This window comes from Niallia sp. FSL M8-0099, assembly GCF_038006945.1.
In the GTDB taxonomy this organism is placed as follows: Bacteria; Bacillota; Bacilli; order Bacillales; family Cytobacillaceae; genus Niallia; species Niallia circulans.
Genome location: NZ_JBBOWF010000001.1, coordinates 749,731 through 1,211,103, shown reverse-complemented (window position 1 = coordinate 1,211,103; position 461,373 = coordinate 749,731). Strand labels below are relative to the sequence as shown.

Genomic DNA, 461,373 nt, shown 5'->3' with positions numbered 1-461,373 from the left:
TCTTTTCTTCTGATTCTAATAATTCATCTACATTACAATGATTGTTTCCAGGATAGCCGCCAGTACCTATTTCAACTGCTTGAATACCAGCCTCTTTTACTGCATCAAGCATTTCTTCAAATGATTTGTCTGCAAATAATACGGTAAACACGCCTAATTTCATGAGAGCTCCTCTCCATTCCTTCCAATTTTCCTATATTCTTTCCTTCTATATACCTATATTTTGGTAATAGTCTTCGATGCTTGTGATTCCAAGGCTGCAAGAATGATCGCCAAAGATTTTTTTCCTTCTTCTCCGCTAATAAGCGGCTCTTTATCTTCTAAAATACATTCCACAAAATGATCTATAACACCAGTCTTATTTTGTCCACCATCATTATTTGATTGAATTCTGCCTAATTCATAATTTACTTTTTCCCCATTGGTATATTGGATAATTAACGAATAGTTTGGATCATCTTCTAAACGAATGACGGCTTTTTCTGCATAAATAACAGTTGAATTATCTTCTTTTCCACGATAAGCCCAGCTCGCAGTCAACGTTCCAATAATGCCGCTATCTGTTTTTAATATACAAACAGCATTATCATCTACAGTAGAGAAGTCTTTTGCATTTGTTTCTACAAATGCTCCTACCTCTGTAAATTCCTCTCCTAATACAAATCTTAATAAATCTGCTTTATGAACACCTAAATCTCCCATAGCACCAATAAATGCTTCTTCTTTTTTAAAGAACCAGCTCTCTTTACCATCAACACTCCAGCCTTCTGGACCACCATGACCAAATGTTGTGCGGAAGCTGTACACTTTACCAATTTCTCCGCTTTTAATTAATTGATGTGCTTTTTGATGGGATGCAACAAAACGCTGGTTATGTCCAATCATCAATTTTTTCCCACTTTTTTTAGCAGCTTGTATCATTTGCTCAGCCTCTTCTTTTGATGTTGCCATTGGCTTTTCACAAAGAACATGTTTGCCAGCATTCAAAGCATCAATAGAAATAGGGGCATGAAGATAGTTTGGTGTACACACACTAACCGCATCTAACTCATCCATTTTTAATAATTCTTTATAATCGGTAAATGCTTGCGCTTGATATTTTTCCGCAATTTCAGCTGCTCTTTCCTCATTGATGTCACAGACGGCTACCAATTCCACTTGTTTATTCAACAGATATTCAGGAATATGACGATGCTGTGCGATACTTCCACATCCAATTACGCCTACTTTTAATGAAACCATTATATTTTCCCCCTCTATATTATTTATCTGAAATTGTCTCTAAAGGCTGGGCGTTGCCATAAACAGGCTTCTCTCTTTTCACTGGTGCTGCCCACTTTACTGCATTAATAATAACTTGCTGAATTTCTTGATGGTGATAGGTTGGATACGTTTCATGTCCTGGTCTAAAATAAAACACTTTTCCATTCCCTCTTGCATACGTACAACCGCTTCGGAATACCTCTCCACCTTCAAACCAGCTTGTGAAGATCAATTCATCTGGTGCTGGTATATCGAAATGTTCGCCATACATTTCTTCCTTTTCTAATTCGATATATTCATTAATTCCTTCCACAATTGGATGATTAGGTGCTACTACCCATAAGCGTTCGCGATCATCTGCTTCTCGCCATTTTAAATTACAGGTTGTGCCCATTAACGCTTTAAAAATTTTCGAAAAATGACCGGAATGTAAAACAATTAACCCCATCCCATCTAAAACACGCTGTTTTACTTTTAACACAATTTCATCTTCTACCTCGTGATGTGCTAAATGTCCCCACCATACTAATACGTCTGTATTATTCAAAACTTCCTCCGTTAATCCATGGTCTGGTTCATCTAATGTTGCAGTATGTGTTTCATAACCTTCTTTCTCCAAAAACGCAGCAATCGCACCATGAATGCCATTTGGATATATTTCTGCTACGGTTGGATTTTTCTTTTCATGCCGGTTTTCATTCCAAATTGTGATCATTATGTAGCCACTCCTTCTCCCTTACAATATGATGGCTTCATTATATGAAATGTAAGCGTATAAAAAAATGCTTAATCTTGTCATTTTTTTATGCAATTATGTCATTTACTTGCTTGCTTTTTGCTAAAATAGAAAAGAGCACCTAACCATATAGTCTCGTCGAATAGGAGGGGAACAAAAAGTGGAAAGGGAGACAAAGCACACCTTTAATCAACCAGTAAATGAAAAAGTAGTTTATCAAAACCCTCTATTGTCTTTAAAAGTGTGGGAGATAAATGATGAGAGGGAAGATGTAATGACTCCAGTTGATGATTACCCTTGGCATTACCATAAAGAAGTAGAATTACTTGCCATGATAGATGGAGATTTGGCGGTACAAACAAAAGAAAGGTATCTATCGATTACTTCAGGGGACGTTCTTATTATGGGAGCGTCACAACCACACAGAACAAGTAAAGTGAAGAAAGGCAATTTGCGTTATATTGTCTTACAAATTGATCTACATAAACACTTTGACCAAAGTATCCTTCCTTATTTCTATTGTTTTTCAGAATTAACACATCCATTAGACAAGATAAATTACATATTTGAAGATAATAAGGAAATAAAACAAGAAGTACATTCCTTAATAAATGAGATTCATAGAGAAAGTCAAACGAAAGAAAAGGGCTATGAGATAGCTATCAATTATTCCATCAAACGACTTCTTCTTTTATGTGTACGAAACGATACTAAAAATATGCTCCAATATTCAGAAGAACAAGACCTTGCCAAACTTAAACCTGTTTTAGATTATATTGACAGCCATTTAGAAGAAAGAATACTTGTCGAAGATGTCAGTAAGCTACTGAATTTCAGCTATCATTATTTTATCAAGTACTTTAAAAAAGTAATGGGATTGTCGTTTGTAGATTATATAAATATAAAGCGAATAAAAAAAGCTGAATTATTACTTTTAACAACTGACAAAAGTATATTAGAAATAAGCTATGAAGTCGGCATAACAAATATGGCGCAATTCTACAAACTGTTTAAAAGAGAAAATCAATGCTCGCCTAAAGCCTTTAAAAATAGAATGTTAAATGCAAGCGCCTTATAATATATAATAAAACCCGCCACCTAGTGCACCAGCACTTTTTTCTCCGTAAAAATTATTCTGAACCATTATACACCTCCATATATTTACTGTATGGAGGCGTACTATTTACAAAGGAAAGGGTGCAAAAAATTGAACGGAAATCATGTATTATTAATCATCGGCGGGGACTCTAGACAGCTCGAAGTAATCCGCCTTCTTGCACCAAAGCTAAACAAAATTTATTTGATCGGTTTCGAAGATGCTTCTGTTTCTTATAAAAATGTGCGGAAAATAAATTGGCAAACAGCTCCACTTCATGAAGTGGATACTATTCTACTTCCCATTCCGGGCATTCAAGAAGATGGAATTGCTGAATCGGTATTTTCTAAAGAAAAGATTGTTCTAACAAAAGAGTTGATTATTAAAACAAAATCTAATTGTACTATATATTCCGGTATTATCACTCCTTATTTAAAACAATTGGCTGCAGAAACAAATCGAAACTTGGTTGCTCTTTTTGCAAGAAATGATGTGGCTATCCATAATTCTATCCCAACTGCAGAGGGAGCGCTAATGCTCGCCATCAAGCATACAGATATTACAATACATAATGCCCAAGTGCTAGTACTCGGTTTTGGCAGAGTCGGTAAGACTGTGGCTCGTCTATTTTCTGCTGTCGGTGCAAAAGTAACTGTTTTAGTTCGAAAAAAAGAGGATGAGGCAAGAGTGATAGAAATGAGGTTAGCTGCAATTTTTGAATCTTCACTAGAATCAGAAATACCTCTTCAGCAGATTGTTATCAATACGGTTCCAACACTGCTTTTAACATCTAAGCTTATAAAGAATTTATCGAGCAATGCTTTAATTATTGATTTAGCCAGCAAACCAGGGGGAACCGATTTTGCAGCTGCCAAGGAACACAATATCCAAACCCTTTGGGCCCTTGGTTTACCGGCAAAAGTTGCACCAAAGACGGCTGGTACAATAATTGGCAAAACACTGCTGGAATTGCTAAAAATAAATTAAGGTACAACTTTCAGGGGATAGTTAATAGCTATCTCCTTTTTTATGAAAATTTCAGCATTAATCGTTTTACAATTTTATACAAAAGTGATATCATAATTATATCAAATTGAAATTATAGGAGTGATTTAGTTGAAAGAAAAAAATGCGTTTCATTTTAATGGATTTATTGGCGTTTTACTTATTGCCATATCCCTTTTTCTCGGTGTCTATTTTCTTGTGCAGGAAATTCCAGGTGCTGCCATTCCCTTCTTCCTTATAGCTGTTCTTCTAGGCAGTGGGATAACAATTATTCAACCTAATCAGGCTGTTGTTGTAACCTTTTTTGGAAAATATCTTGGTACGATTCGCAGCAGTGGATTATTTTTAACCATCCCTCTTACTTTACGAAAAACTATTTCCTTACGCGTGCGTAATTTCAATAGTAAACGTTTAAAAGTAAATGATGTTGATGGAAATCCAATTGAAATTGCTGCCGTTATTGTTTTTAAAGTTATTGATTCTGCAAAAGCCATTTTTGATGTAGATAATTACGAAGAATTTGTTGAAATCCAAAGTGAAACAGCTATCCGCCATGTTGCAACAAAATACCCATATGATACATTTGAAAATGTAGAACTAACTTTAAGGGGAAATGCAGAGGAAGTCTCCAATGAACTTACGACCGAATTACAAGCTCGTCTAGACCTCGCAGGAGTGGAAGTAATTGAAGCTAGATTAACTCATTTAGCTTATTCTACTGAAATTGCCCAAGCGATGTTACAGCGTCAGCAAGCCTCTGCTATCATTTCTGCTCGTCAGAAAATCGTCGAAGGAGCAGTTGGAATGGCACAAATGGCCATTAATCAACTGGAACAGGATAAAATCATTGAATTAGATGATGAAAGAAAGGTACAATTAGTAAATAATTTACTAGTAGCGATTGTTTCTGAAAATCCTACGACTCCTGTAATTAATACAGGTACTTTATATTAATGAGTGGTATAAATGACGAAGAAAAAAAGCTTTCCATTACGCATTGATCCAGAGCTATACGAAGTCCTGCAAAAATGGGCTGCGGATGATTTTCGCAGTATAAATAGTCATATTGAGTATTTACTTCGTGAAGCTGCCAAAAAAGCCAAGCGGTATCCAAAACAAAAAGAAAATTGATTTACATTAAAAAAAGAGGCCCAAATAATGGCCTCCTTTTTTAATGGATTAACTTAACAATTCTCTTAAGTCCTCTTCTGTTAGAGAAGAAATTACTTTATCATCTGAATCGATAATTTCATCTACTAAAGTCTTTTTCTTTTCCTGCAATTCATATATCTTCTCTTCAATTGTGCCTTTAGAGAAGAGCTTAATTACATCCACTACATTCTCCTGTCCTATGCGGTGAGCACGATCCGCCGCCTGTTCTTCGACCGCTGGATTCCACCACGTATCATACAAAATAACAGTATCTGCAGTCATTAAATTAAGGCCTGTTCCCCCTGCTTTTAAGCTTATTAAAAAATAATCTCGCTCTCCTAAATTGTAGCGATGACATAATTCCACTCTCTCATCTGAAGGAGTGCTCCCATCTAAATAAAAATAGGCTAATCCCTTTTTTGCTAATTCTTGGCCAATTATTTCAAGCATACTTGTAAATTGAGAAAAAATCAGCACCCTGCGATTAGATCGCTGTGCTTCCTCAATTAGTTCCATTAGATGATTTAGTTTAGCAGACTTTCCATGATAATTGTCAACAAATAGGGCTGGATGACAGCATATTTGCCGCAGTCTCGTTAATCCAGCAAGAATTCTAATTTTATTTTTTCGAAGGGTTTCTTTGTTTAAATGCTTTAAGGCATCATGTCTTAATTTCGCGAGATAGGCTGCATACAATCTTTTCTGTTCTGGTAATAATTCCACTATTTCGCTCCATTCCCTTTTCTCAGGAAGTTCGGCCAATACATCCTCTTTTAAGCGGCGCAGCATAAATGGTCTTATTTTTTTCGCAATTTGTTTATTGGTTAAATTCGCATATTCCTTCAGGCCTTTGAATAATTCAGGAAATACAATATGGAAGATAGACCAAAGTTCTTCAATGGAATTCTCAAGTGGAGTGCCGGTTAAAGCAAAGCGATTAACCGCTTTTAGTTTCTTCACTGTTTTTGCTGTTTGTGATAGTGGATTTTTAAAATACTGAGCTTCATCAAAAAACACTGTATGGAAAACTTGCTGTTCATACCATGAAATATCCTGTCTAACTAATGGATATGACGTTATGATTACATCGATGTTTTCTAAATCCTTTTGCAGCGCAGCTCTTTCCTTTTTAGCTCCATCAAGTATAAGGCACTGAATTTCCGGAGCAAATTTCATAATTTCTCTTTGCCAGTTGTATAATAAAGAAGAAGGACATACAACTAACACCGGTTGTTTCGCTTTTCTCATCACAGGCAATTCAGATTGAATAAAGGCAATACTTTGCAATGTTTTTCCTAATCCCATATCATCCGCTAAAATGCCGCCAAATTGATATTGCGCTAATGTTTTCAGCCATTTATAGCCATCTATTTGATACGATTTCAAGACATTGTTTAAATCCGCAGGAACTTTAATATTTAGCTTTTCTGGATGCAAGAAGGAATCAATCAGCTGCTGATACGATTCATCTAAAGCAAAGATTTTTCGATCTTCTTCTATAAAAGATAAGCTTTCTAAAAGTGTCAGCTCAAACCCACTTATAAAGTCCTTGTCCTTTATTTGCGGAGATTGAAGATACCTTTGCACTTCCTCCATCTCCCTTGTTTGCAGAGCAAAAAGAGAGCCATCTTGCAAGCGATAGTATTTCCGCTTTTCTTCCAAAGCAGCTAACAAGCCTTTGATTTCTCGCTCTGGAAAACCTTCCATCTCAAATTTAAATTCAAGCCAGTTAATACGGTCTTTTTTTAATTTCACCGTAAACCTTGGCCATGTTTTTTCCTTGAAAATTCGATTTCTAATAGCTGTTGTTGCGTAAACTTTTACAAGCTTTTGCAGCTTTGGTAATACATAATATAAAAAGTCAAACTCCAATTCCTCGTTATAAAGCATATAACCACTATCTGTTTTCGCAAATGAACTGCTATCCATTAACTCTATAATTTGTTCTTCTTTCTTCCAATCTCTAAGTAGCACTGCTTCTACTTCTTTGTTCCGTTCTTGAACTGGATTGATGACAATATAATCATAGCGAAATTCTACGCTTGCCAGCAATCGATTGTTTACTCTATCTAAATAAAGCTCAGCTTGCAGGGGAGTCTTACCCATTTTTTTGGAAAGCTCTCTCTCTAATTGAACCTCCCCAAATTTTTTTAAGCTTGGGGCTATCTTTTCTAAAAAGAAATCCAATTGATTGAGTGCAATAGGAATAAAGCTCTTGCCCACTTTTTCCATCATTTTCTTTATCTCAATAAGTCTTTTAAAGTCTTCTGCTTCCAATTGCCGCACATTTCCCTCTACCAGAACAGCATAATATTGATGCAGGAACTGAATGGATTCCATTCCATGTACATTTAATTGATAGCTTCCAGTTTCATGCTGGTATAAATGAAATCTTAAAGGCAGGACTTCATTTGAAACATTTAAGGGCACCATAGTCTCTTTATTCGGATCATAATAACCTAATTCCTTCCAATGAGAACGAAGAGGAATCCAAGAGGAAGGGGGAATTAACAAAATACTGTCTCCCCATATATTACTTACTCCCTGATGATGATTCAAAAATATCCTTTCATCCTCTATTACTTTTCCTAACTCTTGTAGGATTGCTTCACTTTCTTCCTTTACACAATGAAGCTTTGGATTAAATTCTAATTCTGAACTAAATGAATAAGCTTTTCCGCTCTTTATTCTTTCTAAAAACAAACGAATATCTTTTATTGGATGGGATAATAGCTGAATTTCTATTCCAAACAGATTGGTTTCCGAGTCGATTGGAATGACTTTTAGCATAAATTCAACTGGAATCACTTCTCGCTTTTCAAAATGGCGCTGCTTTTTTGTTGATAGAGTTTCACTCTGATTAAATAATGCAAAAAAATCTCCCGATACATCCATGTTTTTTTCATCGGTAGTGGAAGGAGCTTTTCCGTTCATTTGAAATTTTTTTATTTCCACTAATACAGCTGCAATATGCTGACATTCTTTTTGAAAAGAAGCTAGTTTCGGACAAGAACATGTTGCTTTTATTTCTTCCCCGTCGATTGCAACCATTACCGCAAAATCTTCAGATGCTTGAACGAAAGCTTCACAATAATTATCTCTATATTCTTTAAAAATCACCTTATGATTTTTCGAGAATGCTTCCCCTCTTTTTAAAGAAACAGGACCACACATTTCCAAAATCATTTTTCGTGTAATGACAGTATTCAACAATTTATTCTCCTTCTATCAAAATCCAGTTACGTACAATTATCCTCTTTCACTTTACTACTTTTTTTAAAACATTTCTATTGTCTTGTTACGGTAAATTTATGTAGCTCCCTCTCAGTAATGGAATTTTATTATTCCCTATATTCATAAGCCCTGTCACCTCTCCTCTTTTATAAGAAAAGTGGACAAACCACCCTTTTAGGAGTTTGTCCACTTTTTTATTAACAAGGATGTTCTTCTTATAAACTATTAGACACAAGTAATTGAACCGTGGATTGAAGTTTTTCCATCAAAGCTTCCGGAGCTGTTAAATAGAGAATCCCATTCCCTTCTAAACTTGGTTTATTTCCTAATGGAATCGTTCTCTTAATTAATTGGGCATACAATTCTGGCTCTGTTAAATTTCTTTCAAAAGCTTTATTACTGATTATTTTAACTAATGCTAAAGCCCCACTCACATGAGGGGCAGCCATAGATGTTCCTGTTAATTTAGCATATTTTCCATCTAAAAAGGTAGACAAAATTTCCTCGCCAGGTGCTACTAAATCAACTTCTCGATTAGAATTAGAAAAGCGAGAGCTATTTCTCTGTAAATCTACTGCTCCTACACTTATTACCTCATTGTAAGCAGCTGGATAACCTAATTCTTCTGTAGAATCTAAACCATCACCTTCATTTCCAGCTGCACAAACGACTAAAATTTGCGCTTCAACTGCCTTTTTCACTGCCTCATGCAATTCTTTCACATCTTCTGGTCCGCCAAGACTCATGGAGATAATATCTGCTCCCTGCTCAATTGCATAATAAATTCCATTTATAATCCATTCATACTGCCCTGAGCCTTGTCCATTTAAAACTTTTACAATTAAAAGGGATATTTCTGGTGCTACTCCCGTTAATCCATCTTCTTTTCCTGATGCTCCAATTGTTCCAGCTACATGTGTTCCATGACCGTTATAATCCATATATATAGCTGGATCGCCATTATCATCATCGGTAAAGTTTTTTCCACCAATGATTCGCTCTTGTAAATCTGGATGATTGATATCACAGCCAGTATCTAATATGGCAACTGTAATCCCTTTTCCCTTTGTTTTATTCCATAACTCAGGTGCCTGAATTAGCTCAATTCCTTTTGGAACTGCTGCAGAAACGTCCATTACTTCTTTCACTTGATAAGGAATTACTCTGCATTCTTTTTTCATAAACAGCCTCCTAATATAATAGAATGGATATCACTAAAACAATTTTAACAATTCTGAATTATTAAAGTAAGAGGCTTAAGACTCAATTTAGGAACATCTGTTCTATTTAACTAGTTCTATTAAATTATTTATATTTTTTTAAATGTAGTGGATAATTTCTAATTTTTCTATAAGAGGAATGGTAAGTGCTTTTTCTAATGCAATTCAAAAAAAACCAAACAATTATACGATTTTTATCGGCAGCATCGTATAACTGTTCGGTTTCAGAGCGACTGAAATCCTTTATACACTAGTCTTTTATATCCGTCTTCTATTGTAGAATTTTTCTCATTCCTAAACTACTTGATAGACTAGCTTATAGACTTCTTACCATATTTTTTTATACTTAATAAATAAAAGGCCGTGAATATTAGCAATGACCAAATTATTGAGTATTGTGGACTTGTTTCAAGGATTTGAAATAGACTTGGAATATTTCCTGCCACAGAGTCATCATATGTAAAAAACAAGAAAATCATCATATTATTTGCAGCATGTGCACCGATCGATAATTCTAAGCTTCCTGTTTTCACCGCAATAAATGTCAAGGCAAAACCAGCAAGTAAATAATCTAAACCTACTAAAATGGCCGAATCATTCATTTCAGGATTGGAAAAGTGTAACGATCCAAAAATTAATCCCACTATCAGTGCTAACAAAATGGGATTTTTTATTTTTTTACCAACCAATTGTAACAATAATCCTCTAAATAAAAGTTCTTCTACTGTTGTTTGAATGGGGACAAACAGTAGAACCACAAGGAATAAAAAGAAAAATTGGGCGAAAGATACGTTATTCCATGCATAATCGTCAGCATTAAGTAGGAAATCAATTGCTGATGTAAGTAGGAAAAGTCCTGAAAATATAATAAATCCCCAGATTATCTTCTTCCAATTTACTCTGTCTTCTCCCGTAATTAATGTTCGAAATTTTCGTTTGTGAATAAATCTTACTCCAATCCATAGACCAATTAAAGCGACAATATAAATAATATGTGTCATTAATAAACTAACTGTACCGTTTCCGCCCATCACCATGCCGGTATCTAAATCAATATAGGTGGCTTCGTTCCCATCCAGTTCTACGCGTATGAATTCTACAATAAAATAGACGATAGAACCAGCAATCATAAAACCAACAGCTAATAAAATAGACGCTAAATAACGCGGCCAGCTATTTTTTCCTTCTTTTATATTCAAATAATGTCTCAAGCGACTTTCTCCTTTTATAGATTATTTTCCCCTTGAAAGTGCCTCTTCCAAATGGAAGTTGGCTCTTATTTCACCTATTTTTTCTTTTCTAGCATTCAAAACTGGTGCATGTACATATCTAGCTAAATTTGTAAATAGGTTCTCTTCTTTATATCCTAGTTGATTTAACACTTCCATTGCAGCGACATTTACAGCACGTGTTCCGCCATCTTCCACCTTAATGGCAATTCCGATTCCTTCTTGGATAAGTCCCATACATTGAACAGCCTCTGCACCTGCTTTCGATACAATTCGCCCCTTATAAGCTTTCATTAGGTCTGTATCAAACCTATTTGTTCCTCCAACCATTTCTGGAAACTCCATCATGCTATCCCTAATTCGTTTTACTATATCTATTCGGTTTACCGACTTAATAGAATCAGGGTTTGCTAATCTAGCATAGCCAAGTGCTGCATTATAGAGGGGCAATTGATGTACTGGCACCCCGCAGCCATCTACACTCAGCTTTATTTTTTCTTTCGGAAAATCACATATTGTTTCAATTGCTTCCAATATACGCTGTTGATGAGGATGCTCTACCTCCCGATATGTGGCAATGTCCTCCTTCATATGAATCGCCGCAGCAAGCATACCTGCATGCTTACCAGAACAATTACTGTATACGGGGGTGACGTCTTTGCCCTTTCGCAGCAGTTCCTTATAGCTTTCTAAATTCCATGGAGTATGTGTACCACATTGCAAGTCATCTTCTTGAATCCCCAATCTTTCTAATAAGCGCAGGATTGTCTCCTGATGAAATGACTCCCCAGCATGAGAAGCACACGCAATTGCAATTTCAGCATTATCATAAGAAAAGGAATCTGCCGCTCCTGTCTCTATAAGCGGAATGGCTTGAAAGGGTTTCATGGAGGATCTAGGAAAGGTCATTCTCTCCGGATCCCCATAGAAATATAGTAATCTACCATCTTTGTCTACAACAGCTACATGAATAGAATGGCTGCTTTCAAGATATTGTCCACGGTAGACCTGTATAGGCTTCATCACTTTCATCTACTCCTTTTCCAGTTCTATCTTGAATGATGCTATTAACTCATAGAACTTCATGTCTAGAAATTTTCTTTTAACGCTTCATACTGAAACCCTTGTTTTTGATAGTTCTGTCTTTGATACATCTCTCTCGGAGTATCTTCTCCATCTGCCAGCAAAATAATTGTCTTATTAGGAAATAAATCCATGATCTGTCTTTGCATGCGAGCAGCAATCCCTTTGCGCTGATATTCTTCAATTACAAAGATTCCGTCAATTTCAACCGTTTTATCTGCAATAATTACTTCTAAAGCACCAGCCGCTTGCCCTTTATAGTAAGCAATGACTTGTAAAAATTGCGGATTTTTGAAATTTTCCCGATAGATTCCCGTTTTCCCTTTTGCATAATCTATACCATATTCTAAGTCTTGATTATATTCTAATTGTAAATAATCCTCAAAATTCTCTTCTGTTACACTCTGAATAAGTATGTCCTCGCTAGGATATAAAACCGGAAATTCGTGAGGATCAATGGCATAAAGCTCAGTCATTCCTACTTCATAATGAAGATTTTGCACAATATGCTCCAATAACTCCTTCGTGAATTTCTCATTTTCTGGAAAAACAAATTTAAGATGTTTCTGACCAGTTTTTTGATGAAATGTTTTTAAATAATTTTCCACTAGCTCAAATTCCTGAATAGAGGGCATCTTTTTAAATTGGATATAGTTACTGTCATATTGAAGCAGCATTTCCTCATTATGAACATGGAACCAATCGCTACGCTCTTTTATTCGTTTTCCTTCTTTATGAATGTTCTTATAGGTTACTTTTTCCATGATGTTTCTCCTACCCTTTCCAATAACTTCTTACCATTTTATATCTATAATAAACGATTCATTCTTATAAATCAGTAGATTAATAGAAAAAAATGACATTAAGCAAATTTAAACAAAATAGGACTGCCCATCTTTGGAACAGTCCTGCGCCTCTGAAATAGAATATTTAAATTGCTTTCGCATCTTCCCTTGTTTCTCTCCATAGAATTACTTCATTCCCCGTTTCATTATATTGTACTTTTTGGAAAATTTGCATCATCATTAAGATTCCTCTTCCTCTTTCCTCCAACACAATATCACTCATAAGCTTTTCCGTACCGTACCTTTCGATATCATGAAATTTCTTCTTCACATCAAATCCATTGCCGTGATCCTTGATTCGCATATCAAGTGTATTCTGGTTATACTGCAGCTCTAATATAACGGGATAATTACCATGTTCTATTGCATTATTAACAGCTTCTCCTATTCCAACACTCAGCAAAAAATCCTCATCCAATAAATCTCTAAATTCTTTATTCAGCTTTTCTTTCCATTCTTTTTCCGTATGATCTTGTATTACTATTGTTTGATAAGTAATAAGCCCACTCATAAGCTGCCCCCCAATTTAAAAAAGCACAAACTCCTTATTAAATCGACAAAATAGTAGAATAGCTTCATTTGAAATAAATGAAACACCAATGGAATAAAACGGATGTTAAACTTATATGGAAGCGGGAATCTTAAATTGCCGGTTGCTTGCTGCTGGAGTTATACATTCTTTAAAATTTATTTAAAGATTTGTTTTTGAATAAAAAAAAGCTAACTAAACAAGCATGTTTGGTTAGCCGGTTGCGCTAGTAGCTCATAATCAACAAAGCGCCCAAATAAGTTGATTAATCATAGCTTTCTACCTTTACATTTCCCTTACTATCTATAGGATTTTTAAATTATATAGTATTATATACCCATATCATTTAAACATAAACCTAATGTTAAGAAATCTCTTTTTAATTTCGATAATTTTTTTAAAATTCCTCTAATTCCATAGAAAATATCTGGAAAAGAAAAAAACTCGAGCAATCATCCGAAATTTTCTTTTCGCATGATTGCTCGAGTTTAACTTTAAATAGGATGCTCATAAACTCTTATTTTATCTTTATTTCATATTTTCTATTTCTATACTGAATCATGACACACTCTTGTGCTAGACTAACGATAGGCTGAAAAGAAATCTCCTCTACTCCTCTATCCGTTCCGAGAATACTTGAAACCAATAAATGCTTTCCAGGTGCTAAACGCGACGTTAATGTCGGCAATACTGTTTTCGAATAGAGTAGATTGGTATTAGGCTCAGGTATTATTAAGTCTGCTTTACGTTTTCCATCGATGTCAATAATCCCTGTAGTTCCTACTTCCGATGGGTAAAAAAGACTATGTTCATCTTTCGTTACATAAGCAGCCCCTTCAGTTACAGGTGCAGAAAATCCACCTTCTGCTGTCTCTAGCTCTCTATTTGTATGAATGCGATGAATGCGAACATGCCAAGGAGTTAAAGGAATTAGATACGTATCAATTATTACATCCTTCCAAGGCTTCCATGTAGATACAATATAATCATCATGTATTTCATACGACTCACAGCCACTACGACTTCTATAGCGATTATCACATTCAGACAGTGCCAGACAATTGTCAAATGCTCCTTGCTTTAATAAAACATTCCCTTTAGGTACACTAAAGCCAAAAGTGGTGGAATACACAAGTTTTTCATATTTTGCATCCGCGTGGGCGTGTTCATGAGAATGCTGTCCGGAAGTGAAAGCTTGCACTTCTTTTCCTTCAGAATCATGGCGAATGATCATCCTTGGACTTTTTTGCACGCTTTTCTCCAGGAACTTTACTGGTTCTTCCTCTGCCTGCCAAAAAGGATGATTCTCTGGAAGAGCTAACAGCAGAAATGTCTTTAGAGCCCAATAAGGAGAACCTGGAGCATTATAGCCTTCCGCCATATTTAAGTTTTGGTAACCATAGCCAATCGTTAAAAGACCTTCCGGAGAAAAAATCGACTGCTTAAACCAATACCGTAAATTATTTAATACTAACTTTTTAATTTGTCCCCAAGGCAATGCTTCTACATCTGCAAATGCCAATGCAGCCCAAAAGGAGGATTGTGCAAATCGATAGGTTAAACTTCTGCCAAATGGAATAGCAGATCCGTCTGAAGAAAACCATTCTTTAAAATCTTGAGCAAACTGAATAGCCCTCTCCTTATAAATCGCTGCCCTTTCTTGATCTTCATCCTCCATCACTTTTGCATAAATTAATCCGTAATAATGCATGGCAAAAGGAATATAGTAATCAATTTGATTCTTATATCCATCAAAATACCAACCGTTTTCTAAATAATATTGATCTAATTGTTGAAGATCTGCTTCTAATTTTTCTAAACTATACATTCTACCGCATTTTTTTAATGCTATGTTTACTAATACGCGAAAAAATAACCAGTTATTATTCGGGATTGTATGTTCATTGATTTGATACAGCCAATTAGCTAAGTTTTCCTTTTGCACTGTTGATAGACTATCCCAGAAATCAACTTTACTGTGAATAAGCGTACAAGAAAGTGCTGCCATTTCAACAAAGCGTTGATCATACTCTCCGGCAATCCCCCAATAAGAATCACTTGTTGGCGTTGTTCCCTCTATCATCCCTTTTACTAATTGTTGTTTTATTGCTGGATATTTATTAGGTGTTACAGAAAATAATGGCCCCCAGCCCCAAAAGGGACGCAAAAACGCTTCTAATTCTCTTGTTTTTTGCCCATATACGGAGCCATTTGTACCAAGATTCAATAAACCAGCCTTCTGTTCATTCCCTATTTTAAATAAGGGTTCGTATAAGTCATATAAAGCACGTTCTAAATCCTCTCTTGTTTTTAATGGATTCTTTTTTACTTTCACATTATATTGATTCAACCGATCCATCTCCTAAAGGACATTTTCTTACCCCTTTCAATCTTACTGCCAGAATAATACTCCCTTTTGTCGCAATAAATTTAGTCCCTCCACAAAATAATAATCCCCATAAATTAATGGGACGTCTATATTTTTTTGCTCGGGAAAGTGACTTGTTCCGTGTCCTAATAATCCTTCCTCTTCTTTATCTGCATGAGTAGCACAAGTTATATATAAGGTTTTTAATAAAGATGCGCCTGCTTCCTGATAAACCGGCTTTTCAAAGTCGGCTACCAGTGTTCCAAGCAGGAGTAAGCCACAGGCTGCAATGGATCCTGCTGATGAATCAGGATAATGGTATTTGGTTTCGCCATCTTCAGGGATGCGAAAATCCCAAGCAGGACATTCATTAGAACGAAGATTAGAAAGAAAAAAGTGGGAAACTGATTTTGCTGCATGTAAAAATGCGCTATTACTTGTATGTAAGTAGGATAGTGTCAGTCCATACAAAGCCCAGGCAGTTCCCCTTGACCATGCACTATCTGGTGCATAGCCTTGACCACCAAGCTTATTTACTACTTCTCCAGTTTCTGGATTAAAAACAACAATATGATGTACGGAACCATCTGGTCGAATAAAATGTTTCAAGACCGTTTCGGCATGCTTTTCTGCAGCTATTTTAAACCGTGGATCTCCCGTTTCTGCTGTAGCCCAGTATAGCAGTGGAAGGTTCATCATACAATCAATGATTGCGACACCGCGATTATCATCCTTCTTAGACCATGCATTCCATGCACGAATATAATTACCTTGGACATTAAATCTTCCTAATAATAAATTGGCTGCTAATAATCCTCTTCTTCTTGATTCTTTATTGCCCGTAAGTTTATAGTTTGCTAGACTTGTCAACGTCCACATAAATCCCATATCATGATCTAATTTCTCTGAATCTGACAATAAATAATCCAGTTTTTCTTCACACTGTTCTGCTGTTTTTCTAAGTGCTTCCACTTTATTATCTTGATATACTTGCCATAAAACCCCTGGCCAAAAACCAGCCGTCCACCATTCCGGACTTTCTAATACATATCTTTTCTCTATACTGGCATGGGGGAAATTAGCACCAATCGTTTCATTATTCCGTACCGTTTTCTCTATGACAAACCCCCACGCTTCATCCACCCATTGCTCCTTTTTACTCATCTAATCACCCAACTCCTTCCAATAGTTTTCTAATACACACAAAAAAGAAAAGGCTTTCATTTTTTAAAAATATCCATCCTTTCTTTTTAAAAAGTAACGATATAATCATTATATGGAGTCTATATTCCCTCAACAAGGCATTATTTTTACTACTTTTCCAAATAATTTTACTCGTATTGCCTTCTTAGCTAACTTTCCCGCTTCTATATTCTATTGGTGTTGTACCAGCATATGTTTTAAATAATTTTATAAAATAGCTCTGATTATCATAGCCCAGTCGTTCGCAAATTTTCCCAACCGATTCATCTGTTTGTTCTAACAGTTCCTTTGCACGATTAATTTTCATCCGTGTTACATATTCCACAAATGTTTCTCCTACTTCCTTTTTAAACAATCTACTAAAGTAACTAGGATTTAAGAATAAATAACTAGAAATTTCATCTAATGTGATTTTTCGCTCTAAATTTATCGCAACAAATTTAAAAGCTTCAATAATCTCTTTTCTTTTCGTCTGATCATTCGTTTCATGATAATGAAAGATTTTCTCAAAATAATGCTTAAGCCAGTCCTTTAATTGATACATATACTCCATCAAAAAAATCTCTTGATGTTTGGATTCAAAGCAATATTCTCCCGAAAAGTATTGGAGCGCTTGTAACTTGACATTTAAATCCAATAATAATTTCCAAAACCAATCCTTTACTACCTCAGGTGGAAATTCGTTTTCCATGATATAGATCGTCCATTTATGGATGAAATTACTTATTTGCTCCACCTTTTTATTCAGAACAATCATTCTCATCTCTGTTGCTGCTTCATCATACTTAGCAAATAATTCCTCCGTATTCTTTACAGACTCCTTTAGAGATGACACAGTTCTTGGGAGCATATAAAACAGCTGCTGTCGATTATTTAACAATCTGTTAACTGTGTTTTGAAAGTCAAATAAGCTTTCAGATGTTTCACCAATAATGGATGAACTGTGAATATTTAATCCTTTGTCAATCGAAAGCTGAATCATTTTCAACGTTTCTTTTGCATTTGATAAAGCGTTCATCTGGTATCCTAAGTCTCTTGGAAAAAAGATAAAAACCCTATTGGAATGATTAAGAAAGTGAACAGCTAAAGGATTTAGTCTTTCTAATAATTCACCCACAATATTAGAAACTGCAAAATATAGGGTTTCTTCTGGAAATAAATCTAAAGGATGATGATGGATTGATAACAGTGTTACAATATATCCTTTGTCCGCTATTAAGCCAAATTTTTTGCTATCACTTTCCCATTCAGCTTCCTTTTTATAATAGCCATTATTTATTAATCTTTTTATGAATGCAGTCTTTTCTTTTTCGATATTTTTATGAAGGATATGCTGTAATTTTTGTTCTTTTTGTTTATTATTTTGCATGGTGTCGAGTTGTATTTTAAATTTCTGAAGTAATTCATATAGCTCTTCTAGTTCAAATGTATCCTTTACTAAATAATCGCTGACCTGTAATTTAAGTGCTTCTCGGGCATAATTAAATTCTGTATGGCAGGATAACAAAGCAACTTGCAAGCTTCCATTCATCGACTTCAGTTTTCTTGTTAATTCAATTCCATTCATCTTAGGCATGCCAATATCAGAAATTAGCACATCAGGCATTGATTCTGCTGCCTTTTCTAAGGCACTTACTCCATTATCATGGGTACTCATCACTTCAAAGCCAAGGCTTTTCCAGTCAATTGTTTTCGTCAATAGCTCTAATACCGGATAGTCATCATCTACAAGCATCACTTTATACATTCTTTTTTCCACCTTTCATTGGGATTTTCAAAATGACTATTGTGCCATTTCCAAGTTCGCTTAAAATATCCATATTAAAAGCTGGTCCAAAGGTAATTGATAATCTTTCATAGACATTGGCTAAGCCTAACGACGAGAATCCTTTCACTTGCTGCTTTCTTTGCGGATTCTCCAGTGATACGGCCTGAAAAGTTTTTTTCTTTAATTGTTCTAAATCCTCTTTTTTCATTCCTAGACCATTATCTTCAATCGTAATGATTAACATCTCATTTACTATCGCTGCATGGATTAAGATTAATCCATCAGACTGATTAAATCCATGAATAATCGAGTTTTCAATAATAGGCTGGAGAATAAACCTTGGAATTTCAAATGAATAAGCATCTTGATCGACATCCATCTCTAAGGAAACTTTTCGATTTTGTCTCCTATTCATAATGTGCACAAAATCGACTAGAATTTCTATTTCCTCTAAAAATGTGATTATTTCTTTATTCTTATCAATAGTTATGCGCAGTAACTTTGTAAGAGATGTGATCATATTAGCACTTTCTTTGTCTCCTCTTATCATTACCTTCATGCGAATGGAATTTAATACATTAAACAAAAAGTGAGGATTTATTTGCGCTTGCAGCATCGCAAATTCTGCTTTTCTTTTCCTAGCTTCCGTTTCCGTTATTTCTTCAATTTTTGTATTAATATGGTCTAGCATCAGATTAATTGATTTACTTAGCCTGCCTATTTCATCCTTCCCTTTAATTTTTGAACGGACAATCAAATTACCTGCCTGAACTTTATCAGCCAGTTCTGCTAAATATTCCAGTGGTTTCGTAATAGTTTTCATTGAATAGGTAAGTAAAAGCAAGAAAAGCATAAATGATAGTACTTGTATAAGAAATACTTTCTGAAATATCCCATTTATTTTATTTATCGATTGTTCATACGGAATAAATGACACTAATCTCCAATTTGAAAAAGATAAAGAACGTTCGGTGACGATATATTCGTTATCTTTCATTTTCAGAACTTCTGATCCATCTCGATTGAATAACTTAGACCGATAGGTGAAAACACTTCCTATTTTCTCGTCATCACTATGCGACAAGATTTTACCAGATGGATTAAGCATCATGACATCGTTATATCCATCCATTTTATTAAATACTTCACTTAGTTTATTTTCCATGATGGTGACAACGACATATCCATAGATTTGGATGCCCTCATCCCTTAAGGTGCGGACAATTGAAATTTGATAAGGATTATTCTTTTTTTCCAATTCAAAAATCGTTGGCTGGGATTCAATCCAAGTAGATTCATATCCAACCGCTTCTTCGATGTCTTCATACCACTTTTCTTTAAATAAATCTCTTGGATCAAATTCAGCGATATTATAGTTTGTGAAGTATTTCCCATTTTTCAATAATATGGTAACATAGGATTTCTCTCCTACTAGTGTGATATTCTCAATGGTACGGTTTATTTCATTTTCCAATAGATATTGATCATAGCCATCCTTGTCAGCAGCACTTTTCGCTAATCCTTTTAATACCGTATTCATTTTCGGATCAAGCTGCACGAAGTTAGCAACATAAAGCATATCGCTAAATAGCTTTTCTATATATTCACTTGTAATATTCAGCTCTCTATTCGCATTAGAAAGTGCCTGTTCCTTCACTGTATTTTTTGTCATATAATTATAAATTAAAAGCGAGATAACTGCTGGAATAACCAAGCTGATGATAGAAATTAAAAGGACCTTATAACGAAAAGAACGGGGAGTCCACATATTTTTTAACCAAATAAGCAATATGTTTCCTCCCCTCATCTTGTTTTTTTATTTATTGCTATCGATTAATTCTTGTACTCTTTCATTTGTCACCTTTATTGTTTCATCGATATCTTGTTCATCAAAAATTAATTTTTCATATTCTTCATTCACTACTTTGTAAATTTCAGCCTGATAAGATACTGGTGATACTAGTTTAGAAGATTTCGCATTTGAAAGAACATTCGTTAAAGATTCTTTGTCCACCTTTTCTGGGTTTAGCGTATCAGCCAATATATTGTCAATTATTTCTCCAAATTGATCATTACTTACATTATTCCAAGATGGAATATTTTTTCCTTGTAAAATTTGTCCTTCCGTTGTATACCAACGAATAAATTTATAGGCTTCTTCTTTATGTTCTGAGTTATTGGCGACTGCCATAAAGTCAGTAGTTACCGGAGTATATCCTCCTTCTGCGTCACTCGTGTTCTTTGGATAAGGAGCAACTGCGACGTTAAACTCCAATGGGAATTGGTCCGTTCCCCCCAATTCTGTATTCATCCAGCTGCCAATTAGTACTGTACTAGCATCCTGGTTAAAAAATTGATTTCGATAATGAAGTTTTTGAGACATGATATCGGTATACGGGACAGCTGATTTATCGACTTTTTCCATTTGATAGCGTATTTCCAGTGTCTTCTTAAAGAGCGGATTTTCAAGATTGGAGCTGCCATCTTCTTTAATAAATTCTGTATTTTCTGCTTCACTTGCTAATGCTAGTTTCATAAATTCTAACCATCCGCCATTTTGCGGACCAAAGAAAAATGTTCCATAATGATCATCCGTTGTTAATTCTTTCGCATACGTTTGAAATTCATCCCATGTCCAATCTGTCGGAACTTCTAAGCCTGCTTTATCTAAATGGTCTTTATTTAATAAAACATACCATGGATTAAATTTACCTGGTAAAGCATAATATTTATCACCAATTTTGGTATCTACTTTATATTCATCCGTGACTGTGTAGCCCTCTTTTTCAATAAATTCATCAATGGGAGCCACCATTCCCATACTCACACGCTGTGCATAGCTTGCTGTATCACTAAACATTAGTACATCTAGCTGTTCACCAGAAGCAGCAGCTAAATCTAGCTTTTTAATTGCCTCTTGTGTATCTCCCTTTTCACTTAAGATGACTAAATCCACATTTATATCTGGATTTGCCTCTTCAAAAGCTGCAATTGTCTTTTTCCAGTTATAAGATGCTTCATTACCATGAGTGTGGAATTTAATTGTTACTTTTCCATCTTCATTGCCAGAAGCTTTTTCTGATTCTCCACTACTGCATGCTGTCATGACTAAAGTAAGAATGAAAACAAAAATTGATAGCTTCCAAAATTTTCTTTGCATCTGTTTATTCCCCCTACGTATTATATCATGTAAACCCTTACAGGAATAGATTAACAGAAGTTCCCATGTTACCAATAAAAATAATTTTACTTATCCGGCAACAATTTTTACTTTTAATTTTAACACTATAGGAGGAATACAATTTTCTCCTTCGCTCTATTAACTTTGAAACCTCCCTTCCTGTAATTTCGTTATTCTTATTTCAGCCATCTTCGTAAAGATCGGATTAGAGAAATATAAAAGAATAGTAGCGAGTCCACTACCTATAAAAAGCAAACCAGCACCTGAAAATACTACGCCTAAAAAAAGCATCGTAAAGACACCGATGGTCATGGACAACGTATGGAGTGGATGAGTACATGCAAGCAGAAAGGCTACTTTAAAATATTGAAAAAGCTTCAATTCATAATGAACATATACAGGAAACAGATAGAGCAACGTCAATAAGAAAAGAAACACTCCGCCAACTAACATTCCTATTAATCCAACATTTATTGATCCTTTTAGCGACGCGATGATTCTCCAATCGATATAAAGGAACATGATAAAAGCAAACACAACTGCTCCTAATTTATTTGCTTTACCGAATTCTTGCTTAAATGTCTGCCAATACGTGTGCAATACTGGAATATCTGTTTCCTTTTGAAGCCATTTACGAATAATAGTCATCATTGCTACAGTAGAAGGGAAAAGGCCCCCAATAAAGAGGCCCATTGCACTGAAAATAATCCAAAGTAAATTAATATAAGCTAATCTCGTAATCCATTGACAGACATCATAAACCTTTCCAGACCATCCCCCAATTTCTGCTTTCATGAATCAATCCCCCATCTCATCCTATATAACTTAATCTAAATGAAACACTTCCTCCAACTTATGTGACACAGGACTATAATCTTCATTCGTCTCCATAATTGGCGCCATGTACTTCCACCATTTTCTGCATATTGCCGTTTGGGATATCGCATCATATGCCGCCTCGTCCTCTACTTCTAAATAAGCAAATAACACTTGGGATTCATGATGAAGATAAATGGAATAATTGGAAGCGCCATGTTGCTTCAGCGCCTCTTCCATTTCTGGCCAAAGCTCATCATGCCTCTTTTTGTATTCGTTTTCATATCCAGGTTTAATAAACATAATCGATGCTAATCTTTTCATTGTATCTCCTCCTATTTTTCAGAACTAAATTCAAATTCTAGATATACACGAAAATTCCTGCTTAATTTCTTAAGAGAGAGATCAAGTAATAGCACTTCTTCTCCTTTATTAAAATGGTTAACAAACGAATCTCTTTGTATACTTACCTCATAGTAATTGGAATCAAAATAAATATGGATGCAAGATTCTCCTTTGATACTTATTCCACCATCAAATCTTTCAACCGAAACATTGGGCAATATAAAGCGTTCAATGATGGATTTTGGCTCTTCAGAAAACTTAAAAATGTCTTCCACGATTAATTTTGGAAACTCTGTTTTAATCCAGGTGAATTTCCGCGAGACATTTAATAGAGATGTATCTCTATAAGCTTTTGTCATATCCAATTCAAACAAATCTCTCTTTCTATCAGAATTGGCAGTGACTAACCGAGCATAACTGGCTTTTCCTGCTTCTTGGTAAGAATGATTGATAATAGGGACGGAATGGCCTTTCGAACTATTACATAAATAAGTGTATCTATTCTCATTAAAATAGTCCTTCGTATATAAGCCACTTCCCAAATCCTGCAGCATAGTTGTCTTATTGGCTTGAAGGATAAAATGTCCGATATCATTATGATTATGCGGCTCATTGTTGCTTCCCCCTTTAGCTGCAAAAGTAAAAGACCCTGCATTTGATTGAACTCTAGAGATTAACCACTGGGAGTCCTCAGAAATAAACGTTCCTTCTTCCCATTTGCTTGGTGATAATGACGAATCAAACCATAATAACGCGCGGATAGCTGGTGCCCATCTGCTGCAATGATCATCTTGATAACGCGCATATAATGAACGTTCTGGAACGATAACATCCTCATACTGCTTTGCTAAGAAATGACTCATCCCTATATGTACTTTTGCTTTGGGCGGTGCATCAGAAAAATTCACCACTAAATCCTCCTCTAAAAACGATCGTTGTTGAAAAAGGGAGATTTGGTGAACTTTTTTCTGCATAAACAAGTTAATCATTCCATCCGATCTCTGGTTTATTAGGTCGGCAAAATAGGAATAAAATCCAAATCCATATTGCCAATATAAATATCCTTCCATACATATTCCGTCTTCTGTAAAACCATTTAAATAATTTTCCATTACAGGGAGAACTTTTTCTAAAATAAGCGCAAGTTCTTTGGAATCTTGGATTAAATGGATGGCAGCTGAACCGATAGAACCCCCACAAACAGCAGCCCAATTATGGGTTTCTATTTCCCATTTGAAATTCCCTTCGAGAAAAGGAATAAACGTACGATTATATACCTCTTCATAAATTCTTTTCCCTATTAATGGATCTAAATATTCTTTTGTCAGTGTATATATTTCACTTAATGCAAAGGCTGTTTCAGCTGAAAATAAGTCAATTGTATAAGTAGAATCTTGTTTTTCTGTAAGTGAATATAACTGACCACAATCAGTTTCTGGACTATTTATAAGATGAGCAGGTAAACACCATGAGAATTCATTACAAATAGACCAAATAATATCTTGCAGTACTTTACGAAATTCTTCCTTCTCTGGTTCAAGAAGTAACATGATTGCATATGTATTCAATTTTCTTCTTTTCCGAAAATATGCTGTTTCATATTCTATTCGAGTACCTGTTGTTCCATATAACTGAAACAAAGAATACGGCAGTTCTTCATTATTTATTTTTTCTTGTTGAATCTGCTTTAATGTCTCTCTTACTTGTTTTAGAATATCAGCAAAATCAGCATTACGTTGAATGGATTTCCACCATGCTTTTTTGACTTCAACATTTGGAAAAAACAAAGAATAATTCCCATTTAGCTTCTCCAGCAACTCTTCGAAAGTCAATAATAACCCCTCCCTTTAGCCTTTTACTCCCCCTAACGCTATCCCCTCAATTACTTGTTTCTGCCCAATAATAAATACGATTACGAGCGGTAAAATAGCTGAGACTGCTGCAGCCATAATCAAGGAGTAAAATTCGCCATTGATTGTCGTAAACTTCTGCATTGCAAGCTGTATCGTCAATAAATGATCCGAGCGAAGAAAGATTAATGGGTTTTGATAATCATTCCATGTCCAAATAAATCGAAGGATGGCATAGGTGGCTATGGCTGGCTTTACAATCGGAAGAACGACTCGCCAGAAAATCTTCCAGTGTCCAGCTCCATCGATTTTTGCAGCTTCAACAAGCTCATTCGAAACGCCCATAAAAAACTGTCTAAGCATAAAAGTACCAAGCACACTAAAGCTTCCTAATAAGATTAACCCTAAATGACTATCAAATAGCCCGATTTTACGGTAAATAATAAATTGCGGTACTAAAATTGCCTGTGCAGGTACCATATAAGTAGCTAATACAATTAAAAACAAGAAATTACCTAGCCGAAAATTCACTTTTGAAAAACCATAGGCTGCCAGCGCAGAAACAGTTACTGAAATAGCAGTAGTACATACTGTCACTTTTATGGTATTCCAATAATAAATGTAGAATGGATTTTCCCCAAACCAAACTTCTCTATAATTGTTGAAACCATTCCATCTTTCTGGAATCCATTGTATGGGAAATTTAAAAACGTCTGCTTCTATCTTAAATGATGTAGAAAGCATCCACACAAACGGCAGAAGAAACATAATACTTATCATTAACATGACGACTGTCATTATCGCTTTATTTATTGATAGTGATTTAAGCATCCGCAAACCCTCCTTAATAATTCACCCATTTTTTCTGTCCTAACCATTGAATGAGTGTAATAGCAAAAACAATAAAGAATAAAATAACGGCCATTGCAGAAGCGTGACCTATATCTAAATTAACAAAAGCAGTATCGTATAGGTTCCATACAATCATGCTTGTAGCGTGCATTGGTCCTCCTTTTGTTAAAACAGATATTAAATCAAATACTTTAAAGGTTGAAATAATACCAGTAATCAACAAGAAAAAAGTAGTCGGTGAAACCATTGGTAGCGTAATGTTCTTAAATTTCACCCATGCGCTTGCTCCATCAATATCAGCGGCTTCATATAGGTCTCGTGGAATGGACTGCAGTGCAGCTAAATAAATGATCATATTAAAACCAATCGAAATCCAAATTTGTATAAACATAATGGAAACTAATGCAAAGCTTGGATCTGCAATCCATTTGGGAGGATTATCAATGCCGAGTGACATAAGCACTTGATTAATCGGGCCTAAAGATGGGTGAAACAATACTTGCCATACTACTGCAATTGCCACCACACTTGAGATATACGGCATAAAGAATGCTACTTTAAAATAACTCTTAAAATAAACATTTCGATCGATTGCAATAGCTAGAAACAAAGAAATAATCATACAAATTGGTACCGTTAACATAAAAATAGCATTGTTCATTAAAGAGCGTATAAATATCTTATCTTGAAATAAATCAACAAAATTTTGTAATCCTACCCATTTCAATTGCGAAATATTAGTAATAAAACTCCAATCCGCAAGACTTAAAATGAAGGTTGCAACAATTGGCAGTAAGACAAGGATGGAAACACCAATTAACATTGGTGAAACAAACGCAATCCCCGCCCAGTTTTCATTTTTCACATTTTTACTTTGCCGTTTTTTCTTAGCTGGCTTTACTATATCTGAAGTCTTAACCTCTGTGCTAGCACTCATGGTACTCACCTCTATCATCTTATTTTCTTTCATTATAGTAAAAATGATAGCACTTACATTAACGTTATTTTGCTCTATACAGAGACAATATTTACTTCTTTCATTTGGTTTGTAACAATGGAGGGTGTTATCATGAGGATGAATGAAGGTATAAAGAAAAGGTTGGTTTGTGACAAATTTATAATGGTCGTCTCCTTTGCAGCAAAAAAAGAGGAAAAACCATTCCAGTTGATTTTTTCCTCTTTTCGTCTTTTTCTACTCCGTTACTCGGAATTTCAGTTTTGTTTCAGCATGATATGTTTCTCCTGGCTTTAAAACAACGGATGGAAATTGAGGATGATTGACTGCATCGGGAAGCCCCTGCGTCTCCAAGCATACCCCTAAATACTTTTTAGCTATTACCCCATTGAAACGATATTGATCCTCTAACATATTCCCTGTATAAAGAACGACTGCAGGCTGATTTGTAATTAACGACATTTCCCGTCCACTTTCTCGATCTCGCAAAATAGCAGAATGAGAGCCGTTTTCTGCAAACACAAGTGGATGATCGTATCCATTTCCTACTATTCTATTTTGTTCAAAATCATTGTCCTTTCCTTCTTTCAATGCCTTGCCTTCTGCAAAATCAAATGGAGTGTTATTTGTTGGAATCATTTTTCCGGTCGGAATAAAATCTTCCCTAAGCTCTAGAAAGCGATCGACATCTGCAATCAGCTCGTGCTCTAAAATATCTCTTTTGTTATTACCGCTTAAATTAAAATAAGAATGATTAGTTACGGTAACAGGTGTTTCTTTATCCGTTTTCCCGCTATAAGATAAGATTATTTCATTATCATTTGTTAATAGATAATCTACAGTTAAGTCAAAATTACCTGGATATCCTTCTTCTCCGTCTGGACTATGATATGTATAACGGATGCCTATTGCATCATCCTTTTCTACTATTGAAGATGCAAAGACTACTTCACTCCATCCTATATTTCCGCCATGCAAATGATTAGGAGGGGTATTGGTATTCAAGCGGTACTCTTTTCCATTAAGTTCAAATTTTCCTTCTTTAATTCTTCCAGCAACTCTTCCTACAATGGCACCTAAATATGGCCCTTTATTTTCTCGATACTCTTCTAATGTTTCAAAACCAAGCACTACATTTTCCTTGTTTCCTTCTTTATCAGGTACGATTATCTTCGTAATAATGCAGCCATAATTCATACTAGAAAAACTCATTCCGTTATTATTTGTAAAAGTAAATTCCGTTACATCTGCTCCATTTACTTCTCCCATTGATCTTTTGCTGTAATTCATATGAACCTCTCCTCTTTAAGTATATTCTCTACATCTTTCCTATTACTCAAATGAATATCTTTACCCTAAAATCTAAGTCTGAAATCGCCTTCATTTCACTTTTCAAAAAAAATTTCATGACATTAGTAGTATCTAATGTAGTTTGTTTAACATATTAACTATTCTATTTATCTATTTTACTTTATTTTATCAAACTTGATAATATCTTTTTTTACTAGGAAGACAGAATTTCACAAAAAAAAGCTGCCAACACCTCTGGTTGTTAACAGCTTTCTACTATTATTAATGGACTCTTACGGCGAATGTTTCATATGGCTTTAACTGTAATTTCGAAAAGTCAGCATGCTGTCGGTGATAGTTGCTAATGATGATATCCTCACTCTCGCCAAACACAGGCATATTTAGACTTCTTTCTTGCGCACTAAAGTTAGCAATTACAATCCATGTCTCTCCTTCAAACTTGCGAGTATAGGCAAAAATTTCTTCTTCTGTATCTTCGATTAATTCGAAATCTCCCCATACAATGATTGGGTTATCCTTTCTTAATTGAATCAAAGATTGATAGCAATAAAAGACAGAATTAGGATCTTCTAAATTATTTTTCACATTTATCTCCGTATAGTTGGGATTTACATGAAGCCAAGGTGTCCCTGTGGTAAAACCGCCATTTTCCGTATCATCCCATTGAAGAGGCGTTCTTGCATTGTCTCTGCCTTTTACATTAATAGAATGAAGAATCTCCTCTTTCGTATATCCTTTTGCTAATCGCTCATGATACATATTAATGCTTTCAATATCATTTACTTGACTAATATCTGTGATCGGGCAATTGGTCATACCGATTTCTTCACCTTGATAGATGTAAGGTGTTCCTTTCATTAAATGCAAGAGAATGGCAAACATTTTTGCACTTTCTACCCGATATTCTTTATCATTCCCCCAACGCGAAACAATCCTTGGTAAATCATGATTATTCCAGAATAAGCTGTTCCAGCCCTCATTTCCAAGCGAAGTCTGCCATTTAGCAAGAATGGTTTTTAATTGATTGATTTCTAATGGCTTGAGATCCCATTTTTGTTTGCCTTCTTGCTTATCTAAACCAATATGCTCAAACTGAAAGACCATCGAAAGCTCTTTTCTAGCTGGATTGGAATATAATTTAGCAATCTCCGGTGTTGCTCCCCATGTTTCTCCTACTGTTAAAACATCATAATTGCCAAACGATTTTTCATTCATTTCTCGGATATAATCATGAAGCTTTGGACCATTTCCAGTAATACCGAGATCAGGTTGTTTTCCTACTAAATCAATCACATCCATTCGGAAGCCGCCGATTCCTTTGTCTAACCAATAGTTCATCATTTTCCAAACTTCTTCTCGGACTTTTTTATTTTCCCAGTTTAAATCTGGTTGTCTTTTACTAAATAAATGTAAGAAATATTGGCCGCTTTCTTCATCATATTCCCAAGCAGAACCACTAAAAGTGGATTTTAAATCATTTGGAGCTTCGCCATTTACTGGGTCACGCCAAATATAATAATCGCGGTATGGATTGTCTTTTCCTTTTTTTGCTTCTATAAACCACTTATGTTCATCGGACGTATGATTGACTACTAAATCCATGACAATTTTAATTCCTTTTTCATTCGCCGCAGCAATTAATTCATCCATGTCTGCCATTGTGCCAAATTCATCCATAATATCTTGATAATCACTAATGTCATAGCCATTATCATCATTTGGTGATTTATATACAGGGCTTAGCCAAATTACATCAATGCCTAGCTTTTGCAAATAATCCAAACGATTAATGATTCCTCTTATATCGCCAATTCCATCCCCATTACTATCTTGAAAGCTTCTTGGATAAATTTGATATACAACCGATGTTTGCCACCATTTCTTTTCCATTTCGTTACCCACTTTCTATTCATTATTCGTCTAAGCGTAAACGTTTACGTTTAACTTAAAAAAATTTAATGCTTCCAATGTTTTACTGATGCTCTTTCTACTATATTAAATGGAAGCATTTCTGTTTTTACTGCTGCCTTTTGCTGAATTGCCTCAATTATTTTGAAACAGCCCTTCTCTCCCATTAATCGGAATGGCTGCTCAATGGCCGTTAAGGGTGGTACAGCCATTTCCGCAACTCTCGTATTATCGTAACCTATGACGGAAAGGTCCTCTGGTATTTTTATCCCTAATTCATAAGCCGCTGCAATGATGCCAAGTGCTACCTCATCACTTACACAAAATACTGCTGTTATTCCATTCTTTTCAGTACGAAAAGCATAAAGGGCTTCTTTTCCTGCCGTAAAACTATAGTCTCCTGCTTTTATGTCGTTAGCAGAAAAGCTTAATCCATGATCTTTTAATGCTTTTTTATATCCTTCGATTCTTGGAGTCCCAGCTACTCGATCGGAGTAATCAACACCTGCCAAGCCGATTTTTCGATGACCATGATTTATTAGATACTTTGTAGCAGCATAAGCAGCTTCATAATCATCTACTTTTATAAATGGTATTTGTTTATTCGGTGTATCTGTTGACAATAACACATATGGAATACTCAATGATTCAATAGCTTGAATTTGGTCTTCCATTAATGGAATGGATACAATAACAAGCCCATCCACTTTTCTTTCTTCCAGCATCTTCAAGCAATGAATTAAACGATTACCTTTAACTCCTGCATGAGATAAAATAACACTAAAACCTTGTTTTTGTGCCACCTTCTCTATTCCATTAACAATATCTGCATAAAAAATGGTTGATACACTCGGCATTATAATACCAATTAAATTACTAGATTTTTTTACTAAGCTTCTCGCCATTTCATTTCTTCGGTAACCTAGTTCTTCTGCGATTTGGAGGATTTTCTTCTTTGTCTCTTCGTTATAACCACCTGCTCCATTTAAAACTCGCGAAACAGTTGCTGTAGACACCTTTGCAGCATTTGCTATATCTTTTATCGTTATCGTCATTTTTTTCATCCTTTACGTAAACGTTTACGTTGCTTCCACTATAACATAAAAATATACTGCTTACAACACCCGAATGATTAAGAAATAGTTAGTTTGATAGCAGGGATTATTCTTTTTCTATTATGTAGTCAGTTAAACAGATCGGTAAATTTATGCAAGACAACGCTATCTATATAAAAACTTGATTAATATTTTATTCTCAGATATATCTTCGTGAAAGAACAGTGAAATACACTGAACGAAACTATATAAAATCAACGACAAAACAATAAGGATACGGAAAAGCACAATAAAAAACCACCTCAAAGGATGAACTGCACCCCAATTGTTAGACACAAACTAACAGTTGGAGGTGCAGTTTTTATATGTCTAAATTTAATATAGAGGAAAAAATAGAAGCAGTTATTCGTTATCTACAGGGAACGGAGGGGGTAAAATTTATTGCGAAATCCATAGGGGTACATCATACAGTCTTATTAAATTGGATAAAACAATATGAATATCATGGTGCCGATGCTTTAATAAAACCCTATACATCTTATACAACACAGTTTAAACTAGACGTACTGAATTATATGAGAGAGACAGGGACGTCTATAAGGGAAACTGCTGCAATATTTAACATTGCAACACATAGTACCATTCTAAAATGGCAAAAAGGTTTTGAATTACATGGAATTGACGCCCTGAAACCAACACAAAAGGGGCGCCCACCAATGAAAAAGGAAACGAATAAACCTCAACCAGTAGAAGGGTCTGAAGAAGCATTACGAGCTGAAAATGAACGTTTACGGATGGAGAATGCTTACTTAAAAAAGTTACATGCCTTAATTCAAGAAAAGGAAAAACTACAGAACAGGACAAAGCGCAAATAATTTATGAATTAAGGCAAGAATTTAAAGTGATTGATCTAGTAAAGGTCGCTGGTATTGCGCGTAGTACGTATTACTATTGGGTAAAACAAATGGATCGCCCAGATAAATATAAGGAAGTTAAAGAGTTAATTCAGGAGATTTTTGATGAACATCAGGGACGATATGGATATCGTCGGATCACATTAGAATTACATAACCGAGGCATCAAAATAAATCATAAAACAGTCCGCCGTCTTATGAATGAGATGGGATTAAAGTGTCTTGTGCGTATGAAAAAATATCGTTCCTACCGTGGGCAAGTAGGGAAAATAGCCCCAAATATTTTGGAACGTGATTTTAAAGCATCGAAACCAAACGAAAAGTGGGTAACGGATGTAACAGAATTCCATCTACACGGGGAGAAGCTATATTTGTCCCCCGTTCTAGATTTATTCAACGGAGAAATCATCGCTTATAACATAGAAAAGCGTCCTGTTTATCTACTTGTTTCGAAAATGCTGGACAAAGCTTTTGAGCATTTGAAAGAGGGTGACACCCCTATCCTCCATTCGGATCAAGGTTGGCAGTATCAAATGAAGAAGTACCAACATGCTTTAAAGAAACATGAGATTACTCAAAGTATGTCACGTAAGGGGAATTGTTTAGATAACGCAGTCATGGAGAATTTCTTTGGCTTATTAAAGTCTGAATTACTCTATTTAAAAGAATTTGAGAGTATGGAGCATTTTAAAGAAGAATTAGAGAATTACATTCACTACTATAACCACAAACGGATTAAGACAAAATTAAAAGGCATGAGTCCGGTGCAATATCGAACTCATGCCCTAGTAGCTGCCTAAATCCCGTGTCTAACTTTTTGGGTTCAGATCAAAAAGGAAAGGTGGTCAATGCACTTAGTCTATTATTTACTGCTATTATTTGTTGGAAAATCGCCTTTCTCCCAATTAGTAGGACCTTCATTGCTTGGGATAAATTTGCTCCAATATTCACCAGTCTTCTTATCGAAAATGATAATATTATTCTCATTTGCAGGAACTAATTCATATCTATAATCCTCATTAACATTTTCTACTTTTATAGACTCTTTACCAAATGCAGACAATATGAACAAACCTAATATGGTGAAACCTATTATTATCACTAACCCAAAAATTATGGATGAACTATTTTTCATTTTTCTACCTCCATGCCTAATTTATGATAAAAATTGGTTTTCATTTTTTTTAAATTCCTTTTTACCTTACTAAATAAAGCCTATCCTTTTATTTTAATTTTACTTTTATATCTCCTTTAATATAGTTTGGATAAGCAGCCAATTTGAGCTTTAAAGGATTTTTATACATTGTGTTATCAAAAGATAAAATCCAACTTATTTCTTTGTGCGAGCTTCTACTTTCTATCTTAGAAATGGATAATTCTTTTCCATCTGCAGCAATTGCAGTACTAAAGAGATCTTTTGGATCTTCCTCACTATTCGAATCCATAGAAAATTCCACTTGTGTTTTAGATGTTTTCCCTAATTTTAGCCTTTCATCTTTCGGATTGTTTATCAATGTATTTGTTTCTGTATTCACGATAACCATCGCTTCTTCTTTATCAATCGCCATTAGTTTATTGATCCGCAAATAAAGGTCCTTTGGTTTTTCAAAATAATTTGATTGGAGATAATACATTTTTTCATACTTACTCAAAGTTGTATTTACAACTCCATTTGCAATAGACGACCACACTTCACCGTTCTCATTTTCTAAGCGCATATCTTCAAATCCCAAAATTTCCTTTGTATTTGCTGGATCGAATGCTACTTTTACACCAATTCTTAAAGGATAGACAATCATTTCTTCAATCGTCATTTTTTGATTCTCTACTTCCACCACTTGGTTTATTGGATAAGTAATCTGCTTCTTTACATTTTCCTTTAGCTCAAAAGGAATCAGAAATTTTATTTCTCTGTTGTCTATTACTGTAATGAATTCAAAGTTAAACTTTAATTCCTTAAAGGAAAAAGGTTTAACAAATTGGTATTCCACCTTATCTTGAAATTCATTTTCGATATCATCAGCAAAAAAGACATTATTGCTTTGTGCATGCTCAGGAAATTCTTCTTTATTAAAAAGATTAACATCCTTTATCTTTCCACCAGTTAGAGACTTAGTAGACTGTAAGGTATAAAAAATATTTATTCCTGATTCATCTATAATCACTCCGTTAATCTTTAACGTTAAATCACCTTTTGTCTCAGAAACATCTACCTTTTGATAATAATCATTTTCGATAATGGCAGAATACCCTTTATCTTGTTCAATATAACCAATCAACCATTCCATTCCAGGGATGGACGATAGAGCATTTGCGAAGGTTGGAGAAATCCGAATAGATGTTACAAAGGAAATGATGATTATTGCAGCAATTGCAAGCCCGATTAATCTTTTTTGTTTTTTCTTCGCCCGATTTTTTTCCTGTTTAGCTTTCAAAATTCCGCTTAATATGGCTTCTTCTGCTTTTTCGAGCGGTAATGCTGCTTTTTCTAAATCAGCCTTTAACCTAGACAATCTTTGTTCCTCTTCTTCATACATGATCACTCGCTCCTTTCTCTTTAAAATATAGCCGAAGCGTTTTCAGTACTTTATGTAATCGAGACTTTACCGTTCCTTCTGGAATATTTTCCATTGCGGCGATTTCTTTGATTTTCGTATTTTGAAAGTATTTTAAATAGATTAATTGCTGGTCTTCACATGATAACATTCCAAGGGCTTCCTTTAATTCGATTAACGATTGGTTTTGGTGGACAGATACATCATATAGTTGTTTATCAGAAATAATCCGATTCTTCCTCTTTACTTGATCTTGACAGTAATTAATCATAATCCTTGTCAGCCATGTTTTTAAATAGGCTGGTTCCTTAATGGTATGTATTTTTTTATATGCCCGATAGGTTACTTCCTGCAAGGCTTCTATTGCCGCGTCTTCGTCTTTGAGAAATGCTAAAGCAGCCCTTAACAGTGATTCTTTATGTAATTGCATGACTTCCAGAAAGGCATCATCATCTCCTTTAATAGCTTTCCTGTTAATCTCTAATTCTTCCAATTAATCACCTCCTCTTTGTTCCTATACATTAGACTTTCTACTTTGGAAAAAGTTCACGAAAGTACTAAATTAAATTTCTTTTTATCTAAGAGCAAATTATACATGAAATTCCAAGCATAGAAAAAAGCCGCTAAGACAATGTCTTAACAGCTTCCTCTTCCTTTAATATAATCCCTCTGTTTCTTCTTTCGTTACAATATATATATTTTTCGTCTGTGTATAGCCTTCTAAGATGCTCTTATATGTTTCCCTGCCGATTCCTGATTTCTTGTAACCGCCAAATGGCGCTCCTGCTGGCAGTTGATTATACGTATTCACCCACATCCGGCCTGTTTCCACACCTCTTGCTACACGCAATGCTGTATTAATATCTCTTGAGAACACCGCTCCTCCAAGGCCAAACTCTGATTGGTTAGCCAGCTCAATAACCTCTTCTTCGGTCTTAAATTTAATGACTGCTGCAACTGGGCCAAAAATCTCTTCTTGGGCAATACGCATATCATTGGTAGCATCAGCTAAAATCGTCGGAGCCATAAATGCCCCATTTTCTAATCCGTTATTTATGAGCCTGCACCCACCTGTTACAACTCTAGCACCCTCATCTTCTCCAATTTTTACATATTCTAAAATTTGCTCTAGTTGGCGTTCATTTATTTGTGAACCCATCACGACATCTTCTTCCCAAGGCAAGCCAACTTTTACATCCTCAAAAGCCAGCTTCATTTTCGCAAGAAACTCCTCATAAATTCCTTCTTGGATAAAAATTCGAGAACCAGCACAGCATACTTGTCCTTGGTTAAAGAGGATGCCTAATTGAACCCCTTCTAAAGCTCGCTCCATTGGCGCATCGTTGAAGATGATATTTGCTGACTTTCCGCCCAGCTCAAGTGTAGAGGGAATAAGCCTTTTTGCTGCAGCCACAGCAACTTCTTGGCCAATTTCTGTAGATCCTGTAAAGGCAATCTTCGCGAAGCCCTCATGCTTTAACATATAGTCCCCGGAATGAGAGCCGCGACCAGTAATTACATTGACTACCCCTTTTGGTAAAACTTGATCTAATATTTTGGCCAGCTCCAGCACACTTAAAGAAGTAGAAGAAGATGGATGAATAACGACCGTATTGCCTGCAGCAATAGCTGGGGCGATTTTCCACGCAGCCATTAAAAGGGGAAAATTCCAAGGGATAATTTGTCCGACAACTCCGATCGGCTCTTTAATCGAAATTGATAGAGTATCTTCATCAAAGGCTTGGGCAGTTCCTTCTTCAGAGCGAATGACCCCTGCAAAATAGCGGAAATGGTCCGAACTTAATGGCACATCTATATTTCTTGTTTCTCTTAACGGTTTTCCATTATCCAATGTTTCTACTAACGCTAATTTTTCCGCATTTTCATCGATTAAATCGGCAATTTTTAATAGTAAGTTACTTCTATTTAATAAACTTACTTTTTTCCAGGATTTTAAAGCTTCTGTTGCTGCATCCACTGCTTGATCAACATCTGTATAGGTTGCATCAACAAAGTCAGCTAGCTTTTCGCCGTTACTTGGATTGAAGCTTGCCATCAGCTTCCCTTCCGAACCCTTTTGCCACTGTCCATTAATATAAAGACCATACTCTGCGTCCAATATAGCTGCTGCATTTAAAGAAATTACCATTTTCAAATCCCCTTTTTCATATATTTAAAAATAAGGTATTGATTACACTGAACATTAAAGGGAAAGTTCCAACCTTATTTTTATCCTGGTTTCAAAACGCCTATAAGAATGCGTTTACAAATGCAATTAATCAAAGATTGCTTCCAATGTGATAACTTTAACAAACTAGCAGATAATTAAATTATAAAATCCAGTATTAGGAATGTCTAATAATAACGTTGTACTTCTTTTTGTTACAATCCCAATTGCCGGAAATAGTTTTTGCTTTCTTTTTTAAAGACTTGAAATACTAAAAAGGACATGCGGCTTCCCACATGTCATGTTCTTCTTGCTTTAATAATCATAGTAGTTGGAAATTTCCTTGCTTTGTATAAGGAATAATAGCGATGAGAGATTTCAGCCTCGACCGTTTCCAAGCTTTTGGAAAACTCGCTTTCTATAACAGATTCAATTGTAAATCCTGCTTTAATCAATTCTTTTATAAAAGTACTCATTCTTACTTTGGGTAAGCCCCTTTGTCCGCCATATAAAGCAAAGAATGTCCGCTGCCACAGCCGATATGTAAGGATTTTTTATTTGTTGCCTTCGTTCTTCTTTTGTTTGCTAAACGTGCCATAACTAGGTAGTGCATAAATCCCGTTAAAATGATGGGCTGCTTGATTCCAGCTTTTTTATTTTGTTGTAAAATATCTCTCTTCATATTCCCCTCCTCTACCATACTTACCGATTCTATATTTTTTTCACTTACCTGCTTGCTTTTTCCTATGAGAAAAACCCGCCAAAACGGACGAGTTTTTTCTCATTCTTATTTTATTTCTATTAAATATTCTCTTGCTTTAAACCATCGATAATATTCTCTTTCTTAATTTTGCTGACTGAATATAGCATAGCAGAAGCGACAATGATAAATATCGCAATAACTACATAGAGAATACTCATCCACGGAAGCGCAAAACCATATTCAAATGTATTGCTTATCGACCAGTATATGATAGCTATTACTCCAATACTAATTGGAAGACCATACATCAATGCTTTTATTCCATAAAAAATGCTCTCAAAATAGATCATTTTATTAAAGCCAGTTGGGGTCATTCCAACCGAACGCAGCATGGCAAATTCCCTTTTTCGCAAAGAAATGCTTGTAGAAATGGTATTAAAGATATTGGCAATACTAATTAATGAGATGAGCGTAATAAACCCATACATAAAGACAGACATCATCATAATCATCTGCTCTGATTGCTTACGATCTTTTTCGACATTGTAGATATAGACCGAGCTTGTTTTTAGATCTTCTAATTCCTCTTGGGTTTTCTCTGGATTATCGCTGTTTAAATAGAGCGTGTAATTCATATCCATATTTTCATTTTTAAATAATTCCTTTGCTACCTCGTCGGATATAATCATGGTAATTGTTCCATGACTATTAGCATCAATCCCCATTATCGTTTCATTGGTAAAAGTACCAATTTGAATCTTATTAAACTTTTCATCCTTTTCCTTGTCAAAATTGTAGCGATAGAGATCCATATAATCACCAGGTTTTGCATTTATCACTTTTTCTTCCACAAATTTCTTTTCATATGGATCAAAATAAGAAACGTTCTCTATTACAATACCTTTTGGAACATTAGGATTCGTATATTCTTGGGAATTAAAGCCTGCAGTTTTAGCATATTTCTGCAAAGCTGTATCAGATAGCACAAAGAAATTCACATTAAATGATAGTTTACCATTCTCAAGAATAGTTTTATCTTTCTTCACTTTTTCCTTATTATTTTTACTTAATACATCTTCAGCAAGATAAGTGTTCACATAGGTGCTTTTAATTACATTACTTTTTGTAACACTAGGTGCATTGGCTAAAATCTGCATCTCTTCCTCTGTAGTATTAGAATCAGCAGACACTGCAATATCATAATCAATATTTTTCTGTGATAGCCCAACTGATTTTTTCATATTATCTGTGAAATATGCTACAGTTAAGAAAAGCAAAATACTTATAACCAACGAAAAAACAGTTGTTTGATATCTTCGTTTATTACGTTTTAAATTTTTCAAGCCAATTTCCGCTTCTAAACCAAATACCTTGCGCACAAGTTTAGAAGTTTTTACTTTTTTTCCAGTTAATTTAATATCTTGTGTTTGTCTTATTGCATCTATTGCTGAAATCTTTGATGCCTTTCTTGCTGGCAGATAGGTAGAAATAAAAATTGTTACAATGGAAATCAGAATGGAAAATAAGATGGAATAAGGCGTTACTACTACATTCAGGCCTTCTGTAGTGTTTAAAGCTACTTTAAAATATTTATTTATAAAATAGAATGTCGCACCAATTCCTGCTAGTCCCGCAAGGATTCCTATCGGGATGCTGATGCCTCCTATAACTGTGCCTTCAAAAAACACTGAATTTCTTTTTTGTTTCTTAGTTGCGCCGACACTAGAAAGCATGCCTAAATGTCTTGCCCGTTCTGACACACTGATGGCAAAAGCATTATAAATCAATGCCACAGAACCAATTACAATTACAAGTATGATAATTCCTAATAGAGAATACATCGTAACAAGCACATTATCATGTGAAGATACTCCCTCATAACGCAGGAGCTCATCATTAAAATTTACTTTGGCAATAGATAATTTCTTTGCTAAGGATTCCAAGTCCTCATATAAAGATTGCTTTACCTTTTTCATGACTACACTTGCATTGACGCTGCTGTTAGTCGTTAACTCCTTTTGGTCCAAATAGCTAATTACTGTATAGCCTGGTGCCCATGAAGATTCCCATGATGGGGTTTCCATAATCCCCACAATTTTAAATGTAGCTGCTTTTGCTTGCTGGATTTCCTCCGTTTTTTCTCCTTCTTCATTCCTTTGCAAAGGATCTGTTTGTGTTAATATCGTATCTTCTCCATCTGATTTTAAATGTCTTTCCCCAATACTAACTTTTATTTCCTCACCGATGGCATAAGAACTATTCCCTTTCTTCCTCATTTCATCAGATATGATAATTTCATCCGCGGATTTTGGATACGTTCCTTCTTTTAAACGAATTGGAAATTGCTCAAATCCTTGCTCATCATATTGTTTAAAAAATAAGTACGGTTTATTTTCGTTTTTCGAATCCTTCCATTCCGCATAACCCAAATCACTTGATAAGATAACTTTTTCAATTTTGCTATCTTTTTTTATCTCTTTAGCTTGCTCGCTATTCACACCTATAAACTGCGCATGCCATTCTCCGCCCCTTGCTATCGTATCTCTTTTTAATAGATCAATAAAAGAAACACCAAGAGTGGCAACAGCTGTCAACATACTGACAGAAATAATAACGCCAATAATCGTCACTAGCGTTCTTCGCTTATTCTCCTTTAAATTTCTCAAAGTAAGTTTATTCATTATATTCATGGACGAATCACCTCATTTTTGGCGATTTTTCCATCCTCAACAGAAATGACACGATCCGCTTGTAATGCAATCCGTTCATCATGGGTAATAACAATAAGTGTTTGATTATAGGTTTTATTAAACATTTTTAATAGTTCCATAATCTCTTCACTATTTTTACTGTCTAAATTCCCTGTAGGCTCATCTGCCAGCATAATTGCGGGATTACTGATAAGTGCTCGTCCAATGGATACGCGCTGCTGCTGTCCCCCTGATAATTGATTAGGCAGGTGATCTAATCTTTGCTGCAGACCTAATATCGAAACAATGCGATTAAATTGTTCTTTATCTACCTTGTGATTATCTAATAGAAGAGGCAGCGTAATATTTTCTTCTACCGACAAAATGGGGATTAAGTTATAAAATTGATAGATAAGACCAATTTGTCTTCTCCTAAAAATAGCTAATTGTGTTTCATTTAATTGATATATATCTGTATTATCTACAAAAACTTTTCCACTTGTTGGTCTATCTACTCCACCTAGCATATGAAGCAAAGTCGATTTCCCTGACCCAGATGGTCCAATTATTGCTACAAACTCCCCCTTATTAACAGAAAAGGATACGTTATCCAATGCTTTAACAGCTGTTTCCCCTTTTCCATATACTTTAGACAGATTTTCTATTTTTAAAATTTCCATTTATTCGCCCTCCAATTACTTGATGCTCTTAGTCTAACTGTCTAAAGTGACTATTGAGTGACTTTAAAGTGACAATTTAGTCACTTTAAATGGTTATAGCTTTTTTGTGTTTATTTATGATGGTATTGGGGGCTCCTTTGGATGAACACTACTTTTTCTTGCTGCCGAACAGATATGGATTTCATCCTCTATATGAACACCATTTTTCCTTCCGGTCGAACCAATTTTGGCTTTCATTCCCTCTATGAACACCACTTTTCCTTGCTGTCGAACCAATTTTGGCTTTCATCCTCTTTATGAACACCACTTTTCCTTCCGGTCGAACCAATTTTGGCTTTCATTCCCTCTATGAACACTACTTTTCCTTCATGCCGAACCAATTTTGGTTTTCATCCTCTTTATGAACGCCGCTTTCCCTTCCTGCCGAACAAATTATGGCGTTCATTCCTTCAATGAACGCCTCCCCACAGTAAAACGAATTCTCTTTTTCATCTATTCTAATTTCCGCTATCATTCATAACTCAATTACACTAAATCACTTGTTTATAGAATTTAATATGAAAAGTAGTTCCTTCTCCTATCTTACTTCTTACTTCAATATCCCCATGCTGGCTTTTTATAATACTATAGGCCATTGCTAAGCCGATGCCGATGCTGTCTTCACTAGCATTTTCCCCTTTATAAAATCGTTTGAAAATGTAAGGTAAATCTTTTTTAGCGATGCCCTTGCCGTTATCTTGAATAACCATTTCTGTAAACAAGACATTTTCCGCGAAGTTAATGTGTATTTGTCCACCTTCTCCGGTATGCTCTACACAATTTTTTAAGATATTTATTATTGCTTCTACTGTCCAGTTAAAATCACCTATGTATGTAACACTATCATCTCCAGTAATCTGCAAAGTCTGTTCTTTTATATCCATCGGAATTAATACTGGTTCAACCGCCTTATGAATTAGTGCTTTCACAACTACTTTTTCCTTTTTAAAAGGAATCGTCCCAGCATCCATTTTCGATAATTTCAGTAAAGAAGAAACTAACCACTCCATTCTTTCCAGCTGTATCGAGATATTATTCGTAAACTCACGCCTTCTTGATTCTTCCAGATGGGGATTGCTTAACAAATCAGTCATTACCACCATGGAAGTCAGCGGTGTTTTCAATTGATGAGAGATATCAGAAATTGCATCTGTCAGTTTCAATTTTTCCTGACGAAGAAGTGTGCTATGTTCTGAAAGCATTAAGGTAACTTTATAGATATTATTTTTTAAGATACTTAATTCGCCTTCAACATTATCGCGGATGTCCAGACTTTCATCTCCATTACTTATTCGCTGTAAGTAGCTCGAAAGCTGTTTTATTTCCTTATAACGGAATCTTGTAAATAAAAAAAAGATAATAAAAATAATGCTGATAACGATAAACAAATAAACGGCTGCAGCGAAAGAAAAGGAGATCAGTGCATATATAATCGCTAAGATACTTATGCATACTAAAACGATCATCATTACTTTCACTTCACGATTACGAAGCATTACTAGTCACCTACCTTATAGCCAAGACCACGGACAGTTTTTATAATGGTTGGCTTTTGGGGATTATCTTCTAATTTCTCGCGGAGCCTTTTAATGTAAACTGTTAAGGTATTGTCATTAACAAAATCCCCTGCAACATCCCAGATTCGCTCCAATAGCTGTGTCCTTGTTAAAACTTGGCCTAAATTATTGGCGAATATCAGAAATAACCGGTATTCCAGGGCCGTGACTACCACTTCTTCAGCCTTTTTATAGATCTTTCCTTCCAATGTATTAATACGAATATCGTCTATTTCGATGAAAGGAGTATTTTGTTGCTGTACATTGTAGCGGCGCAATACGGATTTTATTCTTGAAAGAAGCTCTCTCAGGCGAAACGGTTTAGTAATATAGTCATCTGCCCCCATATCAAGGCCCATTACTACATTAACTTCATCATCTAATGCCGTTAAAAAGATAACGGGCTTATCTGATTTACTTTTCACAAGCTCACATAATTCATAACCAGAACCATCTGGCAGAGACAAGTCAAATAAACATAGATCAATATGGTTAAGCTCTGCCGCTATCGTTTTTCTCGCGCCTTTGGCATCATGACAAATAATTGTGTCATAATTTTCACTTTGTAAACTGTAATCTAAACCAGAAGCAATTGTTTTATCATCTTCAACTATTAGTATTTTCATTTTCTACTCCCATAATTTTTCTTTTCTGTAATTATTCTAAACGATTGGTACATAGAGTGAAAGGTCTTCCCTTATAAAAAGGAAAAAGCTAAAAATTGATTCAATATTAATAGGTAAATTTAGCATACGATTAAATATGTCTGTGAATACTAAAACAAAACCAACTAAAGGAGTTTTTTGAGATGGACGCGAAACCAAAACCATTGAATATAGATTTAAAACAAACTGACCTAAGTGAAAAGCTAACATCAGCAGAATTAGGTAAACTTTGGGCAACGTATATGGGCAACAGCATGTCAAAATGTTTTCTCCATTATTTCCTTCAGCATGTCGAGGATTCTGATATTAAAAAGCTATTGAAAAATGCCTTAAAGTTGAGCACAGAATTTTTATCTATATCAGCAGAAATACTTTCAAAGGAGAATTTTCCATTGCCAAAAGGTTTTTCCCTAGAAGAAGATGTAAACCTTCATGCACCTCGTTTGTTTGAAGATGAATACTATGTTCATTATCTTAAGTATGCCGCTAAGGCTGGAATAAGCATTTATAACGTAGCTATTCCCCTTGTTTTTCGAAAGGATGTAAAAGAATTTTTCCAATATTGTATGAGTTCTACCGTACGTTTAATAGAGCAAATTAAGGAAATATTAATGAAAAAGGGCTTTACCCGTAAACCGCCTATTATTCCCATTCCTGAAAGTCAAATGTTTGTTCAAAAGGATTTTTTAAATGGTTATTTTGGACATGTAAGATCATTACATGCATTAGAAATAGCACATCTTTACGATAATATCGAGAACAATGTAGCGAGTAAAGCATTGATTATGGCATTTAGTCAAGTTGTCCAACAAGAAGAGATTCGGGAACTCTTTATTAGAGGAAAGAACTTTACCGATAAGCATGTTGAACAGTATATGGAAAAACTACATAATGATCATTTACCAACACCATCGTTTCTTGATCACTTAATTACAACATCAACTGTTTCTCCTTTTTCGGATAAAATAATGTTATTTCATAAAATGGATATGTTTTCGATGAAAATTAGATCCTTTGGTAACTCAATAGCTGTAAATGGTCGGCATGATATTGCCTTTATGTATACAAGAGCATTAACACAGATAGGTTTATTTACAGAAGATGCTGCTAAAATTATGATTAAAAATGGCTGGATGGAGCAACCACCTTTTGCAGTGAAACGTGAAAGCTAAGGTATTTCATTCATAAAAAAAGGTATCTGGCTAAAATCCACATACCTTTTTCTATTTGCTATTTAACAATTAATTGCTATCTGCCATCTCTTGAAGCTCATTAACCGTAACAAATGTATACCCAGCTTCTGTTAGTGTACTTAAAATTCCTTTTAACGCTTTTTGTTCTTGCCCTGTCTTATCATACATTGGGTGCATCAAAATAATGGAACCTGGCTTTACTGACTCTTTCACATAGTTTATCTTGTCTTCTGCCGTCTGATAATACGTATCAGGCTCCATGTTCCATAGAATCGTATCTATTTCTGCTTGTTTCAAGAAATAAGGAAGCCCAACTAGCTTCTTTCCATTTGGCGGTCTGAAATCTATTTCACCTGTATAACCAGCTTTTTCAATTAATTGATTTGTTTTTTCTACTTCATTCCTTATAAAAGCTTGCGACTTAAATATCATACGCTCATGAGAGTATGTATGATTTCCAAGTTGATGTCCTTTTTCCGCAATTTTCTCTGCCAAAAGAGGATTTTTTTCTATTTCATTTCCAATTAGAAAAAAAGTTGCTTTTGCATCGTAAGCATCTAGTAAGGACAGAATATCATCTACATTTTTGGTAGGTCCATCATCGAATGTTAAGGCAACTACTTTTTTCTTTGTCTTCACATGATCTGTTAATCCACCGAATAATTGAAAAGATCGAGCGTTCATTAATTGATAGGCACCAAATAGGATAAACAATAAAACCAAAAAGCCAATTAATATCCTCCATCTTTTTTTCATTCCATCAGCCTTTCTTTCCTTTACTTTTGCGGATATAATTATATCCTCTTTTTGCTCCCTTATCTATTATTTAGTGACATGAAAAAAGATGGAGAAAACGATTCCTCGTTTTCTCCATCTTCTTGACGCTTAAAAATGGTTATTCTTTGTCTTTTTTCTTATCAATGGTTCCCTCTGTTAAACTATCATTTGCTTGATCATGCGTTTCTTTCAATCCTTTTGAAGCTTCATCCTTTTGTTTCTTCTCGTCAGGCTGATGAGTTTTGCCTGCAAGGTTTGTGTTTGAATCTTTATTCATTGTAAAACGCCTCCCAATATTTCATGATGCATATATTTATCTACTAGATTTATACCACCATTACGAGTTTAAGAAACATCCCATTTTAAGAACCAGTTGACCGATAGTGACGCACACCAACTATCCACACAAGAATACAAGGAAGGATAAATAAAATCCCTGCAAGCGGGGTTAGCATATATAACCATTCCGCTTCGCCCCCCTTACCAAGAAGGTAAAGCAAAGGCAAATAATTGACAGTACCAAAAGGAATAACAAAAGTAAAAAAACGCGTCACCCATTTTTGATAAATATTTAATGGATATTGAGCCATTTCTCTGCCGCCGTCGGTAAAAATATTAGCAATCTCTAATCCTTGAATGGTCCAAAAGCTAAGAGTCGCTGCCAAAATAAAAATTCCTGTAAAAATAAAAACACCGCTTAAAATCATTAACAACAGCGTGATGCACTTCATTATGTTCCAATCAATTGCTAGATTAAATAATGCCCACCCTAGAACCATAACACTCTGTAATAACCTTCCCACTCTTGTAAATTCAAATTTCGAACCTAACACTTGAATAAAAGTCGTCCTTGGTCGAACAAGCAATCTATCAAAATCACCGCTGGCAACAAGGCTGGAGAAATTATCAAATCCTCTTGCGAAGCATTCACTTAATGCAAAAGCCATATGAATGACAGCAAAACAAAGACCCACCTCATAAAAATCCCAGCCTTTAATTTGACCAAACCTTTCAAATAAAAAATATAATCCAGCAAAGGCAGAAAAGGGCACAAGAAACTGCCCTAATGACAATAGCCAGAAAGACGTTCGATACTGCATTTGTGATTTAAATAAGAGCAGAAGGTATTGAAAATAAAGGCGCATACTATTTACCCTCCTTGTACAATGACTTTTTTCATCGCTTTATGTAATGCCATTTTCCCAAGAAACACAAGTGCTGCCAGCCATATTAATTGAATTATGATTCCTTCAACTGCTTCAGTATTCGGAATGTTGCCAGAATAGACTCGAAACGGAAAATCTGCCGTTAATCGGAATGGTAGAAGGTAAACAATTTGCTGAAGCCACTCTGGCATAAGCGGAATAGGTATTACCATCCCAGCAAAGAACTCCCCTACTACACCAAATACTAACAGAGATCCCATTGGCGAAAGCGTTATAAAAACGGAAATATAAATAAACATAGAAATAGACACTAATACGAACAATCCTAATAAGAGGGAAATACAAAATAATAAAAATGTTTTTAGATCTGGCGGCAGCATTAGCCGATAAGCTGGCGGAAGGAGAAATGCCAGTAATAGTATTGGAAAACACCTTAGCAGCGCACTTGCTAACCGCTGCGCTAATAACTTACTAAACCAATATTCATAAATTCCGATTGGTCTGCATAACTCATAAGCAATATTTCCTGTCGTTATTAAATCAAATAATTCATTATCACGAAACCATAGCATAATAAACGCTAAAAAAGACTGCTGTAACCATAAATAAGTAACTAATTCTTCCAAAGAAATAGGCTGTTCACCCATCGTTTGCATATAAAAAGCTTGAAAAATCATAATATAAATAAATCCCCAGAAAAACTGTGTAGCCACACCCGCTAAAGCCGCTGCCCGGTATTGCATCCCATTTAATAATCGCAATCTTAACACAGCCACATATGGTTTAATTGTCCTCATATTTCGTACTCCTTATAAAGCTGTACAATAATATCTTCAATCGGCTGTGATGTTACAGAAACGTCAACAAGATCCAGGGAATGAGACAATTTCATAATAACTTCCGAGACAGAAATTTCTGAGGTATCTACACTTAATATAGCTCTTTCCTCCGTCCAAGAAAGAATATCGGCCCCAGGAATTTCGACTGGTGCATTGCTAGATTTATAGTCTGCAGTAATGGTACGATGGGAGCCAAAACGGCTTCTTAATTCCTGCAAATTCCCATCATATAATAGGCTCCCTTTTCCTATTAGAAGAACACGGTCACATAGGGCTTCGATATCAAACATATCATGTGTTGTCAGAATAACTGTTACGTTCTTTTGCTTATTGATTTTTTTTATAAAATTTCTAACTGCTATCTTGCTTACGGCATCAAGACCAATGGTAGGTTCATCTAAGAAGAGAATTTGTGGATTATGGATAAGAGAAGCAGCAATTTCACAACGCATACGCTGTCCTAAGCTGAGCTGTCTTACTGGTGAATGCAGGATATCTTTTAACTCGAGTGTGTCCATTAATAACGACAGTGTGTCCTTATAGTCCTTGTCTGGTACATGATATATATCTTTTAAAAGGGCAAATGAATCGATTACTGGAACGTCCCACCATAGCTGGGATCGCTGCCCAAAAACAACGCCAATATTTTTCACATATTCTACACGATCCTGCCAAGGGGTATAACCCATAATTTCACAAACGCCGCTGTCTGGTACCAGAATACCACTCATTACTTTGATCGTCGTTGATTTCCCTGCTCCATTTGGACCGATATATCCCACCATTTCTCCAGGATTTATCGTAAAACTTATATCCTTTAATGCATGGACAATTGTATGCTCCCTTGAAACAAGAGCTTTCAGTCCTTCTCGTAGACCTGCTGCCCTCTTTGCCACCTTAAAGGACTTATTAATTCCTTGAACTTTAATCATTGCGTTCTCCCTCCTTTTCAAAAGAAGAATATAATAGCATTTTATTGAAGATTTTGTCAATATATTTTTTGATTTTTTCAAATCTTCCGCTACTAATAAAACAAAGCCTGAAATCGATATTCAAATCAATTTCAGGCTCCATTTATAAAAGAAATCTATCAACTTGCAGATTGTTTCCACTTAATTTGATAAATCACCAATAATAAGATAAACCAGACTGGTGTAACAAATAATGCAACTCTTGTATCTTCAGCAAGCGCTAATACAACAAGGACGAACGCTAGAAAAAGAAGAATAAGATAATTTGCAAATGGAAAAAGTGGCATTTTAAATTTATTTTTTGCCGCTAGTGCTGGGCGTGATTTACGATACTTTAAATGACAAAGAACAGTAATTGCCCAAATAAAGATAAAGCAAACGGTCGATATGCTTGTGATTAACGTAAATACGCCTTCTGGCATGATGTAATTTAAAATAACCGCAATTAACACAACAATCACAGAAAAGAATAGTGCATTTGATGGCACTTGATTTTTTGTTAATTTAGCAAGGGATTCTGGTGCATTCTTTTCCTTTGCCAACGCAAACATCATTCTGCTTGTGCTAAAGATCGCACTGTTACAGGCTGATGCTGCGGAAGTTAATACAACAAAGTTCACAATCCCTGCCGCTGCTGTAATCCCAACGGCCAAAAATACTTGAACAAAAGGACTTTCAGCAGGATTAATGGCATTCCAAGGGTAAATACTCATAATAATAAGCAATGCCCCCACATAAAAAATTAAAATTCTTATCGGTATATTATTAATTGCCTTTGGAAGAACCTTTTCAGGATTCTCTGTTTCCCCAGCTGTAAGCCCTACTAATTCAATTCCTACAAACGCAAAAACAACCATTTGAAATGAAAGAATAAACCCGTTCATTCCATTAGGAAACATGCCGCCATGATTCCACAGATTGGTAAAGCTTGAAGGACCAGCATCTGTTGAAAAGCCTTTTACTATCATAATAAAGCCAATAATGATTAATGCAATAATGGCAATAACTTTAACTAAAGCAAACCAAAATTCCATCTCTCCAAAAAGCTTTACAGTAGCTAAGTTCATAATAAGTAAGACAATTAAAGCGATAAACCCTGGTAACCATTGAGGTACATGTGGAAACCATAGCTTTGTATACATGCCGATAGCAGTTAAATCTGCCATTGCAATCGAAATCCAACAGAACCAGTACGTCCAGCCTGTTACGAAGGCAGCTTTATTGCCAAAATAATCATTTACAAAATCAACGAAGGAATGATATTCCAGATTAGAAAGAAGCAACTCTCCTAGTGCTCGCATAATCAAAAAACAAATGATACCAGTTATGATGTAGGCAAATAAAATAGACGGACCTGCTAAGTGGATGGATTTACCAGCCCCTAGAAAAAGCCCTGTTCCTATTGCTCCTCCAATTGCAATTAATTGAACATGTCTGTTTTTCAACCCTCTAGACAATGTTTCTTGCTGCATGTTTTATCACTCTCTTTTCAGTTCTACTATTTAAATTTTTTTATGTAATAAGAATTAACGAATTATAGTTTAGCACATTCTAAGACAAGATACACGAATCTCTGCATGATCAAATAGCAAAAGTTTCTTTTAAAAAAACATCTTTCATTTTAGGTTTGTAAAAGCAGATTATAAGGCTATAAATTACTAAGACAATTCCATTGCTCCCACATACAAGAAGAAAGATACATCAGGAAGAAAAAAATCTATTATTAGGTTGCAATGCAAATATCAGTGTCCTACAATATTTGTTAGAAGTATCTTTAGGAAAATGAATCATCACTACGAATGTTCAAATTATAGGAGGAAGCATTCATGCCCAATTCATATCAAGGAACCAAATTAAAAGTTTTCGCACTCAATTCGTCGCCAGAACTAGCTCAAGAAATCGTAAATCATCTCGGTACCGAATTAGGAAAGTGTACGGTCAAAAAATTCAGTGATGGTGAAATTCAAATCAATATTGAAGAAAGTGTCCGCGGCTGCGAAGTATTTGTTATTCAATCTACATGCGATCCTGTAAATCAAAGTATTATGGAATTGCTTATTATGATAGATGCATTAAAACGAGCTTCTGTTAACACTATTAATGTCGTTATCCCTTATTATGGATACGCACGCCAAGATAGAAAAGCCCAACCAAGAGAGCCCATTACAGCTAAATTAGTTGCCAATTTAATTCAAAAATCTGGTGCAGACCGTGTGATAACTTTAGATCTACACGCTCCACAAACACAAGGCTTCTTTAATATCCCAGTTGATCAATTAGTAGGTATCCCGCTTCTTGCTGATTATTTAAATACGAAAGACTTTACACATGATGTTGTTGTAGTAGCCCCAGACCACGGCAGCGTAACCCGGGCACGTGAGCTCGCAGACCGCTTAAAAGCACCTATCGCTATTATCGATAAACGAGGTCCAAAAGATTTCGGTCCCCGCGAAGTAAACGTTGTTGGTAATATCGAAGGAAAAACGGCAATTATTATAGACGATATAGTGGATACTTCTTATCGGATAACTACTGCTGCGAAAGCCTTACTTGATAATGGCGCTGAAGAAATATACGCATGTTGTATTCATCCCGTTTTATCTGAACCCGCTATTGATATGATACAAGAATCACAAATTAAGGAATTGATTGTAACAAACAGCATTCCACTTACAGAAGAAAAAAGAATCGACAAGATTACACAGTTATCTATTGCTGAATTACTAAGTGATGCCATCAGCCGCGTTTATGAACATAAGTCAGTAAGTGTGTTATTTAAATAAACTGCTTTAAGCAAAAGGGTTGTCCTGTTGGACAGCCCTTTTTGTTAAAAAAATGTTGATTTAATAAAATAGATAATTTTCCATTGTCTTGTACTCCATCGCTGTCATAATCCAACTAGGTACAAATAGACTCCAGCAAAAATCTATTTTGCCTGAGAGCCTATAAGTGTAAGTGTCTATTTACTATTTCGCGAATTAGATTACTCTCAGCATTACAATTCCATCGATTTCCTTTAATTGCTTAGATAAAAGAGGAACAATCTCATCCGCTACTTGGTTATCAATATCTATCATCGTGTAAGCATATTCGCCGCGGCTTCTATTTATCATATCGGCAATATTTAACTGATAGGTAGAAATTACTTGTGTCATTTGACCAACCATATTAGGAACATTTAAATGGAATGCCGTCACCCGACGTTTTCCCGTATAGGGAATAGATGCATTCGGAAAGTTCACAGCGTTTTTCACATTTCCAGTTTCCAAGAAATCCTTTACCTGACGCGCTGCCATTACCGCACAATTTTCTTCTGATTCTCCTGTAGATGCACCAAGGTGTGGAATCGCAATCGTATTTTTCATTTGGAGAACATGTTCATTTGGGAAATCTGTTATATATCGTCCTATCTTCCCATCTTCCAATGCAACAGCCATGTCTATTTCATTTACTAGCTCTCCACGAGAAAAATTCAGAATTTGCGTACCAGGTTTCATTAAGGCAAAAGCCTTTTTATTAAACATTCCCTTCGTGTCTTCCGTTAATGGAACATGAACCGTAATATAGTCAGACTCTGCAAATAATTGATCTAATGTCATTGCTCGCTTAACATTACGTGATAAATTCCAAGCAGTATCGACAGAAAGAAATGGATCATACCCAATAACATCCATATCAAGGGCAAGAGCATCGTTTGCTACCAGAGCACCAATTGCACCTAAACCAATTACGCCTAATGTTTTTCCTTTAATTTCATGTCCAACAAATTGTTTTTTACCTGTTTCCACAAGTTTTGGAATTTGATCACCTTCCGAAACAAGTGTTTTGGCCCATGATACTCCTTCAAATAAATTTCGGGAAGAAGCCATTAATGACATGAGCACCATCTCTTTTACGGCATTTGCATTCGCACCAGGTGTATTAAATACAACAATTCCTTTTGCTGTACATTGTTCAACCGGTATATTATTGACTCCTGCTCCTGCACGTGCTATTGCCTTTAAATTATCTCCCAATTCCAACCCATGCATATTAAAGCTGCGCAAAAGAATCGCATCAGGATTGGCACTCGTATCATCCATTGTAAAATTCCCTTTTTTAAATACATTTAGTCCACTTGCTGCAATATTATTTAACGTCTTAATTGTTTTTACTTCTTTAACAGTCGTAGTGCTCATCTCCATTGCTCCCTTTTTCATCAATTATATTCTTTGTAAGCTTGGAACATACTGCTTCCCTTTTTTAACGGAAATAGTAAAAAAAGAAAAAGGCAAGGAGTTCATTCCCTTACCTCTGCCCAGGCGAACGGCATACGACACTATGTGCTCCCCTACGGTTATCCGTATTTCGCCAGTTACACATAGCCTTTAGATTGCCTCCATTCTATCAGACTATTCAGTATTCATCAATTACTAATTTATTATTAATTTTGTTCTTTTCTATGCTTTTTTTAGAACGGTTTACTGATATAACTTATTTTTCTTTATATATTGATAGCACTTTTCTGGCAAAAGATACCTTGGTTCTCCCCCCATTGAAAACTCTTCCCGTATATACGTAGAGCTTATTTCCATGGACAGTCCCTTATCTAACAAGTGAAAGGTCTTCCCATCATCATGATTGCGGAGAAGTGGTGAGCGGCTGATCGTGGAAAGCATATCAACTCCATTTCGGGCCATAACAATAAATCGATTTTCCGCTACCAATTCTTCCCCTTTGGTCCATTTGCCTTGTCCAATATCAACAAGTAAATCGGCTCCCATAATGAAATATACTTCGTCTTCTGGAAATAATTTTTTAAAATAATTCATTGTGTGATACGTATAGATTTCCCAGCCATCTTGCTTCATTTCATAGTCATCGACTGCAAATTTATCATTGTCAGCTATTGCCATATTGACCATCTCTATGCGATGTTCATCAGCTGTTTCCATTGTTTTATCTCTTCTTTTGCTCGAAGAAGGAAGAAAGATAACTTTATCTAACTTACATCGATGAGCAACTGTGCTAGCTGTCCAAAGATGAACATTTGTAATAGGATCAAAGGATGATCCATAAACCCCTATTTTTCTCACATATTTTCCTCCCTTTTAAATTCGGTTCGTCTTCCTCTTCATTTTCTCGATATAATTGCGCTTGTTTTCCCAGCAAGCCTTACTTAAATCAACTGGATACTCTTCCGGATTGAGCGTTCTTTTATATTCATTCCATAACAACTCTAGATTTTCCTCGACCTTTTTTTGAATATCCGTTAATAGTGGTGGAGTTATTTGAATTTGTCCATTCTTTATAACCGGATGATGTAGTTCAATTGCCTGGTAGTTTGTTACCACCTTATTCAAATAAGGATGAACAGGATGAAACATTTTTAAAGGTTCTTGTGTGATAGCTTCAGTTGCGAGGGTAATGTAATCACCTTCTGCATGACCATTTTCCTTATTAATAATTCGATATACCCTTTTCTGCCCTGGTGTGGATATCTTTTCCGGATTTCCAGATAATTTTATTGTATCTCTCATTTCACCTGATTCATTTTCAATGCTTACTAATTTATACACAGCTCCTAATGCTGCCTGATCGAACGCTGTTATCAGCTTTGTGCCAATTCCCCAAATATCAATCTTTGCTCCTTCTGCCTGTAAATTCATAATTGTATACTCATCTAAATCATTCGATGCGATAATTTTCGCATCGTAGAACCCGGCTTCATCAAGCATTGCTCTTGCTTTCTTAGAAAGATAGGCTAAATCTCCACTGTCTAAGCGAATTCCTTTAAAATGAATTTTGTCACCAAATTCCTTTGCTACCTTTATGGCATTGGGTACACCAGAACGAAGTGTATCATATGTATCCACTAAAAAAACGCAGTCTGTATGCGCCTCCGCATATTTCTTAAAAGCTTCATATTCATCTTGATAAGCTTGAACTAATGCATGTGCATGTGTACCAGATACAGGTATGCCAAAAATCTTACCAGCCCTTACATTACTAGTGGCGGAAAATCCCCCGATATAGGCAGCCCTTGTTCCCCAAATCGCCGCATCCATTTCCTGCGCTCTTCTTGTTCCAAACTCCATCGCCGTTTGACTGCCAATAACCTGTTTCATTCTCGCAGCTTTAGTGGCAATAAGTGTTTGATAATTAACAATATTTAATAATGCTGTCTCCACTAATTGTGCTTCTGCAAGTGGAGCTTCCACACGTAGAATAGGTTCATTAGCAAATACTAGCTCTCCTTCTTCCATGCAATAAATGTCTCCTGAAAAAGTAACATTTTTTAGATAATCTAAAAAGTCCTCTTTATAGCCAACTCCACTTCTTAAATAATCAATATCACTATCCGTAAATCGGCAATTTTTTATATAAGATAAAATCCGTTCTAAACCAGCAAAAACGGCAAAGCCATTACCAAATGGCAGCTTGCGAAAATAAAGTTCAAATACAGCTTTTCGTTCATGTATTCCATCTCTCCAATAAGTCTCCATCATATTAATTTGGTAGAGATCGGTATGAAGCATAAGACTGTCATCAGCATATTTCATCTAAAATTTCCTCCTCCAAATAAATTCACTTCTGCATTCAAAAATTATTTATTACCAAAAGGATGTGACAAATCTTTGTATCTTATATAATTATCCTTTTATTCGTCAAATCATTCTTTTTTTAGCAAAGCTTTTCAGATATATAGTATAAAATTTATTTTTAAAAGTAATATAATGAATTTCTTTGTATATCTTTTGCTGTTAAAGTTTAGATGCAATTCAATCACTCTGTCCCTCACTATTGTTCCCTAACCATTAAAAGGATACAAAAAAGCAAGCAGTTCAAAATAACCACTTGCTCGCCTTCACTTCTATTAAAACTTTACTTTTTCTAAAAATAACCCATTCGCTTCTGCCATCATGCCTGTTAGGCTGCGATCCTTTGTTTCCATAATTGCTGGAATAGCATCAGCTTCAATATTTCCTAAGCCAACTTCAATCAATGTACCAACCATTTTTCTGACCATATTATAAAGGAAGCCATCGCCGCTCACGCGAATTTCTATAAATCCGTCAACTTCTTTTATATCAGCAAAGTATACTTCTTTCACCATAGACTTTTTCTTTGATTTAGCATTGGAGAAAGCTGTAAAATCATGTTTCCCCACAAAATAGGCAGCTGCTTGTTCCATTTTCTTTAGATTTAATCGTTTCTCTACATGCATGCTATATTTACGCATAAATGGATGGGTATACGATTTATTCCATATTTTATATAAATATGTTTTATCCTTCGCATTATATCTCGCATGAAAGCGATCATGTACAATCTGTACTTTTGATATACTAATATCATTTGGCAAGTAATGGTTTAAATAATTCATTACTTCTTTTTCCGTCATCTCTTTCTTCATTTTAAAATTGGCAACTTGAGATAAGGCATGTACCCCTGCATCTGTTCGGCTGCAGCCAATAATTTCAATCTTTTCTCCTGCCATTTCTGTTAAGACATTTTCAATTTTCCCTTGAATAGATTGGTCTCCATTTCCCAGACGCTGCCATCCTTTGTAACGTCCACCATCATATTGAATAAGCATTTTATAATTTTTCATTTTTTCTCCTGTTCTTTCCCTCTTTATTTTCTTTATTATAAACAATGTATAAACGCCCTTGTTTACCGCTTTATTAACACGTAATCATCTTACTAACTGAATTCCTTTAAGAAAACATACTCCTTAATGAATATTATCTCATTATACACTATGAATCCTCAAACCTTCATTAGCTAAAAACTCAGTTTATTACAAGAATTATTTCTTTTTTATAAAAAATTATTTTATTTATTTCCTAAATAATAGAAACAATGTTAGAGTATGATATAGCAGTATACTTTAGAAAGAGTTGTAGGTGATCAATGATGATTGAAATTAAAACATCTCCCTTAAGTGATGGAGAATTCAATAGAGGCGTATTTGCTACATGTGATATCAAAAAAGGTACTTTATTCCATGAAGCTCCCGTTGTTCCATATCCTAATGAGCAGCATAAATATATCGAAAGAACCGTGCTAGAAGATTATGTTTATGAATATGGGATTAACCACAGTGCTGTTGTTCTTGGATACGGCATGCTCTTTAACCATTCCTATGAACCAAATGCAACATATGAGATTAATTTTGATAAGCATACATTTGACTATTATGCTTATAAGGATATAAAAGCTGGTGAAGAAATATTAATCAATTATAATGGCGAAGTCGATGATTATGAGCCGTTATGGTTTAATAAAGACAAAGAGAATGAAGATTAAAAAGAAAAAAGACTCGATATCACATCGAGCCTTTTTTCTTTTTCCATTTTGATTCGTATTCCGCTTTTTCCAAATGGACCTCCTTTAATAAACTTACCGTCATTAAGATCATAATAACGGAAAAAGGGAGAGCGGCTATAATCATCATATTTTGTAAACCATCTAATCCCCCTGAATAAAGTAAGACAAGCGAAATAGAGGTAAGTAAGAGTCCCCAAATTACTTTAATTCTATTGCTCGGATTTTGTGTACCATTGGCAGAAAGCATACCTAAAACGAAAGTACCTGAATCCGCTGAGGTAATAAAGAAAACACCAATTAATACAATTGCTAAAATAGATAATACCGCACTAAGAGGAAAATGTTCTAAAAGAGCAAATAATGTTTCTTCCGTTGCGAAGGTGGAAATAGAACCTAATCCCTTATGCTCGATAAACATCGCATTACCCCCAAATACTGTAAACCATAAAAACCCAATTATGGAGGGGATAAATAAGACAAACGTAACAAATTCACGGATTGTTCTTCCTTTGGAAATTCTAGCAATAAAAATTCCAACAAACGGTGACCATGCAATCCACCAAGCCCAGTAAAAAATGGTCCAAGTATTTATCCATTGACGATTTTCACCATTTAAAGGGGAAATCCGGAAGCTCATGCGCACTATATTCTGTAGATACGTCCCCACTGTATCTGTAAATAAATTGAGGATAAAGACTGTATTCCCCAAAATAAATACAAATAAAAATAAGACAAATGCTAGTATCATATTCATATTGCTAAGAATCTTAATGCCTTTCCCTAAACCTGAAACAGCAGAGAGTAAAAATAAGATGGTAACTATTACAATAATAATAAATTGAGTTAAAAAACTAGAAGGAACCCCATAAAGAAAAGAAAGCCCTCCATTAATTTGTACCGCACCGAATCCTAGTGTTGTTGCTATTCCAGTAACTGTCGCAAACACAGCGATAATATCAATGATTCTTCCTAATCTTCCATCCATAGAATTACCTAGTAATGGTTTTAAGGTCGAACTAATTAACGTCTTTCCTCCCTTGCGAAAGGTAGTATAAGCAAGGCTTAATGCCACAATTCCATACACTGCCCATGCATGAATTCCCCAATGAAAATAGGTAAATCTCATCGCATCTTTCATGCCTTGTTCTGTTCCAATCTCATTTGTAGGTGAACTAATTGCATAATGACTAAGTGGTTCCGCAGTCCCGTAAAACACAAGTCCGATTCCCATTCCCGCGCTAAAAAGCATTGCTAACCATACTATTCGAGAAAATTCTGGCTTATCCTCAGGTTTTCCTAATTTAATTCTTCCTACCGGACTTATTAATAAGTATAAACATATTATCACGAAAAACGTAACGACAATTAAATAATACCAGCCAAAAGAATCTGTAATGAAAGATTGTGCATTAGCTGAGGTTTGTTCAAGCGATTTTGGTGCAAATACTCCTATTAATACAATCACTAATAAAATAATTACAGAAACATTAAAGACAAGATGATTTTTAAACTTCATATAATAAATTCTCCTTCTAATAATCGAATACTAATCTATGTAGAATTGCTGCCTAGGTTATTATTATCCTTTATTAGGAGAATTAAACAAACACTATCCCTTTCAGCTTCTTAGAGAGGTGCTATTCTTTTTCCAGGAACTCTACTGGACTCCCTAATTGCTTCTAATACTTGTTGATTCATTACTCCCGTCATAAAATCTGGGAAACCTAATCTTACCTCCCCATTTAGCATTTTGGAGAAATCTTCCCATTCTGTCAAATAGACCGATTTGGGAACATGCATTTTTTTCTCCACAAGTTCACCCGTTTCCTCATTAACTTGAATTAAATAAACGATATCTTCTTCCTTTGTACTTGCATGAAGCGTTCCTTTATCTCCAAAAATCGCTATCTCATGCTGATTTCCTGATCCAATCGCATTTCTAGTTGTTTGAAATGTACCAATAATGCCGTTTTCCATCCGGGCCTGAAAGCTTGCAAAATCATCAATAGCGAATTCTTTCGATTCATTCGAATGCTCTAATTTTCTTTTGGTAATAAAACTTTCCAATATTGCCGATACCTCTTGGAATGGTCCAAATAGATAATGTGCCATATCAATCATATGGGAACCTAAATCTCCTAATACGCCTGTTCCTGTAATGGCAGGATTAAAGCGCCACATATAAGGAGTTTGATACGATGGAGCTCCCCAACCTTGCAGATACTGAATAGAAAAATTTCTTATTTGACCGATTTCCCCTTTTTCCAGCAATACTTTTACAAAGCGAAATGCAGGAGTGTATCGATAACTAAATCCTACCATACAGGGAATAGGTTGTTTTTTATATTTTTCTGCAAGCTGCTGTGCTTCCTCATAATCCAAAGTAAATGGTTTTTCTGTTAAAATAGGCATCTTCCGTTCCATACAATATTCTAAAATAGGTGCGTGAACATTATTAGGGGTGACAGAAACAACTGCATCTATTTTTTGAGAATCAATTAGCTCACGGAAATCTTGATATTGATTTTCTGTTTTAATAGCTAATTGCTCGCCGACTTTTTTTAGTCTTACACGATTCGAATCACAGATTGCCTCTATTTTAAATGTTCCAACATTTTGCAGTCCTTTGATATGAGACTGAGCCATTCCGCCAACGCCAATTATTCCTATTCGTATTACTTCCATTCTACTTCTCTCCTTTTTTATTTTCATATTTTGAAAAAATTCTCTTCAATATAAATGTGTTCAGCAAAGCAAAAATGGAAAATCCCCCGAATGTAAAGAAATAGATACCTGTCATAAAGCCAGTAAAAGACGAAATAATGAAGATTATAGGTAAATAATTAATGATTAATAACAGGACGAGGAAGGGAAAGTGAAATCCTCCCATTAATAAAGAATTCACCATACCTGTTTTTATTGAATCCTCAAATCTAGATAAGTAGGGGAAAATATATAAGATTAATGTACTGTAGAGAAAACCAAAGAAAAGAGTGAGACTCATAAAAATGATTTTCCAAATACCACTTGTGTATACAAGATAATAAATATCGCCAAACAGTATGACAGCAATCCCTATTAAAAGAAACCAAACGAAAGAACTTTGTTTTAGATTCTTTTTAAACGCTTTGATATAACTTCGCCAGACAGATGGATCTTCCCCATTTATTATTTTAAAACTGACTGTATATAAAGCTGTCAGTGAAGCACCTATTGTCACAACAGGGAGAGAAAAAAGAATAAAAATTAAATTTAATAAAAATATATCCACCATTCTCGCTAATTTTCTGCCAATCAGACCATCTATTTGAAAAAGGGAACTCATTTCATTCACCTTCCTTTTCCGAATTAGTCCTATAAAAGTTACCTAGTCTCCATATAGAAGTAACAGCCAGAATATTTTAATTCTCTGACTGTTATATTTTTGAACTATTTTAATGATTCTTGATAGCGGTTAAACGCATTGTTTTGAATTTCCATAAATTCATCGTAGCCCATTTTCTTTAATTGACTTATATAGTCATCCCACTCTTTTTCTATGCCACCTTCTACAACCCATTTTGATTGCATGGAATTTACATAGGAAGTTAAGTCTACATTTAATGTGTTTAAACGCTGCATTTCTTCTGCCGTAAAACTTACTGTTGGAAATTGCTCTCTTGCATATTCACTTATTTTTTTGTCCAATTCTAACTTCAATCCATCCCCACTGTCTGTAGGCAATGTTACCTTTTCATTAAAACCTTCCTCAATGTACTTTGGACCAAAATCACGGAATGAATTTGTCCAGGCAAAAATATCTGCAGATTCGCCTTCTGGTGCATCCAGTACTTGATATGATCCATCATCCTTCTTCTCTACCCCAATTCCAAAGGAACCATAAAAAGTTTGAATGCTTGCATCCTCTGTATAAAACTTATCCGCCCATTGCAGCAATTTCGCCGGGTCCTTAGCTTGGGTAGTAATTAGTAGTTCATTTCTCGAATATGTTTCTGTATCAGAAATGACATATCTTTCTCCATCCGGACCTTTTAGTGGAGCTAATGGTACATATTCTTCGGCATTTGGACCAAATACAGCATCTGGAGTCCAGCCGAAGGCAACACCTACTAATGCATCGTTTTCATCTTTACGCTTTGCTTCTGCCATTGAATCATCTTGTGTAAACAGTTCCTGATCGATTAAGCCATCCTTGTATGCTTGATGCATCCATGCAATCCCTTCTTTATATTCTTCTTGTGTTGGAATGTAAGAAGGCTTTCCATCTTTTAGCGTCATTAAGCCGGCTTTATCATTACCCTTTGTTACACCAAACGGTAATATAAAGCCATAAATATTCCCCCCATATGGAATTTCATCATTTAAGTCGCCATTTCCATTGGCATCCTTTTCCTTAAATGCTTGAAGAACATGATAGAAATCTTCATACGTATCTGGCATTTCCAAGCCCAAATTGTCTAACCATTTTTGATTAATAAACAACTGATTTCCTGTCAATGGTCTTAAAGGCAATTTCTTAGGCAAGCTATAAATATGACCATCTGGCGAAGTAACTAAAGCTCGCAGAGACGGCTCTTTGTCAAATGCTGCCATTAAATTCGGCATATTTTCGGCAATGAGATCCTCTAGGGGAATAAAGAGACTTTGATTTTGGGCAATATCTCCATCACTTAAAGCAAGTGATCCCCAAAATGCATCTGGTAAATCTCCACCTGCCATTAAAACTGATTTCTTATCTCCCCATTCTGAATTCAAGTAAATATCCCAATCGACATTAATTCCTGCTTCTTTTTCCGTCTCTTCTACAAAGCCTTTTAGAAAATCATCTCCCCAGTCTGACCAGCGGACGGTTGCAATTCGGTATTCTCCATCTTCCTTTTCTGTTGGGTTCGTATTAGCATTACTGCAGCCAACTATTAAGCTACTTGCTAAAACGACACTCAATAACCCTTTCCAGCTTCTCTCTAACATCTTTTCCTTCCCCTCTCTTATTCTTTAATGGAACCAACCATGACACCTTGATTAAAATATTTCTGTAAAAATGGATATAAGCACATAATTGGTGCAGTTGATACAACAATCGCTGCATATTTCATCATTTCAGATAATCTTCTCAATTCCGATGCGAGTTCACCAGATGCAGTACCAAGTAAGGATTCATTGGAAATTAAGATTCTTCTCAACACTAATTGGAGTGGCTGTAAGTCTTCGTTCGAAATATAAATTAATGCATTAAACCATGAATTCCAAATACCAACAGCCGTCCACAATCCAATTACAGCTAAAATGGCTTTTGATAATGGCAGCACAATCGTTAGAAAGTAGCGTATGGTTCCGCAGCCATCAATTTGAGCGGCTTCCCACAATGTATCAGGGATACTATTTTTGAAGAATGTTCGAGCGATAATAATATGAAAGGAAGACACTGCAAAAGGCAATACCATTACCCAAAAGGTATCAAGTAATCCAAAGCCTTTTACGACTAAATAGGTTGGTACCAAGCCCCCGCTGACGAACATAGGAATTAGGATAAAAATAGAAAGCCACTTTTTCCCGAATAAGTCAGACCTTGATAAAGCATATCCGGCAGGAATATTAACAATTATGGCAATAATCGTCCCTGCTGCTGTATAAATAATCGTATTGACATACGATCTCCAAATAATCTCCTGCTTAAATAATTCAATATAGCCATCCAAGCGCCACTCTTTTGGCCAAAACCATACATTCCCATTGGTTACATCTGTTGGATTACTAAATGAAGCAATAATAATAAACCAGAGAGGATATACAATCATTGAAATCATTAAAATAGCAATTGTGTAAACAGCTATGTCAAATAAGCGATCATTCCACCTTTTTTTCCTTTTTAACTTTTTATTGAATTTTTGAATAAGTGTTCCTTCCAATTCTAATGCCCCCCCTCCTACAATAAACTTGTTTTCGTAAGCTTCTTTGAAAGCCAATTGACAAAAAGTAATATGATTACATTAACTACCGTATTAAATAGCCCAATTGCTGTGGAAAGACTATACTGGAAGTTCTGCATCCCCACTTTATATACATAGGTGGAGATAACCTCACTGCCCGTTAAATTTAATGGATTTTGTAATAATAATACTTTTTCGAAGCCAACACTCAAAAGACTGCCGGCACGCAAAATTAATAGAATCATAGCCGTAGGCATAATAAGCGGTAAATCGATATGAATAATTTTTTGAATTCTGCTTGCGCCGTCCATTGTTGCAGCTTCATAATAAGTTGGGTCAATTGCTGACAAGGCAGCCAAAAAAATAATACTATCCCAGCCTAAATGCTGCCATACATCACTCCACACATATACACTGCTAAATAGTGCCGGCTTTGATAACAGGTTCGGCATTTCCATCCCAAATAAAGATAGAACATTTGCGATAAGCCCAGTACTCGGTGATAAAAAAATTAATATCATCCCGCACATTACCATTGTAGAAATAAAATGCGGCAAGTACGTTGTAACTTGAAAAACCTTTTTAAACATGCCAATACGCATTTGGTTACAGAGGATGGCTAAAGCTATCGGCAGAGGAAACCCAACTAACAGACTATATAAACTAATATATAAGGTGTTTTTCACCGTTAAACCAAATTGGTAGGAATGAAAGTACTGGATAAAATGCTTCATTCCAACCCAAGGACTATTCCAAATTCCAAGAGCGGGAGAATAATCCTTAAATGCCATGATAATTCCATACATCGGAATATACGTAAAACAAATTAATAGAATGAGAGTAGGCAGAAGCAACACATATAAGGGCAGACTTTTTTTGATTTGCTTTATGTGTCTTATTTTGTTTGGAATATTTGGTGTTACCTGCGTGTTTTTTTCCGTAGCTATCGTACTTTTCAACTCTTCCACCTCCTTTGTTTGATATAATCATTATATGAAAGCGCATTCAATAAAAATAGAGCTATACCGACCTGAAATAATACTAAACAGGATAGATTTTATCATTCCTTTCTAATTACACGAAGAAATAGCAGTATTCCGTTATTTTTCTGTCTTTTTTATATTTTTCTGACGGAATACTGCTAGAAATAGTTTGACAAATTAATATAATGATAATAAGCATGGGAGATGAGTAAATGGTCCGTTCTATTGATAAAAACCCATCCCGATCGATCAATTACTATTTAAAAGTACTGTTAATCATTATGGTCATTATCTTACTAATCAACATGTTTATTAGCATGTTAACCATCTCCATTACACGAAAACAAAGCATTGAGACGATTACCAATACGGTCAATCTTTATATGGAGAATGTGCGTACCAACTTAAAAGCAGTTGACCACTTTATGATTTGGACGGTCGTGCACGAGCCATTAATTGAAGAAATGGAAGAAAACATGAAGATGGACGAATTCCCCCGAGACTTAACTAATTTTCGAACGCGTATAATTGACTTTCAATACTCGACAGGTAAAGAGTTTCAGTTCTTTCTCGGTCTAAAAAGAGAATCCTTTTTTACCAATGCATCACCAATTAAACTGCCTTATCAAGATTATTTACAAATAAAGAATTACTTTTTCTCTAAAAATGACTCTCTGCATACATATGAAAACTTTAGCACTTGGAAAGCAATAAAAATAAACGGCGCCGTTTATTTTTATCATCTATTAAGCTATGAAAATCGGATTTTTGTTTGCCTAGTTTCTGCTGAAGACCTATTAAAGCCTCTAGAAAACTTTAATTTAGGGAGAAATGGCTCCATCGTAATGAAACAAGAGGGAAGAACAATTTTAACCACCAATCAGTCAACAGCAAACGACGCAGCATCCTATGACTTTTTTACAAGTAAGTTACGGTTTCAAGAAAAACAAACTTTATTGCCATTTAGTCTACAAATAAACGTAGATCATTTTGGAGCATTTAAACATGTTGTTATTACACAATTCATCTTAATTTTAGCTACCATTGTTATTAGCATTATCTTATTTTTCATTTTGGTTTATATTAAAAATCGGTTAATCTTCCCTATTCAAAAATTCTCTAAAAATCTATCTGAACTAAACAATAGTACAAATATGATTGATTTTGAAAGTAGCAGTATCGTGGAGCTGGAGCAAGCTAACACCCAATTTAAAAACCTTATTCAAGAAATAAAAAAGTTAAAAATTAATATTTATGAACAAGAGCTTGAAAAGAAAAAAATAGAGATGGATTTTTTGCGATTACAGATTAAGCCACATTTTTATATTAATTGTTTATCAAGTATTCACAGTATGGCGGAAATGCAGATGTTTGCAGAAATCAAAAAAATGTCCATTGCTACATCCCGTTACTTTCGCTATCTTTTTCAAACAAATCTCCATTTTGTTTCATTAAAAAGGGAACTGGATCATATCCACGATTATCTTGCTATTCAACAATTATTACACGGACCGACTTTCCAATTTGAAACATCCTTTGCTTTAGACATGGGGGAAGTACAAATCCCGCCATTGATTCTGCAAACTTTTATTGAAAATAGCATCAAACACGGACATTCAGCTATAAACGACGAGGATACACTTATTATTTCTCTAAACATATCCACTTTGAAAGCTGAACAAAAAATGAATATTACGATAAAAGATAATGGCCCTGGCTATCCATCAGATATACTAGATAAACTCGAAAACCAACTGCCCATTTCAGAAATTAATGGCAGGCAAATTGGAATAAACAATGTCATTCAAAGGCTTCAAATGCTTTATGGGAATAGTTTTTCCATTTCCTTTTCAAACGGAATCGAAAGTGGAACGATTGTTCAATTAGTTATCCCAACTCAATTAATGGAGGAATAAACAATGAATGTCTTAGTTGTAGATGATGATCGCTTTGTCGTTGCCTTATTAAAGGAGAAGGTCAATTGGGAGAATCTAGGAATTGAGCGAGTCTATACGGCCCATAATATCCGCCAAGCAAAGAATATATTTAAAAAACAAAGCATTCATTTGCTTATTTCAGATATTGAAATGCCGCAAGGTAGCGGCCTCGAATTATTGGCATGGGTGCGGCAAGAAGGCTATACAATCCAGACCATTTTCTTAACTAATTTTGCTGATTTTCATTATGCCCAGAAGGCGATTGAGCTTCAGAGCTTTGAATACTATTTAAAACCAATTGAAATCGATAAATTAGAATTCAGTATATTAAAAGCGATTAAGAAAGTAAAAGCCAATCAACAAAGTCAACAGGCCATCCAAGTAGGTCAGTATTGGCAGCAGAACAAACAAAAGCTAGTAGATCATTTTTGGAGTTCATATTTAAGAAACCATGAGTGGCTTCAAGCAGACCTAGAAGAACAATTACTAAAAAATCATTTAAATTATTCTACAGAAGACTATTTTTTGCCCATTTTACTAAATATATTTCCTTATCATATGTCTTTTAAAGAAAACAGCACGCCTATTTTTGAAATAGATAAAGCATTGGTTTCAAAACTAATTGTCCATTTAAACTCTACCCTTAAAGAAAAGCGCTTTTCTTTAGAGAGTATAGTCACCCTTGATATTAATAAAGAAAGCTATGTACTTCTTTTAAAAAAAAGTGATGAACAAACCTCATTCGTTTCATTATGCAAGAACTTAATCCATACGCTTAAGGAGGAGCTGTCAATAGATAGTCGTTTTAGTATTGGTTTTCCTGCTCCGTTAGTCAACATTCAGTCAGCAGTAAAGCAGCTCCAGCGAAAAAGTGACGATATGATTGAGTTTAGAAATTCTGTTCAGCACTTTCTATCTTATGAGATAACAGTCACTAGTTACACAGAACCTAATTTAGCTATTTTAGAGAAGTATCTGCAAAATGGAAACAAACAAAGCTTTTTAGCTAAATGTCGACAGTATTTAATTCACTTGAAAGAATCAAACGCTCTTAATCTTGATGTTTTATCTAATTTCCGTTTGGATATTACACAATTGTTATTTACACACTTAAAAAAGAAGGAAGTGCTTGCACACAAATTATTTGATGGAAATACAAATAACTTTTTACAAACACAATCATTGCGTTCAATCGATGATATGATGATTTATATTACTTACTTAGTTGATATTTCGCTGCAATATGTAGATTTTATTCACTCTCAAAAAACCGTTGTTAATACAATTTGTGACTATATTGATGAACATTATCATGAGAATATTACAAGAGATAATATTGCAAAGATTGTATATTTAAGCCCAGATTATATAGCAAGAATTTTTAAGAAAGAAACTGGACTCTCTCTGGTAAACTATATCATCAAAAAAAGAGTAGACATCGCTAAGGAGCTACTCATTCAAACTACATTACCAGTACATATAATCTCAGATAAAGTCGGATATGGAAATTACTCCTACTTTACCAAACTTTTTAAAAAAGAAACAAATTACACTCCTTTTGAATATAGACGAAAAGAAAAATCCTCCGCTTTATAAACAAAGCTAACCATCAGTATTTTGCCTTACCACTGATGGTTAGTTGCGCTTCCGAACTTTTACATCGAGCACCAAAACATCCAGCTTTTTCAAATTCAGCAGCTTGCGATGATTAGAATTACTGAATGATGATGTTAAGGTAAAATTCCGGCCATATTTGTCTATCTAATACACTAACAAGCTAATAAATTTATCTTCTTTTTCTTTATCATTTAGGAGCTAGTTCTACAGCTTGTCGCATTGCTTCCATTAAGCTTTTTTCATCTGCGATCCCTTTACCTGCGATATCAAATGCCGTTCCATGATCTACGCTTGTTCGAATAATTGGCAAACCAACGGTAATATTCACTCCGGCATCTAATCCTAGTACTTTCACTGGACCGTGTCCTTGGTCGTGATACATTGCTACTACAATATCAAAATCCCCACGTACAGTACGGAAAAATAATGTATCTGCCGGAAGTGGGCCTACTGCTTCTATCCCTTCTTTTTGTGCTCTTTCTACAGCAGGAATTACTTTTTCTTCTTCTTCTCCATAACCAAATAATCCATTTTCACCAGCATGTGGATTAATGCCGCAAACAGCAATTTTCGGATTAGAAATACCTGCCTTTTGTAAAGTATCATGAGCAAGTTTAATAACATGATAGACACGTTCGGGATTAATCATCTTAACCGCATCAAGAATTCCAACATGTGTTGTAACATGAATAACTTTTAAATTCGGAGCAGACAGCATCATAGAGAAATCTTGAGTACCAGTAAGATCAGCTAAGATTTCTGTATGGCCTGGATATTTATGTCCCCCTTTGTGCAATGCCTCTTTATTTAATGGTGCTGTACATATTGCATGGATTTTATTTTCTTTTGCAAGCTCAATGGCTTTAGCAAGATATTGAAATGCCGCATTCCCAGCTTCTGGAGCCACTTTTCCTACCGGAAGTGTTTCATCCAATAAATTTAAATCTAAACAATAAACAGTGCCATAATCATAGGTTATTTCGTTAATTTCCTCGACGGAAATATTTTGGATAGCTAAATCACTATTAACAAATTGTTTGGCTCTATTCAAAATCTTACTATCGCCGATTACCAACGGTCTGCTAATCGTATACATTTCCTCTTTATCGAGACTTTTTAAAATAATCTCTGGACCAACCCCTGCTGCATCTCCCATTGTTATCCCTACAATTGGTTTTACAATACTCATACTATCACCCTTCTATTGTTAATTAAAAACTCTAATGCTTTTATTAATGAATCTTCTTGGCCAAAGCCTCCTGCTTTCGTTACCGCCCAATAGCTTTTCATTTCTGTTCTAATTTTTCCAAAAGGAAGTCCTGGTTCAATTTCCATATATAAATCCATTTCTGTTACTCCCAGCGCACGACATACTGCCTTGGCAGTATCTCCGCCTGTTAAGACTAACCCTTTAATAAAAGGAGCATTTTTTACTATATGGGTTGAAATGATACCCAATCCATTTGATATTGCTTCACTAACATCATTTTTACTTAATCCTAGTATCTTACCTGCTTCAATGGCACGCTTTCTATTGTCATCATCCGCTTCTACATAAAGTACAAAATGGTTGTGTTCTTTATTCTGCTGGATTATTTCCATAAACTCATCCAGCCTATAGCTACCATTTATTAAATCCACAGGGTCAACCTGCATAAAATAAGAATCTTGCAGTCTATCAACCTTATATAATTGTTTTTTCGTTACGGGAGATAAGCTTCCAGATACGATCAAAGTAGTTTGGATTTCCATATCTTCCTGTTCTTTTACTGATGAAGGCATTAAATGCAGCATTCCCGGCAGATATTCTATCAGTCCAGCAGATCCTGCCCAAATAATCGATTTATTTTGCTCAGAAAATAGTTTAGCAATATTTATGAGATCCTCCTCAGATTCGGCATCACAAACAAACCATTTATTCCCTTCCACTAAGGATGATTGTATAAAACTGTTTATCTCCTCTTTAGACTTGTGCCAAACTTCCTTATTAACCAATGTAATTTTCCTGTTATTTTTCGAATTTAAAAGCTTTGGCAAAAACGATTCCTGTACAGGTGTCTTCGGATCATTGGAAAATTCGGTTTCTGTAATGATTTTACCGTCTACAAAATGGTGTCCATTGATGGTTTGACGTCTCATTTTAGGATAGGCCGGCGCAATAACAATCATATCTGGTTTATAAACAGATTCTAGCGCTGCCAGTTCTGCCTCTAAATTGCCTCTTAACGTGGAATCTACCTTCTTATAAATATGTTTATACCCGTTTCTTTTGAGAAAGGATGCTGCCTCTACTACTGCCTTATATGCATCCTCTTCCTCTTTCGCTCTACTGTCCGTATCTACTATTAGAACATCAGAGACCATATCTTTAGATAAATTTTTATAATCAAACACAACACTAGTAGATAATTTTTTTATTGCCAGCTGCACACCAGAATCGTTAGCGCCTGTTAAATCATCAGAAATAATCCCCATTTTGTTTTTCACGTCGAACACATCCTTACCTTACATTTTGATACCTTGTTCCTCAAACTTATATCCTTTTTTTTCTAATCTTTTCACTAAGAAACCTACATAGATTGGAAGCAGTATTGCCGTGGTTACCACCGATGCGGCCACCTGTACTGTTGCAATATCGACCACTGACGCAAAACTAGCATTTGCAGCGGCAATTACAGCAGGTGTAGCAACCGCATTACCAGCTGTGGAGCCCTCAGCAGCTCCAACAATCGGATTCCATTTTAAAAGCTTGAACACATAGTAACCAGCAGTTCCAGTTACAAAAACGGTTAATAAGCCTAGAATAATACCAGCCAAGCCACCTTCAAGAATGGCAGAAAAATTGATGCCCATACCGAGAGAAAAAGCAAAGAATGGAATTAACATAGAACTTCCACTATCTAAGAAATCTCTCATTTTATCATCTAAATTACCTAATACCATCCCAACTATGATCGGAAGAAGCACAGAGATAAAAGAAGTAATAGAAAATAAACCGTCCACAAATCCCATTGCACCAAAAATGGATAGAGCAACCATTGTCAAAAATGGTCCATCATTAAGAGCTAATAAGGAATACGCAGCTCTGTCTTCCTTACTTCCGTATTGCCCAACTAAAGCAACAAATAATCCTCCATTACTGTTTGTCATAGCGGCAATTACTGCAATAGGAGCTAAACCAAACCAAAGACCATTATCTCCAGCAAATAGATACGCTAGTAATCCAAAGGCTGCACCAACAACCCATTTTGTGATTAATAATGTAGCCCCTTTCCCAACAGATACCCCAAATGACTTTACATTTATTTGCGCTCCCGTACACAATAGAAATAATGCAATTAAAGTAGATGATCCATTAACAAATAAAGCCTCTGTAAAATTCCCGATTCTGAGAAGGTTTGGAGCAAATGTATTTAATAGTGCTGCAATTAGCAACGGAACTACCATCATCCCTCCAGGAATCCGTTCTAACGTCTCTTTAATCTTCATAATTTTAACACTCCTTTTTATATGTTTCAATTTTAAACAATAAGTAATCGTTTACAAATAAAATTGTAACTGCTTTCAACTATTACCACAATAGAATTAGTATAAAACGTTGCAAAATGAAACAAAAAAATAAAAAAAACTGAAACTGTTATTGTTTCAGTTCAGACTGTAGACAAACTCCTGTATTTTGGAAATAGAAGTTTGAGTAAAGTATATTTATTAATCTCTTTGAATTTAGACGTTACTTTCCGCTCCGGGGGTTCGCTTTCCGTGGGGCTCGCGCTGAGCCGCTTCGGCTTTCAGCCTGCAGGGTCTCAGACTGTCTCGCTAATCCCACAGGAGTCTCACCCCCTCCACTCCAAGCAACGCATGAAAATGCATTTTTACTTCTCCAATATCTTTTTGTCGACAAGCTGAACTGAAACTGTTATTGTTTCAGTTTTCTCCACAAAGTTGTTCGATTAATCCCGAGTCTTTCAGCAACTTTTGTTTGATTATAATGTTCTTCTTCCATGACGGCGTCAATAATTCTTTTTTCTATTTCCTCTAATGTACCTTGTAAATATTTATTATCCATAGTTTCCATTTTATTCAACCTCTCTCCAAGAAGCTGTTGTATCAACCCTTTCCCTATTACAAACCCTTTTTCTTCCTTAACAGCATCATGAATAAGTATATATAATTCTTCAACATTTCCTGGCCAAGAATAAGATTCCAATACTTGCCATGCATCTTCCTTTATCTTGATTGCTGAGGTGCCAAATTCAGAATGAAATGCAGTTAAAAAGTGGGTCACTAATGGTCTGATATCCTCTTTACGTTCAACCAAAATTGGTAAATCAACTCGGATAAATTCGAGATACGGAAGAGCAGTATACCCATTTATGCCTGACGTCTCCATCGCTATTATAATTGTGATGACATTATTGTAATTACTCTTTACTTTTCCAACAAATATCCTTAACTCTTCCAGGCTTAACATCTCTATTTCATTCAAATAAATCGTTTTTATATCAGGATCCAACTGTTGGTTCATATTTATAAATGCTTTGGCAGACATAACTGCTAAAAGACCATTTCCTCTATTTTTTTGGAAATGAATCCATTTGGTGATTAACTTTTTTCCTGTGCCAGATTTCCCAATAAGTATCCAGCCATTCCTGCTAAGATTACTTTGAATCTTTTCTATGCACCTCTTCATACTATCACTTTTAGAAAGGATAACGGGCGGAGTTGGTACATCTATAATATGTAAGGAGTTATCCAGTACTAAATCTTTCATAGAAGAAAAGGCAAATAAATAATGAAGTTCCCCTTCTATCTTTATAGGAACCATCATCTGTTTTACTCGTTTATGCTGATTCGTTTCAATGATATCTAATTCTTCTTTACTATCACTTTTTTGTTGAATGATATTTATCATTTTTTTGACCGAAAGCGGGGAATCACTAAATCGTTTCCAATTTTCATAGACAATATTTCCATCACGATTCATTACAATGACATCCGAAAACTGTCTCTCTATAATGGTTTGCATAATAGTCATTTGAAAACGCTGCTTTCTCAGCATTCGGTAGATGCTCTTCACTTCTTTAATGGCTTCAAATATTGCCTCTCTGCCTGATTGTATTAGTATTCCTTCTAGATTATATTTAGCGGCCGCATCACGAGTAATAACATCTCCAATAATTAATTGATATCCATCCATTTTCAATTGATTGACTAAAGGATCAACTTCAATAGCATCCTCGATTGTAAATACTTCAATAGGTATTTCTAACAAGTCCGTTATCGCCTTCGCGCCCATTGTAATGTTAGAAAAACCCACAATCGCTTTCTTGCCTGGATAATCATTTGCCAGGGTCAAGACACGGAGCATATCATAACCAGAAACATGTATGTCAACAACTGGAATAGTCACTTCTTGCTCTATTAATTGAGCAGTCCCCCCACGACTTATAATAACCTCAATGCCCTGTTTTTCAGCCTCCTTTGTAATTGGAATTGCTTCTTGAAGATTGGCCAATTCAATTTTCATATTAAGTTCAGGTTCTACTTTTATGCATTCTTCCATCACATGCTCCAAAGCAGGATAAGGAGCAATTAATAACGTTTTAATTCCCATTTTATTCACCTATTATTATTTATTACTTTATACATTGAAAGAATTATGTCTAGATGTCAAGTTTCGTTCATAATTTACTAGATACTGACAAGTAAATAGAAACTTTTAAAAAAACAAGTCAAGTAAAAGACAAGTTCCATGCCGCAACAGACAGTCTTACCTTCTAACTGAAGGATGCATATCTGGTCTTATACTTGAAAAGATTAGGATAATTAATGGTTAAAGACGGACAATCTCTATATTAATAATGAAACCAATTTGTTCCATTACATTACACTACAGACACACGTTGCGCTGGGAAGCAACCTTCTATGCTCCACCGTTATCTTTTATCCATACAAAAACCCCAGCTCTTGTGGTGTCCAATAATTGGGGTGCAGTTTAGTGACGCGGAGACTCAGACGTAGCCCCATGGGAAGCGAGGTGTATTCAGACTGCGTGAGATTACCACAAAGCTTCTTTCTTAAAATAAATAAAAAACCCAAACAATTATACGAATGTTTTTTAGTGTGTACGTATAATTGTTCGGGATTAAATTTAATTAATACTTATATCCCAGCCTTTTTCTTTTTTTAGACTCTTAGTATATCTCCTAATCCTTAATCGGTTTACCAAACACTGGAAGCCCATTCTCATCCCAAGTAAATACTTGTGCCCTCGCGTGGCGATCTGGATTATTCAAAGGATCTCCCTCTATTTCTGTATATGGTCTTGCATGATAGATAAGAACATCTTCCCTTCCATCTTCACTAATAGTAAAGCTATTATGTCCTGGTCCATATTGTTGATTCTCTGGGGCGCTGCTAAAAACTGGCTTATCTAATTTAGTCCAAGAATATCCATCTAATAAATCGGAATTTATATCGGCCCAAAGCATTCCCATGCAATAATTTTCATCGGTTGCACTAGCTGAATAGGTTATGATGACTTTTCCATTTCTAATCAACACCGCAGGACCTTCATTCACTAAAAATCCGATTTTCTCCCAAGAGTATTCAGGAATAGATAATAATAACTGCTTCCCTTTTAAGGTCCAAGGATTTTCCATTTCAGATAGATATAGATTAGAATTTCCTGGAATAGCCGGTTCCTTTTGTGCCCACACATAATAAAGCTTGTCGTGCAATTCAAACACAGTTGCATCTAAACTAAAACTTTCCTGAGCCGTTTTTACTTGACCCTTTTCAATCCATTTTCCAGTTAGAGGGTTTTCATCAGCGCATTCAAGTACAAACATACGATGCTGAAAAATCCCATTTTTAGGGTAATCATACTCTGCTGCGGCAAAATAGATGTACCATTTTCCACGGATAAAATGAATTTCCGGAGCCCAAATTAAAGAGCTTAATGGGCCTGTTGAATGAGCATGCCAAACAAATGCACTTTCACCATTTTTCAGCCCATTTAATGTTCTAGCTCTGCGGACTTCTATTTTCTGATAGCCAGGGACAGAACCAGTGAAATAATAGTAGCCATCTGTGTGTTTATATACCCAAGGATCTGCTCTTTGTAAAACAATTGGGTTGTTATAATGAACTGTCTTAACATTCGTCATCTTACTCTCTCCTTTTTATCCATTACATTTCAAACTAAAAAGATTATCTCCCATCAAATTATCCCATAACCATAGACGTGATTATCTTAAGACTTATCTGATTAAGAAATTTAAGAACTGCAGATGCAATCACTTTCAATCTGCCATTGGTCTGATTTCCATCTAATAACAATTCCTTTAGCGTTCTATGTATCTATTCAAAACCTCTTATAATTCTTTTTTTGACTAATTCTCCTGATATGAACTTATCCACACATAAAAAATAGGTACTAATTAAAAATAGTGGTATTACAATACTATACTTATAAGCTACTGCTAAAAGTACTAACAAGAAGAGTAAACTAAATACTGTATGTAAAGGCAGTAATAATGGTAAACTCAATACTAATTTTGCTTTCTCCTTAAACGTACCATGCGTATATATGGCTATTGGAAATGTATAAAGAATAGTAGCCAAAACATAAATAATGAAACATAGAACTGGATAATAGAAAATAGCAGCCCCAACTGTCATTCCTCGTACCAGCTGTAAATCGATCCAAAGCACATATAATACAAGGAAATAAATGATTCCAACACCATTCATTTTTAGAAAGTTCTGCTTATATGCAGAAAAGTATTCCTTCGCAAGCTTTCTAAATGACGGAAAATCATTGAAAAACTCCTCTTTTCTAATTAGGACATTAAGGGCATAGGTAGCTGGAAAAATCCCGAAAATTCCAAGCCCAATTATACTCCCCATAATCCAAAGCAGATTAAGAATGATGACACTTAACAGCCTATCAAGAACGATCATCACTTTGTTTGACCACACCATAGATTACACCCTCTTTCCAAATATAGTATCTCCTGATTTTGTTAAACCAGAGAAGGCTATTGTCTCTATATTGTTTTTCCAATCCTTAACAGGAAAAATAACAAACTCAAAATTTCTATCCACAAAGGTAAACTGATTATCACCTAATGAATCAATCTTAGTTAGACTATCCTCTTTTAAAGAAAACCTTTTACTATGCTTAACTCTTCTGTCTTCATCAAAAGAAATATATTCCCAATCACCCAATAGATCCAGAACAGAATAATTGCGTGTTTCAGTATGATAGTAGTATTCTGGCGATACAACCGGCCAGCCGCTCATTAGCCAAAATAATTCCCGTATAAATCCATAATGATAGGGAGAAAATTCCTCTAAACGAACATGGTGAACCATAAATTGTTTATTCTTTTCGCTAAAAATGGAATTGTGACCTGGTCCAATCCAAGCAATATCATGTTCAAACTGATAGCTTCCCACTAACTTAACACCAATAGTATGTGGTTCATCCTCTGTGTCTATCATATTTTTACCGTTCACATCCACGTAAGGACCAGTAATTTCTTTCGACCTCGCTACACGAATATTGTAACTATCATGCAAACTATCATAAGAAGTAAACAAATAATAATAATCAAATGTCGAATTGTAGATAATAAAAGCGCCTTCTATCGCACCTTCTACTTCTTTTGGTCTTATTGCAAGCAATGTTCCATAACCATCATCAGCAACCGGCATCCCTGTTTCCATATTAAGTCTGACAAGGTAAATGCCTCCAAAGAAGGATCCATAACAAAGCCAGTACTCACCATATTTATCTATTACTACATTTGCATCTATCGCATTATGTGTCGCAATTTCTGGATTTGTTTTAAGTACAATCCCTTGATCACACCACGGTCCTTCTAAATGGTCAGCAGTAGCTAATCCAATACAAGAAACCGTACTCCCAAAAGTGGAAGCGGAATAATACATATAATAGCGACCTTTATAGTTAATAACTTCCGGGGCCCATAAGCCTAATGCCTTGGACCACTCTTTAGCCTCTTTAGGAACAGCCTTTAACGCAGTTCCAACATAATCCCAGTGGATTAAATCCTTTGATTTTCTAATTTGCGCCCCCTCAGTTGGCGCATTATCGATATGTGTATCGGTTGAAAACATATAGTAGAAATCATCTTCTTTGATAATCGTAGGGTCATGGGTTCCCAAGGTTCCCCATCCGTATGATTCTATTAATTCTAAGCACTGTTTTGTTTCTTCTTTCATTTTCATAGCTTGGTCCTCCTGTTTACCCTTTCACACCTGATAAGGCAACTGATTCAATAATCTGTTTTTGAAATATCAAGAATACGATTAATACTGGAAGTAAAGAGACAACAGAACCTGCCATAATCAATGGATAATCCGTTTGAATAGCATAAGTTGCTTTTAAGTTTGCAATTACTACTTGTAATGTTTGTTTCTCTGGACTATTTAGATAGATTAATGGTGCTAAATAGTCATTCCACACACCCATGAACCAAAGAATAAATTGTGCCGCTACCGCCGGACGAATAACAGGAAAAATCAATTTAAAGAAAATTTGAAGGTAACCCGCTCCATCCACCTTTGCTGCTTCAATTAACGAATAAGGCACATTGGTTAGATATTGACGAAGGAAGAAAATCATCGTAATATTTCCAAATAAACCTGGCACAATTAATGGTAATAGTGTATCTACCCAACCCATTTTAGAAAACATTACGAATTGGGGAATCATAATGATTGGATAAGGAATCATAATAGAAGCTAATAAAATTAAAAATAATGTATTTTTAAAAGGCATTCTTAGTTTCGCAAAAGCAAAAGCAGCCATACTAGATGTTATGGTACCAATAATAGTTACGGTTAAAGAGACAATTATAGTATTTTTAAGTCCGTATCCCAAAGTATCAAGCTGAAATAATTTAATGTATGCATCAAACTGGAAGGGATCTGGTATCCATTGTGGCGGTAAGGCAAATACACCAGTCTTGTCTTTTAATGAAGTAGTAATCATCCATAATAATGGTCCAATCATAAACAGAGAACCAATGGTGAGAATGAAATAAATAAATATATCTGTTATTTTCCTTTGCTTTTTCATGCTATACACCCCCTTAATCCAAACTATAATCTGATTTTCTATTAAAATAGAATTGAATAACAGTTACGATAAAGATAAAGATAAATAAAATTAGTGACATCGCTGAACCATATCCCATTTGATAATATTTGAATGCTTTTTGCCATACATACCAAACAATAGACGCGGCACTATAAGATGGTCCGCCAGTCGGGGTCATAATGTTAATTTCAGTAAATATTTGGAATCCGCCAATTATATTTGTAATAACTAAGAAAAACGTTACCGGTTTAACCATTGGCCATGTGATACTTTTAAATTTTTGGAAAGAATTTGCACCATCTAGATCAGCTGCTTCATAATAGGTTTTCGAAACACTTTGAATTGCCGCTAAATAAAGCAGCATCGAATAACCTAACCCTTTCCATACTGCCATAAGGATAATTGCTGGTTTAACAGTTGCAGTATTTTCTAACCAGTTTGGACCCTTAATTCCAAATAAATCCAAAAATTGATTAATCAATCCAAAATCTCCATTATAAGCCCATGCCCACATTATAGAGATTGCTGCAAGAGAAGAGATAACAGGGATGTAGTAGATTGTTCTAAAAACAGTAGTCCCTTTCAGCCCCCTGCTCAAAGCCATTGCGAGCAGCAATGCCAATCCTAATCCAATAGGAATTCCTATCATATAAAAAACTGTATTATAGAGAGTTTGATAGAAATATTCATCTTGAAATAGTTTAATAAAGTTATCTAAGCCGACAAAGTTCATTCTATTCAATCCATTCCAATCCGTAAATGATGCATACACAGAATAAGCAAATGGATAAACAGAAAATAATAGAAATCCAATAATTGGAGCTGCCACAAACATCAGTGCAACTCTATGCTCTTGCTTATACAAGTTACTAGTCTTACTTTTAGGTTTTATTTTCGGATTTTTATTCTTTTCACTGTTTGTAGCTATAACACTGGACATATGCTCACCTCTTTAGCAATTAAAGGGTGTCTTAAAAGAAGAGAACCTCACAACAAGTTTTACTTAAAATTGGTGAGTTCTCCTCTTAGTAAAAAGACATCCTAATATTTTAGTTTATTTAGACATTTTTGCTTGTTCATTGGCCTCATCTAAAAGCTTTTGCATTTTAGGCTGTATTTCTTTTACAAAATCGGCTGCAGTCTGTTTCCCTTGCATTACGGGAGTAATATTCGACCAGAATTCATCTAACCATTGGGAGTTATAGGTAGCGAAAGTTGGGTATGGAACACCATAATCTCGAACAATATCTAAAAATTCTTTCTTATTATTTGGAACCGTTTCTGTATCGCTAGCCCATTCTTCAGCCATATCAATTAAATTCGGAATTTGCACTTTAGCATCTAATAATGTTTGTTGGGCATTTTCATCAGCAGACAAGTAAATGGCCAATTCAGTCGCTAAATCGGGATATTTTGTAGTCTCTGAAACTACTAATCCCAGGGAACCAACATATGCAACAGATTTACCTGTTGTACCAGATGGCCACGGCATGAGATCGTATTCAAAATCTAGTTTGGCATATGTACTCATATCCCATGGACCAACTGGGAAGAATGCTAATTCGCCATTCATCCATCTTTGGTATGTGTCCAATGTTTCAGCTTGTGAAGCATTCGGTGTTGTATTATATTTATTAGTTAAATCGGCAAGGAACTGCAAAGAACTTGCAAACTCTGGTGTGTCAACTGTTACAGTATCTCCAGCATCATTTAAAAAGGATGCACCATTACTATAAGCAAATGATTGCAGAGTCCACGTGGCATTAAAACCGCTTGCCCATTGATCAACTTCACCATCACCATTTGTATCTTTTGTTAATTCTTGACTAATTTTTAAGAATTCCTCCCAAGTATAGGCTTTGTCTTTATCTGGCAACGGAATTCCGGCTTCTTCAAACATGTCTTTATTATAACCTAGCGCAAATGGACCGATATCTTTTGGTAATCCATAAAGGGCACCCTTACCAGGAGTTTTCCCATCATAGCGATAGATGTCTACACCAAATTTCCAAATACTATCTAAATCAAAATCTGCATTCTCAACTTCTTCTGTAATATCTTTAATGATGCCATTATCAACATAATTTGCGATACTTCCAGAATCAAGATAAAAAACATCGGGTACATTCCCACCGGAAACAGCAGCAGATAATTTAGTAGCATATTGATCTGCATCTGTATTAATGATTTTTACCTTCACGCCCTCATGCGAATCTTCAAACTTTTTAATCGCTGCTGTATAAGCCGTTTTCTCATCTGGCCCTCCTCTAAACATAAACGTGATTTCTTTCTTCCCATCCGCATTACCGTTACTGCTACTTGAACATGCACCTAAAAGCAACATACTGAAAATCACAAAACTTGAAAGTAATATTTTTACTTTTTTCATTTTATATTCTCCCCTATTTTTAATTTCTTTTATAAAACAAAAAGGATAATACTAATCTGCATTTCTATCACTTTAAGCGTAGACTTACTTTGTTCTCTTTATGTAGCATTTAATTTAGAATTACTTTCATTTTCACCAACGTATCAACAGTTTATTTGTTTTTGCATTCCTCCTCATCTCCCTTTTTATATGACACTATGATACAACTTAATAGCAAAAGGCGATTTTTACAAAGTTTGTTGTTATTACAGATAGCCTCTCGTTGTGTGGAATTCCCCCAAAATAGAGAACAACATTTTTATAAAACACCCTTTAAAAATATATCTTATAAGTTATTTATACAATTATCTGTAAGCGTTGTCAATAACTTTTATATAAACTTAGATATATTTTTCAGACATTAAGTTAACATATTTATTAATCTAATTCATCACATAGTTAACCACCTTAACAAAGTTAACATTTGCATTAACCTTACACTTTTCATTACATAATTATTAACAAGTATATTTAAAAATTTGAAGAAGTGATTTTTTCTTGCAAATTGGATTTTTGAGAAACAGTGTGCTCTTTAATAAGTAAAAAAGACAGACCTGCTACTTCGCAGAATCTGCCTTTTTAGGACATTTCTAAATGGATAACTAACGTTGTAAATAAATAATTTCCTCAGCCAGTTTAATCATTCGCTCTTTGACCTCTTTGTCGATAATTTCATTCTCCTCATCAAAATAGTCATTATGCACAAACACATTTTGCACGGTAATCAATGCTTTAAAATAGGTAAGAATCGGCTTTAATTGATGTTCCATTACAAGAAAATGTTTATCCGTACCACCTGTGATAACCATTCCCGCTACTTTCGTTTTAAATGCATCGACTGGTAGATGATCAAAGAGATTTTTTAATACCCCTGAAATAGAGGCTTGATATACTGGTGTTCCAATCACAAGAGCATCTGCACTCAAAATAGTATTGACCACTTTAATGGTATCATCATTATAATAACTTAATGGCGCTCCATTAACAAATTCGATCTCATACTCTCTTAAATCAACTAATTCTACTTGAATCGTTGGGTCAAGTGCCTTGGCAGCAACTAATACTTCATTTACTGCTTTAGCTGTTTTGGAACCAACTAATGATCCAGAAATCCCTACAAGCTTCATAGTATCCTCCAAGCTTAAAGATAAGCATGAACCACTTAATCTTTGTCTATCATATTAATTATTATTCGCAAATTTATCCGCAACTACACTCCAATTAATAATAGAGAAGAAATTGGAAATGTATTCAGGTCTTCTGTTTTGGTAATTTAAATAGTAAGCATGCTCCCATACATCCAATCCTAAAATAGCGCGTTCGCCATTCATAATTGGATTATCTTGGTTTGGTGTGCTTGTTACTTTTAAGCTGCCTACTTCGTCCACAACCAGCCAAGCCCAGCCAGACCCAAATCGAGTAGTAGCAGCAGCAGTAAATTGCTGCTTAAATTCATCGAAGCTTCCAAAAGCTTTATTAATTGCTTCTGCTAATTCACCAGAAGGTGTATTCACACCTGAAGCTGGTGCAATTACTTCCCAGAATAAGGAGTGGTTTAAATGCCCGCCACCATTGTTTCTTACAGCAGTTCTGATTTGTTCTGGTACCTCATTCAGATTGCTTAATAACTCTTCTAAGGATTTTGCTTGTAATGCATCCTGACCTTCAAGAGAAGCATTTAAATTATTAACGTATGTCTGATGATGTTTTCCATAATGAATTTCCATCGTTTTCTGGTCAATATGTGGTTCTAAAGCATTAAATTCGTATGATAAAGCTGGTAATGAATATGTAGTCATTGGTATTTCCTCCATTTTTTGTTTTTTATACTTTTTGGTTTAAAAAATATATTTAAACAATAAACCATCCATAATAAAAAAGCAATTACTTTATTCTAAATTGGTGGATGTTTTTTTTATTAACTAAGCTAATCTTATGCACTGACTCTTGTACAAGTAACTACTTTCAACATTTTATACTTTCTGGTATAATTAATTTCTATACCTTAAAATTATTTAGATTTTTTTCTCCAATGAAATAGAATGGAGGTTTAAAATGGTCCCAACACAAAAAACGACAAAAGATAAAATTCTGCATCTTCTTAAGAAAGAGGGCTCCTTAACGGTAAACGATTTTACCGATCGTCTAAAAATAACACATATGGCTGTGCGAAAGCACTTAACAATATTAGAAAAAGATAATTTAATCCAATCCGAATTTATCAAACAGCCAATGGGCCGACCTATTCAAAGCTTTACATTGGCGGAAAAAGCAGAACATTTTTTCCCAAAAAGTTATGAAGGAATCAGCATCGATTTATTACACGACATTAAAGAACTTTATGGAAAAGATTCAGTTCAGCAATTATTCAATAAACGGGAAGAACGTCTAACAAAAGAGTATATTTCACGTATGGATGACAAAGATCCTGCTGAAAAAATGCAAGAAATGATTACTATCCAAAATGAAAAAGGATATATGGCCGATTTAACAAAAGTGGACGACCATACTTTTGAAATAACGGAATATAATTGTCCTATCCTCGAGGTAGCGAAGGAGTTTAAAATAGCCTGTAGATGTGAGACAGAAATGCTCAAAAAAGTTCTCCATGCAAAGGATGTTACGAGAACATACTGCCGAACAGAAGGAGACAATCACTGTAAGTTTGTCGTAAAGTTTGTTTCCCAGCATGATTCCTCGTTCGTAGTATTGTAAGGCTTTTTCTTAGAAAAAACTTAAACTAATAGGAAAAGGGAAGTCATCAAGAAATTAATTCTTAAGACTTCCCTTTTCTAGTATTTCTTCTATTAAGCAAATACAGCTAATTCTGCTTCAATTTGTTTCATTATTAATTCAAGACATTCCTCAGTAGTTTTTGCAAAAATTCTTTTTCCGTTTACAATTGCATAAGGACGTTTTGCACACATTCCACAAAAGGAAAGACAGCTGCTTTCAATCACAGCTACTTCTGGATATTTAGATTCTAGTATTTCTTCTAAATTTATTGAAGTGATCAAACTTCCATCACAAATTTCTACAACTACAATCCCCATTTGCTCGTTCCTCCCTTCTATTTTACAAACAATATATATAAACGATTATTTTTATGGACCAAAGATATAAGGAAAAAACTAAATCACACTTTATAAAAGTTTTTTATACCATACAGTATAAAAAACAAGTATATACATTTAATCATTTTCTATATAAAAATGCAAGTAAAGAAGCTCTCCATAATTCTGATAGACTAAGAATAAAAATACTCCCTTACAGCTGTTATATTATGTATTAACAAGTTTTTTCATCAGCTGCCAAGGAGTATGTCCTACCGATATGAATTTACAGGTGAATTTTTTCTATTTATCCCCTAAAAAATTTCTTGAACTTTTCCAACTCTTCCTTACTATACGTTTTTGTTTTATCAAAATAAGGATTATCTTCAAGCACATTTTTAGGATCTACATTTGTCTTAATCGATACACTTGTCTTATCTGAATCAGCTTCCATCATATTATCATTTATTTGGCCAAAATCAGACATATTCGCTCCCTTTTGTTCGTTCATCCAAATCACTCCTTTTTTTATAAGTTTTACAGAAAGCAGAAAATTATTCTCTTCCATTAACATATATATTTTAGCGAACAAAAAACATCTCGCTAAAAAGAAATAATATTCTGAAAAAGAGTTCATTACTTCACAATATTTGATTTTGAAATCGTTTTCATTTATAATGTAAATTAGGTTGGATAACATTAGTGGTTATCACTGTACACAGCGTAGGTGGAGCTGGTACTTCAATAGAGCTTTATTAGTTCTAAATGAGAAGCAGAAAAGTATCCGATTCAATAAGAATCGGATACTTTTCATTAACCTACAAAATAAACATTAGCTAAAGGAAAAGTCCCCCGTTTATGGATTTTGTCTTGATTTATTATATGGTGTTAGTTTTCCATTTCTGCTCATGTCTAAGCAGCCATTCCTTCCGCCATAAACCACCGGCATAACCAGTCAGCGTTCCATTCGCTCCTATAATTCGATGACATGGAATGACAATGCATAGTTTATTTCTTCCATTCGCACTTCCCACTGCACGAACTGCTTTTTTGTTACCGATGCTGCTTGCAATATCCTTATATGATCCCGTTGCCGCATAGGGAATATGAGTTAAAGCATTCCATACCTGTCTTTGAAATGGAGTTCCACCCATTTCAATTGGAAAAGAAAAATTATGACTTTTCCCACTGAAGTAAGCATCTAGCTGCTTATAGCATGTAATTAAAACCTGAGGTGTCTGATCATCTATCTGGTTCTCTGGTGACTCTTTCTCTGAAAATAAGATAGAATAGATCGCCTTTTCTGTTCCAATTATCTCTATTACTCCAATTGGAGATTGATAATCTAGTGCAAACATCCTATCCCCCCGAAAAACTATTTTCTATTATTTTAACAGAACAGTATCATTTTGCTTCATAAAAAACATTTTTATTTTTTCAAAAATCATATTTACAAATGAGGAAAATAGTGTTAGTCTTTTAAAGAATTTACGCAATCCCTATTTAACCTATAGGAATTACAATAAAAGGAGGACATAGCATTGAACCTTTTTGCTATTTTAAACATTATTATATTACTTATTTTGCTTAGTGTTCTATTCTATATGCAAAAGAAACATATATCCTTCTCTAAACGCGTGTTTACCGCTTTAGGACTGGGTGTATTATTTGGAGCAATTTTACAATTATTTTTTGAGCCGACTTCAGAAGTAATCACGGTTACGAATGATTGGTTCGGTTTAGTTGGAAACGGATATGTAAAACTACTACAAATGATTGTTATGCCACTAGTCTTTATTTCTATTGTGGCTGCCTTCACAAAGTTAGAAAAATCAGCTAACCTTGGGAAAATTAGTGGTCTCGTAATCGGAACATTATTACTAACAACAGCTATAGCTGCAGGAATCGGAATCGCCTCTGCTGCAGGTTTTGACTTAAAAGCAATTGATGTAAATGCTGGAGATGCTGAAGTACTTCGCGGACAGCAACTAGAAGAATCTTTAGGGGAAGTCCAAAGCACAACTGTACCACAGAAAATTCTTAGCTTTTTACCAGCTAATCCATTTCAAGATTTAACTGGTGCTAGACCAACTTCTACTATTGCGGTAGTAATTTTTGCGGCATTCGTTGGAGTTGCATTCCTAGGGATTAGAAGAAAAAATCCAGAGCAAGCAGCTTTCTTCCAAAAAATTGTTGAATCATTACATACAATAGTGATGCGAATTGTAACATTAGTACTGCGATTAACTCCATATGGTATACTTGCGCTTATGGCAAAAACAGTTGCAGGAAGTAACCTTGATGCAATTGTGAAGCTAGGAAAATTTGTTATTGCGTCCTATGTTGCCTTAATTGCAATGTTTATTATTCATTTAATTATTCTTGCGATTATGGGACTCAGCCCAAAACAATATTTAAAAAAAGTTTGGCCTGTTCTTACCTTTGCATTCACATCACGTACAAGTGCAGGAACAATGCCATTAAATATTGAAGCACAGAAGAATAAATTAGGTGTACCTGAATCCATTGCTAACTTCTCTGCATCCTTCGGGGTTTCAATTGGCCAAAATGGTTGTGCTGGTATCTATCCTGCAATGCTTGCAGTCATGATTGCACCAACACAAGGAATTAATCCTTTATCCCCATCTTTCATTGCGACATTAATTATTGTCGTTATGATCAGTTCATTTGGAGTTGCTGGAGTAGGTGGAGGAGCAACATTCGCAACATTGATCGTTCTCTCTACTTTAAACTTACCAGTAGCATTGGCTGGGGTATTAATTTCTGTTGAACCATTAATTGATATGGGGCGCACTGCTCTAAACGTAAGTGGATCAATGGTGTCAGGTGTTGTAACAAGTAAAACACTTGGTGAATTAGATACAAAACAGTATCAGTCGAATGAAATAGATACTAGTGAGAATATGGCATAATAAAAAGGCAAAGCTCCTTCTAAGGTGCTTTGCTTTTTTATTTATTTCAACTCTAATTCATTAATAAGATCAAAATATTCAATCATCATCACTTCTATTTTATGTTCTTCATTTAAATTAGCTTGCCCAGTAATTGTTCCAACATTTGCTGTACTACTGCCTTTTTTCTTATATTCTATTTTTGCCGTAAAATTGTATATAATCTCATCAGAACTGGTCTTTTCATAATTAATATCCAATACTCTTAAAGTGTAATGATTTTTCGCAGGTTCATTCCATATTACGGACCCATATCTTGAAACGTATTCAACATACGCTCTATCACTTGCAAAATACTCTTTAAATAAATCCTCTTCATATTCGCTTAAGCCCTTTATTTCTCCCTCTTCTTCCTCCGAACTCGTATCATTCATTATTTTTAACAAATTCTCATCAGGTCCTGTAAAGTTATTTGTTATAACAGCTTCAATTGTTTTTATATCTGCTGCTTCTTTCATTGAAATACTGTCACTTGGATTTTGTGCTGAATCTGAAGATATTAAACTTAAGCCAAGCGGAATTAATATAATGATAAACGCAGCTACAGCTATAACCGGAAAAAGTTTCGAAAAAATTCGTCTTTTCTTTCTTGTTACAGAAATCTGTGTCCATAATTCTTCTTTTAATCCTTTAGGTATATTAATGGAGTTATATTCCTTCTTTATCTGCTCCTTTAATCTTTCATTTTCTTGATTATTCTTCAAGCTTACTTTCACCTCCAGAGTGATACTGTCGATATATTTTCTGTTTCGCTCGGTATATCCTTGATTTAACTGTTCCTAATTTAAGGGAAAGTAGATTAGCAATTTCTTTTTCTGATAAACCATCCAAATATTTTAATATTAATATTTGTTTGTATTTTGGTCGTAAATCAGCTAAATAATATTCTATTTCATCTCTCTCATCATTAAATTCATTCGTAGTTGAAATATAGTTTTCTTCTTCAAACATACGTGTTGATTGTCTATTGTTTTTATTATATATATCAATAGCAGTTCTTGTAGCAATAGTAGTTATCCAAGCACTTAACTTTGAATGATCATTTATTTTCCCTAAATTTTTAAATACTTTTATAAAGGTATCATGTGTTGCATCTTTCGCTAGTTCCTCATTTTTCAGGATGTAAAAAGTTGCTTTGTATACCTTTTCAAAAAAGTATTCATATATTTCCTTCTCATTCATTTTTCGTAATATTAACCACCTCCCTTTATACTTTAAGACCAGTTTATCAACCAAAAAGTTCCCCTTTTCTTATAAAAAATGTAAGTTAATTTAAATAAATTCCAATAAAAAAATCCTGCTCTCACAGGATTTTTAATAAATACTAGCTTTATCTTATTTAATCAACGCAAATACTTCTGCGCGTTTATCACTGTCAGTCTGAAAAACACCTCGTACAGCTGATGTAACTGTTTTAGCACCAGGCTTTTTCACTCCACGCATGGTCATACACATATGCTCTGCCTCTAACACGACCATTACTCCATGGGGCTCAAGTGTTTCCATCATAGTATCTGCCACAGTGGACGTTATTCGTTCCTGAAGCTGAGGACGTTTTGAAACAGCTTCTATTGCTCGAGCAAGCTTACTTAACCCAGCCACTCTTCCGCCTTTCGGGATATAGGCAACATGCGCTTTCCCGTAAAAAGGGACTAAGTGATGCTCGCACATGGAGTAAAAAGGAATATCCTTTACTAATACCAATTCTTCATGGTCTTCATGAAAAATCGTTTCAAAATACTCTTTTGGATCGATGGTAAGACCAGAAAAAACCTCTTCATACATTTTCGCTACCCGTTTTGGAGTATCCAATAATCCTTCTCTATTTGGATCTTCTCCAACTGCTTCTAATAGTAAGCGAATAGCCTCCTCTATTTGAGGAGTATTAATTTTACTCATTCTAAAATCCTCCTAAAATCCTTCCCGACTATCTACACTCCACGCTTATTTCCCCAAATATACGTATGTAGCTGTGGAAGTACCTTCACATTTTTGAATTGATGATCAAGCATGGTTTTATCAATCAACCACTCATACTTCGCCAATAAATGTTCGACTAATTTAGTATCATCAGTCGTTTTATTATCTTCATTCCCAACTTGTAAGAAAAAAGGAATATCAGGATAACGCAAATGCACTTTTTTGGCATAGTTGTAATCTTCATCAGAAAATACAACAACTTTTAAGCTAATATGAGTACTTCGATTAGCATCTCTTAATCTTTGCACAATCGAATCCAACATGTCAAAATCCGTATTCATTTTAGAACTTGGCGGCTTAGGAGAAATAGTAAGTTCATCAATATCTATAAACCAATCTTGCCATTTGCTCCCTTGTGTCTCAAGCCCAATCTTTATTTCCTTTTCCTTTAATAAATTTACCAGAAAGGAAAGATTTTTCAAGAGGGCCGGATTTCCTCCTGAAAGGGTGACAAAAGAAAATCCGTCTCCACCTAGTCGAACTAGTTCCTCCCATATTTCCTCTGCTTGCATTTGCTTAATCAGCTCTTTTCCGCTGCCATCCCAAGTAAAGGCAGAATCACACCAAGCGCAGGAATAATCACAGCCAGCTGTTCTGACAAACATCGTTTTTTGGCCAATGACCATTCCTTCTCCTTGTATCGTTGGTCCAAAAATCTCCATGACAGGTACTTTACTCACTCTCCATCCACTCCCTTCTCATTTCTGCATAACTAGTAGGAGTTTCATAGAGACGAACAAATTCTACTCTCGCCCCATTATCTGCTTGCTTTACCTCATCTTTATTCAAAGCCTCTTCCATTTTTTCAAAGATCCAATATACTATATTCTCTGCTGTTGTATTCATTGGTGGAAGAGTTTCATTCAAGTAGCGATGATCTAAGTAAATTTCAATCTCGGTTTTCCATATTTTTTTAATGTCACCAAAGTCTATCATTAATCCTCGGTTATCTAAATATCCACTAATTCCGAAAACTACCTTGTATGTATGTCCATGAAGATTCATACATTTTCCTTCATAAGCATGCAGGTGATGTGCTGCATCAAAGGTAAACTCTTTACTAACCATAACACGTTTGCAATGATATTTTAATTGTTTAGAGGAAATATCTTCCCCAAATTTTTGCAGTCTATCTACAATTCGAAAGTCATGCATTCTCTAATAACCCCTTTCGAACAGCGAGATAATCATTTAATCCCTTTTTACGCAGCTTACAAGCAGGACATTCTCCACAGCCATCTGCCACAATTCCGTTGTAGCATGTTAATGTTTTTTCACGAACAAAGTCAAAGGCACCTAACTCATCCGCAAGGCCCCATGTTTCTTCCTTATTTAACCACATAAGTGGAGTATGAATGACAAATTGGTTATCCATGGAAAGATTTAACGTTACATTCAATGATTTAACAAAGATATCGCGACAGTCTGGATAGCCGCTAAAATCTGTCTCACACACACCTGTTACAATATGTTTTGCTTGTATTTGACTTGCTAATACACCAGCAAACGACATAAACAATAAATTTCGTCCTGGAACAAATGTGGAAGGCAGCTCTCCTTCCTTGCCATCTTCGACTGCAATATCGTCTCTTGTTAAGGCATTTGGCGCCAGCTGATTTAGCAGAGACATATCAAGAATATGGTGTTTAATGCCAAGCTCTTCGGTGATTTTCTGTGCACATTCAATCTCTGTAATATGTCTTTGATTATAGTCAAACGTTACAGCTACTACTTCTTTGAAATTTTTTATAGCCCAAAATAAACAAGTAGTGCTATCTTGACCCCCACTAAATACAACAACCGCTTTTTCGTTTTTCATTTCGCAAATCTCCTTCATATAGAAAAAACAGCACTACTAAGAAAGTAGTACTGTTTTTTCTTAGTTTTTTAAAGAGGGTAGCTAGAACCTCCACCGTCGAAACGGATTTTATTATGCTATTATGCAGCTCGATTTATTATAACGCATATTCCTCTATTATTCTATGACAATATTGATTAAAATCTAGACAAAGTGTATTAAAATTATCTTTTCATAGTAAATAGTTTGGTAACAATAAACCCAATAATGATCATAATTGTTGCTAGAAAACCACCTTCTAACCCAAAAGAACCACCTGTTAGCCAATCATTTCCCACAGAAACATCTATTCCGTATAGCCCGTAGGGAGTGGTACCACTAACTGGAAAACCAAACACATTTCCTTGGAAATAATTCCACGTTATATGATAACCAATTGGCATCCATAGGCTTTTCGTCTTATCATACATATAAGCAAATAAAAGTCCTACAAGAAAAATATTGATAATTCCAAGAGCCGCTACATTTGGATTTAATAAATGAGCTATCCCAAAAATTAATGATGAAACGATATATACTACCAATTTTGAATTTCCATTATCGGTAAGTGTAGACATAATATAACCTCTGAAGGTCAATTCTTCAGAAAAACCGACTAAAATAAAAAACAGTAGATACAAAATGGTATAGGTTGAAAAATCCGGTGAACCAAGTGAATTAGCCATCTCTATATTTTGGGTGAATAATAGAATAAAAAAGATAATGACGATAGACAATGCGCCAAGTCCTAACCCAATAATAAAATCTGGAGAAAGCCTTTTAAATCCCATTTCTGAAATTCTCTTCTTATTAACAAACTTCCATAAAAGACATAATACTGCAATACCGCCAATTAATCCTAACCCCTGTGCCAAAAGCGAGAGCGGTGAACCGTCTAATACTTGATCAATCATCTCATCAGAAAGATTAGGGTGAATTTGTGATTCAATTATGATAGCAATAATCATACCTGGCGCTGATAGCAGCAATTGTGCTATCGTAGTAGCCAATAAGGCCAACAAAATAATCCATCCAGATCTTACCTTGCCCAACTTATTTTTGAACATATTCCCCTCCACTTTTTACCATACTTAATTTAAAAATTCTCCTTCTCATTATATCTATTTCTTTTTGGAAAATATATGCTTTTATTCGTTAGGATAAATAGAAAATGAATCTCTAAAAAAATCAGACCATTTTTTATGATTATTACTATATCTTCATTTAATCGAAATGATTAGTTAGTTAAAATTTTGGGTATTGAATAATTACTCGATAATATACTATAAAGATTGGGACGATTTTTATGATTCAATTTAAAAATGATATGGAGTTTAGAAAGTTTTTAGAAGAAGAATTAGTTTCTACCTCTCAGGTTACCGAGTTATTAGGGTGTACACGGCAATATATCCATGACTGTGTAAAAAAGGGGATTCTAGAACCGCTTAATGTTGGCAATAAAGAAAGAATCTATTTAAAATCTGATATCATGGCACATATAAATAGAAAGAGAAAATGAGGCAATCATTTTCTCTTTCTTTATTCTGAGTGTCCAATTGTTTTAATCAGCTAGCTTTACGTTAGTTCTCCTACTACCTTTACTCTTAGTCTTGTCGCATTTCCTGGATGATATGCTAACGGAATTTCTTCTATTTCTACAAGTTCAATTGTTTCCACTTTTGCACCTGCTAATATTGCTTGCTGTTTCGCTCTTTCTTCCGCATCTTTTCGCGCCTCATCACGAGGAGTTTGTGAATAGATATATATTTGCTCATATTGTCCGCTGATTTGCGAAATGGATGCGCCTATTGCATTGGCAACCGCACCATTCTCATTATGAATGATCTCTTTTACCCCTTTTAACTGTCTTGGGATAATGATGCTGCCGCCTCCTACTAAAACAACCGTGGCATCATTATTACTTGTTTTCATTTTATCAATTGCTTCTTCCGTCATTGCTGCTATTTTCGCGTATGCTTGTTGAGCGAATTCTTCATCAATATGTTTCACTAATTCTGGATTTCCTATCTCTGCAACTCCTAAGCGTACTGCAATGTCCGTTGTTGTGAGTGTTTCCCCCCCGAAGACAAGCGCTTCTTCAGTAATTCGGTAACCTACGCTGTCTGGTCCAATCGTTACTTCATTATTCACGTTTCGGACAATACTTCCCCCGCCTAATCCAATGGATACAATATCCGGCATACGGAAATTTGTTCGGACTCCGCCCACATCTACTGCAAGCGCAGACTCACGCGGAAATCCGGCTGTTAAGACACCAATATCCGATGTCGTTCCACCTACATCTAATACCATCGCATCTTTAATCCCAGCTAAGTAAGATGCCCCACGAATACTATTAGTTGGTCCACATGCAATCGTTAAAATGGGGAATTTTCGAGCATACTCTATCGACATCAATGTTCCATCATTTTGGCAGAGAAATACTTGCGCATCTGTTATTCCTTCTTCTCTTAATGCATTTTCAAAGCCATTGCTTGTTGCTGCAATAACCTTAAATAAAGCACTATTTAATATCGTTGCATTTTCCCTTTCAATTAATCCAACAGAACCAATTAAGGAAGAACAAGATACTGGGGTTTTTTCTCCCATCACTTCTGCCACTAAATCGGCTACTCGAAGTTCTTGATCGTTTTTCAAGGAAGAAAAAACACCAACAACTGCTATCGCTTCTACTTTTCCTTTCCATTCCTTTAAAATGGAGCGTATTTCTTCCTCTGAAAAGCTAGACAGTACTTGTCCATCATACTCATACCCGCCTCCGGCTAAACGATACTCTCCCGTTAAGGCAGAGACCATTTCCTTTGGCCAAGCAGTATAAGGAAGGACAGAGGCCGTTGCTGGATATCCCAGTCGAATCACACCTACTTTAGCCAGTTTTTTTCTTTCCACAATAGCATTTGTACACTGAGTAGTTCCTAACATCGCATGGGTTACTTTTTTTCTATCAATCCCTGCTTCTTTTAATACTCTTTTTAAGGAAGAGACAATCCCTGACTCGATATCTTCACTTGTAGGCATTTTTACTTGATGGATTAAATTTAAACCTTCATCAAGTATAATAGCATCTGTATTTGTTCCCCCAACATCAATTCCTACTTTATACATCTATCACACTTCCTTTCTCACAAGATCCTCTAATGGTGTATAGGAAATATCGTAACCAAAATACTTTGGTCCTACTGTTTCAATCCCTTTCTCTGTTCTCCACTGGGGATCAGAAGGCAATGCCAGCAGCCTCACTCTTTTTCCATATTTCAGCGCTTCTGTCGTAACTGGATTTAATGTTTCTAAATCTACTAAACAAATGAGGTCAGGAGTCATAGCTAATGGTTTACCATTTTTTTGGGCTACTAAATTTTCATTTTGGAAAAATACTTGTACTTCTTCTCCGGTAAATTGCTCCAATCCATCTAATGTTACACAGCCCCTATTAAACCCTCCCATTGTGTTTCTTTCAACATCTATAATTTTCCCATCAAACAAATGATATCCACTAGTAGTATCTAAGAGTTCGTGTAGTTTGGTTAATTCATCCTTTGTATTGGAGCGGATAATTTGTCCAATTTTTTCAGATAAGGTAATAATATTTTTCACACTATATTTTTTCAACTGCTCCCCTGTACATGGATATATACTAACTAATGAACTTGCACCCATTTCAACGGTAGCTACTCTAGCAATCCGTTCTGTCCATTTATTATCAATTGTCTCCATAATACCAATATTTCCTTTTTCATCTGTTATAGCCATCGGTGTAGAAGAAACGCCATTTAGATGGAAGGTTACCATTTGTAGTTCTGGAAATGCCCGTCCCATTCCATCACAATCAATGAGCGGCAATCCTAACTGGGCAGCAACTACAATAGGAATCATGGAATTGACTCCCCCTGCTTCCATGGGAAATGTTCCCTTTATTTCTTTATTTAAATATTGACCTAGTTTTTTAAATACACGTACGAATTCATCACCTTTTGGAAATTTCTCTATCAACACAGATGGAGCCCCCATCATTGCCGCTGGGATAAAAAAATCATCATTTTCTACTTCTTCGGGTGACAAGAGTTGAACGGGACCATTTTCTTTTATCGCTGAAAGAGCCATCATTTTTCCTATGTAAGGATCCCCTCCACCCCCTGTACCTAGAAATGCTGCTCCAACTGCTATATTTTCAATCGCTTCTTCATCTAAATATCGCATGTGATTCCCTCCAGTTGTGATTATTGATTAATAGATACTTGTTTTTGAACGATAATATTTCTGGCTACTAGATAACATACAAAGGAAATAACCATTCCAATCAATGGCTGATTTGGCAGCTGTGGTAAGCTTGGAAAAAAAGAGAAGATAACAGGAATGCCTGCAATCGCTGCCCCAACAAGCCAAGAGATTACTCCTAAGAAATTTATTCCTTCTTTACTAGCCCATTTTGATTTGTCCCCTTTTTGAATAACCCAATAAGAAGCAATCATTACCCCTGCGACAGGAGGAATCATGGCAGAAAGCACGGACATAATCGGAACAAAATAATCTAAAATTCCAACCACAGCAAGAAGTGTGCCTACACCACCTGCAATCGCAACTGCTATCCGTTCTTTTTCTTTTGAAATATTAAATACATTGATAATGGCAATTCCACCAGAAAAGGCATTTACTGCATTCGTAGTCCAGGTTGCTAAGATAAGAGCAATAATTCCCAAAACAGGTAGTCCTAGTTCTGTAAATACACTTGTAATATCAGCAGTTCCAGCAGTAAGGGTCAATATAGCCCCAACAGTGATCATTAAGACTCCAGAAGGCAATATCCCAATAAATGCAGCTTTGCCAACATCTTTACGTGATTTCGCATATTGAGAATAATCCCCTGCAATAACTGCACCTAACGCAAATGAACCAATCGTAATAGAAAGTCCAGATAAAAAGGACATGGATCCAGCCGGCATATAATTTTTTATTTGTGCAACACCGTCACCCATTAAAGAAACCGCAACTGCATAGACACAGACTGCAAGCAAAATGGGAACTGCAACATAATTTAGAATATTCAGTATTTTAATCCCATAAATGGCTGATAACAGCATAATGATGCCCCATATGAGGGAAGAAAGCGGTACTGGCAGGTTAATCCCATATACGCTTAAAAATTGGGAAAATGCTGCCCCACACACATTTGCTTGTATTCCGAACCAGCCCAGACATGCAACAGCTAATATAATCGAAATTATTTTCTTTGAGCCTTGTTCTCCAAAAACTTGCGAAGCGACACTAACGGTCGGCTTGTGTATATCACTGCTTTGTATTCCTTGAAAGATCATTAAAACAACAATAATTCCATACCCTATTAACCCGACAAGGACAGCTTCCCATAAAGGCATACCACTAACTAGTGTACCGCCTATTAATAAACTAGGTATACAAATCATCGAGCCCGTCCATAGAAAAGCTAGACTCTGCCATGATTGTGCCTCCTGATTTCCGTCTCTGTTATCACTCATTTTCACGCCTCCTTTATGTAATTAAAACTTATTATATCGATAACGAAACTATATGTATTTAGCTGAACCGAAAAATAAAAAGAGCATTCTTTGTTTAATTGAACAAAAATGCTCTTTTTTCTATTGCTCTTTTATTTGTGCTAACATTCGATAAACAGCGACAGCTTTGTATAACTGAAAAACTTCTGGTGATTTCGTAACAGGATATTTGAGAATTTCGGTTATCCTTTGAATTCGATATTTTATCGTATTTTTATGTAAGTAAAGAATATCAGCTGTTTCCTGAAAACGATTACTACCTTCTAATAAATATACCGTAAGTGTACTTAAGAGCTCTTCTGCTTGGTTGCCATGTTCTCTTATAGGCGAAATAGGCTGCAATATTTTCTCAATTGCCAATTCTCCGCTATTAATAATCTGAAAACACTCTAAAGAAAAATTCATTTCTTGCAGGGTAAATATTTTTTTATACGGATAAATAATTTTCGCTATCCGTAAATACTCATTACAGTTCGTATATGCTTGCTGAACCTCTGTTGTATTGTTCATATTTTGACAAATAGTTATCGTAAAGTTCTGTTCCTTTTCATCCAACAAAGCTAACAATCGATTTGCTGACTGAAAGGGATCTTCTTGAATAATAGAATCATCTACTAGGATAATAAGAAAACCGTTATAAAAATCAACCAATGAAACATGATAATTCTGTCTGACGTATTCTTTCACTTTCTTCAGCAGTTGCTCTTCCTCCATATTGTTCGTTTCCATAATCCACATCATATGTATAGCTGTTACATCAATATTTAATATATTGGCCAGACGTCGCATCTTTACACTTTCATCGTTCATAATCGCCTTCATTAGCTCTGCGGTACTTATTTCATCGTAGTGTTTTCCCCATAAATTAATAAATACTTGCACGACTTCTGCTAGTTGAACAGCTGTATCAAGAACTAAAGGATCCTTTTCCTTCAAAATATATAAATTTAAAAAAGGGATTCCTTCTTGGGCAATTACTTTTTTTGATATATATAAAGGATGGTCGCCATTTCTTTTCACCAAAACTTGGTCAACAGACAATTCTTTATATTGCTCAACTGTTTCAAAGATATTCATTGTACTTGTTCTTGGCCATGTGACTGCATGGATGACCTGGTTATTTTTATTGGCTAATACAAGAGAAGAACGAGTACGGTCAGCCAGTATTTTTAAGACAGTGTCCATATTTCTTTGTGGAAGTGGTACTCCAGATATTTGCTCAACCATCTCACTTACAAAGCTAGGGGAAGCCATCTCATTCTTTACAATCGCTTCAATGACTTCATATATAACTTCACTATAACGCAAAGACATTTGCTTTTCAGGCATAACAATTAATGTAAAACCGAGTGTATCTGCTAATTCGATAACTTTCTCATCAATTTTCGGGAGAAAAACACCGACATAATATAAGATTAAGCCAATTTCCCCTACTTTATGCAAATGCTCAATTGTTCTGCATTGTGCCTCAATATCATCTTTAATCATGATCAAGGCAGAAATAACAATTTCACTTCCATAAAACTCATCATTATTAAACAAATCTTCCTTCAGAGAAGCTACATCCGTATATTCTAAAACCGAAATAGAGGAAACTAGCTTTGTTAGTCCCTCTTTCCCTGCAACTACTTTTGCCTCACGCAGGGAAGGGAGCTTTAATAATTCTTCTAACTTTATACTCATCCAAAAACCTCTTTCTTATTTGGCAAATCTAAATCCTTTATCCATAAGACTGGGCTGCAATCGCATAAAGACTGCCATTTCTCTCAGGAAACGCTTCGCTATTTTTAACCATTACCGGAGGACGATCCTTTTCTTGAAAATCTAATTCTACGAGTGCTTTTATTATCTCTTTTTTCCCTTCTACTACATCCATTCTTATCATCCCCCTATAGTTAGAGATGATTGTTTGTATAAGAAGCATAGCCTGTTCATCATTTTGAGCAACAACTGGACCTATTACGAGATTAGCAGGCTTTCTTACCGCAGCAGCATAGCCGACAATCAAATTACTTTTCTTTATCACTATTACTTCTTTTGCCTGCTCAAATCTATTCTTTAGAAACAGGTCTCTCTCACAGCCAAATGCCTCTTTGTCCAGTTCGAGCATTTCTTTAAAATCTTTTGACTGATATGGGCTTATCGTATAACCATTTAGCGATTGTCTGCACTGCTGCCCTTCTCCAAGTAGTTTTGTCACATGACTATAATCATTAAATCCCAATTTTTCATAGACTGGTCTTCCTTCTCGCGTGGCAATTAACATAAGGGCAGAATCTTTTGAAACCTGATTCATACATGTAACTAATAACTCCTTGGCTAAACCAATTCCTCTATAATCTGGATGAACAATAACCATACCGATAGATGCCAAATTGCTTCCATATGGAATAATTGCAGCACAGGATATCACAGTACGTTTATCATTAACATGCCCAAAGACCGTCCCCGAAGCAAGTAAGGTGCGGATTTCTTGCTTATCATAATCCCAGCCGACAATAGTCGCTAGAGAAAGCAGTTCTTCCATATGTATTTGATTTAAAAGCTGCATTGTTACGATTCTTTCCTTGTTCATCAGATTCTCCTTCCAAAACAAATCAACAGAATATTATAAATAATATTTTTATTATAATGGGAATCTACAAAAAGTGGGGATTTTTCTTTTATCATTTCGTTTAAAAGAGTTTCCATTCATAAAAAAATCAGAAATAGCTTTGCATCGTGCCGCCCATTTCTGATACTATCTATATATTATTTAGATTTTCATTTCCCGTCCTTTAAAATCAATAAAACCTAATTCACTCGTTCCGACGATTTTCCCTTCTAAAATATCTAATATCCCATTTGCCGACTCGTCTGGATAGCCTGTTGCATCTTCCCCACCCATATCCGTTTTGATCCAGCCAGGATGAATAGCATATACCGTAATATTCTTTTCATTTACATATCTTGATAATTGAACACTAAACATATTCAGTGCCGCTTTGGAAATACCGTACGGAAAATCTCCTCCATAGGCGTTTTGGATACTTCCTGCTTCGGAAGAAATATTAATAATAGCTTTACCCTCGCCTTTATATATAAGCGGAAGAAAATGCTTCACTACTCTCATTGGTCCTAATACATTGACGTCCATCGTAAATTGGACATGCTCGAAATCTAATTCTTCGATTTTTTTCCCTCGTTCTGTTAACACTCCTGCATTATTAATAATCCCATCAATGGCTCCAACATCCTTGGCAGCAAGTTCAGCCGCTTTGATAATTGATTCTTCCTGAGTAACATCAAGGTAATATGTATGTAAATGATCTGGATATTTTGCTTTCAAGAGATTAATAGGAGAAGTTTCTTGAACCGTTCGAACTCCGGCAAGCACAGTATGTCCCCTTTTCAAAGCAGTTTTAGCTAGATGAATTCCCAAGCCTCGATTTGCCCCGGTAATTAAAATTTTCACTTTTTATCCACTTCCATTCCAATTGAATGTAGTTTTATTGACATTTACCCTTTTTCTGGCTGTATCTCTGTATGAAGTGCTTTAAAAAAATGTTGAATATGTTTATAGCTTGAGCCGAAATCACCCAAAGTTCCTTCCTTTGAGCAATAAACATCCACAGCTGATTGCATTCCTGCTAATTTGTAAACAGTCACAATCATTAAGCTTGAGCCTTTGCTGAGTACGATTTCTCCTCTCTCCATATCTACTTTTTTCAGATCCCAATTTGTCAGTTTTCTTTCGACTACATTCTTAATCGTTTCCATTAAGCGATCTCGGCTTTTTTTATAATAACGAGTCTTCAATTCAGGAACCTTAGGCTGTTCCTTTGTTTCTTCAAAACTTTTAAAGATACCAACTAGTACACGTGATAAAGTCAATTGCTTTTCCTCCTTAAAAACATGAAATCCTCTTATTTTGTTAACCGTTTGTTAGTACTCATCTTCTACTAACAGCCGTTTTTCCCTACTTCTTTTTAGTTATATGATTCGAATGTAAGAGCTTTCTTTTTGTTTTTATTATAGCTTATATACGAAAATCAATCTAGGACAAACTATTTAGATAGCTAGTAAACCATAATCATTTCTATTAATATATTATCCTGCCAATTAGCTTATGCCTAAACGGAGCGTGACTAAATGAAGAAGATGAGGAAGTCTAGTCTCATGTAGCTATTTAGTGAAAACCTGCTTCTTCTACTTTGATTTTTAATAAGGAATTTTTCAAAAAATGAATAGACGGAGTTTAATGCCATCACTTTCTCTGCCTATTCTCTTTTTTAATATATCCTTCTTGCTCCGGCCTTTTCTATGCTAAAGCTGGCGGGACACGATGCTTTGTTGCTTGTTCGTAGCTATAGGCCATTTCAATCAGGCTCGGTTCACTATAGGCTATTCCAGTAAAGGTTAATCCCATCGGCTTTCCTTTCGGAGTATAACCAGCTGGTACAGTAATCGATGGATAGCCTGCTTTTGCCGGCAGCTCACAGCCTACATATTTCGCGAATACTAAACCATCTAATTCATATTTTTCTATCGCTGCATCTATTCCTTCCAAAGCGGATAATCGAATATCTGTATCCCGATGTTCCTTATAGGTAGGGTCTTTTAAATCTCCATTTAACGTTTCGCAGTATTCCAAAATAGTCTGGCCATATTTTACAACATCTAAATGATTTTTATTAAACTCAATTACTTCCTTTAATGAATGGACAGGAACTTCTTCTGCACATTTACGCAGGTAATTATCTATCCCATATTTAAACTCATGATAAAGAACAATGGAGTCAAATTTTTCACGGTGGATCGTCATATCTATTAAAATAGCACCTTGCTGCGTTAATTCTTCTAACCCTTTATTAAATAATGCAACTTCTTCTTCCTCTCTTGGTAAGAAGGAACGATCAACTCCAATTCTTTTTCCTTTCAGACCATCTGCTTTTAAAAATGCAGTATAATCCCTAGGCTGACCAATACTTGTTAATGTCACCTCGTCTCTTTCATCCACTCCTGCCATTATTCCAAGTAAGATAGCGGCATCTTGAACCGTTCTAGTCATCGGCCCTGCCGTATCCTGGCTATGCGCCAGCGGAATAATTCCGGTCCGGCTAATGAGACCTAACGTTGGTTTAATACCAACAAGGGAATTGTTGCTAGCAGGACTAAGAATCGAACCAGATGTTTCTGTCCCTATTCCTACCACAGCAAAATTGGCAGCAATGCTTGCTCCAGTGCCAGAGCTTGAACCACCAACATCCCATACTCCTGGCCCATACGGGTTCATTACCTGGCCGCCTAATGAGCTATAACCATTTGGCATATTTAATTCCGTAATGAAATTGGCAAATTCGGATAAATTAGCCTTGCCTATAATAATCGCTCCTGCTTCGCGCAGCTTTTTTACAATAAAGGCATCCTCACTGGCAAAATTATTTGCTAAAGCAATCGAGCCCGCCGTTGTGGCCATCGCATCCTTTGTATCAATATTATCCTTAATGATGACTGGAATACCGTAAAGGGGGCCAATTTGATCCACTTCTTGTCTTTTTTTATCTAGCTCAGCAGCAATTGCTAATGCATCTGGATTAATTTCTCTAATGGAGCATAATGTCGAATCAAATGTCTTGATTCGTTCTATATATTGTTTTGTTAGCTCCCATGAAGTAATCTGCCCCGAATTCAGAGCCTTTTGTACTTCAAAAATAGTTGTTTCTTCTATATGAAATAGATTTTGATTTTCTTTTTCCATTTGTCTGATGCCCCCTTCTTATTTTCTTAAGTATAGCCTGTTCAACTAGACGAGAGGAAGAATAATTTCTCATTTATCAAAATATTTCTATATGTTATGATTTAAAAAAGTGGAGGTTTTTCTTTATGTATTCATTTCAACTTATTACCCAAGAGCAAGCAGAGGAAATTGCTTTTAACTGGCATTATGATGGAAAGTATGCGTTTTATAATATGGAAGCGGATGAAGAGGATTTAACAGAATTTCTTGATAGGGATAAAAGAGCTGACTCTGTTTATGCTGTTACAGAAAACAATCGACTCATTGGCTTTTTTAGTATCCATCATGAAGAAAACGACACCATTGATATAGGCCTTGGTTTAAGGCCAGACCTAACAGGACAAGGGCTTGGCTATACCTTCTTAGCTACTGGAATCACTTATATAAAGGAACGCTTTTCTCCAGCTTTTATCACCTTGGCTGTTGCCGTCTTTAATGATCGAGCCATAAAATTATACAAAAAGGCAGGCTTTAAAGAGGCAGCTACATTCCTTCAGTATACTAATGGTGGAGAATATGAATTTGTAAAAATGATATATCCGTGCAAAAAAAAGTGTTGATTTCAATTAAATGAAACCAACACTTTTTTTACTGCTATTTAAAATCTATTTCCATGCCTGGATATACCAACTGAACGGGACCACTATAAATTTCTTTTGCTTCTTCCACCAGTTTTTCCTGTTCTCCATAATGGGGAAGATGGGTTAATAAAAGCTGCTTTACACCGGCAAGTTCCGCTAACTTTCCAGCTTCTTCACCAGTTAAATGTCCTCTTACCACGCCGAACTGTTCTTTATATATACTTGCTTCACTTATTAAGAGATCCGCATTTTTCGCAAAAACAACTAACTCATCCTTCCACTCTGTATCTGCAGTGTAAAGAATGGTTTTGCCATTTGCTTGGATCTTCATTGCCAAACAGTAGGCAGGATGAATCGTTTCACAAAAAGAAATAGTAAACGGTCCAATATTAGATGTTTTTCCTACAGAAATTTCTCGCCCTTCTGTATAAATATCGTTGGTTAATTCCTCAAACTTGCTATCCTGTTTATGTCCATAAATTGGGAAAGCTGCTGCGCGATTTCCAAGTATAGATTCCACTAACATAGCATATTGCAGCACGCCTACATCTGCGATATGATCATGATGATAATGGGAAAGAATGCACGCATCAAAATCTTTTAAATCCACATAGGATTGCATCTTTGCTAGCACGCCGCTCCCACAATCGACCAATAAATGAAATCCAGCGGACTCCATTAAGAAGGAAGAAGTCGGACTTTCTTTCCCAGGATAACCTCCATATTTTCCTAAAAAGGTAATTTTCATCACACTATTCTCCTTTAAACAATCTATATCTATTTATTATTACCGATTTCGATTGACCATATAATCTACTAAGTACCTCAAAAAATTAGTCTTCTTCGGTATAGCATCGACTATATCTAATGCTAAACTATAATGCTCCCACATTTCCTTTCTGGCACCTTCTACACCTAGCACACTTACAAAAGTGGACGTATTATTGTCTTTGTCCATTCCAGACTCTTTTCCTAATATTTCTTTACTTCCCTCTGCATCGAGTAAATCATCCTTTATTTGAAATGCAATCCCAGCATGATAAGCATATTTCTTCAGCAAATCCTTAACCTCTTCTGGAACTACCGCTAAAATGGCTGGCATGACAAGTGCTGCTTCGAACCCAATTCCCGTCTTATAAAAACAAAGAGTATTCAGCTCTTGAAGAGATAGTTTTTTTCCTCGCGATTCTAGATCCATTATCTGGCCTTTACACATATCAGCAGTAGCTTTCGTTGTATACTGAATCAGCTGTAATATCCTGGATTCATCAAAACCACGTAAATTAGCTTGTTCTTCTATTGCCTTTTGTGTCAGGAATAGTCCAGTTAATTCTGCTGTTGCAGTATCATACACTTCATGCAGCGTTGGTCGTCCTCTCCTCATTGCGGCATTATCCTGTGATGGCAAATCGTCAAATATTAGAGAAGCTGTGTGCATATATTCCACTGACCGCAGCAGGGGGGCGATTTGGGCATTATCTAGTCCCCATTCTTTTTCCCCGATAAAACTAGTAATAACCGGCCGTAATCTTTTCCCATTTCCAGTAAGACTATAATTTGCTGCTTCTGTCACGATATCTTTTTTCAATTGTACATTTTCTGTAATTGGCAGCATATTATCGATAGATACCCTGATTGATTGAATCATTTCAGAAAACGCTTCTTGTTCTCTGTGATTTTCCTTTAAAATACTAATCATATGATCACGTAATAACTTATCGAAAAAGTCGACATCATCTGATTTTTCCACCATCTGCTGTAATAATCGATTAAAGACGGGAAAATCTTTTGTGAGAATTCCCATTAAATCATTATATTTCTCATTTCCCAATTTTTCCTTTAGTCGTTTTAATCCGTTAACTGCACGGTCTAATAAGACTTCTTGGGTTTTTAAATCAGAATGGTATACATCGTGAATCAAAAAGGAAATGACGGTCCAATACATTTCAAAAGGATTAAGTAAGTCCTTTCTCGTTTGATAATAGGTGAGATAATACGTATAAGGCGTTACAGCACCATCCTTTTTATCCTCAAACATATCGGCTAAATCATCTGCCAGCTGATTATAAATTCCATAATAAAATGTTCTTTGATCATAGCCTTCATCCTCAGGTGCATTCATTAACGAGCGAACAATCTGTCGCGAAGCAGAAGATTTAAGGATTACAGGGATATATATTTCTTCATTAGAGTATGTGCTAACCGTCAATTTCTTTTTTCTGTCGACCTCTTGTGAATGAAAAAAGATATAGGATTGATTTAAAAATAGCTCCCATGTTTGATTATCATGCTGTTTTTTCATATATTCAAATGCTTCTTTTAACTCATTATGGATGAAGGAAATAAGCTCTTTATTTTCTCCATGCCACAAACCAAAATGTGGGACTATCCCTGTTTCTAAGGTACTTCGGATTAGAGCAGAATAGCGTTCTTCCTCTTCCGGTGATAAAATATGGGCATCAAGTAAATCATCAATTAAAGGATAGGTCAATCCATAATAGAAGCCTAGTTTAATAGCTTTTTCTAGTCGCAGCTGGCGCTCTTCGTCTGAAAGGTCCATGGTTCTTCTTTCTTCTAATTCGTGCATCAAGACCCCTGCAAGAATCTTCAAGATTTTCCGCTGGGCATGCTCCACGCTCATCCCAGCAGGAATATGTGAAGTCACTCGTTTCAGCTTTTCCATAACCCAAATCATTGTATGTTCAACAGCAGCTTTTTTAGCTAATTTGTATATACGGGAGACACTAAAATTATCTTCCTTTGTTTCTTTCTTTAATAAATAATTTTTCACCTTTCCAACTGCTTCATTAACTCTTTCTTGTGTGAAAGGAGAAGAAAGCGTCTTTCCTAAATCGCGCATATATAGATAGGAAATACTTCTATGCAAATAGTTATCTAGTTTGCCTGCATAGTTTAACCACTCTATATAAGGGCGATATCCTTTTACTCGTGGTTTTCTTTTTTTTCGGGAAAAATAACTAAGGATGGATGGAGAATGAATATGGTTTACTTTCCATGTTTGAAAGTCGCTCGTTAAGCGCGACACATAAGCCTTATCCACTAACTGCTTTTGAAGGGATTCGAAGTAACGAGCAGCTTTGTCCTCTGCCGATCGATATTCCTCCTTTTTTTTATCTTTTACCTTTTTATCCATATGAACATTACCTCTGCTTTTACTTAAAGTTCATTTAACTAATCTAATATAATCAGCTTTCCTCTTTATTATAACTAGAATATTCATTATCTCCTATTAATCTTATATATACCATAGAAAAAAACTCTCCTATTACGGAAGGAGAGTCTTAGTATAAAGAGTTTGATTTTTGGATGCAGCTTTTTATCTGTTCCCTTTTTATTCCCGATTATCTTAAAAATGTCTCTAACAATAGCTAGATTTATTAGCAAACACTTTATTACTTTCCATACAATGCTTCCATATTCCCTTTGCTTCTTTCGCATAAATATCGAAGATTTAATTCATTCTTGCTTCTTCTGTTGGATAAAGCTTTTACTCCATCAGAAGCCAGCAAACCATAGTTCATCCCAGAATACTTTGAGTACGAAACTGTAGAAATTTACTTCATTATTATACAGAAGTTGCTCTATGTTTGGTTACCGGAACTGTATCCCCTGATTCTGCGGCCTTTTCCATCACAGATGGCCTTGCAAGGATGAATACAGATATAATCAATAAAGAACCAGCTATTAAGAGAATCCATTGCGCAGGAATATAATCATATAACACACCAAAGATAAGTGTTCCTACCGGCATCATTCCCATTGCAAATGTCTCTAATATAGTAAAAACCCTTCCTTTATATTCATTCGCAATCTTCTTTTGCATTAATACCATTATTGGGATATTAACCAGTATATTAACAGATCCAAACAAAAACATTAGCATTAAGTAAAAGATAAATATAGAGGCTGCCGACATCGGAATGAAGATTGGAATAGCTGCAGCTGCCATTAATATTCCTAGCACTATAATTCCTATTTTACTTACTTGGAAGGGTTGTTTAAATTCCTTTCCTAATGAAAGATAAATAGAAAGCAATAAAGTTCCAACAGCAAAAGCACCTTCTACCATTCCAAATTGGACAGATGGCATATGTAGCTTTGTATTCACTACATATGGGAAACCAATATTAAAAGCAGTAAAAATAAAATTGACGATAAGACTAATACTAATAATAGCTACTAATAGCGGCTGATTCTTAACATAAACTAAACCTGCCTTCAAACTCATCCAAACCGTTTCCTGTTGTTCTGCCTTTTCTTTTTCCTTTTCAAACAATGTAAAATTCATCGTGGAATCAAGTACAACAGCAATCAACGAAGCAATCAGAAAAATTGTTAAAAAGACAGACATGGAGACAAGACCGAATAATATTCCACCGATAGCAGGACTGGCAATTTGCGCAATGGAAACGGCAATTTGATTCATGGAAGACGCTTTTTGAATGCGGCTTTCATCAACTAATCCTGTTAAAGAAGAAGTAAAAGCATTGCTCGCAAACATCGAGGTAATAGATAAAATACAAGATGTTGTATAAATAGCAGGTAAAGATAATCCTATCGTGACACTGTAAAGCAGCAATCCACCAATAGATATGGTAGAGACAGTTTGCGCTGTAATCGCAATATGTTTACGAGGATATCTATCAATAATAGACCCAGCAAAAGGTGCTACTAGTGTCCGCGGCAAAATATTGCACAACATATTTACGGCAAAACTCATCGACGAGCCAGTTAAATGCAAAATATATAAACTAATTGCAAATGTATAAATTTGTGACCCAGCTGTGGCAATTAATTTACTACTGACAAATGTCCATAAATGGTAGGCGGCCCTCTTTTCTAACGAATATTCTTTCACCAAAACATCGTCCTTCCTTTAAAAGTTTAATTAAATTAAACAAATCATATCACACCAAAACTTCCCTTTCAAGGAAAAGTTTAATATAATTAAACTATCGAAAGAAGGAGTTGTACGATTATGCTAGGCGAACGCATTCGCACATTACGAAAACAAAAAAAAATGACCCTAGAGGCATTAGCTGGCGATAGATTAACCAAAGGCATGCTTAGTCAAATTGAGAATAATAAAGCGCGCCCTTCTATGGAGAGTTTGGAATATATTGCGGAGAGACTAGGCGTTGATATATCAGAGTTATTAGAAAAGGTAAGTATTGTTGAATTAAGAAAAGTATTAGAGGAAGCAGAAAAGATACATGAAGAATTTCGTATTTATTTTAAACACTCTGAGGAAACCATAGAACAATGCTCCAAACTGACCGCCTTAATTGAGCCCTATATCTCTAATTTGAATGAAAGCTATGAATCAGCTCGCTTATTGGAAATTTATAGCCGCAGTCTATTTTGTCTGAATAAAAAGGAATGGACATTATATTGTGATAAAGCAGCATTAATTTATGATTTGCTTAATCTTACTGCTAATCGGGCAAACATTGCATTCTTCAGAGGAATAAACTTTTATTTGGAACACCGCTATCAAGACGCTTTACAATGTTATTTGGAAGAACGACATCATATTGAAACAACCCATATAAAGATAGATCCTATGACTAAAGTCACTATGGATTATCATATCGCTGCCTTATATTCAGCAATCGGAGACATAAAAGCAACTTCAGAAGCAGTGGAAAGCGCATTGGAATACTCGAGAAAAGAAAAACTCTACTACAAAATAGACGATATCTATACGCTTGCTACAGTGGTTGCCTTGCTAGTGGGAGAGGAAGAAAAATTTCATTACTACCTAAAAAAACTAAAGCAATATGGTGAATTTGTAGAAGATAAAATTTTTGAAGAACTCTGTGATGTAATTTATGTGGAATACTTACTGCATGTAAAGGGAGAATACCATCAAGCAATGCCTATCATTGATCAATATTTAACTTTTGACGAAAACACTCAAAAAGTAACCGGTGATAATTGGAATATGCTTCAAAAGGGAAAAGCGATGTATTTTGCTAAGGCATATTCAGAAGCACTCCACATTTTAAAAACAATTTATGTACCAAAACATACTAACCATCCTGTTGACCAAGCTATTTATTTTAGCAAAGATATATTTATTGCTCTTTGTTATAAGGAACTTAATAATATCGATAAAGCGCGAGATTATGCAAAAATTGCTTATGACTGCTATTTCCCGCTGCCTGACTCTATATTTAAGACTCTATGTAACGAAACATATAAAAACATTTGTTTAAGCTAACTATGTAATATTTATAAAAATAAAAATGGGCGTGAATAAATTCCTTCACACCCATTTTCCCTTTTTTATATGGCTAAAATCTCTTTCGTAAAATGAATAAAGTCGGTGAAATAGCCATCCACTCCAAATTCGTGAACTCGTTCTTGTTCCACTTTTTGTGTTTTCTTATTCGTAAAATAGACATGTACCTCTTTTTCCTTTTTATGTAATTCGTCTACCACCTCTTTTGTAATATCTGTAGACTCTATGCCGATGATAGGAAAATCAACCGTACTAGCTTTTTCTAGGGAAAAAGAGCCTTTGCGAAAAAGAAGTGCTAATTCAGTAGCTGGTGCCATTTCTTTAATTTTCAATAAACTCTCTACTGAAAAGGATTGGATCGTTACCAAATTTTTGTCTAAAAGCTCATACTTTTTTAATAGCTGAATTAGTTTTTCTTCCATTGTTAGTTTTCCATCAACGAGCCTTGTCTCAATATAGTACTTTTGTGTATCTTGAAAAGTATCGATTATTTCCTTTAATGTAGGAATTTTTTCCTTTATCTCTTTCCTATTATCCGATTCGATTGTTTGAAACGCCCTTAGTTCTTCTAATGTGTAATCAGAAACCTTCCCTTTGCCATTTGTAGTCCGATCAATTGTATCATCATGCATGGCAACTAACTCGCCATCCTTTGTCATTCTTAAATCTATTTCTAATGAATCTACGCCAGATTGAGCTGCTATTTGATAGGCAGTAATGGTACTCTCGTTGTACCATTCATTTGCCCCTCTATGTGCGATTACCCTTGGAGTTTCTTCGTGTTCTGTCACAGATGGACTGACCATAGTTTGTACTGACTGATTATTTCCGCAAGCAGAAAGGGAGATAATTAAAATCAGCAGGAGGGTGCTTCTATTTAAGAATTTACTCAACAGACACAGCCCTTTCTTGTCTTATCGCTATGGCCATTTCTGGATAATCAGTAATAATAGATTCTACTTCTGCATCGATAAGATTAGTCAACTCTTCCTTTTTGTTTACTGTCCATACTCTTACATGCTTTCTTAATTCCTGCCAATCTTTTAAGTTATCAATCACCATTTCTTTATGGAGATGCAAAGCCTCTAATTCCAAGCTTTTTATATAATCAAGAGGGTTGGAAATGAATTGATTTAATAGCCAGGCAATCGATGCAGATGGATCCAATCCCTTTATTCTTAATAAAGTCGGCAAATGAAAAGAAGAATAAACAATCTTCCGCCCATTTCCTAATTCGTTCACAAGTGCTAGAGTCTTTTCTTCAATTCCTTCATATGCAAATGTATAAGTTTTAAGCTCAATATTTAATTCGATATCGTATGGAGCAAGCAACTGTAATACCTCTTTTAATGTAGGCACTTTTTCTGCAATCCAGCTTTCTTCATAATCAGGAAGGGAGGAAAATTTACTTCCCGCACTAAACTGTTTAAGCTCTTCTAGTGTATAGGATTTTACAAAGCCAATTCCGTCGGTTGTGCGATTTAAAAACTCATCATGAATAACAACTACTTCCCCATCCTTTGTCAGATGGATATCTAATTCAATTCCATCTACTCCTTGTAGTATCGCTTGTTGAAAACCGAGAAGTGTATTTTCAGGAAACCTGCCTTTTGCGCCTCTGTGTCCGTAAACTTTGGTTTGATTCATGCTTCCCTCTCCTTTTTTAATAGCAAAGAAACAGACTAACTAGTATAAAAATTAATCTGTTTCCTAAACTATCTATTATTTTCTAGCTCGATTCGCCTTTTCAATTGCTTCATTAAATTGTTTTACCATATTGCTATACGTCTCCTCGACATCTCCACCGTTATAAACTGTCTCAAGTGCTGTTTCGCTAATGCGACGTCCCTCTGGAATCATATCCATTAAAGCACCTTGTGTAGCATAAGAAGACTTAGTAGACTGTAATTGCTCCACTGTAACTTTTAATTGTGGCATTTTCTGATATGCTTCTGTTACAACTTGTTCACTATAAGCATCTGGATTAATAGCAAAATATCCTGTGCCAACATGCCACTTCGCTTGAACTTCTTTTGTTTGTAAGTACTTCATGAATTCCCAGGCCGCTTTTTTCTCCTCATCACTCTTATCTTTCATCATCCACAGACTTGCTCCACCTATAACCACACCTTGTCTTTCTACAGCTTCTGGATGGGGAATAAAAGCAACACCTACATCAAATGGCGCATTATCAATGACATCTCTGGCACTAGCCGAAGATTGCATAAACATTGCAACATCCCCTGCAAGGAATCCAGCTACCATGTTGTCACCATTCGTACCATAATTAGCAAAGGTTTTAGCATCAATCATTCGTTTTACCCATTGAAAAATCGATTTTCCTTGTTCATCCGTAAAACCAATTTCTGTTGGTGTTTCTGTTCGTCCATTATCATTATTCATTAATAAAGCACCTTGGTTAGCTAATAATTGCTCATATAACCAACCGTATGCTTGGAGGGCAAATCCTTTCATTTCTGGGTTTGCTTTTGTTATCGCTTTTCCAGCTTCTTCTACCTCCTCAAATGTTGCGGGAGCTTTTTCGGGATCTAGACCTGCTGCTTTAAAAGCATCCTTGTTGTAATACATAACTGGTGTAGAAGAGTTAAATGGCATCGAATAAAAAGTGTCATCAATTTTATAGTAGTTTGTGATATTTTCTTCTAAACCGCTCATATCATAACCATCTTCATCAATGAGTGTCTGAATTGGTTCCACAAATCCACTATTAATCATCGATTTTGTGCCGATTTCAAAAACCTGCATCATAGTTGGCGCACTTTCTGTCCCTGCAACTGTATGGAATTTTGTTAATGCCTCATCATATGTACCTTGATATTCTGCATTGATTTTCACCTTATCCTGCGAACTGTTGTATTCCTCTACAATACTATTCAATGCTTCTTGAGCTGCTCCGCCCATGGAATGCCAGAATGTAACCGTAGTCGGTCCTTCCTGTTTTTCACCACTAGTAGAGGATTCTGCATTATTGCTGCAGCCTGCCATAAATAAAACGATTGATAGCATGAATATACTGAATAACTGTTTTGTTTTCTTCATTTTCCCTACACTCCCTAAATATCTTATAGTTAAATATTGTAAAAAAATTATTTTAAAGCTCCTTCTGTTAATCCCTTTTGAAGCTTTTTCTGGCCTAAAAATAATAGGATTAATGTTGGCAGAACCACAATTATTGCTCCTGCCATAATAATGCCCCATTCATTTAACTGTTCTTGTGATTGAAGCTGTCTTAACCCTATTTGAACAGTACGTACACTATCATTTGTTGTGGCCAGTAGTGGCCATAGATACATATTCCAAGAAGTAACAAATCCATACACACCTAGTGTAATCAAACTCGTTTTCGCCATTGGCAGAACAACCGTTAAATAAAATTTAAGATCCCCAATTCCCGCAATTTCACTTGCTTCCTTAAGTTCTTTGGGAATTTGTTTAAAATTTTGCCGTAAGAGAAACGTACCAAAGGCTGTTGCAAAAAACGGAATGGTTAAACCATTATAATGATCCAGCCAGTTTAGATTCCTTATCGTTTGAAAGTTTGGGATGATGGATGCTTCAAATGGCACCATCATGGTTGCAATAAAGATAAAGAAGATTACATCTCTCCCTTTAAACTCTAAAAAGACAAATGCATAAGCAGCTAAACTAGCAAGTATTAATTGTCCGAGCATAATAACAAGGGAAACGACAAAACTATTTAATAAATATTGCATTAAGGGAAAGCGTTCAAACACTTTTATATAATTGTCCAATGTTAATCCGGTTGGAATTATTTTTCCTGTCATAATATCCTGTGAAGACATAAAGCTCATTAAAAAAGCGATTATAGCTGGCGAAAAAATGAGCAGTGCCGAAACGATTAAGAAGATGTAAAAGATAATTTTTTTATGAATTGGCAATGTCACTGATAATGGACCTTCCTTTCTCCAAGCTTAAATTGAATAATAGTGAGAACCAGAATGATGACAAATAGAATAATTGCTTGTGCACTTGCTGTTCCATACTGGTAATTCATAAACGCCTCTTGATAGATAGAATAAACGATTAAATTCGTTTCATTTTGCGGTCCACCTCTTGTTAACATATCTACTTGACCGAATGTTTGAAAGGCATTTATTAATGTGACAGTCAGTACAAAAAATAAAGTGGGAGAAAGCATCGGAATCGTAATTCGTCTCAATTTATAAAAGTAGCCGGCTCCGTCTATATCTGCACTTTCATAGAGATAAGAATCAATCGATTGAAGTCCACCTAATAAAATTAAGAAGGTAAATCCGACATTCATCCAAATGGTAGAAATAGATACAGAAAAAAGCGCCCAATTAGGATCGGTCAGCCACCCAATTGGCTCTAAGCCAAATGTTTTTACAATACGGTTCAGCCACCCAATTGTCGGATGAAATAAGAACATCCAAAATACAGAAGCTGCCGCAACTGAAATCCCCATGGAAGAGGAAAAAACGGTTCGAAAAACACCAATTCCACGTAACTTTTCATTTGCAAGAATCGCTAGGAATAAGCTGACGATAATCGATCCTGGAACTGTGTATAAAGCAAAAAGAAAGGTTGACTTTAAACTTTGCAGGAAAATAGCAGATTTGAAAATTTCTAAGTAATTCTCCAGCCCTACAAAGACTGTTGGGTCACCTCGATTATCCGTTAAGAAAAAACTTAAAAAGATAGTTCTTCCTAATGGATAAAATAAGAAAACACTAAATAATAGAATAGAAGGTAATAGAAATAGCATTCCTTTCAGCCAATACTGTAACCGCTGCTTCTTTTTTTCTTTTATAAAATCAATGGAAGGTTCCACTTCCTGCCGATATACAACCTCACTCATAGTCCAACGACCTCTTGTTCTTTGGCTGCAATTGCTGGTCGAATCAATGCTCCCGATTCAGAATCGAAAAAGCAAATATTCTTAGAGGACAACTGAACTGGTACATGATCTCCTGCTTGAATCCGCCATTGCCCTAACCATTTAGCTGTCCAAAGCTCCTTACCCACTTCAAAGGTTAACAGCGTTTCATTTCCTAACTGCTCCACATTGATAACCTCTAAAGTATGTGTTTTCTCTTCTGGAGCTGCTGGCAAAATATGTTCCGCTCTTATCCCCATCGTTAAATTTGGATAGGACAACAGTGCTAACATTTCTTCTTTATCCATAGTAATTTGCAAACCACTCTCCAACACTAATTTATAATCAATTAATTTCCCTTTACTTAAATTAATCTTCGGGGAACCGATAAAAGAAGCTACAAACAAATTGGCTGGCTGATTATATAAAGTAATCGGTTCGCCTACTTGTTGGATTTTCCCATCATTTAAAACCATGATTCGATCCCCCATTGTCATGGCTTCGACTTGATCATGGGTTACATAAATCATCGTTAAGCCCAGCTTCTTTTGTAACCGGCGGATTTCTATTCTCATGTGCGCGCGGAGCTTTGCATCTAAATTAGAAAGCGGCTCATCCATTAAACAAATTGGAGCTTCACTGACAACAGATCTAGCAAGAGCTACCCGCTGCCTTTGACCGCCAGATAATTGCTTCGGCTTACGTTTTAATAGATCCATTAATCCCATCATCTCAGCTGTTTCCTGTAGTCTTTTTTGCTGTTCTAACTTGTCTATTTTTTTGGCACGTAAACCAAAGAGAATATTTTGTTCAACCGTTAAGTGTGGGTATAAGGCATAATTTTGAAAGACCATAGATAAATTGCGTTCCTTTGGAGGCAGGTGATTGACAATCTTATTATTCATCTTCAATACGCCACCAGAAATTTCTTCAAGACCCGCAATCATTCGTAATAATGTACTTTTCCCAGATCCTGATGGACCAACTAGCACAAAAAATTCCCCTTCTTCTATGGAAAGACTTATCTGATCAATTACCGATTTTTGTCTATCATATGATTTTGAAATGTCCTTCAATTCTACTGCAATCACTAACAAACCCCTCCCCAATTGAATTACATCCCTATTTAACCATACAAATTTAACGAAATAGCCAAATTTACCAATCATTAACAAACACCTAATAGTCCTTTGACAAACTTCAAGTTCGCTTTACACTCTTCATATTTTTTTAATTTTCTTTACTAACAAATACAGGGAGGACGGTTCTCCTTATTTCTATTTCTGCCCTCAGCAGAACCGTCCCCATTTCTCTGCATATAAAAAAGCTCAGAGTTTCTCTGAGCTTTACGGTTCCTTATAATTCAATTGTTTCGTTAATGTCTGTGTTTTCCGCTTCTTTGCCTGCTAGTCTTTTATAAAAATAAACAATGTTTTTTGTAAAGCTGGTATCCCAATATTCTGCTGCTTCTGCCTTTATTTTAATCAAGACGACATTCGGATCGTCGTAAGACGCTTTCATGATTTTTTCGTAGGCCTTACTCCATAACTCTTTTTTCTTTGCAATATCCTCTACAATTTCCGCTCTACCTCTTATCGAAACATAGGATTTACCTGCGTAAGAAATATTCACTTCATTTTCATGTAGAATCTCTTCATACTTATCGGTATCTTTCTTTGTTATAAACCATAAATCACCATCAAACTCTACTTCCTGCGTTTTCATTGGACGAGAAACTAGCCCTTCTTCTGAAACGGTTGTTAACATGGCTGTATCGACATCTTTAATCAGTTCTCTTAACGTTTCAAGTTCTTCTTGTCTAGTTGTGTTTTCCATTATAATCACCTCTTGAACTGTTTTAAAAGTATATTACCCTTATAAAAAACTTTTAATCAAAAGTGATTTAGACAAAATTCGCTTGTTTAAAAAAGCTTTAGAATCATAAACCAAATTGCTGGTATTAACAAAGACGGCAACAGATTTAAGGTCTTGAATTTTTTTACTCCTAGTATGCTAAGTCCTGAACTAAGGATAAGAATTCCGCCAATAATCGATATTTCTGCTAATAATTCAGACGTTAAAAAGTTTGCAAGCAAGCCAGCTGTTATGTAAAAAAAGCCTTGCCACACAAATAAGACGAGAGCCGAAACAGCAATTCCTAATCCAAAGGTCGATGATAGAACAATCGATGTGACGCCATCTAAAATGGCATTTGTAAATAGATAAGTATGATTCCCTCTTAATGCACTTTCAATTGGTCCTAAGATTGATAAAGTCCCTGCACAAAAAAGTAAAATCGCAGTCGATAATCCCTCTGCCAGATTCCCCTTCGAGAATTTGCCTACAATTCGTTTAAAAGCATTTTCTATATCTAACCTTTCGCCAATCAAACCACCAATAGCTAGACTGACTATAAACAGAACAGGATATTTGCTGTCTGGCATGTATTGAACAATGGAATGGATTCCAAGTGCAGTTGCAGCAAGTCCCATTGCCTGCATTAAAATATCCTGATACTCCTCTTTAATTCCCTTTTTCAAAAAACTGCCTATCATGCACCCTGCTAAAATCATAAAACAGTTAAATAATGTTCCAATCAATTTCTTTTTCTCCTTGGCTTTATATTTAATGAATAGCATACGGTCACTCACTATATAAGCCATTTTATCTTATCTTGCCTACATTTTGGTCATTTTTTTATCGTACATCACTCTTTTCTTGCGGGTTAGTTCTCTTTTGTGCCAGCCGCTAAATAATCCAGTTAAAATAAGGATAATGACTAATGCAATAATGGAAGAGCGTAATAGCAAGATGGCAAACAGGATACTTAACATAATGGCCATTCCTTTTAACAACGGTTTTTTTAATAACTTAATTGCTGCACAGAGACCAATTAGAGCATTAGCAATGAAAAAGGCATTTGCCAAGCTGACAAGTTGTTCTACTGACACTAATTTTAATAAGACTAAAAAGGCAAACAGAAGATGGATAAAAACAAGCAAACCAATTGCTTTATATGGTGCTCCATTAGAGAACTTTTTAGTTAGAAAATGGAGAGAGGAAATAGGTTTTGATAACGATGCTATTAGTCTTGCTACTCCACCAACAACCATTAAATGTGTTGTTATACAAAGTCCTGTTGCGACGATTGCCAATAAGCCAATAGACAGCTGCCCAAACAATGGATACATAATCCCCGTTAAACGAATGGTAAACGTACCTGTATATGTTGTCCACTGAACAGCAGCAGAAAGGACTAAATTAACAACCAAAATGACAGCCGCACTAAAAAAGATCGCTCTCCGAATGGTTGTTTTTGGATTTTTCACTTCACTAGAATAATTCCCAACAATCTCCCAGCCGACTATTGTCCAAAAAAGCAATAAGAGACTATAACCAAAGGAAGAATAATGAAATACAGGAAAATCCCAAGTGTCAGAAGGATGGTTTATTAAAGAAAAGACACTACCACTTACTAATATCAATACGGCAAATGTAGAGATGATAAAAGACAATTTCCCAAGAAAATTCAGACGAAATAACAGTATCAACCCGTTCATGATGAGTAAAACAAACGCAATCCATTCTACTTTGATATTGCCTGAAAATAGCCAGGTTTGAATATATTCAGCTGCTGTCATCATCACTGCGACTGGTCCCATCAAAGCAGCAATCATAAGAAAAACAGATGAAAGATTTTTTATTTTTGCTCCAAATGCTTTTTCCATGGCAGTACCAAGCCCTTCTTCCCCTGGAAACTGTATCATTAACTCTCCGCAGACATATGCAAAACATATGCCAATGATGGACATAATGAACCAGGCAAAGATTGCATAGTTTCCGATATTTTCATAAATAATAGTTGGCAATAAAATAATTCCTGATCCTAATAGCGGTCCAATGATTAACCCGCTTAAGGTCAAGGAACCAATTTTTCTTTGATTCATTCTTTTTCCCCATTCCTGATGTTTTTTAATTATTTCTCATTTCCTATTGTATTTGTCTTTTATCATTCAGTAAAATAGATATATACGATAAACAATATCGATTATACCGATAACAGGAGGATACAATATGGAAATACGCCATTTACAAACGTTTAAGGCCATCGTGGAAGCTGGTGGTTTTGCCAAGGCAGCTACTCAGCTTGGCTATGCACAATCCTCTATTACTTCCCATATACAAGCATTAGAGATGGAACTAGAAGGCCCACTTTTTGATCGTCTCGGCAAATCCATTGCGTTAACAGAGTTAGGCAAATCATTTCTTCCTTATGCAAATGAAATGCTGCGCCTGCATAAGGGAGCAAAAGAACTGCATCAATCTTCGAGAATGAAAAAAGGAAAAATAACGATTGGGGCTTCTGAATCATTAACTGTTTACCGTCTTCCTACTATCATTCAGGCATATAAAGAGAAATTTCCGGATGTTCATTTATCTGTTCGAATGGGGACATGCGAGGAACTGCAGCATTTAGTAGAGATTGGCGATTTAGATATTGCCTTGCTTCTTAATCTGGAATTCAAGAAGCATCCTTCCTTAGAAACCATTAAAATGTTAGACGAAAATATGAGTATCATTTCCTCCCCTAGTCATATGCAGCCTAATTCTATTCTTTATTCGGAAAGCAACTGCCCCTATCGGACCATTTTTGATAAATTTATAGCGGAAGAAAATATTACTCCAACCTCTTTTCATGAATTTTGGAGTATTGAGGCAATAAAGCAATGTGTACAATGTGGATTGGGACTTGCTCTTGTGCCGGAAATTACCATTCAAAATGAATTAAAGGAGGGACGATTATCTGCACGGCGTTTAGATAAGAAACATGGTCAAGTCGCTTCCTTTCTTTTTTATCATAAAAGCAGATGGGTTTCTCCAATCGTCCATTATTTTATCGAAGAAGCAAAAGCTTATTTTAAACAGGAAGAAGAAAAAAGAACTGCATTTGAAAAAGAAGCCAGCTACTAATTGTAACTGGCTCTCTCTTTTAGACCCCTTAAACAGCGGCTGCTTCTTTTTTATGTTTATTTTTTCTGTTATTTATTTGATTTTTGATATATGGCATTGCATAGCGGTCAAGACCAAATTTACCAGCGTTAGCTCCTGCCACTATTACGAAGATGGCTAGTAAAATCATTTGTCCGTTTGTGCTTACTGTTCCACTGAACAAGAATGCGAAGTTCATGACCATTCCCATTAAAGTTGCAAAGCTTGTGAATAAACCGAGAATTAATGCAATCCCTACTAATAATTCTCCCCATTGAACTAAGAAAGTGAATAAATCCGCATTCGGAAGTGCTACATGTTCTAAGAATGCTGCCCACCATCCTTGCACTGCTGGGTGTTCACCTGTGCTGTTTGCGATCGCCCCTTGTAAAAATCCACTTGCGTCAAAGGCACCACTTGTTATTTTTTCATAGCCTGCATGGATAAATTGATAACCAAGATAAATTCGGATAAAAGCTAAAATTCCTGCAACTACTTTATTATTTCTTAATAAATCTAACATTTCTCTCCATCTCCTTAGAATGATAAATTATTAGTTTGTTCATTGATTCACATTTACTTTTACAAGATCTTGTTTGTTTCTTACTACACTTATATAATAGCACTATTTTCACTATGAGAAAGTATATTGTGATGTATTTCACATTTAGTTCACAAAGTTATGGCGAAGTTGTGAACTAAGGACATGATTATCACTATCTATAAGGAAACATAATTAATGATTAACTATTCCTTTTCTTACCACATAAAGATGGGTACTGTAAACTTCACAGTACCCTTTTCTGATATTCTTTTTTACAACTCATCATACTTAAAGTATGAAAAATAACTTGGTTTCTTTTGCCCGCTTAAATCTTGTGTACATATCCCAACAAAGGTTCCAGTAAAACGTATATAATCTGCATCATCGTCTGATAAATGACTAATATCGATTTTACTGCCGATATTCTTCCATTCATCTTCTTCTGCATAAGCAAGTTGTAGCCATTGCTGGTCAACTTTTGCCTTTATCTTAACCTCCCCTGTAGATTTTAATGGTATATCTTGATCGAGTAATTCATCATAAACCCCATGCTTGGATTCAATAATTCCGATACATTTTCCCAACGTTTCATGTGTCGTAATTCGGAGGTAAACATAATCATCTGTATCATAATAAAAAATTAATCCCGCCATTTGTTGAAAGTTTTCGGGTGTATATTCAACTGCTGTCTCTACTTCCACCGTGAAATTCTCTAGTCTGCGTGCTAACAGGCTTTGATGATGGAGGGAGCTCATCGATTCTCCACCCTTTAATGTCAAATAACCTGGTCGTTCTGTTAGTGAAATCCAATCCTCTGTAAATGTTCTTCTTAATGAGTTCCAGTATTTTTTTAAGGAATGACCTTGGAAATCATCAAGGTTGCTCTCTTGTTCAAATGGATGTAATTGTAAATCTGGTGCCTCCACAATAGTGGATGGATTTGGTCCTCCTTCAACACGCAGCCAATCATCTTCTGTCCAATAGCATTTTTGGATGGCCGTTTCTCTCCCTAATATACATTTTTTATCGACAACTGGTCTTCCACATAAATGTGCCATATACCACTCACCATTTTGAGTTTCCACCAAGCTTCCATGTCCTGCCTTTTGCAGCTGGTCTTTTTTGTTCTCATCTGATGTCAAGATTGGATTGGTTGGATCTATTTCGTATGGACCAAATAAAGACGTTGACCTAGCTATTGTAACCGCATGGGTATACCAAGTTCCTCCTTCTGCTGTTACTAAATAATAATAGCCATTCCGCTTATATATATGAGGTGCCTCTGTTAAACCTATCTCTGAGCCCTTAAAAATATTTTGTACCGGTCCCACTAGCCTTTTTTCTTCTACAGAATATTCCTGCAGGGCGATTCCTGCAAAAGAATTAGTTCCTTTACGAAAATCCCAAATCATATTGACTAACCATTTTCTCCCATCCTCATCATGAAACAAGGAAGGATCAAATCCACTACTATTAAGATAAATTGGCTCAGACCAAGGCCCTTCAATATTTTCAGCTGTCACTAAATAGTTATGTGTATCCTTAAAAGCTCCCATTCTACTTTTTACATCTGTATAGATTAAAAAAAACATCCCTTCTGAATAACTTAAACAGGGCGCCCAAACTCCTCCTGAATTGACATTTCCAATCATATTTAATTGGGATTCTCTTGTTAATGGATATGTTAGCAATCTCCAATTAATCATGTCTTTAGAATGATATATTTGTATGCCTGGAAACCATTCAAAAGTAGAGACCGCTATATAATAGTCATCTCCAACTCGCAAAATAGAAGGATCAGGATGATAGCCTGGCAAGACTGGATTGATTATTTTACTCATTTCATAACCCCTTTTCTTAACATTGGTAAATTCTAAAGTAAATTAGGAAAGGAATCTATAAAACTAGTACGTTCCCAATAGCTTCAACTATTGCTATAACATATTATGTTAGAAATTAGTTTGCGCTTCTAGCTTTTAGATCACTAATAATACGAGGATAGATTTTATCTAAACGATAGAATAGCATGAGGATAATTAAGAAAACAGTAATTGCCATTGGAATGTAAATAAACAGGGATTGAATAGAAAGCAATGCTGCATTCGATTGCGTGCCTCCGCCGCCAACATATCCTCCATAGAATAATACCCATCCTATAATAGCGGTTCCTAATCCACTACCGATTTTGATACCCATGCTTCCGCCGCTATATACCATACCTTCATTTCGAATTCCTGTTTTCCACTCCCCGTACTCGATCGTGTCACCTAGCATCGCAAACATACTTCCATTAATCGGCGCTTTACCGATTCCTCGAATTATCGTACCGGCTACAATTAAAGCTATATTGGTGATGTCAATTAACATAATTAGATAACCGATTAACGTAATTACTTCCCCAACAATAATGGCATTCCTTTTACCAAATCTTCTCGTAATTGGTGCTACAATCACCATTCCTAAAAGGATAAACACTGTATATGCTGTTGTTACAAGTCCAACAAGAAGGGTGTCATCTAAAATATACTGAGCAAAATAAATGACTGCCCCAGAATTTAAGGCGTTAAAAATATAGGTCATAAAGATAAATGTCGTCACAAGTGCCCAATACTTATTTTTCCCAAGCGTTCTTAAGCTGTCTTTTAGTTTTACGGGATTGTGCTGTTGTTCCTTGCTAGCAGGCTTAACTCTTTCAGTAGTTGATTTGAAACAAAAGTAGAAAAGACTACTGCCAATCGATCCAAAAATAAGGAAAGTTACAATCCATCCAAATTGGCCACCTCCAAAGGCATTTGCAAGTGGGAGGGTCAAATTACTAACTATAAGTGATCCTATTAATGCAAGACTCATACGAAAGACATTTAAAACAGATCTTTGGTATTGATCTTGTGTAATTAAGGAATTTAAGGTTCCATACGGTACATTTAGACCAGTATAGACAAGGCATACTAAATTATAGGTAATCGTAATATAAACAACTTGCCAAACAGTGCTTACATCTGGAACGGTGAACAGTAATACAGCTGAGATTGCAAAAGGAATCGCAAGCCATAATAGCCACGGTCTAGCCTTACCATGCTTTGATTTCGTCTTATCTATGACATAACCCATCAATACATCTGTTATCCCATCAAATATCCGGGAAAACAACATAATGGATCCTACAATTCCTGCTGCAATGCCAATGATATCTGTAAAATAATATACAATAAAAATGCTCATTGCTTGCCAGATAAAATTACTAGCTAAGTCACCAGAACCATACCCTAATCTTTCTATTAAACTTATCTTTTCACCAGCTGGTGCACTTTGTGTCGGAGTAACCTCTTCCCTTTGTAAATTGGTCGACATCTTAATCCTCCATCCATTACTTTGTTCACGCTTACAATTAATTTAAACTTACAACGACAACCAGAGCTATCTTCTACTAAGATACTGTGGAACTATCTTGTGAAAGAACCTTCTTCTTTCGCTAAAGCCTTCTTCCCTGCTTCCAATACTTCAATAATTCGGTCAACATCATATACACTGCCTCTCCATGTCCCGCCACTAACCGCTTGCAGTGCCGCCCAAAGCCTTGTATCATCCGGCAAATTAGGGTCTGGTTTAAGATCTGGATGTGCTTCTCTTGTTTTTAAAACGGATGCCGCCTCTTCTTTTGACAATCGTTGATCTTTTGTACCAATAAAATCAACTGTTCCTATCAAGTTTTCACAATCAACCATAATATCGATTAAATCTCCATTTCGCAGCTTTCCGATTGGTCCATCACTCAATGCTTCCGGACCGATATGACCGATGCAGGCTCCAGTTGAGACACCTGAAAAACGAGCATCCGTAATTAAAGATACATATTTGCCAAAAGGCAAATATTTCAAAGCAGACGTTAATTGATAGGTTTCTTCCATTCCGGTTCCAGATGGACCTCCTCCCATTACGACCATTACATCTCCAGCTTTTATGCCCCCAGTTTTTATTGCAGTAATAGCTGATTTCTCAGATGTAAATACTTTTGCTGCTCCTGTATGTCTATAGATTCCATCTTCTCCTACTACAGTGCGATCAATTGAAGTCGATTTAATAACAGATCCTTCTGGTGCAATATTCCCTTTTGGAAAGGTGATAGTGGAAGTGAGCCCTCTTGCTTTTGCTGTAGCTGGATCCATAATTACTTGCTCAGGATTGACTCCATCTGCTTCTAATAAACGTTTCCTTAATTGCGTTCTTCTTTTGGATTTTTCCCACCAATCTAAGTTCTCTCCTAAAGTATGACCAGTAACAGTTAGGACATCTTCATGTAAAAGCCCTAATTTTCGTAAATGAAGCATTACTTCTGGTACACCACCAGCAAGAAAAACACGAACTGTGGGATGATGATCTGGTCCGTTAGGTAAAACACTTACTAGACGTGGAGTTTTGCGATTTATTCTTGCCCAATCATCTACTGTGGGGATTTTACATTTGGCAGCATGTGCAAGAGCTGGGATATGTAATAAAAGATTAGTTGAACCACCAAAAGCAGCATGAAGAACCATCGCATTCTCGATTGCTTTGTCTGTAATAATGTCCTTTGTTGTAATTTGATTCTTTTCCATTTCTAAAACAGCTCTTGCTGACTGCCTTGCCATTTCTGCCCAAATCTTTTGTCCAGAAGGAGCAAGTGCTGAATGAGTGACTGCTATGCCTAGTGCTTCCGCAATTACTTGCGAGGTTGCAGCAGTACCAAGGAATTGACAGCCTCCTCCTGGTGTAGCACATGCCACGCAGCCAAGTTCTGCCGCTTCCTTCAAACTAATTTCTTTATTCGCAAATCGTGCGCCAATTGTTTGGATTTTTCCTGCATCCTCCCCAATTGCTGGAGGCAGAGTAACACCACCAGGCACAATAATAGTTGGCAAATCATGCATAGAACTAAGCGCAATCATCATGGCAGGTAATCCTTTATCACACGTTGCAACGCCTATTACTGCTTCTCTAGTAGGCAATGAACGAATTAAACGCCGATAAACAATTGCAGCATCATTTCGATAAGGAAAAGAATCAAACATTCCTAATGTTCCTTGCGAACGACCATCACAAGGATCACTAACAAAACCCGCAAAAGGAACACCTTTATGGTTTCGAATTTCTGCAGCTGCCTCTGCCATGAGGATATCAACTTCCCAATGTCCTGTGTGGTACCCTAGCGCGATTGGCTCACCATTATGATCTCTTATACCACCTTTTGTACCTAGAATAAGGACTTCTGTTCCTAATAAATCTTTCGGTTTCCATCCCATTCCTACATTTTGGCTAAGTCCGAATAAATCCCCGCTCGGCGAATCCTCCAGCATTTGTGCAGTAAGTGGCAGCTTTCCAGTTGGCCCCTTTGCATTCGTTTTTACTTCATAAAGGGATTTATTCTCGTTTTCAAATATAAATGGTAATGTCATCCTATCACCCTCCAATATCTGTTTGTTTAGTAAACAAATAATCATTTCAAAAAAAGCAATCTATCACCTTTTCTTATAATAAATTTGCCTGTTGTAAAATTTCCCTAACTTGCTGCTTCTTCTCTTCATTGAGCGCTTTAGCAGGAGGCAACACCTCGGTTGTAATATCTATACCACATAATTTCGTTGCTTCCTTCACTACATTTACAAACGGGCTATCTATTTTATATAGTTGTGGCAATATAGCTAATTGTTTCTGCAAAGAAACTGCTTTTTCTATATCCCCTGCTAAGAAGGAATTATACAGACCAACTGATAATTGTGGTGCAAAATTTGCACTAGCTGTTATTGCTCCATCTCCTCCAAGCAGTAACGTATTAAATAAATGGTCATCAAACCCACAAAAAACAGAAAAATCAGGATTAATCATTTTTACCTTATCATTCATTTCGCGAATATGTCCGATAGAATCAATCGTTTCTTTAATACCAACTATATTTTGATGATTTAGAACAAGCTCTTTCACAAAATCAGGTGTTAAATCCTGCCCTGTAAGGGTGGGAAAATTATAGAGTAAAACTGGCAGCTTAACGGACTTTGCAATGTCACTAAAATAGGTATATAAATTCTCTTTGGTCAAATTCCAATAATAGGGATTAATAGCAACAATTCCATCTGCGCCTATTTGTTCCGCATGCTGACCGAGCAGAATTGCCTCCCTTGTATTCGTGCTGCCAATTCCAATTAAGACAGGAACTCTTTTTGCAACATACTTAACAGCAAATTCAGCAATCCTCTTTCTCTCCTTTACAAACATTTGCGAAAATTCTCCACCAGTACCTAAAAAGAATAAGCCATTTACTTTTTCCTCAATTAGTCTATCAATTAATAACGCCATTTCGCCTTCTTTCAGATTACCATCTTTATCAAGAATGCTTGACACTGGCGGAATAATGCCTTTAAATCGATTCAGTTCGGTCATTTTTTCTTATCTCTCCTTTTTGTTTTACATTATAAAACTCAATACTATTATTTAGTCTGTGTGAATTGATTATAACATACAGCCCTTAAAAGTAAACACTTACATTTTGTTAATTTTGAATATTTTCTAATTTACAAATAGAGATTGCTATTTTGAAATGGCTGTATTAATGTAAAAGTACACTATAATGTTTGTTATCCTAGGAAATAGTTAGATATTATAAAGCAAAAATGGAGAAGATATTATGCCAATCATTCAATCTGTTGAACGTGCACTTCAAATATTAGATTTATTTAACGATCACACCGTAGAATTAAAGATTACGGAAATCAGCGAACAAATGGGGCTTCATAAAAGTACAGTACATTCTTTATTAAAGACTTTGCAGCAATCTCGCTATATTGATCAAAATTCTGAAAATGGAAAATATCGATTAGGCTTAAAGCTCGTTGAAAGAGGGAATTTAGTTATCAATACTTTAAACATCAGGCAAATAGCTAATAAATATCTCGTTGAGTTAGCACTAAAGACGGGCCAAACTTGCCATCTAGGTATTCTTGATGGGAATGCAGGTGTATACATTGACAAGGAAGAAGGGGCTAATTCTGTTATTCGGTACTCTCGGATTGGGAGAAGAATTCCCCTCCATTGTACAGCAATCGGAAAATTATTGTTATCGTATCAACCTCCAGATATAATTCATTCACTACTAGATAACTATCTGTTTACACAAGCAACAAACCGGACTATTACCAAGAAAGAAGATTTCCTTATGGAATTAGAAAAGGTGCGTTATAACGAGTATGCTGTGGATAATCAAGAAAATGAACTAGGTGTCCGCTGTATCGCGGTACCAATTCTAAATCAACATGGACAAATACTAGCAGCGCTTAGCATCTCAACATTAGTTTCTACAGTAAGCGATGATCTCCTTAATGACTATTTACAGCTATTGAAAACAACGGGAAAAGAATTATCGGAAAAAATGCGATATGGAATTACAATGAAATAAGAGACAGGCATTTTTGCCTGTCTCTTATCATTTCACCCGAATAATTACATCTCTTTTTCTAACGCTATCTTCATCCACTTCTTCATTAACATAGCAGCTTTTACTTTCTCTTATCAAATGATCCCCATAAATCATTTACACGGATTAACATTCTTTCAATTTTATAATCAGCATTTACATTCGCTTGCCCAGTTACTTGTTTTACTTTTGGCTCATCCATGCCCTTTTTATGATATGCTAATGATATTGAAAAGTTATAAATCTTTCCTTTCGAATCTGTTCTTTCGAATTCAATATTTTTCACCTTAAGACTATAATCCTTTTTATACGGCTCCATCATTAGGTTCGTTCCATATCTTGTAATGAAATCATTATAGGATTTTTGATTAGAAAAATAATCTTTAAAGACTGCTTCTTCATATTCTCCTAGAGCAGCCTGCTTTTCTTCTCCATTTACTTTGCTTTCCTTTTGTTTGTTCCATATTTCTATTAACTCATCCTTCGGGCCATTTAAAGCATTTTGTAAAACTGCTTCTACTGGTTGTATGTATGGATCTGTGTCCTTAACTGTTTTCTCAGTACATCCAACTAATAAAATAAGAAGAAAAGGAAATAATGCGATTATGAATATACGATGATTACTTTTCTTCACCACATCACCTCCTCAATAAAAAACTATACGAATAGTATTTAAAAAAGTTTCAAATATTTTCCTTTTTCGCGTATTAGCTATAATTAATAAAGAATTTTAAATAAAAAAAGGAGAAATTCTATTCGAAAATCTCCCCAGCTACTACTACAAATATATGAAATAATGGCAAAATAATTAACTAATTAATACTTATTAAATAGAAAATGCATGATTTCCTATATGCTTAATAACTTTTCTTGTAAAAATCCAATCACTTGTTGCTGTATCTGGATTATAGAAGTAAAGAAGCTCTTTATTCTCCTTACCATTATTTAATGCTTCTTCTACTGCTTCCATGGACTCTTTATCCGCTGCTTTATCGATGGAACCGTTCTGAACAGGCTGAAAAGCATTTTTCTCATAGATGACAGACTCTACTGTATCAGGAAACTGCTTATCATCTAGACGATTTAGTACTACATCAGCTACTGCTACTTTACCGGCAAACGGCTCACCCTTCGCTTCTGCATGAACAAGACGGGCCAGTAATTTTTTTTCATTATTTGTTATGTCTGCTGATTCATCAGAAGCTTTTACATTTTCTTTTTTATCAACAGCAAATTTTCTTGTCGCTACAGTTGTTGTTTCTTCCTTACTAATTGTTTCTGCATTTGCAATAGATGGTATATATATATAAGAACCACTAATAAAAGTGAATATAATTGCAATAAATAATAACTGTTTCATTTTTTGTATACCTCCTGTTTTAACAGGCCCATATACAAGGCTAACAGGTTTGGAAACAAAACTCATTGCATAATTGTTGGAAGAACTGTAATATTTGCCGGGGTATTTGGGAGAAATAACTAAATATTTACAATTCCTCTTTCTCCAATTGCTCATATTTCCCCTACATAGGGGATAATTTTTTTTAAAATGGAGATTCTACAATACTAATACAACCCCATTTTCTATCTATAACAATAAAAAAGCTGATAGCAGAAAAAATCTGAAATCAGCTTCCCAAATGTTAATTATTTCTTACTAATAATGCACAGCATTCGACGTGGACCGTATGCGGGAATAAGTCCACTGGCTGAACCACTTTCAACGTGTATCCAAATGGCTCCAGCTGCTTAATATCAGTAGCAAAGGTATCCGGATTACATGATACATATACAATTCTTTCTGGTTGAGAACGTCCGATACGTCTCATTACCTTTCCACCTGCACCCGAGCGAGGAGGATCTAACAGCAATAACTCAGGTCTGCCAAATGTTTCCAATACTTGTGCTAGTCCAGTTCGGGCATCTTGTGCTAGGAAAGTAGTATTATCAATACCATTATCTCCTGCATTTCGTTTAGCTGATTCAATCGAGCTTTCGACAATTTCAATGCCTACAAGCTTGTCAACCCTGCTCGCAAATGGAAGAGAGAATGTTCCGACGCCACAGAATAGATCAATCATATTTTCTGATTTTTTTGGTTCTGCCATTTCTACTGCTAAATCGACTAATTTTTGTGCTTGTGTTGGATTCGTTTGGAAGAAAGTATCAAACCACACGCGGAATCGATATCCATCCATTTCATCGTAAATAAAATCCCTGCCAGCTAATGTATGGCTTTTTTCTGATTGCGTACGATCTGCCCAATCGGTATTCTCTAGCCACATAAAGCTTTTAACTTGCGGGAACTTTTCGGTAATACGAGCAACTACTGTATCCACTGCATCTTTCAAAGAACCATCTGGAGCTTCTGTCGCAAATAGCGCCAACATCATTTCCCCTGTAGCAAAAGACTGTCTCACCATTAAATGACGAAGAAGTCCTTCATGTGTATCTTTATTATAACCTTTTAATGCATGTTCCTGTACCCAATTGGCTATTTCAAGTGCTGCTTCCACCATTTCTTTTCCAGCAATCAGGCAAGTTTCTAAGGAAATAATTTTTCTGAAATTCCCTTGCTCATGCAGACCAAGAGAACCATCCGCAGCAAAGGTAAATTCCATTTTATTACGGTATCTCCATGGCTCATCCATGCCGATAGTATCTTTTACTAAGCTCGGATCAAATCCTTGTTCTTCAATCACCCGTTTTACATGATTGGTTTTTTGTTGTAATTGCCCATTATAATCCCAATGCTGCCAAACACATCCGCCGCATTTTTCAAAATGTGGACAAGCTGGTCCAATTCTTTCCGCATGTGCAGCTAAGATTTCTTCTGGCATCGCTTTTCGATGTCTTCTGTGAGGCTGATCAACTGTTACCTTTACCTTTTCACCTGGTAAAGTTTGCGGAATTGTTAGTTTTAATTTTTTTTTGTTTCCTAATTCATTTTCACGCCAAACAACTGCCTGTCCAGCACCTTTTTCATCAACATTCTTAATTTCAACAATCATTGTTTCTTTTTCAATAGTGGTCAAACGACATTTCCTCCTTACAAAAATTCACTAGCTTAATTTATTTGAAAAGAATCATTTCTTTGAGGGATCTAGCTACTCTATTTTTAACATACTTCCCTAGTATAAAGGACAATCATACAATATGAAAATAATAATTTTTATTTTGCAGATATTAGCAATTTAAAAGGGACGTTGCTTTATTTACAACGTCCCTCCTTAAACCTATTTATCCCCTGATATTCTACTCTAACACAAGCACATCATAACCCTTTAATTGTATCTTCTGATGTATCTTCTCTCCTGTTAAAATATTGGTCATTTCCTCCTTTACCTCCAGTTCCTGCATCTCATGGGAATAATTTAATAAGAAAACATATGCTTTTCCTTCTTTCTTGCGTATGGACAACTCTACACTTTCAGGTAAATCAAACTTATTATTATAATTATTAATTTGTATTTCTTCGAGTAAATTTTCAGCAAGCTCGATAGTGAAAACGCCTCCAAAATAATAACAAGCTCCCTCTCCAAATTGGTGCTCAACCAGGCCGGGCTTTCCTTCAAAATAACAGTCAGAAAACCTCCCTATTACTTCCGTATCTTTTGATTCGACTTTCAAAGTCTCATAAAATCCTCTAGTCTTAATCTCTGTTTTATCTTTGTAGATTACGATTGGAGTAGTTTCAAACGGCGCTTCCCTTGTAAAATCCTCTACCGATATTCCCGTAAGAGCTGCTAGATAACCTGGGAATGCTTTCATATAGACTTGACCTGTTTCATCCTTATATCCAGTTCGGCAGCCTAGTATTAATTTGCCGCCTTGCTTTACATACCTTTCCAGCAAATTCGCTGTTTGTTCTGATACAATCGCTGCATGAGGATACACCAGTACTTTATATTTTTTCAACTCTTCTAGATTAGAGTTTCTATTTAGATTATAGGCATCTACAGGTACATGGTTATACTGCAGCGCTTTAAACCATGCCTCTATGCTAAGGGAAGCAAAAGGTCCAGACCACTTATCAAATTCCGCATCCCACTCATTATCATAATTAGTGACGATCGCTATCTCTGCCTGATAAGTCGCTCCTGCTATCTTCTCTCCTATTAGTTGAATCTCCTTGCTTACTTGCTCTACTTCTTTTATACGGCGGTTAGGCAGATTATGATAGTCATTAATGCCATGCCAATAAATTTCTGTTCCTTTCGTTGCTGTTCTCCAGCGGAAATACATAACTAAATCTGCACCATGTGCAATCGATTGATAGGTCCAAAGTCGAAGCTGTCCTGGATTAGGCGACGGCTGTTCTAGTCGTGTTACCCATCCGCCTGGACCAGACTGCTGTTCAAAAATAGCAAAATTAGGGGAAATGCTGCGGACGACACTTAAGTTCCAGCTCCATTTCCGGTCTCGTAAAGGCTTATCGCTCTTATCTTCTAAGACTCTGCCGAAATTAGGATAGGAATCATAAGCATAGAAGTCTAGCACTTCATTCGTCAGCTTATGATTATCGAGATGCTTAAACATCCCATTTGTGGTAACCCACTGATTGCTTGTATATTTCCGAATAATGTCTGCTTGCATTTTTGCATAAGAAATAGCACTATCAGAAATGAACCTCTTTTCATCTAACATATGATGGGGATTCGGAGAATTGGGAACCGTTGTACGAGTTAAATAGACTTGGTCCCAGCTGGTATATGTCTGATTCCAAAAAACGGTTCCCCATGCCTCATTTAATTGATCTAGCGTTTGATACTTTTCCTTTGCCCATTTTCTAAAAGCAAAATGATCGGCCTCGGAATAAAAAACATCTATTTCACAATTTAGTTCATTATCAATCTGCCAGCCGACAACCCCTGGATTATAGCTATAATGTTTTGCCATTTCTGTCACAATAGCCGAACTTAGTCTCCGGTAGTTTTCCGAATTGTAGTTATAATGTCTACGAGCGCCATGCTGGTAAGCTATACCAGATTGAGATACATTCAATACATCGGGATATTTATGGGTGAGCCATGCTGGCGGTGTTGCCGTTGGAGTTCCGAGCACTGTTTTCAGTCCTAATTTATGGGCCTTTTCAATCGCCCGATCGAATAAAGCAAAAGAATATACTCCTTCTTCTGGCTCAAAAATCGTCCAGGCAAATTCCCCCATGCGAACATAGGTAAATCCTGCCTCCTTCATTCTTCGAAAATCATTTTCCCACAGTTCCTCTGACCAGTGTTCTGGATAATAGCAAACACCTAGTGTTAATTTTTCCGCCGTCCATTTTTTCGTCATTATTTGCACTCCTATCTATATTCTTTATTCTTTTATCGAACCACCTAAAATACCGGAAATAAAGTGTTTTTGCAGGATAAGAAAGACGACCATTACTGGGATTACCGAAATAGCTGTCCCTAACATCAATTGTCCATAATCAATGGAATTAAGACCAGCTAAAGTGGACAAAGCCACTGGTAAAGTATAATTTTCCTGTGTTGTCATCACTATTAATGGCCACATAAAATTATTCCATTGATGGGTAAAAAGGAATATCCCAACAGCCGCTAAAGCAGGCTTCATTGTTGGTAAAGCAACTTTGAAAAAGATAAAGAATTCTCCAGCTCCATCTATTCTTGCTGCTTCTATTAAGGAATCTGGTATTCCCTGCATATTTTGCCTAATCAAAAAGATAGCAAAGGGATAGCATATTTGCGGCAATATAATCGCTTGATACGTATTAATCCAGTCTATCGATCCAAAAATTTGAAATAGTGGAATAATCGTAGCTTGATAGGGGATCATCATCGCCAATAAAAAGGATGCAAAAATCAGATTGCTCCCCTTAAATTTAAATTTCGCAAAAGCATAGCCTGCTGCAGAGCAAATGAATAAACTTACTACGACAAAAACAATGGCAATGATAGATGAATTAGTTACTGCTTTGACAATATCGATAGAATTGCTTAAATTTCGTAGGTTCTCCAGCAAATAATCACCAGGGATCAATTTTGGAGGAAAGGCCAGCACATCGCCTGAAGGATTTGTTGCCCCTACAAGCATCCAATAAAATGGACCAATCGAAATGACAACACCAATAAGTAAAAAAAGATGCATAAATATTTTTTGAATACGTTTCTGTTTTGCCATCAGTCATTCCTCACCACCTTAAATTGAATCCATGATAGAACCGCGATAAAGAGCACAATTACATAAGCAATGGCTGATGCATAACCAAAATTAAAGAAACTGAAGCCCTGATTATAAAGATAGTAAGTAATCGTTATTGTCGCATTATTTGGACCGCCATTTGTTAAATTGTACGGCTCATCAAATAATTGGAAGGAGCCAATTGTTGACATTACAAAAGTAAATAACAGAACGGGCTTAAGCTGTGGAATCGTGATATAAAAGAATTTCTTGATTGTACTGGCACCATCTATACTAGCTGCTTCATACAAACTATTCGGGATGTTTTGCAAACCAGCTAATAAGATAACCATGTTATAGCCAGTCCATCTCCAAGTTGTTACTAGAATAAGGGAGACCTTCGCCCAGAAAGGATCTGTCAGCCAGTGAACCTTCTCAAGGCCGATCGAAGTGAATAAGTAATTAATTAAACCGTAGTCTGTATTTAGCAGCAATACAAAAATAATAGAGGCTGCGACTAATGAAGTAACAGCAGGAGTAAAAAAAGCGACCCGGTAAAAACCTTTCATTCTTAATAAACTAGAATTCAATACACTCGCTAATAAGACGGCTAGGAATAACATAATCGGAACCTGCACTAGCAAAATAATAAATGTATTGCCAAGCGCTTTGTAAAAGAGCGGATCATTGAAAAGCCGCGTATAGTTTGCAAGCCCAGAAAAAGTATAAACACCTGCAACCTTTGTTTGAAAGCTTAATAGAAAAGAAGCAATTATAGGATAAACCGTAAAAGCAATAAACAATAGCAAGGCAGGACCAACAAATAGATAAGGAACGGTCTTAGGCGTGATAAATTGTTTTTTCTTTTTTATAGTTAATGAATTTGTTCCTGTTTCTAGCATTTTATTATCCGACATTCTTCTCCCCCTCCTTTTTAGAGGCTGCATTCAAAAATAGGTTCAAATGCTATTCTCAAAAGTCAGCCTCTACTCCTTTAGCAAAAATGGTTTTTAATTGCTCGATTCCAATCCAGTTTGCTGCTCAGCTTGTTTCTTTCCATCCTCCAATATTTGTGCTGCTGGTTTATTCTCAAGTAAAAATGCTTCCATTTGACTTGTCATAATGGATCTGAGTTCTAACTCTGCACTGCTGTGATTAACAGATGGAATATCTGTTACTGTATCAGCAAAATCTTTAAAGAATGTTTGATTATTAAAGTATTCTTGTTCTTCACTGAAAACCGGCTCTTCATATGCTGCTAATAACGCTGGGAATAATCCTCTATTCGTAAGTGCCTTAATTTGTGATTCTACATCTGTTGATGCAAATTCAGCAAACACATATGCTGCTACTTTATTATCCGATTTACTTGGAATCGCTAAGGCAGATCCTCCATCATTAGAAGCTCTCCCTCCCCCTTCTTCAAAAGCAGGCAGTTGGAACATGCCCCATTTACCTGACAGCTCAGGCATTTGTTCAATCATCGTTCCACTCCACCAGACAGCACCAGGCTGTGTTGCGACCTCTCCATTTTTCATTGCTGCTACTTGGCCATCCCAGTTATTTGTATAGATAATTAATTCTGCATCCTTCATTTTTTGCAAAATATCAATGGCCTTTTTGGCTGCGTCTGAAGTAAGATCTAATTTATCATCCTCTGTAAAGTAATAGCTCCCTTGCTGCTGCAGCATAATTCTAAGCAATCCATCTCCATCTGTTCCAAGAAATGCCTTCCCCGTATGAGCAACAACCTTTTTCCCCGCTTCGATATAGTCATCCCATGTTTTAATAGTCGCTGGGTCAACTCCTGCCTCCTCAAAAATATCTGTCCGATAGATAACACCCACTGGTCCTAAGTCTCTTGGTGCTGCAATAATATTTCCATACTTATCCTTTAACCCATCTATTTTCGACTTAGAAAATTCATTTTCATGTTTATCAAAGCCAAGTGAACTTAAATTCGTAAATGCATCTGGAAAATCATCTGTAAATGAATGAATACGATTATTTTCTACCTGTACTACATCTGGTAATCCGCTTCCACCTGATGAAAGACCCGCACTAACCTTTTGGTATACTTGATCAACACCAATATGCTCAATCTTCACGTTTACATTAGGATATTTCTTATTAAAAGCAGGAAGTACATCCTTTTCTAAATAATTTGCTTCCAATGCCCAGGCCCAGACGGTGACATCTCCTTTTATATCCTCTGGATTATCCGGAATAGTTAGATCTTCTGTACTCGTTGAGGAGCTATTGCTGCATGCCCCCAACACAATCGTAAGTAGAAATAATAAAACAAAACCATAGATTTTCCTCATAAAGTTCCACTCCTTTTGATAGAGATTTTTTCTGCTTTCTATAAATCTAAAAAGGAAACAAAATGAATAGAAAGCGCTTACCTAAGTAGTCCAAGTATATACTGATATCAAAGATGGTTATGGTATAATTTCTATTATTTTGGTATTTTAACTACCGTATCACTCTCTAAATTTTGACAACTTTCAATTTAATGGAGGAGAATCTAGTGGGAAATCGTCTAAATATGAAGAATTTGGAGTATATATGTAATTTAATGACAGATATATTAAATATCTCAATTACTTTACTTAATAATGAAGGAACTATAATGGCAGAAAAAACAGCGAACGAACTAATTAATCCTCTTTATCCTTCTAAACAATCCTTTTACAGACAGGTCATTCCTAGTAATGGAAAGAATTCTCTATCTCCCGCCATAATAGGTACACCTTTTTATGAAAACGTATCCATCATTCCAATTACCAACTTAGGTACCATTATTTTAGGCCCCGTTTTATCTAAACGGCCAAGTAGACTGCTGATAGATAACTTGATCACTGCCTATCGCCAAAGTGGTTTGGAAGATGCTTTAAGCGACTATTATTATTCTCTTCCCGTCATAAGCATTGCGAAATTAGGACAAATCTGCAAACTTATCTATTTTTTATACAATAACAAGATTTATGACAAAGACATTACCTTTCCAAAAATGCAATTGCCCAATCATTTAAATGATGAAAAGACTGCAAATAAATACATATTAGAAACACACCAAAATTCCTCCTTTCACCATGATCCTATTGCGGAGAAAAAACTCTATCAATTTATTATAGATGGACAAAAAGAAAATCTGCTTGCATATTGGAAAGCCTTTAAAGAAAGCACTTCCTTTCATTTTGGAAAGCTTTCTAAAAAAAATGAAGTAAGAAATCAAAAAAATTTAACTATTGCAACCATTACCCTTGCAACCCGTGCGGCCATTACAGGCGGTCTTCATCCTGAAATCGCCTATTCTTTAGGAGACCGCTACATTCAAGACTTAGAGGAATTACAAGATTTAAAGGACATTCATTTCTTCACAGAAAATATCTTGTATGAATTTGCAGATAAAGTAGCTAAAACAAATAGGGAAAATTATTCGCGACCTATTTTTCAATGCAGAAACTATATTTACAAGCATATCTATGAACCATTAACCTTACAGTCCATTGCAGAGCATTTATCTATCAGCCCCAAATATCTATCCAATTTATTTAAAAAAGAAGTGGGAATTCCTATTAGTGAATACATACAGCAAATGAAAATTGAGGAAGCAAAAAAACTGATGACTTTTGCAGAACATTCCTTATCTGATATTCATGCCCTTTTAAATTTTACCGATCAAAGCTATTTCACGAAAGTATTTAAAAAGTATACCGGAATTACTCCTAAACAATTTAGAAAGAATACGGTTAATTTTTTATAGAGAATAGAATTAGGGCTTATCCAATAGTTATTTACTTGTGTTAGGATAACCCCTGTCCGTATTAAATATTTCTTATAAATAAATATTGGTAACGAATAGCTTGTAAGATATTCAATCTAAGATTCTCCAAAATTTAATTACATTATTATTATCCCCTATGTTATTTGATTGAAAATTCTAATTATTATTCCCTTAATCATTCCTTTTCGGTCTTTTTTTTCTAAAAATAATGATATAATAGTAAATGTCTTTCATAAATAGTTTATAAAAAGGTGGTTAGTTAGTTAGCAAAAACGGGTAATTAGTTTTAAAGAAAGGTCTGGAGGTGTTCGTAGAAATTGATTCAATTTAAAGAAGTAACCAAAACGTTTCAAGATGGATTTAAAGCGCTAAAGAATATTACCTTCGAGGTAAAAGAAGGAGAATTACTTGTTCTAATTGGCCCAAGTGGTTCTGGTAAGACAACTACGATGAGAATGATCAATCGACTTATAGAACCATCTAGTGGTTCCATTACGATCGAAGGAAAGGATATTTCCACAGAGGATCCTGTAAAACTCCGCAGAACTATTGGCTACGTCATTCAGCAAATAGGTTTGTTACCCCATATGACAATTAAAGAAAACGTATCGCTCGTTCCTCGACTCCAAAAATGGAAAAAAGAACAATATTTAGACAAAATTAATGATTTAATGAAAATGGTCGGGTTAGATCCTGATACATTTGGTGATCGTTACCCTTCTGAATTAAGCGGTGGACAGCAGCAAAGGATTGGGGTTATTAGAGCCCTTGCGGCAGAGCCGAAAATAATCTTGATGGATGAACCGTTCAGTGCCTTAGACCCTCTCAGCCGCGAACAATTGCAAGATGAATTAGTCCGCTTGCAGCAGGATATCAAAAAAACAATTGTCTTTGTTACACATGATATGGATGAAGCCCTTAAAATAGCGGATCGAATTTGTATTATGCAAGACGGAGAAATTGTGCAATTAGATCGGCCAGAAAATATATTACGTCACCCAGCAAATGAATTTGTCCGCAATTTTATTGGAGAAGATCGTTTGCAAGAAAATATTTCTTTACCTAAATTAGCAAAATTAATGGTTCCTCCTGTAACAGCCGGTGAGTCTCGCGGTCTTGCAGAATCATTAAAATTAATGAGAAGAAAGCGTGTGGATAGTCTAGTGGTCGTCGACAAATCTAATACCTTTCTCGGAATAGCGAATGTGTGGGAGGTACAAAAACGATATAGAGAAGAAGAATTAACCTTGAAAGATATAATGGATACGAATATAAAAACGCTTCATCTTGAAGAAGCAACTGAAAAAGCTTTTCAACTTGTTAGTGAATCCCAATATGGCTTTATTCCAGTAATTGACCAGCATTCTAAAATTATTGGTATTGTCAACCGTGCAGGTCTTGTGGAATATATTGCTGACCAAATTGGAGAATAAAAAGGAGGGATGAGCCATTCCTAATATAATCACAGACACAATAGATGTCTTCATCAACCGTTGGCCGACAATATGGAATTTAATTTTAGAGCATATGTATCTTTCTCTTATCTCTATTGCCATTGCAATCGTGATTTCCGTTCCACTAGGAATCTATTTAACTCGCCACAGAAAAATCGCAGACTCCATCATTGGAGTAGCCGGCGTATTTCAAACCATACCAAGTTTGGCATTACTAGTATTTCTAGTACCATTCATCGGTACTGGGAAACTTCCAGCCATTATTGCTTTAACTGTTTATGGTCTATTACCTATTTTGCGCAATACATATCTAGGAATTGTCGGAGTAGAAAAATCTGCAATCGAAGCTGGCGTAGGGATGGGTATGACCAATCGCCAAGTGTTATGGATGGTTGAATTGCCACTATCCTTAAGCGTTATTATGGGAGGAATTCGGACTGCAACAGTATTAATAATCGGGGTGGCAACAATCGCTGGATTAATCGGCGCAGGCGGACTGGGAGATTTGATCTTCCGTGGTTTACAAACCTATAATACTGGCCTTATCCTTGCTGGAGCAATCCCATCTGCCCTTTTGGCGATTATATTTGATTACTTATTAAAACTATTAGAAACAGATGTGACCCCTCAAGGTCTTCAAAATAAAAAAGTGAAAAAAAGCAAAATACGAATCTGGATTGTTGCAGGTTTAATCGTAATCCTTCCACTTTCGACTGTGATTGCCAATTTCAGCAGTGGAAAAAGCGGAAAGGATAGCATCACTATTACTGGAAAAAATTTCACAGAACAAGAAATTATGGTGTACATCATGGGGCATCTCATTGAAGAGCACACAGACTTAAAAGTAAACTATGAATCTTTCCTTGGCGGAACCGCCCCAGCCTTTGAGGGGGTTAATACCGGAAATTATGATATGTATATGGAATATACAGGTACTGGATTATTAAGTATCTTAAAGGAAGATATGGTTAGTGATCCTGACGAAGCCTATGAAATAGTGAAAAAAAGATTTAAAGAAGACTATAATTTAGTTTGGCTAGAGCCATTTGGATTTAACAACACATACACATTAACCATGCGCAAAGAAGATGCGGAAAAGTACAAAATAAAGACTATTTCAGACTTAAAAAAGATCGCACCGGACCTAACCTTAGGATCTGAACCGGAATTCTTAGAAAGAGAAGATGGCTATCCAGGTCTTATCGATACCTATGGAATACAATTTAAAAATACGCAAGCGATGGACTCTGGTATTATGTACAGTGCGATTAAAAACAGTGATGTCGATGTTATTGACGCCTTTTCAACAGACGGCCGTATCCCAGCATTTGATTTACAAGTTCTAGAAGATGATCAGAACTTCTTCCCACCATACTATGCAACACCAGTAATTAGAGCGGAAACATTAGAGAAATATCCAGAATTAGAAGAAGTATTAAGCATGCTTGTCGGAAAAATTGATAATGAAAAAATGCAAGAATTAAATGCAAAAGTAGATATTGATAAAGAGCAATATGAAGATGTTGCGGTCGAATTTTTGAAAGAAGAAGGGCTTATTGATTAGTTTATAAGGCTGATATGTTGGGGTTATAGATTTTCTATAACCCCTTTGTGGTCTTTCAATTCAAACTATCTATCATTCTACCAATTTAAGAATTTCTTCTAAATCATGCTGCTCCACATATGCTTTCGTATCATTTAACATATCATCTGTGAACTGTATTCCTCCAATAACTATATACGTTTTTCCCATACTAGTTAATCGAGCAAGGTGCGTTGCCGCATCACCTTTAAATAGGTCAAGTGGCAGCTGCCGTTTAGTTTCCGTATCATAGATTTTTAATTCTCCACTAGGAATCGTTCCATACAAATTACTATTCATATAAAGTATATATCGCTCATCTAGCCAAACAGCTCCACTTGGATATTCTTGTTCACCAGAGGTAGCGTTCACATTGATTATTTCTTTTAATCCATCTTCTTTCGAATAAACATAGAGCGCCCCACCTGCCTCCCACCCATATTGTGGAGTTAACAAAACTTTTTTTCGAGTAGGTGAATAATCAACAGGCTTCATTTCGCTTGATGCACTATCATGATTAAATGATTCTATAGATCCATCCTCCTTTTTTAATAGCAAAACATATGGTTCGATACTGTAGGATATTCCTTCACTCTCGTTATTTCCGTCTATTTTGCTAGACTTTTCCTCTTTACTATTCCCCTCCTCTGTAATTGATTGAGATTCTGTTTTCGTTTCCTTTTGAACAGAATAATCCCCAATAAAGATAATTGCTAATCCGATGCCAATGGTCACTGCAATCCCCAGAATAAATCCAGCCCATAAATTCTTATTCACTCTTCCTTCCTCTTTCCACTAAAATACAGATTCTGTCTACATTCTCTTATTATAATATACGACTAGATTTTTGTTTATAATTGTATGGACTGTTTAAAAGCAACTAAAAATTTACTTATTCTACTTCCCTTAACATATTATACACTGTTTGATTTATGACTATTTTATAAATAATAAAACTTCCAACTATTAATAGAAGCGACATATATATAATAACGAGAAGATAATAATATAAATAGTAAGAGAGAGGAAAGGTTAAAACTGCGCCCATTAAATACAAAAATATAATAATAAAACTCATTAAAGCAGCAATTAAACAATAAACTACCATTTCTGATGTCAGAAAATAATATAATTTTCTTTTTGACATTCCTAAAGACAGATAAATCCCCCACTCCTTTTTTTGGAGTTGGTATTTACTAAATACGATTATAAACATACTAGTAACTGTAAGAAGAAAAGTAATTATGAAAGAAAATTTTGCAAGGAAACCTAACAACGAAGTTATCTTTGTATCATTTTGGATAAATTCTGGTATGTTCTGTAACAAACTACCAGGTACAGTAGCAATCATCTGATTAACATAATCATCAATCTTCTTTAATTCATTTTCTGTAATATTAGTATCAAGAAATATTCCGAGTTCCATATAACCGTTGAAGAGTTTAGAATTCTGCATTGTATCTTTATCAAAAATAATAGTAAAACCATCATAACTTATTTTGTTTTTGTTATTAATTTGTTTTACATATGTTTCATTGTTAACACTATATACTTCGAACTGTTCTTTTATTTTCTGCAATTTCCCTTCATGCTTTTCCTGTTTAATGAATTCGATTGTTTCTCCTTTCAGATTATTTAAATTTGCATCTTTTCTACCATCCTTATTAGGAACAAAGATCATGATTTTGCCTCGAAATGCTTTATAATCATCCTCTGGGAAAAGTTGTGAAAATTCCTCTTTATCAATAATTTCATATTTAACATTTGGCACAATCCATTTTTGATTATAAGTGATTATTTCTCCCTGATTATCCAACCATTGAGTAATATCTTTTGTTTTTTGCTGTGATGTGATTAATGGAATTACATCTACCATAAAAGGATTCTTCTCAACATATTGAACACCAGGCAGAATCTTTAGATTCGTAACTTGTTGTTCTGAAAAAGTTAACCCCTTCCTTAAAAGGATAGACAGATTATCTTGCGTGTCAAATCCGTAAACCTCCTGGGAATTTAAATAATAATATTCATCTATATCCCATATACCTTCCGTCTCTTTTTGAAAAATGACAGAAAACAATAAAATAAGTATAGACAAACTTATCATTGCTACAGTTAAAATAAATTGTTTAGGAAACAAAAATAATTGTCTTGTTAACTGTTTTATCTCAAATCTTTTTATATTTTTATTAATTAGTATATTCACAATCGGTATTTTTTCTACTCCATTAATTAACATTTTTATAGATAGATTTCTAGAACGAAATATCTCCCAAAAAGATAGAAATAAAACCATGAAAAAAAGAAAGAGAATCCAACATATACTAAAAGTATAAGTCTGATTTTGATATGTACTTATACCTTCTTTAAAACTCTTATTTATTATTAGGAATTTAAAAACATAATTTAGGGGAACTGCTAAAATCAAACCAGAAAAGAAAAGAATAAATGTTTGAGAAAAGTAAAAAAAATACAGCTGCATTCTTTTTATTCCAAGTGCCTTTAATACCCCAATTTTTCTCCGTTGCGATTTATTAAAATAAGCAAATAAACTGCTTATAGAAAATATCGAAATGAAAAGAATAACCGTTTGATAAAAGATTGAAATATTACGAATAGTATCATAATCTCTTAGGCCTTCCAAAAATAGCTTTTCATTTACAAAACCCTTATCATCATACTCAGCTAATAAATTTTCTGTTTTTTTGAGAGTAGTATTTTTGCCGTCTTCATAGTTAATTAGATAATTCCTTTTACTAGACTTGTCTTTATATTGCTCGCTAATAAAAATATTGGGGAAAGCTAATTCTTTTTGAAATTGAAAAGGTATATACCTTTTCGAGGAATAATTTGAAATAATCCCAACAATTTTTACTTTCCATTGCTTTTCTTTACCATCTAGTGTTATCATGTCTCCAATAGCCCAGCTACTATTAAATAATTTTAAGTATGCGGATTCAATGGCTACTTCATTTTTTCCAATTGGCAACCGTCCCTCCATTACTTTAATTTTCGATAAGTCTACAGCTCCCTTATCCATCCATCCAATTGTAGCGGAATTGGAATTCTCTAAAGGAATCCAATCAATCAATTGGAATTCGCCTATATTTTTTACTTCCTTATTTATTTCAGATTTAGACTTTTCAATACCAACCAGAACTCCACTATTTTTCCCATATTGCAAATAAGATTTTTCCATTAGAACAGCTCTAATAGCCTCAGATGCTGTAAATATAGAGAGAACAGAAGAAATAATGAGACACAATGCAAGGACTATCAATATAGTCCACTTTCTTCTAGAACATAGAAATTTAAATCCTAATGTAAACACTTAACTCATCTCCTCTAATACACCGTTTTTCATGGAATATAAAAAGTGAGGAACTTGAATTAAATTCTTCTCATGTGTAACTATAATTAAAGAAAGTTCTCTTTCCTTATTAAATTTAGTTAATAAGCTAGTAATACTTTTAGTTGTAATTTGGTCTAAATTACCTGTTGGTTCATCCGCAAATAATATATCTGGTTCAGTTATTAAAGCCCTGGCAATAGCCACTCTTTGCTGCTCCCCACCTGATAGAAAAGTTGGAAGCTTGTTTAAATAAAAGTGAATTCCTAATTCTTGCGAAAGCTCATCAATACTATATTTCAATTGTTTCTCCCTTTTTTTTAATAGTTTCAATGGAAGTTCAATATTCTCTCGAACTGTCAATTCTGGTATTAAATGAAAGGATTGAAATACAAAGCCAAATTTATGCCCCCTTATTTCAGCTTGTCTTTGCTCAGGCAAATCATAAAATGATTCATTATTATAATAAACCTTTCCATTTGTAGGAAATTCCAATCCACCTATAATACTTAAAAAAGTCGATTTCCCAGAACCACTTTTTCCTTCGATGACATGAATGGTTCCCTTTTCTACAGTAAAATTCTTTATTTTGATAATTTCCCTATCATCTGAATATTTCTTTGTCATATTAACTACTTTTAAACTTTCCACCATAAAGTTCACCTCCAATATTTTCTATAAATATACTACAATAAATCTAGATAATCGGCCAAAACTTCCCATTCATAACTTAAATCCCTTATATTATTCCTTACTATATTTAAGATATCTAAACTATCAAAATTAACAAATCGGATAATACAGGATATGGTAGTAGAGTTAAAGAATCTGGTACCATTAACCAATAAAACAATAATTTAGTATGAATTAAATACTAATACTTAAAAAGAGCTAATATACATCAACCATAAAGAAATAATTTAGAATTAAAAAAGAGCTAGTCTAAAAACCGAGAGTATGGATTTTAGATAGCTCTTTTAGTTATTTTGTTTTTTAAAAGGAAATATCTACTATTTATCTAGCAAAACGATGGTTTCCAATAGTAACCGTTGCTTCTCGTGAGAAAACCCAGTCACTTGTAGCTGTTTTTGGATTAAAGAAATAAAGAGAACCATTTCCTTTTCCATCTAATGCAATTGCTTCATTAACTGCTCTTTTTGACTCCGCATCAGCTGCCTTATTAATTTCCCCATTTTGAACAGGGGTAAAAGCATAATATCCATTCGATTTTTCATAGATGACATCACGAATAGTATTCGGAAATTGATTACTTTTTACTCTATTCAAAACAACCACTGCTACTGCAACTTTTCCTGCATATGGTTCACCAACAGCCTCAGCGCGAACTAATCTCGCCATTAAATCTTTATCGGCTGGTGAAACAGTGGCATTTGGTAGAATAATATTTTGACCTGTAATTAAGGCTTTGCTATTATTTGCTTTCATTAAATCACCGATTGGAATCCCAAAGCCCTTAGCCACTTTCCAATAAGTATCCCCAGACTGAATCGTTCGATTCGTTGCTGCATCTGCTTTATCGATTAACATAAATGCTGAAATAGATAGCACTAATCCAGCGGCTACTATTAATTTTTTCAAAACTCTTACCTCCTAGTAGTCGTTGTTTCTGGTGTCTTCTATTAGGCTAGCAGATGTAATATTTCGATTCATCGTCCAAAAAGTGGTAAACAAAAGATTGCTAGGTTGATAGCTTACTAGAAAAGAGATTTACAACATGATGGAAGTATTAACCAATCGAGTTAGTTAGCAAATAACATCTAAATTTAGGAAATTTTAGGCAAGATTGTTACAAACCATTTTTATCTGTAACAAAAAATAAGAAGGTACTAAAAAAAATTTAGAGACTCATTTAATGACAAGAAAACTGCTTTTTTAAAAAATCAAGTGCTGGTCCAATTTCTTCTGCAAAATTCCGCCAATTACATTCAATGGAGATTCTGCCATCATAGTTTGCTTTATGTATGTTTCGCACAAACTCAGGATAGGGATACATTCCTGTACCAGGAGCCAGCCTATTCGTATCAGCAACATGGATATGCTGGATAAAATCTCTATATTCATAGAAATTCGTAAGTGGTTCCTTTTCTTCTTCCATATGATAGAAATCAGCCAATATTTTTAAAGATTTTTGATTAAATTCCTTTGACCATGCAGCAGCTTCTGAAATACTATTAATAATATTCGATTCTTTTTTGTTGAGCGGTTCTATTACAATCGTTAAGCTTAATTGGTCCGCCATATCCGATATTGTCGATAAAAAGGCTGCCATTTGTTCTCTGCCCTTTTCTTTCGACAGTCCTTTCGGAAAACTTCTTGCACCACCACTTCCGAATACAATTGTGTCCGCACCTATTCGGCAAACACGTTCTAATGCAGATTTTAAATAATCTTTCACTCGCTGATTATCTACCTTATCTCCCACTATTTTTAAGTCACTTGGCAAAAGAATATTAAAAGCTTCAATAGGTAAAGGTGATGCTTGATATTTTTCTAATATTGTTTTAAATACCTCTTCCTTTTCTTCTGGCATCAAGGAAATAACCGTACATTCGATAAAATCATACCCCGCTTTATCCAATGCCTCTGCCTGATCAATAGCAGCACAGCATCCGAACCTCATAGGATTTCCCCCTTACACAAGAATATTTTTCATATACTTACTAAACTGCTTAAAGGCTATTTCCGGCTCCTCCAATTCAGGACACCACTTTTTTTCCCATTCCAATGTATAGTAGCCATCATACCCGTTCCTTTTTAATAAAGTGTATATGTCTTGTAATGGTATATCCCCATCTCCTAAAAGACAAAGCTGATAGCCTCTTTCTGCTTCCTTTTTTAGATAAGAATCCTTCCAATGGGTATAGGCAACCCATTCCCCAAGATTCTCCCAAGTAACATCAGGCTTTTCGCCAATTGTTCGATAGGGATGATGGATATCCCATAATACTTGCAAATAATCAGAGGAAACTCGCTGAACTAGCTCTTTCACATATCTGCTATCTGTCCAATCATCATGTGTTTCTAGGAGAAGTTTGACATTAATATCCTCTACAATCGCCAAATAATCATGAACATTTTTCTCAGCGATTTCCATTGCTTCTTCTCTCTTCCACTTTCCAACCGCTCCGCCAAATACACGAATATAAGGAGTGTTGAATTTCTTACAGAGCAATGCGTATTCTCTTAATTCCTCTACATACTTCTCATATTCTTCTTGTGATTGAGTAACCAATTTGACTGAACTGGAAAAACACGGAATCTCTAAAGAAGCTTCCTTAAAGAGACGTACCGTTTCTTTTACGTTTGTTGAAAATTCACGAAGCTTATATAGATCAAGTTCTCCTAGCAGCCCACGAAAATCAATGCCTGAATAACCATTTTCCACTGCATGTTGGATAATTGTTTCTAAATTCCAATGAGGACATCCAAGAGTAGTAAAAGCTAATTTCATCTTCTGTACCTCCCACATTTCTCTTATTCTTACAAAAAAGGACAGACTAATCTGCCCTGTCTTTAATGAGAACCTTTCACATCTAATGTGATCGATGCATGCTTGTTCTTTTTAAAAGTAGATGTCTTAATTCTTTCTTGTAATTTAGCATAAAAAAGATCTTCGTTAATAGGGAGTTCAACCCAATCATCGATCCATGCCGATAAATGCATGGCATTCGAGATTTCCAATCCCTTTATGCCTTCTACACCAGGTCCAAGCAGCTCTGTCCCATTGCGGATAGCATTTACCCAATTTGCTGTGATCCCCTTATGCTGTGTTGCTTCTCCTTTAATAGGAATATCAATTTTCCAGCATTCCGGTTCGCCAAATCCCCCTTTATATTCTTTATTGAACTCCCTTTCCGATTGTCTTAGTCGCCAGAAGGTTAACTTTCCATCCTCTATGACTACTTTTCCGCGATCACCCGATATTTCATAGCGATTCGTTCCAGGAGAATCACCTGTAGATGTAACAAAGACGCCCGTTGCTCCATTTTCATATTCCACATATGCGGTCACATCATCTTCTACTTCAATATCATGAAACTTCCCAAATCCACAAAATGCGCGGACTCGTTTAGGCATTAATCCACTTGTCCATTGCCATAAATCCAGTTGATGCGGATCTTGATTTAGAAGAACTCCGCCTCCTTCCCCAGCCCATGTCGCTCTCCAGCCACCTGAATCATAATAACTTTGTGAACGATACCAATCTGTGATAATCCAGTTTGTTCGTTTAATTTCTCCCACTTCGCCACTTTGCACAAGCTCTCTCAGCTTTTGATATAAGGGATTGGTTCGCTGATTAAACATAATCCCAAATACCTTATCGCTTTTGCTTGCAGTCTCGTTTAATTCCCTTACGTTTTTTGTATATACACCTACAGGTTTTTCAACTAAGACATGAAACCCTTGTTCTAGTGATTGAATCGCCAATGGTGGATGATCATAATGAGGTGTTGCAATAATAACTCCATCCATATCCGAACATTCAAAAAAGCGGTCAACATGATCGAACTGCTGAACATGCTCTCTTAATGTTTCCTTTGCCCATTTCAATCTTTCTGGATTGCTGTCACACACAGCAATTAATTCCGCTCCCTCAATTTCGCCATTATTTAAATACATTGCATGCGAACTTCCCATATTACCAATACCGATAATGCCTATTTTGACTTTAGCCAATCTTCTCCGTCTCCTTCCTAACCTCTCTTTTTCATTTCTAAAGCTTTACTGCAAAAGTCTTGTTAAACGTTTAAGATTTTCTAAACTTATTCGGAGACTATCCATCGGATCTCCTGGACAAATATCTTGTTCAACTGCATACCATTCAACCCCAGCTTTTTTGCACCAATTTAAAATAGGGGGAAAGTCGATCAGCCCTGTACCAACCTCTGCAAAAGTTTGCCTTTCATCATTTGTCATATCTTTTAAATGAATGATTGGCATTCTATTTGCATAGGGTTTAAGAAATTGCAGCGGATCTTTTCCAGCCTTTTTTACCCAGAAAACATCAATTTCCGCAAAAATCTTATTATCGGAAGTAGGCTCCAATAAATATTCCAGCGCTGATTTCCCATCTATGTCTGTATCAAATTCAAAGGCATGATTATGGTAGCTGATGCGAAATTCTGGTGTTTTTTCAGCCACTTCATTCAAAAGCGCCTTTACCCCCTCATACCCGTCTTGATTTCTTACATCCTCTGGTAAAAATGGGCAGACAATATCTTTTGTGTTATATAGCTTTACTTCCTCCACTACTTGTTCTAAATCGTTTTCTAACCGATCAAGCGGGATATGTATTCCAGCTGTGCCTAGATTATTTTCCTGTAAGGCCTTTGCAACTTCATGCGGATCATAGTCAGCAGGTAATGCAGATAGCTGAACCCCGTCCCAGCCCATCTCCTTCAACTCTTTAAATACAGGGGAAATTCCTCTCTTTAATTCTTCTCTTACTGTAAACAATTGGGCAGCAAACTGATTATGCATCGAACTCGCTCCTTTTTTTGTAAAATAAAAGTCGATACCTCTATCTTAATCGCTAAAATGAGAAACACATCAGCTAATCTTGTTCATTATTGGCAATTATTTTACCCCTATTGCTTTTTCAATGTCTTAAGGCAGACGATTTGCTCAATCGTGCACAAAAATAAAAAAGGTATCATTCTTAAGTAAATATAATCTCCTAAAAAACTACATATCTCCTAAACTTCGATTGGAAACAAGGACTTCATCGATTCTGATTTCCCTCTTCAGCATAGATGATTGGATGATCGCATCAATCATTTGTAAGGAAGGCAGGGCATCTTTGACATGTATATAGTCCCTTCTATTCTCTAGAATACAAGCATAAAAGCCGTCAATCAGTTTTTTATGACTTGCTCCATAATAAAACTTAGAACCATAAAGCTTAGTATCTTCTTCTATCACTATCTTACCGCCATTATCATCTAGCATCGTTAGCCTATTGTCCTTAATGGTCAACTTTTGATTTTCGCAGACGATTTGAAGCTCTACACTTGAGTTATTTCCATTCGCGTTTGTAGCAAAAAAGAACCCATTAATCCCATTTTTGAAAACTATTCTGGCTGCTGCCGTATCTTCCGTTTCAATGCCATAATCAAGAAGCTGGTCAACAGTTCCTCTTATTGTCGCTATTTCCCCTCCCAAAAGCTGCATTAAATCTAAAGTGTGAATCGCTTGATTAATCATGACTCCCCCACCAGCTAAGTCTAATTTCCCGCGCCACGGCTTATTGTCATAATAGGATTTTGTCCTTGCCCAAGTGACGATCCCTTTGATCCCTACGATTTTTCCATACTTATTTTCTGCGATAATCTGCCGTAGTTTTTCAACCGTTTCATTCAAGCGATATTGAAAACAAATAGCGATTTTCACTTGTTTGTTGTCCTCTTCAAGTTTCAGTAGTTCAAGACCTTCTTCTGTGTGTAAAGCCAGTGGCTTTTCTTGCAAGACATGGATGCCTTTTTCCACACAAGCTTTTGTCACTGGATAATGAAGATAATGTGGTAAACAAATATGTACACAATCTAACGTTTCCTTTTCAAGCATTTCTTGGTAATCTGTATAAAAATTTACCCCCTGCACACTCTCCCTTCGTGTTTCATCGATATCACTTACTGCTACTAACTCAGCTGTTGGGTTTGCTTGAATAGCAGAGAGATGAATACTCGATATATCACCGAGACCAATCACAGCTATTTTTAACATTAGACATGCTCCTCCTTTTATAAAAAACAGGCAGACTGGATACACCTTTTTTTTTTTAGTTTCTAGTATCCCATCTGCCTCATTCCTGCAATTTAAAGTCTATCTTCTAGCGGTTTTTGACCCACTCCGTACTTTCCTTTTGCGCTTTTTCCAGCGCATCTTCTGCACTTCTTTTTCCTGTTAATGCTGCTTCAATTTCAGACGTTAAAATATAACGTGGCTGTGAAGAGCCCCATGGATATCTTGGTGTCATAGGAGTAGACATCGCTTCAAACACTGAAAGCATCAAAGGTTGTTCTTTCACACTATCCCATTCTGTTGCTGATTTCACAGATGGTACTAAACCAAGTTCTTCGTAGACATATTTTTGAACAAAATCACTTGTAGCAAATTTAAGCCACTCCCAGGCTAATTCTTTGTTCTTGCTGTCTTTGGCAATGGTAATTGGACTTCCTGCAAATAATCCGCCTTGCCCATCATCATTCTTGAACTCTTGCGAAATGGCAATTCGATCGCCAAGTCCTTGAGCATAGGCTGGTTTTACCGTATCGCCAGGTCCCTGGTTTAGCATAATCGCAATATTATTTTCTTTTGTTAACCATTTTTCATTGCCTTGGTTACTCACAATGCCTTTAGGAGCATAATTTTGCATATCTAGTAGCCAATTTAAGCCATTCAGCATTTCTTTTGAATTAAAAGCAAATTCAACCTCATCCCAGGCAAATCCAGTTCCCCACTGTCCGTTTTGTCCTTCCGCCAAATCGACTAAAGTGAAGGCAGAAGACCAGTCACCCCGGAACCAAATCCCATAGTTTTGCTCCCCTGTTTTCGGATTTTTCCCAGTCATTTGTTTCGCCTTTTCTGCTACTTCCTCCATTGTTGGATACTCAGACAAATATTCTACTCCCCATTCATCAAATAACTGTTTATCATAGCTAATAAAACGTGCATCACCCAAAAATGGAAGTCCGAAAATATCTAACTCCTTACTATCTGGACCTAATGCTTTCCACCCTTCTACTTGATTATCAATAAAATTATCTAAATCAAATTCTGGATCTTTCTCAATCCATGGCTGCAATGGTTCTAGAACACCTTGTGGAGCAAAATCAGCAACACCTGGCATTTGATACACATCTGCTTCCCCTGACGTAATCATTGCTTGGGTTTTCTCCGTGTATCCTTCCCAAGGCATCAGAACGAATTTCACTGTGGCGCCAGGATGCTGCTTTTCAAATTCTTCTTTCAGCACTTTTACTCCTTTTACTGAATCACCTGTAATCGGATCTGTCTTGTCTTCCATCGCGAAATCACCAATCATCATAACGGTTATTTGCTGTCCTGCCCATTCTCCATCCTTATCGGAACCTGAAGAACTTCCTGATTTAGAACTACACCCAGCAAGCGCAGCACTTATTACCATCATCCATGCCAAAGCAAATGCAGCCGTCTTAGAAAATAACCTCTTTTTCATTTTCCAACCCCCAATTTATTTGAATGATCTATTCCCCTTTGACACCACTCAATGCAATACTCTGGATAATATATTTTTGTAAAAATAAATACACAATGACAATTGGTAATACACTTACTGTTGCTAGGGCCATCGTTAACCCGCCGAGACTGGACCCATTTTCCAGCGAGAAACTCGCTAAATAAAGCGGAATCGTCTGCAAATTCAAATCATTAATAACAACTAATGGCCACATAAAATCATTCCAGCTCCAGATGAACGATAAAATGACCATTGTTGCTGCTATCGGACCTGCCAGCGGCAAATACACACGGAAGAAAATTTTAAATTCTCCCGCCCCGTCAATTTGTGCCGCTTCCCTTAATGTATCTGGCAGCTGATCGAAAAACTGTTTACATAGAAAAATAAGCATTCCACTAATAACGGATGGAAGAATTAAGGGCCAAAAAGTATTTAATAAGCCAAGTTGATTAAAAAAAGTATATAAAGGGATTAACCGTGGTTCCATTGGAATCATTAATGTACAAAGAACGATGACAAACAAGACTCTCTTCCCCTTGAATTTCCCTTTTGAGAATGCATACCCCGCTAATAAAGAAGCAGATACACTTAAAAAGACAGAACTTACGGTTACAATGGCGGAATTAAGATAAGCTTGGATAAGTCTCCCATTCTCAAAAACGATCCCATAATTGAAGGATGAAACTGCTTCTGGTATTAGCCGCGGTGGAAAAGGCATGACAATATTAGCCGTTCGATCAAACCCTACGCTGATCATCCAAACAAATGGCGCCATCAAAACTACTCCAAACACAAATAGTACAATATACTTTAGAATAACTGTCGTTCTTTCCAGCTTTTTCATGGAGATCGTATTTTTCATCGTCTCCCTCCCCACTAAATTAGATTTTCATTTTCGACATTTTTAAGTTGATAAACGTAAAAATTAAAATAATAATGAACATAATATATGTGGCAGCTGAGGCAATCCCGAATTCAAAACCGGTAAACCCACGCTCGTAAATAAAGGCTCCCATTGTTTGTATAGAACGAGCAGGGCTTCCATTTGGTCCTCCTATTACATACACCTCATTAAAACGTTGCAGCGCTCCAATCCAGCCTGTTATTAATAAGAAAGCAAAGGTACCCGTCATATTAGGAATCGTAATGAACAGCCACTGCTGTAACCCACTTGCTCCATCAATTTTTGCAGCTTCATACATTTCTGAAGGAATCGCTTGAAGATTAGCAAGACATATAATGATAACAAAGCCAATCCAATGCCAAACAGCCAGCAGTATAACGCCCCATTTAGAAGTACTAGGCTCAGAAAACCACCCTGGAGTCGGCAGTCCCATAGAGTCTAACGCAAAATTAACAATTCCCATTTCTGGATGTAAAACAAATTGAAAGATCATGGCCGCAGCAACAATTGAAGTAACATTGGGCAAGAAGTAGATAACTTTAAAGAAATTTTTTCCCTTTCCAACAGAGTTAATTAAGGTAGCAAAAATGAATCCTAAGGGAATGGTGATTAGCACTTGAAATATTCCGATAAAAAAAGTATTCCAAACAGCATTCCAAAATGGTCCTGATGTTAAGACCGTGCGAAAATTATCTAAACCCGTAAAGCTTTCTATTGTTCCATTTGATTTAAAAAAACTTAATCTAAATGATTCAATAACTGGATAAACCATAAACAGCAAAATCCCTAAAAAACTAGGAATTAAGAAAATATACCATGTCCATTGTGTCGTTCTTCTTTTCTTTTTCTTCTTCGCAGCCTCCATGTACATACTGGTTTCCGTAGCCGTAACATGATTATTTTCCATAAAATCTCCTTTCCTTAATGGATTGGTTTTCCTTTTCTCTCATTATGACAACGCTTTCAATTTTATAGAAATAATCACGAGATACTAACAATATCTCGCATGCTCATTTCTATAAACAATACTATTACTTTTATCGAGGTTACGTGTTTATGTTCCCTTCTGATTCCATTGTATGAAAGTTATCTACTTTTAACGTGGATAGAATTGTGTAATCTGATGAAGAAATTGTTTTTTATTGCTCTTTTAAATAATCATATTTAAAAATCGGTGCTGTAGAGACATTGTGGGAGAATTTAGCTTAATTCGTGTTTTTCATACGAATGGCTTTGCTATTACGGTATTCTGTAGGAGTTAGTTTCATTTGTTTTCGAAAAAAACGACTGAAATGAGAGGAATCTTCAAATCCTGATTCAAGAGATACTTCAAGAATCGATTTGTCTGGATGTATCTCCAGCAAATATTTGGCGCGGTTTATTCGACAGCTCATGATATATTGCATAATTGTATATCCTGTTACATCTTTAAAAATTCTCGACATATAATACTTGCTAATATTTAAATGATGGGCAATATCATCTAACGTGATTGGTTCACAGAAATGCGTATCAATCCATTCAATCATTTTTTTGACATGAAGATTTTTATCAGATTCAGCATGAATATTATGTTCAAGTTGCTGCTTACTTAACTCATAAACCTTAAATAAAAGCTGCATCAGCATCGCTGTTAACTCTCCCACTTGGAAGCGATCGTCGACTGCGTTTTCTTCCTTGGATCTTTTCACTTTCTCTGCCAATTTCTTTATCAATGCTTTTACTTCAGCAGACTGTCCTTTATCTTTTATATGAAATAAAGTATTGCTCAATTGATTAAATGGCGATAACAATTCCGGGACATTTAAATTGTTTAAAAGTGGCCGCAGCCATTCGGAAGAAAATTCAATCACACTGCGCTCATAATAAGCGCCAGGCTCAGGATAGGCTCGATGTAATGTTAGGCCATTCATAATAATTAAGTCATCCTCCTGTAAACGATAAATCCGATCACCAATTAAATATTTACATTCTCCCCCATGAAAGTAGTATATTTCATACCTATCATGAGAGTGGTAACTAAAATCTTCATAAGTTTCCACCTTATCCATTAAACGATAGAGTGCGATTATTTTTTCCGTCATCCTTAACCCCTCCTATTTAAAACGTTTTCAAAACATTAAAAATAAACTTGCCACCATCCCCAACTGATATCTTTGCTGAAAATTTTTCTTTTATTTATTCTCTATTCTTATGATAGTCACCTTTTAAAATTACAAAATTAATGTATATGAATTTTGTATTGCTTATTCCATATAAATAAAATGGAAATGCTAACTGAAGATTTTTAAACTCTCAAAATTGTTCTCTTTTAGAAAAATGAAATTTGTCCTAAACTACTTACTTTAAATGTAACCTTACTTTTCTCCCTTGTTTCTTCATTTAACACTCCACAACCAATAAAACGAGTACTTTTTACCACCAGTCTAATTAATCCTTTGCAGAAAAATAGAAAAAGCCTTTCAAAATGTAATTAACCGTTCTGAAAGGCTCTCTCCTAATTACAGTGCCAACACTGCATATTAATCTCTTGATTCAACATAATATATTTTTTAAAAGTAGTAAATTTAATTATATATTCAATTTATAGTAGTGTAAGAGTATTTTCATACTAAGAACCCCCACTTATAGAGTGAGGGTCTTGATTGTGTATAACTACCTCGCTTAAAAGTAGTTATGTGACTATTATACTACGAACAAGGAATATATGACCATAACTGGTAATGTTAGATTGTTGCACCTTTCAATCCACGTAATGCTTTATTGTTACATTCCCCTTCTATCTATAAAGGTAACAGCAAATGAAATACTATAATACCAACGGGATAGATCCAAAGCAGCCACTTAATGGTTCCCACATTAATTCTTTTAGAAATACCTTGGAATATTTCCGGTATGAAGATAAAGAAAACCTGACATGCTATTCTTAATTTCTGCCCGTCACTAAAAGGAATGAATTCAAATCCGTCTGCAGCATTCCCATCAAAATTACCTAAATACATAAGGAAGTTTTCAATCGGCAATACCAAACAAAGCAATATACGGCTTATTTGTACAACCGGACTTAACTTTTTCTTTTTTAACCCTTTACAGGATAAAATAATTCCTGCAATGGCTAGAAGTAATGTCCCCGAACTTAAATATACTTGCTCAGTGATATATTTCAATAAAAACCCTATTAAAAACATAATATCTCCTTTAAGTTTTTATATACTCACCCTATATCATTAAATAATACGCAGCATTTTGCATGAAAGTACCTCACCGTAATCGGTACGGGTTACTAATGACTATCAACCAAAAATATGGTCTTCTTGTGACATGGGATGGATTAATAATTCATCTTGTATTTTTTCAATGTTCCCCATTTTTTGATTGCACAGGAAATCTCATAACAGCTTTTAGACCTTTTTGGTTTGTGCCTTTTGAAAGAATGAGGTGACCATGGTGAGCCTGAAGAATTCTTGCTACCATCGGAAGCCCCAGACCATGTCCTTGATCATCAGTTTGCTTTCTCGTTGATGAATAAGGCAACTCGGTTATCTCCGCCAATTTTTCTTGCGGAATTCCTCGTCCATTATCACTTACAACAAAAAAATATCGGGAGGAATCTTCGGATAGAAAAGTTTCCAGTATGATTTTACAGCCTTGTGGGTTATGTCGCACACTGTTATTAACAAGATTTCTGATAGCCCTAAGTAATAATTTCTCGTCTCCAGTGATTTTAACTGCTTCTTCGGCAAGCTTCAATTCAATCTCATACTGGTCGTCTAATCCACTATTCAGAAATTCCGCAACAACTTGTCTTGCCAATACTGACAGACGGATACTCTTCAAATGCAAAGGCTGCATTTCATATTCGAGCATCGAGACCAAATTCAAGTCGCTTACAAGTGATCGTAGCTTTTCACCCTGTCGCCTAATAATACCAGCCTGATACCTTTGCTCCATAGGCAACTCTGAACCATCTTCCATCTCGCTTGCATAGCCGAGGATCATAGATAGAGGTGTACGAATATCATGGGAGATTCCAGCGATCCAGTTAGAACGAGCTTCGTCTTTTGTCTTCAATGCATCCGTCTTTTTTTGAAGCTTATCCGATGCAGAATTAATGCTATGTGCCAAATCACCAAATATGCCTTTGGAATCTAACTGAATTTTCTCCTCCCTTGCTAGTTTGTGGACACCCTCTACAAGGGGACGTATTCCTCTTATAAGACGCATACCAATCAGAACTGAGATTAGTAGAGCCAAGACCACATTAACAACTAGCAGCAGAATAAGCTTAAGAGGTAATGAACTCACCCAATCAGAAAGAAAGTCAAATTGATACTTCCAATGACTTTCCTTGGGGTATCCCACCACAACCAATCCATCATCATGCTCCCAAACATAAACCGGATATTCCATAAGATAGTACCGTGAAAACTTGGCTACATCGACTAGGTTGTAGGTTTGTGGAACATCATCAGGCAGGTGATAATCCCATCGCACATGCCCATCTTCATCAAGCAGCATCGCCCATGATTGATTGCGTTTCAACAGCATTGCTACATTCTCATCTATACGATAGCTATCGTTCTGTTTGCCTAGACCTTCGGCTACTTGCCGAAGCATATCTTCAGGTGACGGACTTTGGTTAATTTCCTTGAATACCAGTGTCCCTAACAGAACCAAATTAAATATAAGCAAAAATATCGAGATAAAGATGGTGGTGGTGACGAACCGTCGCAAAATGAGAATAATCCCTTCCACCTAATCTGTCTCCTGTAGTAGAAGTTTATATCCCAGTCCCCTAACAGTAATAAGATGGATTGGTTTAGAGGGATCTAGTTCAATTTTTTCACGGACTCGCCTAATATGAACCATCAATGTATTTTCGTAACCATAGCTGTCGTCTCCCCAGGCAGCCTGACATAACGCATCACTCGTAACAATTTTCCCCTCGTTTTCGTACAACTTTACAAGAATAGCATGTTCCTTCGCAGTCAATGAAAACTCTTTCTGGTCACTGTAGCTTTGCACAATAGCGCTCTCCAAATTAATTATACGATCCCCCAACTGGAAAACAGATAGTTGCTCTGTCACAGGAGAAGCGTAAACACGCTTTAAGATTGCCATAAGCCGTAATATTAGCTCGCGGGGTAGAAATGGTTTCACAATATAATCATCTGCGCCTAAACCCAGTCCGAGCAAACGGTCTTCATCCTCTCCACGGGCAGAGAGAAAAAGCACCGGTATATCCGAGAGCTGTCTGATAGAAGACAGAAGGGAAAATCCGTCACCATCGGGTAACATAACATCAAGAATCGCAATATCAGGTTTGTCTGTTTTGAAAAAAGACAAAGTCGAAGCACAGTCAATAGCAGTAAAAACGCGAAAAAACCCCTCTTTCCTTAAAAATTTTTCAATCATTATTCTGATTTCAGGTTCATCATCTACAATTAATATCTTTTTTTCTTTTAAATTCGCCAATCTACATCACCCAATTTTATTATACATGCTTAAGAAAATAATTAATATTCTTTCAATTCCTAAGTTAAGACAGAAGTGAATGTTGAGTAATAAAAAGCTAAGACATGCCTTTCATTTTTACGTTTATAATGATTAAGGTGGTCATTTTTTGTATCGTTATCTCAACTAGATATCTTTGAGAAAGACCTTTTCTTCTTAAATCTTTTTACTTTCGATATCGCTGTTTTACTGCTTCAGGTAGCCCCTCGAAGTCTATCTCTTCCCAATGTGTAACTCCCCGAACCCCCGTGTGATATAGTTGAATATAAGCCCCTTCCCTCAATTGTTTCCCAGCGGAAAACTCAAGTTTTTTTTCTTCTCCTTTTTCGTTAAAGGCAGCTAGTACATAATCGTACCGTTCATTGTCATCTTGAACACCGGAACCGGTTATCATAGTATAGTAGACGGTTTTTCCAGCAGGGTTATCAGGTTTCAACTTTTCTGGATTCATGAAGAACATCCACAAGCAAATCCCAATTATGATGACGAGCCCGAGCATTAGCAATATTTTTTTCATCACAAATTCCTCCTAAGCTCAATCAGGATGATACAATATCTTTATTTTTCAATCGATGAATAAAGATAGACGCAAAAATAACAACAAAAGCCATGTTCATAGCCCAAAATTGAATGTTTTGTAAGCCAGTAAGCTTATCCTGGCTTAACACGCTCATACCAATGGTGAGTAGCGAGAAAGGGAAAAGCAGGCCCAACTTTGCAATATACATGCCCAGACCGATAAAGACTGCAAGAAGGCTAATACCAATAGGTGTAGCAAAGCTCCGAATTCGCAGCGATAAGCATAATTGAAAGGCAATAATAGATAAAGAAGCATACCACCCACGTATTATCCAACCCAAAGTCTCAATAGGGAAAGGTCCGGGTAAAGAGAATAGGATGCCTGCAATTAAATAAAGTCCCATAAACAACGCTTGTGCAAATAAGATTAAAATGCTAACAACAAACAATTTGGCAATAAACACACTTGCAGCCGATACAGGAGAGGTCATTACCATATGCCAATTCCGGTTTAGGTTCTCCAGCCTGCATACATATGCACAACAAATAGCTATCAAGATTGGTAGGAAAAACTCACCATAAAAAAGGCTCACTTGTGTCCATAAGCTATACCATCCATTTTGCAGAACACCTTGGTTAAAATAATAATTTGCACCTCCAGTTAGAAGGCTTAGGATAGGAAGCACAGCAAGTACAAGACCAATCCGGGTATGCCTTAATTTCAACCATTCAGCAGAAATACTTCGTTCCATCTACTTCCCTCCCTAAATTTCCTGCCGGTTTACATGAATATTTCCGGCAATATAGAGTAGAACAGTCATAATCAATGCAGCCACAGCAATTTCGATATCTATAGGTTGCATTATATAAGTGCCAGAAGACTCGGCGTATCGAAAAGTAACTGGACTGATATCCAAATAATAAGACCATATAAAAATATGTCTAAGAGCAGCTGGTATCAATCCAGCGGTCATTCCAATAAAGCCACCCACCATGCCCAAACATAAAGCAAAGGCTTGATTTTTTATAGCAAAGGAAATCCATTGCTGAAGTGCCGTAACAGCGAGTGTTGTCAACAAAGTCCCCATAATAAACTGGCTGAAAAATTCGATAGGTGACCCAGGAAAGTCATTTATCAGTCCAAACACAATCATGAGTACAGTTTGTGCAAAGATGCCAAACAAGAGCAAGCTGTTAGCACATATATACTTCGCTATATAGAGATGATTACGGCTTACATTGGTAGCAACAAGCATTTTCCATGTAGACCCTTTATGCTCCATATCACAAATTCGTGAGACCACAATGGCTGAAATAATAGGCATAAAAAGCCCATTCATAGAGGATACATTAAAAATGACAGATTCCCAGATGGCGTGATTTGGATTACTAGCAATGGATCGACTAATAGACATGAAGGCCCACAGCATTTCTACAATAAGAAATAACAGAATCATCATCCATATTTTTTTGCGGCGAATTTTGAAATATTCCAATCCTAATGTTTTAATCACAAGCTTCGCTCCTTTCCTGTCAACTCTAAGAAAATATCTTCCAGACTTTTTTTCTGTTCCTCGATCCGTGAGACAGGAATGTTATGTTCAACAAGTAATCTATTCATTTCTGCCACCTCCATATCCTCAAGATGACCTAACCATAGCCGACTTCCGGTTATAGCTGGACTGTAACCCTTAGTAATAAGTAATTGTTCCGCTTTGGCATTGTCTCCAGTTTTCAGATAGATTGTAGAACTGCTTTTTTGTCGAAGGCTTGTCATGCTACCTTGGAACAGCATATTCCCTTCACTGATAATACCTACAGTAGTAGCTATCTGATCAATCTCTGAGAGTAGGTGGCTGGAGAGTAACACAGTTATCCCATAGCGTGTAGGGAGGGCTTTAATAAGTTCTCTAATTTCACCAATGCCTGCGGGATCGAGACCGTTCGTCGGCTCGTCAAGAATCAGTAGCTTGGGGAATGAAAGAAGAGCCATTGCGATTCCTAGTCGTTGTTTCATTCCAAGCGAATATTGCTGTGTCTTTTTGTTTTTCTGATTTTCCAGCCGTACAATACGAAGCACCTCATCTACATTTTTATCTGGTACATTTCTCAGGCGCTGCATGACCTTCATATTCTCAAGCCCTGTTAGATGTCCATAGTAGGAGGGTGACTCAATTAACGATCCGGTCCTTTGCAGAATAGATTGACGTTGCTTTTCAAGACTCTCACCAAAAATTTTGATTGTCCCTTCCGACTTCTTGATAAGTCCGAGTAGCATTTTTAGCGTGGTTGTTTTCCCCGCACCATTTGGACCTAAAAAACCATAAATCTCTCCTTCACGAACATAAAGGTCAAGTTTATTTACACTGTTAACAGCCCCATATGTTTTAGTCAGATTTTGCGTTTGTACAATAGTTACCGCACTCATTATCAAATCAGCTCCATTTTAATCATATTTCTTGATATTTCTCCCCTGTTTCAAAAGTAATGAACCAACCTTTCCTCAATCTAAAGAGAACCTTACATCAACCTTAAATCAATTAGTGTTGCATTAATTTTTCTCTAATCGGAGCTAGAATTCTTCCTGTTTACATGCCCATCTTAAAAAAGGGACGATTATCGCGCACTTGCATTTGCATAGGAATTCCTTAACCTTAGGAAAATAAAGAGCAACAAGGCGTGGAAAACAAACATATGCTTTAACATAAATAAAGCCGATTCTTCCTACGCTAAGGAATCATCGTTATATACACAGTGCATTAACTTGTCTATTTTGGTTCTTCCACTTTTATTTTTTAACATAGGAATAGAAAATTGATCTTCCATTTGTATCATTAATCTTGCTAACTAATGTTCATTTTGAAATATCATTAAACATTCAAGATAAGCGCTTTTTAACCTCGTATGATTTCATGTAAAAGATTAATCAATAGTTATTTGTTTTCCTTGTTGACTTAATATCGAACTTTTCCTTTTTATAAAGTTATATCCAATCATAGACATCATCAAGATAAATCCACTTACCTTCCATTCTTTTAGGAATTCTATTTCTTCCTCCAAAATTTTATATAGCTTTTCTTTGGCCGTTTCAATTGGTCCAAGTCCATATATATTGATGTTTTACCTTCTTCCCCTTCTCTATAAGATTTACGAATATACAAATACACCTTTCCTTTAGGTTTCTTAGTTAAGTAACCCACCCTAGGAAAAGTATTAAGAGTTCAACTTTAGTCAAACTAGAAATACCCTATTGAGAGATTTTTTTGGTGGATATTCTAAATATAAATATTTCTTTTCCAGTGCCTTTTTCGGTGACATAATTGATACATTATAGTAAACTATATATAAACTTAATAAAAATATTATCAAATTATACACAACAATTAACCATATAAAGAACAGGAGAGTGAAGCTCATGCCCTTAATCAAACTAGATATGCTGGAAGGCAGAACAGAAAATGAAATAAGACAAATTCTGGATGTGACTCACGATGTGATGGTACGCAATTTTCAAGTTCCTGAACGAGATCGCTATCAAATTGTCTCGCAGCATAAACCGTATGAAATGATTATTCAAGACACTGGTTTAGGATTTGAACGTTCAGAAAAGATGCTTGTTTTTACCATTACAAGCAGAGAAAGAAAACAAGAACATAAACAAAAGTTTTATCAGGAATTAACTGAAGAGTTAGAGGCCAAATGTGGTATCGCTCCAAATGATGTAATGGTTTCATTCATGATTAATGGAGACGATGACTGGAGTTTTGGATTTGGTGAAGCACAATTCCTTACTGGGAAACTATAAAACGAGATTCTACTTTTTGTAGAGTCTCTCTTTAATTTTCCGCATAAAAAAGATACCTCTTTTCAAAGGTACCTTCAACAATTTCCTTTATTCACTAAACACCAATGCCTTTTGACTTGTTCCAAACTCTCTAATTTTATTTCGTACTGTTTCTTTCACTGCTTCCATTCCTGGTGCAAGAATAAATCGTGCATCATACACATCAGGATTTTCTGTTAATACTTGGCGAACTGCTTTCGCCCATGCCTGTAAGCATTCTGTATTTACATTTATCTTTGCATGCCCTAATGCAATTGCTTTTTTTATTTGGTGATCAGGTATACCGGAACCTCCATGAAGCACTAATGGCACACCTGTAAGCCCTGCAATTTGTTTCATTTCTTCGAACCCTAATACTGGCTCTCCCTGATATGGTCCATGAACAGATCCTAATGCTGCAGCCAAGGCATCTATTCCAGCCTCTTTCACTAGACGAGTGCATTCAAATGGATCTGCATATTGAATCCCTCCAATTAATCCGTCTTCCATTCCTCCAACCGTTCCAACTTCTGCTTCTACCGATACTCCTTTTGGCTTTGCGTACTCTACCACTTCTTTTGTCATTAAGATATTTTCTTCGATAGAATAATGTGATCCATCTATCATAACCGAACTAAAGCCTGCATCTATCGCTTGTTTACATCTATCAACACTCATTCCATGGTCGAGATGTAGTGCGACCGGTACGGAAATTTTCAGTTCTTTTATAAGCTCCTTAACTCCAGCTGCTATGGTTTTAAATCCACCTAAATAATCGACTAAACGATCAGATGCCGCTACGATGACCGGCGACTTTTCTTCTTCGGCAGCCTGGAGAATCGCTTGAACCCATTGGAAATTATTCATATTATATTGACCAACTGCATATTTTTCCCGCTTTGCTTTTTGGAGCATATCATGCATGGAAACTATTGACATAAAAGCCGCCTCCTTTTTTTCTGTATATTCTGAATATTAATCGATGAAAGAATCCTTTAGAGAGGTGAGTTATCTTTCAAACTCTTCCTCTCTATTACTATCAAAGCCTTACTTCACTTCTTCTGTTAAGAAATAGGGCGCCAGCACTTTAAGCGTTTTTTCTTTAGCTGTTTTCACTACTTCTTCTGCCTCAAGTTGATAATACTCTGGTCTAAACACTTCTATAGACGCGTGATCAGAAAACCCTTTTTCCTTTATAATTTTCAAAATGCTCTTTAAATCGATTACGCCATCTCCGGGAAAAACTCGATCTTCATCCAGCATGATTCCCGGAATATAGTCTTCTACATCGTTAATATGAAATAAAAAGACTTTAGAAAAATCAGTATTTCTTAAATCTTCTAAGGTAGAATTCATTGCATAATACTGATATGTATCGAAAACGATGCCGACATTTTCACGATCAACTGCAGCTACAATCTCATTCGCAAAGCTCAACGTATTAACGGTAGCATGTGGATGACCAATAAATTCGAGCGCTAGTTTTACCCCATATGGTTTAGCTAAATCAGATAGTTCCGTTAAAACTTCGACACAGCTTTGCTTAATGACCGGCCGCAGAATCTTCTTTTCTGATACTAAGGGAACGACTACCATTCGATCGACATTTAATATTTTCGCATATTCAAGCATTTCTTTATATTCTTCAAGCAGTGCTTTGTAGTCTTCATCAGTGCGGTTATTAAAGTAAACGAGTGCATTCAACGATAATGGCTTTAAGTGATGTGTTTGAAAGAACTCCACTAATTCCTCAATCGAATGTGTCTCTAAATACTCCTTTAACTTATCAATCGAGCGGATTTCGATATAATCATACCCATATTTTTCAAGCAGTTGCAGATCTTGCTCTAATGTGGAATTTTCTAATGTTGTCCCTTGGTTCATTGCTAACTTCATCAGCAATTCCTCCTATTCTATTCAATATTTAATCCTTCCTTAATAGACTTTAAAGTTACTTCATTTGACCAGTCTGGTTTGTCCGGATAGGCAAATACAGAGTTGGTTACAATTCCGTCAAATTTAAATTCCCTTAACTTACGGTAAAGCGTATCAAAATCAATTTCCCCTTCACCAGGGTTTAAATGTTGATGGATAGTAACATTTGCATTTGGTGGATTTACGATATAACGAAGCCCGAATGCAGCTTTATGGTTCATCGTATCTGCGATTAATACATGTGCAAGTAAATCTTTTGCTTCATCCAATTGTTGAGCGATATCCCCTTTTCCATCATCATAGAAGAAGGCATGGGCTACAGAGTAGACTAACTTAATCCAATCCTTATCTAACGCACGAATCATCCGCACCGCTTCTGTATTAAGCTCGATAAAATCATTAGGGTGAGATTGTAAATTTAGTTTGATTCCTTCTTTTTCAAAAATAGGTATTAACTCATCCATTGAACGAATAAAAGCTGCTTCGCTTTCTGTTGGACGACTCTTATCACCAGCAAACTCGCTGTTCATTAAATCCACCCCTAATTCAGAGGTAATCTCAATACAGCGTTTCCAGTTACGAACAGCTGATTGCCGTTCTAATTCATTTGGCGAAGACCATTGTTGTACAGGTAATACAGAAGAAATTTTCACTCCTGCATCCGAACAGTATCGCTTCAAGTTTTTGATTAGTTGTTTATCTACCTTTGGATATTCATAAAACCAAATAAAGTCTTTACGAGGCGAAAGTTCTACATATTCGTACCCTAGTCTTGCGACATGATCAATTGTTTCTTTTAAGCCGGTATTATCTCTATAATGAGATGGATCATAAGCTAAACGCATGTTCATTCCTCTTTTCTTTATGTACTTTTTAGATAGTAGACCGCTATTTTTCCAAAATAGATAGCGATCTACTAAAATAATAAGTTTCTAGCTATTAAACATTTGTCGGCTGCACATTATCTTTATAAAAGCTTGGTTGTTCTTGCAATACTATTTCTTCTTTCACTCCCGAATTCTGTGCTTTAATACATGCATCTGCGGTAACTTGAGCAATATAGCCATCCCATGCTGTTGGACCATTGGGCTCACCAGTTTCTTTGATTGAATCCATAAAATGCTGTAATTCCACATCGTAGGCATCTACAAAACGTTTCTTCCAATCCATCAAAATTTGCGATCCTAATGTAGCATTTTTGCGGAACGGAACCGTTGCAACCTCTGGTAATTTTACAATCCCTTCTTCTCCAACTACTTCACATTGAATATCATAGCCATATTTGCAGTTAACAGAGATTTCCGCATTTATAACAATACCTGATTTAGTTTCTAAAATTACTACTTGAGGATCTCTTAAATTCTCATGGGCATACCGATTCCTTTTCGGAAACAATACTTGCACCGACTTATAATCATCATTTACGAGCCAATGCAGAACATCAATTTCGTGAATTAATGTATCACTTATTGCCATATCCGTAGAATAAGTTGTGCCTACTTCTGGATTGCGATGTGCGCAATGAATCATTAATGGATCTCCGATAAAATTAGCATCAAGTAGTTCTTTTAATTGAACATATCCACTATCATATCTGCGCATAAATCCAACTTGCACCAAACGCTTTCCATGCTTCATTTCTGCTTCTACAATACGCATACATCCCTCAGCAGTTGTCGCAAGCGGCTTCTCACAGAAGACATATTTTCCTGCTTCGATAGCAGCCAAAACACTTTCTTCATGTGCAGGTCCCCAGCTTGTTACAAAAACAGCATCTACATTTCCATCTGCAATTAACGATTTATCATCTGGAAATATCCCTGCATTTAAATTAAATTGTTCCACTGTTGTTCTAGCAGATTCTTGATTCACATCCGTTACGGCAACAATCTCTCCGCCTGCTAGCTTTTTTGTAATTCTATTAATATGTTCTCTGCCAATGGCACCAGTTCCAATTACACCAATTTTTAATGTCATATTATTTATACTCCTTCCAATTTAAGGTATAAGTGATCAGTGATAAAATACTATTTGGCGATTTTCATCATTTCCTTATCCTGATTTCGGAAATATTCTTCTAGCTCTTCTAAAGATCGACCTCTTGTCTCTGGCAGATATTTCTTAACAAATGCTATGGCAAACACTCCTAATACAACAAAAACAAAGAATGTAGTAGATAATCCGATATTAGCCATAAGAATAGGGAAAGAAAATCCGATTAGGAAATTAGTAATCCATAAACAAAATACGGTTACTCCCATTCCAAGTCCGCGGACCCTTTGCGGAAAAATTTCAGACAGCATGAGCCATGTTACTGGAGAAATAGCCCCTTGCTGGAATGCTAGAAATGTTACGGTTAAAGACAGCACTACATACGGCAAGGATGGCTGGCCTTCTAGGACTAAAGAAAAGATGCCGATTAACAGCAAGGAAAGTGTTGTACCAATTTGCCCTGTTAATAACATCGGTCGTCTCCCCACTTTACCCAAAAGCCATATTCCCACAAACGTGGCAAGAACAGAAATGACTCCATTTGCGATATTCCCTATTAATGCTGCTTCCGTTCCAAAACCAGCGTCTCTCAAAATTTCCGTTCCATAATACATAATCGAGTTAACACCTGTAATTTGTTGAACAATCGCGATTCCTAACCCAATAAAAACAATTCTTCTTATCCAAGGAGTCGTAAGGTCTTTATATGTAGCCTTCTCCGTATTCTCTTCTTTCGAGATAGCGTTTTCAATTTCCTGCAGTTCTAATCTTGCTTGCTTTTTATCTCTTACCTTCTCTAATATTTGTAACGCTTCCTCTTTACGCCCTTTTGAAGCTAACCAGCGTGGACTTTCAGGTACTCTCAGCATTCCAAAGAATAAGAACACTGCCGGAATTGCAGCAATTACCAGCATATATCTCCACACATGTGTGGCATCACCAAACATATTTCCTATAATGGCGTTAATAGTAAATGCAAGTAATTGACCTGTTACAATCATCAATTCGTTTTGCGTGACCATTCGCCCTCTTCGTTCAGCAGGAGACATTTCCGCTAGGAAAGTTGGTACTGTAACAGAAGCTCCTCCCACTGCCAAACCTAGTAAGAAGCGAAATATAACCATGAGCAAAACATTTGGGGCTAATGTACAGCCAAGCGTTGCGACAAAAAATATTAATGCTAAGTTTAAAATGCTCTTTCTACGTCCATATAAATCTGCCAATCTACCAACAAATACTGCTCCAAAAGCAGCTCCGAATAATAAGGAACTCGTAACGAGCCCTTCTGTTACAGGTGTTAAATGAAGCTGCGTTTCATCAGACATAAATGGCAGCGCACCATTTATTACCCCTGTATCATATCCAAAAAGCAATCCACCAAATGTCGAGATTAGCGTAATCAACATTAAGGATTTCCTGTGAGAGCTGCCACCTCTACTCCCTTGTTCTGTCCCCATTCTCTTAATCCCCTTTATATATGATTTTTTTCAAATAATGTTTCATCAATATATTTTCTAGCAATAAGAGCGTATTCTAAAGGGTGTGCAATGGCTGGATCTTGCTCTGCCTCAATGACTATCCAGCCATTATAATTTGTCTTGAGCAAATAGTTATATACTTCCTTAAAATCAATACATCCATCCCCCGGGACTGTAAACATCCCTTTTAGAAAGGCTTGTAAAAAGGATAGATTATTTCTCTTGCATTCTTCTAAGGAAATTAGCCGTACATCTTTAAAATGTACATGTTTAATTCGATTTCGATGTTTCCTTAATAGAGTCATATAATCATTATCAGATACAAAAATATGTCCTGTATCATACAATAGATGAACATATGATGGATCTGTCATCGCCATTAACCGATCAATTTCTGCTAATGTTTGTACTCCTGTGCCCATATGATGGTGATAAACGAGATGAAGATCATAATCACTTGCAATTCTGCCAAGTTCATTTAATCCTTGTGTGAATACCTCCCACTCTGCGTCCGTAAAAAAGGGCTTCTCTCCAAATACATTTTTTTCTGTTCCTTGAATACTGTTAGTCTGTTCCGAAACAACTGCGACAGAGGCATTCACCTCCTTTAAATAAGCACAATGCTCATGAAACTGTTTGGATACTGTTTGGATTCCATCACGTATCAGAAAGCTACTAAACCATTTACCAGCAATTCTTAAATTTCGTAGAGCCAGCTCTTTTTTCAATATCTTTGTATCAGGAAAAAATCCTCCAGCCTCTGTTCCCTGAAAACCTGCAACAACAATATCGCTTAACAAATGTGATAGAGTATTCTCAGCCCCAATTTCGGGTAAATCGTCATTACGCCAGCCGATTGGAGCAATCCCCCATAAAATCTCTTCTCTCATTTTCCTTTTCCCCTTTTAATATTGTTTAGCTTGCTGCAATTTCTTTTGTCTTTGCTCATTTGCCTTTCTTACTGTTTCTCTTTCAGAAACTTCTGCCACCCCAACATTCCACCAGCTTTCATATCCATCTGTCATTGTTTTTGGCAGCACTTTCATTTCAATCAAGGTCGAAACATTTTGTTGCTTGGAATCTTCTAAAGCCGCCTTTAATTCCTCTACGGTATTAGCTTTATAAGCTTTAGCTCCATATCCTTCTGCAACCTTGGCATAATCAATGTTCATGATATTTTGACTATGATCTCTCAGCTCACAGAAGAAGCTGCCATTTCCGTTGTCCATCTGAAGGTTATTAATACAGCCATAACCAGCATTATCAAACAGTAAAATATTTATTTTTTTCCCATACTGTAAGCTTGTGACTAACTCCGTATGAAGCATTAAGAAGCTGCCATCACCGACAATGGAGTAAACCTCCTTATTCGGTTCTGCCAATTTAATTCCTAAGGCACCGGCAATTTCATATCCCATGCATGAATAACCATACTCAAGATGATAGGTATTTGGAACAGAGGAATGCCATAATCTTTGCAAATCTCCTGGTAAAGAACCGGCAGAACAAATAATGGTACTATCTGGAGAAATCGTCTCATTAATAGCAAGCAAAGCCGTTGTTTGCGCTAATTCGGTTTGCAAAGCATCTGCGTATTCATTTAATATTTCTTGGGAAAAATGCCCCTTAATTTCTGGATCAAAATTTTTCCGAGTAAATGTTACTTGTGCCAGGCGATCTCTTTCTTGAAGCCATTCTTCTTTTAAAATACGGATATCATTGCCATAAGATGTTTGATATCCCTCTAATAGCGGCACTAGCTCTTCTAAGGCTGTTTTCGCATCTGCCACAACTTGAAAAGCATCAAATTTATATGCTTGCATACGACTAATATTTATATTCAAAAATTTCGTCTTAGCAAAATTAAACGCTGTTTTCGACGATGTAGCGAAATCCGTGTATCTAGTACCAATCCCAATAATAAGGTCTGCGTCATAAGCTGCTTTATTTGCTGCCAGCGTTCCCGTAATCCCCATTCCACCCAAATTATTAGCAAAGTCGCTTTCTACGGTTGATTTACCAGCCTGTGTTTCTACTAATGGGATTTGATGGGTTTCTGATAATTTAATAAGAACTCCTCTTGCTTCTGAGTATTTCGCTCCTCCCCCGACAAGAATTAATGGTCTTTTACTCTCTTTAATAAGATCAGCAGCACTCTTTAGCTCTCTCTCAGATGCTTTCTTTCTATCTAAATAGTGAACTCTTTTTTCAAAAAATTTCACATCATAGTCGTAAGCTTCTCCTTCCACATCTTGTGAAATGCATATCGTTGCTGGACCAGCTGTTTCTGGATTGGTCATTACTTCGAAAGCACGTATTAGACTAGACATTAATTGCTCTGGTCTTGTCACACGGTCCCAAAAACGTGACACAGACATAAACGCATCATTTGTGGTTACTGCAAGACTGTGATTATGTTCCAATTGCTGCAGCACCGGATCTGGCTGTCTCGTTGCAAAGGTATCAGCTGGAAGAAGCAATACAGGAATATTATTAGCAAATGCTGTGGCCGCAGCTGTCACCACATTTGCAGATCCTGGTCCTGATGAAGTAGTTACCGCATAAATTTTCTGGCGAAGCATCTGCTTACTATATGCAATAGCTGCATGTGCCATCCCTTGTTCGTTTTTCCCTTGATAGATTTTCAAATGACCTGGATTTTGTTCCAACGCTTCTCCAATTCCCAGAACATTTCCATGTCCAAAAATATTAAAGACTCCTTCCACAAAAGGAAATTCCTTTCCATCTACATGAAGGTACTGTTGGTTTAAAAATTTCACTAATGCTTGCCCTGCTGTTAAGCGAATTGTTTCCATTGTTATCCTCCCCTCTTTAAACTTCCACTTTTTCGTTCTTCTTAATTAAGGCTTCAATCTCCTCTACTGTTGGCATTGCTTCAGAAGAACTATGTTTGCTTACTACGATTGAAGCAGAGGCACTTCCATATTTAAGGGCTGTTTCGATATCTTTTCCAGAAATCAATGCATAAAGGAAAGCTGATGCATAAGAATCTCCTGCACCAAATGTTTTAAGCACCTTTGTTTTATAGGCTTGAGCTCGATAAAGCTCCCCTGACTTCGTATAAGCATAAGAGCCCTTTACACCATGTTTTATAACGACTAAATCTGCTTGGTGACTAAATAAATATCGAATTGTTTCTTCATTTTTGCCGTCTTTCGTATTCTCCATTACATCAAATTCATCTCTTGTTCCGATTACAATATCTGCCTGTTCAGCAATTAAAGAATAGTAAACAGCTGTTTCTTCAAGAGATTGCCATGTATAAGGACGATAATCCAATTCAAATACAACTTTGACATTATCTTTTCTTGCTGCATTTACCGCTTTAATGACGGCTTCTCTGGAGGGACTTTTCGCTAAAGCTGTTCCGGAGACAAGCAAGACCTTAGCCTTTTTAATATATTCATCATTGACTTCAGAAGGCGTTAAATATAAATCAGCGACATCCTCTCTATACATTAAAATACTGCATTCTTCAGGACTTAAAATTTCCGTAAAGGCAAGACCTGTTTTATGTCCCTCTTTATCAAACACCATATTAGAACCATCAATTCCAACACCTTGCATATATCTTTTTATAAATCTGCCATGCTGATCATCAGATAGCTTTCCGATAAATCCAGCTTTCAGCCCTAATTTACTAGCACCGATAGCGATATTAGCTGGAGACCCTCCTACATATTTAGAAAAAGTCATCGTATCTTCCATCGGACGATTATACTCTACTGCATTTAGATCAATACATGCTCTGCCAATTGCGATGATATCGAATTCTTTCTTATCGTTAAATGTGTAACCCATTTCAGGCACCCCTTTTCTATTTAGCGATGAATGATCCATTCATGATCTTTATCATTATTAAACTTCCAAATTCTCTTTGGTCCCGCCATCACATTTAGATAATATGATGCATAGCCGTCTGGCACTCCCACGGGATGATAGCCTTTCGGAACGATGACAACATCTCCATTCTCTACGGCCATTGTCTCATCTAAAGAGCGATCATCTGTATACACGCGTTGAAAAACAAATCCCTGTCTTGGATCGATTTCATGATAATAGGTTTCTTCTAAAAAAGATTCCTCTGGTAAGTTATCCACATCATGCTTATGGGGAGGGTAACTTGACCAATTGGCTGTTTCTGTAAATACCTCGACAACTAATAAACTATTCGCTGTGGGATCAGAGTCTGGCAAGATATTATGTACAAGGCGCTTATTGTTATATTTACCACGCTCCTCTACACCTATTTCTTCTGCTTTCAGTAATCTAGTTGGTAGTGGTTTAGATGAGGGGGAATAGCAAAGCGCAATTACCGCCTTTTTCTCTGCTGTAATTTCATAGGTTTTGTCATTTGATACGTACACACTGTCTGTGGGAATTCGTTCAAAGACATTTTCTCTTGTACCAATATTTTCAAAAATAGACGTACCATCCGTGACTGTTACTTTCCCAGTAACAACGACGATACAGCATTCTTTGTCTTGAAGCGTCTCCGTATATTTTGCACCAGGCGTAAAATCTAGCAATCTAAATTCGACATATTCTAAAGGGGCATTTTCCTTTAGAACCTCATGAATAGTTTTCACGCCATTTCTTTCTTCTTTTTGCTGATATTTACGAAGTAACTTACTCACTTCTATTAACCTCCTATTATTTTATTTTCTGTACAGGGCACTCGTATCCCCTGTACAGATTTCTTACAATTATTCAAAAGAAGGTTTTGCATATCTTGCTGTTACTACTTTTTTACGCGTATAAAAATCTACTGAGTCTTTCCCATTTGCATGTAATGTTCCATAGAATGAAGACTTCCAGCCTGAGAATGGGAAAAATGCCATTGGAGCTGGTACTCCAAGGTTAATGCCAAGCATACCCGCATCGATATTTTCTCTAAAATAACGAATCGCCGATGCATTAGATGTAAACAAGCATGCACCATTGGCAAATTCAGATTGATTTGCAATTTCAATCGCTTCCTGCAAATTTTTCACACGGATAACGGATAGAACAGGCGCAAAGATTTCATCCTTCCAAATGGTCATTTCGGTTGTTACCTGATCAAAAATAGTTGGTCCAACAAAAAATCCATCCTCTGGCGCCGTCTCTCTTCCGTCACATACAAGATTAGCTCCTTCTTCAATTCCTTTTTCAATATAGCTAAGTGTGCGCTGTTTATTCTCTTCTCTAATAACAGGACCTAAGAACACGCCATCTTCTAAACCGTTTCCGATTTTAATATTTTTTGTTCTCTCTTTTAAAGCTTCCATAAACTGATCCGCAATTCCTTCTTCCACCGTTACTACGGCACATGCCATACAACGTTCCCCAGCTGAACCGAATGCAGCTGATACAACATTTGTAATCGTTTCTTCTAAATTCGCATCATTTAATACAATGGTATGATTTTTCGCTCCTGTCAGCGCCTGTACTCGTTTTAAATTTTCGCTTCCTTTTTTGTATACATACTCCCCAACAGGCTTAGAGCCTACAAACGAAATCGCTTTAATTTCTGGATGCTCTAAAATTCCGTTTACCACATCATGGGCACCATACACAACATTAAATACACCCTTTGGCAGCCCTGCTTCTGTAAACAATTCTACTAATCTTTTCGTTAGTAATGGTGTCCGTTCAGAAGGTTTTAAAATAAATGTGTTTCCTACAGCAATCGCCATTGGAAACATCCAGCAAGGTACCATCATTGGGAAATTAAATGGTGCAATCCCGCCAACTACTCCAATTGGATAACGATAATTAGTAGCCTCAACATCTGTTGCAATCGATGAAAGAGAATCTCCCATCATTAATGAAGGTGCACCTGCCGCAAATTCTACATTTTCAATCCCACGTTGAACTTCACCAAGTGCTTCTGTTAAGTTTTTACCATTCTCGATTGTAATTAACTGAGCTAATTCTTCTTTATGTTGAGCTAATAGTTGTTGATAGTTGAATAGAATTCTAGCCCGACGAGGAACAGCGATATTCTTCCACTTTTCAAACGCAACTTTCGCTGCTTCTGCTGCATAATTAATATCTTCCTTTGTAGAAATTGGCACTTGTGCGATTATTTCTTTAGTAGCTGGATTATATACATCTTCATATGTAGTCGTTTTACTTTCTACCCATTCTCCATTTATATAATTTTTTAGTTTTTCAACAGCCATTTCCCTTTCCCTCCTACGATCTACTTTCACATTTCCTGTTTCTTATCCCAAAACATAACCAAAATATCTTACCTTTTCCCAGCCAAAACACTCAATTATTTGTTTATTCATTTCCCTTGTACTTACCGAGTGTATTTCCAATGATGTTATTATCATCTTTTGGTTAAGTTTTGATAACTTATGATTACATCATAATATGTATAACGCTTACAGTCAATCATTTCAAACGATATTTTTTATTTTTTTGGAAAACTTAAACAGTGAATATAGGAATATACTTAAAATCCCCCCAATAAAATAATCATTATATTTAATTTAATGATGAACTTTTGATTATTTTTTGGTATAATCGATATGTATCCAGTAATCTTTCAAAAATAGAACAGATATTGTTTATAATCTCCTAAAATAGATAACATAAGAAATAGTATCGAGTACATGGACTAAAAAATTACCTAAACAGAGGATGAATCATATGTTAAAAACAAAAAGAATTAAACAAATACAAGATTATGTATTTGAACATCAAACAGTATCTTTAGATGAATTAGTCACAGTCTTTAAAGTATCGAAGAATACGATTAGGAGAGACGTACAAGAATTAGTGGATCGAGGCGAATTAAAAAAAGTATACGGAGGAGTTGCGGTTAATAACAGTACATTAGTTTCTTTTACGGAAAGACAAGTTCAAAATAAAAACGAAAAAGAATTAATCGGAAAATCCGCAGCTAGTTTTGTAGAGAATGGAGATATTATTTTTATCGATAGCGGAACTACCACACTTGAAATGATGGAATATGTTAAACAAAAACAATTAACGATCATTACCAATAATTTGGATTTTATTATTCGTGCTTTACCTTATGAGAATTTAAATATCATTACATTAGGGGGGCTCCTGCAAAGAAATACCAAATCTTTTGCAAGTGTGAAAAGTACAGATATTATTAAAGAATATAATATCAATAAAGCATTCATGGCATCTACAGGTATTTCTATTTCTAATGGAGTAACAAACTCTTCCCCACTAGAAAGCGAAATCAAAAAAAACGTTGTTGATAGAAGTTCAAAAATCTTCTTGCTCACAGACCATAAGAAATTTGAAAAATACGCCCTTATGACTTATTGCCGATTAGAAGATGTAGATTATATCGTAACCGATCAAGCACCAAACAGCGAATACAAGGAATTCGCCCAAGAAAACAACATCGAAATCGTTGTAGCCAGCCAAGAGCACATCACCCAATAAGGTAATCCGGTGGACCGTTCTACTGTGTACCTATGTTCCATTCAGAAATTCAATAAGGCAGGGCACCTTCTCTTCATTGGTGCCTTGCCTTCCTTGTTTTATTAGCACTCATCCCTTATTATGGCACTAGTTTTAAATTGGTTTCTTCCTGACAGCATATATAATCAAAAACCTCTTCGGAAGTATTACTTGTTTTTAAGATATGATAAAATTCCTCTTTTTCCAGCAATTGTACTAACTGTGAAAGTGCATTCAAATGAAATTCCTGATTAATGGCTGCCAAACAGAAGACAAATTGAACCGGTTTATTTGTATGTTTATCAAAGTACACTGGCTCATTCAATACAGCTATACTTATGGATAATTGATTTACGCCATCTGCTGGTCTTGCATGGGGAAGCGCTACATTTGGCATGATGACCATATAAGGACCATCTTTCCTAGCATTTTCGATCATTTTCTGAATATAATTTTCTGTTATTCTTCTTTCTTGTAATAATGGTAAGGCAGATAAGGAAATGGCATCTTGCCAATTCTTTGCCAATACACGTAATTGAATAAGATTTGGGGAGATAATTTCACTTAAATTTGGTCCCTGCTCTTTTTTTAGCTCTACTTTCTCATTTACTGCAAAGTACTCGTATAATTCTCGCTTCATTTGCTCTTTTTCTTTCACTACAGCATACTTTTCCACAATTTGCGTAATTAATTCTACACTGGGCAATTTGAAAAAGGAATTCCCCAGCTCTGTATAAACATCTCTTATTAAACGATACTTTTCTGATATGTCCATAACAGGACTTACAATAAAAACAGGTTTTTTCGTATAAAACAAGCGAATATCTGGTACAGTAGAAAATAACAAATCATAATCAACGTCTATTTTATCCAGCTGTTGTGTTTCGATAGGAGCTAAAAAAGTGAACTCGGGAAAAATAGACTTTAAAACGGTATGCGTAATAGAGGAACTCCCAACTCCATTTGGACAAACAATCACACCTACTTTTTTATTTACCTTTCCCTCTTTTTCATTCCTGGATAAGGATGCAAAATGAATCGTCAAATAGGCTACTTCTTCTGCGGGAATAGGATGTTTAAATAGCACGCTAAGCGGCTTCATCGTTTCATTCACTATAGTAAATAGATGATTGTATTCCTCTATAATCTTCTCATACAATGGATTAACGATCGGCAAATGAAAAAGCAATCTATAATAGGCAGATCGGAAATGCCGGAAAATTTGCTTAGATACTTCTCTTGGATGTTCAAAGCGAATGCCGGAAAAAGATTCAAAACGCATGCGGATATGTTCAACCAAGTCCATAATAAGTGGAAAATCTTCGCGATATTCATCGGCCTCCCCTAATGTTAGACCTAGTACCCAGGCTGTTAAGTAGCAAATATTATCTTCCTTCTGCAAATGATAAAATGATAATAGCTCTTCTGCAAACTGATATTCTTTTGTAGATTTAACCGATTTCCATTCATGGATGAAGTTAACAGATTCCTTCGTTTTTAATCTTGTCTTTAAAAATAAAAAGGAATAAATAAATTCTGTTAACCTGTTCTCGATAAAATGAATCTTATGTTTATTCGAATAAAATAATACAATTTGCTTCATTTGCTCGTAGCTTTCAAGATGATTTTCTCGTAAAAAATAGCCAAATAATTTGGTGTTTTTATTTGTATTTAATTCTTTTACTATTAACTTTAATCCTAAATAGCGTATCTCGCTCTCGGTTCCTACCAAATGATATCCCTGTTTCCGATTGTACTCCAAAGAAATTCCCCTATGCTGTAATTTTGCAGCTAAAGCTTTTAAATCTCCCATTATTGTTGTTTTGCCAACCTTTAAAGCATCAATGAAATGGTTTATCGACAGATACTCTATGTTTATGAAAAGATAAAGAAACATATATTGTATCCGTTCCTCACTACTTAACACATACTCATCAACTGGAATAGTATTTGATACCTCATTTATTAATAATTCCCTCGTTTCATAGTCAACAGAAATTTGGTTGTAGCTATTTATTTCGATTGGTTTTTTATGATGGGATGCTAACCAGCTATTTATTTTCTCTAGGCTATAATCAATTTGTCTTTGCGTTAATTTCGTTTGTTCTTGTAAGTTTTGCTTTTCTATAAATGGGCGTTCCATAATTTTTTGGATAATGAGGTATGATCGTTCATCTAGCAAATGACTTCACTCCATTTATTGATACATTTAATAATAGAAGAAAAATAGACTAATGATTGCTGCCTTATTTCTCATTAACTATTTCTCTTGCTTTATTCTCTATGTTTCACTTCTTGTTTCGATATTCTCTTAATTTTTCTACAAGTTCTCTAGCATTTTGTTCAATTTGTGATGATGTTCCTTTTGTTAACAAACTACCGATTCCTACACAGTCAATTCCATTTTCAAACCAATCTATGATATTATCTATCGTTACACCTCCAGAAGCCATTATAGGCATATATGGAATCGGTGTTTTGAAAACTGTTCCAAGCTGGGATCCGTAATAATTAGAAATCGGGAATGCTTTAATCATGGAAGCACCTGATTCCATCGCATCCACCATCTCCGAAATGGTTGTACAGCCTGGAGCATAAGGTATTTGGTATCGATTGCATATTTTACTAACTTCTTCTTTGTAATTTGGTGCAATGATAAATTTCGCTCCAGCTAATATCGCTAATCTTGCTGTTTCTGTATCTAAGACTGTACCAGCCCCTACTAGTAAACGAGCACCATATTTCTCATTTAACCCCTTTATAATTTCCCCCGCATTTGGTAATGTGTAGCTAATTTCTAATACATCTACTCCTCCAGCTAAGCATCCATCTGCAATTTCATAGGCACGTTCTAATGTTTCTACCCTTACAATTGCCATAATTGCTGTATTTTCGATTCTATTAAGAATGTTATTTTTGTACATGAATAGCAGCCCCTTCATACGATAATTGATGATATTTTTGTAGATATGCTGCTATTACCGAGTTAATTTCTTCGATTACTTCACTTTTTGGTTCTAAGACTGGATACCTAGCTGGCCCAACTGGAATCTGCGCAAGCTCCATTGCCTTTTTTAAGATAGAAGGGGTGGAACCAAGTTTTAATACTTGACGCAGCTCCTCTAAACTTTGCTGTGCTTCTTCTGCTTCCTGTCTTTCGCCCTTTTGCCAATGCTTATAAATAGAGACATCTATATATGTTAATAGGTTCGCAGTTGCGGCAATTGCTCCTGTCGCTCCTTCATCTAAAGCTTTTAAAATTAAAGAATCAGACCCAGATAAAACAGAAAAGGCCTCTTCTTTTGTCACGCTAATATAGTTTTTAATATTTTCAATGTCCCCGCTGCTATCTTTAATTCCTACTATATTATCCACCTTAGCCAGTCGTGCTACTAATGGCGGGCTTAAGTGAATACCAGTATTTTTCGGAATATTATAGAGTAATATTGGAGTACTTACCGATTCAGCAATTTTTTTATAATGATGATATAATTCATCTTCTGTTAACGACAGAAAATATGGCGTAATGACAGAAAGTGCATCTGCTCCCAGCTTCTCCATTTCTTTTGATAGAGAAATGACTTCTGATGTGCTATTCCCTCCAGTTCCTACAAAAATAGGAACGCGTTTATTTGTTTCATTAATGACAAGTGAGGCAAATTCGACTTTTTCCTCTCTTGATAAAACATGAAATTCTCCATTCGTACCTAAAATAAATAATCCAGCCACCTTTGAAAGGATTAAGCGATTTACTAGATTACGTGTTGCTTGTATATCTATCTTTTGCTCCTGATCAAAAGGGGTAACCATTGCCGTAATGATTCCACTAGGCCTCATTATCTTCACCTCTGTTAAACTATTTATTTTGCTGGCTATAGAAAGTTTCTTCCTCTATAGCCTTTTAAAATTTCCTATTATTTAATGGACTGTCCAAGGGTTCCACCAGGATGCCACTTTACATACGTTTGTGCATCCAAGCCTATCTCATTTTGAAGTAATACTGATAAGGTTTGCAGTACAAGCAGTTCAGCAACAACAGAAGCTCTAGGAGGCTTATTAAGACCATCCCCCTCCTTTGATACACCTGCAAAAATTGCAAAGTCGCTTTGCCGAGCAATCGAGGACTGCAGATTCCCTGTAATGGAAATGATAATTGCCCCATTTTCTCTTAAAGTGTGAATCGTCTTTTTTAATTCCTCTGTCTCTCCACTATTGGAAATGGCAATTACGACATCTCCTTCCACTACTTGACCTGACGAGCCATGAATTGCTTCTGTTCCATCTAAAAAGTAGGCTGGAGTTCCGGTAGAGGATAATAAAGATGCACTATAACGTGCAACATAGCTAGGTTTTCCAATACCCGTGAGATGTAATCGTTTTCCTTTTTTCCCAGCATTAATAATACAGGACTTTGCTTCTTCTAGATTAGCTATGGAAATATGGTTGATTAATTGATTCATCTCTTCTTGTATCGATTCTAAATAGTTCTTCGCCTCACTCATTTCTTCTTTTCCTTTCCTCTTGATTTCTTTTTCCCCATAACTTAACTAAAATTTAGTGGAAAAAGCTTAAGAATTTATTGAGAAGCATACCAGTAATATTGTAGTCAATATTTGGAAAAGTTGACCCTTCAATATTCATACCAGCAAACACTGGATAGAGAACTGTTGGTAAGAGGGCTAGTAATAATCCAACCACAAATGATCCTGCAACTGCTCCTCTCCAGCCCCCTGTTGAGTTACCAAAAACCGCAGCCGTTCCTCCTGAGAAGAAAGCAATATGAGCAGCAGGTATAATAACAACTGGGAAATCAAAAAACACCATAATAAATACTGCCAAAAGTCCAGCTACATACGCAGACAGGAAACCTACAATTACCGCTGTTGGCGCAAATGGGAAGACAGTGGGAACATCTAGAGCCGGACGCGAATTTGGGATAAATTTCTCCGAGATAGACACAAAAGCTGCTGTAATTTCGGCCAAAAACATACGTACACCTGTCATTAAAATCGACATCCCTGCTGTGAACATAAATGCTTGGATTAAGGGGAAGACTAGCCAGTGGGTTGTACCAGCTAATTCTTGTGTAACATCTTTTCCCGCCTTTAGAGCAGAGACATAGAAAAGAATCAACATGATAACAGCCATTCCCATCAGAAAATCTCTAAAAAAAGATAACCAAGCAGGAAATTTAATTGATTCCGTGCTTTTCTCTTGATGCTTGCTGAATAACATTCCAATACTGCCTGATAAAGCATAGCCTAACATATTAAAATGCCCTATAGCAGTAGCATTGCTGCCTGTAATTTTCCGCATAAAGGGCTGACATAATTGCGGTAAAGCAGCTGAACAAAATCCTAAAATAACCCCGCCAACAAGGATTGAAATAGTATTTGAATACCCATAAGATTTAATAATGAGCGACAGTACACATGCAAAGAATAAACTATGCCCTCCTGTAAAAAAAATATTCTTCATAGGAGTTATTCTTGCAAAAACTAGATTCATTACAAACCCTAAAATCAATGTGCAGGATACAACAAACCCATACTCCGATTGTGCAAGGGCTGTTGCGGCTTCTGGAGATGCGACAACTCCAGTTAAATCAAAGCCATCTTGGAATAAGACATTAAAGTTTTTCAATGCAGCTGTCATCGTACTAGCACCTATTCCAAAGATCAAAAACCCAATCAGTGTTTTAAAGGTGCCAGTCATTACTTCTGTCATTGCCTTTTTTTGTGCCAGCAATCCAATCAATGCAACTAACGCTAGAATGATTGCAGGATTACTAAATAAACTAATTATGAATTGCATCATTTACTAACAGCTCCTTCTATTCAAATTTCCGTTTGCTGTAAAAATGCATTTAATTTTTCAAGAATTTCTTTTTTATCCACAATATTTGCAATACCAATAATATGCTGCTTTATTCCTTTATTACTCAATTCCTGTGCAACGTCGACAAGCGTGATTAATAATTCGCCATCAAACCCAGGCACTCCATCCAATGAGGAATGTTCGACTTGGATAGGCAGTTTATTTTCTTTCACAACCTCATTTACCTTTATCTTTAGCATCAAACTTGAACCAACACCTGCTCGACACGCTACTAATGCTTTATACATAGAAATCTCTCCCTTTTAAATTTTACTAATATATGAAAATATCTCTTTCGGACTACTGCTTGTATCTAACAGCTTAAAAAACTCCTCATTTTCCAAGAGCTTTACCAATTCTGCCAATGCTTCCAAATGACTATTACTATCTGTAGCACTTAAGCAGAATAAGTACTTAACAGGGTCATTTGCTTCATTTCCAAACCTAACAGGATATTCTAAAGTAGTAATCCCAATTGCTGTTTCCTTTGCCCCAAATTCTGCAGGAGCATGTGGTAAAGCTACATGCTTAGTAATGACAATATATGGTCCTATTGTTTTAGCAATTTCGATTATTTTATTGACATATTCTTTTGTTATTTTGTTTTTCATTACGAGAGGTAGTGTACCTTTTCTAATTGCTTCCTCCCAATTATCCACCCTCACATTTAATTGGATAAATTCTTCCTCTAAGATATTGCTTAACAATATCACTACCTCCTTTAAAGCCGTTTCCTTTTTTTCATTTCAGCCTTATTGTATTAACTCTCTTTTAAGCTATACATCCTCCATGTCTTTATTTTTTAAAGTGATCACCTTTAATTAAATTGTAGTTTGTAGCGCTTACTTCTTCAACGTTCATTGAGTTCTTATTTTGTTGGGAGCCTAAACAAATCATGAACCTAAATAAAATAGCTCCTGTAAAAGTGCTATTGTTTATCCATTATTTTTAAAGTGTGATTTCCATCACATTTTTGTTTTGATTATTTTGTTATACTTCCATTGAGAATTATTATCAGCAAAAGAGGTGTTATCGATTGGCTAAACTATTAGATTTAAATCTAACCATCTTAGAACTAACCACTACTTATCCAGAATTAGTCAGCGTTTTAAAAGACCTAGGCTTTGAAAAGATTACAGACCCTCGCATAATACAAACTGCCGGACGAATAATGACGATTCCAAAGGGATGCCGCATAAGAAAAATATCAATGGAAACAGTAAAGCAAACTTGTATAGATCATGGATTTACAATTATAGAAGAAGGATGAGACAACATATGAGTGAATTAATAAACAATCGAGCAGAATTAAAAAAAGAAGCTTCTGAGCGCCAGCAGCTTTTAAAAGAAATTATTAAAGATTTACATGCTGGCAGGTCCGTGGAAGAAGTTAAAGCTCAATTCGAAAAAGCAGTTGGTAATATATCGGTATCGGAAATATCACAGCTTGAACAAGCATTAATGGAAGAGGAAGGTATCCCAGTTGAAGAGGTACAACGATTATGTTCTGTGCACACAGCAGTATTCAAAGGGTCCATTGATGATATTCATGCCTCCACTTCCCAAAAAGCTGAAGAAGAAGCTGGACATCCAATCCATACTTTTAAACTGGAAAATAAGGAAATTGATTTGTTGGTGAATTTCAAGCTTCAGCTTCATTATGAACGATTTGAAAAAGAAGATTCTCCAGACAATATCCAAAAACTTTCAGAAGACATACAATTATTAGTAGAAATCGATAAACACTGTAGCCGCAAGGAAAATTTACTATTCCCCTTTCTTGAAAAATACGGTATATATGGACCAACCCAGGTAATGTGGGGAGTAGATGATCGAATTCGTGCAGCTATCAAATTAGCCAAGCAACAATTGGAAGACTATCATGGGGAAAAACAAGACATTCTGAATAATATTTACTTTATCATTCAAGAAGCTACTGAAATGATTTTTAAAGAAGAGAATATTCTCTTTCCAATGGCCCTAAGCACATTAACCGAAGATGAATGGATAAAAATTGCAGCGGAAAGCGAAGAAATTGGCTATTGTTTGATTAAACCGGTCGAAAAGTGGATTCCAAAGCGAGTTTCTATGCAAGAGACATCTGCTTTAGATAAGATTGAAAGTGGATTGATTCAATTTGAAACTGGAATTTTATCTGTCAAACAGCTAGAGCTGATGCTGAATCATTTGCCAGTGGATATCACCTTTATTGATAAAGACGATGTTGTACGTTACTTTTCCCATGGAAAAGAAAGAATTTTTGCCCGAACAAAAGCTGTCATTGGACGCACTGTCCAAAACTGTCATCCACCAAAAAGCGTGCATATAGTAGAAAAGTTATTAAATGACTTTAAATCAGGAAAAAAAGATAGTGAAGACTTTTGGATTAAATTCAAAGATAAATATGTATATATACGGTACTTTGCTGTAAGAAATGAACAAAGCGAATATATGGGAACACTGGAGTTCACGCAGAATATACATCCTATCCAAGCGATAGACGGAGAAAAAAGAATTCTTGATTGATCGTATAAAGGCTCTGATAAACTGTTTCAGAGCCTTTCCATTTAAAATTTCTTTTTCTCATCTTCTAAATATATAGTTTTTCTTATTCAAACGGAATTACAATTAAAAATGTCCCCTTATTCCTTGACGGTGGAAGCTTCGTAAATAGAGGTTACGGCTTCTTTTAAGCTTTGATTGAATTCTTCCTCTGATTGATTAACGTTTAATTCTTCGCTTAGAGCTCTCGAGAAACTTGCAATTATATTGTCATTTTCTTTTAATTTTTGATTTGCTTCTTCTCTGCTATATCCTCCGGAAAGGGCAACTACTCGAACCACTCGTGGATGGGTGGTTAATTCTTTATAAGTATTCGCAATAGCAGGAATCGATAGCTTTAACATGACATTTTCATTTTCGTTTAGGTCATTAAGATGCTTTAACAATTCTTCTTTCAAAATAGCCTCAGACTGTTCTCTATCCTGGCTATAAATATCTACTTCCGGTTCGATAATTGGTACTAATCCTGCTGCTATTATTTGTTTTCCTATTTCAAACTGTTGTTCCACAACTTCTTTAATTCCATCTCGATTAGCTTCCTTAATAACAGAACGCATTTTTGTGCCAAAAATATTACGTTCATTGGCACGTCGCAAAATTTCATCCAAGTCTGGGATTGGCTTCATTAGCTGAACTCCATTTGCTTGATCTGCTAATCCTTTATCAATTTTTAAAAAGGGAAGGATGTCTTTTTTCTGTGCTAAATAATCCGCCGTATACATACCTTCAATCTTGCTATCCATCGTTTGTTCAAATAAGATTGCTCCAAGAATATATTCAGAATTAAATGCTGGGGAAGTAATAATCCTTGTCCGCATTTTGTGTACTAGATTGAACATTTCCTCATCATTCGTATAAGCACTTTCTAGCACTCCGTAATGAAGCAGCGCTTTTGGCGTACTGCCACCACTTTGGTCTAATGCAGCAATGAACCCTTTTTTCGTTTTCATTCTCTCTAATTGGCTGTTCATATTTTTATCCTCCTTTTCATTTGCACGTTCTACTTAAATTATTCACATTCGCAAGGGAGTTAAAACATTTCATTAGAAAAGAAAACGGAAATCACACTCATTTATTATGATTTTTTTTGTTTATATTTTTCATAAAAGCGTTCCACTCTACCACCACGATCGGAGAATTTTTGACGTCCAGTATAAAAGGGATGTGTATCAGAACTGATTTCTACTTTTAGAAGCGGGTAGGTTTTTCCATCTTTCCAAACAATTTCTTCTTTTGATTGTTTAGTGGATCCAGATAAAAATTGGAATCCGCTATTAACATCCATAAAAACAACTTCTTGATAATTTGGATGTATTCCTTTTTTCATACTAATCATTCCTCCAATTTTTCTTATTACCAGCTAGATTTTTTCACACCAGGTATTTGTCCTTTATGCGCATACTCTCTAAATGCAATCCTAGACATTTTGAATTTTCTTAAATAACCTCTCGGCCTTCCTGTAGCTTCACATCTATTTTTTAACCTAGTAGGTGAGGAATCTCAATCTCTCGGCAGTTTTCTTAATGCTTCAAAATCGCCCCTCTCCTTCAACTCTCTGCGAATTTCAGCGTATTTCTCCACTATTTCTCTTCTTTTTCTTTCTTTTACTACCTTTGATTTTTTTGCCAAGCTGTTTTTCCTCCTTTACCACAAATCGTCACCATTACGATTTACCTAATCAAAATTTATTTACTTTATACTTTTCTTATATATTAAAACGAAATGATTACGATTTGCAAGTTTTCTGCTTCTGCGAAATCATATTGCTGATAACTGCCAATAAAATGGATCTCTCAACTGCTGCCACTCTCCAAGAAACTCTTCTTCTGTTAATAAACATTCATCCAGTTCCTTTTTTATAAGCTCTACATTTAAATCCATTCCGATTAATACAAGTTTTGTATGTCTGTCTCCAAATTGAGGGTCCCAATTTCCGCGCAAACTAGGATTGACCTGCAAAATTTCCTCTTGCCTAACTTCTGGAAGTGCTGCAACCCAGTAAGAAATTGGCTCAATACTTACAGAAGGACCTGCCTGCGATAATAATAATGCTAAGTCATTCCTCGTCGCACACCATGCTATCCCTTTCGCCCGTACAATAGAGAGTGGCATAGAGTGGCACCAATCATTGAAACGTTCTGAATGAAATGGCTTTTTACTAGAATAAACAAACGAGCTAATTCCATATTCCTCTGTTTCTGGAGTATGCATGCTCGGACCCAAATTTAACTCTCTGAGCCAGCCTGCCGATTCACTAGCCCTGTCAAAGTCAAATAGATTCGTATCTAGTATTTCGTGCGGATCTATCTCGCTGTTCACTGTCCGAATAATTCTAGCAACTGGCTGCAACGTTCTAATTACCTTCTCTAATTTGTCCAAATCCTCCGCTTTTACTAAATCACATTTATTCAAGATGAGAACATCGCAAAATTCAATTTGGTCGATTAATAAATCAGCGACATTTCTGTCATCCTCTTCTCCCACTGCCTCTTTTCGATCAAGCAGTGAGTCTCCTGACTCATAATCATGCCAAAAGCGATTTGCATCTACGACCGTTACCATTGTATCCAGCTTGCAAAACTTTGTTAGGTCAATCCCCATCTCTTCGTCAATATAAGAAAAAGTCTGAGCAACCGGGATAGGCTCACTAATACCCGAGGATTCAATTAAAATATAATCAATATCCCCTTCTGTCGCCAGCCTTTCCACTTCAACAAGCAAATCTTCACGCAATGTACAGCAAATGCAGCCATTAGACATTTCTACAAGCTTCTCCTCTGTTCGGGAAAATCCACCTACCGTTTGCACTAATTCACTATCAATATTCACTTCACTCATGTCATTTACAATTACTGCAACCTTCAATCCATCTCGATTATGTAAAATATGATTCAGCAAAGTCGTCTTCCCTGCCCCTAAATAACCACTTAGCACCGTAATTGGTATTTTTTTCATTTTACCACTCCTCCACTTTATATAAATCGTAATCATTACGATTTATATAATAAACTCATTAATAAAAAAAAGCAAGGGTATCAAGGAAACGTTCTTCTGAGTCCCTTGCATTAAAAAAGCCCTCATTAGAATCGTCTCCTCTGATTCTCTTATTTTATCGCTAATCGAGTGACTGGTTCAAAGCCTTTAGTCTTTTTGAAATTCATTTTGTGTTCGAAAGTTTCTAAAGCGTCGGAGCAGTCGATATTAGCAAAATTTAATCTATTTAGTTTGCCTCTTTCTAATTTGACAGATAGAATGGTGATTTTCTCTATATATCCGGTTGCGGTATTTAAACGATTATCGACTGCATGGATATAGACCGTATGTAAGGGTAATAAAGCAAACATATCACGGGCAATTCGGATTACACAGCTGCATACGTAATCTTGTTGAATATCAAAGTATCTGCCCTTCGGCATTTGTTTTTTAGAAAGTTTCCCTGTTTTCGTTAAAGATAATTGTTCTTTCGGAACAACATCCTCTGTATTTACTTCAAATTCAATTTCCATTACTTTCGGGTCCTCGCAGCCAAATTCAAACCCGCTTCCAAATTCCGTTAAGTCGTCTAATGGAGCAAATTCTTCGATAACTTGAAAATATGTATCTATATCCCCTTCTAACACCTTTGTAGCAACCTGTACGTCTCGCTCCCAGGCAAGATATTCTTGTTTATCCTGTTCGCTTGCTGCTATCACTTCTTCTCGCAGCTTCTGTTCCGCAGCTTCTCGATTGAAAAGTTTAGAAAAAAGACTTGGTTTATAATTTTGCAGCTTCTGTAATGCCGCTTTTTCCTTTTCCCCCATTTCTCCACTTAGAAGTTGATAAGGTGCTTCTGAACCTCTTACTTTAATCCAATTAACAGGGTCATCTGCTTCTATATGAATGCTATGGATACGTTCAATTGTATTTTCATATGCCTCCACCGCAAGCCTTGCCTGCTCTAATTCATTTAGCTTTGCTATCTCTCGTTGTCTTCTATTTATATCAGTTTGTCTTTGATAGGCAGGCGATTTTCTACTTCTGCTTCCCGATCCTGACGTACTATAAGATAATCCTGTTCCTGGAATACTTGCTGTCACTCTACTGCCTGTCCGTGAGTTCACTGTATCTTAACCCTTTTACACCAGCGCTTATGCCCACACTTTTTTTGCCCACATTTACACGAACACCAGGAGCTATTTTAAAACTCTTGCGAAAACCGTATCCCATACTTAACGCCCCCTCTTTTTCCATATTATAACATAATCACATGTAAACTTCGATTATAACTGATTAGACAATGTTAATGATTTATGCTTCCAATAGAAAGAATCCTCCTCACGCCTGAATGGGGGATTCTTCCTATCTAACTTCTAGTTATGTATAAAGATAGATAACTATCAACTAATTAAAATTCCTTTGATGATAAAGGTAAGAACAGTTTAACACCGCGCTTATTAACTGGCAGTATTTTTAAATCAGCTAGTAGATGACTTATGTATCCGCCTATACAAGTGTAAAACAATCCATTAATATCGAGTGATGTCTCTAAATCAGCTGCAATAATTCCAAAAAAGATCACCCCTAAGATGGAGTGTGTATAACTTCGATGGGAAGTAAAGGATGCAATCATGATATAAATTCCCAGCAGAATAATCCAGCGCTCTTCTAGAGATATTCCTCCCATCAGAACAGCGATACCAGTGATAGTAAGCATATGTTTTTGTTTAATCAAAGATGCAATAAATAAAATCAGTATACCGATTCCAACACCCATCCACCTCTCTAAAGCCGTTCTATCAAAGAAGCTATATAGAATCATCATTATTCCGATGACTTGGGCAGATAGTTGAATCATTTGATGGGGCAAAGTAATTTTCCCTCTAAGTTTCCCATCAATATCAAGATCGGGAATTAATCCAGACACTGCTCCTAAAGAAACAAACAAGAGTGTCTCTGATGGTGTGGATTGCACCGTATTAGCAACAATAAATCCAGTCGCTGATCCAATTACAGCATGTGATGTTCCATTCAAGTTGATTACCCCTCTAACATTTAATAGTTTTGCAACATTACTATTCTACACCAAAACATTTGTTCTGTTTAGAATTAATTTCGTTTACAAAAAATAGATAATGACTATTAAACTAAAAACTAGTTAATGGTAAAATAATGGTAACGCAGAAAATTAAAGTAGGTGTATGAGAATAATGTTTTTCAGAAAAATGTCTAACAGTGAAGCGGCTAATTGGCGAAAAGGAGCAATAGCCGGGTTCTACATCTATTTATTATTGTTATTTATCAACTGTACCAGCTCCCTGTTTTTCAAGAAGGAGCCTTTTAGCACAACCGCCATTTTTTGGTCAGGATTGCTAGTTGCTTTCGGTTTAGATTTCATCTTAAATTTACTGACTAAGAAAAACAAATAGTGCATAAGTCAGCATTAATAGATTCTTTCATTCACTTATGTTACACTCACTTCAAAAGGTGGTTTTGTGCATATGCAGCAATTACAATTTGAAGCTTCCTGGGATAAACAATTAGCACCTCAGGATCGAATAAATATAGAAAAAATCTTCCGAGAAACTAAGGATTTAACAAGTTTAAACATCCTTTTCTCCCCTATCCGAGAAGCATTTAATCACAAAGAAGCATTGCTTGTTTCTGTATTGGTTCATAATTTCGCAGATAGTCCACTGGTATTCCATGATACTAAATTGGCTTATTCTATTAACGGAGATATCATTGCTGAAAGGACTTTCACCCTTCCAAATTTTGTTATTCCAGCCCATACAAGTATGCCTTGGACGTTTATTTTCCCCAAAGGTTCTTATCAAATGAGCTCTTCTTTTAAGAATGGAACAATAAAGTTCAGCTAGGTGCTAAACTATAATCATTCATACGAAATGGAGGTTAACACTAAATCGTTAGCCTCCATTTTTGCTACTTTATCCCCTATAAGCAGATTAATCGTTTCAATGCTTTAAAGACGCTAATCCCAATCTATGTCATAGTGCGCTGTAATTCCATCTATCTTGTTGCGATACTTTAAAGTGGCTAGGCAAGTATCAGTCTGCCAGCCTCGAAACATGGGCAAACGATTGTCTGTGATTAAACTAACAGCACTTTTTCTAATGAAAAATAGCCAAAAGCTTCTATTCCAGCTTTTTTTGGCTACTTAAAATTATTTAGACTTTTTTCGTTTACCCATGGTTACTTGTTTCAGCATTGATCGCAATCGGTGTAACTGCTGTCGACTGATCAACGAAAATAAACCCATCATAACGTTCAGAAACTTTCGTCGGGACATAATTTCCATACTGTTCATATGCTGCATCATAAATAACTCCGATTGCGCGATGACCGATTATTTGGTTAAAAAACGGCGGTTATCTTCCGTAAAGATGAATGTTTGATTAAAAGCGCCAACCCGATGAAGCTGCTCTTCCCAGCTGTTCTTTTGGGCTTCGGGTATATTCATTATTTTATAAGGATCTCCCCATTTCTCCGCTGCAATGACAGTCCCTTTATATGTACCAAAACCAATAGCATATACATTTTGCGACCCAAACTTTTCCCTTGTTATTTGTCCAACATTTACTATGCCTTCTTGCTCCATACTAGTTGCTCTCGCATCACCAATATGCGTATTATGTTCCCAAACAATTCCCTTCGCTTCCTCCCCATAAAAATGACGGATGATTTCTAAAGCTTCCACCATATGATGATCACGAATATTCCAAGATTCTGTATCATCTGTAAGCATTGTTTTATAATAGGATTCTGCATTTTTCGATACGATTCCGTTCATTTGCAAATTAAGGTAGTTTTCCCTATTCTCCTCCAAATACTGCTTTCTTTTTGACATAATGGAATGTAAAAGCTCTAGTACTTCCTCCCGACAGCTTTCCCCTAAAAATGCTGCAGACATGCCATATTGCTCTGGCCGCTTATTATATGGTTGAAAACAAGTAATTGCCTGCATTGCCTTTTCAAGATCTGGAGAATTTATTTTTTGCAAATAGGCAATAATCGCTTCCATCGATTCCCATAAGCTATAAACATCAATCCCATAAAAACCAACCTTTTCTTCTTCCTGCTTCGATTGGTTATGTTCTTTCAGCCACTCAATAAGCGGAATAATTTCTTCATTTGCCCACATCCACGTCGGCCATCGCTGGAATTGTGAGAGCACCTCCCTGGCATCGGTATAATTAGATCTTCCCTTGATGTATCGGTTCACCTCATAGCAGGAAGGCCAATCTCCTTCCACAGCAATAAAGGAAAAACCATACTCACTAATCAACTTCTTGCTTATCTCTGCTCGAATCGTATAAAATTCTGCCGTACCATGGGTGGCTTCTCCTAATAATGCATATTTTGCCTTACTTGCTTTTTTGATTAAGTGCCGCAAATCTTCTATATTCTTAAATGGTTGACTATATTGTTGAATAGGCTGAAGTATTTCATTTATTTTTGTAACCACTTTTTTGCACATCCTTTAAAATACGATTTTTCCCACCTTTTATTTTGTTCCGAAAATAATACGTTATACACATTTAAACTTATGCCGAAAAAATATAAAAAGCTATCTCTTTTTCCAACGAGATAGCCAATTTGTGATATCATACACATAAATAAGTAAATTTAAGCCTCTTTTTTAAAAGATTTAACCACTGCTTTTGTCTTCTCTGATATATGATACCAATAAGCAGCTCCTACAAAAACAGCTCCACCGATAATATTCCCAATTGTAACTGGCAGTAAATTAGCAATTAGTCCGCCGATAGATACGGTTTCAGGATGAGGAATGATGAGTGCAATTGACAACAAGGTCATATTGGCGACACTATGTTCAAAGCCTGATGTAATAAAAGCAAACAGACACCAAAAGATCATAATTAATTTCGCTGTTTCATCCTTTAATTTTACGGAACACCAAACTGCTAAACAAACGAGAATATTACAGAGAATCCCTCGAATCAATAATTCCATAAAAGGAGCATTCATTTTTGCTGCCGCTCCGTTTGTTATAAATTCTGCTACCCCTCCAGTTGCCAAACCAGAATAACTAAATAATAATGCAACGATAATAGAGCCGATAAAGTTGCCAATATAGCTGTATCCCCACACTTTTCCGGTATCCTTCCATGTGACTTTATTCTCCAGCATGCCTATTGTCATTACCATATTATTACCGGTAAATAAGTCAGCCCCTGCCATAATAACTAAACTCAATGCAATCCCAAAGGAGACTCCCATGACAATTTTGGTACCTGCAAATCCGGTCGCACCAAGTAAGCCGCCAATTGTAAAAATAAGAATAATTCCTAATCCAACAAAAAAACCAGCAAGCATTGAACCAACTAAATACTTCTTTTTACTTGTATTTAAAGCATTGCTTTTCATTAATGCCGTATTACTAAATGCAGTAATAACCTCTTTCATAACGACACTCCTCTACCTTTTTGTTTTATATTGTAAGGCTCATGAATTGCTCTTCCATTCTTTCCAGCAAAACTTCCTTCATCAAATGGTCGTATTTTAAAGGCTGACAAACAATCACTTCTTTGTCGCTGTTTTCTATCTTGCTTTCGATTCTTTTTAATAACCTTCCTGTAAAAAGTAAATAAGGGACAATATAAATCTTGTTATATGCTAATTGAAGCTTTTGTAGTTCCTCATCAAAGTCTGGCTTCCCTGCTGTTAAAAATGCAGGATATACAGAGCAAGCTAATTGTTTTTGTATATGCTCACTTATTTTCTTCAGCTTCCCAATTGGTTCGGGATCACTGCTGCCCCTCCCGACTAATAGAATTACTCCATCATGATCCCATCCTTTTTCATAGATTCTTTTCCTAACTAAGTTCATCATTTTGGGATGGACATCAAATGGTTTAGAAACAGAAAATCGTACTTCTGGAAACCTTTCTTTCACTGCCAGTAATTCTTCTGGTATATCTCTTTTAAAATGAGCTGCTGAAAATAATAGAACAGGTACGACGAGAATATCCCTTGCTCCAGCCCGGATTACTTTTTCCATCGTTTCATCAATAGATGGTGACGCTAATTCTAAGAAAGCAATTTCTTGAACAGGAATATTTATTTCTTTTTTTGCTTCTTCGATAAATGCGATGAATTGTTTATTACCTTCAATTATACGGCTGCCATGGCCAATATACACAACTGCATCCATCAGCTTCCACACTTCCATTTCTGATTATCTAATACTTGCTGTACCTGTTCATCTATATGATTAAATCCCTGCTTAACAGCATACTCCTGCACCGATTGGCCGATTGCCGCGAATGACAATTCCATCGGATTCTGCGTGCTAAATTTACGCCATTCTTGTAAAAATAAATCAATAGACCGTTTATTTGGAAAAATAACCGTTTCCCATTGGTTTTCTGTCAACAAGCGTTCATTTACTTCTTGAAAACGTTCATCTATTTCAATAGTATGGCTAGGTAGTGCTAGTAAATTATCGGAGAAGGCTTGTTTCTCGATTGCTTGTTCATTTCCTATTAAAATAGCACTTCTTTTGTCATACGATGCCTTTAGACTGTGTATGCCTCTTTTTTCTAATTCCTTGCGTGTTTTATCAGACAGATGTTCTATTTGTCGAGGAAGATCCCTCACATCATAATTTGCTTTAAACAGCTGGGTAAACACAAGTTCTACTCCTTCTACGGAAGCAAAAATCAGTCTTTCCGCATTTACTATCAATTGCAGCTCCTCCGCTGTATAGGAATGAGGGTTAGATTTTATGGTAGGGAAGGCATAAGCTTCTGCACCATTTTTAGAAAAATATCTTTCTAGCAAACTTTCTTCTGATGAGCTTTTTGCAATCAATAGCTTCTTTTGATAAAAGCATTTTTTCTCGAACCATGCAATAGACGATCTTAACTGGACAACATCACCAATTATTGTTAATGCTGGGTTTCCAAGCTTTGCTTCCTTTACCTTTTCTACTATTGTTTCTAAGGTTCCTTCGACTACTCGTTGTTTTCCCAGAGTGGCCCACTCAATAACTGCTGCTTTTGTGTCACTAGCCTTGCCTTGAGCTATTAAGCTTTCACAAATTCCCGGTAAGCCTTTCACCCCCATATAATAAGCAAGTGTATCTCCTATCGCTTCTTGCTTAGGCTTATGATGAATGGCAGCTTCATTTTTCTTACAAGCATGGCCTGTTCGTATCGTAAAGCTAGTACTATAATCTCGGTGTGTTACCGGAATACCGGCATAAGCACTTGCTGCAATGCTTGCCGTCACACCAGGTACTATGTCAAAAGGAATATCATATGCTGCTATTGCTTCTGCTTCTTCCCCGACTCTTCCAAAAACAGAAGGATCTCCTCCTTTTAACCGCACAACATACTTTCCTTTTAAAGCTTCTGCTACTAATGTTTCGTTAATCTTTTCTTGTCTCATAATGTGATTATTTGGCAATTTTCCACAATAGATAAACACACAATCTTTGCTTGTAAAACGTAATAAGCGTGGATTGGCAAGTCGATCATACAAGACAATATCTGCTTTTTTTAAACATTCTATCCCCTTAGTTGTAATTAAACCAATATCCCCAGGCCCTGCTCCAACAAATGCTACATACCCCTTGTTCGTATTCATCTCTTACACCATTATATAAATATAATCATCTTTTATTTGTGTTTCATAAACCTCTACACAGCCATCATCTGGTTTTTGAACTTCTCCTGTGACTAAAGAAATTTTCCAATCATGCAATGGACAGAAAACAAATTCACCTGATACAATTCCTTCTGCCAATGGACCATTTTGATGGGGACAGTTATTCGCAATAGCTCTAACCTCTCCATTAGATAGATGAAATAAAGCAATTGATTTTCCTTTTAAATGAACCTCTTTACCAATTTGTTTAGGTAAATCAGCTAGTTTCATAATCTTATTCCATTCTAAAGTTGCCGTCATCATGTATTCCTCCATTTTTGTTCTATAGCTATTAGCCTTTTATCACTTCATACATTTCTCTCTTCGTTTGGTCGTTTAAGACAGAAGACCAAGCTTCTTCGTATGTTGTTTTTGCACGCTCAAATCTGCTTACAAACTGTTTCATATTTCTAGCATTTAATAGTGTTTCTTTCACTGTTTTAATCCCCATACGTTCCACCCATGGAGCCGTTCTTTCTCCATAATTCGCATTTTCACGATAATATTGAACAAATGCCTTGGCCATTGTAATTACTTCTTCTTCTGTTTGAACTGTTGTTAAGCTATCGCATTCACGTACTTCTGTTCCGCCATTTCCGCCAATATATAATTGATAGCCATTTTCTACACAAATAACACCAAAGTCTTTTGTCAATACTTCTGCACAGTTTCTTGGACAGCCTGTTACTCCCATTTTCATTTTATGCGGAGTGTCGACCATTTCTAGTTCTTGTTCTAACTTAATGCCAAGTCCCAATGAATCTTGGGTGCCGAAGCGGCAAAATCTTGACCCAACACATGATTTTACGTTACGAAGCGATTTAGAATAAGCATAACCAGAACGCATTCCTAGCTCTTCCCAAACATGTGGGACATCTTCTTTCTTCACGCCATATAATCCAATCCGGCTTGCCCCGGTAATTTTCACTAATGGCACATTGTATTTTTTCGCTACCTCTCCGATTTTCACTAAATCCTCTGCAGTAGTTGTTCCGCCATACATACGAGGAATAATCGAGAAAGTACCATCTTTTTGAATATTCCCTTCCATTTTCTCATTAACAAATCTTGATGCCTTATCGTCCTCATACTCTTCTGGGAACAGCATACGCATATAATAGTTTAACGCTGGGCGGCATTTTGAACAGCCTTCTTCACTTGCAAAACCAAGCACCATTCTAACTTCTTTTGGAGATTTAAGCTGCATTTCTTTTATTTGCGCTACTACTTCATCACGAGTAAGTGTTGTACAGCCGCACATCCCAGTTTTTTGAATGGATGCATCAAAGCTGTCACCAAGTGTTTGCGCTAAAATCCCTTCAACTAGTGGTTTACATTTACCACAAGATGCTCCTGCCTTTGTACATCCTTTCACTTCTTCAAAAGTAGTTAATCCTTGCTCTAGGATAGAATGAACGATAGTACCTTTTGTTACCCCATTACAGCCGCATACAGTGTCATCTGCACTCATGCTTGCTGCTAAATCTTCTTCTGCGTCCTCTCCGCTCTTGCTCAATACAGAGGAACTTGTATACTCACTAATATCTGCTTGTTTCTTCAACATATTAAATAGCCGAGTTCCATCGGAAGCATCTCCGTATAAGACAATTCCAACAATTTTGTTATCTGTTACTAAAATCTTTTTGTAGACTTTTGCAAAATGGTCATGAACAATAATCGCTTCCGTATTTTCATCCTCATGGATTTTCCCTCCTGAGAATAAATCACATCCTGCTACTTTCAATTGAGTAGAAAGAATTGATCCTTGATATCCTTTTCCTTCTTTGCCTGTTATATAATCGGCAAGAGCCATTCCTTGTTCATATAGAGGAGCAACTAATCCATAGGCAATTCCATTATGCTCTGCACATTCCCCAACTGCAAAGACGGATGGGTCAGATGTAACCATATGATCATTAACAATGATCGCGCGATTCACTTCTAACCCTGCCTCACGGGCAATTGCTACATTTGGTCTAATACCAACAGCCATTACGACAAGATCACAATCAACCGTTGTTCCATCTGTAAATTTCAATCCTTGAACTCGTTTATCTCCATATATCTCTGCCGTCTGTTTTTCCATTAAGAACTTCATACCTTGTGCTTCTAAATCTTTTCTAAGAAGATTTGCTGCTGCTGCATCTAACTGCTGCTCCATTAAAGTTGGCAATAAGTGAACAACATGAACTTCCATTCCACGATCTATTAATCCTCTTGCGGCTTCTAATCCTAGTAATCCTCCGCCGATAACAACCGCTTTTTTATAAGTCTTTGCAGTTTCCATCATTTTTTCTGTATCGTCAATGGTTCTGAATCCAATTACACCTTCTAAATCACTTCCAGGGATCGGTAAAATAAAGGCACTAGATCCTGTTGCAAGGATAAGTTCATCATATTCTATCGTTTTTCCTTTATCCGTAAGAACCGCTTTCTCTTCGCGAACAATCTTTATTGCTTTTTCGCCTGTTAAAAGATGAATATGATTCTCTTGATACCACTTCCAGTCATTAATATGAATATCATTTACAGTTGTTTTCCCTTGCAAAACATTTGAAAGCATAATCCGATTATAGTTTGGATAAGGCTCATCCCCAATAATCGTTATGTCAAAAAGGTCAGCATTTCTCTTCAATATTTCTTCAATCGTCCGAACTCCTGCCATTCCATTTCCAATCATCACTAATCTCTTTTTCATTTTCGTCCCTCCAAGACTTATCTAGTAAGGTAATTATTTTGTGAAATAAATCACATGGAAATCCATAATAAACAATCCGTTCATAAATTTCATAAGTCCTCTTATCACTATGCTAATGAGAATAGTCATATCCCCAAATTATCCTTCTTGACGATACACTCTATTGGAGTAAGGATTTTTTCATCATAGTGTTCAAAAGAAATAATTGAAATACATCTTTTGCAGTTTCATTATATATTCTTTTTAAGGTAAAAATGGAGTGGATTTTTGACGATTCCATGAACAACTTTTGTCATTTTTATGTCTAGCAGAAAATATAAAAAGATAATTAGACTAAAAGAAAAGCAGGCTGTTTTCGCATAGATTATTCTCACATGAAAATATGGAGATATGTATATAAAGATTTCAGTGTATATATCCATATTTCTACTGTTTTCACTGGAAAATATTATGATAAAATTAATCTAAAAATATAAGAATGTATAAGTTTCCCTTGTCTTCTTCATATTTCATATATTAACTACTTTCGTATTTATAAACGTAAAGATTTTTTAATTTAACGAAGAGCTTTAAAACAGTCTATTTAGCTATAACAGAAATAAGCTAAGGTCGTCTTAGTTTTATAGAGAGAAGGTATAAAAGTGGAAAAAGTTATAGTTGTTGGAGCTGCTGGAGTATTAGGCAAATTAATCTGTACTGAATTACTGAGAATATTTAATAATTCAATAAAGTTAGTAGTGACAGATTATAAAATTAAAAGAGGGGAAAATTTAGCAAACTCATTAAACAGTGGAGTAGAATTCCAATATTTAGATGTTGATAATGAAGAAAATATAAAAAAAGTAATTCGTAATGTGGATATTGTAATTGTTGGATTAAAACAGAAAACACCATCTATTCAAAAAACTTGTATAGAAAATAAAATATTGTGTATTGATGTCACCCCATTTTATGACTTTGTAGAGACAGTGCAGGAACTAAATCAACGTGCTGAAAAGAATAATACAGCTTCTGTTGTCATGTCCGGTTTTTTCCCTGGTTTATCTGGCTTGATCACACAAAAAGCTATTGCAGAGTTTCAGGAAATAACAGAAATAAATGTAGCATTATTACAAAATGCCAATGCCCAAGCAGGAGTTACTGGAATTTTTGATATGTTAAGTATAATTGCACAGCCAGTTAAATTTCAAAATAATGTCCTTTCGGGATTTACCAAAAAAAGAAAGATGCATTTTCAAAATCATGCAAAAGAAAAGGTGGTAAGACTTATAGAACATTCAGAGAAAAAGATTATAAAAGAGAAATTGACAGTTGCACCAATATATTATTGGACTTCTTGGAACGTCATTCCTTTTAATAAATTAGTCTCGTTACTTAGAAAGATTGGTCTTTTAAATATACTTCAAAATCTTAATAAGAAATTGGTTTCTAAAGTAGTAAAACACAACCCTAATAAGAATGAAAATGCTTTTCTTACCGTTGAAGTAAAAGGGAATATCGATAATAAAAAAATGATAAGAACAATTTCCTTATCTACTTTTTCAGATTATCATACAACAGCAATAGTTACAGCTTCATTGGCCAAGATCGCTCTAAAAACAGATATAAAAGGTGTGGTTTATCCTTTTGAAATTACAAATTTGGATGAACTATTATCTATGGCCAATTGCTCTAGTATTATAGTAGAAGATGTCAAAAAACAACAATGATATTAAATTTACGTTATCATCCTCAGAAACGTTGTTATTGATCTCTTTTACTATCTCAAACCTAGGAAAATGAAAGTAGACAACCTAATAGGTTCTGATTAGTTCTGTATTCGAAAAAAAGGTTTATATGGACGTTGGTAACAATATGCAGAAAATGGGTACGGTAACAAAAACAAGTTATAAGAAATATTAGAAGTGGAACAACAAGAAGAGCCATTATCCACATATCGCATACAGTTGAGTGTAGCTAATAAAGATACACATCTGCCAGTGATTTATTCCAAGTTCTATTCACATACGGGTCGATTCCATTCTCTTGAAGTTTCTGGAGATGTTTCTAACATTCTTAGGGGAGTAATTAAACTGTAAGAGCTGTATTTTTTTAAACGCTTCCGAACAACAGCAATCTATACGAAAAGAAAAGAAGGGCGAACCTGCAAATATATGCAGGTCTGCACCTTCCTAGCGATTCTCACCATTTGATTCAATTACTTCTTTATACCAATAAAAGCTCTTCTTCTTGATTCGACGAAGGTCATGTGTTCCCTCTTCATGCTGATTGATATAGACAAAACCATATCGTTTTTGGAAGCCATTCAGCCAGCTTAACAGATCTGTAAATGACCATACACAATATCCTAGCAGATCTACACCATCCGTAATAGCTTCTTGCATCGCATTTATATGTGCTCGGATAAAATCAATACGGTAATCATCATTGATGATATCGCCTTCTTCTAGTTTATCAAAAGCACCTAAGCCATTTTCACTAATAAGAATAGGAAGCTGATAACGATTGGTAATCCTGCGAAGAGCAATCCGCAATCCTTGTGGATCAATATTCCAATCCCAATCCGTTCTTTCCAAGTTTGGATTTTCGACTGTTTTAAACACTCCAGGAATTCCTGAATCCTGCGAAGTTCCTTTTTTACCAGAAGTGTTCATTTCAGCACTGCCTACTCCGCCTTCTAAAGGATTTTTCTCAAATGTCGTTGTTTGATAATAGTTAAGTCCCATGAAATCAGGAGTGCCTTCTCGTAATAATTCAAAATCTCCCTCTTCTATCTCTGGAGCCAATCCGTTTGCTTCTAAATAATTCCATGCAGCTTCTGGATATCTGCCCCAAGCATACATATCCATCCACCAATGACTATTTAATTCTTCCGCATTCTCTGCTGCAATAATATCTTCTGGCTTTGAAGTTAAAGCATATGCAGGAGAATAAGCAAAGCTAGGTCCAATTTTCCCACTTGGGACATATTGGCGGAAAGCCTTGATAACACTAGCGTTCGCTAAATTCGCATGATGGTTCACTTGATAGAATCGTTTTTCATCTGTTACTCCAGGTGGATGCACAGCCATTCGATAGCCTAAACCAGTGAAAATATTTTGTTCATTTAAACTTACCCAATATTTCACTCGATCTCCAAATTGCTTAAATAATTCAATACTATAATTCGTAAAATCCTCAATAATTTGACGCGATTCCCAACCACCATATTCATCTTGCAATGCTTGTGGAAGATCCCAATGATAAAGAGTTAGCACTGGCTCAATTTTGTATTTAATTAATTCATCAATTAAATCATTATAAAAGTCAATTCCCGCTTGATTTACCTCTCCTTTTCCATTCGGAAAAATCCGCGTCCAAGCAACAGAAAATCGATATGCCTTCATTCCCATTTCAGCCATTAACTGTACATCTTCTTTATAACGATGATAATGATCTACCGCTATATCTCCATTTGTACCTTTAAATGTTTTTCCTGGTATTCTAACAAACGTATCCCAAATGGATACTCCCTTGCCATCCTCATTCCATGCACCCTCTACTTGATAAGCTGCCGATGCAGCACCCCAAAGGAAGTTACTAGGGAACGCTTTCAAAGATTGGTGAATCATTTGGCTACACTCCTTATTCGATAGACTTAACATTAATTATTTAACTATACACATTCCACTATCAAAGATATAGTTGATTATAAAATAAGTATATACATATAATCATATTTTGGCAACTTTTGTATATTAAATAATTATGACAGTTCAAGGGTAATAGACTTTCAAATGAATGACAGCAAAAAGCCCTTCACTAGAAAGCCTAAAAACTCTGAAAGCCATTAATTCTATTATCCATTTATGAGACTGAGCCTTATTTAAGATAAAATGACGGCAACTTTATTTTCATATGTCACCTAGTTTCTATGATTTTATAATAACTTCTTTTTGCAAGCCAACACAAATAGTACTTTACTACTTCTATTTATTTTTTTATAAGTATATTGTTCCTCAAGTAACCTCATTTCAATAATTGCTTAATAACTTGTGCAACTCGATGCGGTATGGATTGAATTTTATCTTTAAGTACTTAATTTCTAACATATTATTTCCAAAAATATTAATTATTTAGGAATAACATACCCAGGCAATTACAATTTCTTTTACATTTATTTTATTTTGAGAGATTATATCTGCATATTTTATTCCAAATAAGTGGATATTTGCTACAGAGTCTCCATATGTACTTTATCATATATGTCTGTAGTCATAACAATCCCACTCTTCACATTTTGTATGTAATTAAAGATTTTCCTAGTAAAAATTGGAAGTTTTAAAATACGTATTTATGGTGATTATATAGCTTAGAACTTTTTCCAAAAAACCACAATTTATCAATCTGGTCAATTACTAATTATATAAACTGAAATCTAGACTCCCTAATTTTTTATGTTTCAGTTTTGGATATTTACCAAAATTAAGACTACCACAATCAAATATGGTAGCCTGAAAAATTGTATCAATTAAAAAAACTTAATTGTTCCATTTCTTTAAAATTAAATTCATTATCTGGTTCCGTACTATTAATTTCAGAAATTCGCTTACCCATTCTTTCAATAAGACCTACAACTAAAGCATTCCCCATACAAAAATATCGCATTCTCTCAGACATACCTTCAGTCCAATTATCCGGGAATCCATTTAGTCTTTCACACTCAACTGGCGTTAGAATTCTTAATCTCTTTGTTGCAGGATCTTCCACCACATGACTACTTCTATTCACAGTTCCTTCGCTAGTCAGCATAGTACGCCCTGGTTTATCTAGGGGGTCTGGAAAAGCCATGCCACCTTCAGAAAATATATATTTATGACCACTAGCAGCAGTTCTCTCAATCTTTTTAGGACCTTTTAAGTATTTAAACTTCTCTATTGCTGCTTCTTTCAAATAATATTTTTCGTTAACATTAGATTGTAGAATATCTCCTAATGTCTTTGCCTTTTCCTCTCTAGGCAAAGTTTCTTCTGTGTAGACTATGCCATTTCTCATAATACCTGCATTTAAATAATTCATCGAGAATTCATCCGAAACTTCAAGTATATCTTCTGGTAATTCTCTTAATTGGGCAACATGTTTAGATGATGATTCTTCTTTAATAGGAAATGGTTTTGCAAAAAAACCTTCTTTATGCAATATTTCTACATCAGTGATTTTTTCCCTGCTTCTTATATATTCAGAGTCGTTTCTAATTGCAAAAATAAACACTCTACGTCTTCGTTGGGCTTGACCATACTCTGCAGCATTAATAACTCTCCATTCTACAGAATAATTTAAATCTCGAAAACTTGCTAACATTATCGAAAAATCTCTTCCACGCTGTTTTGAAGGGGATTTTAATAAGCGATCCACATTTTCAAGTAATACATATTTAGGTCTTAATTCTTTTAAAAGTCGAACTATCTCCCAAAATAAAACTCCCTTTTTCCCTCGAATCCCTTGTTCACCAGATAAACTTCTTGCAACAGAATAATCCTGACAAGGAAATCCACCTACAAGTAGTTGGGCGTTTAAGTATTTCAAACTATATTCATCCACAGTTGCTATATCGTTATTGGAGTGTATTCCATGGTCCATAAATTGTCTTTGATAACAATTAAATGCATCTTGAACCTTCTTTGATGGCTCCCATTGATTCCCCCACACTACTTCAAAATTTCTCGTTGCTTCAAGACCTAACCGAAAACCACCTACGCCTGCAAACAACTCTAAAACCTTAATCATTTATCGAACATCCTTTCGGTACAAAGTATACCAAAGATATAGTAATATATAGTAATAAAATTACATTTGTGTGTGTCATTGTTAATTATATACTAATAAGATTATCTCTTATTCTATCACATTTTAAGAACAAACGCTCTGCTAATACATTAAAAATTTAATTAAAGGGAGATATTATGTTATATAAAACTGATAACGAGTTACTTAATAAAGCACGGGAAGCAGAAGGTAAAACATTTGGACAAATTGATATTTATAATAGATTGTCTAATCGTAAATCAAAAGGAAGTTTAGGTCAAGTTATCGAAGAAAGCTTTTTTGGTTATAAAATAAATTCAGATGCTAGACCAGATTTTGAAGAATTGGGAGTCGAGTTAAAAGTAACTCCAATTAAAACAAACAAAAATGGTAGCTTATCAGCAAAAGAGAGGCTTGTTTTAAATATAATAAACTATATGGAAGAAGTTAAAACTACTTTTAAAACTTCAAGCTTTTGGGAGAAAAACCAAAAGTTATTATTAATGTTTTATGAGTGGACACCAGATAAAGAACGAGATGATTATTATATAAATAAGAGTATTCTTTATTCTTATCCAGATGCCGATTTAGAAATTATAAAAAATGATTGGGAAACAATTCTTAACAAAATTAAACAAGGAAAGGCTCATGAACTTTCCGAAGGAGATACCATATATTTAGGGGCATGTACGAAAGGAAGTAATAAAAATTCACTTAGACCTCAACCATTTTCTGAAATACCAGCAATGCAAAGGGCTTATTCCTTAAAGCAGTCATATATGACAGCTTTAGTGAGACAACATATTAAACAAGAGAATCTAGTGAATTTCGCTAAAGCAACTGATTTACAGAACAAAAGTTTTCATGACTTATTAAATGAAAAGTTTTCGCCGTATATTGGATTAACTGATGATGAAATATCTAGAGAGCTAAATATAAAATATAATAAGGGATCTAAAAGTTTTATCCCTCAAATTATAAGTGCGTTATTAGGAATTAAAGGTACAAAACTAGATAATATAGCAGAATTTGCAAAGGCAAATATTCAATTTAAAACAGTTCGATTGGAACCAAATGGTATCCCAAAAGAATCCATGTCATTTGAAAATATTGATTTTAATCAATGGAAAAACGAAACATGGGAAGGAAGCTATATACGTAATCGTTTTTATGAAACAAAATTTCTTTTCATTATATTTGAATATAATGAGCTTAAAAAAGATAATCCAAATAGAAAATTATTCTTAAAAGGAATCAAACTTTGGAACATGCCAGAAGAAACTATAGAGTCTAAAATAAAAGAATTATGGATTGAAGTAAATAAACTATTGAATAGTGGTTTAAAGATCGAATACGTAAAACGCGGAAAAAAATTGGTTGAGACCAATAATTTCCCAAAAAGTTCTTTTAATGGTGTCACTCATATTCGTCCAAAGGGTAGAGATGGAAACGATAAAGTTCAATTACCTAATGGACAAATAATCACGAAACAATGCTATTGGTTAAATAATACATATGTTTCAGAAATCATTAAAGATTAATAGCATTAAAGGTAGTAAAGCCTATAGATTCAACTTATACTATAGGCTTTACTTTTTATACTTCTTCAAAAACTAGATTGCTTGTATTATTGTCATATTTATATTTGATTAATCTTACATTTCTCCATTCTGCAGATTCTGTAGGCCGTCTTCCCTTAATATAATTTCGTTTGCAAATATTCTCTTTCTCCTTAATTACATCCTCTGGAAAATCATATGCCACAAGAAAAGCCTCAATCATTGAATAATCTCCATGGGAGTATTCTTGATTAATCCAATCAACATATTTCATCAATTGATTAATTGCTTCTTTATTCGCACTATCTCTCTTAATCTCGATTAACAAGTACTTAGAAATAGTATCAAAACCAGCAATGTTTCTATAACCAAATATATCCATTTTATCCATATAATCAATAGGTTTAAACGGTGAAGCAATTACTTGGTGCGAAATAAAATCCCACTTTCCAAAAACACTATCTTTTTTATTAGTAATAATGTCAGCAATATGAGCTTCAATTGCCATTTCATGCTTTATGTAATCTTCTCTTGAGGAGTATTTTAAAATATTCTCAGATGTTAAATAATATTTTTCAGACAATTTATGTTTGATACTATTTTGTAAAGATTCACTAAATAAAAACCTCCCTTTCTTTATGTTTAAAAACTCTTCATTTCTCTTCAATATAATATCCCTTAGAGCTTTATTTTCTTCATCAGCAATTTTAATAAACGACAATTTCCAGAAGGCCCTTAAAATTCTAAATTTATCAGGATTAGAGGCTAGCACATCATCCATATCAATTCCTTTTTCGAAAAAGTAGGGATGTGGGTAGAACGAACAAATAAATCTATTATTAATTGATTCATTTGTTTCATCTAATAACAAACTATCTTTAATATATCCGTAAATTGGCATTTTAGGAATATCTGCCTCAGGATAATTTAGAAATTTACAATTGTCATTAATATTCTTAAGTATACCAATTCCATATATTTTTCTTTTAATAAAAAAATATACATTATCCCCTTCTTTCATCGTTAGATAATCTGTTAAAGTTCCTTCATGATGAGGTAACCAACGACTATTCTTTGGTTCTGTCAAATTAGTACTATAAACACCATTATTAATAATTTTTTTAAGAGACTCCATATTATTCAAACTAAACACATATCCTGCCATATTATCACCTTTTTTTGTTTTTCATGGTGTTACTATCTATTCGCATACATAATCCACCTAATATTTTCTTTAAATTTTAATATTAACCACAAACTAAATCAAATATATTAGAATAAAAACTAAGTACTCCTTTAAATATTACTCTGCTCATTATTTATATATTTTTTTCTAATAAAGATTCAAATACTTGTCACTATAAAAATATCTTTGTCCAAAAAAGAAATCTATGACATACTATAATAAATCTGACTATTAAGAAAATTAAGGAGGAGAAATAGATGATAGAAAGACTTTACTGGTTACCTACAGGAAAGCTAACGCTTGATCATTCGTCATTAAACCAAACATTAGAATCTGGTAAGCTTGTAACCTTACAAATATGGTCCTATCTACTAGAAACAAAGGATGGCCCAATTATTATTGACACAGGAATGCCAGAATCATTTATTGAAAATCCAAGTTATTTTGATGATACGCCTTATGAAGGTTTATTTTTACCAGATATGAGAAAGGAAGATCATATTCTTGCTGTTTTAGATAATATTGGTTATAAACCGAATGACATTCAAGCAATTATTTCTTCTCATCTACATATGGATCATGCAGGTGGAAATCCTCTGTTTCCTAAAACACCCATATTTGTTCAACAAGCAGAACTGGATGTTGCTATTGGAAACGAAAATTATGCTCCACCAGAGTGTACTCAAAATAACTTAAATTATAAGGCTATTCAAGGTGATTATGAACTCATGCCAGGTATTCAACTTCTCTTTACTCCTGGCCATACACCAGGACACCAATCAATTCTGGTTACAACGAAACAATCTGGCCCTATTTTATTAACGATTGATTTAGCGTATACGAGAGAAAACTACGAAGATGATATTCCATTCGCTACATTCGATCAACAACTAGCTAGTGAATCGATTAGAAAAATAAAAAGACTTATGTCTGAAGTACGCCCTACCCACATTTTTTATGGTCATGATTTGAGTCAAGCAACTACACAGAAGACTTACCCTGATTTTTCTTAAAGATAAACAAAGTTTTTTATCAAAAAAAAATAAAAAGAAGGGATGCCGAGATCAAAATGGCATCCTTTCTTTTACCTCCAAAAAAATTTCTTCTCTTATCCTAAAAAAACGCAACAGTAAAATAGCAATTATCTATTTTATATAATAAATAATTAGTTTCGCAAATTTTTTCATCGATCCCTTCATTCTACCCCTTTTCATTTACTTTCATATTCCCACTATTCTCAAATTCAATGGATATATTGTTTATTAAACAACCCTATTTTTTCCAATTTATTAAAGTTTGCTAGACTAGGGCAGATTGGAATGAATGGTATAAACTTTTTTCTATAAAAAAGAGCCAACTTCTAGCAGAAGTTCACTCTTAGTCATAAACTCTTGATTACTTATTTTCCTATGGCAGCTCCATCACTTCTTGGGTCGACACCACCATATAAAAATCCTTGTTCATCGATCAAAATAGCATTTGCATGCCCCATAATTCCGTCAAATGCTTCTACTCGGTTTACGGTATGACCAGCCTTTTGCAGCTTTTCCAAAACATTTGCCGAAATACGGTTTTCTATTTTTAGCTCTTCGGTTTTTTCTCCCCATGTACGCCCCCATACAAACCGTGGCTCACTTATTGCTCTTTGGGGATCAAGTCCATAGTCAAGCATTCTCGTAATCATCAAAGTTTGAGTCTGCGGCTGGCCTTCCCCGCCTTGTGTACCATACAACACATATGGTTTATTCTCTTTAAAAGCCATGGCAGGCATCAAAGTATGGAATGTCCGCTTATTTGGCTCCAATGTATTGACATGATCAGGATCAAGTGAGAAAAATGACCCTCTATTTTGCATAGTAATCCCCGTATCTCCTGCAACCACACCAGAACCAAATTCAAAATATAGACTTTGAATAAAAGAAACAGCATTCCCATCTTTATCCACAACAGCGGCATGGGCTGTATCGCTTCCAACAGGGCGCGAAGTATAATCTGCTGTATATTCTAATGAGATGGAATCCGCCATCTCCTTTGCATACTTTTTGCTTAATAGCTGCTCTAATGGAATGTCATGAAATGTCGGATCTGTCAGATGCTCATTCCGGTCTTGAAAGCTTCGTTTCACTGCTTCTATTATTAGCTGATAATATTCATAGGATTCATACGGAATGGATGAAAAATCGAAATTTTCTAATATATTTAAAATCATGAGTCCCACAAAGCCTTGTGAATTGGGAGGAGCCTGATACATAGTATAAGAGCGATAGGTACTAGCAAGCGGTTCACTCCATTCCCCTTTATGTGCGGCAAAATCTGCTATTGTTAAATAGCTGCCTTTTTTCTGCAAACCAGAAATAATTCTGTTGGCCAGTTCTCCTTTATAAAAATCATCTCTTCCATTCGCTCCTAATTGTTTTAACGTGTTCGCTAAATTCTTTTGCACAAACCGAGAAAATTTTTCTGGAACCTTTCCATCTGGCAGAAAAACAGCCGCAGTTTCTTCTATATTTCTTAAAAGTCCCTCATTTTTCACCGTATTTTCATATTGATCATTAGAAAGAGGAAATCCCTTTTCTGCATATTCAATAGCAGGCTGTAAGACTTCTGCAAGAGTCATGCTTCCATATTCTTTTAAGATAGCATCCCAGCTATCCACCATGCCAGGAACAGTTAGAACACTTTCTATTCCTCGAAAAGGAATGCTCTCTTTTCCCTTAAACATTTCTCTTGTAACAGCCGCTCCTGACTTCCCACTTCCATTATAAGTACGCACTTTCCCTGTCTTTTCCTTATAAGTCAGCCAAAAAGAATCTCCCCCAAGACCAGTCATATGCGGATATACTACAGCTAAGCAAGCACTCACAGCAACAGCAGCATCAAATGCATTGCCTCCCTTTTGGAGAATTTGTTCACCTGCTTGTGAAGCTAAATAATGTGGACTTACAATCATTGATTCTGTGCCTACTATTACTTTATTCAACTTACTATTTCCTCCTTAAGTCCAACATTAATCGCTGCTTTATTGTCTTCTTTCCCTTTATCGCTTGTAAATATAAACAATATGGCACCAATGATTAATAACCCGCCGGCTAGATAAAATCCGAATTCTAGACTGCCAGTTTTATCAGCGAAATACCCCGTAATATATGGCGCAAATATAGAAGAAAGCATCCCGCTAAAGTTAAAGAATCCATAAACTCTTGAATACATAGACTTTGGAGTAATATCTGCCATATATGAAATTAATACTGGATCCAGCGCTAATTTTCCAAGCAAACCATATAAACATAATCCGACAATCAGCAAGGAATAATTGTCTGTATAAGGAATTGCAAATTGACAAATTGCTCCAGCTAATGCCAGCGCGATAATGAGCGGCTTTTTACTTTTAATGCGATCAGACAAGAAGCCAAATAGAATGGCACCTGGAATGGAAGCCCAAGGCACTAAAGAAGAAATAATCCCAGTTTGGGAGGCCTCAATGTCTCTTGCTGTTTGTAAGTAATAAGGAAGCCATGTCAGCATACCGAAAAAACCATATAAGGAACAAAAGATTAAGATATATACAAAAATATGATTTTTAGTGAAAATTTTCTTCATCTCGACTTTTTCATATTCAGATTCTACTTTCCTCTCCTTATGTGAATTGTCACGAACAAATATGCCTATTAAAATAGCAACCAAAACGGTAGGGATTGCAAAAACATAAAACGGAAACTGCCAGCCTTTATTTAATGTGTAGGTAAAATAACTGGAAGACATAAATCCTAACGAAATACCAAAAGCCATTCCACTGTTAATAATGGCTGATACTAAGCCGCGATATTTCTTTGGGGTTATCGTAGAAGAGATACCATACTGTGAACCATAATAAGTACCTTCTCCTAAACCAGTAATTGCTCTCATAATTAAAAACATCGCAAACGTCGTGGAAGCACCACTTAAATAGGTACCAACGCCAAAAACGATAAAGCCAATTACTAACACCTTTACTCGCCCAAATTTATCTGCCAAAAAGCCAGTAGGGATTTGCATAAAAGCATAGGCAGCAAAAAATACTGTAGCCATTAACCCTAGTTCGGTTTGGTTTAAGTTCCATTCTTCTCCAATGCTTCCCATGACTGGTGATAGAATATTACGATCTGCATACATAAATACCCAGCCTAAAAAGAATAAAAAGATAACAAGGATAGGATGTGATTTTTTCATATTGCAATCTCCTTTTCTGAATGTTGGGACAATTGTAACATGAGTAAAATAATAAAATCTGTTTCTTGTCAGAAAGTCTCACACGATTTTTTCAATAAGAAAAAATTTTCAATTAAAACCTTTCGTATTGTTGTAATAATAATAGCAATCAATTCCATAAAGTTCTCCATAGAGACTTATAGGTTTCCAAACGAAAATGAAAACAATAAGTTTATGTGGATTTTCCTCTCTCCTAAAGAACCAACATATAAATCCTTATCCAAGTAGGTTTTTTCAATAAAAAAAGAGAACCAGCAACATACTGATTCTCTCTTCTAAACTCTATAAAATAACATTCTATGTGAAATTTCTTATATAATCCCTTGTTCTATCATAGCATCCGCTACTTTAATGAAACCTGCTATATTAGCACCTGCAACTAGGTTTCCTTTCGCTGCATACTCCTCAGATGCTTGGATACTTTTACTATAAATATTTTTCATAATTGCTTGTAACTTCTTGTCTACCTCTTCTTGCGTCCAAGCTATTCGTGCACTATTTTGTGCCATTTCTAAAGCGGAGACTGCCACCCCGCCTGCATTTGCTGCTTTGGCAGGTGCAAATAATACTTTATGCTCGATAAAGGTATCGACTGCTTCAAGAGTAGAAGGCATATTTGCCCCCTCGCCTATTGCTTTTACTCCATTGGCAATTAATTTTTCAGCTGATTCTTTATTCAGTTCATTTTGTGTTGCACATGGCAGGGCAATATCACATGGAATCGTCCAAATACCTGTGTATCCTTCTTCGTAGATAGCATCAGGATGTCTATTCACATATTCATAGATTCTTTTGTTTTCCACTTCTTTTAATTGTTTCACTGTATCAAGGTTTATTCCATTTGGATCATACACATAACCGCCGGAATCGCTGCAAGCAATCACTTTAGCCCCTAACTGTATCGCTTTCTCCATCGCATAAATCGATACATTTCCCGAACCAGAAACTACTACCGTATTGTCTTCAAAACCTAGTCCCTGACTTTTCAGCATTTCTTCCACAAAGTACACTAAGCCATATCCAGTTGCTTCTTTTCTCCCTAAGCTTCCACCATATCCGATTCCTTTTCCAGTTAAGACACCTGCTTCATAAGCACCTTTTAATCGTTTATATTGTCCAAACATATAGCCAATTTCTCTTGCTCCTACTCCGATATCTCCAGCAGGCACATCGATATCCGGACCGATATGCTTACTAAGTTCAGTCATAAAGCTTTGACAAAAACGCATTATTTCGAAATCAGACTTCCCCTTCGGATCAAAGTCAGAACCGCCCTTTCCGCCGCCTATGGGCTGACCGGTTAATGAGTTTTTAAAGATTTGCTCAAATCCAAGAAATTTAATAATACTGGCATTAACAGAAGAATGAAATCTTAGTCCTCCTTTATATGGTCCAATTGCATTATTAAATTGGACACGATAGCCGCGGTTTACTTTTATATTTCCATTATCGTCTACCCAAGGGACTTTAAAGCTAATTAGTCGATCTGGCTCAAGCATTCTTTCTAATACAGCATGTTTAATATATGTTGGATTTTTTTCAAGTACAGGAACTAAAGAATCGAGGACTTCTTTAACTGCCTGCTGGAACTCCTTTTCGTGAGGATTACGTTCTTTCACTTGATTTATTAATTGATTAATGTAATCTTTCACCGTTTGTGTTTGAAATTCTTCTTTTTTATCCAGCACTTTCATCCTTTTTCAGCCCCTATAATAAATTAATGTTAGAATATTCTCTTTTCTAAAAGTTGTTTTTATTTTATAATTTTATAATTAATAGGTACAATACTAATTTCGGATTGAATTCATGCGTTAAACGCATGAATGGAAAAGAGTGCAGACATGGAAATAAGACAAATACAGTATTTTTTGGAAGCTGCCAAAAGGGAACATATTACAGAAGCTGCCGATGCTTTGCATGTGGCCCAATCCTCTGTAAGTCGACAAATTTTCAATTTAGAAGCAGAATTAGGGGTCGAGCTTTTTATCCGTGAAGGAAGAAGCGTGAAGTTAACACCCCTTGGAAGAGTTTTTTTTGAGCGAATGAAACAAATATGGAGTATGATGGAAGACGCCAAAAGAGAAGTGGAGGAATCCCTTGATCCGGAAAAAGGGACAGTTAGAATTGCCTTTCCTATCAGCATGGCTGCTCATACGCTTCCCTCTATCATCTATTCTTTTCGTACCCGATATCCAGAAGCAAAATTCCATATGAGCAACGCCCTGTATTATGACCTTATCGATGGAGTTATTAATGGAGAATTTAATTTGGCAATGATTGCGCCAATGCCAAACCGAGAAAAGGAGGATAAAATTAACGGTGCTACATTATTTACAGAAAATATTGTTGCCCTACTTCCTCTTCATCATCCATTGAGCAATCAAAAAGAGTTACAGCTAAAAGATTTAAAGAATGATCCCTTCTGTGTCTTACCAGAAGGATTCGTATTCAGGGACCAAGTGGTTAAAGCATGTCATGATGCAGGATTTTCTCCACAGATTGCATTTGAAGGAAAAGACATAGATGCACTGAAAGGATTAGTATCTGCTGGGTTAGGAGTAGCCTTGATGCCAGAAATGACATTGGTGGATAACACACCACGTTCTACTTGCGTCATTCCCCTTTCAGATGTTAATCTGACGAGAACCGTTGGGGTTATTTATCCAAGTCATCGCAAACTACTTCCAACAGAATCACTATTTTACCAATTTCTCTTAGAGACATACGAAAGATTGAATGAGTTTAAAAAGTAAACAGCCAAAAAGGGTGTCAAAGCATATCAGCTGTGACACTCTTTTTACATTAAATCAGCAATTAACATCCCAAAATGCAAACGGAAGATGCTCCTTAGTTATCCAATCTCATAAATGAACATTTAATTTTCCTTATTTTGACTTGAATGTAACGAAATAATAGATAGTATGACAATATTTAATGATAATTACCTAAATTTCGTAATGAAGATATAGTCCCTAGTGCCATCGATTCAATTTTGTTCTTTTTGTTATCGTTTCCACTATCATTAGTAAGCGATGCCATTCAGCGGTTTAATGGATAAAACGCCAAAAATATCTCCTAGCTTTCTTTCCATCTATGTATATTGACTTATTTGTAAAAAAAGATTTAGATTTAAAGAAATGGTTTATTGAGTACTACTAAATTTTTTTAAGGCTAGATAATGATATTAATGGAAAGAAAGGAACTTCTTAATATGAAAAGCATTCAAAGCCGTTTATTTTTTATGCTTCTTGCTTTCATTATCCTGCCCTATTTTTTAACGGTTTTAATTATTTATGGATATACAAAGGATAGTGTCGAACAGCATGAACTGCAAAACAGCAAAGAACAATTAGATAAATTATCCAAAGAACTAGAACAATATTTTAACGATATGATTAACCTTCCCTATATTTTATATAGAAATCCAGACTTTTTTCGGATTTTCACTAATGGCTATGAAGATTCCATTTATTTTAATCCAATTGCTATGGAAGAAAATATTGAAACTTTTTTCCTGATGCGTTCCGAAATCCGCCAAATTCGTTTTTATTTGGATAAGAATAAAGAATCATTCACTATTTATAATGGGATGATCAGCGCAAGAAAACCGCAAAATGATTTTATGAAGTTAGACTCCATGCAAGAGCTGATTCATTCAAATTCACGTTTTTTAATAGAGCCTCCCCATACGATTGGAAACTATAATAATGCCGCGATTATACCTGAATCAGACAAAACAGAGGTTATGACTATCCATCATAAAATACTGGATCCTCTATCCAAAGAATTTCTTGGGGTTATTACAATTGATATGGATCTAGACAAGTATGCACAGATTTGCAGGAATCTATTACAGGATAAAGGTGATTCCATTTATCTTCTTAATGAACATGATATTGTAATGTATACAAATGTTCATTCCCTAATAGGAAAAACAGCAGATGAGAAATTCCTTCATGCCAGCCAGGATAAAAGCAATGATATTATCTTATCTAAAACATTATCAAAACCACTTCATCAGTGGAAAATCGTAAAGGTGACACCTAGTGATAGATTATTTTATGATGCTAGACAAACCGCTTACACCAACATACTGGTTGGGATAGGGGTGGGGGTACTAGGACTATTAATGATCAGCATCCTTGCCTATTATATATCACGTCCTATTAAAGTGCTCAGCCAAAAGGTGCTTTCTATTAAAGGAGGAAATTTAAATATTCCTTTTACCGACAACCGCGAAGACGAAATTGGTCATCTAGAAAAGCATATGAAAGAAATGTTGGAGCGTATAAATCTCCATATTGATCGGGAATACAAATTGGAGATTGAGAATAGAAAAAATCAATTACGAGCACTTAAATCTCAAGTGAATCCTCACTTTCTATTTAATGCTCTTCAATCCATTGGAGCAGTTGCGCTGCAAAATAACTCTCCTAAAATCTATCAGCTTGTAACATCCTTATCAAAAATGATGAGATACTCTATCCGAGCAGATCAGTGGGTTCTAATTCGTGAAGAACTGGATTATATAAAAGCATACTTAACACTGCAACGGGAACGTTTTGGCAGTAAGCTAAACTACTCTATTCAGATAAGTGAAGCAATCCAAGGGATAAAAATCCCTAGTATGATACTCCAACCACTAGTAGAGAACTATTTTAAACATTGCTATGAACAAGGCCATTTTGATTCTTCTTTAAACATAACAGGCGAAATTAAAGAGGATTTTTTATATCTAATTGTTGAAAATGACTACTCAAGTTTATCAGCAGAAGAGCTGGAGACTATAAGGAGTAATATCTATCGTGCTCCTTATGCTGGCGAATTTTCTCACGAGCATATTGGTTTAAAAAATATACATGACCGTCTTCTTCTAAACTACGAATCAAAAGCAGGTTTAGAGATAGCTACAAACGAGAGACAAGGATTTATCGTAAAGCTATATATCCCGATGCAAAATTAAATAGATGGTTCATCATTGCGAACCATTCTTTTCGAGGAGGCTCATTCAATTTGAAAGTTCTTATTATAGACGACGAAATTAATGTACGATATGTTATTCGCTATATTGGTGAATGGAAAAAACACGGAATTACGACCATCTTAGAAGCTAGCAATGGAGAAGAAGCAATAAAAATCATCAAAAAACAAAAACCAGAAATTATCTTTACAGATGTGAAGATGCCGAAAATGGATGGAATAGAAATAATTGAGTGGCTAGATTCCATTTCCTATCCTGGTAAGGTTATTCTGATTACAGGATTTGACGATTATACCTATATGCGAAAAGCAATCCAGTGCAGCAGCTTTGATTATTTATTAAAACCGATTGAAGCTGAATCTTTAAACAATACTCTATCAAAAGCAGTACAATCATGGATAACCGAGAATAAAGATGCAGGTGTTTTAGAAGACGCCAAAAGACTGCGCTTGAATCAATTGGCTACACAAGCCTGTATGGGAGAAGAATTTGACTTAATAGAGCTTGCTTCTAGTCTTCCCGATACAGTTGAGTATGAACTAACGCTTATTTCTTTTTATCAGATGCACCATTCTGAGCCATATATCCAATTACTTGCCGATCAACTTATCGAAAAAGGAATAGGAAATGCTTTTACCCTTCAACATGATCATAGCCTTTGCTTAGTAATTACCACTAGCCAACAATGGCTGTCTGTTGAAGAATGGATTATTCAGCAATTCGATATCCCTATCCGAATCGTAAATGGAATGTCCCTTCTATCGTTAGGAAAAATCCATGAGTCTTATCAATCGATGCAAAAGGCAGTGGAAGAACAAAATTACCGGACGATTCACCGTTTAAATGATATAGACGATGCCAAGCGAATGCAGGATATTGTTTCATATGTGGATACTTATTATATGGAAGAATTAAGTTTAGAAAAACTTTCTAATCGTTTTTTCTTAAGTCGCGAGCATATCTCTAGAAAATTCAAACAGCAAACAGGCATGCCTTTATCCAAATATATTATGAAACTGAGAATCGAGAGAGCTAAATACTTGCTTCGGGAAAAAGATGAAAACATTTATGCAATTGCTTTATTACTCGGTTATCAAGATGAAAAGTACTTTTCAAAATTATTTAAAAAAATGGTTGGCTTAACGCCATTTGAATACAGAAACTGTCAAAAAACGTTGGACGCAAAGTAGATACCACCATCAATAATAAATGAGAGTGAAATAGCAGGAGTGAAATTATGACAAAGTGGACATTCACATGGCTTATTGCAGGATTGTTGATTGTTGCACTTTCAGCTTGTCAGCCAAAATCAGAAGAAGACTCAAGCGAAAGAAAAACAGCCGATGAACGCATCACACTAACTATCCGAAATCCAAAAGTAGAAATTTCTACCCAATTTGAAGAAATGGTGATGGCATATGAACGCGAACATCCAAATATAGATATTCAGGTTCACACTGTAGGTGGTGCTGCTGATGATCTTGCTGATTTGAAAGCCCAAATTGCAGCGGATAATGGTCCTGATATTTTCACAAATACTGGGTATGACAATGTGAAAATATGGAGTGACTATTTAGAAGATCTTTCCGATCAACCATGGATTCCTCATGCGTACAAAGACACCTTGAAACCAGTAACAATGGATGGCAAAGTGTATGGAATGCCCCTTAATATCGAAGGATATGGATTCATATATAACAAAGATTTATTTCATAAGGCAGGAATTCATACGCTTCCTAGAACATTATCTGAGTTACAGGCTACAGCACAAACATTAGAAGAATCCGGTATTACGCCCTTTGCAACTGGATATTATGAAGAATGGAAGCTTGGCGATCATCTCTTAAATATTGCATTTGCACAACAAGATGATCCTGAAGCATTTATTGACCAACTAAACAAAGGAACCACAAAAATTACGAACAATCAAAAATTCTTAGATATTATTTCTTTACTTGATACTACCATCAAATATGGAAACCACAATCCCCTAACAACAGACTATAATACAGAAGTTGATCTCTTCGCTTCGGGAAAAGCTGCGATGATTCAACAAGGCAATTGGATTCAGCCAATGATTGATCAGCAATCTCCGAACATGAACATTGGATTTCTGCCGATTCCTATTAACGAGGAACCAGCTGATGCAATCGCTGTTAACGTTTCTAATTATTGGGTAGTAAACAAGCAATCATCTGCTGAAAAGAAGAAAGCAGCCAAAAATTTTCTAAACTGGATGGTATTTTCAGAGCAAGGAAAGTCCTTTATGACGGAACAATTTAAATTCATTCCAGCTTTTGACCATATAGAGGCACACCATCTAGGACCGCTTGCAAAGGAAATTATGAACTACTATCAGACAGGAAAAACCCTTAGAGCCAACTGGTTTGCCTTTCCTAATAGTGCACGAGAAGAATTTGGATTAGCTATGCAATTATACGTGGGCAAACAGCTAAATCGAGATCAATTGCTGCAGGAATTTCAAAAATCTTGGGAAAAGGCTGCCGCTTCATCTTCCCACTAATTCCCGCCTTCTAATCGCTCCCTTTTGCAGGGAGCGATTTTTTGGTTTTACAAGAAATCATTCTCTCTATTTGAAATAAGGAAGAAGGTCCCGTTCTTCTATTATATCCTCTAGTATATTCGATTTATCTTATATCAATATAAGACTAGATTTCTATCAATCTATGCCATATGCGCAGAAACCAGATTAACCTATAATTTTATTAGAAACACGGTGTATTTGCTGCTTTGTTTTTATAAATCAGCAGTTCTACCCTGTCCTTATCTTTTGTTTCATCTAACACATTCTAGGAGGTAAACCATGAAATTGAACAAGCTTGCTAAACAAGCAACAGTCGTATCATTGGGTGCAGCTATTTTATTTGGAGGTAGTGGGTCTCTAGCTTTTGCAAAGCAAAAAGAAAAGTTAGACCACAAAGAATCTTATGATATTTCACATATCACTCGATTCGATATGGAAAAAATGACGGAACAACAAAACGATTCTAAATTTAAAGTGCCAGCTTTTGATGAATCAACGATTAAAAACATCCCTTCAGCAAAGGGCTATGATGAAAAAGGTAATTTAATTGATTTAGATGTCTGGGATACATGGCCGTTACAAAATGCAGATGGAACAGTTGCAGAATATAATGGCTATCAAATTGTATTTGGATTAGCTGGAGATCCAGATAGAGGATGGGATACATTTATTTACATGTTCTATAAAAAAATTGGTGATAATTCCATTGATGCATGGAAAAATGCAGGAAGAGTATTTAAAGACAGCGATAAATATGCTACCAATGATATTATTTTAAACAATCAAGCAGAAGAATGGTCTGGTTCAGCAACTTTCACTTCTGATGGCAAAATCCGCTTATTCTATACGAATCGTCAAGGCTGGGATCCTGATCATGGATTTTTTGGAAAACAAACATTAACTACTGCCCAAGTTAATGTATCTAAACTAGATGCAAATACATTAAAAATTGATGGTGTGGAAGATCATAAATCCATCTATGATGGTGGAGATGGATCTGTATATCAAACAGTTGATCAAGCTTTTTCAGGTGGAAATTATGCAGATAACCATACATTAAGAGATCCTCACTACGTTGAAGACAATGGACATAAATATCTTGTATTTGAAGCTAATACAGGAACAGATTATGGCTATCAAGGAGAAGAATCATTATTTAATAAAATCTATTATGGGGGCAGCACTAAATTTTTCAGAACAGAAAAAGAGCAGTTATTACAAAGCCCGAAAAAGAATTTAGCAACACTAGCAAATGGTGCATTAGGAATCATTGAGATTAATGATGATTACACACTAAAAAAAGAAATGAAGCCGTTAATTGCTTCCAACACTGTTACAGATGAAATTGAACGTGCGAATATCTTCGAAAAAGACGGAAAATGGTATCTATTTACAAGTTCTAGAGGATCAAAAATGACTATTGATGGCATTAACGACAAAGATATTTACCTATTAGGATATGTAGCTAATTCTATTACTGGACCATACAAACCTTTAAACAAAACAGGTATTGTCTTACATCAAAATCTAGATCCAAATGATGTTACATGGAACTACGCTCATTTTGCGATTCCACAAAAGAACAGTGACAATGTAGTTGTCACAAGCTATATGACAAATAGAGGATTATTTGAAAATCATCAATCCACTTTTGCTCCAAGCTTTTTATTAAATATTAAAGGCAATAAAACTTCTGTAGTAAAAAATAGCATTTTAGAACAAGGTCAAATCACTATAAATAAATAAAAAAACGAGGTTGGGATAAAAGTATTTCAATTTAATATAACCCGAACAATTATACATTCATACTAAAAAGGATTCGTATAATTGTTTGGGATTTTTATTTATTGAAGAAAAAAGGTATGTGGTAATCACCCGCAGACTGAATACACTTCGCTTTCCATGGGGCGCGCGCCAAGCCTCCTCGTTCCTGCGGGGTCTTGGACTTTCTCGCAGCTCCCATAGGAGTCTCCGTGTATTCAGTCTGCTCCATTTAGTTTCTTTTGAAAAAAATGTTGGAACGAAATACTCTTTAAAAACGGAGTGAAATGGAGTGGAAGACACTCAACTCCTGCGGGAAATAGAGCAAAGCCTAAGACCCCACAGGCTTGCCGAGGAGGCTTAGGTTGCTCCCCGCGGAAAGGGAGTGTCTGTAACGCAATGGAACGAATTGGATTCACCACTAAATTAGAGATTGTTCGTCTTTATCCATTATTTATTTTGCTTTGTCCCACCCTCTTTTACCAATAGCAAGAAATACAGGATAAGCGCGGTGATATTACTTGAAGAAACCAGCAAAGCACACACAGAAAGTCCTATTTCTCTTATGCCTTATTATACTTGTCGGCATCCTCTTATTTTGGCATCAAATCACTAAGGTTTTTACTAAAACAGTAGACCTGCAAGAACAAAACGTTGTTTCTGATGGTCAATCCTATCGTGCCAAATACCATTTCACTACTCCTGACAAGTGGAAAAATGATCCGCAAAAACCAATCTATTTAGATGGCTTCTATCATTACTATTATCTTTACAATGGTGATTATCCTGACGGTAATGGCACAGAATGGAGACATGCTGTTTCAAAAGATTTAGTGCACTGGAAGGATAAAGGAATTGCCATTCCAAAATACACAAATCAAAATGGAGACCCTTGGTCAGGTTCTGTCGTTGTTGATAAAGAGAATACAGCTGGATTTGGATATGGCGCATTTATCGCAATCGTCACTCAGCCGTCAGCCAATCAGCAAAAACAAGAACAGTTCTTGTGGTACAGCCTCGATAATGGCAGTACATTCACTTCATACAGTGATACGCCTGTTATGACAAATCCTGGAACCGATGATTTTCGTGATCCCAAAATCATTTGGTCAAAAGAGTATCATAAATGGATAATGCTAATGGCAGAAGGAACAAAGATTGGTTTTTACGAATCCTCTAATCTGAAAGATTGGACATACCTCAGTGATTTCTTCACAAATGATATAGGAATTGTGGAATGTCCGGACCTTTACTATATGCAGACAAATGATGGGAGCTTCAAATGGGTGCTTGGTGCGAGCGCAAATGGAAAAACAAAGAATCAGCCCACTACTTATGCTTATTGGATTGGTCATTTTGATGGAAACCATTTTACAGCTGATCATCCAGAACCCCAATGGCTTGATTATGGTTTGGATTGGTATGCTGGGGTAACATTTGAGGATGGAAGCAATAGTGATGATTACAAGAAAAGATATGCTTTTGCTTGGATGAATAATTGGAATTATGCCGACAATACCCCAACATTACAAGAAGGCTTTAACGGAATGGATTCTGTTGTTCGACAAATTCAATTAAAAAATAATGGGGAAAATTCCTATTATTTAGCTTCCCAACCAATCGAAGCATACAACAAGCTGGCCAAGACAAAAGATCATCTAAAGGAAATAGAAGTAAACGGCCAAAAGCAACTAGAGATGACAGGAGAAATTTATCAGCTAGAGACGGACATCTTATGGACAGAGTTAGATAATGTCGGTTTAAGACTTAGAGAATCTTCTGATCAAAAGCGATATGTGAATGTAGGAATATTTATAAAAGAAAAATACTCATATGTAAATCGTTCTTTGACCGAACATCCAGATCAGCAGAATACACATTCAGAAAGTACAGCACCCTTTCCCGCTGAACAAACACAAGTACATTTAAAGATCCTTGTTGATAAAAGTAGTATCGAGGTTTTTGTAGATGATGGGAAGGTTGTGCAATCGAATTTAATATTCCCTCATGCAGATGATCAAGCCATCACATTGTATTCAGATGGCGGGACAGCAATCTTTAAGAATATGACGATTACACACTTTGATTAATGGATTTGGGCATTCTTTCTTCAGACAGAGAAACGACATCCTTTTTCACTAATTGCCAGCTTTCTTTTTCCATATCTACTGTATGGTCTCCCCCAGGAGTGATGACATTTTTTCTTACGTGTAAGAATCTTATTTGTAAACAAAATGCTCCATACACTCTATTTAGAATCCATATAAAAGCACTTTTCCTTTTTTGCGAAAAGTGCTCTTACATACTTTATAATACTTTCATTCCCTTTTATTTTACTACCCTTATTCTAATTTCCTTTGCAATTTTCGTTTCTGGATGCTTAACCTGTATGCTTGTTACTCCTGGCTTTAATGCTTTAATGGAAATACCCTTCTCCTCGTCATCAGACTCCGTGATTTCGATTATGTCTTGTTCAGCGCTGTCCCAACTAAAAGGAGAACTGCTCTTAATCCAATCTGGCTTTAAAATCGCTTTAATAGTTTTGATTTCCCCTTCTTTAATAGTTAAATATTCCGAACTTACTACTATACGTTCGACTTCATTTTCCTTTGGGCGTTCTCTCCAGGTTGAATATAAAGGATAAAAGTCTAGTGAAACAACCTTCATACTACCACCTTTTGTATATAACTCTATTCCGTTGCTCGTAGGCTGGGAATAGATTAATTTCGTAAAGACATATTCCCCGTCGTTTATAAACACCTCAACAGATGATTCATCAACAAATCCTCTTATCTTTATTCGTTTCTCCTCAACAGGGTAAGTAGTTGTATGGTTATTGCCAAATTGAAATGGATTCCCATTTCGATCCAATAACGTTTCTAATCCAGCACGAGATCTATCTAAGAATAGTTTTTTACTTAACGTATTTACACCTATAACCGTATTTTCGTCCTCTGATTGTCGAACGCGAATACCGAATTCCTCAATGTTTTCCCATTCCAGCACAGCTTCAAATTCATAAGTGGTACCAGAAAAATCAGCAATTGACTGCTCCCCATTGACCTCCATAGGATCAATAGCAATATGATTAACACGTAAACTTTCTAACTCCCTAACCGGTTCTTGAAATAACTTAATACTTCCATCCTTAACTGTTTTCAAATGCAGTTCACGTGGAATTGACATAGATCCCTTCCATGCTTCCGTCGGCGATTGATAAGGATATCTCCAATTCGCCATCCAGCCTAACCATATTCGGCGGCCATCTTTTTCCGGGATATCAGAAAAGGACTGAGCTGCATAAAAGTCTTGCCCAAAATCTGTTGTCAAAATAGTTTCTGGCGCATTATCATTAATAAATTGTGTTCCGTCAAACTCTCCAATAAAATATTGAGCAGTTGATCCATTTGTTTCTTCATTATCTCCAACACTAACTTGCAATACCCATTTCTTATTATTCTCATCACCATCTACAGGCAATTCGAATAAATCAGGACATTCCCATACAGCTGCATGAGATCCCTCCTTATCCCCAAATTGACTCTGAAACTCCCAGTCAATCAAATTATCAGAACGATAAAACGTCACACTTTGATTTGTCGAAACAACCATTACCCATTTTTTAGTACTCTCATGCCAAAATACTTTTGGATCGCGAAAATCCTTTATTCCTGGGTTGGGGATAACCGGGTTTCCTTTATATCTTTCCCATGTTCTCCCATTATCTTTACTATAAGCAATACTTTGGGATTCTCCTCCCTCTGTATTTGTATAGATGGCAACTAATCCGGCTTTCCCATCAAAAAATCCTGTGGAATCATTCCAATCCACCACAGTGCTTCCAGATAATGCTTGCCCTAGGTTATCATGTTCTAACGCAATCGGCAAATGCTCCCAATGTAATAAATCCCTGCTCACTGCGTGTGCCCAATTACCATTTTTTTGATGAAACAGATGATACTCTCCCTCAAAATAGATGAGTCCATTAGGGTCAGCTAAATTTCCTGAAGGGGTTGAAAAGTGATATTGAGGTCGATACAATTCTGTATAATAATCAGAAGTGGCAGCTTCCATATTATCCGGTCTCAAGGCATCCAAATTTTTCTCTTCCTTTCCCATTTGATGGATACTACAGCCAGTTAATAACCATGCAACAGACAAAACAGCTGTCAAGATTCTTTGTCTCAATTTGCTTCTCCTCCTCTCCTCCTTTTTAGCACCATTTATCCTCCCTTTTTATTGACTACTATAAAGTCTTCAATTTGGTGAAGAGTAGGCATGGCTGGAATTCCACCTTTATTTGTTGCCACATATGCTCCCATCGCATTTCCGAAATTCAATATTTGCTTTAATATATCTTCGCGTATTTTAAAATTCAATAAATCCCTCTTTAATAATTCATATAGCACGCCAGCAAGAAATGCATCTCCGCATCCAGTTGTATCAATAGCTTTTACAGCTGCTCCTGGGACAAATACTAAGCCATCCTCTCCATATGCATAGCTTCCCTTATCTCCCACTGTTACAAAAAGCAGCCGTAAATCAAACTCTTTAAATAACTGCTTTGCTCCTGAAAAAATATCTGTTGTATTCGTTAAAAATGCTAATTCTTCTTCCGAAACTTTGACTATATCCGCAAAATGCAAGACTGCTTCGATTTGCTCTTTTGCCTCCTCTAAGCTTTGCCATAGTAAGGGACGAAGATTTGGATCAAATGAAATAATCTTATGCTGTTCTTTCGCATAATTTAATGCTACTAAAGTTGCTTCTCTTGCTGGCTCATTTGTCATGGATATTGATCCTACATGGAATATTTTAGCATCTGCTATTAATGAAAAGTCCACATCGTCCTTAGATAACATCATGTCCGCACCAGGCTGTCTATAAAAATCAAATGAACGATCCCCCTGATGATCAATATGCACAAATGCTAGTGTCGTTTTTATTGGGGAATAAACAATTCCATTTGTTTGCACCCCTTTGTTCTGTAAGGTAGCAACGAGTAATTCTCCAAAATAATCATTTCCTACGCTCCCCATAAATTCTGTTCTCAGCCCTAAACAGGATAAAGCCACTAGAACATTTCCCGGGGCTCCACCTGGATTAGCAACAAGAATCGGAAACCCCTGCTCATTTTCTCCTTGGGGAGTAAAATCAATTAATATTTCTCCTAATGCTGCTACATCGATCATATCTCTACACCACTTTTCTAACTTTTTTCCATTGAGTCTCGTATAAAATAGCCAGAGGATAGATTTATCCAATCCTCTGGCTTTCCGTTATATATCAACTTTTAGAAGGAACAGATACCTTTCCATATACTAGATTTACTTTCCCTTCTTCTGCAAACAAACATATTCGTTTGCTTACTTTATCAGGGAAAATTAAACTTGTTAATGCTTGCTCTCCGCCATTGATAAATAATTCTAAGGAGGCAGAATCTACAATTATTCGTAACTCAAGTGAATGAGAATCCTCAAGACAAACTCGCTGCAGTTTAGGAAAAATATCGGAAAAATCAACCACCCCAGATTTTTCACGAGACAGACTCAGTACATTTTCTTTCGCATCAATAGTAATAGTTGTATGCTGTGAATCTGTATGTTCTATCCTTAATCCATACTTATTTGCATTTATATTCTTGAAGGATAGGATTATCTCTGTGTATTCATGATCTACTTCAAAAACAGTGCTTTCTTTGGCTGTAATGATTGTGTCTGTTCTTTCTTCTTTTCTATCAAAATAGGTTTCTAATTCTCTTACTAAATGTTGGACGAGATAATACTCTCCCTTCTTCTCACGCAGTTCCAGCTCTCTAGGAAGAGTCATCTGACTTCTCCATCCTTCTGTCGGAACTTGATTAGCATAACGCCAATTACTCATCCAGCCTAAATAAATTCGTCTTCCATCTGCTTCAGGAATATCAGAAAAGCTTACCCCAGCATAGTTGTCCTTCCCATAGTCCAGCCATTTTATATTTTCATGTTCTGGCGTAAATTCCTTTCCATCAAATGACCCAACAAAATATTGCGTGCGAGATCCTTCATCATATTGAGGATTATCGCCAATACTGACAATAAGCACCCATTTTTTATCATTTGTATTGTCTATTGGTAACTCAAATAAGTCTGGACATTCCCATACCCCTTCGTGACAGCCGCAATTCTCTCCAAATTCACTTTCAAACTGCCAATCCTTCAAATTTGAAGAGGAATAGAAAGAGATTGTTTGTCCTGTAGCTAAAACCATCATCCACTTTTGGGTATCTTTGTGCCAAAAAACTTTAGGGTCTCTAAAATCAGGATTGGTAGGGTGAGCAAGTACGGGATTACCGTCATATTTAATCCATGATCTTCCCTTATCTATGCTATATGCCAAACTCTGTGTCTGAACAGCCTCCTTGCCGTGATCTGGCTCCGAGTGATGGGTAAAAATAGCCACCAACCCGGGTTCTTCGTTAAAAAAGCCTGTTGTATTATTCCAATCCACAACTATGCTGCCTGAAAAAATGGTTCCATTCTCATCAGGATGTAAAGCTATCTCTAATTCATCCCATACAATTAAATCTTTGCTGACTGCATGCCCCCAATGCATGGGCCCCCATGTGCTGCCATGCGGATTATGCTGATAAAATAAATGATATTCTCCTTTGAAAAACACTAACCCATTCGGATCATTCATCCAATTTTTTTGGGGAGAAAAATGCAAGGCTGGTCTGTATTTTTCGAGTTTAGTAATCTTCAATGTCATGCCTCCAATTAATTTACTGTTTTACTGTTCTGTCATAGCCATCTTGCTTAATTTGCAACCAAGTGCTTAGACCGAGTCTCTCTAATTCTTTCAAATAATCTTCCCATTCTTCCTCAATTTTTCCATTACTCATCCATTCGGCTCTTTTTCTATTTACATAAGCAAATAAATCTGTTTCAATTTTTGCCTTTTCATCTGCTTCCTCTAGTGAGAAAAATACAGGTGGATAAAAGTTCTCAGCTTTAATATGAGGAACCATATTTTTTTCTAAAATATCTAATCTCCAAGCAGCATCTTCTGGTTTTGTCGTATATACGCCGTAATACTCATCTAATATCGCCAGCGGTCCTGCGATATTTGTTTTTTCTCTTATTTCGACTGGTGCCGCGCCTTCTAAAGGAAGATGCTTTAACATACCAGCTTTCTCATCAAATTCAAAAATATTTTGCTGTTTCGTATCCCCATATGTTCCCCAGTTATCTTGAACAGATTGCAGTGGTTCATACAGTTGATCAATCCATTTAGCTGTTAACTCTAAATTCTTATTCGCACTTGTGATAACCATTCTTCCTCTATCAAGACCAAAGCCATTAGTTTGCGCCACATTTTTTTCACCATTTGGTCCTTCTAATGGTGGCATTACATCATAAGTATCGTTCATGCCACTAATATTTCCTTTATCCCATGTAAAGTAAAGACCGTATTTTGCATCTTTTCCTTTCGCTACATATTTATTCCAATCTTGTTCATATGCTTCTACATCAATTAAACCTAAATCATTTAGTTCATTAAAGAATTTTAACGCTTCTTTATATCCTTCTTCTGCTGCAGTAAAAATAACTTTCCCTTCATTGGAAACGACCGTGTGATCCCAGTTATCGCCTAGACCAAAGGAAGCAAATAAGAAGGCTGGGTCCTCTCCCCCTTGATTTACAATAAAAGATAATGGTATTTCATCTGCTTCGCCATTACCATTTGGATCTTGTGTTTTAAAAGCAAGAAGTACCTCTTTTAGTTCTTCTGTTGTTGTTGGCATTTCCAGCCCTAAATTATTGAGCCATTCTACATTTATCCAAGGAAGGCAGTCAACTACTTGAATGCGGCTCTTTCCACTGCCAAGCTCTTCAATCCAAGGAAAACTGTATATATGTCCATCTGGAGCTGTAATCATCGATTTATATTCTGGAGCTTCTTCCAGCACCTTTTTAAAATTGGGCATATACTGATCAATTAAATCTTCAACTGGTATGATGGTTCCATCCTTCGCATATTTCAATAAATCATAATCACTGAAAGCAGCATCTAAAATGGCATCTGGCAGCTCCCCACTTGCCAACGCTAAATTCCGCTTCTCCACAAATTGGTCTTTCGTATAGTTTTTCCAATCTATATGGACACCTGTCTGTTCCTCTAATCTTTGATAAATTAGCTTTTCATTCGGGTCGGTTGGTGCCAAAGCTGAGCTTTGTGTCATAAAACGAAGTGTAGCTTTCTCTTTCAAAGGAAATGTAACATCAGTTAGTTTTAAATCTTCTGTTGAAGCACTTTTACTTGTCTTATCGCCACTGCAGCCTGTTAGAACAAGACCGGCAACAATAAAAGTGGAAAGAAGCTTATTGATTTTCCCCATAAATGAACCCTCCATATGCTTTTATTTAAATTATTTTAAAGATCCTACCATAACACCTTTTTCAAAGTATTTTTGGAAGAATGGATACATGATTAGAAGTGGTAGACTTGAAATGACAATAGATGCATATTTTATTTTTTCCGCTAATTTACTTAACTCAGCCATTGCTAATTGATCATTAATCATTCCAGGCTGAACTTGGTTTTGAATCAGAATGGAACGTAAAACTAGCTGCAATGGATGTAATTCTTGGTCCTCTAAATAAATCATTGCATCAAAGTAGGAATTCCATTGTCCAACAAAGGCATATAAAGCGATTACAAAAATAATAGGTTTAGACAAAGGCAAAACTATTTTCAGAAATATTTTCAATTCAGAAGCACCATCAATTTTTGCTGCCTCAAACAGCTCTTTTGGAAGCCCTTTAAAAAAGGTTCGTGCTAAGATAATATTCCAGACACTAATTGCTCCTGGCAGAATAATCGACCAAACGGTATTTAGCATTCCTAAATCCTTTACTATTAAATAGGTAGGAATCAACCCGCCATTAAAGAACATCGTAATGAGAAAGAAAACCATAATTATATTCTTCCCTTTAAATCCATCAAGAGAAAGTGGATATGCAGCAAAGATCGTAATAACAATAGTGACAATTGTAAAGCCTAATGAATAAATGACTGAATTGATAAATCCTTTTATCATTAATTCATCTTGTAAAATCCGTTTATAGCCTTCCAGACTCCAATCAGAAGGATTTAAGGAAAAACCTTTACTAAGCAGCACATTGGGGTCTAAAAAGGAAGCCAATAAAATATAAAGTAACGGTAATAACACGATTAAAACGAGTAATATTAAAATTATTTTGTTACTAAAAAGAAGCATTTTATCTGTTTTGGAATGATTTTTCAATGGGTATCCCCCCTTTATTAATATAACCCTTCACCTTCATTTAACTTCTTCACTACAAAATTCACAAATACCAATAAAACGACGTTAATAACAGAATTAAACAAACCTACCGCTGTTGAATAGGCATAATCCCCGGCCTGCAGCCCTACTTTATACACATAAGTCGGCAGAATCTCTGAAGTTGGCAGATTCATAGAGGTTTGCATTAAGTAAGCCTTTTCAAATCCAATCGCCATAATTCCACCTGCTCCTAGAATAAACAACACTGCCATGATTGGTTTTAGAGTAGGAAGATCAATATGCCTTATCCTCTGTAATAGTGTTGCTCCATCGATTGTCGCCGCATCATGTAATTGAGGATCCACATTTGCAAGTGCTGCTACATAAATAATCGATGACCAACCTGCCGCTTGCCATATTCCTGATAAAATATAAATGGATCTAAAATATTCAGGATCTGTCATAAAGGAAACTGGTTTATCGTTAAATACCGATAATAGTGAATTTATTGGACCTGTAGGTGACATAAAGATAAATAACATTCCTGTAATGACAACAACAGATATAAAATTCGGTGCATACAATATTAATTGGATATTCTTTTTGATAGCAGCTCGCCGTACTTGATTAAGGCTAAGTGCTAAAATAATGGGTACTGGAAAGCCCAGTATTAAACCATAGAAACTTAATTTAAGCGTATTCATAAAAATCTCTTTGAAATTGGGAGAAGTTAAAAAATCTTTAAAGTGTGTTAAGCCTACCCAATCGCTGCCGATAATTCCCTTCATTGGGCTAAAATCCTTAAAAGCGATGATTGCTCCATACATTGGGATATATTTAAATACAATTGTTAAAATAATGGCAGGTACTAAAAATAAATACAACGCATAATTTTTTTTGAAATATTGAATAAAATTTTCTTTTTTTTGTTCAGGAAAAAATTCACCTTCTACTTTATGGGAAGTTTTCTTATTCGTTTTTTTCGTTTCAGGTACTGAAACTGACATTTTATTTCGCCCCCTTCTTGAAAAAAATATTGAATGATTAAAATGTCAACCGCTTGACATATTTCTAAATCTCCCTTCTCAGATTATGTATATCAACCGCTTTCAAACTTTTTTCTGTCAACCGCTTGATATATTTGATTTTAAACGCTTTCAATCAATGTGTCAACCGCTTGACTTACTTATTTTTAAAAAAAATACAATCTAATTTTTTAGATTATATTTTATCAAAGGAAACTATTAGATTAGGCCGTCTCACTCTTTAGCAATTGAACAGGTAAAATAACTTCCATTCTTTCATCCTTATTTACTTCATTAATAATGTCCATTAATCTTAATACAGCTGATTGCGCAATTTCCTCAATTGGTTGTTTAATTGTTGTTAATTGAGGTAACAACCTCCTTACACTTTGCGTGCCATCATATCCTATAACTTTTAATTGATTAGGAATCTGAATTCCTAGTTCACTCGCTACTTTCAAACAAGTAGATGCTATTAAATCATCACTAGCAAAAATCCCATCCGTTTCAGGGTGCTCTTTGAAAATCTTTTTAATTGTTTCTGCAGTCGCTTCCTCATCGAAAACGCTATTTAGTTCATAGGTTATGGGGTGAGCTACTTGGTCTTCATAGGCTTTTCTTCTATTTTGGGTTGGTGTTTCTAAATCGCTTGGTCCATTTATATGAACAATTGCTTTACAACCTTGGTTAAGTAAATGTTGAACAGCCAATTTTCCTCCCTCATAGTTATCAGAACCTATTACAGGAATTGTCGGTGATAAGTAATGGTCAATTGCGACAATAGGAAGCTTGGAGTTCTTATATATTTCAATTCCACGATTATAGGAACAAACAATGATACCATCAACTTGGTGCCTGATAAGCATTTCTGCATATGAAGTTTCTTTTGCCACTTGCCCTAAACTATTACAGAGAATAACTTTAAAATCATGATTGGAGCATATATTCTCTATATATAAAGCTAATTCACTAAAAAAGGGATTATTAATGGTCGGCAAAATAAGGCCAATAAAATTTGTCCGTTTTTTAAAAAGAGAGCGTGCTATATCATTAGGATAATAATTTAAATCTTTAATGGCTTGTTCCACTTTTTCTCTCGTTTTTTCACTTATATATCCCCGATTATTCAAAACACGGGAAACCGTTGTTGGAGATACACCTGCCAACTCTGCTACATCTTCTAATTTTACTTTCATGCTAACCACCCGAAAAAACATAGATTATTTTCATCTTAAACTTTATATGTTAACCGTTTTCATACATATTATCATAAACTTGCTCTTTTTGCATCCTCCATCTATCCAATATATTCCTTCTGTATATATAATCTAGATTCTAAAAAGCACATTTTTAGTCTTATAAACTCAAAGAAATATTTTTCAAACGCTCCTTACTTTCAATTACAAAGGCATTCCTTTTCATTTTGGCTCTTAATTATGAAAATTCACCTTTTACTTCGCGGGTATTTTTTTCCTTCTCTATGTCTATTATGAAATATAGTACATAAAAAAGAAAAATCATTCCACAACTGTTTTTAGTATGAGGTGAGATATGGAAAACATAAGTAAGAAGAAAGTATCCAGTCATTTGGATCAGAATGTTGGATACCTTAAGGAAGAATTGGGTGTAGGACAAAACTTTGACATAATCCATTTAGATGTGGAATATGCTGGCATTCGAATGGCTATGTTTCTTGTAGACGGATTAGTAAAAGATGATATATTACATTTGCTCATGAAGTTCCTTGCAAAAGTAAAAAAAGAGGAATTAAGAAAAGATGTTTTAAAGAAATTATTGAGTACCTATATACCTTATATAGAAATCAGCACTGTTGATGATCTAAATAAGGTTGTCGATAATGTGCTCTCAGGTCCAACAGCACTCCTTATCGAAGGTATTGACGAAGTCCTGCTGATTGATGCGAGAACCTATCCTGTCAGAGGACCACAAGAGCCTGATACAGAGAGGGTCGTCCGTGGTTCCCGGGATGGCTTTGTAGAAACAATTGTGTTTAATACAGCGCTGACAAGAAGAAGAATCAGAGATCGGACGCTGCGAATGGAATTTATGCAAGTAGGGCGTCGTTCCAAAACAGATATCGTTATTTGTTATATTGGTGATATTGCAGATCCAGATATGGTCGAACAATTAAAGAAGGCGATGTCCCATATTGATACCGATGGATTACCGATGGCAGAAAAAACAATTGAGGAATTTATTTCAGGAAACAACTGGAATCCTTTCCCAAAAGTACGTTATACAGAACGACCTGATACAACGGCCATCCATCTTTTTGAAGGGCATATATGTATTTTTGTAGATGGCTCGCCGTCTGCCATGATCACCCCCGTCACTTTCTGGCATCATTTACAGCATGCTGAAGAATATCGAAACAATCCGCTTGTAGGTGCCTATTTACGCTTTGTTCGCTACCTAGGTGTGTTTGCTTCCCTTTTCTTATTACCTTTGTGGTATTTAGTGAGTATAGAACCAAGCCTATTGCCTGGATCTTTATCCTTTTTGGGACCGAATGAATTAGGGCAGGTTCCCTTAATTATTCAGTTTCTTTTAATAGAAGTTGGACTGGATATGCTTCGTATGGCCGCCATTCATACACCTACATCGCTTGCAACCGCATTAGGACTTGTGGCTGCCTTAATGATTGGACAAGTCGCAGTAGAGGTTGGGCTGTTTTCAAACGAAGTCATTTTGTATTTCTCCATTGCTGCCATCGGAACTTTTGCAACACCTAGTTATGAGCTTGGTTTAGCAAACAGACTTGTCCGGATTGTGCTGTTAATTTCTACCGCTATCTTTAAAGTTCCAGGATATATCGTTGGGGTAGCTCTGTTTATTATCTTCCTTGCAAAAACGAAATCATTTGGAGTTCCCTATCTATGGCCTTTCATTCCATTCAATTACCGTGCAATGAGAGATATTCTTGTCAGAACACCAATTCCTTTAAAGAATCGCCGTCCCCGTATTTTAAATCCAAATGATCCTGATCGATAATTGTCATCCCAGCAATTTCTGCATTTTTATGGTCTTTTTGCCTTAGGTAATCTAAGGCTGTTTTTTTATGTGCTGTAAAGTTCTTTGTCCGAGGATCCTTCCTAAATGGTTAACTACTCCCTCCCCTTCATTCTAAATTCCCTATTTGATAAAACAAAAAAGAAATTATATCTAAAAAAACTAAACAGGTACCTAATAGTATTCTTTGCATAATTTATAAAGAACTAAAGTCCAGACAGAATATGTGGATATGCTATGTTAAAAAAATGGTTGGTTTGAATGATGAAACAGTCAACTTTTCAGAAAGAAAAATATATGTACGTTAATGCCTAACTAGTGATTGATGGCAGAGAATATCATCTTCTACAAGCTTCCTTAACATAGCTGACAAATAAAATAAGAGTATGAGGAGATGATGCTTCTATATGAAAAAAAGAAAGAAAACAGTCGCTTTAATCTTAGGATGTATGCTGCTTTTATCTACCATTTTTCTTTCTGCTTGTTCATTACCAAAACCACCAGGTGAGAATAGTAGCTATGATAAGGTATTCCGTATTGGTTATCAAAAAAATGGACCACTCCTTATTTTGAAGGAGCTAGGTACCTTAGAAGAACGTTTAAAGCCACTTGGATATAAAGTAGAATGGTATGAATTTCAAGCAGGCCCAGCTTTACTTGAAGCATTAAATGCCGGAAGTATAGATTTTGGTCGGTCAGGTGATTCTCCTCCAATCTTTGCTCAAGCTTCTGATTCTACCTTACAGTATGTTGCTGCAGGAAAATCAAAGTTTGAAGGTTCTGGCATTTTAGTGAAGAATGATTCTTCCATCAAGACATTAGCAGACCTGAAAGGAAAAAAAATCGGTTTTGCCAAAGGAAGTAGTTCCCATTATTTATTAGTAAAAGCATTAGAAAAAGCTGGTTTAAACTATAGTGACATAGAACCTGCTTACTTATCGCCTGGAGACGCAAGAATTGCTTTTGAAAAAAAGGAAATTGACGCTTGGGTTATATGGGATCCTTTTACCGCAGATACACAGTTACAAGCTGATGCAACACTATTAGTAAATGGAAAAGGTCTAACTAGTGACCGCGATTTCTTTCTAGCTTCCTCTGACTTTCTTCAGGAAAACAAAGAGATTATTAAAGTAGTGATGAAAGAAATACAAAAATCATGTCAGTGGGCAAATGAGCATCCGGAAGATTTAACAAAAATGCTTTCCTCTATTTTGGGTATTGATGAAGCCTCCATGAACATTGCTGTGGAAAGAAGAGTGTATGGAGTAGAAGAAATAAGTGCATCGATTATAAAAGAACAGCAAGAAATTGCAGATACCTTTTATAACCTCCAACTTATCCCGAAGAAAATAAAGGTGAATGAAAACGTCTATACAATTGATTTAAAGGATGAGGAACAGTGAAGAAAACATCTCTCTACTTCATAAAAAAAATATTGCCGTGGGGTATTCCTATTTTATTGCTAATTGGCTGGCAATGGATTATTAAAGCAGGGATTATTTCCTCGCGAATACTTCCCGCTCCATCGGATGTCTATGTGGCTGCCATCAATCTCTTTCAAACGGGAGAATTAACCCATCATGTATGGATTAGTTTATGGAGAGCGTCTATTGGATTTCTGATCGGTGGTACGATTGGATTTGTATTAGGTTTATTAAACGGCTTATTCCGATTTACAGAGCTATTACTTGACACCTCTATTCAAATGTTACGAAATATTCCCCATTTAGCTCTAATACCATTAGTCATTCTTTGGTTTGGGATTGGAGAAGAAGCAAAAGTATTTCTTGTAGCTTTAGGGGTTTTATTCCCCATCTATCTTAATACTTATCATGGTATTAAATCCGTTGATAAAGGATTAATCGAAATGGGAAAAATGTATGGGCTAAATGGCTTTTCTCTTTTCCTAAATGTTATATTTCCAGGCGCTCTTTCTTCCATTCTTGTAGGTTTACGATTTTCATTAGGAATCATGTGGATTACTTTAATTGTTGCGGAAACAATATCCTCTACTTCTGGGATTGGTTATATGGCAATGAATGCAAGAGAATTTATGAGGATGGATGTAATTGTATTAAGTATTCTCCTGTATGCATTACTTGGAAAACTTTCCGATGTAATCGCTCGTTTTATGGAAACACGATGGCTTAAATGGCATCCTAGCTACCACAAACATTCCTAAAGTAAAGGAGGATTGGAAGATGAGGAAAGAAAAAATATATCTAGAAATAAAAAATCTCGAAAAAAGCTATAATGATACCAAAGTCTTAAAATCTCTAAATCTTAAAATAAATCGAGGCGAGTTCCTTGCAATTGTCGGAAAGAGCGGCTGTGGAAAAAGCACGTTACTTCGCTTACTGTCAGGGTTAGAAAAACCAACTAAAGGCGAAATACTCATCGACGGAAAACCTTTAAATAGTTTAAACAGGGAAGCATGCATGATGTTCCAGGATGGGCGCTTACTTCCATGGAAACGCGTATTAGATAATGTAAAATTAGGACTAAAAGGGAATCGCCGGGAAGAAGCCATTCAGGTTTTGCGTGATGTTGGATTAGAAGACAAGAAAGATGAATGGCCAGCAAATCTTTCTGGCGGACAGAAGCAGCGTGTAGCATTAGCTCGGTCGCTTATGCATAAACCAAGACTGCTGTTACTCGATGAACCCCTTGGAGCCTTAGATGCTCTTACCCGTCTAGAAATGCAATCTATGATTGAAAATATTCAAATGACCCACGGATTCACCTCCTTATTAGTAACGCATGATGTCGAAGAGGCTGTAGCGCTTGCTGATCGAGTCATTGTTCTTCAGGATGGCGTCATTGCTCAAGATATACCAATTACTCTAGAAAGGTCACGCCAGCGAAATCATGCTGCTTTTGCCTCTTTAGTTAACGATATATTGAAAAAAATCCTCCATCCAACCGACGAAAAGTCTCATCGAATGATTGAGGAGGAACGAAACCTAGCATTAAAAACGATTCCAAAGCTAAATTAATGAGGATTAGTGGAGGAGGCTGACTTTTTTTGTCTGGTCTTCTTCTTTTCTTATTTAGCGTGGTAACAAGACAAAGCTAATACCCCCATCACTGAGGATGAGTTAAGCGAACAGTCCCTTGAAAGAAAGACTCCCAATTCCTATAATAAAGGTCATTCCTTTTCATGTTTCTGCATACACTTGTTATTATAGTGGACATGCATATTAAATGAGGGATGATTTTTTTGAGAAAAAAAAAGCCGGTAGCTTATTCACCTTATCGATTTAGAAGAATATGTAGACAATACTCCTTCATTTTGCTTGGTGCAATTATTCAAGGATGTGCAATGGGTATATTCCTTTTTCCAAATTCTATCCCTTCTGGGGGAGCTGGCGGTTTAACTGTTCTCTTCCATTATTTTTTCAACATCCCCCTAAGTATTATTCTTTGGATGATCAATTCTTCTATGCTCCTTTTTGCCATCCATTTCTTAGGCGGCAGCAGTGCAGTTGGAACATTATTTGGAATTACGATCACTTCTATAGCCGTTAATCTTTCCCAAACCTATTTCAGTACACCCTTTTCCAATGTCTGGATAGATATGCTTATTGGATCCTTAGTACTAGGTACAGGAATTGGCATTCTCTTAAGGCAAGGTGTTTCGAATGGCGGAATCGGAGTTATTGCCTTAATCATCTCCAAATATAGAAATATTAATCCTGGTAAACCATTATTTTGGATAAATGGGGTAATATTTGTCATCACTGCTTATATTATCGATTGGCAAATTGTGATACAAGCCCTCATCTGTCAATGGTTCTCTACAAAAATTGTTGCCTATCTCTATAATTTAAGAATTCGTCTACCCATCTCTGGTCCTGCGTTTGCCTGGCGGAAAAAATAAGGATGTTCGGGATAATCCCAAACATCCTTATCATCTTCCATCAATAGGCTCTAAAAAAGGAATGACTTCTTTCGTATCCTCTTCTTTTTTGTCTTTCTTCCCTTTTTCTCCCTGCTGCTGTTTGTTATCCTCTCCTTTGATTAATAACAGGGCAAGAAGACCAACTAGACAAGTAAATCCAGCTATTGATAAAAACATACCTAAACGGGACCAATCCATCAGCCTTCCGAAAATTGGCGGTCCGATTGCAACTCCCAGGAACCGCACAGAACCATATAAAGAAGTAACGAACCCCCTTCTTTCTTGGCCAACAGCACCTGTAATAAAACTATTAATACACGGCAAAATCAAACCAGTTCCAACACTGCTGACTGCAAGGACTGCTATAAAAGGAACAAGGCCCTTAAATAAACTTAAGCTTGCATAAGATGCAGTGACAAAAATAAAACCAAGGACGATTAACTTTTTCATTAATTTTTGATTTTTTCCTATTTTACTTCCTGTAATATAGGATGTTGTACACATTATTAATAAGGGAATTGCTAGTATTAACCCCTTGATAATTCCATCAATTTTATGCGTTTTCTCTAATGTATCTGATAAATAGAAAAGAATACCGAAGAGCGTAAATAAACAGGTTGCCCCTGCTAAGTATGCCGTAAATAACCATTTTCCTTCATGTTTAAAAACACTTACTAACCCTTTTATATATTTGCTTGGAGATGGAGGCTTTTTACTATGTTCTTTCTCTCTAATGAATATCCATGACAAGATAATAGAAATTAATACAACCATTGGAAAAGCAAAAAATACGCCATACCAAACAATTAAGGCAATGGCAGAACCTAGTATAGGAGAAAGCACTTTCCCAAATCCATTGGATGCTTCCACAAGTCCCAATATCCTACTTTCTTTCGCTCCTTTATATAAATCGGCCGTTAATGCCATTGCTATCGGTGCGGTTCCAGCAGCACCTATCCCTTGTAAAGACCGTCCTACTAAGATCCATGTATAAGCATGGGAAAATTTCGCCGCAGCAAATCCAGCTAATATACCTCCAACGCCATATAAAAACAAAGCAGGAAGAATAACGGATTTTCGTGTAAAACGATCCGATAAATAGCCTAAAATAGGAATAAAGAAAGCGGCAACTACAGAAAAAACCGTTATCGTCATACTAGCTTGAAAAGCAGAAAGATTAATTTCCGATTGCATTTTTGGCAGTATTGGTATTAACATGGAATTTCCTAGTGTCATGATAAGCGGGATAGAACCAATCGCTACTGCAGTCATTTTTGTATTTTTTTTCTTTTCCACAAATACTACCTCCGTTACTGTACAGCATAATCCATTACTTTTATGATTGAGGGATCTTTAGTTAGATTATCCGTACATGGAAAAGTTATTCTGTCTTACAAAATATGTTTAATTCCAGAATACTAACACTTAGCAAGAGGAAAAATACATTAGGTGAGTGTTATAAAACTTGGACAACGGAGGAAAAAAATTGAAGTTATTTATCGAGTATATCCTGGATGAAATAGAACAAATTGGATTAAAAAAAGGATTTCGCACCTCCCTTTCCTCTAGTAAGAATGAGGAGAATTACCTTAGAGGCACATTACAGTATTTTGATAAAGACTTTTTTATTCACTTTGTCCTATTCTTCAGTTATCCAGAAAAAAACCCAAATTTAACTTATACCTTTTGGATATTAACTCATCATGGCAATGAACAGCTGCTAAAAAAGGATAATGACAAAGAAAGCGAAGAGGCTGAGAACAAAAAGAAAAAGATAGATTTAATTAAAGAACATTGTCTGAGTGAAATAAATGTCAATATTTCTAAAGGCGAGGAAATACAAAAATTATTTAAGAAAATCGAAACTGTTCTCTCAAAGGAAGTCATTATGTCCTAATGCTTTTTGCGATATTAACCAAAAGCTAAAATAAATTGCCTTTTTACCACCTGAACAGGAGAAAAAGGCAATTTTTATTCATTATTCGCTTTTCACCCCATATATAATCAGCCCAACCCCCAATAATATCCATATCATTTTAGCAAAGGATATTTTATCTGTTAAACCCCATAAGCCAACAAAGGTAGTTGCTATAAGTACAAGAGGACCAACAATTGCTAAGGAGCTATTGATTATAAGCGCCTTTTCTATTTCATTTGTCTTCAGCATCAAAAGCGCTGCAGTAATTTCTATGCTTCCAGATAATAATCTTAGGATAACCATTCCGAGAACTGCTTTTTCAATGAACGATAACATATACTCCTCCCACCAATAGCAAAATTTACTACCATTATATGCAGAGGGATGTTTAATAGGACATGTTTTTGAAGCTCGAAAAGAAATCCTGATGACGAACGGAATGATAAAACCAAAATCTATTGTTGAAAAGAACGCTGTCTTTTTTTATCCAACTCTCTTATACATGAATTACAATAACCTAACTCCCCATCAAATTTATACCACTGTTTACACTTCAGGCACTTCTTATGTAAAATTTCATTAATCATCAAATCATATCCGTAATATGTCATGACTTTTTCAATTTTCATTCCATCTCTTCCTTTCTCCTCTTTATCCTTTGTTAAAGTATGCAGATTGCTATCAAGTCGTGATAGCAATAAGGATTTTTTTGAAAAAGAAAGAGAATAGTAACCTAAAAAAACTGCACCCTAAAATAAAGGTGCAGTTCTTTAGCATGTATTTTTAGTGCTGCTTATTTGGTAATTTGGCCTCTGGATGTCCTTTACCATGCTTTTTATTTTTTTCTTGCTTCTTTTGATCATCCTTTAGTTTTTCCACGAATTTACCTGTGTCTTCCATTATTAATCCTCCTCAAAGTTGTTCTTGTTATTTTAACCGATTAGCGGATTTACATTCTTGAAAACAAATTAATTCTTATTTAAGGATGATATATTTTATCGTGGCCATCGTTCTTCTCTTAAAGGGAAAACAGGAAATGGCTCATGAGGCAATGTCTGATACCAATAAGCAACAGTAGAAACATCATCCTGTCTCTCAAACAAACCACGATGGCTGACACCAATTTGTTGTACGGTTATCTTGAGATCCTCTTCAAAGCGAATAGGATCCATAATATGCCAGCGATAAAATCCACGCATTGGCGGTACATCATCATTATGGTAAGGATTAACAACTGTATTATCCTGTTTAGCATAAAACGGATAACCTAAAAAAGGTGTAGAATAAGTTGTTTCGTCCATTTTGCCATGCTCATTATATGTTGCAAAACTCCAAGCACCACCAAAATAATCCTCTGTTCCAGTTCCGCAAATTGTCGGATATTCTTTATCTCCATCTAGAAAAACCTTTACCTCCCCTTCTCCCCACCAATATCTTTCTAATGTAGATAATGCCATATACGTACCAACATACTGCCCTTTTCCTTTCACACCATCTAAAATAATATAATCCTGCCCTTTTTCAGTAATACTCTGTCTTCTCCATTGGGCATGAAAATAAGCAATTTCTTTTGGCAAAGAATCATATAAGCAATAGTCTACTTGATAAAAAAAGGCAGGAATTGCATCCTCACATTGATTTTCGATCGTAATGCGTGCTTTTTTATGAAAAGGCATAGAAAAATAACTATTCATTCCTCTATTCGGATTAACGGCTATAGGCATGGAATTCACTAAACAGCCTTGCCCAAATCCACAGCAAAAGAAATCTCCCAAAGGGCTTTCAACTGATGGATTCTCTTCATCATCCCAATACATTCTGAGAATAATATCTCTCAATACAAACGGATTTTTATCATTTATTTTCGCAGGAACCGTTATCCAAATATGTTCAATAACACCTGGTCCATCAATTTCAGCTAAAACTTTTATTTCGCCTGATTTAATATCTCTTAAACACGGAGCCCCTTTTCTCGAAGGTCCAAGATTACTAGCTGCCTTCCCGCCACCTCCTTTTTCACCAGTAGGATTTTCCGCATTAATCGCTCTTGTTCTTCCATTATTTAAAATAGGTAAAGTAGATAATCCATTAAACATCGTATCACTCCAATTTTTTTATTGTTTAACTCCTCCAGCGATAATTCCTTCCATAATGTTCTTTTCAAATATCATCACAAATAAAATAATAGGTAAAGTAATGAACCAACCCATGGAACTTATTAAATCCCAAGGCACTTCAAAGTTACTTGTTCTTGGAATCGTTGTAATCCCCACACTTAATACTTTAATTTTGTAAGAAAAAAATAAAGGTGTAAAAAACTCATTTAAACATTGGATAAAGTTAATAATACTAACAGTAGCTATAGCTGGCTTCATCAGCGGAAAATACACTTTGAATAATACTTGTAAAAAATTCGCTCCATCTACTTGAGCAGCTTCTTCCAAAGATGGAGGAATTTGTTTAACGAAATTATAGAGAATTAGTACAGAGAAAGGGAGCAAGGAACTTGTATATAAAATGGTTAACCCCAAATAGGTATCAACCAATTGTACAGACTTCATAAAATCGTATAGAGGTCGCGCAGTTATAACAGGTGGGATTAGTGCTGAAAACAACAGCAATTTATATCCCCAGCTAACTCCTCTCGAATAGTCATATCTGGCAAACCCATATGCTGCTGCCGTACCAAATATAATAGAAGCAACTAGAGATAAACCAGTAATCAGCAATGTATTAATCGCCATTTCCCCAATTCCCAATTGAATAAATAAATCTTTATAGTTTTGAAAAGTAATGATCTTAGGAAAGTAATCAATAGGAGTTTGGAATAGAGAACCCTTTGGTGTTATAGATGAAATAAAAATCCAGTAAAGAGGTAGCAAGATAATAATTGCTACAACAAAGGTCAATCCCCATCTAAGAAAAAAATAAAAACTTTTCATCGACCTTATATTCATTCTTTACATACCTCCTAATAGTCATTTTTCTTGATCCCTAATAAACTTATACTGCTGATAATAATCATCATCAAAAATAAAAGTACTGCTATAGCAGAGGCATAGCCAATATTTAAGTTCGTGAAAGCTTCTACTGCAATTCTATATGCTAGTAAGCTTGTCGAATCACCAGGTCCTCCAGTAGTCATGGCATAGACAATATCATAGCTTACAATTCGCCACATGGTGAAAAAGATACATAGTGTCAACAAATTCTTCATTATTAGTGGAATTGTAATAGAGAAAAATGTTCTAACCATATTTGAACCATCCATTTTAGCAGATTCATAAATCTCTTCTGGGATAAACTGAAGTCCTGCTAAAACGAGAATCGCAAAGAAAGGAACATCTTTCCATAAGTCCACCAAAATCACCGCAATTCTTGTAGATTCTGGGTGAATCAGCCAATCGAAGTGAAATGTAGTAAAGATTCTTCGTATTAAATCATTCACCAAACCATAGCTATCATTAAATGCCCATCTTGCTGCTAACCCTGTTACAACCATAGGCATTGCCCATGGTATTAAAACAATTGTTCGTAAAAACTTCTTTCCTTTAAACTTCTGATTTAATAAAACAGCTAAGAATATACCGAAGATCACATGAAAGATCATGGATATGATGGTAAAAATCAATGTAAATTCCAAAGAGGTGATAATCTTATCATCTTTAAAAATAGCAAAAAAGTTTTGAAAACCAATAAATGTTGCAACCCCGCCTTTAAACATATTAATTTCAAACATACTATTAATAAAAGTAACTATGATTGGATAAATAATCGTAAATCCTCTAATAATTAATACCGGTAGTATCAAAATCCAAGCAATAACTAACCTGTTTTGAAAGGATTTATTTAGAAAAGTCTTCATTTGATAGCTCCTTTCCATAAAGAGGATCAAAATTATCTATAAATTTAATCCTCTTTATTTATTTCAAGATTGTACTTACTTGGCCAAACGAGCGATTTCCTTTTGAGCCTGCTCTACCGCTTCATCTAAACTTATTTCATCAGAAATATACTTTTGGAATATCGCTCCAATTCCATTAACAAACTCCATAGCCTGTGGAACTAAAGGTCTACCTCTTAACGTACTATTGCTGATATATTCTTTGACACTCTCTAATCCTTTTGCAGTAAATTTAGGATTATTAATTACATCCAGACGGGCAGGAAGTCTCCCAGACATTTCGCTATATGCTAATTGTCCATCTGGGCTAGCAATATATTGCAGCACTTTTTTTGATGCAGCTTTCTTCTCAGAAGATTTATTTAATACATAATGCCAGGAAGCAATAAAGGCATCGTTTGTCTCAAAAGTTGGCATCGGCTCTATATTCAATTGTTCAGGACTAAATTTCCCAGCTTCTTCAAATGTAGGAATTGCACCTGTATACATAAATAACATTCCATATTTCCCATCAATAAATTTTTGATTCATAGGGTCATAGATATCAGCAAGCTGGGATATCGGGGTCACTTTTTCTTTGTGTGCTAAATCATACATAAACTGCAATGCTTCTTTTGTTTTGGGATTGGTCCAATCAAAATAATCGCCGCCAAAGAGATTAACAAAAGTACCAATTTCATTAAAAACATAACTTTTTTCCCATGAGCCTCCATAACCATATATGCCGTCTTTTGTTACCGCTTTAGCGTATTCAAGAAATTCTTCTTTTGACTTTGGAGCCTCCATACCTGTTTTTTTCAATAATTCATTATTCACCCAAAATGCTAAGATTTCTAAGTAGCTAGGCACGGAAAAGATGCTCCCATTATATGTTGGTATATCCTTTATATATTGCTCAGAAAAATTTTTCACGATTTCAGGAGTCATAACCTCTTTCTCTAAGGGCTCTAAATAGTCTGCTCTTGAAAAAGCTGTAATTAATTCATCATTAACATGCATTAAATCAATTGTATTATCACCTGAAGAAAGAATAGTCGTCATTTTAGCTACCATATCATCAGGGTTAGTAGGTGTAACAATAATATTTAACTTCACTCCAGTTGCCTCTTCTATTTTCTTCTGATAGGCAGACCATCCTGCCTTTGTTGAATCATTTGTCATTAAAGTAATGGTTTCTCCTTCAACCTTACCTTCGCCTCCGGAATCTTGATCAGCATTAGAACTTGTGTTATTTACTCCTACACAGCCAGTTAGGAAAATTGCTGTTACAATCATTATGCATAAAGCTATGCTGTGCCACTTTCTTGATTTTTGCATTCTCTTAACCTCCCTTTTTATAAAGCGCTTTCAAATATGCAAATTCATTATATAAAAGAAAAAAAAACACTTAAATATAAATTCTCATCTAAAAAATATAATATTTGTTGATTGATTATATTTTTTTAAATCTATTGCTTTAATAAACTTTTCTAGATAAACTTATGGATAAAAAGTAAGCGGTTTCTGAATGGAGGAGGAGAAATATTGTATGCGTCTATACTTCTATTTAAAGAAACTTTGTCAAAGATACTTTATTAGTTTTCAAAAGAAGCTTTTATGGAGTTTTCTTCTTACTTCCATTATTCCGTTAATCTCTTTAAGCGTTCTCTCTTATTTCCTGTCTTACAATATTGCAAAAAATAAAATATTTGATTCCATCTCTTATTCAAGTAATCAATTAAATGTAATTCTTTCTAATCGTTTTGAGCAGATGAAAAATGCATCCAGTTTAATTCAGAATTATTTATATCCTTTAGTAATTCAACCACCACAAAAGTTATCGGACCAATTAGAATCATATAGCTCTGTTAGGAATAATATTATTTACTTAAAAGAAGCTTACTTGTTGGATAATATCACCATTTATATAAAACCACAATTTCTTTTTAGTGATGAAGGAATTACCTTCTTTTCTACAAATGATTTATATAAACGTGGAATAATAAATGACCAGCAACTATCTATTAGTACGAACAAGCTAGAATGGATTCTATCTGAGAATATTAATGAGCCCTTTGTTGTCAATCAGTCTTATCAAAATAAAAGGTATTTAAGTTGTTTTATCACTTACCAAAAGAAGGACACGAAAACAATAGATTATGCCATTTTTCTTGATTTAGATGTAAAGGAAGTAAATCAATTACTTGATGAAAGTACTACTGACTCTTCTATTAATAGCTTTTTAATTGATCAAAACGGGATTATTTTAGCACATAATAATAGCAGGCTTATCGGCCAGCCAATTGAAAAAAAGATATTTAACAAAATAGCAACAATGAATGAACAGCCCTTTAAAATCAAGGATAACCAGTATGTTTTTAAACGTAACGAAATAACTGGCTGGTATATTGTTACGGAAGTTCCAACAAGCTATATTGTTAAAAATACTATAGTCCTTATAAGTATCTTAATTTCAGCGGTCATACTAGTTATTATCATTAGTATTGTCAGCAGTTTATTCATCTCCAAAGAATTAAGTAAAAAAATAAGAACAATAGCTAAAACGATTAAGTCAATCTCTTTAGATAATAATAATCTTATTTCTGTTAAGTTGCCTATAGATAAAAAAAAGGACTTTAAAGATGAATTTGATTCATTGGCAATAACATTTAATAATATGACAGAATCGATAAATACCAATTTTACTGCTATTTTAAATTTCAAAATACAGGAAGAAAAAATGAAATATCAGTTAGAACAATCTAAAATAAACCCTCACTTTCTATATAACATGCTTGATTCTATTAAAACTTGTCAAACCCTTGGTCGAATAGATGATGCAAATAAAATGATATCCCAATTGGCACAGTTCTACCGAATGATTTTAAAGAAAGGCGATGAACTTATCCTAATAAAGGATGAACTAGAAATTGCTCAAGTTTATCTCCAGTTAGAAAAATTAAACAAAAGTATGGAATTTCATTGGATGATAGAGAAAGAGGAAGGAATTGAAAATTTTCTTATTCCAAAATTTGTTCTGCAGCCTATTTTGGAAAATTGTATCCACCATGGAATTAAAAATGTTAACACACCATTATCCATTCAAATTTCTATTACCTATAAAAATGATGCTATTCAATTTACGATCCAAGATAATGGGCGAGGAATTACGGATGAAAAGATAGAAACAATAAATCAGGTTCTAAACAATACTGCATTACGTACAAATCATTTTGGTCTAAGCAACGTAAATTCTCGATTATCTTTATATTCATCCGAAAACCCGACAATACAAATAAGTAGATTACATCCACAGGGTACTCTAGTTTCCTTCACTATCCACCAAATGATATCGGAAGAATTATTTTTTGAAGAATTAGGAGGATAAAATGAAAAAAATTATAATGATTGACGACAACACCGTTTGTTTAGAAGGTATTTTCAAAAACATAAAGTGGGAAGAGATGGGAGCAACCGTTTGTGGGATATATGCTAGTGGGATAGAAGCACTAAAAGAAATAGAAAAAATCCAGCCAGATATAGTTATTTCCGATATTCAAATGCCAGAAATAACTGGAATCGATTTGGCTAAAACCTTATTAACAAAATTTCCTTTTATAAAAATTATATTTATCAGTTCATATGATGACTTTATTTATGCACAGGAAGCAATTAGACTTAATATTTGTGACTATGTCGAAAAGCCAATTGACTATGATTATCTCACTACTGTCATTCAAAAAGTACTCCGGAATATTCAACAAGAAAAAGAAACGATGGAACAGTTAAAACATAGTCAACCAATATTGAAAGAGAAATTCTTTTTAAACCTTATTAATGCTGGTCCAACTTATGCAGAATACATGCTTCAAAATCAAGCTAGTTATCTAAATTTGCAATTTACAAAGAAGCAATACATTTGTGTATATTTAGAGATAAGTAAACATATAGACTGCATGAACAGCCTCGGAGTAGAGCGATATCATCTCAATACTTTTCAACTAATTCATGCTGTAGAAGACTACTTCTACTCTGAGGATGTCTATACTATAAATCAAGGTGGAAGAATAATTTTTATTGTTGGTCATAAACAATATCCCCATAAATTAAGTACTTTTGTTATGAAAGCTTTCGAGACGATAAAGAAACAGTTTGATTTTTTTACGATTACAATAGGAATTGGTCATGGCGTACAATCTATATGGGAAATTTCAAATTCTTATCGAAATGCAAAAAAAGCAACGGAATATAAATTTATTTTTGGAGACGATAATATATATTCAACAGAAGAAATACATCAAGCTGCTCCTACTCCTCTTTTTCTATCGAGACAAGATGAAGAATTGCTCATTAATTTAATCTCTAAAAAGGACAAACAGGGAATAAAAGAATTTCTAGCTTATATAGAAAAAAACTGGTCTAGTGTATATTATAATAAAAATGGCATTCTCTCATATATTTCATCCATTCTGTCAAAAATTTTGCGTTTTCTCTATGAAGTAGAAATTAAAGATACGGAAATTGTGGAGAAAATAACGCATACCTTTTCTATCTTGGATACATTTAACACGGTAGAAGAAGTTTGTGAAAATCTAGAAAAAATTTGTCTTCTTACTAGCGAGAAAATTCAACAATCTATTCATTCTAAACATAATCAGATCGCTGAACAGATCATACAATTTATTGAGAATCATTATAATGATATAACTCTGAACTTAAATACAATCAGTAACCATATTAATATGAGCCCATCCTATGTTGGATCTATTTTTAAGAAAATTAAAAATACCAGTATATCTAAATATATTACATTTCTAAGAATAAATAAGGCAAAAGAATTCTTATCTTTTACAAGCATACCAATTATGGAGATCAGTGAAAAAGTAGGTTATTCCAATCAATATTATTTTAGTGCATCCTTTAAAAAAGTAACCGGACTAACACCAACTGAATATCGTACTCATTCCACTATTGTTTAAATATTTTTATTCTACTATCAATTTTCTCGATGACACCTATCTGAATATTCATCTTTATTATTCATCCCATCCAATATAAGATTAATATAAATGAATAGGAAAGGGTGTAAATCCATGAAAAAAATTGCTGTTATTGATGGAGGAACTCGTTCAAATGGGAATACAGCACTCCTGACAGAAAAAGTAATCGACGGTGTGCCGGTAGATAATATTCTGCTTAGAGAGTATACTATCCTTCCTATAATGGACATGCGCCACACTTTAGAAGGATTTCAAAAAAGAGAGGATGACTACAATTCAATAGTGGATCGCATACTTCCTCATGATATATTAATCTTCTCTACTCCTATATATTGGTACAGCATGTCTGGTTTAATGAAGAATTTTATTGATCGGTGGTCTCACTCACTTAGAGATTTAAGCTATCCTGATTTCAAAGCGAAGATGGCGACAAAAAAAGCTTATGTCCTGGCTGTTGGTGGAGATAATCCCACTATAAAAGGCATACCTATGATCCAGCAATTTCAACATATTTTTGATTTTATGGGGATTGAGTTTGGAGGATATATTTTAGGTAATGGTAATAAACCTGGGGATATTTTGGAGGATAAAAATGCCATTTTTGCGGCTGCTCAGTTAAATAAGGAATTTTTAAAAGGGTTTGGGACATAAATATCTCAATCAAATATAACCCCAAACAATTATACGTAAAAACATTCATATAATTGTTTGGGTAACCACCAATAAATGTGATGCTGCTCTACTTTTTTGCTTTTATCTTCGCTACCCCTAAAGCATAATGGCTGAATAAAACATTCTCTATCATCTCTCCTTGCGACTCTTCGCAATCAACAATAACAATTATTTCCGATTGGAATCCCTTCAGTAATCTTCTCTTCTTTTTTACTATAAGTTCTGTAAAAAGACGAATTACAAATCCAAGTAAAAAGCCAGCTGCCGCACCAATTAGGCCCCAGTATATCGGTCCCCATGCAAGCTTAAATCCTATACTTGCAAAAACAACTGATAATGCCGTTGCTAATGCAATACCTATATCAATAAGAGAAGTTCCGTCTGACCGATGCAAGTCATCAAAAATCTTTCGTTGCTCGGTTCTATTATCAAGTGGAACAACAAATATATTTTCTTTTTTTATCCCCTTTTTTTCTAACGTGCTGAGAGCCATTTCTATAAAAATGGAGTGTTCAAATGTCGAAAATAATTGCATCTTAATTCACCTTTTGTCCTTTTAATACTTGAAAAGACGAAGATTGATATTTTTCCCTAAAATAGGAACGTTGTTCTTTATCATATAACTTATTGTTTTCTACTGTATTTATATAAGAATCAAATATTGCAAACCCATAAATAGATGGAAAAAACAAAAGCCACTCTGGATTAATTACATCTGTCGCTTGTTTGATTTCTCCCAAAAATAAAAGAGACAAAGCTTCCAGACCATGCGATAAATAAAAAAACACAACTCCCCAAATGATAACAAAAAATGCAGTTATTACTCTATGAATGTATAATTGACCTAAACCAGGCATAAATAGGGACCAAATAATGGCCATAATAGGATTTCTTTTATCAAGATAATTGATTTCCATTATACCAATACTAAAAGAATTAAAGCGATGCTCCTCTCTTTCTACCAGCACAAAGATTTTGTTTAAATCTACCGTCGTTCGATAGCTATCCCAAATAGCGAAAATATAAACTGGGATATAAATGAGTAACCACCTTGTATCCAAGATTTCTTTAGCCTTTTCAATCTCTCCCTGAAAGGAATAAATCATCGACAAATTTAAATTGCAGTTAACATTTACTACTACTTCCCAAATAAATAAAACGAATCCCCTCAGGTATTTAGATAAGAGAAGATGACCAAATCCAGGGAAAGCAGCACTCCACCATGCAATGATATAAGGATTTCGCAGGTGAATTTGTGTTGTCCCAAGAGTACTTACATGCGCTCTATATCTTCTTGCTGTATTGTCATTGGTAAAGTTATCCATAACTACATTCACCTTTTCCATATATATAACTGAGGATAAATAATCACTCCAAGTTATTTTTAACAAAATCATGTAATTCTATCCATCTGCCGATTTTTAAGTACAATAAAACTAGGAGGAAATAAAAAAGATAAGAATCTTTGGGCTATTACGTTTATGTTAAAATGTACATAAATACAAAAATTTTTCAAAAGGGGGAAATGGATTGTCTCAAGCACTAATATTTGATATGGATGGTACACTCTTTCAAACAGACAAAATTTTAGAACTATCTTTAAATGATACTTTTCATTACTTGCGCTCGATTCATCAATGGGATGGAGACACGCCAATAGATAAATACCGCGAAATTATGGGTGTTCCATTGCCGATTGTGTGGGAAACATTATTGCCTCATCATTCCCTTCGTTTAAGAGAAGAAATAGATGCTATTTTTCTCGAACGATTAGTGACAAATATAAAAAAAGGCAAAGGGGCCTTATATCCAAATGTAAAAGAAGTTTTCTCCTATTTAAAAGAAAATGATTTCTCTATTTATATCGCTAGTAATGGTTTAACAGCATACTTACAAGCGATTGCTGAATATTATCAATTGGATAAATGGGTGACAGAGACATGCAGTATTCAGGATATTGAATCACTGAATAAGTCTGACCTTGTTTGTAGGATTATTAAGAAACATGGAATTACTCGAGCAGCTGTTGTGGGAGACCGCCTATCTGATATAAAAGCTGCAAAGGAAAATAACCTTCTATCTATCGGTTGTAATTTTGATTTTGCTAAAGATGACGAATTGAAGCAAGCAGATATAATTATTGATGACCTTATCGAATTAACTTCTATTCTAGCAGCATCATCTTCATTTCAAATAAAAAATAGTACGATTAAATAATAACTTTCCTATACGGAAGGGAAAAAGTGAATATGCAGGGATAATTTCAGCGCTTCTTGCCATATATTTTCATGGTCATTAACATTAATGCGAACCAAGTTTTGTTTGCTATTTTTAGATTGCCGAAAACTGAAAATGTTGTGATGTAAAACTTAAATCAGCTAAAATGGTTGAAATGTATAAGTCCTTTAGAAATAGACGAGCTCACTTTCTGTCTATTTCTTGGACTGCTTATTTTTATCAACTTCATCCTCATTATTAATATGACCTGTTATAACGTCTATTGAATTATCAAAAAATTTGCTGACTTTCCCTAGTTTCCCATTATCCGTATCTGTATTTTTTGAATTTGGTTTATAATACTTAATAACTACTCCAAATATTGCACTTACAAACACAATCCAACTCCAATATGGCATTAATTCTAACCCTTTTGGCAGCAAATAAAACCAATTTATTCCCAGTACTATATAACTTATAAGTATAAATGCTGATCCAATTATATTTCTGATCATGCTTTAATATCTACCTCCATTTTTTAATCCTTATGCCTACCCGAATAAGAGTTCACTAAGTGCCTAAAGGTCTAAGACCCCTAATTTAAGGGGTCAGTCTAAAAATATCTCTTCTAAAGTCGGTTCCTCAACATTGACTCGGTAAACGTTAGTATTACATGCCGTTAGGGCCCTTGTTATTTCAGAAATTCTATTTTCTTCATCAACTGTAATAGTCAGCGAATCCTCTTTACAGTGAATTTCCGTACCTTTATCTTTAATCCATTGTTGAAACTTTGATAATTCTGAAACAGGGATTGGACTATGTTTAATGTTCACGATAATATTGGAACGGTAAAATGCTCTGAGTTCATCCATTGTTCCGATTTTTACAATCTTGCCTTCTTTCATGATAGCAATTCTTGTACATAATTTCTCGACCTCATCCAAATTATGAGAAGTTAAAAAAATAGTCTTGCCTTCTCCATGCAGTCTTTTAATCAGCTTTTGAATTTGGATTGCTGATTCTGGATCCATTCCCGATGTTGGTTCATCCAAAAATAACAGGTCAGGATCATGGATTATAGCCTGAGCGACACCAAGTTTCTTTTTCATTCCAAAAGAGAACTTTCCTAATTTTTTATTAGCATGATCAGCTAATCCGACTGCATCCAATACCTCTAGACACACACTTTTTTGCGCAGGATTACCAGATAGTGCAGAGAAGAACCGCAAATGCTCCAGTGCTGTAGTGGATTCGTAGAAACTTGAATAATCAGGCAGGACACCAACTTTTCTTTTAAGCACTATGTCATCTATCTTTCCTCCCAACAAAGAAAATGAACCTGAAGTAGGTTTCGCAATCCCTGTCAGCATATTGATAAAGGTTGATTTCCCGGCGCCATTTCTACCAAGAAATCCAAATAATTCCCCTTTCTCAATTGTTAAATCAATTCCGTTAACTACCGTTATTCCGTTATACTTCTTTGATACCTTTACTGCTTTAATAGCTGACATCAGCATTCCCTCCTCTTGAAAAATAAATTAGTAAGATAAATTAAGATGCCTGCAAATACAAGAAGAACTAAGAAACTATAATCATTTAAGTCTAGATAATAAAAAGGTGATATATATTTTAGCCAGCTAATAGCTGGATTAGCACTGAGCGCAAACCAACCTCCTAGTATTGGTAACAATATCCCTCCAAGAATCCCAAGGAACATAGTTACTCCTGGCTTAATGATGAGTACAGACATTAAGAGAACAAATGATATCTGCAATGTAAGTAAGCTCATCGTCTGAGCAAAAACTAAAAGATCTATTTTTTCTGTTGTTAAAGCAATTATTAAGAATGATAAAAACAGGCAGACAAACCAAAACATCCAAATACCCAAAAACTTACCAATTATAATGGAAAACCTAGTTGTTTTAGTAACTAAAAATCGCATGGTTCTCTCATGGATTTCTCTATTTATACTGTCATGAGATAAACTCGCCACAAATAAATGTCCAAAAAACATCACTAAAAACAATAATCCAACTAAATGAACTTCACTAGCCTCTTTCGGTGTCAGTTCCATTGCTGTAGCTAAAATATCAGCAAACTTAGCCGTATAATAGGATGTGACTAAAAATACCAAGATTAACAGAATAGATTTAACCCCTTTGAATAATTGGAGAAATTCTCTTTTCCCTATAGTAAGCATAATATTAAACTCTCTCTTTCCTCAAAATTTATATACAAATTCTCTTAACTACCGCTTAATCTCTAACTCTTTGCTCCCGAAAATGGAGGAGAATTTGACCAATTATTCCAATCATCAGGATGATCGCTAAGCTAGAGTAATTCTGAGCTGCAAATTCATTTCCAATATGTCTTGAAAGCATAATTACGGCAGCTACGGTTGCTATAGCACTAAATACTTTTTTCATTTTACACCTCATTTCTTTAATCTATAAGGATTATATCTATCGTACCTTAACCCTTTAAAATCGGAACCTTAATTCTTCCTTAATTTCTAATAATGAGGAAAAAAAATGATATGATATCTTTATATTTGGACATTAGGGAGACGAGTTATATGGAAAAGATAAGATTATTAATAGTGGATGATGAAAAGGCTATCCATCAGATGTTGAAGATTATTTTACAGAAGGAAGGATTTGAGCGAATTGATACTGCAGAAACAGCAGAGGAAGCATTACAACTATGCGCAGTTAATGATTACGGCTTAATTTTTCTAGATGTCATGCTTCCAGATCGAAGTGGTTTTGATATTTGCCCTTTCATTCGAGAAAAGACAAATGCCACCATCTTTTTCTTAACAGCGCGGTCCACTGACCTTGATAAACTTTCGGGGTTTGCATTAGGTGCTGATGATTATATCACCAAACCATTTAATCCATTGGAAGTAGTAGCGAGAGTGAAAGCTCATCTAAGAAGATATACAGCCAATACAGTAAAGGAATCAACTACATATCAATATGGTGACTTATTTGTAAATAGTTCATCTGGAGAAGTCGTGGTAAGAGGAGTTAAAGTTTCCTTGCCTGCACAGGTATATCAGTTACTACTATATTTCTGCAAGCATCCTAATCAACTTTTCAGTAAAGCTCAACTTTATGAAAATGTGTGGGGGGAGAATTTTCTTGGAGAAGATAACACGATTATGGTTCATATACGCAAACTTAGAGAAAAAATTGAAGTAAATCCCAGCCAGCCGCAGTATATCGTGACAGTGAGAGGGCTCGGCTATAAATTATCCGTAGAAGGTTTCAAATAAAATGAATATGACCAAACGATTCATCCTGCAATTCTTTTTTCAGCTTTTGTTTGTTTTCTTTCTCTTATCCATTATTTTTTTATTATTTTGGGCAATAATTGGATTCACTGCCATGAAAAACGAACTAAATACTGACTTGACTCAAGCTGACTCATCTAATATAGAAGATTGGATAACAGTTAAAGATGAGAAGATTTCTATATCTAATGATTTAAAGGATTTAGTCAGGAAACAGAATGGTTGGCTTGCCATCTTATCGGAGAACGGTAATCCCTTAGAAACATATAATCTGCCAGAGGGTAACTCATTCTCCAAAGCCGACTTTTCCCTGCTACTTTCAGAAAGTGAAGATTATCCATACCAATACTCTATGTGGCCAATTCAACAGGATACCGCAATGCCCCTCATAGTCCTTTATGGAAAAGAAGTTGGCAGCAAGTCCATTCTAAATACTATTAAAGTCGGAGTAAACTGGCAGAAAAATCAACTAAATATTCCAGATACTATTAGAAAAACTATTACAGATAAACACGGTTGGGTTCAGCTTGTTAGCAAAGATGGTGTAGTTCAGGACAATTATAAAGCTGTCAATCAAAAGGATAGGTACTCTTTTCAAGAACTATTTCAGCTTACTAATAACGAACAAAAGGATGTATCTGCCTACTTTAATAGAGAGACAGGACAGGTTCTTCTAACAGGTACAGACCAAACAAACAGCTTGCACTCCGATACAGAAATAATGCAAGATACTGGGAACAAAATTCTTTTCCTGTTTTTGCTTGCACTTTTATTGTTAATTACACTTAATATTTGGTTTGGCTATAAATTCGGTGCTCCACTTGTTACCATCATGAAATGGATTGGAGATTTGGGTAAAGAAAATTATGAAGAAGGGCATAATAAGCACTCTATGATGCTTACTAAAAAAGGAAAGCTACAACGGAAATATAAAATATACAAGGAATTGATTACCACTCTTACCCAATTGACAACATCGCTGGAGCAAAATAAACAATTAAGAATAAAGGCCAACAAAGCTCGCGATGAATGGATTAGCGGACTATCCCATGATTTAAAAACTCCGCTTGCCTCTATAGGAGGGTATGCTGAGATGCTACAGTCAGATCAATATTCATGGACCGAAGAAGAAGTTCGGACTTTTTCTAGCACAATCAAGGAAAAGGCGCACTACATGAAACAGCTCCTGGAAGATTTGACTTTAACGTATCAGCTTAGAAGTGAGGGCTTCCCTATCGCCAAGGAAAGAGTAGAAATAAATGAACAAATCAGACGAACTGTCATCCACTATGTGAATGGACCTGCAGGACAGCAATATGAATTTGTATTTCACCCTTACCCCAAGGAGCTGATTGCAGCAGTAGATCCGAAATGGTTCCAACGCATTATGGAAAATTTAATTGAAAATGCAATAAAGTATAATCCACCAAAAACGACTGTCACAATAACGATCGGAAAGCTCGACCATCATTTGCTGATAATTACGATAAGCGATAATGGTGTGGGCATGGATAATGAAACACTAAATAGATTATTCGAACGCTATTACAGAGGAACAAACACAAGCAGCTCAAAGAACGGAACAGGACTCGGTATGACGATAACCAAAAAGCTAATTGAACTCCATGGCGGTTCCATTAAAGTAAGAACAGAGCTCGAGAATGGAACAACGATCAGAATACTCCTCCCGTTACTTGATGACTAAATTTATCTTTATTGAAAAAACGAGAAAGTCCCTTTTTATAAAAAAAATTTTCAAACAAGTATACTGCGTTATCCACTGGTGAGTCTAATCGATTCTGTCCCAAAATCTGATTGGTTTTGGGAGTAGAACTTGAAGTTTAACCAAGCTATAAAACAGTAATAGCAAAAAGGTAGCTACTATAACATTGGCAATTCTCTTATATTTTTTTTACGGTATTTGATGGATAAAAAAATTGCGCCCGATTTGTTGAATATGATTATGTTTTTACTAGCTAGTTTTATTTATTAAAAACAAAGGCTCTGTTAAATTTTAATGTAGAAATATGGATAGTAAGTAGGGGGAACCTTTTTTGGCTCCCCTCTCATTTTCATTCAGGGCTTAATAATTGAATGTTTCTGTACTTTTAACATAACCATAAATACAAATTATGCTATCTTCTTTAACAAACGGAATATTTAGCTTTTGTAATAATTCTATGAATTCATCAGTAATATCAAATCTTTCAGGTTCAATAAGTCTACCTCTACTTTTTACATACCTTGGTCTGATTCGCAACCATTCTATGGAATAGAACGGACGTAGCCCCTGTTCCCAATCCCCCCAATACCATACATCTTCTATAAAAGTTTCTGGGTAAGGAGCATCTTCTAATACATACTTAACTTGATAAGGTGGGGTGAACGGCAATGTATCAATTACACATTTCTGCAACTGCTCCCATTTCGTGTTGTTCATAACCGAAGCTAATTGTTTTTTATTTACAACTGTAACAACCTTTTGCTTTTCGTCCATACTCCCCTCCTAAAATCTAAACACTAAACTTTGATAGGCGTAAACTATCATAAGTGTCGGTCATCTCAAATACAAATGATATTAACAGAATTTCTTTAATTTTGTGTTTTGTGCTTTCGTTACTATGGTTATCTACAAACAAAAACCACGCAAGGTAGTGGTCGAGATACTTTGTAGCTACACCTTTAAAACGGTCTATCCATCGTTTGATTTAATTCGATAATGTTCTAATCCTTTTTCTTTTACATAGGTTTTCTAGGTTTTCCAAGCATCAGTAACGAGTACATTATCAGTTGTCAGTTTAGAGCCAATCATAATCTCCACTATGATTTTAACGACATGTCCCATACAAGCTACTTTTGAGACAGTTACTTTGGTACGGTCTCTTGCAACAAGAACACAAACTTGTTCGTGGCTAATGCCTCTAAGTTTGGATTTCTAACACGTTTACGAGGTTTGCGTGCCGAAATCCTCCGTTGACCTTTTTGAGAGTATAGGAAATGGTTCTCGTCAACTTCAACAATCCCCTCAATGTTAAACTCCAACTCCTCCGCTTATTTTTCAACATAATTATCTAAAGTGAAATTTAAAGCTTTATCCAAGATATAAATGTCAACACAAATATGTACATTTTCGCTCGTTTAAGGATGTACAAAATCACTCGTTTTCTTGCACTAAATGATCCTTTAAACGATAGGAATTTCCCACCATTGTCACAACCTTCGCATGGTGTAAGATGCGATCTAAGATGGCATTTGCCAGCTTAGGCTCCTGAAATACTTCATCCCATGCCTTAAAGTTTACGTTCGTTGTTAAGATCGTACTGCGCTTTTCATATCGCATGTCAATCAGTTGGAAAAATAATTTCGCATCTTCTTGATCAATTGGCAAATAACCAATCTCATCAATGATTAATAGTTTATATTTTGTATAATGTTTTAGACGAGTTTCTAAGCGGTTCTCCAATCGTGCTCGTCTTAAATTCTGAATTAAATCATGGCATTTAATGAAATAGGTACTTGTTCTTTTCTTTGCTGCCGCAATCCCTATGGCGGTGGCCAAGTGTGTTTTGCCAACACCACTTGGTCCTAAGAAAACAATATTCTCGTTCTCTTCAATAAAGCGAAAGGTTAGAAAATCTTGAATCTGTTGCTGATTGACTGAGGTTTGGAAAGTGAAATCAAAATCTTTTATTTCTTTCATATGTGGAAATGCAGCCACCTTTACCATCGACTGCGTCATATTTTGTTCTCGCACATCAATTTCATAGTTGGTTAACTTGATTAACGTATCAATAAATGACAGCTGGTTCTGGACTCCGAAATCAATTACTTCATTTAAATGTAGAGTCATTTGCTTCAGCTTTAGATACTCTAGGTTTCTTAATAATTGTTGATAATTAGTGGATAGATTCATTATTTATACACTTCTCCAATCGTTGCTAGATTTTTCTTTGCCAAATCATCGATTTCCGGATAGTTATAGTAAGGGGCTGAAACAGCCAAACCTGCTTTATAATGTGCTTCCTGATAATTTAGCTTCGCTTTGCTGATTGGATGCTGTGCAATAAGTTTCATGTTATAATAAATCCATAAGTTGTTATCATACACTTGTAAACCTACTTTCTTTCCTTGATATTCTGGTGGTACGGAATACTGGTTTGATTTGTAGGAGATCATGTTGGATGCATTGACTTTTACTTGTGTGTGCTTAATGCGATAGGAATCTCTTACTTTATCAGTTGGTAGCTGGAGTAAGTGGTTCCTTTCTTTTTTATATTCAATCATTGGTATTCTTCCTGTCCCTTGGTGAATCTGGTGATTCACTCTGTTGGCTAACTCTTGTATAAATTGATGCAGTTCCTCTAAAGAGAATTGTCCTTGATAGGCATGAATTTCGTCTAACAATTTCATTGTCGTTTCGACTTTTCCCTTTGTCCTTGGTCTGCCAGCGATACAGGCTTTCACTTTAAAGCCAAAGTCTTTTGCGAATTGCTCAAACTTTGCATTCACTTTACCCGGATAATGTTCCGTTCTTGCTTCATCCATCACTGTTTTCATATTATCCGTAAGGAGTTCCTCAGGAACACCGCCAAACGTTTCAAAAGCTTCTGTTAGAAAGGAAAACAGCGTACTTTGTGACTTGGAAATACTCAAGTGGAATACTCGCAATCTTGAAGTAGATAGAATAAGCGCAGCTACATTGATCTCGACCTGCTCGCCATCTTTTGTTTCATATTGAATATTTTCCTTCCAATCTAATTGAGCTTGTTTACCTGGCGGAGTTTCATAGCGAACCGTCCCCTTCGGAGAAGCAATACGTTTGTCCTCCACAAAGTAAGCATTAAATTCAGGTATTCGAGCGATATAGGCTCGAAAGGTCGAAGCACCACAGTCTAAACCGTGATTATCCTTTAAGTACTGCCAAAGCACCCGCCGATAATAAAACACCTGTTTAGAATCCTCAGATAAAAGAGCAGCGATCACTTCATAATATTCATCAATTTTTGAGGACTTTTTTCTTGTCCTCTTGGGGACAAAACCATTTAGATATTTCTCAACTGTTCGTCGATCTACTCCAAGTTCTTCAGCCAATTTACTCTTATTAATTTTCATTTTCATATGCTCCATTATTTGTTTGAATTTTGGTAAGTCTGAAAGACTATTAATCTCAAAATTAACATCGACATTTAATGATATATACATGACTAGTCACCTCAAGACTAGTATGTAAAATGAAAGCAAATTTGTACATATTTATCCAAGCATTATTGTACATATTTAAAATAGCATTTCTATCCAAGAATACAGCATGTTTGCGAATAAGAAATATCTTAACTATCTACACAGGAATTTAATCAAACTTTTTTTATAAATGATCGTACCTGATTAAAAGACGACATTTATGTATCTTATCCAGCTATTTGCTTCAGTTTTTTACTATCTCAGCAATATTCATATATTTACTTGTATGAAATCCCCATAAATCAACATTTCCAATAAATTTGTAGTTCTGCTCTATTAATAAGGTTTCCAAGCTCTCTTTTCGCTCATTAAAAGGAAGTTTATATTCATCTATCAATTGTGCTTCTTCTCCTACTATTTCATAATAACTAAATAAAATGGTGTAACCCATTAAAACGATCTCCTCTCTACTACCTATACAAATGTCTACTTAATGATTTTCCGGTTTCTTCTTTATGTTTCTTAGTATACCGTGGTAAAGTAAACTGAATATAAACTTCTCTAAATTAATTTTCAGTTTACATTTTCATAATAAAATAGGGATAACTTAAATTAATGGAGGTATTAGATGTTTAAAATACTCGTGGTAGAAGATGATACAAATACTAGGAAATTAATGTGTGCTGTTTTAAAGCAGCATGGATTTCAGACTTATGCTGCTAAAGATGGGATCGAAGCCCTTCAGATAATGGAAAAAGAGCATGTTGATTTAGCTGTACTCGATTTAATGATGCCCAAAATGAACGGTTATGAATTAACACAGCATTTAAGACAGACATGGGAGAATCTCCCTATTTTAATGGTTACCGCCAAGCAGGAGGCAGCAGATAAACGAAAAGGATTTCTTGTTGGTACGGATGATTATATGACCAAACCTGTAGATGAAGAAGAAATGATTTTACGTATTAAGGCTCTGCTGCGGAGAGCGAAGATTGTAAACGAGCATCGCTTAACGATCGGTAAGACTGTACTAGACTATGATGCCCTTACCGTTTCTCGTGAGAATCATGTTATTACCTTACCACCTAAAGAGTTTTTCTTATTGTTTAAACTATTATCATATCCAAATATGATTTTCACTCGAATTCAGCTTATGGATGAAATCTGGGGAATGGAATCTGAAACGGATGATCGTACACTCAATGTCCACATTAACCGATTAAGAGACAAGCTTCGTGATTTTCCAGAGTTTGAAATTTTGACAGTCAGAGGACTTGGTTATAAGGCAGTGAAAAAAGGATGAGGGAATTTTTCACAAAACGTTTAAGCCTTGCCATTACACTAGTCATGTTTGTTTTTGGCGTCATGATGGCAACAGTCCTAGTTGTTGCTGTTATAACTTTTGCTTTACAGCATTTAGGGATTATTTCAGACAATAGTCAGCTTCCCGTATTCCCGCTCATTGCCTTTTTAGGTTTTTGCATTTTACTTGGGACTTCCCTAACAGCCTTTCTCAGTAAGAAAGCATTAAATCCTATTCGGACGGTAATTGATGCAACCCATAAAGTAGCCAGCGGGGATTTCTCTGTACAAGTTAACATAAAGGGAATAGGCGAATTAGAAGAATTATCTCATAGCTTTAATAAAATGACCCAAGAGCTTTCTGGAATTGAAACATTACGAAGTGATTTTGTTAATAATTTTTCTCATGAATTCAAAACACCTATTGTTTCATTACGCGGTTTCGCAAAATTACTAAAAGAAAATAACTTAACGGAAGAGGAAAGACAAGAATACCTTGATATAATCATTACCGAGTCTGAGCGCTTAGCTGCACTCTCTACAAATGTACTTATCCTATCAAAGTATGAAAATCTCGAGATTATTACCGAAAAAACTCCATTTCGATTAGATGAGCAAATTCGAAAAACGATTGTATTGATGGAACCAAAATGGTCCGCAAAAGATATAGTCATAGATGTCGAGCTTGATGAAGTTACTTTTCACGGAAATGAAGATTTAACTCAGCAAATTTGGCTAAATCTTTTAGATAACGCTATTAAGTTTTCCGAAATAGGCGGAAACATAACAATACATCTCACTAAGTTCAAAGAAGAAATTTGTTTTTCGATTCAAGATAATGGTCCTGGAATGGATGACCATACAAAAAAACGTCTTTTTGATAAATTTTATCAAGGCGATACCTCTCATTCCCAATCGGGAAATGGTTTAGGATTAGCACTGGTAAAGAGAATCGTCGAACTATGTAACGGGAAAATTTATGTGGAGAGTGAAAAAGGAAAAGGGAGTATTTTTATGGTGAGGCTCTAAGCTTGTTTGAAGATGGCAAAAAGATAACCAATTAGACAGTAGCTAATCCGTTATCTTTTTGCCATTTTTTCTACCTGACATCGTATTTGATAAAATTTACTAATTAATGGATGATTCAGTGTCTTTCTATCTATATTACTTAATCTCCTTTTTCCAATCCTCCTATCAAACATAGCAAAAGCTCTAATAAATTCATTCTCAGAATGTAAAGCATGTTCTATAGAAAGAGCGCAATAATCAAGAAAGGATTGATAGACATATCCACTATCCATTATATTTGCAGTAAAGAGGCTTTGTTCCGCCTCTTCAGACCATTCTGGCTTTTAACTTACTCCATTGCATCTGCTATTCCTCTCTTTTAAAAACTATCTTCATAACCTTATTATAGTTGCAGCTAAAAATAAAAGAGGCACATTTAATATGAGTATGTGCCTCTTATATCCGACTATAAAACTATTTTATCCCCAAATCTCTTTCGCTACATCTACAATATATTTTAATTTATTCCATTGTTCTTCTTCTGTTAAGATGTTTCCATGATGGGTTGAAGCAAATCCACATTGCGGGCTGATACAAAGCTGTTCAAGAGCAACGTATTTAGAAGCCTCTTCTACACGTGCTTTGATTGCTGCTTTATCTTCTAATTCACCCGTTTTGGAAGTGAATACACCTAAAACTACTTGTGGTCCTCCATTTGGCACAAATTCAAGTGGGTTGAAACCACCAGAACGCTCATCATCGTACTCCAAGAAGAAGCCATCTACTTTTTCCTTCGCAAAGAAGCTAGGGGCGATTTTATCATATGGACCTTCAAACGCCCAAGTAGATTGATAGTTTCCACGGCAAAGATGTGTTGTTACGATTAAATCTTCTGGCTTTCCTTCTAGAACACCATTCACAACGAGTAATGCTAAGTCGATTAATTCTTGTCTTTCTAACTCACTTTTTGCAAATGGCAGCTTTGGAGCACAAAGTCCTGCAATATATACATCGTCAAATTGTAGATAACGGCAGCCTGCCTCATAGAATGCTTGAACAGCATCACGATAAGCTTGGATAATATCATTGGCATAATCTTCAATATCCGGATAGATTTCTTCATTACGGATACCGGCATTGAAAAATTGGTTTGGACTTGGAATGGTCATTTTTGCAACGGCACGATCGCCCACAATCTCATAGAATTCCTTAAAATCTTTTAAATGAGGATGATCAGGATTAAATGATACTTTTCCTGTTACTCGCACATCGTAAGCTTCCGTTTCAACCCCATTAAATTTATAACCATGGTCAGGTACATAGCCTTCTACTCCTGTTAAATGCTCCATGAAATCAGTATGCCAGAATCTGCGGCGGAACTCTCCATCCGTAACTGCTTGAAGACCCACCTCAATCTGCTTGTCCACAATACGTTTAATTTCTTCTGTTTCTACTGCACGTAGCTCTTCTGCTGAAATAACTCCATCTGCAAAATTCTTTCTAGCATCATGAATAGATTGAGGACGCAGTAAACTTCCTACGTGATCTGCTCTAAATGGTGCTTTAATAATCGTTTTTGTCATGTGAATCCCTACCTCCGTAAATTTCTTCTCTCTTTTTAATATTAGACTTTTCAGAAAAATATATATATTATTATGTATAGAAAAATCTCGGTTGTGACTTTCGTCATGCTAGAATCTATAACTTGTTTAAATGTAACATGAAAACAAGTTGATGGAAATACGAAAAATTTAAACTCTTGTGATTATTTAAACTTTTTTAAGTTATTCTACACTATTTCCCACAAGATTACTAGCCAATAAAAAGGAAAAAAATAGACACAAACTATTATCGGACTTAATAATTTGTGTCTATTTACTTTATATTTTTACTATTTAATATTCAAATCATGATGCAATGACTCAGATGGAATTGGATTAAGAGGAACCTGCCCCTTTGGTACTGGCTCTTTTACATACACAAAGTCTCCTGTTCCATCTTGAGCGCTGCCTGTTGCCCATAGACCTTCTGAAGAAGCATCTCCTTCTGATAGATTCCAGAATTCATACGCTTCTGGCTGAGATTCTTTTTCTGCTTCCGGAGGGAAGCTAGCTGGAACAACTACACCATTTTTAGCTTCTAATTCCTCGATTGCTGCTAGCCATTGATATTGATGGTAACGGTCACGCGCTAACATTTTTCTAAATGTGGCTCTAACTCCTTCATCAGTTGTCATATGATACAATCTTGCTACCTGTAAGCGTCCTTGGCTTTCTGCATGTAAATTTGAACGCATATCGGCTAAAAGATTTCCACTTGCGACAATATACGATCCATTCCATGGTACCCCATTAGAATTAGTTGGCATGCCGCCCAATCCACTTACAAGCAGATGTTGTGGATTAATTCCCCCCATAATGGCTGCAACTGCTGGATCTTTCGCTGCTTCAGCCTGATCCTCAGGTGATGCACCATCTAGTAGCTGACTGATTAAAGAGCAAAGCATTTCAACGTGACCAATCTCTTCTGTTCCTATATCCATGAGCATATCCTTATATTTTTCTTCTCCGCGACAATTAAAACCTTGGAAAAGATATTGCATCATTACGGTCATTTCACCGAATTGTCCTCCAAGCACCTCTTGAATTTGACGTGCTAACATTGGATCTGGTCTGTCCACTTTCACTTCAAACTGTAATTCTTTTTGATGACGAAACATGACGCTATCTCCTCCTTGACTTTTCATATTGCTGTTCGCTTAAGATGTACCCCGTCTCAAAACTTAATAAACAAAAGAAAAAATTTTAATATAGTAAATACTCCTTTACAACACTATCAAATAATTCCATTTTCTATTATTCTTCTATTCGCATAAAGTTTAGTTATTTTCAACAAAAATAAGCCATTTCGCTCAAATAAAACGCTTACATTTAAGAAAAAAGAACCATTGCGATTCTTCTTTGAAGTTTTTACACTATTGTTATATTGGAAAATATTATTTACAAGGGGGAAAGTGAATGAGTAATTTGGCCAAAGATGCAAAAAAGCAATCTCCGCCTTACGATTTCGTACAAATTGCCAATAGTTCTAAGTTCAAGCAATTAATGTCCCAAAAGAAAAAATTTCTAATTCCTCTCACCGTCTTCTTTTTACTCTTTTATTTTATGTTACCAATTTTGACTTCTTACACAACTATTTTAAACAAGCCTGCTATCGGATCGATTACATGGACGTGGGTGTATGCATTTGCACAGTTTATCATGACTTGGGTGTTATCCATGATTTATGTTCGAAAAGCAATGAAATTTGATGAATTAGCTGCTGACATTGTGGAAGAAAACCAGATGGAAGGGGCTAAAAATAAATGAGTCCAATCGCATTAATGTTGTTTGTCATTATCGTCCTCATCACTCTTATCATTACATATTGGGCAGCTAAAAGAACCAATACAACAAGTGAATTTTATACAGCTGGCGGGGGATTAACAGGCTGGCAAAATGGCTTAGCCATTGCAGGGGACTATTTATCAGCCGCCTCCTTCCTCGGAATAGCAGGTGCCATCGCGTTAACTGGGTTTGATGGATTTTTCTATTCGATTGGATACTTAGTTGCTTATTTAGTCGTTCTTTATATTGTTGCAGAACCACTAAGAAATTTAGGAAAGTATACGATTGCTGATATGATAAATGCCCGCTTTGATCAGAAAAAAGTGCGAGGTGCAGCCGCATTAAGTACGATTACCATTGTAATTTTTTATATGATTGCTCAATTAGTTGGAGCTGGCGCCCTTATCCAGCTATTATTGGGAATCGATTATTGGCTTGCAGTTTTAATTGTTGGCATCATGATGACTATTTATGTATTATTTGGCGGTATGACTGCTACAAGCTGGGTTCAAATTATTAAAGCTGTCCTTTTAATGCTTGGAACAGTTGTTATCTCCTTTCTTGTTCTTGCAAAATTCAACTTTAATATCCTTACAATGTTCGACGAAATCAAAACACTTACACCATTAGGAGAAAGTTATATTAATCCTGGCGTGAAGTATACCAACTCTCTCGATACTATTTCTATGATGGCAGCACTCGTTCTAGGAACGGCAGGTCTGCCGCATATACTAATGCGCTTCTTCACAGTAAAAGATGCGAAAACAGCTAGAAGCTCTGTTGTAACAGCAACTTGGGTTATAGGCATTTTCTATATCTTAACCATCTTTTTAGGCTTTGGAGCTGCTGCTTTTGTAGGGGCTGCCGACATTGTGGAAGCAAATGCCGCGGGCAATATGGCAGCACCATTGCTTGCTCACGCTCTTGGCGGTGACTTTTTAATGAGTTTTGTTTCTGCGGTAGCATTTGCGACCATTCTAGCAGTTGTAGCAGGACTTGTATTATCAGGTGCCTCAGCCTTTGCCCATGATATATATGGTCAAATAATAAAAAAAGGAAAGGTTACCGAAAAACAGCAAATGAATGCAGCTCGTTATGCCTCGGTTGCAGTAGCCTTTCTATCCATTATCCTTGCCCTATTTGCTCAAAAAATGAATGTAGCCTTTCTCGTATCCCTTGCATTCTGTGTAGCAGCCAGTGCTAATTTACCAGTTATCATTTTTACAATCTACTGGAAAAGATTTAATACAGCCGGCGCTATATCCGGCGTAGTAACAGGACTACTTACGGCGTTAGTGTTGGTTGCCATCAGCCCGAGTGTACTTAACCCTGAACCTGGTGCTGCTATTTTAACTGGAACTGCTATATTCCCACTAACAAATCCTGCTATCATTTCAATTCCTGCAGGTTTTCTCGGTGCATTTATTGGGACCATCCTCTCCAATAAACGAGATGAAAAGAAATACGCCGAGGTTATTGTGAAAGCAAATACGGGTATGAAGTGATGAAAAAGACACTGACTTTCTGTAACTTAAAAGTTAGAGTAGAGTCAGTTCTTTTCATTTTCCGGGAAATAAAATGACAAAAAGCGCCAAAAGTCGATTACTTCTCCAAGCAATCAACCTTCAGCACTCTCGACTATATCGGCAAACTCCTCTAATGTGGTAGAGTACTTAATATATTTACGCGGTAACAGATAGAGTTCATCCTTTATTCCCTTTTCACTATAGAATTCTGGTGTTGTGGTTAGCCCGAAAGAATAATACTTCTTGACTTCCTCCATTGCCTTAGAATCAATATTTCCATAAGGATAAGACAGTGCAATAACTTCCTTTCCTGTAATTGCTTCGATTTTGTCTTTCGATTCTTTTAGCTCATGTTTATAGTCTGTTGTTTTCACCAAATCAGGATGTGTTGCTGTATGGGATTGAATTGATATAAAACCAGAACTAGCTAATTCTTTCAACTCTTGATTAGATAACCTATTGGCATTTCCGATAAAATCTGCTATAACAAACATCGTTGCTGTTGGGGTAAAATCATCGGTTTTTATCTTTTGAAAAATTTCAAACACTCTTAAATTATTTTTATAACCATCGTCTAACGTAATAAAAATTGGCTTTTTAACTTTATTTATATCCTGCCATCTTTCAAAAGTTAACGGAGTAAAACCATGATCTCGTAAATAAATCATTTGCTTTTCAAAATTTGCTGGAGTCACATATAATTCTTTTGAACCTTGTCCATGAAACTCTTCAATGGAATGGTACACCAAAATCGGAATCTTTGTTTGCGCAATGCCCATAGAAGGTAAAAAAGGAAATAAAAAAAATAACAGCATTACAGTTTTTTTCATCATTCATTCCTCATTTTGACAAAGATTTATAGGGAGGTTACCTCAAAGATAGAGATAACTCCCCTATAAATTAATGCATATTATTATTTATATTCATTTGCTGCTGCATCATTGGAGCTCCTTGTGCAGGTGCAAATCCGTTTAAGATATTTTGCATATCTTGAGCAGCCAGCTGAGGAACTTGATAATAATGATGCTTGTTTTGGTATAAAGATACTTCATAAGCCATTTCCAAACAGTTCGGAATAGAAGCTGCAATAACTCGACGTACAACCGGATTAGTTGTTTCAGCTGCTGCCACTGTTTTCATAGAAGCAGAAGCTTTTAATGCACTAAGCATTGCAACTGCAGCTTGCTGATCACTCATTTCCGTCACATTTTGAATTGGCTTTGCAGGAGGCATCTGGGTCATTCCAAAGATGAAATCATTATTTTCTTTCATCATATATGGTTCAGTTCTCTTTGCAGGAGGTTGTCCAGTTTGAAAACACTCTAATGTTAAATTGTACTCTTCTTGAATAAATTGATATTGTCTGTTTTGAATATCTCGTAATTCTGGATCCTGAATATGGTTTCCTAACAATTTATACAAATTCATGGTATTTATTGCTCCAACTAGTACTTCATGAACATCAAACATTTCATGTCCGCCATGATTCATCGCTTGTGGAACTTGACCTGTTTGTAGATTTTGGTGTACTTGCTGTCCGTTTTGCAACAATATAATCTCCTCCTGTAAATGGATTTTAAACAACAGGATTAGTATGGTGAACGTTCTGGAAACTATACGCTTAAAAATTGTTAATAATCGACAATGATAGAACTATTGCTTTGTTAATTTTTACTAGAGACTAAAGGTTTTAAAAACACTAAACCATGGATTTTTTTCTTTCTTTTTATCCATCCTATCACTAGGAGGTGTCAAGATGCCTAGAAATCAAGTTCAAGTAAATGTTGATCCAAATATGGATGGTCCACGTGAAGGGGTAATTGCGGACGCTGATGGAGATCAGTTAGGAATAAGTAGAGATACAGAAGTTGAAACCACTGCATTTCATGTCAAGCAATAAAAAAAAGATCCTGAATTAACAAAATTTAATCAGACTTTTAAAGATAAATGAAAGTAGCACGAAAATTAGCAATTGTATGGAGGAAAAAATGAATAATTATTTGGATACGATGGTCACTAAAGTGAAAGATTCCATTATTCAGGCAGCTGATTCGGTTCGAAAAGGTCTTTTCACCTTAACGGGTGAAACTTCTCTGTCCGTAAATGAACTGGCAAAATATATAAAAGAAAATAAGGAAACAAAAACAGAAAGCAAATATTTATTAGGCAATTATTATTACTTCAGTCATTTACAAGAGAATGGCATTCGTTATTATTTAGAAACAAATGGAGATTTCATCCTACAGTTGGATGCGAGTTCAAAAGACCAAGTATTGATCGCCTATCGTTCATACAAGGACAAGCTTTCTATAAATACTCCCGTGAAATTTCCAAAGATTTGATAAAAAAGGGTAAAAACAGGAAGGAGTTAACTTTCCTGTTTTTACCAATCTTTTCATTCGACTTTTCCTTCCCAGTTTTGCATACCACCAATGACATTTACTACCCTATATCCATATTTATTTAATATTTGAGCAGCCTGATTACTTCTTCCTCCCGATTGACATATAATAAAATATTCTTTTTGTTTATCTAATTCATGCAATCTAAATTCAATAAGACGCAAAGAAATATTTATTGCTTCAGGAATTTTCCCTGTCGCTACTTCCGCTGGTTCCCGAACATCAATAATCGAGACTTTCTCTCCACTCCGTAATTTGCTATTTAATTCCGTTGTTGTTATTTCTTTCATTTCATTTACCCCTTCCCTCGAAAAACTAATTTTAGATAAATAAATTCACATGGCCATCCTCTGCTTCAGCCAAATAGGCAGCAACACCAGCATAATCAATCCCTTTTAACAGCTCTTCTTCTTTTAATCCAAGTAAATCCATTGTCATCGTACATGCGACAAGATTTACCTTCTGTTCCTGCGCCATTGCTATTAATTGGGGAAGTGTCATTGCCTGATGCTGTTTGATAACATGTTTAATCATCTTAGGACCAAATCCTAAAAAGTTCATTTTGGATAAACCCATTCTATCTGCTCCCTTCGGCATCATTTTTCCAAAGAGCTTTTCTAACAATCCCTTATTTACTTTTATATTCTCTTTTTTTCTTAAAGCATTTAATCCCCAAAAAGTATGAAAGATAGTGACTTCATGATCATAAGCAGCTGCACCATTAGCAATTATATAGGCAGCCATCGCTTTATCATATTCACCACTGAATAACACAATCGTCGTTTTCGTTGTCATTTTATCTCCCTCTCCTAATTACCTTTACCCCTATAGGTATATAATCATCTAAAATTATAAGCTCTATAGGTTCTAGAGCTTTTTATCTTTGTTCATTATCTGCTTTTGACTAACAGATTTACTGCTTCCTTAATTACATCATCCATTCTTTCTCCGTTTTCCTGGGCTTCTACCACACAGTCAACTAAGTTAGTGCTCACAATAACACCCATTGTTCGGTCTACTGCTGAACGAACAGCTGATAACTGTGTAATCACTTCCTTACAATCTTTATTCTCCTCCATCATTTTCAGAATTCCTCTTAATTGTCCTTCCATCCGCTTAACTCTATTTTTTAATTGATCATTATATTCCAAAGAAAATACCCCTTCCATTTGCCATATTTTCAGTTAGTCACTATTATCCTACATTATACATGATTTATTGATCATTATTATAGCCTGTCAAACTAGCTGAAGCGAATATATAGCATGCCTAACTAAAGAGCATTCTTTTTTTCTTTTATTTTTTCTTAATCCAAAATTTAATGGTAGAGCCTACTTGTTCCGTTTTTAAAATTTGATGTCCTACTTTTTTTGTCCATGCTGGCAAATCACTTAATACCCCTCTATCTGTCGCTTGCAACTCTAACACTTGCTTGCTCTCTAATTGATCCATCCCTTGTTTTAATTTCACAATTGGCATTGGACAAGTTAATCCGGAAACATCCAGTACTGTATCAATTTGAAAGCTTTCGTCTTCTCTTATTTCTTCATTTGTTTGGCTGCTTCCTTCCGTTCTTTCTGCCATTTCTGTATCCGCAAAAGCTGAAGAATAGGTTTTCCATCCACCATCAACGTTTTTTACATTAAAACCGTTATTTTTTAATATTCTACTAGCTAAATATCCTCTTAAACCAACTTGACAGCTCACATAAATCGGTTGATTTTTTGGTAATTCAGCCATTCTCTCTCTTATTTCACCTAACGACATATTAAGTGACCCTTCTATATATCCAAACTCTCGCTCAACACTTTCTCTTACATCCAGTAAATAGCCACCGTTTTGCACTATCTGATCTACCTCATGCCATTGGATTTGCTCTAATTCTCCTTCTACAATATTTACTGCCACATATCCTGCCATATTTACAGGATCCTTGGCAGATGAATATGGCGGTGCATACGATAGTTCTAAATTAGTTAGATCTTCTACGGTTAGATTACCTTTAATTGCAGTTGCAATGACATCAATTCGTTTATCGACACCTCCCCTTCCAATTGCTTGTGCCCCATATATTTGTCCTGATTCTTTATCAAATATCAATTTGAAAGCAATAGAAGAACTTTCAGGATAGTAACCAGCATGTGAATTTGGGTGAATATGAACCACCTCATAAGGAATCCCCCATTTTTGGAGTGTTTTTTCATTATTTCCAGTAGTAGCTACTGTTAAGTCAAACACTTTAACAATTGAAGTACCTAATGTTCCTTCGTACTTCTCTTTTTTTCCCATCATATTATTAGCAGCAATTCTACCTTGGCGATTTGCTGGCCCTGCAAGTGGTATCATTGTTTTCTTTCTATTGATATAGTCACGAACTTCAATAGCATCCCCAACAGCATAAATATCTTGATTAGAAGTTTGTAACAAGTGATTTACAACAATACCACCTTGTTCTCCAATTTCTAGTCCCGCTTGTTTGGCTAACTCATTTTCTGGCCTTACTCCAATAGATAGAATGGTCATATCTGTTTGAACTTCCGTCCCATCTTCCAGTACTATGATATCTCCATTGCCTTTAAATTCTTTTACTCCATTTCCTAAAATAAGCGTTATTCCATTTTGCTTAAGATGTGTTTGAACAGGACCTGCCATTTCCACATCCAGTGGACCTAAAACTTGATGCCCCTTCTCCACAATCATTACCTTTATTCCACGGGCAGCTAGGTTTTCTGCCATTTCTACACCAATAAATCCGCCACCTATAATTACAGCACTTTCTGGTGCGTTTTGATCAACAAAGGCTTTTATGCGATCTGTATCTGGTATATTTCTTAGTGTAAATAGTGATTGATGGTTTTCTATACCTAATATAGGGGGAATAATTGGTCTTGCTCCTGGTGAAAGCAACAGCTTATCATAAGTTTCTTCGTATATCTCTTCTGTTTGTAAATTTTTAATCGTGACTTTTTTATTATTCGAATCAATCGATATTGCTTCACTCTGTACTCTAATATCCAATAAAAACTTTTTTGACATTCCTTCCACTGTCTGTACAAGCAACTTACTTCTGTCTTTAATCGTTTCTCCAATATAATAAGGCAGCCCACAATTAGCAAAAGAAATGTGCTCTCCTTTTTCAATCAAGATAATTTCTACTTCTTCACTTATCCTTCTTAATCGTGCAGCAGCTGTTGCTCCACCTGCCACACCACCAATAATAATTACTTTCTTACTCATAAAAAGCTCCTCCTTTATACCATACGGGGTATTATTTTCGATAAAAAAATATACCCTGTGGGGTTTATATGAATATTATAGAGAGCAAACAAAAATAAGTAAAGAAAAAAATGCTAGGTATTATAAAAGACTATTGTTTTTTCGTATAATAGTTCATTAGTAAATATAGCGGTCTAGCTATAACGCTTTACTGTAACAATACTTAAAATTCTTTTCTACGGAACCTTTCCTATGGAATAACGAATAATGGCATACCTAATTATTTCTGGTATGCCATTGATAATTTTATCTATTCTTATTTTAAATCGTTAATAAATTGCTCCACTTCCTCTTCTCTTGTTGCCCAAGAGGTAACAAGCCGAATCGCAGAATGTTCCTTATCAATTTTTTCCCATATGTTGAATTGATAATTCTTCTGTAATTCTATAATCTTATCGTTCGAAACAATCGGAAAAACCTGATTAGTCGAAGATTGGGTTAAAAAACGATAACCTTTCTCGGCTAATGCTGTCGTTAGTCTTTCTGCCAGCTTATTAGCGTGTTCAGCCAATTCGAAGAAAAGAGTATCCTTAAATAACTCATAAAATTGGATTCCTAGCACTCTGCCTTTTGCCAGCATAGCCCCTTTTTGCTTCATATGATAACGGAAATCCTCCTTTAAGGAATCTTTCTTTATCACAAGCGCTTCCCCCATCAATGCTCCATTTTTGGTACCGCCAATATAAAAAGCATCCAGAAGTTGAGGTAAATCACTTAACGTAAGATCATTGTCTTTGGCACAAAGTGCTGACCCTAAACGTGCTCCATCCATATAGAAAAGCAATTGATTCTTCTGACAAAACTCACTTAACTGTTTAAGCTCGCTTTTGGAATAAATCGTTCCAATTTCAGTTGAATTGGATATGTATACGAGTTTTGGCTTTACCATATGTTCATCTGTATGCTCATCAAGTACATGTTGAATTAGACTTGGTGTTAACTTGCCATTTTCCGTATCAACAGTAAGAACTTTATGGCCAGTTGCTTCGATAGCTCCTGTTTCATGAACAAAAATATGTCCAGACGCTGCGGCAATTGCTGCTTCATGTGGTCTTAAAAAGGCAGAGATGGCAATTAAATTAGTTTGCGTTCCGCCAACTAAAAGATGAACATCTACCTCCTCACAATTCAGTTTTTCTTTCAATATTTCAACTGCTTTGTGTGTAAAGGAATCTTGCCCATATCCTATTTCTTGCTGCAGATTGGATTCTAGCAATGCTTGTAAAATTCGCGGATGTGCTCCTTCACTATAATCATTATTAAAACTATACATGGACATAGCCTCCCTTTTTAAAAATATTTTCTCACAAAAAGATTCGTCTTGTCACTAAATGTTTTGGCAATTGTCCTCTCTATCGCGGTTGTCGAATAACTATACGAGGAAATCATAGTTGAAAATGGTTTGGCAAGCCTTCAATGAGAGCTAGGCGGAATATTCAAGAGGAAACGTCAATAGCCAGAAGGGGGTTACAAATGAAACCATTAATCTCATCACCATAAATAAAGGGATTATCACTCAATTTTAAGTAGTAATCCCTTACTAGAATATTATTTTGATATAAACATTTACGTCCAATAGTTACCATTTTGGTAATATCCTACACCGATTTGTGTAAAGTTTTTACTTAGTATATTGGCTCTATGACCGCTAGAATTCATCCACGCTTGAACTACTGCTTGTGCGCTTGTTTGGCCTTGGGCAATATTTTCCCCGGCTGCTTTATAACCAATTCCGTAGGCTTTCATCATATCAAATGGCGATCCGTATGTTGGACTTGTAGGACTAAAGTATTTTTTTGAGCCATATCCATCGATTTATCTCTAGCAACTCTTGATAATTCCCAGTTTTCCGTTATAGCAGGAAGTCCTTTTTTTTGACGTTCTATATTGCAAAGTCGGATTACTTCCCGATCTACAGTTTTAATGGAATCAATATTGGGGATAGTCAATTTTTGATTTGGATAAATTAAACTAGGATTTGAAATCTGTGTGTTCGCAGCAATAATCTCTTTTAAGCCAATTTGATATTTCATCGCAATTTTCCACATTGAATCTCCATTTTTAACGGTATATGTATCAGCAAATACCATCGTAGGGAGTGCTATTAAACATAAAAACAAACTAACCATTGCTATTATTTTCTTCATTTTACCACACCTTCTGAATAATAAGGTGCACACAAAATTTCGTTTTATCCTTCGTCCATTATTTTTTGCTTTCTTTCCCTTTTTTAAATACAAAAAGCAGAAGTTAGCTATACTCCTAACTTCTGCTATCTATTTATTTATTCTGCATCTGCTTTTTTTCTGCGAATGATGATAGAAAGACAAACACCTGCTGCTAAAATAACTATCCCAATCAGTAGATATGTGCCATTATTAGTTGCTGTATTTGGCAAGGAATTTTTTGATTTTCCGTTATTGTCAGCCTTCTCACCGTTATCTCCCATGTCTCCCTTATTATCATTGGGATTCTTATCTGCATTAACTGGGTCTTCTTTATCTGGTTTTTCTGGAGCTTTAGGATCTGTTGAATCCACTGGATTTTCTGGATCATTTGGCTCTTTGGCGCCATCATCCTGATTTCCGCCTGTCTCTTTTTCATTTTTTATGACAATAGTAGTAAGTGGCTCAAGTGTTATTTTTTCTGCTGTTAAAGTGAAACCACTTTTCTCTTCAACAGAATCTTTACCTGCTTCATCATTATCCACTACTACTTTAAATTCGGTTAAATCTTCACTTAATGTCAGCTCCCTAGCTTTTGTATCACCATTTATAAATACATAATAGCTGCCTGTATCGTCTGTTGACTCATTTTTATAGGCAATAACAACATCCTCTTCCTGAATCTCTTGTGCAGCAATCATGGTTACATTAGAATCGACTAAACTCTTTTCTCCTAGTCGAAAAGCATTGCTTGATTTTCTTAATTCAATTAATCCTTTTGTATATTCCACCGTTTCATTATTTACTGGATATACTTCCTTATTGGTGGCTTTGGACCAATCAAACATATTAATGGCATCAGATGAATCATAGGAATCATGAACAAAGTAACCAAACACATTGCCATTTTCATCTGTAAAAGCATCATATTTTTGTTCTGGAATTCCCTCTCCTAGCCATTGCTTGGTTCTTCCATATTCTTGTCCTGCATGTAAAAATGCCGTGCCTTGTGAAGTCAGAATCAATGAGTTTCCAAGGCGAATACGTTTATGAATTTCTAGATCATTTTCTGGAATGGCTGGATCTTTTTTCAAAGCTTTCGCAATAATATCGTAGAGCGGCAGATTATCATGTGCTTCAATATATTGCACCATGTCTCCTGGATTATCTGCTGGCGTATTGGATGGCTGTGCTTTTATATTGTTAAATATCGTCTGAATATTACGAGCTCCGCCAGTGATAAAGCGCGGCTCTCCTTCTGAACCATAACCCGATTTTACCTCATTTCTTATTTCATCAGAGAAAACACCGACATCATCGGTTTTATCCATCCAGTCTTGGTCTGCACCTTTTCCTGCCAAAGATGGGTCTGCTAAATGCCCCGAGAACGTCCTCCACCCTTCTCCAATAAATAATGCATTTGGATTGATGGCTGCCGCTTCATCATAAGCTTTTTGAACAGCTTCATAGGTTGCATCCCCCATCATATCCCATCTCATGCCATCGATTTTAAATTCACGAAACCAATATTTCACTGAATCTATCATTAGCTTTTCCGCCATTTTATGATTTGTAGCTAAGTTATTTCCAAATCCTCCCACAAATTTACCATTACTGTCTTGGAAAAAATAATAATCTGGAACAATATCATTTAATAGACTAGCATTGGACATATGTGTATATACAACATCTAGAACCACTCCCATGCCAGCAGCATGAATCGCATTAATTAGCTCCTTTAATTCTTTAATGCGCAGCTCTGGATCTTTTGGATTTTCCGAATAGGCACCATCTGGTGAGAAATAGTTATGAGGATCATACCCCCAATTATATTCATTTCCTGCTGCCGAATACTCTAATTCCCTTTCTCCCATTCTCGTTTCATCTCCCCAATACCAAGCATTAACTGGCAGGAGTTGGACATGTGTAACACCCAAGGATTTTATATAATCCAGTTTATCAATAAATGCTTTATAAGTTCCAAAGCGACCATTTAAATCTGTCTGAATGGTTGGATCAGAAGTAAAGTCACGAATATGAGCTTCCCATATAATTGCATCCTCTCGTTTTTCATAGCCATCAATCTTCACACTAGTTAAGTTAGCGGGATTGGTTTGACTTAAATCAACAATGGCTGCTTTTCCTACTGTATCGCCATCACTGCCAACCTGTCCCTTTGTGTTAACAGTAAAAGCTGCCATCGATTTAGCATAAGGATCTAAAACTTTAGATACTTTTCCATCATTGGTTACTTCATATTGATAATAATATCCTCTTGTATCTTTGATGCCGAGATCATCTGCTTTCGCTTCGACACTCCATACCCCTTGATCCCCTTGTACTAAATCTAAACTGCCAATTTTCCTTGCTGCATCATTTTTATCATAAAAAACGGCGGTTACCTTTGATGCTTTCGGTGCCCATAATTTTAATGTTGCATCTTTATTATGATATGTGGCCCCTAAATCATTGCCCTCATAAAAGTAATTTTCATCTAACATTTTCCATCCAGATTTGGCTGTAACAGATCTTCCTTGATAAGAGATTGTAAAAGGCCCCTTTTCCGCATCATAAACACCTGTTATTTCCACTGTGGTTTCATTAATAATTTTCACTGCACTAAAATCTATTACTTCTTGGTCCTTATCCACAATAGATAATGCTTGCGCTATATCCTCTTCCACAAGTCCTTTTGTACTGGAAAAAGTTAATTGGATGGTTGTGTCAGACAATAGTTCTCCTGAAACTAAATCAGTTGGTGATTCCCAGTATGGTGAAATATAAACTTGATCATCTTCATTTTTAATCCATAAATGATTATACTCTTCCAATAAAGCGAACCCTTTGTCACCACCAATCTTTTCACCATTTTCACGGTTTACAATAAGAAAGCCAATTTTTTTAGCATTCTCTTTCACTTTTATATCAACATAAGCACCATAGCGATCATTTTTTTCTAATGCTACAGCATCAGTCGGCCAATTAACAGTAGGTGATTCTACATCGTCCCATAACCACAACCCTAACTTATCATAGTTTTGGTCATCTCTTTGATAATGAATTCTAACAGTATTTTCAGCCAGTTCTACTGGCTCAAATAGATGAACACTATCTGAACCTTCTTTAATCCATACTTCATTTAATGATGGATTGTTTATCGTAACGGACTTATCTCCGCTCTCTTTCTCTCCATTCGTTCTGTTTACAACAAGAAAGCTAACCTTTCTAGCATCTGCTTTCAAAGGAATATCAATATATGTACCATACTCATCTTGCTTCTCTTCTTCAAACGCTGCAGCACCTTGTGGCCAATTAGCAGTAGGTGATTCTACATCGTCCCACAGCCATAACCCTAGATCCTGATACTTATTTCCCTCATTTTGATAATGAATTCTTAATGTGTTTTCAGGTATATCTTTTCCATCTGTGTTCTCTGCTTTTACGTTCATTTGATTGAACGAGAAGCCTCGTGTCGTGAACACAAGAACAAATATCGTTAGTATAATGAGTGATTTCCTTAACCAGTGATTCATTCCTGTTCCTCCTGTTCTAAATGTTTTAAGCAACTTGAGCCTCTTACTAAACCTAACTAGTTGTAAAAAAATAAGCGTTTACTTCTTCTAGTGATGTAAAAGTAAACGCTTTCTTTCTATGTGAGATTATAAATATACTAGATTATGAGTGTCAATATTTCTTTTGATTGTTCACGGTAACAGAATTACGAACTAAATAGTTACAGGCATTCCACCTTATAAAATAGACAAAAAAAGGGATTAGAAAGGTTGAGTAGAAAAAATCCATTAATAAAGCGTTTTGGTTTTCATCTTTATGAGGAGTGGATGCGTTTGGCTGATTTTTTCCTACTTTGGCTGATTTTCTCGCTGCTTTGGCTGATTTTTTCTTATTTTGGCTGATTTCTCCCCTTTTTACTGCTATCTATCAATCTAATTAATTAGTTTTCTCCATTATAAGCAAAAAATAAAGATTCTTTTGTTGCTGTTTACCATATAAATAGGTAACTCGGCCAGTAATAAATACTGCCGGTTACCCAAACAAAGATCTACCACATATTAATATCTATTCAACTGCCACATAGCCAGTTTCCGAAACAATCCGTTGGCCTTGCTCTGACACCATCCATTTTAAAAATCCATCAACTTGGGGAGATTTATTATCCTCCAGCGTAATGGCATAAAATTCATTAATGAAAGGGTAGCTTCCATCTTTAATTGTTTCTACTGTAGGAGGTATTCCATCAACAGCAATATTTCTTATTTTTCCATTACGCACCATATCTTCTGAAAAATGCCGGAAAGAGAACCCAATCGCATTTCTTTTATTCTGATAGTCTGCAGTTTCACTTATTATGCCTTCCATTGCATTGACAATATCCTTTGTGGGAGGATCCATTAACGGTTTTCCATCCATAACCCTCAACAATGCAGATTGACTGCCACTTTCTTCTGGTCTTTGAAATGCTCTAATTTTTTCATGTTTTCCACCGACTTCCTTCCAGTTTCTTATTTTCCCAGAATAAATATCCTGTATTTGTTCCACGCTTAGTGTTTCCACTGGATTTTTCGCATGAACAAAAAAGATAAATCCCTCTCTCCCAATTGGTGTAAGCTTTAATTTTACCCCAAGGCTTTCAGCCAATTTAAATTGTTTCTCTGAAGGCTTTGGCACAAATATGATGTCTGCCTCACGATTTAATAAGCGATTAAACGCCTCACTTGTTTGACTTGAAACTACCTCACTTTCCTCTAATGAATACATTTTTTGTGGATAGACTGCTTGAACAAACCCTGCGTATACAGGATAAAGAGCGGTAGAGCCGTCTAATCTTGGAAGATCCCCTTCTATTTTAAATGTTGATTCTTCTTTCAAAAACACAGCTTTTGTTCCCTCTAAAAATGGCATATATTCTGTTAAATCCGTATCTTGACTACTAACAACCTCTAAATTTTTATCAAAATGTTCATAAATTATGTAACCCGCTATCCCGCAGATACTCATGACTAAAATTACTATCCTTGCCCTTTTGACTGCTTTTTTCTTCCCCCATTCAAAGATTAATAGATAAACAGTTACCATATAAAATACAGTAATAATCGGTAAAAACCATAGATAAAATGTACTAGCTGTGAATAAAGTGGTTACCATTGTTGCAATAAATCCAATAAATACGATAAACACCGTCATTATAATTGCTTGTAATACTTTCATTTTTTTCTCCTTTATAATTACAATCTCTCATATATTCGCCTTAATAAATGATTTATTTCAATTTTAGTGTATATTTTCACTTTAATCAATAATTATTTTATTTGCTACAATTCCTTGATTGCTTTGAAATCCTTTAAATAAAAAAAGATGAATCCTGTAAAGAACTCATCTTTAAAATATATCTATTGTTTATGACTCGGATGAAGCTGAAAATATTGGAATAATAAATAGGATAACCAAATGCAGTCACGATGATGTCGAATGTTTTCAAGCAATCCTTTTAGTAAAACCGAGTTCAATGTTTTCTCTTCCAACTGCTCTATAAGTAAAGAAAGCGATTCTTTCACATAATGATCATCTACTTCTTCCATTTTCCCTTTTATATGTTGCAGCAAATCCTCTTTTGTCGCACTTTCTTCAATAACGGACTGGTGCAGCAACTGATAGATACTTTCTGTAAAATATGGTGATTCTGTATATGAAGCTATAATGTCTGTTTTCTCTACAAGCGATTTTGCAAGCCTGTGTAAATCAAAATCAATATATTTATTATGGTTTAATACAATATGAGTATAAGTATTAAGAAACCCTTTAATACTAAATACTAAATCATACTTGATTGCTTGTTTGGATGAATCATATACTTTTCCAATCATATGCTCGATTGTTTTTTCCAGTAAATGATCATAATAAGTAAACTTTCGAATAAATTCATCATTAAACGAAAGCGCTTGCTCTTTAATAAACAATGTCGCAAAACTAGAATTTTCCTTAAATGTATATAATATTTCGTAATAAAAATGATAAAGAATATCATCCACATGATTGACTGCGTAGTCAAGTTTCGCGATGAACTGTTCCATAAAATAATCAACTAAAGCCATAATTAATTCATCCTTTGACTTAAAGGATAAATAGAAGGCCCCTTTAGAAATCCCACAATGTTCCGTTATTTGTTGAACGGAAGTAGCCGCAAATCCTTGTTTTGCAAATAACTCTATCGATTTTTCCATAATCAGCTGTTTTTTTGTCATCTCATTCTCTCCTATGTACTATTGATTGACATATGACTACTTAGTCATTTATTATAAGTAAATGAGTTAGATTAGTCAATAAAGGGAAGGTGTATTATGAAAGGTTTAGTAAATTTTGTGTTAGGTAACAAGCTTGCGGTTTGGTTACTAACCATTATTATTACTGTATCAGGTATCTATTCTGGTACAAGGATGAATATGGAAACCATACCAAATATCTCTATTCCATACTTAACCGTAATGGATGTTTACCCGGGAGCTACTCCGGAGAAGGTGATGGAAGAAGTATCCATGCCGATAGAAAAAGTAGTAGAAAATCTGGAAGATGTTAAAGCTGTCTATTCAAATTCTTATTCGAACATGGCAAATGTTCAACTAGAATATGAATATGGTACAGATATGGATGAAGCAAAACGAGCTTTACAATCCGCTCTGGATAATGTCACCTTACCTGAAGATGCAGAGGAACCTACAATTACAGCAATCAGTATGAATATGATGCCAATTGTAGCGTTAAGTGTCAGCAGTACAGAAGAAGACATTACCGAATTAACATCAACTGTGGAAGATATCATTCTTCCAAAAATCGAAAAGATTGATGGTGTCGCTTCTGCAACTATCACAGGTCAGCATATTGAAGAAGTCGATTTAACATATGACAAAGAAAAAATGGCGCAATTAGATTTAACGGAAGATACTGTTAAAGATATGATTCAAGCGAGTAACTTAGCAGTTTCTTTAGGACTTTACGAGTTTGAAGAAGGCGAACAAGCAGTTGCAATTGACGGGAAATTTATGACAGAAAAAGAACTAAAGAATATGCTTATTCCTGTCACTCCATCTGAACAAAATCCTGCCCCATTCTTAAAACTTAGCGATATTGCAAAAATTGAAGTAGTTGGGAAAGTGGAATCAGTTTCTCGTACAAATGGTAAAGATGCAATCGCCATCCAAATTGTCAAAGGTCAACAAGCAAACACTGTTGATGTTGTTAACAGTGTAAAAGATTTAATTAAAGATGAGCAAAAAAACATTGATGGCTTAGTAATTGATGTTTCTCTCGACCAAGGAGATCCGATTGAAAAATCTGTGTTTACCATGGTTGAAAAAGCAGTATTTGGCTGTTTAATCGCCGTATTAATTATTTTACTATTCTTACGTGATTTTAAATCAACGATTATCTCGATTATTTCCATTCCAGTATCTATTTTCATGGCATTACTGCTATTAAACTGGATGGATATCACGTTAAATATTATGACGCTAGGTGCTATTACGGTGGCAATCGGGCGGGTAATTGATGACTCCATTGTTGTCGTGGAAAATATTTATCGACGCTTGCACCTGAAAGAAGAAAAATTAACTGGCCGCGCGCTTATTAGAGAAGCAACGATTGAAATGTTCAAACCAATCCTGTCTTCTACTTTAGTAACAGTTGCGGTATTTGCTCCATTAATGTTTGTTGGAGGCATGGTTGGAGAATTATTCCGTCCTTTCGCCTTAACAATGGCGTTCTCTCTTGGCGCATCATTACTTGTTGCCATTACAATCGTTCCAGCACTTTCTCATTTCTTATTTAAGAAAAAATTATATAGTGAGAAAACAGAAAGTAATCATAAAGAAGCTGGTAAATTGGCAACTTGGTATAAAGGTATTCTCGAAAAAGCACTTAATCATAAAATCATCACTTCCCTTATCGCTGTTATTTTATTAGCTGGAAGTGTTGCCCTCACTCCTTTAATCGGCTTTAGCTTCCTAGGAAGTGAAGAAGAAAAAACGATGTATATCACCTACACTCCAGAAACTGGTGAACTAAAGGATGAGACATTAAAGAACGTTACAGAAGTAGAAGAAAAAATGCTTGACCGCAAAGATATCGATATCGTTCAATTATCGATTAATGATACAGCTGATGCACAAAGCGCAATGATGGGCATGGGAGCTGGCGGTGCACTTATGTACCTAATCTTTGATGAAGATATGAAAAACTTCCCTGAAGTTCGTGATGAAATTGAGGAATATATTACAAATCTCGATCAATCTGGCGAATGGAAATCCCAAGACTTCTCATCAACCGGGATGTCAACGAATGAAGTCAGCTATACATTCTATAGTGAAGATTTAGATAAGCTGAATGAATCAGTGAAAAAAGTAGAATCTGTGTTAAAAAAGAATGATGGTTTAGAAGATGTTACTACAACAGCTGAAGATGCTTATGTAGAATATACATTTAAAGTAAATCAGGAAGAATTATTACAATATGGGTTAACAGCTGGTCAGCTCCTTGCGACACTAAGCCCTAACAATTCAAAAGATGTATTAACAACGATTGAAAAAGACGGTGAGGAGCTTGATGTTATTGTCCAACAAGAAAAATCAGCACAGCCGAAATCAATCGACGATATGCTAGACACTGAAATTCCAACTGCTACAGGGCAAACAATGCCACTTTCAGAGCTTGTGGATGTAGAAGAAGGAACTACTCTAAATACGCTTTCTCGTAGTAAAGGTGAATACTATGCAACTGTATCAGGAAAAATCCTTGGTGATGATGTTTCGAAAGTAACAAATGAAGTAGATAAAGAAATCGATAAAATCGACTTACCAAAAGGCGTTACAATGGGAGTTGCGGGTGTAACTGCAGATATGAATGAAACATTCACACAGTTAGGTATTGCTATGATTGCTGCTGTTGCGATCGTGTACTTTATCCTTGTTGTTACATTCCGTGAAGGGGTTGCCCCATTCTCGATTCTATTCAGTTTACCATTCGCTGTTATCGGTTCGTTTGTCGGATTGTACCTATCAGGTCAAACCATTTCTGTTTCGGTAATGATGGGGCTCTTAATGTTAATTGGTATTGTTGTAACGAATGCCATTGTATTAGTAGACCGAATCATTCATATGGAACGAGATGGAATGAATATGCGTGAAGCGATTCTTGAAGCAGGATCAACGCGTCTTCGTCCGATTCTAATGACAGCTATTGCAACAATTGGTGCATTAATTCCATTAGCAGTTGGTTCTGGTGGTAGTGGATTAATCTCTAAAGACCTTGGTATTACTGTTATTGGTGGTTTAATCAGTTCTACTTTGTTAACACTTGTTATCGTCCCTATTGTTTATGAAGTTCTTTCCAAACTATTTAAGAAAAATCGTAAAGATATTGACGAAAGCTAATGCTATATGACAAAAGCCAGTGAAGGTTTCTTCACTGGCTTTTGTCTGTCTTCTTTTCCTCTGATTTAGCTATTATAGTGGGATGAATGCTGCTTCTACTGGCTGTTTTTGTAGTTATGGCTTGTATCTCCTTCATGAACGCTACTTCCACTGTTTTTCCTTGCATTTCTGGTTTTCATTTCCCTGATGAACACCACTTCCTTCAGGGTTTCTTGCCAATATGGTTTTCATCCCCTCTATGAACGCCACTTCCACTGTTTTTCCTTGCAATTATGACTTTCATTTCCCTGATGAACACCACTTCCTTCAGGGTTTCTTGCCAATATGGTTTTCATCCCCTCTATGAATGCCATTTCTACCGCTTTTCCTTACAATTGTAGTTTTCATTTCCTTCATGAACATCATCATCCCAAAAAAATGATTGCACAAGTTCTTTCATAAAATAAGCCATTCAGGAAAAACTATTTTCTATACTATAATGGAAAGGGTTTTATCATGAAAATAAATTGTTCCAATGAATATGATCCATTAAAAACAGTAGTCTTAGTTTCTCCTGAATATATGGCTATTAAAGTCCCTATAAATGATATTCAAAAAAAACATGCAAAGAAAAATATTGATAAAAAACTTGCTGTAAAACAGCATGAAATGTTTATAGAAACTCTGCAAAAAAATGGAGTGGAAATAATCCTTCTTCCAGCAGAAGAAAAATACCATGAACAGGTTTTTACAAGAGATATCGGATTCACCTTAGGAAGTCAGATCTTTGTGGCAGAAATGGCACGAGATGCTAGACACGGAGAAGAAAGAGTTTTAATAGATTATTTAAAGAAAAAAGAAATCACTTATACAGATATTAAAGGCAATTTTATTGAAGGCGGCGATGTGATTATTGACGGGAAAACAATTTTTGCAGGCATCAGTCAGCGTACAAATGAAGCAGCTATCCGCCATTTGCAGACCTTGATGCCTTCTTATGATGTCATAGCTGTCCCGTTTACGGATACATATCTCCATCTAGATTGTGTCTTTAATATTCTTTCTCCTACAGAGGGATTAATTTTTCCAGGAGAATTTCATAAAGAAAAAGAAAAATTACTGCGAGAACGATATGATTTTATTCACGTAAGCGCTAAAGAGCAAGAAACATTAGGTACAAATGTATTATCCATTGGCAACAAAAAGGTAATTAGTTTACCTATGAATGAAGGGGTTAATAAAGAATTGCAAAAAAGAGGGTATGAAGTACTCGAGGTTGATTTTTCCGAAATCATTAAATCTGGTGGGTCCTTTCGTTGTTGTTCCATGCCCTTACTTAGAGAATAGGTAAAGGTAAATTTCATCAGTGGGGAAAAATCCCCGCTGATTTATTCTAGTTAAGTTTATATCTTCCGGTCCGTTAACATTTCCTTTAGATTTCGCAAACTAATTTCAATGCTTTCCAATGGAGTTCTTCTAGTTGCATCCTGTTCAATAATCCACCATTGGATATCTGCGTCCTCTCCTTTTTCAAGAATTGCTTGAAAATCAATACTTCCTGTACCTACCTCAGCAAAGAATTGTTCTTCATCTGTTGTCATATCCTTTAAATGAATAAGCTTCATTCTATCTTTATATGTATCAATCCATTTTGCTGGGTCATAATCTCGCTTCGAAAGCCAGTATACATCTGGTTCTGCAAAAACTAATGTAGGATCTGTATCTTCCATTATCGTGGCTAATGCCGTTCTTCCATCACGCAATGTATCTAATTCAAAATCATGATTATGATAACAAAGAGATATCCCTGCTTTTCGACATTCTGCTCCTGCCATATTCAAGAAAGCAATTAGTGATTGATAATCCGCTTCTGTTCTTTTGTCTGGTAAAAGATAGGGACATACTAAAAATTTACTCCCTAATACTACTTGATCTTGAATAACCTGAGAAAGATCGCTCTCCAAATCAACTAATGGTACATGGCATGCTGCTACTCGTAAATTTAGTTCATCCAATAATTCCTTTAATTCTGCTACAGGAATTCCCCCATATCCAGCAAGCTCTACTCCTTGAAATCCAAGATCCGCCACTTTACGGAGGGTTCCGCGAAAATCCTTCTCACACTCATTTCTTAACGTATACATTTGGATGGCAATCGGTATATTCCTCACTTGTACTTCCTCCTCCTTGTTATTCCTTTCCCCCAACTACTCCCTAAAGGGATAGTCAGACAAAATAAGCACTCCCTATCATTGTACATGAGAACGTTATCATTTTGCAGATTAATATGGTAAATCGCTGATTTTTTTGGTAAAATGAGCAAAAATCAATTGGAGGTATATGCCTTTGGAAAACCATATCAGAAAAGTGATTGACCAAACGGAAAAGGAATTTAACATAAAGGTGCTTTATGCATGTGAATCCGGAAGTCGGGCATGGGGCTTTCCATCCAAGGATAGTGATTATGATGTGCGGTTTATTTATATTCATCAGCCAAACTGGTACTTATCGATTGATCGCGGCCGAGATGTAATCGAGATTCCAAACCATGATTCATTATCAATCCCTGTTGATCCCTTATTAGATATGAGCGGCTGGGAACTAACTAAAACGCTTAAGCTTTTTCGCAAGTCCAATCCCCCGTTATTAGAATGGTTACGCTCTAATATGGTATATTATCAGCGTTTTTCAACCATCGATAAAATGAAAGAACTAGAAAAAGAAATATTCTCGCCTGCTTCCATTATCTATCATTATTTAAATATGGCAAAAGGAAATTTTCGAGAATACCTACAAGGAGATACAGTTAAAATCAAAAAATATTTTTATGTATTGAGGCCAATTTTAGCAGCAAAGTGGACTCAAATATACCAAACGGTTCCGCCAATGGAATTCGAAACATTAGTACAAGAACTTATCCCTGCTGGTGACCTTCTTACAAGTATTATAACTTTATTAGAAAGAAAAAAATCTGGCGAAGAATTATCACTCGAACCACGAATCAATCTTATTAATACATTCTTAGAAAGTGAGATTTACCAGCTAGAAGCGTACGCAAAAGGGTTGCAAAAAAATTCGGAAGATCCAACCGAACAATTAAATGAACTATTTCGATTTTCATTAAAAGAAGTCTGGAATTATTAAAAGAGGTCATTGAAAAAGCGTTTATGTGAGAACAACACTTTTTCATGACCTTGTTTAGTTACTACCTAGTTCTATTTAAAAAGTAATTGCTTTTGCATATGCAAGTGGTTAATATGAAAGCTAAATATAAAGGAACAACTGAATGCTAGTCCTTAAAATATGGATTCAAATGAATTAGCACTTCATTAATATTATCGTGCTTTGCCATTAATTTCTTTTTTATTTTTCTAGATAAATCATGACCTTCCTTAATGGTTTTATCGTAATCGATTGAGATACGTAAATCGACTAATATATAGTGACCATGTTCTCTAGCACGGAGTCGGTCAATTCGCTTTACTTCAGCAAATGAAGAAATTATGTCATGATACTCTGCTAAAATTGCCAAATCTATATTCCGCTCCAGTAAAATATCAAAAGCTTCACTTACCATTTCCTTCGCAATTTTAAAAATCAAATAAGCAACAATGATCGTTGCCATCTTATCTCCATAAAGAAATAAATGTATATTCAACTTTTCTCCAAGGATAGAGAAAAGAACACCTATTGCTGCTGCAATGGATGCCACAATATCAGCCTTATGATCATAAGCAATTGCTTCAATTGCTTTACTGCTTTGTTCCTTCGCAATCCTCTTACTATATCGATATAATAGCACTTTCGAAATATAAGAAATAACAGCAACCCACATTGCAATCATACTTGGTGTTGTGATGGGATGGAATAACCCAATTATTACTTCATATACCAAGTAGATAGAGACACATAAAAGAATCATACCAACAATACCAGATACAATTATTTCTGCCTTACCATGTCCATATGGGTGTTCCTGATCTGCCGGTTTATTCGCAATTTTAATAACGACTAAAACAAGAACAGAGGCAAACACATCTGCAGCTGAGTGAATCCCATCGGCAAAAACCGCATCACTATTCCCTATCCAACCCACTATTATTTTCCCAATTGTTAAAATAATATTACTAATTACACTAATCCAAGCTACTCGTTTGGCTAGCAATTCTCTCGATCCCAAATCTCATCAACCTCTTTTATTTTCCAAAAATTTCAATACACTTAAAAAGTCAACTTAAACATATTAGCAGAAAAGAAAGCAGTGGGTCTAGAGAAAAAAAGTTGCCTTCTTACAAATTAATCATTTACTTTTCTTTACGAATGTATTCGTTTGTGGAATAAATCAAAGTAAGAAAATAAGTTATAAGATAGATTGTTTTCTAAGTTATATTCTTTATGGATGATTATTTTTGGATAGTTATGTTGCGAGGAATGAAGCTAACATTTAAATTCAAGTTGGTTTAAATACGGTCAATAAACCAAAATATAATATTATATCAGTCAAAGTGAGGAATTTATCAGCCGCTTTGGATTTAATAGCTAATGTGAGACGGATTTCAGCCTCTGCGAGCGGCTTTTCAGCCAAACTATGGAATTTATCAGCCAAAGCGCAGGGGGAATCAGCCAAACTTGAAAAATATCAGCTAAAACTGCAGAGATATCAGCCAAACTAAGATAATTTCAGCCAATACTGCAGGGGGAATCAGCCAAACTTGAAAAATATCAGCTAAAACTGCAGAGATATCAGCCAAACTTGAAAAATATCAGCCATAACTGCAGGGATATCAGCCAAACTTGAAAAATATCAGCCATAACTGCAGGGGGATCAGCCAAACTTGAAAAATATCAGCCATAACTGCAGGGGGATCAGCCAAACTTGAAAAATATCAGCCAATACTGCAGGGGAATCAGCCAAACTTGAAAAATATCAGCCAATACTGCAGAGGTATCAGCCAAACTTGAAAAATATCAGCCAATACTGCAGGGATATCAGCCAAACTTGAAAAATATCAGCCAATACTGCAGGGATATCAGCTAAACTTGAAAAATATCAGCCAATACTGCAGAGGTATCAGCCAAACTTGAAAAATATCAGCCAATACTGCAGGGGAATCAGCCAAACTTGAAAAATATCAGCCAAACTTGAAAAATATCAGCCATAACTGCAGGGGAATCAGCTAAACTTGAAAAATATCAGCCAAACTAAGATAATTTCAGCCAAACTCCCAATTTTTCAGCAAATACCATAAATAACTACTAGCCCCTGCTTATTTTAGCATGGGGCTTCTCTTTCCTTAGATTACAACTTACGGGCATTTTTTATTATATTTTTTTGGGTAAAACTATATTTATTGCTGATTTTTTTCCAATAGTAGAATAACCAAAGTTTTATTTTTTGCCATTTATATATATTTGCTTTTGTATACTGCAATTCTTGCCAAGCAGAATCTAATTTATTTGCCTCTAGTAATCTTTTACTATAGTCCAATTTTAATTTTGACAAATACAAATCGATATAAGGAACTTCTTCTTTATGAAGCAAATTCTCTAACGAATAAATGATCGGATAGCGATTTAATATGGTCAAATCCATGCATACACTGTTTTCTAACCCGCGATAATAAATGGCATAGCTTTCATTGATATAGGCAATCGAATAGTTCATCCCAATTCGTAACCACATATCTTGATCTTCTCCAAGAGGCTCTCCTTCTTTAAATAAACCTATTTTATCAAAAACTTGCTTTCGGACTGCGATTGCAGAAGAAATGATTGGTAAATCCTTTAATGTTTTTTCAACATAGTTTGTAAATATCCCTTCCCACTTTTCAGGCGTTTGATAAATAGATGGGATTATTTTCTTTTTTGTCGGCAGAACGATTTCATAGCTTGTTGCATAAGCACCGCATTCAGGATATTTATCTTTTAAATATATAATTTTCTCAAGAAAACCAGGTTTCCACTCATCATCTGCATCAATAAACGTAATTAATTCAGCGGTAGCGGCAAGTATCCCCTTGTTTCTAGCTGCTGAGGCACCTTTGTGTTCCATCTTAAGTACCTTAATCCGATCGTCGGCCCAAGTTTCCGCTCTTTCAACACTGCCATCTGTTGAACCATCATCTACAATAATAATCTCAAAATCTTGAAATGTTTGCGAAAGAATGGATATAATTGTTCGTTCAATATATTGTTCTTTATTATATAGCGGAATAACTACTGAGACAGCGACCATCTTGCACCCTCCCAATTTTTCATCGCTAGTGATTGTGCAGCCTTTATCGATAGTTTTGGATACCTATATTGGCCAGCTATAATTTGTTCAAGTGCATGCCATATACTTTCCTCTTCAAAGGAATGGGATGGAATAATATACTCTTTATCTGCTTGAATTTGCTTGGCCCATCCATCACATTTAGGATGATAAGAAAGAATGATCGTCGGTGTATTTGTAATATAGCCAAATACAGAGCTATGAAGTCTCATCCCAATCAATCCTTTTAAGGAGGCAATGGTTCGAAGAGTGTTTATTGGATCCTTATCATAAGACAGATGCTTAATAGGAATTTTTGTGTGTAATTGGTCGATGACTTCACGGTGAATGTCTTGATCTCCAAAAAGAGGATGGCCATTAAAATCAATAAAGACTAACTCTTCTATTTCCTCCTGGTTAAGTCCATTTAAAACATTGACTATTTTTTTCATTCTCGTCTTTTCAATACTTGTATCTCCACCAATATATCTCTCATAGTGACATAAGGAAATTCCTAAACCTTTTCTAGCATGCAACCCATTAAAATTTTCACCAACTACAAGTGGTAAAAGGACTGCTAAATCAAATGTTAATTCTACATTTATATCGGAAGAGAAAGAACGAATTAATTCATAGCTTTCTTCATCTCTACAGCCAATATAATTAAATTTTTCGATAAGCTTTTTACATGCACCTTCAGCAGCCGAATCTCTAAATGGTCCAAAGGATACCCCAATTGCAGCTGCTCCTTTCCCTCTATTTAAATCGATTAAATCGCTATCTCTTGTCATTTTATCTGTCGAATGAAAAACAGAGCCGCCGCCAAATAAAATAAAATCACTCTCATAACAATGCCTGTACAAACGAAGTAAGTTTTCATTACGTTCTTGTTCTTCTTGAACAAAAAGTGCTTCCATTTCTGCATTCAATGGCAGAACAGGCTTTTGTATACATGTCCCATAGATTTTATCCCCAGATAGAAATTTCCGGCTTCCCCAAGAGGATACTAGTAACAATGCATCATCTCCGCCATTCTGTTCTCCATAATAACCTGAAAGAATAATCTTACTCATCTAAGTGCTCCTCCTACCTCTCATATCTCTTAATAGTATATGGACAATCCATAAAATGGTGACTAGCAGTTAACATTTGGACCATTTGCTATGGTCCGATTTATGGGGGACAAGAATAGTATATATAGTAAACATTAGGGAAAGGACATGATGCTGATGACATTAAAGAAGAAAAAAAAGATACTTTTTATTACAAAAAATTGGGAAAATGGGATAGAAAGAAATACGTATTATTTAACAAAAGAATTAAAAAAATACGTTGATATAAGAACCTGGGAGGAAGACGGTAATATAAGTGAAACATTACAGAAAATGAACTTTCAGCCTGACTTTATCCTAGTAAATGATTTACGACCTACCCGATCACCAAAAGTAACTGGACTAAAGGACTGCAATATTCCGTTCGGGATTATCATGCATGATTTAAAATACCAAATGGATCAAAGAAGAGCATTCATTAAAGAAAATAATGTGAAATATATTTTTACCCATTATAGAGATTCTTTTTTGGAATGGTATCCAGAATTTAAAGATAAAATGATATGGTTTCCCCATTATGTAAATATTGATGTATTTAGTGACTTCAAGCAACCGAAAACAATTGATTATTTAATGATGGGTGCTGTCCATCCTACTATTTATCCATTACGTCAAAAAATTCTTGATCAAATGAAAAGTTTATCAAATTTCACCTATCATGAGCATCCTGGCTATTTACACCAACAGTATGATGAGAAATCGTTCAAAGTAGCGAGCAGCTTTGCACAAGAACTGAACAAAGCAAAGATTTTTTTTACTTGTGATTCCATTTATCATTATCCTGTAATGAAATATTATGAGACTTTAGCTTGTAATACTTTATTACTAGCTTCTTGCACAAAAGAGATTAAAGATTTAGGATTCATTCCTGGTGTTCATTTCATTGAAATCGATGAGGAGAATTTTATGCGAAAGGCACAATATCATTTAAGAAATTATGAAACATTAGGGAAAAAAATTGCTTTAAATGGCTATAAAATGGTAAGAAAAAAACATTCTGTACAAGTTCGAGCGCAGCAGCTCCTTGATCATATTGAAGAGATTCTTGCTAAGGAAGGGGGCAATGAACAATGAGAATATTATATCTTGGTTATTTGGGCGTTAATAACATTGGAGATGAAGTTTGTTATGAAGCATTCGCTCAAGCTTGCAAAAGATGGCTTCACGAAGACTATACTTTATTTTCCTACCCAATTAATTCTTCTAAAACCCTAAAAGAATTATATGGAGAAAAACCATTTGATATCGTTATTCTAGGAGGAGGCTCTTTATTTCAAGGCAATTTCTTTATCGATTTGGCATTAGAGGCAATCGAAATGAAACTTCCTCTATATTGCTATGGAACAGGCATTGATTATATGACGGAAGAAACAGTTGAATCCTTTAAAAGGGGTGAATTTCAGTTATCCTCCACCACCTTCAATAATAAAGAGATTAATAGAGATAAAATAAAAAAAGTGATTGAATACTCCACATTCGCAGGTCTTAGAGGACCACTTACACAGAAGTATATAAAGACTTTAAATCCTTCGCCAACGAGTAATTACCAGATAATTGGTGACTCTGGGATGCTATTTACACCCCAAGAAGACGACTATATAAAAAGTAAATACTTGCAGGATCAGGATAAAAAAATAATTGCGGTCAATTGGGGAACCACCCAAAACATCCTTTTTGGCTACGATGAATATAAACTTAAAAATCAAATTATTAAAGCATGTACCAATCTTTTAAAAAAAGGATATCAAATTGTTATTTTTCCAATGTGGGATTTAGATGTCCCTCACTGCAAGGAACTATATGAGAGCATAAAGAAGAAAGGAAAAGTCACATTCATTCCAGAAGTTTGCACAGCTTCACAAATTTATTCTTTCTTATCGCTTTGCCACTTTTCTCTTAACTTAAAGCTGCATGCAAATGTACTTTCTGCATCAAGCGGTACCCCGTTCTTCCAATTAGCTTATCGCTCAAAGGGTGTAGATTTCGCCGCCTCTGTCCACCAATTACCTTATACGTTACTAACCAATACGGAGAAACTAGCTGAAACGATTGAAAACAAAGAATTTTATTTAACAAGCAATAAAAACCGAAAAAAGCTTAGATTAGCAAAAGAGAGAATTGTCGCAAGACATAAAGACTTTATCTTGTCATTAAAAAAGTAATTTAAAAGGGATGTTCCTTTTCTGCGGAACATCCCTTTTATACATATAAAAAGTTGCGTATAACCGATGATTAACAAAAAAATAAAATAGAAGCTCTTTAAACCTTTCCCTTTTATGGAGCCATTCTCTAATAAAGGGAAGGAAAGCTTCTATTAATCGGCTGATTTTATTTTTCATAATCATTTATCTGTTTTAAGCATAGCTCGTAAACGTCCACTTTTTGATACAATCTATACCATTCCACTGTATAATAAACAGTCTGATCAATATTCCATTTGGGATGCCAATCTAAATAATACTTTGCTTTATTTATATCTAAACTAAGAAGCTTTGCTTCATGTTCTGCGGAATAAGAAGGTTCTGCTTCCCATGTGCCACCATTCCAGTGTTCCACAATTTTTTCGGCTAGCTGTTGTACGGTTATCACACTATCTGATTCTGGTCCAAAATTCCAGCTTTCCGCGTATTGTGTTTTTCCCTCGTATAGATAGGCACCAATTTTTAAATAACCTGAAAGCGGCTCTAATACATGCTGCCACGGACGAACAGAATGAGGAGAGCGTAATTTAATCGCTTGATCAGACATTAAGGAACGAACGCTATCAGGAATAATGCGATTTTCCGACCAATCCCCTCCTCCTATTACATTTCCTGCTCGTACAGAAGCAATTAACTTACCATGCTTAGAATATGACTCAATTGGAAAGAAGGAATGCTGATAAGAAGAGATTAATAGTTCACAGCATCCTTTACTGGAACTATACGGATCATATCCTCCCATCGGGTCTGTTTCACGATAGCCCCATACCCATTCTTTATTATCATAACACTTATCACTCGTTACCATTACACCTGCTTTTACAGAAGGTGACTTTCTGATTGCTTCTAACACTTGCATTGTCCCCATTACATTCACTTCATACGTATAGACAGGGTCTTGATAAGATTGCTTCACTAATGGCTGTGCTGCCAAATGAAAGACGATTTCAGGTTGATATTCTTCAAAAACTGCTTGTAGTTTAGCAGCATCACGAATATCTCCCCTAATATCCTTCACTTTATTGTTCAGTTTTGCTAATTTAAATAAACTCTCTTCTCCAATTGGATCTAAAGAATAACCAATTACATTCGCGCCAAGCTTCATTAACCAAATAGCTAGCCAGGAACCTTTAAAACCAGTATGACCAGTTATTAGAACCGTTTTATTTTTATAAATTTTTCGCCAATCAGTTGTCATAACTAACACCTCCATTCCCACTAATGAAAATGATAATAACTTTTATACCAGGCAATGGTTTTCTTTATCCCCTCTTCTATGGAAACAGCTGGAGTCCATCCAAGCACTTTTTGAATCTTTGTAATATCAGGGATAGGCGCATTTCTTTCATTCTCCCTTTTGGGAATGGCGCCATATAATGGTACTTGCTTTGTACCTAAATGGTGATAAATCAAATCAACAAAATATCGTAAAGGATAGGCATTTCCAGAAGCTATATTTAATATCGTATTATTACTTCCTTCATATGTGGCTGCAAGGATTAAGCCATCGACGATATTGCCGACATAACTATAATCACGGTATTGATCACATGACGTTAATTTCACCTCGTCACCACGCAGTACTTTTCCAATTATATGAGAGAATAATTTATGATTATCTTCTGCTTCCCCAAAAATATTAAATGCCCGTAAGGTGATAATGGGAAGCTTATATTCCTGTGCTAACTGATGGGAAATAATAGTAGATGATGCTTTTGTACTTCCATAGATATCAACTGGTTCTAATAACATATCTTCATGAATCTTTTCCTTTTTATCTCCATATTCAGAACTACTGCCAAGACAAATAATTTTTTTACAATTGGTATCTTTGGCTGCAAATAAAATATTCATCGTTCCAACAATATTAGTTTCATATGCAAGTAAGTCATTTCTATTACTTGGGTTTGTTCCATAAGCTGCTAAATGAAAAATATAATCTGGTTTAAATTCATGGATAATTCGACATATGTCTGAGCGATTTTGAATATCTGCCTCATATTTTTTTAAATGAGGCAAATATTCCTGTACTCTCCAAGGATTGGAATGTTCCCGAACAATGACAGCGATGGACGCATTTTCTTTCACAAGCTGTTTAATAAGATGGGATCCAATAAAACCATAAGCACCTGTGACTAACACTTTTTTATTTTTTAACTTCATATCACCCACCTCTTATAATGAGGCAATGGAATAAGGATTTTTGGCTATATATCCGCTAGGAAGATTAGCAAAGAATTGGGCGTCATTAGATAAGCTGCTCAATATCTCCCTTACTTTCGTTAAATACGGATGATAAATATACGTTAAAGTGGAGGAAGAAATATCTACTTTTTCTAGCTTCCACAAATCAAATTCATTCTCATTTAAGATCAGCAGACTTCCGAAATGATAAAATATCAATGGGTTATTGTCAATATATACATTATTCTCCCTCATGGTTACTTCTTGTTCTGTATTATTCAAAATAAGATTCCATGGAGCAGCGTTAATTCCTGGGTTTTGATTCACTTTAATATTTTCAAATAATTCAGGGATGCGGTCTAAATACAATTGATCTCCCCATGATTTACGTTTATCGTTATAAACCTCTGAACATTCTTCTAAACACTTCTTCTTCCACCAATTTAGAATTTTTCGGCTATTACGTTCGTTTTTGAAGCCGATAAATCCTGCTTGATATTGTCCATGGAAATGTTCCAGTATATCCGTTCCGCGTTGACGACATAAATAAACAGAAAATCTACCAAAGTCATCAATTACAGAAAGTGGGTTGGAGAAGAAATATAAATCACTGTCACAATAGAAGAGATGGTCAATCTCTGCGTGTGTGGATAGTAAGTGTTCCAGTAACGTCGCTTTTATTGTCCAACAATATTCTTGCAGCGTTCGTTGTTGTTTTATCTCTTTTAATTGTGAAGTTTCAAAGGACTCTACTGGTATTAGCGTGACATTTTTTAAGTTTAGATTGGATAAGACATCATAGGTTTCTGAATCCATTGTACAAATCCACATGTGAAAATTATCTATTTGTCTGCTAAGCGAGTGATACATTGCAAGTCCTTTAACTAAATATTCTTTACTAAATATGGAGGTTAATAATAAATAATTATCGTATTTAATCATTCTTTTTTTCAATTTTGTTGATTGGTATTTTGTCTTCGCTTGAAGAAAGTCTTTTGTTGATAATGTTGCCTTAATAATACCAGGATAACTATTTTGATAGTTTTTGATTAGCTTTTCTAAAAGATCAAGGTATGGAACATAAATATAATTCATAATTTCCTTTTGAATATTTATTTGATGCATACTCCATAAATCATATTTATCACTATCATATATGGTTATACAGGAAAAATGATAAGCAACAAGTGGATCATTATTGATAAAAACTTTATCTCCTTGTAAAGAAACGTTGAAATCATTATTGTAGATAATATTCCAAGGTGCAGCATTTACTCCTAAATTAGAAGATATGCGCACGTTATCATACATTTTCGGCAATTGATCTAAATACTTTTGATCTCCAAAACGTCCATTGCTCTCAACTACTCCGCACCATTCAATGCAGCGATCCTTCCACCATTGAACAGCTGACAATCCAATTGCATCTTTTCTAAATCCAATAATACCTGCTTGGTACTTTCCATATTTTTGTTCTACCCACTCTAGATCTCTTTGTGGAGTCAAAAAGATGGAAGCAGAACCCCACTCATTAAAAATACTTGCTGGATTAGAGAAGAAATAAATATCTCCGTCGCAGTATAATACTTGCTCAATATCATTATTTTTTAAGATATATTCAATTAAGAAAGATTTTAATGTCCAGCAATATTCATTAATCATTCGTTCTTGTTTAACAGCTCTTAATTGATCATTCTCTATTTCTTCTACTCTAATAAGATGCATATTTTTAAGATTTTTTTCATTTAAAAATTTGTGCGTAATAGCATCCATACAACACACCCATAAGTTGAAGTTATCACTATTTTTAGCAAGAGACTCATAAACCGCCATAATCTTAATGCAATATTCTTTGCCGGCAATGACACAGAAATTTTGGTTTGTTGCTGCAATTGGTTCAGAGAGGGATGATTTTTTCTCCTCTGTTCGTGTAATTGCTGTACGTTCTTCCTTCGCTAACGCTTCTTGTTTTGCTTTTTCTTGAGCTAGCTCTTCTTGTTTTGCCTTTTCCTTCGCTAACGCTTCTTGCTTTGCTTTTTCCTTTGCTAGCTCTTCTTGTTTTGCCTTTTCCTTCGCTAACGCTTCTTGCTTTGCTTTTTCCTTTGCTAGCTCTTCTTGTTTTGCCTTTTCCTTCGCTAACGCTTCTTGCTTTGCTTTTTCCTTTGCTAGCTCTTCTTGTTTTGCCTTTTCCTTCGCTAACGCTTCTTGCTTTGCTTTTTCCTTTGCTAGCTCTTCTTGTTTTGCCTTTTCCTTCGCTGAAGCTTCTTGCTTTGCTTTTTCCTTTGCTAGCTCTTCTTGTTTTGCCTTTTCCTTCGCTGAAGCTTCTTGCTTTGCTTTTTCCTTTGCTAGCTCTTCTTGCTTTGCTTTTTCCTTCGCTAGCTCTTCTTGCTTTGCTTTTTCCTTTGCTAGCTCTTCTTGCTTTGCTTTTTCCTTCGCTAGCTCTTCTTGCTTTGCTTTTTCCTTCGCTAATGCTTCTTGCTTTGCCTTTTCCTTCGCTAGCGCTTCTTGCTTTGCTTTTTCCTTTGCTAGCTCTTCTTGTTTTGCTTTTTCCTTTGCTAGCTCTTCTTGTTTTGCCTTTTCCTTCGCTGAAGCTTCTTGCTTTGCTTTTTCCTTTGCTAGCTCTTCTTGCTTTGCTTTTTCCTTCGCTAGCTCTTCTTGCTTTGCTTTTTCCTTCGCTAATGCTTCTTGCTTTGCCTTTTCCTTCGCTAGCGCTTCTTGCTTTGCCTTTTCCTTCGCTGAAGCTTCTTGCTTTGCTTTTTCCTTTGCTAGCTCTTCTTGTTTTGCTTTTTCCTTTGCTAGCTCTTCTTGTTTTGCCTTTTCCTTCGCTAACGCTTCTTGTTTTGCTTTTTCCTTTGCTAATGCTTCTTGTTTTGCTTTTTCCTTTGCTAATGCTTCTTGTTTTGCTTTTTCCTTTGCTAATGCTTCTTGTTTTGCTTTTTCCTTTGCTAATGCTTCTTGTTTTGCTTTTTCCTTTGCTAATGCTTCTTGTTTTGCTTTTTCCTTTGCTAATGCTTCTTGTTTTGCTTTTTCCTTTGCTAATGCTTCTTGTTTTGCTTTTTCTTGAGCTAGCTTTTCTTGCTTTGCTTTTTCCTTCGCTAGTGCGGCTTGCTTTGCTTTTTCTTGGGCTAATGCTGCTTGTTTCGCTTTTTCCTTTATTAATGCTGCTTGTTTCGCTTTTTTCTTCGCCAATGCTGCTTGTTTTGCTTGTTCCTTTACTAATGCCGCTTGTTTCGCTTTCTCCTTTGCTAATGCTGCTTGTTTCGCTTTTTCCTTCGCTAAGGCTTCTTCTATTACTTTTACTTGGGCTAATGCTCCTTGTTTCGTTTTTTCCTTTGCTAATGCTACTTGTTTCGCTTTCTCCTTCGCTAATGCCGCTTGTTTCGCTTTATCCTTCACTAATGCTGCTTGTTTCGCTTTTTCCTTCACTAATGCTGCTTGTTTCGCTTTTTCCTTCACTAATGCTGCTTGTTTCGCTTTATCCTTCGCTAATACCTCTTCTTGCGCTTTTTCTTGAGATAATGCTTCTTCTTGGGCCTTTTCTTGAGGTAATGCTTCTTCTTGGGCCTTTTCTTGAAATAATGCTTCTTCTTGGACCTTTTCTTGAGATAATGCTTCTTCTTGCGCTAATTTCTCCTTACTTCTTGGAGAACTATTATTCGTTTCACAAATTATACTACTTTTTGCATCCGCATTATTTTCTGATGTAATCTCTTTCTTTGGAGAAGGTAAAGCTAACACCTTATTATTTTTTTTAGCACCATTTACGACGTCAACTAAATTATCAATGTGAAACTTCACCGAAATCTCTTTTGAAAATAGTTGAATATTTAACGTGGCTGACTTTTCTTGTTTCTCATTACTCGACAATGCTTTTAAAAAGTCTGATATGATATTTCTTTTTAGCCATTTCATGGCAATCCTCTCTCTCCCTTATATCTATTGTTCTTTTTTCCAAATCTTTCTTGCGTCTTCCAAATCCTTTGGCGTATCAATAGATATCCATGTTCCTTCATGCAAATAGACAGCAAGTTCTCTCTTTTCAATTAACTTTCTTAATGGCTCTTCCTCTAACACACAATCTGGCTGGGCTGATAGATACTGAAAGAACTCCTTATTACAAACAAAAAATCCCCCATTAATCCAGTCATCTAAAATCGGCTTTTCGGAAAAGCGATTAGCAATTCCATCTTCTATATCAAGTACTCCATATTGATTATTTTTTTTGATGCCTGTAAGTGTAACTGCTTTTCCTTTTTCTTTGTGAAAGGCAATAAGTTTATCTAAATCAATATCAGACAAACCATCCCCGTAGGTTAATAGAAAGATATCATCATCCATATATGGTTCTAACTGTTTAATTCGTGCTCCAGTCATTGTATCTTGACCAGTATCTATACAAGTTATTGTCCATGGCTCTGTTTTTTCTAGAATGGTATATTGATTGTTTGCTAAATCAATTTGTATATTATTGTTTCTCCAGGCTGAATTAACAAAGTAATCTTTTATCTGGTCTCCTTTATAGCCCACTGGCAAAATGAACTCTTGATGACCATATTCACTATAATGCTTCATAATATGCCATATAATCGGCTTCCCATTAACATCAGCTAAGGCTTTTGGTATATTCTCTGTTAAGCCTCTCATTCTCATTCCTTTGCCCCCACATAAAATTACAACTTTCATGCTTTCACCTCTTCTCTTAGTATTTTCATGCCATTATATGTACAGGCTACTAATGATGCATAGGTTGTTTCCTTAGGTTTAGTAAGATATAGGCGCATTTTTGAGTAATTTGGAGGAGAAACTTATAAGACTGTCCCTTTTTTGGAGGATATTATTGTTCTTTACGCTTATTACTGTAGCGAAGACAAAAAAATACTTTTTATAAATTTATATCTAAAGAAAGAGGAGAAATTATAATTTTTTCTGGATAAGGGGGAATTTCAAACACATATAAAAAATCCTACAGTTTTACCTGTAGGCTGTGTTTATCCCTTTTCTGAATAAAAAAGCTATAAGGCAAATTTACCTCATAGCTTTTTTATTATCTTATCCTATTCTAATCTCATTACCTTCTACTATCACTTTTTCATTCTCTTCAAGGTTAGTAAATACCATTGGTGTAATGATGGAAGGAACCTTTGTTTTAATTGCATCAAAATCAATTTCCATTAATTTTTGTCCTTGTTTTACTTTATCTCCATCTTTAACAAAAGAAGTAAACCCTTCCCCTTTTAAACTAACTGTATCTAATCCAACATGAATTAAGATTTCTTTTCCATTGTTATCAGTCATGCTTACTGCATGCTTTGTTGGAAACACATTCATAATTTGTCCGTCTGCTGGAGCAACTAATACGCCATTGGATGGATCAACCGCTATGCCGTCTCCCATCATTTTTTGCGCAAATACTGGATCTGGAACTTCTGTAATGCTTAATAGCTTTCCTTCTAATGGTTGAATATAAGTTTGAGTCGTATTCGTTTTTTCTTCCTTATTTCTCTTAAATAGATTTTTAAACAAGGTAGCACCCTCCAATAAAAGATTCACTTCCTATTTTAACTTAATAACAAAAATTTTCCCATAAATCTAATAAATAATATTTCTAAAAGCCTATATCTGCACGAAATATTATTACTTTATATAATAGACAATAGACTCATATGCTCTTAGCTTTATACTTTCTCTCATGGAATCGGAATCAGGATAATTAGATAGAAGAATAGTACCCGTTAATCCTGTCCAATCAATGTGTTCTGGTAAAGTAAATGTCACTTCATCTTCATAGAAATTATTAACGACTAATAATTTCTCTTTATCTGTACTGCGTAAATAGGCAAATATTTTATCATCTTCAGGAGCAAGTAGTTCATAATCTCCGTCTGTAATGATATTGTATTCTTTCCGCAGCTGGATAAGTTTTTGATAGTGATAGAAAATAGACTCTTTATCCTTTAATGCATTTTCTGCATTTAGCTCTCGATAATTTCGAGCCGTTTCAATCCATGGCGTTCCATCCGTAAATCCAGCATTTTTCTCACCGTTCCACTGAACAGGTGTACGAGAGTTATCACGAGATTTTCTGCGCAAAATTTCAAGAATTTCTTCTTCTGATTTACCGTTTGCTTGTAAAATATTATACATATTCAAAGATTCCACATCTCTATACTGATCAATCGAAGTAAATTTAGGATCTGTCATGCCAAATTCTTCTCCTTGGTAAATATAAGGAGTGCCTTGCATCATGTGGATGGTAGTAGCAAGCATTTTTGCAGATTCCTTATGGAATTCCCCATCATTCCCATAACGGGAAACAATACGTGGCTGATCATGGTTACACCAGAAAAGGGCATTCCATCCTCCCCCTTCATTCATACCAACTTGCCATTTAGATAAAATTTGTTTCAGAGCCTGAAAATCCATTTCGCCAATTTCCCACTTCTCTCCGTCGGGATAATCAACCTTTAGATGGTGGAAATTAAAAGTCATACTTAACTCATTTCGCTCAGGCTTTGTATATTTAACGCAATGCTCTAGTGTTGTAGAAGACATTTCTCCAACTGTCATACTGTCATATTTGGAAAATACTTCTTGATTCATTTCATGGATAAACTCATGCACACGAGGTCCATCTGTATAAAATTTCCTTCCATCTCCAGGCGCTGCGGAACCGTCATCATCTGGGAAATCTTGATTTTTTGAAATCAAATTAATGACATCAAGACGGAAACCATCTACACCTTTTTCAAACCAAAATTGCATCATTTTATACACTTCATTACGAAGCTTCTCATTTTCCCAATTTAAATCAGCTTGCGTTACATCAAAAAGGTGTAAATAATACTGGCCTGTTTTTTCATCATACTGCCATGCATTTCCGCCAAATTTAGATTGCCAATTCGTTGGTTCACTGCCATCTTCTTTTCCATCTTTCCAAATATAAAAATCACGATATGGGTTATCTTTAGAAGATGCTGCTTGTTTAAACCATTCATGTTCCGTTGAAGTATGGTTAACAACGATATCCATAATAACTTTCAGACCTTTTTGATGGGCTTCCTTTAATAGCTGATCAAAATCTTCCATCGTTCCATATTCATGATGAATGGAATAATAATCACTAATATCATAGCCATTATCCTTTTGAGGAGAAGTATAAATAGGTGTTAACCACAATACATCTACCCCTAATTCTTTTAAATAATCTAATCTTTTAATAATCCCTTGAATATCTCCTACTCCGTTTCCTGTTGTATCTTGAAAACTCTTCGGATAAATTTGATACACAACTGCCTTTTGCCACCATTCTTGTTTCATCTATATACACCACCGATGTGAAAATTATATTCTTTTTCCTGTCTGTAAAAAAACAATACAGTTAATATTTACGTTTTTTTACTTCCTATTTAATTACTAGTACTTCCTCAAAAGGCATACGAATCGGTTTGACATTATAGCAAATGTTACTTCGATATGATTCGGCATTTGAACAAGACTAATGATTTTTATTCTCTTTCATCATAACATGTATATACAAGTTGTCAACTGATTAGTAATGCGTTTTCAAAACCTCTTTGTCCTAAACCCAATTAGTTCCTACCCCTAACTTGTCCGTATAAACTTCCTTACATTTTCCGCTCTTTTTTCTGTATTCCATAAAAAGAAGGATTTTTGTCAATTCCTTAAAAACCATTGGTCATTTACTGCTTTTTTTGATAAGATATCCCTATAATTTTTAGAATTTAATTTAATTAATCAATAATATTCTCTTTCTTGTATAGATAAAAAACATTGATATAGATAATGCTAAATAGAAATGTAAAACGGTTGATCATTATCTTTACAGAAAGAACAGAAAAAATTAAGTAGAAGGAAAGGGCTAATTAAGACATAGAAAGCTTAAACTCCATTCTTTTTTTCTGAGAAATTATTAATTTATCACTGGTGGAAAAGCTCATTTACTCCACATATAATGTAGGAACATGTATACTATTAATAGATTTAAACTAGGAGTGAGCATTTTGAAGGATGAATTAGCTTATATTGGGAACAAAATCATAGAAAACAAGGACATCCTTGCTGAAAATACAAATAGGCTGCTTTCACAATTTTTACAACAGCAGACATCTAATTTTTCTCTCCCATATGCTGAAGAAGATATGCATAAATGGAATGCTAAGCTTTTCTTTATCTTAGCTGAAGCGTTAAAAGATAAGAAAGATTCGGAAGGAATTGAGTATTGGTCGGATAAAACTGGGAAAGCCTTTGTAAAGAACCATATTCCCTTACAATCTGCTCTGCGTTCCTTATCGATTTACCGAAATGTAATCTGGGACGTATTCACAGAGGAATTAGAACAGAAATCTTTCGCGCCGATTACCATGTTGGATGTTGGCAAGATTATTGATCCTATACTCGATGAAATTAGTGCTTACATAGGGCATATTTATGAAGAGCATAACACGCAGATTATGAAGCTTGCTTATACCGCTTTAGAAGAGCTGTCTGTTCCAGTTGTTCCAATAGCAAAAGAAACGGCCATCATTCCTCTTATTGGGGAAATTGATACACAGCGGTCTCAATTAATTTTAGAAGTTGCGTTGCAGGAATCTGCCAATTTAAAAATCGAATATCTCATTTTGGATATTTCAGGGGTGCCAATCGTCGATACAATGGTGGCAGACAATTTATTTAAAGTCGTTCATGCCTTAGACCTAATTGGTGTTAAATCCATCGTTTCTGGTATTAGACCAGAAATTGCTCAAACAATTATTTCATTAGGAATCGACTTTAGCAAAATTACCACATGTGCCAATTTACACACGGCATTAGCTAGCATTGGCTTGAAGCGGGTCGTAGAATAAGATAAGGATGTCTTAAATAGTTAGTTAAACTCTTTAAGACATCCTTTATTATTTTTACTCCAATCGTTTCTAATCTAAGACTTTAGCTAACTGTCCAGCGGTTTTTCATATATGTTGGTTGCAAGAATAAACATGTAAATTGTCATCAACACTTCCCGCAAGCAGCCTCTTCCCATTAAATTTGTACTTGGAACATAAAATACATGTGCACACATTTGATTTGCCTCCTTTTGTTTGTTCAATAATTCACATAATTATTTATAAAGAAAGAGCGATTTGCCCTGACTCTTTTATAGATGTAATACGCCTTCTCTAGGTACTACTTGAAAAGCATCTGCTAAGTCTTGTAACTGCTGGTCCGTAATGGTTTGCTTAATCTTTGAAGCATCCCCAATAATCGTATAAATTTGTGCTGCTTTTTCTGCTGTTTCAATCAGCCCGAATGTTTCATCCATTGTGGATCCGGCACCAAATATTCCATGATGTGGCCAAACAACTAAACGATGCTCTCTCATTTTCACTGCTGTTTTTTCTCCAATTTCATCTGTTCCAGGAACCATCCAAGGCAGAATCCCGATTGCATCCGGAAAAACAACAATACATTCGGTACACATTTGCCATAGTGTTTTTGTAAAACTTGCTTCATCTAAATCATGCATAAATGTCATTGCAAGTATATTTGTGGCATGGTTATGCATGATAATCCGATGATTAGGGTCTACTCGTAAACGTGCAATATGGCTCATAAAATGGGAGGGTAACTCACTTGTAGGATTCGACCCATCTGCAAATCCCCATAGTATATGCACTTTTTCTCCACTCTTATCTATTTTTAAAACACCAAGTGTATTTGCAGGATCTTTTTTCACATTTTTAAAATACTTCCCAGAGCCTGTTACAATAAAATACTTCCCTGCCAATTCTGACACTGGAAACTTTAGAGGGATAGACCGAATAATTTTGCCAGTATCCAAATATTGTTCCACTAACTCTTCTTCTAAAAGATAACTGATATTTCCTCCATTCCGTTCATCCCAGCCCATATTCCACATATTAAATGTTGCTTCACACATTTCTTTAATAAATGGAGCATCTAAAATATTTTGCTTTTGCATAATCGCAACCATTTCTCTTCACTCCCTTAATCTGCTAATCTTGATTTTCACATCCTTATTTTACGACTTAAACAAAAATAAGTCAATATATTCAAAAGTAAAAACAGTTTAACTATGCGTATTTACTGTGAAATATTTTTGTTTTCTTTTGTTTTTTTTAAAATCACTTTCTCTCCAAATAAAAAAAGATAGCACCAATATATTTTCAAAAATATTGGTGCTATCTTTCTTCATTTTCCGCCCGTAAGCTTGAACAGATTATTTTATGATGGAACGACCTGAAAAGAGATATTTTTTTCTTGAAACCAATTTTCATATTCTTCCGGAATACGTTCATCTGTAATAACATATTGTATTTGATCTAGATTGGCAATATGAGCAAATGTCTTTACTCCGAATTTGCTTGAATCAACAAGAAGAGTAACCTCTGATGTTATATTCATCATCTGCTTCTTTAATAATGCCTGCCATTCATTAGCATCACTTAGACCACTTTGCACATCTACTCCTTTGCATGATAGAAACAACTTACTAACATAATATTGTTCAAGGGAACGTTCAGCCAGTGGTCCTACATAAGATAATGATTTCGACAAAAGCATTCCACCTGTTGATATTACTTTAATTTGTTCCTTCTTACTTAATTCCAAAGCTACTTTAATAGAATTAGTAATCACAGTTAAAGGCATATCAGGTAATTGTGACGCCATATACCAGGCAGTGGTACTACCATCCAAGATGATTTGTTCTCCAGGCTGTATGCGCTTTACCGCTTCTCGGGCTATTGCTCTCTTTTGCTCTGCGTTCGTAACCTCTCTCTCCATGAAAGGAGTATCGCTAGGTTCTTTTTCAATACTCACTGCCCCTCCATGACTTCTCATCAAAAGCTTATCCTGCTCTAATTTTTCTAAATCTCTTCTAATCGTTTCCTCCGTTACCGAAAAAATTTCACTTAATTCTGATACGCGTATACTTAATCTTTCATTCACAAGCTCCACAATTTTTCTACGTCTTTCTGCTACAAGCACTTTCGAAGTTCTCCCTCCATTTTTGTTTTCTTGGGATTAAGTTGATATATGTTTATTACTATAGCATATTTTTCGTTTTAATAAGAAGCCCTTCCATAAAAAAAGGATGAAATAAGATAATCCTTACTCCATCCCTTCCATCAAACTATTGTGCTTTGTTTTTATTATAAATATCAAAGGCTACAGCTGCTAAAAGTACAAGCCCTTTAATTCCTTGCTGCCAGTCAATGCCAAGTCCCATTAGTGACATTCCATTATTCATGATTCCCATTACCAAACCACCAATAATTGCTCCAGGTATGGTTCCAATGCCCCCATATGCAGAAGCTCCACCGATGAAACAAGCTGCAATGGCATCAAGTTCAAAAAGATTACCAGCTTTTGGAGTAGCCGCATTCAAACGTGCAGCGAATAAGAGACCAGACAATGCAGAAAGTACTCCCATATTAACAAACACCATAAATGTCATCTTTTTCGTTTTAATCCCAGAAAGCAAAGCCGCCTTCTCATTTCCTCCAATTGCATAAATATGTCTTCCTGCTTTTGTTTTGTTTGTTACAAATGTATAGATAACAATCAGAATACCTAATACAATTAAAATATTGGGGATGCCCTCATAGGTTGCGAGAACAAAGGTAAAGATATTCAAAATTAAAATCATTCCTACTAACTTCGATACAAACAGCCCAAATGGTTGAACATCAAATTGATGTTTTAATTGATTCCTTCTGTTTTTTAATTGAAGGAAAATGATGATGATAGATAAAACAGCACCAATTAAAATCGTTAATAGATGCAATGATCCTCCACTTATATCAGGAATAAATCCAGAGCTGATTTTCTGAAAGGATTCAGGAAAAGGAGCAATCGATTTCCCTTCTAATACAATCATCGTCAACCCTCTAAATAGGAGCATTCCTGCTAGTGTGACTATAAATGCTGGAATACGGACATACGCAATCCAAAAACCTTGCCATGCTCCGATAACAGCACCTAATACTAAAGAAATGACGATTGCTAAAAATGGAGACATTTCATAATTTACCATCATAATGGCAGAGATGGCGCCAACAAATGCGGCAATCGATCCTACCGATAAATCAATATGTCCCGTGACGATAACAAGTAACATTCCAACTGCCAGAACTAATATATAGCTATTTTGTAAGATTAAGTTTGTAATATTTAAGGGTTTTAGTAATAAACCATCCGTAATAATTTGAAACAATACCATAATGAATACTAAAGCGATAATCATACTATATTGACGGAAATTAACATGAAAAAGTGATTTGTTTTTTTGTGAACCTACTGGATTTGGTTTTATTTGTGGCTGCATTGTTCGCTTACCCCCTTACTTTACTTTTGGTCATATATTTCATTAATTTCTCTTGATTTGCTTCTTCTTTAAGAACTTCTCCTGTTATGCGCCCTTCATTCATTACATAAATACGGTCACACATCCCTAATAGCTCTGGTAATTCAGACGAAATCATCAGAATACTTTTTCCCTCATTGACAAGATCATTAATGATTGTATAAATTTCATATTTAGAACCAACGTCTATTCCTCTAGTAGGTTCATCTAAAATTAAGATATCTGGCTCTGAAAATACCCATTTACTTAATACGATTTTCTGTTGATTACCGCCGCTCAGATTTCCAGCTTTTTGAAAGATGCTTGGTGTTTTTATTCTGAATTTCTGCCGATATTCTTCTGCAACCTTTATCTCTTGATTCTTATCTAACACAGCATGTTTAGAAATACGGTCAAGCGTTGCAAGCGTAATATTCTGTTTAATGTCTTCCATTAAAATTAAACCATTACCTTTTCTATCTTCCGAAACATAGGCTAGTCCATTATTTATTGCTGCAGTTACATCTTTGAATTGCACTTCTTTCCCATTTTTTATTATTTTTCCATTGATATTCTTTCCATATGCTCTTCCAAATAAGCTCATTGCTAATTCGGTACGTCCAGCTCCCATTAATCCAGCAATCCCGACAATCTCTCCCCTTCTAATCGTTAAGGAGACATTATCGATTACTTTCCTATCCATATGCTTTGGATGGTAAACATTCCAGTCTTTTACCTCAAAAACAACCTCTCCAATATGGGGAATTCGCTCTGGATAACGATTGGTAAGATCTCTTCCTACCATTCCTTTGATAATTCTGTTTTCATCCACCTGATCATTCTTTACATCCAATGTCTCAATCGTTTTTCCATCTCTTAAAATGGTGATAGAATCGGCAACCTTTTCAATTTCGTTCAGTTTATGAGATATAATGATGGCAGACATTCCTTGTTTTTTAAGTTCTAATAATAAATTTAGTAAGTTTTCGCTGTCATTCTCATTTAAAGAAGCTGTTGGTTCATCTAAAATAAGCAGCTTAACATCCTTTGATAAAGCTTTTGCGATTTCTACTAATTGTTGTTTACCTACTCCAATATCACTTACCTTTGTATTTGGTGATTCACTTAATCCGACTTTTTTAAGCAATTCCCTTGTACGCAAAATTGTTTTATTCCAATCAATAACGCCTTTGTTAACGATTTCATTTCCTAAAAAGAGGTTTTCTGCTATCGTCAATTCCGACACTAATGCAAGCTCTTGATGGATAATTACGATTCCTAGCTCTTCACTTTGTTTGATGTCTTTAAATGTGCAAACCTCATTATGAAAGAAAATATCTCCAGAATAAGTACCATGTGGATAAACTCCGCTCAATACCTTCATTAAAGTTGATTTACCAGCACCATTTTCCCCACAAAGGGCGTGTATTTCTCCTTGCTTAACCTTTAAATTAACATCATCTAAAGCTTTAACCCCTGGGAACTCCTTCGTAATATTTTGCATTTCAAGAATTATATTTGCCATGTCCTTCACCACCTCTATTTTTTTTACTATTACTGCCCCAGCTGCTCTTTCGTATAATAATTCGTATCGACTAATTCAGCTTCATAATTTTCTATATCCACAGAAACCGGTTTCAAAAGATAAGCAGGAACTACTTTTTTTCCGTTGTTATATGTTTCCGTATCATTTACTTCTGCTTCCTCTCCATTGAGTAAAGCCCTTGCCATTTCCACTGCTTTCTTAGCTAATTCTCGTGTATCTTTGAAAATGGTTTGCGTTTGTCTTCCATTTATAATTGCTTTAATAGAAGCAAGCTCTGCATCTTGTCCTGTTATAATCGGCATCGGTTTATCTTTGCTTCCATAGCCAACACCCCTTAATGACGAGATAACCCCAATACTAATCCCATCATAGGGAGACAAGACGGCATCTATCCGTTCAGAGGAATAATGAGCACTTAATAAATTATCCATTCTGGCTTGAGCTAATGCTCCATCCCAGCGGAGTGTCGCTCCTTGACTAAATTTTGTCTGCTTACTTCTTACGACTAGTTTGCCAGAATCTATATATGGCTGAAGGACTGACATTGCTCCATCGAAGAAAAAGTATGCATTGTTATCATCTGGAGATCCGGCAAAAATCTCTATATTAAATGGCCCTTCAGAATCTTTTAATCCTAACTTCTCCTCAATATATTGACCCTGCAGCTCTCCTACTTTAAAATTATCGAATGTTGCATAATAATCTACATATTCACTGTGCTGTATTAAACGGTCATACGAAATAATTTTTATGCCATCCTTATGTGCTCTCTCTAGAACGCCTGTTAATCCGGATCGGTCATCGATGGGGGCAATGACAAGAATATCTACACCTTTTGTAATCATATTTTCAATTTGTGCTGTTTGATTCTCAATCACATCCTCTGCATATTGTAAATCTGTTTTAAAGCCAAGTTCTTCAAACAGTTTTTTCATATTTTCTCCATCATTTACCCATCTTTCTGATGATTTGGTAGGCATGGAAATACCAATAAACCCTTTTGACTCTCCAGAAGTTTTTTCAACTCCACATGCAGCAGTAATAAATGTTAGTACAATGACAGCAATAAATGTAAACACTTTTTTACACAAACAAACTTCCCCCTTTCTACATTTGTCTTAAGCTTTTATTTTGACTAAACTTACTATAGCATCTGCCTCAAGTATGGTCTTTTCAAATAATTTACTATTTTTATACTTTTTTAACTTAAATTAAAACGCTTTCATTTTAATTAAGAAAATAATATCTATGTTGTCTTCTCTATCCCTCTACTGATCATTAGTTGAATAATTGGCTATACGGACAGTTGATCTCCCACCTATTTTCCCGAGCTGCGTTTAGTCTTATTTCATAAAAAAAGAAGCCCCTTTTTCATGGCCTCTACTCCTTCACTGTATATTATTTGTTTCCTCCATAATATTTCTGCGATATTTATTAGGGGAAACACCCATAATCTTTTTAAATGCTGTACTAAAATAATGCTGCGTTTCATATCCGACTAGCTGAGATATTGTGATAATTGGATAATCTGTTGATTGAAGTAAATATATTGCCTGTTTCATTCGTTTCGTTGTAAGGAGCTGGACGAAACTTACTTTTAATTCCTGCTTCATTAGTCTGCTTAAATAAACAGGAGATACCTGTAAAGTGATCGCAACTTTTTCAAGTGAAAGGGAAGAATCCGCATATTGATGGTCAATAATACTCTTTGCTCTTCTCACAATAGGTGAAATATTCATTTCCTGTTGGATCATTTCTTTACAGATTTTATATAAGGAAAAGAGATGTTTGTAATCCACTTCATTGTTATTTATATAGGTGGCAATAGACATTTTTAGTTCTTTTCTGATAGATTCCTCCAACTGTAAAGCCACCTCATTAGTGATAGTTTGCCAGATAATTAGGACAATCAGTCCTGATTCATCATGAAAATAACCTATTTCCTTGTGTTGTAAGAATAAGAGAATATGATATTTTAACGATTCTTGAATCTCTCCTTTTTCCTTTTCACTTAAAATAGGCTTGTTTTCGAGAAATTCTAAACAAGAAATAACTACTAGTTGTTTAGGTATACTTGTATTTAAATAGTAAAAAGCTAATTGTTCCTTTATTTCCTCATTCGTTAATTTGCCCCCTAACCATTCACGGAAGAAATTATGTTGTAAGGTCGGCAGATTTTTAGTGAATTGTTCGGATGTTCTGTCCAGTAAAGCCCTTTTTTTATTTACTTCTACTAACTCCATTTTAATCTTATTTAACAATCCCATTAGATGATCTGGATCGATAGGTTTTAATAAATAATCGAATACATTTAATCGAACGGCTTCTTGGGCATACTTAAATTCATCATAACCCGTTATAATAATAATTTGGCAGTCTGGCAGCTTTGCTTTTACCTGTTTAATCACCATTAGTCCATTTACAATTGGCATATTTATATCTATAAGGAGGATGTCGACAGAATGCATCAGCGAAAGCTCTATCGCCTCTTCCCCATCCTCCGCTTCCGCTATAACATTCATCTGAAGTGCAGACCAATCAATGGCATTCCGTATCCCTTCCCGAATAATAGGTTCATCATCAGCAATTAACACATTCCATATTTGTTTATCCATCCATTCTCACTCCTTCTTTTCCTCTAGATTCATGGGAAGTTTTATCGCTACTGTTGTTCCTTTATCATGCTCACTATCAATTGCTAGACCATACGCGTCTCCATATGTAAGTTTAATTCTTGCTTGTACATTCATCATGCCATAGCCAAAATTTATCTGTTCCTTCCTTTCCTTTTTTAAGATCACAAGCGTATTTAGTTTTTCTCTTAGTGCATGTAACTCCTCCTCTTCCATGCCTTTTCCATCATCCGTTACTTTTAAAAGTAAGCACGCATTTTCTTGAATAGCAGAGATGTTTATGTTTCCAGGTCCTCTTCTTTCTTTTATTCCGTGATAAATGGCATTCTCCACTATAGGCTGAAGGACCAACTTAAGGATTGTTACTTCTGTCAAATTAGAATCATATATAATTTCATAACTTAATTTCTCCTGATATCTTGCCTTTTGAATCATAAGATAACTTTGAATATGCTTCATTTCGTCTTTTAAGGGAATCATATCATTGCCCTTACTTAAACCAATTCTGAAAAAGGAAGATAATGATGCAACTACCTCTGCAACATCTTTTGCCCCATGCTTTCTTGCCATCCAATTAATAGTATCTAATGTATTGTATAGAAAATGTGGCTTTATATGTGCTTGCAGGCTTCTTAATTCTGCTTCTCTCTTTTGTTTTTCTTGCATTTCTGTTAATGTTATTAAACTATTAATCTTTGTAATCATATGATTAAATGTTTTTCCAAGTCTGCCAATCTCATCTTTTCGTTTCCCCTTATAACGGATTTCCATCTGGCCATCTTCAATTTTTCTCATCATCGTCATTAATTCAATGATCGGATTGGAAATTGAATGAGAAAAATAATAAGACACCGTTATACCGGCAAAACACAGAAAAAATACAAAAAAGAACAAATACAATTGAATTTCTTTTACTTCTGCTACTGATTCATCCGAATGAAATATCCCAACTGTTGTCCAATTGGAAAAAGGGGTTCTTTGATAAATAAACTCCATCTTCTCTCCATCTACTACCTTTTTATAAGCCCCCCAATCGTCTTCTAATAAAATCGTTTCTGGAATCTCGAGTGCTTCACTATTAGAAGTAGAATAAATCTCTTTGCCATTTTCATCTATTACAGTTAAAAATCCCGATAATCCAATATGGACATTATTCATCGCTTCTCCAATGACTCTTAACTTTAAATCGATTAATAAGACACCGGTTATTTCTTGTGTATCTCTATCGACAATTGCCCTCACTACAGTCACCACATCTTCATCCTTGTAATTAATTTGACTGATAATATGACGCTTTTCAGGCTTCCCAATAATTTTAAAGATCCCCTTATTCCGGACTGCCTCTTTATACCATTCCTCCTTTGTCAAATCCACTCTATCCTCTGCATAAAGTTCATTACTAATATATTTTCCTTCCTTATTGATTAATAGGATTCCTGCAATTTCTGGATATAAGGATGTAAACCCTTGCATTTTTTGGCGAATGGAATAACTTTGATCCGTCTCGTTTCCTTCCTTTCGATCTGAGGAAAAAAACGTCTTAATTTGTGCATCCATCGAAATGAGATAACTTACATTTTGTACATTCGTTATGGACGACTCTAATGTCGTATTTACTTGATTGATTAATTGCAAGGTATTTTTTGTTGCCTGTTCTCCTAAAATTTTTTCCACTGTTACACCGACTAATAAGCCTAGACCAATGGCTGGGATAATACTAATTAGTAAAAACAAAGCAATCAATTTATCTCTTAGTGAAAAATCATTAACTTTCCCTAATTTCGCGAACATTTATCTAAACCTTTCTTCCTTACTTTGTATATTCGGCATAATATTCTTTCACATTATCCTTTGTAACAATGGTAATTCCTGTATCCACATAAGGAGGCAGGCCATGAGGGTCGCTAATGATGTCCTTCTGATGCAGTTTAAAGAGAAACTGCATGGACCAATAGCCCATATTCCATGTCCCCTGAGCAATGGTTGCAGATATAGTTCCATTTTCTATGTTATCTAATGTCTTTCTGTCTACATCAAAGCTGATAATCTTTACATTTATCTCCTTGTTATCTTTTGCTGCATCTGCTACCCCGACTCCCCCATTCGCTTCTGTTACAAATATCCCTTTAATATCTGGATATTTTTTTATTATCTCTTTTGCTATTTTTTCCGATTTCAGTTGATCGCCTTCTCCGTTTCGGACTTGCACCACTTCTATATTCGGATAGTTTGATTTAATGGTTTCCACAAACCCTTTTGTTCTTTCTTGATGGTTTAACTGATCTGGCAGCGTAATAACGGCTACTTTTCCCTTTTTATTTATAAGAGATGCCAGCTTACCTGCTGCCTTTACACCCGCTTCATAATTGTTAGTGCCTAAAAAGGCTGATGCTTTGCTTAATGGTGCATCAGAATCGAACAAAACAACTGGAATCCCCATCTCCACAGCTTTATCAATGGTAGTATTTAGATTATTTGGATTTATGGCAGAAAGAGCAATCCCTGCAGGCTTCTTGGCAATCACTTGCTCTAATATAGTAATTTGCTCATGCAGGTCATATTGTGTTCCCCCTCTATAAGCAACAGACACATTCCATTCATTAGCTGCGTCCTCAAATCCCTTTAATGCCGACTTCCAGTAATCCATCCCTGCCAGAAAGGTTACCATCACGTACTCGTCATTAACTGCACCTTGTAAGCGCTCTCTTTTCATACCGTTATTATCATCTAAAGCATTATACAAATGAGAATAATAAAAATAAATACCAAATAATATAAAAACAAACATATATACATACAGTAACCGCTTCAAAAACCACACCTCCAAAGGAAAAAACTGTATGTATCATTATACATGGAAACATTTACAGTGAAAAGAAAAAACAAGTATCCAACATGCAATTCCATCTTTAAACCATAAAAAAACCACTCTCATGGTGAGAGCGATTCCTTTATATTTTATCTTTTGGAAAGAACTTCTTCCTCATACACTTTCACTTCACTCAGCCAAGATTCACGCACTGGTACATCCATTTGTTCACAATAGTAATCCCATATTGCCCCAAATGGATATGTTTTAAATTCTTCCATTAATGCCAATCTCTCTGTGAAATTTCCTTCCTCTTGTAATTGTTTTAATTTATCATTTGGAAGCAATAATGCATTTAAAAGAGCTTTAATCATATTTCTTGTACCAATTGTCCATGCTGCTACTCGGTTAATGCTTGCATCAAAGAAATCAAGACCTATAATTACTTTATCCAATGCATCATTACGTACTATTTCAACAGCAATTTCTTTCAGTTCATCATCTAAAATAACAACATGGTCACTGTCCCATCTTACTGGCCGCGATACATGTAATGCCAATTTATCGCTAAATAAAAGCATGGAAGAAATTTTATTCGAAACAGTCTCGGTTGGATGATAATGGCCTGTATCCATGAGGCATAATTTATTATTTTTCAAGGCATAGCCTAAGTAAAATTCATGGGAACCTACTACATAAGATTCCGAACCAATTCCAAAAACCTTGCTTTCTACTGCATCTAAGTTATAGCGTTCATCTGTTTCTACAGCATAAATTTTATCTAAGGAATCCTTTAATCTTTTTCTTGGGGTTAAACGGTCGCTTGGAATGTCTTTGTAGCCATCCGGTATCCATATATTCGTTAATGCCGGTGTTCCGAGCTCTTTCCCGAAATATTCAGCAATTTTCCGACTAGCAATACAATGCTGAATCCAAAAATCACGAATTTCTTGATCTGGATGAGCTAACGTTAATCCATCAGCTGCTTTTTCATGGGAGAATAAAGTCGGATTAAAATCCAGCCCTAAGCCATTTTCTTTTGCCCATTGCACCCAATTTTCAAAATGCTTTGGCTCTAACTCATCTCTTTCTACGGCTAGCCCATTGGTTTCTGCATAAATAGCATGGAGATTCACGCGATGTCTACCAGGAATAAGCGAGAGCGCCTTCTCTAAATCGCTTCTTAATTCCTCCGGATTCGTTGCTTTCCCAGGATAATTCCCAGTTACATCAATACCACCAGATAATTCTCTTTGATTTACTTCAAATCCAGCAATGTCATCCCCTTGCCAGCAGTGGATGGAAATCGGAATATTCTTTAGCTTTTCTAATGCTTCTTCTACATTTACTCCCCATTGCTCATATTGTTTTTTTGCTAGATCAAAATTTTCTTTAACCGACATGATTGTATCCTCCTTTTATTTGATTACATCTTCCGCAGCTTTATATGCTTTTATCTCAAATGATTGCTTTATCATTTGTCTAGCCTCTGATAAACTATCTATTTCTCCTAATGCGATGAATTGAGAAACAATATTCCCAATTGCTGTCGCTTCTATCGGTCCAGCATATACATCCTTCTGAGACGCTTCTGCAAGTAGCTGGTTTAGCATTTCATTCTGACAGCCGCCGCCAATAATATTAATACTCGGAAAAGTTTTTTCAAAAATTTCTTCTATCTCATTTATCGCTGTAACATAGCTATCTACTAAACTATCATAAACACATTTCGCTATTTCTCCAGGTGTTGTCGGAACTTGCTGTCCTGTTTCTAGACAATAGTTCTGAATTTCTTCTACCATATTGTCAGGCTTTAGAAAACGATTATCATTTACATTTACAATACTTGAAAAACCTTGTGCCTCTTTTGCTAATTCAACAAACTTGGCAAAAGAGTATTGGTTATTATAATTGCGTCTGACTTCCTGTATCATCCATAGTCCCATAATATTTTTTAAGAAACGATAGCGATAATCAATTCCTCCTTCATTAGTAAAGTTATAATCTAAAGCCTTTGTCACACAAATTGGAAATCTATTTTCCACCCCAATCAATGACCATGTCCCCGAACTGATATAGATTGTATCGTTAAAAGCTGGAACTGAAATTACTGCTGAACCTGTATCATGAGTCGCTGGCAAAATCACTTTCATATCAAAGCCAAACTCTTCCACTAATTCTGGTCTTAAATTTCCAAGAATCGTATTTGGCTTTTTAATTTCTTGGAATATTTCTTTATTGATCTCTAATGTATCAAGTATCGTTTTATCCCATTTTTTGGTGAAAGCATTTAATAACTGTGTCGAAGTAGCATTGGTGTATTCATTCACTGCAATACCTGATAATAAATAGTGTAAATAATCAGGTATCATTAAAAAGGTTTTCGCTTGTGCGAATACTTCTGGCTGTGTCTTTTTTAACGAATATAACTGATAAATAGTATTAAATTTTTGGAATTGAATTCCCGTTTCTAAATACAATCTTTCTTTCATTATTTTCTGGAATACTTCTTCCATCATGCCATCCGTTCGATCGTCCCTATAAGCAACAGCATCTGTTAAAAGTTCCCCCTTTTCATCTAGTAATACAAAATCTACTGCCCATGTATCGATACCAATACTTTCAGGAGTAATTCCTATGTCATTACATTTTTTAATTCCTTTTTTTATTTCCGAAAATATCATATCTATATCCCAACAATAATGCTGTCCTTTTTTGATCATCTTATTGTCGAACCGGTGAATTTCTTTCAGTTCTAATTTTTCTAATTGAACAGACCCGAGAATAAGCCTACCACTTGAGGCCCCAATATCTACTGCCAGTGTATATCTAATCATTTACACCTCTCCTTGAAAAGGAATTAGAAAACGTTTTCTTAAAGATATTGTAACGGGTTTCATTTTTAAATAAAATAACGCACTTTTCTTTTTTATTGTCCTTATTTTCCATATCTCGTTCATTGTTTTATAAAAGGAATGAGATTACAAAGAAAAAACTAGCAAATTACTATTTTGCTAGTTTCAATCGAAACGCTTTTGGCGTCATGCCATATTTTTCTTTAAATATCCGATAGAAATAACTTATATTATCATACCCTACTTCTTCTATAATTCTCTTAATCGGAAGATCAGTTGTCTCTAATAGATTCTTTGCTTCGCTCAGTCGCTTTTCCTGCAGCAATTCCTTAAAAGTATAGCCTGTTGCTTTCTTAATATTTTTACTTAATGAAGACGTTGATTGGTGAAGGTGTCCAGCAAGTTCATTCAGTGTCCCTAGCTGATAGTGCTCTTCAATGTAAGTCAAAGCCTCTATGACTACATACTGATCTTGTGTTACTCCTTCATTTTGTTGAATCTTATCAGTATTTTTTATCAGTTCAATCATTAATAATCCCATATAAAGCTTCATCGTCGATTCAGATAAAATGGAATTATTACTTTCTTCTTTTAATAGTTTCCCAATTATATCCTGGATTTCTATGACCTCTGAAACCTTGTAATATAAATACTGACCACTCTCTTTATGTTTAAATAAACTACTAATTAAAAAATCTGTCAGCTTATTTTCTTCATGTAAATATTGAAATATAAATTGAAAAAATGGCGGCTGAATGATGAAATTAACGACGATATCTTCCTTATCACATGCCTCTATTTCATGTTCTATGTGCTGATTTAAAAATAGGAGTTCTCCTCTTTTCAGCACGATTTCATCATTCCCGACTTTCTGCTTCAACTGACCATTTACGACATAATTAATCTCAATATAATTATGCTTATGTTTAGGAAAATCAATAAAACGTGTATGCTTTCTAACCGCTATCATTTTATCATTACGCAAAAACTTTTCACTTTCTATTATAAAATTACTTTGACTGGTATAGATGTCTTTCATTACCCCTTGTTTTTGCTGAACAATGCTTATTTCTTCCTCTGTTAACTTCCTTAATTGTTCCATTAAAACATGATCCAAGAAGGTCAGCCTCCTAATTTAACTATCTTTGATTATTATGAGAGGTACAGAATGGTTTAGCAACTATTCCGAGGAAAAGTACATATTTTTTGATAAATAAGGTGGGGAGGAATTAACGCTAGCACACAGAAAGTTCAACTGTAAACCGTGCATACATAAAGCAGCTCTCCCTATAAAAGAAGCTAAGCTGCTTTATCTGTATTGCCATTCTATTTTAAAGGATAGCCCTCTTTCCATTTCTAATCTGCTGTTTTCTTATTGCTCCTGTCTAAATGCTTTAGTCTTGATATTTTTATTTTCCAAAAACTCTTCTATTTTTTTCTGTTCTCTTCCGTTTACTACATTACTTCTTTTATTTAAAGAGGCCATGTTTACTGTAGGAATGACATCTTCATTCAGGTCGTCTGTAAGTTGGTCGAGCACTGTATCTAATTCATTTAGCATCTCATTTAAACTTATAATATATCTACTTATTCTTTCGGATTCTTCTTGATAACCTTGGGGTAATGTATTTTGTGAGATATAGTTTAAAAAGTTTTCATCATTTTCTCTTGTAAGCCTGTTAATTTGCTTTAACTTCTCTAAATCACTTTTCGTTAATTCTTTTTCTTCATCTATTATCTCTTGAAAAGGGGAACTAGCAAGATATAATTCTTCATGGGTGTCTAAGTATGTTTTTATGCTTGATTTCATTTCTTCTTCATCAATGACACTATTTTGTTTGTCAGAATAAAAAATGGTACTAGGAATCTTCACATTATTTGTATCGACTATTTCCTCTTCCGTTTTCATTCCCCCTCCTTTTGAACATGCACTTAATAGAAAAAGAATTAGGATACTATAAAATATTCTTTTCATAAACGCCTACTCCCCTTTGTAAATATAATATTCCCTGGCTTTAGAGGACTAATAGGAGAAACATCACAAATGGTATGTCCACTTAATCAAATTGACCTTCCATTAATTGTTGGTATTAGCTTGAAAAATATTTTAGTCATTCGTTAGTTACTATTTCAAAAGAGATGTCCTCATTTCCCTCGTCTTAATACAAAACAACTTTTAAGCAATTTTTATCCGTTAGTTTAATAAACATCCATGAATATTTTAACATATATTACCTTATTTAACATTAAAAAGAAGTGTGATTTTCATGGAAATCACACTTCTTTTATGCTTATCTTTATCTCTTTGAGCCTCTCAAAAGAACAAATTAGGATAATAATCCAACCAATATTATCTAGTAAAGGCTGCTGGAACTCCTCCATCTACTGTCAGCATGCATCCAGTAGTTTTCTCCGCTTTGGAGGAAGAGAAATAACAAATCGCTTCCGCTATATCCTTTGGAAAAATATTTACCAATAAAGTGGTCCGTTTTTTATAATGTTCTTCTAGTTGATCTGGTTCAATTCCATAGTTAGCTGCTCGCTCTTCACGCCACTTAGAGCCCCAAATAGCGGATCCTTGTAATACGGCATCAGGTAAGACAGTATTAACACGTATACCGAATTCTCCTCCCTCTGCTGCAATACATCGTGCAAGATGCGCTTCCATTGCTTTTACCGAACTATAGGCCGTAACATTCTTCCCTGCGTAGACAGAGTTTTTAGAACCAATGAAGACCATACTTCCACCTAGTCCTTGTTCCTTCATTTGTTTGAACGCTTCTCTTGCAACTAGAAAATACCCTGTACCAAGAACATTTAAGTTTAAATTCCATTCTTGTAGAGACGTTTCGTCAAATGGGCTAGAGGTAGCAAGACCAGCATTATTGACGATGATATCCACCCCTCCAAAGGTAAGAGCTGTTTTCTTGTATGCTTCTTTCACCGCATCTTCTTTCGTGACATCCATCTTAACGGCTAATGCTCTCACGGAACCATACTTCTCATTTATTTCTGCTGCAACCTTTTCGGCACCTTCTATATTAAGATCTGCAATAACAACATGTGCCCCTTGCTCTGCAAATAGTCGACATGTTTCACTGCCTATCCCGCCAGCTCCACCTGTAACAAATGCGACTTTACGAGAGAATTCAGCTTCTTTCGGGGCAAGGGATAATTTATACAATTCTAGTGGCCAATACTCTATTTTAAATGATTCATTTTCATTCAACGAGACGAAATTACCTAAGGCTGTAGCTCCCTTCATAACAGAAATTGCACGGCGGTATAAAGCACCGCTTACTTCTGCCATAGCTAGTGTCTTCCCAGTATTAACCATCCCAATGCCAGGTATTAGAATAACACGCGGAGCAGTTTCAGAAATTTGATCTCCAGTCTCTTTGTTTCTATCAAAATACGATGTATATTCTTTTTTAAATTCTGCTACACCTGATTTAATTTTTTCTTTTAAACTAGCAATATCTTTCGTTGTCGGATTCCATTCAATATATAAAGGCTGTCTTTTCGTATGTACAAGATGATCTGGGCATGCTGCACCAATTTGTGATAAGGTTTGGGCATCCTTACTATTTACAAATTGAAGCACATCAGCCCCTCTATCGTAGGTTAACAGCATTTGTTTTTCTCCACTAACCGCACCGCGGATTACTGGCATTACTTGGCTTAAAATTTCTTCTGCCTCTTCTTCATTTAAAGCAGGATATTGTTCTCCGCCAAATACTTGCTCCTCTTCTATTTTATTATGAATATAGTTTTCCGCTTCGTTAATAATCGCAATTGTTTTGTTATAGCTTTCTTCGGCAGTTTCTCCCCAAACAACAAGACCATGTTTCTCCATTAATACTAATTCTGCATTTGGATTATTCTTCACCCCTTCTGCAATCATTTTAGATAAGGTGAATCCAGGACGAATATACGGAACCCAAACGAAACGATTCCCATATATTTCTTCGGCAATTTGTTTTCCATTATCAGCACAGCAAATACTAATAATGGCATCGGGATGTGTATGATCTACATGTTTATACGGTAAAAATGCGTGTAATAAAGTTTCAATAGATGCCCTTGGATGAGAACTATCAATCATACAATGAGATAGATAAGCAACCATTTCCTCATCTGACATTTCTTCTCTTTCCATTAACGGTTTTATATCCTCTAGCTTTAGACCAGTAAAATTATGCGCTTTCATTGTTGCTAAATCTGAACCACTTCCTTTTACCCACATTACTTCTATGTCTCTTCCACGGAAATCCTTTTCGGTTGTTTTCATAGAAGTATTACCGCCACCCCAATTACATACTGCTCGATCTGTCCCAATTAAGTTAGAACGATATACAAGTTCTTCTAATCCCTTATTTAACTGAGAAGCCTTTTCATTATTCCATAAATTCTGTACCATTAATATTTCTCCCTTCACAAATTGTTTTTTTATACCCCAAATACATTATATAATATGTTTGTTTATTTTTGAAATAGTTTATTTGTTTTTATTTATTTTTTTAAAGACTATTCCTATCAAAAGAGAAAGAATATGATGTATATCTCTGTTACGCTTACGTTTATTTTTGTTTTTTAGTGAGTAATGAGGTTGTTTTTGCTTTCTTTTGCTTGATGAACACCACCTTCCCCGGATGCTTCTGTTTTTTGCTTTCATTCTTTTGATGATCGCCACTTTTCTCTTTTACCTTCTTCTTTCTGACTTTCATTCCCTTTATGATCACTACTTTTCCGAATGTTTTTGTTTTTTGGGCTTTCATCCTCTTAATGAACGCCACTTTTCTTTTTCCCGCCCTACTTTTTGGCTTTCATTCCCTTTATGAACACTACTTTTCTGAATGTTTTTGTTTTTTGGGCTTTCATCCTTTTAATGAATGCCACTTTTCTTTTTCCCGCTCTACTTTTTGGCTTTCATCCCTTTTATGAACACCACTTCCCTCCGAATGCTGCAATTTATCGCTCTTCATCAAAAAAGAAGCTTAAGACAGGTTCACCCTATCTTAAAGCTTCTTTACTGTTATTTTCCTAGCAGTTCTACAGTTTCTTCTACACCGACTGCATATGCTGCAAATTTCCCATCTTTGATTTTTATCATCGTTGGTGTTCCTGTAATCTCAATTTCTTCCGCGTTTTCTGGTACTTCGTTTCCGAAAGCAGTATTATGTGTTGCAATGATTTGGTTTTCTTCGTTCGCGACAATTCCCCAAGCAGTATTTTTATCATTTTGGAAATTCTCTATGTTTATGCCCTCATTCCATACTTCTTTCCCGTCTTCGATTTTCCCAATTACTTGGTCATACTTTTTATGATGCTCTTCCCAGTCATACCAGCTCGATTCATTTTTTTCGTCCTGCATATCTACAACATAAATAGGTATTTCACCATTATTGCTAAAAGAAAGAACATCTTTTTCTATTTGTTTACAGTATGTACAAGTGGCTTGCCAGAAATAAACGATATATTCTTCCTCCTGTTGATTAAAAGTAGCTGATGCATTTATTTTCTGTATGTCTTCAATCGCGTCATTATCCTTACTCTTTAGTGTCCATATAGCTGCGATACCAATAATAATAATTAACACAATTACACTAAATATAATAACCGGTCTATTTTTTCTTTTCATTCTCAATCTCCTTTTTCAAACCTATTAACTATATTCTATCTAAAAAGCTCTGTAAATAAAGCATCAATCCTCCACTAAATTCAACATAATTGTGAACATACCTATTTACCAACGACAACTGAAATGGGAGACTTTTTAGCATAAATTCACAATATTCGTCTTATTCATTCCTCCTATGATAAAATCAAACTATCTGATAAAGGAGTTGAATCGCATGAAAGAAAATATAATAAATCGTTTTGTATCGTATGCAGTTGTCGATACCCAATCAAATGAGAATAATTTAGAATGTCCGTCTACACCAGGACAATTAACATTAGCCAATTTATTGGTGGAAGAGCTGAAAGAAATTGGTATGGAAGAAGTAACGATTGATGAAAACGGATATGTGATGGCAACTTTGCCAGCAAATACTGAGAAAAAAGTGCCGACAATCGGCTTCCTTGCACACTTAGATACCGCTACTGATTTTACAGGTAAAAATGTTCGTCCACAAAAAGTGGAAAATTATGATGGGGAGGATATTATCTTAAACGAAGATTTACATATCGTTTTATCTCCGAAAGATTTTCCAGAATTAAAAAATTACGTAGGACACACTTTGTTAACAACGGATGGCACAACCTTACTAGGAGCAGATAACAAAGCAGGTATTGCTGAAATTGTAACAGCTCTTATTTACTTAAAAGAAAACCCAGCAATTAAACATGGTAAAATTAGAGTGGCCTTTACACCAGATGAGGAAATCGGCAGAGGTCCACATAAATTTAATGTAAAAGCCTTTAATGCTGATTTTGCTTACACTGTTGATGGCGGGCCATTAGGCGAATTGCAATATGAAAGCTTCAATGCTGCTGGCGCAAAAATCACAGTGAAGGGAACGAATGTTCATCCTGGTACAGCAAAAGGAAAAATGGTTAATAGTATGAAAATAGCGATGGAATTACAAAACCGCTTACCAGCAAATGAGGCACCTGAATATACGGAGGGCTATGAAGGTTTTTATCATTTACTATCCTTTGAGGGAGACGTGGAAGAAACAAAGCTTGCTTATATTATCCGCGATTTTGATCGTACTTCTTTTGAAGAGAGAAAAAGAATCCTGCAGACAATTGTAGCGGAGTTAAATGAAAAGTATGGTGCCGAAACAGTAAAACTGGAACTAAACGACCAATACTACAATATGCGGGAAAAAATTGAACCCGTAAAAGAAATTGTGGATGTAGCCTATCAAGCAATGGTAAATCTCGGTATTACACCAATTGTTCAACCAATTCGCGGTGGTACAGATGGTTCACAGTTATCTTATATGGGACTGCCAACTCCTAATATTTTTACAGGTGGAGAGAACTTCCATGGTAAATATGAGTTCATTTCTGTCGATAACATGGTAAAAGCGACAAATGTAATCGTAGAAATTGTCCGCCTATTTGAAGAACGTGGATAAAGGAAAGAAGGCTTTTGATGCCTTCTTTTCTAAATTTGCAACCTAATTTTTATAGATTTTTATTTCGTTAACCGAAGTAAATTTTGTACTTTTAACAGTTTAGTATATAATGATTCAGTGCCAAATCCCTATTTTCTATGGATTTAGTGGTGAAAGAAAAGATTAGAGGAGTTTTGCAATGGATACAATGAGTAAGATGCAAGAAGAAGTAACACAAAATACAGAATTACATCACTATATATTAGAAACTTTTGGACTTCAATCGAAGAAAAAAAGAGTTCGTAAAAAACTTTTGAAACAAGTAATCTCACAAGAAAAAGTTCTTAAAAAATTGGTGAGCGAATTTAAGAATACAGACCAAGAACAGCCTGTAGTTGCTAAAAAAGAAGAAATAAGCACTGTTTCCTTTGAGAAACTACCCGTTACTACTCTATTAAAAATCGGGAAAGAATTTTTTAAAGAAGAAGAAAGTGTTCGTTTTTATTATAATAAAAACAAAGAACCTTTCTACAAGAATAAAGAAATGCTTATTACATGTATTTCAACAAATTACGCTGCAGCACCAGCTGATATTCAAAAAGAAATCATAACTAAACTATAATTATTCTCCATGATGAGATTCACTTATGGATAGCCACTTCTATTTATCCTCTTATACAAACGAAGTGGCTACAATTTTTCATTCTCACCTTTCATAAAAACAAGCAAGCGCATCCAATCCGCTTGTTCGATATCTCACAATCTGCTATAATTTTGATGTAATACATAGATTAAGAAAGGGAGGCATACAAATGATTAAGGTTGCACCCTCCATTCTCTCCGCTGATTTTGCTAAGCTAGGGGATGAAGTGAAAGATGTAGAACGAGGTGGCGCTGATTACATTCATGTGGATGTAATGGATGGTCATTTTGTACCAAATATAACTATTGGCCCACTTATTGTGGAAGCAATTCGTCCTGTGACAACTTTGCCGTTAGATGTTCATTTAATGATTGAAAATCCAGATGCTTATATTCCAGCATTCGCGAAGGCTGGTGCTGATATCATCACCGTACATGTAGAGGCCTCTCGCCACTTGCATCGTACTATTCAATTAATAAAAGAACAGGGCGTAAAGGCTGGAGTAGTATTAAATCCAAGTACGCCAGTAGAAATGATTAAGCATATTATCGAAGATATTGACATGGTTCTATTAATGACAGTTAATCCTGGTTTTGGCGGACAGGCTTTTATTCCTAATGTCCTTCCTAAAATTAAAGAAGTACGTCAGTTAGCAGATCTTTTAAATCCAACACTTGATATTGAAGTAGATGGTGGTATTAATACTGAAACTGCTGTATTAGTCAAAGAGGCAGGCGCGAATGTTCTTGTTGCTGGATCATTTATTTATAACAATCCTAACCGTGAGGAAGCAATTAAAGCAATACGTGGATAAATAGTAACAAGGAGTCTATAAATTTAGATTCCTTTTTTTATATTTTAACTAACCCAATTGTATGATATTGGTACAATAGACTTTCTATTAAAGCTGCTTTAGACTCCTCACAATGAATAACGATAATTAACTCCGCTTTACTTGGTTTTATCTTTTCTTTATTTCTCCACCGCTTATACAAGTAATCTACCGGAATGGTAATACAAATTCCCACTATTAAACCAATTAATCCCCAGAGAATTGGACCTAAATAAAGAACAAATCCATAGATGGTACCCAAAAGCATCATAATCATACTCACACTAGCAACAAAGAACATATTAAAACCATCTGAATTGAAAGGATCCATATATTTTTTCTCTACCCCTTTTTTATTAAGAGATGATACAAATATATCTTCCTTGCGAATATGATGCTTTTCTAATTCATGTAGTACCAATTCGACTTTTAAGGAATGATCAAAGACGGAGATAATATTCATGGATTATTGTCCTTTATTTTAAAGTTTCTTTTAAGATAAAAAGAATATTTTTGTTCAAGATAATGGCTCTGCTCTAGTTTAAACAGTTGATTCATTTCAATGGCATGGTAATATGTATCACATGCAGCAAATAGATAAATGGACGGCAGAAACAGAAGCCATTCTACGTTTAAGGTGGAGGAAACTAAACCGTATAATCCTCTGCAAGTGAAATAAATTCCTTCTAATGCTCTTGAGTGGTAGAGTATGATTAAATGACTAACTAATAAAAATAAACCAGTTAAAAAGTTTCTAAGAATTAAATGACCAAGACCTGGAGTAATGATGGACCAAAATACTGGAACCCATTTATTTACTCGCTGCAAATAATTGATTTCCAATGGATGGATAACAAATGGCATTAGTGGATATCTTTCCTCTTTAGCTAACAGCGAAATTTGATTAATATCCGTAGTTATTCTGTATGCATCCCATACATTAAAAATATAAATTCCTACATAGAAAAAAAACCATCTTATATCCAGCGATTCAGCAGCTAATTGAAATTTACCAATACAGGAGTACAAAATAGCTAAATTTAAATGCGCCTGTGTATTAATCAAAAATTCCCATATAAATAAAAGCATTCCTATCAGAAACTTCCCAACCATAATATGACCAGTACCTGGCATGGCAAGAGCCCACCATAGTGGCATCAAAGGATTGTTTACTCTTAAATAATTTGTTCTAATAATAGACATATTCATCTTTTTATATCTATATGATTGCTCATTGAATTGTTGCACCCGTCCTCACCAACTCGTTTTTTTTAGTATGCTTCCTTCTGCTTATTTTTTATGCATATACTTCGTATCTAATTAAAACTCCTTACTTAAAGTTTAAAAATAATTATATTAAAAACATTAATATTTTTCATAATAAAATGATTATTATGAATTCAGACTCTAAAAAGCCACAATTTATTCCAATTTTATGTTCTAACAAAAATTTTTTTGACAAATCTAGTATCTTTTCAGTATTATATTAAAATAATAGAGGAGGTTTCTTTAATGTCAGATTTAAATAAACAGAAAATTGTGGACAGTGTTCCCCAAAAGGGATTTTTTGGTCACCCTAAAGGGTTGTTCACACTTTTCTTTACAGAATTTTGGGAAAGATTTTCCTACTATGGGATGAGAGCCATCCTAGTTTATTATATGTACTATGAAGTATCTAAAGGCGGATTAGGTATTTCCGAGGGTACGGCGATTGCCATTGTATCTATCTACGGTTCACTTGTTTATATGTCTGGGATAATCGGTGGATGGTTTGCAGATAGGATATTTGGGACAAGTAAGGCCGTTTTCTATGGCGGTATTTTCATTATGCTTGGTCATATTGTATTAGCTGTGCCGGGTAGTATTACCATGTTCTTTATTTCCATGATTTTAATTGTAATCGGAACAGGATTATTAAAACCAAATGTATCAAGTATTGTTGGGGAAATGTACAGTCCTGAGGATGCGCGCCGTGACGCTGGTTTTAGTATCTTCTACATGGGAATTAATCTGGGTGGATTCCTATCACCAATTATTGTTGGAGAAATCGGAATGAATTATAGTTTCCATCTTGGTTTCGGACTAGCAGCAATTGGTATGTTATGTGGATTAATAGTATTCATGATGACAAAGAAGAAAAATTTAGGACTTGCTGGTACAATTGTGCCAAATCCATTATCTAAAAACGAAAAGAAAAAAGTATATTCTTCTATCGGTATTAGCATAGTGGTCCTTGCCATCATTCTAGCTATTTTAATTCCATTGAAAATCTTAACTTTCGAATCATTTGTCACAATTGTCGGAATTCTCGGCTTCTTAATTCCAGCTATTTATTTCATTGTTATGTATCGCAGTCCAAAAACTACTCGTGATGAACGATCAAGACTGATTGCCTATATCCCACTCTTTTTAGCTGCCGTTATGTTCTGGGCGATTCAAGAACAAGGATCAACCATTCTTGCCGCCTATGCTGATAAACGAACACAATTAGAGTTTGGCGGATTTAGTCTTTCACCAACTATTTTCCAATCCATCAATCCATTGTTCATTATTATATTTGCACCAGTATTTGCATGGATTTGGGTTAAGCTTGGAAATCGTCAACCTTCTGTATCTAAGAAGTTTTCAATTGCTTTATTGTTTGCCGGTTTATCCTTTATCATTATGATGTTACCAGCCTATTTAGGCGGAGTAAATACATTAGTTAGCCCATTATGGTTAGTATTAAGCTATTTCCTTGTAGTAGTTGGGGAGCTATGTATATCTCCAGTCGGCCTGTCTGCAACAACTAAACTGGCACCAGCTGCTTTCTCTGCACAGACAATGAGCCTTTGGTTCTTATCCAGTGCAGCTGCACAAGCACTAAATGCACAAATCGCTCCATTATTCACAAAAATATCTGAAGTTGCATATTTCGGTATTCTTGGTGGAGTAGCTATTATCTTAAGTATTATCCTTTTCTTGTTATCACCTATGATTCAAAACAAGATGAAAGGAATAAAATAAACAAAAAAAGTGGAGGAAATCCTCCACTTTTTTAATGTAAGGAAAAGTTAAATTTCTCCCTAAGTCATTTAGTTCCTTCTGTTACCGTGCAAATTTCATATGCTTACTAAACTCTTTTTCAGCAGCTTTAAAGCCCGATGCTGTGTCGTTTTCACTTTACTTTCAGACCAGCCTAAATTCAAAGCTGTTTCTCCTATAGACATTTCTTTTAAATATCTACAATAAATTACCTTTTTTTGATCTTCTGTACAACAACAAAGTAAATGATTAATCCAATCAAGCTGTTCTTTCTTCATCGCAACTTCATCAGGAAGTGCCTGTTCATCCTTTATATGGATAGGTATTTCACAATCAAAGGTATAGGAATTTTTTTGTTTTCGAAAATGATCGATGGCAATATTTTTCGCAATCGTATATAGCCAGGTTCGTTCACTACTTTCCCCTTTAAAGAGACACTTTGTTTTTAGCAGTCTTATAAAAACTTCTTGTACTAAATCTTCTGCCTCTTCCTTTTTCACCCCTAAATAGATCAGAAAATGAATTAATTCTTGACTATACCTTTCATAGAGCTCTTCAATCGAACCCATTTCCCCCACCCCTAACAAAACCAGTGAATCAACGGACAGATAACAATCAAAAAACTCCTATTACTAAAATTCCAGAAAGCATTTTTTATTCCATTATTAAATAGTAAGTATGTATTTCTTGCGAGTTCTTCATTTAATTATTATTATCCTAAAGTATTTATCTTTTTTGTTACAAAGCAATTACAAAACTAATTTATTGTAACACCAATGAAATATATTATACATCTTAACGTAATAAAAATTCCAGTTTTTTCTTTAAAAATTGATTAATTTTCTATTCATTTCATTAAATCATTAATTGTAACTAAATTCTTTTATTGTAGTTAGTTTCCAACATCCTAGTTGAGGGGGTTTTTTAGCAATGCTAAATTCAAATACTTATATTTTCTCCATAAAATTGCGGATGGTTATTGTCGATTGAAGTAACGTAGATGTTACTTCTTTTACAATGGATATACCATGGGTAGAATCACCATGAATACATATGGTATCTGCTTGAATAGGTATCTCTTCACCTTGTACAGAGGTAACCTTTTTATTCTTAACCATATCAATTATCTGTTTAGCTGCCTGTTTAGGGCAGTCGATAAGAGCTTGTTTATGTGTACGTGGTGTTAAACTTCCATCTGATTGATAAGTTCGATCTGCAAATACCTCGTTAGCAGTTTTTAAGCCATAGCGCTTCCCCGCTCTAATCAATTCACTGTTCGCTAAACCGAATAGAATATACGCAGGATTTATCTTGTAAATAGCCTTGGCAATTGCATCAGCTAATCGTCCATCTTTTACAGCCATATTATATAACGCCCCATGTGGCTTTACATGCTGCAGGGTTCCGCCCTCTGCTTTCACAAATGCTTCTAATGCTCCTATTTGATAAATGACTATATCATATACTTCATTGGGTGATATATTTATTTCTCTCCTCCCGAAGCCAAGAACATCATTAAAGCCTGGATGGGCACCAATCGCCACTTTATTCTCCAGTGCAAGATTCACCGTTTTTCTCATGGTAGTTGGATCACCTGCATGAAAACCACAAGCAATATTTACACTAGTTACATAGGAGATAATTGTTTCATCATTCCCAATTCGATAAGCACCATAGCTTTCACCTAAATCACAATTTATATCAATAGACATATAAGTACTCCTTTGCAATATTTAATATAACCATATTCAATTTAGTAAATATAAACATCAGCTACTTTCTCCCTGCTAAGCTTTATTACTATTTAGATAATTCAAATTACATAACGATGATTTTATTTTACTTTTGAATAAAGAAGGAAGCAAAAAAGATGGAGCAATTCCTCCATCTCTTCTTATAAATGTTTATTACTCTTTACTTATCTGTCACTAAATTACTTTCAACATCTTTTTCTTCCGTCTCTTGCATAATGGATTCCCCTTCTATATCTATTCTTGGAAGAATCTTATCAAGCCATTTTGGTAAATACCAAGCTGTTTTCCCCATTAAAATCATAATAGCTGGTACGATTGTCATTCTGACGATAAAAGCATCAAAGAGAACTCCAAAGGTAAGGGCAAATCCCATTGACTTAATAATAGGGTCAGGGGCAAGCATGAAGCCAGCAAATACTGCCATCATTATGAACCCAGCTGCAATAACAACTCTTCCGCTATCTTGTAAACCTACTAATACTGCTTTTTTTGCATCACCGGAATGGGAATATTCCTCACGAATTCTACTTACTAAGAAAACTTCATAATCCATCGCTAATCCAAATAAAATTCCAATTACAATGACGGGTAAGAAACATAACACTGGATTCGCAGCATTAAATCCAAATAATTGTAGAAAGTTTCCATCTTGAACTACAAATACCACAAAACCAAGAGTAGCTCCCAACGATAATATAAAACCAAGAACTGCCTTTAGTGGTACTAGAATTGATCGAAAAACAACTACTAGTAATATAAAAGCTAATCCAACTATCAGTATAGAGAAGATCGGCAATGCTTCATTTAACTTATCAGAGATATCAATATTAACAGCCGTTGCTCCTGTTACGAATAGTTCTGTAGAATATTCCTTTTCCATTTCACTAGAATGATTTCGAATAGAATGAACTAAATCCTTCGTTTTGACGTCATTCGGCCCTGTCTCTGGTGTTACATTAATCATAAAGATTTCTCCAGACGGACTAGGTATTGCCGGACTAATGGCTTTCACGTTTTCTAGCTCACTTATTTTGTTTGTAACATCTGTTAATGCTTGTTCAGCATTCTCTGTTTTTTCACTTACTTTAGCAATAACAATTAAAGATGCATGATAACCAGGTCCATATGCTTCCGATAACAAATCGTATGCTCGTCTTTCCGTTGTTTTCTCTGATTTTGTTTCATTATCAGGCAATCCTAATTCCATATGAAAAAATGGAATAGTAACAAAAAGAAGAAAAGCGATGCTTAATATAGAGATGATCATTGGATGTAAAGAAAGCATCTTCCCCCACTTACTTGTTAAGGAACTTTCCTTATTCTCTTTCGAAAATTTTCCTATTAATTTATTTTTCTTAGAAGGATGGACTTTATCACCATATATTGCTAATAACGCCGGAACCAAAACTGTTGCAATTATAATTGCGATTAACACACAAACTGCGGCTGCTATTCCCATTGCAGTAAGAAAGGGAATCTTCGCTACTGCCAAGCCCAATAAACCAATAATAACAGTCAGTCCTGCAAACACAACTGCACTACCAGCCGTAGCTGTTGCAATTGCTATCGCCTTCTTAACTGAATTGCCTTTTTGCAATTGTTGTCTAAAGCGTGAAATGATAAATAATGCATAATCAATTCCAACAGCAAGTCCAAGCATAGCAGCTAATGATAAAGAAAAGGAGGTAATCTCAAAAAACTTTGTCCCAATCATAATCATCATTAACCCAATGCCTAAACCAATAGCTGCTGTAATAATTGGCAGTCCAGCTACCAAGAATGAGACAAATGTGATGGCTAGTACTAGAAATGCAATTGCAACCCCAATAACTTCAGTAATTCCACCAATTTCCATTTCCGAAAAGGCAACATTACCTGCAATTTCTGTTTCTATCCCTTCTCCACGTGTCTGCTCTATTTTTTCTAAGATATTCTCCTTAGATTCCTCTGATACTTCATCGGCAGGAATCTTAAATGTTACTGTAGCGTAACCAATTTCTTTTGATTCATTAAGATTTCCAAGCTCTGAAGGTGTAGCTACTTCTGTTACTTTCTTGTCTCTTTTAATATCGTTGAGCGTTTCTTTAATTTGTTCATTTACTTCGTCTGTTTCTAAAGTTTTCCCTTTTGGTGCCTTCATGACTAATTGAACTTGGCCATTTTCAGGAGATTCACCAGTCTGAAATTCCTCCTTCAATAATTCACCTGCAGCTTCTGATTTAGTACCTGGAATAGTGATTTCATTCTGAAACGATGGTTTCACACTTAAAGCTATAATCACCATGCTAACTAGGATAATCAGTGAACCACTTAATACTTTTTTTCTATGATTAAAGGCCCATTCGCCTATACTATAAAGAAATTTTGCCATATAAATCCCCTTTCGTCTATTAGTTCCATATGTTCTGCCTTTATACTACAGAAAAAGAAAATAAAAAAAATCGTACATTTGGGCAATTGCCGAATGTACGATTGGGCATAGTTTGGAATTTATAGATGAATATAACCTTTCTCAATAGATATTGCTACAGCTTCTGTCCTAGTATTTACTCCTAATTTATTATAAATATTTGTTAAATGCGCCTTCACTGTTCTTTCTGCAATTCCCATATCAAAAGCAACATCTTTTGTTCGAAATCCTTTTGCTATGGCTTGTAAAATAAAAGTTTCTTTATCAGTAAGGATAGATTGGCTAGATTTCTGATTATTCTTTTGAGTATCCTTAAAATTTAAGATTGTATTCAATATATTAGGCTGCAAAAGGGTTTCCCCTTTCACAGCAGCTTCAATAGTCCTAAATAGATTTTCTCTAGTAGTATCTTTCAGTAAATAACCTTTTGCCCCTAAATTGATTCCTTCTAGAATTAAATTATCTTCATTATATGTAGTTAAAATAATCACAGGAATGAAAATATTTCTTTCGTTTAATTTTTTTATCGTGTCTAATCCACTCAGGATAGGCATATTTAAATCCATTAAGATTACGTCAGGTGATAGTTCTTCTATTAAATGAAGTGCTATTTCTCCATTTTCTGCTTCTCCTATCACACGAAACATATCATTTGTTTCTATCATTAATTTTAATCCTTCTCTTACCACTAAATGATCATCAACAATTAGTACATTATACAGGACGTTTCCTCTCACTTTCCATTTAGATAGGGACTTCTACCAAAATAGTCGTCCCTTTTCCTTTTATACTTTTGACATCCACTTTTCCACCTAATAATCTAACTCTTTCCGTTATACCTAACAACCCATATTTCCCAGTGTGTTTGCCAACCATATTTGCCGCAAAACCAACACCGTTATCTTCTACTTTAATAACCATTTGCTTTTCCACTTTGTTAATATGTATTTTCACTTGTGTCGCTTGGGAATGCTTTATAACATTTGTCAAACATTCACTTACTATATGGACACTGTGTTCCAGTATAAATGTTGATAATGGAGGAAAGCGATCTATTGTGTAAGTAATCTCTGCAGAAGCTGCTTCCTTATACTTTTGAATTTTCCCCAATATGACACTATTAAAATCCCCTTGGCTAGTATTGGAATTATATCGTAAATTATCAATAACAATTCTTGCTTCTTTTAATGTTTCTCGTGCTTGCTGCATAGATTTTAGAACAATTTCCTGCGACTTTTCCTTATTTCCTTTGTCTATATAAACTTGGATTGCTTCTAATTGCATAATAAAGCCCGCAATTCCTTGAGCTAATGTATCGTGTAAATCTCTAGCCATTCGCTGTCTCTCATTAGCAAGTGTTAGTTTTTCCACTTCCTTATGAGCAGTTTCTAGCTCTTTTAAATAGTATTCCATCCGCAGTCTCGCATTGACCTGCCTATTATAAATAACCGTATAAAAAACTACAATGGTCAATATGATGAATAAAATAGGGATAAATATCGGTAATTCTTCTGATCCATAACTTAAAACTATCTCTATACAGAACAGGCCATAAAAAATAATAAAAAATATAAAAATCTTTAGTTTGCTTTCAAAAACTGTTATGCTCTGTGCAATAATTATTGGCAGTAAACCAATTAAAATAGCTGGGGATCCTGCTGGTATCCAAAATGCGGATAAGAAGATTAAAAATCCTTGGCTTATTACATAAAGCCAGGGATAAATTCGACTCCATGTTTTTGAATGCCAATAAGCAAGACAATGTCCTATCATAGCACAAGTAAAAATAATATTATTTATTATGGACAAATGATCAAACGATTGAAGTAATAGAGCTGCAATATAAACAAGACTAATCCATAATAAAATAGGGATTTTAGTTGAATCTTGTAAAATAATCGTGATATTCTCATATGACTTTTGAAATTTACTCATTTTTAATTCACCTTATCTTTAATATAGGCCAAATTATACCTTTAAATTGAAAAATCAACAAATTAGAGTCGCACATAACCATTCATATTTGATTGATGGCCTTTAAAACAAAAACAAAGCATCCTTAGTAAAAAATGATTACGAAAGATACTTTGTTATATGACTTCTATCTAATTACAAAAATTACTCCGTTACTTTTATTTTCTTTAATTGGTCATTTAATTCATTCAATTGATTTTCAGATAGGGCGTTGGGTAAACCTTGATTCACTATTTTTATCGAATAATCCTTCGCACTTTCTTGAGCCTCGACTTCTAATAAAATAGGAAGATGAGTTTGCAGCAATTCTCGACATTCTGGATTATTTAACAGGGATTCGATTCGAACTTCAATAGAATACTCATTAACATCTCTTGCATTAGGAATAATACTGTCTTTATCTGCTGGAAAATCACCAATTATATTTTTCAACCAAGATACACTTAAAGCAAACCATTTCGAAAAATCATTATTAACAGTTTTTCACTCGTTTTTTTGAAAATGGTTTTCTTTACAAATCTGCCTTAAAAATAGAAAAGTACTTCTCCTACTCTTCTCCTTAAGAATTCTTCGATGTTCAACTTCTTTTACTCTTTCTTATTAAGATCTCTTCATATCAATAATAAATTTATACCGGTCTCCGCGATAAATAGATTTTACATATTCAAAAGGAGTTCCATTGGCCAAATAACTAAAACGCTCCATCAGCAGCACTGGTGCCCCCTCTTTAATCCCAAGAGATGCACTTTCATTTTTATGGGATAAAGTTGATTCAATTGTTTGGGTAGCGTGACTAATCTTTTGATGTAAAGTTTGCTCCACATATTCATATATAGAACCATGTAAAGTCTCTTCCTGCAGCTCCTTAATCAAGAGCGACGGAAGGTAGGAAGTTTCGAGGGCCATTGGGATATCATCCGCAATCCGTAATCGGCTAACCTCATAAACCTGGTCTCCCTCTTCTATCTTCAACTTACTGGCGATGCCTCTTGGACAAGGAATCGTTTTAAAATCAAGAATTTTTGTTTTTGGTGTTAACCCTCTTGAATGCATATCCTCCGAAAAACTTGTTAATCCAGAAAGCTCTTGCTCTACCTTTTGTGCAGCAACAAAAGTCCCTTTCCCTCTTTGTCGAACAAGTACGCCTTCAGCTACTAAGTTATTAATAGCTTGACGAACCGTCATCCTGCTAATACCGTATTTCTCGGAAAACTCTCGTTCAGAGCTAATTGGATCACCAGGTTTTAGCTCTTTAATGATTTCTTTTATCTCCATTTCTAATTGATAATAGATAGGAATATGTGAATCTTTAATGATCAACTATACACACTTCCTTTATTTTCTTTCAAAATGGATAAAGCCTCCTGATCAGCGATGATTGTAACATCCGGATGTTTTTTCAAAATAGAAGCAGGAAGATCCTCTTTTATATCGGAGTGAAATAACTGATTAAGAACAGGGGCCTTCTTCACTCCAGACACAAGCAATATGATTTTCCGACTTTTCATAATAGTGGAAATCCCCATTGAAATAGCATGTGTTGGTACCTCATCCATACTAGTAAAATAGCGAGCATTTGCCTCTCTCGTCGAGTCAGCTAATTGAACCACATCGGTCGTGGAAGAGAATGAAGTACCTGGTTCATTAAAACCAATATGTCCATTTTCGCCAATTCCTAAAACTTGCAGATCCATTCCACCAAAGGAATCAATCAGTTTCTCATAATTTTCACCAGCATCTTTATCATTTACATTTTTGGCAAAAGGCAAATGAGTTTGATTTTCCGGAATATTTATATGATTAAATAAGTGTTCTTTCATATAATAGCTATAACTTTGCGGGTTATCCTCTTCTAAACCAACATATTCATCTAAATTAACGGTAATAACTTTTTCATAGGACGTATGGTTCTCCGTAAAATCCTTTATTAAATACTGATAGGTTCCTACTGGGGTTCCTCCAGTAGCAAGTCCTAGCACACTATTTGGCTTCGTTTGTATTTGCTCTATTATTTTTTGGGCTGCTACTTTACTCATTTCATCGTAATTTTGTACTTCAATTAATTTCATGCTGAAAATCCTCCATTCGAATATACAATTTTCCCTTTACATATTGTTAGTGCTACTTGATTATTTTCATCTAATACGACTAAATCTGCATCTTTACCTTTTGCAATACTTCCCTTTTTATCCAAGACACCAATTTGCTTGGCGGGATTATAAGATGCCATCTTTACAACATCCTGTAAAGAGCAGCCTGTAAAGTTCATCATATTATTGATAGCATCCTTCATTTTTAATGTGCTCCCAGCAAGAGCACCATTTTCTAATAACGCTTTGCCATCACGAACAATTACCTTTTGTCCACCTAAGGATGAAATACCATCCGCAAGCCATTTTGCCCGCATGCTATCTGTAATGAGAATGATATGATCAGCCCCCTTTTGTAAAAAAGCAAGTTTAACTATTTCTGGATGAATATGAACACCATCGACAATCATTTCAGCCATTAACTCCGAATGAAGCAAGGCTGCGCCTGCAACTCCTGGATCACGATGATGCAGACCTCTCATTCCATTAAACAGATGAGTAACATGATTGACACCAGCTTGAATGCTTGATAATACTTGCTCATAAACTGCATCTGAGTGCCCTATTGATGGAACGATATTCTCTGCCTTTAAATAGCGAACAAGCTCAAAGTTTTCATCTTCCTCAGGTGCCATCGTCACAAGTTTGATTTGATTATTGGATAATGTCTGCCATTTTTTAAATAACTCTACATTCGGCTTTTTAACAGATTGGACTGGCTGTGCTCCAACTCTCTTTTCGGAGATAAAGGGACCTTCTAAATGAATCCCGATGATTTCTGCTTTTCCTGATTGATCAGCAGTCTCGACATACTGGGCAATAGATGTGAGTGCATTTTCAATACTTTCTACCTCTTGTGTCATGGTGGTGGCTAAAAAGCTTGTTGTTCCTTCTTTTGGCAATGTCTCAGCCATAATTTCTAAGGCTTGCTGTGACGCATCCATTGCGTCAGCATTATTTGCTCCATGGATATGAATATCAATAAACCCTGGTATTAAATTCATGCCCTTTGGAAAATCTAGTATATGTGCATTTTCCCATTCTTTTTCAAGGAAGGAATCCATTAACCCAATCGCATCGATTTTCCCTTCCTTCACTACTACATACCCATTTGAATGAATTTCCGTTTCTGTGTAAATACATACATTTTTTAATATTAATGCCTTTATTTCTTCCGTTAGCATGATTCTAAAAGCTCCTTTTCTTAAAAATATGCGCGTCTATATATCTAGATGTCTATACCAGTTGGTTTATATCAATGCTTCTTCAATCCATTAAATATTAACCTATCAGATATCCACTATTTTTTTATTTCCCCAAACTAAATAGAGATACGGTTTCACATCAAATTATAGTTATTTCCTTTTCTTTCGTCAAGTTCCTATTGTCCTTCTTGCTTTTTCTAAAAATATGAATAAATGATATCGGCTAAAACCGCTTTTAGCTGATATCATTTAATTGAACTTACATTTTCCTAACACTTTCGCGATAAATAATTTCATACCCAGAAACTGTTTTCATGGGAGTATCGTCTCCTTTAATGAGACTTAGCATCTTTCTGGCTGCTAGATTGCCAGCATCTTTATAAAAAAACTTTGCAGTGGTTAAACCTGGATGTATCATCTCAGTCATTTCATACCCGCCAAATCCGGTAATGGAAAGATCACAAGGAATAGAAATCCCCTTTGAATAGATTGCTTTCATTGTTCCCATGGCAATATTATCTGTAGCACATACAATGATGCTAGGGTGAAATCGATCGATTATTTCAGAAACAATCGAAAATGTTTGTGCCTGATCCGTCTTCACCTCAAAAAATTGGACATCAATATTTGCTGTTTCCTCGATACTTTTCTTAAACCCTTCTTTTCGATCAATTCCTATTGCAACATTTTTCTCATGGAGACCAAGGAAGGCGATTCTTTGATGACCTTGAGATAGTATATATTTCCCTAAATCATATGCTGCATCATAATCATTATGAATTAAACTTGGAATCTCCTCATGCTGCTGCCCTACAATAAGCACAGGGATTCCTAGTTGTTTGATGATCATTAAATGACGATTCGTAATTTCTGTTGCCAATAAAATTATCCCAGCAACCTTCTGTCTTACTAAAGAATGAATATTTTCTATTTCCCGCTCCAAATCCAGATTTGAATGAGAAATTAACATTTGATAATTCCTTGCCTTCAACTCTTCATCTATTCCTATTAAAGTCCGTGAAAAAGCGTACGAATCTAATTGAGGCACAATCGTTCCGATAATATTTGTTTTCTTTGCTTTTAAGCTTTGAGCAAATGCATTAGGCGTATAGCCGGTTTCTTTGATAATATGCTGTATTTTTCTTTTCGTGGCTTCGCTGACAGAGCCTTCATTTAAGTATCGAGAAACAGTACTTTTTGCCACGCCCGCAAGTTTAGCGATATCACTAATAGTTGTCACCTATAAACCTCCTTATACATTGCTTTCTTCCGGAAAAATCAGTTACAGAGCAGGCACACTTTGAAACCCGTTAATTAAGAAAGCCTTTTCATTTTTCTTAATGTAAAGCTAGATTCCCTTATTTATTCTTATCTCTCTATATTATACAGGATAAAAACCAATAACGTCTGAACTATTTTTTCTATTTATGGAAGTATACCTTTTAGCTTGTTGATTCATAATGATTGCTATAAAGAGTTTCTTTTAGTGTTAATTATGAAGGTAGGGAATGCAATGAAAAATATATCATCTCTTCGACAAAAACATAAATATAGGTATGAACTATTTCAGAGTGCGAACTATTTAAAACAACCGATTATTTCCGTTATCACACCCGTATTTAACAATGAAAAAACAATCCAGAAGACGATTGAATCAGTTTTACAGCAATCCATAATGCCCCAGATTGAATACATAATTGTTGATGATGGCTCTAAAGATCAAACTCGTTCTATCTTAAAAAAATTTGTTAACGAGCATCCTAATATTAAACTCGCTCTTCTTGCGAAAAACACAGGCACCCCTGGCTATCCGAGAAATTTAGGCATTGAACTTTCATCGGCCCCTTACTTAACTTTTTTAGATGCAGATGATTGGTTTGAAAAGACTGGCTTGGAAAAACTCTATAGTGTACTAAATGAAACAGATGATGATTATATAGTGGGAAAAACAATTAAAGTCACGTCTAAAAAAAATGCCATAGTAGGCGAACATGAATCATGGAAAGAAAGGAGAAGTATCCCCCCGGCGAGTATCCCACATATTTTTCATCATTTAGGACCTAGAGCAAGATTGATGAAATCTAGCATTATAAAGCAAAACCAAATTCAATTTCCTGAGATGAAGTATGGAGAAGATAAGCAATTTTTCATGGAAGTATTGACTAATTGTAAAAAAATCTCAACAACGGAAGCTGTTATCTACTATTTAAATCGCTTAGATGAAAATGACGAATCCTTGACGAAGCAGACGAATGTATTAAATAAAATGCATTGTAATCGAAAAGTAATCAACTACTTTAAAGAGAAAGAAATGGATTCAGAGTTAAAGCGAATGGTCCTTAATCGCTTGTATGAGTTTGATTGCTTTAATCGGTTTATAAATCGGTATCATACGCTAAGAACGGAAAATAATCAAACGTTTAAAGGAAGATTAGATGCGTTTTTAAAAAGGAAAGCATATATATCCACCATGAAAAAAATGTTACGGACGACTTCTTCGTTGGATTATGAGATCAGTGACCATTTTTACCATCCTTATAATAAGGTTTGTTATCAGTTATTTTCACAAAAACGCTATAAGGATATCGAAACATTATTTCGATGGATGAATCAAGAAAAAATAAAAAAACATGTAGTTAAAGACGATACTGCTTACTGGGTTTCTCCACTAAGCCCGCCTTATAACTTTATTAGAGTCCCTATGTATGCTGAATTAATAAATTGTGAATATACGAATGGTTTCTTCCGTTTCGATATTCGTATTGCAGGTGATCACCCAAAAGAGGTTGAACATCTCCTGTTCCGCGATCGAAACAACATCCATAACCAGTTTATGTTTCCGATTGAACCATATGAAGGGGTTTTAAAGAGAATTATGATACCAGAAGCATTCCTTACCCCTCTAGGAAAATCAGTTTATACTATTTATTTATCTTATAGAGATTATCATAAAGTCCAATTACATATCCCAAACCCTAAGCTACGGTTAAAAAAGCAGCAAACAGATAAGCAGCATTTTTATAAAACCATTCACAATCACTTGGCGCTAAAGGTTCTTTAATATTAGGTATAAGAGTTGATTTCATAGAGACCACCTGTTTTCCTATAAAACGAGTGGCCTCTATGAAACCTTTTTCTTCTCCCATTTGTATTCAAGCATCAGCCAGTCTAATCTTTTTCCTTAGCTTTTTTAAAGTGTCTCAATAAATCGATAAAAAGCTTTTGTTCCATTGTCATTTCTTTTAAATACACCTGCATGATGTAAGATTGTTTCAAACACAATTCCTATTTCTGTTTGTAAGATAGTACTTACATTTTCTTTTGTCATCTGTGGATTTTTCTCTTTTACTGTTTTTGCCCACGCTAAGTGTTTTACAATAGCAGGCTCTTGTTGAATGCGTTCTTCAAAATCAACTTTGACGATATTCTCTGCAAGGATGCTCATTTCTTCTTTCAATCTTCCTGGCAAAACGGCTAACCCCATCACTTCAATCAAGCCAATATTCTCTTGTTTAATCGCATGAACTTCCTCATGTGGGTGGAAGATCCCGAATGGGTATTCTTCACTTGTACGATTATTGCGGAGCACTAAATCCATTTCATATTGGCCATTACGCATTCTTGCAATTGGTGTGATGGTATTATGGCGAACACCGTTTGTATATGCAAGAATATCAACACTTTCATCACTATAATCCAGCCATTTTTTTAATATATAATCAGATGCTTCCACTAATTGTTGTTTGTCTGTTCCATTTAGACGTAAAACAGACATCGGCCATTTAACAATTCCGGCATGGATAGCAGGAAACCGCTCCAACGTAAATCCAGCTTCTATTTCAGCCTTTGCCATCGGAAATTCATGATATCCCCCTTGAAAATGCTCATGGGCAAGAATGGACCCTCCAACTATTGGCAGATCAGCATTAGACCCCATAAAGTAATGAGGATATTGGTGAACAAATTCTAGTAATCTAGTAAATGTTCTTTTCGAAATGGTCATTGGCTCGTGCCTTTCTGAAAAACAAATGGCATGCTCATTATAGTAAACATATGGGGAAAACTGCAGGAACCATTGTTCCCCTTCTAGAGTCACTGGTATAATACGATGATTTTGTCTAGCCGGATGATTAACTCGTCCGGCATAACCGGCATTTTCTTTACATAATAAACATTTAGGATAAAAGCCTTGTTTTACTTTTTTTAGAGCAGCTATTTCTTGCGGATTTTTTTCTGGCTTAGACAAGTTAATCGTAATCTCTAAGTCTCCATAACTCGTATGTGCCAGCCACTCTTCATTTTTAGCAATTCGATCCGTGCGAATGTAATCAATCTTTTTAGAAAAGTCATAAAACCAACTAGTTGCACTCTTTGCCCCCTTATCCTTGTAGAGCATGGCGAATCTATTATTTATTTCAGATGGCAATGGAACAAAGCAAGCCATTAATTTAGTATCTAATAAATCTCGATAGGTTATTGTATTTTCTACCAAGAGATTATGTTCTGCAGCCCAATCTAAAATAGTATCTAATAGTTCACGCAACTCTATTTCCGCTGGATCGCTAACCTCAGATGGGACAAAATCATCCAATTCCAAGATTTCGAGTAATTTATTCCGCACTACATCTATATCCCATTTCGTAATTAGGTTTGATTCTATTCCATAATGAAGCAATTGTTCAACATGATGATAAATAGTGGTTGTCATCTAACATTGCTCCTTTCCTCTTAGTACATTCTCATTTATTCTTTATAGCCATTCGGATTTGCTTGGAACCAGCTCCAGGCACTTCCTATCATTGTCTCTAGTGAAGTGTACTGTGGATTCCACCCTAACTCTACTTGCGCTTTCTCTGATGAAGCAACTAATCGCGCCGGGTCACCTGCTCTTCTTGGAGCAATTTCTGCTGGAATAGGTTGCCCTGTTACCTTTCTCGCTGCCTCAATTACTTCTTTGACCGTGAAACCTGTTCCACTCCCTAGATTGTAAATACCGCTTGTTTCTTCTTTCTGCAATTTTTTTAAAGCAAGGATATGGGCATTGGCCAAATCAGTAACATGAATATAATCCCTTATACATGACCCATCATGTGTCTCATAATCATCTCCAAAAATACTAATTACTTCTCTCTTTCCTAACGCTACTTGCAGTATAATGGGAATTAAATGCGTTTCTGGAAAATGATCTTCCCCTAATCTCCCATCTATATGCGCACCTGCTACATTAAAATAACGAAGAGCTACATAATGAATCCCATATGCTGCTTCACACCACTTTAGCATTTTTTCGATGGCTAGTTTAGTTTCTCCATAGGGATTTGTTGGAATTGTGTCATCACTCTCCTGAATCGGAAAATTCTTTGCCTCTCCATAAGTTGCTGCAGTTGACGAGAAAACAATTCTCTTCACACCATTTGCATGCATTACTTTTAATAAAGTCATCGCACCATTTACATTATTATCATAGTATTTCAACGGATTTGTTACACTTTCACCTACTAAAGAGTCAGCAGCGAAATGGACTACTGCTTCAATCGTATGTTTCTTAAAGACCTCTTCTAAGAAGCTTTCATTCCGCAAATCCCCAATATATAGGGTTGCTTCAGCTCTTACAGCAGCTTTATGCCCAGTTTGAAGATTATCAACAACAATTACTTCTTCACCTAGGTCTAATAATTCAGAAACCATATGACTTCCGATATAACCGGCACCACCACATACTAATATCGTCATATTTTCTCTCTCCTTTTTTTAACTGTTCCTATTCAACAATTTCCTTCGCTCCATCTCCAACTTGAACAACATAAAAGTCTGCCTTTAATCCTGTTTGCTCCGCATATTTCGCTCCGACCTTCTCGATAAAAGATTCAATATGTTCATTGTTGACAATGCTGATCGTACAACCTCCAAAGCCTGCACCTGTCATCCGAGATCCAATAACGCCCGCTTGTTCCCAGGCAGCTTCCACTAATGCATCTAATTCCTTTCCGGTCACTTCATAATCATCACGTAAGGAGATATGTGATGCATTCATTAATTGTCCAAATCCTGCAATATCTCCTGCTTGAAGTTTTTTTACAGCTTCTAATGTTCGAGCATTTTCATACACAGCATGCTTTGCTCTCATTCTATCGACATCTTGCTTAATCAAATGAGCATGCGAATCGAATTCCTCTGGCGTTAATTCACCTAATGATCGAATCTCTAATTCTCCCTGCAAGTCTCTTAATGCTCTTTCACACTCTCCTCGTCTCTCATTATATTTAGAATCAGCTAACCCCCTGCGTTTATTTGTATTGGCAATAATTAAGGAAGCAGCATCTAAATCTAGTGGACTATACACATAGTCAAGTGTGTCGCAATCTAGTAATATAGCATGTTTTTCTTTGCCCATTCCGATTGCAAATTGATCCATAATTCCACAGTTCACGCCAATATATTCATTTTCTGCTTTTTGACACATTTTTACTAAACTGACTTGATCAATTGCAAAGGAATACAACACATTTAGCATAATGGCTGTCACTACTTCAATGGATGCAGATGAAGATAAGCCAGCACCATTGGGAATTTCTCCTTCATATAAAACATCGAATCCAGCATCGAGTTGATATCCATATTGCGCAAGTGTTACTATTACTCCCTTTGGATAATTCGCCCAATCATCTGCTTGATTAAAGGATAGATTGTCTAAAGAAACTTTAATAATACCTAAATCCGCAAAATTTGTAGAATAGAATTGAATCACTCGATCTGATCTTTTTCTTACAAGTGCTGTCGTACCAATTGATAAGGCACAAGGAAAAACATGTCCTCCATTATAATCAGTATGTTCACCTATTAAATTCACACGTCCTGGTGCAAAAAAAGTACGTATGCTTGTTTCTGCTTCATTAAAAATATTTGTAAAAGTTGCCAATAGATTTTTTGCCATTTCTATCTCTCCTTTTTATATGAACAATTATGCTTACTCTTAAGTCTAGACTTCCATTAAACCGTTTACAATTTTATTTTATGCTTCAAACCTTTCTCTCTCAATGGTAAAATAAGAAAGGAAAAAGGGTAATAATTTGCTAATAAATTTCAAATTTTTATGCCAAACACTTAATTTCTATCTATTACTCCTATCTTATCCAAGGCAAGTTTCTACCAATGCCAGCTCTACTAAGAAAGGAGCATTCTATTGTCCAAAAAAGATAATAATGTATTTGCTTACAGATTTACGGAAAAAATTACAAAAGAGGTAGCCCAAATTTGGTCAATCGGATGGGAAAATCAAACCTCCCATCTATATAATTGGAAAGGAAAAAAGCGTAAAGAGGATAGTATGTATGTTTTTCAATATACCATATCTGGAATTGGTGCTATTGAACTCGGAGGTAAAAATCATAAATTGACAGCAGGAAAGGCATTTTTAATTGATATTTCAGAGGAATACAGATACTATCTGCCTCCAACTAGTGAGCATTGGGAATTTATTTTTATTACACTATATGGTGAAACGGTAAAAAAATGCTGGCACTCTTTTACGGAAAACGAGCAGCCGATTATTCAATTAGCTTCGGACTCGAGACCCATTCAGCATCTTCTGCGTATTTATCAGCTAGCAAAAGATAAACAGATAAATAACGCTTTTCAAGCTTCAAGTCTCGCTTATTCCTTTATAATGGAATTGTATCAATATAAGAAGAATATTGGAGACATCCAGCTTCCTGAAAGTATACTAAATGCGACATTATTTGCTCAAAATCACTATCATAAACCAATCGGACCAGAAGATATGGCAGAGGCTGCTGCGCTTTCCCGCTTCCACTTCACTCGTTTATTCAAAAAGGTACTTGGAATTACACCGATTCAATATTTAACGAATATCCGTATCATAAAGGGAGCAGAGTTATTATATCAAACCAAATATTCTATTGAAGACATTTCAGTCCAAGTAGGTTTTGCGAATGCCAACTATTTTACAAAAGTATTTCGGAAATCTACTGGTATTACTCCTGGAGAATTTCGAAAGAAGAATATTCGGCCAAGCGAGGATATTCTTCTTTAATGCTTATTTTTCATCAAACATTTCCAAGCTGAACATTCCTTTTTCATAAATAAAGTTCAGCTTTTTCCCTGGTGTAAGCATATTTTCCAAAATATCTTTTGAGGCTTGAAGGGCAATAGACATTCTAATTAGCTGCTCATGATCCTCTTCTTGATATGTACCTGCTTGTTTACTCAACGCTTCCACATGCTGTTGAAAATGGAGTATTTGGTTATAAATAGCCTCATATGTCGTTTCAATCTCATTATTCATTCAAAAAACTCCTTACCCATAAGATAAATTAAGTTTAGCATATTTTTGCTTTATTTTTATGTTCGCCAGGGCAAAAATTTATTACTAATCAAGAGATCAACAATAATTTTATCTTTTGAGGGAGAATAAGGGGAAATTAATTTAAAATAATGAATGAAAACACTTTCAAAATCATTTTGTTTCATTTAAAATATAAATAAAGAATTTTTTTTTCTATGATAATGTAATTTTATGAAATATTTTTTACACTTTTCTTATTAAAGGAGTTTTTAATATGCAATTATCATCCCTATATTTAGGTGTAGACATTGGTACAACGAGTACAAAATCTGTCTTATTTGCTGAAGCTGGCAAAGTATTAAGCATGCATCATGTCGAATATCCGCTGCATAGCCCTGCACCAGCCATCGCAGAGCAAGATCCAGAGCAAATTTTTCAGGCTGTATTGGAAACAATGAAAACAGCTATTAAAAAAGCGAACGTCGATGCTAGTAAAATAAAATTAGTCTCCTTTAGTTCAGCGATGCACAGTGTTATTGCATTAGACGAAAAGGGAAAACCAATAACACGCTGTATTACTTGGGCCGACAGCCGTGCTTCCTCTTGGGCAAAAAAAATCAAAGAAGAGTACAATGGCTTGGAAATATACCGTAGAACAGGAACGCCAATTCACCCTATGACTCCTTTATCTAAGTTAACTTGGCTAAGAAATGATCAACCAGCTATTTTTACAAAGGCAGCTAAATTTATTGGCATTAAAGAATATATTTTCTATCGCTTATTTAACGAATTTGTAATTGATTATTCAATTGCTTCTGCAACAGGAATGTTTAATCTTGAGCACTTAACTTGGGATCAAGAAGCGTTAAAAGTTGCCGGCGTAACATCTGAGCAGTTGGCAAAGCCAGTTCCGACTACCCATTATTTAACAGGACTGAAGGATAAATATGCAGCGGAACTTGGAATTCCTGCTGAAACTCCATTTGTGGTTGGCGCAAGTGATGGCGTACTATCTAATCTTGGGGTAAATGCTATTGACCCTGGAGTTGTCGCTGTGACAATCGGTACAAGCGGGGCGATTCGTACTGTAACAGATAAACCAGTAACCGACCCTAAAGGAAGAATCTTTTGTTATTGTTTAACAGAAGATCTGTGGGTAGTTGGTGGATCTGTAAATAATGGTGGAATGACATTCCGCTGGGTTCGTGATGAATTAGCTTCCTCGGAAGTGGAAACGGCAAAGAGACTCGGAATTGATCCTTATGAAGTTTTAACAAAGATTGCTACTAGAGTTACACCTGGTGCGGACGGTTTATTATTCCATCCATATCTTGCTGGGGAAAGAGCACCTTTATGGAATGCCAATGCAAGAGGATCCTTCTTTGGACTAGGATTACATCATAAAAAAGAACATATGGTGAGAGCCGTATTAGAGGGAGTTATCTTAAATCTTTATACGGTGATGTTAGCCTTACAAGAAGTGATTGGAGCACCAAAGCAAATTCAAGCAACAGGTGGTTTTGCTCGTTCTGAACTTTGGAGACAAATGATGGCAGACATTTTTGATCAAGAAGTAGTCGTTCCAGAAAGCTTTGAAAGCTCTTGTCTTGGTGCCATCGTTTTAGGTATGTATGCACTTGGAGAAATTGATGATTTTTCGATTATGAAACAATTAGTTGGCAGTACATATTCCCATCAGCCAATCCAAGAAAATGTTGATATCTATCAGGATTTAACCGCTATTTATATCCGTATCTCTCGAGTATTGGAGAAAGAATATGATGCCATAGCATCCTTTCAGAATAAATGGGTTAAATAAGCACCACAAACATCTTGAGAAAATTACTTGCATATAAAGTTTTTCAGTCGTATTCAAACCAAACAATTATACGGTGCTGCCAATATCTCGTATAATTGTTTGGATTTTTTATGCCATTTCAGAAAGAAGGTTTGTGGATCATCCGCAATCTGTAATGTAACAAATTGGGCTTCGCTTCTAAATGAGAGATTTAATCTTTGCACCTTTTATTAGTTAGCCTGCTGCTATTGCTATGACCCAGTTTTTTTATTGGAAAGTTCAACCCAGAAAGGATATAGTCTGAGAACTAATAAGATAAAACCTATCAGAATAAATACAAGGACAAAGGAAGATCCATAAAGAAGATTGCTAAGCAGCGTAAATGTGATTATTAAAATAGTTGCCATAAATGTTATCCTTCTTGTTCGAGAGGTAACATATTGCTTTTCCCCACAGTGTGGACAAATCAGTTTATTATCTAATGTAAAGGAGTTTTTTAAAGTTCTCTTATAAGTCCATTTTTGATTACACTTCTGACAAGTTCTCATGTAGTTTCTCCTTCTTTTTCTGTAAGCTTACCATAGCCAAAAAACATTCCGATCCGTTTACATTGATTTTATTAAAAAAATCCTTTAGCATGTTTTAGCTGCTAAAGGATTTTCTTGTCATTCTATTTTGATTCTACACTATGTCCACCAAACTCATTTCGTAAGGACGCAACCACTTTTCCAGAGAAGGTATCTTCCTCTAACGAACGATAACGCATCATTAAAGATAAGGCTGTAACTGGCATAGCAGTTTGTAAATCTAAGGCTGTTTCTAGCGTCCATTTTCCTTCACCAGAGGAATGCATTACTCCTTTAATCCCTTCCAGCTTTGGATCCTTAGAAAAAGCACTTTGTGTTAATTCCATTAACCACGAACGAATGACAGAGCCGTTATTCCAAACCTTTGCTACTCCTTCATTATCAAAATCATACTCGCTTTTCTCCAACAGCTCAAATCCTTCTGCAATGGATTGCATCATGCCATACTCAATTCCATTATGAACCATTTTCAGAAAATGGCCGCTTCCAGATACTCCAGTATACATATAACCATTTTCCACACATAAATCCTTGAACAATCCTTCTACCTCATCAAATATTTCTTTATTGCCGCCAATCATCATACATGCACCATTTCGAGCTCCATCTACTCCGCCGCTTGTGCCAACATCTAAATAGAAAACTCCTAGCTCTTCTAAATCTATTCCTCTTCTTTTGGAATCTTTATAATGGGAATTCCCGCCATCGATAATAATATCCCCCGCTTCGACATACTTCTTTACTTCCCGTAAGACATTTTCCGTTACTTCTCCTGCTGGAACCATTAGCCAAATTACTCTTGGAGCTGGCAAATTTCTTACTAATTTTTCAATTGTATTAACTCCTGTTACATTTTTATTAGAAATTTCTTTTACAGCGCTTTCATTTATATCAAAAGCTGTTACACTATACTTATGGTCCACCATATTTAAAGCCAAGCTATAGCCCATTTTTCCTAAACCTATAAGACCGATGTTCATTCGTTACCTCTCCTTTTGAAAAAATATTTCTTTCTATATACAATTATATAGAAATTTTTTTCGAAAATATACCCCTTTGTAAATATTTTTTGAAAAAAATTATTTTAATAAGAAATTTTTTTTCAAGAGACTAATTGTGTTATACTACAACTATATTAATTTGGAAAGGATAGAAGTCAATGGCGCAAAATTGTCTTGGGAAAATTCGTTCCTATTACGCTAGACTAAGTGAAAAAGAAAAAAAAATCGCTGATTATATTCTAGTTAATCCAGAAAAAATCATTCATTCCACCATTAACGAATTAGCAGAGGATTTAGGAGTAGCAGATGCTACTGTTTTTCGTTTCTGTAAACGAATTGGGTTTAAAGGCTATCAAGCGATGAAAATAGCATTAGCATCAGAAGTAATTGAACCTATTCAGCAAATACATGAAGAAATTAATGAAAATGACAGTGTAAAAACCGTTACTGAAAAAGTATTTAAGTCGAATGTACGTACACTAGAAAATACATTAGAAATATTAAATGGTCATTCGATTCAAAAAGCAGTAGAATTTCTCTTACAGGCAAATCGGGTTGAATTTTATGGTACAGGTGGTTCAGCAGTTATCGCGATGGATGCTTTTCATAAATTTGTTCGAACTGGAATTAAAGCGTTTTCATTTGTAGACTCTCATTTTCAACTGATGTCCTCTTCTCAGCTTTCAGAGAAGGATGTTGCTGTAATCATTTCGCACTCTGGCACTAATAAAGATACTATTAACATAATGAAAACAGCCAAAAACAATGGTGCCAAAACAATCGGCATCACTGGGTATCCTAAATCACCAATCGGCCAGAATACAGATGTAGCACTGTTCACAAGCTCTGAGGAAACAGAATATCGTTCGGAAGCTTTATCATCAAGAATTGGTCAGCTTAGTTTAATAGATGCATTGTATGTTAATGTAATGATTTTAAATAAAAATGTTGCTAATCAGTCATTAGAAAGAATAAGGAATGCCATTTCTGATACACGAATTTAACGGCAGACAAACAATATTCCCTACTTCAGAGTTTCAGCAAACGCAACAAAGGAAGTTAATTATGGTTGTTCTTACCATCACTAACTTCCTTTATATATACGCTATAATAACTCCATATTAATAAAGGGAGTATCATAATCAAGCTTTCCTTTAATTTTTTTCAAGTTCAGCTTTTCTCCCTTTAAGAAAGATTCTAAATCGATGATAACAGGCATTCGATCACTCCCAAGCGCAAACCACGCTTTTCTTTCATTAGGCAGGTATGCTGCGGTGTGCAGTGTTCCAGACCAGGCATTATACTTGGTTGAAAATATCTCTTTATCTCTATCATTCAATATTCGAAAGGCCTCATACACATTTGAATGATTTCCCTGCTGCTTCTCAATATTCTGCTTTCTTTGTATAGATTCATCCATCTGATAGCGGTTTTCTTCTTTTAATATTTCAAAGTGATTCGTACTAATATTAGATTTTCTGGCAATAACCGAACGTGGTGTTGCTTCTACAACAAATGCCTCTCCACTAGGATCTAATAACACATAGCTAAAGGATGTTCGATGTGGTATTTCTTTTAATAAATCAATGGCCTCTTCTACATTTGCACACGTTTCTAAAATCATTCGACCAATCATATTACAAATAAAACCATCCCCTGAACCAACTCGATTAATAAAGTTATAGCCCATTGCGAGACCTTTTTCATTTATCCCATCTATTCTTCCTGTTATTTGCATAGATGGACCGATTACTGCATATCCAGTATCAGTTGGCTGATAAATCATATAACGACCCTCATAGGAACCTGGATGACTATCATAGTTTCTAATTAAATACTGGGAGTCTGCTAAAATAGAACATCCACTTCTTCCATACTCTACATAATGACCGCCAAATTCTCGTAATGCATCCTCTGTTCTCCACTGAAGAGCGTCTGCTAATCCATTGATTTCTGCTAGCATTCCAGGAATAAATTTGTTTAAGAGCTGGATGGATTCTTTTTCATTTATGGTAAAATAACGTTTCCGCTTAGATGTCCAGTGCTTTATCCGATTAGGGAGAATGGGTGAATCCTTTAATAATTCTCCTTGCATATATCCAAAATCATAATGATTTCCGCGAAACTGGATGAAATCACTATATACTTGTTTCATTAACATTTCCCCTTTAATTGCTTCCCTATGGAGAGTTGAAGTATGCTCTATCTCTGTGAAAGGAAAAGACTTCTAGCAGTTCAAACTGAATAGTTGAACTATTCGAGTTTTACAGACGTCCACCTTCCGCGCATTCACCATAAAAGGTGAGAGCTTTACTGTACATGAAGCAAAGGGGAATGACAAATAAATTGCTCGTGTAAATTTTTCTAAATTAAATAATATCACTTTGCTTTCCATAAACTCAGATTACTAAATAGTTGACAATGATTGATTTAATACAAAGTTGGGATAATGTACTCCAACCAAAAATAAACCTGAACAATTACACAGAAGTGCTAATAAATTACGCATAATTGTTCAGGTCTTAATTATTTTAGGAAAGAAGTTAGTGGTAATCACTCGTAGACGGATACACTTCGCTTGCTATGGGGTGAGCGCCAAGCCTCCTCGTCACTCGGTCTCAGACTTTCCTGCAACTCCTATAAGAGTATTCGTATTAATCTCTTTTGAAAAAAACAACGCAACTAAGGGCTCTTAAAAAATCCCTTGGAACGGATTGGTTCACTACTAAATTAGAGAGTAACTTATCTATATTTAGTTTTTTCTCCTCCTCTTACTAACCGTTTTCAGCTGTCTTATTTCTAACACTCTTCTTCTTCCAATTATTTATTATCTTCTGTAAGTTCTAAAGATATCTTTTTTCTACTCAATTTTGTCGCAATAGGTATAAATATACTATTACCTACAAGAAACATAGTAACTCCTATTCCTATTATTAGCGAATAATAAATCGAAATTTGACCTGAATCTATTAATAGAATAACTGAGGTGAAAATTAGTCCTGCAACTATCCCCAACAATAAGCCTATCAATAGATAGAGATTGATTTGAGTTAATATGACCTTTTTAATTCCCTTTCGATCGATAGAAATTGTCCTTAAGATTGCGAACTCTTTTCTTTTAGAATAAATGTTGTTTCCTAGTGTACTAAATACTCCTAGCATTACACATATTAGAATCACAACCATAACACCAATAAAAATAGACCATCTTTGCAGGAACATCTTATTCGCTTTTTCAATAGACTGTTGGTATACATTGATCTGGAGTTCAGGATACTGCCGTTTGAGTGTTTCTAATGCTTGAACAGTTTGTTTCTCATTGTCAGAGCTAATGTACATCGCACTGAATTTTGTAAAATCATTTTTAAATTTTTTATTTTTCCAGTCAATATAAGCATCTGCATCAGTTAGATTATTTATTACCGCTCCTATTGTAAGTGTATCTACAAAATCGGTACTCTGCTTTTGATTCGAAAAGAGTCCCATGTCAATAGAATCTCCTACTTTTAAACCATTCTCTTTTAAAAATCTTTCTGATACCACTATCAGGTTCTTACTATCGTCCTCCATTTTTGGAATAATTCCTTGTTGTTCCATCTTAATAAAATCCACCAAGGAATAATCAATAGCTTTTGTTCCCTCTTCATCCATTATCTCTGCTGAATTATTCGTACTTCGACTACTAACCTCGATGACACCACTTATTGTCTGAACCTTCTTTTTCAAATCTTCCTGCTCTATATTGGAGTCATACCCTAATCGACTCGTCAACACAATAGAGGTTGGATATTGTTCCTTTAAATAATTCTCTTCATTTTGTTGGATTGTTTTTAACATAACCGAGCCAAATACTGCTATAGTCATCATAGCACTGACCGTCAATATCACAAAAGTATTTTTTCTTACTTGTGGTACTAGATTTTTAATTGCAATATAAGAGACATTTCCAAGCGTCTTTTTAATTACTGGTAAGAACCATGTTAAGATAGTTCCAATATAAATAGGAAATAGGAGATAAATACTAATTAACAAAATTATGGCTCCTAGTAACACACTCGCTACTCCCATCATTGCTTTACCAATACATATTAATAAAAGGGCAATAAATAGAAGGGCAAAGCCAATAATTTTACGAATTTTTTTATAGCCGAAATCACGATTTTCATTTTGTTGGATTATTAAAATTGGCAATAATCTCGAACACTTATAAGCTGGAATTAGCATAAAAACCTGAATGATCATTCCACTTACGAATGCAACGATTAAACTTTCTATGTAGTTAAAACTCACCTTAGGTACATCAAATAAAAATATTGCCTCCAACCACGGCTTCATGTATTGGTGACTAATTAAAGCCAGTAAAAAACCTCCAATTGTTCCTGCTGCCGTAATAATGCTGCTTTGAATTAATATAATTTTAGATAGCTGTTTTGTTGTTGCCCCCATGGAGCGAAGAATCGCAAATTGGTTTTTATATTTATATAAAAATAATTCGAAATTAGAAATAATTAGCAGTGCTGTAATGATTAACATTAAAAAGGTTAAAGAGAAAATAAAAACCTTGAGGGATTGCACATTACTTTTTAAAAATTCATCTTCTTCTGCAATATCAATTCTTAAACCATTATCATATTTCCTTAATTCACTAGCAAGCAATAAAGTATCAGCTTGCTCATTCGCTTTGATTAAAACATAAGTTGCTTCTTTCGCTTCACCTGTCTCTTGTTTGACTAATTTTTGCACTGTTTGTTTAGTAAAAAGAAGTATATCTGGTGTAAGTCCACTTGCATTTAGGTCTTCTATAATTTCCGATACTATAAATTCATTATCCTCAATAGATACTTTTTGACCAATTCCTAGTCGCAATGTTTCAGCTAAGCTCTTATTCATGATAACTGAGTTTTCTTGAAGATTCTGTTTGAAGTGATATCTACTCTTTGCTAAATTATCATTTTCTACACCAACAGAATAAATTTCACCTTGTAATGCATCTACTTTTAAGTGAGTAATAATTACTGGAGATAGCATATCAATATCCTTATTCGATCGGAAGGAATTAATAAGGTCTTGATTTACACTTTTATTTAGCTTGGCTTCATATCCAACCGATAGATCCATCTCACCGTACATTTTCTGAACTTCTTCTCTTAACGAACGTTCTGCATTTGTTGCATAGGAGACCATAACAATTACTAAACAAACCGATAGAATAGTACTAAAGACAGAGGTCCATGTAATGAACTTATTGGTTTTAAAGAAACGCAAAGCTATTCCTCGCAATGTTTTCGTCATACTCTTGTCTCCAATAGTTTTCCGAACTTTTCTAATATATCATCTATCTTCTGATCTCCAGCCGATTTATATTCATTCACAATCTGTCCATCATGAAAAAAAAGAACACGGTCAGCATATGCTGCAACGTGCGGATCATGCGTAACAACTACTATGCTTTGTTTCAAAGTCTCTTTCATATTTACTAAGACCTGAAGTATCTCTTTTGAAGTGTTATAATCTAAATTTCCTGTTAGTTCATCTGCTAACACTATAGGTGGTGCTGTTATTAAGGCTCTTCCAATAGCAACACGTTGCTGTTGTCCACCTGACAATTGAACCGGCCGATGACTCTTCCAATTCGTAAGGCCAATAAACTGTAACATCTCTTTCACTTTTTCATCAATATGAGTCTTCTTATCTCCCTTTAAAACAAGTGGTAAAGCAATATTTTCTTCCACTGTTAAATCCTTCAAAAGGTGGAAAGATTGAAAGATAAATCCAATATTATTCCGACGATAAAAAGTTGCATTAGGTTCTTTGTAAATTTCTTTTTGGCTTTGTCCATATAATTGAATTTCTCCTTGATCAGGTATATCTAGAGCAGCCAATACATTTAACAAAGTACTTTTACCAGATCCACTTGTTCCCATAATAACAATCATTTCACCTTCATATAGTTTAAAAGAAACATTTTTTAATGCTTGTACCTCATAACCTGTACCTTTATAGATTTTTGAAAGATTACTAACAACTAGAACTGGATTAGTTACCAATCTGTTCCACCTCCACCGCTTTATTTTCCTCATTATACCAATTCGACTAAGATTTGTACATTTTTAATAGAGTCCATTTTTACGATTAATTCTTCAAATGTACCTCTCCTCTATAATCTTCCCTTTTATCAATACCTATAATTCTATCAGAATATTTAGTAGGTTCTAATCTAAGTGATATTTTATTAGTATGCTGATGAAAAAATGACTTTATCTAAAATGGACTATTAAAAGTTAGTTATAATTTACACCTTTATTACAATCATAGAAGACTCCACCAGTACCTTCTCGATTACTTATACACAAAATTTGGTCTGTTTAAATACGGGCTTAAAGTTTTCTAGAGGCGAATAGAGCTTCTTTACTCCTACATAAAAATAGTAGGTGAACTTTTAAACAATTAAATCTAAAATCAAGACACCTGCAAATGCAATGAATGATAATATCGTTTCTAATACTGTCCATGTTTTGAAGGTTTCTTCGACTGTTAGTCCTAAATATTCCTTTACCATCCAGAACCCGGCATCATTTACATGGGAGAACATCAAGGAACCAGCACCAGTTGCTATCACTAATAGTTCCACATTTACTCCAGACATCCCTGCGATGATTGGTGACACTATCCCTGCTGCTGTCGTTAAGGCTACTGTTGCAGAACCAGTTGCTATCCGTATCAATCCTGCAATCATAAAAGCTAATACAAGTGGGGATAATGATAAACTCTCTGACATTGTTCCAATTGTATCGCCTACTCCACTATCAATTAACACTTGTTTGAATGCACCGCCAGCACCGATAATTAGTAAAATGGAACCGACTGGCAAGAAACAATCTTCTGTAAACTTTTTGATACTCTCTTTATCCATTCCTTGACGCATACCAAGGAAATAAAAAGCGAAAAATACAGCAATTAATAACGATAATAACGGACTTCCAACAAAGGCAAGTACATTTCTTACGCCTTCTGAGAAAATCGTCAAGTAAGGGGCAGCGGTTCCAATGATCATTAAAATAACAGGTAATAAGATAGATAGGAAGGATACGCCTGTACTTGGCAATTTCTCTTCTGCTATAGGCTCTGCCGTAATAAGTGTTGAATCTCCTTTAGGAAAAACACAGCTATTGATCCACTTTGCAAATAATGGTCCCCCGATAATCCCTGCAGGTAATGCAATAATCAAGGAGTATAATAAGACCCTGCCTAAATTAGCATCAAAAATACCTATAGCAGCAATTGCTCCAGGATGTGGCGGAACCAGTCCATGTACAATGGATAATCCCGCAATACCAGGTAATGCAATCAATAAAATATTTTTCTTTGTTGCCTTTTGAATGGAAATAACCAACGGCAATAATATTAAAATACCAACCTCAAAAAATACTGGAATTCCAATGATAAACCCCGAGAAAAACATGGCCCAAGGTAATTTCTTTTCTCCAAAAACGTTTACAAAAAAATTTGCAATTCTTAAGCCTGCTCCTGATTCAGAGAGCATTTTTCCTAAAATTGTACCTAATGCCAATATACCAACTAAGTGACCTAATACGCCACCTACCCCTGTCTCATAAGCGCTTACAATCTTATCAAAAGATAGTCCTGAAAAAACTGCTAAAAATAAACTCGCCACTGTTAAACTAATAAAAGCGTGCCACTTAAAAAGGGAAACTCCAACAATAACAATGACAATGGAAAGTAATGCAATAATCAATAAATAGGCATCCATATTATTACCACCTTTTCTCTTAGGTTTGAAAGTGTTTTCATTTGATAATATTATACGAAAAAATTTTTCTTTTATCAATATTATATTAAAGAAAATTTTTTATTCATACAGTTAAAGAAAAATATAATTCAATACATAACTGTAATATATATTGCCATTAATCTTTTTTGAAGAATTTAATTAAATGTAAAACCATTTCCCCTTCTATTACGTCTATATTAATAAAGCATTATCTTTTATTTTCAAGTAAGGAGTTAACAACATGAAACGCTTAAAATGGAGAAATATTTTCATACTTTTTATTTGCCTCACTCTTTTAGTATTTATTTTCAAATTTTTCGATAGTGACAAAAAACAGGCTGCTGAACCCTCAGAAAAACAGCCAGAGGTCAAAATACAATATGATCAAAATTATAAGACAATTGAAATAAACTCATATACTAAAGATGAAAAGCATGGAGGCTACTGGACCAGCTATCCAATCCTTCCAGATGAAGAAATCACTGCTGCATTGAAAAAATATATTACAAGCAAAATTACCGAATATGATAAACGAATTCAGAAATCAAATGTTCCGGTTACACAGGAAACTTCCTTACATATTTCCTACACGATTACGCATTACAGCAAACAAACAATCTCGATTCTTTTTGAGACGTTTGAATATATTACAGGACCTAAAGGGAATTTGACAACAGAAAGTTTAACATTTGATTTACAGACACATAAACAGCTTTCATTAAAAGACATTTTCCAAGAAAAAAGCAATTATCTATTTCTCCTTTCAAAAATCAGTTATGGCGAATTAATAAAGGATAAAGACCTAGCAACAGACAAAGCGTTAGTAAAACAAGGAACTTCACCAAATGAAAATAACTTTCAAAACTTTGCGATTCTAAATGATTCTATCCTTTTTTATTTTCCTTCTAACCAAATTGCTGCAGAAAAACTAGGTGTTCAAGAACTTGCCATCAAAAAAGATATCTTACAAGATAAATTACTAGCAATCTATCAAGAGGAAGAGAAAAATAAAAATTTACTTGCAGAAGCAAAACCGAAAAAATTGGCTACCGAATTACCAGAAGGAGCGAAAATTGATCCATCAAAAAAAGTCATTGCTTTAACATTCGATGATGGTCCAAGTAATAAACCAACAAAAAAAATTCTCAAAGCATTAAAGAAATATAATGGCCATGCTACGTTTTTTGTTCTTGGTGAGCGTGTTCAATATTATCCAAACATCCTTCAGGAAACGATTGAGAACGGGCATGAAATAGGGAATCACTCATGGAATCATCCGCTTCTCACTAAAATGAATAAGAAGAGAGCCTTAAAGGAATTTCAAGATACAGATAATTTAATAAAAAAAGTAACAGGAATGGAACCTACCCTTATTCGCCCGCCCTATGGAGCCATTCAGCCTGAACTAAAAAAAGAACTAGATAAAGAGATTGTGCTTTGGACCATTGATCCAGAAGACTGGAAACATCCATCGAAAAAGAAAATTGTTGATAAAGTTATGAAAGCAGCGAGTGATGAAAGCATTATTCTTATGCATGATATATATGAAAAAAGCGCTGATGCAGCAGTGGAAATTATTGAAAAGCTAACGAAAGAAGGGTATCAACTTGTAACTATTTCTCAATTAAGGGCCGTACAGGAGGAGAGAAATAGTAAATAAAAATGTAATAGATTTTTTGTTTTATAATAAAATCAATCTTTGTAAGCACCAAAATTTTTGGTGCTTTTTTCTTTATAACCAGGAAACAACTATCTATTTATCAAACTTCACATAAGATAAATTAAAAATAAAGGAGGCAAACATATGCAGCCAACCATTATCACTGGGCTAGATGGCGTAATTTATCAAAACTTCCCCCAGCCGACATATGGAGCATGGAACCAACAACTTCTTGGAAAGGAAAACTCTTATTACTATCTGATTGGTGGACAAATGTATTATATTGCTCCAAGGCCACAAGGAACTCAAGCTTATTACCCTTACTTAGGTCCAAATGTACCGTTAAATAGAGGACCATGGTATTGATATTTTCCGCATCTACCAAGTGCTTAAAAAATGCTGTTTATTATGTATTTGGTTAGCAGGACTATTCAAATTAATAAAATTTTGAAGTACGTTTACAAAGAAAAAAGCTTCTCTAATGAGAAGCTTTTTTCTACGTTCCTTTATAATGACCTGTACTGGGTTCGAACCAGTGACCCCTTGCCTGTCAAGCAAGTGCTCTCCCACTGAGCTAACAAGTCATGATTATAGATTATTATTACCTGCATCTTTTAAAATTCTGCTTCTGTCCTTATCATACCATGTCCTCTCTCCACATTCTAGGAAAATATAGAAAAAGTGATGGTCTGCCATCACTTTTCCACAATTATTGAATTCCCTCCAGTAACTGGTCTAATTGATTCGTAATCCTTGCTTCTGAATCGATATCTAAAACATAGTTTTGATTGTCTTGCTTCGCAATTTGATTATCTGTTACATAAGCTCCAGTTAATAAATTCGTAGCACCTAGGTTCGCTAATACAGGCTTTAAAGCATAATCCATTACTAATAGATGGGCAATAGTTCCTCCTAGCATCAGCGGAAGAATTGCCTTATTTCGAAGACTCTTTTGTGGCAATAAATCAAGAAAAGTCTTAATAATTCCGGAATAAGACGCCTGAAATACAGGTGATAATACAATGACACCATTACTTTGTTCTACTTTCTGTCTTGCCTCTATTATATCCTTGTTCATAAAATCTGCTGTAATTAAGGCCTCACTTGGTAATTGATGAACTTGAATAATATGAACACCCACATTCTTCTTTCCTAAATAATCTACCGCAAATTGTAAAATACCTGTTAATCGTGAGTCTATTTTATGTCCACCAGCTATGATGGTTACCGTTGTCATGAAAGCCTCTCCTTTATAATAAATTCCCATTATAAAAACGATGTTTTTTATTTATCCATTATTCTAACACGAAAAAGAAGAACCGTGCTGAAATGGTGATTTCTAAATTAAATGCAATATTTATTACTTTCCATATAAATATGTTCACAATTCCGTCATATTCTTTTGTACATATTGTGAATTAAATCACAATATCACTTTTTTCTTAAGAGTATTTGATATATTTAACTTGTAAATAATAAAAACAAAAAAAGAAGGGATGATTTTTATGTTTATGAGTTTTTTAAGAGAAAATAAAGTCGCAGCTGGGCTTTTAACCATTATACGTTTGGTGCTAGGTTATTCTTGGTTTACTTCTGGATTTGGTAAATTAACTGGCGGAGGATTTGACGCTTCTGGATTTTTAACAAATGCCGTTACTAATCCAGTTACAGGACCAGACGGAACCGCGGTTTATGGATGGTATACAAGTTTTGTCGAAGGATTTGCTTTACCAAATGTTGGACTATTTAATGTGCTCGTACCAATTGGGGAGGTATTAGTTGGTCTTGGGTTAATTTTAGGTTGTTTAACAACGGCAGCAGCATTCTTTGGTGTCATTATGAATTTCTGTTTCTTGCTTGCAGGCACCATCTCTCATAACCCAACAGATATCTTAATGGGCATGATCATTATGTTTGCTGGAGCAAATGCAGGTTACTACGGATTAGATCGATGGGTATTACCATATATCAGAAAAACAATCTTTAAAAAAGAAGATCATAATGCAGAATTTACAAAAAAACCTCGTTTAACATAAATAGAAAGTTGCTAGGAAATTTAAGCGGATGACCTGTAAGAAAAAAACCGAACAATTTACGATTTCCCTTAACATTTACGTATAATTGTTCGGTTTTATATTTAGTGAAAATAATTATCTCACGGCCTCTTCCTCTCTCTTATCATTCATTAATTAAACAAACCCTATCCTCTTTTAGACTTTTTTGACAGTCAATAATCCGTTGATTGCAGCTTCCTTTAAATAATAAACTTAAATCTTTTTGTTCTAGCACAAACCGACCATCTACTAAAACATCTACATACATACTTAGTTGGGTAAATTCATCAGATTGGGCTGCTCTCAATTCTTCCCAAAGAAATCCAGTATAACACCAAATATTTTTATTTAATTGTTTACATTCCTTAGCTAATTGCTTAAGCTCTGTTATTTGTAGCATGGGCTCGCCGCCACTAAAGGTAATATCGTTTAAGGGATTTTGCTTTACTTTCCTCATTATTTCGTCAATCGACATTTCTGTTCCACCATTTATTTTCCAACTTTCTGGATTATGGCATCCTCTACAATAATGCGTACACCCTGCAAAAAAGATAGTAGTTCGCAAACCTGGACCATCTACTATGCTGTCTTCCACAATCGATAACACTCTCATCGATGTTTGACCCTTTCCCGTTCTTCTGCCCGTTTTGCATTATTCCACCGATTAAGTGATCCAACAAGATAACCAGTTATTCTCCGAATCCTTTCAATCTGGTTCTCATTTTCCTCCCCACAATTTGGGCATTCATTATCGATTATTCCTTTATGTCCACAAGTCATGCATCGATCCACTGGATGATTAATGCTTCCGTAGCCAATCCCTGCCTCTTTCATCGTCCGTACGATTATTTCTATAGCGTCTACATTCTTACTGGCATCGCCGTCCAATTCTACATACGTAATATGACCAGCATTTGTTAACGCATGAAACGGTGCTTCGCGCTGAATTTTTTCATGAATAGAAATGGGAAAATAAACGGGAATATGAAAACTATTCGTAAAGTATTCTCTATCTGTCACCCCTTTAATAATCCCAAATTTCTTTCGAGCAGCTCTTAATGCTTTTCCAGCGAAGGATTCTGCTGGAGTTGCAAGAAGAGAGAAGTTTAGCTGATATTTTTCCAAGGCTTTGTCTGCCTTTTGGCGCATAAACTGAACAATACGTAAACCAATTTCATACGCCTTTTCACTTTCTCCATGATGGACACCAAGCAAGGATACTAGGCATTCCGCTAAACCAACAAACCCAATCGATAATGTACCTTGCTTCAGAAGTTCTTCTAGTGGATCATCCACATTCAGTTCTTCTCCGCCTTGCCAAACACCTTGTCCATATAAAAACTTGAAATTCGCTACTTTTTTCTTTCCTTGATAATAAAACCTTTCAAGGAGTTGATCAATAACCAAGTCGATCGTTTCATCCAGTTTGCGGAAAAATGATTCTACCGTCGTTGACTCTAAAGCCAATAAAGGAAGATTAACACTTGTGAAAGATAAATTCCCTCTTCCTATTGTTTGTTCACTTCCATGGATATTTCCCATCACTCTAGTGCGACACCCCATTGTGGCGACTTCTGATTGAGGAGTGCCATTATAATAAGCTAAATTAAATGGGGCATCTATAAAAACAAAATTGGGAAATAATCGTTTACTTGTCGTCTCCATCGCTAAGCGGAATAAATCATAATTGGGGTCATTCTTTTGATAATTAATTCCGTCTTTTACTTTAAATACGATAATTGGAAAAATGGGCGTTTCTCCTGCCCCAAGTCCTGCTTGGGTTGCCAATAATAAATTCTTTGTCACCATTCTTCCTTCTACTGATTGATCTGTTCCTAAATTTACAGAAACAAATGGCGTCTGTCCACCGCCGCGGGAGTGCATGCTGTTGCAATTATGTATAAATGCCTCACAAGCTTGATAGGTTTCTCTTTCTGTCCATTCCCAGGCCTTTTTCTCTAGTTCCTCCTTTTCTTGAATTACCTCCTTTAATCGTTCTTTATTTTTTCTATATGTTTTCTGTATATATGGCGCAAGATCATAGTCTAACATTGGGATGGATTGTCCACCATGCTGCTGATTTTGATTAGCTTGCAAAATAATTGAAGTAAGAGCCATTGCACTCATAATTGATTTTGGTTCTCTCATATATCCATGACCAGTATTAAAACCGTTTTTTAAGATTTTGGCCAACGGGATTTGACAGCATGTTGTAGTACCAGAAGAATAAAAGTCTAGATCATGAATATGAATATATCCTTCTTCATGTGATTGTTTTACCTTTTCCGATAATAAATGTTCCATTGTATAATATTTAGAAGCTGTCGCAGCAAATTGCATCATATGACTCATCGGCGACATTCCATCTACATTTGCATTTTCTTGGATAAAGTCTTGATTGTTGCTGTTAATTATTTCTGCAAATTGATTTAATAGTTGAACTTCATTACTCATTTAATTCACTCCATTCTAAAGGAATCCTTATCCATTATAATAGAATGAATCATCATTTCACTATATATTGTGTTTATTTCACAAAAAATACACAATATATAGAAATACAAACATAGAAAAATTCCTATCGCTCTAGCTTTATACTATTCATAAAGTGCTTTTATTGATAAACTAATTGTAAAATCATCCGTAATAAAGGAAGGATAACTATGACAACAAAAGGGACAATTAAAGAGGAAACTATCTTTAGTAAAGAATTAGGAGAAGAAGTGACTTTATTAATCTATCTCCCACCAGCATTTTCTCCTCTTTATAAATATCATTTACTTATTGCACAAGATGGGAAAGATTATTTTCAATTTGGCCGAATCGGCAGAGTAGCTGATGAATTACATGGCAATCATCAAATTGCGGATACCATTATTGTTGGAATCCCCTATTCCTCTGTTCATGATCGTCGCAGGAAATATCATCCTGATGGCGCACAGAATAAAGCATATATTCGTTTCTTAGCGCATGAACTTGTTCCCTATTTAGATAAACAGTTTCCCACCTTCCAAATGGGAATGGGACGTGGACTCATTGGCGATTCATTAGGTGCAACTGTATCATTCATGACCGCTTTAAAATATCCGCATACTTTTGGAAAAATTATGTTGCAATCCCCTTTAGTAAATGATGGCGTCTTTGATGCTGTTCATAAATTCGATTCTTTTCATTTACTAGAAATAGATCATATTATCGGTATAGGGGAAACAGCTGTAAAAACAACCATCAACACAACAGAGGATTTTCTGACTCCTAACCGAGAATTATCTCATGTTTTGCAAACAACAAATGCTGATTATTCATATGAAGAATTTAATGGGGATCATACATGGAAATATTGGCAGCCTTATATTGCAAAAATGCTCCTGAAAATGTTTCCTTCTTAAAAAAGGGCATTCGATTGACTGTTTTTATTACCTAACGGAGTATCTCGTTAACCATTAGGATTTTTTCTGAAATCTTTGAACTTAAATGACTAATTTTGTTATAATATCTTACATATAGAACATTGAAATCGTAATAATAGATAGTCTATCTTCTATATCTTTGTACACTCTTTTATTTTGAAATGGAGGTTCGTCGAATGAAATACGGTATTGCTATTTTCCCTGGTAAGGATTTGCAGGATTTAGCTAATTCACTTCGAAAAAGATATGACCCGAAATACGCTTTAATTCCCCCACATATCACGTTAATTGGTGATTTTGAAGCTAATAATGAGGAAATTGAAGAAGTAAGTAAAAAACTAGCAACGATTGCAAGTCATTATCATTCTATTCCCATTAAAGTGACAAAGGTCAGTTCTTTTAAACCCGTAAGCAATGTTGTTTATTTAAAGATTGAACCAAGTACAGACTTAGAACATCTTCACCAAGAACTAATCAGTACATTGGGTGTTAGTCCAGAGCATCCATTTGTGCCGCATATTACACTTGGGCAGGATTTATCGAGTGATGAACATTTAGACTTATACAGTAATTTACGCATGCAAAACTATCATTTTGAAGAAACAGCGGATCGTTTCCATTTGCTATATGAATTGGAAAATGGCTCTTGGACAGTCTATGAAACATTCCGTTTAGGAAAGGAATAGTGGAAAGTGGAAGTAGTTATCGTTAAAACAGATAAAGAGTTAAAAGATGCCTTTTATGTTCGTCAAACTGTTTTTGTACAGGAGCAGAATGTACCAATAGAAGAAGAAATAGATGCATATGAAGAGGATAGCGTTCATTTTGTCCTCTATGATGACGACAAAAAACCTATTGGTGCTGGACGTTACCGGACATTTGATGAATACGGAAAGGTAGAAAGAATCTGCATCCTCTCCACTAATCGAAAAGGTGGAGCTGGAAAAGCCGTTATGAATAAAATCGAGGAATATGCCTTAAATAATGGGGCTCCTGCCTTAAAACTGAATGCCCAAACACAGGCAATTCCCTTTTATAGCAAACTAGGATATGAAGTCATCTCGGATGAATTCCTAGATGCTGGTATTCCACATAAAACGATGATTAAGCATTTATAAAATTTTAAGGCTGCCCAATGGTTGAAAGCACAGCTTACCTTTAAAGCTTGTGATTATCCGCCATAGAGCTGCCTTTTTTGTTTCCGCAATTATCGAAAACAGAGGTTTGAGGTTTAATTTTCCTCCATCTGCCTACAATAGATGGAGGAAAGGGTGAGTTGAATTGGAATTCACACATATATTTAGCGAACTAATTATCGGCTATATTTTATTGCTGCTTTTAACAAAAGTATTAGGAAAAACACAAATCACGCAAATTACTACCTTTGACTTTGTTTCTGTTTTAGTACTAGGAGAGCTTGTCGGAAATGCTATGTATGATACAGAGACAGGAATAAAAGAAATAATGTACTCTATTCTTGTTTGGGGAGGATTAATTTACATAACAGAATTCATCACCCAAAAGTTTCGGAAAACCAGACAACTTTTAGAAGGAAAACCATCCATTGTTATCAATAAAGGCAAGATTGATTTTAAGGAATTACAGAAAAATCATTTGGATATTAACCAATTACAACATTTACTTCGTGCAAAAGATGTTTTTTCAATAGCAGAATGTGCTTATGCGATTTTAGAAACAGATGGGACGATAAGTGTACTCAAGAAATCAGCATACAGGAATCCCACAAAGCAAGATATGAATTTATCGTTGGAAATCACAGCTCTTCCAATAAGTGTTATTCTTGATGGCGAAATCATCAAAGAAAATTTACCTCGAATCGGTTGGAATGAAGAGCAATTAATGCAAGAATTGAAAAAACAAAATGTTCAATCTCCAAAAGATATCCTCTATGCCGAATGGCAGGAAGGATCGCCTTTATATGTGCAAAGCTACCAAATGAATTAAAGCAATTTAGATTTGTGCATGAAAATAAGTGCCTTTTCCAGTTAGTTCTGCAATTAACTTCTCATTGGCTACTTGTTCTTCATGCCTTTGTTTCTTCTGGTAAGACGTCTGAGAAGGATACTTTAACTCTAGATTGTTAGAAAAATTAACGATTTTAGCCGCTGGATAAATCTCTTCTTTCTTATAATTCCGTGTTTTGCTTACAATGTCTCTGACCGCGTACTGCTCGGCTTGATAATGAGAAATTGGCAGAATATATCCCATCAGAATCTGTCCCTTCTAGTTTATTATTTTATCCTTTTCCCTTCTTTTCCAAAAAGCAAACCCCTTTTCTACTCTTTAAACAATCATCTGTTTTTGATATGATAGATATTATTTCAAACTTATGTACAGCTACAGATTTATTAATAGATTCGAGGTTTCCTATGTTAACAGCTTTTTATTATGATAGACTTATTTCCTTAAATACCATTGACAGACAAGAATTACAGAAAATTTATGAAGCTGGCAAAAATGGATTTCTCGCATGCTCTGTATGTGGAGAAGCAGTAAAACTTTATTTAGGGTTAAAAAGTACTCCCTATTTTTATCACTATTCAGCTAAACAGCCCTGTATGACAGAAGCATCTGCTGTTGCACAGGAACAAGCTGCTATGACTGAAACCGATTATGAAGAAAGAAATGGGTTCCGGATTCCTAAGAGTAGAAATATTTCCAAAGACCATACAGAAATTACTCCTTTTAAACCGCCTATGTCTATAAAGGCGATTACCCATACATCTGATGTCGCTGCTAGTCAACCAGTTACTTTTCCAAAAGAATCTTATTTAAATACACTGAAACAAAACGGCTATTCTCTTGATATTACACAAAGTGAGGCTGTCGCAATAGATGATGGCCCCATTCTAGTTCTTGCAGGGGCCGGAAGTGGGAAAACCCGAGTGTTAACAATGAGAGCAGCTTATCTCATACAGGAGAAAAAGGTAGATCCGTCAACCATCATGCTCGTTACCTTCACAAATAAAGCCGCAAATGAAATGAAGGAAAGACTCTTGCACTATCCAATGATGAATAAAGGGATTGTGCAAAAAATTGTTTCTGGGACTTTTCATAGCATTCTCTACCAAATTTTAATTTTTCATGAACGGGAGAAATGGCAGCGAAATAAATTATTAAGCAGTAATTGGCAGCGAGAGCTTTTGTTAAAGGAAATTGCCCGTGAAAGGCAAATAGATGAAAAAGACTTCCCTTTCGATGCAGCTCTTCAATTAATCGGTGCATGGAAAAATAGTATGCTTCTTCCCCATGAAATAGAGCCTCTTAATGACTGGGAAAAGAAAGTTGCCCAGCTATATAGTGGATATGAAACAAAAAAAATACAGCGAAATTTATATGACTTTGATGATATGCTTCTGGGCGGCTATCATTTCTTTCTTGAAAATCCAGCTATTTTAGAAACCTATCAAAAGCGTTTTACTCATTTCTTATTAGATGAATTTCAAGACATCAATAAAGTTCAGTACGAATGGATGAAGCTAATGGCAAGGTCAGCTCATTCTATCTATGCAGTAGGAGATGATGATCAATCTATCTATTCTTTTCGTGGTAGTGATCCAAAATACCTTTTAGATTTTGAAAAAGATTATCCAAATGCTAAAACGATTATTCTTGATTATAATTACCGCTCTTCCCAAGAAATTGTATCCATCGCTAAATCTACAATCAGTAAAAATACGAAGAGACGAGCAAAAAAAATGATAACTGGCTATTCTGGCCAAACTCCCATTGCCTTTTATCCTTATGATGAGGAAGAAGAAGCTACGATGATTTTGACCGATATTCAGGAGAAAATAAAGACAGGCTATGAACCGAAGGATTTTGCGATTCTCTTTCGAACTAATACAAATAGCCGTGCCATGTTTGAGCGATTAGCTTCTTCCAGTCTGCCATTTCGTTTAGAACAAGAGGCAGGTTCTTTCTATCAAAGGTTTATTGTGAAAAGTATGATGGCTTATTTAAAGCTCATTCATGATCCAGATGACCAGCAAGCAGTTGCTGATATTCTCCCAACCCTATTCTTAAAAAAAACGGTATTACAAGATATTAAAGCAATAAGTATATTAGAAGATTGCAGCTTTTTAGATTGCCTAGTTTTTATTAAAACAGGATTCGCTTTTCAAGAAAGCAGATTGAAAAAGATTCCAGAAATAGTAAAACGATTAATTCGTTATTCTCCTCTAGATGCTATTAATTATATTGAAAAGGAATTAGGCTTTCAGGAATTTATAAAAAAACGGGGAAACGAAGGAAATCAATGGGATAAAGGCTCTGATGATATTCGCGATTTAAAGGTTGTTGCACGTAAGTTCCAATCGATTAAAGAATTTGTTCAATATACAGACCATATGACTGCCATGAATGAAGAATTACGAAAGCAATATCGAAACGAAGATAATGTAATCACATTAAGCACGATTCATCGCGCCAAAGGTTTAGAATATAAAACAGTCTACATTGTTGGTACGGTTGATGGTTCCATTCCCCATGACTTTGCATTAGAATCGTTCCGCAATAATAACTTCATGCCGATAGAAGAAGAACGTCGCCTTCTCTATGTTGCGATGACAAGGGCCCAACAAGAACTATATTTATCGATTCCTATGTATTTAAGAGGGAAAAAAGCAAAGGCTTCGCGTTTTTTATCACCCTTGACAATGGTTGCTATTAATGCAGCTGAAAAAAATCGACTATTATAAAAGAATCAGTAATTCAAGCCTTACTGAGATACATTCTTACAAGAATCATTTAACAGGAAAAAAATAGGGTAACTATATCGTCAATTCGAGTAGCTACCCTTTTTCATTTTTACTTCTTGTTAATCATTTTAGATAATGTATTAAAATCAAGCTGTTTGCCATCTTTAATAATTGATTCAACAATCTTATCTTCTGTTTGCTTAGGAACAGATTTTCCAGCAATTTGTGATACTCTGCGAATGACACTTCTTACTGTTTTTTCATCTTTAAAATTAGCATTTTGTAAGGAATTCGCTAGTTCTAAAATATCCTTCATATTAACGCCAGTTTTAGACTCAATGTTTTTAAAGAAATTATTGTTCATACCTGTGTTTCCTCCTTCGATGAGCTACTTTATATTCTATGAAGGAAAGAATAAAAGGTGAAAACTCAAGAAAAAGAAAACAAAAAATGAACAAAGCGCTTAAATAAAACGGAAAGGAGCTCTCTTTGCAAGAGAACTCCTTTTCCCAATGACTAAATGAATTAGCTGTAGAAGCTAGCTCCTACGATAATTAAAAGGATAAATAAAACAACGATTAATGCAAAAGAAGAAATTCCATATCCTCCTCCGCCATAGCCGCCGCCATAGCCATATCCGCCATAACACATTCCTGCATCACCTCGCTTCTCCTTGTACTCCTTAACAGAATATGGGGAATTGAAGTTTATGTGTAGGCAAGCTACTATTAACGAATAGAATGTACGATTGTCACAGAGTTAATCATTTATTTCTCCGTTTAAGCAACACTTTTCCGTGTCTGCTTTTCTTTTATAAGATATACTGCTTTATCCTTTAGGTTTAAACAGTAGTGCTCCTATAAAGCCAAATACGATTGCTGCTGATATTCCAGAGCTTGTCACTTCAAACATACCTGTTAATACACCGATAATGCCATGCTTTTCAGCTTCTTGCATCGCCCCATGTACTAAGGCATTCCCAAAGCTTGAAATTGGTATTGTCGCACCTGCTCCTGCAAAGTCAGCAAACGGCTCGTATAGTCCAAATCCATCTAAAACTGCACCAGCCACAACTAATGTTGTTAATGTATGTGCAGGTGTGAGCTTTGCAACATCAAACATAAGCTGACCAATGACACAAATTATGCCACCAATCACAAAGGCCCAAAAAAACATTGGGAGCATATAGATTCCTCCTTCTTTCTTTTATAAATAAGCATTCTATAAAGAAAAAGCACTGAATTAAATTTCGATTGATACAGCATGAGCGATACAAGGTATTGTTTCCCCTTGTTGAACGGTAAGCGGTGAGAGAAGCGCACCAGTGGCGACACAGAGGATTCTTTTATACATACCTTTCTTCATTTCATTTAATAAATGCCCGTACATTACTGTTGCGGAACAACCTGCACCGCTGCCTCCAGATTGTACAGGCTGGTCATTTGTATATATTAACAAGCCACAATCTTTCATTATTTTTTCATCAATTGTTAACCCTTTTTCCTTTAAAAGGGCTATTACCGTTTCTCTGCCGATTTTTCCTAAATCGCCTGTTACAATTAAATCATAATAAGAAGGATCTAATTGTAAATCTTGGAAGTGAGCAAGGATAGTATCAGCAGCTGCTGGAGCCATTGCCCCACCCATATTAAAAGGATCTGCTAATCCCATATCTACGACTTTCCCTATTGTTGCAGAGGTTGTGTAGGGAAGTCGCTCATCTGACTGATTCTTCGTAATTAAAGCAACACCGGCACCTGTTACGGTCCATTGAGCAGTCGGCGGTTTTTGGCCACCATATTCTGTTGGATAACGAAACTGTTTTTCGACTGCTGCGTTATGACTAGAAGCACCTGTTAATACATTATTAGCTCCTTGATAATTCACCATAAAGGAAGCAAGTGCTAAACCCTCCATAGACGTGGAGCAAGCACCAAATAATCCGAAATAAGGGATTTGCAAATCTCTTGCAGCAAAACTGGAAGGTGTAATTTGGTTGATTAAATCACCTGCTAAAAAGAACTGGATATCTTCTCGCTTGAGTTCTCCTTTTTTCATGGCTGTTTGTGCTGCTTCTTCCAATAAAATGCGATGAGCCTGTTCATACGAGGTTTTTCCCATCCATAAATCATCATGTAATACGTCAAAATCAGCAGCTAATCTTCCATTTGCTTCAAAAGGACCGCCTGATACTCCGGTAGATTTTATTACTGGATGATTTTGAAATACCCAGGACTGTTTTCCCTGAAGCATTAGAATCCCCCCGTCATCATAATAAATAGTGTTTTTATAAGAGCAACTACAAATGCCGAAAAAACACCGAACAATATAACCGAACCAGCTAGCTTAAAAATATTTCCTCCGACTCCTAGCACAAATCCCTCTGTGCGATGTTCAATTGCGGCAGAAATAATGCTATTACCAAATCCTGATACTGGAACTGCGCTCCCAGCACCAGCAAACTGGCCTAACCGGTCATAAACTCCAAATCCAGTCAATAACATCGAAAGAAATATAATGGTAGCAGAAGTTGGATTTCCCGATGTTTGTTCCGTAAAATGAAAGAAATATATATAGAAGTAAGAAATAAATTGACCAATCATACAAATAAATCCACCTACAAAAAATGCTTTAATGCAGTTCTTAAGAACAGGTCGTTTCGTTTCAAATTTTTGCTCGAATTTTTCATATTGCTGCTGCTGTGGTGTCTTGTTTTTTTTCTTACTATCCGCCACCTTTTTCCCTCCTTACGTTAATTCATTATTCAATTGAATAATCTCTTTCAAACGTTTATCTGCTTTTTCTTTACTATAGTCCGGCTTCTGGATATTATCCCATAAGCGGATGGTCTCTAAGAATATCTTAAAATCACTAGAGACAGTGAATCTTTCATCTGGATATTTTGCTTCAAGCTTCTTCGTTAATTCCTTTTCAATACTTTTCATTTTAAACCTGGCCATTTGCTTTACCTTATATGCAACTAATGTATCTTTCTTCCCCTTGATTACTGCAACATCATAAATGGACGAAATGGTATTCGTTTCTTCTTTTATTCCTTCTACTAATTTTTCTTGGTTTCCATCAGTCTCTGTATAAAGAGCAATTGGCGCTGGATTAATCCTTTTAAGCATTGACCATCGGCTATTCGGTGTTTCCTTCGCACAACCAGCTAAGAATACACATATGCTAAAAATCAATAGATAAGATGCATGCCTTCTATTTGTCATATTCTTCCCTTCCTATGTAAAGATGAATTAATGTATCTTTATTTTTTTCGATTTAGGCAATAATTATTAGATGTTTCTACAACAAAAAATATCCAATTTTTACAAACTGGGTTTAAGTCATAAAAAATACCCGCACAAAGTCGGGTATTTTTTGTTATTTTGCTAATTTTTTTCCACAGTTACATCCAGATTTTTTTCTCTTTGCTTTAGTCGGTTGCGCCTTTACTGGCTCAGTCACTTTAGGTACTTTTTTTCCCAGCAACTCCAATCCCTCCAATAATGATTTATACATGTATAAAAACATTAATTTTTAATGTTCTTATCACATTGTATGTCAGGAAAAAATGTATGTGTAAACAACTAGCCTAGCAGTTAGTAACTATTCAACAAACACTCGTTGTAAAATAGCTTCTAACAAAGACGCTCCTCCAGCTATCGCAAAGACAAGAACAAATGGTTCACAAATAACTGGAAAGAAATAATATAAAATGGTAAGAAAGATTGCAACCCATACTCCGGTACACCAATAACAACTAATTAATTCACCAATAAAGCCGCGAATTTTTCCTGACTTAGGGATAATATAAACTTCTGTTTGCCCGTCTTTATTTTGTTCCTCTATTTCTTCTAAGAATATTTTCCGGAAAAATTCAGTAATCTGATCAAACACAATCAATCTTGTTACACGAAAGCTTGCCAAAATGAGTAAAAAAAACTCCATCCAATGGATTTCCATCTCCATTCTCCTCTCCAATTGTCCAAAATATTCTAAACGAATGGTCATATGCCCAAATTTCAAGAAAAAAGGCGTTTGTCCGTAACCCATAAGGCTCTTCGGCAATATGTTAGTAATGTAAGAAACATAAAGAAAGAAACAAACAAGGAGGAAAACAATTATGGGTTGTGGAAAAAAAGAAGATATTCACGGTACATCCAGCTGCGTTTGCGAAGTGGTTCGTGCCATTAAAGATATCCAGGATAGCGCTGAAGACAATTGCGAATGTGAAACTAACTGTTTCTCAGAGCCTTTAGGATCTCTTGTATCTCCAACAAAACGTAAAAAAGCAGATACACGTGTATTCGTATTAAGTAGTGCAGATGGCTCTCCATTCCATGCATTCTTTACAGGTCATGACTGCAACTGTGTTTCCATCTTTTTCAGAGTTGAAGATATTTTTGATAACTGCTGTGCAGTATTGAGAGTTCTTGCTCCTATTGGGAAAGATGGGGAAACTCTAGATATCGTTGGACACAAAGGAATCGACTTAAGCAAAATTTGTGAATTAGAAGGATTCCAACGCACTTCAAGCTGTATAACTGTTGACTTAAACTGCTTCTGTGCTGTTCAATGTATCGCTGACGTTGACTTAAATGTTTGTGACTAATGAATTACTAACTTTGTAAATGCTATACACTCGGAGGTCGTCTTTAAGACGCCTCCGTTTTTATGGTCACTCCTTTCTCTCCGCCTTATATTTTATGCATAGGAAGAAGCAGGCATGTTATCAGACGAGTTTGATTCTATATGTTCACAAATTTGTTGAATTTTGTATCGTGAAGTTTATTACTCCTTAAATCCTCCCTAATTCTTAAGCATTTTTTATGCTTGTACAATATTCAGCTTTTATAACTTCGATAAATAAAAAAAGATTATTCCAAATGGATAAATAGTGACAAATATATCCTAGCGAGTAATATAGTGAATAATGCCGCTATTATATTGATGACACCATAATATCCAATTTGAAATAACCGTCTATTAACCGGGAAAGAATGTTTAAATACCAATCATTTTAATCTCTTCAATCGATGCTATATTTAAAGTAACGATTGTCTGATCCATTAATTTTATATCGACTTTATCTGCATTTAAATCAACAACAAATCCACGAACTTTCTCCTTAGCAGTTACAACCAAACATGGGACTGGAGGTAACTGTTTTGGAAAATGAAGTAAGTACTCTAATTTCTCGACAATTCCCATTTCTTTAAAGCTTTTTAATCGTTTAAAGGCGGGTTTTCTTGGTACTTTTTCCACTTGCTGTTCCTGATAGGTTTGAATTTGTTCTTGCACATTTGTAGTGCCTTGTTTTTCGACTCCTTCTTTCACAGAATCTTTTTTCGCTTTTATTTCTTGGAGCGCCTCTTCCTTCTGCTTTTTTTCCATCAGCTCTTTGTATTGTTTCTGTTTAGAAATATTTGCTGAATAGCTTACTTGCATATTGCCCTTCATCGTTTTTGTGCCTGACTGAGAAAGATAAGGTTTACTATTCTCACTATACATCTTTATCACCTCCTAAAACAGATAACACAAAATTTATAGGATTCATCCTAATGTATGCATGATTCGCCTAATATGTAACTTGAAATAACAAAAAAAGAAAGGTAGTACAAAGAGTAGAATTGGCGCAAAGAAAAAGAACAAAAAAAAGACAGTCAATCAACTGATCGGCTGTCTTGTATGAAATTAACCAACAATATGGAAACCTGAGTCAACATGAATGTTTTCTCCTGTTATCCCTCTTGCTAAATCACTGAATAAGAATAATGCTGTATCGCCTACTTCTTCTGGAGTAGTTGTTCTTCTAAGTGGAGAACGTTCTTCAATTTCTTTAAGAATGGAATTGAAATCACTGATTCCTTTTGCTGATAATGTACGAATTGGACCTGCAGAAATAGAGTTAACTCGAATCCCTTCTTTTCCTAGGTCAGCAGCTAAGTAACGAACACTAGCATCTAATGAAGCTTTAGCAACACCCATTACATTATAATTTCTAATAGCGCGCTCTCCGCCTAAATAAGTAAGTGTAACAATGCTTCCCCCTTCTGTCATTAACCCTTTAGCTTCTTTTGCTACAGCAGTTAAAGAATAAGAGCTAATATTATGGGCAAGCAAGAATCCGTCTCTTGTTGTATTCATATAGTCACCTTGCAGCTCTTCTTTATGAGCAAAAGCAATACAATGAGCAATGCCATGAATAGTTCCTACTTCTTTTTTTATTGTTTCAAAACAAGTAGCAATCTCTTGGTCATTAGTAACATCGCATGGTAAAACAATACTATCTGTTGAATCTAAAGTTGCAACAAGGTCACGAACGCTTTTTTCTAATCTTTCCCCTGCATAAGTAAAAATTAAACGAGCACCTGCTTTATGCAAGGAAGTCGCAATTCCCCATGCAATACTTCTTTTATTCGCAACACCCATAACTACATAGGTTTTGCCTTTTAACGAAAAAGTCATTCTTATTCCTCCTATATACTATTACAAGTTATTAGTACCTAGTACTAATTTTACTACAAAAACGCAAAAAAAGAAAGCACTGTTGTAATAGGCGATTTAATCATTTTCTTCTATTTAAAAAACTCTATCATTTCTTTCAGCAAAAACTATTCATTAGCCCCATCTTCCCTTTATCTCCTTTCATTCCCATTAAAAGGAACCAAACTCTGAAAAAAGCTTTCTCTTCCTTTTATCAAAAGAAAGAGAAAGCTTGGTTTACTTGCTTACTTATAATTAAACTCTAGTTGGCGTTTTAATTCTGTTACATACGAGTGTGATCCTGTAACAAGAAGATGATCATTAAGCTGTAATTCTGTATCTCCATGTGGAATAACAAAATCAGAGCCTCTGAAAATGCGAACGAAAATAACGTCTCCCGTAAATGGGAATGAGCGCAAGGACATCCCTTCAAATTCTTTGTTTCTTAAAGTAATCTCATGTAATGCTGTTTCCGTATTACCAAGTAAGGCAAATATATTTGGTGATTGAATTAATGCCGTTAATAATGCCTTCGTTGAAGTAAGCATAGAGAAAACTTCGATATCTTCTCTGCGCAGCACTTCTTCTTTCTCCATGTTCTCGACACGACAAATAACTCGGTCTACCCCTGCCCTTTTTATCATCAAGCTCATCTCAGCATTTAAGTAAGAATCTCCTGTGGAAACAACAACAATATCAGCTCCATAAATATCTGTTTGTTGCAGTATATCCTCTGAATAATTTTCCAACTCAATGATTTCAAATAGGGAGTCCGCAATTTGAAAATCATGTTTTTCTTGTTTTTTATGATAAAAAGTAACATCATACAATGTGGACTTTAACTCTTGATAAACCTGCATGGTTACCTGATTAACCCCAATAATAGAAACATTTATCACTTTTTCACGTGCAGCCTCTTTAGGGAATAGCTTTTTAAAGACAACTGGCGTAATGATACAAGAAATAATCGCTACCAGAATAAAAGTACCACTCATTTGGGTAGTAATAATATTCAATCGTTCCCCAATTGTCGCTGCTGCAATTACAAGGGATAAGGTTGAAGTTAATAAAAATCCAGATGCAACAATTGTTTTAGTATCATACCATTTTTTTAAATAATAGATTGGCAGCAGCTTACTTACTAATAATGCCACTAATAGTAATGGGATAAATAGCAATAGTTTAAGATCAGTAAATAATGACCATATATCCATCTCCACACCAATCATCACAAAGAATATAGGAATTAGAAATCCATAACCAAAGGAATCAAGCTGATGAACCAATTCCTCATTTGGCGATAATAATGACACTAGGACCCCTGCCAAGAAAGCCCCCAAGATATGCTCAGCTCCAACAGATTCGGAAAGTGCAACAAGAAAAATGATTAGTGCAAATACTGCTCTCGTACCAATTTGCACGGTTCCTCGGGAAAGAGTATCCATAAATTTTTTATTTTTTATTCTTCTACCAACAAAGTAAAGAATTAACCCTGCTCCAAAAAGAATTAATAGCAGCCAAGTATTTCCTCCTGATTCATGGATAGAAGCAAAAACAGCAAGCAAAATCATCGTGACTAAGTCTGCAATTACAGCCACTAGCAAAATAATTTGCCCAATAACTGATTTCATTATATTTGCTTCTTTTAAAGTAGGTACTACAACTCCTAAAGAGATAGTTGCAATAATTATTGTCATTAAGAAAGTACTATCAACAAAACCAGCGAATACAAACAAGAAGCTTAATCCAATGGAAAGAACGAGAATTGCTGCAAAAATAATAATTGCCGTTTGAAAGGATTTTGGCTCCAATTCTCCATTAGGCAGAGTCTCTCTTTTTTTCTTACTAGAGAAAGCAGAAAAGTCTATCTCTAACCCACTTAAAAACATTAAAAAGATAAATCCTAATGTTGATAGCGTTTCTAGCCACATATCCTGTTCGACTAGATTAAATCCGCTTTTTCCTATAATTAATCCCATCAAAATTTCGGCAACAACTACCGGAATGACATTCAATTTAAGTCGCTGCAAAATAATGGGGGTTAATAGAGCTACCGTCACCACGATAACTAGTGATGCGAAAGATGCACCATGTGCCATCCCTATCCCTCCTTTTTTTTCTAATTTGTTAAATAACTCATAAACATTGTTGCCATACCAAAATAAATCAAAATACTGATGATATCATTTATTGTCGTAATAAACGGCCCTGAGGCAACGGCTGGATCAATTTTAAATTTATGCATAATAAGAGGAATGATTGCCCCAGCTATTGTAGCAACAATTAGTGTTCCAAGAATCGAAATGCCCACTAGCATTCCTAAAAAGAAATCACCCTTCCATATATACACCACAACCATAACAAGCAACCCACAGATTGTTCCGGTAATAAGCCCTGTTCCCGCTTCTCTTCCTATTAACTTCCAACTGCTTTCTTTGCCAATATTCCCAGTAGCTATCCCACGAACGGCTACAGCTAAGGCTTGTGTTCCGGTATTTCCAGCCATTCCTGCAATAAGCGGAATAAATACAGCAAGGATAGCAACTTGGTCTAATGTTTTTTCAAATCGACCAATTAAGCTTGCAGTAAACATGCCAAGAAATAATAAGATAACTAGCCATGGCAATCTCTTTTTAGCAGCAGAAAAGGGATGCTGGTCAACGAAATCCATGTTTGAAACAGCAGCAAATTTAGAATAATCCTCCGAAGCCTCTTCTTGCATGACGTCTACAATATCATCAATGGTAATAATCCCAAGCAGCCTTTTTTGAAAATCAACCACAGGCAATGCCAAGAAATCATAGTCTTGCATTTTTCTTGCTACTTCCTCTTGGTCTTCACTTACAGAAACAGAATAAATGCGATCATTCATAATTTCCTTTATGAGCGTCTGATTATCACTAACAATTAAACTTCGCAACGAAACAACGCCTACTAATTGCTTTTGTTCATTAACAACATATATATAGTAGATTGTTTCCGCATTAGGAGCTTCTCTTTTCAGGATCTCCATAGCAGATGCTACCGTTTGTTCTGCAGATAAACTAATGTAGTCAACTGTCATAATACTCCCGGCTGTAGACTCTTCATAGTGCATAAGTGCTTTAAGACGTGCCGTAGTCGGCTGGTCCATTATTGCCAAATAGCTTTCTACTTGCTCTTTATCCAACACATTTAAAATATCGACAGCATCATCAACGGACATATTCGCTAATGTCTCTGCAACGTAATCGGGTAATAGTTTAGCAAACAACGCTTGATATTCCCAATTATCCATTTGTAAGTTCTCGAACATCTCTGCAATTTCACTTGGAGCTAAATATTCAAAAACTTGAGCTCTTTCTTCGATCTCCATTTCCTTAAAAAATGAAGCTTGATCATATGGATGTAAATCAAGGAAATTTTTTCGGAATTCTTGTAAGTTTTCATTTTGTAAAGAATGGAGAATTACAGCATGCTGTGCTTCATTTGTTAATATTTTCTCTACCATCTAGTTCTTCCTCCTCTCATAAAAAAATAATATGATTTTTATAGTAACAAAAGATAAACGATTTGTCTTTTATTTATACATAAACAAATTACTCTCTTTATAATTCCCCAAATAGAGAAACAATTAACAAAAGTGCACATTATAGCAATTGGGTATAGTAAAAGGTAAAGGAGTGATTTTAATGAAGCTTGATATCATTGGAGATATCCATGGATGTTACGAGGAATTTACGCTTTTAACTGAAAAATTAGGCTATACTTGGGACCAAGGTTATCCTTTGCATCCAGCAGGAAGAAAGCTTGCCTTTGTTGGTGATTTAACAGATCGAGGTCCCGCTTCCTTAGCGGTTATCGAAACGGTTTATTTATTAGTTAAGAAAGAGTTAGCTTATTATGTACCTGGAAACCATTGTGATAAACTATACCGTTTCTTCTTAGGAAGAAAGGTAAAAATTGCCCATGGCTTGGAAACAACTGTTGCCGAATGGGAGCAATTAAATAAAAAGGAACAACAAAGAATAAGAAGGATGTTTAAAGAGTTATACGAAAATGCACCATTATACCATATCTTAGACAATCAAAAAATTGTCATTGCCCATGCAGGTATTCGTGAAGATTATATTGGACAGTACCATAATAAAGTAAAAACCTTTGTGCTTTATGGCGATATCACCGGAGAGGTTCATGGGAACGGTTCTCCTGTAAGAAGAGATTGGGCCAAAAAGTATAAAGGAAAACCGATTGTTGTATATGGACACACCCCTGTGCGCAATGTAAGAGAAATGAATCGAACATACAACATAGATACCGGCGCGGTCTTCGGAGGGAAATTAACGGCACTTCAATATCCAGAACTAACTGTTGAATCTGTGTGCTCCAGTATGCCTCTTATAGATGAAAAATTTCGCACATTCGATACAGAAACAGCAAAGAATCATTAATTCAGTTTAGCAAAATAAGTAAAAAGAGTGAAGGTTCCTTTTAAATGGATTCTTCACTCTTTTTTAATTTCTGTTCGAGCCTTTTCATATCATCAGGGAGATCAACTGTAAAAGTAATCGATTGTTTCGTCACAGGATGCGTAAACTTAAGATAAAAACAATGTAGAGCTTGCCGATTTATCCAATCTCGTTTTCCTCCATATAAATCGTCACCTAAAAGCGGATGTCCCTGATAAGCTAGATGAACACGAATCTGGTGCGTTCTTCCAGTCTCTAAAGACAATTCCACAAGAGATAAATGCTTATCCTGTGCTAATACACGATATTGTGTAATGGCTGATTGGCCATCTTTCCTTACTTCTCTTTTAATAATACTGTCCGAGCATCTGCCAATTGGCTCATTAATGGTAGCAGCTAACGGAGAAATTTGCCCTTCAGCAAAAGCGAGATATTTTCTTTTTACATCACCGCCTTTTTGCTGTTCACTAAGTAAATGGTGAATGTGACGATGTTTCGCAATCAGCACTAATCCAGATGTATCCCGATCTAATCTCGTGACAATATGGGTTGTTGCTTCAATTCCTTGCTTTTGATAGTAGCCTACTAAAGCATTAGCCAAACTACCACTAGGATGCTCTCTTGATGGTATCGTATTCATCCCATATTCTTTTTGTACAATTAATAGATACTCATCCTCAAAGACAATGTTTAACAAGATCTGTTCTGGAATTAAGCCGCTACTAGGCAGCTCCGGTGGAAAAGAAACCACTAATTGATCGCCTTCCTTTAACGTATAGCGAACATTTTCTTCTTTTTCGTTAACAAGAATCTTCCCACCCTTAAACTTTATATCTGTTATAGCTGCCTTAGAGATTTGTTGAGTCTTCAAAAATTCCTTAATGGTCATGCCTTTTTCCTGCTGCATAACCCACTCTAACGTAAAGCTCAAGCTATCGCTCCTGTCTCTTTCTTATTCAGAAATGAAAGAATCATGTACTCGTTTCCAAAACGGAAACGGTCGAAACCTTGCAAACCGTACTTTTTCTTCTGCTACTCGATATTGAATCGAATGTACTTTTTTATGTAATAGATTCAAATGATCAATAGAGATTTGAAAATTAGGTTCATTTACTGGCTTTAATACACATGTATGATGTTTCGGTAAAATTAATGGGGAGCCAACCGTTCGAAAGACTCTATTATTTATGGAAGCCATTTCTGCCAACTGTATTGCTTCAATGGAAGGATGCACAATCGCTCCGCCTAAAGCTTTATTATAAGCAGTACTTCCAGAAGGGGTAGATACACAAAGACCATCCCCTCTAAATCGTTCGAAATGTTTGCCGCTCATTTCTACGTCCATGACAAAGGTTCCTTCCATACTTTTCACCGTTGATTCATTTAATGCTAAATATCTCGTTTCTTTCTCCTCATTTTGATAACGAACTATCACTTCTAAAATTGGATATTCAATAATGTTATATGGCGTTTTTGCTATCGCAATGACGAGTTTTTCTAACTCAGCTGGCGTCCAGTCTGCATAAAAACCTAAATGACCAGTATGCATCCCAACAAAGGCTGTTTTATCTAAACGATTGCTGTATCGATGAAATGCATAAAGAAGTGTCCCATCTCCCCCTACGGAGACAACAATATCCGGCTCTTCTTCATCATATTCCAATTCAAAATCAAGCAAATATTGTTTTATTATTTGGACTAAGTTTTCTGATTTCGAATCACCCTTTGAGGTAACGGCAAATTTCATAAGTTTGGTAGCTCCTCTTCTCAGTTTTTAGAAATGCAGAATATCTTTGAATTTTCTTTTGTGATTTATAACTAAAAACTACTTATTCTTATCATTTTCTTTCTTGCGGTTAAAGAAAGCCTGTGCTTCTTGAATTTCGCCCCGGATTAAAGACATTTCTTTATCTAATCGAAAGGCAGCTTCTGCAGCTCCTTGCAATCTCATTTTAATATCTTCGGGAAATTGGCCTTTATACTTATAATTTAGCGAATGTTCAATCGTCGCCCAAAAATTCATTGCAAGCGTACGAATTTGAATTTCGACTAATAGTTTCTTTTCCCCATTTATGGTTTGTACTGGATAGACAATTACCACGTGGTAAGAACGATAGCCGCTTTCTTTCCTATGTAAGATGTAATCTCTCTCTTCTACAATCTCAAAATCATTTCTTTGTCTTAATAGTTCAACAACTCTTATAATATCGTCAACAAATGGACACATCATCCGAAGTCCCGCGATATCTTGCATTTCTGTTTCTAGTTTATCTAAAGATATGCCCTTTTCATTTGCCTTATCCAATATACTTGCTATTGGTTTTACACGTCCTGTTACAAATTCTATTGGAGAATGATCATCTTCATGATCAAATTGACGTCTCATTCCTTTGAGTTTAACCTTTAGCTCATCTACCGCTTGTTTATATGGCGCCAAAAATTGATCCCACTGTTTCATATATATAACACCTCAATTCCAAGGTTCTTTTCAGACGAGGCATTTCTTTTATAGAAGATTTGTCGATTACTATCTATTTTTTTTCAAAACAGGCAGAGTTACACCATTAAAACATGTATAAATCTGCTTCTATTCAATCTAACAAATCATTATAGAAAAACGGATGAAACTCCTTTTTCCATATCCTCTCCATAATTTCCATTTCCTCGAATATTCTCAATTAAATATTCTAATTCCTCTTTGAAGTTTTCAAGCAATAAATGCCCCTTCTCATCTTTTACAAAAAATGAACTATTTGACTCTAACGCCTGTTTACAATCCTTCCATACGCTTTCCGGAATTTCTAGATAAACATATTCATTTTCCTTTTCAAGTAAATATATAAACGCAAGAGCATCAGAATCAACAAGTATTTGACCACATGCCTTCGCATTTTCTAAATTGACATCCTCTTGCAGTTGAAATACTAGTTCATTTTCCTTTTTAATCGTCTCTTTAATCTGCCATTTTTGTTTCATTATTCACCCTCCAACTATGCATATTTTACCACAACCACAAGAATTATCATAGAAAAGCGGAAGCGCCTTGTCAGCGGTGTACAAACTGGAGGACTAGCGACTGAGATAATGGAAACACGATAAGCGTCAGCGAATCGATGTTGACTTATCGTAGGGAGGTAGTCTGAAGTTTGCTAACCGCTAAGCGCTGCAGCTAGACAGATAGAAAAGCGGAAGCGCCTTGTCAGCGGTGTACAAACTAGAGGACTAGCGACTGAGATAATGGAAACACGAACATAGCTTGTTTCTCTATCTCCTATTATAATAATAGACAAGAAGGTTTAAGAAAGGATCTATATATGTCTAAAAATCAAAACATTGAAATCGAATTTAAAAATATGTTAACAAAAGAAGAATATGAACTGCTCCTAACCCATTTTCAAGTGGGAAAGGAAGATTTATTTGAACAAGAAAATCATTATTTTGATACAAATGATTTTGCTTTAAAAGCTAATCACTCCGCACTTAGAATTCGTAAAAAAAAGGCAGAATATGAATTAACATTAAAGCAACCTCATCCAGACGGGCTTCTAGAAACAAATAAAACTCTTTCCAAAGCGGAAAGCGATGATATTTTCTTTACTGGGAAAATAAATGATGAGCAAATTTCTAGTTTGTTAAGAAACATGAACATTGATCCTGCATCTATTATATATTTTGGAAGCCTACGAACAATTAGGGCAGAAAAACAAATTGGAAATGGTTTACTAGTTTTGGACCATAGTTTCTATTTAAAAAAAGAAGATTATGAGTTAGAATATGAAGTAAGCAATCGGGAAGAAGGAGAAATTTACTTTCAGGAGCTATTAGCCACCTTAAAAATTCCCGTTCGAAAAACCAAAAACAAAGTACGTAGATTTTATGAAGAAAAATATAAACAGAAGTAATTTAGTATATTAAAAAATACGATTAATTTGCTAGATTATTCTACACCATTGTACCCAGCAATAAAGGTTCTCCCCCACTTTATTGCTTCTATTTTGTTCACTGCAAAAGTGTTGTTACTTAATTGCAAATGTCTTATTTTTCGTAAATGGAGGAAAGCAATGAAAATTGATCAGTTTAAGGTAATGCTTGAACTCCAAGCTTTACAAGGTTTAAATTCACAAAACACCGGTAGTTCATCTACCCTCTTCCAAGATTTTCTGAGTAATATGTTATCATCCGAAACAAAATTAACGGATTCAATTGATAATAATACACTAGGAGCAGCCTCCATACCATTAGGCTTAGCAAGTACTGGTTCTCTTATGCCATTAAGTTTAACAAAGCTGTCTTCTTCATCGGCAACTACCACTTCTGATTTCGATGAAATGATTAAAGCAGCAGCTGAAAAATATAACCTACCGGAAAAATTAATCAGCTCTGTTATCAAAGTGGAATCCAATTTCAATCCTAATGCAACAAGCTATGCCGGGGCATCTGGATTAATGCAGCTAATGCCGAGCACAGCAACATCATTAGGTGTGCAAAATGTTTTTAACCCATTAGACAATATTATGGGTGGCAGCAAATACTTAAAACAAATGTTAGATAAATATAACGGAAATGTTGAACTTGCTTTAGCAGCCTACAATGCTGGACCTGGTAATGTGGATAAATATGGTGGTATTCCGCCCTTTAAGGAAACACAGAATTACGTAGCTAAAGTAACGCAGCATTATACGGCATAATTTCCCTCTCGACCTGTTTACAAGCTATTTATTTGTACAATGAAATATCGATTGTTACAATATAGTTAAAGTACTGCTATAAAAGAACGCTAAAGGAGTTTTAAATATGGTCGAGAAAATGTCGACACCTTATGAAAAAATTGGTGAAGCCACATTAAATAAACTTGTAGATGCATTCTACAATCGTGTTGGTCAACATCCTGACCTAGCTCCTATCTTCCCAAAAGATTTAACAGAAACTGCTCGTAAGCAAAAACAATTTCTTACACAATTTTTAGGTGGTCCACCTCTTTACTCTAATGAACATGGACATCCAATGCTGAGAGCGAGACATTTACCTTTTCCAATAACAGAAAAGCGCGCCTTGGCATGGTTATCTTGTATGGATGAAGCCATGGAAGAAGTAGACTTAGATAGCGAAATACGAGAAGAGATTTTTTCAAGACTCGTGCTGACAGCAAAACATATGGTTAATTCGGAGGAAATTGAAACTAAAAAAGGTGATAACACGTGATGGAAAAAGACATTTCTATATCCAAGCCGAAAACAGCTGATGACAATTGCCAAGATAGAAAACCACTCGAAATATATATGTTTATCGACCCACTCTGTCCTGAATGCTGGGCGCTTGAGCCTATTATGAAAAAATTGCAGATTGAATATGGACGGTATTTCTCCCTTAAACATGTATTAAGCGGTAGATTATCTTCCTTAAATTGCAGTAAGAAGAGCAAGCATGCGAATATTGCCGAGTTTTGGGAAAAAACCGCTAGCCGTTCAGGAATGTCATGTGATGGTTCTTTATGGTTTGATAACCCTATCGTTTCCCCACACCTACCTTCCATTGCACTTAAAGCAGCAGAATTGCAGGGTCGGAAATCTGGGATGAAATTCTTGCGAAAATTACAAGAACTATTATTTCTAGAGAAAAAGAATATTGCTACCTTTGAAGTTCTTAAGTCCTGTGCTAAAAGTGTAGGAATCGATGTAATAGAATTTATATCAGATATTCATTCAAATAGTGCAGCTAAAGCTTTTCAATGTGATTTAAAAATTACACGGGAAATGGAAGTAAATGAAATACCAACATTAGTCTTCTTTAATGAGAATATTGAAGACGAAGGCATAAAAGTTACTGGTTACTATCCATATGAGGTATATGTACAAATTATCGAGGAAATGCTGCAGATTCAGCCAGAAAAAGCAGCTCCACCTCCACTAGAAAACTTTTTAGAATGCTTTAAACTTGTTGCATCAAAGGAATTATCTGTTGTTTATAATAAATCCATTCAAGAAATTGAAAAAGAAATGAAGAAATTGCAATTACGACAACTAGTAGAACAAATACCAGCTAAATATGGGGTATTTTGGAAATATATCGGTTAAAACTGGGGGATGTGGTAATCTATAAAGATGCCATGTCTATTTTTTTATTATTGAAAGACGAAAAAAATAAAAAAGGACTTGCTGTCTCAAGGCAAGGCCTTTTTTACTTTTACGAACAAAGGGGATGGGAGAAATTTTTCACGGTCAAACAAAGGGGTATAAGTTTGTTTGTGATTAACTTCACAACTAAATAGTATCATAATTTAATTATATTCTGCAATACAACTGGGATGATGTTCACAAAATCTTCATAAATTCAGACTGATCGCAAACGAAAAAAAGCGTGTAATAGAGTTTTCCTCTAACACACGCTTTACTATTCTTAAGTCAATTAAATTTCGTTTAATAAGCTTTCCATCTCATTCAATTTTTCTTCAAAAACTTGGCATGCCTCTTCGATTGGCGTTTTGCTTGTCATATCCACTCCAGCTTTTTTAAGTACTTCAATTGGATAATCAGAACTTCCAGCCTTTAAGAACTCAATATATCGTTCCACTGCCGGTGTCCCCTCTTCTAATATTTGTTTACTTAATGCTGTTGCAGCACTATAGCCAGTTGCATATTGATATACATAGAAATTATAGTAGAAATGCGGAATTCTTGACCACTCTAAGCCAATTTCCTCATCAATAATAATATCTTCTTCCCCAAAATACTTCTGATTTAAAGCATAGTATTCCTTTGTCAGTAAATCAGCAGTTAATGGCTCATTATTACTTGCTTTTTCATGAATTAATTGTTCAAATTCAGCAAACATCGTTTGACGGAATACCGTACCACGGAAGCCCTCTAAGAAATGATTCAGTAAATATAGACGCTTTTGTTTGTCAGTTATTGTTTTTAGCAAGTAATCGTTCAATAAGGATTCATTGCAAGTAGAGGCTACCTCTGCAACAAAGATGGAATAATTACCATAAGGATATGGCTGTGATTTTCTTGTATAATAGCTGTGCACAGAATGCCCGAATTCATGTGCTAACGTAAATAGATTGTTTACATTATCCTGCCAGTTCATTAAAATATATGGATTGGTTCCATAGGATCCAGAAGAATAAGCACCACTTCTTTTCCCTTTATTCTCATGTACATCCACCCAGCGGTTTTCAAAGCCTTCTTTTAAGATAGACGCATATTCCTCACCAAGTGGAGCCAAGCCCTTTATTACTAATTCTTTCGCTTCTTCATAAGGAATTTCCATTTTTACGTCTTTTACTAGTGGTGTATATAAGTCATACATATGCAGTTTTTCTAGGCCAAGGACTTTTTTACGCAATTTCACATAACGATGTAATAATGGTAAATTCTTATTAATCGTTTCCACTAGATTTTCATACACTTGTTCTGGAATATTATTAGCAGCCAGTGCAGCATGTCGTGGCGAATTATAGTTTCTTATTTTCGCATTAAATGTATGACTTTTTACTTCTCCACTCAATGTGGAAGCAAATGTATTTCTAAATTTGCCATAAGTATCATAGACAGCCATAAATGCATCGCGGCGTACACGTTGATCTGCACTTTCCAGAAAGCGAGAATAACGACCATGTGTAACTTCTACTTCTTCTCCGTTTTCATCCTTAATGCTTGGAAACTCCAAATCGGCATTATTCAGCATCCCAAATGTATTGCTAGAAGAATCTAATACCTCTGATGCTTGTGCAAGCAGAGCTTCCTGTTCAGCATTTAACACATGTGGTCTTTGTAAATTGATTTCTTCTAAAGCCTTCTTATACAGCTTCAATTCATTATTTTCTTCTAAATAAGCATTGATAACTTTTTCATCAATGGATAATAATTCCGGAACCATATAAGCTAACGCACTTGCAGCATGTGCATATAAACTTTTAATACGTCCGTCTACGCCTTGATAGAAGCTATTAGTCGTATCTTGATCATAACGCATATGTGCATATGTATATAATTTCCCAAGTCTTGATAAAAGCTCATCTTGATATTGCAAAGCTTCATAAAGAACATCTGCACTTTCGGAAAGCTTCCCTTGATACTCTGTTGCTTTTTGAGATAATTTCTTTACTTCTTCAAATTCTTTATCCCATTCTTCATCACTTGCAAATATATCCTCTAATCTCCAAGTATCTTCTACTGGAACTTCATTACGCAGTGGTAATTTTTTTACTCCTGTTTCTGCTGACATATTCCATCCTCCACTCTTTTTATTTCGGAATTCGAAAATAAACATTATTAAATATTCTCCGATTTCCAAACCAATTCCTTCTTATTCTACCAAATTTTCGATCTATTTCCGATTTTAATGCATGAACAATTTTTCTACATATACATTAGCATATGTATTTTATGTTATTTCATTTATCTTTATTGCTTATTAACCAATTTTTTTAATTGTTTATAGAACATTGCTTCTTCTTGTTCCTGTATTTCATAATTTCTGATTTTCTTCTTATAAAGCATCCGATAAAAATGAGGTTTTACTTCCTCTATAACCTTCAGTTCCACCAGAATGTGTAAATATTGTTTAACCGCTTTTCTCCAGTCTGCCTCGCTTATAAAAGGAAAATCTCTTATTTTAATTTGTCTACTATCGATTCTCTTATGGAAATTCACATAAATCTTTTGAAGGGGGTATATTTTCATCTCTTCTTTAAAGCTATCAAGAAAAATAGTAGCCTGCCAATATAATGGTGCTGTTTCGAGGAGAAACCCTTCCTTTAAAGGGATTCCAATAAATGGAGGTAAGAAATGAGGATGCAGATCATGAACATACAACTCTTTTAAAAATTGATCATTTGTTTGGTAATGTATATCCTTTGTTTTTTGCCGATGAATAATCTCTCGCCAATAAGTAAAATGCCATTTTTTTCTGGGAATTAGAGGCGGCTTTCCCTCTATTTTTACTAAAGGATAGCAAAAAGTAGTCACAAAGAATTGGGAGATGGATATTGGTATTGGGTTTTGAATCAAATAAAATGCCCGGTCATATGGACAATAAGATGGCAGAAGATATTGGTTGTGGTATAAGATGAAAAACTGATAAATAAATGTAGAAAGTTTCAATTTGACTGGATTCCACTTCTTTAAATGACAAAAGCCGATAATCCAAATAGGATGAATATTTACTTTTCGATAACCTTCTGTACGTTTCTTTATTAACTGTGGAGAAATCTTAGCACATTGATATTCAATCACATACTGCTTCTTATGAAAGACAAAACTAATATCTGCCCGCTGCTTTATTTCTGGATAATAAGGCTCTACTTGGGGGTGAAGATTCAATTCAGCTAATTTTTGATATAATTGCAACTTTCCTTGTAAATGATAAGTAGACTCCGCCTCTCCATTACTTGAACAACATGCTTTCCTTTCATGGGCAAAATGTGTTATCTTTTTTTCTCCCATTTTTAAGAGAACACGCCCTTTACATTCTGGACAATATAATGGAGTTTGCCGTAAGCCTTTTAAATCATCTTTCTCCTTCCTAGTGAACAAGTTGATTATTTCGCCAGCTTCTGTTATGGCTGTAAACAAAATAAATTTCCTCCTTTTCGATTTATTCTATACTTATTCTTGTTTATTCTTAGAATTCCTTCTTAAACTTTCTTCTTATTTGAATTTTCCTTCTTTTTTATAGAACATGTAACCATACGAAAAAAGAGCTCGTTTTTGCCCATTACCTTCAAATAAGTAATGAATAAATACGTGCTCTTTATATAAAATCAAAACCACTTTATAATAAAGGTGATAATAATCTTGAAGTAGATTCAAGCATTCTATAGCCATAATGTCTCTTATTAAAGGTCTCTTCTTCTAATTCGATTGATTGACTTATATCTTCCAGAAAGTCTTTTACAAGCTTTTCCGTACTTCTTGTTTTATATAAAAATGCGCTAACTTCAAAATTTAAATGAAAGCTTCTCATATCCATATTGCATGTCCCGATGGAGGCAATTTCTCCATCTACAATAATAATTTTACTATGCATAAATCCGCGGTTATATTCAAAGACCCTGACGCCGGATTCTAGTAACTCTGGGAAATAAGAGCGGGAAGCATGGAAAACAATTCTTTTATCCGGTTTACTAGGAACGAGAATACGCACATCTACACCACTTAATGAAGCAATTTTAATAGCAGAAAATATATCTTCATCTGGAATAAAGTAAGGGGTAGCAATCCAAATCGATTCTTTTGCCGTAGTAATCATACTAAAAAAGATACTTTTGATGACGCTCCATTCATTGTCAGGTCCCCCCGCAATCAACTGTACCCCACCATGAGAGTTTTCCTCAGAAATAGGCGTTAAATATTCCTCTGTCAAAAAGCTATGGTTTGTCATATAGAACCAATCTTGCAGAAAAATTAATTGTAAGGATCTAACAGCATTTCCTTTTACCAATAAATGAGTATCCCTCCAGTACCCGATCGAAGGATTTCTTCCCAAATATTCGTCGCCAATATTAAGACCGCCGACAAAACCAATATTGCCATCAATTATGATAATTTTACGATGGTTTCTGAAATTAAATTTACTATTAAAAAAAGGCATTTTAACTGGACCAAAAGCGATAACTTCAATCCCTGCCTCTTTCATCTCTACACAAAATTTTTTTGACAGCTTCCAAGAACCAACTGCATCATATAAAAATCGCACCTGGACCCCAGCTCTTGCTTTTTCAACTAATATATCCTTTATCTCCTGACCAATGGCATCATCTCTTACAATGTAATATTCTAAGTGAATATGATGTTTTGCTTTCTTCAGTTCTTTCAAAATAGCTGAAAATGTTTCCTCTCCATCTGTTAATACCTCTGTTGAGGTACCGAAGGAAATAGGCGTATTTCCAAGTTTCTCAGCTAGGTGAAATAAGTTGCGTTGATGTCCATCGAGTATCTTTCTCTTTTCTTCTCTTCTAGAACCAATTTCTTGTTCAATCTTCAGAAATGCTTCTTTATCTAGAAAATATTTTTTACGGTAAATTCTTTCTTTTCGATAGTTTCTGCCAAAGAATAGATAAAAGACAAACCCGATAATTGGAAAACTCCCCAAGACTATTAACCAGGTTAATGTTTGTGTGGGATGTCGATTTTCAAAGAAAATAACCAAACCGATAAAAACAACTGATAAACTGATCACTAAACTTAATTGTCCGTAAATTCCTCCCTGTATAGAGAAAAATATATTAAACACATAAACAAAAAGAGCTGCTACGATAAAAAATAAGCCTAACCTAGCAGTATGATTCATAATAGACACCGCCATTCTCCCAATTTACTTACATTAAGCTTAGAGTTATCTCTTTATTCCTATATATATACCCATAATTACCATAAATTACTCCACAGATGCTCCATGATCAATTTATTAGGGGAGAAACTATTCTATTTATATTAAAAATTTGTCCTTTCTTAAAGAGGTTTCTATTAATTCTGAAGGATTATTTTTCTCATAATATGCAAAGAAACTCTACAATGAATGGACACGGCCAAACATTGTAGAGCTTCTTTAATTTTTTTGTATATGATTAGAACTGCTAATAATTTAGTGAAAGTACTTTCTTAATTCCATAAAGACTTCATTCTCAATAATAACTTTACCATATTCTTGGAGAACATGAATGGTCATTTTAGAATCTTCTTGAGCATATTCAAGTAAAATACTTAATGCATTTTCTACTTCCTCTTCTGCAATTTCTTCATCAAGAAATTGGACAAATAAGTAATATTTTCCATTGTAGTTATAAAGTTTTGTATCGATTCCTTCCAGCCCTTGCATCTTGGATAAAGAAATAATATCCTCAAAGTCATTAAACGTTAAGAGGAACTCGAGACTTTCATCGAACTCTTCTTCTCCCTCTTTAATCGTAAAGTGCTGATCCATTAAATCTTCAAAACGTTCATCAATTGGTAAATCCTTTAGCTTATCCTCTGGAATAGAAATTTCAAATTTCTGTCCGTCTTTCGAAAGCTGTGCTTTTGTAACCAAGATTTCCAACCCTTTTTCTAGAGCTTGAACTTGAATCCATAATGGTCCATCAAATATGAAGTCTTCCTCTTGATGTACTTCATCCATCATTTCCCAAAACAATTCTTCACTGCGTTCCCGATTATACCAAATCTCCTCACGCTTAAATCCACGTTCTTCTATATCAATATACGAAATATAAAACTTTACTGTATGATCATTAATTCTTTCAATTTCCATACGCTAACACTCCCTTCAGACTATGATGGAAGGGACAAGAGACCCCCATACAGATTGTTTTATTTCTTACAAGTAAATTTTCTGAAATAAAATTTTTATTTTTCCTTGTATTGTACCTTGTACTTTATATTTTATGACAAAAGCAGTATAAATGGAATTAAAATATCTTGGGAATGGAAAAAACCATTAAATGCCTATTCAAAAGCATTCACAATTTTCAATTATCTAAATAAATGAAGCCTTATTTAAACTCAGTAATTAGTTCTTTTAATACCATATTCCTGTACCGTTATATTTAGTAGTATTACCTCATAGAAATTATTTCAAACTAAAAAGTCCAGGCAATTACTAACACTTTAACCAGACTATCTAATCAAGTTAGATTGGTTTCTACCTTAAGCAATAGGAATGCCTCTGTTTTTTCTTAATTACTATATAAAAAAGAAAAACCTGACTGAACGGTACTAAATTTTCATTTAGTGCCGCCTTATGTCAGATTTTTTATACTTTGTTCCTAATTAGTTAACTAATCTTTGTGCTTCTCTTAACTGGAAAGTACGAACTTTTCTTGGTAAGAATCTGCGAATTTCATCTTCATTGTATCCTACTTGTAGTCTTTTTTCGTCAATGATTATAGGACGTCTTAATAGACCTGGATTATTTTGAATAATACCAAACAAATCTTGTAATGGCATTGTTTCTAAATTCACATTTAACTTTTGAAAAGTTTTACTTCTTGTTGAAATAATTTCATCTGTTCCATCTTCCGTCATACGAAGAATTTCTTTAATTTCCTCAATAGAAAGCGGTTCAGAAAATATATTTCTTTCTTTATAAGCAATTTCATGTTCCTCTAACCATGCTTTTGCTTTTCTGCAGGATGTACAACTTGGTGAAGTGTATAATGTTACCATTTTACAAATTCACGCTCCCTTTATTTAGACATGTAATTAACTACATTCATTATGATTATAAATAACTTGAGTTATCTTCTTGATAATTCTTAAATTATAATTAATTCAATCAAGTAATTTATATTAATTATTATACACTAATTGTTTGCTTTATGGTATATGTTTTAAAAAATTTATCCACAAGTATCATTAATTTCTGTATATAAGCTGCTACTAATTAAGGTAATTGCTGTGATTCTCCTCCTTTATGTAAGAAAAACTCGTTATGAAAGTACGAATCCTTCAGTTATTTTGTTACTTATCATTATAGACGTTTGAAAACCAAAAAAGTTTCAAAAAATTATCTCATCTGTTAAAATATTTGTTCTAAATATATATTTTCTGATTATATACCCATTATTTCTTTCTATTAAACCCCTATATATTCTCAATTAAGCAGATTTTAATGAAAATATAAAAAGATTTTAATAAAACTCTTTGTTAAATATATGGCAGCTTATCGTCAGCAGTTATCTTCGTTACAAGGTGACCGCTCATTTTGTAGGAGGGCGGTCACCTTGAGGGTAGCTGTTTTATTACACTTTAATCAAATTTCATCGAATAAATTTTTTCGTTTTTGTTCCATATTTAATTGAACCACTTCATCGACTGGTTCATACGATTCTCCGTAAAATTGGAAATCTTTATAGGTATGAATTTTATTATACGTTCTTACCAATGCTTGATAAACAACCTCTTCTCCTTCATTATTAGGAGCCCAGTAGAGAATTTCCATTGCATTCACTTCCCTAGTTGCTAACGATAAACGTTTATAACCAATAGAAGTTGCATGCTTAAACCCTTCACGCTGATAAAATTTCAGTCTTTTTTGAGTATCACTATCTTTATAATTTATCGGTTCCACTTCCAAAATAATAGGTTTTCCCTTTTCTTTCAGCTTTTCCACTAATTGATGACCAAGCCCCTGTCCTCTTGCTTTGTCAGAGACAAATAAATAATCGACAAAAACAAAATCCTCTGCTTCCACATACATTAACACATGATACTTTCCTTCATCCTTATGATAATATTCTGGAAAGTCCTTGAGTAACGCTTCCATATGTTCTTGTGATTTCATTTCTTCCACAGGGAAATATTGATTTAACTTATCATACCAATGCATCTAATTTAATCTCCTTTATTCTCTTTATTTTTCGGTGTATAATCGACATTCTTTGTATAATTATTCCCAGCATTCCATAATAAAAACTCATTAACTCCTTGATCATTCAAAGCTTCAATTTGTTTTTGAACCTCTTCTTTTCCATATACTTGATAATTATCTTTGCCCAGCCAGGCAGCTGTAAAATCCTGTAGCCATGGTCTTGAAATAGGTGGATTCTCTAATTGATTTAATTTTTGCTTTTCTACTTTAATATACTCCCTTACAAGTTCATAGGGGAATAAATCTGGCTTTTCAATCCCAAAATAATTTGTCCAGTGACTTGGATAAATCATAGAAGAAATAACATCGACATGTTTGCTTATTTTTGAAAAATTCTGGCCAATTCCAGGAGCTTCTTCTAAGGTTGCTGTATATCCAAATATATCAACAGAAACCTTCACATTATATGGCTCTAATTTTTCTTTTGCATATTGAACAAAGTCCGTAACTGCTTCTACTCGTTTCTCCCCTTCACTCTTATCTAATTTACGATAATCTCCTTTCGTATAGTTTAGTATATCTCCTTTATTTTCAAATCCTTCTGGAAAACGCACATAATCAAACTGTATCTCTTGAAACCCCATTTTTGCTGCCTCGATAGCAATATTAATGTTATAATCCCAGACCTTTTTTTCAAACGGGTTAACAAACGCTTCCCCTCTCCCATTCGTCCAAACCTTCTCTCCTTGGACAAAAGACCATTCGGGCTTTTCCTTAGCCAATACAGAATCTTTAAAGACAACAATTCGCGCAATCGGATAAATTTTCTCCTTTTCAAGCTCCTCTAAAAGCTTTGTCATATTTTTTATCGATTGGCTGCCAATTTCTCTATAAGGTGAATCCGCTTCCGGCATAAAAGTCAAATTACCATGATCTTCTTTATAATCAATAACCATAGCATTCAAATCTGTTGTTTTCACTAATTCCATTAATTGACTCCATTTGTTTCCTTCAATGGAATGACTGTTTACATAAATCCCCCTCACAGCATCCGGGTAAGTAAAATCGAAATTAGTCTTCATTCTAGGTAAAGAAGCTGGTAAATGCTTTACCATAATTTTCACTTGTTTAGTTGGATGTTTAGGAATTATCTTTTCCCCTTTTGCAAATGCGATATTGGGAATCAACAAATATATGCTTAATCCAATGGATAATATTTTCTTTTTCATCGTGAAAACTCCCATCTACATACAGTATCTATTATCTATTGAGACTCTATCCATGATGTATCCCTTTTATTGTAACAAACACAAACAAGCATAATCTAGCAATTTCCAACTGTACGTAGGCATCCATTCTAAAAAGCCGACAATCAAGGATTGTCGGCTTGGAATTTACTTATTCTCATTGTGCTTTATATTTTTTATATTCACTTTCAGAGCAATAAACAAAATGTCCTGGTTTAATTTCTCTCATTTTAAGCTCTTCACCCTCTTGATATTGATGAACTGCTGGATCATAAACCGTTCTTTTTCTTGTTCGCTCTGTTTCTGGATCTGGCAGAGGAATCGCTGATAATAACGACTGTGTATATGGGTGAATCGGATTATTGTATAATTCATCTGCAGGCGCTATTTCCACTAATTTTCCGAAATACATCACACCAATACGATCACTAATATATTTCACCATGGATAAATCATGGGCAATAAATAGATAGGTAAGCCCCTTTTCCTTTTGAAGCCTCTTCATCAAGTTTACAACCTGTGCTTGAATGGAAACATCTAATGCAGAGATTGGTTCATCTGCAATGATAAAGTCTGGATCTACAGCTAATGCACGTGCAATTCCAATTCTTTGTCTTTGTCCGCCTGAGAACTCATGCGGATAACGATTGGCATGCTCTTTATTTAAACCAACTGTATGAAGCAGCTCATATACTTTTTCCATTCTCTCTTTTTTGTTTTTCGCTAAACCGTGAATATCAATGCCTTCTGCAATTATATCAGCAACGGTCATTCGAGGATTTAAAGAAGCATATGGATCTTGGAATATCATTTGCATTTTACGATTAAATCTCTTTAATTCTGTCCTTGATTTTCTTCCATGAACATCTTCTCCATTAAATAAAACTTGACCGCCTGTTGCATCATAGAGGCGGATAATCGTTCTGCCAGTTGTCGATTTTCCACAACCAGATTCGCCTACCAAACCTAATGTCTCTCCTTTGAAAATATCAAAGGTAATATCATCTACTGCTTTGACAACATTAGGAGTATCAACATTGAAATATTGCTTCAGATTTTTTATTTCTAATAACTTTTCTTTCAATTTATTTATCCCCCTTTACTAATACTGGTGTTTCAAAGTTAGAGGGTAACGTTCTTATTCTTTCTTTAACTGAAGCTGGTGGTTCTACTGCCGGCGCATTCGGATGCAGTAACCATGATTTCACAAAATGTGTTTCAGACACTTGATACACTGGCGGCTCTTGTTCAAAATCAATTGCTAATGCGTATGGATTTCTCGCAGCAAATGCATCTCCTATAGGAGGATTCGTTAAATCTGGAGGTGTTCCCGGAATAGCAGCAAGCTCATCTTCATTATCATTGTCTAAACTTGGCATAGATGCAAGAAGCCCCCATGTATAAGGATGTCTTGGATCGTAGAATATTTCATCAACTGTTCCCATTTCAACAATTTGACCAGCATACATTACAGCAACACGATCAGCCACATTTGCGACTACCCCTAAATCATGGGTAATGAAGATAATACTCGTATTCATTTTCTCTTGCAAATCTTTCATTAAATCTAAAATTTGCGCTTGAATCGTAACATCTAAAGCTGTTGTTGGTTCATCTGCAATTAATAGATGTGGGTTAGCAGCTAAAGCAATGGCAATCATCGCACGTTGTCTCATCCCACCAGAAAATTCATGCGGATATTGATCCACCCTTTTCTCTGGTTTAGGAATTCCAACTAAGCTTAACAATTCAACAGCTTTCTTTTTTGCCTTTTCCTTGTTCATTTGCTGATGTTTTATCAGTACTTCCATGATTTGTGTACCAATACGCATAGTCGGATTCAAAGATGTCATAGGATCTTGGAAGATCATACTCATTTCCTTCCCACGGATACTTTCCATCTCTTTATCCGTTTTTTGAGCAATATCTTCTCCATTAAATAAAATTTGTCCTCCTTTAATATGGCCAGGAGGCATCGGGATTAATTTCATTAATGTTTGGGACGTAACACTTTTACCTGATCCGGATTCACCAACAATAGCTAATGTTTCCCCTTTGTATAAATCAAAGGATACTCCACGAACTGCCTGCACTTCTCCTCCATACGTATGGAATGAGACTTGTAAATCCTTTACTTCTAATAATTTTTCCATGTATCTCACTCCTTACTTACGTAGTCTTGGATCAAGAGCATCTCGGATTCCATCGCCAATAACATTAAAGGCAAATATTGTTAAACATATAAACAGTGCAGGGAAAAATAATCGCCATGGATAATATTGCAGTGCTCCGATTCCATCATTGGCCATCGTTCCCCAGCTGGCTAATGGAGGAGTTAATCCTAAACCAAGATAGCTTAAAAATGCCTCTGTAAAAATAGCATTAGGTACAGTTAAAGTTAATGTCACAAGAATTGGCCCCATTGCATTTGGGACTAAATGTTTGCTCATAATTCTTGATACACTTGCTCCTAACGTTCTGGAAGCAAGAATATATTCTTGGCTCTTTAAGGATAATACTTGTCCACGGACCATTCTCGCCATATTAATCCAACCAGTTATACTCATTGCCAGAATCATCGTCCATATTCCCTGGCCAAGAACAACCATTAAAAGAATTACTAGTAAAAGGTAAGGAATACCATATAATACATCCGCTATACGCATCATTACTTCATCGGTTTTTCCACCTTTATAACCTGCAATCCCTCCCCAGATTACGCCGATAACTAAATCAATCAAGGCTGCCGCTACCCCAATAAATAACGATATTTTCGCACCATACCAAATTCGAGCAAACATATCTCGGCCAAGGTCATCTGTGCCAAAATAATGTTCAGCACTTGGAGGCTGATTCGTTTTTGTATAATCATTCTCATAATAATTGTACGGAGTTAATAACGGCCCTATTAAAGACATAACAATTAAAAGAATTAAAAGAACAAGTCCAAAAACCGCAAGCTTATTTTTCTTAAAACGAGTAAAAACATCTTTCCAAAACGACAAACTTGCTTTGGATATTTTCTCTGACTCTATGCTGCTATTGCCAACTATTTCAAATTTATCTTTCGAAATTTCTTGCATCTTTACGCTCCTTTCTTCCCGCCCGATAGTTTAATTCGAGGATCTATTAATCCGTACAATAAGTCGACAAGAAGAACAGATACTAACAGGATAATACTATAGAAAACAGTTACTCCCATAATCGCTGTATAATCACGGTTATTTATACTTTTGACAAACTGTGATCCGAGACCTGGAATACCGAAGATTTTCTCAATAACAAAACTACCTGTAACAATTCCCGCCGATAAGGGCCCCATGTATGAAACAACGGGAAGAATCGCATTGCGGATGGCGTGCTTTACAGTAATATTAAAGCCGCTTATTCCTTTTGCTTTTGCCGTTTTAATATAATCATTGCTTAACACTTCTAACATTGAAGATCTAGTTAAACGAGCAATAAATGCTGTTGGTCCAGCTGCTAATGCGATTGCAGGCAGGACACTTTGCATAAATGTTCCCCATCTTGCTACAGGGAATATCCCCAGCTTCATCGCGAAAATATATTGCAGAAAAGCTGCCATAATAAACGAAGGTACTGATATTCCTAATACTGCGACAATCATCGCCAGATAATCTTGCCATTTATTATGTCTTAAAGCAGCAATTACCCCTAATGTAACACCAATGGCTAAAGCGATAAAAATTGCTTCTACGCCCAAGACTAATGATACCGGGAATCCTTCATTGATTAATTGATTCACCGTTTGGCTCTTATATTTAAAAGATGGACCAAAATCCCATTGAACAACTCTTAGCAAATACTCTCCATATTGGACATACCAAGGCTGATCAAGTCCATAATGGGCGTTTAAATTTGCTTCGATTGCAGGCGGCATTTTCTTTTCCGATGTAAATGGGTTACCTGGTGCCATCCTCATGAAGAAAAACGTAGCTGTTATGATTAACCATAAGGATAGCGCCATAAACAGCAAACGTTTTGTTAAGTACTTTATCATGGTTTTACCTCCATTTTTTCTAAACCAATGCCAATTAGCAAGGAAGAGGATGCCCTAGGAAACGAGCTTACTTAGAAAGTATCACTCGTTAAATAAGGCAGCCTCTTTTTTCTCTTTAGCTTTGTACTTTCATAAAAAATTAAAGTTCGAATTTCCTATAGTATGATGAATGAACAAAGCCAACTATTGTATTATTCAAAATGTGCCCATTTTAACTGTGCTTCCCCTAAACCTGAAATGACTACATCTTTTAGATTATCTTTTTGTACCCATGTATTTGTATAGAAATAAACAGGTGCAATTGGAAGTTCGTTCATTAAAATAGTTTCTGCATCTTGTAATAATTGTTTGCGTTTTGCCTCATCTGTTTCTTTTTGTGAAGCATCAAGAAGTTTTTTGTATTCAGGATTTTCCCACCCAGTATCATTATTTCCTCCGTTTGCATCACGGTATAATTCTAGGAAATTAAATGCATCATTATAGTCACCAGACCATGACATACGTCCAACCTGGTAGTCACCAGAATCAATTTTCTCTAGATAAACTTGCCATTCTTCATTATCTAGCTCAACATTAATTCCAAGATTTTTCTTCCACATATCTTGAACCGCTTGTGCAATCTTAGCATGTGCTTCACCGGTATTATATGATAATGTGATTTTTGGTAAGTCTTTTACACTAGCATAGCCTTCCTCTTTTAAACCTTTTTCCAGAGCTGCTTTTGCTGCTTTGATATCATTATCTTTAAAATAACCTTTTTCGTTTTCTGAAAACATGGTTGGAGGAACAACTGCCGTTGCTGGAATTTGTCCACCTTGTGTAATTTGCTCAACAATTGCTTTACGATCTATCGCATATGTTAAAGCTTTACGAATATTTTCATTGTTAAATGGCTTTTCTTTTGTATTAAATTTATACCAATAAGTACCTGCTATCGCTTTGATATTTAGGTCACCTTTATCTTTTAAAGCTTTAATAGAATCAGTAGGTAATGCACCAAAAGGTAAGCCAGCCCAATCTAATTCATCGTTATCAAACATGCTTAATTCTGTTGTTGGATCTTCTACCATTGTCATTTCTACTGTTTCTAATTTAACCTTGTCTGCATCCCAATAGTCTTCGTTCTTTTCTAAAAGGATAGACTCACTATGATTCCATTCCGTCATTTTGAAAGGACCATTCGTTACATAATCATCTCCAGCATTTTTATACCAATCTGGATTTGCTTCTGCAACGTTTTTATTAACTGGGAAATAAGTATAGAAAGCTAGCAATTGTAAGAAATATGGCGTTGGGTTTACCAAGGTTACTTCTAACGTTTTTTCATTTACTGTTTTAATAGCAACATCATCAAGACTACCTTTACCATTATTTGCTGCTTCAGCACCTTTAATGGCATATAGTTGATAAGCATACTGTGATTGGTTTTGAGGATCAATTGCCCATTTCCAGGCATATTCAAAGTCTGCTGCTGTTACTGGATCACCGTTTGTCCATTTTGCATCTTCGCGGATTTTGAACGTGTAAGTTAACTGATCATCTGATATATCGACTTTTTCTGCCATAGCTGGCTGCGGAACTCCATCTTTATCAATTCGAGTTAACCCTTCAAAAGTTTGAATTAACACTCCACCAGATGTTGAATCTGTAGCTAATGCTGGATGTAATGTTGGTGGTTCTGAAACAATATTTAAACGAAGATTTTGTGATGATTTATCACTACCACCTTTGTTATTACCACATGCAGCAAGAAAAGCACTGAGTGTAAGCACTAAGCTCATTAGCACAAGTATTCTTTTTCTCATGTAATTACCCCCTTAATAATTTCCTCAAATGGAACTTCGAAAATAGCTTTCCCACTCTAAACCTCAGAATACACAAGCAGTCATTTCCTAAATAGTCAGTCAATTAGAATAAATGACCGTTTCCAATTAAAATAGCAGCACGGTAAAACGCACAAAATATTATATAGGAATAATTTTTCATTCATTACAAATTATTTATGTATTCTTACATGTTTTTAAATAGTCTGAAATATTACTATCTAATCCATTCGCAATGACAATTATATAGTTGGATTATTCAACACGCAAGAATTTTGTAGAATTTTGTAGAATAAAAACAAATCTGAAATATATAAATCTACAGAATAATTATATTAATATAAATTTATCAGAATTCAAAATTATTCCTTGCATCCATTCTTTTTTCTTAAAATTTGTCAAACTTTAAGAAAACAGCCTTTGCATATCAACTAATCATGCTAAAATGGTTATAATAATGATATTGATAATTAAGTTTCTAGATTCTATTTTTAACAGTACTAACGTATTTGCTTGAAGAAAACTGTTTCTCTTGCAGATAAACATGGCTCTAAAATAAACTATTAAATAGAATAAACCGCTTGATTAGAAACATCCATAAACTAATCAGGGGTCTAGAATACATATTGGAGGAAGTATTTGATGAAAACTATCTTTTCTGGGATTCAACCAAGCGGCACCATTACATTAGGGAATTATATAGGTGCATTAAGTCAATTCGTGGAGCTGCAAGATGAATACAATTGTTTCTTCTGTATTGTGGATCAACATGCCATTACAGTGCCTCAAGATCGCATGGTACTTCGAAACAATATTCGCAGCTTAGCAGCTCTGTACTTAGCTGTAGGAATCGACCCTAATAAAGCGACTTTATTTATTCAATCAGAAGTACCAGCCCATGCCCAAGGAGCTTGGTTGATGCAGTGTATTTCTTATATTGGCGAATTAGAAAGAATGACACAATTCAAAGACAAATCAACTGGTAAAGATGCTGTTTCTGCTGCATTATTAACCTATCCACCATTAATGGCTGCAGACATCCTTCTATATAGTACAGATATTGTTCCAGTTGGAGAAGATCAAAAACAACATCTAGAATTAACTCGTGATCTAGCCGAGCGTTTTAATAAAAAATATAATGATATTCTTACAATTCCTGAAGTACGCATTCCAAAAGTAGGAGCTCGCATTATGTCCTTACAGGATCCTACAAAGAAAATGAGTAAATCTGATACAAATAATAAGGCAACCATCACTTTATTGGACGAGCCAGCACAGATTACGAAGAAGATTAAAAGTGCGGTAACAGACTCTGAAGGTATCGTTAAATTCGATAGAGAGAATAAACCAGGGGTTTCCAACCTTTTATCTATTTATTCTATTCTTTCAGGGGAAAGTATCCAAAGCCTTGAAGAGAAGTACGAAGGAAAAGGATATGGAGATTTCAAGTCTGACTTAGCCAACGTTGTAGTGGATGCATTAAAACCAATTCAGGAAAAATACAATGAGCTAATGAATTCAACGGAATTAGATGACATTTTAGACGAAGGTGCGGCAAAAGCAAATAAAGTGGCAGGGAAAATGATTAAAAAAATGGAAAATGCAATGGGATTAGGACGGAAACGACGTTAAGCTCCTCCCTTATCAAAACGATGGCTAACTCCATCGTTTTTTTATGCTTCAAATCAAGCAGGGTGAAGATTTCAGATGGGGAATTACAGTTTACACGGGGTTATGAGAGGTGTGAGAAAAATTAATATCGAGGTGAATTTATCTTTATAACAGAGCAGCCCTCTCTGTTACCTTATCCTGATAAAAATTCGCAGAAGAGAGTAGGACATAACAAAATAATTAATGGATAATGACGAACAATCTCTAAATTAGTAGGGAAACCAATTCGTTCCATTACGCTACAGACACTCTATGCGCCGGGGAGCAACCTAAGCCTGTGGGGTCTTAGGCTTTGCTCTACTTCCCGCAGGAGTTGAGTGTCCTCCTAACGATCCCCCGTCTAAAAAGGGAATAAAACCCAAACAATCACAGGAAATATACTTGGTATCTCCTCAAATTGTTTGGGTTTAACTTAGTGCTAGGATACTTAAGACTCTGGCTTTTTTATCCTATTCATTTTATTTAATTGGTTACTATTAATTTACTTTCGGGCCATGCTCCATTTCCCAGAGTTTTTCAAAAAAAGGCTGACCTTTTATAATATTCTCACAAAACTGTTCATGCTTTTTAGACCATCCGTATTTTGTACACTCATATAGTTCATTCCACGCATGTTCAAAATCTAAATGCTGAATCTCAAAATAGCGTTCTGGGCTCCATTCTGTGTACCAATAACGAACTTCTGCTACATTTTCAGAAGAATGTAATTGATCTAATGCCATAAACAATAATTGCTTTAATTGTCTTTCTTTTCTCGTTAATCCATTCATCACATGAGGATCAGGTGATAGAATATGGAACTCTTTTTTCTCTTCGGTGTTTTGAAAGTTATAATAAATCGTTTCTTGATTTTCAAGCAATTCATAAGCCAATTGTTCTTGTCTAGGTATCATTCGGCTTTTTCGAATTGGAACAGAGTATCCGATTGTATCTACTACTAACAGACCAATCCCATCAGAAACAACAAAACAATAATCCAATTGAATTCGTTCATGATTCTTTCGTAGATATGCCTTCTGATAAATCTCTTCTAATAATTGTCGCGGTATTTCTGCCAAGTCATTTTCTATGTAATTATATAAGCATGAATCTACTTTCAAAAGTGGGACTTGGTCCAATAATTCAACACCATCATCTTTTCTCCATTCATGAAAGTGACATACATTATATCCGTTTTCTTCCCCTTCAAACCAATTTACCCAAACATCATGAAGATACTGCATATTTTATCCCTCACTTCAACAACTGTTTGTCCATAAGTATTGTCAGAGCTTAGTAAATTTATTCCTATTTTCAAAGGATTATTTTTTTCATACGATTTTCTCTTTGCATTCCAGTTTTCTAGTAATAGACATATAAATAGCGGAATATCATTTTTCTCTTTAAATATATTGCCAAAGTTCATCCTTAAATGGAACGATTCTTTTTTACTAGGTTAGTTTCGGATTCATCCATGCCACTTTTATAACCTATTAACATAATATGTACAAACTTTCGTTAACATGTCTTTTTCTTTTTGTTAAGAGGAGATTCCCTTTCGTGTTTCCATAAAAATAGCGAGCCATTTTGCTAAACTCGCCATTCAAATAGTAGTGTGATTTTACAAAAAAACTTCACTTTTAATTGTGAAATAATCTTTTTCTAAGATTTTGTGCTTGGAATGTAATGAATTAACAAGATAAAAACCTGTATTATAGCCAATAAGGCGTGGATAGCGTCTATAACCGTACAATAAATCATCATGTTTCTCTTCTGTTTTTTTTACATGTAAATATTCCTTAAGCTCCGTCTCCCAAAATTGCTTTATTTCTTCTTCATCATATAAGTGACACCAAGTGGCATTATAGGCTTCTCCGCAGTTTTCTTTCACCGCAAGCTCTGCTAACCCTTCCATTATGATGGAATCTAATAAAGTATAATCTTCTATAGCTTTTTTTTGGTAATGAATTCGGCATACATGATGATATTCATGAATAAAAAGGGCTTCTAGCTCTTTTTCATTTTCTACATCACCAATAAATAAGAAAAGCTGATCAGGAAATGATACACCCGATTTATTTTCTTCTCCTCTCCATGAAGACTGAAAGGGAAATACATATATGGGTATATCTGGTCCCTTCCATTTTTTTTTATACTTTGAAAAAATCCGCTCTAATTTATTCCACGTATCTTGTTCCTTCATCTTCTCAAATGCTTGTCTCGAATGTCTTGATGGCTTATACATTCCAAATCTCATTAAATATCGATATATATTTTGAGGCTTATCTCCATCAAATGCTGATTGAAAATGTGCACATATTGTAGTTGGTTCATAAAAATTATCTTCTAACCATTTATTTGTTTTGATTACCCCCACCGCTATTTCCCCTCTTCACTCATTTTTTCCTATTCATTTAAACAGTATATGGATTTCAAAATTAGAGGTTCCATAGCTGGCAGTGTATGATACTATTTAACCTTGATAACAGCCAGTCTTTTCAAAACTACCTATACAAAAAGGGATAGACAATAAAGAACTCCACTCCCAGTTCTTCTTGTCTATCCCTTTTCTCTGTAATCGAAATAAATTTATATATCTAGCTTTTATTTCTGTAAATCTTTCAATATTCTACTTCCACATCCACATCGGATGGAATGCTTCAATTTTTTTATTGGTTGTTTACATTCTAAACAAATATTCTCTTTTTTTCGTTCACGCATTTGAACACTGCTCACAGGTTCCATAAAATTGGAGGCTGTGGGAACTGATATGGAACTTAGATATGGATTTCGCAAATGCCTCTACCTCCCTTAAAGTAGGATACCAAATATCCACTATTTCTCCACAATTGCTACAGACAATATGATAATGATCCTCTTTCTTCCATTCATATTTACTTAATCCTTCTCCGAATTGTATCTCTTTTAATAACTGTAATTCCGTAAATAGATGGACATTATTATAAACAGTTGTAATACTTACCGAAGGCATATTCTCATTTAGGACATGGTAAATTTCATCTACTGTCCAATGCTTGTTGTCTTTAGAAAGTATGTTAATTAATTCTAGCCGTTGTGGTGTTAAACGTATATTTTTTTCTTTTAAGAGGTTTTTAGCTCTTTCTATACTAAGCATAGAATTCTTCCTTTCTACGTAATATGCTAGTTCACCTTCTAAAGAAAGCGTTTTCTTTCTAAACTGATTCACTCCGAATTTTCTATGTTAAATAATAGAATTATAGTTTTAATTATATACACTTTATAATAATAGTCAATATTAATTTAAAATTATTATAAATAAAGAGTCGATGTTTTATTTTTGTAATAAAAAAACTGCTAAGCCTCGATTTATAAATGAAGCTTAGCAGTTTTTTATTAAATGCTCTTTCAAACAAAACCATTAATTATTGATATTTTTTAAACACAATTGTAGCGTTATGACCACCGAATCCTAGGGAATTACTCATTGCTACATTTACTTCTTGTTTTCTATGTGTGTTGATAACATAGTCTAGATCACAATCTGGATCTGCTGTTTCAAAATTAATCGTTGGTGGCACGATGCTATCTTTTATGGCTAATACGCTAAAAATAGCTTCTATTCCCCCTGCTGCACCTAGTAAGTGACCTGTCATTGATTTGGTTGAGCTCATTGGTACTTTATAAGCATAGTCTCCAAATACTTCTTTGACAGCCATTGTTTCAAACTTATCATTATAAGCAGTACTTGTACCATGGGCATTAATATATGAAACATCTTCTGGAGTAAGTCCTGCATCATTGATTGCCATTTTCATTGCTCTTGCTCCACCTTCGCCTCCTGGTGCAGGGGAAGTAATATGATAAGCATCTCCAGTTGAACCATATCCAACTATTTCTGCGTAGATTTTAGCTCCTCTTGCTAATGCATGCTCTAATTCTTCTAGAACAACAATTCCTGCTCCTTCTCCAATAACAAAGCCATCACGATTTGCATCAAATGGTCGGCTTGCTGTTTTCGGATCTGGGTTAAAGGATAAGGCCGTATTTGCACAGAAGCCTGCTACTGACATTTTAGTAATCGGCGCTTCAGCTCCACCAGTAATCATCGCATCTGCATCGCCACGCTGAATTACTTTAAAGGCATCTCCGATTGAGTTTGTTCCCGTTGCACAAGCAGTAACTGTACAAGAATTCACGCCTCTTGCTCCTAATGTAATAGATACCTGTCCTGATGCCATATCTGGAATTAACATTGGTACGAAGAAAGGACTTACTCGTTTATATCCTCTTTTTTGGAAAGTTTCATATTGATTTTCGAATGTCTCCATTCCGCCAATACCTGACCCAATCCAAACCCCAACACGCGGTGCGTTTTCATCAGTGATTTGCAATTCAGCATCCTTTACAGCCATCAGGGAAGCTGCGACTGCATATTGTGTAAAGCGATCCATTTTTCTAGCATCTTTTTTATCCATAAAATCCTCTGGATTAAAGTCCTTCACTTCTGCTGCAACTTTAGCTGGATATTCATCTGCATTTATTCTAGTTAATGGGCCAATTCCAGAAACTCCCGCAACAATATTTTTCCAGGTAGTTATTGCATCATTACCAAGCGGTGTTACAGCACCAATACCAGTAACAACTACTCTTTTATTTGTACTCATGACTTTTTCTCCTTTTTTGTAATTATCATCAACTTAAAAAGTATATTCTATTTATATAGGAAGAAATTTATTATCTGCCCCAGCGCATTGCAATCGCGCCCCATGTCAAACCTCCACCAAAACCAACCATTACAAGTACATCATCATCTTTGATTTTACCAGCTTCTAGTTCCTCCACCAATGAAATCGGAATAGATGCTGCACTTGTATTTCCATATTTATGAACCGTTTTCGATAGTTTTTCTTCTGGTAAGTTTAATCTTTGTCTGGATGCTTCCATTATGCGAATATTAGCTTGGTGGGGAATAAGAAAGTCTACGTCTTCTTTAGATAATCCAGCTTTCACCAAAACATTCTCACTGCTTTCTCCCATTTGGCGAACAGCAAATTTAAAAACTTCTCTACCATTCATGTAAATATAGTCTTCCTCATCTAAATAAAGATGTTTTCCACCTGAACCATCTGCCCCTAGCTCAAAAGAAAGAATGCCTCTTCCTTCAGAAACCTTCCCTAATACAGCAGCTCCTGCACCATCACCAAAGAGAACAGCAGTATTGCGATCTTCCCAGTTCGTAATTTTAGAAAGCTTTTCTACCCCAACAACAAGTATATATTTATAAACACCTGTATCAATAAATTGTTGGGCAGTTATCATCCCATACATAAAACCTGCACATGCAGCACTTAAATCCATCGCTGCTGCTTTTTTAGCTCCTAGTTTTTCTTGAATCATACAGGCAACAGAAGGGAATGATTGATCTGGCGTAACAGTTGCCACCATAATCATATCAATATCTTCTGGGTGAATACCTGCATCATCAATTGCTTTCTTTGCTGCAGCTAATGCAATATCAGATGTATCTGTATTGTCGTCTGCAATTCTTCGTTCTTCTATCCCAGTTCTTGTTCTAATCCATTCATCATTCGTATCAACCATTTTTTCTAAATCAAAGTTTGTTAAAATTTTCTCTGGAAGTTCACGGCCAATACCAATTATTCCTGTTCCCAAAGCTTTCAGCTCCTTTATAGTCACCGGTTATCCGGTATATGTTTCGTTTATGACTGTTAATTAGTATAAACAGTCTTTTCATTAAATCCTATTAGAATGATTGCTTAAATGATGCCAGTCTGTTGAGTTTAAATCGGTGCCTTTGGTAATTCACAGACAAAGAAGCTTATACCGTTTTCTTCGTTTATTCTCACTGTTATTCCAAAGAAAACATTATTCATACAGTATTATATTATTATCAATTATTATGACTTGGTACTAATTTTATCAAATTCCTCTACCCTTTTGCAACATATTTTACTTTCTATTACATTGGTCTAAGCATTCCTTGATATTTATCATAGCATATTAAGAGCATCATTCCATAATCGTGAAATAGGAGGAAATAGTGTGGAGGATCTTAAAGAGGAATTCTATGATGAAAAAGATAATGAAAAAATAGAAGAGGAAGAGACAGCAATTGATCACTTTTCCATGTTTATGTTTGGTACAAACCGTCAATCTGTTAGAAAAAAGCAGCAGGTTGAACATTTCCAGCATAACGACAAACAACCATCCTACAGCAGAAGAGAGAAAGGGGATGATTGGATTCTTGGAAGAAGTGGCGGAAAAACACAGCAAGTAGAAGAAAAAGATGAAAATGTAAATATTGATGCGGTTGCAAATTTTTTAAATCAAATTGACTTGGAACTTCTGATAAAAAACGTTGATTTGTTAATGACATCAGCAAATGACTTAAAACCTATTTTTAAGAAAATTACCCCATTTATAAAAAAATGGATGGATTAACTTTGCAAAATATCATTACTTGTTAATCCATCCTCTTTTATGATTTTTAATTTTTACTAACGGATCAAATGATTCCACATAAGTGTAATCCATTTACGATACCATCCTCGTCGTTACTAGTTGTAACATAGCTGGCTGATTTTTTTACAATATCAAATGCGTTTCCCATTGCAACTGGATATTTAACGAGTTCAAACATTTCTAAATCATTTAATCCGTCTCCAAATGCATACGTATTCTCAACAGAACAATTTAAATGAGTTAACAAATACTTTATGCCTGTTGCCTTTGACTTTCCTTTGGGGTAGATATCACATCCATAAGGTGAATTTCTTATAAACTGAAAATGTGGGAACTTCTCCTGATAATAGACTTCTTCATCTGGTTCACAAAAAATTAACATTAAATGAATGGGTTCTTGATTGTACAAGCCTTCATTTATAGGAGGATATTTCCCACCTACTCTTTCATAATTCTTCCTAATTAAAGTAGACCCCTCATTTGTAACGCAAATCTTTTCCGCATTATAGAACGCCATTTCATGCCTATTTTTCATTGCATCCAGATGAAGTTCTTTTACTACACTTACTTCTAATGGATTTTCATAAATCGTTGTTCCTTTATACACTACATACTGTCCATTCATAGCAACTACTGAATTAATACCTGTAGCTTCTAATATATATCCTATTTCCATTAATGTTCTACCTGTAGCTATAATAGGCTCAACACCGTTTTCCTTTAATTTTTTTATTGCCGCAATGGAACTATCTGACACAGTAAGCTTACTAGTCAGAAGTGTTCCATCTAAATCAAAAAATACAATTTTGTTCGTTTCCATATTTGTTTCGCTCCATTTATTTACTTAAGAAGGGGATTCCCAGCCTTTCCAAACGTATCCTCCCACTGACTCTGAAAGACTCTAACATCTCTAGTAGTTGCTGGAAAATCAATTAATTTTTCAATTATTTCAGGAGCTACAGTTATGGTATGAGCTCCAGTTAAACATGCTTCATAGACCTGTTGAACGTTTTTAAAACTTGCCGCTAATACTTCGGTACTAATTTTATGTGTGGTAAACAGAGTAACTATTTCACTCACTACACGAATGCCATCTCCTAATAAATCATCAATCCGATTAACATAAGGAGCAACATACTTTGCTCCTGCTTTTGCCGCGATTAACGCTTGAAATGGAGTATATATGGTTGTGGCTAACGTTGGTATTTTTTTTGCAGTTAACGCTTTTATTGCTTTTATTCCTTCTTCCGTAACAGGAATTTTTATAATTATCTTCCCTGAAATCCTTGTTTGGAAATACTCAGCTTCCTTTACTATTTCACTTGCATTATCTGCAATAACTTGAATAAAAAGCTCTTTATCTTCTCCTAGAATTTTCCGAATATCTTGAAGAACTTGAATATAGGGCTTTTTTTCCTTTACGAGAATAGAAGGATTAGTAGTCACACCAGAAATAGGATAATATTCATTTATTCTTTCAATTTGCTCAAGATTTGCTGAATCAATATATAGTCTCACGGAAAGATTCTCCTCTTTTCTTTTTAAAAAAATTTGGCAAAAAATTAAAAATAGAAGATTCCCAATTCATTATCTACTTGCACCTTATTTTTACTTAACTCATTGCAATGATTATAATTTCTAATTGGAAATCTCCTATCGAATCTTTTTACTCGGAAACAATTCGTATTTTCGTACCAATTTCTAAAACTGGCATGTCTTTATCCTCTATATAAAGAGTACCAGGAAGTTCAGGAGTTGTAGCCCCATTAAAGCGTAATGTAATATGTCCCATAGATGTTAAATTTTGTTCTACAATCTCACCAACAGATGTTATTTCATATGATTCATTATTTATCATTACTTTTTGACCTGTTTTTATCTTATCCATGACACCAACCACTTCAATTCCGTAGCAAAATTCTGCTAATTCTTTAGGTGCTCCTTCTCCAAAGAGAATGATCATCTTTTCTTCTAGAAAGCTTGTGGCTAATGGCCCTATACTATTAATTGTGTTTTCGTAAATTGTTTTCATCTTAACCGGCATATTGATATGCCATTCGCCTCCATTAGTTGTTTTATTATCCTCTTTCTTAATTACTATATAATCCAAAGCTTGCTAACCAAGCAACGAATACTCGTGGTACCCCTATTAAAAATCTTGAATATAATACGGACGGTACCCCTACTTCCACTGTTTCCGCTTCTGCCTCTGCTAGACCTAACCCGACAGGAATAAAATCTGCTGCACATTGTGTATTTATAGCAAAAACTGCAGGTAACGCTAAGTTCGGTGGAATATTACCCTTACCAATTTCAACACCTATTAAAGTTCCGATAATTTGGGCAATTACCGCCCCAGGTCCCAATAACGGTGATAGAAATGGTAAAGAGCATATTAAACCAATTAATAAGAGACCAATAATGTTTCCTGCTAATGGAGACATTAAATTAGCGAATACGTTTCCAATTCCGGAACCTTGAATGATACCAATTAATAATGATACAAATGCCATAAATGGAATAATTGTATTAATTAATGTTTGAACTGCTTCACGACCAGCTTGATAAAAAGTACTGATTACTTTCCCTGCTCCAAGCCCTATTTTTGTTAGAAGTCCTTGTTTATGATTTTCAGCCAAAGTTTGAGAGATTTTTTTGTCTGTACTATATTTATACTCTTTCTTAGGTATATTATCTTCTTTATCTACTGAACTCGCATTCTCCAAGACAGCTTCGTTTTCCATAAGTTCAATTTGATTTAATCCTACCGCAGACACATAAATGTCTTCTGTGATAAATTTTGCTAAAGGGCCGCTTTTTCCTGTAGGCATTATATTAATCGTTGGTATTCTTTTTTGTGGATAAATCCCACATCTTAATGTCCCACCACAATCTATAATTGCAATGGCAATTTGCTCATCAGGTACAGATGTTTTAAATCCATTTACCGGCTCCGCTCCAGTTAATTCCACAATTTTATCAACTATATCTGGTTTTGCTCCTCCACCAGTAATATACACAATTTTATTTCTTTGCTCCGTTGGAGTAACTATCAGCGGACCACCAAATCCACCATTTCCTTTTTTTATTTTTATCGTTCGATAATGTGCCATATCGGAATCCTCCATCTTAATGATTTAATTTCACTTCGGAATTTAATTTTATTCCTTGCTGTTTTTCTACCATTTTCGTTGTAAAATCCGTAATCCAACCTGCGAAGAAATTCATAACTAATCCCACTAGGAAGTACCTAACCGCTAAATCAGCCGTGCTAAAGCCTAATTGTTCTATTCCTGCGGCAATTCCTAGGAAAATAAATAGCTCTCCTGGGTTAATATGAGGAAATAGCCCATTACTTGTGTGACAGAAATAAGATGCAGATGCATAATAACTAGGTTTATATTTCTCTGGTAAAAATCTTCCTAACGATAACCCCATTGGATTACCTAACATAAATGTCCCTAATAATGGTAAAACTAAATATCTTAATAAGGGATTTTTGGAAGAAGCCGACGCTAAACGATTAATACGATTTTCACCTATTAATTGAATGATAGTATTCATCGCTACCAGTAGTAATAACACTACTGGAACTATACCTGTCATCCAGGAAATGAACGTCTCTGCTCCTGTATCAAATAAATTTCTAAATCCTTCAGCAAACTTTATGATATAATCCATGAATTACACCTCTTCTTATTTTTTAAATGAAACGGCATTTTCTGCTCGTATCATCATTCTTTTAAAGAAACTATCTTTTTCTGGCACGACTCCACCATTCATAATTATCTTGTAATTATTTGAGGCATCTAAAATTGCATCTCTTAGTAATTTATTGCAATGCTTTAAATCTTCATCTTTTAAATTTCTAATATTCTTATCAAGAAAACCTGGCAAATCTCGAAATTTCGCCATTACGGTGACTCCTTGCATTTTTTTTGCGGCAAGGATTCTGCCATTATTATTGATTGCAAACAAAACAATGGTGCCTGCTTTAATCCGGCCAGGTTTCTTCCCAATCGCTACTTTTCCCATTCTTCTAAGTTCCGTATAGCCTTTAGTAAAATGTTTAATCTGTAAAAATCCCAATCCCATTTGAATAACAAATGCTCCTGCTATTAAAAGCATAATTATAATTAGTTCCATTCATTCACATCCTAAATATCCTTCTCTATTCCATCCTCGAGATAAAGACATAAATCTTCATATTTTTTAACTTGAATCAATTTATTCACCAATTTTGTATTAGAAGATATATTAATAATTTCATCATAAATTTTCACTAATAAACCAGCATCATATTCTGTATGTTCTGGTAAGGCTAACAAAAATACTAACTTTAACGCATGATTATCCTGCCAGACTGTTTCTGGAAAAATCCCTACCGCCAGCTCTATTTTGTCTGACTGATAATTGAGGGTATGTGGAAGTGCAATATATTTATCAAATATCATCGACCCTTTTTCTTCTCTTATTTGCAAGCGCTGTTTGAAGCCATCATCCACATAACCATTTAAAGTTAGCTGATCAACCATCCAATTTAGATTTTCTGAGTAACTTAACGATTTATCTAAAATAAAGAATTTTTGTTTATTTAGCAGTAGTTTAATAACAGAATGGAAACTTGTACTACTATTTTCTTTAATTTTAAATTTATCTAAGTAACTAATATGTTCGATTTGTTGCAGAACCTTTTTCTCATCAAAGATTTCACTAATGATAACTAACGGCGTTTGAATGGCATAGGGTATATTAACTGTCGAAAAGACAATATCATACTTATCTAATGTATTCTTACTTAATTCATTTTCAGAAAAGATATCTATTTTAGTATGGGGGTCGAGTATTTTTTTCAGCTGCATTGCTACAATTTTTGCTGTCCCTCTACCAGTTCCACATACAACTACTACCTGTTCTAATTTCTTAAGATTGTCCTTGTTATTCTCAATGAAAACACCAAAATATAATGCGATATATCCAAGTTCTTCTGCTGAAACTTTCATTCCATATTCTTTGAAAATACTTTCTCCAACTATTTCTGACATTTGATATGCCAAGGGGTACTTTCCTTTGATATCATCTAATAAAGGATTTTTCAATTGGATATTAAACATTAATCGATTTATCATAAAAGTAAGATGATATTGTAAATCCTTATAAAAATCTCCACTTTCTTTTACCTTATTTAAATTAAAGCCTAAATTAGTGATACTATTATCCAAAAGATTCGTGATTTCCTTTGTTACTATAACACCTTCAATGGAATGGCTATTAATTGGTGTCCTTCTCCCGACGATTGGCAATGCAATAAAAAGAATCTCACATCTAGGTAGGCTTATAGATAATTTCCTTTCAAGAACTTTGCTTATTTCTAAGGCTATATTGAAATCAGGTGAATTTACTATCTTATGGTAGTTATCATCCATTTCTTTTATAGGGTGACCTTTTAAAAAACGATCAAGCATAATAATAATAGAATGAAGCAATCTATCTTTCGTACTTATCTCAAAATCATAATGATTGGCGACTTCTATAATTGCTTCTTTAATATCTTTATCCAATGAATCTTCGGTAAAAAGATATGGAAATAAATTATCCAATATAAAAAATCGCAAATCTATTTCTCTACCTTTTAAATACATCCCCTTGTTCTGTTTTCCTTTGATGGCAAGATTATACGTTTCGAGAGCCACTGATGCTTTTTTTAATTCATTCACTAATGTTGTTCTTCCTAAATTTAACTCAAAGGCCATTTCATCCATAGTTATTATTCCATCATCATTCAATAACATATCGATAACAGTTGCGATTCTTCTTTGAGGTGAATCAACCATTTGAGAGAGATTATTAAACTGCTCTATAACCCTATTAAGCTTTTCCTGATTGTGAATTTTCAAAAAAAAACCTTTCCCTCTTTCATTAATCAATTCAGCTATTCCTTCTAATTCTTTATTAAATTGCTTAATTACTAGCCGAACAGTTCTTGCACTTATCCCCATTTGCTGCGCAAGATAATCTAAAGGACAATACATTTTTTTAGCAGTTAATTCTATAATTTTCCCTATGCGACTACTGGAATTTAAATCAGTCATTTAATTACCACACCCTTATATCCTGTTGTTCATATATGAACTATGCTTATATTCAATTCACTAAATATATCATAAAGCATTGGTATATTAACTGATTTATTCATTAAATGGCTAGTTTATTAGCCACGTGATTTTCCACCTGATATATTAAAGGTCGTCCCTGTAATATAACTAGCTCTATCTGAAGCAAGATAGGACACTAAATCACCAACCTCTTTTAATTTACCCTCCCTGCCAATCGGAATTGATTTACTGTAATCAGTTGATAAATCGTCTACAGTAACACCTCGAGTATAAGCTAAAGCTTCATTGTAAGCACTCGTGCGCAAACCTGTTTTCTCTAATATTCCTGGAGCAATAGCAACTACGCGAATATTATATGCTCCTAACTCTTTTGCCCATGCGCGAGAAAATGAGATTAGCGCTCCTTTGGTAGCAGAATAACAACTCTGACCTGCCGATCCTTCTTGACCCGCTTCAGAAGCAACATTAATAATTACCCCTTTACCTTGCTTCAGCATTTCCTTCGCTGCCGCTTGTGCACAAAGATATGGACCTTTTTGATTAACCGCAACCATAAAGTCAAAATCTTTTTCATTTAATTCATATTGTGGTTTCTCTCCTTTTATATCAACTAGCAATCTTGGTAAGTTCACCCCAGCATTATTAACTAAAATATCAAGCTTTCCATATTGTTCAATAACTTTATTAATCATTCGATCAACACTTTCTTTATTAGTGACATCACATTTTATAAGAAAAGAACCATCTGCTTGCTGCCCCTCTTCTCCTACTAAATCAGAGATAATCACCTTCGCACCATTATTAACTAACTCTTTTGCAATAGCAAAACCAATCCCAGAAGATCCACCTGTTACAATGGCAACTTTCCCTTCCAGGTCTAACCATGAATTATTCATTTATATTTCCCTCCTCATTATTAAGCGTTTTCATCACTATGTTTTTAGTATAAAGCTCATTCTTTATTACATTAATACCTTTATTTGCACATAATTGTGCAGACTCCTGTATTAATTTAAAAATGCATGATTTCCTTCCATTTCAGCCAAAGCAGTGAGTATTTCTGGTCACTTTTTAAATTTTTTGGTTCAAAAAAAAAACAATTTTTCAAAAGATATCAAGCTTTCTTTTGAAAAATTGTTTTTGATTTTCTATTTTAATTTAAATTTCATTCGGCAATTTGCCTGTGTTCTTATAGCGTTCTAAGTCTTTCTCCAACCGTTCTATAAACTCTTTATCAACATTGGGACTATATTTCCCTAGAAAAATGGTATCGTCTCTAATTCCACATGCACGATTTCCAGACTTTAGTTTCCCCTCATTAAATGCTTGAGCGATTTGCCCATACAGCTTGGGTATATCTTGAATGGTGCTTGTTAAGACCGCATATTTTCCTATAGAAGACTGATCTGAAATATATCCAATCGCGTATAAACCATTTTCTTTCATTCTTTCAATGATCCCCACATGAAAACCATCACCGACTGGATAAACCACGTCTACATTTTGACTGATCTCCTTATCTAACAGACTCATCGCTTTTTCACGGTTATCCCAATCATTAACGAATTCTTTCAAGACCTTTACATCCTTATTGATGTAGTGGACCCCTGCTTCAAAACCATTGGCCTCCTCTTGCCAATCGTATGCACCAATAACGCCTACCATATTTGTTCTTGTCATATGACCGGCAACCATCCCGCTAAAAAAACCCATCGGATAATTCTCTAGTTTAATATTACTTGTATTCGATTGTGTTGCAGGTTCTCTTCCATTTAAACTAACAAAATGGATGGAGGGAAATTTTTGAGAAAGAATGTTAAAATACTGCACAAAGTTTCCGCCGTGGCCAAAAATTAAATTAACCCCTTTTCCCTGTAATTCCTTCACTGCTCTTTCTGCAATTGTGTAAGAATCAATAGACTCTTTATAAAACACATCTACCCCAAGTTTCGTATGTATATTTAATAATCCTTTATATCCTTGCGTCCCCCATGCCTGATCATTTACTGTTCCAACTACAAGAAGACCAACTTTTTCTAATTTTCCTTGTTTCTCCAGTGAAGTATGAAAGAATAGAAAAAGGAAAAGAACACACGCCATTAGAGGAAGGATAAAAAAAATCTTTCCCCTAATTATTGATTTACGAATGTTCATCCATGCACTTTTCATTGTATTTACTCCTATAATACTACTAAATTCTATTAAATACGTAATGCTTCTTTTGCTTTTCTATGTTATCCTCTATTGTCCCTTTGTTTTCAATGATTACTTCTTGTAAATTTCGAGATAATTGCAGAACCCTTTTTGTTTTTGGTATATCCCATTGTAATTGTTCTAAGCATCTTTGCCAATGGTTTATTTCCTTACTCTTTAATAGAATATCATTATTTTGTCCTTTCGTTGTCATTTTTACTACTTCCCTTACCGCATCTTCAATAAAAATTGCATCCATTGTATACTCGCGGACATTTAACTGAATATCGTTCTTCTCTTTTCCCTCTACAATCTGTTGAAATAAAAAATCACTTGGCTGCCATGGACCATAAAGTGTTGGTAAATGGATTACTTGTATATCATGGTCAACTAAATTATCTTTTAAAAAGGTTGTAAAATCTCTTTCTGCCTCTCTAGAAGTAATATTCACTAAAAATGTCAACTTTTTACCGCAGCTCGTTTCTTTGTCTCGAAAATTTGAAAACAGATTTTGGATCTTTTCGTATATTGATATTTGTTTTATTGTATAGAGGTCAAAGTATATATGTTGTACATTTGGATCTTGGAGAATAAAAGGGAGCTTATCCAAGCTTTTCTCACTAAAATTCGCATTGCGCCCAATTTCCATTCTCTTATCTTCTAAATCTTCTATCGAAATTTCCGGATAGGAGATGCCGATTATTTCCTCTCCTTCTTCTAGTAAGGTGGAGCATATATGAAAGCCCACAAACTGATAAACGCCAAATATTACAGCTTTCTTCATGAAGAAGCCTCCCCTTAAAATTACTTAATGTATCATATGCAGTAAAAAAGACAATTATTTCATCTGCTTAATAAAAGCTTTCTTCAGAAGCCATTTTCATATGAAAAGTTCAAAAAAGATGGTGTTCTAATATAGCCTTTGCTACTTGAACACCATCTTTTCTTTCAAAGTGTCTTCTCATATTTCTTAAAAAACGTTGCAATTTGTTTCGGAATGGCACTCCTTTTCTCTGGTAATACATAGGATACAAAAATAGGCAGGTCTTTTTCTTCCCAAATTACAGAAGCTTTTTTTAATCCATTTGATTGGTAATAAGATCTACCATTATGCAAAATATGAATTATTTTAGTTGGGATTTCAGCCTCATCTAACTGATACTCCTTTTTCTCCTTTACTACTTCGAATAACTCCTGCTTATTGGTATTAAAAGCGATACTTATCTCATTCGTTAACTTTTTTATAAAAAACTTATGCTCTTTCTCTCTATCTAAATGTTCTTTTAAAGATAAAATTGGGTTTAACAAAACAACAGATCGAATATTGTCTTTCATCTCCATCATTAATTGAATCGCTGTCAGTGCCCCCATTCCTTCGGCAATTATATGAATTCTCTGGTTCAATATTTCTGTTCGAATAATATGTTCATATAATCTTTTCGCCAATTGCAAAGCTTTTTCACTGCCCCAGTTCTTTCCATATAGATTGGAATAAAATATCGTATATCCATTATCCCGTAACGATTCAATTAAATTCCGCTTTCCTTCATTTTGGTTCCAAAAACTATTAGTGTCAGTTACATAATTTCTTTCGTCTCCAATTATTAAGATACCGAAACCATTAGGTCGATGAGGATAATGTATCATGTTCCATTCGGTATCTAACAGGAAGTTCCGGTTCTCCATCTTAAAAACTCCTTTTTAGCATTTTCCTTTTAATAATGTATGTCTCTTTAATTAAAACGTAAGGGAGTTTGCCTATATTTCAAGAAGAAATGCGGAATCATCTCAGAAAACAATCAGATTTTTTATCTATTTCTGTTATAGGAATGACATATTAACATAATCGGAAATATTATTTATAATGGAAAAAGTGAAGAATTTAAGAAAGCTCTATCATTCACATTTATTATTTAGCTTCTATGTGGTAAGATGGTTATGATAAGCAAGCTATAAAGAGGTGATTTCGGTTGCGTTACATAATGACAATTTTTTGGACATTTTTACTTGCTCAAATGTTAGTTTATGTTGTTGGTTCAATGAATGGGGTTCCTTTTAATTTTTCAATGGGACTAATTCTGACAGCTGTCTTTTCCGTACTAGTTTTCATTTTATCAGCAATTATTCCAGATGAACCTGCTCATGAAAAAGGTTCTCATTAAAAGTCTGTATACTGTAAGGTTGGGTGATTAAATATATGCACTAATAGGGGAATTCTATTCGTGTATTTTGTTTAATCACCTTTTTTATTGCAGCCATAAAAAATGGCCTGAATACAAATATTTACTAGTTTGTCCAATTGTATTCAGGCTGTTACATCCTATCAATAGCCGAAAATTACAACTTATGTTTTAAAATAATATGTTCCTTTTCTTCATCAATTAAAACATGATCATTTTCTTTTACTTTACCAGCAATTATATCTTTTGCCAGCAGTGTTTCAATTGTTTTCTGCAAATATCTACGAAGTGGTCTTGCTCCAAATTTTGGATCAAACCCATTTCTTGCAACAAATTCTTTCGCCTTTTCCGTCATATCAATAGTGATATGCTGATCTGTAAGGCGAGCTTGCAATTGAACAACAAGCTTGGATACTATCTCTTTAATATTTCCGAGTGATAGAGGCTTGAATAAAATAACTTCATCAATTCTGTTTAAAAATTCTGGTCTAAAATGCCCATTTAATTGATTCATAACCCCTTCTCTTATTACTTCGGGGATTTCCTCTGCTTCTCCCGTGTCCAGTAAAAGATGGGAACCAATATTGGATGTCATGATGATGACTGTGTTTTTAAAATCCACTGTTCGACCTCTAGAATCTGTAATCCTGCCATCATCTAGAACTTGAAGCAGAATATTGAATACTTCTGGATGAGCTTTCTCTACTTCATCCAATAGGACAACAGAATATGGTTTTCTTCTGATTGCTTCTGTTAATTGGCCCCCTTCTTCATAACCTATATATCCTGGAGGAGCACCGATTAAACGAGACACTGCATGCTTTTCCATATACTCGGACATATCGATACGAATCATTTGTTCTTCACTATCAAAAAGCGTTGCCGCTAAGGTTTTGGCAAGTTCCGTTTTCCCAACACCAGTAGGTCCCAAAAATAAGAAGGAGCCAATTGGTCTGTTCGGATCTTTTATTCCTGCTCGCGCTCTTAGTACTGCATCACTTACTAACTGCACTGCCTCTGCTTGACCAACCACTCTTTCCTGCAGAATTGCTTCTAAGCGTAATAACTTTTCTCGCTCTTTCTCCACTAGCTTGGATACAGGTATACCAGTCCACCTTGCAACAATATTGGCAATTTCCTCTTCTGTCACTTCTTCTCGAAGGAGACGGTTCTCCTGTCCTTCTTTTGTCTTTTCTTCCATCTCCTTAATTTCTTTTTCTAATTTTGGAATGCTGCCATGTCTTAATTCAGCTGCTTTGTTCAAATCATAATTATTTTCCGCATCCTCCAGCTCTCTCTTTTTTCGTTCAAGCAGTTCTTTTTTCTCATGGATGGATTGTAAAGCATCCTTTTCCTGCTGCCATTTTGCTTTTAAGACATTAGAACGTTCTCTGAGATTAGCTAATTCCTTTGCAATAACCGCAAGTCTCGCTTTACTTTGCTCATCCTCTTCTCCATGCAATGCCGCTTCCTCAATTTCAAGCTGCATAATTTTTCTTGTTAGTTCATCTATTTCAATTGGCATCGAATCGATTTCTGTACGAATCATCGCGCAAGCTTCGTCTATTAAATCGATCGCTTTATCCGGCAAGAAGCGTTCTGTTATATACCTGTCCGATAAAGTTGCAGCTGCAATAATAGAACGATCTTGAATATTTACACCATGATGAATTTCAAATCTTTCTTTTAGTCCTCTTAAAATAGCAATCGTATCTTCCACTGTCGGCTCCGAGACTATAACCTGCTGAAAACGGCGCTCAAGTGCAGGATCTTTTTCAATATATTGACGATGCTCATCTAATGTTGTCGCACCAATACAGTGAAGTTCTCCTCTTGCCAGCATCGGTTTAAGCATATTTCCTGCATCCATTGCACCATCTGTTTTTCCTGCGCCAACAATTGTATGCAATTCATCAATAAATAAGATGATTCTCCCATCACTATTTTTCACTTCCTGTAAAACAGCTTTTAAACGTTCTTCAAATTCGCCTCTAAATTTAGCTCCTGCCACTAATGCACCCATATCTAAAGAAAAAATAGTTTTATCTTTTAAACCTTCTGGGACATCTTTTCGAACAATCCTTTGTGCTAAGCCTTCTACAATAGCCGTTTTCCCTACCCCAGGTTCTCCAATTAAAACAGGATTATTTTTGGTCTTTCTTGATAGTATACGGATTACATTACGAATTTCATTATCACGGCCAATCACTGGGTCAAGCTTGCCCAACTTTACTTCTTCTACTAAGTCTCGTCCATATTTACTAAGTACTTCATATGTCGCTTCGGGATTTTTGCTTGTCACTCTCTGTGTCCCCCTTATCTCTTTTATTGCTTTCTTTATTTCCGCTAATGAAATGTCTTCTTCTTTCAATGTTCTTCCTACTGTAGAAGATTCTACTTTATAGGATGCCAGTATAAGATGCTCTACAGATAAGTATTCATCTTCCCATTCCCGCATCTCTTCTTCTGCCTTCATTAAAAGCTGCTGCAAACCAGCAGTTATATATACCGTACCTTGTTGAGAACCACTATATGATACTTGTGGCTTTTTCTTTAATTCTTCCGCTAATTTATCGCTCACTCTATTTGGATCTTTTTTTAACTTGTTTAAAATGGCCGTCATTAAATTATCCTGTTGATGAAGAATTGCCATAAATAAATGAATATCATCTATTTCTTGATGACTTTCTTTTTTTGCAAGGGATTGTGCTTCGGTTATGGCCGATTGGACTCTTTCTGTCATCTGCTCTACATTCATTTTACAAGACTCCTTTTTTGACCTTTTTTGACCTTTGATTTTATTATAGTATAATTTATCCATATGTAAAGGGATCTCTCTTGGACAAAGAGTAAATTCAAAACAATGATCTCAAGGAGATAATCATCATGAAGCAGACTCTTTAGAGAAATCCCTTTTTTAAACGATTATACGAGCCTTTTATTGGTATCATCGTATAATATTGGGGTTATCTTATTATGGTTTTCTTTGATATGTCCATAATCGATTATGATTCGATGTTTCTGGAAAGCGGTCTCCAGCTTTCAGTTTTAGCATTTGAGGATTATTTACGTTACTTCCGGTTTCACCAATTTCTATATACAATCCATTATTTGGTGCCTTTTGCCCTGGACGAAACTGTCTATTTTGACCCAAAATAAACTCCTCCTTTATCCATTACCAATTCAAAAGCTAAGTAAACACGAAGCAAATATGTGTTACTTAACTGCTTATTAGTATTACCTTTTTTCAAAGTGAACATTACGGAAAATAATGACTGGCTTTTTATTGGAATAAATACATTTTCATTCGAGCATGCTATAAGTCCATATCTATTTTAAAAAAATAACCTAAAAAGACTGTTAACAAACAATATATCTGTTAACAGTCTTCATACAAATTATTTTAAAATTTCCACCAATAATGCTTTTTGGGCATGTAATCTATTGCCGGCCTGCTGAAAGACGTAGGAATGACTTCCATCGATAATTTCTGATGTTACTTCTTCTTCACGATGGGCTGGTAAACAGTGTAAAAAAATATAATCCGATTTTGCATGGTTCACTAATTCTGCATTAATTTGAAAGCCTTGGAAATCTTTTAAACGCTGCTCATTCTCCGCTTCTTGCCCCATACTGGTCCATACATCTGAATAGATGGCATCGGCATCCCGAACAGCTTCTATAGGATTATGAGTAAGGACAATTTTACTGCCACTTATTTTTGCAAAAGCATAGGCTAGTTCCGCCACTTTTTTATCGACTTCATAATTTGGTGGTGTCGCAATGGAAATATCTGCCCCTACTTTCGAGCAAGCGATAAGTAAAGAATGAGCCACATTATTTCCATCACCAATATACGCAAGCTTTAGACCTTCCAAACTCCCTTTTACTTCCAATAAAGTAAGTAAATCTGCTAATGCTTGACATGGATGATATAAGTCCGTTAATCCATTAATAATAGGAATGGTTGCATGCTCTGCTAATTCTTCGACAATATCGTGAGAAAAAGTACGAATCATAATGGCATCTACATATTGGGATAACACTTTTGCGGTGTCTGAAATAGTCTCCCCTCTGCCAATTTGCAGATCTCGACTATTTAAATATAGAGCATGCCCTCCCAGCTGAAGCATCCCAGCTTCAAAGGAGACTCTTGTTCGCGTTGATGATTTCTCAAAAATCATTCCTAATGTTTTTCCTTTTAGAGGGGCAATTATTTCTCCCTTTAAGTGGGATTCTTTTATTGCCTTCGCCTTATCTAATAATTCAAGGATTGTTTCTTTTGAATAGTCAGCCAATGTTAATAAATCTTTTCCCTTTAAATCTAGATTAGATGTAATCATCATACTGTACTCACTCCTTTTCTTATATTTGTATGCCATTCCTGAATCGAATGAACGGTTATGTCTTTTCCTTTAAAAGAGGAAATAAATGCTTCGAGACTTTCTTTTTGCGTGAAGGTAATAATACGATTTCTCGTTGCTAATTCGCGAGATTGTCGATCTTCTTGTAAGTTTGTTGGATTATAAAAGGCAACCGTACTCTTATCTGCTAGTAACGATTCTACTGACTGGTTATCAGCGATTTCAACTGATAATTGGACTTGGTCTGCTTTATCATAAAGATCTGCTAGATCTTCTGTTGTTTTTAAAACAATTTTCATCTCCTGCTTTGGCAGTTTCTTTAAAGTAGGGTGAAATACTTTTTTCAACGCATCTTCTAGCGTTTCTGCAAGTGCAATTCCTTCTCCTGTAGAACGCATTTCTGGTCCCAATTTAGAATCTAGCCCTTTTAAAGCATAATTGGAATAAACAGGATACTTAATACAAGTAAATTCTATATCATCCGAATATGTTTTTTCTTTTTCGGTCAATGTATATGTCCCAAGCAATATTTTTGTCGCAATTTGTACTAATGGTACACCAGTTACTTTGCTTACAATCGGTACTGTTCGACTAGCGCGAGGATTTACTTCCAATACATATACCTCTTCCTTATTGATGATATACTGGATGTTCATTAGTCCTTTATAGCCTGTATGCTGAACAATCTTTTTAGCGTAAGTGATCATTTTTTCTTTTACGCTTACTGATAAATTTTTAGCAGGCAATATAGATAGACTATCTCCTGAATGTACTCCCGTTTTCTCGATGTGTTCCATAATCGTTGGAACACAAATATCGACTCCATCTGTTGCTAAGTCCAGCTCTGCTTCTGAAGCTTCCATAAACTGATCAACAAGGACAGGGTAAGGTACCTCTGTTTGTAAATAGGATTGTAATTCTGCTTCATTATTTATCCGTTCCATTCCCTTACCGCCAATCACATAAGATGGACGGATAAGAACTGGATAGCCTATCTTCTGAACTGAAGCAATAATCTGCTGCTCATTTTCTGCGATATCTCCTTGGATATGAGGAATATCTTCTTCTTCCAATAGCTTATAAAATAAATCCCTATCTTCTAAAACATCGATTGTGTCACTGTTTGTTCCAAGAATATGGACACCATAGGATTCCAGTTCTTTTGCTACATTAAGAGCAGTTTGACCTCCTAATTGGACAATGACATCTTCTATCCCTTCTGATTCGATAACATTCATAATATCTTCCACGCTTAATGGTTCAAAATATAGACGATCTGCCGTGGCAAAATCTGTACTCACGGTCTCTGGATTATTATTAATAATAATTGTTTCCAGACCTTCATCTTTTAAGGCAAATACGCCATGAACCGAGCAATAGTCGAACTCTATCCCTTGACCAATTCTGATGGGACCACTGCCGATAACAAGTACTTTTCGTTTAGTACTTTTATTTTGCTCATTTTCACCATAATAGCTGGAATAGTAGTAATTAGTTTTTGCTTCAAATTCTGCTGCACAAGTATCAACCATTTTATAAATAGGCATCACTTGTAATTGTTTGCGTTTTTCTCTTACCTCTTTTTCAAAGCAATTCCACGCATTTGCTAAGAAAGCATCACTAAACCCCTTTTCTTTCCATTTCAGTAAACTCTCTTTTGTTACTGTTTGGAGGGAAGTATGGAATATTTCTTTCTCCATCTCAATTAATCTTTTAAATCGATGAAGGAAGAATAAATCGATTTTTGTTAAATCATGTATTTTAGCAAGTGGCTCCTCTTTCCTAATTAGTTCTAAAATAATAAAAAATCTTTCATCCGTTTGTTCCAGCATTTTCTCGTATAACACTTCCACTGGCATATGCTTTAATTCTGGAAGGGTTAAATCATTTCCCTTTATCTCAAGAGAATGGATTGCTTTTAGCAAGGCCCGCTCCATATTGCGGTCTATTCCCATTACTTCTCCTGTCGCCTTCATTTGCGTGCCGAGTCTTCTTGATACAGTAGGAAATTTATCAAATGGCCACTTTGGTATTTTTACTACAACATAATCTAATGCCGGTTCAAAGCTTGCAAATGTATCTCCTGTTACTGGATTTATTAGCTCATTGAGACAATAACCAACTGCCAATTTTGCAGCCATTCTAGCAATCGGATACCCAGTAGCTTTTGATGCAAGGGCGGATGATCTACTCACCCTTGGATTTACTTCAATTAAATAATATTTCTTACTGTTCGGATCTAGTGCAAATTGGATATTGCATCCACCTATAATTCCTAGGGCAGAAATGATTTTAATAGAAGCAGAACGAAGCATTTGATATTCTACATCTGTTAATGTTTGGGACGGAGCAATAACAATACTATCGCCCGTGTGAATTCCGACTGGATCGATGTTTTCCATATTGCAAATGGTAATACATGTATTCATACTATCACGCATTACCTCATATTCTACTTCCTTAAAGCCAGCAATACTTCTTTCCACTAAGCATTGACCAATGGCACTTTCCTTCAAACCGCCAGATACTAGACTAATGAATTCTTCCATATCCCCAGCGATACCACCGCCTGTTCCACCTAAGGTATAGGCAGGACGAACAATGATAGGAAAGCCAATTTCATTTGCAAAGTCTATCGCTTCTTCGACTTTATGCACAATTTTACTTTCTGGTACTGGTTCATTTAATTGATACATTAATTCTCTAAATGCTTCTCTATCTTCTCCCTTTTTGATTGATTCAATAGAGCTTCCCAGCAATTTTACTTGATACTTTTCTAAGATGCCTTGTTCACTCAATTGAAATGCCAGATTTAATCCCGTTTGCCCTCCTAAAGTAGCAAGAATTCCATCAGGCTTTTCTTTTTGAATAATCTTTTCTAAAACATCTACTGTCAATGGTTCAAAATAAATCGAATCAGCAAAAGTTTCATCTGTCATTATCGTTGCCGGATTATTATTTACAAGGATGACTTTATATCCTTCTTCTTTCAAAGCCATGCATGCTTGTGTGCCAGCATAATCAAATTCAGCTGCCTGACCAATTACAATTGGTCCTGAGCCTATTACAAGTATGGTTTTTATCGTCGTGTCTTTAGGCATATGCAAAAACTCTCCCATTATTTGCTTTAACATTTTCTATAAATTCATCAAATATATAACATCCTTCTGAAGGACCTGGATTTGCCTCTGGATGAAACTGTACCGTCTGCAGTGGATAAATGCTGTGAGACAGCCCTTCTACTGATCCATCGTGAAGATTATAAAATCTTGCTTCACAACCTGTAGCAGATAGACTTTCTTCTTTTACTACATAGCTATGATTTTGAGAGGACATAATCACTTTCTTTTTCTTCCGATCCATTACAGGATGATTGGCTCCTCTATGTCCAAATGACAGTTTGGTAGTTTCTGCCCCTAAAGCTAATGCTGCAAGCTGATGTCCTAAACAAATTCCAAGAGTTGGGTAATGCTTAATCACTGCTTTAATCGTTGGTAAAATACTGATTAACTCCTTTGGATTCCCAGGTCCATTTGATAAGAGAATGCCGTCAGGCTGCAGTGATTTAATACTAGTAAATGGTGTATTATAGGGAACGACCGTTACTTTACACTCACGCTCTAATAATGCTGTTAACATACTTTCCTTTTTTCCAAAATCAACAAGGACAATATGATATTCACCCTGCCCATACGTTTGAAAGTTCATTTCCGAAACCTTTGCTACTTTAACATCCTCCTTTAAAGAAAATGTTGGTACAGAAACTTCTTTCTCTTCTGTTATAATGGCTGGCATAGAACCAGATTTTCTTATATTTTTTACAATAGAACGGGTATCAACATGTGCTAGCATTGGGATATTCCATTTATTTAAATATTGCTGTAAGGAATATTCAGCTTGATAATGAAATGCGTCACTATTCGATTCATATACAATAACACCTGCTACATGCGGCTTTTTACTTTCAAAATCTTCTTTGTTTATGCCATAGTTTCCAATTAACGGGTACGTAAAAACAATAATTTGGTCTTTATAGGAAGGATCTGTTAGTACTTCCTGATATCCTGTCATTCCAGTGAAAAATACGATTTCTCCCTTTATCTCTTTGGCATCGCTATTTGTAACGAAATCGCCTTTATATTTCACACCATTGCTTAAGTGAAGATAACCTTCCATTTGTTAACACCTCTATAATGAATGTATAGTTACTCTTTATTTCTTATAATTATACATTATCATGCAAAAAAATACACATTAGATTGTTACTTTTGCATGAATATTTAAACTTTTTTGCATTATTTCCATTCCCTTAATAAAATCTTCCGGTGAAGTATTAAGACTTGGCAATAAACGTATAACCTTTTCCCCAGCATTTAAAACGATTAAGCCTTCTTTTCTTAATTCTCCTAATATAGAAGCAACGGGTATATCCAATTCAATTCCAATCATCAATCCTAAACCTCGAATGTCCTTTACATGTTGATTTCCGGCTAATTTTTCTTTTAAAAGGCTAAATACCCATTCACTTTTTTTCTCGACTGCTTCTAAGAAAGCTGGTTCAAAGATTATTTCCATTGTTTTAATAGCTGCTGCCATCGCTAAAGGATTTCCTCCAAATGTGGTACCATGGCTGCCTGGACCAAAGAATTCCTTTAGCTTTCCATCTGCCACAATAGCTCCTGTTGGAATTCCATTTGCCATTCCTTTTGCCACACTAATAATATCTGGTTTAATACCAAAGTGTTGAAAGGCAAATGCTTTTCCTGTTCTGCCCATTCCTGTTTGAATTTCATCAATTAGCAGCAAGACACCCTTTTCTTTGCAAAGTGCTTCAACACCTTGTAAAAATTCTTGAGAAGCTACATATATACCGCCTTCTCCTTGCACTACTTCAAGCATCACGGCAGCTACGTCTTCTGTTAATTGTTCTTTTAATGCATTTAAATCGTTAAATGGAACATACTCAAATGTCTCCAGCATCGGCCCATAGCCTTGCTTTATTTTATCCTGTCCAGTTGCTGACATTGTTGCAAAGGTTCTTCCATGAAAGGATTGCTTAAAAGTAAGAATTTTTGTTTTTCCCGTTGCTTTTCTTGCCAGTTTAATGGCTGCCTCATTTGCCTCTGCCCCACTATTCGCAAAGAAAACAAGATCCAATCCAGATGCATTCGTTAATATTTCTGCTGCCTTTTCCTGCACAGCTAATGGAAAAAGATTGGAAACATGCCAAAATTTATTTAATTGTTGCTCAACAGCAGCTTTTACTTCTGGATGGCAATGTCCTAAATTGCATACCCCTATTCCTGAAGTAAAATCTAAATAAACGCCACCATTCTTACTATACAAATAACTCCCCTGCGCAGATTCTGGCTCTATTTCCCACTTTGAGTAGGTTGGGAATAAATGACTCATTCTACAATCCCTTCTTTCACAACAATTTTTGTTCCGATTAATTCTTCGCCATCAAAAAACTGTTTTTTTCCTGATATAATCATAACACTATTTAATCCACTCTCCAGTGCTGCGATAGCAGAGGTAACCTTCGGAATCATGCCCCCATTGATCTGTCCAGTGTTGATGTAATGAGTGATTTCCTCTTGTGCCATTCTTGCTTGAAGTTCTCCATCTATTAAAATTCCTGCTACATCTGTTACAAAAAGGCATTGTTCGGCATGTAAATACTTCGCAACTGCTGATGCTACATAATCTGCATTAATATTTAATTTTCTTCCGTCTTCTGTAATCCCTAATGGTGTTAGGACGGGAATCAAATTTTCCTCTAAAAGGGAGGAAATCAACCTGATATTAACTTCGGATACCTCCCCGACGAGTCCAAGCTTTTCTTCATCAATAAGAGAAGCTTTTATGCAATTATTATCTGTTCCATTAAGGCCAATCCCATTCAAGTCATGTTCTCTTAATAACTGAACAAGCTTACGGTTTGTTTTGCCTGACAGGACCATCTCGACTATTTCTAACGCCTCTTTCGTCGTTTTACGGAGTCCATTATGAAAGGCAGCTTTCACTTGAAAATAATCAAGCATTTCATTGATATCGGGACCGCCTCCATGGACGAAAACTAGTTGATAGCCTTTATTCTTTAACCTTTTTAAACTAGTAAAAAATTCTGAAGTTAGTTGATCGATTACACTTCCGCCACATTTTATAACAATGGTTTTCACTAGGTATCACCTCAAGTTCTGTAGCTGGCATTTATCTTGACATAATCATAAGATAAATCGCAGCCCCAGGCTTTTCCTTCGCCTTTGCCATTATGCAAATCTACAAATATCTGAATAAAATCTTGGTTTAAATACTCGATTGCCGTTTGTTCTGAAAACGACTGTGGTTCACTTTCCTTAAGCATAAGGATATCGCCAATCGCTATGTCTACTCTTGATGGATTAACGGCTGTTTTTGTTTGACCGATAGCGGTGATAATTCTTCCCCAGTTAGCATCTGATCCATAAATTGCAGTTTTCACTAAATTAGATCCTACTATTTGTTTAGCAATAACGCGTGCTTCTTCGTCATTATTGCTTCCTGAAACCTTTACTTCAATTAGCTTTGTTGCCCCTTCACCATCTTTAGCAATCTGTTTAGCCAGACTCTCACATGTTGTAGATAAAAGCTCCAAAAAGACCGGATAATCAGGATGTTCTTCGGTAAGAGGTTCGTTTTTTGCCATGCCATTTGCCAGTACAAGGACTGTATCATTTGTAGAAGTATCTCCGTCTACTGTAATTTGATTAAAGGTAGTAGGAATCACCTTACTTAACGCAGCTTGAAGAACTTCCGATGGGATGGCTGCATCTGTCGTAATAAATCCAAGCATTGTTGCCATATTAGGATGAATCATACCAGATCCCTTTGCTGTTCCTCCCATCGTAACAGTTACCCCCGCAATAGTTGCAGAAAAGCAGCATTTTTTCATTACTGTATCAGTTGTCAAAATGGCTTCTTGAAATGCTTCTGCATTTTGTGGAGAGGAATGAAAGATTAATTGATTAATTCCTTCTTTTATTTTATCCATTTGCAGATATTCACCAATTACACCTGTTGAAGAAACTGCCACATATTCTTCCTTTATTTGAAGATAAGTTGCCATAATTTTTCTCATTTCGTAGGCATCCTTTAAGCCTTTTTCTCCTGTACAGGCATTTGCACAAGCACTATTTACGACAATTGCTTGAATTCGTTTTTCTTTGGCAATAGATTCCTGCGTTACTTTTAATGGTGCAGCTTGAAAGTGACTTGCTGTGTATACAGCGGCACAATTTGCTGGAACGGCACTTACTATTGCGCCAATATCTTTCTTGTTGTACCGTAGTCCAGCATGAACACCTGCAGCTTTATAGCCAATTGGTGTTACTATACTCCCATCCTTTATTTCTTCTATATGGGATTGAATATTATTCATAATCTGCACGTCGGCTCCTCCTTATGGGTAAAGCGGCAGAAACTGCAAACCAGCTGTTTCCTCATAGCCATTCATAATATTTGCGTTTTGAACGGCCTGACCCGCAGCCCCTTTCATTAAATTATCAATAACCGATACAATCGTTATCCTGCCAGTACGTTCATCCACATTTATTCCAATATCACAAAAATTAGAGCCTGTAACTTCTTTTATCGAAGGATAGGTATGAAGTGGTCTCACTCGTACAAAAGGACTGTTTGTATAAATTTCTGTATATAAACCATGGATTTGCTCATTTGTGACACTTTTACTTAAAGTAGCATATATAGTTGCCATTATTCCTCTGCTTGCCGGCAAAAGATGGGTAGAAAAAGTAATAGCTTTCGACTCAGAATTCCAATCAGCTAACTGCTGCTCTATTTCTGGAATATGCTGATGTTCATTCACTTTATAAATTTTTAAATTTTCGCTCATCTCAGCATACATATTAGCCCTTGAAGGACTCCTTCCCGCTCCAGAAATACCAGATTTAGCATCCACTATAATACTATTTGGCAATATCATGTTTTCTTTTACTAGGGGTGCTAATCCTAAGAGCGTAGCAGTCGGATAACATCCCGGATTAGATATTCTCGTACTGGAAGCAATGTTTTCTTTATTCCATTCAGAAAGCCCATAAACAAAGCTATTAATAAGGTCTGTGGAAACAGGCTCCTTTTTATACCATTTCTGATAATCGTCTGTATTCCTTAAGCGAAGATCTCCAGATAAATCAACCATTTGAATCTCTTTATCTGCGAATTCTTGAACCAGCTTTCCAGATACACCTGTAGGAGTAGCCAAAAAAACAATATCGCATTCTTTTGCTATTTTTTCTGGATTAATTGGTTCTAGTTTGTTTTCCATTATATTAAATAAATGAGGATATTCATTCCATACTGGGACTTCATCTCTTGTTGTATGTACAGACTTAATTGTGAATGAAGGATGACTATGCAAAATTCTGATTAATTCTGCACCACCATATCCTGTTGTACCGATTATAGATACTTTCATAACTTCCTCCTTTCGACTATAAATGTATATTTAATCATTTTTATTTATATTTATTAATCTAAGATTCTCTTATTATAAAAACTACTGCATATAAAATCAACACTTTTTCATAAAAGTGATAGTTTTCTTATTTTTCTGATAATTAATAAGGTATATGGGGATAATATTTTCCATGATTGGTGAAGAATAATTAAGAAACAAAGCGGATTTGAATTAGACAAAAATATTATCATCAGAAATTGCAAATTTTTTTAGCTTGCATACATGCCATTTTATAAAGCAATTTATCAAAAACAAAGCAGCCAAAATACACTTAGACTCCTATGTAAGCTTTTAGAGACATTCTAGTCTTCGAAAATACTCGAGTGACTACCGAAAGGAAAGTGTATTCAGACTGCTAGCACTAAACAGCAAACTTTATAAAAAACATGCTAATCAAAAATTCATCTCTCATTTTCTTCCTAAAATTACGTCAATAGAAATTCATTTAACAACATCATCATATGAGGGTTTTATCTCGTGGTGTCAGAAATTTTCACAAAATGCTTATCTATAGATCTTCTACCACAATATAGGCAGCTTTTACAGGGCCATGGACACCAACCACTAAATCCATTTCAATATCTGCCGAGTTACTTGGCCCTGTAATATAATTAATACAAGACGGGAGTACTTCTCCGTTTTGTACTTTTTCCCGTAAAACTTTTGCTGCTTGAGTCATTCTTGGCACAATTGTACTTTTTGGAACGATTACAATACTATTTATAGGTAAAAAACTGACTGTTCTGCCACGATCTTTTCCACTATACACAACAACTGTACCTGATTCCGCTAACGTAAGTTCACTTATGGTAATCCCTATATTCGCCTGTTCTGCTTTGGAAATATTTTCTTTTCCTAAAGAGGCATCCCATTCAAATACATCGATATTTTCATCAGGCAGTTTCTCTTTAAATAGTGATTCTAATCCATATTGCTGATAACGTGGATCCTTCCAAGTAACAACCTTTCCTCCGCCAAACTCTTTTATTAAATGATGAAGTGTATGCTTCAATTCCTTTTGTGAAGTAATGACTAAATCTGTATGAATAAGTGTGCATTGGGATTTTAATACTTCAACTAACTCATCCTTTGTCGCATCTTTAAGCACTTCTTCTTGTGGGTAATAATTCCATTTCGGCCTTTCAAGTTTTGTTTTTCTTTGTCTGCCTAATCTCGAGGCAATGGTTTCAAGAAAAGCATCTCTATTGTGAATTGTTCCTGTCATTATTGTCCTTCCCCCTTCTCTCGATTCTTGAACCAATCACGAAATCTCTCTTTATTTGGGGCAGGAAGATCACGAATATCTGTCCATTCTTTTAACATTCCGATCCCTTTTGTAATTTTGTCTCCTTTTACTAATGGTTTCGTCACAGCTGGTGCTATTTTCGATCCTATATTATACAGCTTTGGCGAAGAAGCACCGATGCCAAATGCTTTGAATATCATTTTTTCAGAAATGGGGGCTTTCCCTTCCTTTTCCACAATTACTTGTCGATGCTTATGGAGCAGCTCATGAAGCGGAATTTTAACTGGGCATGCATCTGTACATGCTGCACAAAGAGTAGAAGCATAGGGAAGCTCTTTATATTCTTCGTATCCGCCTAACAGTGGAGAAAGTACTGCTCCAATTGGTCCAGAGTAAATAGAGCCATAGGAATGTCCACCAACCTGTCTATATACAGGGCAAACATTTACACAGGCTGCACAGCGAATACATTGGAGAACAGATTGAAACTCTCCACCTAAAATATCTGAACGTCCATTATCTACAATCACTAGATGAAAGTCCTCTGGTCCGTCCACATCCCCAGCTTCTTTTGGACCCGTTAATGTTGTTACATAACTTGTAAGCTTTTGGCCAACGGCACTTCTTGTCAACATTCCCACTAATACTTCCATTTCATTAAAAGTGGGAACAATGCGCTCCATTCCCATTACGACAACTTGTGTTTTTGGAAGAGATGCAACTAAATCGGCATTACCTTCATTTGTTACGAGTGTAATCGAACCTGTTTCTGCTACAGCAAAATTGCAGCCTGTAATTCCCATATCTGCAGTTAAATATTCATTTCGAAGTACTTGTCTTGCATGCCATGCTAATTCTTCTGGTTTTTCTGTATTTGTATAGTTTAATTTTTTTGTGAATACATCCCGGATTTGTTCTTTATTTTTATGCAATGCCGGAACAACAATATGAGATGGAGGATCATGGTCATCTACTTGCAGAATATATTCCCCTAAATCGGTTTCAATTACTTCACACCCTGCCTCTTCTAACTTTTGATTTAACGAAATTTCCTCTGTTACCATTGACTTTGCTTTTACTACTTTTTTCACGTTTTTATCTATTGCCACTTGTTCAATATAGGCACTTGCCTCTGCTGCAGTTTTTGCAAAATAGACATGACCGCCACGTTTTGCCACCTGTTCGCTTAATTCATATAAATAATAATCCAGATTTTCTAAAACATGCTGGCGAATTTCTTCCCCGTGCGAACGCCATTCCTCCCAGTTTCCCATCGCCTCTGTCACATTATTTTTTCTCGTTTGAATCGTTTGCTGTGCTTTGGAGACAGCCCCACGCATAAAGTCATTTTCTAGTTCTGTCGACACTCTATCTTTAAATTTTTGTGAACTTGTTTTCATCGACATAGCTTATCATCCCCTCTGTTATGCTCGACTATTTAAAATTTCTGCTATATGTAATGCTTTAATTGGTTTACCCTTTCGATCAATTCTTCCCCCAATATTCATCAAGCAGCCTGCATCTGCACTAACTACATACTCGGCATTCGTTGATTCTACACAGGCTACTTTTTCGTCCACCATCTGCTCAGATATTTGCCCCATTTTCACAGAAAAAGTTCCTCCAAAACCACAGCAATTTTCCTTTAATGGTAATTCCGTATACTCTACTCCTTTCACATTTTTTAATAGCTTAATAGGAGCCTCTTTAACCCCTAGTAATCTCGTCATATGACAGGATGTATGGTAGGTAACCTTCCCCTTGAAAGTTGCACCTACATCTTCTACTTTTAAGACATCTACAATAAACTGTGTTAGTTCAAAAGTTTTAGCGGCAAGTTCTTTTGCAATCGGCTCCCATACTGGATCCCCTTTAAAAATATGCTGATACTCATGGAACATATAGGCACAAGAACCAGAGGGGCAGACAATATACTCTGCATCTTGGAAGGATTTCATCATTGTTTTCATCACTTCCTTTGTTTCCTTTACATACCCACTATTATAAGATGGCTGCCCACAGCATATTTGTGTCGTAGGAAAATCGATTTCACATCCCAGTCTTTCTAACAATTCAACCGTTGCTTTCCCCACATCACTTTGAAACATATCAACTAGACATGTAGCAAATAATGTCACTTTCATCCTAAATATCCCCCTTTTTAAGAATAAATGTACTATCCATTTGATGTTTATATTCCTATGAACAGGTCATCAGATGACTTGTTTACAATAAGACTGACTCACGATAAATAGATAAAAAGAGTTACATACTTCCCCTCTATTTGATTTTGCTTATTTAGACTACTTCCCAAAAATTAGTAGATTTTAGAAAAATGAATTAGTTGGAAGGTTGGAACAACCAGAACACAAGCATACTCAGCTGGGATTAGTGAGACATTTGAGATTATGTATGTCTCGGTTTATACCAAGTCCTATATATTTTATGTTCCATCCTCATTACAGTAATTTTAAATAAATATTTCCATGAAGCGTTTTCATTAATATAGACTTTGTCGCTAAAATTTGCAAGAATAAAAAATGCAAATATCAATATCAATTTTCCAATAGCGGATTATACCTTCTGTTCTTTTTCAGCAAAATACTTTTGAAGCACTGCTTCTACCTTTTGTAAATGATAAAGCATCGCCTCACTCGCTTTTTCCGCGTTTCTTTCTAAAATAGACTCATAAATAGTAAGATGTTCCTCATAAAGTCGTTCCGTTGTTGTTTGTTTAGAAAACAGCCATAAACGTCTTGTTTCTTTCATTGCTTCCTGCATAATATCAGAAACGTTGAGCAATAAATTTACCAGCAAAGGATTTTGTGAAGCTGCTGCTACGCCTAAATGGAAGTTTAAATCTGACTTTTCACCTAATTCTTCTACTCCATTTGCCTGTTTCATTTCTTCTAGCGCCTGTTTCATTTTTTGCAAATCTTCGTTTGTACGTTTATTCGCTGCTGCAGCTGCAGCACCTACCTCCATAATCCTTCTTACTTCAAGGAGGTGATTTAGATCTTTTTCCTTCATCAAAATTGCTGTAGGAAAAGAAAAAGAAATTTGATCGGCTTCAAACCTTTTCACATAAGTACCTTCCCCTTGCTTCATTTCAATTAAACCTTTAGCTTTTAATGCGGAAAGTGCTTCCCTAACGGCTGAACGGCTTACTTGGAAGTTTTCGGCAAGCTGCTGTACAGATGCCAACTTTTCTCCAGGCTTTAAAGCTCCTGAGCGAATTCCTTCATGCAAGGCTTCTGCAATTTCTTCATAAATTTTTTTTGGGCGGATCTGCTTAAATTCCATCGTTCTACCTCCAACGCGTTCATCCTTTTTATTGTTATTATACTGCTAAAAGTTACATTTTGCATAAAAAAAGACATAATATTGTCAATTTTATGTTGTTTTTTAAAAACTCTCATTTTATAATAGGTTCATCGAGTCATCAGATGACCTAATATTTTACAATTTATTTATGATAACGATTACTTCATCTGATAATTTAGATTAAACATTCATTAGAAAGAAATCGTAAGTAGAAAATTAAGGGGGCTGAAATAATGACGTTTACTCAAGACTTCACCGCTGTTGGCGACAATTTAGCATTATCCGCGATAGTTGCCGTAATTCCAATCTTATATTTTTTTTGGGCACTTGCCATCAAACGCATGAAGGGACATATGGCTGGAATTACAACCCTGCTTCTTGCTTTACTCCTTTCCGTAACCGCTTTCAATATACCTATTGGAATGAGTATTATGTCTGCGAGCCAAGGCATTGTTTATGGCTTATTACCTATTGGCTGGATTATTGTTACGTCAGTGCTTTTATATAAATTAACAGTGAAAAGCGGACAATTTTCTATCATACGAAATTTTATTTTGTCTATTACAGAGGATCGTAGACTTCAAGCATTGCTTGTAGCTTTCTCATTCGGGGCATTTTTAGAAGGCGCTGCTGGCTTTGGAGCACCTGTTGCTATTTCTGCTGCTCTTTTAGCTGGATTAGGCTTTAATCCATTATATGCTGCAGGCATCTGTTTATTAGCTAACACGGCACCTGTTGCATTCGGAGCGATAGGTATCCCAATTACTGCTGTTGAGGGACCAACTGGTATTCCGGCTTTTGAAATATCAAAAATGGTTGGTCGACAATTGCCTTTTATTTCCGTATTCATTCCGTTTTATCTTGTAATTATTATGGCGGGTTTTAAACGTGTATGGGAAGTACTTCCCGCTATTTTAGTATCAGGTATATCATTTGCACTTACACAATATTTATCATCTAACTTCCTCGGACCTGAGTTGCCTGATATTTTATCTGCGTTAGTTTCCTTATTTGCATTAGTTATTTTACTAAAATTCTGGAAACCAAAAACAATTTTCCGATTTAAAGGTGAAATAGAAACAGCCGCTTCAGCTGAGATAAAAAAAGCTCCAGATCCTACATACTCTCCTGGTCAGATTTTTCATGCATGGTCTCCTTTTTTAGTATTAACTGCTTTCATTTCCCTTTGGGGGATACCTGTTATAAAAAATGCACTAACTGGCCATTATGAAGGGACAAATTTTATTTTAAAAGGTATTAATGGGTTGGGGGAACGATTGACTTTTCTGCCAGAAGTTCCATTACTTAACAATAAAATTATAAATGATACTGGTGAAGCAGTTGCAGCTATTTTCAAATTAGAAGTGTTAGGAGCTGCCGGAACTGCCATTTTATTTTCTTGTATTGTAACAAAATATATTGCCCGCCTTTCTTGGAAAGATGTGTATGCTACAGCAAAGGAAACCCTTCACGAGTTAAAATTTCCAATTTTAACCATTTCGTCTGTAGTCGGTTTTGCCTATGTAACAAATGCCTCTGGTATGTCGACAACACTTGGAATGACCTTAGCTAAGACAGGAGCTTTATTTCCATTCTTTTCTCCTGTATTGGGTTGGCTTGGTGTATTTATTACTGGTTCTGATACATCTGCCAACTTAATGTTTGGAAATCTGCAAAAAGTAACTTCATTGTCTGTTGGTATGGATCCTGTCCTTGCTATTGCAGCTAACTCAAGTGGAGGAGTTACAGGAAAAATGATATCTCCACAATCTATCGCAGTAGCTTGTGCAGCTGTTGGTCTTGCTGGTAAAGAATCCGAGCTACTACGCTTTACCTTAAAACATAGTGTATTCCTACTATTAATAGTATGTCTCATTACTTTCCTGCAACACAATGTACTTTCTTGGATGATCCCTTAAAAAAATTAAAAAGAAGAGCAGTCTCTTAGATGAAAATGCTCTTCTTTTTCCGATCTACAATAATAATTGATTCTGAACCTCTTCCAACAGTATTACCTTTACTATATCCCCACATTTGTATCCAGATTCCCCTCCTGGCAAAATTGTAAGCCCATTGGCAGATGCCAAACTACTAACAATATTTGATTTGTCCATACCGCTAGTCCGAGTTTCTATCTTTCCATTTACAATAGATACCTTACTTCTAATAAGTCGAGTAAAGGAATTGGCATCTGGGAAATTCTCTTTTAATACCGCGTCCACAATAGGTAAGCGCGGGTTTTCTATAAATAAAAGGCTTTTTATGATCGGATTTGTAAATAACTCAAAACCAACATAGCAAGCAGATGGGTTCCCTGAAAGTCCAAATAATAATTTACCATTTAAATTCGCTACCGTAGTGACACTGCCAGGCCTCATTGCAATTTTATTAAAAAGAACTTCTGCTCCAAGCTTACGGTAAATTTCTGGCAATAAATCATAATCGCCAACTGAAACACCACCTGTTGTTATCAACATATCAACCGAATCTATTTTTTGGCGAATAGCTTCAAAACTTGTTTCCATGACATCTGGCAACTTGCCGAAATAGCGAGGAACCGCTCCTGCTCGTTCAATTTGTGCTAGTATCATATAGGCATTGCTGTTCCTTATTTTTCCTTCCTCCAGTTCCTCATGCACTTCCAATAATTCCGTTCCAGTTGCAAATAAACCTATAGTTGGTTTTTTGGCAACTGGAACTTGTTCTATACCAAATGTTGCTAAAACCGCCACTACTCCTGGATTGATTTTAGTTCCTTTTTTTAATAAGACTTCCCCCTTTTTTACATCCTCTCCTTGAAAAGAGATATTTTCTCCTTTATGTAACATATGATCTATTTTTATATATGTTTGGCCATTTTTTTTCCGCTCTACCGTCTTCTCAAGCATGATTACTGCATCGGCATCACGTGGTAACATGGCTCCTGTCATAATCCTGATTGCTTGGTACTCACCTATTTTTTTGGTCGAAACTTGCCCAGCACCAATTTCATCAATTATTTCAAACTCAACAGGCATTTCATATGATGCTCCATTTGTATCCTTTGCTCGTAATGCAAATCCATCATAGCTGGAACGATTAAATTTAGGCACATCATGTATTGCTTTTATATCTTCACTTAAATAACGGCCATTGCAATGATAGATTGAAACATATTCCTTTTCTCCTTCTCTCTTGTGTTCCATCACTCTGCTTATTGCCTCTTCTATTAGGATAGGAACTCTATTTTCCACTGTCATCGACTTTCACTCCTTATTTCCATGAACCAAAAAGAATGATGTATATCCTTCCACCATTCCTCCAAATCTCTTCTGTTCATTTTGTCATTTAATCTGCGGCATTCTATCCGCCTATATAAGACATTTCGACTTTTTTTCGCTGTTTTACTGTTTCTTCCGTTCTTTCATCGGAATAACGATCCCTTCTTTGTTCCCAAATGTTTTTTATAAAGCCTTCTAAAGCTGAATCATCTGCTCCTTCTCTAAGAAAATCACGAATATTATGGCCATTCCCATTAAAAAGACAGGTATATAGTTGGCCATTTGCAGAGAGCCGCGCTCTTGTACAGCTAGAGCAAAACGATTCGGAAACGGAGGTAATGAAGCCGACCAGCACATTTGCATCCTTATATTTATACTTTTTAGCTACTTCCCCAAAATAATCAGCCTCTACAGGCTCCAATTCAAAAGCCTCTTGTAATTTCGCATATATTTCTTTTTTGGTAATAACATCTTTCATTTTCCATCCGTTAGTACTGCCAACATCCATATATTCAATAAACCGAAGTTCTAGCTCATTTTCTTTACAGTAGGTTGCCATTGGAATTATTTCAGAATCGTTCATTCCTTTTTTGATTACCATATTGATTTTTATACCTAAGCCAGCATTCTGGGCTGCCTCTATCCCTTTTTTTACGGGAGCAGCTCCTACATTGCGCCCATTCATCTGACCAAACAATTCATCATTTATACTATCTAAACTAATATTTACGCGCTTAAGACCAGCCTCCTTTAAATCATGGGCATATTTAGGAAGAAAGATCCCATTTGTTGTCAATGCAATATCCTCTAGACCTTCCAGTCGAATAAGCCTGTCAACTAGCACTGGCAAATCCTTGCGTAACAATGGTTCTCCACCAGTTAAGCGAATCTTCTCGACTCCCAATTCTACAAATATCTTGGCAATTCTTTCTATCTCATCATAAGTTAATAATTCACTTGGAGGAAGAAAGGAATAATCTGGACCAAATATTTCTTTCGGCATGCAGTATTGACACCTTAAATTGCAGCGGTCAATCACACTAATGCGCAAATCTCTCAATGGACGATTTAAAAGATCCTTCATATCATTCTCACTTCCTTTTCCTATACATTCACCAAAATTCCACTTTTATATTTTTATCATACCATTTTTCATAATATACAGTATATTAAAAACAAAGAAAAAAAGAAGGTTTCCCTTCTTCTTCACTTCCTGTTTATCGTACACCTAAGGCAATTTTTGCATATCTGGACATTCTATCTTTTGTCCAAGCTGGCGACCAAACGATATTTACTTCTGTGTCTTTAACTTCTGGAATATCTGTTAAAGCTGCTTTTACTTGATCCACAATAACGCCTGCAAGTGGACATCCCATTGCTGTTAGCGTCATGGTTACAACCAATAATCCATCTTCATTCAGCTCTAAGTCATAAACTAATCCTAAGTTTACAATATCAATTCCAAGCTCTGGATCGATAACAAGCTCTAGTGCACCCATTATACTGTCTTTTAATTCTTCATTCATTCAAAGGCACCCCTTATTTTTATTTATGGTAAAACGTATTTAAATATCTTCTAAAAAAGGAAGCTTTATCTTTATAGTTACACTATAACAAATAATTATGATTTGAAAAAAGGATTTGAATCACGCTTTAATTAATCCTTCTGCTAAATGTTTCTCAAACCATTCCACCGTTTTCAGCATGGCTCTTCTGCTTACTTTATGGCCAGTATTATCTTCAGAAAGATATGTTAGGCGATCTGGCGCATCTTTATATAAAGGTTTTATATGCTCATAAAATTGGTGGGAATAAGCATAAGGTACAACTTCATCTTTTTTGCCATGCCAGAACATAAGAGGACGTTTTTGTAATTTTTCTGGTGCCTTACTAAGGTCCAATTCCTCTAACTGTTTAATTAAATCTTCTATTTCATGATCACTTAGCGGCAGCTCATAGCCCCTTTTCTTCACTTCTGAAATGGTATAATGGGCAAATTTCTCATAATATGGCATTCCCATTAAGCTTACTGCCGTATTAATCCAAGGATACTTTCTTAATGCACCTAATGTAACGATTCCCCCCATACTTGTTCCTACGATCCCAATATATTGATCATCGATTAGCTCTTTGTCGCTGAAATAATCTTTTATCACTTCTATTTCCTCAATCGTCTTCATCACGATATTCCAAAAATGCATGTTTAATTCCATCGCTGATAATCCTTGGTCTCGCTCTCCATGATACAAACAATCAGGCAATACAACACGAAATCCCTTCTCTGCTAAATGATAAGCAAAATGAAGATTGTGTTCCTTTGCACTAGTGAAGCCATGGGTAAATTGAATATATGGTCGTTTTTGATCATAGTGGTCTTTTTTTACAATATGCAGTACAGGTATTTCCTCTATATGTAATTTTTCAACCAAAATCATCGCTCGCCCCTCCTTTTTGGAAAAAATAAATGATTCATGTAAAATAAAGTATAACTTCCTCTTTGATGATTTGTGAAACCGATCGGACTTTAAGGACAGTTATTTCCCTCTAATCAAGCCATAAGCGTAAAGAATAGAAAGGAAATTTATCTCTATCATTGATTTTACATAACTTAACATAAGTGAAAGTAGAATTAACGAATAAAGTGTAATAATATTTTATATGTATAAGTAAGTGTAACATGAAGTGGCTTTTTTTTCGAAAATTACGCCCCTTAAAGCTAGAATAAAATTACTATATTGACACTAAAGGAGACACTATGACAGAAAAACATCTAATTGCCTTAGACCTTGACGGAACGTTATTAAAAGACGATAAAACCATTTCTCCTCTTACCAAAAAAGTTATCCAAAAAGCAATGGAGGATGGTCATGAAGTAATGATTGCAACAGGGAGACCCTTCCGCGCAAGTGAAGCGATCTATCATGAATTAAATTTACATACTCCTATCGTTAACTTTAATGGAGCTTTTATTCATCATCCTAAGGATACCAAATGGGGCTTTTATCATTCTCCCCTTGATATACAAACAGCAAGGGATATTGTCGCTGCATGCAATGATTACTCTTTTCACAATATTATTGCGGAAGTAATGGATGAGGTTTATTATCATTATCATGATGAGAAATTGATTGACATTTTTTCATTAGGGAATCCCAAAGTAACTGTCGGAAATTTATTGGAATTTTTAGAAGCAGCACCTACTTCTATCCTTATTCATGCGGAGGAAGAACATGTTGCAGCCATTCGCAAGCATTTATCTGAGGTTCATGCCGATCTAATTGAACATCGCCGTTGGGCAGATCCCTTTCATGTGATCGAAATTGTTAAGTTAGGAATAAATAAAGCGATTGGCTTACAAAAAGTTTCTGATTACTATCAAATCCCACAAAGAAATATTATCGCATTCGGCGATGAAGACAATGATTTTGAAATGATTGAGTATGCTGGAAAAGGTGTCGCTATGGGAAATGCGATTGAGGAACTAAAGACCCTTGCTAAGGATGTTACTTTATCCAATGAAGAAGACGGAATTGCTGTATATTTAAACGAAGTTTTAAATCTTCGTGTTCTCTAAAGCTGGTTATCATTACCGTCTTTAAAGACTAAAATTACGTCCATACTATAAGCGAAACGGTCACTACTGTTTCCGGGAAAATCAATGCTTCTTTTGTCTTTCCAATTATACTCTAACACTCGGAGGGATCATTCAATGGGAAAACGAAATAAATCGAAACGCTTCGTACAACAAGGAGTAGATTCTGTATCCAAGCATTCCGAACGTATCCCTTATCATATGACATATGCTGAAGCCGAGAGCTATAAAATGTCAAATGAAAGACAGTCTCATGGAGGATTAGAATAAATGGGAAATAGACTTTTTCAAGAAGCAAGACAAGCAGTTGAGGCAGCTAAATATGGGAATGGGAATGATGGCTTAGTGGATAAAGCAAAGAATGCGATAAGCTCTGCTTACGCAAATACCACAACAGCCGAACAACACCAATTAGCTGCATTACAAAAAGAGCTAGAACAAATTCAGACACACTAATAAAAAAAGCAGTCCAAGAAGGAAGCCTCCATAAGCGCTAGAAAAGCAAATGCTTGGGAGAAGGGCCTTTTATGGGCTGCTTTTTATTACGGAAAGTATAAACCGGAGTACCATTTGTTTTTATTCCCCTTACGAAAATGTTTCTAACACTAAGGAATATGGCTCTTTTCCTTCTTCAGAAAAAAATAAAATGATTGTTCCATTCGTCGGTAAATCTTTTTCCTCTAAATGAATTTTCAGCGAGAATTGCTTATTACTAACTTGTAATTTCTGGTTTGCGATGAATTCATTGTGACCATCTTCGACAGAATAAAAAATAGTCCCTGTCGTAATTGCTTTTCCTTTCACAAGATAATTCCCTTTTGTACCACTAACAGTTACATCTTCTATCTTGACTTGCTCTTTCCCTGAGTTTGCTGCTGCTGTTATGGTTAGAAACGGCAGGAAGCTGCTAATTAACATGCATAAGAATACGACAGTCGCTTTTTTCAATATAGTTCCTCCTTTAAGCTTTTCTAAAGAAACCGAGTACGGCTGTTGTTTGCACAACATTTGTAAATGCTTGTGGATCCACTTCTTTAATAATCCGTTCGATATCAAATAACTCATAACGAGTCACGACAATCATTAGCATTTCCTTTGGCTCATTGGAAAATGCTCCTCTTGCTGGCAAAATCGTAATTCCTCTTACTAATTTTTCATGGATTGCTACTTTTAGCTCAGCTGTTTTCTTCGTAATAATCATCACCGTTAATTTTTGATGGGCTGTATGTATCGTATCAATCACTTTGGTTGCTGCATATAGATTCACAAGCGTATATAACGCTTTTTCCCATCCGAACATAGCACCAGCTGTGATAATAATAGCTCCATTTAGAATAAAGAAATACGTACCGACAGGCTTATCCTGCATACGTGAAAGAATCATGGCAATGATGTCCATGCCACCCGTTGAGGCCCCCCACTTTAACGTTAATCCAACCCCCACAGCCGCAATGACACCACCAAAAACTGCATTTAACAAAATATCATGAGAATAGCTTGTTTCCGGAATGATTTCCATAAACAAAGACATAAAAACAACACTTAAAAAACTAAAAAAGGTAAATGATTTTCCGACTTTAATCCAACCAACTATTGCGATTGGAACATTAAGGATAAATAGTAAAACCCCTGTAGAAATAGGCGTTATTTTGGATATAAGCTGAGCCACTCCCGCAAAACCACTGGCATATACATCAGCAGGTATCAAGAAAAAATTCATAGCAATCGCATTTAATAGTGCCCCAAAGATAACAACGATTAATTTTTTTGTTAATAACCAATACATAAGTGTCCTCCAATACGATATATAGTAATTTTTACTATTTTTACTTTAACTATTCAATTGTTTTTTCTCTAAAAGTTTTATAAACTACAAATAAGTATGCCTTGTTTTCAAAAAACAAGGCATTTTCAAAGAGATTATCGTTATTTATCATAACCGTACTCCAATAACCATATGTTTTTATAAAAAAAAGAAAGAAGTGGAATGAATATGACTTTTAAAATCCTAGCAGATAGTGCGAGTGATTTACCTCTATCCTATTATGAGAAGAACGAGGTTACACTATTACCGCTAAAGGTTAACTTAGACGGTAAAGAATACGAGGATTTAAAAACGATTGAACCAGCCACTGTTTATAATGCCATACGCAGTGGACAAGTTCCAAAAACATCACAAGTGTCGCCAGCTTTATTTAAAGATGTTTTTACAACATTGGCTCAAAATAAAGAAAAAGGTATTTATATTGCTTTTTCTTCGCAATTATCTGGAACATACCAAACAGCAGTAATGATTTCAGAACAAGTAAAGGAGGAATATCCCGACTTTGCTTTAACCATCATTGATAGCAAATGTGCATCATTAGGTGCTGGTTTAGTTGTTCAAGAAGCAGTGAAACTCCGCGATCAAGGTAAAGACGTAAGTGAAATTATACCACGACTCCAATTCATATGCGAGCATATGGAGCACTTATTTACTGTCGAAGATCTAGAATATTTAGCAAAAGGCGGACGTGTTTCGAAGGCCTCTGCGTTCCTTGGTGGATTACTAAATATAAAACCTTTATTACATGTTGAAGACGGGAAATTGGTTCCTCTTGAAAAAATTCGCGGCAAAAAGAAACTCCTGCGCAGAATGATTGACCTAATAGCAGAACGAGGAGATAAGCTGGATCAACAAGTGTTCGCGATCAGTCACGCAGATGATGAAGCAACAGCTGCGGAAGTAAAAGAAATGATTATGGAAAAATTCCAGCCAAAAGAAGTATTCATTTCCTCTATCGGTGCATCTGTAGGCTCGCACACTGGTGCTGGAACAATCGCTATTTTCTTCTTAAATAAGCTACCTGAATAAGCACGATAAAAAGTATAAAATTTACTCCTTTCACTCATACTAACAATGTTCTAATTGAACAAAAGCTGACGTTGAAAGGAGTATTTTTTAATGCCACATACTTCTGATAATGATAAAAAGGCAAAAGACAATAATGCATTGCGTCATGAAAAGAACATGATGCGTGAAAAAAACCGCAAAAAAGGCAAACATCAATATAGTAAAAAGACAGACCATCTGTAAGAAGATGGTTGCTAGATGAATACGAAAAAAGAGCTGCCAGATTTTAAGGCAGTTCTTTTTGATTGAGACTCTAGTTCAGTTTTTGTATATCTCTATCTTCTGTAAAGTGATGGAAATTAGTTTTTTGTTCCCTTTTGACTTCTTCTACTGTCGAAACAGGCTCTAAGACGAGCACCTCCTGAATTCCTAGATCTTTTCTAAAGAAAAAGGGCATCCCAAAGCTATAACCACTTTGAAATCCCCTATTTAACCTACATTTTAATTTTTTTGATTATCTTCCTTTAAATATGTCCAGCCTTCTTCTTGGTATACTTTATTTTCTTTCATTAGTCTCCCAAGTGCTCGTTTAAACGAACCTTTGCTTAAATTAAAGCGTTCCTTTATATCCTCTGGCATACTCTTGTCTCCATAAGGCATTGCGCCTTTTCGAGTTATTAAATAATCCAAAATTAGTTGGGAATCTTTATCAAGCGCTTCTTCTTTTCTTGGCAATAACGATACATTTACTGTTCCATCAAGCTTAACATCTATGATGCGCCCATTTACTTTTTCCCCTAATCTTGGTTCCTTGCCTCGCTCAGATTCATGGATAAATCCTTTATAGCCTTCTGCTGTATAAATCCAGCTTCCTACTTTTGCTGTTCGATAAATGTACCCATGAATATTTTTATTAAAATCTTCTCTTGTTGCTTTTGCTGCCATCTCTTCAATAACAGGATCTGTTGCTGGTTTTACATATAAATAGTTATTCTTATTTACCTTTAATGTTATATAAAGCATATCGCCCACTTCTGGCCATACCTCTTCATGTACTGGTAAATCATCTTCTCCTAACAGCATGTCCTTTTTCAACCCAATATCAAAGAAACAGCCAATTCCTTCTTTGCGGTCTGTTACTTTCACCCAGTCGTATTTACCAACCGCAATAGATGGAATAAAGGTACTTGAGCAAGCTCTTCCCTGTGAATCACTGTAAATAAAAACGCGGACTTCATCACCTTCTTCAAATTTCTGATCAGTTTCACTAAAGTGTAAAAGCACATCCTCGTCTTCCTCTTCAATTGTCAAAAAATACCCAAAAGATGCAATCCTAGCCACTGTTAATATTTCTACACGCCCCATATAATCTCTTAACGACATTTAGTTTCCTCCTTAAATTCTTGTCTATTTTCAACTTTACTCTATATTCTGCCATCCTAATTATTCCCTTATTAACGAATACTTCATGCCTAAAGTTGTTACAACTGCTTAATTTTACTATAATACAAGCATAAAAGAAATTGGATTTACTACAGATGCTTTTAATTCGTGTTAAATTCCAATTAATCAGGAGGTAAATATGGCAAAAGAAAGTTCATTTGACATTGTATCCAAGGTAGATTTTTCGGAGGTAACGAATGCTGTCCAGCTTGCAATGAAAGAGATTCAAAATCGCTATGATTTTAAAGGGAGCAAAAGTAATGTGACGCTGGACAAAGAAGAACTGGTTCTTGTTTCAGATGATGAATATAAATTAGAACAGCTAAAAGATGTCCTTATTAGCAAAATGTTTAAACGTGGTATTCCTATTAAAAACTTAGATTATGGCAAAATCGAAGGTGCTTCCGGCGGTACAGTTCGTCAAAGAGCGAAATTAGTGCAGGGAATTGATAGAGATAATGCCAAAATTATTAATACATTAATTAAAAACAGTGGCTTAAAAGTGAAAACTCAACAACAGGATGATCAAATTCGGGTTACTGCTAAAAGCCGTGATGATTTACAAAAAATTATTGCTGCTGTGAAAGATGAATCAAAAATTACGATTGATGTACAGTTTGTCAATTATCGTTAATTAGAAATAACAACGAACACCAAGCTGGTCAACGCCACTTTTCTTTCAGCACAAGATATTTATGGTGTTCATCATGTGTATGAACACCACTTTTCTTTCAAAACAAGGTATTTATGGTGTTCATCATGCGGATGAACACCACTTTTCTTTCAAAACAAGATAATTATGGTGTTCATTAAACAAAGGAACGCCACTTTAATCAAAAACTTTCATCATGCTTACCCCTTCTTTTCCACAACTCCATATCACTCAACCCTATTTTTACCATGTTTATTTAAAAGAATTTGGGAAAAATAAGTAAACATGTACAGAATTAGAAGGAGTGATTGAATTGACTAATAGTAATAAGGAACAATTACAACAAACATTTCCACCACAGCATCAAGATCAGCAGCCAGGCATTCAGACAGAGATGAATCCTATACCTAAAGATGTCGATCCCTCTTATAAAGGCTCTGAAAAATTAAAAGGAAAAACTGCTATCATCACTGGAGGCGATAGTGGAATCGGCCGTTCTGTTGCTATCTATTATGCAAAAGAAGGTGCTGATATCACTATCGTATACTTAGATGAGCATGACGATGCCCAAAAGACGAAAGAATTAGTTGAAGCTGAAGGAGTAAAGTGCTTACTGCTTGCTGGAGATATTGGTGATGAAGGCTTCTGTAAAGAGGTTGTAAAAAAGACCGTTTCAGAATTTGGCAAGGTTAATATTCTCGTAAATAATGCTGCAGAGCAACATCCACAATCAAGCATTCTAGATATCACGTCAGAACAATTAGAAAAAACTTTCCGCACCAATATTTTCTCAATGTTTCACTTAACAAAAGCCACTCTGCCCCACTTACAAAAAGGAGATGCGATTATTAATACAACGTCTATTACTGCGTATAAAGGTAATGAGACATTAATTGATTATTCCGCAACAAAAGGAGCTATTACGGCTTTCACTCGCTCCTTATCAGGCTCTCTTGCGGAACAAGGGATTCGAGTCAACGGGGTAGCACCAGGACCAATTTGGACTCCACTTATCCCATCTACTTTTGATAGTGAGCAAGTTGCTTCATTTGGAGGAAATACTCCTTTTAAACGCGCTGGCCAACCTTGTGAACTTGCCCCAGCGTATGTATATTTAGCCAGCAATGATTCTACCTATGTAACTGGACAGGTTATCCATGTCAACGGCGGTACGATTGTTAACGGCTAAATCTTTTCATATAAATTCACTCAGAACCGCTCGCATGCATTTTGCGAGCGGTTCTTTCTATGCAGACAATTCTCTTCTCTTCTTTTAAAATCTAGCTAATCTGGCAACACTAGTGGCAAAAGAGATAGCAAGATTACAAAGGGAGTGTGAGAAAAGTGATTGATTTAGCCTCTATTTACCATCGCAGTGGAGATAATTACTGTTATTTACAAAATAAAGACGCTCTCCATATCCGGATCCGGACAAAAAAGGCAAATGTCACTGAAATAGAATTAATCTATGGAGATCAATACGAAATAGTCGACTATCAATGGGTATCCCAGCGGTTATCGATGGAAAAAAGCGGTTCTGATTCTCTATTTGATTATTGGCATTGCACGATAACAAATAAAAAAAGAGTTCGCTATGGCTTTATTCTCCGAGATTCGGAACAGCAAGTAACTTATACAGAAAAAGGATTCTTTCCCTTTATTCCAGAAGATGCTGGCTTTTACTTTTGCTTGCCATATCTTCACCTGAAAGACGTTTTTACTCCACCATCTTGGGTATCACAAACGATTTGGTATCAAATTTTTCCAGAGCGTTTCCGCAATGGGGATAGCTCTTTAAATCCAGTGGATACTGCACAATGGGGACAAGAGGAACCTGGCTTATATAATTTCTTCGGCGGAGACCTTCAAGGCATTATGGACGCCCTAGACTATCTTACAGACCTTGGAATTACAGGGATTTATCTTACTCCTATTTTTCACGCTGAAAGCAATCATAAATACGATACGATTAACTATTTAGAAGTAGACCCGCAATTTGGCGATAAGGAGATGCTTAAGAACCTTGTGAAAGAATGTCATAATCGTGGAATTCGAGTGATGCTTGATGCCGTTTTTAATCATTGCGGCTATCATTTCCCGCCCTTTCAAGATGTGCTAAAGAATGAAGAGCGTTCACGCTATAAAGATTGGTTCCATATCCATAAATTCCCTTTAAAAGAGAATGACATGCTGCATTATGAAACATTCGGTTTCTATGAAGCTATGCCTAAATTTAATACAGCCAATCCAGAAGTAAAAGAATATCTACTTCATGTAGCGGAATATTGGATTACAGAATGTGATATTGATGGCTGGCGCTTAGATGTTGCCAATGAGATTGACCATGAATTTTGGCGTTCCTTCCGATCTGTTGTAAAATCATTAAAGCCTGACATTTTTATTCTCGGGGAAATTTGGCATGATTCCTTACCATGGTTAAGAGGAGATCAATTTGATTCGGTGATGAATTATCCATTACTAACAAAAGCATTGCAATTTTTTGCATATGATATGATTTCTCCTCAACAATTTATGGAAGAAATGACTACAACCTTACTGGCCTATCCAGATACAGTCAATAATGTATTGTTTAATATTATCGGCAGTCATGACACGCCGCGAATCCTTCATGAATGCAGTTACCGGAAAGAACGTGTGAAGCTTTTATTTACTTTTCTTTTCACCTACCCTGGCACCCCTTGTATATATTATGGAGATGAAATCGGCTTAGGTGGCGGCAGCGATCCTGGATGTCGAAAATGTATGCTTTGGAATACAGAAGTACATGATACGGAGCTAAAAGAATTTGTTAAGCGATTGATTCAAGTACGCAAACAAAGTTCCCTTCTTATCAATAATGGCACTTTTTATTTTTTATCCCAGTCTGATTCCTGTTTAGCCTATTATACAAAAGAAGAAGATGAAATTCTTTTAACCGTTATTAATAAGAGTGACAAGGAAGCACAATTTCTTCTACCTTTTCCATTACGCAGAAAAAAAATCTCTCTTTTATTAACAGAAGAAGAGTATGCTGCTGAATCAGATGATCTTGCCGTAATACTAGGACCATATGAATGTAGTATCCTTCGTTTCAATATGAATTATAAATATATCCATATAAGGTAATCTATCAGGTGAACATCGATTAAGATGATCACCTGATTCTTTTTTCCAAGAAATGAAAAATAATGATTGTTTCCTGCCTTTGAACGTACTATATTTACTATTATATCGAATTGTTACAATTGTCAGGGGGAAACAAAGTGAATCAGCAATCAACACCTAAATCCATTGGGATTCCACTCCTTATATCGATTATCGCTATCTCGTTTTCTGCGATTTTCGTAAAATGGTCGGAAGCACCTGCCACTATTTTAAGTATGTACAGAATGTGGCTTGCCTGTCTTATTATGATTCCTATGGTCTACATCCATCGAAATGATTTCAAAAAACTAACAAAAGGAGATTGGGCATTCTTATTTTTCTCAGGCTCTTTTTTGGCCTTACATTTTGCCCTATGGTTTAGTTCTCTTAAGTTTACTACTGTAGCCAGCTCTACGATTATATTGGCTTTACAGCCTATTGTTTCTCTCCTTGGCGGGTTTATTTTCTTTCGGGAAAGAACTACCTCTACAGCTATTATGACTATGGGGATTGCCATTATTGGGGCGATGATGATTGGCTGGGGAGATATTGGATTAGACAGCAATGCTATTATAGGGGATCTTCTTTCCTTCTTAAGTGTAATTGCTGTAGTCGGCTACTTATTAATCGGCCAAAATATTATCAAAAAAATGACCCACTGGATCTATACCTTTACTGTTTTCTTTTTTGCTGCCTGTTTGTTAACCGTTTATAATCTACTGGCTGGCGAAGCGTTAACTGGCTATTCTGGCAGAGAATGGGGCATCTTTGTTTTGCTTGCAATTGTTCCGACACTTGCACATGTCATTAATAATTGGTTACTTAATTATATTAATGCAACTACTATTTCCATGAGTATTCTCGGTGAGCCAGTCGGAGCTACGCTTTTAGCTGTTTTACTATTAAATGAGCAATTAATCCTCACACAACTTTTAGGTGGATTACTCGTTTTGTTCGGGGTGTTCTTTTTCCTCCTACAAAAGCAACCTAAATCTACCATTACACAAGAAAAACCAATTGGTTAGATGAGCAAGAAAACAGTAAGACTAAAACATAATCAAATATAATTTATAAAAGGCGAGCTATTCAATATATTTAAGTGTAATAGTTAATAGTGTAAATCTTAGGCTGGAATATTATTCCGGTCTTTTTCATTCCAAACCCCACCAATCAATTCCTTAGAAATTGCAAAAATCTTTTCCTCTTCTGCATATTCCTAGTAAAACAGCAGACACTACTTTAAGCATCTATCAAATTTCCAATTAGAAGATTCCTTTTTCATGTTAAAAGAAAATCTATCTTTAAGTCAGTTATTTGCCACTATTATAGGCTTTAACTTAGGGACAACGCTTGTGGTGGTGCTTGGTATTACAGCAAAAGAGGATGCATGGATTACCATACTTCTATCTACCATAACCGGCTTAATTGTGTCTTCTTTTTTCTACATATAAATGAGCTAGTACCTTCTAAAAATTTGTTTGAAATTATTGAGTTTGGGTTCAATAGATTTATCGCAATCCCTATTACCCTTGTCTATTCCCTTTATTTTTTATCTAGCCGCAAGAACTTTCAATTGGAGAGTTTATTGAGAGAATTGATGCTCTAGCTGTTTTTATTATCATATTAGGAAAAGTTATCAAGGACTCTATCTTTATCTACTCCGGCTTAAAGGGATTAGAATATATTTTTAAACAGTCCTATCGCTTCTATGTTGTACCGATTATTTGTCTATTTCGATGTTTTCTATTTTTCATTAGTATGGAAAAAAATGACCATGTTCGAGAAGGTGCAGTGGTGATTCCGTATCTCTTATATATGCCTCAACAATTTGCTTTCCCTTGCTTTTTATTATTTGTTCTATTAATCAAGAAGGTTAAATCACAAAAAAATCCCTAGATAGCGAGTCATTTCTGCCAGCTAGGGATTGTTTAATTATTCACTATTTATTCGACAATATTAATCTGATAGTCTTTAAACCAATGATGGATTTGTACTAAATGGGCAAGTAATTGTGGACCTGTCATCAATTGGCCAAACCATGGTTCTTTAAATGCAGAACCTTCTGTTTCAATAATTTTAGTGAGACGTTCCTTATCAAAGAACTCATATAAAACAGAACTTTTATCCGTTAAAGCGCTTTTCAGCATATTCGTTACTGTTTTTGTGTAAATAGGATTATGTGTTTTAGGATATGGACTTTTTTTGCGATAGAGCACTTCATCTGGGAGGATTCCTTCTAACGCTTTCCGTAATAACCCTTTCTCTCTTCCCATGTAATTCTTCATTTCCCATGGTACATTCCACACATATTCAACTAAGCGATGGTCAGCAAATGGGACACGTACCTCTAGGCTTGCTCCCATACTCATTCTATCTTTCCGCTCTAATAAAGTAGTCATAAACCATAATTGGTTGAGATAAAACAATTCTCGACGCTTAGCATCGTCTTTACTTTCTCCCGCTAACTTTGGTGTTTCTGCAATGGTTTGATTATATTTATCCATCATATAATCTTCTAATTGCAATTTATTACTCCATGAATCTTTCAATAAGTTTTGTCGTTCTTGAATCGATCTCATCCATGGGAAGCCTCCTCTTTGCAAATCAGCCTCTCTTCTAAACCATGGATAGCCTCCAAAAATTTCATCTGCACATTCCCCAGATAAACTAACGACAAAATCCTTCTTTATTTCTCGGCAGAACCATAAAAGGGAAGAATCTACATCCGCCATACCAGGCACATCTCTGACTGTTACTGCCTCATGTAAAAATTCAGCCAATGTTTCTTGGGTGATGATACAGTTATGGTGAATGGTTCCAAATGTATCTGTCATTTTTTTTATATAGACACCATCTGAATTTGGCTGAAATTCATTTGCTTTAAAGAACTTATCATTGCCTTCATAATCGATGGAATACGTATGAAGCGGTCCTTTCCCTGTTCTTTCATATTCCATGGAAGCAATTGCTGTAATAGCACTTGAATCGACTCCACCTGAAAGAAACGTGCTTAATGGTACATCTGATACTAATTGTCTTGTCACAGCATCTTTAAAAAGAAATCGCACTTTTTCGACCGTTTCCTCAAAGCTATCCGTATGTTCTTCACTCTTCACATTCCAATAACGCCATACTTTAAGTCCATCCTGGGTAAACTTTAATGCATGCCCTGGCCGAAGCTCTTTAATCCCTTTGAAAATACCGCTTCCTGGTGTATGAGAGGGTCCAAGTGCAAACACCTCAGCTAACCCTTCTCTATCCAGCTCTGCTTTCACATTTGGATGGGCTAGCAATGCTTTCAATTCAGATCCAAAAATAAAACCAGTGCTAATTTCCATGTAAAATAATGGTTTCACTCCTAAACGATCTCTTCCAATAAATAAGGAGTTTCGTTTCTCATCCCAAACAGCAAAGGCAAATATCCCGTTTAAGTACTGCAGACAATCTTCTCCCCACTCAATATAGGAAGTAAGTAAAACTTCTGTATCAGAATGACCTTGAAATGAATATCCTTTTATTAGTAATTCTTTTCTTATGTCTTCGGTATTATACAACTCACCATTGTAGCAAATAGTGTAGTGAAATCCTTGTTTTTCTTTTGTCATTGGTTGAATACCATTTAGCGGATCTACTACCACTAAGCGTTTATGACCGAATCCTGCATGTAATGCAGTCCAAACATTAGTATCATCAGGGCCTCTTTTTGCCAATGTTTCAGCCATAGCCGATAAAATTTCCGATTCGTTTCTTAAATCTTTTTTGTAATCAACCCAACCTGTTATTCCACACATGATTATCATCCTTTCTTTCGTGGAACTTATGATTAGATACCAATCAATCAGTATGAGGTATTCTATGCACCAAATCAAAAATGGTTATTTGTCCATAACAGGTTTATCATTTGTTCCATTCAAAAAAGAGAAATTAATCGTTTTCAATGTTTTAATGAAGGAAAAAGAAGGATTAGTTATAAAATTTTGTTTATCTGTCTAAAAAGAATTTATGGGCGTGTAATCTTTGGGAGGTTTACAATGAACAATCAGCATAGATCAAAACTTATTGAATTTCAAACACGTGCCTTTACGAAAGGTACAGTCGAATATATAAATAATCAATGGATTTTTTTTGATGAAGAAACAGAAGAAGCAGCGATGCTGGATGAATATTTGCATCAAGAAATTGAGATTCGTACTTTCAATCGCTGGCGAAAAGGTATTCTCCTGGAGGATGGCAAAGTAAATGTTTCTGGTACCATTCATTTTCTAGAGCATGAAGACCCTATCCGCATAAGAAAACACCTTGTGTTTGCTTTAGAAGAATTATTAGACGACTTAAGCGACGATAGTTTTTATCAATTTATCACTACTTTAAATTCGATGAAGTTCTCCATATATGATTGTATATACTGTTATAATCATCTTACTTTTTTAAAGGAGGAAAAGCGAAAGAATGGGGTTAATATGATGATTTTTGATAATGAAGAAGGACTTTGTAGTGTTAATCATCATTTCTTTTATAATGAAAAAAGCACAGATCGCTTTGAATTCACCTTAAATACTGGGAAACGAATGATTGTGGAAAAATTAACTTCTTAAAAAGTGATATGGGTAGACTGTCGGCAGAATAAATGACTGCCGACAGTTTTTACTGTCTGATGAGCAAAAAGAAGTCTCCTTATTTCCACCCAAAAACAACTTCTGTTAATTTTTTGCCGCCAATTTCCGCTTCTTCTGTTCCGATTTTTTTCCCGCCAATGGCTTCATAAAACTTACAAGCTGGATTCTCTGATATAGCCAAAATAACCATCGGGAAAAGCCCGAGTTCTTTTAAATATTCCATTACTTTTTTTACTAACAAGCTTCCTATCCCTTGTCCTTGAAAGGCTTCCAAAAGGTAGATGGCGTATAACTCGCCAACATAACCTGGATATTGTCCACTTCTTTCTTTTCCGCCATTAGCGAAACCTATAATTTCTCCAGTTTCATTTTCAGCAACAAAGACACTTCCAGTCGGGATTGCTTTCTTCCATATCTCTTCTCTTTCCTCATAATTAAGCCTTTCTAAAAATAAATCTGGAACTATTCCTTTATAAGTAGTGCGCCAACTATCTACATGTACCTTTGCAATCCTTTTGGCATCCTCATCCTTCGCTTTTCTAATAATCATCTGTGCTCTCCTTTCTTCCTTCTATTTGGAGGGATTTCTTCACTTCCCATTTTTCATGCCAAGTTACTTCAACTCCAATTGAACCTGTTTGTATCCACTCTATTGCCTTTAGTACAAGTGGAGAAGCATAATGAATGGATAAATCGTTTTATTAACACCATACACGCCAAACGGTCGATGAAACTTTCTCACTTCTTCTTTCAATCCTATCCCCCTATTCATTTGATTGCACTCTTTCTAAATATAATTAACTTGATTTTATCAGAATTCAAAAGCTTACTCCATTCTCTAAAATCAACTGCTATTGTTATAGTCATCATGTTTCCAAAACGAAGGTAGCCATCTCCCATGTGTCCATTATTTCTTCAAAAAAGCAAAAAAAGCATAAGGAAGTCTATTCTATCCTTACGCTTTAAGCATTCTACTTATATAGCCATACAACCATCTCACATTCTCCTCTATTTCCCCAGGAATAATAAGGAATGAGTGTAAGTTCTTTTTTTTCTATATTCCCCTTGAAATTAAATTGGTATAATGTTTCTTGCCAACTTTTATCGACTAGTTCATGATCTGCTTCTACCATAAGTTGGGTAATTCCATTTAATATATCTGGCTGATAGCATACCTTTGCCCGCTCAAGATTTTTGGGATTGACATGATAGGTTTGTAATTTCTCTTCATTATCTATCGATTCTGCACAGTAAACAAAAGGACCTCTTTGTATAGCTATACGATTAACATCGGCAACTACGTTAGGATTTGCTGTGACAGCCAATACTGGTGTCTCAAAGACAAGTTCCACTATTTCTCCATTCCACTTCCTTTTTAATTCCACATAACCATCAATCAAATTCATTTCGACTGGAATTCCTTCCACATATAGTAACGGATTTTTTAACCACTGGGGAATACGAATTTTTAAAGTAGCGAATTGCCCATCCGTTTTGAGGTGATATTTCACTCTATTTTGCTTCGGAAATTCTGTCATTTGCTCTAAAGAGCCTCCGGGAAAGTCTAGCTTACTAGCAACAAATAGATTGCTGTAAATGATTTGTCCTTCTTCATCCCATGTATAAAAGTAACGCTGTATCGAACCGATTGTTCGAGCAAAATTTGGAGGACAGCAAGCACAACCAAGCCAATTTGGCCGCTGGGACTTCACATGCCCTTGTCCAGGATTTTTCTTACTTATAGACGGATATACTTCTAGTGGATTCACATAGAAAAAATGTTTCCCCTCAATAGATGCTCCAGAGAGAACACCATTATATAATGCTCGTTCCATAATTTCTATGTATTCTGCCTTTGGTTCTATTTTAAACATCTCATACGCAAAATAAATAAGAGCGATGGATGCACATGTCTCACAATACATGGTGTCATTCGGCAAATCATATTCACCTGTAAATGCCTCCCCATGTACAGTGGAACCAACACCTGCAGTTATGTACATCTTTTTCGAGATAACGTCCCGCCAAATTTCTTTACAAGCCATAAATAGTTGTTCATCGTTTGAATGTTTTGCAATTCTTGCCATCCCAGTTGCCATATACAACATTCGAACAGCATGCCCTACTGCTTTTGTCTGTTTTTTGGGCTGAGTATATGCTTGTAAATACTTTAAATCAATCTTTGGATAATCATTTGTTATTCCGTCTTTATTGTTTTGCTCTACTTGCTTGTCATAGAATAATGGATCTTTTCCCCTCACATCTATAAAGAAGACTGCTAAATCTAAATATTTCTTCTTCCCAGTAAACTCATATAACTTTGCTAACGCCAGTTCAATTTCTTGGTGACCATCAGCTCCCTGTATTTTTCCTTCTTCATAACCAAAATGCTTTGCGATATTGTCTACTACTTTTAATGCAATCTGCAATAGTTCTCTTTTCCCTGTAGCTTCTGTATAGCCTATAGCCGCTTCCATTAAGTGTCCAGCGCAATATAATTCATGACTATAGTGCAGCTCACGATATTTTCTATTAGGAAATTTCACTTGAAAAAAAGTTTGTAAATAGCCATCTTTTTCTTGTGCCTTGCCAATTAAATCGATGACACTGTCAGCAAGCTCCTCTAATTCCTTATCTGGAGAAATTTGCAAACTGTAAGAAACTGCTTCTAGCCATTTGTACACATCACTATCTTGAAAGAACCATCCGTAATGTTCTCCATCTTTTAATCCAGCTGCTATACGAAAATTTTCGAGAGCATTGCTTTTCTCTGCTGGTAAACTCTCATCCTCCCTTTCCCGCTCAATATTAATATCCATATCGTTATCCATCACTTTATATTGAAAGGGAATTGTCTTGTTCTTAATATTTTTGACATAATAATTCCAAAATATATCCTTTATATGCACCTTGTTTATGGCAAATTCTCTTAACAATTTAATTCCTCCATTCTTTTCTGATATCGCTTACAATAGTTTAACTGGTTTCGTTCATGATGTAAGTAGGATAACAAATAGATGTGGTGGACATAAACTAGATGATCATGCTACCATATCTTCAAAAGGAGGAAAAAAGATGCCAGCAACGTATATATATTCCCATCTAAAAGGAGCGGTACCCTTTCATTCAGCTGGTTTATTTGTATCAGATGTTTCATGGTCTCATGCACCAAGAAGAAATCCAAATGAAGAAATTATCCTATGTATTTCCGGTACTCTTTATTTAGAGGTAGATAATACCGCATATGAATTAAAAGAAAATGAATTTCTTTTCATTCCTGCCAACACATCTTTTAAAGGTAATAAACCCTCAGAAAAAGGCCTGTCCTTTTATTGGTTCCACTTTTATCTCCCTCAAGGAAAAGAGACTGTTTCAGATCCCTTCGTACGAAAAAGCTCTACTCCAGAAATATATTTACCTTTGTATTCATCTGAAATGAATCTTTGTAAAACCATCATTTTGTTAAATCAATTAATCGCAAGCATGAAATCATCTCAAACAAATAATGGATTTCTAGATTATTTAGTAACAGCAATTCTGCTAGAACTTAGTGAGGAAGCCCGTAGTGTCTATGAAGATACCGAAGAGAGGGAACCACATAATCGTTTCTTACACTATGTAAAAGAATGGATTCGGATGAACAGCAATCACCCCTTAACAATTGAAGAGATCGCCAATCATTTTGGATATAATAAAGCTTACTTATCACATACTTTTTCCAAAAATACCGGGACAACGATCAGCCAATTTATTCTTCAAGTTAGAATGGAGAAGGCAAAATCATTATTATTGAATACGAATGATACTGTTACAAAAGTTGCTGCCGATTGTGGTTTTAAAGATGAGAAATATTTTATGAGAGTATTTAAGCAAACAGAAAACATGACACCAACTGCTTTCCGTTCTGCTTTAAGGCATATTAAATTAAATAATACTTAAGATAACAATACTATAAACTTAACAAACTTTATCAATAAAAATATTAACATTAATATTAATCACCCCTTACACTAAAAGAAAACATTTACAGAGGTTAATTTACATGTTATTTTTTGTATAAGAAGGAAACTTTATAGTTAATTAAACATACTGAAAGAAGGGGTCTATATGCAATTGGGGATCGATAAATCCTCTTTAGTCGTGTACGAAGCTTTAGCAAGTGAAGTTCGAATGACAATTATTCAGTTACTGTCTAAAAATAAAATGAATATAAAAGAGCTTGCCAAAGAATTGGGCATCAGCAGTGCTATTGTAACAAAGCATGTAAAAAAATTAGAAGATGCAGGTCTAATAAAGACCGAAAAGGTTCCAGGGAAGTCTGGCTTACAGAAAATTTCCATGTTAAAAGTGGACCACATTGAAATCAACTTTCCGAAGAAAATCTATCATTCTTTTGCTTCTTACGAAACTTCTGTTCCAATTGGTCATTATACTGATTATGATTTAAAGCCAACCTGTGGATTAGCTTCAGAAAAGGATTTTATTGGCAGAGTAGATGAACCGAAGCTCTTTATGGATCCAAAAAGAGTGGAAGCAGAAATTTTGTGGTTTACTCAAGGCTTTATCCAATACACCATCCCAAACTTTTTAAAAAAGGAAGAAAAAATCCAGCAATTTGAAATTAGTTTAGAAGTATGTTCAGAATTTCCATTTTCTAATGATAATTGGCCTTCTGATATTACCTTTTCACTAAATGGGCTAGAACTTGGAACCTGGAGAAGCCCTGGCGACTTTGCAGATACACGAGGTAAACTTACTCCTGAATGGTGGCCGCATAATTTAAATCAATATGGACTTCTTAAAACACTGCGAATTACAAACCATGGTACATATATTGATGGAGATCCGATATCCGCCATTACCATTAATGAATTGGATGACAACTGTGATCGCTGGACATTTCGACTTGAAGTGAAAGAAGATGCTGAATATGTTGGAGGTGCCACTATTTTTGGGAAAAAATTCGGGAATCACCCACAGGACATTATTTTCAAAGTCTATTATTTATAAGAGAAGGATTTACTTTAATAAGTTGGGAAACAGTGACTTGTTTCCCTTACCTTCCTCGTTTCTTCCTTTAACGATAAAAAAAGTCCTCTATTATTAATAGAAGACTTTCTTTCAAACCTATTCATTCAGCCATTTATCGGCAGCAAAAACAATTCCTGCCCTTTTTCTCGCTACTGTAAGAATCTCTATCACTTGAAGACTATGTTCTAGCCTTTTTAGCATTTCACTTTTGTTTTTCTCGCGTATTATTTTTTCAAATGCCACGAACTCTTCATACATTCGATGATTATGCTCATTTTTATTTATCTTCTCTTCTACATTACTAGCATTGCTGATAATAAATGAATCTATACTGTTAACAGGTCCATCAACTGTCAAGAAGCCATTATCGCCTTGAATAGTCGCAAATGATGCTCCCCAGCTATCTTTTGAACCTATACATATCGCTTTAAAGCGCTCATACTCTAAAATCAAGACTCCAGAAGTATCAATCCCTCGTGACAAATTGGGATAATACTGCACCTCCATTGGTTTTCCGAATAACCCAACAACGAAATGAATATTATAACTATTAATATCCATCAAGGCGCCACCCGACATCTCTGGATTAAAAGCTGGTAAAATGTTCCCCTCCTTAAAAGCATCATAACGTGAGGAGTACTGAGAATAATTTGCTTCTACCACCTTGATATCTCCTAGCTTAGGCAGCAATTCTTTTATTTTTAAAAAATTCCCTCTGTATTGATTAGTAATTGCTTCTATTAAATAAAGATCATTCTTTTGGGCGATCCTTTCTAATTCCTTCAATTCATTCAAATTAGAGGTAAAAGGCTTCTCACAAATTACATGTTTTCTGGCTTCTAAAGCTAGTTTTGTATAGGAATAATGAAGATGATTAGGCAATGCTATGTAAACGACATCTATATCGGTATCTGCAAGCATCTCTTTATAATCCACATAAATTTTGTTTATAGGATATTCCTTTTGTAAGTCTAACAAAAATTCTTTTTTATTGGGTCTTCCAAAAATCGCCATCAAGTCAATTTGTGGTATAGATTTAAGCATAGGT

The 461,373-nt window shown here is 35.3% G+C and carries 412 protein-coding genes, 1 tRNA gene, 7 pseudogenes and 3 riboswitches (2 of these 423 cut by a window edge); of the genes and pseudogenes, 99 read left to right on the top strand and 321 right to left on the bottom strand.

Annotated features, from left to right (window positions below; genetic code table 11):
• The 3 genes in view from NSQ92_RS05620 to NSQ92_RS05610 are tightly spaced (at most 53 nt apart) and all read right to left on the bottom strand, a layout consistent with a single transcriptional unit that may run on beyond the window.
• A protein-coding gene (locus tag NSQ92_RS05620; RefSeq protein ID WP_095257688.1) for a sugar phosphate isomerase/epimerase family protein crosses the window boundary here: on the bottom strand, positions 1-163 show its 5' end (the start). It extends 806 nt beyond the left edge of the window; 163 of the gene's 969 nt are visible here — the first part of the coding sequence; it begins with the start codon at positions 161-163; its stop codon lies off the left edge, out of view.
• 53 nt (positions 164-216) lie between these two features.
• Complete coding sequence (locus tag NSQ92_RS05615; RefSeq protein WP_095257689.1) at positions 217-1,242, bottom strand: Gfo/Idh/MocA family protein; 1,026 nt, start codon at positions 1,240-1,242, stop codon at positions 217-219.
• 19 nt (positions 1,243-1,261) lie between these two features.
• Positions 1,262-1,978: a ThuA domain-containing protein gene (locus NSQ92_RS05610; protein ID WP_047942901.1), complete on the bottom strand. Its 717-nt coding sequence runs from the start codon at positions 1,976-1,978 to the stop codon at positions 1,262-1,264.
• 181 nt (positions 1,979-2,159) lie between these two features.
• Here NSQ92_RS05610 and NSQ92_RS05605 point away from each other — a divergent pair, with 181 nt between their 5' ends.
• The 4 genes from NSQ92_RS05605 to NSQ92_RS05590 all read left to right on the top strand — a co-directional run bounded on the left by NSQ92_RS05605 (position 2,160) and on the right by NSQ92_RS05590 (position 5,231).
• Positions 2,160-3,077: a helix-turn-helix domain-containing protein gene (locus NSQ92_RS05605; RefSeq protein ID WP_095257691.1), complete on the top strand. Its 918-nt coding sequence runs from the start codon at positions 2,160-2,162 to the stop codon at positions 3,075-3,077.
• A 129-nt stretch (positions 3,078-3,206) separates the two neighbouring features.
• Complete coding sequence (dpsA, locus tag NSQ92_RS05600) at positions 3,207-4,082, top strand: dipicolinate synthase subunit DpsA (protein WP_235850056.1); 876 nt, start codon at positions 3,207-3,209, stop codon at positions 4,080-4,082.
• A gap of 129 nt (positions 4,083-4,211) precedes the next feature.
• Positions 4,212-5,054, top strand: a complete 843-nt coding sequence (locus tag NSQ92_RS05595) for an SPFH domain-containing protein (RefSeq protein ID WP_047942898.1) — start codon at positions 4,212-4,214, stop codon at positions 5,052-5,054.
• A 12-nt stretch (positions 5,055-5,066) separates the two neighbouring features.
• Entirely contained in the window at positions 5,067-5,231 is a 165-nt protein-coding gene (locus NSQ92_RS05590) for a ribbon-helix-helix domain protein (RefSeq protein ID WP_047942897.1), read from the top strand.
• 48 nt (positions 5,232-5,279) lie between these two features.
• Here the strand turns inward: NSQ92_RS05590 and NSQ92_RS05585 are convergent, their stop codons facing one another.
• From NSQ92_RS05585 to NSQ92_RS05495, 19 genes are all read right to left on the bottom strand, one after another.
• On the bottom strand, positions 5,280-8,462 hold the full coding sequence (locus NSQ92_RS05585) for a DEAD/DEAH box helicase (protein WP_095321832.1): 3,183 nt from the start codon (positions 8,460-8,462) through the stop codon (positions 5,280-5,282).
• 239 nt (positions 8,463-8,701) lie between these two features.
• Entirely contained in the window at positions 8,702-9,667 is a 966-nt protein-coding gene (locus NSQ92_RS05580; RefSeq protein WP_095257696.1) for a S8 family peptidase, read from the bottom strand.
• A gap of 350 nt (positions 9,668-10,017) precedes the next feature.
• Positions 10,018-10,917 (bottom strand): CPBP family intramembrane glutamic endopeptidase, encoded by a 900-nt coding sequence (locus NSQ92_RS05575; protein ID WP_095257698.1) that lies wholly within the window; start codon positions 10,915-10,917, stop codon positions 10,018-10,020.
• Positions 10,918-10,938: 21 nt separating this feature from the next.
• Positions 10,939-11,958 carry an asparaginase gene (locus NSQ92_RS05570; RefSeq protein WP_235850546.1) on the bottom strand — a complete coding sequence of 340 codons (1,020 nt, stop codon included), beginning with the start codon at positions 11,956-11,958 and terminating at the stop codon, positions 10,939-10,941.
• Positions 11,959-12,023: 65 nt separating this feature from the next.
• Complete coding sequence (locus NSQ92_RS05565; protein ID WP_144579894.1) at positions 12,024-12,782, bottom strand: GNAT family N-acetyltransferase; 759 nt, start codon at positions 12,780-12,782, stop codon at positions 12,024-12,026.
• A gap of 166 nt (positions 12,783-12,948) precedes the next feature.
• Complete coding sequence (locus NSQ92_RS05560) at positions 12,949-13,374, bottom strand: ATP-binding protein (RefSeq protein ID WP_047941603.1); 426 nt, start codon at positions 13,372-13,374, stop codon at positions 12,949-12,951.
• A gap of 225 nt (positions 13,375-13,599) precedes the next feature.
• Positions 13,600-13,681: riboswitch (cyclic di-GMP riboswitch) on the bottom strand.
• Positions 13,682-13,909: 228 nt separating this feature from the next.
• Complete coding sequence (locus NSQ92_RS05555; RefSeq protein WP_341132353.1) at positions 13,910-15,742, bottom strand: DUF2264 domain-containing protein; 1,833 nt, start codon at positions 15,740-15,742, stop codon at positions 13,910-13,912.
• 42 nt (positions 15,743-15,784) lie between these two features.
• Positions 15,785-16,924 (bottom strand): glycoside hydrolase family 88 protein, encoded by a 1,140-nt coding sequence (locus NSQ92_RS05550; protein WP_095319879.1) that lies wholly within the window; start codon positions 16,922-16,924, stop codon positions 15,785-15,787.
• 184 nt (positions 16,925-17,108) lie between these two features.
• Positions 17,109-18,710, bottom strand: a complete 1,602-nt coding sequence (locus tag NSQ92_RS05545) for a response regulator transcription factor (protein ID WP_341152462.1) — start codon at positions 18,708-18,710, stop codon at positions 17,109-17,111.
• Positions 18,703-20,520: a cache domain-containing sensor histidine kinase gene (locus tag NSQ92_RS05540; RefSeq protein ID WP_341152461.1), complete on the bottom strand. Its 1,818-nt coding sequence runs from the start codon at positions 20,518-20,520 to the stop codon at positions 18,703-18,705. The genes NSQ92_RS05545 and NSQ92_RS05540 overlap by 8 nt, the downstream gene beginning before the upstream one ends.
• Before the next feature lie 27 nt (positions 20,521-20,547).
• Complete coding sequence (locus tag NSQ92_RS05535) at positions 20,548-21,891, bottom strand: ABC transporter substrate-binding protein (RefSeq protein ID WP_047941599.1); 1,344 nt, start codon at positions 21,889-21,891, stop codon at positions 20,548-20,550.
• Between the two features lie 159 nt (positions 21,892-22,050).
• Positions 22,051-22,707: a YesL family protein gene (locus tag NSQ92_RS05530; RefSeq protein ID WP_095319876.1), complete on the bottom strand. Its 657-nt coding sequence runs from the start codon at positions 22,705-22,707 to the stop codon at positions 22,051-22,053.
• A gap of 30 nt (positions 22,708-22,737) precedes the next feature.
• Positions 22,738-23,052, bottom strand: coding sequence for an L-rhamnose mutarotase (gene rhaM / locus NSQ92_RS05525; RefSeq protein WP_047941597.1), 315 nt, complete (start codon positions 23,050-23,052; stop codon positions 22,738-22,740).
• An 11-nt stretch (positions 23,053-23,063) separates the two neighbouring features.
• Positions 23,064-24,905 (bottom strand): heparinase II/III domain-containing protein, encoded by a 1,842-nt coding sequence (locus NSQ92_RS05520; protein WP_341152460.1) that lies wholly within the window; start codon positions 24,903-24,905, stop codon positions 23,064-23,066.
• Positions 24,906-24,920: 15 nt separating this feature from the next.
• Positions 24,921-25,754 carry a carbohydrate ABC transporter permease gene (locus NSQ92_RS05515; protein ID WP_047941596.1) on the bottom strand — a complete coding sequence of 278 codons (834 nt, stop codon included), beginning with the start codon at positions 25,752-25,754 and terminating at the stop codon, positions 24,921-24,923.
• A gap of 13 nt (positions 25,755-25,767) precedes the next feature.
• Positions 25,768-26,712 (bottom strand): carbohydrate ABC transporter permease, encoded by a 945-nt coding sequence (locus NSQ92_RS05510; RefSeq protein WP_047941595.1) that lies wholly within the window; start codon positions 26,710-26,712, stop codon positions 25,768-25,770.
• A gap of 255 nt (positions 26,713-26,967) precedes the next feature.
• Complete coding sequence (locus NSQ92_RS05505; protein ID WP_047941594.1) at positions 26,968-28,020, bottom strand: aldose epimerase family protein; 1,053 nt, start codon at positions 28,018-28,020, stop codon at positions 26,968-26,970.
• Positions 28,021-28,302: 282 nt separating this feature from the next.
• Positions 28,303-29,931 (bottom strand): glycoside hydrolase family 13 protein, encoded by a 1,629-nt coding sequence (locus NSQ92_RS05500; RefSeq protein WP_095257714.1) that lies wholly within the window; start codon positions 29,929-29,931, stop codon positions 28,303-28,305.
• A gap of 65 nt (positions 29,932-29,996) precedes the next feature.
• Positions 29,997-31,004, bottom strand: a complete 1,008-nt coding sequence (locus NSQ92_RS05495; RefSeq protein ID WP_095321824.1) for a LacI family DNA-binding transcriptional regulator — start codon at positions 31,002-31,004, stop codon at positions 29,997-29,999.
• Positions 31,005-31,369: 365 nt separating this feature from the next.
• On the opposite strand from NSQ92_RS05495, the gene NSQ92_RS05490 reads away from it, so the two are divergent.
• A protein-coding gene (locus NSQ92_RS05490; RefSeq protein WP_341152345.1) for an IS3 family transposase occupies positions 31,370-32,718 on the top strand; the annotation gives its coding sequence in 2 pieces (ribosomal slippage) (positions 31,370-31,826 and positions 31,826-32,718; 1,350 coding nt in all).
• A gap of 62 nt (positions 32,719-32,780) precedes the next feature.
• Here the strand turns inward: NSQ92_RS05490 and NSQ92_RS05485 are convergent.
• From NSQ92_RS05485 to NSQ92_RS05435, 11 genes are all read right to left on the bottom strand, one after another.
• Positions 32,781-33,053 carry a hypothetical protein gene (locus tag NSQ92_RS05485; RefSeq protein ID WP_047941589.1) on the bottom strand — a complete coding sequence of 91 codons (273 nt, stop codon included), beginning with the start codon at positions 33,051-33,053 and terminating at the stop codon, positions 32,781-32,783.
• 88 nt (positions 33,054-33,141) lie between these two features.
• Positions 33,142-34,455 carry a DUF4179 domain-containing protein gene (locus tag NSQ92_RS05480; RefSeq protein WP_047941588.1) on the bottom strand — a complete coding sequence of 438 codons (1,314 nt, stop codon included), beginning with the start codon at positions 34,453-34,455 and terminating at the stop codon, positions 33,142-33,144.
• Entirely contained in the window at positions 34,448-34,966 is a 519-nt protein-coding gene (locus NSQ92_RS05475; protein ID WP_047941587.1) for a sigma-70 family RNA polymerase sigma factor, read from the bottom strand. Before NSQ92_RS05475 ends, NSQ92_RS05480 begins: the two co-directional genes overlap by 8 nt.
• A gap of 162 nt (positions 34,967-35,128) precedes the next feature.
• Positions 35,129-36,622, bottom strand: a complete 1,494-nt coding sequence (locus NSQ92_RS05470) for an aldehyde dehydrogenase family protein (protein ID WP_095257716.1) — start codon at positions 36,620-36,622, stop codon at positions 35,129-35,131.
• 317 nt (positions 36,623-36,939) lie between these two features.
• Positions 36,940-37,116 carry a hypothetical protein gene (locus NSQ92_RS05465; protein WP_176473240.1) on the bottom strand — a complete coding sequence of 59 codons (177 nt, stop codon included), beginning with the start codon at positions 37,114-37,116 and terminating at the stop codon, positions 36,940-36,942.
• Between the two features lie 2 nt (positions 37,117-37,118).
• Positions 37,119-37,322 (bottom strand): hypothetical protein, encoded by a 204-nt coding sequence (locus NSQ92_RS05460; RefSeq protein ID WP_235850057.1) that lies wholly within the window; start codon positions 37,320-37,322, stop codon positions 37,119-37,121.
• A 119-nt stretch (positions 37,323-37,441) separates the two neighbouring features.
• Positions 37,442-40,033, bottom strand: coding sequence for an ABC transporter permease (locus NSQ92_RS05455; protein WP_341152459.1), 2,592 nt, complete (start codon positions 40,031-40,033; stop codon positions 37,442-37,444).
• Complete coding sequence (locus NSQ92_RS05450) at positions 40,030-40,713, bottom strand: ABC transporter ATP-binding protein (protein ID WP_047941584.1); 684 nt, start codon at positions 40,711-40,713, stop codon at positions 40,030-40,032. Before NSQ92_RS05450 ends, NSQ92_RS05455 begins: the two co-directional genes overlap by 4 nt.
• A gap of 355 nt (positions 40,714-41,068) precedes the next feature.
• On the bottom strand, positions 41,069-41,227 hold the full coding sequence (locus tag NSQ92_RS05445; RefSeq protein WP_176474005.1) for a hypothetical protein: 159 nt from the start codon (positions 41,225-41,227) through the stop codon (positions 41,069-41,071).
• Between the two features lie 16 nt (positions 41,228-41,243).
• Positions 41,244-42,248, bottom strand: a complete 1,005-nt coding sequence (locus NSQ92_RS05440) for a sensor histidine kinase (protein ID WP_095257719.1) — start codon at positions 42,246-42,248, stop codon at positions 41,244-41,246.
• A 2-nt stretch (positions 42,249-42,250) separates the two neighbouring features.
• Positions 42,251-42,934 (bottom strand): response regulator transcription factor, encoded by a 684-nt coding sequence (locus tag NSQ92_RS05435; RefSeq protein ID WP_061799584.1) that lies wholly within the window; start codon positions 42,932-42,934, stop codon positions 42,251-42,253.
• A 182-nt stretch (positions 42,935-43,116) separates the two neighbouring features.
• Between NSQ92_RS05435 and NSQ92_RS05430 the strand changes: the two genes are divergently transcribed.
• Positions 43,117-44,145, top strand: a complete 1,029-nt coding sequence (locus NSQ92_RS05430; protein ID WP_061799585.1) for a DUF3231 family protein — start codon at positions 43,117-43,119, stop codon at positions 44,143-44,145.
• 69 nt (positions 44,146-44,214) lie between these two features.
• Here the strand turns inward: NSQ92_RS05430 and NSQ92_RS05425 are convergent, their stop codons facing one another.
• From NSQ92_RS05425 to NSQ92_RS05400, 6 genes are all read right to left on the bottom strand, one after another.
• On the bottom strand, positions 44,215-44,922 hold the full coding sequence (locus tag NSQ92_RS05425) for a polysaccharide deacetylase family protein (RefSeq protein WP_047941580.1): 708 nt from the start codon (positions 44,920-44,922) through the stop codon (positions 44,215-44,217).
• 139 nt (positions 44,923-45,061) lie between these two features.
• Positions 45,062-45,220, bottom strand: a complete 159-nt coding sequence (locus NSQ92_RS05420; protein ID WP_095257720.1) for a YozQ family protein — start codon at positions 45,218-45,220, stop codon at positions 45,062-45,064.
• A gap of 85 nt (positions 45,221-45,305) precedes the next feature.
• On the bottom strand, positions 45,306-46,088 hold the full coding sequence (locus tag NSQ92_RS05415; protein ID WP_047941579.1) for an ABC transporter permease: 783 nt from the start codon (positions 46,086-46,088) through the stop codon (positions 45,306-45,308).
• Between the two features lie 5 nt (positions 46,089-46,093).
• Entirely contained in the window at positions 46,094-46,906 is an 813-nt protein-coding gene (locus tag NSQ92_RS05410; RefSeq protein WP_235844513.1) for an ABC transporter permease, read from the bottom strand.
• A complete protein-coding gene (locus NSQ92_RS05405) occupies positions 46,903-47,880 on the bottom strand; it encodes an ABC transporter ATP-binding protein (protein ID WP_095319866.1) in 978 nt (325 codons plus the stop codon). The genes NSQ92_RS05410 and NSQ92_RS05405 overlap by 4 nt, the downstream gene beginning before the upstream one ends.
• A gap of 158 nt (positions 47,881-48,038) precedes the next feature.
• The gene (locus tag NSQ92_RS05400) at positions 48,039-49,391 is read right to left on the bottom strand and encodes an amino acid permease (RefSeq protein ID WP_047941577.1); all 1,353 of its coding nucleotides are present in this window, start codon (positions 49,389-49,391) and stop codon (positions 48,039-48,041) included.
• Positions 49,392-49,745: 354 nt separating this feature from the next.
• Between NSQ92_RS05400 and NSQ92_RS05395 the strand changes: the two genes are divergently transcribed.
• On the top strand, positions 49,746-50,702 hold the full coding sequence (locus tag NSQ92_RS05395) for a ribose-phosphate diphosphokinase (RefSeq protein WP_047941576.1): 957 nt from the start codon (positions 49,746-49,748) through the stop codon (positions 50,700-50,702).
• 195 nt (positions 50,703-50,897) lie between these two features.
• On the opposite strand, the gene NSQ92_RS05390 is transcribed toward NSQ92_RS05395, so the two are convergent.
• The 4 genes from NSQ92_RS05390 to truA all read right to left on the bottom strand — a co-directional run bounded on the left by NSQ92_RS05390 (position 50,898) and on the right by truA (position 55,513).
• Complete coding sequence (locus tag NSQ92_RS05390; RefSeq protein WP_047941575.1) at positions 50,898-52,097, bottom strand: phosphoglycerate dehydrogenase; 1,200 nt, start codon at positions 52,095-52,097, stop codon at positions 50,898-50,900.
• A gap of 110 nt (positions 52,098-52,207) precedes the next feature.
• A riboswitch (ZMP/ZTP riboswitch) is annotated at positions 52,208-52,287 on the bottom strand.
• 92 nt (positions 52,288-52,379) lie between these two features.
• Positions 52,380-52,994: a nicotinate-nucleotide adenylyltransferase gene (nadD, locus tag NSQ92_RS05385; RefSeq protein WP_061799595.1), complete on the bottom strand. Its 615-nt coding sequence runs from the start codon at positions 52,992-52,994 to the stop codon at positions 52,380-52,382.
• A gap of 15 nt (positions 52,995-53,009) precedes the next feature.
• A complete protein-coding gene (locus NSQ92_RS05380) occupies positions 53,010-54,461 on the bottom strand; it encodes a nicotinate phosphoribosyltransferase (protein ID WP_047941573.1) in 1,452 nt (483 codons plus the stop codon).
• 314 nt (positions 54,462-54,775) lie between these two features.
• A complete protein-coding gene (truA, locus tag NSQ92_RS05375) occupies positions 54,776-55,513 on the bottom strand; it encodes a tRNA pseudouridine(38-40) synthase TruA (protein WP_341152458.1) in 738 nt (245 codons plus the stop codon).
• Between the two features lie 305 nt (positions 55,514-55,818).
• Here truA and NSQ92_RS05370 point away from each other — a divergent pair, with 305 nt between their 5' ends.
• On the top strand, positions 55,819-56,211 hold the full coding sequence (locus NSQ92_RS05370; protein WP_047941571.1) for an SET domain-containing protein: 393 nt from the start codon (positions 55,819-55,821) through the stop codon (positions 56,209-56,211).
• Positions 56,212-56,230: 19 nt separating this feature from the next.
• On the opposite strand, the gene NSQ92_RS05365 is transcribed toward NSQ92_RS05370, so the two are convergent.
• The 6 genes from NSQ92_RS05365 to NSQ92_RS05340 all read right to left on the bottom strand — a co-directional run bounded on the left by NSQ92_RS05365 (position 56,231) and on the right by NSQ92_RS05340 (position 63,121).
• A complete protein-coding gene (locus tag NSQ92_RS05365) occupies positions 56,231-57,748 on the bottom strand; it encodes a glycine betaine uptake BCCT transporter (protein WP_341152457.1) in 1,518 nt (505 codons plus the stop codon).
• 110 nt (positions 57,749-57,858) lie between these two features.
• Positions 57,859-58,917 (bottom strand): Gfo/Idh/MocA family protein, encoded by a 1,059-nt coding sequence (locus tag NSQ92_RS05360; RefSeq protein WP_047941569.1) that lies wholly within the window; start codon positions 58,915-58,917, stop codon positions 57,859-57,861.
• Between the two features lies 1 nt (position 58,918).
• Positions 58,919-59,557 carry a YesL family protein gene (locus tag NSQ92_RS05355; RefSeq protein WP_341152456.1) on the bottom strand — a complete coding sequence of 213 codons (639 nt, stop codon included), beginning with the start codon at positions 59,555-59,557 and terminating at the stop codon, positions 58,919-58,921.
• A gap of 104 nt (positions 59,558-59,661) precedes the next feature.
• Complete coding sequence (locus NSQ92_RS05350) at positions 59,662-61,203, bottom strand: sugar ABC transporter substrate-binding protein (RefSeq protein ID WP_341152455.1); 1,542 nt, start codon at positions 61,201-61,203, stop codon at positions 59,662-59,664.
• 17 nt (positions 61,204-61,220) lie between these two features.
• A complete protein-coding gene (locus NSQ92_RS05345) occupies positions 61,221-62,141 on the bottom strand; it encodes a carbohydrate ABC transporter permease (protein WP_235850429.1) in 921 nt (306 codons plus the stop codon).
• Between the two features lie 17 nt (positions 62,142-62,158).
• A complete protein-coding gene (locus tag NSQ92_RS05340; protein WP_217275619.1) occupies positions 62,159-63,121 on the bottom strand; it encodes an ABC transporter permease in 963 nt (320 codons plus the stop codon).
• A 236-nt stretch (positions 63,122-63,357) separates the two neighbouring features.
• Between NSQ92_RS05340 and NSQ92_RS05335 the strand changes: the two genes are divergently transcribed.
• Positions 63,358-65,061 carry a sensor histidine kinase gene (locus NSQ92_RS05335; RefSeq protein WP_341152454.1) on the top strand — a complete coding sequence of 568 codons (1,704 nt, stop codon included), beginning with the start codon at positions 63,358-63,360 and terminating at the stop codon, positions 65,059-65,061.
• A gap of 3 nt (positions 65,062-65,064) precedes the next feature.
• A complete protein-coding gene (locus NSQ92_RS05330) occupies positions 65,065-66,678 on the top strand; it encodes a response regulator transcription factor (protein WP_341152453.1) in 1,614 nt (537 codons plus the stop codon).
• A gap of 208 nt (positions 66,679-66,886) precedes the next feature.
• Here the strand turns inward: NSQ92_RS05330 and pdxA are convergent, their stop codons facing one another.
• From pdxA to NSQ92_RS05270, 12 genes are all read right to left on the bottom strand, one after another.
• Positions 66,887-67,888, bottom strand: a complete 1,002-nt coding sequence (gene pdxA / locus NSQ92_RS05325; RefSeq protein ID WP_061799620.1) for a 4-hydroxythreonine-4-phosphate dehydrogenase PdxA — start codon at positions 67,886-67,888, stop codon at positions 66,887-66,889.
• Entirely contained in the window at positions 67,885-69,186 is a 1,302-nt protein-coding gene (locus NSQ92_RS05320; protein WP_095321809.1) for a four-carbon acid sugar kinase family protein, read from the bottom strand. Before NSQ92_RS05320 ends, pdxA begins: the two co-directional genes overlap by 4 nt.
• 18 nt (positions 69,187-69,204) lie before the next feature.
• Positions 69,205-70,188: a 2-keto-3-deoxygluconate permease gene (locus NSQ92_RS05315; protein ID WP_047941563.1), complete on the bottom strand. Its 984-nt coding sequence runs from the start codon at positions 70,186-70,188 to the stop codon at positions 69,205-69,207.
• Positions 70,189-70,615: 427 nt separating this feature from the next.
• On the bottom strand, positions 70,616-72,313 hold the full coding sequence (locus tag NSQ92_RS05310; protein WP_341152452.1) for a sigma-54-dependent Fis family transcriptional regulator: 1,698 nt from the start codon (positions 72,311-72,313) through the stop codon (positions 70,616-70,618).
• 592 nt (positions 72,314-72,905) lie between these two features.
• The gene (locus NSQ92_RS05305; protein WP_047941561.1) at positions 72,906-73,868 is read right to left on the bottom strand and encodes a glycoside hydrolase family 43 protein; all 963 of its coding nucleotides are present in this window, start codon (positions 73,866-73,868) and stop codon (positions 72,906-72,908) included.
• 193 nt (positions 73,869-74,061) lie between these two features.
• Positions 74,062-74,685 carry a YesL family protein gene (locus NSQ92_RS05300; protein ID WP_047941560.1) on the bottom strand — a complete coding sequence of 208 codons (624 nt, stop codon included), beginning with the start codon at positions 74,683-74,685 and terminating at the stop codon, positions 74,062-74,064.
• A gap of 3 nt (positions 74,686-74,688) precedes the next feature.
• Complete coding sequence (locus NSQ92_RS05295; protein ID WP_341152451.1) at positions 74,689-75,957, bottom strand: arabinan endo-1,5-alpha-L-arabinosidase; 1,269 nt, start codon at positions 75,955-75,957, stop codon at positions 74,689-74,691.
• A gap of 16 nt (positions 75,958-75,973) precedes the next feature.
• A complete protein-coding gene (locus tag NSQ92_RS05290; protein ID WP_047941559.1) occupies positions 75,974-76,810 on the bottom strand; it encodes a carbohydrate ABC transporter permease in 837 nt (278 codons plus the stop codon).
• A 13-nt stretch (positions 76,811-76,823) separates the two neighbouring features.
• The gene (locus tag NSQ92_RS05285) at positions 76,824-77,666 is read right to left on the bottom strand and encodes a carbohydrate ABC transporter permease (protein ID WP_047941630.1); all 843 of its coding nucleotides are present in this window, start codon (positions 77,664-77,666) and stop codon (positions 76,824-76,826) included.
• 219 nt (positions 77,667-77,885) lie between these two features.
• Complete coding sequence (locus tag NSQ92_RS05280) at positions 77,886-79,220, bottom strand: ABC transporter substrate-binding protein (RefSeq protein WP_095257741.1); 1,335 nt, start codon at positions 79,218-79,220, stop codon at positions 77,886-77,888.
• 641 nt (positions 79,221-79,861) lie between these two features.
• Complete coding sequence (locus tag NSQ92_RS05275) at positions 79,862-80,386, bottom strand: NADPH-dependent FMN reductase (RefSeq protein WP_047941557.1); 525 nt, start codon at positions 80,384-80,386, stop codon at positions 79,862-79,864.
• A 54-nt stretch (positions 80,387-80,440) separates the two neighbouring features.
• Positions 80,441-81,058, bottom strand: a complete 618-nt coding sequence (locus NSQ92_RS05270) for a superoxide dismutase (RefSeq protein ID WP_095320351.1) — start codon at positions 81,056-81,058, stop codon at positions 80,441-80,443.
• A gap of 256 nt (positions 81,059-81,314) precedes the next feature.
• On the opposite strand from NSQ92_RS05270, the gene NSQ92_RS05265 reads away from it, so the two are divergent.
• Positions 81,315-81,974 (top strand): helix-turn-helix transcriptional regulator, encoded by a 660-nt coding sequence (locus NSQ92_RS05265; protein WP_047941555.1) that lies wholly within the window; start codon positions 81,315-81,317, stop codon positions 81,972-81,974.
• A 92-nt stretch (positions 81,975-82,066) separates the two neighbouring features.
• Here NSQ92_RS05265 and NSQ92_RS05260 read toward each other — a convergent pair whose 3' ends face one another.
• From NSQ92_RS05260 to NSQ92_RS05250, 3 genes are all read right to left on the bottom strand, one after another.
• Entirely contained in the window at positions 82,067-82,312 is a 246-nt protein-coding gene (locus NSQ92_RS05260) for a DUF1450 domain-containing protein (RefSeq protein WP_047941554.1), read from the bottom strand.
• 307 nt (positions 82,313-82,619) lie between these two features.
• Positions 82,620-82,823, bottom strand: coding sequence for a hypothetical protein (locus tag NSQ92_RS05255; protein ID WP_095320350.1), 204 nt, complete (start codon positions 82,821-82,823; stop codon positions 82,620-82,622).
• 367 nt (positions 82,824-83,190) lie between these two features.
• Complete coding sequence (locus NSQ92_RS05250) at positions 83,191-83,670, bottom strand: methylated-DNA--[protein]-cysteine S-methyltransferase (protein WP_095320349.1); 480 nt, start codon at positions 83,668-83,670, stop codon at positions 83,191-83,193.
• Between the two features lie 183 nt (positions 83,671-83,853).
• Here NSQ92_RS05250 and NSQ92_RS05245 point away from each other — a divergent pair, with 183 nt between their 5' ends.
• On the top strand, positions 83,854-85,245 hold the full coding sequence (locus tag NSQ92_RS05245; protein WP_047941551.1) for an L-cystine transporter: 1,392 nt from the start codon (positions 83,854-83,856) through the stop codon (positions 85,243-85,245).
• Positions 85,246-85,286: 41 nt separating this feature from the next.
• Here the strand turns inward: NSQ92_RS05245 and NSQ92_RS05240 are convergent, their stop codons facing one another.
• The 7 genes from NSQ92_RS05240 to NSQ92_RS05210 form a co-directional block, all read right to left on the bottom strand.
• Entirely contained in the window at positions 85,287-85,988 is a 702-nt protein-coding gene (locus NSQ92_RS05240; RefSeq protein WP_341152450.1) for a hypothetical protein, read from the bottom strand.
• Positions 85,978-86,466 carry an RNA polymerase sigma factor gene (locus NSQ92_RS05235; protein ID WP_235850579.1) on the bottom strand — a complete coding sequence of 163 codons (489 nt, stop codon included), beginning with the start codon at positions 86,464-86,466 and terminating at the stop codon, positions 85,978-85,980. The genes NSQ92_RS05240 and NSQ92_RS05235 overlap by 11 nt, the downstream gene beginning before the upstream one ends.
• A gap of 153 nt (positions 86,467-86,619) precedes the next feature.
• Positions 86,620-87,183, bottom strand: a complete 564-nt coding sequence (folE, locus tag NSQ92_RS05230) for a GTP cyclohydrolase I FolE (protein ID WP_341152449.1) — start codon at positions 87,181-87,183, stop codon at positions 86,620-86,622.
• Between the two features lie 32 nt (positions 87,184-87,215).
• Positions 87,216-87,944, bottom strand: a complete 729-nt coding sequence (queE, locus tag NSQ92_RS05225; protein ID WP_047941546.1) for a 7-carboxy-7-deazaguanine synthase QueE — start codon at positions 87,942-87,944, stop codon at positions 87,216-87,218.
• Positions 87,937-88,419: a 6-carboxytetrahydropterin synthase QueD gene (gene queD, locus NSQ92_RS05220; protein WP_047941544.1), complete on the bottom strand. Its 483-nt coding sequence runs from the start codon at positions 88,417-88,419 to the stop codon at positions 87,937-87,939. Before queD ends, queE begins: the two co-directional genes overlap by 8 nt.
• Positions 88,412-89,101: a 7-cyano-7-deazaguanine synthase QueC gene (gene queC, locus NSQ92_RS05215; protein WP_141231645.1), complete on the bottom strand. Its 690-nt coding sequence runs from the start codon at positions 89,099-89,101 to the stop codon at positions 88,412-88,414. The genes queD and queC overlap by 8 nt, the downstream gene beginning before the upstream one ends.
• A gap of 36 nt (positions 89,102-89,137) precedes the next feature.
• Positions 89,138-89,180: riboswitch (PreQ1 riboswitch) on the bottom strand.
• A gap of 106 nt (positions 89,181-89,286) precedes the next feature.
• Positions 89,287-90,168: a CPBP family intramembrane glutamic endopeptidase gene (locus tag NSQ92_RS05210; RefSeq protein WP_047941542.1), complete on the bottom strand. Its 882-nt coding sequence runs from the start codon at positions 90,166-90,168 to the stop codon at positions 89,287-89,289.
• A 239-nt stretch (positions 90,169-90,407) separates the two neighbouring features.
• On the opposite strand from NSQ92_RS05210, the gene NSQ92_RS05205 reads away from it, so the two are divergent.
• Positions 90,408-90,620 carry a helix-turn-helix transcriptional regulator gene (locus NSQ92_RS05205; protein WP_047941540.1) on the top strand — a complete coding sequence of 71 codons (213 nt, stop codon included), beginning with the start codon at positions 90,408-90,410 and terminating at the stop codon, positions 90,618-90,620.
• A 56-nt stretch (positions 90,621-90,676) separates the two neighbouring features.
• Here NSQ92_RS05205 and NSQ92_RS05200 read toward each other — a convergent pair whose 3' ends face one another.
• The 8 genes from NSQ92_RS05200 to NSQ92_RS05165 form a co-directional block, all read right to left on the bottom strand.
• Positions 90,677-92,227 (bottom strand): hydantoinase/oxoprolinase family protein, encoded by a 1,551-nt coding sequence (locus NSQ92_RS05200; RefSeq protein ID WP_341152448.1) that lies wholly within the window; start codon positions 92,225-92,227, stop codon positions 90,677-90,679.
• A 3-nt stretch (positions 92,228-92,230) separates the two neighbouring features.
• Positions 92,231-93,319 (bottom strand): DUF917 domain-containing protein, encoded by a 1,089-nt coding sequence (locus tag NSQ92_RS05195; protein WP_341152447.1) that lies wholly within the window; start codon positions 93,317-93,319, stop codon positions 92,231-92,233.
• Positions 93,320-93,339: 20 nt separating this feature from the next.
• Positions 93,340-94,614, bottom strand: a complete 1,275-nt coding sequence (locus NSQ92_RS05190) for a cytosine permease (RefSeq protein ID WP_047941537.1) — start codon at positions 94,612-94,614, stop codon at positions 93,340-93,342.
• Positions 94,615-94,734: 120 nt separating this feature from the next.
• Positions 94,735-96,336 (bottom strand): PucR family transcriptional regulator, encoded by a 1,602-nt coding sequence (locus tag NSQ92_RS05185; protein ID WP_341152446.1) that lies wholly within the window; start codon positions 96,334-96,336, stop codon positions 94,735-94,737.
• A 37-nt stretch (positions 96,337-96,373) separates the two neighbouring features.
• Positions 96,374-97,228 carry a GNAT family N-acetyltransferase gene (locus NSQ92_RS05180; RefSeq protein WP_095320346.1) on the bottom strand — a complete coding sequence of 285 codons (855 nt, stop codon included), beginning with the start codon at positions 97,226-97,228 and terminating at the stop codon, positions 96,374-96,376.
• Between the two features lie 180 nt (positions 97,229-97,408).
• Entirely contained in the window at positions 97,409-98,107 is a 699-nt protein-coding gene (locus tag NSQ92_RS05175; RefSeq protein ID WP_095320345.1) for an SDR family oxidoreductase, read from the bottom strand.
• Positions 98,108-98,151: 44 nt separating this feature from the next.
• Entirely contained in the window at positions 98,152-98,526 is a 375-nt protein-coding gene (locus tag NSQ92_RS05170; protein WP_047941533.1) for a hypothetical protein, read from the bottom strand.
• A 427-nt stretch (positions 98,527-98,953) separates the two neighbouring features.
• Entirely contained in the window at positions 98,954-100,393 is a 1,440-nt protein-coding gene (locus tag NSQ92_RS05165; protein ID WP_095320344.1) for an amidase family protein, read from the bottom strand.
• 125 nt (positions 100,394-100,518) lie between these two features.
• Here NSQ92_RS05165 and NSQ92_RS05160 point away from each other — a divergent pair, with 125 nt between their 5' ends.
• Positions 100,519-100,992, top strand: a complete 474-nt coding sequence (locus NSQ92_RS05160; protein ID WP_251686785.1) for a GNAT family N-acetyltransferase — start codon at positions 100,519-100,521, stop codon at positions 100,990-100,992.
• Positions 100,993-101,026: 34 nt separating this feature from the next.
• On the opposite strand, the gene NSQ92_RS05155 is transcribed toward NSQ92_RS05160, so the two are convergent.
• From NSQ92_RS05155 to NSQ92_RS05145, 3 genes are all read right to left on the bottom strand, one after another.
• Entirely contained in the window at positions 101,027-101,761 is a 735-nt protein-coding gene (locus NSQ92_RS05155; RefSeq protein WP_341152445.1) for an MBL fold metallo-hydrolase, read from the bottom strand.
• Between the two features lie 39 nt (positions 101,762-101,800).
• Complete coding sequence (locus NSQ92_RS05150) at positions 101,801-104,167, bottom strand: polyprenyl synthetase family protein (protein WP_095320342.1); 2,367 nt, start codon at positions 104,165-104,167, stop codon at positions 101,801-101,803.
• Positions 104,168-104,599: 432 nt separating this feature from the next.
• Positions 104,600-105,892: an MFS transporter gene (locus NSQ92_RS05145; RefSeq protein WP_095320357.1), complete on the bottom strand. Its 1,293-nt coding sequence runs from the start codon at positions 105,890-105,892 to the stop codon at positions 104,600-104,602.
• 120 nt (positions 105,893-106,012) lie between these two features.
• Here NSQ92_RS05145 and NSQ92_RS05140 point away from each other — a divergent pair, with 120 nt between their 5' ends.
• Positions 106,013-107,257: a helix-turn-helix domain-containing protein gene (locus NSQ92_RS05140; RefSeq protein WP_341152444.1), complete on the top strand. Its 1,245-nt coding sequence runs from the start codon at positions 106,013-106,015 to the stop codon at positions 107,255-107,257.
• A 65-nt stretch (positions 107,258-107,322) separates the two neighbouring features.
• On the opposite strand, the gene NSQ92_RS05135 is transcribed toward NSQ92_RS05140, so the two are convergent.
• From NSQ92_RS05135 to NSQ92_RS05095, 9 genes are all read right to left on the bottom strand, one after another.
• Positions 107,323-108,171, bottom strand: a complete 849-nt coding sequence (locus NSQ92_RS05135; protein ID WP_053215631.1) for a glycerophosphodiester phosphodiesterase — start codon at positions 108,169-108,171, stop codon at positions 107,323-107,325.
• Positions 108,164-108,925: a glycerophosphodiester phosphodiesterase gene (locus tag NSQ92_RS05130; RefSeq protein ID WP_341152443.1), complete on the bottom strand. Its 762-nt coding sequence runs from the start codon at positions 108,923-108,925 to the stop codon at positions 108,164-108,166. Before NSQ92_RS05130 ends, NSQ92_RS05135 begins: the two co-directional genes overlap by 8 nt.
• 75 nt (positions 108,926-109,000) lie before the next feature.
• Positions 109,001-110,338: an ABC transporter substrate-binding protein gene (locus NSQ92_RS05125; RefSeq protein ID WP_341152442.1), complete on the bottom strand. Its 1,338-nt coding sequence runs from the start codon at positions 110,336-110,338 to the stop codon at positions 109,001-109,003.
• A 47-nt stretch (positions 110,339-110,385) separates the two neighbouring features.
• Positions 110,386-111,204, bottom strand: a complete 819-nt coding sequence (locus NSQ92_RS05120) for a carbohydrate ABC transporter permease (RefSeq protein WP_082138283.1) — start codon at positions 111,202-111,204, stop codon at positions 110,386-110,388.
• Positions 111,201-112,139 (bottom strand): carbohydrate ABC transporter permease, encoded by a 939-nt coding sequence (locus NSQ92_RS05115; RefSeq protein WP_047941521.1) that lies wholly within the window; start codon positions 112,137-112,139, stop codon positions 111,201-111,203. The genes NSQ92_RS05120 and NSQ92_RS05115 overlap by 4 nt, the downstream gene beginning before the upstream one ends.
• Entirely contained in the window at positions 112,136-113,248 is a 1,113-nt protein-coding gene (locus NSQ92_RS05110) for an ABC transporter ATP-binding protein (RefSeq protein ID WP_095320356.1), read from the bottom strand. The genes NSQ92_RS05115 and NSQ92_RS05110 overlap by 4 nt, the downstream gene beginning before the upstream one ends.
• 265 nt (positions 113,249-113,513) lie before the next feature.
• Complete coding sequence (locus NSQ92_RS05105; protein ID WP_341152441.1) at positions 113,514-113,993, bottom strand: pyridoxamine 5'-phosphate oxidase family protein; 480 nt, start codon at positions 113,991-113,993, stop codon at positions 113,514-113,516.
• 86 nt (positions 113,994-114,079) lie between these two features.
• Positions 114,080-114,757, bottom strand: coding sequence for a DUF554 domain-containing protein (locus NSQ92_RS05100; protein ID WP_341152440.1), 678 nt, complete (start codon positions 114,755-114,757; stop codon positions 114,080-114,082).
• 78 nt (positions 114,758-114,835) lie between these two features.
• Entirely contained in the window at positions 114,836-116,104 is a 1,269-nt protein-coding gene (locus NSQ92_RS05095) for an APC family permease (RefSeq protein ID WP_095320339.1), read from the bottom strand.
• Between the two features lie 127 nt (positions 116,105-116,231).
• Between NSQ92_RS05095 and NSQ92_RS05090 the strand changes: the two genes are divergently transcribed.
• Positions 116,232-117,128 carry a LysR family transcriptional regulator gene (locus tag NSQ92_RS05090; RefSeq protein ID WP_047941517.1) on the top strand — a complete coding sequence of 299 codons (897 nt, stop codon included), beginning with the start codon at positions 116,232-116,234 and terminating at the stop codon, positions 117,126-117,128.
• Between the two features lie 28 nt (positions 117,129-117,156).
• Here the strand turns inward: NSQ92_RS05090 and NSQ92_RS05085 are convergent, their stop codons facing one another.
• The 5 genes from NSQ92_RS05085 to NSQ92_RS05065 form a co-directional block, all read right to left on the bottom strand.
• The gene (locus NSQ92_RS05085; protein ID WP_047941516.1) at positions 117,157-117,669 is read right to left on the bottom strand and encodes a DoxX family protein; all 513 of its coding nucleotides are present in this window, start codon (positions 117,667-117,669) and stop codon (positions 117,157-117,159) included.
• Between the two features lie 293 nt (positions 117,670-117,962).
• Positions 117,963-119,531 carry a glycoside hydrolase family 43 protein gene (locus tag NSQ92_RS05080; RefSeq protein ID WP_341152439.1) on the bottom strand — a complete coding sequence of 523 codons (1,569 nt, stop codon included), beginning with the start codon at positions 119,529-119,531 and terminating at the stop codon, positions 117,963-117,965.
• 115 nt (positions 119,532-119,646) lie between these two features.
• Positions 119,647-121,041 carry an MFS transporter gene (locus NSQ92_RS05075; protein WP_341152438.1) on the bottom strand — a complete coding sequence of 465 codons (1,395 nt, stop codon included), beginning with the start codon at positions 121,039-121,041 and terminating at the stop codon, positions 119,647-119,649.
• A gap of 92 nt (positions 121,042-121,133) precedes the next feature.
• On the bottom strand, positions 121,134-123,122 hold the full coding sequence (locus tag NSQ92_RS05070) for a YjhG/YagF family D-xylonate dehydratase (RefSeq protein ID WP_341152437.1): 1,989 nt from the start codon (positions 123,120-123,122) through the stop codon (positions 121,134-121,136).
• 73 nt (positions 123,123-123,195) lie between these two features.
• Positions 123,196-124,104 (bottom strand): dihydrodipicolinate synthase family protein, encoded by a 909-nt coding sequence (locus tag NSQ92_RS05065; protein ID WP_341132328.1) that lies wholly within the window; start codon positions 124,102-124,104, stop codon positions 123,196-123,198.
• A gap of 244 nt (positions 124,105-124,348) precedes the next feature.
• On the opposite strand from NSQ92_RS05065, the gene NSQ92_RS05060 reads away from it, so the two are divergent.
• Positions 124,349-125,116, top strand: coding sequence for an IclR family transcriptional regulator (locus NSQ92_RS05060; protein WP_047941511.1), 768 nt, complete (start codon positions 124,349-124,351; stop codon positions 125,114-125,116).
• A 100-nt stretch (positions 125,117-125,216) separates the two neighbouring features.
• Here the strand turns inward: NSQ92_RS05060 and NSQ92_RS05055 are convergent, their stop codons facing one another.
• The 7 genes from NSQ92_RS05055 to NSQ92_RS05025 form a co-directional block, all read right to left on the bottom strand.
• Positions 125,217-125,768, bottom strand: a complete 552-nt coding sequence (locus NSQ92_RS05055; protein WP_047941510.1) for a hypothetical protein — start codon at positions 125,766-125,768, stop codon at positions 125,217-125,219.
• A gap of 192 nt (positions 125,769-125,960) precedes the next feature.
• Positions 125,961-126,494 (bottom strand): cell wall hydrolase, encoded by a 534-nt coding sequence (locus NSQ92_RS05050; RefSeq protein ID WP_061799735.1) that lies wholly within the window; start codon positions 126,492-126,494, stop codon positions 125,961-125,963.
• 283 nt (positions 126,495-126,777) lie between these two features.
• Positions 126,778-128,145 (bottom strand): 23S rRNA (uracil(1939)-C(5))-methyltransferase RlmD, encoded by a 1,368-nt coding sequence (gene rlmD, locus NSQ92_RS05045; protein WP_445669267.1) that lies wholly within the window; start codon positions 128,143-128,145, stop codon positions 126,778-126,780.
• A 244-nt stretch (positions 128,146-128,389) separates the two neighbouring features.
• Positions 128,390-130,429, bottom strand: coding sequence for a beta-galactosidase (locus NSQ92_RS05040; protein ID WP_341152435.1), 2,040 nt, complete (start codon positions 130,427-130,429; stop codon positions 128,390-128,392).
• Positions 130,430-130,453: 24 nt separating this feature from the next.
• The gene (locus tag NSQ92_RS05035) at positions 130,454-131,281 is read right to left on the bottom strand and encodes a carbohydrate ABC transporter permease (protein ID WP_328283120.1); all 828 of its coding nucleotides are present in this window, start codon (positions 131,279-131,281) and stop codon (positions 130,454-130,456) included.
• Positions 131,281-132,198: a carbohydrate ABC transporter permease gene (locus tag NSQ92_RS05030; protein WP_341132326.1), complete on the bottom strand. Its 918-nt coding sequence runs from the start codon at positions 132,196-132,198 to the stop codon at positions 131,281-131,283. The genes NSQ92_RS05035 and NSQ92_RS05030 overlap by 1 nt, the downstream gene beginning before the upstream one ends.
• 93 nt (positions 132,199-132,291) lie before the next feature.
• Complete coding sequence (locus NSQ92_RS05025; protein WP_341152434.1) at positions 132,292-133,605, bottom strand: ABC transporter substrate-binding protein; 1,314 nt, start codon at positions 133,603-133,605, stop codon at positions 132,292-132,294.
• Positions 133,606-133,811: 206 nt separating this feature from the next.
• Between NSQ92_RS05025 and NSQ92_RS05020 the strand changes: the two genes are divergently transcribed.
• From NSQ92_RS05020 to NSQ92_RS05010, 3 genes are all read left to right on the top strand, one after another.
• Positions 133,812-135,050, top strand: a complete 1,239-nt coding sequence (locus NSQ92_RS05020) for a helix-turn-helix domain-containing protein (RefSeq protein ID WP_328283121.1) — start codon at positions 133,812-133,814, stop codon at positions 135,048-135,050.
• A gap of 338 nt (positions 135,051-135,388) precedes the next feature.
• Complete coding sequence (locus tag NSQ92_RS05015; protein ID WP_047941506.1) at positions 135,389-136,504, top strand: ABC transporter ATP-binding protein; 1,116 nt, start codon at positions 135,389-135,391, stop codon at positions 136,502-136,504.
• A 94-nt stretch (positions 136,505-136,598) separates the two neighbouring features.
• Positions 136,599-138,089 (top strand): glycine betaine ABC transporter substrate-binding protein, encoded by a 1,491-nt coding sequence (locus NSQ92_RS05010; RefSeq protein WP_082138280.1) that lies wholly within the window; start codon positions 136,599-136,601, stop codon positions 138,087-138,089.
• A 72-nt stretch (positions 138,090-138,161) separates the two neighbouring features.
• Here NSQ92_RS05010 and NSQ92_RS05005 read toward each other — a convergent pair whose 3' ends face one another.
• The 20 genes from NSQ92_RS05005 to NSQ92_RS04910 form a co-directional block, all read right to left on the bottom strand.
• Positions 138,162-138,884 (bottom strand): hypothetical protein, encoded by a 723-nt coding sequence (locus tag NSQ92_RS05005; protein ID WP_328283122.1) that lies wholly within the window; start codon positions 138,882-138,884, stop codon positions 138,162-138,164.
• 115 nt (positions 138,885-138,999) lie between these two features.
• Entirely contained in the window at positions 139,000-141,438 is a 2,439-nt protein-coding gene (locus NSQ92_RS05000) for an ABC transporter permease (protein WP_341152433.1), read from the bottom strand.
• Entirely contained in the window at positions 141,439-142,110 is a 672-nt protein-coding gene (locus NSQ92_RS04995) for an ABC transporter ATP-binding protein (RefSeq protein ID WP_047941501.1), read from the bottom strand.
• Positions 142,111-142,470: 360 nt separating this feature from the next.
• Positions 142,471-143,004 (bottom strand): cell wall hydrolase, encoded by a 534-nt coding sequence (locus NSQ92_RS04990; protein WP_047941620.1) that lies wholly within the window; start codon positions 143,002-143,004, stop codon positions 142,471-142,473.
• Between the two features lie 322 nt (positions 143,005-143,326).
• Positions 143,327-144,097 carry a sugar phosphate isomerase/epimerase family protein gene (locus NSQ92_RS04985; protein WP_047941500.1) on the bottom strand — a complete coding sequence of 257 codons (771 nt, stop codon included), beginning with the start codon at positions 144,095-144,097 and terminating at the stop codon, positions 143,327-143,329.
• Positions 144,098-144,109: 12 nt separating this feature from the next.
• A complete protein-coding gene (locus NSQ92_RS04980; RefSeq protein WP_047941499.1) occupies positions 144,110-144,928 on the bottom strand; it encodes a sugar phosphate isomerase/epimerase family protein in 819 nt (272 codons plus the stop codon).
• A gap of 62 nt (positions 144,929-144,990) precedes the next feature.
• Positions 144,991-146,154: a Gfo/Idh/MocA family protein gene (locus tag NSQ92_RS04975; protein WP_047941498.1), complete on the bottom strand. Its 1,164-nt coding sequence runs from the start codon at positions 146,152-146,154 to the stop codon at positions 144,991-144,993.
• A gap of 45 nt (positions 146,155-146,199) precedes the next feature.
• Positions 146,200-146,958 (bottom strand): sugar phosphate isomerase/epimerase family protein, encoded by a 759-nt coding sequence (locus NSQ92_RS04970; RefSeq protein WP_047941497.1) that lies wholly within the window; start codon positions 146,956-146,958, stop codon positions 146,200-146,202.
• Positions 146,959-147,162: 204 nt separating this feature from the next.
• On the bottom strand, positions 147,163-148,200 hold the full coding sequence (locus NSQ92_RS04965) for a Gfo/Idh/MocA family protein (protein WP_341152432.1): 1,038 nt from the start codon (positions 148,198-148,200) through the stop codon (positions 147,163-147,165).
• A 106-nt stretch (positions 148,201-148,306) separates the two neighbouring features.
• A complete protein-coding gene (locus NSQ92_RS04960) occupies positions 148,307-149,674 on the bottom strand; it encodes an extracellular solute-binding protein (protein WP_047941495.1) in 1,368 nt (455 codons plus the stop codon).
• 28 nt (positions 149,675-149,702) lie between these two features.
• Positions 149,703-150,557: a carbohydrate ABC transporter permease gene (locus tag NSQ92_RS04955; protein WP_047941494.1), complete on the bottom strand. Its 855-nt coding sequence runs from the start codon at positions 150,555-150,557 to the stop codon at positions 149,703-149,705.
• A 19-nt stretch (positions 150,558-150,576) separates the two neighbouring features.
• Complete coding sequence (locus tag NSQ92_RS04950) at positions 150,577-151,506, bottom strand: carbohydrate ABC transporter permease (protein WP_047941493.1); 930 nt, start codon at positions 151,504-151,506, stop codon at positions 150,577-150,579.
• A gap of 298 nt (positions 151,507-151,804) precedes the next feature.
• Positions 151,805-152,683, bottom strand: a complete 879-nt coding sequence (locus NSQ92_RS04945; protein ID WP_235844516.1) for an AraC family transcriptional regulator — start codon at positions 152,681-152,683, stop codon at positions 151,805-151,807.
• Between the two features lie 699 nt (positions 152,684-153,382).
• On the bottom strand, positions 153,383-153,787 hold the full coding sequence (locus NSQ92_RS04940) for a hypothetical protein (protein WP_047941492.1): 405 nt from the start codon (positions 153,785-153,787) through the stop codon (positions 153,383-153,385).
• Between the two features lie 166 nt (positions 153,788-153,953).
• Positions 153,954-155,354, bottom strand: a complete 1,401-nt coding sequence (locus NSQ92_RS04935) for a sensor histidine kinase (RefSeq protein WP_328283125.1) — start codon at positions 155,352-155,354, stop codon at positions 153,954-153,956.
• Positions 155,355-156,074, bottom strand: coding sequence for a response regulator transcription factor (locus tag NSQ92_RS04930; protein WP_047941490.1), 720 nt, complete (start codon positions 156,072-156,074; stop codon positions 155,355-155,357). It lies immediately after the preceding gene.
• A gap of 205 nt (positions 156,075-156,279) precedes the next feature.
• Complete coding sequence (locus NSQ92_RS04925) at positions 156,280-156,630, bottom strand: YxeA family protein (RefSeq protein WP_341152431.1); 351 nt, start codon at positions 156,628-156,630, stop codon at positions 156,280-156,282.
• A gap of 22 nt (positions 156,631-156,652) precedes the next feature.
• Complete coding sequence (locus NSQ92_RS04920; protein WP_047941488.1) at positions 156,653-157,384, bottom strand: ABC transporter permease; 732 nt, start codon at positions 157,382-157,384, stop codon at positions 156,653-156,655.
• Between the two features lie 12 nt (positions 157,385-157,396).
• Positions 157,397-158,146 (bottom strand): ABC transporter permease, encoded by a 750-nt coding sequence (locus tag NSQ92_RS04915; protein ID WP_061799782.1) that lies wholly within the window; start codon positions 158,144-158,146, stop codon positions 157,397-157,399.
• Positions 158,143-159,060: an ABC transporter ATP-binding protein gene (locus tag NSQ92_RS04910; protein ID WP_047941486.1), complete on the bottom strand. Its 918-nt coding sequence runs from the start codon at positions 159,058-159,060 to the stop codon at positions 158,143-158,145. Before NSQ92_RS04910 ends, NSQ92_RS04915 begins: the two co-directional genes overlap by 4 nt.
• Positions 159,061-160,047: 987 nt before the next feature.
• On the opposite strand from NSQ92_RS04910, the gene NSQ92_RS04905 reads away from it, so the two are divergent.
• Entirely contained in the window at positions 160,048-160,437 is a 390-nt protein-coding gene (locus NSQ92_RS04905; protein WP_047941485.1) for a tautomerase family protein, read from the top strand.
• Positions 160,438-160,524: 87 nt separating this feature from the next.
• Here NSQ92_RS04905 and fba read toward each other — a convergent pair whose 3' ends face one another.
• From fba to iolA, 10 genes are all read right to left on the bottom strand, one after another.
• Positions 160,525-161,394, bottom strand: coding sequence for a class II fructose-1,6-bisphosphate aldolase (gene fba / locus NSQ92_RS04900; RefSeq protein WP_095257817.1), 870 nt, complete (start codon positions 161,392-161,394; stop codon positions 160,525-160,527).
• 108 nt (positions 161,395-161,502) lie between these two features.
• Positions 161,503-162,351 carry a sugar phosphate isomerase/epimerase family protein gene (locus tag NSQ92_RS04895; protein ID WP_047941478.1) on the bottom strand — a complete coding sequence of 283 codons (849 nt, stop codon included), beginning with the start codon at positions 162,349-162,351 and terminating at the stop codon, positions 161,503-161,505.
• Between the two features lie 17 nt (positions 162,352-162,368).
• Entirely contained in the window at positions 162,369-163,235 is an 867-nt protein-coding gene (locus NSQ92_RS04890) for a sugar phosphate isomerase/epimerase family protein (protein WP_341152430.1), read from the bottom strand.
• Positions 163,236-163,329: 94 nt separating this feature from the next.
• Entirely contained in the window at positions 163,330-164,367 is a 1,038-nt protein-coding gene (locus NSQ92_RS04885; protein ID WP_047941476.1) for a Gfo/Idh/MocA family protein, read from the bottom strand.
• Between the two features lie 50 nt (positions 164,368-164,417).
• On the bottom strand, positions 164,418-165,839 hold the full coding sequence (locus tag NSQ92_RS04880; RefSeq protein WP_047941475.1) for a sugar porter family MFS transporter: 1,422 nt from the start codon (positions 165,837-165,839) through the stop codon (positions 164,418-164,420).
• 14 nt (positions 165,840-165,853) lie between these two features.
• Positions 165,854-166,750, bottom strand: a complete 897-nt coding sequence (iolE, locus tag NSQ92_RS04875) for a myo-inosose-2 dehydratase (RefSeq protein WP_061799786.1) — start codon at positions 166,748-166,750, stop codon at positions 165,854-165,856.
• 15 nt (positions 166,751-166,765) lie between these two features.
• Positions 166,766-168,676 carry a 3D-(3,5/4)-trihydroxycyclohexane-1,2-dione acylhydrolase (decyclizing) gene (iolD, locus tag NSQ92_RS04870; protein ID WP_061799787.1) on the bottom strand — a complete coding sequence of 637 codons (1,911 nt, stop codon included), beginning with the start codon at positions 168,674-168,676 and terminating at the stop codon, positions 166,766-166,768.
• 16 nt (positions 168,677-168,692) lie between these two features.
• Entirely contained in the window at positions 168,693-169,682 is a 990-nt protein-coding gene (iolC, locus tag NSQ92_RS04865; protein ID WP_061799789.1) for a 5-dehydro-2-deoxygluconokinase, read from the bottom strand.
• A 20-nt stretch (positions 169,683-169,702) separates the two neighbouring features.
• Positions 169,703-170,518, bottom strand: a complete 816-nt coding sequence (iolB, locus tag NSQ92_RS04860; protein ID WP_341152429.1) for a 5-deoxy-glucuronate isomerase — start codon at positions 170,516-170,518, stop codon at positions 169,703-169,705.
• A gap of 69 nt (positions 170,519-170,587) precedes the next feature.
• Positions 170,588-172,048, bottom strand: a complete 1,461-nt coding sequence (gene iolA / locus NSQ92_RS04855) for a methylmalonate-semialdehyde dehydrogenase (RefSeq protein WP_047941470.1) — start codon at positions 172,046-172,048, stop codon at positions 170,588-170,590.
• Between the two features lie 475 nt (positions 172,049-172,523).
• Here iolA and NSQ92_RS04850 point away from each other — a divergent pair, with 475 nt between their 5' ends.
• Positions 172,524-173,297, top strand: coding sequence for a DeoR/GlpR family DNA-binding transcription regulator (locus NSQ92_RS04850; RefSeq protein ID WP_047941469.1), 774 nt, complete (start codon positions 172,524-172,526; stop codon positions 173,295-173,297).
• Positions 173,298-173,415: 118 nt separating this feature from the next.
• Here NSQ92_RS04850 and NSQ92_RS04845 read toward each other — a convergent pair whose 3' ends face one another.
• From NSQ92_RS04845 to NSQ92_RS04815, 7 genes are all read right to left on the bottom strand, one after another.
• The gene (locus NSQ92_RS04845) at positions 173,416-175,497 is read right to left on the bottom strand and encodes a BglG family transcription antiterminator (protein ID WP_061799791.1); all 2,082 of its coding nucleotides are present in this window, start codon (positions 175,495-175,497) and stop codon (positions 173,416-173,418) included.
• A 106-nt stretch (positions 175,498-175,603) separates the two neighbouring features.
• Complete coding sequence (locus tag NSQ92_RS04840) at positions 175,604-176,239, bottom strand: ketohydroxyglutarate aldolase (RefSeq protein ID WP_095321755.1); 636 nt, start codon at positions 176,237-176,239, stop codon at positions 175,604-175,606.
• Positions 176,226-177,152 carry a 4-hydroxy-tetrahydrodipicolinate synthase gene (dapA, locus tag NSQ92_RS04835; RefSeq protein WP_341152428.1) on the bottom strand — a complete coding sequence of 309 codons (927 nt, stop codon included), beginning with the start codon at positions 177,150-177,152 and terminating at the stop codon, positions 176,226-176,228. The genes NSQ92_RS04840 and dapA overlap by 14 nt, the downstream gene beginning before the upstream one ends.
• 77 nt (positions 177,153-177,229) lie before the next feature.
• The gene (locus NSQ92_RS04830; protein ID WP_047941466.1) at positions 177,230-177,817 is read right to left on the bottom strand and encodes an SIS domain-containing protein; all 588 of its coding nucleotides are present in this window, start codon (positions 177,815-177,817) and stop codon (positions 177,230-177,232) included.
• A gap of 52 nt (positions 177,818-177,869) precedes the next feature.
• Complete coding sequence (locus tag NSQ92_RS04825) at positions 177,870-179,132, bottom strand: PTS ascorbate transporter subunit IIC (protein WP_235844517.1); 1,263 nt, start codon at positions 179,130-179,132, stop codon at positions 177,870-177,872.
• A gap of 20 nt (positions 179,133-179,152) precedes the next feature.
• On the bottom strand, positions 179,153-179,440 hold the full coding sequence (locus NSQ92_RS04820; RefSeq protein WP_047941465.1) for a PTS sugar transporter subunit IIB: 288 nt from the start codon (positions 179,438-179,440) through the stop codon (positions 179,153-179,155).
• Positions 179,441-179,455: 15 nt separating this feature from the next.
• Complete coding sequence (locus NSQ92_RS04815; protein WP_235850318.1) at positions 179,456-179,905, bottom strand: PTS sugar transporter subunit IIA; 450 nt, start codon at positions 179,903-179,905, stop codon at positions 179,456-179,458.
• Positions 179,906-180,228: 323 nt separating this feature from the next.
• On the opposite strand from NSQ92_RS04815, the gene NSQ92_RS04810 reads away from it, so the two are divergent.
• Positions 180,229-180,462 carry a DUF1858 domain-containing protein gene (locus NSQ92_RS04810; RefSeq protein WP_047941463.1) on the top strand — a complete coding sequence of 78 codons (234 nt, stop codon included), beginning with the start codon at positions 180,229-180,231 and terminating at the stop codon, positions 180,460-180,462.
• Positions 180,463-180,470: 8 nt separating this feature from the next.
• Positions 180,471-181,718 (top strand): DUF438 domain-containing protein, encoded by a 1,248-nt coding sequence (locus NSQ92_RS04805; protein WP_341152427.1) that lies wholly within the window; start codon positions 180,471-180,473, stop codon positions 181,716-181,718.
• Positions 181,719-181,834: 116 nt separating this feature from the next.
• Here the strand turns inward: NSQ92_RS04805 and NSQ92_RS04800 are convergent, their stop codons facing one another.
• The 7 genes and pseudogenes from NSQ92_RS04800 to NSQ92_RS04770 form a co-directional block, all read right to left on the bottom strand.
• A complete protein-coding gene (locus NSQ92_RS04800) occupies positions 181,835-182,725 on the bottom strand; it encodes a fructose bisphosphate aldolase (RefSeq protein ID WP_341152426.1) in 891 nt (296 codons plus the stop codon).
• Positions 182,726-182,829: 104 nt separating this feature from the next.
• Complete coding sequence (locus NSQ92_RS04795) at positions 182,830-183,081, bottom strand: type B 50S ribosomal protein L31 (protein WP_047941460.1); 252 nt, start codon at positions 183,079-183,081, stop codon at positions 182,830-182,832.
• 26 nt (positions 183,082-183,107) lie between these two features.
• Positions 183,108-183,383, bottom strand: a pseudogene (gene rpsN / locus NSQ92_RS04790) (30S ribosomal protein S14).
• Positions 183,384-183,512: 129 nt separating this feature from the next.
• Complete coding sequence (locus NSQ92_RS04785; protein ID WP_341152425.1) at positions 183,513-184,709, bottom strand: GTP-binding protein; 1,197 nt, start codon at positions 184,707-184,709, stop codon at positions 183,513-183,515.
• 149 nt (positions 184,710-184,858) lie between these two features.
• Positions 184,859-185,854: a DUF4236 domain-containing protein gene (locus NSQ92_RS04780; protein ID WP_341152424.1), complete on the bottom strand. Its 996-nt coding sequence runs from the start codon at positions 185,852-185,854 to the stop codon at positions 184,859-184,861.
• A complete protein-coding gene (locus tag NSQ92_RS04775; protein ID WP_341152423.1) occupies positions 185,832-185,960 on the bottom strand; it encodes a DUF4236 domain-containing protein in 129 nt (42 codons plus the stop codon). Before NSQ92_RS04775 ends, NSQ92_RS04780 begins: the two co-directional genes overlap by 23 nt.
• Before the next feature lie 178 nt (positions 185,961-186,138).
• The gene (locus NSQ92_RS04770; RefSeq protein ID WP_047941456.1) at positions 186,139-186,765 is read right to left on the bottom strand and encodes a metal-dependent hydrolase; all 627 of its coding nucleotides are present in this window, start codon (positions 186,763-186,765) and stop codon (positions 186,139-186,141) included.
• A 466-nt stretch (positions 186,766-187,231) separates the two neighbouring features.
• On the opposite strand from NSQ92_RS04770, the gene NSQ92_RS04765 reads away from it, so the two are divergent.
• Positions 187,232-187,609, top strand: coding sequence for an SLAP domain-containing protein (locus NSQ92_RS04765; RefSeq protein ID WP_172865105.1), 378 nt, complete (start codon positions 187,232-187,234; stop codon positions 187,607-187,609).
• A 324-nt stretch (positions 187,610-187,933) separates the two neighbouring features.
• On the opposite strand, the gene NSQ92_RS04760 is transcribed toward NSQ92_RS04765, so the two are convergent.
• The 7 genes from NSQ92_RS04760 to nirB all read right to left on the bottom strand — a co-directional run bounded on the left by NSQ92_RS04760 (position 187,934) and on the right by nirB (position 195,120).
• The gene (locus NSQ92_RS04760; protein WP_341152906.1) at positions 187,934-188,074 is read right to left on the bottom strand and encodes a hypothetical protein; all 141 of its coding nucleotides are present in this window, start codon (positions 188,072-188,074) and stop codon (positions 187,934-187,936) included.
• 23 nt (positions 188,075-188,097) lie between these two features.
• On the bottom strand, positions 188,098-189,216 hold the full coding sequence (locus NSQ92_RS04755; protein ID WP_341152422.1) for an erythromycin esterase family protein: 1,119 nt from the start codon (positions 189,214-189,216) through the stop codon (positions 188,098-188,100).
• 161 nt (positions 189,217-189,377) lie between these two features.
• The gene (locus NSQ92_RS04750) at positions 189,378-190,178 is read right to left on the bottom strand and encodes a formate/nitrite transporter family protein (protein WP_095257831.1); all 801 of its coding nucleotides are present in this window, start codon (positions 190,176-190,178) and stop codon (positions 189,378-189,380) included.
• 25 nt (positions 190,179-190,203) lie between these two features.
• A complete protein-coding gene (locus tag NSQ92_RS04745; RefSeq protein WP_341152421.1) occupies positions 190,204-190,944 on the bottom strand; it encodes a sirohydrochlorin chelatase in 741 nt (246 codons plus the stop codon).
• Entirely contained in the window at positions 190,926-192,362 is a 1,437-nt protein-coding gene (cobA, locus tag NSQ92_RS04740; RefSeq protein WP_341152420.1) for a uroporphyrinogen-III C-methyltransferase, read from the bottom strand. The genes NSQ92_RS04745 and cobA overlap by 19 nt, the downstream gene beginning before the upstream one ends.
• Positions 192,363-192,365: 3 nt before the next feature.
• Positions 192,366-192,683 (bottom strand): nitrite reductase small subunit NirD, encoded by a 318-nt coding sequence (gene nirD / locus NSQ92_RS04735; RefSeq protein ID WP_047941450.1) that lies wholly within the window; start codon positions 192,681-192,683, stop codon positions 192,366-192,368.
• Positions 192,684-192,714: 31 nt separating this feature from the next.
• Positions 192,715-195,120: a nitrite reductase large subunit NirB gene (nirB, locus tag NSQ92_RS04730; RefSeq protein ID WP_144581093.1), complete on the bottom strand. Its 2,406-nt coding sequence runs from the start codon at positions 195,118-195,120 to the stop codon at positions 192,715-192,717.
• A 641-nt stretch (positions 195,121-195,761) separates the two neighbouring features.
• On the opposite strand from nirB, the gene NSQ92_RS04725 reads away from it, so the two are divergent.
• Positions 195,762-196,829, top strand: a complete 1,068-nt coding sequence (locus NSQ92_RS04725) for a saccharopine dehydrogenase NADP-binding domain-containing protein (protein ID WP_341152419.1) — start codon at positions 195,762-195,764, stop codon at positions 196,827-196,829.
• 462 nt (positions 196,830-197,291) lie between these two features.
• Here NSQ92_RS04725 and NSQ92_RS04720 read toward each other — a convergent pair whose 3' ends face one another.
• The 3 genes and pseudogenes from NSQ92_RS04720 to dcm all read right to left on the bottom strand — a co-directional run bounded on the left by NSQ92_RS04720 (position 197,292) and on the right by dcm (position 200,886).
• Positions 197,292-198,731, bottom strand: coding sequence for a glycoside hydrolase family 1 protein (locus NSQ92_RS04720; protein ID WP_341152418.1), 1,440 nt, complete (start codon positions 198,729-198,731; stop codon positions 197,292-197,294).
• 504 nt (positions 198,732-199,235) lie between these two features.
• Positions 199,236-199,337: pseudogene (locus NSQ92_RS26795) on the bottom strand (HTH-like domain-containing protein); the annotation flags it as partial.
• A gap of 289 nt (positions 199,338-199,626) precedes the next feature.
• Positions 199,627-200,886, bottom strand: coding sequence for a DNA (cytosine-5-)-methyltransferase (gene dcm / locus NSQ92_RS04715; protein WP_328283141.1), 1,260 nt, complete (start codon positions 200,884-200,886; stop codon positions 199,627-199,629).
• A gap of 176 nt (positions 200,887-201,062) precedes the next feature.
• On the opposite strand from dcm, the gene NSQ92_RS04710 reads away from it, so the two are divergent.
• Positions 201,063-202,445, top strand: a complete 1,383-nt coding sequence (locus tag NSQ92_RS04710) for a Sau3AI family type II restriction endonuclease (RefSeq protein ID WP_341152417.1) — start codon at positions 201,063-201,065, stop codon at positions 202,443-202,445.
• Positions 202,446-202,500: 55 nt separating this feature from the next.
• On the opposite strand, the gene NSQ92_RS04705 is transcribed toward NSQ92_RS04710, so the two are convergent.
• Positions 202,501-203,628 (bottom strand): hypothetical protein, encoded by a 1,128-nt coding sequence (locus NSQ92_RS04705; RefSeq protein ID WP_341152416.1) that lies wholly within the window; start codon positions 203,626-203,628, stop codon positions 202,501-202,503.
• 278 nt (positions 203,629-203,906) lie between these two features.
• Here NSQ92_RS04705 and aiiA point away from each other — a divergent pair, with 278 nt between their 5' ends.
• On the top strand, positions 203,907-204,662 hold the full coding sequence (gene aiiA / locus NSQ92_RS04700) for a quorum-quenching N-acyl homoserine lactonase AiiA (RefSeq protein WP_341152415.1): 756 nt from the start codon (positions 203,907-203,909) through the stop codon (positions 204,660-204,662).
• 386 nt (positions 204,663-205,048) lie between these two features.
• Here aiiA and ggt read toward each other — a convergent pair whose 3' ends face one another.
• The 3 genes from ggt to gdhA all read right to left on the bottom strand — a co-directional run bounded on the left by ggt (position 205,049) and on the right by gdhA (position 209,591).
• Positions 205,049-206,629 (bottom strand): gamma-glutamyltransferase, encoded by a 1,581-nt coding sequence (ggt, locus tag NSQ92_RS04695; RefSeq protein ID WP_341132305.1) that lies wholly within the window; start codon positions 206,627-206,629, stop codon positions 205,049-205,051.
• Entirely contained in the window at positions 206,626-207,858 is a 1,233-nt protein-coding gene (locus NSQ92_RS04690; protein WP_047941442.1) for an MFS transporter, read from the bottom strand. Before NSQ92_RS04690 ends, ggt begins: the two co-directional genes overlap by 4 nt.
• Positions 207,859-208,208: 350 nt before the next feature.
• Positions 208,209-209,591, bottom strand: coding sequence for an NADP-specific glutamate dehydrogenase (gene gdhA / locus NSQ92_RS04685; RefSeq protein WP_061800233.1), 1,383 nt, complete (start codon positions 209,589-209,591; stop codon positions 208,209-208,211).
• 147 nt (positions 209,592-209,738) lie between these two features.
• Here gdhA and NSQ92_RS04680 point away from each other — a divergent pair, with 147 nt between their 5' ends.
• The 6 genes from NSQ92_RS04680 to NSQ92_RS04655 all read left to right on the top strand — a co-directional run bounded on the left by NSQ92_RS04680 (position 209,739) and on the right by NSQ92_RS04655 (position 219,274).
• Positions 209,739-210,650, top strand: a complete 912-nt coding sequence (locus NSQ92_RS04680; protein WP_016204111.1) for a LysR family transcriptional regulator — start codon at positions 209,739-209,741, stop codon at positions 210,648-210,650.
• A 458-nt stretch (positions 210,651-211,108) separates the two neighbouring features.
• Positions 211,109-212,860: a cache domain-containing sensor histidine kinase gene (locus NSQ92_RS04675; protein WP_341152414.1), complete on the top strand. Its 1,752-nt coding sequence runs from the start codon at positions 211,109-211,111 to the stop codon at positions 212,858-212,860.
• Positions 212,861-212,910: 50 nt separating this feature from the next.
• On the top strand, positions 212,911-214,068 hold the full coding sequence (locus NSQ92_RS04670) for a response regulator transcription factor (protein ID WP_061800237.1): 1,158 nt from the start codon (positions 212,911-212,913) through the stop codon (positions 214,066-214,068).
• Between the two features lie 47 nt (positions 214,069-214,115).
• Positions 214,116-215,402: an ABC transporter substrate-binding protein gene (locus NSQ92_RS04665; protein ID WP_047941438.1), complete on the top strand. Its 1,287-nt coding sequence runs from the start codon at positions 214,116-214,118 to the stop codon at positions 215,400-215,402.
• A 300-nt stretch (positions 215,403-215,702) separates the two neighbouring features.
• Entirely contained in the window at positions 215,703-217,169 is a 1,467-nt protein-coding gene (locus NSQ92_RS04660) for a glycoside hydrolase family 68 protein (protein ID WP_095320308.1), read from the top strand.
• Positions 217,170-217,705: 536 nt separating this feature from the next.
• Positions 217,706-219,274 carry a glycoside hydrolase family 32 protein gene (locus NSQ92_RS04655; protein WP_341152413.1) on the top strand — a complete coding sequence of 523 codons (1,569 nt, stop codon included), beginning with the start codon at positions 217,706-217,708 and terminating at the stop codon, positions 219,272-219,274.
• Here the strand turns inward: NSQ92_RS04655 and NSQ92_RS04650 are convergent.
• The 8 genes from NSQ92_RS04650 to NSQ92_RS04615 form a co-directional block, all read right to left on the bottom strand.
• Complete coding sequence (locus NSQ92_RS04650) at positions 219,258-219,431, bottom strand: hypothetical protein (RefSeq protein WP_156827898.1); 174 nt, start codon at positions 219,429-219,431, stop codon at positions 219,258-219,260. The genes NSQ92_RS04655 and NSQ92_RS04650 overlap by 17 nt on opposite strands.
• 81 nt (positions 219,432-219,512) lie before the next feature.
• Complete coding sequence (locus NSQ92_RS04645; protein ID WP_341152412.1) at positions 219,513-221,372, bottom strand: glycoside hydrolase family 32 protein; 1,860 nt, start codon at positions 221,370-221,372, stop codon at positions 219,513-219,515.
• A gap of 35 nt (positions 221,373-221,407) precedes the next feature.
• A complete protein-coding gene (locus tag NSQ92_RS04640; RefSeq protein WP_047941434.1) occupies positions 221,408-222,376 on the bottom strand; it encodes a carbohydrate kinase family protein in 969 nt (322 codons plus the stop codon).
• Positions 222,377-222,470: 94 nt separating this feature from the next.
• A complete protein-coding gene (locus NSQ92_RS04635) occupies positions 222,471-223,928 on the bottom strand; it encodes a glycoside hydrolase family 32 protein (RefSeq protein WP_152680004.1) in 1,458 nt (485 codons plus the stop codon).
• Between the two features lie 19 nt (positions 223,929-223,947).
• A complete protein-coding gene (locus NSQ92_RS04630) occupies positions 223,948-225,564 on the bottom strand; it encodes an ABC transporter substrate-binding protein (RefSeq protein ID WP_341152411.1) in 1,617 nt (538 codons plus the stop codon).
• A gap of 30 nt (positions 225,565-225,594) precedes the next feature.
• Positions 225,595-226,446 carry a carbohydrate ABC transporter permease gene (locus tag NSQ92_RS04625; protein WP_047941616.1) on the bottom strand — a complete coding sequence of 284 codons (852 nt, stop codon included), beginning with the start codon at positions 226,444-226,446 and terminating at the stop codon, positions 225,595-225,597.
• A gap of 44 nt (positions 226,447-226,490) precedes the next feature.
• Positions 226,491-227,480 carry an ABC transporter permease gene (locus NSQ92_RS04620; protein WP_047941431.1) on the bottom strand — a complete coding sequence of 330 codons (990 nt, stop codon included), beginning with the start codon at positions 227,478-227,480 and terminating at the stop codon, positions 226,491-226,493.
• Positions 227,481-227,722: 242 nt separating this feature from the next.
• Entirely contained in the window at positions 227,723-228,694 is a 972-nt protein-coding gene (locus NSQ92_RS04615; protein WP_047941430.1) for a LacI family DNA-binding transcriptional regulator, read from the bottom strand.
• Between the two features lie 355 nt (positions 228,695-229,049).
• On the opposite strand from NSQ92_RS04615, the gene NSQ92_RS04610 reads away from it, so the two are divergent.
• The 5 genes from NSQ92_RS04610 to NSQ92_RS04590 all read left to right on the top strand — a co-directional run bounded on the left by NSQ92_RS04610 (position 229,050) and on the right by NSQ92_RS04590 (position 234,408).
• Positions 229,050-230,510, top strand: a complete 1,461-nt coding sequence (locus NSQ92_RS04610) for a spore germination protein (protein WP_047941429.1) — start codon at positions 229,050-229,052, stop codon at positions 230,508-230,510.
• Positions 230,511-230,935: 425 nt separating this feature from the next.
• The gene (locus NSQ92_RS04605; protein ID WP_341152410.1) at positions 230,936-231,931 is read left to right on the top strand and encodes a sulfonate ABC transporter substrate-binding protein; all 996 of its coding nucleotides are present in this window, start codon (positions 230,936-230,938) and stop codon (positions 231,929-231,931) included.
• The gene (gene ssuC / locus NSQ92_RS04600; RefSeq protein WP_095257861.1) at positions 231,928-232,710 is read left to right on the top strand and encodes an aliphatic sulfonate ABC transporter permease SsuC; all 783 of its coding nucleotides are present in this window, start codon (positions 231,928-231,930) and stop codon (positions 232,708-232,710) included. Before NSQ92_RS04605 ends, ssuC begins: the two co-directional genes overlap by 4 nt.
• A gap of 19 nt (positions 232,711-232,729) precedes the next feature.
• Complete coding sequence (locus NSQ92_RS04595; protein WP_095321727.1) at positions 232,730-233,524, top strand: ATP-binding cassette domain-containing protein; 795 nt, start codon at positions 232,730-232,732, stop codon at positions 233,522-233,524.
• A 224-nt stretch (positions 233,525-233,748) separates the two neighbouring features.
• Positions 233,749-234,408: a YitT family protein gene (locus NSQ92_RS04590; protein WP_235844532.1), complete on the top strand. Its 660-nt coding sequence runs from the start codon at positions 233,749-233,751 to the stop codon at positions 234,406-234,408.
• Positions 234,409-234,438: 30 nt separating this feature from the next.
• On the opposite strand, the gene NSQ92_RS04585 is transcribed toward NSQ92_RS04590, so the two are convergent.
• The gene (locus NSQ92_RS04585) at positions 234,439-235,701 is read right to left on the bottom strand and encodes an MFS transporter (protein WP_061800326.1); all 1,263 of its coding nucleotides are present in this window, start codon (positions 235,699-235,701) and stop codon (positions 234,439-234,441) included.
• A 214-nt stretch (positions 235,702-235,915) separates the two neighbouring features.
• On the opposite strand from NSQ92_RS04585, the gene NSQ92_RS04580 reads away from it, so the two are divergent.
• On the top strand, positions 235,916-236,326 hold the full coding sequence (locus NSQ92_RS04580; RefSeq protein WP_341152409.1) for a hypothetical protein: 411 nt from the start codon (positions 235,916-235,918) through the stop codon (positions 236,324-236,326).
• A gap of 81 nt (positions 236,327-236,407) precedes the next feature.
• Here NSQ92_RS04580 and NSQ92_RS04575 read toward each other — a convergent pair whose 3' ends face one another.
• The 6 genes from NSQ92_RS04575 to NSQ92_RS04550 all read right to left on the bottom strand — a co-directional run bounded on the left by NSQ92_RS04575 (position 236,408) and on the right by NSQ92_RS04550 (position 241,568).
• On the bottom strand, positions 236,408-236,683 hold the full coding sequence (locus tag NSQ92_RS04575; protein WP_172867018.1) for a YqhV family protein: 276 nt from the start codon (positions 236,681-236,683) through the stop codon (positions 236,408-236,410).
• 447 nt (positions 236,684-237,130) lie between these two features.
• Positions 237,131-237,247 (bottom strand): DUF4023 family protein, encoded by a 117-nt coding sequence (locus NSQ92_RS04570; protein WP_082138277.1) that lies wholly within the window; start codon positions 237,245-237,247, stop codon positions 237,131-237,133.
• Between the two features lie 95 nt (positions 237,248-237,342).
• Positions 237,343-238,443: a glycoside hydrolase family 172 protein gene (locus NSQ92_RS04565; protein WP_047941422.1), complete on the bottom strand. Its 1,101-nt coding sequence runs from the start codon at positions 238,441-238,443 to the stop codon at positions 237,343-237,345.
• 18 nt (positions 238,444-238,461) lie between these two features.
• Positions 238,462-239,304, bottom strand: a complete 843-nt coding sequence (locus NSQ92_RS04560; RefSeq protein WP_047941421.1) for a carbohydrate ABC transporter permease — start codon at positions 239,302-239,304, stop codon at positions 238,462-238,464.
• A 14-nt stretch (positions 239,305-239,318) separates the two neighbouring features.
• Entirely contained in the window at positions 239,319-240,212 is an 894-nt protein-coding gene (locus NSQ92_RS04555; protein WP_047941420.1) for a carbohydrate ABC transporter permease, read from the bottom strand.
• A gap of 75 nt (positions 240,213-240,287) precedes the next feature.
• On the bottom strand, positions 240,288-241,568 hold the full coding sequence (locus NSQ92_RS04550; RefSeq protein ID WP_341152408.1) for a sugar ABC transporter substrate-binding protein: 1,281 nt from the start codon (positions 241,566-241,568) through the stop codon (positions 240,288-240,290).
• 211 nt (positions 241,569-241,779) lie between these two features.
• On the opposite strand from NSQ92_RS04550, the gene NSQ92_RS04545 reads away from it, so the two are divergent.
• From NSQ92_RS04545 to NSQ92_RS04535, 3 genes are all read left to right on the top strand, one after another.
• Positions 241,780-243,618 (top strand): sensor histidine kinase, encoded by a 1,839-nt coding sequence (locus tag NSQ92_RS04545; protein WP_061800265.1) that lies wholly within the window; start codon positions 241,780-241,782, stop codon positions 243,616-243,618.
• 1 nt (position 243,619) lies between these two features.
• Entirely contained in the window at positions 243,620-245,209 is a 1,590-nt protein-coding gene (locus NSQ92_RS04540; RefSeq protein ID WP_047941417.1) for a response regulator, read from the top strand.
• Between the two features lie 114 nt (positions 245,210-245,323).
• Entirely contained in the window at positions 245,324-245,881 is a 558-nt protein-coding gene (locus tag NSQ92_RS04535; protein ID WP_336044805.1) for a flavodoxin family protein, read from the top strand.
• A gap of 88 nt (positions 245,882-245,969) precedes the next feature.
• Here NSQ92_RS04535 and NSQ92_RS04530 read toward each other — a convergent pair whose 3' ends face one another.
• Both NSQ92_RS04530 and NSQ92_RS04525 read right to left on the bottom strand, forming a co-directional pair.
• Entirely contained in the window at positions 245,970-246,437 is a 468-nt protein-coding gene (locus tag NSQ92_RS04530) for a hypothetical protein (protein ID WP_047941416.1), read from the bottom strand.
• A gap of 1 nt (position 246,438) precedes the next feature.
• Positions 246,439-247,227 (bottom strand): hypothetical protein, encoded by a 789-nt coding sequence (locus NSQ92_RS04525; RefSeq protein ID WP_047941614.1) that lies wholly within the window; start codon positions 247,225-247,227, stop codon positions 246,439-246,441.
• A gap of 187 nt (positions 247,228-247,414) precedes the next feature.
• Here NSQ92_RS04525 and NSQ92_RS04520 point away from each other — a divergent pair.
• Positions 247,415-248,119: pseudogene (locus NSQ92_RS04520) on the top strand (HAD family hydrolase); the annotation flags it as partial.
• Positions 248,120-248,334: 215 nt separating this feature from the next.
• On the opposite strand, the gene NSQ92_RS04515 reads toward NSQ92_RS04520, so the two are convergent.
• From NSQ92_RS04515 to NSQ92_RS04500, 4 genes are all read right to left on the bottom strand, one after another.
• Positions 248,335-248,634, bottom strand: coding sequence for a hypothetical protein (locus NSQ92_RS04515; RefSeq protein WP_047941414.1), 300 nt, complete (start codon positions 248,632-248,634; stop codon positions 248,335-248,337).
• 93 nt (positions 248,635-248,727) lie between these two features.
• The gene (locus NSQ92_RS04510) at positions 248,728-249,630 is read right to left on the bottom strand and encodes an ABC transporter ATP-binding protein (RefSeq protein ID WP_047941413.1); all 903 of its coding nucleotides are present in this window, start codon (positions 249,628-249,630) and stop codon (positions 248,728-248,730) included.
• The gene (locus NSQ92_RS04505; RefSeq protein WP_047941412.1) at positions 249,630-250,319 is read right to left on the bottom strand and encodes an ABC transporter permease; all 690 of its coding nucleotides are present in this window, start codon (positions 250,317-250,319) and stop codon (positions 249,630-249,632) included. The genes NSQ92_RS04510 and NSQ92_RS04505 overlap by 1 nt, the downstream gene beginning before the upstream one ends.
• A 55-nt stretch (positions 250,320-250,374) precedes the next feature.
• Positions 250,375-250,545 (bottom strand): hypothetical protein, encoded by a 171-nt coding sequence (locus NSQ92_RS04500; RefSeq protein ID WP_156485452.1) that lies wholly within the window; start codon positions 250,543-250,545, stop codon positions 250,375-250,377.
• A 149-nt stretch (positions 250,546-250,694) separates the two neighbouring features.
• Here NSQ92_RS04500 and NSQ92_RS04495 point away from each other — a divergent pair, with 149 nt between their 5' ends.
• Both NSQ92_RS04495 and NSQ92_RS04490 read left to right on the top strand, forming a co-directional pair.
• Positions 250,695-251,396, top strand: a complete 702-nt coding sequence (locus NSQ92_RS04495) for a response regulator transcription factor (protein ID WP_061800271.1) — start codon at positions 250,695-250,697, stop codon at positions 251,394-251,396.
• 1 nt (position 251,397) lies between these two features.
• The gene (locus NSQ92_RS04490; RefSeq protein ID WP_061800273.1) at positions 251,398-253,119 is read left to right on the top strand and encodes a sensor histidine kinase; all 1,722 of its coding nucleotides are present in this window, start codon (positions 251,398-251,400) and stop codon (positions 253,117-253,119) included.
• 378 nt (positions 253,120-253,497) lie between these two features.
• On the opposite strand, the gene NSQ92_RS04485 is transcribed toward NSQ92_RS04490, so the two are convergent.
• The 5 genes and pseudogenes from NSQ92_RS04485 to NSQ92_RS04465 all read right to left on the bottom strand — a co-directional run bounded on the left by NSQ92_RS04485 (position 253,498) and on the right by NSQ92_RS04465 (position 257,046).
• The gene (locus tag NSQ92_RS04485) at positions 253,498-253,911 is read right to left on the bottom strand and encodes a DUF6678 family protein (protein ID WP_061800274.1); all 414 of its coding nucleotides are present in this window, start codon (positions 253,909-253,911) and stop codon (positions 253,498-253,500) included.
• A gap of 16 nt (positions 253,912-253,927) precedes the next feature.
• Positions 253,928-254,450, bottom strand: a pseudogene (locus tag NSQ92_RS04480) (IS1595 family transposase); the annotation flags it as partial.
• Positions 254,451-254,568: 118 nt separating this feature from the next.
• Positions 254,569-255,327 (bottom strand): IS21-like element helper ATPase IstB, encoded by a 759-nt coding sequence (istB, locus tag NSQ92_RS04475; protein WP_061801337.1) that lies wholly within the window; start codon positions 255,325-255,327, stop codon positions 254,569-254,571.
• Positions 255,327-256,616, bottom strand: coding sequence for an IS21 family transposase (gene istA, locus NSQ92_RS04470; protein ID WP_061801336.1), 1,290 nt, complete (start codon positions 256,614-256,616; stop codon positions 255,327-255,329). The genes istB and istA overlap by 1 nt, the downstream gene beginning before the upstream one ends.
• Before the next feature lie 223 nt (positions 256,617-256,839).
• Positions 256,840-257,046, bottom strand: coding sequence for a hypothetical protein (locus NSQ92_RS04465; RefSeq protein WP_047941409.1), 207 nt, complete (start codon positions 257,044-257,046; stop codon positions 256,840-256,842).
• A 177-nt stretch (positions 257,047-257,223) separates the two neighbouring features.
• On the opposite strand from NSQ92_RS04465, the gene NSQ92_RS04460 reads away from it, so the two are divergent.
• Complete coding sequence (locus NSQ92_RS04460) at positions 257,224-257,898, top strand: response regulator transcription factor (RefSeq protein WP_047941408.1); 675 nt, start codon at positions 257,224-257,226, stop codon at positions 257,896-257,898.
• A complete protein-coding gene (locus NSQ92_RS04455) occupies positions 257,895-258,926 on the top strand; it encodes a HAMP domain-containing sensor histidine kinase (RefSeq protein ID WP_047941407.1) in 1,032 nt (343 codons plus the stop codon). The genes NSQ92_RS04460 and NSQ92_RS04455 overlap by 4 nt, the downstream gene beginning before the upstream one ends.
• Before the next feature lie 50 nt (positions 258,927-258,976).
• Here the strand turns inward: NSQ92_RS04455 and NSQ92_RS26790 are convergent.
• The 3 genes and pseudogenes from NSQ92_RS26790 to NSQ92_RS04445 form a co-directional block, all read right to left on the bottom strand.
• A pseudogene (locus NSQ92_RS26790) lies at positions 258,977-259,231 on the bottom strand (SF0329 family protein); the annotation flags it as partial.
• A gap of 153 nt (positions 259,232-259,384) precedes the next feature.
• Positions 259,385-260,488: a 5-methyltetrahydropteroyltriglutamate--homocysteine S-methyltransferase gene (locus NSQ92_RS04450; RefSeq protein ID WP_341152407.1), complete on the bottom strand. Its 1,104-nt coding sequence runs from the start codon at positions 260,486-260,488 to the stop codon at positions 259,385-259,387.
• A gap of 308 nt (positions 260,489-260,796) precedes the next feature.
• Positions 260,797-261,624, bottom strand: coding sequence for a manganese catalase family protein (locus NSQ92_RS04445; protein ID WP_061800283.1), 828 nt, complete (start codon positions 261,622-261,624; stop codon positions 260,797-260,799).
• A gap of 298 nt (positions 261,625-261,922) precedes the next feature.
• On the opposite strand from NSQ92_RS04445, the gene NSQ92_RS04440 reads away from it, so the two are divergent.
• Positions 261,923-262,273, top strand: a complete 351-nt coding sequence (locus tag NSQ92_RS04440; protein ID WP_047941404.1) for a DUF485 domain-containing protein — start codon at positions 261,923-261,925, stop codon at positions 262,271-262,273.
• Complete coding sequence (locus NSQ92_RS04435) at positions 262,270-263,796, top strand: solute symporter family protein (RefSeq protein WP_047941403.1); 1,527 nt, start codon at positions 262,270-262,272, stop codon at positions 263,794-263,796. Before NSQ92_RS04440 ends, NSQ92_RS04435 begins: the two co-directional genes overlap by 4 nt.
• Positions 263,797-263,909: 113 nt before the next feature.
• On the opposite strand, the gene NSQ92_RS04430 is transcribed toward NSQ92_RS04435, so the two are convergent.
• Both NSQ92_RS04430 and NSQ92_RS04425 read right to left on the bottom strand, forming a co-directional pair.
• Positions 263,910-264,650, bottom strand: a complete 741-nt coding sequence (locus NSQ92_RS04430) for a polysaccharide deacetylase family protein (RefSeq protein WP_412973474.1) — start codon at positions 264,648-264,650, stop codon at positions 263,910-263,912.
• 67 nt (positions 264,651-264,717) lie between these two features.
• A complete protein-coding gene (locus NSQ92_RS04425; protein ID WP_047941610.1) occupies positions 264,718-265,308 on the bottom strand; it encodes a spore coat protein in 591 nt (196 codons plus the stop codon).
• Positions 265,309-265,573: 265 nt separating this feature from the next.
• On the opposite strand from NSQ92_RS04425, the gene NSQ92_RS04420 reads away from it, so the two are divergent.
• Positions 265,574-265,717, top strand: coding sequence for a hypothetical protein (locus NSQ92_RS04420; protein ID WP_156485453.1), 144 nt, complete (start codon positions 265,574-265,576; stop codon positions 265,715-265,717).
• Between the two features lie 88 nt (positions 265,718-265,805).
• The gene (locus NSQ92_RS04415) at positions 265,806-266,159 is read left to right on the top strand and encodes a hypothetical protein (protein WP_047941402.1); all 354 of its coding nucleotides are present in this window, start codon (positions 265,806-265,808) and stop codon (positions 266,157-266,159) included.
• Positions 266,160-266,212: 53 nt separating this feature from the next.
• On the opposite strand, the gene NSQ92_RS04410 is transcribed toward NSQ92_RS04415, so the two are convergent.
• The 9 genes and pseudogenes from NSQ92_RS04410 to NSQ92_RS04370 all read right to left on the bottom strand — a co-directional run bounded on the left by NSQ92_RS04410 (position 266,213) and on the right by NSQ92_RS04370 (position 277,920).
• On the bottom strand, positions 266,213-266,509 hold the full coding sequence (locus tag NSQ92_RS04410; protein WP_047941401.1) for a rhodanese-like domain-containing protein: 297 nt from the start codon (positions 266,507-266,509) through the stop codon (positions 266,213-266,215).
• Between the two features lie 31 nt (positions 266,510-266,540).
• Entirely contained in the window at positions 266,541-267,014 is a 474-nt protein-coding gene (locus NSQ92_RS04405) for a DsrE/DsrF/DrsH-like family protein (RefSeq protein ID WP_047941400.1), read from the bottom strand.
• A 95-nt stretch (positions 267,015-267,109) separates the two neighbouring features.
• The gene (locus tag NSQ92_RS04400; protein ID WP_047941399.1) at positions 267,110-267,370 is read right to left on the bottom strand and encodes a metal-sensitive transcriptional regulator; all 261 of its coding nucleotides are present in this window, start codon (positions 267,368-267,370) and stop codon (positions 267,110-267,112) included.
• Between the two features lie 145 nt (positions 267,371-267,515).
• Positions 267,516-269,456, bottom strand: a complete 1,941-nt coding sequence (locus NSQ92_RS04395; protein WP_095320287.1) for an FAD-dependent oxidoreductase — start codon at positions 269,454-269,456, stop codon at positions 267,516-267,518.
• 295 nt (positions 269,457-269,751) lie between these two features.
• A complete protein-coding gene (locus NSQ92_RS04390; protein WP_061800301.1) occupies positions 269,752-270,768 on the bottom strand; it encodes a threonine aldolase family protein in 1,017 nt (338 codons plus the stop codon).
• Between the two features lie 293 nt (positions 270,769-271,061).
• Positions 271,062-271,624, bottom strand: a pseudogene (safA, locus tag NSQ92_RS04385) (SafA/ExsA family spore coat assembly protein).
• 155 nt (positions 271,625-271,779) lie between these two features.
• On the bottom strand, positions 271,780-275,193 hold the full coding sequence (locus NSQ92_RS04380) for a pullulanase (protein ID WP_341152406.1): 3,414 nt from the start codon (positions 275,191-275,193) through the stop codon (positions 271,780-271,782).
• 544 nt (positions 275,194-275,737) lie between these two features.
• Positions 275,738-276,886: a PstS family phosphate ABC transporter substrate-binding protein gene (locus NSQ92_RS04375; protein WP_341152405.1), complete on the bottom strand. Its 1,149-nt coding sequence runs from the start codon at positions 276,884-276,886 to the stop codon at positions 275,738-275,740.
• Between the two features lie 182 nt (positions 276,887-277,068).
• Complete coding sequence (locus NSQ92_RS04370; RefSeq protein WP_047941395.1) at positions 277,069-277,920, bottom strand: TetR/AcrR family transcriptional regulator; 852 nt, start codon at positions 277,918-277,920, stop codon at positions 277,069-277,071.
• Positions 277,921-278,016: 96 nt separating this feature from the next.
• On the opposite strand from NSQ92_RS04370, the gene NSQ92_RS04365 reads away from it, so the two are divergent.
• Together NSQ92_RS04365 and NSQ92_RS04360 are read left to right on the top strand one after the other, a co-directional pair.
• Positions 278,017-281,100, top strand: coding sequence for an efflux RND transporter permease subunit (locus tag NSQ92_RS04365; protein ID WP_341152404.1), 3,084 nt, complete (start codon positions 278,017-278,019; stop codon positions 281,098-281,100).
• Between the two features lie 495 nt (positions 281,101-281,595).
• Positions 281,596-282,426 carry a dimethylarginine dimethylaminohydrolase family protein gene (locus NSQ92_RS04360; RefSeq protein ID WP_047941393.1) on the top strand — a complete coding sequence of 277 codons (831 nt, stop codon included), beginning with the start codon at positions 281,596-281,598 and terminating at the stop codon, positions 282,424-282,426.
• Between the two features lie 56 nt (positions 282,427-282,482).
• On the opposite strand, the gene NSQ92_RS04355 is transcribed toward NSQ92_RS04360, so the two are convergent.
• The gene (locus tag NSQ92_RS04355) at positions 282,483-283,250 is read right to left on the bottom strand and encodes a sugar phosphate isomerase/epimerase family protein (RefSeq protein ID WP_336044792.1); all 768 of its coding nucleotides are present in this window, start codon (positions 283,248-283,250) and stop codon (positions 282,483-282,485) included.
• A gap of 175 nt (positions 283,251-283,425) precedes the next feature.
• Between NSQ92_RS04355 and NSQ92_RS04350 the strand changes: the two genes are divergently transcribed.
• Positions 283,426-284,223 carry a nucleotidyltransferase domain-containing protein gene (locus tag NSQ92_RS04350; protein ID WP_047941391.1) on the top strand — a complete coding sequence of 266 codons (798 nt, stop codon included), beginning with the start codon at positions 283,426-283,428 and terminating at the stop codon, positions 284,221-284,223.
• A 145-nt stretch (positions 284,224-284,368) separates the two neighbouring features.
• Here NSQ92_RS04350 and NSQ92_RS04345 read toward each other — a convergent pair whose 3' ends face one another.
• From NSQ92_RS04345 to NSQ92_RS04335, 3 genes are all read right to left on the bottom strand, one after another.
• Entirely contained in the window at positions 284,369-285,259 is an 891-nt protein-coding gene (locus NSQ92_RS04345) for a cation diffusion facilitator family transporter (protein ID WP_047941390.1), read from the bottom strand.
• Positions 285,260-286,378: 1,119 nt separating this feature from the next.
• Positions 286,379-287,314 (bottom strand): glycosyltransferase family 2 protein, encoded by a 936-nt coding sequence (locus tag NSQ92_RS04340; RefSeq protein WP_053215825.1) that lies wholly within the window; start codon positions 287,312-287,314, stop codon positions 286,379-286,381.
• Complete coding sequence (locus tag NSQ92_RS04335; protein ID WP_047945043.1) at positions 287,296-288,405, bottom strand: polysaccharide pyruvyl transferase family protein; 1,110 nt, start codon at positions 288,403-288,405, stop codon at positions 287,296-287,298. The genes NSQ92_RS04340 and NSQ92_RS04335 overlap by 19 nt, the downstream gene beginning before the upstream one ends.
• Positions 288,406-288,552: 147 nt before the next feature.
• Between NSQ92_RS04335 and NSQ92_RS04330 the strand changes: the two genes are divergently transcribed.
• Together NSQ92_RS04330 and NSQ92_RS04325 are read left to right on the top strand one after the other, a co-directional pair.
• On the top strand, positions 288,553-289,518 hold the full coding sequence (locus NSQ92_RS04330) for a glycosyltransferase (RefSeq protein ID WP_341152403.1): 966 nt from the start codon (positions 288,553-288,555) through the stop codon (positions 289,516-289,518).
• Positions 289,515-290,606 (top strand): polysaccharide pyruvyl transferase family protein, encoded by a 1,092-nt coding sequence (locus tag NSQ92_RS04325; protein WP_047945045.1) that lies wholly within the window; start codon positions 289,515-289,517, stop codon positions 290,604-290,606. Before NSQ92_RS04330 ends, NSQ92_RS04325 begins: the two co-directional genes overlap by 4 nt.
• A gap of 166 nt (positions 290,607-290,772) precedes the next feature.
• On the opposite strand, the gene rfbG is transcribed toward NSQ92_RS04325, so the two are convergent.
• From rfbG to treC, 6 genes are all read right to left on the bottom strand, one after another.
• Positions 290,773-291,843 carry a CDP-glucose 4,6-dehydratase gene (rfbG, locus tag NSQ92_RS04320; RefSeq protein WP_047945047.1) on the bottom strand — a complete coding sequence of 357 codons (1,071 nt, stop codon included), beginning with the start codon at positions 291,841-291,843 and terminating at the stop codon, positions 290,773-290,775.
• Positions 291,844-291,863: 20 nt separating this feature from the next.
• Complete coding sequence (locus NSQ92_RS04315) at positions 291,864-292,808, bottom strand: NAD-dependent epimerase/dehydratase family protein (RefSeq protein ID WP_047945048.1); 945 nt, start codon at positions 292,806-292,808, stop codon at positions 291,864-291,866.
• 12 nt (positions 292,809-292,820) lie between these two features.
• The gene (locus NSQ92_RS04310; RefSeq protein WP_341152402.1) at positions 292,821-296,741 is read right to left on the bottom strand and encodes a hypothetical protein; all 3,921 of its coding nucleotides are present in this window, start codon (positions 296,739-296,741) and stop codon (positions 292,821-292,823) included.
• A 24-nt stretch (positions 296,742-296,765) separates the two neighbouring features.
• On the bottom strand, positions 296,766-297,512 hold the full coding sequence (locus NSQ92_RS04305; RefSeq protein WP_047942366.1) for a sugar phosphate nucleotidyltransferase: 747 nt from the start codon (positions 297,510-297,512) through the stop codon (positions 296,766-296,768).
• A 366-nt stretch (positions 297,513-297,878) separates the two neighbouring features.
• Positions 297,879-298,352 (bottom strand): PTS sugar transporter subunit IIA, encoded by a 474-nt coding sequence (locus NSQ92_RS04300; protein ID WP_047942367.1) that lies wholly within the window; start codon positions 298,350-298,352, stop codon positions 297,879-297,881.
• 111 nt (positions 298,353-298,463) lie between these two features.
• A complete protein-coding gene (gene treC, locus NSQ92_RS04295; RefSeq protein ID WP_047942368.1) occupies positions 298,464-300,146 on the bottom strand; it encodes an alpha,alpha-phosphotrehalase in 1,683 nt (560 codons plus the stop codon).
• 695 nt (positions 300,147-300,841) lie between these two features.
• Between treC and NSQ92_RS04290 the strand changes: the two genes are divergently transcribed.
• On the top strand, positions 300,842-301,693 hold the full coding sequence (locus tag NSQ92_RS04290) for an STAS domain-containing protein (RefSeq protein ID WP_373694326.1): 852 nt from the start codon (positions 300,842-300,844) through the stop codon (positions 301,691-301,693).
• A gap of 86 nt (positions 301,694-301,779) precedes the next feature.
• Here the strand turns inward: NSQ92_RS04290 and NSQ92_RS04285 are convergent, their stop codons facing one another.
• The 16 genes from NSQ92_RS04285 to NSQ92_RS04210 form a co-directional block, all read right to left on the bottom strand.
• The gene (locus tag NSQ92_RS04285; RefSeq protein WP_141232318.1) at positions 301,780-301,908 is read right to left on the bottom strand and encodes an iron-containing alcohol dehydrogenase; all 129 of its coding nucleotides are present in this window, start codon (positions 301,906-301,908) and stop codon (positions 301,780-301,782) included.
• Between the two features lie 75 nt (positions 301,909-301,983).
• Entirely contained in the window at positions 301,984-302,820 is an 837-nt protein-coding gene (gene rhaD / locus NSQ92_RS04280; protein ID WP_047942370.1) for a rhamnulose-1-phosphate aldolase, read from the bottom strand.
• A 251-nt stretch (positions 302,821-303,071) separates the two neighbouring features.
• Complete coding sequence (locus NSQ92_RS04275) at positions 303,072-303,836, bottom strand: DeoR/GlpR family DNA-binding transcription regulator (protein ID WP_047942371.1); 765 nt, start codon at positions 303,834-303,836, stop codon at positions 303,072-303,074.
• 145 nt (positions 303,837-303,981) lie between these two features.
• Positions 303,982-305,094: a multiple monosaccharide ABC transporter permease gene (gene mmsB, locus NSQ92_RS04270; protein WP_235844462.1), complete on the bottom strand. Its 1,113-nt coding sequence runs from the start codon at positions 305,092-305,094 to the stop codon at positions 303,982-303,984.
• Between the two features lie 88 nt (positions 305,095-305,182).
• Complete coding sequence (mmsA, locus tag NSQ92_RS04265) at positions 305,183-306,718, bottom strand: multiple monosaccharide ABC transporter ATP-binding protein (protein WP_047942373.1); 1,536 nt, start codon at positions 306,716-306,718, stop codon at positions 305,183-305,185.
• A 29-nt stretch (positions 306,719-306,747) separates the two neighbouring features.
• On the bottom strand, positions 306,748-307,797 hold the full coding sequence (chvE, locus tag NSQ92_RS04260; RefSeq protein ID WP_235850119.1) for a multiple monosaccharide ABC transporter substrate-binding protein: 1,050 nt from the start codon (positions 307,795-307,797) through the stop codon (positions 306,748-306,750).
• 330 nt (positions 307,798-308,127) lie between these two features.
• The gene (locus NSQ92_RS04255; RefSeq protein ID WP_047942375.1) at positions 308,128-309,354 is read right to left on the bottom strand and encodes a response regulator transcription factor; all 1,227 of its coding nucleotides are present in this window, start codon (positions 309,352-309,354) and stop codon (positions 308,128-308,130) included.
• A gap of 6 nt (positions 309,355-309,360) precedes the next feature.
• The gene (locus NSQ92_RS04250; protein ID WP_047942376.1) at positions 309,361-311,163 is read right to left on the bottom strand and encodes a cache domain-containing sensor histidine kinase; all 1,803 of its coding nucleotides are present in this window, start codon (positions 311,161-311,163) and stop codon (positions 309,361-309,363) included.
• A gap of 19 nt (positions 311,164-311,182) precedes the next feature.
• Positions 311,183-312,184, bottom strand: coding sequence for a substrate-binding domain-containing protein (locus NSQ92_RS04245; RefSeq protein ID WP_061797334.1), 1,002 nt, complete (start codon positions 312,182-312,184; stop codon positions 311,183-311,185).
• A 146-nt stretch (positions 312,185-312,330) separates the two neighbouring features.
• Positions 312,331-313,584, bottom strand: a complete 1,254-nt coding sequence (gene rhaA, locus NSQ92_RS04240; RefSeq protein ID WP_061797337.1) for an L-rhamnose isomerase — start codon at positions 313,582-313,584, stop codon at positions 312,331-312,333.
• A 15-nt stretch (positions 313,585-313,599) separates the two neighbouring features.
• Positions 313,600-315,018 (bottom strand): rhamnulokinase, encoded by a 1,419-nt coding sequence (gene rhaB, locus NSQ92_RS04235; protein ID WP_172885226.1) that lies wholly within the window; start codon positions 315,016-315,018, stop codon positions 313,600-313,602.
• Positions 315,019-315,187: 169 nt separating this feature from the next.
• A complete protein-coding gene (locus tag NSQ92_RS04230) occupies positions 315,188-316,153 on the bottom strand; it encodes an AraC family transcriptional regulator (RefSeq protein WP_095321685.1) in 966 nt (321 codons plus the stop codon).
• Between the two features lie 255 nt (positions 316,154-316,408).
• The gene (locus NSQ92_RS04225) at positions 316,409-317,011 is read right to left on the bottom strand and encodes an NDxxF motif lipoprotein (RefSeq protein ID WP_047942379.1); all 603 of its coding nucleotides are present in this window, start codon (positions 317,009-317,011) and stop codon (positions 316,409-316,411) included.
• Between the two features lie 375 nt (positions 317,012-317,386).
• Positions 317,387-319,456, bottom strand: a complete 2,070-nt coding sequence (locus NSQ92_RS04220) for a bifunctional aldolase/short-chain dehydrogenase (RefSeq protein ID WP_061797341.1) — start codon at positions 319,454-319,456, stop codon at positions 317,387-317,389.
• A gap of 160 nt (positions 319,457-319,616) precedes the next feature.
• Positions 319,617-319,832, bottom strand: a complete 216-nt coding sequence (locus NSQ92_RS04215; protein ID WP_047942382.1) for a hypothetical protein — start codon at positions 319,830-319,832, stop codon at positions 319,617-319,619.
• A 239-nt stretch (positions 319,833-320,071) separates the two neighbouring features.
• Positions 320,072-320,677, bottom strand: a complete 606-nt coding sequence (locus NSQ92_RS04210) for a thioredoxin fold domain-containing protein (protein ID WP_047942383.1) — start codon at positions 320,675-320,677, stop codon at positions 320,072-320,074.
• 214 nt (positions 320,678-320,891) lie between these two features.
• Between NSQ92_RS04210 and pepT the strand changes: the two genes are divergently transcribed.
• From pepT to rpe, 3 genes are all read left to right on the top strand, one after another.
• Positions 320,892-322,124, top strand: coding sequence for a peptidase T (gene pepT, locus NSQ92_RS04205; protein ID WP_047942384.1), 1,233 nt, complete (start codon positions 320,892-320,894; stop codon positions 322,122-322,124).
• A gap of 178 nt (positions 322,125-322,302) precedes the next feature.
• Positions 322,303-322,725 carry a hypothetical protein gene (locus NSQ92_RS04200; RefSeq protein WP_047942385.1) on the top strand — a complete coding sequence of 141 codons (423 nt, stop codon included), beginning with the start codon at positions 322,303-322,305 and terminating at the stop codon, positions 322,723-322,725.
• 190 nt (positions 322,726-322,915) lie between these two features.
• Positions 322,916-323,560, top strand: a complete 645-nt coding sequence (gene rpe, locus NSQ92_RS04195; protein ID WP_047942386.1) for a ribulose-phosphate 3-epimerase — start codon at positions 322,916-322,918, stop codon at positions 323,558-323,560.
• A 37-nt stretch (positions 323,561-323,597) separates the two neighbouring features.
• On the opposite strand, the gene NSQ92_RS04190 is transcribed toward rpe, so the two are convergent.
• A complete protein-coding gene (locus NSQ92_RS04190) occupies positions 323,598-324,041 on the bottom strand; it encodes a hypothetical protein (RefSeq protein WP_341152401.1) in 444 nt (147 codons plus the stop codon).
• Entirely contained in the window at positions 324,038-324,826 is a 789-nt protein-coding gene (locus NSQ92_RS04185; protein ID WP_047942389.1) for a hypothetical protein, read from the bottom strand. Before NSQ92_RS04185 ends, NSQ92_RS04190 begins: the two co-directional genes overlap by 4 nt.
• 264 nt (positions 324,827-325,090) lie before the next feature.
• Between NSQ92_RS04185 and NSQ92_RS04180 the strand changes: the two genes are divergently transcribed.
• The gene (locus NSQ92_RS04180; protein ID WP_061797367.1) at positions 325,091-326,584 is read left to right on the top strand and encodes a peptide MFS transporter; all 1,494 of its coding nucleotides are present in this window, start codon (positions 325,091-325,093) and stop codon (positions 326,582-326,584) included.
• Between the two features lie 95 nt (positions 326,585-326,679).
• Here the strand turns inward: NSQ92_RS04180 and NSQ92_RS04175 are convergent, their stop codons facing one another.
• The 10 genes from NSQ92_RS04175 to NSQ92_RS04130 all read right to left on the bottom strand — a co-directional run bounded on the left by NSQ92_RS04175 (position 326,680) and on the right by NSQ92_RS04130 (position 337,275).
• Positions 326,680-327,171, bottom strand: coding sequence for an RNA polymerase sigma factor (locus NSQ92_RS04175; RefSeq protein ID WP_047942390.1), 492 nt, complete (start codon positions 327,169-327,171; stop codon positions 326,680-326,682).
• 378 nt (positions 327,172-327,549) lie between these two features.
• Positions 327,550-328,314, bottom strand: a complete 765-nt coding sequence (locus NSQ92_RS04170; protein WP_047942391.1) for a LamB/YcsF family protein — start codon at positions 328,312-328,314, stop codon at positions 327,550-327,552.
• Between the two features lie 202 nt (positions 328,315-328,516).
• Positions 328,517-330,727 (bottom strand): MMPL family transporter, encoded by a 2,211-nt coding sequence (locus NSQ92_RS04165; RefSeq protein WP_341152400.1) that lies wholly within the window; start codon positions 330,725-330,727, stop codon positions 328,517-328,519.
• A gap of 119 nt (positions 330,728-330,846) precedes the next feature.
• Positions 330,847-331,488, bottom strand: coding sequence for a response regulator transcription factor (locus tag NSQ92_RS04160; RefSeq protein WP_186440737.1), 642 nt, complete (start codon positions 331,486-331,488; stop codon positions 330,847-330,849).
• A gap of 22 nt (positions 331,489-331,510) precedes the next feature.
• Entirely contained in the window at positions 331,511-332,701 is a 1,191-nt protein-coding gene (locus NSQ92_RS04155; RefSeq protein ID WP_341152399.1) for a sensor histidine kinase, read from the bottom strand.
• A 183-nt stretch (positions 332,702-332,884) separates the two neighbouring features.
• Entirely contained in the window at positions 332,885-333,172 is a 288-nt protein-coding gene (locus NSQ92_RS04150) for a hypothetical protein (protein ID WP_095321678.1), read from the bottom strand.
• A gap of 168 nt (positions 333,173-333,340) precedes the next feature.
• Positions 333,341-334,060 (bottom strand): GntR family transcriptional regulator, encoded by a 720-nt coding sequence (locus NSQ92_RS04145; protein WP_061797382.1) that lies wholly within the window; start codon positions 334,058-334,060, stop codon positions 333,341-333,343.
• Positions 334,057-334,809 carry a glucosamine-6-phosphate deaminase gene (gene nagB / locus NSQ92_RS04140; RefSeq protein ID WP_047942393.1) on the bottom strand — a complete coding sequence of 251 codons (753 nt, stop codon included), beginning with the start codon at positions 334,807-334,809 and terminating at the stop codon, positions 334,057-334,059. Before nagB ends, NSQ92_RS04145 begins: the two co-directional genes overlap by 4 nt.
• Complete coding sequence (gene nagA / locus NSQ92_RS04135) at positions 334,806-336,014, bottom strand: N-acetylglucosamine-6-phosphate deacetylase (RefSeq protein WP_341152398.1); 1,209 nt, start codon at positions 336,012-336,014, stop codon at positions 334,806-334,808. Before nagA ends, nagB begins: the two co-directional genes overlap by 4 nt.
• 280 nt (positions 336,015-336,294) lie before the next feature.
• Positions 336,295-337,275, bottom strand: coding sequence for a LacI family DNA-binding transcriptional regulator (locus NSQ92_RS04130; protein ID WP_095320267.1), 981 nt, complete (start codon positions 337,273-337,275; stop codon positions 336,295-336,297).
• Between the two features lie 273 nt (positions 337,276-337,548).
• On the opposite strand from NSQ92_RS04130, the gene NSQ92_RS04125 reads away from it, so the two are divergent.
• The gene (locus NSQ92_RS04125; RefSeq protein WP_341152397.1) at positions 337,549-339,096 is read left to right on the top strand and encodes a glycosyltransferase family 2 protein; all 1,548 of its coding nucleotides are present in this window, start codon (positions 337,549-337,551) and stop codon (positions 339,094-339,096) included.
• Between the two features lie 129 nt (positions 339,097-339,225).
• Here NSQ92_RS04125 and galT read toward each other — a convergent pair whose 3' ends face one another.
• From galT to NSQ92_RS04110, 3 genes are read right to left on the bottom strand one after another with little or no spacing between them, the layout of a single operon-like run.
• Positions 339,226-340,743 (bottom strand): UDP-glucose--hexose-1-phosphate uridylyltransferase, encoded by a 1,518-nt coding sequence (gene galT / locus NSQ92_RS04120; protein ID WP_047942396.1) that lies wholly within the window; start codon positions 340,741-340,743, stop codon positions 339,226-339,228.
• Between the two features lie 35 nt (positions 340,744-340,778).
• Positions 340,779-341,768 carry a UDP-glucose 4-epimerase GalE gene (gene galE, locus NSQ92_RS04115; RefSeq protein ID WP_061797399.1) on the bottom strand — a complete coding sequence of 330 codons (990 nt, stop codon included), beginning with the start codon at positions 341,766-341,768 and terminating at the stop codon, positions 340,779-340,781.
• Between the two features lie 28 nt (positions 341,769-341,796).
• Positions 341,797-342,969 (bottom strand): galactokinase, encoded by a 1,173-nt coding sequence (locus NSQ92_RS04110; protein WP_047942400.1) that lies wholly within the window; start codon positions 342,967-342,969, stop codon positions 341,797-341,799.
• Positions 342,970-343,218: 249 nt separating this feature from the next.
• Between NSQ92_RS04110 and NSQ92_RS04105 the strand changes: the two genes are divergently transcribed.
• Positions 343,219-344,088, top strand: coding sequence for an AraC family transcriptional regulator (locus NSQ92_RS04105; protein WP_341152396.1), 870 nt, complete (start codon positions 343,219-343,221; stop codon positions 344,086-344,088).
• A 3-nt stretch (positions 344,089-344,091) separates the two neighbouring features.
• Here NSQ92_RS04105 and NSQ92_RS04100 read toward each other — a convergent pair whose 3' ends face one another.
• On the bottom strand, positions 344,092-344,340 hold the full coding sequence (locus tag NSQ92_RS04100; RefSeq protein WP_047942403.1) for a hypothetical protein: 249 nt from the start codon (positions 344,338-344,340) through the stop codon (positions 344,092-344,094).
• A 274-nt stretch (positions 344,341-344,614) separates the two neighbouring features.
• Between NSQ92_RS04100 and gntK the strand changes: the two genes are divergently transcribed.
• A complete protein-coding gene (gntK, locus tag NSQ92_RS04095) occupies positions 344,615-346,159 on the top strand; it encodes a gluconokinase (protein ID WP_047942404.1) in 1,545 nt (514 codons plus the stop codon).
• A gap of 230 nt (positions 346,160-346,389) precedes the next feature.
• Here gntK and NSQ92_RS26785 read toward each other — a convergent pair whose 3' ends face one another.
• Both NSQ92_RS26785 and gnd read right to left on the bottom strand, forming a co-directional pair.
• Complete coding sequence (locus NSQ92_RS26785) at positions 346,390-346,686, bottom strand: TIGR04104 family putative zinc finger protein (protein ID WP_144544529.1); 297 nt, start codon at positions 346,684-346,686, stop codon at positions 346,390-346,392.
• Between the two features lie 122 nt (positions 346,687-346,808).
• A complete protein-coding gene (gnd, locus tag NSQ92_RS04090) occupies positions 346,809-347,705 on the bottom strand; it encodes a phosphogluconate dehydrogenase (NAD(+)-dependent, decarboxylating) (protein ID WP_047942405.1) in 897 nt (298 codons plus the stop codon).
• Positions 347,706-347,884: 179 nt separating this feature from the next.
• On the opposite strand from gnd, the gene NSQ92_RS04085 reads away from it, so the two are divergent.
• Positions 347,885-348,730, top strand: coding sequence for a MurR/RpiR family transcriptional regulator (locus tag NSQ92_RS04085; RefSeq protein WP_047942406.1), 846 nt, complete (start codon positions 347,885-347,887; stop codon positions 348,728-348,730).
• A 101-nt stretch (positions 348,731-348,831) separates the two neighbouring features.
• On the opposite strand, the gene NSQ92_RS04080 is transcribed toward NSQ92_RS04085, so the two are convergent.
• The 4 genes from NSQ92_RS04080 to NSQ92_RS04065 form a co-directional block, all read right to left on the bottom strand.
• A complete protein-coding gene (locus NSQ92_RS04080; RefSeq protein WP_144544531.1) occupies positions 348,832-349,881 on the bottom strand; it encodes a C45 family autoproteolytic acyltransferase/hydolase in 1,050 nt (349 codons plus the stop codon).
• Between the two features lie 665 nt (positions 349,882-350,546).
• Positions 350,547-353,018 carry an FtsX-like permease family protein gene (locus NSQ92_RS04075; protein ID WP_341152395.1) on the bottom strand — a complete coding sequence of 824 codons (2,472 nt, stop codon included), beginning with the start codon at positions 353,016-353,018 and terminating at the stop codon, positions 350,547-350,549.
• Positions 353,015-353,773 carry an ABC transporter ATP-binding protein gene (locus NSQ92_RS04070; protein ID WP_251688783.1) on the bottom strand — a complete coding sequence of 253 codons (759 nt, stop codon included), beginning with the start codon at positions 353,771-353,773 and terminating at the stop codon, positions 353,015-353,017. The genes NSQ92_RS04075 and NSQ92_RS04070 overlap by 4 nt, the downstream gene beginning before the upstream one ends.
• Before the next feature lie 392 nt (positions 353,774-354,165).
• Entirely contained in the window at positions 354,166-355,497 is a 1,332-nt protein-coding gene (locus NSQ92_RS04065) for a GntT/GntP/DsdX family permease (protein ID WP_336045284.1), read from the bottom strand.
• Between the two features lie 262 nt (positions 355,498-355,759).
• On the opposite strand from NSQ92_RS04065, the gene NSQ92_RS04060 reads away from it, so the two are divergent.
• Both NSQ92_RS04060 and NSQ92_RS04055 read left to right on the top strand, forming a co-directional pair.
• Positions 355,760-357,178: a polysaccharide deacetylase family protein gene (locus tag NSQ92_RS04060; protein ID WP_336045283.1), complete on the top strand. Its 1,419-nt coding sequence runs from the start codon at positions 355,760-355,762 to the stop codon at positions 357,176-357,178.
• Between the two features lie 144 nt (positions 357,179-357,322).
• Positions 357,323-357,544 carry a hypothetical protein gene (locus NSQ92_RS04055; protein ID WP_047942409.1) on the top strand — a complete coding sequence of 74 codons (222 nt, stop codon included), beginning with the start codon at positions 357,323-357,325 and terminating at the stop codon, positions 357,542-357,544.
• A 146-nt stretch (positions 357,545-357,690) separates the two neighbouring features.
• Here the strand turns inward: NSQ92_RS04055 and NSQ92_RS04050 are convergent.
• Together NSQ92_RS04050 and ssuE are read right to left on the bottom strand one after the other, a co-directional pair.
• A tRNA-Val gene (locus NSQ92_RS04050) sits at positions 357,691-357,762 on the bottom strand.
• Positions 357,763-357,887: 125 nt separating this feature from the next.
• Complete coding sequence (ssuE, locus tag NSQ92_RS04045; protein ID WP_047942410.1) at positions 357,888-358,415, bottom strand: NADPH-dependent FMN reductase; 528 nt, start codon at positions 358,413-358,415, stop codon at positions 357,888-357,890.
• Between the two features lie 268 nt (positions 358,416-358,683).
• Between ssuE and NSQ92_RS04040 the strand changes: the two genes are divergently transcribed.
• Complete coding sequence (locus NSQ92_RS04040; RefSeq protein WP_047942411.1) at positions 358,684-359,214, top strand: DoxX family protein; 531 nt, start codon at positions 358,684-358,686, stop codon at positions 359,212-359,214.
• Positions 359,215-359,356: 142 nt separating this feature from the next.
• Here NSQ92_RS04040 and nrdG read toward each other — a convergent pair whose 3' ends face one another.
• Together nrdG and NSQ92_RS04030 are read right to left on the bottom strand one after the other, a co-directional pair.
• Positions 359,357-359,845, bottom strand: coding sequence for an anaerobic ribonucleoside-triphosphate reductase activating protein (gene nrdG / locus NSQ92_RS04035; RefSeq protein WP_047942412.1), 489 nt, complete (start codon positions 359,843-359,845; stop codon positions 359,357-359,359).
• Positions 359,842-361,686 (bottom strand): anaerobic ribonucleoside triphosphate reductase, encoded by a 1,845-nt coding sequence (locus tag NSQ92_RS04030; RefSeq protein WP_341152394.1) that lies wholly within the window; start codon positions 361,684-361,686, stop codon positions 359,842-359,844. Before NSQ92_RS04030 ends, nrdG begins: the two co-directional genes overlap by 4 nt.
• Before the next feature lie 209 nt (positions 361,687-361,895).
• On the opposite strand from NSQ92_RS04030, the gene NSQ92_RS04025 reads away from it, so the two are divergent.
• From NSQ92_RS04025 to NSQ92_RS04010, 4 genes are all read left to right on the top strand, one after another.
• Positions 361,896-362,621 (top strand): alpha/beta hydrolase, encoded by a 726-nt coding sequence (locus NSQ92_RS04025; protein WP_047942415.1) that lies wholly within the window; start codon positions 361,896-361,898, stop codon positions 362,619-362,621.
• A gap of 197 nt (positions 362,622-362,818) precedes the next feature.
• Positions 362,819-363,328, top strand: a complete 510-nt coding sequence (locus NSQ92_RS04020) for a YjcG family protein (RefSeq protein WP_047942416.1) — start codon at positions 362,819-362,821, stop codon at positions 363,326-363,328.
• 6 nt (positions 363,329-363,334) lie between these two features.
• Positions 363,335-363,760, top strand: coding sequence for a GNAT family N-acetyltransferase (locus tag NSQ92_RS04015; RefSeq protein ID WP_047942417.1), 426 nt, complete (start codon positions 363,335-363,337; stop codon positions 363,758-363,760).
• 163 nt (positions 363,761-363,923) lie between these two features.
• Positions 363,924-364,607 (top strand): YetF domain-containing protein, encoded by a 684-nt coding sequence (locus tag NSQ92_RS04010; RefSeq protein WP_047942418.1) that lies wholly within the window; start codon positions 363,924-363,926, stop codon positions 364,605-364,607.
• A 6-nt stretch (positions 364,608-364,613) separates the two neighbouring features.
• Here NSQ92_RS04010 and NSQ92_RS04005 read toward each other — a convergent pair whose 3' ends face one another.
• A complete protein-coding gene (locus tag NSQ92_RS04005; protein ID WP_047942419.1) occupies positions 364,614-364,871 on the bottom strand; it encodes a hypothetical protein in 258 nt (85 codons plus the stop codon).
• A gap of 161 nt (positions 364,872-365,032) precedes the next feature.
• On the opposite strand from NSQ92_RS04005, the gene NSQ92_RS04000 reads away from it, so the two are divergent.
• Complete coding sequence (locus NSQ92_RS04000; protein ID WP_341152393.1) at positions 365,033-367,363, top strand: ATP-dependent helicase; 2,331 nt, start codon at positions 365,033-365,035, stop codon at positions 367,361-367,363.
• A gap of 109 nt (positions 367,364-367,472) precedes the next feature.
• On the opposite strand, the gene NSQ92_RS03995 is transcribed toward NSQ92_RS04000, so the two are convergent.
• From NSQ92_RS03995 to NSQ92_RS03965, 7 genes and pseudogenes are all read right to left on the bottom strand, one after another.
• Positions 367,473-367,727 (bottom strand): stage VI sporulation protein F, encoded by a 255-nt coding sequence (locus tag NSQ92_RS03995; RefSeq protein ID WP_047942421.1) that lies wholly within the window; start codon positions 367,725-367,727, stop codon positions 367,473-367,475.
• Positions 367,728-367,888: 161 nt separating this feature from the next.
• Positions 367,889-367,972, bottom strand: a pseudogene (locus tag NSQ92_RS03990) (YjcZ family sporulation protein); the annotation flags it as partial.
• Between the two features lie 219 nt (positions 367,973-368,191).
• Positions 368,192-368,548, bottom strand: a complete 357-nt coding sequence (gene spoVAE / locus NSQ92_RS03985) for a stage V sporulation protein AE (RefSeq protein ID WP_095258848.1) — start codon at positions 368,546-368,548, stop codon at positions 368,192-368,194.
• A 57-nt stretch (positions 368,549-368,605) separates the two neighbouring features.
• The gene (spoVAD, locus tag NSQ92_RS03980; protein WP_061797430.1) at positions 368,606-369,616 is read right to left on the bottom strand and encodes a stage V sporulation protein AD; all 1,011 of its coding nucleotides are present in this window, start codon (positions 369,614-369,616) and stop codon (positions 368,606-368,608) included.
• On the bottom strand, positions 369,616-370,098 hold the full coding sequence (gene spoVAC / locus NSQ92_RS03975; RefSeq protein ID WP_047942425.1) for a stage V sporulation protein AC: 483 nt from the start codon (positions 370,096-370,098) through the stop codon (positions 369,616-369,618). Before spoVAC ends, spoVAD begins: the two co-directional genes overlap by 1 nt.
• A 12-nt stretch (positions 370,099-370,110) precedes the next feature.
• Positions 370,111-370,590 (bottom strand): hypothetical protein, encoded by a 480-nt coding sequence (locus NSQ92_RS03970; protein ID WP_047942426.1) that lies wholly within the window; start codon positions 370,588-370,590, stop codon positions 370,111-370,113.
• A gap of 379 nt (positions 370,591-370,969) precedes the next feature.
• Complete coding sequence (locus NSQ92_RS03965) at positions 370,970-371,332, bottom strand: DUF1360 domain-containing protein (RefSeq protein ID WP_309325346.1); 363 nt, start codon at positions 371,330-371,332, stop codon at positions 370,970-370,972.
• Between the two features lie 154 nt (positions 371,333-371,486).
• Here NSQ92_RS03965 and NSQ92_RS03960 point away from each other — a divergent pair, with 154 nt between their 5' ends.
• Complete coding sequence (locus NSQ92_RS03960; RefSeq protein ID WP_047942428.1) at positions 371,487-371,975, top strand: CotY/CotZ family spore coat protein; 489 nt, start codon at positions 371,487-371,489, stop codon at positions 371,973-371,975.
• Positions 371,976-372,367: 392 nt separating this feature from the next.
• On the opposite strand, the gene NSQ92_RS03955 is transcribed toward NSQ92_RS03960, so the two are convergent.
• From NSQ92_RS03955 to mgtE, 4 genes are all read right to left on the bottom strand, one after another.
• Positions 372,368-372,874, bottom strand: coding sequence for a CotO family spore coat protein (locus NSQ92_RS03955; RefSeq protein WP_336045279.1), 507 nt, complete (start codon positions 372,872-372,874; stop codon positions 372,368-372,370).
• Positions 372,875-373,057: 183 nt separating this feature from the next.
• Positions 373,058-373,831, bottom strand: a complete 774-nt coding sequence (fabI, locus tag NSQ92_RS03950; RefSeq protein ID WP_047942430.1) for an enoyl-ACP reductase FabI — start codon at positions 373,829-373,831, stop codon at positions 373,058-373,060.
• 263 nt (positions 373,832-374,094) lie between these two features.
• Positions 374,095-375,948 (bottom strand): monovalent cation:proton antiporter family protein, encoded by a 1,854-nt coding sequence (locus tag NSQ92_RS03945; RefSeq protein ID WP_047942431.1) that lies wholly within the window; start codon positions 375,946-375,948, stop codon positions 374,095-374,097.
• A 20-nt stretch (positions 375,949-375,968) separates the two neighbouring features.
• Positions 375,969-377,339 carry a magnesium transporter gene (mgtE, locus tag NSQ92_RS03940; protein WP_336045277.1) on the bottom strand — a complete coding sequence of 457 codons (1,371 nt, stop codon included), beginning with the start codon at positions 377,337-377,339 and terminating at the stop codon, positions 375,969-375,971.
• A gap of 181 nt (positions 377,340-377,520) precedes the next feature.
• Here mgtE and prpE point away from each other — a divergent pair, with 181 nt between their 5' ends.
• Positions 377,521-378,279 carry a bis(5'-nucleosyl)-tetraphosphatase PrpE gene (gene prpE / locus NSQ92_RS03935; protein ID WP_095321660.1) on the top strand — a complete coding sequence of 253 codons (759 nt, stop codon included), beginning with the start codon at positions 377,521-377,523 and terminating at the stop codon, positions 378,277-378,279.
• Between the two features lie 40 nt (positions 378,280-378,319).
• Here the strand turns inward: prpE and NSQ92_RS03930 are convergent, their stop codons facing one another.
• The 4 genes from NSQ92_RS03930 to NSQ92_RS03915 all read right to left on the bottom strand — a co-directional run bounded on the left by NSQ92_RS03930 (position 378,320) and on the right by NSQ92_RS03915 (position 381,273).
• Entirely contained in the window at positions 378,320-379,204 is an 885-nt protein-coding gene (locus NSQ92_RS03930) for an RluA family pseudouridine synthase (protein ID WP_061797851.1), read from the bottom strand.
• A 45-nt stretch (positions 379,205-379,249) separates the two neighbouring features.
• On the bottom strand, positions 379,250-380,044 hold the full coding sequence (locus tag NSQ92_RS03925; RefSeq protein ID WP_047942434.1) for an NAD kinase: 795 nt from the start codon (positions 380,042-380,044) through the stop codon (positions 379,250-379,252).
• Between the two features lie 78 nt (positions 380,045-380,122).
• On the bottom strand, positions 380,123-380,755 hold the full coding sequence (locus tag NSQ92_RS03920; protein WP_047942435.1) for a GTP pyrophosphokinase: 633 nt from the start codon (positions 380,753-380,755) through the stop codon (positions 380,123-380,125).
• Between the two features lie 149 nt (positions 380,756-380,904).
• Positions 380,905-381,273: a UPF0738 family protein gene (locus tag NSQ92_RS03915; protein ID WP_061797435.1), complete on the bottom strand. Its 369-nt coding sequence runs from the start codon at positions 381,271-381,273 to the stop codon at positions 380,905-380,907.
• A gap of 338 nt (positions 381,274-381,611) precedes the next feature.
• Between NSQ92_RS03915 and NSQ92_RS03910 the strand changes: the two genes are divergently transcribed.
• The 4 genes from NSQ92_RS03910 to NSQ92_RS03895 all read left to right on the top strand — a co-directional run bounded on the left by NSQ92_RS03910 (position 381,612) and on the right by NSQ92_RS03895 (position 384,371).
• Positions 381,612-382,199: a CYTH domain-containing protein gene (locus tag NSQ92_RS03910; RefSeq protein WP_341152392.1), complete on the top strand. Its 588-nt coding sequence runs from the start codon at positions 381,612-381,614 to the stop codon at positions 382,197-382,199.
• A 159-nt stretch (positions 382,200-382,358) separates the two neighbouring features.
• Positions 382,359-382,985 carry a lytic transglycosylase domain-containing protein gene (locus tag NSQ92_RS03905; RefSeq protein ID WP_341152391.1) on the top strand — a complete coding sequence of 209 codons (627 nt, stop codon included), beginning with the start codon at positions 382,359-382,361 and terminating at the stop codon, positions 382,983-382,985.
• Between the two features lie 106 nt (positions 382,986-383,091).
• Positions 383,092-383,499: a globin domain-containing protein gene (locus NSQ92_RS03900; RefSeq protein ID WP_047942439.1), complete on the top strand. Its 408-nt coding sequence runs from the start codon at positions 383,092-383,094 to the stop codon at positions 383,497-383,499.
• Positions 383,499-384,371, top strand: a complete 873-nt coding sequence (locus NSQ92_RS03895) for a ClpXP adapter SpxH family protein (protein ID WP_047942441.1) — start codon at positions 383,499-383,501, stop codon at positions 384,369-384,371. Before NSQ92_RS03900 ends, NSQ92_RS03895 begins: the two co-directional genes overlap by 1 nt.
• A gap of 331 nt (positions 384,372-384,702) precedes the next feature.
• Here NSQ92_RS03895 and pepF read toward each other — a convergent pair whose 3' ends face one another.
• The 12 genes from pepF to NSQ92_RS03835 form a co-directional block, all read right to left on the bottom strand.
• A complete protein-coding gene (gene pepF, locus NSQ92_RS03890; RefSeq protein ID WP_047942535.1) occupies positions 384,703-386,526 on the bottom strand; it encodes an oligoendopeptidase F in 1,824 nt (607 codons plus the stop codon).
• Between the two features lie 179 nt (positions 386,527-386,705).
• Positions 386,706-387,875 carry a competence protein CoiA gene (locus NSQ92_RS03885; RefSeq protein ID WP_251688802.1) on the bottom strand — a complete coding sequence of 390 codons (1,170 nt, stop codon included), beginning with the start codon at positions 387,873-387,875 and terminating at the stop codon, positions 386,706-386,708.
• 199 nt (positions 387,876-388,074) lie between these two features.
• Positions 388,075-389,592: a cardiolipin synthase gene (gene cls, locus NSQ92_RS03880; protein WP_341152905.1), complete on the bottom strand. Its 1,518-nt coding sequence runs from the start codon at positions 389,590-389,592 to the stop codon at positions 388,075-388,077.
• Positions 389,593-389,886: 294 nt separating this feature from the next.
• Positions 389,887-390,549 carry an adaptor protein MecA gene (gene mecA / locus NSQ92_RS03875; protein WP_047942445.1) on the bottom strand — a complete coding sequence of 221 codons (663 nt, stop codon included), beginning with the start codon at positions 390,547-390,549 and terminating at the stop codon, positions 389,887-389,889.
• A gap of 518 nt (positions 390,550-391,067) precedes the next feature.
• The gene (spxA, locus tag NSQ92_RS03870) at positions 391,068-391,463 is read right to left on the bottom strand and encodes a transcriptional regulator SpxA (protein ID WP_016204317.1); all 396 of its coding nucleotides are present in this window, start codon (positions 391,461-391,463) and stop codon (positions 391,068-391,070) included.
• Positions 391,464-392,049: 586 nt separating this feature from the next.
• Positions 392,050-392,625 carry a GNAT family N-acetyltransferase gene (locus tag NSQ92_RS03865; protein WP_061797445.1) on the bottom strand — a complete coding sequence of 192 codons (576 nt, stop codon included), beginning with the start codon at positions 392,623-392,625 and terminating at the stop codon, positions 392,050-392,052.
• 5 nt (positions 392,626-392,630) lie between these two features.
• Positions 392,631-393,836, bottom strand: coding sequence for a putative glycoside hydrolase (locus tag NSQ92_RS03860; protein ID WP_047942447.1), 1,206 nt, complete (start codon positions 393,834-393,836; stop codon positions 392,631-392,633).
• A gap of 175 nt (positions 393,837-394,011) precedes the next feature.
• Complete coding sequence (locus tag NSQ92_RS03855) at positions 394,012-394,938, bottom strand: ABC transporter ATP-binding protein (protein ID WP_061797448.1); 927 nt, start codon at positions 394,936-394,938, stop codon at positions 394,012-394,014.
• A gap of 1 nt (position 394,939) precedes the next feature.
• Positions 394,940-396,007, bottom strand: a complete 1,068-nt coding sequence (locus tag NSQ92_RS03850) for an ABC transporter ATP-binding protein (protein WP_341152390.1) — start codon at positions 396,005-396,007, stop codon at positions 394,940-394,942.
• A 12-nt stretch (positions 396,008-396,019) separates the two neighbouring features.
• Entirely contained in the window at positions 396,020-396,937 is a 918-nt protein-coding gene (locus NSQ92_RS03845) for an ABC transporter permease (RefSeq protein ID WP_047942451.1), read from the bottom strand.
• Between the two features lie 2 nt (positions 396,938-396,939).
• Complete coding sequence (locus NSQ92_RS03840; RefSeq protein WP_047942453.1) at positions 396,940-397,875, bottom strand: ABC transporter permease; 936 nt, start codon at positions 397,873-397,875, stop codon at positions 396,940-396,942.
• Positions 397,876-398,066: 191 nt separating this feature from the next.
• Positions 398,067-399,680, bottom strand: coding sequence for a peptide ABC transporter substrate-binding protein (locus tag NSQ92_RS03835; protein ID WP_341152389.1), 1,614 nt, complete (start codon positions 399,678-399,680; stop codon positions 398,067-398,069).
• 660 nt (positions 399,681-400,340) lie between these two features.
• Between NSQ92_RS03835 and trpS the strand changes: the two genes are divergently transcribed.
• A complete protein-coding gene (trpS, locus tag NSQ92_RS03830) occupies positions 400,341-401,330 on the top strand; it encodes a tryptophan--tRNA ligase (protein ID WP_047942455.1) in 990 nt (329 codons plus the stop codon).
• A 515-nt stretch (positions 401,331-401,845) separates the two neighbouring features.
• On the opposite strand, the gene NSQ92_RS03825 is transcribed toward trpS, so the two are convergent.
• The 5 genes from NSQ92_RS03825 to NSQ92_RS03805 form a co-directional block, all read right to left on the bottom strand.
• Complete coding sequence (locus NSQ92_RS03825) at positions 401,846-402,592, bottom strand: YjbA family protein (RefSeq protein WP_047942457.1); 747 nt, start codon at positions 402,590-402,592, stop codon at positions 401,846-401,848.
• Between the two features lie 377 nt (positions 402,593-402,969).
• Positions 402,970-403,725, bottom strand: a complete 756-nt coding sequence (locus NSQ92_RS03820; protein ID WP_341152388.1) for a DUF2268 domain-containing protein — start codon at positions 403,723-403,725, stop codon at positions 402,970-402,972.
• Positions 403,726-404,061: 336 nt separating this feature from the next.
• Positions 404,062-404,484 carry a Fur family transcriptional regulator gene (locus NSQ92_RS03815; protein WP_047942461.1) on the bottom strand — a complete coding sequence of 141 codons (423 nt, stop codon included), beginning with the start codon at positions 404,482-404,484 and terminating at the stop codon, positions 404,062-404,064.
• A gap of 268 nt (positions 404,485-404,752) precedes the next feature.
• Entirely contained in the window at positions 404,753-405,994 is a 1,242-nt protein-coding gene (gene fabF, locus NSQ92_RS03810; protein ID WP_047942462.1) for a beta-ketoacyl-ACP synthase II, read from the bottom strand.
• A gap of 70 nt (positions 405,995-406,064) precedes the next feature.
• On the bottom strand, positions 406,065-407,003 hold the full coding sequence (locus tag NSQ92_RS03805; protein ID WP_047942464.1) for a beta-ketoacyl-ACP synthase III: 939 nt from the start codon (positions 407,001-407,003) through the stop codon (positions 406,065-406,067).
• 390 nt (positions 407,004-407,393) lie between these two features.
• On the opposite strand from NSQ92_RS03805, the gene NSQ92_RS03800 reads away from it, so the two are divergent.
• A complete protein-coding gene (locus tag NSQ92_RS03800; RefSeq protein WP_053215681.1) occupies positions 407,394-407,792 on the top strand; it encodes a hypothetical protein in 399 nt (132 codons plus the stop codon).
• A 64-nt stretch (positions 407,793-407,856) separates the two neighbouring features.
• Here NSQ92_RS03800 and NSQ92_RS03795 read toward each other — a convergent pair whose 3' ends face one another.
• From NSQ92_RS03795 to NSQ92_RS03745, 11 genes are all read right to left on the bottom strand, one after another.
• Positions 407,857-408,633, bottom strand: coding sequence for a Cof-type HAD-IIB family hydrolase (locus NSQ92_RS03795; protein ID WP_047942465.1), 777 nt, complete (start codon positions 408,631-408,633; stop codon positions 407,857-407,859).
• 20 nt (positions 408,634-408,653) lie between these two features.
• Positions 408,654-409,331: a transaldolase family protein gene (locus NSQ92_RS03790; protein ID WP_047942466.1), complete on the bottom strand. Its 678-nt coding sequence runs from the start codon at positions 409,329-409,331 to the stop codon at positions 408,654-408,656.
• Between the two features lie 148 nt (positions 409,332-409,479).
• A complete protein-coding gene (locus NSQ92_RS03785; protein ID WP_341152387.1) occupies positions 409,480-409,923 on the bottom strand; it encodes a PTS glucitol/sorbitol transporter subunit IIA in 444 nt (147 codons plus the stop codon).
• Positions 409,904-410,926, bottom strand: coding sequence for a PTS glucitol/sorbitol transporter subunit IIB (srlE, locus tag NSQ92_RS03780; RefSeq protein WP_047942467.1), 1,023 nt, complete (start codon positions 410,924-410,926; stop codon positions 409,904-409,906). Before srlE ends, NSQ92_RS03785 begins: the two co-directional genes overlap by 20 nt.
• Positions 410,927-410,942: 16 nt before the next feature.
• Entirely contained in the window at positions 410,943-411,494 is a 552-nt protein-coding gene (gene srlA / locus NSQ92_RS03775) for a PTS glucitol/sorbitol transporter subunit IIC (protein WP_047942468.1), read from the bottom strand.
• 15 nt (positions 411,495-411,509) lie between these two features.
• The gene (locus NSQ92_RS03770; RefSeq protein ID WP_061797461.1) at positions 411,510-411,959 is read right to left on the bottom strand and encodes a transcriptional regulator GutM; all 450 of its coding nucleotides are present in this window, start codon (positions 411,957-411,959) and stop codon (positions 411,510-411,512) included.
• An 11-nt stretch (positions 411,960-411,970) separates the two neighbouring features.
• The gene (locus NSQ92_RS03765) at positions 411,971-413,905 is read right to left on the bottom strand and encodes a BglG family transcription antiterminator (RefSeq protein WP_141231636.1); all 1,935 of its coding nucleotides are present in this window, start codon (positions 413,903-413,905) and stop codon (positions 411,971-411,973) included.
• 119 nt (positions 413,906-414,024) lie between these two features.
• Complete coding sequence (locus tag NSQ92_RS03760; protein ID WP_061797462.1) at positions 414,025-414,825, bottom strand: SDR family oxidoreductase; 801 nt, start codon at positions 414,823-414,825, stop codon at positions 414,025-414,027.
• Between the two features lie 262 nt (positions 414,826-415,087).
• Positions 415,088-416,098 (bottom strand): BMP family ABC transporter substrate-binding protein, encoded by a 1,011-nt coding sequence (locus tag NSQ92_RS03755; protein WP_235850116.1) that lies wholly within the window; start codon positions 416,096-416,098, stop codon positions 415,088-415,090.
• Between the two features lie 22 nt (positions 416,099-416,120).
• Positions 416,121-416,906, bottom strand: a complete 786-nt coding sequence (locus NSQ92_RS03750; RefSeq protein ID WP_047942473.1) for a hypothetical protein — start codon at positions 416,904-416,906, stop codon at positions 416,121-416,123.
• Positions 416,907-417,070: 164 nt separating this feature from the next.
• Entirely contained in the window at positions 417,071-417,808 is a 738-nt protein-coding gene (locus NSQ92_RS03745) for a hydrolase (protein ID WP_047942475.1), read from the bottom strand.
• 296 nt (positions 417,809-418,104) lie between these two features.
• Between NSQ92_RS03745 and NSQ92_RS03740 the strand changes: the two genes are divergently transcribed.
• The gene (locus NSQ92_RS03740; RefSeq protein ID WP_235844452.1) at positions 418,105-418,284 is read left to right on the top strand and encodes a YjzD family protein; all 180 of its coding nucleotides are present in this window, start codon (positions 418,105-418,107) and stop codon (positions 418,282-418,284) included.
• Positions 418,285-418,459: 175 nt separating this feature from the next.
• On the opposite strand, the gene clpB is transcribed toward NSQ92_RS03740, so the two are convergent.
• The 13 genes from clpB to NSQ92_RS03675 form a co-directional block, all read right to left on the bottom strand.
• Entirely contained in the window at positions 418,460-421,060 is a 2,601-nt protein-coding gene (clpB, locus tag NSQ92_RS03735) for an ATP-dependent chaperone ClpB (RefSeq protein ID WP_095320256.1), read from the bottom strand.
• 216 nt (positions 421,061-421,276) lie between these two features.
• The gene (locus tag NSQ92_RS03730) at positions 421,277-421,456 is read right to left on the bottom strand and encodes a YjzC family protein (RefSeq protein WP_047942478.1); all 180 of its coding nucleotides are present in this window, start codon (positions 421,454-421,456) and stop codon (positions 421,277-421,279) included.
• 244 nt (positions 421,457-421,700) lie between these two features.
• The gene (argF, locus tag NSQ92_RS03725) at positions 421,701-422,648 is read right to left on the bottom strand and encodes an ornithine carbamoyltransferase (RefSeq protein ID WP_341152386.1); all 948 of its coding nucleotides are present in this window, start codon (positions 422,646-422,648) and stop codon (positions 421,701-421,703) included.
• Positions 422,645-425,767, bottom strand: a complete 3,123-nt coding sequence (locus NSQ92_RS03720) for a carbamoyl phosphate synthase large subunit (protein WP_341152385.1) — start codon at positions 425,765-425,767, stop codon at positions 422,645-422,647. Before NSQ92_RS03720 ends, argF begins: the two co-directional genes overlap by 4 nt.
• Positions 425,760-426,842 carry a carbamoyl phosphate synthase small subunit gene (locus NSQ92_RS03715; protein ID WP_144581030.1) on the bottom strand — a complete coding sequence of 361 codons (1,083 nt, stop codon included), beginning with the start codon at positions 426,840-426,842 and terminating at the stop codon, positions 425,760-425,762. Before NSQ92_RS03715 ends, NSQ92_RS03720 begins: the two co-directional genes overlap by 8 nt.
• A gap of 78 nt (positions 426,843-426,920) precedes the next feature.
• Complete coding sequence (locus tag NSQ92_RS03710) at positions 426,921-428,078, bottom strand: acetylornithine transaminase (protein WP_144581031.1); 1,158 nt, start codon at positions 428,076-428,078, stop codon at positions 426,921-426,923.
• Entirely contained in the window at positions 428,075-428,848 is a 774-nt protein-coding gene (argB, locus tag NSQ92_RS03705; RefSeq protein ID WP_047942484.1) for an acetylglutamate kinase, read from the bottom strand. The genes NSQ92_RS03710 and argB overlap by 4 nt, the downstream gene beginning before the upstream one ends.
• A gap of 11 nt (positions 428,849-428,859) precedes the next feature.
• Positions 428,860-430,086, bottom strand: a complete 1,227-nt coding sequence (gene argJ / locus NSQ92_RS03700; RefSeq protein ID WP_445669266.1) for a bifunctional ornithine acetyltransferase/N-acetylglutamate synthase — start codon at positions 430,084-430,086, stop codon at positions 428,860-428,862.
• 21 nt (positions 430,087-430,107) lie between these two features.
• Complete coding sequence (argC, locus tag NSQ92_RS03695) at positions 430,108-431,142, bottom strand: N-acetyl-gamma-glutamyl-phosphate reductase (protein ID WP_336045108.1); 1,035 nt, start codon at positions 431,140-431,142, stop codon at positions 430,108-430,110.
• Between the two features lie 550 nt (positions 431,143-431,692).
• Positions 431,693-432,409, bottom strand: a complete 717-nt coding sequence (locus NSQ92_RS03690) for a LutC/YkgG family protein (RefSeq protein WP_047942488.1) — start codon at positions 432,407-432,409, stop codon at positions 431,693-431,695.
• On the bottom strand, positions 432,409-433,836 hold the full coding sequence (locus NSQ92_RS03685) for a LutB/LldF family L-lactate oxidation iron-sulfur protein (protein ID WP_336045107.1): 1,428 nt from the start codon (positions 433,834-433,836) through the stop codon (positions 432,409-432,411). The genes NSQ92_RS03690 and NSQ92_RS03685 overlap by 1 nt, the downstream gene beginning before the upstream one ends.
• An 18-nt stretch (positions 433,837-433,854) precedes the next feature.
• Positions 433,855-434,574 (bottom strand): (Fe-S)-binding protein, encoded by a 720-nt coding sequence (locus tag NSQ92_RS03680; RefSeq protein ID WP_047942491.1) that lies wholly within the window; start codon positions 434,572-434,574, stop codon positions 433,855-433,857.
• Between the two features lie 430 nt (positions 434,575-435,004).
• The gene (locus NSQ92_RS03675) at positions 435,005-435,733 is read right to left on the bottom strand and encodes a FadR/GntR family transcriptional regulator (RefSeq protein ID WP_047942493.1); all 729 of its coding nucleotides are present in this window, start codon (positions 435,731-435,733) and stop codon (positions 435,005-435,007) included.
• A gap of 254 nt (positions 435,734-435,987) precedes the next feature.
• Between NSQ92_RS03675 and NSQ92_RS03670 the strand changes: the two genes are divergently transcribed.
• Positions 435,988-437,673, top strand: a complete 1,686-nt coding sequence (locus NSQ92_RS03670) for an L-lactate permease (protein ID WP_341152383.1) — start codon at positions 435,988-435,990, stop codon at positions 437,671-437,673.
• Between the two features lie 54 nt (positions 437,674-437,727).
• Here NSQ92_RS03670 and NSQ92_RS03665 read toward each other — a convergent pair whose 3' ends face one another.
• From NSQ92_RS03665 to NSQ92_RS03650, 4 genes are all read right to left on the bottom strand, one after another.
• Positions 437,728-438,993 carry a molybdopterin molybdotransferase MoeA gene (locus NSQ92_RS03665; protein ID WP_095320254.1) on the bottom strand — a complete coding sequence of 422 codons (1,266 nt, stop codon included), beginning with the start codon at positions 438,991-438,993 and terminating at the stop codon, positions 437,728-437,730.
• A 103-nt stretch (positions 438,994-439,096) separates the two neighbouring features.
• Entirely contained in the window at positions 439,097-440,098 is a 1,002-nt protein-coding gene (moaA, locus tag NSQ92_RS03660) for a GTP 3',8-cyclase MoaA (protein ID WP_095258825.1), read from the bottom strand.
• Between the two features lie 133 nt (positions 440,099-440,231).
• Entirely contained in the window at positions 440,232-440,540 is a 309-nt protein-coding gene (locus NSQ92_RS03655; protein ID WP_047942498.1) for a metal-sulfur cluster assembly factor, read from the bottom strand.
• Between the two features lie 120 nt (positions 440,541-440,660).
• Positions 440,661-441,449 (bottom strand): alpha/beta fold hydrolase, encoded by a 789-nt coding sequence (locus NSQ92_RS03650; RefSeq protein WP_047942499.1) that lies wholly within the window; start codon positions 441,447-441,449, stop codon positions 440,661-440,663.
• Between the two features lie 320 nt (positions 441,450-441,769).
• Here NSQ92_RS03650 and NSQ92_RS03645 point away from each other — a divergent pair, with 320 nt between their 5' ends.
• The 3 genes from NSQ92_RS03645 to NSQ92_RS03635 all read left to right on the top strand — a co-directional run bounded on the left by NSQ92_RS03645 (position 441,770) and on the right by NSQ92_RS03635 (position 443,062).
• Complete coding sequence (locus NSQ92_RS03645) at positions 441,770-442,588, top strand: Cof-type HAD-IIB family hydrolase (RefSeq protein WP_047942500.1); 819 nt, start codon at positions 441,770-441,772, stop codon at positions 442,586-442,588.
• 135 nt (positions 442,589-442,723) lie between these two features.
• Positions 442,724-442,876, top strand: coding sequence for a hypothetical protein (locus tag NSQ92_RS03640; RefSeq protein ID WP_162837581.1), 153 nt, complete (start codon positions 442,724-442,726; stop codon positions 442,874-442,876).
• Positions 442,877-443,062 carry a DUF3813 domain-containing protein gene (locus tag NSQ92_RS03635; RefSeq protein ID WP_047942502.1) on the top strand — a complete coding sequence of 62 codons (186 nt, stop codon included), beginning with the start codon at positions 442,877-442,879 and terminating at the stop codon, positions 443,060-443,062.
• A 129-nt stretch (positions 443,063-443,191) separates the two neighbouring features.
• Here NSQ92_RS03635 and NSQ92_RS03630 read toward each other — a convergent pair whose 3' ends face one another.
• Complete coding sequence (locus NSQ92_RS03630) at positions 443,192-443,554, bottom strand: hypothetical protein (RefSeq protein ID WP_095320253.1); 363 nt, start codon at positions 443,552-443,554, stop codon at positions 443,192-443,194.
• Positions 443,555-443,567: 13 nt separating this feature from the next.
• Positions 443,568-444,392, bottom strand: coding sequence for a YitT family protein (locus NSQ92_RS03625; RefSeq protein WP_341152382.1), 825 nt, complete (start codon positions 444,390-444,392; stop codon positions 443,568-443,570).
• Between the two features lie 207 nt (positions 444,393-444,599).
• On the opposite strand from NSQ92_RS03625, the gene NSQ92_RS03620 reads away from it, so the two are divergent.
• Entirely contained in the window at positions 444,600-445,460 is an 861-nt protein-coding gene (locus NSQ92_RS03620; protein WP_047942504.1) for a DegV family protein, read from the top strand.
• 90 nt (positions 445,461-445,550) lie between these two features.
• On the top strand, positions 445,551-445,682 hold the full coding sequence (locus tag NSQ92_RS03615; RefSeq protein WP_082138337.1) for a DUF3941 domain-containing protein: 132 nt from the start codon (positions 445,551-445,553) through the stop codon (positions 445,680-445,682).
• Between the two features lie 258 nt (positions 445,683-445,940).
• On the opposite strand, the gene NSQ92_RS03610 is transcribed toward NSQ92_RS03615, so the two are convergent.
• Entirely contained in the window at positions 445,941-446,822 is an 882-nt protein-coding gene (locus NSQ92_RS03610; RefSeq protein WP_047942505.1) for a CvfB family protein, read from the bottom strand.
• 199 nt (positions 446,823-447,021) lie between these two features.
• Between NSQ92_RS03610 and NSQ92_RS03605 the strand changes: the two genes are divergently transcribed.
• The 6 genes from NSQ92_RS03605 (at position 447,022) to NSQ92_RS26780 (ending at position 452,574) form a co-directional block, all read left to right on the top strand.
• On the top strand, positions 447,022-447,516 hold the full coding sequence (locus NSQ92_RS03605; protein WP_047943120.1) for a YajQ family cyclic di-GMP-binding protein: 495 nt from the start codon (positions 447,022-447,024) through the stop codon (positions 447,514-447,516).
• Positions 447,517-447,847: 331 nt separating this feature from the next.
• Positions 447,848-448,723 carry an SDR family oxidoreductase gene (locus tag NSQ92_RS03600; RefSeq protein ID WP_047943119.1) on the top strand — a complete coding sequence of 292 codons (876 nt, stop codon included), beginning with the start codon at positions 447,848-447,850 and terminating at the stop codon, positions 448,721-448,723.
• A 158-nt stretch (positions 448,724-448,881) separates the two neighbouring features.
• A complete protein-coding gene (locus tag NSQ92_RS03595) occupies positions 448,882-450,660 on the top strand; it encodes an alpha-glycosidase (RefSeq protein ID WP_341133139.1) in 1,779 nt (592 codons plus the stop codon).
• Positions 450,661-450,797: 137 nt separating this feature from the next.
• Positions 450,798-451,703 carry a DMT family transporter gene (locus tag NSQ92_RS03590; protein WP_047943118.1) on the top strand — a complete coding sequence of 302 codons (906 nt, stop codon included), beginning with the start codon at positions 450,798-450,800 and terminating at the stop codon, positions 451,701-451,703.
• A 255-nt stretch (positions 451,704-451,958) separates the two neighbouring features.
• A complete protein-coding gene (locus NSQ92_RS03585) occupies positions 451,959-452,129 on the top strand; it encodes a GerAB/ArcD/ProY family transporter (RefSeq protein WP_172885224.1) in 171 nt (56 codons plus the stop codon).
• 121 nt (positions 452,130-452,250) lie between these two features.
• Positions 452,251-452,574 carry a GerAB/ArcD/ProY family transporter gene (locus NSQ92_RS26780; protein WP_445668967.1) on the top strand — a complete coding sequence of 108 codons (324 nt, stop codon included), beginning with the start codon at positions 452,251-452,253 and terminating at the stop codon, positions 452,572-452,574.
• Between the two features lie 47 nt (positions 452,575-452,621).
• Here NSQ92_RS26780 and asnB read toward each other — a convergent pair whose 3' ends face one another.
• Positions 452,622-454,469, bottom strand: a complete 1,848-nt coding sequence (gene asnB, locus NSQ92_RS03580; RefSeq protein ID WP_341152381.1) for an asparagine synthase (glutamine-hydrolyzing) — start codon at positions 454,467-454,469, stop codon at positions 452,622-452,624.
• 64 nt (positions 454,470-454,533) lie between these two features.
• On the opposite strand from asnB, the gene NSQ92_RS03575 reads away from it, so the two are divergent.
• Positions 454,534-454,671 carry a hypothetical protein gene (locus NSQ92_RS03575; RefSeq protein WP_156485392.1) on the top strand — a complete coding sequence of 46 codons (138 nt, stop codon included), beginning with the start codon at positions 454,534-454,536 and terminating at the stop codon, positions 454,669-454,671.
• 38 nt (positions 454,672-454,709) lie between these two features.
• The gene (locus NSQ92_RS03570; RefSeq protein WP_047943116.1) at positions 454,710-455,273 is read left to right on the top strand and encodes a DUF2777 domain-containing protein; all 564 of its coding nucleotides are present in this window, start codon (positions 454,710-454,712) and stop codon (positions 455,271-455,273) included.
• A gap of 79 nt (positions 455,274-455,352) precedes the next feature.
• On the opposite strand, the gene NSQ92_RS03565 is transcribed toward NSQ92_RS03570, so the two are convergent.
• The gene (locus NSQ92_RS03565; protein ID WP_047943115.1) at positions 455,353-455,844 is read right to left on the bottom strand and encodes a GNAT family N-acetyltransferase; all 492 of its coding nucleotides are present in this window, start codon (positions 455,842-455,844) and stop codon (positions 455,353-455,355) included.
• 421 nt (positions 455,845-456,265) lie between these two features.
• Positions 456,266-458,230 carry a glycoside hydrolase family 127 protein gene (locus NSQ92_RS03560; protein ID WP_341152380.1) on the bottom strand — a complete coding sequence of 655 codons (1,965 nt, stop codon included), beginning with the start codon at positions 458,228-458,230 and terminating at the stop codon, positions 456,266-456,268.
• Between the two features lie 139 nt (positions 458,231-458,369).
• Between NSQ92_RS03560 and NSQ92_RS03555 the strand changes: the two genes are divergently transcribed.
• Positions 458,370-459,233, top strand: coding sequence for an AraC family transcriptional regulator (locus NSQ92_RS03555; protein ID WP_047943113.1), 864 nt, complete (start codon positions 458,370-458,372; stop codon positions 459,231-459,233).
• A 168-nt stretch (positions 459,234-459,401) separates the two neighbouring features.
• Complete coding sequence (locus NSQ92_RS03550) at positions 459,402-460,304, top strand: ArsR/SmtB family transcription factor (RefSeq protein ID WP_061797481.1); 903 nt, start codon at positions 459,402-459,404, stop codon at positions 460,302-460,304.
• Between the two features lie 117 nt (positions 460,305-460,421).
• On the opposite strand, the gene NSQ92_RS03545 is transcribed toward NSQ92_RS03550, so the two are convergent.
• Positions 460,422-461,373, bottom strand: partial view of a Gfo/Idh/MocA family protein gene (locus NSQ92_RS03545; RefSeq protein WP_341152379.1) — the 3' portion only. It continues 47 nt past the right edge of the window; only the last 952 of its 999 coding nucleotides appear in the window; the start codon falls outside the window, past its right edge; it ends in the stop codon at positions 460,422-460,424.

Coding starts and splice junctions, on each gene's coding strand:
- NSQ92_RS05615 (WP_095257689.1), bottom strand. CDS start 1,242: ATGGTTTCATTAAAAGTAGGCGTAATTGGATGTGGAAGTATCGCACAG.
- NSQ92_RS05610 (WP_047942901.1), bottom strand. CDS start 1,978: ATGATCACAATTTGGAATGAAAACCGGCATGAAAAGAAAAATCCAACC.
- NSQ92_RS05590 (WP_047942897.1), top strand. CDS start 5,067: ATGACGAAGAAAAAAAGCTTTCCATTACGCATTGATCCAGAGCTATAC.
- NSQ92_RS05580 (WP_095257696.1), bottom strand. CDS start 9,667: ATGAAAAAAGAATGCAGAGTAATTCCTTATCAAGTGAAAGAAGTAATG.
- NSQ92_RS05570 (WP_235850546.1), bottom strand. CDS start 11,958: ATGAAGCCTATACAGGTCTACCGTGGACAATATCTTGAAAGCAGCCAT.
- NSQ92_RS05565 (WP_144579894.1), bottom strand. CDS start 12,782: ATGGAAAAAGTAACCTATAAGAACATTCATAAAGAAGGAAAACGAATA.
- NSQ92_RS05560 (WP_047941603.1), bottom strand. CDS start 13,374: ATGAGTGGGCTTATTACTTATCAAACAATAGTAATACAAGATCATACG.
- NSQ92_RS05550 (WP_095319879.1), bottom strand. CDS start 16,924: ATGAGTAAAAAGGAGCAATGGGTGGATGAAGCGTGGGGGTTTGTCATA.
- NSQ92_RS05545 (WP_341152462.1), bottom strand. CDS start 18,710: ATGTATAAAGTGATGCTTGTAGATGATGACTATCCGGTATTAGAGCTA.
- NSQ92_RS05535 (WP_047941599.1), bottom strand. CDS start 21,891: ATGCAAAGAAAATTTTGGAAGCTATCAATTTTTGTTTTCATTCTTACT.
- NSQ92_RS05530 (WP_095319876.1), bottom strand. CDS start 22,707: ATGAAAGCAGAAATTGGGGGATGGTCTGGAAAGGTTTATGATGTCTGT.
- rhaM (WP_047941597.1), bottom strand. CDS start 23,052: ATGAAAAGATTAGCATCGATTATGTTTATTAAACCTGGATATGAAAAC.
- NSQ92_RS05515 (WP_047941596.1), bottom strand. CDS start 25,754: ATGCTTAAATCACTATCAATAAATAAAGCGATAATGACAGTCGTCATG.
- NSQ92_RS05510 (WP_047941595.1), bottom strand. CDS start 26,712: ATGAGTGCTAGCACAGAGGTTAAGACTTCAGATATAGTAAAGCCAGCT.
- NSQ92_RS05505 (WP_047941594.1), bottom strand. CDS start 28,020: ATGAATTACAGCAAAAGATCAATGGGAGAAGTAAATGGAGCAGATGTA.
- NSQ92_RS05500 (WP_095257714.1), bottom strand. CDS start 29,931: ATGGAAAAGAAATGGTGGCAAACATCGGTTGTATATCAAATTTATCCA.
- NSQ92_RS05495 (WP_095321824.1), bottom strand. CDS start 31,004: ATGACGATAACGATAAAAGATATAGCAAATGCTGCAAAGGTGTCTACA.
- NSQ92_RS05485 (WP_047941589.1), bottom strand. CDS start 33,053: ATGAAAAATAGTTCATCCATAATTTTTGGGTTAGTGATAATAATAGGT.
- NSQ92_RS05480 (WP_047941588.1), bottom strand. CDS start 34,455: ATGTATGAAGAAGAGGAACAAAGATTGTCTAGGTTAAAGGCTGATTTA.
- NSQ92_RS05470 (WP_095257716.1), bottom strand. CDS start 36,622: ATGGTAATTTCTTTAAATGCAGCAGCTATATTGGACGCAGAGTATGGT.
- NSQ92_RS05465 (WP_176473240.1), bottom strand. CDS start 37,116: ATGAGTACTTTTATAAAAGAATTGATTAAAGCAGGATTTACAATTGAA.
- NSQ92_RS05460 (WP_235850057.1), bottom strand. CDS start 37,322: ATGAAGAGAGATATTTTACAACAAAATAAAAAAGCTGGAATCAAGCAG.
- NSQ92_RS05455 (WP_341152459.1), bottom strand. CDS start 40,033: ATGAATATAATGAATAAACTTACTTTGAGAAATTTAAAGGAGAATAAG.
- NSQ92_RS05450 (WP_047941584.1), bottom strand. CDS start 40,713: ATGGAAATTTTAAAAATAGAAAATCTGTCTAAAGTATATGGAAAAGGG.
- NSQ92_RS05445 (WP_176474005.1), bottom strand. CDS start 41,227: ATGATAGCGGAAATTAGAATAGATGAAAAAGAGAATTCGTTTTACTGT.
- NSQ92_RS05440 (WP_095257719.1), bottom strand. CDS start 42,248: ATGCTTCGTAATCGTGAAGTGAAAGTAATGATGATCGTTTTAGTATGC.
- NSQ92_RS05435 (WP_061799584.1), bottom strand. CDS start 42,934: ATGAAAATACTAATAGTTGAAGATGATAAAACAATTGCTTCTGGTTTA.
- NSQ92_RS05430 (WP_061799585.1), top strand. CDS start 43,117: ATGGACGCGAAACCAAAACCATTGAATATAGATTTAAAACAAACTGAC.
- NSQ92_RS05425 (WP_047941580.1), bottom strand. CDS start 44,922: ATGAAAAAAAGATGGAGGATATTAATTGGCTTTTTGGTTTTATTGTTT.
- NSQ92_RS05420 (WP_095257720.1), bottom strand. CDS start 45,220: ATGAATAAAGATTCAAACACAAACCTTGCAGGCAAAACTCATCAGCCT.
- NSQ92_RS05415 (WP_047941579.1), bottom strand. CDS start 46,088: ATGCGCCTTTATTTTCAATACCTTCTGCTCTTATTTAAATCACAAATG.
- NSQ92_RS05410 (WP_235844513.1), bottom strand. CDS start 46,906: ATGAGGACAATTAAACCATATGTGGCTGTGTTAAGATTGCGATTATTA.
- NSQ92_RS05405 (WP_095319866.1), bottom strand. CDS start 47,880: ATGATTAAAGTTCAAGGAATTAATAAGTCCTTTAAGGTGGCAAAGAGG.
- NSQ92_RS05400 (WP_047941577.1), bottom strand. CDS start 49,391: ATGCAGCAAGAAACATTGTCTAGAGGGTTGAAAAACAGACATGTTCAA.
- NSQ92_RS05395 (WP_047941576.1), top strand. CDS start 49,746: ATGCCCAATTCATATCAAGGAACCAAATTAAAAGTTTTCGCACTCAAT.
- NSQ92_RS05390 (WP_047941575.1), bottom strand. CDS start 52,097: ATGAGCACTACGACTGTTAAAGAAGTAAAAACAATTAAGACGTTAAAT.
- NSQ92_RS05380 (WP_047941573.1), bottom strand. CDS start 54,461: ATGAAATATGCTGATGACAGTCTTATGCTTCATACCGATCTCTACCAA.
- truA (WP_341152458.1), bottom strand. CDS start 55,513: ATGAAAAATTATAAAATGCTTATTCAATATGATGGTGGACGTTACAAA.
- NSQ92_RS05370 (WP_047941571.1), top strand. CDS start 55,819: ATGATTGAAATTAAAACATCTCCCTTAAGTGATGGAGAATTCAATAGA.
- NSQ92_RS05365 (WP_341152457.1), bottom strand. CDS start 57,748: ATGAAGTTTAAAAATCATCTTGTCTTTAATGTTTCTGTAATTATTTTA.
- NSQ92_RS05360 (WP_047941569.1), bottom strand. CDS start 58,917: ATGGAAGTAATACGAATAGGAATAATTGGCGTTGGCGGAATGGCTCAG.
- NSQ92_RS05355 (WP_341152456.1), bottom strand. CDS start 59,557: ATGAGTTCCCTTTTTCAAATAGATGGTCTGATTGGCAGAAAATTAGCG.
- NSQ92_RS05350 (WP_341152455.1), bottom strand. CDS start 61,203: ATGTTAGAGAGAAGCTGGAAAGGGTTATTGAGTGTCGTTTTAGCAAGT.
- NSQ92_RS05335 (WP_341152454.1), top strand. CDS start 63,358: ATGGTCCGTTCTATTGATAAAAACCCATCCCGATCGATCAATTACTAT.
- NSQ92_RS05330 (WP_341152453.1), top strand. CDS start 65,065: ATGAATGTCTTAGTTGTAGATGATGATCGCTTTGTCGTTGCCTTATTA.
- pdxA (WP_061799620.1), bottom strand. CDS start 67,888: ATGAGTATTGTAAAACCAATTGTAGGGATAACAATGGGAGATGCAGCA.
- NSQ92_RS05315 (WP_047941563.1), bottom strand. CDS start 70,188: ATGAAGATTAAAGAGACGTTAGAACGGATTCCTGGAGGGATGATGGTA.
- NSQ92_RS05310 (WP_341152452.1), bottom strand. CDS start 72,313: ATGGGAATTAAAACGTTATTAATTGCTCCTTATCCTGCTTTGGAGCAT.
- NSQ92_RS05305 (WP_047941561.1), bottom strand. CDS start 73,868: ATGACGAATGTTAAGACAGTTCATTATAACAACCCAATTGTTTTACAA.
- NSQ92_RS05300 (WP_047941560.1), bottom strand. CDS start 74,685: ATGGTGTGGTCAAACAAAGTGATGATCGTTCTTGATAGGCTGTTAAGT.
- NSQ92_RS05295 (WP_341152451.1), bottom strand. CDS start 75,957: ATGAAAATGAAAGAAGAAACAAAACAGTGCTTAGAATTAATAGAATCA.
- NSQ92_RS05290 (WP_047941559.1), bottom strand. CDS start 76,810: ATGAAAAAGCAAAGGAAAATAACAGATATATTTATTTATTTCATTCTC.
- NSQ92_RS05285 (WP_047941630.1), bottom strand. CDS start 77,666: ATGTTTGTGGCAGCTCCAATTATTGGATTTCTATTATTTTCTGTTTAT.
- NSQ92_RS05280 (WP_095257741.1), bottom strand. CDS start 79,220: ATGAAAAAAGTAAAAATATTACTTTCAAGTTTTGTGATTTTCAGTATG.
- NSQ92_RS05275 (WP_047941557.1), bottom strand. CDS start 80,386: ATGAAGCTTGTAGGGATTTCTGGATCATTAGTTGGTTCCAAAACAGCT.
- NSQ92_RS05270 (WP_095320351.1), bottom strand. CDS start 81,058: ATGACTACATATTCATTACCAGCTTTATCATACGAATTTAATGCTTTA.
- NSQ92_RS05265 (WP_047941555.1), top strand. CDS start 81,315: ATGGTCCCAACACAAAAAACGACAAAAGATAAAATTCTGCATCTTCTT.
- NSQ92_RS05260 (WP_047941554.1), bottom strand. CDS start 82,312: ATGGGGATTGTAGTTGTAGAAATTTGTGATGGAAGTTTGATCACTTCA.
- NSQ92_RS05255 (WP_095320350.1), bottom strand. CDS start 82,823: ATGAACGAACAAAAGGGAGCGAATATGTCTGATTTTGGCCAAATAAAT.
- NSQ92_RS05250 (WP_095320349.1), bottom strand. CDS start 83,670: ATGTTTGCACTAGATTATCAATCTCCAATTGGAGTAATAGAGATAATT.
- NSQ92_RS05235 (WP_235850579.1), bottom strand. CDS start 86,466: ATGAATGAGAAGGAAATATATGAATACTTTTTTGAAAAGGTATACAAA.
- folE (WP_341152449.1), bottom strand. CDS start 87,183: ATGAGTAAAATTAATACTCCTCAAATAGAGGAGGCTATTCGCTTACTA.
- queD (WP_047941544.1), bottom strand. CDS start 88,419: ATGCATGACTTTCGAATTGTAGATAGACTGCAAAAATTTGGGGAAGAT.
- queC (WP_141231645.1), bottom strand. CDS start 89,101: ATGAAGGAGATTTGCGAAATGAAAAACGAAAAAGCGGTTGTTGTATTT.
- NSQ92_RS05210 (WP_047941542.1), bottom strand. CDS start 90,168: ATGTTCAAAAATAAGTTGGGCAAGGTAAGATCTGGATGGATTATTTTG.
- NSQ92_RS05205 (WP_047941540.1), top strand. CDS start 90,408: ATGATTCAATTTAAAAATGATATGGAGTTTAGAAAGTTTTTAGAAGAA.
- NSQ92_RS05200 (WP_341152448.1), bottom strand. CDS start 92,227: ATGTATAAAGTAGGAATTGATGTTGGGGGAACAAATACAGATGCTATT.
- NSQ92_RS05195 (WP_341152447.1), bottom strand. CDS start 93,319: ATGCGATATTTAGATGAAGAAGCGATTGAAAATATAGCAGTTGGAGCA.
- NSQ92_RS05190 (WP_047941537.1), bottom strand. CDS start 94,614: ATGAGTGATAACAGAGACGGAAATCAGGAGGCACAATCATGGCAGAGT.
- NSQ92_RS05185 (WP_341152446.1), bottom strand. CDS start 96,336: ATGAGTATAAAGTTAGAAGAATTATTAAAGCTCCCTTCCCTGCGTGAG.
- NSQ92_RS05180 (WP_095320346.1), bottom strand. CDS start 97,228: ATGAACAAGGAAAGAATCGTAACAATGCAGCTTTTAAATCAAATACAT.
- NSQ92_RS05165 (WP_095320344.1), bottom strand. CDS start 100,393: ATGGAAAAAGAAAATCAAAATCTATTTCATATAGAAGAAACAACTATT.
- NSQ92_RS05160 (WP_251686785.1), top strand. CDS start 100,519: ATGTATTCATTTCAACTTATTACCCAAGAGCAAGCAGAGGAAATTGCT.
- NSQ92_RS05155 (WP_341152445.1), bottom strand. CDS start 101,761: ATGAAAATTACCTTTTTAGGAAAATATGGAGGTTATCCTGGGAAAGAA.
- NSQ92_RS05150 (WP_095320342.1), bottom strand. CDS start 104,167: ATGGATAAAAAGGTAAAAGATAAAAAAAAGGAGGAATATCGATCGGCA.
- NSQ92_RS05140 (WP_341152444.1), top strand. CDS start 106,013: ATGCTAGGCGAACGCATTCGCACATTACGAAAACAAAAAAAAATGACC.
- NSQ92_RS05130 (WP_341152443.1), bottom strand. CDS start 108,925: ATGAATCAAACCAAAGTTTACGGACACAGAGGCGCAAAAGGCAGGTTT.
- NSQ92_RS05125 (WP_341152442.1), bottom strand. CDS start 110,338: ATGAAGAAAACAAAACAGTTATTCAGTATATTCATGCTATCAATCGTT.
- NSQ92_RS05115 (WP_047941521.1), bottom strand. CDS start 112,139: ATGAGTGAGGTTGTATATCGGCAGGAAGTGGAACCTTCCATTGATTTT.
- NSQ92_RS05105 (WP_341152441.1), bottom strand. CDS start 113,993: ATGGAAAACACAACTAGACAAGAAGAACTTGAAACGTTAAGAGAACTG.
- NSQ92_RS05095 (WP_095320339.1), bottom strand. CDS start 116,104: ATGAATCAAAGAAAAATTGGTTCCTTGACCTTAAGCGGGTTAATCATT.
- NSQ92_RS05090 (WP_047941517.1), top strand. CDS start 116,232: ATGGAAATACGCCATTTACAAACGTTTAAGGCCATCGTGGAAGCTGGT.
- NSQ92_RS05085 (WP_047941516.1), bottom strand. CDS start 117,669: ATGTTAGATTTATTAAGAAATAATAAAGTAGTTGCAGGAATTTTAGCT.
- NSQ92_RS05080 (WP_341152439.1), bottom strand. CDS start 119,531: ATGAGTAAAATAATCAATCCAGTCTTGCCAGGCTATCATCCTGATCCT.
- NSQ92_RS05075 (WP_341152438.1), bottom strand. CDS start 121,041: ATGTCGACCAATTTACAAAGGGAAGAGGTTACTCCGACACAAAGTGCA.
- NSQ92_RS05070 (WP_341152437.1), bottom strand. CDS start 123,122: ATGACATTACCATTTATATTTGAAAACGAGAATAAATCCCTTTATGAA.
- NSQ92_RS05065 (WP_341132328.1), bottom strand. CDS start 124,104: ATGACCGAACTGAATCGATTTAAAGGCATTATTCCGCCAGTGTCAAGC.
- NSQ92_RS05060 (WP_047941511.1), top strand. CDS start 124,349: ATGCCAATCATTCAATCTGTTGAACGTGCACTTCAAATATTAGATTTA.
- NSQ92_RS05050 (WP_061799735.1), bottom strand. CDS start 126,494: ATGAAACAGTTATTATTTATTGCAATTATATTCACTTTTATTAGTGGT.
- rlmD (WP_445669267.1), bottom strand. CDS start 128,145: ATGATTGTTGAAATTAAGAATGTTGATGAAAAAGGTGCTGGACAGGCA.
- NSQ92_RS05040 (WP_341152435.1), bottom strand. CDS start 130,429: ATGACGAAAAAATGGACGGCGGAAAAATTAACACTAGGTGTTTGCTAT.
- NSQ92_RS05035 (WP_328283120.1), bottom strand. CDS start 131,281: ATGGCAAAACAGAAACGTATTCAAAAAATATTTATGCATCTTTTTTTA.
- NSQ92_RS05030 (WP_341132326.1), bottom strand. CDS start 132,198: ATGTCGGATAATAAAATGCTAGAAACAGGAACAAATTCATTAACTATA.
- NSQ92_RS05025 (WP_341152434.1), bottom strand. CDS start 133,605: ATGAGGAAAATCTATGGTTTTGTTTTATTATTTCTACTTACGATTGTG.
- NSQ92_RS05010 (WP_082138280.1), top strand. CDS start 136,599: ATGTATCTTTCTCTTATCTCTATTGCCATTGCAATCGTGATTTCCGTT.
- NSQ92_RS04995 (WP_047941501.1), bottom strand. CDS start 142,110: ATGGTGGAAAGTTTAAAAGTAGTTAATATGACAAAGAAATATTCAGAT.
- NSQ92_RS04990 (WP_047941620.1), bottom strand. CDS start 143,004: ATGTTAATCGATAAAGCAGATGCAGCAACGAATCGAACGATTCAGTCT.
- NSQ92_RS04985 (WP_047941500.1), bottom strand. CDS start 144,097: ATGAGGTTCGGATGCTGTGCTGCTATTGATCAGGCAGAGGCATTGGAT.
- NSQ92_RS04980 (WP_047941499.1), bottom strand. CDS start 144,928: ATGAAATTAGCTTTTACTACTCTTGGATGTCCTCATTGGAATTTAGAA.
- NSQ92_RS04970 (WP_047941497.1), bottom strand. CDS start 146,958: ATGCATAATCAGTTTGCTGCCCAATTGTTTACAGTAAGAGAAGAATTA.
- NSQ92_RS04965 (WP_341152432.1), bottom strand. CDS start 148,200: ATGTTAAAAATAGCTGTGATTGGTCTCGGTGATATATCGAGTATTCAT.
- NSQ92_RS04960 (WP_047941495.1), bottom strand. CDS start 149,674: ATGAAAAAGAGGTTATTTTCTAAGACGGCTGCATTTGCTTTGGCATGG.
- NSQ92_RS04955 (WP_047941494.1), bottom strand. CDS start 150,557: ATGAAAAATACGATCTCCATGAAAAAGCTGGAAAGAACGACAGTTATT.
- NSQ92_RS04950 (WP_047941493.1), bottom strand. CDS start 151,506: ATGGAAAATAATCATGTTACGGCTACGGAAACCAGTATGTACATGGAG.
- NSQ92_RS04945 (WP_235844516.1), bottom strand. CDS start 152,683: ATGACGGAAAAAATAATCGCACTCTATCGTTTAATGGATAAGGTGGAA.
- NSQ92_RS04940 (WP_047941492.1), bottom strand. CDS start 153,787: ATGTTTTTAATAGGGTTTTTATTGAAATATATCACTGAGCAAGTATAT.
- NSQ92_RS04925 (WP_341152431.1), bottom strand. CDS start 156,630: ATGAAAAAAATATTGCTAATGCTCGGGCTCGTCATCATAATTGGGATT.
- NSQ92_RS04920 (WP_047941488.1), bottom strand. CDS start 157,384: ATGGAACGAAGTATTTCTGCTGAATGGTTGAAATTAAGGCATACCCGG.
- NSQ92_RS04910 (WP_047941486.1), bottom strand. CDS start 159,060: ATGAGTGCGGTAACTATTGTACAAACGCAAAATCTGACTAAAACATAT.
- NSQ92_RS04905 (WP_047941485.1), top strand. CDS start 160,048: ATGCCCTTAATCAAACTAGATATGCTGGAAGGCAGAACAGAAAATGAA.
- fba (WP_095257817.1), bottom strand. CDS start 161,394: ATGTCAATAGTTTCCATGCATGATATGCTCCAAAAAGCAAAGCGGGAA.
- NSQ92_RS04895 (WP_047941478.1), bottom strand. CDS start 162,351: ATGAAGTTAGCAATGAACCAAGGGACAACATTAGAAAATTCCACATTA.
- NSQ92_RS04890 (WP_341152430.1), bottom strand. CDS start 163,235: ATGCGTTTAGCTTATGATCCATCTCATTATAGAGATAATACCGGCTTA.
- NSQ92_RS04885 (WP_047941476.1), bottom strand. CDS start 164,367: ATGACATTAAAAATTGGTGTAATTGGAACTGGTGCCATTGGCAGAGAA.
- NSQ92_RS04880 (WP_047941475.1), bottom strand. CDS start 165,839: ATGGGGACAGAACAAGGGAGTAGAGGTGGCAGCTCTCACAGGAAATCC.
- iolE (WP_061799786.1), bottom strand. CDS start 166,750: ATGAGAGAAGAGATTTTATGGGGGATTGCTCCAATCGGCTGGCGTAAT.
- iolD (WP_061799787.1), bottom strand. CDS start 168,676: ATGGAAACAATTCGCTTAACAGCAGGGCAAGCATTAGTGAAATTTTTA.
- iolC (WP_061799789.1), bottom strand. CDS start 169,682: ATGGGTTACACATTTAACGATAAGAAAGAATTCGATATCATCGCAATT.
- iolA (WP_047941470.1), bottom strand. CDS start 172,048: ATGGCTGTTGAAAAACTAAAAAATTATATAAATGGAGAATGGGTAGAA.
- NSQ92_RS04850 (WP_047941469.1), top strand. CDS start 172,524: ATGTTAAAAACAAAAAGAATTAAACAAATACAAGATTATGTATTTGAA.
- NSQ92_RS04840 (WP_095321755.1), bottom strand. CDS start 176,239: ATGTACAAAAATAACATTCTTAATAGAATCGAAAATACAGCAATTATG.
- dapA (WP_341152428.1), bottom strand. CDS start 177,152: ATGAGGCCTAGTGGAATCATTACGGCAATGGTTACCCCTTTTGATCAG.
- NSQ92_RS04830 (WP_047941466.1), bottom strand. CDS start 177,817: ATGAGTGAGGCGAAGAACTATTTAGAATCGATACAAGAAGAGATGAAT.
- NSQ92_RS04825 (WP_235844517.1), bottom strand. CDS start 179,132: ATGATGCAATTCATAATTAGTTTATTTAGTAATCCTGCAATCATTCTA.
- NSQ92_RS04820 (WP_047941465.1), bottom strand. CDS start 179,440: ATGTATAAAGCATTAGTAGCGTGTCGAGCAGGTGTTGGTTCAAGTTTG.
- NSQ92_RS04805 (WP_341152427.1), top strand. CDS start 180,471: ATGAGTGAATTAATAAACAATCGAGCAGAATTAAAAAAAGAAGCTTCT.
- NSQ92_RS04800 (WP_341152426.1), bottom strand. CDS start 182,725: ATGAACAGCCAATTAGAGAGAATGAAAACGAAAAAAGGGTTCATTGCT.
- NSQ92_RS04795 (WP_047941460.1), bottom strand. CDS start 183,081: ATGAAAAAAGGAATACATCCAAATTATCAAGAAGTTGTTTTTATGGAT.
- NSQ92_RS04785 (WP_341152425.1), bottom strand. CDS start 184,709: ATGAAAAAAATACCAATTACGGTGCTAAGTGGTTATTTAGGGGCAGGG.
- NSQ92_RS04775 (WP_341152423.1), bottom strand. CDS start 185,960: ATGGGATACGGTTTTCGCAAGAGTTTTAAAATAGCTCCTGGTGTTCGT.
- NSQ92_RS04765 (WP_172865105.1), top strand. CDS start 187,232: ATGCAGCAATTACAATTTGAAGCTTCCTGGGATAAACAATTAGCACCT.
- NSQ92_RS04750 (WP_095257831.1), bottom strand. CDS start 190,178: ATGAAAGAGGTTATTACTGCATTTAGTAATACGGCATTAATGAAAAGC.
- NSQ92_RS04745 (WP_341152421.1), bottom strand. CDS start 190,944: ATGGAAGTGTGGAAGCTGATGGATGCAGTTGTGTATATTGGCCATGGC.
- cobA (WP_341152420.1), bottom strand. CDS start 192,362: ATGAATACGAACAAGGGGTATGTAGCATTTGTTGGAGCAGGGCCTGGG.
- nirD (WP_047941450.1), bottom strand. CDS start 192,683: ATGACGGCAACTTTAGAATGGAATAAGATTATGAAACTAGCTGATTTA.
- nirB (WP_144581093.1), bottom strand. CDS start 195,120: ATGAAAAAGAGATTAGTGATGATTGGAAATGGAATGGCAGGAGTTCGG.
- NSQ92_RS04720 (WP_341152418.1), bottom strand. CDS start 198,731: ATGATTCACCAATCTTTGAAAGCGTTCCCTAGTAACTTCCTTTGGGGT.
- dcm (WP_328283141.1), bottom strand. CDS start 200,886: ATGATTAAGGTTTTAGAGTTGTTTGCAGGCGTAGGTGGTTTTCGGTTA.
- NSQ92_RS04710 (WP_341152417.1), top strand. CDS start 201,063: ATGTTATATAAAACTGATAACGAGTTACTTAATAAAGCACGGGAAGCA.
- NSQ92_RS04705 (WP_341152416.1), bottom strand. CDS start 203,628: ATGGCAGGATATGTGTTTAGTTTGAATAATATGGAGTCTCTTAAAAAA.
- aiiA (WP_341152415.1), top strand. CDS start 203,907: ATGATAGAAAGACTTTACTGGTTACCTACAGGAAAGCTAACGCTTGAT.
- NSQ92_RS04690 (WP_047941442.1), bottom strand. CDS start 207,858: ATGAAAAAATCACATCCTATCCTTGTTATCTTTTTATTCTTTTTAGGC.
- gdhA (WP_061800233.1), bottom strand. CDS start 209,591: ATGAAAGTGCTGGATAAAAAAGAAGAATTTCAAACACAAACGGTGAAA.
- NSQ92_RS04680 (WP_016204111.1), top strand. CDS start 209,739: ATGGAAATAAGACAAATACAGTATTTTTTGGAAGCTGCCAAAAGGGAA.
- NSQ92_RS04675 (WP_341152414.1), top strand. CDS start 211,109: ATGAAAAGCATTCAAAGCCGTTTATTTTTTATGCTTCTTGCTTTCATT.
- NSQ92_RS04665 (WP_047941438.1), top strand. CDS start 214,116: ATGACAAAGTGGACATTCACATGGCTTATTGCAGGATTGTTGATTGTT.
- NSQ92_RS04660 (WP_095320308.1), top strand. CDS start 215,703: ATGAAATTGAACAAGCTTGCTAAACAAGCAACAGTCGTATCATTGGGT.
- NSQ92_RS04640 (WP_047941434.1), bottom strand. CDS start 222,376: ATGATCGATGTAGCAGCATTAGGAGAAATATTAATTGATTTTACTCCC.
- NSQ92_RS04630 (WP_341152411.1), bottom strand. CDS start 225,564: ATGGGGAAAATCAATAAGCTTCTTTCCACTTTTATTGTTGCCGGTCTT.
- NSQ92_RS04625 (WP_047941616.1), bottom strand. CDS start 226,446: ATGCTTCTTTTTAGTAACAAAATAATTTTAATATTACTCGTTTTAATC.
- NSQ92_RS04620 (WP_047941431.1), bottom strand. CDS start 227,480: ATGTCAGTTTCAGTACCTGAAACGAAAAAAACGAATAAGAAAACTTCC.
- NSQ92_RS04615 (WP_047941430.1), bottom strand. CDS start 228,694: ATGAAAGTAAAATTAGAAGATGTAGCAGAGTTGGCAGGTGTATCTCCA.
- NSQ92_RS04610 (WP_047941429.1), top strand. CDS start 229,050: ATGGAAAACATAAGTAAGAAGAAAGTATCCAGTCATTTGGATCAGAAT.
- NSQ92_RS04605 (WP_341152410.1), top strand. CDS start 230,936: ATGAAAAAAAGAAAGAAAACAGTCGCTTTAATCTTAGGATGTATGCTG.
- NSQ92_RS04595 (WP_095321727.1), top strand. CDS start 232,730: ATGAGGAAAGAAAAAATATATCTAGAAATAAAAAATCTCGAAAAAAGC.
- NSQ92_RS04585 (WP_061800326.1), bottom strand. CDS start 235,701: ATGACTGCAGTAGCGATTGGTTCTATCCCGCTTATCATGACACTAGGA.
- NSQ92_RS04575 (WP_172867018.1), bottom strand. CDS start 236,683: ATGTTATCGTTCATTGAAAAAGCAGTTCTCGGAATGGTTATCCTAAGA.
- NSQ92_RS04570 (WP_082138277.1), bottom strand. CDS start 237,247: ATGGAAGACACAGGTAAATTCGTGGAAAAACTAAAGGATGATCAAAAG.
- NSQ92_RS04565 (WP_047941422.1), bottom strand. CDS start 238,443: ATGTTTAATGGATTATCTACTTTACCTATTTTAAATAATGGAAGAACA.
- NSQ92_RS04560 (WP_047941421.1), bottom strand. CDS start 239,304: ATGAATATAAGGTCGATGAAAAGTTTTTATTTTTTTCTTAGATGGGGA.
- NSQ92_RS04555 (WP_047941420.1), bottom strand. CDS start 240,212: ATGAAGACTTTTCTAAATAAATCCTTTCAAAACAGGTTAGTTATTGCT.
- NSQ92_RS04550 (WP_341152408.1), bottom strand. CDS start 241,568: ATGCAAAAATCAAGAAAGTGGCACAGCATAGCTTTATGCATAATGATT.
- NSQ92_RS04545 (WP_061800265.1), top strand. CDS start 241,780: ATGCGTCTATACTTCTATTTAAAGAAACTTTGTCAAAGATACTTTATT.
- NSQ92_RS04540 (WP_047941417.1), top strand. CDS start 243,620: ATGAAAAAAATTATAATGATTGACGACAACACCGTTTGTTTAGAAGGT.
- NSQ92_RS04535 (WP_336044805.1), top strand. CDS start 245,324: ATGAAAAAAATTGCTGTTATTGATGGAGGAACTCGTTCAAATGGGAAT.
- NSQ92_RS04530 (WP_047941416.1), bottom strand. CDS start 246,437: ATGCAATTATTTTCGACATTTGAACACTCCATTTTTATAGAAATGGCT.
- NSQ92_RS04525 (WP_047941614.1), bottom strand. CDS start 247,227: ATGGATAACTTTACCAATGACAATACAGCAAGAAGATATAGAGCGCAT.
- NSQ92_RS04515 (WP_047941414.1), bottom strand. CDS start 248,634: ATGATCAGAAATATAATTGGATCAGCATTTATACTTATAAGTTATATA.
- NSQ92_RS04510 (WP_047941413.1), bottom strand. CDS start 249,630: ATGTCAGCTATTAAAGCAGTAAAGGTATCAAAGAAGTATAACGGAATA.
- NSQ92_RS04505 (WP_047941412.1), bottom strand. CDS start 250,319: ATGCTTACTATAGGGAAAAGAGAATTTCTCCAATTATTCAAAGGGGTT.
- NSQ92_RS04500 (WP_156485452.1), bottom strand. CDS start 250,545: ATGAAAAAAGTATTTAGTGCTATAGCAACCGTAGCTGCCGTAATTATG.
- NSQ92_RS04495 (WP_061800271.1), top strand. CDS start 250,695: ATGGAAAAGATAAGATTATTAATAGTGGATGATGAAAAGGCTATCCAT.
- NSQ92_RS04490 (WP_061800273.1), top strand. CDS start 251,398: ATGAATATGACCAAACGATTCATCCTGCAATTCTTTTTTCAGCTTTTG.
- NSQ92_RS04485 (WP_061800274.1), bottom strand. CDS start 253,911: ATGGACGAAAAGCAAAAGGTTGTTACAGTTGTAAATAAAAAACAATTA.
- istB (WP_061801337.1), bottom strand. CDS start 255,327: ATGAATCTATCCACTAATTATCAACAATTATTAAGAAACCTAGAGTAT.
- istA (WP_061801336.1), bottom strand. CDS start 256,616: ATGTATATATCATTAAATGTCGATGTTAATTTTGAGATTAATAGTCTT.
- NSQ92_RS04465 (WP_047941409.1), bottom strand. CDS start 257,046: ATGGGTTACACCATTTTATTTAGTTATTATGAAATAGTAGGAGAAGAA.
- NSQ92_RS04460 (WP_047941408.1), top strand. CDS start 257,224: ATGTTTAAAATACTCGTGGTAGAAGATGATACAAATACTAGGAAATTA.
- NSQ92_RS04455 (WP_047941407.1), top strand. CDS start 257,895: ATGAGGGAATTTTTCACAAAACGTTTAAGCCTTGCCATTACACTAGTC.
- NSQ92_RS04450 (WP_341152407.1), bottom strand. CDS start 260,488: ATGACAAAAACGATTATTAAAGCACCATTTAGAGCAGATCACGTAGGA.
- NSQ92_RS04445 (WP_061800283.1), bottom strand. CDS start 261,624: ATGTTTCGTCATCAAAAAGAATTACAGTTTGAAGTGAAAGTGGACAGA.
- NSQ92_RS04440 (WP_047941404.1), top strand. CDS start 261,923: ATGAGTAATTTGGCCAAAGATGCAAAAAAGCAATCTCCGCCTTACGAT.
- NSQ92_RS04435 (WP_047941403.1), top strand. CDS start 262,270: ATGAGTCCAATCGCATTAATGTTGTTTGTCATTATCGTCCTCATCACT.
- NSQ92_RS04430 (WP_412973474.1), bottom strand. CDS start 264,650: ATGATGAAAAAAACTGTAATGCTGTTATTTTTTTTATTTCCTTTTTTA.
- NSQ92_RS04425 (WP_047941610.1), bottom strand. CDS start 265,308: ATGAATCATGGCGGACATGAAATGTTTGATGTTCATGAAGTACTAGTT.
- NSQ92_RS04420 (WP_156485453.1), top strand. CDS start 265,574: ATGCCTAGAAATCAAGTTCAAGTAAATGTTGATCCAAATATGGATGGT.
- NSQ92_RS04415 (WP_047941402.1), top strand. CDS start 265,806: ATGAATAATTATTTGGATACGATGGTCACTAAAGTGAAAGATTCCATT.
- NSQ92_RS04410 (WP_047941401.1), bottom strand. CDS start 266,509: ATGAAAGAAATAACAACAACGGAATTAAATAGCAAATTACGGAGTGGA.
- NSQ92_RS04405 (WP_047941400.1), bottom strand. CDS start 267,014: ATGACAACGAAAACGACGATTGTGTTATTCAGTGGTGAATATGATAAA.
- NSQ92_RS04395 (WP_095320287.1), bottom strand. CDS start 269,456: ATGAGTAAGAAAGTAATTATTATTGGTGGTGTGGCAGGTGGAGCAACA.
- NSQ92_RS04390 (WP_061800301.1), bottom strand. CDS start 270,768: ATGTATAGTTTTAATAATGATTATAGTGAAGGAGCACATCCGCGAATT.
- NSQ92_RS04380 (WP_341152406.1), bottom strand. CDS start 275,193: ATGAATCACTGGTTAAGGAAATCACTCATTATACTAACGATATTTGTT.
- NSQ92_RS04375 (WP_341152405.1), bottom strand. CDS start 276,886: ATGAAAGTATTACAAGCAATTATAATGACGGTGTTTATCGTATTTATT.
- NSQ92_RS04370 (WP_047941395.1), bottom strand. CDS start 277,920: ATGACAAAAAAACAGCTGATTATGGAAAAATCGATAGAGTTATTTGCA.
- NSQ92_RS04365 (WP_341152404.1), top strand. CDS start 278,017: ATGAAAGGTTTAGTAAATTTTGTGTTAGGTAACAAGCTTGCGGTTTGG.
- NSQ92_RS04360 (WP_047941393.1), top strand. CDS start 281,596: ATGAAAATAAATTGTTCCAATGAATATGATCCATTAAAAACAGTAGTC.
- NSQ92_RS04340 (WP_053215825.1), bottom strand. CDS start 287,314: ATGGTCGCTGTCTCAGTAGTTATTCCGCTATATAATAAAGAACAATAT.
- NSQ92_RS04335 (WP_047945043.1), bottom strand. CDS start 288,405: ATGAGTAAGATTATTCTTTCAGGTTATTATGGAGAACAGAATGGCGGA.
- NSQ92_RS04330 (WP_341152403.1), top strand. CDS start 288,553: ATGATGCTGATGACATTAAAGAAGAAAAAAAAGATACTTTTTATTACA.
- NSQ92_RS04325 (WP_047945045.1), top strand. CDS start 289,515: ATGAGAATATTATATCTTGGTTATTTGGGCGTTAATAACATTGGAGAT.
- rfbG (WP_047945047.1), bottom strand. CDS start 291,843: ATGACAACTGATTGGCGAAAAATTTATAAAAATAAAACGGTTCTAATA.
- NSQ92_RS04315 (WP_047945048.1), bottom strand. CDS start 292,808: ATGAAGTTAAAAAATAAAAAAGTGTTAGTCACAGGTGCTTATGGTTTT.
- NSQ92_RS04310 (WP_341152402.1), bottom strand. CDS start 296,741: ATGAAATGGCTAAAAAGAAATATCATATCAGACTTTTTAAAAGCATTG.
- NSQ92_RS04305 (WP_047942366.1), bottom strand. CDS start 297,512: ATGAAAGTTGTAATTTTATGTGGGGGCAAAGGAATGAGAATGAGAGGC.
- treC (WP_047942368.1), bottom strand. CDS start 300,146: ATGAAACAAGAATGGTGGCAAAAGGCAGTTGTGTATCAAATTTATCCG.
- NSQ92_RS04285 (WP_141232318.1), bottom strand. CDS start 301,908: ATGTGTGCACATGTATTTTATGTTCCAAGTACAAATTTAATGGGAAGA.
- rhaD (WP_047942370.1), bottom strand. CDS start 302,820: ATGGTTGCGATTATGCAAAAGCAAAATATTTTAGATGCTCCATTTATT.
- mmsB (WP_235844462.1), bottom strand. CDS start 305,094: ATGATTATCGCTTTAGTATTCATTATGGTATTGTTTCAAATTATTACG.
- mmsA (WP_047942373.1), bottom strand. CDS start 306,718: ATGGCAAATATAATTCTTGAAATGCAAAATATTACGAAGGAGTTCCCA.
- NSQ92_RS04255 (WP_047942375.1), bottom strand. CDS start 309,354: ATGGATAAACAAATATGGAATGTGTTAATTGCTGATGATGAACCTATT.
- NSQ92_RS04250 (WP_047942376.1), bottom strand. CDS start 311,163: ATGTTCGCGAAATTAGGGAAAGTTAATGATTTTTCACTAAGAGATAAA.
- rhaA (WP_061797337.1), bottom strand. CDS start 313,584: ATGTCGGTTAAAGAAAATTTTGATCTAGCAAAAAAACAATATGAGCAA.
- rhaB (WP_172885226.1), bottom strand. CDS start 315,018: ATGATTAGATATACACTGGCAGTAGATATTGGGGCCTCAAGTGGTAGG.
- NSQ92_RS04225 (WP_047942379.1), bottom strand. CDS start 317,011: ATGAAAAGAATATTTTATAGTATCCTAATTCTTTTTCTATTAAGTGCA.
- NSQ92_RS04220 (WP_061797341.1), bottom strand. CDS start 319,456: ATGGTACAGAATTTATGGAATAATGAAAAGGCTTCTCAGTTAAATAAG.
- NSQ92_RS04210 (WP_047942383.1), bottom strand. CDS start 320,677: ATGAAAAGAAAAAATAGACCGGTTATTATATTTAGTGTAATTGTGTTA.
- pepT (WP_047942384.1), top strand. CDS start 320,892: ATGAAAGAAAATATAATAAATCGTTTTGTATCGTATGCAGTTGTCGAT.
- NSQ92_RS04200 (WP_047942385.1), top strand. CDS start 322,303: ATGGATACAATGAGTAAGATGCAAGAAGAAGTAACACAAAATACAGAA.
- rpe (WP_047942386.1), top strand. CDS start 322,916: ATGATTAAGGTTGCACCCTCCATTCTCTCCGCTGATTTTGCTAAGCTA.
- NSQ92_RS04190 (WP_341152401.1), bottom strand. CDS start 324,041: ATGAATATTATCTCCGTCTTTGATCATTCCTTAAAAGTCGAATTGGTA.
- NSQ92_RS04180 (WP_061797367.1), top strand. CDS start 325,091: ATGTCAGATTTAAATAAACAGAAAATTGTGGACAGTGTTCCCCAAAAG.
- NSQ92_RS04175 (WP_047942390.1), bottom strand. CDS start 327,171: ATGGGTTCGATTGAAGAGCTCTATGAAAGGTATAGTCAAGAATTAATT.
- NSQ92_RS04170 (WP_047942391.1), bottom strand. CDS start 328,314: ATGTCTATTGATATAAATTGTGATTTAGGTGAAAGCTATGGTGCTTAT.
- NSQ92_RS04165 (WP_341152400.1), bottom strand. CDS start 330,727: ATGGCAAAATTTCTTTATAGTATAGGCGAATGGGCCTTTAATCATAGA.
- NSQ92_RS04155 (WP_341152399.1), bottom strand. CDS start 332,701: ATGAGTAAATTTCAAAAGTCATATGAGAATATCACGATTATTTTACAA.
- nagB (WP_047942393.1), bottom strand. CDS start 334,809: ATGAAATTAATTGAAGTACAAAATTACGATGAAATGAGTAAAGTAGCA.
- nagA (WP_341152398.1), bottom strand. CDS start 336,014: ATGCTAACGGAAGAAATAAAGGCATTAATATTAAAAAATGTATGTATT.
- NSQ92_RS04125 (WP_341152397.1), top strand. CDS start 337,549: ATGAAAAATATATCATCTCTTCGACAAAAACATAAATATAGGTATGAA.
- galT (WP_047942396.1), bottom strand. CDS start 340,743: ATGACAACCACTATTTATCATCATGTTGAACAATTGCTTCATTATGGA.
- galE (WP_061797399.1), bottom strand. CDS start 341,768: ATGACGATATTAGTATGTGGTGGTGCCGGTTATATCGGAAGTCATATG.
- NSQ92_RS04110 (WP_047942400.1), bottom strand. CDS start 342,969: ATGGCAAAAAATCTATTGGCAACTTTTACAAATATTTTTAATGAAGCA.
- NSQ92_RS04100 (WP_047942403.1), bottom strand. CDS start 344,340: ATGAATAATGAGATTGAAACGACATATGAGGCTATTTATAACCAAATA.
- gntK (WP_047942404.1), top strand. CDS start 344,615: ATGCAATTATCATCCCTATATTTAGGTGTAGACATTGGTACAACGAGT.
- NSQ92_RS26785 (WP_144544529.1), bottom strand. CDS start 346,686: ATGAGAACTTGTCAGAAGTGTAATCAAAAATGGACTTATAAGAGAACT.
- gnd (WP_047942405.1), bottom strand. CDS start 347,705: ATGAACATCGGTCTTATAGGTTTAGGAAAAATGGGCTATAGCTTGGCT.
- NSQ92_RS04085 (WP_047942406.1), top strand. CDS start 347,885: ATGGCGCAAAATTGTCTTGGGAAAATTCGTTCCTATTACGCTAGACTA.
- NSQ92_RS04080 (WP_144544531.1), bottom strand. CDS start 349,881: ATGAAACAAGTATATAGTGATTTCATCCAGTTTCGCGGAAATCATTAT.
- NSQ92_RS04075 (WP_341152395.1), bottom strand. CDS start 353,018: ATGACGAAAACATTGCGAGGAATAGCTTTGCGTTTCTTTAAAACCAAT.
- NSQ92_RS04065 (WP_336045284.1), bottom strand. CDS start 355,497: ATGGATGCCTATTTATTGATTATTGCATTACTTTCCATTGTCATTGTT.
- NSQ92_RS04060 (WP_336045283.1), top strand. CDS start 355,760: ATGAAACGCTTAAAATGGAGAAATATTTTCATACTTTTTATTTGCCTC.
- NSQ92_RS04055 (WP_047942409.1), top strand. CDS start 357,323: ATGCAGCCAACCATTATCACTGGGCTAGATGGCGTAATTTATCAAAAC.
- ssuE (WP_047942410.1), bottom strand. CDS start 358,415: ATGACAACGGTAACCATCATAGCTGGTGGACATAAAATAGACTCACGA.
- NSQ92_RS04040 (WP_047942411.1), top strand. CDS start 358,684: ATGTTTATGAGTTTTTTAAGAGAAAATAAAGTCGCAGCTGGGCTTTTA.
- nrdG (WP_047942412.1), bottom strand. CDS start 359,845: ATGAGAGTGTTATCGATTGTGGAAGACAGCATAGTAGATGGTCCAGGT.
- NSQ92_RS04030 (WP_341152394.1), bottom strand. CDS start 361,686: ATGAGTAATGAAGTTCAACTATTAAATCAATTTGCAGAAATAATTAAC.
- NSQ92_RS04025 (WP_047942415.1), top strand. CDS start 361,896: ATGACAACAAAAGGGACAATTAAAGAGGAAACTATCTTTAGTAAAGAA.
- NSQ92_RS04020 (WP_047942416.1), top strand. CDS start 362,819: ATGAAATACGGTATTGCTATTTTCCCTGGTAAGGATTTGCAGGATTTA.
- NSQ92_RS04005 (WP_047942419.1), bottom strand. CDS start 364,871: ATGGGATATATTCTGCCAATTTCTCATTATCAAGCCGAGCAGTACGCG.
- NSQ92_RS04000 (WP_341152393.1), top strand. CDS start 365,033: ATGTTAACAGCTTTTTATTATGATAGACTTATTTCCTTAAATACCATT.
- NSQ92_RS03995 (WP_047942421.1), bottom strand. CDS start 367,727: ATGAACAATAATTTCTTTAAAAACATTGAGTCTAAAACTGGCGTTAAT.
- spoVAE (WP_095258848.1), bottom strand. CDS start 368,548: ATGCTCCCAATGTTTTTTTGGGCCTTTGTGATTGGTGGCATAATTTGT.
- spoVAD (WP_061797430.1), bottom strand. CDS start 369,616: ATGCTTCAGGGAAAACAGTCCTGGGTATTTCAAAATCATCCAGTAATA.
- NSQ92_RS03970 (WP_047942426.1), bottom strand. CDS start 370,590: ATGACAAATAGAAGGCATGCATCTTATCTATTGATTTTTAGCATATGT.
- NSQ92_RS03965 (WP_309325346.1), bottom strand. CDS start 371,332: ATGGAGATGGAAATCCATTGGATGGAGTTTTTTTTACTCATTTTGGCA.
- NSQ92_RS03960 (WP_047942428.1), top strand. CDS start 371,487: ATGGGTTGTGGAAAAAAAGAAGATATTCACGGTACATCCAGCTGCGTT.
- NSQ92_RS03955 (WP_336045279.1), bottom strand. CDS start 372,874: ATGTATAGTGAGAATAGTAAACCTTATCTTTCTCAGTCAGGCACAAAA.
- fabI (WP_047942430.1), bottom strand. CDS start 373,831: ATGACTTTTTCGTTAAAAGGCAAAACCTATGTAGTTATGGGTGTTGCG.
- NSQ92_RS03945 (WP_047942431.1), bottom strand. CDS start 375,948: ATGGCACATGGTGCATCTTTCGCATCACTAGTTATCGTGGTGACGGTA.
- mgtE (WP_336045277.1), bottom strand. CDS start 377,339: ATGGTAGAGAAAATATTAACAAATGAAGCACAGCATGCTGTAATTCTC.
- prpE (WP_095321660.1), top strand. CDS start 377,521: ATGAAGCTTGATATCATTGGAGATATCCATGGATGTTACGAGGAATTT.
- NSQ92_RS03930 (WP_061797851.1), bottom strand. CDS start 379,204: ATGCAGCAGGAAAAAGGCATGACCATTAAGGAATTTTTGAAGACTCAA.
- NSQ92_RS03925 (WP_047942434.1), bottom strand. CDS start 380,044: ATGAAATTTGCCGTTACCTCAAAGGGTGATTCGAAATCAGAAAACTTA.
- NSQ92_RS03920 (WP_047942435.1), bottom strand. CDS start 380,755: ATGAAACAGTGGGATCAATTTTTGGCGCCATATAAACAAGCGGTAGAT.
- NSQ92_RS03915 (WP_061797435.1), bottom strand. CDS start 381,273: ATGAAACAAAAATGGCAGATTAAAGAGACGATTAAAAAGGAAAATGAA.
- NSQ92_RS03910 (WP_341152392.1), top strand. CDS start 381,612: ATGTCTAAAAATCAAAACATTGAAATCGAATTTAAAAATATGTTAACA.
- NSQ92_RS03905 (WP_341152391.1), top strand. CDS start 382,359: ATGAAAATTGATCAGTTTAAGGTAATGCTTGAACTCCAAGCTTTACAA.
- NSQ92_RS03900 (WP_047942439.1), top strand. CDS start 383,092: ATGGTCGAGAAAATGTCGACACCTTATGAAAAAATTGGTGAAGCCACA.
- NSQ92_RS03895 (WP_047942441.1), top strand. CDS start 383,499: ATGGAAAAAGACATTTCTATATCCAAGCCGAAAACAGCTGATGACAAT.
- pepF (WP_047942535.1), bottom strand. CDS start 386,526: ATGTCAGCAGAAACAGGAGTAAAAAAATTACCACTGCGTAATGAAGTT.
- cls (WP_341152905.1), bottom strand. CDS start 389,592: ATGAATCATACTGCTAGGTTAGGCTTATTTTTTATCGTAGCAGCTCTT.
- mecA (WP_047942445.1), bottom strand. CDS start 390,549: ATGGAAATTGAAAGAATTAATGATCATACAGTAAAGTTTTATATTTCG.
- spxA (WP_016204317.1), bottom strand. CDS start 391,463: ATGGTAACATTATACACTTCACCAAGTTGTACATCCTGCAGAAAAGCA.
- NSQ92_RS03865 (WP_061797445.1), bottom strand. CDS start 392,625: ATGCATTGGTATGATAAGTTAAATCAATATTTCCCTGTGGAAGAAATG.
- NSQ92_RS03860 (WP_047942447.1), bottom strand. CDS start 393,836: ATGAAAAAGAAAATATTATCCATTGGATTAAGCATATATTTGTTGATT.
- NSQ92_RS03850 (WP_341152390.1), bottom strand. CDS start 396,007: ATGGAAAAATTATTAGAAGTAAAGGATTTACAAGTCTCATTCCATACG.
- NSQ92_RS03845 (WP_047942451.1), bottom strand. CDS start 396,937: ATGCAAGAAATTTCGAAAGATAAATTTGAAATAGTTGGCAATAGCAGC.
- NSQ92_RS03840 (WP_047942453.1), bottom strand. CDS start 397,875: ATGATAAAGTACTTAACAAAACGTTTGCTGTTTATGGCGCTATCCTTA.
- NSQ92_RS03835 (WP_341152389.1), bottom strand. CDS start 399,680: ATGAGAAAAAGAATACTTGTGCTAATGAGCTTAGTGCTTACACTCAGT.
- trpS (WP_047942455.1), top strand. CDS start 400,341: ATGAAAACTATCTTTTCTGGGATTCAACCAAGCGGCACCATTACATTA.
- NSQ92_RS03825 (WP_047942457.1), bottom strand. CDS start 402,592: ATGCAGTATCTTCATGATGTTTGGGTAAATTGGTTTGAAGGGGAAGAA.
- NSQ92_RS03815 (WP_047942461.1), bottom strand. CDS start 404,484: ATGCTTAGTATAGAAAGAGCTAAAAACCTCTTAAAAGAAAAAAATATA.
- fabF (WP_047942462.1), bottom strand. CDS start 405,994: ATGAGTACAAATAAAAGAGTAGTTGTTACTGGTATTGGTGCTGTAACA.
- NSQ92_RS03795 (WP_047942465.1), bottom strand. CDS start 408,633: ATGGAAACGAACAAAATTGTATTTTTTGATTTAGATGGAACACTTCTG.
- srlE (WP_047942467.1), bottom strand. CDS start 410,926: ATGGCACATTATCGAACGATAAAAATAAAAAAAGGAAATGGTGGATTT.
- srlA (WP_047942468.1), bottom strand. CDS start 411,494: ATGGATTATATCATAAAGTTTGCTGAAGGATTTAGAAATTTATTTGAT.
- NSQ92_RS03770 (WP_061797461.1), bottom strand. CDS start 411,959: ATGGAACTAATTATAATTATGCTTTTAATAGCAGGAGCATTTGTTATT.
- NSQ92_RS03765 (WP_141231636.1), bottom strand. CDS start 413,905: ATGACTGATTTAAATTCCAGTAGTCGCATAGGGAAAATTATAGAATTA.
- NSQ92_RS03760 (WP_061797462.1), bottom strand. CDS start 414,825: ATGAATAATTCATGGTTAGACCTGGAAGGGAAAGTTGCCATTGTAACA.
- NSQ92_RS03755 (WP_235850116.1), bottom strand. CDS start 416,098: ATGAAAAGTGCATGGATGAACATTCGTAAATCAATAATTAGGGGAAAG.
- NSQ92_RS03750 (WP_047942473.1), bottom strand. CDS start 416,906: ATGAAGAAAGCTGTAATATTTGGCGTTTATCAGTTTGTGGGCTTTCAT.
- NSQ92_RS03745 (WP_047942475.1), bottom strand. CDS start 417,808: ATGGAGAACCGGAACTTCCTGTTAGATACCGAATGGAACATGATACAT.
- NSQ92_RS03740 (WP_235844452.1), top strand. CDS start 418,105: ATGACAATTTTTTGGACATTTTTACTTGCTCAAATGTTAGTTTATGTT.
- clpB (WP_095320256.1), bottom strand. CDS start 421,060: ATGAATGTAGAGCAGATGACAGAAAGAGTCCAATCGGCCATAACCGAA.
- argF (WP_341152386.1), bottom strand. CDS start 422,648: ATGATGATTACATCTAATCTAGATTTAAAGGGAAAAGATTTATTAACA.
- NSQ92_RS03720 (WP_341152385.1), bottom strand. CDS start 425,767: ATGCCTAAAGACACGACGATAAAAACCATACTTGTAATAGGCTCAGGA.
- NSQ92_RS03715 (WP_144581030.1), bottom strand. CDS start 426,842: ATGGAAGGTTATCTTCACTTAAGCAATGGTGTGAAATATAAAGGCGAT.
- NSQ92_RS03710 (WP_144581031.1), bottom strand. CDS start 428,078: ATGAGTCATTTATTCCCAACCTACTCAAAGTGGGAAATAGAGCCAGAA.
- argJ (WP_445669266.1), bottom strand. CDS start 430,086: ATGAATAATATTCAATCCCATATAGAAGAAATAAAGGATGGGAGTATA.
- argC (WP_336045108.1), bottom strand. CDS start 431,142: ATGAAAGTATCTATAATCGGTACAACAGGATATGGTGGTGCAGAATTA.
- NSQ92_RS03690 (WP_047942488.1), bottom strand. CDS start 432,409: ATGACAGGAACAATTCACAATAGAGATGCTTTTCTTGAAACCATTGCC.
- NSQ92_RS03685 (WP_336045107.1), bottom strand. CDS start 433,836: ATGTCGATGAAAACAAGTTCACAAAAATTTAAAGATAGAGTGTCGACA.
- NSQ92_RS03680 (WP_047942491.1), bottom strand. CDS start 434,574: ATGAAAGTGACATTATTTGCTACATGTCTAGTTGATATGTTTCAAAGT.
- NSQ92_RS03675 (WP_047942493.1), bottom strand. CDS start 435,733: ATGGAATTTAAGCAGATCCGCCCAAAAAAAATTTATGAAGAAATTGCA.
- NSQ92_RS03670 (WP_341152383.1), top strand. CDS start 435,988: ATGACGTTTACTCAAGACTTCACCGCTGTTGGCGACAATTTAGCATTA.
- NSQ92_RS03665 (WP_095320254.1), bottom strand. CDS start 438,993: ATGACAGTGGAAAATAGAGTTCCTATCCTAATAGAAGAGGCAATAAGC.
- moaA (WP_095258825.1), bottom strand. CDS start 440,098: ATGAAGGATCTTTTAAATCGTCCATTGAGAGATTTGCGCATTAGTGTG.
- NSQ92_RS03655 (WP_047942498.1), bottom strand. CDS start 440,540: ATGAATGAAGAATTAAAAGACAGTATAATGGGTGCACTAGAGCTTGTT.
- NSQ92_RS03650 (WP_047942499.1), bottom strand. CDS start 441,449: ATGATTTTGGTTGAAAAATTACATATAGAGGAAATACCTGTACTGCAT.
- NSQ92_RS03645 (WP_047942500.1), top strand. CDS start 441,770: ATGACAGAAAAACATCTAATTGCCTTAGACCTTGACGGAACGTTATTA.
- NSQ92_RS03640 (WP_162837581.1), top strand. CDS start 442,724: ATGGGAAAACGAAATAAATCGAAACGCTTCGTACAACAAGGAGTAGAT.
- NSQ92_RS03635 (WP_047942502.1), top strand. CDS start 442,877: ATGGGAAATAGACTTTTTCAAGAAGCAAGACAAGCAGTTGAGGCAGCT.
- NSQ92_RS03625 (WP_341152382.1), bottom strand. CDS start 444,392: ATGTATTGGTTATTAACAAAAAAATTAATCGTTGTTATCTTTGGGGCA.
- NSQ92_RS03620 (WP_047942504.1), top strand. CDS start 444,600: ATGACTTTTAAAATCCTAGCAGATAGTGCGAGTGATTTACCTCTATCC.
- NSQ92_RS03615 (WP_082138337.1), top strand. CDS start 445,551: ATGCCACATACTTCTGATAATGATAAAAAGGCAAAAGACAATAATGCA.
- NSQ92_RS03610 (WP_047942505.1), bottom strand. CDS start 446,822: ATGTCGTTAAGAGATTATATGGGGCGTGTAGAAATATTAACAGTGGCT.
- NSQ92_RS03605 (WP_047943120.1), top strand. CDS start 447,022: ATGGCAAAAGAAAGTTCATTTGACATTGTATCCAAGGTAGATTTTTCG.
- NSQ92_RS03585 (WP_172885224.1), top strand. CDS start 451,959: ATGTTAAAAGAAAATCTATCTTTAAGTCAGTTATTTGCCACTATTATA.
- asnB (WP_341152381.1), bottom strand. CDS start 454,469: ATGTGTGGAATAACAGGTTGGGTTGATTACAAAAAAGATTTAAGAAAC.
- NSQ92_RS03575 (WP_156485392.1), top strand. CDS start 454,534: ATGCACCAAATCAAAAATGGTTATTTGTCCATAACAGGTTTATCATTT.
- NSQ92_RS03570 (WP_047943116.1), top strand. CDS start 454,710: ATGAACAATCAGCATAGATCAAAACTTATTGAATTTCAAACACGTGCC.
- NSQ92_RS03565 (WP_047943115.1), bottom strand. CDS start 455,844: ATGATTATTAGAAAAGCGAAGGATGAGGATGCCAAAAGGATTGCAAAG.
- NSQ92_RS03555 (WP_047943113.1), top strand. CDS start 458,370: ATGCCAGCAACGTATATATATTCCCATCTAAAAGGAGCGGTACCCTTT.
- NSQ92_RS03550 (WP_061797481.1), top strand. CDS start 459,402: ATGCAATTGGGGATCGATAAATCCTCTTTAGTCGTGTACGAAGCTTTA.